The organism is Candidatus Nanosynbacter sp. TM7-074 (assembly GCF_041006295.1).
Classification (GTDB): domain Bacteria; phylum Patescibacteriota; class Saccharimonadia; order Saccharimonadales; family Saccharimonadaceae; genus Nanosynbacter.
The window spans coordinates 230,686-692,058 of the sequence record NZ_CP158487.1 but is presented as its reverse complement, the minus strand read 5'-3'; the positions used below and the strand labels follow the sequence as shown (position 1 = coordinate 692,058).

Sequence of the window (461,373 nt, the reverse complement as noted above, 5' to 3'; positions counted from 1 at the left end):
CCAAAGACGCGGCCGTTGGCGGTGGAGATAAATTTATTCCATGGCTCGGCGTGCAGGCCGCGGGTGGCACCAGCTTTGTCGTTGAAGCTGATGTTGTTTTGTACGATGGTAAATGATGGTAGTCCCAGTGCTTCCATTTTTTCTTTTTGGTAGTTTTCTTTGAACCAGCCGCGATTATCGCCATGGACGGGCAATTTGATGACAAATAATCCAGGAATCGGTGATTCGCTGACGGTTAGTTCATTGTAGTTATTTGGATCAAACATGATTATTGTCCTTGCTTTGCATATGCTGCTTCAACGGCCTCTTTTTGCGCTTTCCACCAATCTTCGTGCTCGCGGTACCACTCAATGGTTTGCAGTAGTCCGTCGCGCATGCCAGTTTGGTTATCAGTATACTCAGGCTGCCAACCGAGTTCGCGGCGCAACTTGCTAGAATCCATGGCGTAGCGCATATCGTGACCTGGGCGGTCATTAACGTGTTCGTACCAATCTTTACCTTTACCCATTAGCTCGCAAATCAGTTCAATCACCATTTTGTTGTTGACATGGTCATTGTCAGCGCCGATGATGTACGTTTCACCCAGCTCGCCTTTTTCTAGGATGAGATGGACGGCAGCATTGTGATCATCGACATGAATCCAGTCGCGAACCTGCTCGCCCGTACCGTACAGTTTTGGTTTAATATCACTCAAAATATTGGTGATTTGGCGTGGAATAAATTTTTCAATGTGCTGGTATGGGCCGTAGTTGTTTGAGCAATTGGAAATCGTCGCTTTGATGCCGAAGCTGCGAATCCAGGCGCGTACCAACATGTCGCTGGAAGCCTTGGTGCTGGAGTAGGGGCTGGACGGGTTGTACGGGGTGTCTTCGGTGAAGCGGTTGGGGTCGTCGAGTTCCAAGTCGCCAAACACTTCGTCGGTCGAGATGTGATGGAGGCGCTTGCCGTGTTTGCGGATAGCCTCAAGAATGGTGTAGGTGCCGATGACGTTGGTTTCGACAAACGGCCAGGGATTGCGCAGGGAATTGTCGTTGTGACTTTCGGCGGCGAAATGCACTACAATGTCATTTTCAGCCACCAATTTATCCATCAATTCGGCATCACAAATGTCGCCTTCCACGAAATTAATTTGGTCAGCTACTGGCTGTAAATTGGCGGTATTTCCCGCATAAGTTAACTTGTCGATAACGGTGATGTCGTATTCTGGCTTGTGTTTGACGGTATAATGCACAAAATTCGAGCCAATGAATCCCGCGCCTCCCGTGACTAGCATCTTTGTCATAACTATAGTATATCAGGTATAATATAGAAGTTACAGAGGAGGAAATATGAAGGTTGTAATTGTTAGTGGCTATTTTAATCCATTGCACGGTGGGCATTTAGATATGATTGAAGCAGCGGCAAAAATGGGTGATTATTTGATTGTGGTTGTTAATAACGACAAACAGCAATTGCTTAAAAAAGGAAAAATCATTCTCAATGAGGAAAATCGGCTTCGATTAATGCGAGCATTAAAAGGTGTTAATCAAGTAATGCTGTCTATTGACGAAGAGCCACCAGTAACGGAGACGCTGGAAATGATTGCGCGACAGTATCCGGGCTGTAAGCTGGTGTTTGCTAATGGTGGTGATCGATCGGCACCAGAGGTTGTACCAGAGCGTGATGTTTGTGAAAAATATAACATTGAAATGGTATATGGAGTTGGCGGTACAAATAAAGCAGATTCGTCTACGCGTATAAATCAGGCTACTGGTCAAGAAAGCTAGTTTTTATTCTGGTCACCGTATTGTTCATAAACCGCCAGCGTCTGCTCAGCCATCCGCTTCCAGGAAAAAGTTTTGACGTGCTGCTTGCCTTTTTTAATCAATTCTCGACGTAGCTTTTCGTTAGATAGAATTTCATCAATTGCCCGCGCTATATCCTCAGCGTCATACGGATCAAAATAGTGAGCGGCATCGCCGTGAGTTTCCGGTAGACAAGTAGCAGTACTTGAAGCTACGGGCGCGCCGTGTAACATCGCTTCAAGACCTGGCAGGCCAAAGCCTTCACTAAGTGACGGGAAGCAATAAACAGCCGTATTTTCATACATCCAGCGCAATTGTTCATCTGATATAAAGTCAGTGAATACGACATTTTTAATTCCATGCTTATTGACATATGCTTCGTGGCGAGCATAATTACTGTCTTTTTTGCCAGCTAAAGCTAAAGTCAACTCTGGATATTTTTTTTGCAATAATGCAAAAGCGTCAATCAGCCGCCGCAAATTTTTATGCGGTGTTGGCCGACCGATATACATAATAAATTTCTTGCCAATTAATGATTTGACCGGATCATTGCCCTTTGGCAGTTCGTCAGCCGACTCTAGCGTCACTGTAATTTTATCTGGACTAATCCCGATAAAGCCAATCAAATCATTTTTCACAAAATCAGAAATAGTAATTATATGAGCAGATTTTCGAGCAACTTTTTTATTGACCCATTTGTAAATTTGTTGCTTTATCCAGAAAATAACGGGGTTTTTATCAGGATTTCTAAACCGAACAGTGGTCAGGTCTTGCATAGTGGTGACGACTGGACTAGCATTATACCAAACTGGTTGCTGAACCATCGCAAAGTGCACCAAGTCTGGCTTTAGTTCCTCCAGCTGCTTTTTAAAATCAATTTGTTCAGAAAAAGTATATTCTTTATAAGGGCAAGCTACTTTTTGGAAACGTGGATTGGTTGGCTGCCAGCTGTCAAAATCTTTTGGCTTTAGTAGGATAATATAATCGTTTTTCTTATCAATCTTTTGTAGATAATGAATCAGCCTTTCAATGTAGCGGCCAGTACTTGTTCGTAATGTGCGAGCGTCAATGGCGATTTTCATGAGAATACTCCTTCCATAATTTTTCAACTATATTTTTCATTGATTTGCGGAAAATGGCGGCTGAAAATTCGTTGGCAGTAGCAGAAATTTTTGCTGGCGAAATTTTTTTACCTGGTAATTCTTTCAAAGTTTTTACCAATTGTTCAGCTGTTTGATCTGAGAAAAACCAGCCGTTTTTTTCTGGATTAATATAATCAAGCGCGCCGCCTGCTTGGTAAGCTACCACCGGAATTCCTGCTGCCAAAGCCTCAACAGGAGCAATTCCAAAGTCCTCGTGTGAACAAAAAATAAATAAATCGGCCTCTTTAATATATTTTTCCCGAGTTACATCAGCAACAAATCCTAAGAAATTTGTATGTGAGCCAGCCAGTTTTTTTAGACGGTCCATATCGGGGCCTTTGCCTATAATATCTAGTTGCCAACCAAGTTTTTGGCAGGCGTCGATAGCTACATCAAGTCGCTTCATTGGTACAATTCGTCCCCAAATCAGGCAACGCGGTTTTTTAGGAATGCTCTTTTTCTGGCGATTTTTAGCAAGCGGCGAGAAATTCGATAGGTCAATTGGTGGAAAAATAACAGTGCTTTTTTTCTGGTAAAATTCTGCGATATCAGCTTGGATGCCAGTAGAATTGGCAATGAAGACGTCAACTTGCTGGGCGGCAGTAAAATCGCGTTTTTTCAACGGACGAACCAAAGTTCTTAAGCCTAATCTGGCTAGCCAGCGCGGACGAAAACTGGGGCGCTTAATATATTCATCATAGTGCCGCCAATAAAAGTGCGTTGGCGTGTGGCAGTAGCAAATATGCAGTTGTTCGGGGCGGGATTTGTGGGCAAATTTAGCTTCGCCGTTGCCCGAGCTAGAGAGGATAATGTCATATTGACTAAGGTCGAGCCGCGCGAACCACCACTGTCTAAGCAGCGGCAGAAAACGCCGTAGTTTGGCAAATGGCCAACGCTGCAAATAGCCAGTAACAACTTTATTATCTAGTTTTTGTCGCCATTCATCGCTGCAAAAAGAAGTATAAATTGGCGCCTCTGGGTATAATTTGTGGATTTCTAAGACGACTTTTTCCGCGCCGCCACCGTACAACCAGTCGTGAACTATGGCAATTTTCGGCTTGCTCATCAATTATCCTTTTGGAAAATAACCAAGCAGGTTTTTAATAAAATAGTAATATCCAGCCATAGACTCCAGTTTTGTACGTAGTATAGGTCAATTCGCCGCCGCTCCTCGAAGCTAATGCTGCGTCTGCCAGAAACTACTGCCAGTCCAGTTAGTCCGGATTTTACCGCCAATAAAACATATTTTTTATCGTATGCGCTGAGCTCATGTGGCACCAAGGCGCGCGGTCCAACCAGGCTGATGTCGCCCTTTAAAACATTAAACAATTGTGGCAATTCGTCCAAGCTAAACCGGCGAATAAAGCGTCCGACCGGTGTAACGCGAAAATCTTGATCAAGTTTATCGCCGTTTTTACGATATTCTTCAATCAGCTCAGGCTTGCCGACCATTTGGAATACCTCCTCGTCAGTTTTACCATCAAATTTGGCATAATGCGAGCGGAATTTGTAAACTTTGAACGGCCGGTTATAACGAGTGAGACGCTTTTGTTGTTTGCCGTGCATCAAGATTGGGCCGGCTGGATCGCTAATTTTCACGGCAATTGCCACCAAAAGCATTATTGGCGAGGCTAAAATAATACCAATTGTTCCGCCAATAATATCCATAATTCGTTTCACAATCTGGCCGTAACCCATCAGCGGCGTCGGATGAGCGTGAATTAGCGGCACGGAATCAATAATGTCAATGGTGTGTTTGGCGGTCATAATTCCGTCAAATTCTGGTGCTTGATAAAAATCTAAATAATGTTTCTGGGCGAGTTGGTAATTGTTGCTAACATTTTTCGAGTTGGTTTGGATAATAACATCAATTTTATCTCTGGTTAGTGCTGATTCTAATGATGAGCGTCTGAGGCTTTTCAGCTCAATCGGAATAAACTCAGCCCGCGCTACAATCCCGCTAATCTTAAAGCCAGTTAATGGATTATTCTCAATAAAATCGGCCAAAACATGGGTTAAATCGCAATTGCCAATCAATACAACTCGTCGTGCCCCCAAACCACGCTTTAACAGCCGCAAGCGGATAATATTTGCCGTACTCCGAAATATCATCAGTAAAATAAAGCCGATTCCTGCGGCATAGACAGCGACAAGCTTGGCTGGAAAAAGCGGCGTGTTGGTGAAAAAGGTTACTGAAATCATAACCATAATTCCGGTGACTGACGCCAGAAGAATTCGTCCAAATTGGCGTAAAGGATGGGTGTAGCTTTCGCGGTCGTAAAGTCCGAAGAAATAGAACATTATAATCCATAGCGGTAAGGTCATAGTGATAGACGTAATGAAATCTAGGGCGTTGATGCTGACATGAAATGGCCTGGGGTCTAAGGATATGCGTAAAATATAGGCAATAGTAAAGGCGCTCAATAGAGCCAAGACATCAAGAACGACCAGAACAACTTTGAAGTAAAAATCAGACTTTTTCCGCATAATCTCTGGGGTAATTATACAAAAATATACCAATTATAGCAAAACAGTGAATTGTGTTAATGAAACTACCAAAGAACCAGAAATGGATAAGTAGTGCTGTGGTTAATGAAAATATAAACTGTGCTTTGGGGCGGTGGAGATTTTTTATAGCAAAGAAGAGAATTGTAAGAGATGTCAGGATGAGCGGTAATAAGCCAATGATACCCAATCCGCTAAGTAGTAAAATGTAGAAAATGTAGACGGTTTGGTCGGTTGGTACGCTAACGTGGAGATGATTTTGGATGAAGCTGCCGAGATTGCCGAGACCGACGCCAAAGAAAAAGTTGCGCGGCGAGCTTAACCAGGATTTAATCGCTAAGTCACTGGCGCTAAGACGATCGTTGGCTGAAGCTTCAACGAAACCGGTAGGCTGGAAATTTTGTTCAGGTGAAGTTGACTTTGCGTCCGGCGTGCTATGCGGAGAAGGGCTTTTTGCCGCTGGCGCTGGCTGGCTTTTCACGGTGGTTTTTTGTGGTATTTTAATTCGGCCGAGGGATAATTGGTCGATCATACTAACAAGCGTGTTATGTGCGATGAACGGCGAGCTGCTATAACGAACGTTGGCGGATAGAAATAGTAAAGTAAATCCGAAAAATGTGCCGATGATAATCAGAGGAAGTTTTTTATAGAGGAAAGAAGTATTGAGGCGCTTGATTGAGGCGACAATAATGAAAATCATTATAGCTAGAAAAATTGCTAAAAATCCACCGCGGGAAAAAGTTAGGGCGATGGCTGTGGCGGTGAAAAATAAGCTGAGTTGAGCGAGGCGAGACTTTGGTTGGAAGAGGGCTAAGAAAAAGGCAGGCAGCAGGGCATTGGCTAGAAACTGCGGTTCGGCGGCGAATAGATTGATGCGCGGAAAACCAAAAACATCAGCTTTACAGCCAGGGCAAAGTGTACCAAAACCAGTTGGCTCGAAGGTGGCGACGATGAGTTGGATAATTGCTAAGATTCCGAAAACCAGACCGCTCCATAAGCCAAACTTGACTAATCTATGTTTTTTGGTCTTTGACAATTCTGCATAAACCACGCCAGCCGATAAACCTACAACTAATAAAAATAAGAGTGACAATGAATAAAGCATAGTGCGAAGACGCGCTTCGGCGAAAAAGGTACCGATAGACATGGCTAGAAAAATTGCTAAAAACCCGCCGATTAGGTAACGATTTTTAAGGAAGGTTTGCCGTTTCTTAAATAATATCGGTAAAGATGTGATAAGAAGTCCAGCGGCTGCCATTTGATATAAACCCAGGCGCAGGGAAGGAAAATCAAGGATTGCTAAACTTATGCTGGGGCTTAAGGCAAAGACGCCGCCAAAAATAACTATTGCCAGAAACCAAAATCGAGCGTCGTCCATAAAGCTTTTTGCCATACTGTAAGTATAGCGCATAGTGTATACTTTAGATATGAAGCTGACGAAAAAACAGAAAATGATGCTGGATTTCATCGATGGGTTTATTAAGGGTAATGGCTATAGTCCGACGCTGCGGGAAATTATGCGTGCACTCGGATATAAATCGGTTTCAACCGTAGCTAAACATGTTGATAATTTGGTGTCGGCAGGATTACTGTACAAGCGCGACGGCGAAGTAAGGTCTTTGGCTGTGCGTATTACTGAAAAAGAGGCTTGGTGGAAGAATTTGACTAGAGAAATCAAGAAAAGAGAAGAAAAAGATGATGAAAAATCGCGCAAAGAAGTAGAAATTTTGAAAAAAGCACTAGAAATTGTTCGTCAGTAACTTTACAACTGTTTAAAAACTCGATATAATAAGATCCGTATTCCGGCATAGCTCAGTGGTAGAGCGGTTGGCTGTTAACCAATAGGTCGCTGGTTCGAGCCCAGCTGCCGGAGCCAAGAAAAGACACTTCTACGGAGGTGTTTTTTCTTTACCTATCTTAACTAGGCAGTAAATATACAAAAAGAAGATGCCATCTAAAAGGGGTGGCATCTTCTTTTTTATGGTTGCAATATATTTATCGTAGGATAAACATGCCTGCTATACCAATCAGTAGGGCGGTTACGACTCCCAGCAGAATATTAAATCCTGTGCTTGCTAGCGAATTATTGGAGCTTTGAGTTTTTCCTGGTTTCTGAGTATTACTTGGTGTACTAGGATTAGGCTGTGGCTGTGGCGTTGGTGCTGCTTGTAGTGTGGCGGTTACATTAAGCTTGCCGCTAAAGACGGCTGAAGCTGTCCCAATAGTTACGTTCCTCGACCAATTAGCGACAATAAGATGAGGATTGCCATCGCGGGTTGGTGAGAGTAGTTTAATGTTTCCAGGGTTTGCTGTATCGTTAGCTACTTCCGCTGAATTATTTATATCGACAGTATTTCCTGCAGGATCCCTTAGGGGTGAAGCGAATGAGTCGGTATTGGTGCTTGAAGCGATTAATTGATTATTAAGATTTAGTGAAGTCAAGGATGCTAGCCCGGCAAGTGGTCGTAAGTCGCTAATTGCATTATTCTGAAGGGACAGGGCTGTGAGGTTTTTAGCTGCCTCTAGACCGGTCAGGTTGCTGATTCGCTGATCAAGTGGTGCATTTGGTGCTGCATCCAAGTTTAGATTTGTTAAGCTTTCTAACTCTACGTCGGTAATGACTTGATCGTTGGTGCGAGTAGTCCCAAGTTGTGCTGCTAATTTTTGGTTAAGCAGAGTGCGCAAATTGCTATCTGGCACATTGACGTTCTTGGGCTGTCGTGGTTTTATCTGATAAACACGGACATAGTCGATTGACATAGTTGCTGGGAAATCAGCTATAGAATTATGAGCATCTTTCCATGGAGTGTCAATGTAGCTACCGCCAATCGCTAGGTTAAGTCTTAGGTAAAATGGGATATTGAAGGGTCCGGGGTGATTTGTGGAATTTGGCTGACTAAAGTTGTTAATTTCATGGTGTTTCTTGCCGTCAATGTAGAATTCAAGCTTTCCTTCGGTCCATTTCACGCCATATGTATGCCATTGGCTAGCGTCACTAAATTTATCTGTTTCAATTACGTGCTGCCTATGGCTTTTATTTCCTGCCGAAATTCCCCAGTGAGCATCAGAAGCAGCATAATTTAAGTTAGAGCCCTTTGTCTCTACGATATCGATTTCACCACTCTTAGGCCAGCCGCCGTATTTGGCTTCATTAGGACTCATCCAGAATGCTGGCCAAGTACTTTTATTTGTTGGCATCTTCATGCGAGCTTCAAAGTAACCATAAGTCCAGAACTTTTTATCTTTTGTATGGACAAATCCAGAGGTAAAGTCACCGTTCCTTCCTTGGTTACATGTCAGACCTGGTTTATAAAGGCCGACCAAGTTTAGGCTGCCACCGCTAACGTTGACGTTCTCGGTTGCGTCTTTATAGCAGTTTTGGACTTCACTGGCGTTCCAGCCGCCGACGTAATAGTCCCAGTTTTCCCGATTTAATGAAGTACCATCAAACTCATCACCCCAAACCTTTTCGTAACTGCTATCGTTCGGTGGGTACGTGCTGTCGTCACCCTTGGCTTTTTGTACTGGTAGTGTAAATAGTGCTCCGCCAATAATTAGACATGCGGTCATTATTCCAGTCAATGCCTTTACTTTTTTATTTGAAAAACGTTTTTTTATTAACATTTTCTCCCCCTATGTATGTATTCACAGATATTATAACTATAAGCTTAATGAAAGTAAAGTAGTCTATAAACCTAATAACAAAAGAGAGTCGATAGTAGTAGGTTAATGAGATAACAGTAGTAATATCAATGATATAATTTTTACATGGAGGCTTTAGTACAGTTGTTAACCGATAGAGCACTTCAATGTACGATAGCGGAGCTTGGTGCTGACCTGTCTGAGTTGCGGGTTACGTCGGTGAGTGGCGGCTTTTCGCGTAATCGCCGTGCCCTGGTGTCGGCGGGCGATAAGACAATTTTTGTCAAAGAAGTTGACGTTGATGTGTTGCCAGACGACGGCGAGACCGAGTTAGCTTGGCTGAAAAAAGATTATGAAGTGACAAGGTTATTGCAGAAAGTTCATCCAGAATTTGTTGCCGATTGGATAAAACTGGATGGCGACGGGCATGTGCTGATAACAACCAGTTATGCGTCAGCCGACGGCTGGTTGTGGCGGCCGCCAGCGGAAAAATCTGTGGCAGAACGATACATTTCGGCAGTTTTAGCGGCGGTTCGTGAATTAGAGAATACCCAATTAACAGCTGAAATGGTTGAGGAAATGCAATTGCAATCGTTCGTAGCGACAGAACTCGGCCTGGATGACGGCATTGACCAGGTTATTGCCGAGGCTGATATTCGCCGTCAGCTAATTGATAATTACCAAATACTGTTGCCTGAGCAGTCAAAAGTTAATCAGCGACGCTGCCAAAAGATGATGGAGTTACTAGGTAGGAGTGATGAATTAGCCGATATTTCGGTGCGCGCTAAACGGTTCGCTAAACAGCCAGAAGATTGTTTTAATCATTCTGATGTTCGCAGTGATAACTTGGCGTTTCATCCGCAAACTGGTGAGTTGAAATTGGTTGATTGGAATTGGGCTTCCTATGCGCCTCAGGGGTCTGGGGCGACGGAGTTTCTGGTTGATATGGCGCGCCATGGTCAAGATGTAACGCCGTGGCTAGAAGAACTCAATGCAGAGATGTTGGCAGCGTTTGTCGGTTTTTTTCTTGTTCGCAGCCTCAAACCGCCGCTTAAGCCAGGCGATAATCTTCGCCAAATGCAGGCACTGTCGGCAGCAGTTGCTTATGATTTGTTGGAGCGTACATGACGATCTCACTTATCATTCTCCGCGGTAATTCTGGTTGCGGTAAAACCAGCACGGCGCGCTTGCTCCAGCGTCGGCTAGGCTACGGCACGATGTTGGTGTCGCAGGATATGGTGCGGCGGGAAATACTGCTCGTGAAAGATAGTGAAAGTAACCCGGCGATTCAGCTGATTTATGATCTATGTATGTACGGCAACAAAGTTGGTTATATGGTGATTTTGGAAGGCATTTTGAGTAATAAAAAATACGGCGCGATGCTACATCGGCTGCTGAATGATTTTCAGGGCGAAAAACTGATTTATTATTTTGACATATCGTTTAAGGAAACGGTGCGCCGCCACGCCGCTAAGCCAAATGCTCATGAATTTGGCGAAGCGGAAATGCGCTAGTGGTGGAAAGATCAAGATGTTTTGGATGTGCCAGGTGAGCGGCGAATTGGCGAGAAGCTGGATCAGGCAGAAATTGTCGATATGATTCGCCGCGACGTTTTGGCGTTATCAGAGGGAACAACATCTTCCGCATCTCGCATGTAAATAATACAATGTATTTTCGTTGACAGACGCTATATATCGCGTGTATATTCTATATTAAGCACTACATATGGTGTTTTTAGAAAACAAATAAGGTTTTTGCAACACAAGCCCCTCGGGGAGGTTGGGGTTAGTTTGTTGTTGTCATAATAAGGAGGGGTAATGTACAAATCAATCAAAAAACGCGATGGTCGGACTGTCAAGTTTGATCGCAAAAAAATTGAAAAAGCCATTGAAAAAGCGGGCCTAGAGACTGGCGAGTTTGACAAAAAAACTGCCAAGGAACTAACCGAAAAAGTGCTGGCAGTATTGGAAACTCGCAACCAAAAACGTCTGCCGGGTGTCGAAGATATCCAGGATATCGTCGAGGACACCTTGCTTGATTCTAAGTTTAAGAAAACTGCCAAAGCCTACATTATCTACCGCGACCAACATAAAAAACTGCGTGAAATTACGTCCAATGCGCACGTTGATTTGATTGATAAATACCTAGGCAACCTGGACTGGAAGGTGAATGAGAACTCCAATATGGGCTACAGTCTACAGGGTTTGAATAATTACGTCTCGGCGGAAGTTACTAAAACTTACTGGTTGGACAAAATCTACACACCAAAGATCGGTCAGGCGCATAAAGAGGGTGATTTGCACATTCACGACCTTAACCTCCTCAGTGTGTACTGTGTTGGTTGGGATTTGACTGACCTGTTGCAAGAAGGTTTCACGGGTGTTGCCGGCAAGGTAGCGTCCAAGCCAGCCAAGCATTTCCGTTCGGCATTGGGTCAAGTAGTAAACTTCTTTTACACCCTACAAGGTGAGGCGGCTGGTGCTCAGGCATTCTCTGATTTTGATACGCTGCTGGCGCCGTTTATCCGTGCTGATAAACTGAGCTATGACGAGGTCAAGCAAGCGCTGCAGGAATTCGTCTTTAACGTCAATGTGCCAACGCGGGTTGGTTTCCAGACGCCGTTTACCAACATTACACTTGACCTGGAGTGCCCAAAGCACATGGCGGATAACCCGGTGATTATTGGCGGTGAAATGCAGGACTCCACTTATGGTGATTATCAAGAAGAGATGAATATGCTCAACAAGGCGCTACTTGAGGTCTTGTCTGAGGGTGATGCTAACGGCCGCGTCTTTACCTTCCCGATTCCAACGGTCAATATCACCAAAGATTTCAACTGGGATAATCCAGTGATCGAAAGCCTGTGGGAAGCCAGTGCTAAATACGGCATTCCATACTTCTCAAACTTTATCAATTCTGATATGGATCCAGAGGATGCCCGCTCGATGTGCTGTCGCCTGCGCATCGACAACCGCCAGCTAGAATACCGCGGTGGTGGACTGTTTGGTTCAAACCCAATGACTGGTTCAGTTGGTGTGGTGACGATTAACTTGCCACGTTTGGCGCTGAAGTCTAAGAACGAGAAAGAGTTCTTCAAGGGCCTAGGCTATCTCATGGATATGGCGAAAGATAGCCTGGAGACTAAGCGCAAGGTCCTGGAGCGATTGACTGACGCTAATCTCTACCCATACACTAAGTTTTACTTGCGTAACATCAAGCAGCGATTTAACCAATACTGGAAAAATCACTTCTCGACCATCGGTTTGATTGGCACCAACGAAGCGGCGTTGAACCTGCTGGGCGTTGACATCGGCACCGAGAAGGGTAAGGCGTTTGCCGAGAAAACGCTTGATTTCATGCGCGACCGCTTGGTGGAATACCAAAAAGAAACGGGCAATAACTACAACCTGGAGGCGACGCCAGCTGAAGGTACGACCTATCGCTTGGCGCAGCTTGACAAAGCCAGCTTCCCTGACCGAGCGCACTTTGCCAATGGCTTGGGTGCGGCGGTTAAGCATCCGTTCTACACCAACTCCAGCCACTTGCCGGTCAACTATACTGACGATTTGTTTGAGCTGATGGATTTGCAAGATAATTTGCAGACTAAATACACGGGCGGTACAGTGATTCACTTCTTCCTGGGTGAGCGCATGGATGATCCGCAGACGCTGAAAAAACTGGTCAAAACGATTTGCGAAAATTACAAATTGCCATACTTTACCTTTAGTCCAAGCTTTAGTATTTGTAAAAATCATGGCTACTTGGTTGGTGAACATCCAACGTGTCCAAATTGTAATGAAACGACCGAAGTTTACTCACGTGTAGTTGGCTTCTTGCGTCCAGTTTCTCAATGGAACAAGGGTAAGCAAGCTGAATTTGACATGAGGGAGCATTATGACGATGCCGCCGAACATCAGCGAGCTTGCGCCGTCGCTGTCCCAGCTTAAGGTGGCGATCGGCGGGATTCAGAAGCTGTCGCTGGTGGACTATCCAGGACACGTGGCGGCAGCGCTGTTCCTCTCTGGCTGCAATATGCGCTGCGGCTATTGCCATAATCCGGAGCTGGTGTTGCCCGAACGCTTGGCACCGAGTATTCCGGTCGAGGAGGCGATGATATTCCTAAAATCGCGTATTGGTAGGCTGGACGGCGTGGTGATTTCTGGTGGCGAGCCGACGGTTAACGAGGATTTGCCGGTGCTGTGCCGGATGATTAAGCAGCTCGGTTTTGATGTCAAGCTGGATACTAACGGTACGCATCCTGACGTGGTGCGCGGCATGATCGAGGAGGGGACGATTGACTTCATCGCTATGGATGTCAAGGGGCCGCTGGAAAAATACGTGGAGATTGCGGCGCGGCCGATTGATCTGGAGGCTATCAAGGATAACGTGCGGCTGATGATTGACTCAGGGATTGGCCATGAATTTCGGACGACCATCGTTCGCGAGCAGCTGGAGGTGGCGGATTTTGAAAAGATTGGTGAGCTAGTTAAAGGAGCTAAGCGATTTGCCTTGCAGCATTTTCGCACCGGTACCACCATTAGTCCGAAATTTGCCAACTACCATACGTTTACCGACGAAGAATTTAGGGCCGCCCAAAAAATAATGGAAAGGTATGTCGAAGAATGCGTGATTCACTAACTGTCGAAATTGTGCGCGTGCGCCAAGAAAACCCCGAGGTAACGACGCTGTATTTTGCGCGGCCGTTTGACTTTATGGCGGGGCAATATATCACGGTGTTTATCGATGGCAGCCAGGTGCGTGAAGGCAAGGCCTATAGTATTTCCTCGCGTCCAAGTGAGGAGCTGATGTCAATTACTGTCAAGGATGTGGGCGGCGAATTCTCGAGTTATTTGTGTTCGCGCCATGTTGGCGACACGCTGCACATTAGCCGGGCCTACGGCGATTTCAACCCGCAAACCGAACGGCCGCTGGTTGGTATTGCGGCGGGGTGCGGACTCAGCCCGATTTGGAGTATTTTGGCGGACGCCAAGCAGCCGACTTTTCTCTATTTGAGTCAAAAATCGCCAGAATATATGGTGTTTGCTGAGGAGTTAGCGGCCTCATCGATTCAGGTCCATAAGTTTAGTACCCGCCAGCAGATTGAGGAAACGGACGGCTGGCGGAACGGGCGGTTTGAGGTGGCGAACATTGTGAGTGAAGTGCCGAGTGAGGTGCACTTTCTGGTCTGCGGCAGCTTGCCGTTTGTGCGCGATGTTTGGCAAAAACTAACCACCGCTGGTGTTGATGAATCACATATTTCAACGGAGACATTTTTTGAGCAATGATTGGGGTGGCGACTACAGGAGAATTATCACCGACAAGGATAGGAGTTGATGGTGATGATTTTGATGTGTTTTCGTCGCTAAGAGACGGTGCTGGTGGCGAGGATTTTTCGTCTGGGATTGGCGAAACGGTGGCTGATAGTGTTGAGCGGCTTGATTTGGTGGCGGTGGCTAGTGGCAAAGAAGAGCTACCTTCTACTGAGGAAGTATCAGCGTCAATTGGTCAAACAGCATGTGTGACATGTGTTGGTTGCCCATATCTTAGCCAGTGTGTAAAACCTCAGGCGTTAGTCATGAAACAGGAGTCGGAAAGACAGGAGAATGTATCTTCTGATATGAATTCTGCGGGTGAAGAGGCAGTCCCTAATTTAATGGAAATGACACCAAAACAAAGCTATTTGGATAGACTATTGGCTCCAGATGATCTTGATAGTCTGGATGAAAATGGACGCGGGGAATTGGTGATGGCGGGATATTCAGGGTCTACCGATTATCAAGAGTCTATTATTAAAAAAGCGCCTGAGCCAGTGGTGGCAAAGACTAAGCCCATAGATTTAGCAACTAAGGCAGATGAGCCGACTGAGCAAATTGTGCAGCAGAAACGAGAAAACAAAACTTCGACTAACGAGACGGTCGAAGCTTTGGGCAAGGATTTGAATATTGAAGTGACAGAGGTGAGTAGTCCTTCAACGGGGATGAAGCCGCACATTATTGATGCTATTTCTGACGCGACACATGATGACAACAGGCAGCCGATATCAGAGTCTTTAGATACGCCGACACAGACGGAAACTGCGCCGGTATCGGTAGTGATAGATAAGAACACCCAAACCGTTGACGATAATAGCAATTCGCTGGAACATGAAACTGTTTACCCTGCGGCTAGCGATGATAAGGTTGCCGCTAGTTTTGTAGAGCCTAAGCCGAGCCGAGCAGCAGAAAATGATGAAAGTGCTTTTACGTCAATTTCCGAGCAGCAGCACTTGGAAGCACAATTTGATGCAGTAAAGGCGGATAAATCTGCGATTACGGGACCAATTGACAATTCTGGCACGAAAGCACCAGTATATACTCAATCTAGCGAGATTAATATAGATGCGACTCCGGATCAAATCTTCACTGATACACAGATCTTGTCAATTGAGCCACTTGACTATATCAATGTGGCGGTAGAGCGTAGTCATGGTAAGGATGATGAATTTTGGGCTGAAGAAGATGCGGTTTTCTTCGTTGATCAGCAGGAGTCGCTAGTAGTAGAGCCAGAAGTGCCTTCGGCTGAAGCAGTGACGATTGTGCTGCCAGTAGAAACGTTTACAGCGCGTGAAGAAACTGATGACTATGAGCCATTGCATCAGGTAGCTATCTCTACTTTACCGATTATCGATCCAATACCTGATGTTGAGTCGGACGAGGTGGCAGCGAAAATTTCAGAGGAATGTCCCGTGTCTCGTGAGGAGTGTGAATTTATGTTTGTGAAAACATCGGAAAAAAGCGATTTGCTGCGCAGTGATGATGAAATTGAAAGTGTACTTATGTATATTAGTGACATAAAATCAGGCATCAACTTGTCCGGAGAGCAAGCAGAACTTAAGGATATTCTGGATGATTGTGCCTATAATGGCGAAGAAAGTGTCGCAAATGGTGATGATTTGCTGATGAATACCCATCCATCATCTGGTTTATGGTCAGACGACAGCCGACTTAATCCAGAGGATGGGGTTGTGTCAACGGCTCAATCAAGCGCAGACGATACGTCGTTGGTGTCGCGGCTGGTTGGTGTGTTTGTAGTAGCGATGTGCGTGGTGTGCGGCCGACAAGCTAGGTTTATTTTGAACAGCTGATCTGCGAGTGATGAATGAGGCTGCACTAAACGGTAGCGCGAAGTTTGGCACTGATACATAACGGAAGCTTGATATAATAAGACTATGAAAGTGCTCGATAAGCCGAAAATTGACCGCCCCCGCGAGAAATTGGCGCGTTACGGTACGGCGCGGCTGAGCGACTTGGAACTCTTGATGGCGATTATCGGCAGCGGTAATAAACAGGCGGATGTCGGTAAAATTGCGCGCGAGGTGCTGAAAATTTTGCGTCAAAAAGGCGGTGATGTTTTGTATGATGATCTACGCAGCGTGGTTGGCTTGGGCGAAGCGAAAATCCCGGTGATTCTGGCGAGTTTGGAACTGGCGCGGCGGTACTTGCTGGATAGCGACCAACCAATCATCGACAGCCCAGAAAAGGCCGTTGAGCTACTGGCCGATATTCGCGACAAAAAGCAGGAATACTTTGTTTGCCTGACGCTGGATGGCGCGAATCGTTTGATCGCCAAGCGGGTAGTGACCATCGGCACGCTGACCGCCAGCCTGGTGCACCCGCGCGAGGTCTTTGCCGACGCCATCGCCGACCGCGCTGCCTCGATCATCGTGGCGCATAATCATCCGAGCGGGAGCTTGGAGGCCAGTCAGGCTGATAAAGAAGTAACGAATAGGTTGGCAGAAGCGGGGAAATTGCTTGGCATTACGCTTAATGATCATATTATCGTTACAAAACTTAATTACAAGAGCTTGCTGCACGCAGAGTAAATGAGCCTCAAAATCTGATATAATCTATCTATGAATACGAGGGAGCTTGAAAAGCAGTTGTGGGCTGCGGCGGATAAACTACGGGGTAATATTAGTTCGTCGGACTATAAATATGTGGTACTGGGGTTGATCTTTCTAAAATATGTTTCGGATGCGTTTTCGGTGCGATATCAGACAGCGATTGATGAGAATTATGATCCTGAAGACCAGGATTGGTATTTGGCGGAGAATATTTTTTGGATTCCCAAGGAGGCTCGTTGGGAATACCTAGTGGCGAGTGCCAAACAGCCAGAAATTGGCGTCTTAGTTGATAGTGCCATGGAGGCGATTGAGCGCGACAACCCTAGTCTGAAGGGAGTGTTGCCAAAAAATTATGCTCGTGAAGCTCTGGATAAGCGTCGCCTAGGTGAACTCATCGATTTATTTACCAATATTAAATTTGATACTGCCAGCTCCAAAGACTTGCTTGGTCAAGTGTACGAATATTTTATGGGTATGTTTGCCGACAGTGAGGGTAAGCATGGTGGTGAATTCTACACGCCGCGCTCCATCGTGAAATTGCTGGTAGAAATGCTTGAGCCATACAGTGGGCGCGTGTACGACCCATGTTGCGGTAGTGGTGGTATGTTCGTCTGGAGTGAGAAGTTTGTCGAGGAGCACGCTGGGCGCGTCAGCGATATCGCAGTGTATGGTCAGGAGCTCAACGAAACCACTTGGCGACTCGCTAAAATGAACATGGCAATTCGGGGAATTGACGCGAATATCAAACGCGGCGACACTCTGATGGACGATCAGCTTCCCGACTTAAAAGCTGATTATATCTTGGCCAATCCGCCGTTTAATATTAGCGACTGGGGTCAAGAGCACTTGCAGGCTGACCCGCGCTGGAAGTATGGTCTGCCACCAAAGGGTAACGCTAACTTTGCGTGGATTCAACATATGATTCACCATTTGAGCCCGCGCGGTACGGCAGGATTCGTGCTGGCAAATGGGAGCATGAGCAGCCAAACCGGTGGCGAAGGTGATATCCGCAAGCAGCTGGTGCTTAATGATATGGTTGACGCCATCGTCACGCTGCCGAGCCAGTTATTTTTTAATGTCACTATACCATGCTGTCTGTGGTTTGTGTCGCGTGATCGTGTCAATCGTCACGGCAAAGTGCTGTTTATCGATGGGCGTAATTTGGGTAAAATGGTAACCCGTCGTAACCGCGAGCTGACCGAAGAAGATATTGCCCGAGTAGCGAAGATATATCATGAGTATAAAACTACCAGTGCGGAGTATGCTGACCAGCCGGGTTTTTGTAAAGTTGCTAATTTAGAGGAGATCAAGCAGCATGACTATGTGTTGACGCCTGGCCGTTACGTTGGTGTCGAAGAGGCCGAAGAAGACGATGAGCCGTTTGCCGATAAATTTGCTAGGTTGACGGCTGAGCTTGAGATCCAGTTTGCGAAGAGTCATGAGCTAGAGGTGAAAATAAAAGAAAATCTTGCCAAAATAGAGAAAGAAATCAAATGATGAATGGCGACAACCCGAACAGCGAGATGGTGGTGTATGTTGGCGATGATGGCAGGCCACAGATTAATGTAAGGTTCCAAGGTAAAACGATATGGCTTACTCAAGCTCAGCTAGCCAATCTATTTGATACCTCGCGACCAAATATTACCATGCATATTAAGAATATTTTTGATGAGGGCGAGCTAGATGAGGCTTCAGTATGTAAGGATTTCTTACTAACTGCTACGGATGGTAAGAAATATACCACGAAGCACTATAACCTAGATATGGTAATAGCGCTTGGTTACCGCGTAAAATCAAATATAGCAACGAATTTTCGTATATGGGCCACCGAAAGACTGCGTGAATATATCACCAAAGGCTTTGTCATGGATGACAAGCGTCTCAAGGAAAATAGTGGCGGAAGTTATTGGAAAGAACTACTTGAGCGCATTCGAGATATTCGCAGTAGTGAAAAAATATTGTATCGGCAAGTGTTAGATTTATTCGCCACCAGTCAAGATTATAATCCAAGTTCTAAAGAGCAAATAGAGTTTTTTCATATAGTTCAGAATAAACTGCACTACGCTGTTAATATGTTGACTGCCGCTGAGGTTATTTATTCCAGGGTTGATTCTGACAAGCCATTCTTAGGACTCACGACGTTTCGTGGTCAGCAACCTACCAAAAGCGAAGCGCAAATTGCCAAAAACTATTTGACGGCCGATGAACTTGGCATACTCAACCGTCTCGTGAGCGCCTTTTTTGATCTTGCTGAGCTCAAGGCTATCAATCATGAACCAATGCGTATGGCTGATTGGGTGCGTGAAGTTGACAAATTTGCGGCCACCTACGGTAAGGGTGTCCTTGATAACCCAGGTAAAATATCGCACAAAGCCATGCTCACCAAGGTCGCCAAAGAATATGAATCATACAAAGAACGTATGCGTAATCAAGAGCTGAGTAGTATAGAGCGGCAATATCTTGAGGAGTTGAAGGCTATGCAGAAGAGGGTTGAGGGGAAGAGATGAATGAGATAGTAAAAAATAGGGCTGGGAGTATTTATAATGAGTAAAGTATTTATCCAAGGAGTTATTAATAATATTAAGGCTAAGTCCACCCCGTACACTCCTATTACAGAGGCAATAACTAATGCTATTGATGCTATAGATAAGTCAGGCCGAAATGATGGGGAAATCCATATTCGGATTATTAGGAATCCGCAATTTGTATCAACGGACGATGATAAGTTGGCAGATGTCACTTCTGTGGAAATCTCCGATAATGGCATCGGTTTTAATAAAGAGAATTGTGATTCTTTCGATACCATATATAGCCAACTTAAAAGGTCGATAGGAGGAAAGGGCTTTGGTCGATTTTTTTATCTGCGGCATTTTAACGACGTACACATAGAAAGCACGTTTATTGAAGATGGTAAATACAAACATCGTTCATTCGATTTTGGTAAGCAATATAACGTTATAGTTAATGATAAGGTTAGTAATTTACCTAGCGCGTCAGAGACTGGTACGATACTTCGACTTTTAAACATTAAGGGCGTAAAACTTGACAAAGATCCAGAAATTATCTCACATCGCATTCTGGAACAGATCCTTAGTTATTTTTCCGACCCATCATATACATGCCCGCAGATTATATTTGAAGATGATGCACTAGACGCTCCAATAGTTCTAAATGGGCAAATTGGCACAAGAGATGATTCTCTAATTCAGCTCAAGAAAAGTGATACTTTTACTGTTAAAGGCACAAAACTAAGATATAAGATGTTTAAAATACTTAAGCCTCGAAACCAAAAGAGCAAGATTATTCTAACTGCACGAAACCAAGCAGTTACTGAGAAGAGCTTGGATGTGTATATTCCAGATTTCTGCTCTGACTTTACCGAAGACGTACTGGTTGATGGAGAGAAGAAATCTCGTAACTATATAATAAGATTCTACGTTCAAGGAGAATATCTGGAGGATAATGTTACGGTAGAACGTGACAGTTTTAACTTTGGTGAAAAGTATAACCCACTATATCCAGTATCGGGAGAGGATATTGAAAAGGCTATTTCAGAAATCGCAAAAAAAGAATTTGAAGGTGTGGTTAGTCTAAGGTCAAAAGTAAAAAGAGAGAAGTTTGAGAAATATGCTCAAAGTAACATTTGGTATAAGCCATATATTGACGACATAGAGTTTGAGACAATAAAGGCAAATCCCACCAAGGATGACATAGAATTAATTCTGCATAAGGCAAAATATGAACGTGACTTAGAGATAAAGCAAAATATTTCTCAGCTGACTAGTAAGAATAAGAACTATATAGAGGCACAATCGAATGCTAAAAAGTTGATTAGAGAAGTAAAAGATGCAAGCTATAGTGATTTAGCGCAATATATAGCGTTTCGTAAATCTATTCTTGAGCTATTTAAAAAGACTTTGGAGTGGAATAATCTGGGAGAGTACGATACAGAAAAGGCAGTTCACGATATAATATTCCCTACAAAATCAGATTCAAATGATACGGTATATGATGGACATAATTTATGGATTATAGATGAAGGGTTGAATCTGACTCAGTATCTCAGCTCAGACAAGAACATATTTAAGGAAAATAAAGATCGTCCAGATATTGCCGCGTTTCATTATGGTGTTTCTTATAGAGAGGGCAATGATTCGCGTAGCAACCCAGTTAGTGTATTTGAATTTAAAAGACCAGGTCGTTATGACTTTTCAAATCTATCATCGCGAGAGGATCCTGTTAGTCAGATTGTTAGATACGTTAACAATATACGAAATGGTAACTGCAATACTCCGGCTGGCCGTGCGATAAAGGTGTCGGACAACACGCCATTCTACGGGTATATTATTGCAGATGCAAACACTAGAGTTAAGGAGTGGCTGGAATGTGAAAAGAATTTTAAACCAACTCCAGACGGTGATGGTTGGTATTATTTACAGGACAATATAAACCTGCAGATAAAGTTTATAACTTGGGATAAGCTACTTAAAGACGCAACGGTTAGACATAGGATATTCTTTGAGAAATTGGGGTTAGAAGGATAATGAGAGCAGTTGTTTTAAGTGATATAATTGAGCTTATAGGCGGCGGCACTCCAAAAACATCAAAACCAGAGTTTTGGAATGGTGATATACCGTGGCTGTCTGTGGCTGATTTTGGGGGCGACAGACGTTGGGTAGATAAAGCTGAAAAAACAATCACTAATCTTGGGCTGGAGAATTCTAGTACAAAGTTACTAAAAAGTGGAGACATAGTCATATCTGCACGTGGGACCGTGGGTGAATTGGCTCAACTGAAGCGACCAATGGCCTTTAATCAATCTTGTTATGGAATTAGAGCAAGGACAGGAGTGGACCAAGATTTTCTTTATTATCTCTTAAAGAAGTCCGTCAATGATTTAAGAAGGCAATCGCATGGTGGTGTGTTTAATACTATAACTCGTAGAACTTTTGATGTTGTCAATGTCAGTATACCTAGTATAGTTACCCAAAAGAAGATTGCCAATATCCTCGGTAGTCTTGATGAAAAAATCGAGCTCAATCGCCGCATGAACGAAACTCTCGAGCAGCTCGGACAAACCCTCTTTCGCCACTATTTTGTTGATAATCCTGAGGCGAAGAGTTGGGAAAGTGGAACGCTTGGTGATATTGTCGTAAATTTTGACTCAAAGCGCAAACCTCTATCTTCTAGGCAAAGGGCTAAAATGCAAGGAGATTATAGGTATTTTGGTGCAACATCAGTCATGGATCACGTTAACGATTACTTGTTTGACGGAACTTACCTATTACTTGCCGAGGATGGCAGTGTCATGCGTAGTGATGGCGCACCATATCTTCAGTATGTTTGGGGTAGATTTTGGGTTAATAATCACGCACATATAATACAGGCAAAACACCCTTTTACAGTTGAGTACCTTTACCTATTATTAGCAAAAACGAACGTCCAATCTTTGGTAAGTGGGGCTGTTCAGCTTAAAATTAACCAAAGGGCAATGAATAGTCTAGTGATTTCTATACCACCAGATGACCTTGTAATTAAATTTTGTAACTTGGTTAACTCGCTATTTGCCCAGTATCGTGAGAATGAGGAGCAAATTGAATCGCTTGTTAATATTAGAGAATCACTTTTACCAAAACTAATTTCTGGAGAGATTAAAGTATGAACAATGATACGATTATAACTCGTAGCGTAGTCGCCGGTGTGGCTGAAGTTAATGATATTATTATTGACGATTCTCCCAGGACTAGAATAGTATTTCGCCCTATGATTCATCGAAATGGGATAAGGGGAGATATAATACGATTTCGTAAGAGGTCTAATGGCGAGCTGATAGAACCTGTTCCGCTGAATTTTAATCAGTTAAACGAGAATGACGGCGTGAAGATAGAAATGAAGACAGAAACGTTGGCTAAGTTGTATGAGGAAATTTCAAAATTAGCTCAACTCCTTCAAGATAGAGGCGTGAGATATGGTGAGAATCATTTCACGGTTGTAAATGCTAATGCTCTCGTAATTACTGACGAGAATAGAGCCACAGTAATAAGAAAACTTTTGGATTCAGGAGATGATTTTTGGAGTGCTCTGGAAAGTATCGATTCTGACTTTGTGTCAAACTTTGTTGAAAATCGTATTCACAAAAAGCGTCAGGACTCCCTTAGTGTATTTGAGGATCATCTCAATAATGACGACTGGGGCGAGGGTGATTGGCAAAATTTCTTTGAGAAAAATCAATGGATATTTGGTTATGGATTGAAGTATCAAATACTAAATATACATCAATCGCAGCCGGATTATGGTGGTAGATCAGTATCTGGAGCTGGTGGGCAGAGAGGTGATTTTTTGATGAATAGTGAGGCTGATATAAAGTTTACTTGTTTGGTCGAAATTAAAAAGCCTTCAACGCTGCTACTTCAGAGTGGGCAATATAGGAATGGAGCATGGGGAATGAGCAATGAGTTATCGGGTGCTATTTCTCAAGTTCAGATTAATGCTGCGACATGGGAGATTGAAGGTTCTCAAAATCTTGCAAATACAGAGACTATGATGCAAGAACATATTTATACAGTGTCTCCAAAAGGTATAGTTGTAGCTGGCAAATTGTCTCAGCTTAGTGAAGACCGTGACAAGCGCAACTCGTTCGAAAGGCTTAGACAGAGCCTACACAATCCTGAAATTATTACTTATGATGAGCTTTATGAAAGAGCTAAGTTTATCTTGGGCTCATCTGAGGGCTTAGAGCTATAAAATATTAAGGTCAAGCACATATTTTGGCTTGACCTTAATACTGTCTAACTGTGAGTTAATAGCGATAAGTAAATTCAACCACTGGGTCAGTCTGCCACTTCCAGAAGAAAGTAATATCTTCGCCGAGTTGTTGATTTGGTAGCTCCGTCACTGGATTTGTACCATCACCAAAGGGATTAGTGATGTTGTAGGTGATATCTTGTGGCCTGATGACCTCGTCTCCCTTGAATAGGGCCGTGAGTGTCAGCGGCACCCTACCGCCAGCCATACTAAACGCTGGTAGTGGGGAGTAGGCTTTAAATGAATAGCGCTTCACTCCATCTTCGTCGGTGATTTCATCAATGACGGCTGACAGTTGAATTTTGATAGTTACCTGTCCTTGCGGTAACTTCAGCTTTCCAGCTCTAAACTGTTTGGCTATAGACTTTAGCTCTTTGTCAGTGTCGTATTGGTCCTCGGATAGGCCAATCTTTTGTAAGTATGGCTTGATCCTGGATAGATCACCTTTTATACGACCCACTTGTGCTATCCGCTCACTATAAGCTTGCTCTCCAGCTGAGATAACAGCAATTGATGCGCTGAACTTGACCGTTGAGTAGGGTAGGATGAATTCTACCTCACGCTCTTGGTCGTTGTTGACTGTGAAGACAGTCGTTATCTCAGCCGAGTCATATGTTCCGCCCATTTGTGATGTTGGCTCGACGACGACAGTCGTGTGCTGCTTTAATATTGATAGGTTGAGGGCTGAGTCGCCCAAGGTCGTTTTGTTCATTGGTTTTCCTCCTTATGAACTGCCCGATATGGCTTAAGTTATTTATTTGTGATAACATAAGGAGTACATAGGGATGGAAAAGCTATGTACTCAGACACCAGTTACCACGCTGGTGTCTTTTTCGAAGTTTACCCTCCGAAAACTCCGCCTTATCTTTATTTTGATGAAGCGTTGATTTAAGTATATTACGATTATTTAATATATGCAAGTCGTTTGCATTGTAATTTGTACAATCTGTGCTTTGTGTGTTACACTTAAAATAATGAATGATATTCAAGCAAAAGTTTTAGAGATAGCAGAAACAAAAGATTTAGGTTCTATTACCTACTATAGGCTGTCTAAGATGCTGGGTGTCGATCACCCATATCGAGTAAAGTATGCCATTGACAAACTTATAGAAAAAGGTTTACTAACCGCTAAATCAGATGGTTCAATAACTAAGGCTATCTCTAGTGGACTAGAAGGGTTGATAAAGATTCCATATTATGGAGAGGTGAACTGTGGTGACGCTACGGCACTTGCCGAAGATAGAATTCAAAGCTATTTAGAGATTTCACCTTCCGTTATTGGAGCGGCTGATGTAAGTAATCTCTTTGCTTTAAAAGCCTCTGGCAATTCTATGAATAAGGCTGACATTGGAGGCAGATCTGTTGATAATGGGGATTATGTTATTGCTCGAAAGAAAGATAATTACTGTCCAAAGAACGGTGATCATGTTATTTCGATTATTGGCGGAGCGGCAAATCTTAAGAAATTCCGCAAAGATACTAAGAACCGGCAAATTATTTTAGAATCAGAGTCTACAGAGGATCTGCCACCTATAGTCATTAGCGAGCAAGATATAAACAATTTGAGCGCGTACAGCATAGCCGCTAAGGCGGTTGCTGTAGTGAAGATGGCGTAGGGGTCAAGGTTGACTTGTGCTACAATAGTCCCAAAGTTTGGAAATTATACTTTATAGTAGACAATACGTATGACCGAATCCCAAATCGAACAATACGCACTTGATATCCTGGCTAATCTCGGCTGGCAAATTCTTCACGGACCAGATATTGGTCCGGATGGTGCTATGGCTGAGCGTGAGCTGCGGCAGGTGGTATTGCCTGGGCGGCTATACAATGCTTTGGTGCGGCTCAATCCGCACATTCCAGAACCAGCCTTGAATGAAGCGACGCGGCGTTTGACGCAGATTAGTAAACCGAGCTTAATCGAGAATAATCACGAGTTTCATCAATTGCTGGTGGCTGGTGTGCCGGTGCAATACCGCACATCGAGCGGCGAAGTGAAACACGATATTGTGCGGGTAGTTGATTTTACCTCGCCAAAAAACAATGATTTTGCGGCGGTCAATCAGCTGACGGTTCTGCAGGGTGACTATAATCGCCGGCCGGACATTGTACTATTTGTGAATGGCTTGCCGCTGGTGGTGATTGAACTAAAAAATGCGGCCGATACGAAGGCGGATTTAGCGGCAGCGTATCAGCAAATCCAGACGTATAAGCGAGAGATTAGTGATCTGTTCCGTTTTAATGAATTGTGCGTAACGAGCGATGGGCTAGAGGCGGAGATGGGTACAATCACCAGTCCGCTGGAGCGAATGATGCCGTGGAAGACGATTGATGGCGAGAAGGAAGTTGGCAATGTGCCAATGCTGGAAATGTTGCTGTGTGGTGCGTGCACACCTGAGCGCTTGCTGGATATAGTGCAGAATTTTATCGTGTTTGAGCGTAGTGATGGTGACAAATTGATCAAAAAAGTTGCTGCTTATCATCAATATTGGGTGGTGAATAAGGCACTTGATCGGACGCTGGCGGCTAGTGGTGAACGCGGCGACCAGCGGGCTGGCGTAGTCTGGCATACGCAAGGGTCGGGCAAGAGATTGAGTATGGTGTTTTATACTGGCAAGCTGATGAAGTCGCGCGATTTGCATAACCCGACCATCGTGGTGGTGACTGACCGCAATGATCTTGATGGTCAATTATTCGGTACGTTTAGTGCCTGTCGCGAGCTACTGGGAGAAGATCCAAAGCAAGCTAATTCACGGAGTGAACTCAGGAAGCTGTTGCAGCGCGAAGCAGGTGGGATTATCTTCACAACAATCCAAAAATTCTCGCCTGAGGATGACGAGGATAAATTGCCAATTTTGACCGATCGCCGCAATGTCATCGTGATGGCAGATGAGGCGCACCGCAGTCAATATGGCTTGAAGGCGCATGTCCGATCCAGCGACGCCCAATTGGTGTATGGTTACGCTAAGTATATGCGCGATGCCTTGCCGGGTGCGAGCTATATTGGCTTTACGGGTACGCCGATTGAAACGGATGACAAGTCAACGCCAGCGGTGTTTGGCGACTATATCGATATTTATGACGTCGAGCAGGCAGTGAAAGATGGTGCAACGGTGCCGATTTATTATGAGAGCCGGCTGGTTGATTTGAATATGGATGAGGCAACGCGGCAGTGGCTGGATAAGGAAGTTGATGATTTGCTGGAGGGCGAAGAATTGAGTCGTCAAGACGCGCTGAAGGCTGAGTATGCGCAAAAAGAAGCCATCGTCGGCAATAGCGAGCGGCTAAATACTATCGCCCTGGACATCATTGAGCACTTTGAGGCTCGGCAAAGTGCCCTGAGTGGTAAAGGTATGATCGTGACGATGAGTCGTGGTATTGCGGCAGATTTGTATGAAAAAATTGTGGCGTATCGGCCGGATTGGCACAGTGACGATGACGCACGCGGTGCGATAAAAGTAATTATTACTGGTAGTGCTAGCGACCCTGACTACCTGCAGCCGCACATTCGTAACAAGCAGCGGGTAAAGGCGATCGAAAAGCGCATCAAAGATCCGAACGATCCGCTTGAATTGGTGATTGTATGTGACATGTGGCTGACAGGATTTGATGTGCCGAACATGCACACCATGTATCTGGATAAACCGCTCAAAGGGCATAATTTGATGCAAGCGATTGCCAGGGTGAATCGAGTGTTTCCTGGGAAAACCGGCGGTTTGGTGGTTGACTATCTGGGTGTGGCAGGGGCGCTGCGCGATGCTATTTCTGACTATACACGGAGCGGTGGTCAAGGCGTACCACAGCTTGACATTGCTGAGGCGGTGGCACAGATGCAGATGCGCTATGAGGTAGTGCACGATTTGTTTGGTAACTTTGACTACCAGCGATATTTTACTGCACCAACCGACCAACAGCTACAAATTATCTTGGATGCAGAGGAATATATTTTAGGGTTGGAAGATGGTGAGAAGCGGTTGAAGCAGCATGTCTTAGAACTAAGCAAGGCCTTTGCATTGGCGATGCCGAGGCCTGAGGCGCTGAAAATTCGCGAAGAAGTGGCGCTGTTTCAGGCGGTGAAAGCTCGGCTGGAGAAAGTATCTAGTTCGGCAGTGGTGACTGATGCCGAATATCGCAGTGCGCTGAAACAAATTGTTGATAAAGCAATTGCGCCAGTTAGTGTGGTTGATGTGTTTGAGGCGGCAGGACTGGAAAAGCCGGAATTGTCGATTTTAAGCGATGAGTTCCTGGCAGAAATTCGTAACATGGAGCGCAAGAATTTGGCGGTGGAGGCTTTGCAAAAACTGCTGGCTGATGAAATCAAACTACGATTTTCGAGGAATTATGCCAAGGATACCAAGTTCTCTGACTTGCTCAATCAAGCCTTGACACGGTATAGAAATGGGACGATTGAGGCAGCGCAGGTGATTGAGGAATTAATCAACATTGGACAGAAAATTCGCCAGACTGTTGAGAACGGAGTGGTTGATGGCCTCAGCGAGGATGAGATTATCTTTTACGATGCGCTGGTTGAAAATGGCAGTGCTTGTGAAGTACTGGGTGACGCGCAGCTACGTGATATCGCAAAAGTGTTACTAGAGCAAGTTCGTCGAGATGCGACGATTGATTGGGCAGAGCGCAGGAATGTTCAGGCAAAGTTGAAAGTTAACGTTAAAAAGACGTTGGCAAAATATGGCTACCCACCAGATCAACAGACATTGGCAACTGATATGGTATTGGAGCAAGCTAAGCGTTATGGTAACGAGTGGAGTCAAAAACGCGCGGCGTATGACGCTGGCGGCGGAGCGAGTTTGCTGGATTGATAAAATAATTATGAAAATCTCCGTCCATCTCAAACCCAACTCTCGCCACCGCGAAGAAGTCGTCCCGAACGATGATGGTTCGCTGACAATCTACACCAAGGCGCCAGCCATTGAAGGGCGAGCGAATCTAGCGGCAGGAAAGTTGTTGGCAAAATATTTTGGTGTGGCACCTTCACGGGTAAAGTTAGCGCGTGGCGCATCTTCAAAATACAAGATATTTGAGATTGATTAGGCGGACTAATGTAACCGCTGTATCGTCACGAACGAATATCCCTGCTGCTTCAGCGCGCTGAGGATGCACGGTACGGCATTGACGGACGTTTGGTGAATGTCGTGCATCAAGATGACGGCTCCAGGGCGAGCGCCAGCGACGGCACGTGAACAGACAATCTGGCTATTGCGATCAGCCCAATCCCGCGTGTCGACCGACCATAAGATTGACGACATGCCACGCGCCCGAAGCTGCTCCAAAACCACACCATTGACGGCGCCGTAAGGTGGTCGTAAGATGCTTGGCTTGACGCCAGTGGCTTGTCTGATGGCCTCGTTAGTACGGTCAATTTCGCCAGCAATTTGGTCAACTGATAGCTTAGGTAGTTCCGGATGTGACCACGAGTGATTACCCAGTTGATGACCGCGTGCATGGATGCTGCGTACAACACTAGCTTGCCCAGAAACCTTGCTGCCGATCAAGAAGAACGTCGCTTTCGCACCATACTGATCCAAGATGTCCAGTAGGTGCGCGGTGTATGGACCTGGTCCATCATCAAACGTCAAGGAAATCACTTTATTGCCAGTGGTTGGTGCAGGTGCTGGCGCAGTAGGTGCAGGTGCTGGTTCTGGCTTTGGCTCGGGTGGCTTGGGAACATTGGCTAGTTTCCGAGCTGTTGGATTTTGTAGGTATTTGCTGACTGAAGAAATTGGCACAGTGATGGTCATCTCGCCATAGGATGACGGTAGTAGCGATGCCTGGCCAAGTGGCCAAGTCAGACTATTGCCATTATCAGTAATAACAAAATTAGACAGAGCCTCTTTGGTGATTATTCCGTTAAGATCAAGTTCTGGTTTATCGCGCTTCTTAATTGTCTGAGCAATATTATCCTTGGCGTAGCTTATGATTGCTTCGATAGCCTCGTCTGATCGCTCGGTAAAATCTTCCAGGCTAATAATCTCACCAGATTTTTTATCAAATGTCCAAAAATGTGTCAACGACACCGGATGCGCGCCGTGCATATCTTGCTTGATATTAACGATAATCGACAGAGATGCTGAGTTGTTGTGAGTAATTTGGTAGCTGATAGTCTCAGTCATTGGTCGGTCAAATGCTGTAGATAAAAGGACCGTGCTGCGAAAATCACGATCAATTTTATCAATTGCCTCAGCAACAGTGAGGTTGATTTTTTGATTTTCAGTAATTGGGTATTCAATCGACACCTTTTCTCGTTTATTATTTCTGGTCACGAATTTTGAGCGAATTCCAGAATAGCGCGAATCGGTGAAATAATATTTTTCATCAGTTGGGGTGGTTATTTTTTGTGAACGTGATTGGCTAAAGTAATATATTCCACCAGAAATAGTTAATATAAGTGTAGCTATTAGAGTAAGTATGATGAATATTTTTTTTGATTGAGCTTTTTCTTTTTTTCTGTGAATTCTCATACTATATTAAGTATAGCATTAGTTTTGTTACAATTAACTATAGCAAGGTTAGTTGGCAAAATTACTTAAACTGATATAAGGAAAGGAATTTATAATGGCGAATCTTAAGCCTATCATAACGGTTGACCAACTTGTTAAAACTTATGATGGCAAGAATGTAGTTGATGGCATATCATTTGAGGTCAAGAAAGGCGAGATCTTCGGTATCCTCGGCCCCAACGGCGCCGGTAAGACGACGACGCTAGAGATGCTGGAGGCACTCCGGCCGATTGATGGCGGTACGGTGACTATCGACGGAATAGATGTTGCTAAGCAGCCGAAGCACATTAAAAACATCATTGGTATCCAGCTGCAATCGACGATGTTTTACGACAAGCTGACCTTGCGCGAACAACTGAAAATGTTTGCCAGCTTGTACGGACAGACGGTTGACGCTGACGCGCTGCTAGCCAAGGTGCAATTGACCGACAAAGCTAAAAGCTATGTCGAGCAGCTCTCAGGCGGGCAAAAGCAGCGCTTCGCCATTGCTTCGACGCTGGTCAATAACCCGACGGTTCTATTCCTTGACGAGCCGACCACCGGCCTCGACCCGCAGGCTCGCCGTAATCTCTGGGATTTGATCAAAGAGATTCGCGACGAAGGTATTACTATCGTGCTAACCACGCATTATATGGACGAGGCTGAACTGCTGTGCGACCGCCTGGCGATTATGGATAATGGTAAAATCATCACCATTGATACGCCGCATAATCTGATCCAGCAACTACTGGCGCGCGGTTTCAAGAAAAAGCAAGTTGTCGAGCAGGCCAATTTGGAGGACGTATTTATTGACTTAACAGGAAAGGCGATTCGGGATTAGTATGAAAAAATATTGGACTGGTGTATTCGGGCAAGTACGCGCCCAGCAAAAACGTTTCGTCCGCGATAAAATGTCGCTGTTCTTTACCTTCCTGTTTCCGCTCATCTTCTTGTTGGTATTCGGTTCGATTTTTAATAATCAATCGACCAGCTTTGACATCGCGATTATCAATAATTCGCAGACGGAATTTGCTAAAAACTTCGTCAAAGGCGCCAAAGACAATGCCAAAGACTCGATTCTTAAAATTAAAGACGTCAAGGATATGGACGAGGCTCGCGAGAAGATGAAGCGTTCGGAGCTGAACAGCATCATTGAACTGCCAAGTGATTTTGGCGAAGTGAAGGGTGAGGGCAAGGATGCTCGCCCGACCGGCACAATTAACGTGCTGTATGCTAAAGGTTCCGAGCAAACTGGTAGCGCTCTGACAGCGGTGATGAACCAAATTGCCAATGAAATAAATAAGCACCTGGGCCAGCCAGAAGCGCCGCTCAAGGCTATGGGTAAAGCTGTTGGCGACGAGCAGCTGAAGTCGTTTGATTATACCTTTACCGGGCTGCTGGCGTTTAGCTTGATGAGCATGGGCATCTTTGGTTTGGCGAACCAAATGCCGGCTGAAAAGCAGCGCGGCTCGTACCGCCGTCTGCGTGCGGCGCCGTTTACCTCGGGCCAGCTGATCATCTCCATGGCGATTCACTATACGATTATCTCGCTGCTCAGTTTGATCATGATGATCGTTGTCGGCACGCTGCTGTTCCATTTCAATATGCGCGGCGATTGGCTGCTGTTCTCATTGATGTCAGTGATTTCGGCGATGATGATGGTGGGCTTAGGGTTATTAATCGGCGGTTGGGCGAAGAATGAAAATCAATCAGCCCCTCTATCTAATTTGATTTCTTTCCCGATGATGTTTCTGTCTGGAGCATTCTTTCCAGCATTCCTCTTTCCAGAATGGTTGCGCGGCGTGACGCAATTTATTCCAATGACGCCAGTTGTGGATGGCTTCCGCCTTATTATGACCGAGCAAGCTAGTCTCATCGAAGTCCTGCCGCAAATCGGCGCCGTTGCTGCTTGGGTTGTCGTTATTTATATCGCGGCGATTAAGCTGTTTAGGTGGGAATAGCTTGGTATGAGCGAGCTAAGGGTGATGATAGTGCTGGTATCCTTACTTTTAGCTTGTTTTGGGGCGTTGAAAATAAAATCATTTATGTCGTGGCGCGATACATTCTTAGGCATAGGAGCGATATTTATCGGGTTTGTAATAGTTTGTTACGGTGATTCTACGATGTTCACTGGTGTCATGATAGAGATGTTTGTCATTGCATCTATGACTTTGGTGGCTTTTCGGCTAATTCATATGCGGTGGGGTATGGAAAACTATGATTCAGTTCGATATTATAGAATTACCATGAACAGAAAACAGAAAATAATTTTAGCCATTGTCTTGGTTACACTAATTGGTGGTCTGTTTGGGCTATCGTATTGGACAAAACATAATCGTAATATAAAAAACACAAGAAACCAATCTCAGATCATGTCCGAAGCCGCCAAATTCAAGTCAGAATATCCGCGAGTGGCGGCGAATAATCGCTTCGTTTATGCTAGCGATAAAGAAGTCCTCGATATCTTTGATAACGGCAGCGGTGTGGTTTTTTTGGGTTTTCCGCAGTGTCCGTGGTGCCAGCGTTTGAGCGAATATGTCGATCAGGCAGCTCGGGCTGAAAGTATTGATAAAATATACTATTTGAACATCCGCGATGCCCGCGCTAGCAACAGCGAAGTCTATCAGAAGCTGGTCAAGAAATTAGAGCCATACTTGGACAAAGATGACAATAATAAGCCGCGGATATTTGTGCCAGATGTATCGATTGTCAAGAACGGTAAAATCATCGGTCGCTACAAAGAGGAGTCCACTGGCGACGATAATATTACGCCGGATAAATACTGGACGGGTGAGAGAATAGAGCGGGCTTTATCTCAACTACGTGGATTTATGAGTCAACTGAAATAGTGCTAATTATTTAACACCGCCAGCTTTCAAAATTGCCCTTAATCCATTCTCGCCGCCACCAAAACCGCTGGTTTGATAGTCATTGATAACCATGTAAGGCAAGCCACTTACACCAAGAGAAAGAGCCTTTTGGGTATTGTCATCAATCTCTTTTTGGTGCGGCTTTTTAGTCATGCAGTCAGAGAATTTAGTTTCATCTAAACCAATATTTTTAGCAGAAGTAAGGAAGTATTCTAGTGGTAATGTTGGAACTTTTTGTGGCACAGCAACGTTTTTTACGCCAATTCCTTTATCGAAGTAATCACGCTTAATGCGAGGAACAATATCGTGCGTATATTGCCAATATTTGTCCTGGTCGGCGGCACAAAATGCTGCGTGAGCGCCAGTTTCTGTATTGTTAGTAACTTCCTTTAAGAGGGTAACTACGCGGTGTTCGTAGCGAACCTTGCCTGATTTAATGTACTCATTTTTGAAGAAATCAGCGTTGGTGGTTGCTTCAACTTCGGCGCAGAATGAGCAGAAATAGTCAGTGTAGTCGACAAATATGTTCTTCGCATCAGCAGAGCCTTGTGACATTTTTTCATTCCATGCTTTGCCGTCGCCAATATGGCGATTTGGTGGACGGTTGACAACGCCATAGATAAATAGCGCAACTATCCCTGCTATGATAATTGATAAGATTATCCAAATTGGGGCAATACCGCGTTCTTGTTGATGATTCATGACTCTTTCTCCTGTTTAGCTAATTCTGTGTACATAAAAACAATTTTTCCAGATTTATATAATGAGAATATGCTGAGCAACAGAGCCAGTATTAGAACTATCGTACTAGCAATATTGGCGGCGGTAGCTGCGGCAGCTCCCGAAAAAAATATTGCAACAATTGGCAGAATAATGGACGTGCCACAGGGGACGCAGCCCAGACCGATGGCGGCAGCAACTGACGCAATACCGCTGAGTCCGACTTGGCGGGTAACGGTTTTTTCCTCAACTTTATTCTTTTTTGCCGTAAAAATTACAGCAGCAATTGATATTCCTTGAAGGACTGAGACAACGATTAGTAAGGCGCCGTTTATTGAAGTAAAACCCTGCGTGAAGACGTCGGATAGCATAGTGCCTAGCAAGGCTATTTTATCTAAAAACGGTAGTTGCGACATCATGAGCGGTCCGTAAAAATTAGCGTTAATAGCAAAGAAAATTACCAGCGCAAAGATCAGCGAGGTGGTAGTTGCTAGTAGCAAATACTGGGGTATAAGAAGTAGTCTGCCAATCCCAAAAGATGCCGATTTAATCTGTTCCTGCTTGTAGTGGAGTTGATCCATGTATATTATTATACGCTATTTGTAAAAGTGATTCGACTATCAACAACGTCAACTCTTACAGTCTCTCCATCATGAATTCGTCCGTCAATCAGTTCCAGCGCCAGCGGGTCAAGCACCCGTTTTTGCACCAAGCGCTTGAGCGGCCGAGCGCCAAAGGCTGGGTCGTAGCCATCGCGGGCCAGCATGTCTTGGACGCTCTCGTCAAACTTCAGCGTAATGTCGCGGCTGTCTTTGACTTGGCGGGCGACGCGTTTCAGCTGGACATCGACAATTGCCCGCATGGCCTCTGGTCGAATGCGGTCAAAAATCACGATATCGTCGATGCGGTTGAGGAACTCTGGGCGGAAATGTTGTCTGAGGACGTCAAGCATTTGATTATCCAGTGCCGACAAATCGTCGCCATAAAAATCCATGATTGTCTGCGAGCCGACATTGCTGGTCATGATGATGACCGTGTTAGAAAAATCGACTGTTCGTCCCTGGCCATCGGTCAGGCGGCCGTCATCCAGCACCTGGAGGAACACGTTGAAGACGTCGGCATGGGCCTTCTCAATTTCGTCAAATAGTACCACGCTGTAGGGGCGGCGGCGGACCGCTTCGGTGAGTTGGCCGCCTTGGTCATAGCCAACATAACCTGGCGGCGAGCCAATCAGCCGGGCCACGGCGTGGCGCTCCATGTACTCGCTCATATCGATGCGGATCATGGCATGTTCGTCGTCGAATAATTCGCGGCACAGGCTGCGGGCTACCTCTGTTTTGCCGACCCCAGTCGGGCCGAGAAAGAGGAAGGAGCCGATTGGTCGGTTGGTATCACTGAGGCCTGCGCGTGAACGGCGGATGGCACTGGCTACCGCGGCGATGGCTTTGTCTTGGCCAATTACTTGGGTGCTGATATTTTCCTCTAATTTGGTTAATTTGCTGGATTCAGTCTCAATCAGCCGCTCCACGGGGATACCCGTCCAGCGAGCCACCACGCTGGCGATGTCATCAGGGGTCACCTCCTCGCGTAGCAAACGGTCAGCCGGCGGAATGGCCGCCAGTTCTTGGCGGGCGCTAGCCAGCTTTTTCTCCAGTTCTGGCAAGTCGCCGTATTTGATGCGGCTGGCGGTGGCCAGATCCGCGTCGCGTTCGGCGATTTCCAGCTGTGAGCGCAGACTATCCATTTTTTCGGTAGCGGTATTGACGGTCTGGAGGATATCCTTTTCGTGCTGCCATTTATTGTCAATCACCTCGGCCTGAGCCCGAAGGTCGGCGATTTGCTGCTTGATTTCCTCTGTGCGGGCTTTGGCGTGGTCGGATTTGTCTTTTTTCAGCGCGGCTTCCTCAATTTCTAGCTGCAAGCGGCGATTATTCAGCCGATCGAGAGCAATTGGCACACTCTCGAGCTGCATCTTCAGAGCGCTGGTTGCCTCATCCAGCAAATCGACTGCCTTGTCAGGCAAGAAGCGATCAGGTAGATAGCGAGTGGACAACCGCGCTGCCGCCACGATGGCATCGTCAGAGATTTTAACGCCGTGATGCACCTCGTATTTTTCTTTCAAGCCGCGCAAAATTGCCACGGTGTCGTCAAAACTTGGCTCGCCGACATAGACTGGCTGAAAGCGCCGCTCCAGAGCAGCGTCTTTTTCGACATGCTGGCGATATTCCGCCAACGTCGTCGCGCCGATCATGTGTAATTTACCGCGCGCCAGGGCGGGTTTGAGCATATTGCCGGCATCCATGCTGCCTTCGGTTTTGCCCGCACCGACCATGGTGTGAATTTCATCAACGAACAAAATAATTTCACCGGCGGCTTCTTCAACTTCTTTCAAAATTGCTTTGAGGCGTTCTTCAAATTGGCCGCGAAAGCTAGCACCCGCCAGCAAGCTGGAAATTTCCAAGGAAATCAGTCGCTTGTCTTTCAGCGACGCTGGCACATCACCCTTGACGATACGCTGCGCTAGAGCCTCAACGATGGCGGTTTTACCGACGCCCGGCTCACCGATCAGCACCGGGTTGTTCTTGGTGCGCCGGCTCAAGATTTGCATGGTACGACGAATTTCCTCGTCGCGCCCGATAACCGGATCAAGTTTATGTTCCCTGGCGAGTGCTGTGATATCGGTGCCGAATTTCTCCAGCGGCTGCTCAAGCTCTTCTTGCATATTTGGTGGCATAGATCCTCCTTTGATTTTTTGGGCTTTTCCAAGTCCGTATTTATGATACGCCGCGGCAAGAGACAGAGCGGGGATAATTGATATGATTATCATAGCAAATTGGCACTCTCAGTGCAAGAGTGCTAAATGGAAAAACTTTCCGATTGATAAATATTGTATCTGATATAATAATGATTAGAATCATAGCAAAAGGGGTACTTCATGAATATTCTCGTTACCGGCGGTGCTGGGTATATCGGCAGCCACACCATCATTGAACTACTGGCGTCGGGTCATGGCGTGGTGGTGGTTGATAATTTATCAAATTCATCTGCCGAGAGTTTGCGGCGGGTTGAGGAAATTACTGGTCAGTCGGTGCCGTTTTATGAGTTTGACCTATGTGATCGGACGCGGCTGGCGGAGTTATTCAAGTCTGAGGCAATTGACGCGGCGATTCATTTTGCGGGCCTGAAAGCCGTCGGCGAGTCGGTGGAAAAGGCGCTGCTCTATTATCAGAACAATTTGGAAAGCACCTTGACGCTGCTGGATGTCATGCAGGAATTTGACGTGAAAAAACTGGTCTTTTCTAGCTCGGCAACGGTGTACGGCGACCCGGCACGGCTGCCGATTACCGAGGACATGCCGCTGTCGGCGACTAATCCGTACGGCCAAACCAAGCTGATGATTGAGCAAATTCTGCGCGATGTGGCGGCAACCAAGCAGGGCTGGCAGTTTACCTCGCTACGCTATTTCAATCCCGTTGGGGCTCATCCGAGCGGCCGTATCGGCGAAGATCCGTCGGGCATTCCGAATAATTTGCTGCCGTTCGTATCGCAAGTGGCAGTCGGCAAGCGTGACCACTTGAGTGTATTTGGCGATGATTATGATACGCCAGATGGCACGGGTGTGCGTGATTATATTCACGTGGTTGATTTAGCGCGGGCGCATGTGGCAGCGCTGGAGCACCTGGGTGAGCCGGATGAATATAAGGTGTATAACATCGGTACTGGCCGCGGTACGTCGGTGTTGGAATTGGTGAAAGCGTTTGAAGCAGCGTCGGGCCGGGACGTCCCATACCAAATCACGCCGCGCCGACCGGGCGACATTGCCGCGTGTTATGCTGATCCAAGTTTGGCAGAGGCAGAACTGGGCTGGCGGGCAGAATTGACAATTGAGGACGCCTGCCGCGACGCCTGGAATTGGCAGAGCAACAACCCGAGCGGCTACAATAGTTAATTGCCAGATTTGGTAAAAATCTTCTTTTCGTAATAATCTGAACGTTTGGCGAGCTCGGCGTTCAGATTTTCAATTCCACCGTATTGCTCGGCCAGAGTTTCTTTACTAGAGAATAAATTTGTGCCCAGTCCCAATCGTTCGCCATCAACTTTTACGCCTAGTGCCGCCAAGGTTGATGGGTACATATCAAAGGTCGTAAAGCGGCGGTTTTTTGTACGATCGGTGGTAATGGCCGGATTGATAAACGCATTATAAATTGTTCGCTGATAATTGGTGCCAGCGGTTTTTTCATCGTAGTACGATGTTTGCATACCCAAGTGGTCGCCAGAAATTATAATTGTAGTATTTTTATAAAAAGGCTGAGACTGCACCCATTTGACGAATTCTGCCACTTGTTTGGATGAGCAGGCGTGGACGTTATCGTATTGATTATTGAAATTTTTAGCACAATTTTTATCCAAATAGCCATCGGTGAAATGCGTGTCAGCAGTCAACATTTGTAAGTTAAACGGTTTATCTGATGCTGCTAGGCGCGAGGCTTCTTCGCGGGCAAATTGGAATAGTTTTTTATCTTCATAACCCCACCAAACTTTATAATCGTCAGTAATTTGACCATGCTGTTTGGCGTAATTGTAATCCTGAATAGTAAAATTACCGTGTTGAGTTAGTAGTTTATCACGTCCGCCGAAACTTGCCTCAGATCCCATAATAAATGTTTGATTATAACCTTGTTTTTGGAGGATCTCGCCTAGGCTATAGGCGCCCGGCAGAAATTTCTTAAACTCACCTAGCGAGTTATGGTCACGTCCGCCAACTAAAGTTTCTTTTAAGGGGACGCCAGCTGATTGGGCGGCCATACCCGCGACAGTCCAACCGGTGTTCGTTGCTGGTAAAGCGCCGCCTATACCAGAAGCCTTATTTGAAAAGGAGGTATTTTTCAGAGCTAATTCTTCTAATTCTGGAATAATAGATACATCAGCGCTGCCGCCGTTGGCTTTTGAAGCCAGGGTGTTTTCCATTGACTCCAGATAGATATATATCAAATTGCGTTTTTCATCAGGAAAGGTTAATTTGGCGGTTTTTGGGTTAACGTAATTTTCTTCGTATAGTTTGGTTGATTGAGTTAGAGCGTAAATATAGCCAGGAATACCGAAGCTTTGAATGAGTAGTGTGAATGAGATTAAAAACATAGTTAGTGAATAAATTAAAGCGTATTTTAATCTCAAAAATGGCAGGATGATTTTTCTTGATGATTTAATTTTATCAAGGCAAAATGTAATTCCATGATTAAGGTAATTAACGGCTTTTTTTGAAACTGGTATGAGAAGTACGCCAAATAGTAAGAAAACTAGAGGTAGGTTCTGGAGGACGGCCGACCATAAATTGTCAGATTTGCCACCAGCTAGTCCGTTGACAAAATAGAAAATTATCTCATCAATCTGCGAGTCTTTAAAGACAACCGATTTATAACGTGCCGCAATTAAGAAGAATGCTGCTAAAAAGAGAAAGATAACTGATATCAATTTCGCCCAGAAGCGCTTGGTGAATTTAATTCTTTTCACTGCTACATTATATCACTTACGTTTTTTAGGGAGAAAGGGTTATAATAAAAGCATGAGCAAGAATAAAGCGCGTACATTTGGGATTAGTTGGTGGATTGGACTGGCTTTATTTGCTGGAATGATTTGTTTCATGTTGGGTGATATTTTGCAGCGCGACGGCGTGATCGGCTCGAAAACTGATGTTCTGGTGATGGGGACGAATGCTGGCTTTAAACCTTTTGAGTATATTTATAATAATGAAATTGTTGGCTTTGATGTTGATTTGGCGCGGGAAATTGCCAAAAGTATGGGCAAAGAGTTGAAAATTGAAGACATGTCATTTGACGGGCTATTGCCGGCGTTAGACAGTGGTCAAATTGATATAGTGGCGGCGGGTATGACAGTAACGCCGGAGCGGGCGAAAAACGCATTATTTTCCGAACCTTATTATTCAGCATCGCAGCGCATAATTGTTAAGAAGGGTAGCCCGATTCGCAATAGATATCAATTGTCGGGGCGAAAAATCGGCGTACAGCTGGGTACGACTGGCGATACGCTGGCATCAAAAATTGCCGGCGCGGCGGTTACACAATTCCAGACGGCGCCGAGCGTCTTGCAGGAACTAAGCGCTGGCAAGATTGAGGCGGTCATTCTGGACGATGCTCCCGCCAAGCAATATACAGCTGGTTTTCCTGGTTTGGAAATTTTGCCGGGCGCGCTTAGCGACGAAAGTTATGCCATTGCCATTAAAAAAGACAATACGGATTTGCTAGAGAAGGTTAATAAAGAAATTGCCAAGATGAAAAAGGACGGCCGATACGACAAATTAATTCGCAAATATTTTGGCGAGGAGGTAAAGTCGTGAACTTTTGGGAAGTGATTTTCGGCGGTGATCGTTGGTTGTTTTTATGGCACGGTCTGGAAGTAACGTTGGTTTTAACCGTTTTAGCGCTTATTTTGGGTTCAATAATTGGCATAGTTATTGCCCTGATGTGTACGTCGAATTTTCGTCCATTTGGCAGGATGAAATCGGGGAAGCTTGCCAAATTTAATCCACTGGCTAGCTTGGGGAAGCTTTACGTTGATATTATCCGCGGCACGCCGCTATTAGTGCAGCTGCTGATTATGTATTACGTAGTGTTTGGCTCGTATCAATTTATGCCGAAGATTTTTGTGGCAGCAGTAGCATTTGGCATTAACAGCGGTGCGTATATTGCTGAGATTATTCGTGGTGGTATCCAGAGTATTGATAAGGGGCAGATGGAGGCGGCGCGCTCGCTGGGTTTGAGCAATTGGCAAGCTATGCGACTGGTCATTCTACCACAAGCGATGAGAAATTCGTTACCAGCATTGATTAGCGAATTTATTGCTTTATTAAAGGAAACGTCGGTGGTTGGCTGGATTGGTTTGAACGATATTATGCGCGGCGCTGACAATATTCGTTTTCAGACGGCCACTGCTTTCCAGTCGCTGTTTGCCGCAGCGGTGATGTATCTGGTTCTAACAGCGATTTTTACGCGGGTGATGGCACGAGTAGAAAGGAAGTTGAAGCATGACGATAATCAGCGTTAAGAATTTGAAGAAAACATTTGGTACCAACCGAGTACTTCGTGATATTGACGTGGAAATTGACGAGGGTGAAATCGTCGTGGTGGTTGGCTCCAGCGGCTCCGGCAAATCGACGTTTTTACGCTGCTTGAACTTGCTGGAAGAGCCGACATCTGGCGAAATTATCGTCGATGGCGTTAAAATTACCGATCCGCATGTCAATTTGAATGCTTTGCGCCAAACTATCGGTATGGTTTTTCAGCAATTTAATTTGTTCCCGAACCTGAGCGTGATTGAAAATATTAAACTAGCACCTAAAAAACTCCGCAAATTATCGGATAAAAAGGCGACGCGCTTGGCGCGAAGTTTGCTGGACGATGTCGGACTGCTGGATAAGGCGGATGCCTCGCCTGATAGTTTGTCGGGCGGCCAAAAACAGCGGGTAGCCATCGCTCGAGCACTGGCGATGGAGCCAAAAATCATGTTGTTCGATGAGCCAACTAGTGCCCTTGACCCAGAAATGATTGGCGAAGTGCTAGATGTGATTCGCAAAGTTGCTGAAAAAGGTATGACGATGGTAATCGTGACGCACGAGATGAAATTTGCCCGCGAAGTTGGCACGCGGATGATTTTTTTGGACAAGGGCGAGATAATCGAGAACGGTACGCCAGCCCAGGTAATGGATCGCCCGAAAACCGAGCGCGCTAAAAAATTCTTCGCCAAATAGTCTAAGCGGCCCAGCTATAATTCGCTTAGAACTGGAACTTCTGTCAATTTGTTAACTAGCTGGTCCAAGTCAACCTCTGTTAAGTAGCTTGGTAAAATTCGCGTCGTCTTCGGATCGACAAAGCCGCATTCCGCTACTTCCTCGACGCCGTGCGATGTTTTCTCCAGGTTAATGTGCTGGTAATCTTGCCAGTTGGTGATGAGGAAGAAAAATTCTAATTGCTCGTTCGGGCCATGCGCTGATTGCCCGCCCGATTCGGCGAATTGTTGTATAAATAACAACTTACCGATTTCTGGTTTGACGCCTGTTTCTTCAATTATTTCTCGGCGTAGACCGTCCAGCAAGCTTTCGCCCATTTCCAAGCCGCCGCCTGGTGTACACCAAAAATCACGCCCTTTGCTGTTATTTGCAGTCAATTTTTGACAAAAAATCTCGCCCTGATCGTTGATAATAATTCCGCGTATATTAACTCGCCGCTGCATATAACCTCCTTTATTTTGCTTATAGCCAGAGGTTCTCGTCAGTGAACGTACGCTTCAAATAATTTCATGGTCGGGGTGATCCGATTTGAACGGACGACCTCACCGTCCCGAACGGTGCGCGCTACCAAGCTGCGCCACACCCCGACGCTAAAATAGTATAAGCCGAGCGGGTGATTTTGTCCAATCACCGTCCGTCGGGGTGGGGTTGGGCTGCCGCTTCGTGCTATAATAGAAGCTGGCTTTAGGTGGTAAAGGAACAAAATGAAGCATATTTTACGAATTTTTAGCGGCTACTGGCTGATGTTTATCATCTTGGTCGGCTTTACCTACGCCATGGTGATGGCGAATTTGTGGCTACCTGACAAGATGTCGGAAATCGTCAATAACGGCATCATCAAACAAGATATGCCGGCGATTTGGCACAACGGACTAGCTATGATTGTGGTGACGGCGGCGGGCGGGCTTTGCTCAATTGTCATCGGGTTTTTGGCGGCTCGGATCGCCACTGGTATGGCGCAAAAACTACGGACAGAACTATTTGAGCGGGTCGAGAGTTTCGCGCTGGCGGATTTTAATAAATTTTCTACCGCGTCGCTGATCACGCGCTCGACCAACGATATTCAGCAAATTCAGATGACGTCAATCCTGCTGCTGCGTCTGGCGTTGATGGCGCCGATCATGGCAATTGGCGGTCTGCAAAAAGCCATTCATAACGCGCCAAATTTGAGCTGGATCATTGCGCTGGCGGTGTCGGTGCTGCTGGTGGTCATTGCCGTGTTGTTTGTCATTGCTGTGCCTCGGTTCAAGAAATTGCAAACGCTGGTGGACAAGCTCAATTTGGTAACGCGCGAAAACCTGGTCGGTTTGAAAGTCATCCGCGCCTTTCACAATGAAAAGATTGAGCAGAAAAAGTTCCAGCAAGCCAATACCGAGCTGAATAAAATGAATTTATTTGTCAATCGGCTGATGATGCTGCTCGACCCAATCATGACGCTGGTGATGAACTTTTCTAGCGTGGCGATTGTCTGGTTTGGCGCGCATTTGATTAGTAGCGGTAATCTGCAAATTGGTAATATGATGGCGTTTTTGGAATACGCCATGCAGGTGATTATTTCGTTCCTGCTGCTGTCGATGGTATTCATCATGGTGCCGCGAGCGGCTGTGTCGGTGAAGCGGGTGGGCGAGGTGCTCGACACACTGCCGTCAATTGTTGATCCGCTATCGCCGCAACAATTGCCACATGACGCTACGGGCAAAATTGAATTCAAAGACGTGACGTTTACCTATCCAGACGCTGATCTGCCAGTGCTATCCAATATCAATTTCACAGCTGAACCAGGGCAAACCACAGCGTTCATTGGCAGCACTGGCTCGGGCAAATCAACGTTGATCAATTTGATCCCGCGCTTTTACGATGTGTCGGCAGGGCAGATCTTGCTGGATGGCGTGGATATTCGCCAGCTCAAGTTGGAAGATTTGTACGATCAAATCGGCTACGTGCCGCAAAAGGGTGTGTTGTTTAGTGGGACGATTGCCAGCAACATCAAGTACGGTAACGCCAAAGCTAGCCAAAAATTGGTCGAAAAATCCGCTAAAATCGCCCAAGCCGCCGAGTTCATCAACGAGCTAAAAAACGGCTACAAAAACGACATCGCTCAAGGCGGCAGCAATGTTTCCGGCGGCCAGAGGCAGCGTTTGTCGATTGCCCGGGCGATCGCTGTCGAGCCGAATGTCTACATTTTTGATGATTCGTTTTCGGCGCTGGATTTCAAAACTGACGCCAAATTGCGTTTGGCGCTTGCCAAAGAAACCAAACATAAAACCGTGCTCATCGTCGGTCAGCGCATCAATACCATCATGAACGCTGACAAAATCATCGTGCTGGACGAAGGTAAAATTGTCGGTCAGGGCACGCATCAGGAATTGATGAAAAATTGTAAAGTCTATCAAGAAATTGCCGCCTCCCAGCTTTCGGAAGATGACCTGTATAAAATGTCGGCGACGACTGCGAAAGGAGCGGCATGATGGCTCAGCAAAGCATGAAAAAACGCCAGCCAGTGAAGATGGGCGGTCCAATGGGCGGCGGTATGGGCGCCGGCGAAAAAGCCAAAGATTTCAAAGGCACGGTCAAGAAGCTAGCCAAATACTTGGCGGAGTTCCGCTGGCAAATGCTCATGGTGGCGATTTTTGCGGTCGGTAGTACAGCGTTTGCGATTGTCAGTCCGAAAATTTTGGGCGGCGCCACCAACCAAATCGTCGAAGATTATGTCAGTATGAAGGCGTATGAAACCATCACCAGCAAGCTGCCAAATGGTGCTTCGTTGCCAGCTGGCACGACCGGTGCTGATGTTCTGAAGCAGCTACCGAACAAGTCGGAAATTGAAAGTCAAATTCCGTCCAACCAGCTTGAGACCATTAAAAAACTCGATCTTAGCCGGCGTCCAGAATTTCACTTTGAGGCAATTTGGCAGGTGGTCAGTTTGCTAATTGGCTTGTATATACTTAGCGCCATTTTCCGCTACATCCAAACCTGGTTGATGACCCAAGTGACGCAAACAGTTACTTTCAGAATGCGTCGGCAATTGTCCGAGAAAATCAACCGCCTGCCGCTGAGTTATTTTGACAAGCAAACCTACGGAGAAGTCCTGAGCCGCGTTACCAACGACGTTGATACTATTAGCCAAACGCTCAATCAGAGCCTGTCGCAAATCGTCTCCTCGACGGTGATGGTGCTGGGGATTTTGGCGATGATGTTTTCCATCAGCTGGCAAATGTCGCTGGTGGCGCTCTTGGTGTTGCCGCTAGCTGGCGGCGTAATCACGCTGATCGCCAAAAGCTCGCAAAAGCAATTCCTCCGTCAGCAAACACAGTTGGGTGAATTGAACGGCCACATCGAAGAAATGTACGGCGGCCATCAGGTGATGCGCGTGTTTAACGGCCAGAAAAATTCGCTGGCTAAGTTTTCACGGATTAACGACCAGCTGCAGGAAAGCGCCTGGAAAGCTCAATTTTTGTCAGGACTGATTTATCCAATCATGAACTTCATCGGCAACATTGGCTATGTCGTGATGGCGATTTTGGGCGGCTGGCTGGCGATCAACGGTCGGCTGAAAATTGGCGACATTCAGGCGTTCATCCAATACATTAACCAGTTCAACCAGCCGCTGGTGCAAGTTGCTAACATCGCCAATGTCCTGCAATCGACCGCCGCCGCTGCCGAGCGTGTGTTTGAATTTTTGGATGAGTCAGAAGAAAAGGCGGAGGGCAAGGATTTGGTGAAATTGACTCACGTTAAGGGCGAAGTTGAATTTGACAACGTAGTCTTTGGCTACCGACCCGACCAAACCATCATCAAAGGTTTGTCGGCGCACATCAAGCCAGGTCAGCGCGTGGCGATCGTCGGTCCAACGGGCGCGGGCAAAACGACGCTGGTTAATTTGCTGATGCGATTTTATGAAATTAACAGTGGTGCGATTAAAATTGACGGCGTGGATATTCGCCAGATGAAGCGCAGCGAGGTGCGGCAAATGTTTGGTATGGTGTTGCAGGACACCTGGCTGTTTAACGGCACGATTCGCCAAAATTTGCTGTATGGCAATCCAACAGCCAGCGAAGAAGAGATGGTTGCTACCGCCAAGGAGGCGCATGTCGATCACTTCGTGCGGTCGCTGCCAGGTGGTTATGACATGATGCTGGGCGAGGAAGCCACGAATATTTCACAGGGTGAGAAACAGCTGCTGACGATTGCCCGGGCAATGCTGGCGCGCACGCCAATGCTGATTTTGGATGAAGCCACCAGCTCAGTTGACACTCGCACCGAAGTGCTCATCCAAAAAGCCATGGACAAGTTGATGCAGGGCAAAACCAGCTTCGTCATCGCTCATCGGCTGAGCACTATTCGCGACGCTGACCTGATCTTGGTCGTCCGCGACGGCAACATCATCGAACAAGGTAAGCACGACGAACTGCTGAAGAAAAATGGCTTTTATGCCGAGCTGTATAATAGTCAGTTTGCTGAGTAGACGTTCGCTATTTTTTGCATAGCGATATTCTCGTAGCTTCTGGTATGTGTAGCTCAAAATCAATATCAGTTTTCTGGACAATTTCGTAACAAGACGACATGGCTGGATTATTTGGTAATTTAATTATCTTTCCATCATTAAATAGTTGCCCTTGTCGATAGATATTGTGAATAAACGGTACATTTGGTTTTGTTTTTCTCAAGCGATATAACGCTGATTCATGCCGTGTTTCGCCATCTGTAACAACTTTGGGCTGCGTATGCCATTGTCCCATAATACATAATGTTGGTAGAGAGCCGTCAATTCCGAGGATATTTTTAGCTAGCTGCTCTTCTCGTTCTTGCGGGCTTGGTGGTATGATGGTATCCTCATCTAAATTGTCAAAAAATGTATCAATAAAAACGAGCTCTTTAAGTTGATTTTGCTGCAGAAGAATTGCTATCGTTTTTATCATCTCAAGAGATAGAACGCTTAAGTCAAAAAGGTCTTCATCAACTAAGGAAAAATCATAAGAATTGATCTTTACTGAATTGATGAAGTCAAACACAGTAGGGCTAGCTTCAATGGCCAATCGTTGTATGCAAGTTTTTTTAACCAAGGTATAGACGATATCGGCATTTTCTTTTATGCCGTGAATTTCCCCATAAACAATTAGGTTTGACTTTTGTAAGGCAGGTAGCAGGAGATCGAGGTGCTTTATATCTAATTGTTTCGGTAAAAATGTTTTGATAATGTCGTAATTATTCATAAGTACTAATTTAATATTGTAACCTATAAAATATTAAAACATGTAGTTATATGTCATCAACTGTTTGTTGATATTTGGTGAACTGTCTATAATTTAAATTGTATGAATATCACCGACCAACTCCTCGCCAAATATCCCATCATCTCCAATCAAGTTGACACCAAAGAATTAAGCGTCCTGCTGCGGGAGCTGGAAAAAGTGCTGCGAAGCGGTGCGACTGGCAATATCGTAGAATTTGGCTGTTATGTCGGCACGACGAGTTTGTTTATTCGGCGGCTGCTGGACGCTTATGATTTTATGGGCGAATTTCATGTTTATGATTCGTTTGCGGGGTTGCCAGAAAAAACCCAAGCTGACAACAGTGCTGTGGGCGAGCAATTCAAAGTGGGCGAATTATTGGTGCCACGTAAAACCTTCGTTCAGAATTTTAAAAAGGCTAGCTTGAAACTGCCGATCATTCACAAGGGTTGGTTTGCCGATTTTACCCCCGAGGACGTGCCGGAAAGTATTATTTTTGCGTTTTTTGATGGTGATTTTTATGAATCAATCGTCGATTCATTTCGCGTGTGTGACGGCAAGTTTCATAAAAAAGCAACGATTGTGGTTGACGACTACGCCAATGAAGCGTTGCCAGGCGCCGCACGAGCGGTTGATGAGTGGCTGACAAATCACCGACAATTTACGATAAGAACTGAAGCCAGTCTGGCAATTATCTCCTCTTGCCCAAAAACATAAACGTGTTACAATTAAAACATTAGTAATATAAACAGGGGAGGGTTGTGATGGACGAACCGATTCACATCACGTCTGAAATAGGAAAACTTAAGACCGTTTTGTTGCATAGGCCAGGTGAAGAGCTGGAGAATTTGACGCCAGATTACCTGACCGATCTTTTATTTGACGATATTCCGTATTTGGAAGTTGCGCAGAAGGAGCACGACGCGTTTGCTCAAACCTTGCGCGATCATGGCGTCGAAGTTCTGTATCTGGATCAAATGGTGGCAGAGGCGCTCAGTACAGATCAATTGCGCGAACAATTTGTTGATGAAATGCTGGCTGCTTCTAAGCAGGATTCACGCCGCGTGACTCAAACATTGCGTCAGTTCTTGTTGGACCTGCCAACTCACGCGATGATTCGCAAGATTATGGCTGGTGTGCGTAAGGATGAAATTACTTTGCCTCCAGATCAGCATCAGCAGCTGCATAATATGATTGAGAAGAATCATTATCCATTCTATCTCGATCCAATGCCGAATCTATACTTTACACGTGACCCAGCTGCCGCTATTGGTAATGGTCTGACAGTCAACAAGATGCACTGGACAGCTCGTCGTCGTGAATCGCTATTCATGCGCTATATTATCGACCATCATCCACGTTTTGCGAATCGCGTACCAGTTTGGTATAACCGCACTGAGAAATTCTCAATGGAGGGCGGCGATGAACTAGTACTAAGCGACAAGGTAATGGCAATCGGTGTATCGGAGCGTACTACGGCTGAAGCAATCGAAAAAATGGCAACCAAGCTGTTTGCTGGCTCTAACTTTAAGAAGGTCATTGCTATGGAAATTCCGAAGTCACACGCCTTTATGCACCTAGACACGGTGTTTACGATGATTGATCGAGATAAGTTTACAATTCACCCAGAAATCCGTGACCGTGGTGGTAAGATGAACTGTTTCGTTTTGGAGAAGGTTGAAGGTCAGCCGTTCCCACGCATTACTCACGAGACGGATCTTGAGCATGTTTTGCGGGTAGCGTTGGGCTTGCCGAGCGTTACGTTAATTGAATGTGGCGGTGGCGATCCAATCGCAGCTGCTCGTGAGCAGTGGAATGACGGCTCCAACACTTTGGCAATTGCACCGGGTGTGGTGGTAACCTATGATCGCAACTACGTTACTAACCAAAAGTTGCGCGAGCATGGCGTTGAAGTTATCGAAGTCAGCGGTGCTGAGCTTGGTCGCGGTCGTGGCGGTCCACGTTGTATGAGTATGCCGCTAGTACGAGAGGATGTATTTTAATGGCTCAGAGTTTGAAAGGTCGGTCACTTTTAACCTTAGGTGACTATACAGCAGAAGAAATCCGCTTACTTTTAGATACGGCGCGTGAGTATCGTCGGTTAAAGTATGCTGGTGTGTCACACCGAATTCACGAAGGCAAAAATGTGGCATTGCTATTTGAGAAAACCTCAACTCGGACACGCTGCGCTTTTACCGTGGCGGCTAATGATTTGGGTATCGCACCAGAATATCTTGGTAAGGATGATATCCAGCTTGGTAAAAAAGAAACAGTCGAGGATACAGCTAAGGTTCTGGGTCGGATGTTTGACGGTATTGAGTTTCGCGGTTTTGATCATAAAACGGTGGAAGATTTGGCGAAGCATGCCGGCGTGCCGGTGTGGAACGGCTTGACAGATAAGTTCCATCCAACACAGATTTTGGCTGATTTCATGACTATTGAGGAACATGTTGGTAAACTCAAAGGCACCAAATTAGTATTTGTGGGCGATGGTCGTAATAATATGGCAAATTCCCTGATGATTGGATCAGCAATTATGGGTCTTGATTTCCGTATTTTAGCGCCTCGTGAACTACATCCGGAGCAAGCTCTTGTTGACAAGGCTCGCCACTTCGCCAGGTCAAGTCATGCGCGTATTACCATTACCGACAACTTCGAAGAAGCTTTACGCGGCGCTGATGTGATTTACACCGATGTTTGGGTTTCAATGGGCGAGGAGGATAAGTTTGCTGAGCGTATCAATCAATTGCGCCACTTCCAAGTCAATCGTGACATGATTAACCTGACGGGGAATCCTGAAGTTAAGTTCATGCACTGTTTGCCAGCATTCCACGACGCTTTGACGATTACTGGTAAAAAAGTTCAGGAAGATTTTGGTCTAGATTCTATGGAGGTTACGGATGAGGTGTTCCGCTCGCCGCATTCGATAGTATTTGATCAAGCGGAAAATCGTATGCATACAATTAAAGCTGTTATGGCTTTAACACTGTAGTTGTTGTCGTAATAAGGAGGTTAAGGAGGCTCCGAGGCAATGGTAGAAAAAATTAAAAAAGCAAAGCAGAAGCTTCGATCGCCGTCGGCTTTTACGATTTTATTTGTCGTGATCGCAATCATGGCAGCACTAACATGGGTTATCCCATCAGGTCTTTATAAGACAGATGATGATGGCAATCGTATCGCGGGGTCGTATCATGTAGTAAATAAAGATCGTACTGTCAAGGAAAAGAAGGATGGTAAAGAGACTGAAGTCGACAAGCATGATCGACAAGGTTTATGGGATGTCTTCACTGCGCCGATTAAAGGCATGACGAATAAGCTTGATGTGATTGTTTTCGTCATGGTGCTTGGTGGATTCTTGGGCGTTACCATGAAGACCGGTGCTCTTGATGCTTCTCTTGGTGCGCTACTTCGCAAGCTTAAGGGTAAAGAAAAATGGCTCATTCCAATTTTGATGACGCTATTTGCTATCGGTGGTACAACTTACGGCATGCAGGAAGAAACAGTGGCGTTTTACGCACTAGTTATACCAATGATGATTGCTGCTGGCTACAATGCAATGACTGGTGTGATGGTGATTGTGCTTGGTGCCGGTACGGGTGTGCTCGGTTCAACCATTAACCCATTCTCTACTGGTGCTGCAGCTGCAACAGCAGACGTAAAGCTAGGTAGTGTAATTCCAATTATGTCTATCATTTTATTACTGTGTCTGATTGCGGCAATTATCTTCACTATGCGCTACGCGGCAAAAGTGAAGGCTGGCAAATATAAGGAGGATGTTCGTTATAAGCCAGCTACGGCTGCTCTAGATATGGAAAACATACCAAAACTAACTACCCCACGAAAAGTTGTCATGGGCGTATTCGCTATCACATTTATCCTGATGGTTCTTTCGCTGATTCCTTGGGGGAGCTGGGAAATTACTTTCTTTGACGACGTGTTTAAGAGAGCTTCAGATTTACCAGTTATCGGTGCAGCGCTCGGTGTGGTTCATAGTGCCGCCTTTGGTGAATGGCTGTTTGGCGAAATCACTACACTGTTCTTGATGTCAACTATTGTAATAACCGCAATTTACTATAAAGAGTTTAAGAAGGAGGGTATTTTCCCAGTTGACACCTTCATTGATGGTGTGAAAGATATCTTGCCAGTTGCTTTGATCATCGCAGTAGCAACCGGTGTTTCTGTTGTGATGACTAACGGTGAAATCCAAGATACTATCATCAGCTGGGGTGAAGCGCTCCTGAAAGATGCTGGCGGTGGTGTTGTTGGTGTGCTGGCGTATCTGTTCTACTTGCCAATGTCATTCATCGTACCATCATCATCAGGTTTGGCAGCAGCAACCATGCCGGTTATTGCGCCAATTGCCGACCTGGTTGGCTCAAGCAAAGAAGTCATGGTGGCAGCCTTTGCTACGGCATCAGGCCTCATCAATATGATGGCGCCAACTATTGCTTCATTGATGGGTGGTTTGGCACTGGCTGGCGTTTCATATCGCGACTGGCTGAAGCGGTCGGCTCCGATTATGGCAGTATTTGCCGTCATCAGCCTTGTAGTTATTGCAATCTTTGGAGCGCTGTAACGTATGGATAAGAAGCGTACTATTGTAGTAGCGCTCGGTGGTAACGCCCTGCAACGGCAGGGCGAAGCCGCGTCTGAGCAGCAGCAGCGGGTGGCTGATGAGACAGTTCGTCAACTTCTGCCACTTATCCAGGCGGGTCATAATGTGGCGATTGTTCATGGCAATGGTCCGCAAGTCGGTAACATTGTTCTGCATGAAGAAGCAATCAACACGACTGATGTGCCAAGTTTACCTCTGGAGGATTCTGGCGCTATGAGTCAGGGTCTGATTGGATTCTGGTTGCAGCAAGCTCTGCATGACGCCTTTAAGGTTAATCAAATGAATAATCGCGCCATCAGTGTTATAACGCAGACAATTGTTGACTTAAGCGATCCAGCTTTTCAAAACCCGACTAAGCCAATTGGTCCGTTTTATTCGGAAGAGGAAGCTAAAACTGTCGCTAGTGAGCGGGGCTATACGGTGAAAGAAGATGCTGGTCGTGGTTGGCGACGAGTTGTGCCTTCACCAAAACCTCAGACGATTGTTGAGGCCGACGTGATTAAAGCGCTAGTCCATGCTGGAGTCACAGTCGTATCAACTGGCGGTGGTGGCATTCCTGTTTTGCAGGATGAAACTGGTCAATTAAAAGGCGTCGCAGCAGTTATTGATAAGGATTTCGGTGCAGCCAAATTGGCGGACCTTTTAGAAGCTGATACATTGTTAATTCTGACTTCGGTTGACGCCGCTAAGATTAATTTTGGTAAGCCAGATGAACAATCTCTGGGTGGGGTCTCAGTGGACGAGCTTCAAAAACACATTGACGATGGTCAGTTTGCGGCAGGTTCGATGTTACCAAAAGCTCAGGCGGCGCTGGCGTTCTTAAATGGCAAGCCGGGCCGCACGTCAATTATTACCTCGTTAGATAAAACTGCTGAAGCAATCAACGGCTCAGCTGGAACGATAATTAAATCGTAATAATACACACAAGAAATTCCTGTCAATAGGGCAGGTTTTCTTGTGTTTATGGATATTTTATTCTATAATATAGAAATTATGTTACAGTATCTTCGCTCGTCAAGTAACGACTCGGTGATTAGTGCGCAAGAAAAATTGCGTGCTGGCTCTTGGGTGCGTTGTGAGCGTCCGAGCGAGGAGGAGGTGGCTCAGCTATTGACGTTAGGTCTGGACGAGGATTTAATTAGTGATGCGCTTGATCCACACGAGGTGCCGCGTATTGAATTTGATAATGACTGGACGTATCTAATTGCCCGTCTACCAGATACAGATGATGATTTTAATGATTTTACTACGCCAATATTATTTTGTCTGAATAAAGATTATCTCGTGACATTATCGCGGGATAGCTTGGGGCGTTTATGGCAGCCGTTTATTGATAAGACGCGAATTAGAACTGATCGGCAAATTGAGCTTCTGGTTGCCATGGTTGAGGCAATTTCAACTCAATACCAGAGGCGGGTGGCAACGATTAACCGTCAAATGCGTGCTGCTACGGATAATATTCATACATTGAGAGTTAATGATATTGCGACGTTGGCCGAATACGAACGCAAATTGAACGATTATTTAGATGCTCTCATTCCGATGAACTGGGCAATTGAGCGCCTTTTGGCGACCCAAAAACTGCGTCTGAAGGAAGATGACAAGGAAGATGTTGAAGACATTTCGATTGATTTAGAGCAGGTAATTGCGCGATGTAAAAGTTTATTGAGGACTATTACAAATGTTCGCGATAGCTACCGAGCAGTGATGGACACGCGACTTAATGAGACGATTCGTCTTCTAACGGTAATTACGGTAGCTTTGACTATCCCGATGATGATTGCTGGTTTATACGGTATGAACGTACCAGTTCCAGGAGCTGATAATCCAGTGATGTTTTGGATTATTGCCGCAATTAGCATGGCTCTGGCCGTTGTTGTGGGATATTATTTCTTAAGGCGTAGGTAGCGCGGGCGTCACCTCGAGTCTAAATTGCTAATATAGCTTATGTATATTATAATTTTTTTATGGTGGTGGGTTATTTTGAGCGCAGATCACTGACCGAGAAGCTGACGCAAGTTAATCGAATGCATAAAAATGGCTGGATTCACTTGGGCGGCAGTTTTGATGCTGTTCGTGTATCTAAGGCTTTATCACTGTCTACGAATGTAGTGCGTGATGTGCTTGATATTCATGAACTTCCTCGAGCAGAATTCTCTGATGGTGTTGAATATGTCTTTACGCGCATGCCGTTTGGACGAACTGATTCTGGCAAAACGGTGCCATTTTTAATTGCGATTTCGGGCGGTCATTATATTACAATATCGCCGTATGCTAAATTCTCGCCTCTAGAAATTAGTGATTATTTATTTAGCACCACTGAGCGGCCAGCGGGGATTTTTGCTGCAAATCTAGCCTATATTATTGCCCAATATGAACAACGCGTACATTTGTTAACGGAGAAGATTGCTGATGCTCGGCGGCGTCTAAGTCGTCGCGAGGTGGAGAATGCTGATTTCATTAAATTTGTAGCAATTGAAGATACACTTAATGAGTATCAAAGCAGTCTGGAGGGAATATCTCATGTTGTTGCGCAGCTGATGGAGAATCGCCGTCATTTGTTTAAAACACGAGATTTAGAAGCGCTGGCGGATATTGATTTACATATCAAGCAGATTTTAGTAGCAATTAGCTCCAGCGCGCACACCATATCCAGTATTCAAAATGCCTATTCAACCGTGGCTAATAATACTTTGAATCAGCGAATGAAAGTTTTAACAGCTATTACTATTCTGCTGGCAATTCCGAATGTCTTTTATGGTATGTATGGAATGAATATTGCCTTGCCGTTTCAGGGGGAGCCTTGGGCATATCCAGTAATTACCAGTTTTACAGTGTTGTTGATTTTACTTGTTATGGTTATTGCCAAGCGAATTCGCTTATTCTAATATATAAATAAGTAGGCATTTTAAAATGTTTTTGCTTGACGTACCAATAGACGTTTGGTACCATTGTTGATGTGTCTCGCGCCGAAGCATTAAATTGCTGATATATAAGTGATAAAGGTCGAAGCGCGTGGGGCTGCACATAATAATAAGGAGTGCAAAACACATGCCAATAGCAATCAAGTTTGTGTCATCCCGGCGCAAAAAGATCGCGGTGGATGTGGTGCCTGCCGAATGGCAAACATACATAGCACAATAAAAAGTGCAGTCGCTCTCATAATAGAATAGGGACGACTATAAATAAATCCCGCTCCAAGGCACCGGAGCGGGATTTTGGTTTTTCGTCAAATAGTATTAATCTTTTATTTCTACGCCAGCCTTTTTAAGCGCTTCTTTTACTGACGATTCAATTGAGCCTGAACTATCCATTTCAGTGTTTTTTCCATTGACATAGAAGGTTGGAGTGGCGGCAACACCATGTTTGCGCCCTAATGCCATGTCAAAGTCAATCTTATTCTTAACCTTGTTACTGGCAACATCGATTTTATACTGATCAATGTTGAGGTTTAATTTTTCTGCATATGACCTAAATATCGTGTCGCGCTCTGTGGCACTGGCATTCTTCCAGGCGTCCTGGCTAGAGTATAAGAGACTATTCATCTCCCAGAATTTTCCTTGCAGTCCAGCGGCTTCAGCGACGGCTGCGGCAGCTCGTGCATTTGGGTGTGAGCCAGCAATTGGGAAGTTGCGGAAGATAAGTTGCACATTATCCTTGTATTTTTTTGCAATTTCTTCAGTTTTTGGTGCAGCAGCGCTACAGCCAGGACATTGATAGTCCGCGTACTCAACAATAGTCACCTTAGCGCTCTTGCTGCCAATTTCATGGTCGGCAATGTTGCCGTTTCGGGACTCTGCGGCTATTGCTGTGTTCAACTGATCGTTTGTGATATCGCTCACATTGAGTCGATTTTGTGTTGAAATATAAATCATTCCGCCAACAATTGCTATTACAATAATTGAGAAAATTATCCAGCTTTTCTTGTTCATTTTACCTCCGTTTACTCTAGCAAGTATAGCACGAAATACGGTACAATAAAACTATGATGATAATGCTAATTATTGGATATTTAGCTGTTTTAGCGACGTTGTTGATTGTGATGGGGGTCCAACCAAATATGCCGTCGCACAGTCAATTTGAACTGCAACGTCGAAGTAAAAAGGGCGACAAAAAAGCTGATATTTATTTGCGGCAGCAAAAATTCTTATGCGATATAATTTCTTTGCAACGAGCGTCGGCGTCTTTACTGCTGGTTATTTTAACAGTTCTTAGTGTCAATTTATTTCACTGGACAATTGGACTCATATCATCAATGATAATTGCTCTTGAAATCGGTGCAGTGGCGCGGATCCGTTTGTGGCAAAAATATTCACAGCAGTTATATGAAAAATATGAATCACAAATCTTAGCGATTATTGAACGTCATCAATTATTGTTTTCGCTAATTCGTTCGGTTTCGCCAATGGTAAATGGTAGTCGTGTAGTTGAGTCGAAGGATGAGCTATTGGAGATAGTTGCTCGGTCGAGTAGAGTTTTCTCTGCTAACGAAAAGAAGCTGATTAATAGTGGGCTAAAATTTAACGATATGAGGGTTGAGAGTGTGATGACGCCACGAAGTATGATCGAGGCGGTGCCGGTGGATGAGTTTCTTGGGCCGCTTGCTTTAGATGATCTTCATAAAAAAGGCTATAGTCGATTTCCGGTTATCCAAGGTGATATTGATCATATAGTTGGCATGTTAAGGATTCAAGATTTGTTAACAATTGATCGCAAGTCAAAATCTCATCGTGCAGAAAAAGTTATGAGTAGAGATGTTTACTATATAGATAAAGCTCAGACTCTACAGTACGCTTTGGCCGCATTCTTAAAAACACAGCATCATCTTTTTATTGTTATTAATGAACTTCGAGAAACGGTAGGTTTACTGAGTTTGGGTGATGTTATGGAGGAATTGTTTGGCCGTAAGATAGATAATGAATTTGACTCCGAGGAAGGCCTTTGTAAGGTTATTGAGCGTAAAAATCGCAGCACTAACAGCTTATAGAGCGCGGATATTGCTTAAGAGTCTATTTTTTGCATGTATCGACATTCGGGATAATTCGAGCATCCGTAGAATGGTGAATGATTATTTTTGCTGTGTCTTATTACCAGATGACCGCCACGACAGCGTGGACATGGTTTAATTTTTTGAGATATGTCTGATACGTCAGGAATTGGTATTACGACACCTTTATCTTCAAGGGCGCGAATGATGGTAAGTAGTCCCGTGTTATCAATAAGCCGTATTTTGTTGCCATTGGTAGAATATTTTACAAATCTTCGCGCGTCCGATGAGAAGATGTTTGTCGTGACAAAGAATGCCTCGCCGCCGTGTAAATGATCAACAACTGCACCATAAAAATCACGCACTTCGGATACTTTGACAATTTGTTTAATATACTTTTTACATTGGACATAACTTTGGACGCCGTTTTTGTATAATACAATGTCGATGCCACCGTCGCGTTTATACGGAGTGGTTGCAGCCGAATAGCCAAAATGTTCAAATAATTGAGCGATGTATTTTTCGAAATTATACGGCGACATGGAGCGAATTTTGGTGAGCAGTTCATGGTCGCTGAGTGGTGTGGTTGGAGTAGACCTGTTCTCGGTAATGGGCTGCTTGTTCGTTGATTGTGCCCCTTCCGAAGCAGACATTTGGGTTAACTGGATATCTACTGCGGGCGATACTTCCTGGCGTAATTCCTCTAGCTCCCGGTAGGCTGTGATATATCGTTTATGATAATAAAACACTACAAAAGGACTGGCGATGATCCACGTAATTAAACAAAAGATGACTACAGTGCCCACCGTATAGCTATCCATAGGGCGATTATAGCATAAAACTGTTGTCGCTGTGGTATAATAAACAGATATGAAACAGAGGACTTTTGCAATTGATACACCAACGAAAGTTGGGGAAATGATTACCGTGGCGGGCTGGGTACACTCACGTCGCGATCATGGTGGACTGATTTTTATTGACCTGCGCGACCATACTGGGCTGGTGCAGCTGGTGATTAATCCTGATAGGGCGGAAGCGTTTCGTTTGGCGGAAAGCTTGCGTGATGAGTTTGTGATTCATGCTAGCGGTGTGGTGACTGAGCGTGGCGAAGGTTTGAAAAATCCAAATATCGCCAGTGGTAATGTAGAAATTGTGGTGGAGAGTTTGGAGATTCTCAATCGTGCTGAAACCTTGCCAATCCAGCCATTTGCCGAGGAGAATCAGGCAGGCGAGGACTTACGTTTTAAGTATCGCTACCTCGACTTGCGCCGCCCGAAGATGCAGGAGATGCTGAAAAAGCGTGCTGAAATGTATAGGCGAATGCATCAGTATATGGATACTCGGGACTTCATCGAGATTCAGACGCCGATTTTGGCAAATTCCAGCCCCGAGGGTGCGCGTGATTTTCTGATCCCCAGCCGGTTGCAGGAAAATAAGTTCTATGCTCTGCCGCAAGCGCCGCAGCAGTTCAAGCAGCTGCTGATGGTTGGCGGTGTGCCGCGGTATTACCAGTTGGCGGCGTGTTTTCGCGATGAAGATCCGCGAGCTGATCGACTGTACGGCGAGTTTTATCAGCTGGATTTGGAGATGAGCTTCGTTGAAGACGGCGAGGAAGTCCGCCAGGAAGTTGAGCCGTTGATGTGTCAGTTCGCGACCGATTTCGCGGGTAAGAAGTTGCTGGATTTGAGTGACCTGCCTGTTGGTGATGGCAGTCCAATTCCGCGCATTTCCTACCGCGACGCCATGGAGACATATGGCTCGGACAAGCCAGACCTACGTTTTGGTATGAAGCTGATTGAATTGACCGACGTATTTGCCGAAACTGAATTTGGCGTGTTCAAAAACGCTGAGTGTATCAAGGCGATTTGCGTGAAAAACGGCGCTTCTTTGAGCCGCAAGCAAATTGATCAATTCACCGACATTGCCAAGAGTGAGGGGGCGGGCGGTTTGCCCTACATTAAATATGTTAAAATAAAACACCCTGACGAGGCACAGGGATATGCAATCCCGATCACTAGTAGTGATTTTTATGGCTATGATGCGATTTCGCCAGTGGCAAAACACTTGTCAGACAGAGAACGTAAATCGCTTATAGATACAATGAAACCTGAAGACGGTGATGTTGTCTTCTTCGGCGCCGACACTCGCTCAGTCGTCAACGCCGTACTTGGTCGTCTGCGCAACGAATTTGCTACCCATTTCAACTTGAAAGACCCGAGCGTGGTGGCCTTGGCTTGGATTATTGATTTTCCGTTTTATGAATGGGATGATCACGGCAAGAAGCTTGATTTTGGGCACAACCCATTTGGTATGCCAAAGGGCGGGTTGCAGGCGCTGGAGTCGGCCAAGACTGACGCCGACAAGCTCGCCATCGTGGCTGATCAATTCGACATGGTGATGAATGGCTACGAAATCTGCTCCGGCGGTGTGCGAAACCACAATCCTGCAGTGCTATATAAAGTATTTGACCTGCTTGGCTTTAGTGAATCCTATGTTGAGGAAAAATTTGGCGCCATGCTAAATGCCTTCAAATACGGTGCGCCGCCGCACGCTGGCTGTGCCTTTGGTGTTGACCGCATCCTCATGGAGCTCATCGACGAAACGAACGTCCGCGAGACCCTAGCTTTTCCAAAGAACGGCTCTGGTGTTGACGTGATGATGGATTCACCGTCAACAGTCGATCCAGCGCAGCTACGAGAATTAGGACTATAAGATACATCACGGCGGAGTAAATCTGCCGTGATCATGTTAACTGGTAGGTGGAATTATTTTTGCCGCTTTTTCTGGCTGATAAATTGTGCAACAAGACCAATGATAACAACCAGAACTGCAACGTAAAGCAACCCATTGATCAACCAGGCGGCAAGGCGAAACACCATGCTCAATACCCAAGCGATAATAACCAGGACTGCGATGCTGTAAATTAATTTAGGAAAAGACATATATCCATTATACCATCTACCGCGAGCTAAGCATACCGTCAAACCACCCCTTAGCATGGCAATCACGAAAGTTCCAAGCCCCGAGGCTTTCGGTCTTGTAGCTCCAGTAAAACCAAGCATCGACGTTTGCTGGTACGGCAAGTTGCGATTGGCAGTGAGCGTATTCGGTGTCGTCGCTAGCAATGCCTGGCGGCAAAGTAGCACTCCATTCGCCAATGATCAGCGGCTGCTGCTGGGCATAATCGCGGTACTCGTCAGACCGTTGGTCAAGCACCTGACGGTGGTGAGTTAGCGATGTCGCTTGATTATCCGCATCGGAAAAGCACTGGTAATGGTGTATATCCAGCGTGTTAGACCCGACGCGCCCCGACCACCAGGCTGGCTGGTAGCAATCAGATGCCACGATGCGCACATGAGGCGGCAATTTACTACGCAATTTCCGGCTCGTTTTGTGTGTCCACCACCACAGTCGCCACCGTTCGCGTCGTGTCGTTACTAGTGGTTCATTGAGTAGTTCGATACCCCACAGCGCGGGATGCTCACCGTATTCACCGGTAATATCCAGCAGTGTCTGTGTGGTTTTTTGCTGATTGACGCGTTGATACCATTGAACGCTACCGGTGTTGCCACTACCGCTGTGGTCGCTGGCGTTTTGAGCACCAGGTGCGGCGTGGAGGTCGAGCAGAACCTGTAAATCATACTGCCGAGCCATGTCCATCAGCCAGTCAAGCTGCGGCTTTGCTGATATATACGGCGGCTGATCCTCGAGAACCCAATAACCAATCGGCAGCCGTATCAAATGCACGCCAGCGTGCGCCAGCCACTTGATATCAGCTTCCTGGATGAATGTTTGTCGATGCTGCTGGATACGCGCCTGGCCGTCTACGGTTTGAGACAGTTCATATTCGTTGGTCGCGTCCGTTCCGGCAAATACGCTTGGCGTCATCCATCGTTCGAGCACTAGCCAACCGCCCAGATTGACACCGGGCATGGCAGGCGAGGAGGAGTGATGGCTCATATTTCTACTGTATCATGAATAATCTGGATTTTCTGCCAAAGTAGATGGCTGGAGGGTTATAGTCGAACACCTAACCAAGATGCTAAAATATCACCAGCAAAGTAAGCCAAACCAGCTGCAATTGCACCTAGCGTTAGAGTGATTACGGATGATCGCCACGGCGATTGCTCGCTGACCTTTCCTTTAATGAAGCCGATTAATACGAATACGACAGCAGTTAATATTGAGCTAACGTAAAATAATGTTGTGCTGGAAATTTTTAGGTTTGCTATAACATCAATTAAGTATGGCAGGACCGGTACGCTGCCAACTATGACGAAGGCTAAAAATGTCATTAGTCCTATTATTTTTGATGAGGACCGCTTTTCCTTATTATGAACCAGCTCATCATGTTCAGCGCTTGCCGCTAAGTAGGCGCTGGATCCCATTGAGAATCTATCGGTAATTAAATTAGCAATACCTAAAATAAGGATCACTGCGCTGGAAATTCCAGCTCCAGCTGAGGCTGCCACGACCGTGAATGTTGTTACGGTGCCATCGACTGCACCATAGACAAATTCTGGAATGTACTTTTTAATAAAGTTTTACATAACCGTATTACTGTACTACAGTAACTTTGTTCGAAGATTGGGCTATTGACATTTTAATAAGCTTATGCTATAGTCAAATAGTTAGATTATCTAATACAAACAAATTAGTAAAGCATGCTACAATAAAAATAAGAAATATAAACTTTTACAGAAAGGCAAGGCGTGGAAGATATTCAAACAACCATAATCTTATTATCGATCATAGTCGGGTTATTGTCTGTTATTATCGTGGCGTTGCTGGTGGTAGTTATTACCCTGTTGGTAAGGATTAACGCAATCATGAAGAGTGTTGGCAGAATTACGACAAATGTTGCCAGTGCGACCGAATGGTTGTCACCAACAAAAGTTTTTAGTGAAATATCAGGATTGTTTCGTAAAAAATAATTAAATAAAAAGGAGTAGCAATATGAAAAAAGTATTAGCAATTATCGGTGCAGCAGCAGCAGGTTTTGCAGCAGGAATTTTAACGGCGCCAAAGAGCGGTAAGGAGACTCGTAAGGATTTAAAGAAGAAGGCTATCAAACTGAAGGCTGACACGGAAAAAGTTGCCGGTAAGGCGGCTGCGGTAGCTAAAGATAGCGTTGATTCATTAAAAGTTGGTTCCCGAAAAGTAGGCGATGCTGTCACGGAAACTGCGAAAGACGTTAAGGGTAACGTTGAAAAGCGATTTAAGTAATATTTGACTATATTCAAGAAGACGTGAGATAATATTAAGTGATGAGAAAAACCACTTTCTATCTCGCGTCTTTTTTAGTTGCTTCAAGTCTGCTAATCACACCACAGACAGTTTTGGCTGAATCAGTGGATGTTAGTATTGACTCAGAAATTACTAAAGCACTTCGTCAAAACTGTAGTTCTGTGCGAGTGGCTGTTAAGAATATTCACACCAATGACGCATTAACTAGGGTTAATGTTGGTCAAAGGTATAATTCTATTTCTACTAAACTGATGGCCAGATTAAACGGTAGGCTAGCCATTAACAAGCTGGATAGCTCTAAATTAGTCAATATCACTAATAATTTTGAGTCAGCGCGACTTAAGTTTAATAGTAATTATAATGATTATGATACAGCAATGACCGAATTGCAGCGAGCTAGTTGCCTAGATAATGTAGCGGATTACTATCAAAAGTTGATTGCTGCCAGAGACGCGCGAAATCGCTTGTCTGAAGACATAAAGACGATGAATGATTTGTTGATTAGGTATAGGGAAGAGGTTCAGGCCGTTAAGGGCTCAATTTCTGGAGGCCAAAATGGATAGGCTAAAAGACTTGTTGTGTCAGTATAAGTTTGTGACTTTTATTGGGCTAACAATTACTATCTCTGTTTTTTTGGTCCTGGTGGCCATGTTTACATACTATAAAACTGATGCTTATCGTTTGGATTTGAGTCGTCCTGAATATTCGTCACGTCGAAAGCAGATAAGTAAAGATGCTAATGAGAAGAGTCGTGAATTTGACGCCCAGGGTCAGGTTAATCAGGGTACACTAAAAGACTTCCTGGGTATATATGATAAGGAAGTAGACAACGTCAGCAAAATCAAAGCATTTTCTAACGATGTGCTCAGTGACAAAGAATTGGGTCTGCGTAGTAACTAAACTATTTTTTAATTATTGGTGTTGGTGTTGGCAGCGTTGCCAGAAGGACTCCTTCGCGGTCAAAGTTTTGCAGCAAGCGATGACGCATTTCAGAAGTTACTGCCCATTGGTCGGATGGCTGAGTTTTTCCAGCAATAATTAATTCTGTGCCTCGCCCAGTAATGTCACCGACAGAAACAAATTTAGGTGGATCAATAATTTTCTTTTGCCAAGCTTTTTCTTTGGCTAATTTTTCGCCAGTAGAATTAATAATGTGTGTAACCTCAGATATATCAGAGCTGGGGTCAATATAAATACTAAATCGCGACATGCTATAGCCCATCGTTTTGTTGATGACGTGCTGGATTGTGCCGTTGGGCACGTAATGAACATTACCGCCAGAGTCGCGTATAACAGTGGTGCGAGTACCTACTCTCTCGACTGTGCCAGCTGCTCCCATGACGTCGACCACGTCGCCAACACGATATTGGTTTTCGGCAATGATAAAAATTCCCGATAGAAAATCCTTAACCAGCGACTGAGCGCCAAATCCTAAGGCTACACCAATAATGCCAGCGCTGGCGAATAGCGGAGATAAATCAAATGAGAACAACTTATTGGCGATAATTGCCATGACGTAAAAAATAATAATAATTCGCCAAAAACTACGCGTTAGTTGGATGAGAGTTTTCTCGCGTTTTTCCATGTCTTTACGATGCCAAGAGCGATGTTTGGCGGTGGAGCGAATGGAATAATGTATCGCCGAAGAAAGTAAATATTTTACGATAAAGTAGACAAAAACGGAGCCAACAACAACGCTTAGGGTGTCAATAATACGCTCGCTAATTAACCAGCCCATGTTATTGCCGTGTAACCATTGCCCCAAAGTAGAAGAGTCCAAAAACTGTTTTATAAGCTTATCCATTATTGATTTAGTATAATGTAAAATATGAGTTTTGTCGATCCAAATCAGTTTATTATTACACGTAAACGTAAGAAATATAAGTTTGCATTATTTCATAATTCGCCGCTATGCTTTGAGTTTGATGAATGGGTGCCGCACCAGGTTGATGTGGTGGAAATTGGTGCTGGTAACGGTATGTTTATAGTGGAGTTAGCGGCCCGTCATCCGGAACAGGTGTTTGTGGCGGTCGACGTTAAGGGCGATCGCTTGCAGAAAGGTGCGCGGGAAGCGGAGGCTCACCAGCTTAATAATGTGTTTTTTGTTAGGGCCCGGGCTGATCAGCTTGGCGAGTTGTTTACGCCCAACTCGCTAAATGCTATTTGGCTGACTTTCTCTGATCCGTTTCCGCGAAAGCGCAGTGCTGGACGTCGTTTGACGCATCCGCATTTTCTGAAAACTTATGCCGAGTTGCTATGTGCCGATGGGTCGTTAATTATCAAACACGATAATCCTGACTTTTTCAATTGGAGTCTCGAGCAGCTGGTTACTGAAGGTTGGCGTTTGAAAGAATTGACCTTTGATTTGCACGAGTCAGATCTCGGCGAAGATTACAAAATCCTTACCGCCTACGAACAGCGTTGGCTGAGTGAGGGTAGAATTATCAATTTTGTAAAAGCGGTGCGCGGCTAATATACTAAAATTAAGGAGTTTTATGAAATTTAACGACTACTCAGCAAAAGCACTTTCTACATTGACAGACAAAGATTCTCATCAGTATGGTGATGTTGATGCTAGACTAATGTCTCAGGTTTTGGGGTTGAGCGGTGAAGCTGGTGAAGTAATGGAGAAATTTAAGAAAATATTGCGAGACAAAGATGGCAAAATCTCTGATGATGATCGTGCCGCAATCATTAAGGAGCTGGGTGATGCACTCTGGTATATTAATTCTATATCTCATCTGCTTGGCAGTAGCTTAGAAGAAGTGGCGCGGAAAAATAACGATAAACTACTTAGTCGTCAGAGTCGCGGAAAGATTCATGGTAGTGGTGATGATCGTTAACTTTTAGCTAGTTGTTCGCGAATCCAGCCATCAATTGTACCTGCGCCCATACAGAGGACTAGTTTTCCTGATTCTTGTGCTGTAGTGATATTTTGCCACAGATTATCATCAAGCTCGGCAAAATGAAGTTTTTCTGGGTTAATATTTTTGGCGAGTTGTTGTGGTGTTAGAATCGGTAGGTCTGGATTTTCTCTAGTCAGGTAGGTTGGTAGCCAGTAAATTTCATTAGCATCACAGAAAATGTCCGCGGTATATTGGTCTATTATTTCATACTGACGTACGTTTTGATGTGGTTGATATACTAGTATTACCTGGTCTGATAATTCTCGGGCCATTTGTAATGTCGCGCGAATTTCAATTGGATGATGACCATAATCAGAGTATAAGTTGTCGGCCAATTTTTCAAAGCGGCGACCTGATCCTGGAAAAGAATTAATTGCTTGATATATTTCTGACTTATTGGCGGATGTGGACATGTGCTTTAACGCTTCAATTATCAGTGTGGCATTTTTTCGATTATGTTTACCAGGTATAGTAATATTTTGGTTGGCGCTACTTAAAGTGATTAGGTTTTTTGGATTAAATATGGTGGAGTTTTCTTGCCAGACAATAATTTTTTTGGATTTTTCGCCAAATTCATGGAAAGCCTCTAAATAAGATTTTTCTGTTGGATATGTGTCGGGGTGGTCATAATCTACAGAGGTAATTAAACTAATTTCCGGAGAAAAATGTAAGAAATTGCGATCAAATTCATCACACTCGTACACGAAAAATTGACTATTTTCATCAAATTCTCCACTTGGCGCAAAGCTTAATGTCGAGCCAACGGAATAGCTGACGGGAATTTGCAGTTGCTGCATCACCCAAACTAACATGCTTGTGGTGGTGGTTTTCCCGTGGGTGCCGGCAATTGCAATGAGCTTGAGATCTTTATCGGCAATTATCTGCGCCAATAGTTCGTCGCGCTTACTGGTTTTTATACCTAATTCTCTGGCTAAAACTAACTCTGGGTGATCATCGGGTAATGCGGCGGTATGGATGAACCAGTCAAAAGGCGCCTTTTTATGTTCTGACTGTAAATATTCACCAGATTGATCAAAGGAAATAGCTATGCCGGCTACTTCTAACTCATCAGTGATAAGACTTGGTGATTTATCGGAGCCGCAGACATCATAACCTGCCCCTAAGGCAATCCTACTAAGTGGACCGATGCCAACACCACCAATTCCCGAAAAATAAATTCTCATAACTTTATTATAGCACTGTAAGCTGAGTAGGTTCTCGTCGTTTAGATAATTTGATATACTAAAATTAGAGAGAAGATGGTGGGATGGCAATAGATAAGAGAAAGACTAAATTTAGGATTAAGCGGCTCAGTCAAATTAAGACTTGGCAGTTGCTCATTTTATTAGTCATGTCTTCTTTTATTTCGGCAACATTTCTTCGTCTTAATAATGTTGGCATGGTGGAGCGGCGAGAATCTGTAGAGAATGCTGACAAAACCGGTGACATAGTTAGTCTTCAGCAGCGTATGTACGATTTGCAGCGTTACGTTTCAATGCATATGAATGCTCATCCGGGCAAAATAGCCTTAGATCATACCTACAAGCGAGCATATGATCAGAAGCTAAAAGAGTTTGAAGAGGCAATTAAAAATCGATCAAATAACGATACGGTTTCAAAAGTTCGTTCCGTCTGCGATGCCAAGGCTCAGCAGGGTGGCTATGGTAGATTTACGACACAGGCAGACCCAAGATACATAAATTGTATTAATGAAGAGTGGGAGAAGTATCCTGCCGCTAAGGTTGCTAATCTACAGTTTGAAGCTCCTTCGACTGAACCGTATTATCATACGTTTGTATCACCGGTGTGGTCTGCCGACTTTGCTGGATGGTCGCTGTTGGTGACAATACTGATCGCCGTGATTATTATAGTACGCTTAGTTATCTTGGGCGTATTAAAATTAATGTTGAAGCAACGAAATAAGCTTTTTTAGCTTGACAGGGGTGATATAGAGATAGTAATCTATATAGGTATAGCATTAATAGGAGGTACATAACCAAATGGCTTACAAGCACACCAATTCAAAGGGCATCACATACTACTTGCATAAGACTGACGTAACTTTGCGCGGCGGCAAGACTCAAACCATCTATTTCTTCGCTAAGGTTGAGAAGAATGAGAAGGGCACTCCATGTGATTTGCCAGAAGATCGTATTGTAAAAGAAAATCCACGCAACGGTTTCTTGACAATCTCTAAGAAGAAATAGTCTTTTGCTTGCACCATAAGCGTGTTTGGTGATATAGTATAACCAAACAAACAGGTGCCACAACTCCTCTGCAAAATAGCAGGGGAGTTTTTTGATTATGTTGATTATTTTTAATGATTATGGTATAATACAATTGTGGAAAAAACTCCGATGTTGCCGGTATATGATAATACGCCCGAAGGCGAGGCTGATCGACGTGTTGATCAGGGCTGTGGCACTTATTATGATTACGGATATAGTGTTGATGGCGATCGACCTGAGTGTAGTGGTGGTTTATCGAGTAGCGGAAAGCGGCCTAATATGAGAGGTTTGTGGCGCAGAAGTCGACATAGGCCTTATGGAGAGCCGTCTGAATCTGATCTAATGTGTCCTAAGCCAGGAAGAGTCTCACTATCCGAGGAGCAAAGAGAGATAAATAGACGAGGCGCAGCTTTGGCACGTAAGGCTCTGGAGCGTGCGAGGAAGAATCGGGAGAATGGGAAGTCTTCAGTTGAAAGCTCAAGCCGTCAAATGCCGGAAGATATGATTGAGTCCGCTAAGGCTTCTTGGGGTGAGCGTCAGGGAGAATTGTTTTAGTGTATGCAAGTAACCTAAAAGAAAAAGCCCCCTTCCGAAAGAAGAGGGATTTTTCTTGGTGGCGGGGGTAGGATTTGAACCTACGACCTTTTGGTTATGAGCCAAACGAGCTACCAGGCTGCTCTACCCCGCGATACCTAGTTATAATATCAGGTTGGCATAATAATTGCAACAAGTTAGCGTCTGCGGCTATTCCCGCCAAACAAAAAGTTCATCCATTGTTGGAAATTACTGTCGGTTCTTACAGTGTTTGGTGTGGGTTTTTCTGCAGCAGCCGCATCTTCAAATGACTGAGTGATTAGTTGCTTCTCGCCAGGGAGACCTTTGCCAGTTCGTTGCCTGAGGGTTAGTTCTTGATACTCTTCACTTTGGTAGTATTTTGACTCATATTCCAGTAGGGAAACTTGTAGCTTCTCGATCTCTACTTGCTGGCGTTTATTCTCAATAGTGCGCTGCAGCTCGTAATTTTTTTGCATTGATTCAATAGAGCCCCAAGCCCAGCTCATGGCAATTAAAACAGCCACAGCAATGACAATATTATTTAAAGTTAAATAATCGTGCTGTACCCTGTAAATTAATCGTTTGAGTTTTAGTTTGTTCATTTTACAAATTTAATGGCTACCACATAATATTGTAGCAGGAATAATAAAAATATTCATCTTATGATTATCAATTTCAAGTTCAGTCTGTGGTGGGGGCGGCTGGGATCGAACCAGCGACCAATCGGTTATGAGCCGACTGCTCTAACCCCTGAGCTACGCCCCCGTAGAGCTTATTATAGCGCATCAGAGGTAATTAGAGAAGTTTTCCAGCGGCAATTCGTACAGCTTCTGACCAGGAAGTGAAACAGTGTGGTGTGGCGGCTAATTCGTCACTGGTAATTTTATGTCGAATGGCTAGTGATATCTCGGCTATCATGTCGCTGGCATGCGGTCCGATTATCGTTGCTCCAATAATTACTCGTCTTTGATTAACAATCAGCTTCACAAATCCTGTTCGCTGGTCGGTAATATTGCTGCGTACGGCGCTTGTCAGCGGGACAATTGCCATTTTCACTTTTATGCCTTTCTTTCGGCAATCATTTTCATTCATACCCACTTGGGCAATCTCTGGCTGCGTAAAAGCTACTTGTAAGCGTGGTGAGCCGCCCGTCTTTAACTTGTTATTATGCAGCAAATTATGAGCAGCTATACGACTTTGGCTTAAAACTTCATGTGTTTGGATGGTAGTATCCACGACACTTCCAGCAGCAAAAATATGTCGCGCAGAGGTTCGTAGGGAAGAGTCGACAGAAACACCTTTTCTTGTGTATTTTACGCCAGCATTTTCTAATCCCAAGTCTGTCGCAGGTATTTGTTGGTCGGCAATTAAAATTTCATCGACACGTACTGATTTTTCAACTTGACCCTGTAGGAAAGTAATGCGTTTTTGGATAGAAGATTTTTGGATTGAAATAACTTTGGTGTAGGTTAGAACGGATATATTACGGTTTTTCTTTGCGTCGTTAGTCAGGAGGTTACTAACTTCCTCGTCAAAATTCGGCAAGATTCGCGATGACTCTTCTGCTATATAAACTTTAGTGCCTAAAACTGAGAATATATGAGCCAGCTCCAGGGCTGCAGTGCTTGACCCTATAACAAATATGGTCTTTGGCAGTCGCTTTAGATTGAAGATAGTTTTTGGGGTGTGGTATGTAGTGTTTTCTAACCCAGGAATTTTTGGAATTTGCCAATCAGAGCCAGTGGCAATAAGGAATTTGCGGGCCGATAAATGTCTGCGATTTACGGCAATTTCGTTTGGGCTTAAGAAGTGGGCGTTTCCTGCAAATACACTAATGCCTTGTTTCTCATAGTAGCGACGGTTTCCGCCGGCGCCAGTTCTTTTGGTGACGACATCTTTCCAGGAGAGCAGGGAGGGGTAGTTATAGCCAACAGAGTTAGTACGTAGTCCAAATTTAGCGGCATTTTTGGTAATCTGATAAGTGTTGATGGTGTAGGACATAAATCCGGTTGGTACGTCTCCCCAATTTGGCGATTCCCCGCCAAATGTTGATTTTTCTACAACAGCAACTTTTTTGCCAGCACTAGCCAATATACTGGCTGCTGGCGAACCGCCAGCGCCGCTACCAATTACGATATAGTCATAGTCAAATGTCGGTTTTTGTGACATTAAATCTCCTAAATTATAGTTTTATAATTCTTATATAAATAAGCCGCGTCGGGATGTAGGTCTTTCATAATACGCTGAGCTTGTCGTCGAATGTCGGCAGAAGTTATCTCCGGGCGAGTTTCGCACCAATTCATAACACCTAAAGTGACGGTTTTTGCAATGTCCTGGGCCTGTCCTTCTGGCGTGCGAACGCTCAGGCAGGTAGCAAATATAGAATTATGTAGCTTATCGGGGCTAAATTCTTCTGGCGGTCGCTTCCCTTGTTTTGTAACATAAATTTGCTCGGATCTTACCATAGGCTACCTCCGTAGCTGATTACGCCAATAACGCGATCGACAAACATAAAGGCAGCTAGGATAAGCAAGCTTCCGCCGCTTGCAAATTGTATAAATCGTTTATGGTTTTCTCGCCATTTTTGCAGACTAGAAATATTGTGACCACCGCCGACTAGCACGATGATAATTAAAAGGGGTAGTATTGATATGATGATATAAGTGACGACGCCAGCAACTTGTAGTAATGGGTTTGGTAGGGTGATTATGGCTAGACTAGCAGTAACAATTGGTGCAATGATGAAGATAATTTCCGCAATTACACTGGTTAGGCCTAGGGCAAAACTTTCAACAGAGTTTTTAGTCTTTTTGGTGCGTTTATTTAGATAATCAGCAAAACCGCGCGGAATCCATAATGAGGTGCCAGGCTGGCGGCGATAATAAAATGCCCAGATGGCGATACCTAATCCAAACATCATCCCAGAAACAATTGCAGCAACGAGCTGCTCGGTACTGGTGACATGATGGATTAACAGAGACAAAAAGTAAGAAACGGAGCTAATTAGTAGTAGAGTGGTGGTTAATACGCCAATCACAAAACTATTACTCATGCGAAAGATTTTTCGTTGAGCGGTTTTTTTGCCAATTGAATGACCGCTTAGTAATGTTAATACACTGACACTTAGTTGAAAGCTGGCGTGGATAATTGCCGTAAAAACTATGATGGCTAGCGATGAGATTGTTACGGGGGTCATGTTTGTGTATAAATCCTTCCCCACTAGTGTAGCACAAGCGGAATAAAAAGGTAAATAATAGGCTAAAAAGGTATTGCTTTTTTGTCAAATTTATGATAGTATAAGGACAGTTAAATAATTAACACAAAAAGGAAAAACATCATGGAAATAAATATCAGCGAATTGTCTGAATTTTTAGAGGTAACTCGAAAAAAGGAATTGGCAACTTGGGATCGACAGCGCAATTCGTGGGAGCTGGATAGTTTTGTGTCGCGACAGTTGGCTGCCCTAGATGGCGTCCAATCTGATGAATTAGAGTTAATCTAGTCATATAAAATTCCTCGCCAGTTGACGAGGAAAATAAATAATATCTGGTAGCACCGGGTGGACCCGAACCACCGACCTCAGGCTTATGAGTCCTGCGCTCTAACCAGCTGAGCTACGGTGCCACGACTCATTGATTGTAACAGATAGTACAGATTTTGCCAAATACGTTTTTGGGTATAAGTATTTTATGAGATAATAGATGGGTGAGATATATTGTCGCAGTCAGTGGTGGGATTGATTCGGTAGTATTACTGGATTTAATGTCACGGACAGAAAAAGATCTGGTGGTCGCTCATTTTGATCATGGTATTCGTGAGGATTCGGCAAGTGATGCTAGGTTTGTTGAGGCTTTAGCTGACAAATATAAGATTCAATTTGTTTGTCGGCGTGAGAAGTTGGGCTCTGGCGCTAGCGAAGAATTGGCGCGACAAAGGCGTTATGAATTTTTGCGTGGCGTGGCGGCGGATTTTGATGGGATGATAGTGACGGCGCATCATCGAGAAGATATTATTGAGACTGTGGCTATGAATTTGGCTCGTGGCTCCAGGTGGCGTGGACTGGCTGGTATGAGTGATAGCGAGATTGCTAGGCCAATGAGCGGATGGACAAAGCAGAGAATTTATGAATATGCAATTCGCCAAAAGCTGGAATGGTGTGAAGATGAAACAAATCAAAGCGATGCATATCAAAGGAATAGATTTAGGCGTCGGATAAATTGTGAACTTGATGAATATCAAAAGGCTGGCGTGTATGAGGTTTGGCGACAGCAGAGAAAATTGAGAATAGAGATTGAGCAGGAGCTAGAGGGGTTTGATGAGGCTGTAAATAGTCGATATTTTTTGACCATGATTGATGATAATGTCGCACAAGAATTAATCTACTGTCATATTTTACGACATTACGATGTTTCGTTACTGGGTTCTCAGTTGGAGCGAACATTAATTGCCATAAAAACCGGAAAACCTGGTTCGTGTTGGCAAATTGGCGGTGGTATTATGATGAAATTGACAATGAGAGATGTTATAATAGACAGAGTTTGATTAGTATAGGCGAAAGGATTAGTTGAGAATGGCTGTTAAGATGCCTCAAAGAAACGGTAAGAACGGAATAAATCAGATTGTAAAATTTGGACTGTTTTGGGCAATTATAATTTTTGTAGCGTTGATTTTTTATGCAACGCTCTTCCCTGCGTCTAACCTTAAGGACGTAGCTTTATCAGATGTGGTTCGTCGGGCGAACGAAGGTAAGATTGCTCAATTAGAAATTCAGGGCAATGACATTAAGGTCACAGTTAAAGACCAGCCTAAGCCTACCGAGCGATCAGTTAAGGAGTCTGGCAGCATTTATGAGCAGGGCTTAAATAAGGATGCTAAGGTAGAGGTTAAAGTTATTCCACCATCAACAACCGGTGAGGTAGTGTGGAACTTGGCGGTGATAGTGGCGCCAGTGTTGATTATTGTCGTCTTCTTTATGTTTATGATGCGCCAGGCGCAAGGCCAAAATAATCAGGCTATGGGTTTTGGTAAGAGTAAGGCTCGTCTGTACGGTCAAGATAAAGAAAAAGTTCTATTTTCAGATATTGCTGGCAATGATAATGCCAAACAGGACTTGCAAGAAGTTGTCGATTTCTTAAAACACCCAAAGAAATATAAGGATTTGGGGGCTAAGATTCCGAAGGGCGTCTTGCTGGTCGGTAATCCAGGTACCGGTAAAACCATGCTGGCTCGTGCTGTAGCGGGTGAGGCAGGCGTGCCGTTCTTCTCGATTTCCGGATCAGAGTTTGTGGAGATGTTTGTTGGTGTTGGTGCTTCGCGAGTGCGCGATCTCTTTTCGAAGGCTAAGAAAAATGCACCATGTATTATTTTCATTGATGAAATTGACGCAGTGGGACGTAAGCGTGGTTCTGGCATGGGTGGCGGTCACGATGAACGTGAACAGACCTTGAACCAGATTTTGGTGGAAATGGACGGTTTTGATGGTGAAACAAATGTAATTGTTCTAGCGGCAACTAACCGCGCTGACGTTTTGGACCCTGCTTTATTGCGACCGGGGCGGTTCGACCGACGAGTAACTATTACCCTGCCAGAGCGTAAGGATCGCGAAGCAATTTTGAAGGTTCATTTTAAGAAAAAACCAGTTGACGACACCGTTGATCTTGATAAATTGGCGGCCAAGACAGCTGGCTCTTCAGGTGCGGATCTCGCTAATATGGCTAATGAGGCAGCAATCATTGCAGCAAGGCGTAATAAAAAGAAGATCTCTAATGATGAGTTGACTGAAGCGTTTGAACGAGTAGCCATTGGTCCAGAGCGCAAAGCTAAGGTGATGAATGAACACGAGAAAGAATTGACAGCTTACCACGAGGCGGGTCACGCTATCGTCGGCCATGTTCTGCCGGATTCTGATCCAGTTCACAAAGTTACCATCATTCCGCGCGGCGGTACGGGCGGTGTGACTTGGTTCTTGCCGCCGGAAGATAAGAGCTACACTAATGTCTACGAGTTCAAGGATATCTTGGCCCGGGCGATGGGCGGCCGAATTGCCGAGAAACTGATCTATGGTGATGATGGCATTACTACGGGTGCTGGTTCTGATCTAAGGAAGGCTACCGAAATTGCCCGTGATATGGTGATAGAACAAGGTATGGGTCAAAAGCTTCGCGACCAAGTTTTCCACGAAGATAACGGTGGCTTGATGTTTGATAAAATGACTCGTGAGCGGCCGTACTCAGACGCGGTTGCTGAGTTAATAGACCAAGAGGTTGAGACACTAATCAAAGAGGCGGCGCGTCGTGCAGAAGTGGTATTGGTTGCAAATCGTAAGTCACTTGAGGATCTTAAGGATGCACTTCTTAAAGATGAAACTCTAGAAGAGGCGGCGGTTGATGAAATCCTTCAGGGAGCAAAGTTGCCAAAGGAAGCAAAATTACACGCGTAAATTGTTATGGGGCGCGTCCGGAGAACTGTCGATAAAATTAATCAGCGGCTGACAGTCAAGTTAGCTGCAACCATTTTGGCTGGCTCGACGTTGTTGTCGAGCTTGCTGGGATTCTTCCGCGATCGGTTGCTTAACTCTGCCTATATGCCAAGCGAAAACGGCGCGCTGGCTGGCTACCCTGTCGGATTAGATGCCTACACGGCAGCGTTTATGGTGCCAGATTTTATGTTCGCTGTGTTGGTGTCTGGCGCCCTCAGCGTGACTTTTATTCCAGTTTTTAATGAACGCTGGGTTAAGGGAAATAAGCAGTCGGCGTGGCAGATTAGCTCTAGTATGATCAATTTTATGGCGCTAGTGACGATGGTCGCGTCGGTGTTGATTATTATTTTTGCTGATCCGTTGATGAAATATCTAATTGCGCCAGGTCTGAGTGAGTCAGGTCACGCTTTGGCGGTGAGTATGATGCGGGTAATTGCGGTGAATCCGTTTATTTTTGCTATTGCCTCGGTGATTGCCAGTATTCAGCAAGCGGTTGGTCGATTTATGTTCTGTGCCCTAGCGCCAATGATTTATAATGTCGGAATTATTATTGGTACGGTATGGTTCACTAATGGTATCAATTTATTCGGTTGGCAGATATTTGACGGTGGAATTATGGGCGTGGCGCTCGGTGTGGTGTTGGGGTCATTCCTACAGCTGATTGTGAGCGCGGTTGGGTTAGCAGGTCTGGGATTTGATTATAATTTTAAGATCTATTGGCGTAATAGAGGATTTAGGAAAGTCCTATCGTTGCTACCGGCTAGGTCGGTTGATCAGGGGATGGATTATGTGGTTAGTTTGGTCGAAGTTAATTTGGCGTCGCGCTTGGCGGATGGTACAGTTCGAGCGTATCAACAGGCTTTAACCTTACATTTGATGCCAATTAATCTCATCGGCGTGGCAATTTCTAATGCTGCCTTCCCTAAGCTTACTGAGCATTTAGGCGAGGGGCGTGATGATCTGTTTCAAAAGGATTTGCGTTCCCTGCTGAGGATTATTTTTTGGATGGCATTGCCGGTAGCGGTGGTGATTTTCTTTACGCGAGGCTACGTTGTTCATTTTATTCGTAATGGCGGCAACCAATTGATTGCGGGTATTTTGGGTTGTTTAGTGGTGGCTATTTTGTTTCGGACGATTTATCACATGGCCGCTCGGGCATTTTATGCTCGCCAAGACACTAAAACTCCGCTTTATATTTCAATTTTCTCTATTTCCCTGAACATTATTTTGGCAATTGTTTTATCTATGGTTTTGAAAATGGGTGCGTATGGTTTGGCTTGGGCGCAGTCAACGGTAGCAGTTTTAGAGGTGGTAATTTTATTGGTTGTGATGAATCGTCAAATGCCAAAGTTGTTTGATCTGACATTTATGCAAGCAATTTTTAGGATGATAATTGCTGGAATTATTACCGGTGTAATTTGTTATATCGGTGTGCTGATTTTACCGTTCCGTTATCACGACGATAGTTTCTTTAGTGCTTTTCCAAAGTTTGTTGTTATTTCAATGGTTAGTTTTGGTGTGTACGCCGTCGCATCAAAGTGGCTAAAATTGCCAGAAATTGATCCGGTTTTGACGCGGCTAAGAAAGATGTTATTTGGAAGATTGGAGTCTATGCGCTAATGGAGAATATTCGTAATTTTTGCATCATTGCTCACATTGATCATGGCAAATCAACGCTGGCTGACCGGATGATGGAGATGACGGGGACGGTGGAGAAGCGCGAGATGAAGTCGCAGCTGCTGGATAGCATGGATCTCGAGCGCGAGAAAGGTATCACCATTAAGCTGGCGCCGGTGCGGATGAAGTATCACTACCGCCAGCCAGCGGCAACCACTTCCTCTCAATCGAATGTCGCAGGCAACGCCAGCGACAGGGTTATCGATTCATTGGAAGGATTGCCACTAGCTGGGTCTTACGAACTCAATCTTATCGATACACCTGGCCACGTCGATTTTAGTTACGAAGTTAGCCGCTCGTTGCAGGCTTGCGAGGGTGCGGTGTTGGTGGTTGATGCCAGCCAGGGTATTCAGGCGCAGACGCTGGCGAATGTGTACTTGGCGATGGAGCAGGATTTGACGATCATCCCGGTGCTGAACAAGGTCGATTTGCCAGCCGCCGATGTGCCGCGAGTATCCAAGCAGGTGATCAATTTGCTGGGCTGCGACGAGAGTGAGATTATTCATATTTCTGCTAAAACTGGGCAGAATGTCGATCAGGTTTTGGAGGCGATTGTTGAACGAATTCCAGCACCAATTGGCCAGATAGATGATCCGACGCGGGCGCTGATTTTCGATAGTTATTATGACGATTATCGCGGGGTGATTTTGTATGTGAGGGTGGTTGATGGCCAGATCAAAAAAGGTGAATCAATCCACATGATGGCGACTGGTGCAAATGGCTTGGCGCTGGAAGTTGGTTATCTCAGCCCTGGTATGATCCCCGACCCATCACTTGATACCGGCGAAATTGGCTACATTGTCACTAACCTGAAGACTACGCGTGAAGCGCGGGTGGGTGATACGGTGACGCTGAAAAAATATGTAGGCTAGTGATGATTGATGTTTGGTTTGATTGTCGTCAAGATGCTAACAATAAAGATCCAGATCAGCACAGCCTGACGTTAAAACGCTATCACGCTAAGTTGTGGACTAAACCACTGCCTAATGGCCGTCAACTGACTATGTTGGATCAGGGAGCGTACTTGATAGCCAGTGACGGCCAGTGCCAGATTCCTGTTTCAAGTGATAATATGGCAGCTACCTTTGAAGCTTGGAAACGTAATAAGTTGATTGTTGAGCAGACACCACAAGATGTTTTGACGGCAATAGATAATGTTGATTGGCGCATCGGCTCAGAGATTATTTTCCCCAGCGAGCTACGCGGCGGTACGCAAACCATCAATCGTGCGAGAGGTTGGCGCCGTAAAATTGGTGATCGGTTTGACTTGACGTTAGAGTGTATTGCCCGCTGGTATCAGGGTGAAGACAGTCCGCTGATTGATGTTTTTGATCGCTATCGTGACTTTTTTGAGTGGTTTGGTGATTTTCAGGGCTATGTCGATTTTTTCTTGTTGCAAGATTTTGTTGATGACGAATACCAAGTTAACATACTAACAAATTTCGATAATTTCTAATCGTCTAATCGTCACCGTTGCCTCAGACCGTTGAGCAGTACACAGCATATCTGCGGGACTTGACTGACATGCTAACACTGCGGGCTAAGCGTATTGAGTGGTATGCTAATCAGTAGGATCGTTTATTTCATAGACATAATTAACTTAAGATGTTATAATATCACCTGATAATCTGTCACAGATAGCTGTTGAGTCATTACTCGACGGCACTATCACTGTCCTCAAAGGGACGGGCGATACTGTGACAGCAAGAGAATATTATGATTAGCTATGAATGATTTACCGCCAATTACGTTTGCCAATGGAGACCGCGTCCCAGCTCATGCGCGAATTGCGCCGTCTGGAGTAGAGAGAATTATGTTTGGGGAAAATGTGGATAAGCCCATGGCGCGGCTTAGTTATGCGAGGCTTGGCAAAAAGGCGTGCTTCGCTGGCATGCTGTTTCGTGATGCTCCATCTGACTATCGGGCTGGGACTTCCATGTTGGAATATTTCTTTGAGGAGGTAACTCCTGCGCTTGGTCTTGAGCCAGGAAACACCTCGGTCATCCGCAAGCCCATCATTGCTTTGTTGCTTGCCGAGTACGGGTTGGAGCCAGACGTTACGTCGGAAACGTGGTCGCATGTTGGGCTGCTGGTGCAGCGTGATACTATTTCGAGGAACCGTCCAGCGCTACATTTTATTGAGGGCAATGAGTCTGAATTTAATGATGATCGGCATCGTCGATATTATGATATTATACCAAATAGAGAACTGCCCTATATGTATCCATTAGCCTCACCTTCGAGGCGAGTTGATATACACACGTCGTATACTCCGTGATGAATATAAGCTAACACGTTAATTCGACGTCATCTCTGTAAAATGCTATAATATGATGACATGACTGAAAAAATCACCGTTCAGCCTCTCCCCGGCTACAAAGAAGTCAAGCCCTTTGTCTATGCGGGTTTTTTCCCGGTGTCTAATGAAGATTACAACGACCTGAAAGAGGCTATTGAAAAGCTGAGTCTCAGCGATTCAGCGCTGCAGTTCGAGCCAGAGAATTCGCCAGTGTTGGGCTATGGCGTGCGGATCGGTTTCCTTGGGCTGCTTCATATGGATATCATTCGTGAGCGGCTGGAGCGTGAGTATAATTTGGATCTGATCGTCACCAACCCGAGCACTGATTACCAGGTTAGTTTGACGAACGGCCAGGAATTGGATATCAAATCGGCTAGCGAATTGCCCGACCCAGCGCAGATCAAAGAAATTCGCGAGCCGTGGATTGACGGCGAAATTGTGGTGCCGCAGGACTATATCGGTGCGGTGATTCAGCTGATTGTCGCCAAGCGTGGTCGGCAGAAAAATCTCAGTTACATCGATGAGCGGGCGCTGATTTCCTTTACGGCACCGCTGGCCAATTTGCTGACGGATTTTTATGATCAATTGAAGTCGGTGACCAGCGGTTATGGTTCGTTTAATTATGAGCTGGCGGGCTATCAGTCAGAAGATTTGGTGCGCGTTGATTTTTATGTGGCAGGCGAGATGGTTGATGCGCTGAGCGTGATGTGCCATCGCTCAGAGGCACCAGGCTTGGGCCGGGAAATTGTCAAAAAACTCAAAGACGTGGTGCCGCGCCAGAGCTTTGAAGTAGCATTACAGGCGGCGATTGGTGGCAAATTTATCGCCCGCGAAAACATCGGTGCCTACCGCAAAGACGTTACTGGCTATCTGTACGGTGGCGACGTTAGCCGTAAAAAGAAGCTCCTCGCCAAGCAAGCCCGCGGTAAAAAGCGCATGAAGCGATTTGGCAAGGTCGACATTCCGTCAGAAGCGTTTACGGTGATGTTGAAGAGGGATTAGTCCCTATATAGAAATTGATTTTGTGGTAGTTAACTTCCTGATTGGCAATCGGTGCTGGATGAGTTATCATAAATAAATATTATGTCTGAGATTGAAAATTTAATTACTAATTATCAGCCAACCAAATCAACCGTCCAACTAGTGCGGGATACAAAGATTGCGCTACTGGCGGGGATTTCTGGCGCTGGTAAGGACACGATAAAAAAACGATTATTAAAGTTGCCGGAATTTCGTGATATTGTCTCTCACACCACGCGCTCGCCACGGATTAATAATGGATCTATCGAGCAAGACGGCATTGACTATCATTTTATTGACCAAAAAATAGCCGAGGAAATGCTACAAAATAATGAATTTATTGAAGCTAAGTTTGTGCATGGTACGGTTTATGGCACGTCGGTGGCTGAATTAAAATTAGCGCATGACCAGAATCGTGTCGCAATTACTGATGTTGACGTGCAGGGTGTGGAAGAATATGAGCGATTAGCTCCAGAGAGTATCGCAATTTTTATTGTGCCGCCAGATTATCAAACTTGGCTTGAGCGGCTCAAAAAACGCTACGGCACAGAAGAGGATTTTCGGACGGAGTGGCCAAAGCGTCGTCAGTCAGCGATTAGTGAACTAACTTATGCGCTAGAGGTGCCATATTACCACGTGATTATCAATGACGATTTGGATAGGGCTGTTCGGGTGACCGAAGAAATTATTTTACGGGGTGATATTTTTAAGCGCCAGGACGACGAAGCTCGTTTGACGGCCCGGGGTCTTCTCAATGATATAATTAAGATATGAGTTCAATAAAAACCCCAAAGAAAATAGCAGCTATTGGCTCTCAATCATCAAAAACCATCACCATACTACTAGATCAATCGTTTTTTATTTTTGCTGGCTTGGCGTCGTTTTGGTTAGCCTGGCTGGTGTTTAGGGAGGGCTTGGCGACAGGCGGCTGGTGGTTGGTTGGTCTATTTTTTGTGGTTTGGGCAATTGTTTCTTATTTGGCTTTGCCGCGTCTACATAGAATATTGAGCAATATGTATGTGCCAAATTATTTTATTGGTAGAACCCGAACCGCTGACGGCATATTGAGTGATCCTATTAACCTGAGCGTGCGTGGGTCTGAAGAGAAGCTGCATAAGGCTATGACTGCGGCTGGCTGGGTGCTGGCCGATGACATTACGCCGCGATCGGCTTGGAAGATGGTCCTTACCGTATTGAGTGGGCGTAGCTATCCCAATGCGCCAGTCTCGCCAGCTTTTTTGTTTGGGCGGCGACAAGATTTTGCTTACCAACAAGAAGTTGATGGCAATCCAAGGCGTCGTCATCATGTGCGTTTTTGGCGTTGTCCGGACGGTTGGCTGCTGCCGGGTGGTCATCGGGTGGATTGGTTGGCGGCTGGCTCTTACGATAAAAGTGTCGGATTGTCGTTGTTTACTTTTCAGTTGACGCATAAAATTGATGAAGATATTGACATTGAAAGAGACTACATTATCGAATCCGTTAAAAAAAGCGAAAAGTATATTCGGGTAGCGGTTCTGAAGGATTTTTCGACAGGTTACCATTCGCGCAACGGGAGTGGTGACTTGATTCGTACTGATGGTGATTTGCCTATTCTGGAGGTCGGTCGTATCAGGATTGATAAACCCATTGCCACCTTGAAGCGTTTTGGGATTATTATGGACGGTACAATTCATGACCGCTGTCCTCGCAACCACGAAACGCTACTGGAAGAGCTGTGGAGTCGTCGGCCGCCGCAGATTTTGATTGGCAGTGTGTTGATGATATTGGCGTCGCTGTTTGCCGTTGGCCAAACCTTAGTTGATATTTCTAGCTGGCCGGAGATCTTGGCAGTGGTTATGAATATTGAACAGATCGACATCAATCTGGCTAACACGGCGTTATCAATCATGGCCGTCTTGAATATTCTATTGGTGATCGTGGAGTTTATCTTGGTTGGGCTGCTGCTTCGGGGTAGTAATCGAGCGCGCATCTCACTATTGACGGTGGCAATGATTGCTATTATTACTGAATCAGTGTCGGTGACGACCGGAAGGATTAACGCTTCAGCTGTATTATTGTTAACTTCAATCGGCGTACACATCATGATTATGATGCTGTTTTCCTCAGATGCGGCGCGCTATTTTACGGAGCGACGATAGGGCTAAAGCTCTAGCACTCTACTTGTATGAGTGCCAAGTATGAGTTATAATCAGGTCATGACTGAACGTCAACAGGCGATTCTTATCGCGATTATTGAGCAATATGCGGAAATTGCCGTACCAGTTGGTAGCGTCACGTTAGCCAAATTATTCGGCGTGTCCAGCGCTACTATTCGCAGCGAAATGGCCAAGCTGGAGGAGATGGGTCTCATCGAAGCGCCACACACCAGCGCTGGCCGAATCCCCACGGATAAAGGATACCGCGTGTATGTCAATGGTATCACTGACGCTCAGATGACAGAATTACCAAGCGGCATCGATCGCAGTGCGAGAGCGATCGAAGCACATGTTAACTCGCATGTTGATAAGTCTGACCGGGCAATTCGCAGTGCGGTTGATAGTTTGGTAGAGCTGACGGGCAATTTCGGCTTTGCGTCGTTTGGTACGCACTTGTATATGAATGGCATGACTCAGCTGTTTTCTCAGCCAGAGTTTGTCGAGGGCGGCCATGTTCAGGCGATTGCCAGACTGATTGACAATATTGAGCCGTGGCTACGTGAAGCGGCACCGAACGAGCCGCTCAATGTATTTATCGGCAGTGAGAATCCGATTGGCAAAAGTTCTGGTGCGACGTTGATTATTAGTAGGTTTTGTTCACAGTTTAGTAATAATAGTTACATCGGCGTGATTGGTCCGACGCGGCAGAATTACCGTCGAACGATGGAGCTGGTGCGCCGAACTGGCGCTATGCTGGAGGAAATGTTGTAGGAGGAAAAAATGACGAAAAGTAAGACTAAGAAAACTGAAGATTTAGAGCAGCAATTGGGTGAACTGACGCTAGATTTGCAGCGGACGCGAGCGGATTTCGAGAACTATCGCAAGCGTGTCGAGGCGGAAAAACAGTCAGCGCACAACATGGGTCAGGCCAAGTCGGTGATGAAACTATTGCCAGTGATTGATACTATTGAGCGGGCGATTGCTAATGTGCCAGAGGAGCTAGCGGATAATGCCTGGGCGAAAGGCGTGGCCGGCCTGAGTAAGCAACTGGACAAGCAGCTCAAAGAAATTGGCCTTGAGAAAATTGACGCTAAACCTGGTACGCCGTTTAACCCTGAATTGCACCAAGCTATCCAGTTTGATGAAGAAGCTGAGGGTGAAAAAGAAGTGATTGCTGAGGAGTTGCGTGCTGGCTATATGCTGAATGGCTCCGTTATTCGTGATTCGATGGTTAAAGTTACGCGTCAGTAGGTAATCTGGAAAAGTTAAATAATTAGCACTCTTGACATGGGAGTGCTAATTATTTATACTGAAATAGTTGGCACTCGTTAATAAAGAGTGCTAAAATGGATATAAACAAAAACCAGATGTGATCATAATAGAAAGGGGAATCATATGGGTAAAATTATCGGAATTGACCTCGGTACAACTAACAGCGCCTTTGCGTACATGCTGGCAGGCAAGCCAGAAGTTATCGCTAACGCCGAAGGTAACCGTACCACGCCATCAGTGGTGGCAATTAATAAAAAGGGTGAGCGCTTGGTTGGACAAGTGGCTCAGCGTCAGCGGGTGACCAATCCAAAGAATACTATTTACGGTGTCAAGCGTTTGATCGGCCGTAAGTTTACTGACAAGGAAGTCCAAAAAGACCTCGATATCATGCCATACCAGATTGTTAAAAAAGGTACCGGTGTAGCAGTAGAGATGGGCGACAAAGAATACACACCAGAAGAAGTTTCAGCTATGATCCTTAGCAAGATCAAGGCTGATGCTGAGGCATTCTTGGGTGAAAAAGTTACTGAAGCGGTCATCACGGTGCCGGCCTACTTTGACGATTCGCAGCGTCAAGCCACCAAAGACGCTGGTAAAATCGCTGGTCTGGAAGTTAAGCGTATCATCAATGAACCAACGGCGGCAGCTTTGGCATATGGTTTGGAAAAAGGTAAAAATGACGAAACCATCGTGGTGTTTGACCTAGGTGGTGGTACTTTCGACGTTTCCATCCTGGAACTCGGCGACGGCGTGTTTGAGGTGAAAGCCACTAACGGCGATACGCATCTGGGCGGCGAGGACTTTGACAATATCATCGTTAACTATTTCCTGGATGACTTTAAGTCTAAAGAAGGCATCAACCTACGCAAAGACAATGCGGCTATGCAGCGACTAAAGGACGAGGCGGAAAAGGCCAAGAAGGAACTATCGACAGTCACTGAGTATGAAGTCAATATTCCGTTTATCACCGCTGATGCTGACGGACCAAAGCACTTTGAGTTGAGCCTGACACGGGCTAAACTGGAAGATTTGGTGAAAGATCTGCTAGCGCGCCTTGACGGCCCAGTTGAAAAAGCGCTTAAAGACGCCAAACTCTCTAAATCAGACATCCAAAACGTGGTGATGGTTGGCGGTATGACTCGTATGCCAGCGGTGGTTGAGCGGGTGAAAAAGCTGTTTGGTAAAGACCCAATGCAAGGCGTTAACCCAGACGAAGTGGTAGCCGTTGGTGCAGCCATCCAGGGTGGTGTGCTGGCTGGCGATGTTAAAGACGTGCTGCTGCTAGACGTGACGCCGTTGAGCCTTGGTATTGAGACGATGGGCGGAGTCTCGACCAAGCTGATCGAGCGCAACACCACTGTACCGACCAGCAAGAGCGAGGTATTTTCGACGGCAGCGGATAATCAGCCGCAAGTGGAAATTCACGTCTTGCAGGGTGAGCGCGAATTTGCCAATGACAACAAGAGCTTGGGGCGTTTTGTGCTTGACGGTATCGCGCCAGCACCGCGCGGTGTGCCGCAGATTGAAGTAACCTTCAATATCGACGCCAATGGTATCCTCAACGTCACCGCTAAAGACAAAGGCACCGGCAAAGAGCAGTCGATTACCATCCAAAACTCAGGCAACATGAGCAAGGAAGACATTGAAAAGGCGCAAAAAGAAGCCGAAATGCATGCCGACGAAGACAAGAAAAAGCGCGAAACGGTTGACGCCAAAAACCAGCTGGAAAACGCCATCTACCAGGCCAAGAAAATGCCGGATGAGTTTAAGGACAAGATCTCTGACGACGATAAAAAGGCGATTGACGAGGCGGTCAAAGAAGCAGAAAAGCACAAAGATGCTGATGATAAAGATGAGCTAGAAGCAGCCGTGAAAGCGCTCAACGACGCCATCATGCCAATCGGTGCCAAAATGTACCAGCAAGCTGCTGAGGGCAAAAAGGCTGATGAGTCTAAGGACGACAAAAAATCTGACAAGGATGAACCAGTCGAAGGCGAAGTGGTTGACGAGAAGTAATCGTCACCCGTAAATATGTAAAATACTGCAGCAGTTTTTAGCCTGCAGTATTTTCTATGTCAGCTTAATTAGCACTCTTGCGTCGTGAGTGCTAGTTTGTTATCATAGAATATATGAGTAAGCGTGATTATTATGAAGTTTTAGGCGTGTCAAAAAGCGCTTCTGAAGATGAGATAAAAAAAGCCTTTCGTAAGCTAGCGGTAAAATATCATCCTGATAAAGAGGGTGGCGACGAAGCTAAGTTTAAGGAGATAAATGAAGCTTACGAGGTTTTGAAGGATAAACAAAAGCGCCAGCGCTATGATCAATTTGGTCACGCTGGTGTCGGCGGTGCTTCAGGTGGTGGTTTTTCTGGTAACCCGTTTGAAGGCTTTGGTGGATTTGGTGGCCAGAATGTTCATTTTGATTTTGGTGACGGCGGTCTGGGTGATATATTTAGTCAGTTTTTTGGTGGCGCGCCTGGCGCATCGGGTGGTGGTCGTCAGCGTGGGCGTGATATTGAAACTAGCGTAACCCTCAGTTTTGAAGATGCAATATTCGGTACAGAAAAGAAAATCAGTTTGTCGCTAGAGGACGAGTGTGAGCATTGTCATGGTGATGGTGCTGAGCCGGGGTTTGGCGTAAAAACATGCCCAACGTGTAAGGGCGCGGGGCAGCAAACGCGAGTAATGAACTCGCTATTTGGTCAAATTCAGCAGGCGGTTACTTGCGAAACTTGTCGTGGCAAAGGCAAAGTTCCTGAAAAAGAATGCTCAGTTTGTCGAGGAAAAGGCACGACTCGCCAGAATAAAGATATAACTATTAAAATCCCAGCTGGTATTGACGACGAGGCAACGATTAGATTGCGTGATCGTGGTGAGGCTATATCTGGCGGAAGTCGAGGCGATTTGTATGTTCATATTCGCGTTAAAGCGCATAAAAAATTCACTCGTGAGGGTAATATTATTCTTAGCGAAGAGCATATTTCCATGGTTGATGCGGCATTGGGGACGGAAATTGACGTGGAGACTGTGGACGGCGTTATTACTATGAAAATCCCAGCTGGCACACAAAGCGGTACTGATTTTAAGCTGTCTGGGCATGGCGTACCAAATTTGCGTAGTGAGTCACGCGGTCCGCACATTGTGGGTATTATTGTCGACACTCCAACTAAATTGACAAAAAAGCAGAAGGAGCTTTTGGAGCAGTTTAGAGGTGCAAAGAAGCGCGGACTATTTTCGTAGAGGTGTCACCTCTTGTCATAATGCGCATTTTATGCTATAATAGTGAGAATGATGAATACACCAGAGCTGTCAGCTAATACAAATGAATCAAATCACACACCCATAGAAGATCTTTATGGTCAGCTGATAGATTTGTCTCCAAAAATTGTTACGATGTTTACGCCGTCAAACCGTGGCGAAGAAGAGAGGTTCTTGTCTGGAGAGACTAGAAACCCTCAGTTTGTTTACGGTAAGCTGAATGCCGCTGATTTTGACGAAGCTATAGAAAAGATATGAGAACTTGGCGATAAGATACTGAATCATCCTGACCTGACATCGATTGGCAAGAAGGTTTATGAGGGATTTGTTGAAAAATACATCCAGCAAACCGAACTTCTTCGTTATGCTCAAGCTTATCGCGGCGCTAATTCAGAAGAAGATAGACAAAATATTGCCGAGACATATAAAGGTCTAAGTATAGAGATTTATGGTGAGTCAGACGAGGACACTTATCGTTCTCTGCTGGGCGAAAAGTTGAATCGTGTGCGCAATAAAAAACTAATAGGAAAAGCAGATAAGTTGCGCAAAGAATTGTTTGGTATGGTTGATTTTGATCCTGACGTGGATATTCCAGAGAGGTTTTGTCCGTCCAGTGATACGGTGCAGTGGATGCATGGTGTGGCTGAGTCTTTATACGGAGGTGTGCTAAGTCATATTCCTAATGAGCAAGAAGAATTTGATCCGTATGAGTTGTAGAAAATATTTACTGATATTATCGAAGAAGAGTTCAATGGACTTAATGATTCAGAGGGTTATGCTGGAGCAGCGGAGGGTTGGACGGTTTCTGTAGGGAAGGCTACTTCTGTTAATGTAAAATCCTCCGAGAAGAGAATAGTTATTCCCGATAATGGTATGATGCGATCTCGTAAAAAGGTTGAGAATTTGGTAGTTCATGAGATTGGTGTCCATATGTTGAGGTCTATTGCTGTCGGAGAAACGGATATGCTTCCTCTGATATCTGGATTGAGCGACTATTATGACACCGAGGAAGGGCTAGGGGTGGTGATGGAGCAGGCTTTGAGCGGAAAGTTTGCTGAGCGCGGCGTTGATCACTATATAACTGCGGGATTGGCGCATTATGATGAAAAAGATTTTCGTTAAGCATTTGAGATTAAGTGGCGGCTATCTCTGCTCGGTTCTATAGATGATGGAGGTGAGGTTAGTGACGAACAGATAGCAAAGGCGAAAAAGACTGCCTTTACTCAGACTTTGCGTAGTTTCCGCGGCACGAATGACTTACCGCTATTTAAGGACTTAAGCTACTATAATGGCTCGGTGGAAGTTTGGAAATACCTAGAATCCATAAAGGGCGACGATTTATTACTGTCGTTACTGCTCGCCGGGAAGGTGAATACCTCAGCTGATCATAGGCGTGTAATTCTTGAATCAAGAAGTGTTTAGCGGGGCGATATATTTGATATATATCTTAAAATGTGCCATAATATTTGCACATGAAAGAAAAAACTGTTATTGGCTCAACTGAGTTTGTGGATTTTGGCAAACGAGCGCAAAGAGTCCCAGCTAAGATTGACACGGGGGCCGATTCAAGCGTGGTATGGGCAAGTAATATCCGCGTTGATAAAGACGGAGTGCTAAAGTTTTCATTATTTGGCGAAGGTTCGCCCTATTATAACGGTAAAATATTTAAGAGAACTGATTATTCCGTGGCTAGTGTGCGGTCTGCTATGGGTCATGAACAAATTCGTTATCGTACGCATTTTTGGGTAAAAATTGGCGGTCGTAAAATTAAAATGCTGATGAATCTGTCTGATCGGTCGAAGAATGAATTTCCGGTGTTAATTGGGAGACGGTCGATTTCTGGAAAATTCCTAGTGGATGTCTCAAGAAAAAATGTTCGCAGAAAAAAACCGTCCGTAACTGCTAGTCTTAATGAAGAAGTGAAATTGAATCCATACGAATTTTATAAAAAATATCATCAGAAAGGTGAAGGAAAATAATGCGAATTGCAATCTTATCCAACGGCAATATTAATTATTCGACACTTCGCCTGAAAGAGGAGGCTGAAAAGCGTGGTCATCAAGTTAAAGTTGTTAAGTATAAAAACTGTTATGTTTCGATTGATGAAAAGCACCCGACGGTTATTTATAAAGGCAAAGAAATTGGTGAGTTTGATGTGGTAATTCCGCGAATTGCTAGTCACATGACAAAATATGGTACGGCAGTTTTGCGACAATTAGAGATGATGTATCCAAAGGCGTTTTTTATGAATCGGTCGATTGCAATCACAAGGGCGCGCGACAAATTACGCTCAACGCAGCTATTGGTTAAAGCGGGTGTGTCAATTCCAAAGACGGTTTTCTCGCGGAATGCGACGGATATAGATTCGCTTATTGAAGAGATTGGTGGTATGCCGGCAATTATCAAATTGGCGCGAGGCACTCATGGCAACGGTGTCGTCTTAGCTGAGACGAAGAAGGCTGCCAAGTCGGTTCTTCAGGCATTTTATTTGACAAACTCTGACGGCACTAACGTATTGCTGCAGGAGTTTATTAAAGAGTCGGCTGGAACTGATATTCGTGCTTTTGTGGTTGGCAGTCAAGTGGTAGCGAGTATGAAACGACAGAGTCTGGATGATGATTTTCGTAGCAATCTTCACAAGGGTGGCGAGGGGAATAGTGTAAAGTTGACTGACGCCGAACGGAAGATGTGTATTAAAGCGGCTAAGGCGATGGGTCTAATGGTTGCTGGTGTCGACTTTATGCGATCAAGTCGTGGTGCCTTGGTGCTGGAAGTGAATGCTAGCCCAGGGTTTGGTATCGAGAAGATAACGCGGCGTAATGTTTCCGGTAAAATAATCGACTATATTGAGCGCAACGCTAAGCGCGGCAACAAAAAAGATAAAATCGGCGCTTAAGCATAAACTTGTTATAATAAGTTTATGGACGAATCTCGTCATCCAACAGCAATCCAGACTGCTATCAAATGGTTTTTTATTTGTGGCATGCTGGCGATTATTGGTGGCGCGGTTTTTTTGTGTATTTCAATCAGTATCGCCAAAAACAGAGATTGTTTATTTAAATAAGACGATGCTTCGTGCGGAGATTGCTGACAATGAAGATTCGCGTCGAAAGGGTTTGGCTGATAGGCTAGGAATAGAGGATAATTATGCGATGCTGTTTGTATTTGATAGTATTGACCGCCATCAAATGTGGATGAAAGATATGAAATTTGCGGTAGATATCATTTGGATTAATGAGAAAAAACGTATTGTCCATGTGCAGCATAATGTTAAGCCGGATGCTGAGCCGTATGAAAAATATAAACCGCCAGTCCCTGCAAAATACGTTTTAGAGGTAAAGGCTGGTGTTGCTAAGAGAGCAAGCGCGACAGTAGACTCGGTAGTAAAATTTGATTTGGAGGATAATAAATGAGCGTAATAATTTTATTCGGGGCAATTTTAGCGATAGTTTTTACGATTGCGTTTGTATCGTCTCGTCGATTCGGTCCGTTGGCTTTATCACTAGCGGCAGGATTTTTGTTATCGGAGTGGTGGGCAAGCTGGCTGACTGGGTTGCTGGACGGATTAAAGTTGGCGGTTAGTTGGCTGCCAAATGGTGTGATTGCGGCATTAATTTTGACGTTGATTCCGCTATTTGCACTCCTACTGGGCGGACCGAGATATCAACGTAAACACGAAAAGATTATTTCTGCGGTGGCAATTGCTTTTTTAACCGCCTCGCTGCTTGTTATGCCGCTGGGGAAATATGTATCGCTGGACGGGCAGGCCCTAGGTTTGTATAAAATATTTGCTAGTAACTGGCGTTATGTTGCTACGCTGGGGTTAGTATGTGGCGTAATTGACTTATTCATGTTGCATACTGGTGGACATAAGCCTGGCAAGCATTGACCTTTTAGATGATTCGTGATAGGATGAAAAAAGCGGATATTCCGATGGGTCCATAGCTCAGTTGGTTAGAGCACCTGCCTTTTAAGCAGGGTGTCCCGGGTTCAAGCCCCGGTGGACCCTCCAATTTTGAAATCGACTCCTTTTGGAGTCTTTTTTCTTATCTATATTCTGGCTATACTTTAAATATGAATAGTCGCCTATTTGAGAAAATCCATATCTCTTGGTTGGTGGCGGCGTGGTGTTTGGGGTTGACGGTTGGCGTAATTGCGGTTCATTATTTGCCGCGGTCGGTGATGCTTGAGGCGTGGGCTTTGATGGTTGGGCTGGGGTTGATAGCTGTGGTGATGGTCTGGCGGTGGCGGGCGTTGATGATTGTGGCACTTATCGCTGGCGGATTGGTGGGATTATGGCGCGGTGAGTTGGGTCGAGCGGGTTTGGAGGTATACGATTCGCTGATTGGTAAAAGTGCGGTTATTCAAGGCCGTGTTTTGGAAGATCCTGACATCGACAAGAAAGGGCAAACGGTGTTGCGGTTGAGTGATTTACGGATCAATGGCGAGAGATTGGCAGGACAACTGTGGGTGATGACGGCTGAAAAGCGTTCCATTAAACGCAGTGACATCGTTCAAACTCAAGGCAAATTAACGGCGGGATTTGGCGCTTTTTCGGCGAGTATGTATCGGGCGAAAATTGGCAGCGTTGAGCGTCCAGTTCCTGGCGACGTGGCGGTCGGGGTGCGCGACTGGTTTGCCGAGCGAGTGCGCAAGCATATTCCAGAGTCTGAGTCGGCGCTGGGCTTGGGATTTTTGTTGGGGCTACGGCGAGCCATGCCGACGGAACTGAGCGATAATTTGAAGACTGCTGGTTTGACACACATAGTGGTGGCTAGCGGTTATAATTTGACGATTTTAGTACGCCTGGCGCGGCGGCTGTTTGCCAAGCGGTCAAAATATCTGGCGATGCTCAGTGCGGCAACGATGATTATTGGTTTCATGGCGGTGACGGGTTTGAGCCCGAGCATGTCGCGAGCTGGACTGGTGGCGGGACTCAGTTTGGCGGCCTGGTATTATGGGCGGACAATTCATCCGCTGGTGCTGCTGCCAGTCTCAGCGGCGATTACATTACTGGTCAATCCGCAGTTTGGCTGGGGCGATTTGGGCTGGCAATTGAGCTTTGCGTCGTTTACGGGCGTGATCATTCTGGCACCGCTGCTGCACAAGTATTTCTTTGGCGACAAAGACCCTGGCACGTTTCGACAAATTCTGATCGAGACGCTGTCGGCGCAGCTTGCGACACTGCCACTGTTGATGATGAGCTTCGGCGTGGTTAGTAATGTAGCGCTGATCGCTAATATGCTGATCTTGCCGTTTGTGCCGCTGGCGATACTATTGACTTTTGCGTCGGGCGTGCTGGCGGTAGTGTCGATGATTGGCGCGGCTATTGCCCTGCCGACGACCTGGCTGCTGAGCTATATGATTCAGGCGGCTAATTGGCTGGCGGGGCTGGAGTGGGCGCAGGTGGAAGTGAATATTACTTGGTGGCAGTGCGGTTTGATGTATGCGGCGATGATTGGTGCTATGTGGTGGATGAAGAAGCAGACGAAATTGAATCTCATTCAGGTGAATATCGTGAAGTAGTGTATAATAGTAACAGATTGAAATAGCAAATAAACGGTAGGAGATAGTATGTCAGGACATAGTAAATGGGCAACGACGCACCGCCAGAAAGCGATTGTTGATGCGAAGCGCGGTGCGATTTTCACTAAGTTGGGTAATCAAATTGCAATCGCGGCACGTGGCGGCACAGACCCATCCTTAAACTCAAGTTTGGCAATGGCGATCGAAAAGGCCAAGGCGGCCAACATGCCGAGCGCTAACATTCAGCGAGCAATCGATCGCGTGGCTGACAAAAGCGCAGCGGCGCTGGAAGAAATTACCTATGAAGGCTACGGCCCGGGTAGCGTCGGCATCATCATCGAAACGGCGACCGACAATCGTAATCGCACATTGCCAGAAGTGAAAACCGCGCTGGTCAAAAACGGCGGACGTATCGCTGACGCGGGCAGTGTGGCTTTTCAATTCACACGTAAAGGCGTAATTACAGTCAAAGGTTCAGGCGAGGAATTGTTGTTACAGATTCTTGATGCTGGGGCGGAAGATGCAGCCGAGGAAGATGGTGAAATGATAGTCTATACTGACCAGAAAGATTTGGCGGCGGTCCGAACTGCTTTGGCGGAGCAAGGGCTAGTGATTAAAGATGCCGAACTGCAATATGTGCCAAATTCAGTTATCGAGGTGGCCGATGCCGAAACCGCACAGAAGTTGTTGAAAGTGCTGGATGCTCTGGACGATTTAGACGATGTAGTCAACGTCTACACCAATGCCGATATTACTGCCGATGTGTAGTTTGCCGAGAGGGTTGGATCTCCGTCTTTTCATAAAGTGGTTTTATATGTTACGCTATAATTGAAAACCATAAGCAAGGAGACGACATGAAATATTTGCGTACTGGACTACTTATGACTCTGGTTGTGTCTTTAGTATTGCCTGTGTCTACGGTGAGTGCCAATTCGTCTCTTGATGCTAATACCTCTTTGGATGACTCTTCATCTGCCAGCTCTCCTGTAAAGTCTTCTTTACCTGCGGCTTCTAGTGGGTCGACTACACTGTCAAGTGAGCCATCTGCGGGCGATAATAAGCCTACGAAACCCTTTGTTGGCGATCAGCAGACGGGCATTGCTTCTACTCCTAAAATTGAGACAGCCAAGCCTCAGGCGGAATCTCAGCCTGCCACGTCTCCTGATACCCAATCATCGACGACAAAGTCAGAACAGTCGACGGCTGTATCACCTCCGGTTGCTTCGCCCATTACTCCAGTTTCAACAACTCCAGATATAGCCATCACGGCTTTTTTGGGAGGTGTGCGACTTGAATTGATTGAGCTATATAATCAGTCGGATCGTGCTTTATTTCTTGGCAAATTGGCGATTCGTTTAACCGACAACAGCGGCGATACTCAGCAAATCCAGTACGCCGACACCGATGGTTATATTCTGCCAGGTCGCTACGTAAGTTACGCTGCTGAAAATAATGGCTTCCGTCGATTACCGCAGCTACCCCGGGATTTTCAGCGTGATATCGTTAAAGTTGAATTGATTTATGACGGAATTGTTATCCAGACGGTTAATAATATTCCAGAAAATCAAGCTGCCACTATCGCCGTCCATAAGCAGCGTTCAAAAAAAGTAAAACAAACGGGTAGTTTTGAAAAAGATTTTCAGTTGAAACCAGCTGCTGCTGTACAATTTTATGATGACGGACATTATCTTCCTCCGGCCGATACCGCTGGCCTGGTGATTACGGAGGTGCTGACGAATCCGCGGCAATGTCTTATTGACGAGGAGCAGTTGAACGACTGTGCTGATTTTATCGAGGTTATGAATCAGGGGACTGAGCCGATTGATTTGGGCAAATATCGACTGCGGTTTGGGTTATATGGCGATACAGCCAGTGTCGCCAACACGTTTCATTGGGGTCGCAATCCAGAGCTTAATGAAGAGGTGATCTTGCAGCCTCAAGAAGTGCTGGTCGTGAAAAAGCGTGATGACGGCAAGGCTTTGAGTCTGGTGGCGGACGATCGGTCGGTTTGGCTTGAGGATATTCAGGGATTAGTGAGATATCAAACGGTGGCGGTGAAGGGGGCGGACCGAGAGGCTCGTCGCGGCTCTTCGTGGGCATTGTTCCATGATGGCTGGGGTTGGGCGATACCAACACCTGGAAAATGGGCAAATGTGCGTGCCATTGAGACTGCTCAGTCGCCACGATCACAGAGTCCGCCGCGTGAAGATTTGGCTCCATGTCAAGCTGGTTATTATCGTCATCCAGAAACAAAGCGGTGTCGGAAGATTAAGGTTGCTAAAACACCAGCCCCGTGCAAAGAAGGTTATTATCGCAGCGAGCAGACTGGGCGTTGTCGGTCAATTGTGGCCCTGGCCGCCAAAACCTTGAAGCCTTGCCAAGATGGCTATTTTCGCAATCCAGAAACTGGACGCTGTAAGAAAATTGCGGCAGATAGTGACGTACTGAAGGAGTGCGCTGAAGGCTATGAGCGTAATCCAGCGACCAATCGTTGTCGAAAAATAAAAACCATAACGCCGCCAGCTGCTGATTTTGCACCAGAAGGTGTCAAGCAGGTCGCTGGGGCAACCTGGGGCTGGTGGGTATTTGGTGGCGTTAGTTTATTGGCGGTAGGTTACGGTGCGTGGCAGTGGCGCTGGGAGCTGTCGCAATTGATACGACGATTACGGCAATGAGTTAGTGACTGAGTGGTCAAATCATTGCTATAATGTAACCATGAGAATTATTGGTATTGATCCAGGAACAGGGATTTTGGGCTTTGGCGTGATTGATTTTTCGGGCGGTAAGTTTAAGTTGGTTACGGCGGGGGTCGTCAGAACGCCAGCTCATACGCCGATTGATGAGCGGCTGGAGGAAATTTTTGACAGCTTGACGGAAATTATTACTGAGGCTAAACCTGACGTCATGTCGATTGAAAAATTGTTTTTTGCCCGTAATGTGACGACGGCGATTTCTGTTGCAGAAGCGCGTGGTGTAGCGATGTTGACGGGCCGAAAAGCGGGGTTGCCGATCGCCGAATATACGCCGCTGCAAATCAAACAAACGTTGACGGGCTATGGTAAGGCTGATAAAAAACAAGTTCAGGAAATGGTGCGCTTAAACTTGGGACTAAAGGATGTGCCAAAACCGGACGACTGTGCTGATGCGCTGGCGGCGGCAATTACCCACGCAGCGATGAATCGGGTATAATTGAATTATGATTGCACATGTTTTTGGAAAAGTTGCCGAGAAGTTTAACGGGTCGTTGGTGATTGACGTTCACGGCGTTGGCTATGAAGTTAGCGTGGCGGCTGGTGATTTTGATGCGGTGATGTTGGATCAGGATGTGAAGTTTTATACCTATCATCACGTGCGCGAGCAGGCAGAAGAGCTATTCGGTTTTTCAAGTCTGGCAGCAAAGAAACTATTTGAAATGCTCATCACCGTTCAGGGAGTCGGCCCAAAGGCAGCATTGGCTATCCTCAGTCTGAGCGACGCGGAGCACGTACGCAACGCCATCGCTAACGCCGACAGTGCGTTTGTACAACAAGCTGCTGGTGTCGGCAAAAAAACTGCTGAGCGGGTGGTGGTTGATTTGAGTGATAAAGTTGGCTTGCCGACGCAGTATGGTCGAGCGGATACGCCAGTCCAAACTGAATTAAACACCTCTGACGAGGCACTGGAAGCGTTAATGGCGTTAGGCTATACCTTAGCTGATGCTACTAAGGCGCTGGAAAATGTTGATGTCAATCTGCCGACAGCACAGCGGGTGACTGAGGCGTTGAAGAAATAAAGTTATTTAGGAATCGAAATTATTAGCTTGCCCCGGTTCGTTTTCTGCTGCTAGTCTTTGCCTTGCTTCTTTTATGAGATCTTCTACATCGTCAAGCGTTAGCCTGCTACTGTCGTGGAAACTTTGAACGCTACCGCGTAATTGCTGGCCCTGCAGATAAGTAATTCCACATAGACCAGGGAGATTAGAGTATAGACAGACATCTGCGTTACCTATAAGCTCTCTAGCTAACTCTTCGTTGGAAATTCCCTCTTCTGATGCTTTTTTGCTGCACCCTAAGAATGGATATCTTGTCGTTAAGTCAATAATATATCTTGCAATTTCTATTGATTTAGGATCGTATTCTTTCGTCTGTTCAAAATTGCCATATCCTTGCTCTGTTAGAGTGTCGCTAATTTTTCGTACATCAATTGCGATTCTTTGCGACTCAATTCCCTCAGATTCGTCGGAAGGTTCTAACTTTAACGCCTTCAAAAGATGCGGCACTGCTTCTGACATTAGCCTAATTCCCTTTGGAACTTGGTCGTATATCTCTCCTATGTCTTTTTTGACTTCTGACGTCGAATTTGGCATTGAAAACTCCTATTGTAACTGTAGACACTCCTATTGTACTACAAATGGTATAATTAGTGTATGGCAATTGAGAGAATAGTCGATACCAGCTCACACAGTGATGATACCGATGAGCAGCGGATTGAAGTTAGTTTGCGGCCGCAGAGTTTTAATGAATATGTTGGTCAGGAGCGGTTGAAGCGGAATTTACGCTTGGCTATTGACGCGGCTAAGAAGCGTGGCGAGCCACTAGATCATGTGCTGCTATACGGTCCACCAGGACTGGGCAAGACGACCATGGCGACAGTGATCGCCAATGAGATGGGGACGAATTTGCGCATCACCAGTGGCCCAGCCATTGAAAAAGCTGGTGATTTGGCGTCAATTTTGACGAATTTGGCGGACGGCGACATTTTGTTCATTGATGAAATTCATCGGCTCGGTCGGGCGGTGGAAGAGATTTTATATTCGGCGATGGAAGATTTCAAGCTAGACATCGTCATCGGCAAAGGCCCGGCAGCCCGGTCGATTCGGCTGGATTTACCGAGGTTTACGGTCATCGGTGCGACGACGCGGACGGGTAGTTTGGCGGCGCCGCTGCGCGATCGATTTGGGCATATTTACCGCTTGGAGTTTTATGAGCCAGAGGATATCGCTAAAATTGTGACGCGTAGTGCGGCCATCTTGGAGTCGTCTATTCGGAATGAAGCAGCGAACCTGTTATCAACGCGGGCTCGCTTGACGCCGCGCATCGCTAACCGCCTACTCAAACGTGTGCGCGACTATGCCGACGTCAACGGTGATGGCATAATTGATGTAAAAACAACAACGAGTGCTTTGGAAATGCTAGAAGTGGACGAGCTGGGCTTGGATCCAGCTGATCGCAATTTACTGCAATCAATTCTGGAAAATTATGGTGATAATCCCGTGGGGCTAACGACCATTGCCGCCCTGACTGGCGATGAAGCGACGACGATTGAGGATTTTTACGAGCCGTATTTGCTGCAAATTGGCTTTATTGAGCGTACGCCACGTGGTCGGCGAGTTACCGTTAAAGCAAAGCGACATCTGAAAAAATAGGTAAATTATTAAATGGGTTAAGTCGAATATACCGAAGAGGATATGGTATAATATTGTCATGAATCCGCAAACGCCATCGGAAGATTTGACTCAGCCAGTAGCTTATGATGCTGACGGCCGTCCGCTTTATCATCACCCGCCTCAGACTGGCAGGCCAGCTCCGGTGGTGGCGCAAACAAACTCTCATGTAACGATGCGTCCAGAAATTATTGATGGGGAGAATTTTGATCCACGATTGCGCAGTCAATACGCCAATGAACCGCAAGTTGTACATGTAGCGCGCGAGATTGACCCAAAACCTTTTACTATTAGCGATGAGCTAAAAAGGAAGCATGAAAAGTCAGTCCAGCAATACCCAAACTTAAATTTGAGTGAAGGTGAGTATGTGATTTTGGATATTAAGCGTCATCCAATTGGCATGTTGATTCCAGCGATAGTTTCAATTTTTTTGGTAGTGATAATTATGACATTCGTGATGTTTTATCCGTCAATCACTCGCGATTCAATTCTGCCAATCATGCCTTCTGTTACTGACATTTTTGGTGTAGCGATGCTGCTTATTGGTCTTGTAGTGCTTGGTGGCGCGGTGGCTCTATGGATATATCTACAGAATCAATTCTTCATGACTAATGAAAGTGTCATTCAGGAAATCCAAGAAAGCCTGTTTTCTCGACGTGAGCAGACGGTGAGCCTGGGTAGTATTGAGGACGCTAGTTTCCGACAGTCGGGGATTATTCAGACGATATTTAATTACGGCACTATTCGTCTTAGCACCGAGGGTGAAGAAACGACTTATAGGTTTCATTTCGTAGCAAATCCGCGTGAGCAGATTGCAATTATCAACAACGCTATTGAGGACTTCAAGAACGGTCGTCCTGTTGACGATTAATTATTTGTGGCGACTTTCTTTTATGTAGTCATCTTCATCGACAAGGGTTGCGACCAGTTTATAGGACTTGCATTTTCCTCCATTGCAGTTTGAGGATTCGTAGCGATAGCTACTGTCTTTTTCACCAATTTTCTTACCATTTGGGTCTTTTAGTAACTCAGGTTCCATAGTCGACAATGTCGAGTCTTCTAATTTCTCCGGGTAATAGCCGTTTTTAGTGTAAAAACCTTCCTCTAAACTGTAATACATGGCGTTTAGGGCGGTGCGTTTTTTAGTGTTGTTTGACTCATTGGTCAATTTGGTATATTGCGAAAAACCTAATATTGCAATAATGATCAAAAAAGTTGCTACAACCAGAAGTTCAATAATTGTGAAACCGTTTCGCTTATTCATGAATGTAATTATAGCAAATATTGTGACAAATCGGTATAATAAAGGTAGTAACTAAGGAGGGAATGCTATGGCAAAATCAGACAGTAAAACGGTAAATTCAGAGAAGCCAAGTCAAGCATCAGGTAAAAAAGTTGATGACGGGAAATTGAAAGCGTTGGGTCTGGCGATGGATCAGATCACTAAACAGTTTGGCGACGGATCAATTATGAAGCTTGGCGAGGCTCATAAGGTTGATGTTGAGGTAATTCCTTCAGGCGCTTTGAGTTTGGATCTGGCACTTGGTGGTGGATATCCAAAGGGGCGAATTATTGAGATTTATGGTCCGGAAAGTTCGGGCAAGACGACATTGACTCTACATGCTATTGCTGAGATTCAAAAGCAGGGCGGCACGGCGGCGTTTATTGACGCTGAGCATGCGCTTGACCCGAGCTATGCCAAGCGTTTGGGTGTGGATACGGAAAATCTGCTGGTATCACAGCCAGACAATGGTGAGCAGGCATTGGAAATTGCAGAAACGCTAGTTCGATCAAATGCGGTTGACTTGGTTGTTGTTGACTCGGTGGCGGCCTTGACGCCACAGGCAGAAATTGACGGCGATATGGGCGATTCTCACATGGGGCTGCAGGCGCGATTAATGAGCCAGGCGTTGCGTAAATTGACGGGAATTATTAACAAATCGAAAGCGACAGTGATTTTCATCAACCAGATCCGCATGAAGATTGGTGTGATGTTTGGTAATCCTGAAACGACCACTGGTGGCAACGCTTTGAAGTTTTACGCTTCGCAGCGAATTGATATTCGCCGTATCGGACAAATTAAAGTTGGTGATGATATTATCGGTAACCGTACTAAAATTAAAGTAGTGAAGAACAAGATTGCGCCTCCATTCCGTATCGCTGAGTTTGACATTATGTATAATGAGGGTATTTCTAAGACTGGCGACATTCTGGACTTGGCGGCTACGCACGGCATTGTTGAAAAGTCTGGCGCCTTCTATAAATATAACGGCGAAACTATTGGTCAGGGGCGTGATAAGTCTAAAGCTTACCTAAAAGAAAATCCTGAAGTTCTGGCAGAAATCGATCAGAAAGTGCGTGATAAAGTGAAAGAAGCGGAAAGTTAATGCGAGCAGTAGAGTCCAGATATTCAGCCGAAAAGCATATGGCGTCAGTTAATCTTATTTTTGATGACGAGCAGACTGCTTACCTTCGAGAACTGTCGGAAAAAATGAATCTTGATTTCGGTGAGTTTATTCCGCACGCAACGCTGATCAATGTAACTGAGCAGGATATACCACGTCTCAAGTTAGCTGCCGCCGCGCTGCCGTCCCTAGACAAACTGGTGCTTGACGATGTTAACTTCTTGCCGGATGAAGCTGGTAACTGTGTTTGGGTTGAGGTGCGTGTACAGAAAACCTCCTGGATGGTTGAAGTGCGTCGGAAGTTGCTTGAAATATTGGACGACATTCATCCAGGGCTGGATATCGATGGATTTCGTCCACACATTACGATTGGGTGCGTCGAGGCTGGTACACTTGGCGATGTCGATATGAGTGCCATTCCGCGGCAATTGCCAGTTATCACTGAGCCGCGTGCTGCCGCTTGTTACAACGGCATGCATGGCAAAGTGGTTGAGGTGGTCGAATAGTCCACCAGTAGCTAGCGTATAGTTTTAGCGCTATAATAGTTTTATGAAAATCACCGATATTTCTCTTCAGGCTCGTGATAAAAATCGTGTCAATGTAAGCATTGACGGTAAATATCGTTTTAGCTTGGACGTATTTCAGGTCGGCGAGCTAGGCATTAAGATTGGTCGCGAATATACGGAAGAGGAAATTTCGAAGCTAGAAGACGATAGCCAGTTTGGCAAGTTGTATGCTAGGTCTATAGAATACTGCTTAATGCGTCCGCGAGCCATCAAAGAAGTGCGCGATTACCTGCGTCGGAAAACGCTAGCCACTCGTCGACGTTCAGTGAAAACTGGAAAAATTATTGAGCGTCCTGGAATAAAGCTGGAGATTACCGAGCGCGTCTTGGACCGTCTTATTGAGAAAAAATATTTGGACGATGAAAAATTTGCTCGATTTTGGTTTGAGCAGCGATTTATAAAAAAAGGCGCCAGTATTCGTCGTTTGAAATTGGAACTGGCGCAAAAGGGAATTGATAATACGACAATTGAGTCGTTAGTTAAAGAGAATATTCGCTCTGATGATGAGGAATTGCAGAAGATTATTGCTAAAAAACGTTATCGATATAGCGACCAGCAGAAGTTAATGCAATATTTGGCTAGACAGGGTTTTTCTTACGACGACATTAAGAAGGCTCTTGAAAACCCAAAAGATTAATCAACTTTTGTAGATTCTGGTTGCGGACGAGGCTGCTTGCGAAAAGGATTGTCGTAAGAGTTTATGTTTGGAGCGGGTGTTTTTTCAGCTATGTGTGATATTGTTGCTGATTTTACAATAATCCTATCGTCAGTTACTTTAACGATCTGCGAGCGGTGAATAAGCAATTCCGTATCGCCAAAACTTTTTAATAGTGGTCGACGGACCCGCAATTGTTGGATAATAAAATTACCAGCGGCTAAGGTGTAGCCAATGACTTTTCCGATTTTATGGTTTTTCTCGTCGGTAACTAATTTGTCTTTTAGTTTAAAATCTATATCGTAAATTTCTTTTATGGCAATAACATCATCAACGCCAATAATTTCATCGGCTGAGTCAATAATCATGCCTAGTGGTCCAATTTCTCTGATATCATTAACGCGAAGTAGGCTGGGATATTGATCTAAAAGACTACCCTCAAGCTCATAGGCAATTACAGATAAGTTCTTTGGATTGATAATTTCTCGTGAAGTTCGCGCTAATTCCGAGCCAGTCTGTAGGCTCATGACAGGAGTGTTGAGAAAGCGGTCCGCAGAAATAAGCATAATCTTAGTATATATGGTTATATTTTATTCAGCAAATGGATTAGATCGTCCGGCGGGCAAAGTCAGTGGATCATTGCCGGAAGTTGAAGTGCGAAAATCCTTTATTATCTTCATGGTTTTTTTATCAAATGTCGCTGATGAAGCTGGGACTGGCTCACTAGATATTGAAAGGAGACTGCTTAAGAGAAATATAGCAATTGACAGTCCTCCGATGACGGCTATGCTGTAGATCATAACATGGAATCGCCACAGAAACTTTGATAGAGGCTTTATAATTGGTTCAAGCTGTTCTGATATCGATGGTTTCATCTTGTATACACCTTTACTTCAAATTCTTGGACTGATACCTCGCGACTGTCTGGCGCTCTGGAAATCGCAACGCCTGATAGCTGCATACGAGTAACGTTTTTCTCAATCAAATTAAGGAAATGCAGAAAACGTACATAGTCAATTTTTTCACCTAGCTGAATAGATACAAAGGTGCTTTTAATGCCAGCTGGTCCAGTATTTGTTTTCTTTTTTGCGGCTGGAGATTGGGCTGAATTTTTTGAATCGCTCTGGAAAGTAAACGAGCGAATTGGAATGCCTGCACGGTCGGCATAGGTTGATAAATCTTGTACAATTTGATTTTGATATTGGTACATCTTTGACTCAGAAACTATATTTTTAGCTTTTTTAGCAATGTCAGAGTTTTTGTCGAGCTGATCTTTTAGGACAAGCAGATTCTGTATTTTCGAGTCAATAGCTACTGCTTCGTTTTGCATTTTTCCGACATCTTCTGATGCTTTACTGAGGAATGAGTAGGCAAAAGTTACAGCGCCAATCATTGCGGCCAGAATAACAATGAGCAGTAATGTCATAATAATGCGCATGATGCTGGCATTTAATACTTTTTTCATTGCTTTAAAACCTCCGGCTTCGGCGTAACACTAATAGTTATTACGACGGGGTAGTCTGAGGACTTTTCTGCTTTTCCGTCGCTATATACTATGCTTTCTAGGTGGACATCTTTAAAAATTTCTGATTTCTCTAGATTTGTTTTTAACCGAATAGAGTCGTCTTTAGTTTTTCCAAGTGCGATTAATGACATTGGTTTATCTAGGGCGGAAGTGTCCAGGGTTAATGATTCTAAAACTATACCAGACGGAATGTGTTGGGCAATTTTAGGAATAATTGATGAGTAGTGAGCCTCGCTGCCAATAATAGCCTTAGCATCAGCTAGGTCTTTTATAAATCCATCAACGTCTTTTTGAGTTGATTGGTGTTGAGCTAGTTTGGCGTTTCCTTCGTTAATATTGTTTTGGGCTGCTGTTTTACTATTTTCTAGGAATAGATAAAATCCGCCAATTGTTAAGAATAACAAGCCGGCAAATACCAATGATATTATGCAATATCGCCTTAGTATTATATTGACCCGTCCGGCTCTGATCTGCTTTTTTTCTTGAGGAGGCAGAAGATTAATCATAGATATCCTCCTGTCGAATAAGCGCTAGTCCTGCGACGGGCGAAAGCTGGGATCTCAATTGTTTGGCTGGCTGTTCGAGATTACCGAAATTTAATAACTGCCATGGACTGGCTACGCGGGCTGGCATTAATAGTTCATTGGTGAAAAATTCTCCAATTCCTGGCACATTTCCGCCTCCACCAACGATAAGGATTTGCTCAATTTTTCTCTCATCCGGGAATCGGTCAGTGTAGTATCGCATAACGCGTTTAATCTCGTTGGTCATTTTGTGTAGACTTGGCTGCAGAGCTCCGGTAATGCGAGCTTGCCTTGGTCCAGGATTGAGTCCGTTTAGGACTTTGAATTGGTGAGCTGTTTCAATTGGAACATTCATTTTCTTAGCCAGGTTCAGGGTCAGCGTATAGCCACCCACGTTAGACCCTCCAGTCACGCGGATATCAGAGTCTAAGATAGCTATGTCGGTAGCTGATGTACCGATATCAACGATAACTGTTGGTAGCATGCCTTCTTCGGTTTTCTTTAAGAGTCTTGATATTGCATTAACATTTGGCTCGATAGCTGCAACCTCTAGTCCACATCGCTGCGCAGCATCCAACATGTTGTCAATCATCTTTTTTGGAGCGGCACACATTAGCACGCTAAGCTCATCTTTTGAGCGATTGATAATTCTGTAATCTACATAAAGTGAATCAAGTGGAGCTGGAATATACTGTTCAACCTCCAGATTTACCGCACTAATTATATTAGCTTCTTCTTTCATGGGCAGGGTGAATGTCCGCGAAAATGTTCGGCTGGTTGGAATACCAATAGCTACGCGATTACTGTCAATCTGTCCAACAATGTTATTCTTTAATAGCTCTTTTATGTTTTGAGCTAGGTATTCAACGTTATCATTAGAATTGCCATCATTTTGTTGGGAGTCAAGGTTAATTGAGCCATAACCATGAACCAGCATACGAGTTTTGTCAATTGACATAATTTTAATGCTCGTTCTACTGATATCTAAGCCGATTATTGGTTTTTTTCTATAAAATATACTCGACACTTTCTTCTTCCCACCTATATACCGGTATTATAGCATAAGCTTTTTTGAAAAACTATCCCTTAACTTGTCCTGCCATGCTGGTAATTGGCCCCATCACACTGACTGCCACCAAAGCAATCACGCCACCCATTGCCACAATCATTACTGGCTCGATAATGGAACTGACTCCGTCAATCGCAGTGTCAACTTCTTCTTCGTAAAAGTCGGCAACCTTGATAAGCACTTTGTCTGTTTGTCCAGTCTCTTCACCGACAGATAGCATCTGAGCAACAATTGGTGGATATAAATCATCCCTCTCGGCGATAATCCTCGACAAGACTTCACCATTTTGGACGCGCTTGGTGGCTTCCCTCAAGGATTCTTCGTAGACAACGTTGCCAACTGCGCGGGAGGTGACGTCCAGAGCTTCTAACACGGCTACGCCGGCGCCAATGAGAGCGGAGAAGGTTCTTGTGAACCTTGCAATTGCTACTTTTCTAACGATTGCCCCAACCGCAGGAACCTTAATGATGATATGGTGGAATTTAACGCGTCCCTTTGGGGTTTTAATGTAGCGAATTAGTGCCCAAATTCCGCCGATGAATGCTGGGACAATCAAATACCAGAACGATACCATAAAGTCGCTAATACCGAGCATGATTTCAGTGAGTAGTGGCAGCTTAGCATCTGGCCCGCCCATGTCTTTAATAGTTTTACCAATGACTGGAATAATAAAGGTCATCAAAATGAAGAAGGCAATGATGGTTATCACCAAAAGAACGATTGGGTATGTCATGGCGCCTTTAATCTTTTTCTTCATGGATGAGTTTTTTTCTTGTTGCAAGGCTAGTCGTTTCAAAATGTCGTCCAGAATACCTCCGGTTTCACCAGCGGCGACCATATTAACGTAGATGTCGTTGAAGGTTTCTGGATGTTTTCCTAGAGCATCAGCAAATGACATACCACCTTCGATGTCTTTAATAACAGCGTTAATTGTCTCTCGGAAGCCGACGCTCTCAGCGTGCTTGGCCATTGAATTTAGCGAACGAAGAATCGGCACGCCAGCTGAAACCATGGCGCTTAATTGGCGTGTAAACATTACTAGCTCATCGGTTTTGGCGCCTTTCTTTTTTTTGCCAAACGAAAAACCGCCAGCTTTTTTTGCGCTCTTTTCTTCGATTTTTATCAATTGCCCGCGTGATTTTAAAGTGTTGATAGCTGATAATTTATCGGCCGCCTCTATTGTTGAGGAGACAGTTTCTTTTTTCTTATTGACAAGTAAATATTCAAAAACTGGCATGACGCTACTCCCTTGTTGCCCTCAATACTTCTTCGGTTGTTGTGATTCCGCGCAGTGATTTAATGAGGCCATCCATCTGCATAGTTACCATGCCTTCAGAAATTGCTTGATCCTGGATGTCGTTACTGGTGGCATTGGCGGTAATCATTTTTTGAATAGGGATAGAAATGCCGAGAACCTCGTAAATACCAACACGTCCCTTAAAGCCATTATGTCCACATTCGTCACAGCCTTCAGGGCTTGGCTTCCATAGCCGGGCGATTGTTTGCTCGGTTGAGCCCATTGGTGTGTCGCCACCAATTTTATCATCAAAAGCCTGCTGCTCTAGGCTGTGAATTTTTTTAATTGATTTGGTGTCGATATTAAACATCTCAGTTATGTACTTCAATTCTTCTTGGTTTGGTGTATATTCCTGACGGCAGTTCATGCAGAGCCTTCGTACTAATCGCTGACCAATCACTGCTTTGACTGTCGAAGCGATCAAGAAGGGTTCGATTCCCATGTCCAGCAAACGTGGCAAACAAGTTGCGGCGTTGTTGGTGTGGAGGGTTGAGAACACCAAGTGTCCAGTCAGCGCCGCCTGCACGCCGAGGTTGGCAGTTTCACCGTCACGGATTTCTCCAACCATGATGATGTTTGGGTCTTGGCGAAGCAATGCGCGCAGTCCTGAAGCAAAGGTCATGCCGGCTTTGGCGTTGGTCTGAGTTTGGTTGACGCCAGGGATTTTGTATTCAACCGGGTCTTCAATTGTCGAAATATTAACATCTGGCGTATTAAGCTCCGACAACACACTAAACAGAGAAGTCGACTTTCCTGAGCCAGTCGGCCCGGTCACCAAAATCATACCGTTTGGCTGCGCCATGGCGTCTTTTACGGTAGCAAGCGACAGCCCCCAGTAGCCCAGCTGATCAAGTTTAACTGCTTGATTTGACTCATCCAGAATACGCATCACCACTTTCTCGCCATCGGTGATTGGTAATGTTGAAACGCGAAAGGCATATTGCTTTGAGGAAAGTTTTATCTTAAAGCGTCCGTCTTGGGGTACGCGGCGTTCGTCGATTTTTAGGTTAGATAGGATTTTTATGCGACTGACCAAGGCCCCGTGGACGTTACGTGGTAGCTTGTTAACTTCTTTTAGGACGCCATCAATTCGGTAGCGGACCTGGACGTAATCTTCGCGCGGCTCAATATGGATATCAGAAGCATTGGATTTAATGGCGTACTCTAGCAGTAGGTTAACAGTCTGGGCAATTGGTGAGTTTTCCGCAAAATCGTCCTGACTGATATTTTGATCGTCAGCAGAAGCGTCTTTTTGTACGGCAATAACTTCGTCTAGCTCAGCATCGATATTTCCTCGATAGTTGTCTAAGCATTCTAAGATATTACTTCTTGTCGCCAGAAAAACTTTAGTATTGTAGCCAATTTCTTTTTGGATGAAATTTAGCGCCTGAACGTCGTCTGGGTCCTCCATGGCCAGAGATAGACTCTCATCATCATTTTTTTCGAAGAGTACAACATTATACTGGCGTGCAATATGTTCAGGGATCCGCTTTAATACTTCTTCGGGAATATCTTTTGGTTCGATTCTAACGAAAGGTACGCCGATATAGTCACTAATTAGCTTTGTCAGGTCCTCTTCGGATAGAACCTTTTGTTCAATAATGGCTTCTTGTAGCGTTTGTTTTGATCGTTCAGCGAGCAGCTTTAAATCAGCAAGCTGCGACTCATCAATAACCCCACCTTCTTTCAGAATACTTTCAATTGTTTGATCTGAAATACGCATAATTCTTATGATTATTGTACTACCGTCGCTAAAAAAAAGCCAGCATAGTATAATAGAAGGGTGAAAATTGATAGCGACGAGAAGATGCAACGATTAGGTGTGGCAATTGGCCAGGCGGTTTCTGGTGGTGAAGTGCTGGAATTGGTTGGTGATATTGGCGCCGGGAAGACGACGTTGACAAAGGGGATTGCTAAGGCTTTAGATATCAATGAGCCTGTCCAGAGTCCAACTTTTACGATTTCTCGAGTATATGATTCACCGAGGGGGCTGCGTTTGGTACACTATGATTTTTATCGATTGGGTGAGGCTGGCATTATGGGTGATGAGATTAGCGAAGCTGTAGACAATGATTCGGTGGTGGTCGTTGAGTGGGCGGGTGCAGTTGATGGTGACTTGCCGGAAGATCGTTTGGCGATAAAAATTACAGCGACTAGCGAGGAAGAGCGGCTGGTAGAATTTCATCCCGGCGGTAAAAGGTCGACTGAACTTTGGCAGAAGATAAAGGAGAATTTGGCATGATAATCTTATTAGATACCTCGACGGCAACTTGTTTTTTAACGTTGGTTGATGATGAGGTTCGGCAGGATTTTGAGTGGCAAGCGGGGCGGACGTTGGCGCGCGGCTTATTGAAATTCTTGGAAGAAAAAACCGGTGATTTGCACGATATCAGTGGTATCGGCGTAATGAAGGGGCCGGGCAGTTTTACTGGATTAAGGATTGGACTTACAGTTGCCAATACGCTGGCGGATAGCCTGAATGTACCTATTGTCGGTGCAACGGGCGAAGACTGGCGGGAGATGACGCTTAAAAAACTGTACGCTGGCGAGAACGAGAAAATTGTCATGCCAGAGTATGGTGCCGCCGCTCATGTTACCTCGCCGCGAAAATGATTTTCAGTGCCAAAATCTTCAAAACCGTGTATAATTAAATTACGGCGTTTTGTAAGTTCTGATTCGCCAGATTTAGATAGTTTGAAATTGATTGGCTGTTGATATATTTCCTTGAGACGAACACTCAAGGGCGGCTGATCGGAAAGGAATAATATGATAGAGATGATCATTGCCGCCATTGTTGGTGCAGGTGTTGGCGTTGGTGGTTTCGTAGGATATCAACGAACGCGCCAAATTAATGGCAAAAATCAAATTGAGCGTGATTTGGCTGATGCCAAGACGAAGGCTAGCGATATTGTTTTGAAAGCCAAAGACGAGGCGCTGAAAATTGAGAATGAGCGCCGTAAGGAGTGGCAAAAAACCGAGAATCGTTTGGCGGATCGCGAGAGAGCACTTGATAATAAGTTGGATGAGCTGGATCGGCGAGCGGAGAAGCTGCGTACCCATGAAGATGAGGTTGATAACCTTAAAAATGAGATTCGTGATATCCGTACGCGTCAGCAGGAGAAGCTTGAGAAAATTGCTGGACTGAAAAAGAAAGACGCAGCCGACAAACTGATGCAGATGACCGAGCGTGATATTAAGCAGGATTTGGCTGGTTTGGTGTCAAAATTGCAACATGATGCAATGGATGACGCCGAAGAACGGGCGCAGATGATTTTGGTGACGGCAATGGAGCGGATGAGTAGCGAGGTAACAGCCGAGCGCACAGTTACTGCGGTTAAATTGACTGATGATGAGATGAAAGGTCGAATCATCGGCAAGGAAGGTCGCAATATTCAGGCGCTGCAGCGTGAAACTGGTGTTGATATTTTAGTGGATGATACACCGGGTATGATAGTGCTGTCGAGCTTTGATCCAGTTCGTCGACAGGTGGCTCGTTTGAGCTTGGAGATGTTGATGAAGGACGGGCGCATTCATCCAGCGCGCATTGAGGAAGTTGTCGCTAAGGCTAAAAAGCAAATTGATAAAGAGGTTAGACAGGCTGGTGAAGATGCTATGCGCGAGACTGGCGTGGTCGGTATTCCAAAGGAAATGTTGCTACTGCTTGGTGAACTGAAGTTTCGTACTAGCTTTGGTCAGAACGTCCTGAAACACTCAACAGAGATGGCGCAAATTGCTGGTATGATTGCTGAGGAAATTGGCGCTGATGTGCGTATTACAAAAATTGCTACACTATTACATGACGTTGGTAAGGCAGTGACTCATAAAATTGAGGGCAAGCATCATCATATTGGTGCGGAATTGGCGCGTAAATACGGCATGGACGAGAGAATTGTACATGCAATTGAGGCTCATCATGATGACATCGAGGCAACTACGCCAGAAGCGATTATTGTGCGGGTTTGTGATGCAGCTTCGGCGGCGCGTCCAGGTGCGCGTAATGTTTCAGCTGAGAACTTTGCTGAACGAATGCGTGATTTGGAGAATGTGGCGACTAGCTTTGAAGGAATTGATAAAGCCTACGCAATTTCGGCTGGACGTGAAGTTCGGGTGATTGTTAAGCCGCAAACAATTGATGATTTATCGGCAATTAAATTAGCGCGAGACATTGCTACGAAGATTGAGTCGACCATGCAGTATCCTGGCACGATTAAGGTTAATGTCATTCGCGAAACGCGAGCAATTGAGTTTGCAAAATAATGAAATTTACTGACGAGCAGCGGCGAACTTGGTTGGCTAGTTTAGACAAGCGTTTTTCTAGTGCGGCGGTGTTAATAGAAAATGAGCAGGGCGAATTATTAATCGTCAAATCGGACTACAAAGATCACTGGTCGCTACCTGGCGGAATTGTTGATCCTGGAGAATCTCCGCTGGAGGCGGCAGTGCGTGAAGTCGAGGAGGAGGTGGGTATTAAAATTGATGCCGAAAACCTACAGTTAGCCATGGTAGCATCGCGTCATTCTGATGAGTTTTTGACAAATCAGTTTGTATTTTTTGCGCAATTGGAAAATAATGTCTTGTCTAAAATAAAGCTTCAAGAGTCAGAAATAGTGTCTAGCAAACTTATTTCTAAGAGTGAAATTGACTCTAATGACGGGTCATTATTATGGGCAATTCGTTTTTGGGCGGCTGATAAATTCGGTTACGTAAATACGAAAATAGTTGATGAGGATGGCGTAAAAAATGAGCGAATAGAGTTTTTTGCGCCGATACTGGGAGGAAAATAGTGGGATTATTAGTTATCTGTCGACACGGTGAGAGTGAATGGAATCTACTAGGCAAGTGGACGGGCTGGACTGACGTGGGGTTAACGGAAAAAGGGTGGGCTGACTCAGTGTGCTTGGGTGTTCTCCTTAAGGATATCAAGTTTGACGAGGCCTACACGTCAGCGCTAAAGCGGACGCACCAAACGCTGGATGCCCTGCTTGAGGGGTGTGGTATAGTCAGTCTGAAGACAACGCGGGCGACTGAGCTGAATGAGCGTGATTATGGGGATTTGACTGGTAAAAATAAGTGGCAAGTGAAGGACGAGATTGGTGAAGAGGCGTTCAATGGAATTAGGCGCGGTTGGGATTATCTGGTGCCAGGCGGCGAAACATTAAAAGACGTTTACGCGCGAGTGGTTCCGTATTTTGAGCGGGAAATTTTACCGAAACTTCAGGCGGGCGAGAATATTTTATTAGTAGCGCATGGAAATTCTATTCGGGCGTTAATCAAACATCTTGACCAAATTTCAGAGTCAGAAATGGCAAACGTAGAAATGCCGTTTGGTCAATTATTGCTTTACAAATTTGAAGCTGATAATAATTTGCCAACTAAAAAAGAAATTCTATCGGTAAATATTGGTCCGGTAAACGCTTAGCCATTTATGTATATCTCATAGGCGCTGAGGGCCGACAAGAATTGCTGAAATCTAGTCGTGTCATCGCCGTGATGCGGCCAGGTTGCATGATTCAACCAAAACCCCATTAGTGTGAGACAATAATCTAAGTTTATTATGTTTTGATAAGGGGAGATATCATGGTAGCTTTTATGTAGGTCAATTAGCAGGCTGGTAATATCACTACCCGATTCACCCAACCCAGACCAGCTCCAATCCACCAACCTAGTACCGTAATTAGGGTGCCAAGCCATGTTTGATTGTCGGATATCATGGTGGCAAAAAACTAATGAGTTTGTTCTAGGGGTCTGGCTGCCTATTTGGCGTAGCGAGGCTAGGTTTCTTAGCAATGATTGAGCAGCTGCTTGGCTACGGGGTGTTAATCTATCTAAAAAACTTGGTGCTAATTTATGTAATTTATCTATTTTTTGATTATCAATTGATTGCCAACCTTCTTTTACAAAACTATCACGCGACGGTTCAATGTCGAAAGCGTCAGCCGGTAGTGGCATACTCTCTAGCTCATTAAATTTTTCAATCGCTGAATTTACGTATGAATTGAGCGTGTCTTTCCTGGCTCGCCATTGCCATCCGCCGTCAGGTTCCATCGCATCCATGATGAGCGTATCGCTACCATGCAGAATTGACCGCTCGGGTATTCCGCTATATCCATGAGACCTTAAGTGAGCCATAACGAAAGCTTCTTTCTCCAGATATTGATGTAATCGGTTTCGTCTCGGCGTATCGTCATACTTAGCTGATATCTGTTTAACAAATACTGACTGGCCGTTTTTTGTAGCAATAATTTTGTCATATTGCATATGACCACCGCTCACATCGTGGTAAGTTTCTGGAGACTGGGCTATTTCAATAAGGTTTTGGCAAGATAAATGATCAAGCGCCCTTGTCAAGATGTAGTCGTGTGAGGCGTAAAGACTGGGTAAATTATCAATTGACCACCAACCAGCGTCAATTGCATCATCGTGGCCGGTCGCTTTTATCGTGTCAGATACGGTAAATAGGTAGGCGCTCGTCTCAATCCATGATTCTTGGCGATTGCGCGGGTCGTCAACTAATCCTCTAAATATAAGTGTAGCCCCGTCACTAATTGTGACGCCAGTTTCTTCTCTAGTTTCGCGAATGGCCGCTGCAAGGGAATCTTCTCCGGGATCGATAAAACCGCCAGGTAGTGCCCACTCGCCGCTAGAACGTTTTATTAAAAGGATTTTTTGTGATGCTGGATTAATAATTACACTATCCGCGGTGTAATTCGGACCATCGTACCATAATTCGTGCCTCAGGCTTGTTGGTTCTATTTCTTTCATACTGCGACTAGGAGGCTATCGCTTAAGGCTTTTTTTGCTAAAGCTTCTTTTACGCGTTGTTTATACTCGCTAATTTTATCAATCGTACCTGTATGTTTACCAGGTGTGTCGCTCAGCTTCACTGTGGATATTCCATCAACTTCTGTGGCTTTCATGACGAAGTTATTGGGTTTGATGCCAAGGTCATTGGTTAAAGTTGTACCCCAGCCAAATGTGACATTTATTCTACCTTTGAAATAATCAGCCAGGCGAATAATTTCATCCGCATCAAGTCCATCACTAAAGACGATAGTTTTTTCCATTGGGTCAATTCCGTTTTTCTGATAGACCTCAATAGCTTTATTTCCAAAATCTATCGGGTCGCCAGAATCATGGCGTAGTCCTTTCCATGAATCCATCTGCTCAGGCGTAAAATAGGCAAAGAAAAAGTCTGTTGTAAATGTATCGGTTAAAGCGATTGATAGATCGTTGCCATATGTGTTTTGCCAATCTTGCAATGCTTGATTGTGGCCGTCTAGTGGATTATTTCCGCCCTTGTCTGCTAGTGCGGCATAAACCATTGGCATTTCGTGCGCAAAAGTTCCAATTGGCTTTAGTCCTAATTTATGTGCCAGATATATATTTGAAGTGCCAACGAAATTATCCGGCAGCTCTGTCGCAACGCGCTCAACTACGTGTCTATGCCAATCATAACTAAACCGTCGTCGAGTACCGAAGTCTGAGAATTTTATATATGGAAGATCCTTTAATAGTGCAATTTTTTCACTTAATCGACGGTCACCTTCGGCATATAATTCGGCTAATGATCGACCTTCACTAGTAAGCTTATTTTTAAAATATATTTCATTTATTTCGCTCATAATCACCGTTTCCCAGAATGTAACTAGCGGCCATTTTCCTGTGCTACTAACTGATAAATCGCCGTGCTCGTCATAGTTAATGTCAACTGGGGGTAGGGGATTTTCCATGAGGAAATCTAGGTATTCTGGTGAAAATTGTGCTTTGCCGTCCTGATTTTGTAGGCTGGCCAGGTAAGCAATTTCATCAGGACGCCATCCATCAGATAGCTCACTAAGCCTATTTCTAAGTTCCTCTGAGGTGACGAATTCTGATAATAAATTAGGAGAGCGATTCTTTAATGTGAAGGTGACTTCAGCTTCAGGGTGTTTTAAGAATTCATTCATCCCCATGGTTGCTTTATAATAATCTAATCCTTGTGATATTTTTGATTCTTCTTCCATTTAAACTGTCTCCTCAATTATCTTTTTTGCTTCTTCGGTTGATATTGCTAATATTCCAGCTTCCTTCATTGCGGTTAGTACTTCTTCTTCAGCGTTTGGCGTCAGTCCGACGGCGCGAACAGCCTCTCGCAGTAGATAGATGGACACTTGATCGTCACTCTGGAAGTGCTCGGTAATGTCCAGCGCAGTTGACTTCACGCAAAAGTCAGTTGCCAGTCCGCCGAGAAATACCTGAACCTTCTCGTGAGGTGTTCGTGGCGTGATAATGGTCTCCAGCGTCTCGCCTGTGTCGCTCTGACCCTCCCAGCCAGAGTACCCGTCAGTCTGGCCCACGCCTTTGTCGATAATAGTGTCACCAGGCTGCACGTTGAGTTTATCGTGAAAGCTAGCGCCGGTAGTGCCGGCCACGCAGTGGACTGGCCACTGGCCACCAAAATTAACAAAATGTGGTGTTTCACCGGGGTGCCAGTCGCGGGTAAAAACGACCTGTCCGCCATGGTGTCGCACGGTCTCGGCGATGGTGTTGAGCGGGGCAACGACCTGCTCGCCCTCGGCAACTGCCAGGCTACCATCGATAAAATCATGCTGCACATCAACGGCAACAAGTATATTTCGAGTTGGTTTTACTGTTTCCATGGATTACCTCCTTACTTAATGTATAAATTACACTTACTATTTAGTTTAATCGTTAGTTATTGTATTGTCAACACTAATTTATGAAAAATATAAATTTTATATATCTATCTAATAAGATTAGTCGAACCTGCGGTTCAAAATCTCTAGTCTATCTGAATTGAATTCATATAGTTTTGCTGGGCGATGTGCGCCGTCACGCCATAACTCGTTGGTTTCATGAATGAGGTTGAGGCTGAGGAATTTTTTGCGAAAATTACGCTTATCAAATTCACGATCAAAGATAATTTCGTAGGCGTTCTGTAGTTGGGTCAGGGTAAAACGCCGCTCCAGAAATGCCGACACAGCATTCGTATATGTTAACTTGGCGATTAGCCGCTCTTTGGCGTACTTAATAATATTAACGTGGTCGTATGCTAGTTTTGGTAGTTTATTTACATCAAAAAATGCCACTTCTAATTCTTCATTATATGTAATATTGCGTCCACAGCCTAAATAAGTTACAGACACTGCATGTCCTCGTGGATCGCGATCAATCGTGTCGAACGTGTAAAGCTGTTCGATGTAGTGTAGATCTTCTTTGATTTTTACTCCTGTCTTTTGAGAGACTACACGCTCAAGCGCATCTGTTGTCGTTTCTCCTTTAGCGTTATATCCTCCAGGGAGAGCCCATTCTCCTTTAAAAGGTTCGTTTGGCCGTTTTAATAACAATACTTCCAATGCGTCATTATAGATTTGAAAAATTACCGCATCCACGGTTAGCGTTGGGGGTGTGTACGGTTTTGTGTAATTCATACAATATATATTATCCTGAAGTAAGCCGCTTGCCAAGTTATTCTTATTTATTATCTCTGTACTGTATCGGCAGATTACGTTTATGTTGAGTTTTTTCGTAAAAATTTTCTATGATTTTGGCGACCTTAGGACTGATGGTTTTACCCTCAAGATAGTCATCAATTTCGGTGTAACTGATCCCCAATTCTGTTTCGTCGGGCTGAATTGGATTATTATCTAACAAGTCGGCGGTCGGCGTTTTATTCAGAAGAGATTCTGGGATATTTAAAACCTCAAGCATAGCGCGACCTTGGCGTTTTGTTAGTCCAGAGAGGGGCATGATGTCGGCAGCGCCATCGCCAAACTTGGTGAAAAATCCCGTGACTGATTCGGCGGCATGATCAGTGCCAACTACCAATAACCCGCAGGCACCAGCAATAGCATATTGTGCCATCATACGGATACGAGCCTTGATGTTGCCTTTGTCGAAATCGCTAATTTCTTGACCATTGGTGTATAGGTTCGCAACAAGTGTGTCGACGCTAGGTTTTATATCAATGTCGTGTTCTATGACGCTTGATTCGCCATAAGACTTAATAGTCTTAACGGCTAGCTCAGCATCTGCGCGGTCGTGTTGTATTCCGTAAGGAAGAAGCATTGTGTGAAAGTATGCCTCGCGATTATTTTTATTACATATGTCTACTGCGCGTTGAGTTATAATTCCCGCGAGTAATGAATCTTGGCCGCCGGAAATGCCTAGCACAAATCCATTCAGCCCAGTTCCTCCTAGGTAGTTTGCTAAGAATTGGCTGCGTTTTTCTATTTCTTGTACTGGCTGTATATTGGGTTTGACTCCTAAAGTGGCGATAATTTCTTGTTGCTTGGCTCGCATATATACCTCCTTTATTATTTCTGTAGGCAGCTTAGGGTTATACGTAGAGTGTAGCATAGTTAGTGTGTATTTAACAATAATCTACGAGAAACGAGTATGTATGATATTTGTACAACAAATTGAGGTTAATCAATAATCCCCAAAGCGATCGTCATCACACCAAGTACCACGTGGCTTATCGTTACGCCGATGAGGTTTGATGAGAGCTGGTACGCTCGGTACCAGAAAAGGCCAACGATGCCCATGACAACAACAGTGAGCATATCGCCGTAGATGATATGTACATAACCGAAAAGGGCGGCTGCTACGCCAAGCTCCAGTACTCGGTGTAGCCGTAGTTCTTGCAGCATACGGCTGAGGATGCCGCGAAATAACAGTTCTTGCGCCGGGCACGAGATGAGAATATAAAATACATAGAATCCTATTCCTTCGGTTGGTGAGAATCGAGGTTTTTTGAGGAGTAGAAACAGCCCGGCTGCGATAATGAGAGCTATAGTTATAGGTAGCACGGTTTTGAGTGAATAGATGGTACGTTGCCGCGTAATGCCGATGTCATTGTGCGTATTGCCGAGTATTCGCATCACTATGTACATCGCTACTGCACCGACGACGAGTGTCGCGAACTTCATATTCCAGGGAATGACACCGGTACAAATGAGAATGGACAACATGAGATACACGCAGACAATGGCGCAGAGATATATCATTTGTCGGCGGTGAGTTGTGCGGGTAGTGTGATTAGTATTGGCCATAATTATGAGGGTATGTCTATATATTAACTCAAATCGCTAATTATTGCTGTATTTAATGTGTAAAGTGTGGTAGAATAGTGAGGTAGGTGTCGAGATCATCTTTCGGGGTGTGGCGCAGTTGGCTAGCGCGCGCGGTTTGGGACCGTGAGGTCGAAGGTTCGAGTCCTTTCACCCCGACCAATTTAAATCATTCAATACATTAAGATAACCGGCAAATTCGTCGGTTATTTTTTATTTTCGTACAAACCAATGATCAGATCGCCATCACGAAATTCTTGCTGCATTAGCCATGATGGCGGAATTTGTTTTTTATATTTGTCATATGTTTTTGCGCGAAGTATCAGCCAAATTCTTTGAGTTTTTACAGAGTTTAAAGAGCTAATTTCTGGAGTATTAAGTTTTTTGATTAGCCCCCATTCACCAGCCCAATTGAGCTCTTGGTCTGGACGTAGCAGGATAATTTCTTTATTAGTTCTATTGTAATAAGATGTGTGAAAATAGGTGTAAATTTCACCGGAGATAATAGCGTCATTGCTTTTTATATTATCATTTATATGATTCATGGCAGTTTCTGTGTTGTTCCAGGATGCTTCTGTTATATTTTTACTGCCGACATGCCACATGTAGCAGCCAATTAGCAATATGAAAATAATAGATAAACCGACACTACGAATCCTTTTGCTCGAAAAAATAATTCCTATGTAGATGGCTATCAGACTATAAAATACTGGCGCTGAGTAGGTAAAATAGCGATCTAAATAAACGGGGCGACCTTTACTAAGTGTGTAGATGATGATCATTGGTAGAAATGACCAAATTGTCATGAGCCATATTGCTGCTCGGTATTTATGAAATTTTTTAGCTAAGACGAGTGATACGATGAGCATAATTGGTAGCAGCAGTAAGCCAAAGTAGCGGACTATCCTCTCGTCGTAAGTTAAGAACATGGATAGGGTTGTTGGTATGGTAAATTTATTGACTTCTGGTATCCAAAACTCGCCGCTGACTCTACTGACCTGGGAGATCATTACTGGCAGCCAAGGTAAGAATAATAAAAAGCATAGCCCAGCTGCTAGCCAGAGATTTTTATTAGTAAAAATTTTTATGATAGCAGTGCGATCTCCGCCAATTTTTAGCCATAAATAGACAAAGTGAGCTGGAATTAGCAGTGCCAGGAAATACTGTGTGTAAATGCCGATTGCCACTAAAAATCCGTATAATATCCACCAGGGTTTTTTGTCTTTTCTGCCGACCGCCATGATAAATGCATAGGTGGCGGATACGCTAAGCAGCGCCGCCAAAGCATACATCCTCGCCTCGTCGCTATAGCGGATCAGGAATGGTCCTAAAGCTGCTAAAAAAGCTCCAAATATAGCGATTCTTTTAGAGAATAGCTTTTGCAGTAAGAGAAATAGCATGGCGACTGTCATGGCGCCACATAAGACACTAAAGCTTCTGAGTGCAGTGACTGAATTGCCAAAAAGTAATTGCCAAAAATGCATGATAATGTAATAAAATGGTGGATGTACGTCCGTGGTTGTCGTGGAGATAATGTCAATCAAGGGCTGCTTGATAATGGTAGCAGTATAGCCCTCATCGTGCCAAATATTAGCCTTAGTTAATTGGGCAGCGCGAGCGCTAATAGCTAAAATTAATATGGGAATTAGCCAGACCCAGCCAGGTATTTTATGAAGAAATGTGTGTAGATTTTTAAGATTTGCGCATATATTTTTCATTACACTATCTGGGAAGTTTTAGGGATATTTCACGTGCCTTGTGGGCTATCTCATCGTCAATAGTATCTACTCCAAAGTCTATGCTAATATCGCGTCGCCTTAAAGCCTCATTGATTAGAAAATCAGCAATTTGTGGGTTTTTTGGTAGGATTGGGCCGTGGAGATATGTGGCTATAACGTTGTTATACCGAACACCTTCACTTGCATCAATCATATTATTGCCAGCACCCTTAATCACTTGCCCTAGCGGCGTGACAGTTTTATCAAGGAAGGTCTGCCCACTATGATTTTCGTATCCGATAATCTCGCCAAATTCTTGACTCTTGATAATAATATTGCCAATCATTCGCTCATCGCCAGCAATCGTTTCAATCGGTAAAATATTAGCGCCAACAATCTCTTCGCCTTTAAGTGTGCGGAAAAAGCGGCCGAAGAGCTGATACATACCACAAATCATTAGCATCGGCACGCCGTCGTTTGCTAATTGTCGGAGCTCGTCTGCTCGTTTCAAAAGGTCGTTTTGGATAATCGTCTGGCCAGAGTCTTGACCGCCACCACCGACGAAAATATCAATATTAGAAAAGTCTGTTGAATCGCCTGGATTGTGGTCGATAATTTCGACTTCAAAACCGCGCCACTCTAGGCGTTTTTTTAGGACCAGCGTGTTGCCCCAGTCGCCGTATAAATTCATGTCTCGTGGATAAAGTTGTGCAATTGTTATTTTTGTCATAATATTTCCTCTACGTCGGTTTTTTCGCTAAGCAGGCGTCGAATTGCAGTCATGGCGGTATAGCTACAGAATATTTGCTTTGGTTCTTCTGGGCGGTCGTTGATAAAATCATCTAACGCCCGCGTAATATCGGTGTCAATTTTTTCAACCGCAACTTCGTCATATTGAAGACGCAGCGCCATGTCATAAGCTCGCACCCCACTAATCATGGCTACCTTTTTCAGAGATGAAAAGTCAACATCCCAAAACCAACTAACATCTCGCCCGTCTGCGAAATTGTCATTAACCGCGATCATTGTCGCGCTGCTATTTTTGGCAAATGACAAGAGCGCCAGTCGAAAACCGCTTGGATTTTTAACGAGAATAAGTTCAATCGGCGTGCCGTTTAGGAAAATTGTTTCACCGCGACCAAAGGCTGGCTTAATATTTTCGAGCGCTGACAATATGGTGTCTGTAACTTCCGGTCCGGTAATTTGTCGCGCCAGGGCGGTAGCTGCTGCGGCATTAAGTAAATTATAAACGCCGGTAAGCTTTAAATTGACAGCAGCTTCTTTGTTATCAATTCGTAGGGTCGCCTCCTGTCCGCTAATCTTTTTTAATAAAACATCGACGTTTACGCTTTGGTTAGCGATTGCTGCGCCGTATTTTAAGTTGTCGTCGGTCGGCATTAATTTAAGTAGCTCATCGGTTGTGCCGAAAAATACTTTTTTAGCCTGAATGTGTTTGCTAATCTTAAAAATTCGTGGATCGTCGCGATTAAGAACAACAGCATCGGTAGTTGCTTCGGCTATCTTCTGAAGCAGCGACGCTGTATTGTCGATCTCTCCAAATCTATCCAGCTGATCACGCATTACGTTTAATAGTAGCGAGAACCGTGGGCGAACCATTTGCACAAATTTCACCGCCCAAGCTTCGTCAAGCTCCAAAACTGCAATATCAGCCTCTAATTTACCGCGGAGATTGACTTCATCCAGCAGTGCGGCTGCTACACCTCTGGAAAAATTGCTACCAGTCCGATTCGTAAAAACTCTTAGTCCAACTGACTCGAGCAATTCCACGACGATTTTTGTGGTTGTTGTTTTTCCGTTAGTGCCGCTTATAATTACCACGCCTTGTGGTAGGTCTTTCAGTGTGCGCTGGATGAACTTTGGGTCAATTTTCTCAATCACTAAGCCTGGCAGAGCTGAGCCGCCGCCGCGTAATCTCGCAACCTTCTTGACACCTTTGCCAATTATAGTACTGATCATCTGTCTTGCCATATAATCCATTATACTCTGCCGGGCTAATATGCTACAATATCAATATGTTTTTGGTGGGGATCTTTCAGTGGTGGTATGGCGGTGGATTGTTGCAATATGTCCAACAAGGTTTTTTGGGGGTTTTGCGAACGGCAGACTTTTTTTCGGTCGGATTGTTATTAAAAACATTATTTAACCCGTTTCGTCAGATTTCGGCAGCTCCAGTTGACGGTGCTGCACCAGTTCAGTTGTCGGCATTTTTTGATAAGTTATTTTCGCGCGCGGTTGGCATGGTGGTACGCTCTGTAGTGATAATTGTTGGAATATTGATGATATTGCTGAGGGTTTTGTGGACGCTTCTAGGAATTATTCTGTGGCTGGTCTTGCCTCTATTGCCACTTGCGGGAATTGTGCTGTGGCAAATGGGGGTTTCGCTATGAATGTGCAGCCAAAGTTTAATTACGATAGTTTGAGGTCTCAGAAGGCAAGGTTTTCTGTTAGGTTTGGCAATGCTTGGCACGTTGTGGTAATAGCAATTGGTATCATGATGGTGGTGCTTGGTGTGTGGATGCTGATTGAACACGGATCGGTCGGCTGGCTAATGCTGGGTCTGAGTGGCCCGATGGTTATGCTGTCCATTTGGTGGGAGAAAGATTTGAAGACGGCGGAGATTAATAAGAATCCGCAGACCATTGATGATGTGATGGCGGCTGACGTTTTGGGTAAGCTGCCGCGTCGGCCAACACCAACGGATATTGCTGAAGCGATTACAGGCACTCGAGCTGGACAGTTTTTAGCCTTGCGCCTGGGTTTAACGCCAAACTTTTTGCATAATATTTCTGTTGACAATCCAGATCAAACCGAGCAAGTCTGGAAAGCGGCAATTGAGATTTGGCAGAGCACTGAAAGTCCGAAGATTACCAGTGCGGTTTTAGCCGCGGCCATAGTAAAACAGTTACCGCAGCATAACTCTTTGCTGGCAAATATGAAAATTGATTTTCATGATATCGAAGAGACTATCAAGTGGTACGAACGTATAAAGGCGTTAATTGAAGAGCATAACAAAAAGCCGTTACGGACGGGCGGAATTGCTAGAGATTGGTCGTTCGGTTACACGCCACTATTGAGCCGCTTTGCGCAGAATATTAGCGCTAACATTTCCGGTCAGATGCTTACTACAAAGTTGGCGGCGCATGAAAGTGCACTTGAGCAAATGATGAAAATATTTAGCTCAGGTGGTCGTCAGAACATTGCGTTAATTGGTGCTGATGGCGCTGGGAAAAGTACGGTAGTTTCGGCGTTTGCGGAGATGTTGATTGATGGGCATCAGGGCGTTCCTGGGTCGTTGATGTATCAGCAAGTTTTTATGCTTGACGCTTCATCTTTGGTTAGCGTGGCGTCGGGTCGTGGCGAGTTGGAAAATCTGGTGACAATGATCTTAAATGAAGCGTTTTTATCAAAGAATGTTATTTTATGCTTAGATAATGCGCAGCTATTTTTTGAGGAGGGCATTGGTTCGGTTGATTTGAGTAATGTGCTACTGCCAATTTTAGAAGCTGGCAGATTGAGGATGATTTTAACGATGGACGACCAGCGGTTTTTACAGATTTCTCAAATGAAGCCGCAATTAGCACACGCTTTGAACACCATTGCCATCCAGCCATCAACCGAAGCAGAGACTATGAAAATTATGCGTGACCAATTAGTGATATTTGAAGCCCAGCATAAAGTGACTTATATGTATCAAGCTTTGGCTGAGGCCTATCGGGTTGGCGATCGCTACGTTCAGGATTTGGCAATGCCAGGCAAAGCGCTGAAAATTTTGGAGGCGGCAGCGAGTTATGCTAGGGGCGGTCTTGTGACAGCGCAATCAGTCGACGATGCAATTGAAAAAACCTTGGGTATAAAAATATCCACAGCGAATACCGGCGACGAGCGTGAGAAATTGCTTAATTTGGAAACACTGATTCATCAGCGGATGATCAACCAGTCGCGGGCGGTGACGGTTGTTTCCGATGCTATTCGCCGCGCCCGTACTGGCGTTAGAAACCAAAACCGGCCGATTGGCGCTTTCCTGTTTCTTGGCCCAACTGGCGTTGGTAAAACTGAACTATCCAAAGCTTTGGCAGATGTTTATTTTGGCGGCGAGGGCAGCATGATTCGGTTGGATCTTAACGAGTTTGTTCGCCCAGATGATGTAGCGCGGCTGATTGCCGATGGGGCGCGCGACCCAGGTAGTTTGACGGCGCAGGTGCAAAAAAAGCCGTTTTCAGTGGTGTTGCTGGATGAGATTGAAAAAGCCCATCCGCAGGTGTTGACGACTTTACTGCAGTTATTGGACGAGGGTATCCTGCGCGATGAGAATAACAGGGAAATTAGTTTTCGCGATACGATTGTCATTGCTACGTCAAACGCTGGAGCAGATAGAATTCGCGAATATATTGAGCGCGGCTACCAGTTGGAACAGTTTGAACAAACATTTATCAATGAGCTAATTAATGCTAATCTATTCCGACCAGAGTTTTTGAACCGTTTTGATGAAATTGTTTTGTTCCGGCCGCTGGGCAAGGAGGAATTGTTGCAGGTTGTCGATTTGATTTTGGCTGGCGTTAATAAAACCTTGGCGCCGCAAAAAATTCAAGTTGCAGTTGAAGAGGAAGGTAAGAAATTGTTGGTTGAAGCTGGTTATGATCCGCGTCTGGGCGCCCGTCCGATGCGTCGTGTTGTCCAGCGAGCAGTTGAAAATACTGTCGCTAAGCAAATGCTAGCTGGTACGGTTGCGCCTGGATCAACTACAATTATTACCACTGAGCAAATTCGCCAGATTTTAAGTAGCCAAACCCCTCAAGCTCCAGTGATTCCGCCGGCTAGTTAATTAAGTCTCTCGACAATAGATTTAGCCAACTTCCTATTAAATGGCGCCACGGCTGCCACAGCTACCGCGCCAACACCTCTTACAAACGCGCGACTCTTAGCTTTGAAGCGTTCTTTGGTTGTCAGATTCGGATTTGAAGTGTCAATCTTTGGCGATTCAGACCAGAATGCCAGCCGCACAGCCCTGGCGCCCAGTGCCAGGCTCCTCTTTGTATCGCCAGCCAGCGCTTCAGCGAAGCCTGTACGAGCAGTAAAATTAATGTCATATTGGTCAATCTTGCGATTCTTGTCGGTAGCATGCTTGCGAGACTCTTCAATATAGCGCAGACCTTTGCTTAGATTTTCTGCTGCCCGTTGAGAGTTTTCCTGATTATCATAAGAAGGGTCTGTTGCGATACGCTGCAGCTGCAGAGTTCCGAGTGTTGCGACGCTCGCTCCCAGTTCACGTAGCGTGCTGCGATTCTCTCCTTCTTCGGCCAAAGCTTCATGTTGCTCTACTGCTTCGGTAGCCCATTTTTCGGATTCATCGTAGTCGCCTTGATGGCGGTAGGCGGCACTTAAATCACGAGCAGCACGGGCTTGTTCGGATAAGTTTGGCGCCAGATTGTGGGCCAGGGAGGCTAATATAGCCGCTTGTCCGAACTTTTTCTCGCGTATTGCTTTTAGAACGGCTTCCATTACACTAGGGAAGTCGTTGAAGTCGTTAATAGGCCTTTGTTCATTAGCCTCCATAATACTCCTATTTATACCACTATTTAATATAAAAAGCAAGCAATTTATAGATATAATTAAAACCCGTCACAATAACGGGCTAATCTGGTACCCCGCACAGGAATCGAACCTGCAACCTTTGGTACCGGAAACCAACGCTCTATCCAGTTGAGCTAACGGGGCGTATGTCTTGTTAATGCAATAAAATGGTACACCCGGCAAGATTCGAACTTGCGACCCCTTGGTTCGAAGCCAAGTACTCTAATCCGCTGAGCTACGGGTGCGTACAGAGGTATTATAGCATAGATGGCGACCGAGTAAAATGATATAATATATGCATGGATGTCATGACGAATGTACCATTGAAGCAGTATACGACTATGAAATTAGGCGGCGCAGCGCGCTATATGGTGGCCGTAGATTCTGCCAGCGATGTTGTAACTTTATATCGGAATGCCCGAAAGGAAAATCTGCCTATTTTTGTGCTGGGTGGCGGCAGTAATGTCATCACACGCGACGAAACATTTGAGGGAATCGTTCTGTTGAATAAGATCAAGGGGTTTGAGGTTATTGCTGATAATGACGATACGACAGATATCAAGATTGGTGCGGGCGAAGTTTGGGATGAAGTTGTCGAACGGGCTGTTGGCCTGGGGCTTCAGGGGGTTGAGGCTATGTCGGGAATTCCGGGAACGGCTGGTGCTGCGCCGGTCCAGAATGTTGGCGCTTATGGTCAAGATATTTCCGATACTTTAGTTAGTTTAGAAGCATACGACTCGAAGACTGATTCAATTGTGACGATTTCTGTTGATGAATGTGATTTCTCTTATCGCAATAGTATTTTTCGTGATAGTCAAAAGGGTCGTTACTGTATTTTAAATATTACTCTAAGATTAAATAAAGCAGAACCAAGGCCGCCATTTTATGCTTCGCTACAAAAATATATTGAAGATAATGATATTCGTGAAGTTAATTTGTCGGTAATTCGTGTGGCGGTGCTTAATATTCGCTCGGAAAAATTGCCAGATCCGGCTGAGATACCTAGCGCAGGCTCTTTTTTCAAGAACGCTTTGATCGAAAAATGGCAACTGGAGCAATTGCAAAAAGAATATAGTGATGTACCAAATTATGCTATGTCTGACGGAAGATATAAAGTGCCAACGGGCTGGCTGATTGATAGAGCTGGCCTGAAAGGTTTTGCTAGTCATGGCATGAGGGTTTATGAAAAAAATGCCCTGGTGCTGGTCAATGATTCGGCAACTGGCTATGGTGATTTGGCAGCAATTCGTGAGCAAATTATTCAAACGGTGTATGATAAATTTGGCATAAGAATTGAACAAGAACCGTTGGAACTTTCTTTGTAATAAGCATAGGCTTTTTTGTAAAACTGCGCTACAATATTGAATATGAATCGTAGGATGGGTGGTTATACGTTAATCGAGTTGGCGGTAATTATTGTAGTCGTGTCAATTTTAGCGGGCCTCACCTTTGTTGGTGGTGAAAGATTTTTAAATCTCACTAAAAGAGAAAAACAGCGAGCTAATATTTCCGAGCTATCACTAAAGCTGGAGAGGTATTATAAATATAACAATACAAGCGGCATCGGGCATGAATATCCGTCGTGTGGTGATTTAATCAGGAATTTTTCGTCAATTGTAGGAAACGATTCTTTGAAGAAGGAAATGATAAAGTGTAGCCGTAGTGACTGGGCTGGCGGAAATAACGGTGAAATATTATATGAAGCCTCAAATATTGATGGACATGACTGCGCTAAGCCAGTATCTGGCGCGCCATCTGATATAGTTGCAGCAACTTGCGTCAGGCATAGTATCACGTATAAAGATTTGTCCACTGGGGCAGAAAAAAAGGTGGATAGCATATGGCGCGACTAGTAAATAAAAGCGAGGGCTTTACAATAGTTGAAGTGGCAGTGACGCTGGTTGTCATTGGTATTTTTATGGTTGTCATATTGAGTATGCAGGCTCAGGTCAGTACAATTTCAGTATTGAGTGCGCAGCAAACTAAGGCTAGCTTTTTAGCCTACAATAATATGCGCCGTTACGCGAATGATTCTCCGCCCTCATGGTTTAAGTGTAGCTCTGATCCATCTAGTACTAGATATAAAGTCATGGAAAAAACGGAGATGATTGATGGTCTGCCGGGTATGGTGAGACAGGAGGTGTATGCTTCAGCGCCGTATGGATGTAAGGATGTCAGTAGCGGTAGTGGTGGCAAGTCTAGCCTAGGTATGCCGGTTAAGGTAGAGTCAATAGTAGAATATGGATTGCCATCTTCTGGGTCTGGCAGTGGAAGAAAGGTGACACATGCAACATATGCAGCATTCTAAAGAAAATGGCTTCACAATAACCGAACTAGTATTAGTAATGGTAATTATTGCCATGGTCGTCGGCGTCTTTGGCCAGATGTTGGTGTCATCAAATCAAAGCGCTTCTATTAGTCGGGCTAGGGTTGATATTAACCGCAATCTTCACAACTCCATGGATGCAATTGAAACTGATGTACGGCAGGCAGTGCGATTTAAGGCCAGTGGCTATGACGGTTATGATACGTTCGCTGTAGATAGGAGTTTTTCTGGAGCTGGGCATAGCTGGAGCTACATGAATACACCATACGTCAACGGGACAAATAGGGTCCTGATATTGCTACAGTATGCGACCACTATGGGACATGGTGCGGACTCGAGGCAGATTGTTTATCTAAGAACTCCAGTCGGCGACTGTGCGGCTAATAAGACTCAGCAGCCTAAGTATAAAAAAATAATAATATATTTCTTAAATAACGGAGAATTGCATAGGCGTACTATCTATAACGACATGATTGACCCTTATGGCCATCCATATTCGGGTTCTGCTGGTAATTATTTCTGTATGAATAATGCAGAGGCTAATAAATTTAAAGACCGAGCTATGAAGGTTCATCAAGATTCAATTTTAGCAACCGGCGTTTCTGAATTCGAAGTTGAGTATTACGAGGGAAAAACGAAAATACCTGGTCAACATGATGTGGGCCAAAGCTACCCAGGGATACTTGATTCTGCTGATAACGTAGTAGTTACTTTAAAATTACAATCGCCAAGTAAACAGATTTCTGAATCACAAACATTAACTATACGAAAGATTAATAACTTATGATACGAAAAAAAGACGGTTACTCCTTGGTGCTAATCGTGCTTATGAGTACCTTTATATTAGTGGTTTTGGCGGGTGCTATGAGAGTTGTGACGCAGTCATATGTCTATTCGCAGGAGGAATATTATTATAAATTAGCGCAAGAAGCTGGCGAGGCTGGTACAGCATACGCCAATGCTTGTCTGGACGCTAATAATGCAGAGCAATCATGGGCTCCAGCTGCCGGCAGCGCAGGTCTACTTCGTCCGGAAACTGACTGTTTGGGGGCGGTAAAGTTTAGTGGTAATAAATATGTATTTGAAAATGGTAAATTGCGAACAAATTTTGAGGTTGGTAAATTAGAGGCTTCGACTAAAGCGTCAGCACTGTCAGCCGCTACTGCTCAGATTTCCGCTATTGGTAGAACTGAAGTGATGAGCGGTAGCAGAGTAATAAAAACCTATACAGTTATTGTCAAAAAGTCTGTCACTTGGCCGGCTGATATCGACGCAACGCGCACAGTGAGTGGCACTAACCGCACCTGTGCTATTTTATCAAACAACATATGGTGTTGGGGTAAAAATAACATGGGTCAATTAGGGGATGGAACTACCAGCGACTCCAATATTCCAGTGAAAGTTCGTTCTATTGGTGACATGAAATATGGAAAGATTATTGATATATTTACAGCACAGCACCACAGCTGCGTTTTAACCCAGCTGGGCAGTAATAAAAAAGTATATTGTTGGGGTGATAATAGGTCCGGACAATTGGGCAATAGTGATTTTGGGAGTAGCTATTCTGCGGTACCGATTGAGATTAAAGTTGTTGGCACGGCTGCAATCTCGGATTTTTCTGGAAATAAAATTAGCGCAATTGGAGGGACGGGTGATACTTCGTGTGCTATCGCATCAGGTAAGGTGTACTGTTGGGGTGGAAATGACAGAGGGCAATTGGGCTACGGTAGTCCGGGTAGTCCTGGCTATAGCGCAGCACCAGCGATGATTAATTCGGGCGGACCCAACAGGATTCCTAATAATTATTCCGCCACTAAGTTGTCGACTGGCGGATCTCGTTCGCGGACTATGTGTGTTATAACTACCGAAAAAAGGGCTTACTGTTGGGGGCAGGCTAAGTTTGGACAACTGGGTGTTGGCCCAATAGCTAGCGATAATTATAGTCTAGCTACTCGAGTTAAGGGGTTGGAAGATGTGGCTGATATATCTCAGGATGGATATTGGTGGACAAAAGATCCTGATTACGTAACTCACACCTGCGCTATCGCTAATGCGGGTAGGGTGTATTGCTGGGGTGGTGCTGGGCTTGGGCAATCTGGATCTCCGGGGGGCGGCAATCCTAGAAAGCATCTTCAGCCGGCGGAAGTCCATGGTTTACCTGGAACGGCTCTGCAGGTTGAGGTTGGTATTTCTCATTCTTGCGCCTTAATGAATAATGGCGGAAAAAGGGAAGTGTATTGCTGGGGGAATAATGAGATGGGGCAATTGGGGGCGAACAAGGAATATAATAATCCCCCCAGCGGAATTAGATGGACATATGGACCTATTAAAGTTGAGGAGGGACTGCCCGCAGGAGAGAGGATCGTTAGAATGTCGGCTGGAGCGAACCGCGGTTGTGCGATTATGACAAATAAACGGTCTTATTGCTGGGGATTGAATGATAATGGGCAGATTGGTGACGGAACCAATATAAACAGGATTAGTCCGACAGAGTCATTATTCCTTCGTCCGGTCCAAAATCGATACGTATATTAAAAACGCTTGCGCTTTTAAATACGTTGTAGTATTATCAAATTACAAATCAAACTAACACAATTTAGGGGGCACATTATCGTGACTACAAAGAATATTAAAAATCAAGGTTTTACGCTCGTTGAGCTTTTGATTGTTATCGTGATTATTGCGATTTTGACAGTTGTTTCTTTGGTTGCATACAACGGTTTGCAGAACCAGGCAAAGACATCAGCTGCTAAATCCACAGTTGACTCAGTGGCTAAGAAAGCTGAACTGTACAACACTGAAGAAGGTAAGTATCCAGAGGATATCGCAAAATTAACTACCGCAGACACAAAGAAGTCTTACTACATTGCTGCAGCCAATGTTACTGAATTAGGTTCTGGTACTTTTGGTTCAAGTACTCCAACTACAACAGTTAAATACACTAAGTGTGGTACCGGCGACCCAACAGGCGCGAAGATTGAATACTACGACTACAGTAAGAATACTGTTGAAACTCGCATAGTTGGTACTGGCTGTTAATTAGCTATGTATCAATAAAAAACTCCGGTCATAGTGCCGGAGTTTTATTATGTTTTAGGAATTAGATAGCGCTTAATGTTTGACAGAAATGTTTGACTTCTTGGCGGAGTTTGTTTAGTCTCTCTTCGCTGTCACGATGATTGATTGCCTGTTTCATCCATTCGGCTATTTTTTCCATATCCGCCTCTTTGGCTCCGCGTGTGGTAACGGCGGGAGTTCCTAGGCGAATGCCGCTTGGTCGAAAGCGTGTCAAACTGTCATTTGGTATAGCGTTGGCATTTAGGGTTAGGCCTATCTTATCCATAGCAATTTCTGCCTCCTTACCGTCAATTCCAAAACTGCTGTAAATATCCGCCAAAATAAGATGGTTGCTGGTACCGCCAGTAACCAGTTTAAAACCTCGTTTTTGTAGCTCTTCTGCTAGCTTTTTTGCGTTCTTAACAATTTGCTCAGCGTAATCTTTGAATTCTGGCTGCAGTGCCTCACCAAACGCGACGGCTTTAGCGGCTATGGTGTGCATGTGTGGGCCACCTTGTGTGCCGGGGAATACAGCTCTATCAATCAACGTCGGTAGATTCTCGAGAGTTTTTTCTGGCTTTTTCAGTGGGTTACCGACAACGCCACGGCTGAGGATTAAACCGCCACGCGGACCGCGTAAGGTTTTATGCGTGGTGGTGGTAATTACATGAAAACCGTAGTCGAATGGATTTTTAGCAACGCCACCGACAATCAGCCCGGCGATATGGCTCATGTCTGCCATCAGCATGGCGCCAATCTCATTGCCAATTTCGGCGAATTTTTCATAGTCTAATTCTCGGGGGTACGCTGAAAAGCCAGCTAAGATAATTTTTGGTTTATGCTTTAACGCTAATTGCCGAATCTCTTCATAATCAATTTCACCAGTTTCTACATCCTTAATGCCGTAGCGAATAAAATTATACTCGCGCGCACTACGAGTTACGGACGCGCCATGCGTCAAGTGTCCGCCATGCGCCAGGTCCATCGCCAGAATGGTGTCGCCTGGCTCACACCACGCGTAATAGACGGCTTCGTTGGCCTGGGCTCCAGAATGTGGCTGAACGTTAGCGTGATCAGCTCCGAATAGTTGCTTGGCGCGGTCGATTGCAATTTGTTCAATTTGGTCAGTGTTTTCTTGCCCGCCGTAATAGCGGCGTCCAGGATAGCCCTCAGAGTATTTGTTGGTAAAAACGCTACCTAGCGCTTTCAGAACGTCTGATGACACATAATTTTCACTAGGAATTAATTCCAGTCCGTCTGTTTGGCGGATTTTTTCTGCTTTTATAAGTTGCTCAATTTGCTTATCTTTCATGTATGTGCCTCCAATAATATCCATTATATCATTGCCTGTATATATCATTAGTGATATAATCTACGCATGATAAAAGATAAGTATCTTCAAAAAATCGGCAATTTAATTGCTGAAAATCGCCAAAAGCAAGGGTTAACGCAGACGCAGTTGGCTGAAGCAATTGGTACATCTCAGAGTGCCATTAACCGGATTGAAAACGGTGGTCAGAATATTAGCATTGAAATGATTGCTCGTATTAGTGAAGTGCTTAATAATAATATCGTGACTGTAAATCATTCCGGAAAAATGAATTTTAGAGTGTCTGGCGGAAAAAAATTGTCTGGTGAGATACGGGTTAAGACGAGCAAAAATGCTGCAGTGGGACTCCTTTGTGCAAGCTTGCTCAATAAGGGTAAGACAACCCTCAGGAAGGTGGCACGAATTGAGGAAGTTAATCGGATTATTGAGGTTCTAAATTCAATTGGTGTTAAAACTCGCTGGTTGAACGGTAGTGATTTGGAGATTATTCCCCCTGCTAGGCTAAAGCTGGAGGATATGGATATTGCCGCTGCTAAGCGTACGCGTACGGTGATTATGTTCCTAGGCCCACTACTTTACCAATACGAGGATTTTAAGCTGCCGTTTGCGGGCGGCTGTAACTTGGGTAAGCGCACAGTGGAGCCCCACTTGAGCGGGTTAAGGCATTTTGGCATGAGTGTAACGGCAGAAACTGATTATTATCATGCAAAAACCAATGTCCATTCTGGCGATCGGACGATTCTTTTAACGGAGCGTGGCGATACAGTAACTGAAAATATTATTATGGCGGCGGCGCTTTCTCCAGATACGACTATCATTCGCAATGCTAGCCCAAATTACATGGTTCAGGATGTTTGCTTTTTCTTAAAGAAGCTGGGTGTAAAAATAGAGGGAATTGGAACGACGACTCTAAAAATTACAGGACGTAAACGAATTAGAAAAAACTTGGATTATTATCCAAGTGAAGATCCAATTGAGGCGATGAGTTTTATTGCAGCTGGCGTGGTGACAGACTCAGAAATTACTATTCATCGTGCACCAATTGAGTTTTTGGAAATTGAGTTAGCTACGTTAGCAGAGATGGGTCTTAAATTTGAGCTGAGCGAGGAATATCTGGCCGACAATGGACAGACTCGTTTGGTGGACATTATGCTGCATCGTTCCAAGCTCCAGGCCGCCAAAGACAAGCTGCACGCTTTGCCGTTTCCTGGAATTAATATGGATAATCTGCCGTTCCTGGGGCTTATTGCAACGGTTGCTAAAGGTCGTACGTTGGTGCATGATTGGAGCTATGAAAACCGAGCAATTTATTTCACCGAGCTTAGCAAGTTGAACGCGCAAATTGAACTAGTCGATCCGCACCGCGTTTATATCACTGGTCCAACAAAATGGAAGTCTGCTGATGTTGTTGCTCCATCAGCGCTTCGTCCGTCTGTTGTTATATTACTTGCGATGCTGGCGGCGCCAGGCGTATCTATTCTAAGGGACGTGTATTCAATTAACCGTGGCTACGAAGAACTGGCTGCTCGCTTAAATTCTTTGGGTGCTGAAATTGAAGTAGTTATTGAATAACAATTTGCTTAATAGAGGGTTCTTTTTTGGGCTGAGCTTGCGCTTTGGGAAATATAAATTTTAGATAATCCTTCATCATCCTGGCGCCAGAAATTATTGGTAAATAATTATTTAACTGGTGACGTATATGTTTTTCCAGCAGCTGATCATTTTTCACTATGGCTGCAGCTTTATGCATATTAACGTATAGTGATGAGACCTCAGCCTCATAATTTTTACCAGATACTTCCAAGCAGGCGATTGGTTGAATATCTGCTACGCCGCCATCGTTCGTGGAAATAAGTATTTTTAGGTTAGCAATGTCTTTTTCCCATGATGTCCCGCAGGCCTCTAGCCCGACAATAGGTATATTTATGGCGATGTCAGATCCGATTGCTAAGGCCCGTCCTAATTCTTCATCGTAATCTTGGATGTAATGAACTCGCTCACGCAGAACTGGATCTTGATCAATTAATTTTAGGACCTCTAACAGTTTTTGGTACATAGTCACGTCGCCCTGGTGGACTTTTCCTGTCAGTATGTAATGTGCGTTGTGATTGATGAGAATTTGCCTTAGTGCGTCGGGGTTTTCGAATGGCATGTAGGGTCGTTTATAATTGGTGAATCGTCGCTTAAAATCAAATAATATTGCATTTTCTGGGATCTGTATGGATCTGCCGTACTGATCCTGGCGTTTTAATAAAACTCGATTGAGCTCTTTACGCCCCAGCTTTTTTAGATATCTTATATCGGCACTGTGAATGAGGTTCAGTCGCTGAGAAAAATCATCTGTAGGTAGGCCAAATTTATCTATGATATTGTTATTGTGATATGTCTGAAGAATTTCTGGCAGTGTCCACGTTTCCAGGTCGATGCCGTTGGTGATGGCGTGAAACTTGACCTTGTCGTTGTTGCGGTCGCGGAAATTTGCCACGCGGGCGTGCAGTTTGCTGACGCCATTTTTGGCTTCGGTCAGCTCAATTGCCAGCAAATTCGGTCGCAAACGGTCGTTACGAAATTGCTCCATCAGCCAGCAGCGCACCGCGTTGCTTTTGAGATTTGGCAGTACTAATTTTTCAAATTGTGAGCGGTGGAATTCTGGCTCAGCCGCTTGGAGTAGGGTGTGGTTGGTGTAGAGTGTATGTTTGCGGACGTAGACGATTGCTTCGTACAAGTTCATGCCGTTGGCACATAGTTCATTCAGCCGCGCCAATGCTGCAAAAATTGTTGCGGTTTCGTTGAGCTGAATGACGGCTGGTTTGATGCCGAGTAGCTTTAGAGCTTTATAGCCGCCAAACCCGAGCGCAACTTCTTGGTAGAGTCGGTGATCGCCCGAGCCTTCACCTTCGTACAATTGTCCAAAGTTTGGCTCTGAGATAGTAACAAACTGAGTCGAACCAAGTGCCTTTTTGAAGATGCTCAAACTAGCGTCGGGAAAACCACGTGAACTGATGGACACGTCGTCGATATACTCAAAACCATAGTCTTGTGGTGAGACAGTTTCTGAAAATTCTTCCTGCTCTAAGTTAGTAATTTTTTGGTGCGATTCGCTGCGATAAAATGGCGTGACTACTACAAATGGCACGTCTAATTTTTCGGCCACCCGCCGTGTGTCTGCCGCCAGCACGCCCAAGCCGCCACCACCTTTGATGCCGTTGGCTTTGTCATAAATCTCCATTGTCCAGTAGATGTAAGGCCTGGAATCAGACAGCTGATGCGTCAAACTACTGCGCTCAATGATGTCATAAAACTCAGAGGCATCTTCGATGTCGTGTGGTCGGTATTTTGGTTTTTCTGTGTAAAAATATGGATCCATGATGCCCTTTATGGATGGGAATTATCTTAAAATTGGTGCGGGTGCGGAGAATCGAACTCCGATCTCAAGTTTGGAAAACTTGCATACTAGCCGCTGTACTACACCCGCAAGCTTGCACTATTGTAGCAGAAAGATGCTATAATGTGAATACGCCCTGATAGCTCAGCTGGATAGAGCAGAGGACTTCTAAGCCTAAGGTCGTAGGTTCGAATCCTACTCGGGGCGCCATTTCATATAACAATAGGGGGTATATGGATGCAAGTCGGAAACCGCAAATGACGCGGGAAATGGTAATGAGATTATCTGGCCCCAGGAATGGGTCAATTGATGGACTTAAAGCGTATGGTTTGACGGAGCGGAGCTTAAAAGCTAATCGCCAAACGAATTTAGATCGGCGATATGTCAAAAACTACCGAGCCTCCATGGTGGCTAATAGTTCGGCTGGAGTAAGACGGTTTGGTGCAGAAATAGGGGCGGCATCTGGAGCTGGCGCGAATAATAGTAGTCCAAGTCTAGCTGGCGGAAATCGTCAGATTAATAGTACTGCTTTGGGAAGGGGTGGCGGCGAATCTTTGGCAAATTCTCGTCAATCATTTAATGCGGCAAGTTCGCAGACGGTTTTTCGTGAGCCGCCTTCTCGTGGGTATAATCCATTTAGCTAAATAAAAAATCCTCACTTCGTGTGAGGTTATTTTTTGGAGGGCCAGGAGGGGCTCGAACCCTCGACACCCTGCTTAAGAGGCAGGTGCTCTAACCAGCTGAGCTACTGGCCCACGATTTCATTATACAACAATCAATAAAAATGTCTACTATTTTACCGTAAAAATAATTTTTGGTACTAGCAAATTGCTGTAAGGCTTGGGGCGAATGATGGGGTTCGAACCCACGGCCTCCGGAGCCACAATCCAGCGCTCTAACCAAACTGAGCTACATCCGCCATAGACCAAGCTTTTTGAATTATAACACATACTATATCTGTACTCAAGATAGTAAAATTGCTATACTTAAGCTAATGAAAGAGCTAAATGGTTCAGAATTAGCCGGCTTTATTAAGGAGCGGCAAGCAAAGCAGGTGCGTGCCTTGAGGCAAGCTTGGCATATTCAACCGCGCCTGGCAATTGTGACGGATACCGAGAACCCCGTTATTGAAACTTACATGCGTTTGAAGCAGCGATACGGTGCGGATATTTTGATTGATGTGGAAATTCATCGGGCGGAGGCGAGTCAGGTTTTAGCTGTGATTGACGCGCTAAATAATCGTGATGACGTTCAGGGGATAATTTTACAACTGCCAATTAGTAATCCTCAACAAACTGAGGAGCTGCTGGAGATTATTCGGACAGACAAAGATGTCGATGGTCTGTGTCGTCAGACGGATTTTCAGGCGGCAACACCGACAGCTATTAATTGGCTGTTGGCTGGCTATGGTATTGATCTTAAGGGCAAAAAAATTGCGATTGTTGGGCGAGGTCGTCTGGTCGGGGCTCCTTTAGAGAAGATGTGGCTGAAATCTGGTATTGACGCTACGGTGCTTGAAAAAGGAGATGATTTATCGCAGTTGATTAACTATGACGTTGTTGTGTCTGCAACTGGTGTTCCGGGTTTAATCACTGATCAGATGGTTAAGCCAAAAGCGGTGGTTGTTGACGCGGGGACAGCTTCGGAAGATGGGAAAATAGTGGGTGATGTGTCGGATGAAGTGCGACTGCGTGAAGATATTTTAATAACTCCGAAAAAAGGTGGCGTTGGTCCGCTGACAGTATCGGCTCTGTTTGATAATTTAATTACGGCGTGTTTAAAGATTGCTAATCAGGCTAAAAATTAGGGATTATTCTTTATAGCAGATTTGACTTGCTCAGCGACTTGGCGCGGCGTAAGATTAGCTTTTACGATATAGCTGTGTATGCCTAGTTTTTTCAATTCGCGCGGTGCCTCTTCTTCGCCCAAATTAGTCAGGACAATAACGGGAATAGTTTTCCCCCAATCCTTAGACCTAATGTGTTTTAAGGCTTCTGTGCCATCCATCTCTGGCATTTGTAAATCCAGCAGAATAATATCTGGTTGGAATTTTTCGACAACTTCTATACCAATCTGGCCGTTGGCCGCCAGGCGGACTTCAAATCCATCTGACTCAAATTTCATTCGGTACATCTGGCTGATGGTTGGGTCGTCTTCAATGATGGCAATTTTTATCATGCTCTAAGTATAGCATAATAATTATGGTATAATTTTTGACATGGAAAAATTTGGGAATAATTGTGGCGGTCGCGAGTTTGTTGATGGGTTTGACGTCGAAGCTAATGAAAAAATAAATAGAGAAATTGTAGACCTCAGGGCTCAAGGATATAAAGTTCGGGTGGGCGAAAAGAACGGTCCTGCATATGATAATCCAGAGAAGATTGAAAAAGTATATAGCTATCTGGAAAGAGGCGGAAGAGAATTAAGAGAAGTGCGAAACAGGTTTATTCGCAGTAATATGGGTGGCGCTGCAGTTGCTGATGTTGTGAGTAAAATTCCTTTTATAAGTAAATTGGCGGATAGTTGGAATAAAGAGCTTGATGGATTCTTAGAGCCTTACCGTGATGAGTTGCTGTACGGCGAGGAAGAGACTGACGCTCAGCCGTGGCATAAGCAGCGTGGCTCAGCTTCAACGTTCTTGTCAATTGGGCTGGCATTTTCTTTGGCAGTTATAGAGGGTGGCAAGTTGGCCTTTCCGGGCAGATATCCAACAATGAGCGGTCCAATAGACGAATCGTTATTTGACGAGAAGATTGACGGCATGCCGTTGAGATACATGATGATTAAAGCCGAAGTGGCAAATCACGATAAAACTCAACAAGAAGCGACGCAAGCGGTAGATGAGAGAATCAATAACGTCCGCGAATTCATCAACGCGCCAGTGACGCCAAAATTTGCTGAGGTTATTAAATATTGCATGGATTCGCTGGGTATCCGTGAGCGGGGAGATTTGGTGAAAAAAATAACCATTGATCACATATTGGATATTGATGTGCGAAATGAGAATCGGTCAATTGACGATATGCTAGTCATGAGCTTTGGCTGCGGAACCGGACTGCCGACCCTGCAGATACTAAAAGAACTAAAAGAAGAAACTGGTCAGGCTCCAACAGCTATTCTGATTGATCAAGATCCGCTGGCTTTAGCGGCAGCGCAGAATCTAGCAAAGAAAATGGGCCTGGAAAATAATGTGGAGATTCATTGTCATAGGCTTTTTAGTAAGTTTGGGCGTCCGTTGGGGCTGAAGAAAGTTTTAAAAGGTCGGCAAGTAGATGTTATGGAGGATTCTGGATTGCGCGAGTATCTTCCTGATATGGTGCATAAAAAATTAACGGAGGAATCTTGGGGATTCTTGCGAGATGGCGGCCTAATGATTACCGGCAATATGAATGCAAATCGTCCGCAAAAAGATTTTCTCCATGGGTTAATGGGTTGGACACCAAACGTAATCATGCGTCCAATTGCCAGAAGTCTTAAATTACTTCAAGCGGCTGGTGTATCAAAGGACAATATTACCGCAAATATTACCGCAAGTGGTGTTTACTCAGTTTTTGCAGTTGAAAAACCAGATAAAATGCTATAATAAGCATTAGCATGATGTCTCGAGCATTAGTACTGGGCATGGTTGCGCTAATGGCGCTCATTTTAGGTATGTTAGTGCTTAAAAAATCTAAACGCCATTACGATACTAAACAGTGGTTTTTCTTAGTCTGTTTGTGCTTAGCTGTGTGGTCGGCTGGCCTGGAGGTATTTTCTTTTGCCGATAATGGAGTGGCGCTAGACATTGCCTCGCGGTGGTTTTATGTTGCTTCAGCGGTTTTTTGTCCAGCGTTAGCTATCTTTACTGCTAAGTCATTTCTTCCTCTGACTAAATCTTTAAGGGCTTTTATCTGTATAGCTAGTTCGTTATTTATAGTATTTTCTATATATATTATTTTGGCGCCTGAGTTTATTATTAATGTGTCAGAGGTCACTGCGCCAGTAGATTTTTCACAAATTCCGATTAACTCTATTAATTATGTAGTTTTTGCTACTTTTTTCTCCGTCTTTTTCCTGATTGCTATGTGGTTTGGTTATGTTGCGTGGCGGAAGTCTGATAATATTCGCCGTAAGCAAGTGGCGATTTACATGACCGGTTTGTTGGTATCTAGTATTCCGGGTTTTGTAGTTGACTTATTGTTGCCAGCTCTTGGCGATTATAGGTACGTGTGGGTTGGACCAGTGGCGATTATTCTCTTTCTGTTTGCAATTATGTATAGTATCGTAAAATATCGATTAATGGACGTAAAAACGGCGGTGGCTCGTAGTGTCTCATACATGCTACTACTAATTGCACTAGCTGTAGTTTACATAATCTCTGCGTATATTATTTCAATTGTTATTTTCCAACGGACTTTGACAATTGACAGTCGTGTGAATTTCATGAATATGATTCTAGCTATACTTTTGGCGTTCTTATATCAGCCCATTAAGAAATTCTTTAATAAGTTGACGGATAGGGTTTTTTATTATGGCGAGTATGACACTGATACTTTTGCACGCGAGATTAGTAAGATATTAACTTACACGGCGGACCTACAGCTCCTGACGCGGCGGGTCGGTAATTATATAGCAAGTTCATTGAAGGCGGAGAAAGTGGCGTTTTGTATTCCAGAAAAGGGAATTTATGGTCGAACTGGTCGGCGGCGCTTGTCGGTTGTTGAGGAGGATGTGTGTAGGATTATGGACTATTACTATAAATATTGCAGTTTTCCAGAGGTTATATTAGCGAATCAAGTTAAGGACCCAGAGCTAAAAAAACTCTTAGATATTCATCGTACAAAAATTGTCGTGCCTCTTTTACACCAAAATCAAGAAGCAGGAATTTTATTTTTAGGGGAGCATAAGAGTTTGGGCTATAGCTCTCGGGATATTGAAATGCTGGAATCGATTGCTGGTGAGCTGGCCGTGTCAATACGCAACTCTCTTTCAATGGAAGAAATTAACGAACTAAATAAAAGTTTGCAGCGTAGAATTGATGAGGCAACAAAAGAGCTGAGGTTTAGCAACCGCCAGCTGCAGCGTCTGGATGAAGCGAAAAATGAGTTTATCTCTATGGCTTCACATCAGTTAAGGACGCCGTTGACTAGCATCAAAGGTTACTTGGATATGATGCTGGAAGGAGATTTGGGAAAAATATCGCCGACTCAGCGAGCAGTTCTTAGGGAGGCATTTTCTTCTAGTGAACGAATGGTGCGGTTAATTAATGACTTTCTTAATGTGTCACGGCTGCAGACGGGAAAGTTTACCATTGATAAACAGAGCGTGGATATCGCACAGATTCTCCGTGATGAAGTCTCATTACTTAAGGTTGTGGCAGATCAGCGATCGGTCGAGATGGTCTTAAAGATTGATAAAAAGATACCTTCGCTAGCGGTTGATTCTGAGAAGATTCGTCAAGTTATGCTGAATATGATTGACAATGCTATTTATTATTCAAACCCACACAAAAAGGTGGTGATTACTTTAAAGAGTAGTGGTAAAATGATTGAATTTTCAGTAAAGGACTCGGGAATTGGTGTGCCAAAGTCGGAGCAGGCAGATCTATTTGGTAAGTTTTTCCGTGGTACTAATGCTAAAAAACGACGGCCCGATGGTACAGGCGTCGGGTTATTTTTGGCCAAGAAAGTCATTTTGTCGCACGATGGGGAAATGATTTTTGAATCAGAAGAAGGAAAGGGTAGCACCTTCGGGTTTAAGCTGCCAGTTCGTTAGCGAAATAGGCTGACGATTCCAGAAACAGTAATTATAATTGCAGCGACAATTAGCAAGGTTATACCAATTATGCGAATAATCTTCTTGCGGTCAAATAGCCATTGAGATAATTTGGAGCGATTTGTTGCTGTGATACGTGTTATTTTTGGTCGTTGAATTGTGGCGTCTGCGCCAGAATATTTTTTATTGCGTTTCTTCTTCTGTTTTACCATAGACTTATTATACATTAAAGCATCACTATCCAATAAGAGCAGGGCGACTGACTCTGGGCGAATTACAGACAACTGTCCGCTTGACTATAGACATTTTTACAATAATTTGCTATGATATCTGAAGTCGTGGCCTTATCGTCTAACGGTTAGGACACCAGGTTTTCATCCTGGCAATCCGGGTTCGATTCCCGGTAAGGTCACCATGTGACATACAGAAGACCTTACTGGTCTTTTTATTTGTTTTTAATCTTGCAAGGAACTTATGCTTACTATAAAATGATGCCAAGATAGTAGTAATAGCAGGGTAGGGATCTAATGATAAAGAGTAGCGCGATAAAAACAAAACACGCAAACGTCAGAAAGGTCCAGGACGGTAAAAGGTCGCCTAAAAACACTCCTGTGCAAAAAGTACACTCTAAACTAAAATCCACCCGAAAGCGTATGTCAAAATTCTGGATTATAGCTGGAGTTGCTATATTAATAGCTGTTATCTACCTGCTCATCAATGGCGGTGCCTTGGTGGAGCAACATAAAATGGCGCAATACCTTAAGGAAAAGTATGGGAAAGAGTTTATAGTAGAAAATTATCGCATTGAGGGTGGCGGTATTGGAGTTGAGGGTGATCCGTATGTGGATGCTTATCCGGTTGATGATAGTAGTCTTAGGTTTGAAGTGTGGAATAGAGCTGACTATAGAAAAGGCGATAGTGCTTACTCTGATACCTATCCAGATCGTATTTGGGAAAGAGAGTCTAGGGATGATATAGCTAACCTAGTTAGCAAGCAGTTTGGCGGTAGAGCTAGACTAAAATCAATAAGAATAAACAGCAATATAGAGGTTGGTAGAGCTATTACGAAAAACATACCCTCCTATAAAGATGCATTTAATAAATTTGGCAGAAAAATATATATGACAATATCTTTAGAGAATGACGTTAATTTTGATGATTTGTCAGAGAATATATATAGAGTGACTTCTGAAATAAGAAAGCAAATGGGCGTAATGCTGGCTATAGACTATCATGATTCACTACATAAGCTATGGCTGGAGGATCAGGACATTAGCAATATGAAATCTTCGAGTGACGTAGATAAATATATAAAGAGGGGGTGGAGTGAACATAACTAATGAGCAATATTTGGCCTTAAGCGCGCTGGTGTATTCGGATATAAGCACATATTACAATAAGAAACAGACAATAATAGGCTATCTTATAGGTAATAATAGAATCAAAGACTATTTAGGTAAAGATGGTTCTGTCTCTCCGGAATTTTCTGCTTTATCTACTCTTAAGGACGAGATTATTAGAGATGAGCAGAAAAAGAAATCACGCAAAGATTTTAATCTTGATAGTCCTGAACTCTCTGCCCTCCAAAATTCTTCCAATCCACTTCGCTCCTTTGTTCTACTAGATCAATCACCACCTGTTATCTATAGGAGTACTGTCACTCAACGTGGTCTCACTAGAACTGTTTATCATGAATATGAGGCAAATCTACTGATTGGATAAAGCAATGCGTATTGTCGAATTGGCTAATCCAATATAATTGAAACGCGAGAAGTATTTTACAGATATCAGTGATCTGGAAAGATCCTTTTGTGTGAGAAAAGGTGTAATTGAGGTAGGGCTGAAGCCGAGATTTGTCTGTACTGATTGTCAATTTATTTGTGCGGAGGATCGAATGAGTTGCTGATATAGTGAGGTTAATATTTTTATAGGTAGTATGACATATTCTAGAAGTGACCGCCCGTTTAGTTAGCGTACTGGTGATATTTTTCATGCCGACATTGGTGATTACGGTGTCAGGCGCATGTTCTGCGTTAATGAGAATAGTTATTGTAGTTGATTTTCGAAGAATTGATTCTATACCAGTGTTGACTGGCCATTTTAGGTAGGCACGAACATCATAAGCAGGGGTGTAAATAGAATTTTCGCTAAGTTGTTTGCGGTAAAATGCAAAAGGCGTTATGTAGTGCGAGCGAGTTTTTATGACGATAAATAACTTATTGTATGTGCCTGGGGCTGTTGTCGAAAGTTCTGCCTTAAGATGGTAATTGGTAGGGTCAAACTGGCCAAACCCCTTAGCAACAATTTGCTTACCTACCACATCAAAGTAATAGGCTTCACCAATTAAAATTTTGTCTTGGGGGTTTTGCAAGCTTATTTCCTGATAATGATTATTGTCATATTACATTATATCAAGCATTTCCCATCACTGTTATTTCGTGATATAATTTTAAAAATGAGCGAGAATATATTTAAACGAACAAAAATATTAGCAACAATTGGTCCGGCAACGTTTAGCCAAGAAAAGGTCTATCACCTACTTGACGCTGGTGTTAATGGCATTCGTATGAATTTTAGCCACGGTGCGAATGAAGAGCGAATTGAGCAAATCAACTGGGTGCGTACTGCTAGTGAGCAGTTAGGTAAGCCAGTAGCGATTCTGCAAGATTTGCAAGGTCCGAAAATCCGCTTAGGCGTCTTAAAGGATAATATGTTGAACGTTAAGGCTGGCGATATGCTAGTTTTGGATTCGGAAATTACCGAGCACGATGGTAGCTTTAACCTGCCAGTACAGTACAATTTGGCAGAAAAGATGAAAGTCGATGAACCGCTCTATATGTTTGACGGTAAAATTAAGACGATTGTGCGCGAAATTGTTAGTCCAACTGCAATTCGTGTTGAGGTTCAGAATGATGGCTTTTTGATGAGCCGTAAGGGTCTTAACTTGCCGGATACTGATTTTGGCGGTGATATTTTAACCCCTAAAGATATTGCCGATTTGGAGTGGGCTGCAGGTCAGGACTTTGACTATGTGGCACTGAGCTTCGTACAGAAAGCTGATGATATTATCGGTTTGCGTCGTCGGTTGGTAGAGCTAGGCTCAACTGCTGATATTATTGCTAAGATTGAAACCAAGTCCGCTGTTGATCCAGAGAACTTGGAGGAGATCGTTAAGGCTAGTGACGGTGTAATGGTGGCGCGCGGTGACTTGGCGGTGGAGGCTGGTGCGGAAATAGTGCCAGTTATGCAGCGTCGGATTATCGCTCTGTGTCGTAAATATTGTAAGTTGGTTATTGTTGCTACACAAATGATGGGTAGCATGGTTGATAATCCAGAGCCAAGCCGCGCCGAAGTAAGCGACGTGGCGAATGCTGTTATTCAGGGCGCAGACGTAGTTATGTTGTCTGATGAAACTGCCAATGGTAAATATCCTATTGAAACCGTCCAAGCAATGCGAAAGACGATTATTTATACCCAGGAGCATAGCGAGGTTATGTTGGTGGAAAAGGCTGAAATGCGCGAGAAGACTGACGCAATCTTAAGCTACACAGCAGCACAGCTAGCAAGGCGAATTAAAGCACGAGCTATTATCGCAGAAACCAATACTGGGGCAACTGCCGCAAATGTTGGTGCATATCGTCCTAATTTGCCAATTGTTTGTGTGACTGAAAATGTTAAAACTGCACAAAAGTTAGCGTTAAGTTACGCCTCTCGTCCTTATGTTCGACCAAACAATACGGACGCAGCCATTAAGCTGGCGGAAGAGCTGAAGCAGGAAGGCTATTTTGGCAAAGACCCAGTAACGGTTGTGTTGGTGAGCGGACATCATCCAGAGCCGGGCCGAACTGACAATATCCAGATTAAAACATTGTCATAAGGAAAAATTGGGTGGGCAGAAAATTTCCAAAGCAAACAATTCGTGATGTTGATTTACGCGGTAAGACAATTCTTCTGCGATCGGATTATAACGTTCCGCTAACAAAGCGTGGTCAAATTTCTGATGACCTAAGAATTCGTGCTTCTCTGCCCACCCTGCGCTATCTTCTGGAGCAGAATTGTAAGATTATTATAATGTCGCATTTGGGGAGGCCAAAGGGTAGGGACCTCAAACTTAGCCTGAAGGTTGTAGCGGATCATCTGTCTAAATTGCTGGGTAGTCCGGTGAAGCTGCTGGGCGATTGTGTAGGCGAATCAGTTCGCCAGACTGTTCGCCGTGCGCCACTGGGAAGTGTCATTATGCTGGAAAATCTGCGTTTTTACGACGAAGAAGAGGCGGATGATTTGGTGTTTGCTAAGTCAATTCAGCGAGCGGTTCGGGCGGATTACTTTGTGCAGGATGGATTTGCGGTGGCGCATCGAGCGCACGCTAGCACGCATGCCATTTCTCTTTGCGTGCCAGGGTTAGCAGGTTTATTGCTCGAGAAAGAATACATAACGATAACTAAAGCAATGAGCAGTCCTAAGCGTCCGCTGGTGGCAATTATTGGCGGTGCAAAAGTAAGCGACAAAATTTCTCTGATAAAGCGCTTGATAAAAAAAGCTGACCGAATTTTAATAGGCGGCGCAATGTCAAATACGTTTCTTCATTGTCGTGGTGTAAATATTGGCAAGAGTGTTTTTGAGTCGGGAATGGAGAGGGTTGTATCGGAAATCTATGACCTGGCAGCCGCTAAAGTTGGTGCCGATAATGTCGATAAATTTTTGGTTTTACCAGTGGACGTGGCGGTGGCGTCGGAGATTTCTAAAGATTGTCACAGACGAGAAGTTAGTGTTGATCACATAAAAGATGATGATATGGCACTTGATATTGGCAGTCAGACGATTGAGACTTTTACAAAAATACTAGCGGACGCCAAAACTGTTATTTGGAATGGGCCGCTGGGATATGCAGAAATTGATAATTTTGCGATTGGTTCAGCGCGAGCTGCCCTAGCGATTGCTCAGAATAATGAGGCGACTTCAATTGTTGGTGGCGGGGATACGGCGGATTTTATATTGAAGTGGGATGGTCATGATGGGGTTAGCTTCACGCACGTTTCCACTGGTGGCGGGGCTAGTATGGCCTTGATGGCTGGTAAAAAATTGCCCGGAATTGAAAGTTTACTAGACTCATACGGCATGAGGTGATAAACTAAGCATAAGGATTATCTCATGAGAAAAAAATTAATTATCGGTAACTGGAAAATGAACTTCAATATGCATGAGGCAAGCTTATATTTACATAAGCTAATGAATACGCTGCCGTCTCATCGGGATGTTGAAGTGGTATTGGCGCCTACGATTTTGACGCTGCAGAGTTTAAGTTTGCAGGTCAATCGGCGGATTGCCAAATTGGCAGCCCAAAACTGTTACTGGCGAGACTCCGGGGCTTACACCGGCGAGACTCCGGTGGCACATCTTCGAGGAATTGCTGATTATGCTCTAATTGGACATTCAGAAAGACGATATATTTTTATTGAGAGTGAGAAGGATATCCGGTTGAAAGTTCAGGCGGCGATTCGTAATCGGATACGTCCAGTCCTGTGTATTGGCGAGACTATTCAAGAGCGAACGCTTGGCGAAACAAAAGATGTTTTAGCGGATCAGCTTACCAGTGGCTTGGCAAATATCACAGCGGAAGAGCTTGGCGAAGTGGTTGTGGCTTATGAGCCGGTTTGGGCAATTGGCACTGGTGATAATGCTAAGGCGATTGATGTAAAAAAGGCTGCACAAATGATTCGGCGGCACATTGCCCATCTGTACGGTAAAAAGGCGGCAGAATCAGTACGTATTTTGTACGGAGGCAGTATTACACCAGCGAGCGCCGCAGACTACTTGGCGATTGACGAACTTGATGGTTTATTAGTGGGGGCAGCAAGCTTAGACGCATATCAATTTAAGGAGATAATTTCAAAGGCGCATAAAGGTTAAAAATAGGGGGCATATGACAGATATTGATTTTGACGAGTTGGACAGAGCGGTTAATTCTCTAATGAGTAAGCAGCAAGAAAAGAATTCAGTGAATGCCGAAGTAAAGCATGACGTCGAAACACCTTCTGTGGAGGAGAAAAAAACCATAGAAACTAGTACTGTTGGCTCAAGTTTTGCGCCGCCGGTTACGCCTTTTGCTCCTGCTTTAGACGCGCCTTCTCCTAGCTCAACCACTTCAGCGTCAAGCGTCGAGTCTAAAGCAGAACTGCAGGCTCCTCAGGATAGTCTGGTTGAAAAACCTGAGATCATTTCTGCACCCGCCGCTACTGTTGCACCTAGTAGTACACTTGGTCAAACCCCAGATTCGACGCCAAAAGAAGATAAAACCTCCCCAGTAATTACCAGGCGTCCGACAGGCCGATTTATGGATGTTGTTCGTCCGTCATCAGTTAATACTGCTCAGAAGTCGGTGTCATCGGCGCCATCTCGAACTGGCGTATCAATTCAGCCTTCAGCTGATTTGGTGGATGTAGTTAATATGACAGGTAAAACTTCACCGATTGAGGAGGAGTTGTCGGCTGTAGATAATCAGCTTGATAGTTTAGACGATGCTCCTGATTTGAAGGATATACAGAATGAGTCAGCCTTTGCGGCGATAGAAGACGCTCCTGTTGAAGAGTTGTCATTGACCGATAAGATAGCGCAGTCATTGTCTGAAAGTAATGATTCTATCGCTTCTCCAGCACCCGAACCGTTAGAGTCTCCATTTATTGCTAATGTTGAAGTTGAGAAGAGGCCTCTTGGTGCTGTTGATCAAAACGCTATAGAGTCTGAATCTGGCGTAGAGGAAGACGAGCTTGAGTCTGGGCCTGTAGACTTGGAAGATATGAAATTGAACCATCAGTATAATTCTGACTTATCTAATTACACTATGGATAAGGAAGCTTTAAGCGAGACTCCAGATTCAATGATGGACCTCAGTCCGGAAATTATAGCAATTGAAGAAGCGGGTATTCCTGGTGCGTCAGAAATGAATGAAGTTGTTGATAGCGAACCTAATATGCAGCCTAGCCCGCCTGCCTCTCAGTCTAATGACATGCCACAGCAATATTCGTCTGAAAATGAAATGGTTGACTCTGAGCCAGCGCCTATGTTTGCTGCGGTGTCTACGGAAGTAAAGCCGCCTCGCAGCGAGGAAAAGAAGAAAACTGGTCTGTTGACTCTGTTGTTAATTATTTTGTTCCTGGTAGTTGGTGTTGCTGGTGGTGCTGTTTCCTACTTTTTGCTGATAAAATAGATACATGACTAATTTTACGGATGGTTTAAATGACGAGCAAGCTCGAGCGGTGACGCATGGCGACGGACCGCTATTGATTTTGGCGGGTGCTGGTTCTGGAAAGACAAAAACACTGACGCATCGAATTGCTTATTTGATTGGCGAGTTGAAAGTTTTTCCTAGCCGAATTTTAGCAGTAACCTTTACTAATAAAGCGGCTAAGGAAATGCGGCAGCGATTGGCGCAGTTGCTGGGTGAGAATGCTGATAATCGTCAATTTATGCCGTGGGTGGGGACATTTCATAGCATTTGTGTACGAATGTTGCGGATGGACGGCGCAAATATTGGGCTTGATAAGCGGTTTCTTATTTATGATACTGATGATCAGGCAAGCCTGATGAAGCAAATTATGAAAGCGCGCGGTCTGACGGATAAAGATATTAAGCCGCGGGCGGTGCTGTCGGTTATTTCAAACGCTAAAAATGAAATGCGCAGTGCGGAAGATTTTTCAATGTCAGCGCGCGGCCCTCGGGAGCAGAAAATTGCTGAATTGTTCTTCGCCTATGAAAAAGCCTTGAAAAAGGCGGCGGCGCTTGACTTCGATGATTTATTAACTAAAACCGTGGAATTATTACAGAATAGCCCAGAGATTCGCCAGAAATGGCAGCGTCAGTTTGAATATATTCTAATTGATGAGTATCAGGATACGAATGCTGTGCAGTACGCGCTGATCAAATTGTTGGTTAACGAACGGCGTAACCTATGCGTAGTTGGCGATGATGCGCAGTCGATTTATAGTTTTCGCGGCGCTGATTATACTAATATTCTTAATTTCGAGCGCGACTTTCCGGGGACAACCGTGGTTAAATTGGAGCAAAATTATCGTTCAACAGGCGCGATTTTAGGTTTAGCAAATTCGCTCATTCAGCATAATATTCATCGGACAGATAAGAATCTATGGACGGCAAATGGTGATGGCGCCGATCCAAAATTATGGCAATTATATAGCGAGTCGGAAGAGGCGCTGGCGATTGCTAATGAGATTCAAGCGCAAATTACTAATGGCCGCCAGTACGGCGACGTGGCGGTATTATATCGGACAAATGCCCAGAGCTATGCGATTGAGCGGGCGCTCAGGCAGAGTTATATCCCTTATAAAATTGTCGGCGGCTTAAGGTTTTTGGATCGGGCAGTCATCAAAGATGTGCTAGCCTACCTGCGTTTACTATATCAGCCGAGCGACCGGGTTAGTTTTTTGCGAATCGTCAATACTCCAAAGCGCGGTATTGGTGCGGTCAGTATGGCTAAGTTTTTGGAATGGAACGCGGCTTCGGGCCGAGATATAATCAGTGGTCTTTTGGTGGTCGAAGAGGCAGATAATTTGACGGCGCGAGCAAAACGACCTTTGCTAGAGTTGGGAAAAATCCTGGAGGAATTACAGCAGGAAATTGATGACTCGCCAGCGGAATTAATTGAAAAAATTATCAGACAAACTGGTTACGGGGATTTTATCAACGACGGCACGCCTCAGGCCGATGAGCGGATGGAAAATATCGGTGTTCTCGTAGCGGAGGCGAAGGCTTATGTTGATGTGGCGACTTTCCTAGAAGAAATGTCACTGATGTCTTCGGCGGATGCTACAGCTGATCAGCAGGTAACTTTGATGACGCTACATGCTGCTAAAGGATTAGAATTTCCGGTGGTTTTCTTGGCGGGTCTGGAAGAGGGAATTTTGCCACACGCACGAGTGTTTGATAGTGGTAAGGCTGACGATATTGAGGAAGAGCGTCGGCTGTGTTATGTGGGAGTAACTCGGGCGCGAGAGGAATTGTTTATCAGCTGCGCTAACTCCCGGACTCAGTTTGGGCAGATTGGCTATAATATGCCGTCGCGATTCTTGGATGAAATGGGGCTGTTAGCGGGTGGGGCTGATAAGCCGGCTCAGCCAATGATAGAGCCTGAATTTTATACGGAGGATCTTGGATTAGAGGTGGGCGATCGTGTGCGCAGCCCAAGCTTCGGTTCAGGTGAAATTATTGATAGCGATGGTCTTGGTGTGACTGTGAAATTTGACGACGGAAACATTAAGAAGCTGAATGTTGAATTCGCGCGCTTGGAGAAAATTTGATATAATAATATCTGCGCTGTGGCGCTTATGACGTATGAATTTAAGATTACAAGCGAGATATTATTCAACTAAAATTATGCTCACTGCTGGCGTTATATTGACGTTGGTTGGTGGTTTATTTTTTGTCAATCAAGCTTTGGCTGACACGTCTAAGCCAGTTGCTAAGGCTGGTGAAAGATTGGTTAATATATACGATAGAGGCGTCGAAAAGACGATTGTTACTAAGGCGCGGACAGTTCGTGAGGCTTTAAAATTGGCTAAGATTTCTATTGATGAACGTCAAGACGTCGTTGAGCCTGGCTTAGATTCGGAGATGGTGGCTGAGAAATATAACGTTAACATCTTCCGTGCCCGCCCAATAACAGTTGTCGATGGCAATAAACGCTTAAAAATTACCACCGCCGAACAAACACCAGCTTTGATTGCTAAGGCGGCGGGGCTTGAAGTTTTTACTGAGGATAAAACCGCGCTGGGTAAAGGTGATAATATAGTGGTTGATGGCGCAGACGTAGTCATGAAAGTAGAGCGGGCGTCTGTGGTGAATTTTGTTTTATATGGTAAGGAGTCTGTGGTTCGTACTCACGCAAAAACAGTCGGTGAGTTATTGAAGGATAAAAATATTACCTTACAGAAAGACGATACGCTATCTGTTGATCAGTCGGCAAGAATCGTGCCTGGAATGAAAATTGAATTGTGGCGCAATGGTAAGCAAACCGTTACCGTGGAGGAAGATGTGAAATTCCAGACTGAAAAAGTTCAAGACGCTAACCGAGATTTGGGCTACCGGGATGTAAAACAGGCTGGTGAAAATGGTAAGAAAAATGTTACTTATGAAATTGAGATGAAAAATGGAGTAGAGGTTAGTCGCAAGGAGATCGCTAGCGTTGTAACGAAGGAGTCTAAAAAACAGATTGAGATCGTAGGCGCCAAAAGCTCGAACACATTTTCTGGCAGTTTTTCTGAAGCGTTAGCTCGACTAAGGAGTTGTGAGGGCAGTTATACTTCAAATACGGGAAATGGTTATTACGGCGCTTACCAGTTTGATAAGCGAACTTGGGGCAAATATGGTGGCTATGAAGTAGCCTCTGATGCGCCAGCTTCAGTGCAGGATCAAAAAGCTTGGGAGACTTATAAAGCTCGCGGCTGGCAGCCATGGCCTACTTGCAAGATAAAGATGGGTTTGCAGGATATCTATAGATAATAATCTCGTAATTTGGTATAATCCCCTTAATGCACTCTGTGAGCTGTTGATTGATTATGCGAGCAAAAGGTTTATTTTTTGGAAAAATTATTGGCTTTGCTATGTCGATTATGATTGCAATGCCAATGTCGTCATTTGCCGAAGGGAAAAGTCCTAGTAGGCATTTGGTTCGTGTATATGATCGTGGTGAAGAAAAAACAATTGTGACAAACGCATTAACGGTGCGTCAGGCTCTGCAGTCTGCTAAGATTTCTATTGATGAGAAAATGGACACCGTTGAGCCAAATATTGATATGGAGCTCACGGGTTCAAAATATCAAGTTAACATCTTCCGTGCCCGCCCAATAACAATTGTCGATGGTAATAAACGTCTAAAAATTACCACCGCCGAACAAACACCAGCTTTGATTGCGAAGGCTGCAGGAATGACGCTTTATCGTGAAGATAAGACGCAGTTTACAAATTCTGAAAATCTTTTGGTGAATGGTGCGGGGTTGGTGATGAAGATTGAGCGAGCTAAACAGCGAACGGTGACGGAAGAAGCTGATATCAATTTTCAGATTGAACAGGTAAAGGACGATTCTCAACCAATTGGCTTTAAGAGTGTGAGGCAGTTGGGTGAGAAGGGCGTGCGAAAGATAACCTACCGAGTCGAAGTTGATAGTGAGCGTGAGGTAAGTCGTAGGGAAATGTCTAGCGAGATTATGCGGCAGCCAAAAAAGCAAGTTGAAATAATTGGCACTAAACCTAAAAATCCACTGACTAAAAGCAAGGGCGCGCAGATATTTACTGATTCCAAAGGCGTGGCGCATCGTGAGACGTATTACGATTTGCCGATGAATATGGTGATAAAATCTTGTGGCGCTGGTGGTGGCTACACGGTGCGGGCGGACGGCGCCAAGGTGGACAAGGACGGCTATATTTTAGTGGCGGCAAATTATGGTAATTATCCCCGCTGCTCAGTTGTGGAAACCAGCATGGGACTTGGTAAAGTGTACGACACTGGCGGGTTTGCGGCCCGGTATCCGCATGGATTTGACCTGGCGACCGACTGGACTAACGGAGATGGTCGCTAGATGGCGGGACCGAAAAAAGAATTAGGCCAGCATTGGCTGCGCGACCCAGAAATATTGGCGGAGATTACCGCGGCGGCGGAACTCGGCAAAGATGATGTGGTTTTGGAAATTGGGCCGGGACTTGGCACATTGACTAGCCGGTTGTTGGCACGAGCCGGGCGGGTGGTGGCGGTAGAATTTGACAGGGATTTGGCGTGCAAGTTACCGGGGCAATTTCCCGGCAAAAACCTGGAAGTGATTAACGAAGACATCTTGCAATTTGATTTAAATCAATTGCCAACTGGCTATAAAGTAGTCGCCAATGTGCCGTACTATATTACTAGCAAAATTATCGAGAAGTTGATGACGGCGGAAAATAAACCAAGTTTGGCGGTACTGCTGGTACAAAAAGAAGTTGCCCAGCGTATCGCGGCGGAGCCTGGCGAAATGAGCATTTTAGCGGTTAGCGCGCAGCTATTTGCCCAGGCAGAACTAGACATTGAAGTGCCACGGCAGTTTTTCACGCCGCCGCCAAAAGTTGATTCGCAGGTGGTGGTATTGAGGACTCGCACCGAACCACTAGTCGCCCCTGAAGACCAAAAAGATTTTTTCCGTGTTGTCAAAGCTGGATTTTCAGCCAAGCGTAAAAAACTGCGCTCCAGCTTGAGCGGCGGGCTAGCTATCAGTAAAGATGCTGCCGAACAGTTGCTAAAAAAGGCTGACATTTCACCTGATATCCGCGCCGAAGACCTGGCGATTGACGATTGGCAGCGAATACTGAGTGAGTGGCGGGCGCAATGATTGCGGCAGATCAGCCGACATGCTTTCCGTCTGATGTGTTAGTTGCGGTTTCGTCGAAAGACGACGGCACCATGCTTGATCGTATTCGTGGTCGTCACGTAGCCGACGTACTGGAGAATCGGCGGCGGTTTTGCGATCAAATTGATATTAATTACGACGACGTTGTCTATCACGTGATTTCATATGATCGAGCGCAAACTTTTGATACTACCATCGAAGTCACTGAAGCTGACACGGTTAAGTACAACAACGAAGGTATTTTTGCTGACGCGCTCTATACCGAAGCGGCTGGTGTCGGTTTATTTTTACCAGTGGCGGACTGTATCGCCACCGTCATCTATGGTCCAAAGCGTCGGGCACTGATGCTGGCGCATTTGGGTCGGCATTCGACGGTTGCGCAGTTGATGACAAGGGCGATTCAGTACTTTGTCGAGCGTGGTAGCCAGGCAAAAGATTTGCAAATTTGGATGTCGCCAAGTATCACGCAGAAAAATTATCGTATGGATTATTTTAATCACGCAGACGACATTAATTGGCACAATTTCTGCCATCAAACAGCCGACGGAATATATCTGGACATGCAAGGATTTAATCGTTCGCTGGCCGTCCAGGCGGGTGTTCCTGCTGACAATATTTTCATCTCGCCAATTGACACAGCAGATAATCCGAATTATTTTTCGCACTCATCGGGTGATGTTGATGGTAGATTTGCTGTAGTTGCGTGTATGAAAAGCGACTCAGGGGTTTTAAACTGAGTCGCTTTTATGATTAAAGGTTAATTAATCAATCAGATTTTCGTGCTTTAAATCCTTAACAGCGTTGGTAGCTTCTTCCTTGGTGAACTTCCACTGGTCGATAAGAGTTTTTTCCAAATTACTTCTGCTATATTTTCCATTCTTCAGAATGTCTATAGCTCGTAGTCGTGCTCGCTCAGTGTAATTGATATTGTATTCTGTCAGTACTTCTCGAACTTCCGATTCTACGAATTTTCCGAAGTGTGTTAGGTCATATATTATGTGATTTTTTGAATACAGTTTAGCCCATGCCCATGTGCTGTCGGCTAGAGAATTCTTATTTATCCAATTGCGTATATTGACCTTAAAATCATAGTTTAGGCGATCAACACCCTTTTCTGCCTCGTCTTTAGTGAAGTGGTCATCCTCTATCAGGCGGTTTATGATGTATGATCTTGAGATTTCGGACGGCTTATTAAGTCCTAGGAGTGTGTTTGCTACGTGCTGAGCATTTTTTACAAAATCTATCTTTACATACTTAAACGCATTGTCTATCTCTTCTTTTGTGAATCCTTTAGCTGCGAGGTGTTTTTCGTAGTTGATTTTTGATGAGATGGTATACGTGTGTTCTATATTCTGTAGGTTCTTTATAGCTTGATCTTTAAAGAATTTAGAAAAGTTTATTTCGCTGCTCAGTGCCACAAAAGCCTTATTAACCTCTTCTTCTGAGAACATATAATAACTGTGGCTATTTTCGCTAACATCACGGAGAGTGAGGCTGTGTGTCATTGAATATTTCGAGTGTCGAAATGTCGTGGGATTATTGGAATTGTTCTGGTCGTCTACAATCTTTTTTATTGCCCTTTTCGCGTTATCTACAGCGTTGTATTCTGGGTAAACTATCTCGATTAATTGGAGCGCGGTATTGTATTCTCCTCTATTTCCGAAGGTAATACTATAAGCTTCTGCGTATTTTGAGTGGTCGGAATGGTATAGATTTAAATATTGGACGTTGAATCGGGTTTTAGCTTTCTCTGCTAATTCTCTCGAAAACCTCTTATCCCATTTTCCGTCGCTTCCAACTACATAGTTGTCTGGCGTGATGGTATTCTTTAACATATCGCCATCTTTACCGACGTAGTAGTCGCCGACCCACTGGTCGTGCAGCATATGGCCTTTAGTGTCGAAGTAATACCATTTGTCACCAATCATCTTCCAGGTGTTTTCTATCATATGACCGCTGGTATTAAAGAAGTACCAGTAGCCATTTATCCACTCCCACTTACTATGTGTGATATATCCGCGTCCGTCAAAGTAGTACCATTTGCCGTCTATTTGCTGCCATTGATTTTTAGGGTAGCTACCATCAGAGTTTTTATACCACCACCCGATTGAATTCTTTTGCCAGCTTCCTCCGTTGGCGCTTGCTGTTGCTGGTGTGTAGGTGCCAACTATAGCAACGCTAATAGCCGCCGCTACAAGTAGGTTTTTAATAAGTTTATTCATTACTCCTCCTAAGTATTATTGCAGTTACCATTGTAGCATATTGTTTAATATGGTTATCTAGTGGAGATGCTCTGTTTAATTTGCTATAATTTACCTATGACTAAACAACACGCCTACATCACTACTGCTATTCCTTATGTCAACGGTTTGCCGCACATTGGGCACGCCATGGACTATATGTTGGCGGATGTATGGGCGCGATATCAGCGACAAAATGGCCGCGAGGTGCGTTTCCAGACGGGCGTGGATGAGCATGGCAATAAAATTGCCGCCAAGGCTGCCAGCCAAAACCAAACGCCGCAGGCTTATGTCGATCAAATGCATGGTAATTTCCAGAACATGATCGCTGAGTTGAATATTTCAGCGACGGATTTTATCCGCACGACTGATCCGCATCATGTTAGTGCGGTGCAGTACATTTGGCAGAAGCTGGCTACGGCTGGCTATATCTACAAAAGCACATACGAGGGTTGGTATTGCCAAGGTTGTGAGGCATTCGTTACCGACAAGGAAGCAGCTGAAAATAATGGCATTTGTCCCGACCACCAGTCGCCATACCAACGACTGAGTGAAGAAAATTATTATTTCAAAACCAGCGCATTCTCAGAGAACATCCGCCAGGCCATTGAATCAAACAAGATGAAAATTGTGCCTGAATTCCGCAAAAAAGAGTTTTTGGAATTGATGAAAGATGGGCTGAAGGATGTGTCAATTTCGCGTCCGCGCAAGAACCTCAGCTGGGGCGTGCCAGTACCGGGCGATGACACGCAGGTGATGTATGTCTGGCTGGATGCGCTGAGTAATTACATCACAGTCATTGGCTATCCTGACCGTCCAGAGGAGTGGCAGAGTTATTGGCCAGCAAATGTGCAGGTAATTGGTAAGGATATTCTTCGGTTCCATGCTGGGATTTGGCCGGCAATGTTGATGGCGCTGGATTTACCGCTGCCAAAGGTGCTATTGGTTCATGGCTTTATCAATGTTGGTGGCGCCAAAATGAGTAAGAGTCTCGGTAATGGTGTCGGACCAGCTGATATCATCCCGCACTACGGTGTCGAGGCCTTTCGTTATTATTTCCTGCGCCACGTACCAACTCAGGATGACGGCGACTTTACCTGGGAGAAATTTGAGGCAGCCTATAATGGCGAATTGGGTAATGACCTCGGTAATTTGGTGCAGCGAGTGGCAAAGATGGTGCAGTCGTACCAAGCCGGCGTCATCGGCGATGCGCCGCAGGCCGAACATGATATGGGCCCATACCGCCAGGCGATGGAGAGTTTTATGTTTGACCAGGCTATGGATGAGATTTGGCGAATTATTCGCACGTTGAACCAATATATTGAGCGGGTCCAGCCGTGGCAAGTTGCAAAAAATCGTGACAAGGATCCAGAGGCAGAGGCGCATCTGGGCGAGATTTTAGCGCATGCTTGCGGTGCTTTGTTGCAAGTTTCTGACATGCTGCGGCCATTTATGCCGCAAACTGCTGAGAAAATTCATGAGATGTTTGCTAGTGGTGTCGTACCGTCAGAATTGACGCCACTATTCCCGCGCAAATATCTTCATACGCCCGATCCTCGCGCACCAAAAGTAGAAGCCCAAGGAAAATAATTATGAATTCAGTAGTGGAGCATCACGCGGTGACAGATTTACGTTTGATTGATTCGCACTGCCATTTGCACGACACTGAATTTTTCGCGGACAATCGTGAGGAATTTTATCGTCAGTCAATCACCGCGGGCATCGGTATGATTTGTGTTGGCACTGATGAACGCAGTAGTCAACAGGCGGTGGAATTTGCCGCGAACCATGACTGTGTGTGGGCGGCAGTTGGCGTTCATCCGCATGACAGCAAGGCTGGCCGGAGCGATATAGAGCGGCTACTTAAAGCCAAGACGGAGAATTCGCCGATTGTCGCGATTGGTGAGATTGGCCTTGATTATTATTACAATCATAGTCCGCGCGAGGTGCAAATTCAGGCGCTGGAGGCGCAGCTGCAGCTGGCGGTGGATTATGATTTACCGGTAAGCTTTCACATTCGTGATGGCGCGCCCGACCAGCCGTCGGTGTGGGATGATTTTTGGCCGATTTTTGATAACTTTCATGGACTGCGTGGCGTATTGCATAGTTTTACGGATACAAGTGTCAATCTGGAGAAGGGTTTTTCTCGCAATTTGTATGTGGGGCTTAATGGAATTAGCACGTTTACGAAGGTGCAGGCGCATCAGGAATTATTTGCCACAATTCCCCTAGATCGGTTATTGGTGGAAACCGACGCTCCATTCTTGACGCCAAAGCCATTTCGTGGTAAGATAAATAAGCCAGAGTATGTGGAATTAGTGGCTAAATATTGGTCGGAGAAGCGAAATATTGATTTCAATGTCCTAAGTGAAGCCACTGTCCGTAATACAAAACAGCTTTTTGGCATTTGAAAGTGGAGAAAATGAATATTACAGCTGAACGTGTTAATGACCCATCTGTGAATGAAGCTTGCAAAAATCTTGCTTCTATTCTTTCTTACGCTGAAAGACGTGATGATAGCTCTAAAGCAAATCCCGAACTAGGGAAGGCTGCTATTGACGTAAAGAATATTAAGAATGATGTTAAAACGAACGTCATTAATAATGGGGCGGTTGATTTTTGCAAACAGGTGCTTGGTGAAAGTAAGAAGCCTATTGATCCTGTTGAATCTACGAAAAAAATTGGCAATATGTTAGCGGATCTTCGAAAAGCTAAAACTAACGAGGTGCCATAAATGCCTCGTTTATTAAAAAAAGTACGAGGTTTGGTTTTTGCTGACGATAGCGATGCGGCATCATTATTAAAGTTTCGCAAAAAAGATCGGCCCTTAAAGAAGTTTACTGAGCGCGAATTAATTCAGCTGGAAAGTGAAATTGGCGCGACGATTTTTGGTGAGAAGCCAGCGCATGTGACGCGTCGTGAGTTCTTTAACTTGGACAAAGATACCTGGATCTGGTATGAGGAAGTAGCTGATGGTAAAGGTGGCCGGCAAGAGTTGACAACGCGTTATGAAATTCAGGCGAAGGGAATTTTGAAAATTCAGCCAAATTATCAATACACTTACCTAGAGGGCGCTGAACTTCAGAACTTTATTTTGGCGACTAAGGAATATTACGAGCGAGTTTCTCGGCAGCTCTATAAGAAAGACCCGCAGACCGGTCAGCCGCTCTGATATAATAAAAACGTGAATAGAGATTATATTTATCTTGATCATGCCGCTGCTACGCCAATGGATCCGTTGGTGATTGAGGCGATGTTGCCATATTTTTCTGAGAAGTTTTTCAATCCGTCTAGTCCTTATGCTCCAGCGATATTCACTAAGCGTGAATACCAGCAGGCAAAATCGCGCTTAGCTCGCTGTCTCGGGGTGATGGCTGACGAACTGATAATGACGGCGGGCGCGACGGAGTCTATCAATTTGGCGTTTAATGCAGCTGGTGGCGTGAGCTTAATATCGGCTATTGAGCATGACGCGGTTATTAATTCCGCAAAGGCACGTTCAGAAGTTCGATTTATCCAGCTGATGAAAAATGGTCGCATTGATCCGCAGCTGGTGAAAAAAATGCTAACGCCAGACGTTAGTTTTATCAGTATTGCGCTGGTGAATCATGAGCTGGGCTATATTCAGCCAATTGAAGAAATTGCAGAAATCATAAAAACTGAGCGACTCAGGCGTCAGGAGAATGGCGAGTCAACGCCATTAGTTTTCCATACCGATGCTTCACAGGCAGCGGCTTTAATTGACGTGAAGATTAAGCGGCTCGGTGTTGATCTGCTCACTCTTTCAGCCGCAAAGGTTTATGGGCCAAAGCAGGTTGGACTACTTTGGGTTCGTCCGGGTGTTACCTTAACTGCTAATATTTTAGGTGGTGGCCAGGAGTTGGGGTTGCGTAGCGGTACAGAGAATGTGGCTGGTGTAGTGGGATTCGCGACCGCGCTAGAGCTGGCGCAAAAACGACGTTCTGCGGAAGTTAAGCGGTTACGAAAATTGCGAGAGGGACTGGTAAAAGATCTACGACAAGCTTTTCCAGAAATGGTCACATCTTCAGATATGAAAAAAAGTTTGGTAAGTTTTTTAAATGTCTCGTTTTCTGGGATTGATGCTGAGAGATTGGTATTTTTATTGGAGTCTCGTGGTGTGTTGGTAGCCACAGGAAGTGCTTGCGCAGCCAATTCTGGTACGCGCTCACATGTGTTGTCGAGTATTGGTCTAAGCGAATCAGAAATTGACGGCAGCTTAAGGCTAACTTTAGGAAAATTGAATAATGAAGATAATATTAAGTTGGCTAGCCAATTAATTATCGAGGCGGTACGTTTAGAGACTGAAAGGGTTAGTCGGTGATTCATAAGATAATTGGTTTGGTGATTTTTGCGGCGATAGTTGTGCTCGGCCTTAGTGTTTATTTATCACCAAATGATTTAGAAAAGTGCGATACTCCAGGTGATGGCGATTGCCGTATGGCTGATGCTATTATAGTGGTAAGCGGCGGCGATACAAATGCGCGAACTGACGAGGCAATTAAATTATACAAGTCAGGTTGGGCGCCGTTAGTTATTGTTTCGGGGGCTGCAGCGGATAAGTCTGGCCCGTCAAATGCCAAGGCTATGTACCAGAGGGCGGTTAATAGCGGCGTCCCTAAGAGCGCTATTGTCATGGAAGAATCTTCTGAGACCACCAGGCAAAACGCTACTGAGGTAAAAAAGATTATTGATTCGAGAAAAATTAAGGATGTTATTTTAGTGACGAGTGGCTACCATATGCGGCGTGCACAACTTGAGTTTTCATCACAATTTCAGGATGTAAAAATTCGAAGCCATCCAGTTGTTTATGATAAAAGCTGGAGCCCCTGGTGGTGGCTAACGCCATGGGGTTGGTGGCTGGCTTTAGGTGAATTAATGAGAATTGGGCTGTTTGCTCTGGGGCTGTCAAGATGAGCAGGGTGTTTGTTGGCATGTCGGGTGGCGTTGATTCGTCGGTAGCGGCAGCGCTATTGGTCGAGCAAGGCCACGAGGTAACTGGCGTGTATATGAAAAACTGGTCGGAAGATTTGCCGGGTATGCACTGTCCGTGGGCAGAAGATGTGGCTGACGCCAAGCGTGTGGCGGTGGGGCTGGGGATTGATTTTCAGGTGTTTGATTTTCAGAAAGAGTATAAGCAAAATGTCGTTGACTATATGATCCGTGAATACCAGGCGGGTCGGACGCCAAATCCTGATGTGATGTGCAATCAAGAGGTGAAATTTAAGTTGTTTTTAGAGGCGTCGTTGGCAGCGGGTGCGGAGTATATTGCGACGGGGCATTATGCCAGGACGAGCGAGGGGTGCTTGCTTCGGGCGCATGATGACAACAAAGACCAAACCTATTTCCTCTACCGCGTGACGTCGGAGGCGCTCACAAAGACCATGTTCCCACTCGGTGATTTTACTAAAGCTGAAGTGCGCGAGATGGCCAAAGAGCGGGGCTTGTGGACGGCTAGCAAAAAGGAGTCGATGGGTATTTGCTTCGTCGGGCAAGTGGGGATTCGCGAGTTTTTGTCAGAATATGTCGAGACGATCCCTGGCGATATCATCGATCAGCAAACAGGTATGGTTGTTGGTCGGCACGACGGGGCGATATTTTACACATTGGGGCAGCGACATGGGTTGAATATTGGTGGCGGCTTGCCGTATTATGTCGTCGGCAAGGACATGGCAAAGAATGAGGTTTACGTGTCACGCTCAATTGATAATGGTAATTTGTGGAAGAAAGGATTGACATTAACCGATATACATTGGATTAACCGACCACCTGAGAAAGATGAAACTGTGCAGGTTAGATTGCGTCACCGAGGAGCTCTGATTGACGCGAGAATTGATGGTGATATTATCTATCTCTCCTCCCCTGAGCGTGCAGTAGCGCCCGGGCAGTCTGCTGTAATATATGGCGGCCAGGAATGTTTGGGCGGTGGAATTGTGAAAACAGATTGACGTTATCTAAAAAATAGTGTAAACTGTTCTAAAGTAAGGAATAATAAAACGTAGAGTTAAAGGAAGATTAATTTTATGCTAGCAATTCGTTTGCAACGTTTAGGTCGCAAAGGTTACCCAGTATATCGCTTGGCGGTACAAGAAGCACATCGCCATCCGTCAAGTGGTCGTGTAGTCGCTTATGTCGGTAGCTATAACCCACACACTAAAGAATCAAATATTCAGACTGAATTAGCTCAGAAATATTTGGACAATGGCGCTCAGCCAACACCTCGCGTAGTTAAACTGCTTAAGGAAGCTGGTGTTAAGTTGCCAAAGTGGGTTAAGGAAGTTGCAGCTGACAGACATAAGGCGATTCGCAACCCAGAAAAACTGCGTAAAAATCAGCCAAAAGAAGAGACTCCTACTGAATAAATAATCACTGAAAATATAGCCTATACCCGCAGAGAAATCTGCGGGTATTTGATTGACAGAATATTACATAAGGATTGTTATCAATAGGATTATATGTAATTATTCAGCAAGTAGGGGGATATAGTGAAAATCCAAAAAACTAAAAAGTATATTTCTGCCGTCGCAGTTGTGGCAATTGTCTTAACCGCTGGTGCGCTTTATACCGTTCAGAGCTCTGTATAGCAGGATGTGGCTCAGGCCTATACTTCACCAATCAATACACAAGATCCAGCCACAGCACCGGATACTTATGTTATGGATTTTCCAGACGTTAATTTAAAGCGCGTACTAAATTCAGTTATTGCGTCAGCGATGAACGAGCAGCGTCGTCGGCAAGGATTGCCGCAGGATGTGGTTCGTACGGCAGACCAAGCAATTACTGCCGGTGATATGAAGGTGCCGGTAAATATGTATGGTCCACTTGGCTTAAACTCAAAGAACATTACTAATACTGAGGGCTTGCAGTTCTTGGTTAATGCTATTCGTATCGATATGGTTAATAATCAAGTAACTGATTTTACGCCACTACGTGATCTAGATAAGTTGGAGGAACTCAATATTGGTCGAAATCCAAATCCATCATTGACAGATGTAAGGAATGCTATTCAGAATCTTAATAATGCGATCAATGCGGCGAAAGTTGCAGAACAAGCTCGACAGGCTGCAGCTGACGCGTCATTAACTACCGCAAATACGCAGAAAACACCGAGCAGCTTTGCGGACGCACAAGCAAAATCAATACGCTAAAGGATGCGGATAAGAAAAATACTCTTCTGGCTGCACTTGATCAACTGAAGCAGGAATACTCTAACAGAAAGACTGCTCTTCAGGCTACATTAGATCGCGCAAATGATCCGCAAACTATTGATGGCAAGATAAATGACGCTAAGATGAGTGATTTTAATGCCGCGAAGGTGAGAGCGCAGGCTGTTCTGGGCAACGCAAATGCTTCTCAAGCGCAGATTGACAATGCCAATCAGCAGTTGGCCGCAGCAATTGCCGCACTTACTACAGATAAGCAGCTGGTCCAAAATATCATTAATAGCTTACCAACTCAGCCACAATATATTCAGGATGAACCAGAGGTAAAGCAAGCTTTGCTTGACGCAAAAGCTGTAAATGATGCAGCAAATCCATCTGTAGAAGAAGTGCGAAGTAAGGCTGATGCATTGGCAGCTGCAATTGGTCGGGCTGTTGCGAGCGAGACTGCTCGACAAGACGCGGCTACTAATTCACTTCGTGATGCCAGAGATAAGCTTAATAGCCCAAGCCTTGGTCGGGATGAGATGCCAAATATTGATATGGCTGTTATTGAGCGGCAGATAAATGCAATTAAGGATGAAGCTGTTCGTATCCGTCTGCTAACTGACTTCAATGATATAAAGACGTCCCTGAATACGCGTCAAGCGCAGATTAATGCTCGTAAACCTCAGCCTAAACAAGCCAAAGATACTAATAGAAAGCCTAGTGCATCCTCATTGCGGCTTAGTGATACTGGCGAGAATATTGCAGTAATCGCCGCAATTGGTGCGGTGGCGGTATTTGGTGGTGGTGTGCTATTTATAGTAAGCCGGCGTCGACAAGACAATATCTAGTCTTAATCAATATAATTACCCCGCCTAGTCATGGCGGGGTAATTATATTAGGGGTGGCTATGCTATAATAGTCTCTATGAACGCTGAGACTATCCGACAAAAATACCTCGATTTTTATCAACGCAATGGACATGCTGTGATTAAGCGCGCCCCGTTAATTCTCACCAATGATCCAACGACTCTATTCACCGGTGCGGGTATGCAGCCGATGATTCCTTATCTGCTTGGTGAGCCACACTCTGAGGGGAAGCGAATTGCCGATTCGCAGACGTGTTTACGGGCGCAGGATATTGATGACATTGGTGATAATCGTCACACGACGTTTTTTGAGATGCTCGGTAACTGGAGTTTGGGTGATTATTTCAAAAAAGAGCAGATCAATTGGATGTGGCAATTCTTGTCCGAAGAGGTTGGGCTGGATATGAATCGTGTTTACGTCACCTGTTACATCGGTGATGAGCGTTATAATATCCCGAAAGACACTGAGGCGGCGGAAATTTGGGCGGAACTATACGAAAAAGCAGGTTTGAGTAGCGGTCAAGCTGATATCGGCTCAGAAGAAACTGGTTATGCGCGCGGCATTAAACCAGGTGAGCGGATTTTTTACTATGATGGCAGCAAAAACTGGTGGAGTCGCAATGGCGGGCCGGAAACTACGCCAATTGGGGATCCATGCGGGCCGGATAGCGAGATGTTTTATGAGTTCACCTCGGTTGAGCACGATAAAAGTTTTGGCGAGCATTGCCATCCAAACTGTGACTGTGGACGCTTTATGGAGATTGGCAATAACGTCTTTATGGCCTACAAAAAGGTGGCCGATGGCGTGTTTGAATCGTTAGAAAAACCAAATATTGATCATGGTTCAGGTTTGGAGCGAATAGCGGCGGCGGCTAATAACGATCCTGATGTTTTCAAGATTAGCTTACTATGGCCAATTGTCGAGAAATTGCAGGATTTGAGCGGCAAAAACTACGCGTCACATACCGAAAGTATGCGTGTGATTGCCGATCACCTGAGGGCTGCTACTTTTATGGCGGTTGATGGCTGTGTGCCGAGTAATAAGGAGCAGGGCTACGTGATGCGCCGATTGTTGCGCCGGGCGATTCGCTACAGCTTTGATCTGGGAATTGAGCAGAATTTCCTCGAGGAGGTCGTGCCGGTAATCGCTGATTTATATGAAGCAGATTTTCCAGAAGTTAAGGAGAATCGCGAGCAAATTATCGTTGTGTTGGTTAAGGAAGAGAAGTCCTTCCGTCAGACACTGCGCAAAGGTCTGAGGCAAATGCAGCATTATATTGATGATGGTCTGACTGGCGAAGAGTTATTTACCTTGTATGACACTTTTGGTTTTCCAGTGGAGCTGAGTACTGAGGAGGCGTATAAGCAAGGCATCAAGCTTTCTGATAATTGGCGCGCTGAATTTGATGCTAAGATGGCTGAGCAGCGCCGACGCTCCAAGACAGCGCGCAAGGGGCAATTTAGCGGCGGCCTCGAAGGTCACGACCCGATTCATCTTAAGTATCATACGGCGACGCACTTGTTGGGTGCGGCGCTTCGCAAAGTCCTCAATGCGCCGGATTTGCAGCAGCACGGCAGTAATATTACTGCTGATCGTCTGCGCTTTGATTTTAATCATGATAAATTAACTTTGGAAGAAAAACAGGCGGTGGAAAAGCAGGTTAATGATTGGATTGATGCTGATTTGCCTGTTAAGTTTGCCGTCTATCCAACTGAAGAAGCACTAAAAATGGGCGCTATTGGTGCATTTGGCGAGCGCTATGGTGAAGAAGTTAAGGTTTATTCAATTGGCGAAGATGACAATATCATCAGCTTCGAAATCTGTGGCGGTCCGCACGTCGAGCACACGGGTGTTTTGGCCGAGGGTGGCAAGCGATTCAAAATCACCAAGGAAGAGTCCAGCTCGGCGGGAATTCGCCGTATTAAAGCTGTTTTGCGATAGATAGTTTATCTGCCGCCATTGCTTCGACATCTTCAATTATTTCTCTTTCAAGCTGGCGTATATCTTTAGGCGTAATATTGTAACTATACCCATCTACTGGGTCGTAGAAATGGCATGATAACGCTCCTTTGCCTAGTCTGTCTATAACTACAGATGAGTGCATAGTAGTCTCGACGCCGTCATACTCGTAAGGCGTGGATATTTTATAGAGTACTTTTACGGGTAATTTATTGAGTTCGACTATTTCGATCTTGCTTTTAGTGCCACCGATTCTATACAGCCTATCATCAATTCTTACTTTTCCATCGCCTGCAATATCATCCGTTACCTCATAAATCTCCGGGTTTTGATTATAGAATACAGAATCTGTGCGTACATTTTCTTTTGGAAATGAGGTTATGATGTCTGCTATAGACTGCAATAGTTGTCCATTTGAAAATGTCCCATCTTTTGAAGCTAACTCTCTTATCGGGTCTGCATCGACGTCAAATGGGCAAATACTGCAGAACCAATTTGCAATATTTTCTATTGATGTAATTCCGATATCCCATTTATTGTCTGCGCCTAGTTTTGTCTCGACTGTTCTGTCTTTTTGATGATACCGCAGGTAGGTCCCCAAAAGTGCTACGTCTCCTGCTAGTCTAATTTTGGCCTCCAGGTGTCCCTCTCTGTACCTACCGAAATCTAAGCCAATGACTTCTGTAGATGTCTCGCTTGGTTCAGTGTATCTTAGTAAATCAACTGCTGTACTGAATATAGTATTACTTGTGTCGGTAGAGAGCTGTTGCTCATGATTGGTTCTTGATAGAATATTGGACATGTCCCTATTATAACATTAAAAATAAAATACGTCAATCTGTTGCCTCAAAATCACAAGCGTTATATAATAATTGGTATATGGCATTGAAAGATATGTTAAAGAAGTCTGATAAAGATAATCGCGAGCTATTGGTTAGTTTGGACATCGGTACTGAGGTGGTTAAGGCGTTAATTGCTGAAGTCAAAGACGACGAGCTGAAGATTATTGGCGTTGGTCGTAAGCAGCAGGAAATGGGCGATATGCATACTGGCGCAATTGCTGATATTGCCGGAGTGGTAGCTAACTGTGAGGATGCCTTATCTGAGGCGGAAGATCAGGCTGGAGTTCAGGGCAAGCGAGTTGTTATTGGTATTGCTGGCGAGCTAGTTAAAGGTGTAACTAATACTATCCGCTATCGTCGTCCGCAGCCAAATAAACCGCTGGACGTCGCAGAAATGGAATTTATTATTGAGAAGGTGCAGGAGCGAGCTCAAGGTAAGGCTCAGGCTCAAATTGCCCTGGAGACTGGCAATGCCGATGTTGAAGTGAAGTTAGTTAATTCGGCGTTGGTGAGCATTCATATTGACGGCTATAAGGTTTCAAACCCAATTGGTTTTCAGGGTAGGGACGTGGCGGTGCAGATTTATACGGCATTTGCGCCGATGGTTCATATTGGGGCTCTGGAAAAGGTGGCCGATGAATTAGCTCTGGACTTGGTGGCGGTGGCAGCCGAGCCGTTCGCGGTGAGTCGTAGTGTTTTGGGCTCAGATACTGATAGTAATTTTACGGCTATCTTGGCGGATATTGGTGGTGGTACGACTGACATCGCAGTGGTCAATGACGGTGGTGTTGAGGGTACAAAAATGTTTGGTATTGGCGGACGGAGCTTCACCAGAACTATTGCCTCTGATTTGGATTTAAGCTTTAAGGATGCGGAAAAACTGAAGCTAAATATTGATCATGATAAGTTAAAGCTTACGGTAAAGAAAAAGGTTGACGCTGCGATTGATAAAACCTTGGAGGTCTGGCTATCTGGTGTTGAGTTAGCTCTTGGTGATTTTGATAATGTTGATTATTTGCCAAATAGGATTTTATTATGTGGTGGCGGTTCTAGCCTGAAGAAGATTACCGAAGCTCTCAAGGAGCGACAATGGCCAGAGGACTTACCTTTTACTAAAAAGCCTGTCGTTCAGTATATTAATCCAAGCGACGTAACAGGAATAGTCGATGAAACTGGTGATGCTAGCGACCATACATTTGTCACGGCTATGGGACTATTAAGAGTTGGCTATGATACAATTATCGGTGGCCAGGGCGGTAATAGTTTAGTTGAAAAAGTAAACAGGTTATTAAAGATTTAAGATGAACAAAGACGTTATTTATATCGATATAGAAGATGACATTACTACCATAATTGGTAAGATTAAAGCGTCAAAACAGCGGATAATTGCGCTGGTACCACCTAGGCGGACTGGTATTTTACAGAGTGCTGTTAATATAAGATTGTTGGCGCGAGCGGCAAAATTGGCTGATAAAACAATAGTGATTATTACAAATGATTCGGTTCTGGCTGGTTTGGCTGCCACGGCTAAAATCCCCGTAGCAAAAACGCTCCAGAGTAAACCAGAAATTGCGGAAATTCCCGCTCTAAAAGTTGATGATGAAAGTGATGTTATTGATGGTGGCAAGTTGGCTGTCGGTGATATGGCCGAGGCTGCAAAAAAGTCATCGTCAGATAATGACGCCGCAATAGACAGTACTATTGCTGCTGCAAACGATAGGGAGTCTAAAGGCCTAACTTCTCTAAAAAACATGGTTAAGAAGCCGAAAGTTCCTAATTTTAATGCATTTCGTAAAAAGTTTTTACTGATTGGTGGTGGAGTGCTTTTGTTTGGGGTGTTTTTAGTCTGGGCAATTTGGTTTGCGCCGCATGCTACAGTTGTTATTTCTGCAAAAACTACCAGCATGACGGTGAGTGATACGGTTAGTTTAAGCGAAAGTGCTGCTACGAACGCTAAATCTAATATCATCAAGTCAATTAAGAAGGAAATAGCTAAGGAAGTCAGTGTTGAATTTTCTGCTACAGGCAAGAAGAACGTTGGCGAAAAGGCGACCGGAGTGGTGGTTTTTAAGAATTCATCTTCAAGTAGTGTAACAATTGCAGCTGGTACGGTTTTAAAGAATAGTGGATTATCTTACACCTTAAATTCTTCCGTGAACGTTCCGGGCGCAACACTGGATTGGAGTTGCCCTGGTTATAAATGTGCAGGATCGGCCTCGGGAGCGATTACCGCTAGTGAGGGCGGAGCTCAGTATAATGCAGCCACTGGCAGTATGAGCATTCCGGTTGATGATATTTCCGCTTCCTTACGATCTGCTACCAGCGGTGGTACTGATAAAACGGCAACGGTCGTAACGGCTAGCGACATAGAAGCGGCAAAAAACAAGCTTAGCGAGAAGAAAATCGAAGGCCTGAAAGAGCAGCTGATTGCTTCATTTGGTAATTCTGTGAAGACAATTACGGAAAGCTATGCTGAAAATCGCTCAGATCCTAGCTCAAGTGTAGCGGTCGACGGAGAGGCCACTGGCGCAGTGACTCTAAAATCCACAATCACTGCAAATATGCTAGCGGTTGATAAGAATGAGTTGAAGAGTTTTATAGAGTCGAAGCTAAAGGACGAGATTTCTGGTAAAAAAGCCCAGAGAATTTACGATAACGGTGTTGAGAAGGTGGCATTTTCTCAATTTGCTAACGCTCGAAATGCCCAAACTGTTCGCTTGACTGCCAATGGTAAAGTCGGCCCTGATATTAAAGAGGAAAGCGTCAAGGACCAGGCTAAAGGTAAGAGCTACGGTGAAGTACAGTCGGCCATTGAGTCGATTAACGGAGTTGAGGACGTTGATGTTAAGTTTTCGCCATTTTGGGTTAAATCGGTACCAAAAGACATCAATAAGATAAATGTTGAATTTAAGATAAAAGATGTCAAGTAAGAACTTTCTGGCTCTAGACGTCGGTGAGCGACGGATTGGTTTGGCGATGGCAGACTCGCAAGTGAAAATTGCAGTGCCGTTTGGTTGGCTGGAAAATAGCGAAAAAATTATCCAAGAAATAACAGAGTTGGTGTTGCGACATGATATTGATGTAATTGTGGTGGGGTATCCGCGCAACCAGTCTGGTGAGCCAACTAAGCAGACAGAATTTGTGGAGGATTTTGTTAAGCAGTTTACTGACATTGAGCTGGATACGGAAATTGTTTTTCAGGATGAATCGCTAACAAGCGTGCAGGCTGAACAAAGATTAGGAAATAAAGTTAAGAATAGGGGTGAGATTGACGCAGAGGCTGCTAGTATAATTTTGCAGGATTTCTTGGAGGAAAAGTATGAAAATTCGTAAAAGACGTATCTGGCTATTGGCGCTATCAATTATTGTGGCAATTTTAGGATTGAGCGCTTTGGGTGCAACTATCTGGTATAAACAAATGATTTCGCCTTTTGATGTGCGCGCCCAGCAAACTGTAAGGATTAATATTAAAGAAGGCATGGGTTCTAGTGATATTGCTAAAATTCTGGAAGATCGGAAGGCTATCAAGAATTCATTAGCTTTTTCAATTTATACAAGACTCCATAATTCGGGGGGGAAATTTAAGGCAGGTGTTTATTCAGTAAAGCCATCTCAGTCTGTTAGTGAAATAGTTGGTCATTTAACAAGTGGTAAGTCCGATGAGGTTGCTATAACTTTTTATCCTGGTGCGTCTTTAGATAAAAAGATAAACAATTCTGATGGTAGAGAAGTCGAATCTGTATTATTGAAAGCTGGCTTCTCAAAAGAGCAGATAAAGAAGGCTTTTGCCGCTAAATATAGTAGCTCAATTTTTGCTGGTAAACCAGATAATGCCAGTCTTGAAGGTTATATTTATGGAGAAACGTTCTATATTTCTTTAGATGAAACTGTCGATCAGGTCTTAAAGCGGTCAATCAATCAGTTTGAAAAAATAGTGAAAAAGTACAATCTTGAAGAGAAGTTTAAATCTCGCGGTTTAACTCTGTATCAGGGCATTACGCTGGCGTCAATTATTCAGCGGGAGTCGATCGGCTGTGGTTCTGGGGCTGAGACTTGCGAGGATCAGCGAAAGATTGCTAGTGTTTTTTATAATCGTCTGAAGGCGAATATGGAACTGGGCTCGGATGTCACCTATCAATATATTGCTGATAAAAATGGCTTAGAGCGTTCGCCAAGCCTAAAATCGCCTTATAATACTCGCATTCAAAAAGGCTTGCCGCCTGGGCCTATTGCTACACCTAGCTTGAGCGCTCTAGATGCCGCAGCTAATCCGGCAGACTCTAGTTACCTTTACTTCCTGAGCGGTGATGACGACGTGACGTACTTTGCGAAGACAAACGAAGAGCATGAGGCTAATATTAAGGCACATTGTCAGAAAAAATGTCAGATTTCTTGACAAAATCACATCTTATAAAATTTATTGACTTTATTGTCAATGTTGTGTAAAATGGAATGTAGATCGTTTGTCTGATTTATCAATAAGGGTAAATTATGGTAAATGACCTACCAAAATTGTCGCTACGGATATAGCAAAACTAATGTAGAATATAATAATCAATTAGGTCGACAACATATCCTGTTCTATTGCGAGAAGAAAGACAATTGGGTAGAAGTATCAGTGGTAACATTGATACAAGGAGCACGATTATTCGTAACCATTTTATAACTCTTCGGTGTAAGAAACGTAATCTGCGATCATTCGTAGTTTACGGCGGAATATTTTTGTTAACTATATCATTTTTGGTTTACGGCAACAGTAGTAATAATGCGGTTGCTGAGAAGTCAAAAACTTTAGCATCAGCTGAAGCATCTAATGCGAGCACATCGACAGCATCTGGAGTTGTCAAAGCTAAAACCGTTTCGGTGGATAAGTTGGCGGCAGCTAGCGCTGTGACTAATTTGGCAGAGACGGCAGAGTTGCCTTCGGCTGGTGATTTGCGTGAATCAGAGACTTCATTAACGACTTAAGAAAAACCTTTCTCAGAATGACTCTGAGGTTATCACAAAACCTGATATTGTGAAGCCTGACACATCTGCTGCACGTGGCATTTCTTCATATGTGACTAAAGAGGGTGACAATATAGAGAAAATTGCAAAGAAGTTTAAGATTTCTCCACAGACGCTTCGTTGGGCAAATAATACTACCTCAGATGCTATTGAGCCTAATAAGACACTTATTGTTCCGCTGATTGATGGTGTTGTTTATACAGTTAAGGATGGTGATACGGCGCAATCTTTGGCTGATAAGTATAAGACTAGCGCTGAGAGGGTTGTTCTATATAACGATATTGATGACGGATCAAAATTAACTGCTGGTGCGCGTATTGTGATACCTGGAGGTGAGTTGCCGGAGGCTGAACGTCCAGGCTATGTAGCACCACGCGGTAGATTGTCGTATGGTAATAGTAGGTACGGTTCTTATGGACATGGATCATCGTCTACTACTAGTGCTAGCCGAAGCTGGCTGACCGCATCTGTTGGCAACCGATATGCTGCTGGTAACTGTACTTGGTATGCTTACGAACGTCGCTTGCAGCTGGGGCGTCCAATTGGTAGTTTCTGGGGTAACGCTAACACTTGGGATGACTAGTGCTCGTGCGGCTGGATTCTTAGTTAATAATACACCAGTGCCGGGTGCTATTATTCAGAACACTTGGGGCGGTTATGGTTACGGACATGTTGGTATCGTGGAGCGGGTAGATGGTCATAATATATATGTTTCAGATATGAACTATGCAGGTTACAATGTTATTTCTTCTCGTACCATATCTCTTGCCGAGGTTGGTCGCTATAAGTTTATTCATACACTAAAATTTTAATCATGACACCAATACGACACCCCGTCGACTGATGGGGTGTTTTCTGGTATAATTAGATCATGTTTGTTGATATCGCAAAAGTTTTTGTTCGAGCTGGCAGGGGCGGCAATGGCGCGGTCAGTTTTCGACATGAGAAATATGTTGACAAGGGTGGTCCTGATGGTGGCGACGGTGGACGTGGCGGTGATGTGGTGTTTTTGGCGACCAAAGACCTGAATACGCTGCTTAACTTTCGCTATAAGCCAGAGCTGAAAGCGGAAAATGGTGAGGACGGCAGTAAGCGTAAAAAGCGTGGCAAGAGCGGATCACCACTGGTCGTCAAAGTGCCGATAGGTACATTGGTCAAGCGTGACGGCAAGGTGGTGGCGGATTTGACAGTGGACCAGCAGCAGGCAGTCGTTGCCCGCGGCGGTGACGGTGGTTTTGGTAACGCACATTTTACGTCCAGCACCCGCCAAGCACCAAAGATTGCTGAACTTGGTGAGGCAGGTGAAGAATTTGAGGCGGAGTTGGAATTGAAATTATTGGCCGACGTCGGCTTGGTTGGCTTTCCTAATGCTGGTAAATCGACCTTCTTGAGCGTGGTTTCTAACGCCCGACCAGAGATCGCTAATTACGAGTTCACGACGTTGACGCCAAATCTGGGCGTGGCGGATGTTGATGATGGCTCAATTTTGATCGCTGATATTCCAGGGTTGATTGAGGGTGCGTCGGAAGGCAAGGGCTTGGGTGACCAGTTCCTTCGTCACGTTGAGCGGACGGCCGTGTTACTGCACATGATTGACGCGTATAGTGATGATCCAGCGGAGAAATACCAGACTATTCGCCGTGAGCTGGAAAAATATTCCGAGGAATTGGCGACGCGTCCAGAGATCATCGCTTTGACGAAATGTGAAGGGTTGGACGATGAAATTATAGCTATGCAGTCGACGGCACTTCAGAATGTAGCCAATGGTTCGCCAGTGGTGGCGATTTCCTCACAAACACATACTGGCGTAACCGAACTGCTACGCCTACTGCGTCGTGAGGTTGCGGACTATCGAGCACGTGAGGCAGAGATGGTTGAGGAAGAGGGCGATGAGTTGCCAGTCATTACTTTGGATGGGCAAGCAGCGTCTGACGCTTGGACGGTAGAGCGAGTTGTTGGTGCGGAGCCTGAAAATGTGGACGAGGAAGATGCGGTTAGTTTCATTATCCACGGGCCTAAAATTGAAAAGTTTGCTCGCCGCACTAACTTTGATCAATTTGAATCGGTCAATCGCCTGCGCGACATCATGCGAAAAATGGGCATCACTCACGAGCTAATTCGTCAGGGTGCAGTGGGTGAGACTGTGGTGCAGATTGGCGAATCGATGCCGTTTACGCTGGTTGAGCAGTAGGTTTGGGCGTCATCTCGTAGGTTTGCTATACTATAATCATGGCACAAACATTTTTCTTCTATGACCTCGAGACTAGTGGACTAAACCCGCGGCAAGACCGCATCATGCAGTTTGCTGGGCAGCGAACGGACATGGACCTTGAGCCAATTGGTGAGCCGTATAAACTACTGGTGACGCTGAATGATGATACCTTGCCGAGTCCTGATGCGCTGATGGTGACTGGTATCACGCCGCAAAAAACGGTCGAGGAAGGCTACAGTGAGGCACAGTTTGCACGGATGCTGAGTGAGGAGATTTTTACGCCTGATACCGTTGCGGTTGGTTTTAATAACATTCGGTTTGACGACGAATTTATTCGTCATTTGTTGTGGCGTAATTTTCATGATCCGTACGAGTGGAGCTGGAAAGACGGTCGCTCGCGTTGGGATTTGCTGGATGTGGTGCGATTGACGCGGGCGCTCAGACCGGAGGGAATTAATTGGTCGCTTGATGACTAAAGGTGAGCCAAGCAATCGTTTGGAATTAATCACTAGCGCCAACGGCATAGCACACGAGAATGCCCACGATGCCTTGGCGGATGTGACGGCACTGATTGCCGTGACGAAATTGATCAAGCAAAAACAGCCGCAGCTGTATAATTATTTGCTGAAAATGCGTGATAAAAAAGTAGTCCAACAGCTGGTTAACGTCGACGATAAAAAACCGTTTGTCTATGCCAGCGGGCGTTACGATAAAGAATTTGCCAAAACCACGGTGGCCTTTCCACTGACGACCAGTCGAAACGGCGGTGTGGTTGTCTATGACTTGCGCTATGATCCGACGCCGTTTGTTGAGCTGAGTACTGAAGAATTATCGAAGAAAATCTTTGCTTCGCGGGAAGAGCGGCAAGCTGAGAACTTCGTCAAATTGCCAGTCAAAGAGTTGCAGTACAATCGCTGTCCGGCGGTAGCGCCGCTGGGTGTGCTGGAACAAGGCGATGGCTGGCAGAAGATTTCGCTTGATCTAAAGACAGTGCAGAAACATCAAAATATTTTACTGAATCACCCGGACTTTGCCGAAAAATTACGGACTATTTTTGAAAACAAGCCAGCCTTCAAGAAATTGCCTGATCCAGAAGCGCAACTATATGACGGCTTTTTGAACGACCGTGACCGCTTGCAAATTGAGGCGATACGTAATGCTGATGAGCGTGAACTGGCTGATTTTCATCCAGAGTTCCAGGACGAACGGTTGGCGCCACTGCTGCTGCACTACAAAGCACGCAACTTTCCGCGTTCGCTCAGTGAAGACGATTTGGCTCAGTGGGAAGCGTGGCGGGCGCAGCACCTGCAGGCGCAACTGCCAGGGTTTATGACGGCTTTGCATCGTTTAGCGCCGACAGCAGCTGACGAGCAACAGTTTATCTTGCAGGAATTGCAATTGTGGGCGGAGTCTGTTTTACCTGTCATTGATTCTTAGTCTTTGGTTGTGATATTATGGTTATGTTATTTGAATTAATATTAACTTAACAGGAGGGTGACTAATGTCGTCTAGAAAGAAACGCAAAATATATGGAGGCATATCAATTTTCTTTGCTGTGTCTGCGGTCTCTTTGGCTGTGATGTTTGCGCCTTTCGCTAAGGCAGAGGCTGCATATAACTGGAAGGATATAACGATACCAGGCGGTAATATCAAAGAGTCCCGTATTAGCCCTGATGGTTCGAAATTAATTGTGCTGCAGGAGGGTACCACTTTTAATGATCGGAAACTTCTGGTTTCTACTGATGGCGGCGCAAACTGGAGCAGTAGCGCAGCGCCAGAAGGGGCAATTAACTTATTGACAAATACAGACGGCTCTAAATTGGTAGTAAAAGGCAAATATGGACAAAATAACATTCATGTATCCACTGATGGCGGTAACAGCTGGACAACTCCAGCTGCGCCAGTAGAAAGTGATGCAGGTCTACGCATGAGTCCTGACGGCTCTACTTTGACTAAGTGTGGGTATGGCGGACCTCTGTATGTCTCCACAGATAATGGTCAGACATGGGGGCAGAAGGGTAATGAGTGTCCTAATGCTGTGTTTAATAACGGTAAAATGATTTACATGGATCAGTATGATGACCTAGTAAAGCAATCAACTGACTATGGTGCAACCTGGGAGGTTATTAAAGATGGCGCTGCTGACGAAGCTTCCTTCAGTACTAATGGTAGCGGTATATTTAATGGCACTAAGCTTTCAGTAGATGGGGGGCGCAGCTGGAATTCTGTTTCTCCGATGCCAGGGCAGGCTAGTGATAATGGACCTGAGCATCTGGGCGTTAGCGATGATGGTAAGAGGTTATTTGCTACTTTTGAGCCAAGGGGATCATCTCCTACATGGAGGCCAGTAAACATATCGGTCGACGGCGGTAAAACTTGGCAAGATTGGGGTAATGATATTTTTGAGGGTGGCTCTATTTCAATGACTGCTGATGGTTCTAAGATCTTTGCAGCAGCAAATAATAACATCTATCGTTTAGGCACACTACAATTACCTCAGACTAAGACTTTTGACGTAAGCACAAAGCCCGCTCCGGCAAACACAGATAATGCAGTGGCTAAGTCTACTATTACGGCTAAATCGCTTCGTTGCTATGACATTGTCGCCTCATCAGTTAAGCCTCTGTCTGCTGACGGTATTACACCTACCGAGGCGCGAGTAAAGATTTTGGGAGGCTTATCATTCAATATTAATTGTACCCAAGTGTCGGCTTCGTCAGATATTACCGTGTCTCTTGCGAGCCAATATGATGTTTCGAAGGTGCGAGTTTATAAAAAGGACTCAGCTGCGGCTAATCTACAGGATATAACTAGCCAAGCTGTAATTAAAAATGAAACTATTGCCGGTAAGACAGTTACGACAGTGTCATATAAAGCGGTCGACGGTGCTAATAATGACGATGACCATACTGCAAACAGTGTCATTACTGACCCAGTTTATTTCGGCGTAGTGAATGATCCTGCATCTCCAGCTACTCCAGCGGGTGCAGTATCTAATCCAGCAGGCATCACTCCTAAGGGTGGTAAATCTGGAGGTCTTGCCAATACGGGAGCTTCTGTTTAGGTGATTGGCGGTTTAGCTATCGTAGTTATTGCCGGCGGAATAGTCTTAAAACGATATATTTAATTAATGACTAATTAAGTTAAAGACGGAGCGAGCTTTTGAGGTTCAATATTGGAGCCAGGCTCGCTCTTCTTTGTTTGGTAAAGAAGGTAAGTCGCCACTAGAGCAAGTTCGTTTTTTCGATCTGGCGTAAACTGACGAAATGTCCGATTTATGCGTCGTTGGGTGAGTTCGCTAGCGATGTCAATAGTTTTCCAAACTAGCGCCGATAACGACTTTCTGAGAATAATAGCTAGTGGTATGGTGGCCGCCCAAAAAATAACCATCGAAATTGCTGATAAGTGGATGTCGGTGAAGGGTATTTTGCCGATGAAAAAGAAGAAAAATAGTTGGTCAACCATAAACGGTGCGATTAATATCGCTCCAGATATCACAATTAAGTAAACGCCCAACTTTCTCATAAGTTTAACTGTAACAAATAAGATATTCACTTGCAATCATAAGCATAATATGTTTTAAATTAGATTTACATTAGCGCTTAGGCTGGAAAAATTAGTTAAAAACCTGTATAATATAGCGGTTATGGCAGAGGTGATTCGCGTCAAAGGCGCTCGTGAACATAATTTAAGGAACGTGGATATTGAGATTCCACGTGATAAATTAGTGGTAATTACAGGGCTGAGTGGATCGGGCAAATCTAGTTTGGCGTTTGATACAATTTACGCCGAGGGTCAGCGCCGTTATATGGAAAGCCTAAACTCTTACGCTCGTCAGTTTTTAGGGACCATGGACAAGCCTGATGTTGATTCAATTGAAGGGCTAAGCCCAGCTATTTCGATTGACCAGAAATCAACTAGCCGCAACCCGCGCTCCACAGTGGCGACGGTGACAGAAATTTATGACTATTTGCGGCTATTGTTTGCCAGAATTGGCGTACCGCATTGTCCAGTTTGTGGCAATGAAGTGACACGGCGCACGGCTGAGACGATTATTGATGAGATTTTACGGCAATTTGTTGATAAGCGAATTTTACTATTGGCGCCAATTGTCAAAAATAAAAAGGGTGAGTTTGCGCATATTCCAGAGCAATATCAGCGGCTTGGTTATGCCAGAGTGCGCGTTGATGGCGTAGTGTATGCGCTAGATGAGTTTCCGGAATTGCAAAAAAGTTACAAGCATAATATTGAGTTGGTGGTTGATCGATTAGCTCTGAGCGGTGAGATGCGTTCACGTTTGAGTCAGAGCGTCGAGCAAGCGCTAGAACTTGGGCAAGGAGTCCTCGAGGTTTTAGAGGCTGATAGTGGTGATATAAAAACCTTTTCGCAACGATATGCTTGTGTTGACCATCCTGACGTCGAGATTCCAGAGTTAGAGCCAAGGTTGTTCAGTTTTAACGCTCCGCAGGGTGCTTGTCCAACGTGTACTGGTCTGGGGTCGAGGCTAGAGATTGACCCGGAATTGGTTTTTAATAATAATTTGACAATTTCTGAGGGTGCGATTCGGCCGTATAATCGTATGAACTCTGATGCTTGGAATATGAAGCGGCTGGCGTCTGTGGGCAAGGTTCATGATTTTAGCTTGCGAGTACCGGTGGGCAAATTACCTGATGATGTTAAGCAGAAAATTCTATACGGTACTGGCGATCAGAAATATCGTGTTGAGCTGGGTGGTGGGCGACACTACGAAACGACGTATGAGGGGGTTATTCCTAATTTGGAACGGCGCTGGCGAGAGACCGATAGTGATTTTGTGCGGCGGGATATTGAGCGGTTTATGCGAGAGCGGGATTGTTATGTGTGTAAGGGTGCGCGCTTAAAGCCAGCGGTTTTGGCGGTCACGGTCCATGATTTGAATATTGTCGATGTGTGCGATTTGAGCGTCGATGATGCATTGGATTTGTTTGATAAGTTGAATCTAACTGAGCAAGAGATGTCCATTGCGCGGCTTATTTTAAAGGAGATTAAGTCGCGCTTGACGTTTATGAGTAATGTTGGATTGAACTATTTGGAGCTAAGTCGGGCGGCTAATACGTTAAGCGGTGGCGAGGCGCAGCGAATTAGGCTAGCGACGCAGATTGGGGCTGGGCTACAGGGCGTGCTTTACGTGCTTGATGAGCCGTCAATTGGCTTGCATCAACGTGACAATGACAAATTGATTGACATGCTAAAACGTCTTCGCGATTTAGGTAATTCTGTGCTAGTAGTTGAGCATGACGAAGACACCATTCGGCAAAGTGATTTTCTGGTTGATATGGGACCGGGCGCTGGCGTGAACGGTGGTCGAGTAGTGGCAACGGGTGCACCTGATGTTGTGGCAAAAAATCAAGATAGCATCACAGGACGTTATTTATCGGGTGCAGAAAAAATTGCCGTACCAAAAAAGCGTCGTAAGATTATGAAGGATAGGCAATTGGTTGTTCGGGGTGCTCGCGAAAATAATCTGAAGAATATCGATGTGGCGTTTCCGCTGGGGCTAATGACAGTGGTGTCCGGAGTTTCGGGTAGCGGTAAATCGACACTAGTTAACGATATTGTAGCTCGTGAGCTCGCGGCGCGACTTAATAGGTCAACTACGGCGCCTGGTCTACATAAAACAATTGATGGTGTTAACCTGCTGGATAAAGCTATCGTCATCGACCAGTCACCAATTGGACGTACTCCGCGCTCTAATCCAGCAACCTACACTGGCATTTTTACGCCAATTCGTGAGCTATTTGCTAGCACGCCTGAGGCTAATGTTCGCGGCTATAAAGCTGGGCGGTTCAGTTTTAATGTCAAGGGCGGTCGCTGTGAAAATTGCCAGGGTGATGGTGTGATAAAAATTGAAATGCACTTTTTACCGGATGTTTATGTTCAGTGTGACGAATGTCATGGCAAACGCTATAACCGTGAGGCGTTGGAGATTAAATATAAAGATAAGACAATTGCTGACGTATTAGATATGACGATTGACCAGGCTGCGAGCTTTTTTGACAGCGTGCCTAATATTGCTCGGAAATTACAGACGTTAGTGGAAGTTGGTCTGGGCTATATTAAGCTCGGTCAGCCGGCAACTACTTTTTCTGGTGGTGAGGCGCAGCGGATTAAACTGGCGACAGAACTTTCTAAGCGATCCACTGGAAAAACTATGTATATTCTGGACGAGCCAACAACCGGGCTTCACTCGGCTGACGTTAAGCGATTGCTGGGGATTTTGCAGCAGCTGGTTGACGGCGGTAATAGTATGATTATTATTGAGCATAATCTGGATGTCATCAAGTCGGCTGACTGGGTGATTGATATGGGGCCTGAAGGTGGAATTGGTGGCGGTACGGTGGTGGCTAGCGGCACTCCGGAAGATATCACTAAAATACCAGAGTCCTTTACTGGTAGGTATCTTAAGAAAATGCTTTAGGTTTATCTCTTACGTTTAGTTTTTGTAAGTAGTATCAGTAGTTGTTTGCGCAGTAGAGCGCGAGTGTTTGGCTGTTTAAGAGCGTGGATAAGCATTGGCAGGACTGACAAGAAGATGATGAGGATTGCGGCGACTTCGATGTTAACACCAGCTTTGGTGAGGAATTCGCCGGCATAAAAACCTAGATAGACAAATAGCGATGACCATAGAAAACCTCCCACAATATTAAAGGATAGGAAAGTTTTATAATGCATTTTACTGGCGCCGGCAACAATTGGTGCAAAAGTTCTCACAATCGGCACGAATCTAGCCAGAACAATTGTCACCGAGCCATGCTTATCGTAAAATTTTTCGGTTTGCTCTAAATACTTTTTCTTGAAAAAGCGAGAGTTTTCTTTCTCGAATAATTTTCTCCCAACTTTATGACCGAAACTATAGCCAACACTGTCTCCTAGTACTGCTGCGATAAAAATTAAAAGTGCAAAAACATGAATATCAATATGTAGAATATTTTGTTGCACCATATATCCAGAAGTGAAAAGCAAACTGTCGCCCGGTAATACAAATCCAATCAACAGTCCAGACTCTGCAAAAACTACTAATAAAATTGCTATTACACCAAAGCTTGTAATCAAGTGAATGAAAGATTCCATACGTCAATTATAGCATAATCATAATGCGATAAATTTGCCTACTCTTCAATGAATCCGCCGGACTGTCGTGCCCACAGCTTGGCATAAACGCCATGTTTTTTGGCAAGCAGCTGCTCGTGTGAACCGTCTTCAACGATGTGCCCGTTTTCTAAGACAATTATACGATCCAGCTTGGCAATGGTTGATAAGCGATGAGCGATGACAATTGAAGTTCGGCCCTTCATTAAAGTTTCCAGCGACTTTTGGATTAGTGCTTCTGATTCTGAGTCTAATGCTGAGGTCGCCTCGTCAAGTACCAAAATTGGTGCATCTTTTAGTAATGCTCGGGCGATGGCGATGCGCTGACGCTGTCCACCTGAAAGTTTCACGCCGCGTTCGCCGACTAGCGTGTCAAAACCGTCTTGCAGCTTGATGATGAAATCATAGGCGCCAGCTTTTTTAGCAGCACGTTCAATTTCAGTATCAGTTGCGTCAGGTCGGCCGTAAGCGATATTTTCACGCACCGAACGGTGAAATAGTAGTGGCTCTTGTGGCACGTAGGCGATTTGTTCGCGCAGGCTTGCCTGAGTAACTTCGGCGATGTTTTGCGCATCAATGGCAATCTCTCCTGAGTCAATATCGGCAAACCGTAACAATAATTTGGTGAGGGTAGTTTTGCCAGACCCGCTTGATCCGACTAAGCCAATTTTTTCACCTGGCTGAATATTGAGCGAGAAATCATGAAACAAGGTATCGCCTTGGCCTTCGTCGTGCGTAAAGGTCACATTGTGCATGACAATGCCGCCGCGTTTAATTTTTAGTTTTTTGTCGCTGCGGTCAACTAGCGTCGTTGGTGCTTTAAGAATTTCTACCATCTCGTGGGCGTCACCAATGATACGGTTATAGCTACGCATAATGCCGTTCATGTTCCATAGTTCGTGGGCGACACTACTGGTATAAGTGATGATAAGGTAGACTGCGGCTACTGAAACTAGGTTATGCTGAGCGGCATATACCGCAAAGGCAATTGCTCCTATTTTAATTGACATGTTAATAGTTGAGTAGACAGTGCTGACTTTTAGAAATCCATGCATTGTATCAAGGCTGGCGCTGCGCCATGAGTTAACAGTTTTTTTGAAATGCTGCTGTTCTGTCGTTTCAGCACCAGATGACTTTACGGCCAAAACATTTGAAAGCACATCCGCCAATTGTCCGCTTAACTTATTGCTAGCTTTAGCCTCCTTCTTGTTCAATCTAGCCATTGGCTTAGATCCGTAATAGACGACAACACTAAAGACAATCGAGAGAATTAGTAGGAATAATGCGTATTGCCAGAGTAGAGTAGATAGGACGATGATTGAGCCAATCAGGGAAATAACTAGGGGCAAAATTGACCAAATAATGGTATCCCAAAAACGCTCGGTAGCGCCGCTTAATTTGTTGGTTTGACTGACTAGTGAACCACTGAATTTGCTGGAGTGGAAAAACATAGTTTGATTAGTTAATTTGCTAAAACATCGTACATATAAATCTCGCTGCATGGCGGTTTCAAATGTCCAGGCAAGGTATAAGACTAAACGCCAGCCGATGACGCTTGACCATAATTGACTGACGCCGTATAGGCCAATTAACATCCATAAATTATTAGAATCGTGTAGCTGGTTATGTTGGATAATGCTTAATAGTTGGGCAATAATCAACGGACCAACAAAAATAGTAACGGCAAGTGTGACGATTGCAAAAAATATCGTTAAGTTTCGACGGTGTTTATAAGGTGATGATGCTTGCCAAAATAAACTTAATATTTCTTTGTTATTTAATTTATTTTTCAAATTGGCTCCTTTCTATGAAGAGACATTTATGAGCTTGGTTGTTTATTGGCGGATACTTGGTCGCTAACGAATAACTCTTTCGTGAACAACCATGTCACAGCAGCTCGTTGATTTACTATAAATGAATGAAACTTGATTAGAGGAACTCATTTGAGTTCATAGACTTGGGTTATTATATTGAATTAGCTATCTTAAGTCAATTGTTGCTATAGAACACTTGTTTATTTATTGTAAATAATTTACAATAGTAACATGACGCAAGTAGTTAGGCGCTTAACAAAATACACGAACGACGTGCTGGTGATGTTAAAAAATAAACATCATGCGACAAATTCGGAGATTGCTCAGGTGTTGCGAGATACTTACCCTGATGTTAGTAACACGACAGTGCACCGCGTTACTCAACGTCTACATGGAGATGGGCTGATTGGCTTGGCTCCGCCGACAAAGCGAGGCTGTCTGCGTTATGATGCTTGCGTAGATCCACACGATCATTTTTTGTGCGATAATTGTGATAATTTGCGAGATATCATAATTGCAGAAGAAGTGAAAAAGCAAATTGCATGTGAAATGGATGATTGTTATTTTGATGGACCGTTAGTAATAATGGGGACGTGTAAAAAATGCCAGAAAAGGAGGAAATAATGGCGTTATATGAGATTACAACAAAACAAGAATTTGAAGAGAAAGTACTAAAAAGCAATAAGCCGGTGCTGGTTGATTTTTGGGCGCCATGGTGTCCACCATGTCGAGCGATGGCGCCAATCTTGCATCAAATTGCTGAAGAGACTGAGTTTGATGTTGTCAAAGTCGATACTGAAGCCAGCCAGGAGAATGCGCAGTTGGCTATGGATTATCGTGTGCAGGGTATTCCGAATATGAAGGTTTTTGTTGGCGGTGAAATTGTTGAGGAGATGATTGGCATGAAACCGAAGCAAACGCTGATCGATGCTTTAGAGAAAGCCACAAAGTAGAAATTAAGTCAAAAGGAGGATTTTTATGAAGGGTTTTAATGGAAATATCGAAGAGTTGACGGTGCAGAATAATAATTTTCGCCAAGTGCTTTATACAGCGAAGCATTGTCAATTGGTGTTGATGAATCTGCCAGTTGGCGGTGAAATTGGCTCAGAGATTCATGAGGAGAATGATCAATTCTTCCGATTTGAGGCAGGTCAGGGTAAGGTCTTGATTGATGGCAATGAGTATGCCGTGTCTGATGGCAGTGCTATTATCGTGCCAGCAGGTGCTGAGCATAATGTAATAAATACTGGCGAAGAGCCACTTAAGCTCTACACGATTTATAGCCCAGCACATCACAAAGATGGCATTGTTCGGGCGACACGTGAAGAAGCGGAAGCCAACGAAGAAGACTTTGATGGCGTGACGACAGAATAAGTTATCGTTAAAATAAAAAACTCTACCAAACTGGTGGATTTTATGGATTGTAAAGAATCAGTCATTAGTAAAATATTTGGTATATTTGGGCGGGCAGTTTTTCGTGGAATTGCCTGCGTAATGTCGCTGGTGTTTAAGTTTGGACCGAAAAAAGATCGTGTGCGGGTGATTATTTATCGTGATGACGGCGATATTTTGCTGGTCAAGAATCGCTTTAGTCGTCAAAAGTGGTCTTTGCCGGGCGGTGGCGTGAATCGTAATGAGAGTTATGAGCAAGCTGCGGCCAGGGAAGTCCTGGAAGAGGTTGGATTAAAGATAGATAATCTGCGATATCTTGGAAAAACTAATTCCCATGAATCTTACGCCAAATTTTCAGTTCGAGTTTTTGCGGCACACACGTCTGATGATGACATAAAATGCAACTTTGAAATAATGGAGACTCGATGGCTTAATAGAGAGTATATTCCTAGAGAATATCACGCTCTGTATGCTGGTGAGCATCAGTAGATATTTCTGTCTTTTGTATAATATAAGCATGAATAATCAACAACTTGCCCAGCTTGAAACGGTAAAAACTAAAGTCCGCCAGTTACTTGGTGGCGACACCTCAGGTCACGCCGATGACCATGTCGAGCGAGTGGCGCTGCTGGCAGAACGTTTTGCTAGCGAATGCAGCGAATCAGTGGATCTGCAAGAAGTGCTGCTGACGGCTTGGCTGCATGAAGTCGACGACTACAAACTAGTCGGTAGGGCACAGGCAGAGAAATTAGCGAACGCAGTAAAAATTATGGCGCAGGCAGAAGCGTCCGACGGTTTAAGCCGGGCGGTGCTGGAAAATATTGCAGCGATTGGTTATAGTAAACGGCTGAACGGCAGGCAACCGCAGCGGCTGGCGGGTCAAATTGTGTCTGACGCCGACATGTGCGACGCTATTGGTGCAGTTGGGATTGAACGGGCGTTGGTCTATGCTTGCCATCACGGCGGGCGGATTTTTGATCCGGCGGTTTGGCCGAATGTTAATCTGGCGGCGCACGAATATAATGCTGATGGCAATACGCATGATACCGACGGCTTTATCAATCACTTTTTCGAAAAGCTACTGAAACTAAAAGGCTTAATGTTGACGGAGCCAGGGCGAATAGAGGCAGAAAACCGCCAGCAAATTATGGTTGATTTCTTGCGCCATTATTTCCGCGAGAAGAATGCGCCGGAGTGGAGCGAGTTTTTGGAAGAATACTTACGCCGTTGATAGGCCGCTGAAGTACTTTCTTGTTTATTCCGATTCTCTGCCTGGAAAGCTGGTACTCAAAATTTTTAAGCCAGTGTCCACAACCAGTTGGCAGGCTTGCTGTTGCGAAAGGGGAGCGAGGTGCTTGTTTTTGCCGCTTGGATGGAGCGAATGGCCAGCTTTTGGTACGATGATAGCTCGTTGTTCGGCCTCATGTAATCTGCGCAGTTGCCAGCTTCGCCTCCAGCTACTAACAATTAACGGAGTACTAGTATTCCAGTCTCTTTCTGCCGCAATTACTGCCGCGCGGCCAATTTCGACTAATTTGTGTAGTTGCTCTTTTAGATCGCGAGTTTCTTGGATATCATGAAAATACTTCTGAGGAATAGGAAGCCATTCTTGGCGTAGAACGCTGAAATTACCTATCTTGCCGTCTGGAAATGTCGGACATTGCATCTCTGTATCATTATGGCGTCGTCGTTTTCTAGAATTTGGCAGTTGAATTACTTCGTTGGGGTTTGGTAATGGGGGTGAAAAAGTTACAAGTGCTGTGTTTATGTTTTCTTTTGTCATGGATAATAATGCCTGATGGGCAGCAATTGTACCCATGCATTGGGCTATTAGTAATACAGGGCCTTCTTTGCCTCTGTCAGATACGTTATCCATTATTTCTTCATATTGTTCTGAGGGTGAGCGAACGCGAGAACTAGTCGTGTTATCGGTGACACCGTGAACATTGTGAGAAGTAACATCATAGTTTGATAGAGTACGGTTAATATAATTAAAGGCGACTGAGCCTCTCTCTAAGTGACTGCCGCCCCCGCCTACACAAAAAGCTGTTATGGGTTGTTTTAGACCATCCATCGTTTCGCTTACTATCATATCATACATTGCATATTTGTCAAATTCATAAACTGGCTTGTCATTATGTTAATATTGAAATATGAATCAGGCGATAATTGTTCACGGTAAGCCGTCCAAACAATCTTATTTCAATCCAAATCTACCGAGCGCTAGTAACTCGATTTGGATTCCATGGCTGCAACAGCAGCTGCTAATTCGTGGTATTGACACTCAGACGCCCGAGATGCCTGAATCATGGCGACCAGATTACTCACTGTGGCGACAGACTTTTGAAAAATATGATGTAAATTCAGAAACTATATTGGTTGGCCATAGTTGTGGCGGGGGTTTTCTAATTCAATGGATGAGTGAGAACCCGCAAATTTGTGCAGGCGACGTTTATCTTGTTGCGCCAGCTTTTGGCGATAAGTTTAACCCCGAAGCTCCATATGATGAGCCGCTTCGTGGCGGTTTTTTTGATTTTGAGATTGACGAGGCGCTACTTGATCGCGTGCGTAGTCTAACTATATTTTACTCTGATAATGACTCGGTGCGAGTTGATACTGCAATAAAAATTCTAAAAAAATCTTTCCCGTCTGCCTGTTATCGATTATTTCCGGGATATGGGCATTTTTGTGGTAAGCGTGACATGGCCGACGATACTTTTCCTGAGCTGTTTGAGATAATATTGCGTAATAGAAAATGACTATAGAAGAAGAGGTCGGCTGACATAATCGACATCCTAGTTGCTTGATATAAGATATAATAGTACTTGTGAATAAACAGTTGCAGCAAAAGCTCAAAACTCTACCGCGCAGCCCCGGTGTTTATTTTCATAAGTCAGCCAGCGGCGAGATTATTTATGTGGGAAAGGCGGCGGTGCTGAGAAACCGCGTGCGTCAGTATTTTCAGGATTCGCGTGGGCGGGATAATAAAACTATGGCGTTGGTGGTGGAAATTGCTGACACCGATTGGATTGAGACCGAGAGCGAAGTTGATGCGTTGTTTTTGGAAAGCGAGATGGTCAAACGTTATATGCCGCGTTACAACGTACTGCTGCGCGATGATAAATCGCAGATGTATGTGCGAATCGACATGAAAAGCGAGTGGCCGACCGTCAGTTTTACGCGCAATCCTGCGGATGATGGTGCGGAATATTTTGGCCCGTTCTATAATGGCTTTGCCTTAAAAAAAGCCTTGCGATATCTGCGGCGGATATTTCCCTATTTGACTAGGCAACGGCGACCGGGGCAGTCGAAATTGGATGAAGATTTGGGTTTGAGTCCGCGGTTGAGTGATGGGTCAGATACTTATAAAGCCAGTTTGCGCAAGCTCATCAGCTACATCAAAGGTAATCGTAAAGCTATCGCTGCTGAGCTGGAACGCGACATGAAAACGGCGGCTGGACTGCATGATTTTGAGCGGGCGGCGGATCTTCGCAATAAGCTGCGCGCCATGCAGGAATTGCAGCGGCGGGTTTGTTTTGGCGACAAAGAGTTTTTGGATATTTCTAAGGACAAGGCGCTGGCTGATTTGGCAAAATTGTTGGGACTAAAAGGTATTCCAGCGCGCATCGAGGGCTATGACATTTCGCATATGAGCGGGCGGCAAGTCGTCTCTAGCATGGTGGTGTTTACCAATGGCGCTAGTGACCGGGCGGAGTACCGCAAATTCAAAGTCAGTGAGAAAAATGATGACACGGGTAATATCCATCAGACGATTTTTCGCCGGCTGAGTGAGCGTCATCTGAAAAGCTGGGGTCGTCCTGATTTGCTGCTGATTGATGGCGGCAAAGGCCAGCTAGCGGCGGCCATTAAAGCACGTGATGAGCGTGGCGTCACCGTGCCGATCGTTAGTATCGCCAAGCGCGAGGAAGAATTATTAGTGCACAAGACTGGTTCGCAAATTGATACGGCGTTCATAGAGCAAATGCGGTTGCAGCCGCGGGCGGACATCGCTATTCAGGAAGATGGTGATGTTTATGTGGTGAATTTACACCCAAGCCAGCGTAACGCCGGTTCGCATTCAAAAAACTTACGAGCTAGCACTGAGCAGAATTATAACAAGCACCTTGAGGTAGAAGACAATGTTCTCGCGACAACTGACATCGTCAAACTGTTCCAGCGCATCCGCGACGAGTCGCACCGCTTTGCGGTGAGCTACCACACCGCGCTCAAACGCCAGCAGCAAACGAAAAACCAGCTGGAGGAAATTCCTGGAATCGGGCCAAAAACCCGCGCCAAATTGCTGAGAAAATTTGGCAGTATGAAGAAAATATTTGAGGCAAGCAGCGAAGAATTGGAGACAGAAATTGGTAGGCAAAAAGCGCAGCTTATAAAGCAGTTTTTAGAAGGCAGCAGCACTAATCGACAATAAAGCATAAATTATATATAATAAGACCAATGAAGAGACAATTTGCGACATTTTTACTTCGATGGATTCTTAATTCAGTTGGCATTTGGGTGGCTGTACGACTACTTGGTAATGGTAATACTGAGGTAACTTCCGCTTGGACATTTATGATGGCGGGACTTATATTTTCATTAGTTAATAGTACATTAAAGCCTATTGTTACAATTTTGGCACTACCGGCAATTTTGTTGACCCTAGGCTTATTTACTTTGGTAGTTAATGGATTTATGGTTTATGTTTCATTAGCCTTGGCGCCAGGAATTTCTATGACATTTGCACATTCAATTGTTGCCGGAATTATCCTGAGTCTGGTAAACTATATTATAGGTAGTGCGCTGGTTCTGCAGCGAGAAGAAAAGGAGCAATATGTCAATTGATACAATTTTACCGTATGTTACGCTTGGATCGGCTGTGCTGATGATTATTGCAATATTATTGCAGCAACGAGGCGCAAGTTTGGGTGCTGGTTTTGGCTCGTCGGGCGAACTATTCACTACTCGACGTGGTTTTGATAAAAACTTATTTGATGTGACCGTAGTTTTTGCGGTGATTTTTGTGTTGTCAATTTTGGCAAGTATGATTTTGCCGGGATTGCAAAAATAGGAGAATAAAATTGAGTTCAGACAAATCGTCATGGAACCGATTTGCGCGCCTAAAAGTCTCTCGTAAAGGCGTCAATAAACGTCTGCGTAAAATCGAAAAGGGCAGCTTGCGGCATGCACATAAATTTGTGATGTCTCGTTTAGATAGACTTGCCAATGTGAGACGTCGTGTGTCTATTTGGGTAGTTTTGGTTCTGGTGATGATTGGCGTTAGTGCTGTGCAATGGCACGTCTCGCGCAGTTCTTTTACGACCATGACATATGCTTCTGGCGGTTCGTATTCTGAGGGTGTATTAGGTCCTCTGGAAAACTTAAACCCAATTTTTGCAAAAACTAGCGCCGAAAAATCTGCCGCTAAACTGCTATTTTCCAGCCTATATAGGTATGACTCGACTGGCAATATAAAAACCGACCTGGCAGACGGAGTAAAGGTTAATGATAAGGAAACGGAATATACAGTTAAGCTAAAGAAAAATCTGAAGTGGTCAGATGGACATGACCTGACGATTAACGACGTAATTTTCACTCTAAAGCTTTTAGCTAATCCGGAAGTGGGGGCTGAGATATCCGGTTGGCGCTCAATTAAATTTGAAAAAGTCTCTGAAGACTCAGTAAAATTTATTTTGCCCGCGTCTTATTCGCCATTTGTTCATGCGTTGACATTTCCAATTGTTCCAGAGCATGTTCTAAAAGATGTTAAACCGTCGAACTTACGAGAACATAATTTTAGCAAAGCGCCAATTTCTAGCGGCCCGTTTGCGTTTAGGCTGCTGCAGAATGTTACGAGTGATGGCAGTAAGAAGGTCTTGTATTTACAGTCTAATATTTATTATTATGGAGGCACTCCTAAGCTTGATCGATTCCAGCTATATGTTTATCCAAATCAAGATGACATAGTTAAAAGCCTAAGGACCAGAGAGATTACGGGTACGCCAGAATTGATTTATAACGATCAGCCGGCAGAAGTTAAGGCTATGTATGCAGCAGAGTCACACTCCTTGAATAATGGCGTCTATGCGCTATTTAACAATAATAGTCAGTTTTTACAATCGAAGTCCGTTCGTCAAGCCCTAGCTCTTAGTGTCGATACTGGTAAGTTGCGCCAGTCCTTGTCTTTATCAACAGAGGAGTTGTCTGGTCCTATATTAAACAAGTTCCTAGGTAAAGCCTCTCAGTCGCTGGGTTATGACACGAAAAAGGCGAAGTCCTTGCTTGATGCTGAGGGCTGGAAGGTTGTCGACAACGCTCGTCAGAAAGAAAATGTCAAATTAAAACTGAACATGGTTGTTCTAAAAAATAATAACTACGAGAAGGCCGCTCAATATTTAGCTCAAGCATGGCGTAATGAGCTAAATATAGAAGTAGATGTTAAGGTGATTGATCCAAATGACGCTTCTCAGAATATCCTTCAGACAATTTTGCAACCTCGTAATTTTGATGTGCTAATTTACGAGTTGTCGCTGGGTGGCGATCCAGATGTTTACGCCTATTGGCACTCGTCTCAAGCTACAAATAACGGATTGAATTTCTCTAACTATAATAATGCCGTGGCGGATGATGCTTTAGGGAGTGGTCGTTCAAAATTATCGCTAAAGCAGCGGTTTGATCGTTATGAGAAGTTTGCTAATACTTGGAAGACGGACGCTCCAGCAATCGCTCTGTATCAGCCAAAGTTTGACTACATTCATATTCGTTCCGTTAAGGCACTTGATGAAAAAACAGAAGTTGTTAATCCGGTTGACAGGTATGTCGATGTTCAATATTGGGCGACAGAGAAACAATCCGTTTACAAAACGCCTTAATTTCGGTTATAATAATGACAGTCGTGCGGGCGTGGCGGAATTGGTAGACGCGCTAGCTTGAGGGGCTAGTGAACTTAGGTTCGTGGAAGTTCAAGTCTTCTCGCTCGCACCAAGCATACCGAACGGCGCGTTGGCGGAGCGGTTACGCAGAGGTCTGCAAAACCTTTTAGACGAGTTCGACTCTCGTACGTGCCTCCAGAAATCATCGATAGCTCTAATCTTAGGGCTATTTTTGTTATAATAATTCTTTTAGTTCAGGGAATGTCGGCTGGAAGAAGTGATTGCGGTCTTCAAAAATATGTAACTTAGCGGTTGGTAAGTCTTGCTGAAATTTGGCAAGCTCAGTGAAGGGTACAGCTGGGTCATCTTTACTATGGAATAGGTGAATTTCTTCTGCTGATTTTTCTAATCCAGCTGCACTTTCTACCTGAAAGCTACCCAAATCCTCAACCGATTCGTCGTCATAGCACGGCGATACTAGCACCAGTCGTCGGACTGGCGTATGAAGTGGTGATTCATGCAAGTATTTCGCCAAAAACATTGCACCCAGACTATATCCAACCAATTGAACGTCATCGCCAAGCAGTGGTAGTAGTTTTTTGAAGTATATCTTCCACTCAGCGTAGCTGGCGTTTTGCTTATTGGGGAAATCCGGCAACAACACATCAGCGTCGACGATTTCCTGCGCCAGCCAATCGCGCCATTTTTGCGACCAAAGTAGTCTTTCGTAGTGAAGTTGACTGGACTTGAGGTGATTTAAGTAGTTTTCGTAGCTATTAAAGCTTGAACCGCCGTGAATTATTACAATTTGCTTCATAAATATAGTATAATATAGGCAGTGCCAGATGTGTAAATGTCTGGCTTGTAGATATATACGCGCGAGTGGCGGAATTGGTAGACGCGAGGGACTTAAAATCCCTTGACCAAAAGTCGTGCGGGTTCGATTCCCGCCTTGCGCACCAAAACTGTAAAGGAAAGTTTAATAGAAAGGATAATAAGGTAAATGAGTGTATTAGCAATTGTGCTTATAGTTATTGTGGCTTTATTGGGCATGATAATTATGTTTGTTATCGGTTCATATAATGGTCTGGTAACGCTGCGTAATCGTGTTGAAGAAGCGTGGAGTGATATCACTGTGCAGCTGAAGCGCCGAACTGACCTAATTCCAAATTTGGTCAATTCAGTCAAGGGCTATGCTACACATGAAAAAGAGGTATTTGAAAAAGTAACTGAAGCTCGTTCAGCAATAATGAATGCTCAAGGTGTAACAGACACCGCTAAGGCTGAGAGCATGATGGAAGGTGCTTTGAAGAGCTTGTTTGCAGTTGCTGAGGCTTATCCTGAGCTGAAAGCTAATCAAAACTTCTTGCAATTGCAGCAGGAACTGGTTGATACTGAAGATAAAATTCAAGCCGCTCGTCGATTCTATAACGGCGGAGTACGTGATTTAAACACTAAGATTCAGACCTTTCCAGCAAACATTGTTGCGGGAATGTTCGGATTCCAGGCTAAGGAATTCTTCGATGTTGAAGATCGAGCAAGTGTTGAAAACCCAGTAGAAGTAAAGTTCTAATTTAAGCCAAAAATCAAAACCGCTCGCTGTCGAAAGTGGGCGGTTTTTGTTATAATTAAATTATGTATAACGCAGTTTCTCAAAATAAACGCAACACAATATTAATTATGTCTGTGTTTGTGATAATTATTGGAGTCATCGGTTTGTTTATTGGCGCGGCGACTGATAGCTATTCACTGGCGCTTATCATTTTCATATGTGCGATATTGTATGCTTGGCTGCAATATTTTATAGCTGACAAGTTGTCTATGATGATGACTGGTGCTCAGGAAATTAGTAAAAATGACGCTCCTGAACTTTGGCAAGTGGTGGAAAATCTGTCTATCGCTTCTGGCATGCCGATGCCGAAAGTTTATATTATCGACGATCCAGCTCCAAATGCTTTTGCGACTGGTCGCGATCCGAATCATGCAATTGTTGGTGCGACTACTGGGCTGCTGGAAATTATGGATAAGCGCGAACTGGAGGCGGTGATGGCGCACGAGATGAGTCATGTGCGTAATTACGATATTCGTGTCAGTATGATTGCGTTTGGGTTGGTTAGCGCGATTGGTTTATTTGCGGACTTGGCGCTAAGGATGATGTTTTATAGCGATGATAGGGATAGGGAGGTTAACCCAATAGTTTATGCTCTCGGTCTAGTGGTGGTTATCCTGGCACCAATTTTGGCGACGATTACGCAATTAGCAGTTAGCCGGCAAAGAGAATACTTGGCTGACGCTTCTGGTGTATTGTTGACGCGCGATACTGAGGGTTTAGCAAGTGCTCTAGAAAAATTACGTCAATTTGGTCGTCCAATGCAAAAACAGAGTTCTTCAACCGCTAACCTATTTATGAACAACCCTCTTAAGCCTGGTTTTTTTTCAAAATTATTCAGCACCCACCCGCCACTAGAAGATCGAATTACTAGATTGAGAAATAACGCAACAAAGATGTAATTATGGCAGTGAAGTCTAATAAAAAACAGGTTGAGAAGAAGCCTGAAAAACAGAGTAGCGATCGTAAGTTTACAATTTGGCGCAGTGTTAAGCGTGATTTTAGTAAATTAAGTCAGCAGCGCCGTAGTTTTTTAAATCGTCGGCCACACCGCAGCTTTCGATTAACCAGGCGGCGAGATTATCGGCGTAATCTTAATATTCCTGGGTATTGGTCATTGACTAGTGAAGCCTGTCGTCTTATCTGGCGTAATAAGAGAACATTTTTAGCTTTAATTGCTGTCATGTCTATATTGACTTTCACTTTATCGAGCGTTATGTCACAGGATACGTATCAGCAGCTTAGAGATGTGATGAACCAAGCTAAAGAGAGTGGAATTGGTGAAGTCTACACGACTATTAGCTTATTTTCTGGTGTGATGGTTAGCTATTTTTCTGGTAGTGGAACGGCTGGTGGAAATATACAACAGATGTCTGGAGCTTTTTTGGGTCTACTAACTTGGCTTTCTTCTGTTTGGCTGACGCGAGCTATTTTAATTGGAAAAAAACCAAAAATGCGTGACGCTCTATATAGTTCAGGCTCGCCTATAATCGCATTAATCATTGTCATTGGAATCTTTTTAATCCAAATGGTTCCAGCAGCGATTGCAGTGATAGTCTATAGTGCGCTTGACGCTTCGGGCGTATTAAACCAGACACCAATTCTTATGGCGGTCGGTGGCGCGGCTATCCTGATTGTATCGATGTCTGTTTACTGGGCGACCTCAACAGTTTTTGCGATGATTATAATAACACTACCTGGCATGTATCCACTTCATGCCTTGCACTTATCTGGAGATATCGTGACCGGTCGAAGAGTGCGGATTTTATTGAGATTTATTTGGGCTGTGGTGACGACTATATTATTGTGGGCGATTATTTTGATGCCGACAATTTTATTCGATGGCGCATTGAAGGGGTGGTTTAATGATATTAATTGGCTGCCAATTGTGCCGACAGTCGGTCTTATCTTAATGTACGCGTCAATTATTCTGATGTCGGTTTACGTCTATATGTTCTATAGGAAGGTCGTCGAAAGTGACAGCAAAAAAAGCAAGAGCCGATGAAATTAAATCGCTATTAAATCGGTATAGTTACGAATATTACACATTAGATAAGCCGAGCGTAAGTGATGCTGTCTATGATAGCTTGATGGATGAGTTGAAGTCAATCGAAGCCGAATGTCCGGAGCTAATTACAATTGACAGTCCAACACAACGTGTTGGCAATAAGCTGCTTGACGGTTTTCAGAAAGTAAAGCACGAGCGGCGGATGGTTAGTTTAAACGACGTTTTTAATAAAAGTGAGGTTGAAGCGTGGATTAAGCGGACTGATAAGCTAATTCCTGGTCAGCGGCATGAGTTTTTTGCTGATATAAAGATGGACGGTTTGGCGTGCTCGCTGATTTATATTGATGGGTTGTTGTCTCAAGCGGTAACGCGCGGCGATAGCTTTGTCGGTGAAGATGTAACAAACAACGTACGAACTATAAAAAATGTACCGCTGCGTTTACATGAGGCGTCAGGTTTCGAGAAGTTTTTGCTCGGACGGACAGAGATTCGCGGCGAGATTGTGATGTTGAAACGCGACTTTGAAGAGCTTAACGAAAAGCAAAAAGCCTTGGGGCAGCCAGAATTTGCGAATCCACGCAATTTGGCGGCAGGGACAATCCGTCAGCTTGATCCGTCTTTGGTGGCGGCGCGGCCGCTGCATTTTCGCGGCTATGATGTGCTGCGCGATAACGACGCTGAAGTGCCAACCAACAGCTTTGCTTACGAGGTGCTGACTGCTCTAGGAATTACTCGTAATCAGCAGGCGAGCATTTTTACTACTTTAGCTGATGTAATGAACTTTGTTAATGAATGGGACGACAAGCGCCACGATTTGCCGTTTAATACTGATGGTTTGGTGATTAAGATCAATGACCGAGCATTGTATGAAAGCCTTGGGCTAGTTGGTAAAAATCCGCGCGGCGCGGTGGCTTACAAATATGCTGCTGAGCAGGCCACGACCATCGTCCGCGATATCGTTATTTCCATCGGTCGAACGGGTGCAGCTACGCCAGTGGCGGTGTTTGACCCGGTAGTGGTGGCAGGTACGACGGTGCAGCATGCTAGTCTACACAACGCTGATGAAATTGCTCGGTTGGATGTGCGTCGCGGCGATACAGTGGTGATTTTCAAGGCGGGCGACATTATTCCACAGGTCGAGAGTGTTTTGAAAGAATTGCGGCCAGCAGATTCCAAGCCAATTGATTACCTGGCAGAATTGGCGCGTCAATATCCAGAACTAGAATTTGTACGACCAGAGGGCGAGGCAGTCTACCGTGTCAAAGGTTTGAGCGGCCCGCTGATTTTGAAGCGAGCCTTGGCGCATTTTGCGTCTAAAGGTGCGCTGGATATCGACACGCTGGGCGAGAAAAATGTTGAGGCACTGGTCGAGGCTGGGCTGGTTAATGACTTGGCGGATATTTACCGGTTGACGAAAGATGATTTATTGCAGTTGGAGCGTTTCGCTGAGATTTCCGCGCAAAAACTCATTGATGCTATTGCTGATAAAAAACAGCCAGCCTTGGAGCGATTTTTGTTCGGTCTTGGTATTCGTCATGTTGGCACGCAGACAGCGATTGACCTGGCAAACCACTTTGAGAGTATCGAAAAATTAAGCCAGGCAACTATCGATGAGCTACGCGAAGTGGATGGTGTGGGTGAAATTGTGGCCGAGTCGATTGTGGCGTGGTTCGCTGATGAAGATAACGTGAAGCTGCTCGAAAAATTTGCTAACCTTGGCGTGACGCCGCAATTCACTAAAAAATCTGGTAGCCTGATCGGCCAAAGTTTCGTCATCACTGGCACTTTGCAGTCAATGGGGCGTGATGCCGCTGCTGAAAAAATCCGCAATCTCGGTGGCACTTTCCAAACCGCTATTGCAAAAGATACAACATATTTGGTAGCTGGCGGTAAAATTGGTGCTAGCAAGCTGAAAAAAGCCAAACAATACGGCACTAAAATTATTGATGAACAGGAACTGTTAAACATGATAAGAGGATAAGGAGAAATAAGCATGATTCGATTTTATTTACAAAAACTAGTTCGCGACAAAGTCGTGAAAAAGTGTCTGGATGGTGAAGAAGTTTTACATACGGAGTACCGCGAGCTAAACAAGCAAGAATTTCGCCGCGAGTTGCTCCGCAAGGTTCACGAGGAGGCGGACGAAATTCCGCTGGACGATAATCAGCGTGATGAATCGCTCAAAGAGTTGGCTGATTTGCAAGAAGTAGTTGATACACTGCGCCAAGATTTTGGCTTTTCTATAGAGCAAGTTCATGAAGAAATGGCGCGTAAAAAGCAGGATAAGGGCGGCTTTGACAAGCGACATTACATTAAATATCATGATCTGGCTGATGATAGTAAATGGGTGGAGATCTTCCGCGCTCAGCCAGAGAAGTATCGCGAAGAATTAAAGTAGACTTAATCAGCTGAGTCTAAAAATACTGACGTGCTACAATAGCAATATGGCAAAGAAAATAAAATTTGTTACGAGTAATCCGCGTAAGATTGAAGAGGCTGGATCGGTTCTGAAAGATTGTGGTATTGTTGTTGAACCGCTGCAAATTGACATTGATGAAACCCAGCATCATGATCCGTTGAGGGTTACCGAAGCGAAGGTTAAGACGGCGTATGAAAAGGTGGGACAGCCGGTTGTCGTTAACGATAGTAGTTGGGAAATTCCAGCACTCGGCGGCTCCGGGCGGTTATATGAAAGATGTTGTCGGCTGGTTTACGGCTGAAGATTTTTGGCTTTGATGAAAAATAAAAATGATCGGAGAATTATATTGCATGACGTTGTGGCGTACTTTGATGGCGAGCAATTAAAGCTGTTTATATCTGATCAAACTGGCGTGTTTATAAACGAGCCGCGCGGCGAAGGAACATCAATGAATCAGGTTGTATCAATGGAGGATAGCGGCGGGTTAACAATTGCTGAAGAGTTTGCACTCCGTCATGACGGCGCGGAGATTAACCCTTCTCATTTTCAGCATTGGCAAAAGTTTGGCAATTGGCTTACTAATGAGGCGAGCATTTTTTGACTGAAGTATTTTTAAATAACGCTTGTGTTTTTGTGATAATTGGTGCATAATCACAAGTGAGCTGGTACGCATAGGGGCATCTCCTATGCTTGCCAATTGAAAGACAAACACATCTTCAAAATGCCCCGGGTGGGCGCGTAGCAGCTCTTCTATGATGCTTATGGTATGATATAGTTATGGTTACGGTTTCAAAAAAGAGGGAAGAAAAACTAGCAGAACTAGTGCGGGAGTTTTTTGCAGCACACCCAGAAGTTAGATTGGTGGCGGTAACGGGTAGTGCTGGGAAAGCTAGTGCAAAAATTGCTATTGGTACGGTTTTATCTCGGCAATTTGATATCCAACTCCGCACTGATGAGCCAAAAACAAAAGCCGATGTTTTGCTGCAGATGATAGGCATTAGGATGCCAGAAAAAGGCTTATTCAAATGGTGGAAGGTAATAAGGGCGGTAAAGAAAAGAATTAAGGCTGAGAATCCGGATATTCAGATCATTGTCCAGGAATTTAACCCGAAAGAGCCTGGCTATAATTTATGGTTTAAAGATTATATGATGCCTGATATTACGGTTGTGACATCTGTGACAAATGGCCGTATGCAGGTTGAACACTCTTTGGAAGAGGTGGCGAACGAGATGATTTCCTTGGCTAACTATTCGCGTATGGCGATGATTAATCGTGATGATATTGATGGGCGTTTTGCGAGCTTTCTGACAAATCCTAACATTACTACTTACGGCAGCGATCCGGTGGCAGAGTACAATTTTGATGATCGTAATTTTTCTTTGACAGATGGCCATCATGGTTTTATTGTGTCGCCAGAAAATCCCGATGGTCTAGAGGTTGACGTCAAGCTGATTGGCGAACATAATGTCCGTCCGGCAGTAGTAGCGGCGGCTGTCGGCTATGCTTTAGGCGAGTCTGAGGAGAATATCAAAAAGGGTGTGGAATCTTTGAGGCCGCTGCCAGGTCGGATGAATTTGCTGAAGGGTGCCGATAACACGTGGTTGATTGATGATAGCTATAGTTCAACGCCACTGACAGCCCTGGCTGCCCTCCAGTCTCTTTACCGGATAGAGACGCCGCAGCGAATTGCTGTACTTGGGAATATGAACGGTTTGAAGGGGATTTTTGAACAAGCCCATGCTGAGCTTGGCGCGAACTGTAACCCGGATTTATTGGATTGGGTCGTTACGGTGGGTGATAAAGCTAATCAATATTTGGCGCCAGCCGCTCGCCAAAAAGGCTGTCAGATAAAAGAGTGTAAAAACGCTATCGAGGCCGGATCATTTGTGCGGGATAAATTAAAGTCAGAAGGAATTGCATTGTTTAAAGGATCAAGCGGCGGCGTGTGGCTAGAGGAGTCGATAAAGATTAATCTTCACAGCACTGAGGACGATAAATATCTGGTCCGCCAAACTCCGGAATGGATTGCCAGAAAGAATCAATTTTTCTCACAATTTAAGGACTAAATGTGCTATATTGATATTAAATAAGTATAAGGGGGAAATATGGATCAGAATAGCCAACCCACACCACAGCCGCCATATGGCAATATGGCCACGTCAAAGCCAAAGAAGAAAAAGACAGGATTAATTGTCGGCATCACGTTAGGCGTGCTGGCTATTGTCGCAATTATTGCTGCTTTATTAACCTATTTCCTGTGGTGGCAAAATCCGGAAAAAATGGTTACCGACGCTGTGTCCAATGCGATTGTATCAAAGAAGGCTGTTGTTAATGGAAAAATCATGATTAATATGAAAGATTCAGCCAAGCTAGAGCTTAACGTGAAAGCTAACGCTGTTTCTGATAAAGTAAGATCAAATATTGACGCAAAGTTAACCATTAAAGACGTTGACAAAACTTTTTCATTAAAGGGTGACATTGTTGTTGATGGCGATGGCACGGTATATGTAAAAATTGATAATCTAAAGGATTCTTTCTCTGATATTTTTGAACTTATGGTGGAGGAGCAGACTGCAAAGTCTGGTTTTGCATTATCAAAAGATCAGATAAAAGAATATCGCGATAAAATGTTGAGCCAACTTGATCCTGTATTAAATAAGTTCAACGGAAAATGGATGAAGATCTCTCCGGATGATATTAAAGATGACAGCTACAAGTGCTACACTGAAGCATTAAAGAAGATGCGAAGCGATGAAAGTGTTCGTAGGGAGATTGCTCGGCTGTATAAGAAAAATAGTTTTTACAGCATAAAGGACTCGAATATTAGCGACCGTAATGGTGGACGCGGATTTGAGCTGCAGGGTGATCGTGAAAAGTCATCAAAGTTTGATGATGAACTTAAAAAATCGTCTATTGGTAAGGAATTTAGCAAATGCGAAAAGTCCAATGATAGTAGTAATGACGATAATTTATCAATTGACAAAGCTTCACTTAAGATGTGGGTTGATAGATGGTCTCACGAGCTAAAGGCTTTAGAGCTTAAGGGAGAGGGAGATAAAGCATCGACTGAAGTTTCGCTTGATATTACCATGAATAAGTCCGAAGAAGTGAATATCCCTTCCGATGCCGGTAGTCTAAAAGAGCTCTTAGGTATATTTGGTGGTGGATACTCAGGCGATTAACTTGACCTCCTGACTATAAATAATCTCGTTCGTAATGAGCGAGATTATTTGTTATAATTACAGATATGAGACGCTACAATCCGACGGAAATTGAGAAAAAATGGCAAGATAAATGGGAGGCTGATGGCACCTATGTTACTGACCTTAGTGATACGGTGCGTCCCAAGTACTACAGTCTCAGTATGCTCCCTGGTATCACTGGCGCCGGTATTCATATCGGTCATGGTCGGACGTTTCAGTTTGCCGACATCAAAGCACGCTTGAAGCGTCAGCAGGGCTACAATGTATACCATCCAATCGGTTGGGATAGCTTCGGGTTGCCAGTAGAAAATTATGCCATCAAGGTTGGTAAAACACCGCGAGTGGCGCATGATGAAGCTAAAGCACATTTCATCGCCCAGCTGAAGCGCCTCGGGTTTAGTTATGATTGGTCAAAGGAGATTTCCACCGCTGACCCCGAGTATTATAAGTGGACCCAGTGGATTTTTACGCAGCTATACAAGCACGATTTGGCATACCAAAAGGAACAGCCGCAGTGGTGGTGTGAGACTGACAATACGGTACTAGCGAACGAGCAGGTTGAGGGCGGCAAATGTTGGCGCTGCGGCAATCCCGTTACCAAGCGTAACCTCAAGCAGTGGTTTTTCCGCATCACCGCCTATGCTGATGAGATTTTGGAAGCAACCGACGACTTGGATTGGACGGAAATGGTCAAAACCATGCAGAAAAACTGGATTGGCCGGTCGGTTGGCGCAGAAGTTGATTTTGCGGTCAGTGGACAGGATTCCGTCGTCACTGTATTTACTACACGCCCCGACACCTTGTTCGGCGCCAGCTACGTGGCTTTGGCGCCAGAACACCCACTGGTTTCTCAGTTGGTCAATGCCGACACGCGCGCCAAGGTTGAAGCATACGTTCAAGCGGCTCAGCAGAAGTCTGACGTTGAGCGTCAAGAAAACAAAGATAAATCCGGCGTCTTTACTGGCAGCTATGCCATCAATCCGGTCAACGGCCAGAAAGTACCAATTTGGGTAGCGGACTATATTCTCGGTGGTTACGGCACTGGCGCGATTATGGCGGTGCCGGCGCATGATGAACGCGACTTTGCCTTTGCTGAGAAATTCGATCTACCGATTGTTCAGGTGGTTGACAAGCCAGAGGATTCGGCAGACATTGGTTGCTACACTGGTGAAGGTGAATTGATCAATTCTGGGCAATTCGACGGTACGCGGAGTGAAGATGCCCGCGAACAAATTGTAGCGTGGCTGGAGCAGCAGGGGTCTGGTCGAGGCAAAACTACTTACAAAATGCGTGACTGGCTGATTTCTCGTCAGCGGTACTGGGGTGCGCCAATTCCTATAGTTCATGTTGACGGTTTCGGGCCAATAGCTGTGGCGGATGAGTGCTTGCCGGTTATTTTACCAGAAGTCGAGAATTTCAAGCCAACGGGCGGTAACACGTCAGTCCTGGCACAAGTTGATGACTGGGTGCGCGTGTGGGTTGACGTCGAGACGGGTAAAACCGTGCCGATCACCGATCCAAAACCAGCGGGCGACAATTGGCATGAAGGCCGGCGCGAAACGGACACATTGGATGGCTATGCCTGTTCCAGCTGGTATTTCCTGCGCTATCTTGACCCGCAAAATGATGCCGAGGCATGGAATCCTGAGCGAATTAGCCATTGGATGCCGGTAGATTACTACAACGGTGCCGACCACGCGGTGGCACACCTGCTGTACAGTCGTTTTTGGATGCGATTTTTCTATAAACTGGGCTTGGTGCCGACACCGGAGCCGTTCAAGAGGATGATGTATAACGCCTACATCATGGCGCCGGATGGCCAAAAAATGTCCAAATCTAAGGGCAATGTCATCGATCCGATGGAGATTATGGACAGTGGTTACGGGGCTGATGCACTGCGCGTGTATGAGATGTTCATCGCGCCGTACGATATGGATGCGCCGTGGGATCCGCGCGGCGTACCGGGGACATATCGGTTCTTGAATCGAGTATGGAATGTGGTGCAGGAATTCGTAGTAGCACCTGAATCTACCTCTGAAGATGACCAAGAACTGCTTCGCCCAACACACTCAACCATCAAGAAAGTCACTCGTGACATCGAGGACGAAAAATTCAATACAGCCGTAGCGGCGATGATGGAAATGGTCAATGGCTTGTATAAAATTAAAGAAGCGCAGGGTATTCAAGCATCAGCAACGTGGCGGTTTACTTTGGAGAGTTTGCTACAAATCTTAGCACCATTTGCACCGCACATCACCGAAGAATTGTGGCAGGAGCTGGGCCATACTGATACCATTCACGTTAATCACTGGCCAAAATGGGATGAAAAATATTTAAAGAGTGATACGATGACCATCATCGTCCAAGTTAACGGCAAGCTTCGATCAAAGCTTAAATTACCAGTAGATACCGACCGGCAGGGCGTTGAAGCGGCAGCTCTAGCTGATGAAAACGTTCAAAAGTTTACAAACAATAAACCACCTAAAAAGATGGTTTATATTCCAGGTAAGCTGGTGAATATCGTTAGTTAGGCGAGCGTTTTATATCGAGTACTGTTACGTCTCGCATGCCGTCTCCATTTGCGTCTACAACGGCAGCCGTGACTTGATCGCCCGCCTGCATTTCCACTGACGATGAAGGCTCCGCTCCTTGCTTTTTATTGAAGTCGTATACTGCTTGTGTACTTGTTAGAACACTTTCTCCTAGGTGATTCATTTCGTTTTGGCTGAAGTTATTCTCTTTGGCTAGTTTGGTGGTTTCTTCAACTATATTTCCACCTTCTTCTACAGTGAACGTCTCCACTACTGCGTCATTAGGCAAGTCTGCCTCTCCTTCTCTGTAGTCATCTACAAACCGAGCGATCTCTTCTTGTGTGCTAGGTTTTTGCTCGGGCATATTGGCTTGTCTTGCTACGTATACGAGAGTGCCTCCAGCTATTAGGGAGAGGGCCAGAGCTATCCCTCCTAGTCTTTTAGGAAGTTCTGCTGCCGTTGTTCTATTTTTAGATTCTACTCTATTTGGTGATAGTTCTTTACTCATGTTCCATATATTAACATAACCAATACAAAAAGTCAATACACTTGTATAATTTTTAGATAAAACCTTGAGATTACCTAATAAAAAAGGTATAATGGTACGTAAGTTTTATGACAACCTAAAAGAGGAGAATAAATTATGGCACAGCCTAAAAAACAGAGCAGCCCACGCAAAACTGGACTTCGTCGTAGTCATTTGGTATTAAAATTGGCACGTCGCGTTAATGGAACTTCACCAGTGAAAGTGAAGACGACTAAGCGTGAAACTGGTAAAACAACAAAATAATAATTACGAACAGGACGCTTAGTAATGGCATCAAACCGTCATTTAGGACGAATTGTCGCGTTGCAGACACTGTATGAATATGAGTTTCGCGCAGAGGTAGGCGATGCTAATATTGATTACAAAAGTATTTTACAGCGTAATTTAGCAGAGTATAAATCATCTGTTGATGATGTTGAATTTGTTGATAATCTGGTTAGTGGCGTACTGGCGAATCAGATGGAATTGGACGAAAAGCTAAAACCTTTAGCTCCAGAGTGGCCAATTGACCAGTTGTCTAGGGTTGATAGAACAGTTCTAAGAATTGGTTTGTATGAATTGCTATACTGTGCAGATACGGTTCCGCCAAAAGTAGTGATTAACGAGGCGGTAGAGCTAGCAAAGGCGTTCGGTTCGGATAACTCGGGTAAATTTGTGAATGGCGTGCTTGGCACGGCACTCCGTACCCTCGTGGAGGAGTCCGATAATGAGAACAAGCAACTTTGATAAGATAAAAAAATACTTTGGTGGTGGTAAAAAGCCGCTAATTCAGGAAATTGTACGCGAGCCGACCGCTGGCGGTGTGATTTTTCGACGCAATGAAAAGGGTGAGGCGGAGTTTTTGTTATATCAAGACGCTCGTGATCGTTGGACGATACCCAAGGGTCATATTGAGCCGGGTGAAACGGCTCAGGTGACGGCGCGTCGGGAGATTGGTGAAGAGACTGGACTGAAGAATATCGAATTACACGGCTGGCTGGGCAAGGTGAATTTCCGATATCGTCGAATTGATAAACTGGTACTAATGACTACGCAGGTATATTTAGTCAAAGCTCTTGATCCAAATGAGAAATTACAGAAAGAAGAGTGGATGAATGGATTAAAATGGTTTAGTTTTCATGAGGCGCTGGATGAAGTCGAGTATGAAGATATTGGTAAGCTGATTCTGCTAGCAATGAAACGAATTAGACAGGAGAACCTGTAGATGAGTGGAATGAATACGACTCCGTATCAGGAATTTGCGCGTGAGAAACTAGGGTTTGAATTTAATAATTTGGATCTTTTAATCACGGCCTTAACTCACCGCAGTTATGTTAATGAGCATCGTAAGTCTGTTCATCATCACAATGAACGTCTGGAGTTCTTAGGTGACGCGGTATTGGAACTGGCGGTAACGGAATATTTATTCAATAATTTTTCTGAACCGGAGGGAATTTTGACAGCTTGGCGGGCAGCACTGGTGCGGACGGAAAGCATTGGTGATGCGGGTGATAAGTTGGGCTATGGGCCGCTGATTCGTATGTCAAAGGGTGAGAAAAATGGCTCAGAGCGGGCACACTTGCAGATTTTAGCCAATGCTTTTGAGGCGGTGATTGGCGCGATTTATCTGGAGCGTGGGTTTGAGGACGCGCGAGATTTTATTCATAAGCACATTATTGTCAAGCTAGATGGAATATTGGAATCAGGCAGTTGGCGCGATCCGAAATCGTATTTGCAGGAAATTTCTCAGCGCGTCGATAATCAGACGCCAGTATACAAAGTTCTGTGCGAGGAAGGTCCAGATCATGATAAGGTCTTTACGCTTGGTGTGTTTGTGGGTGAAAAGATGATGGGTCGCGGTACCGGACCTTCCAAACAAGTGGCCCAACAACAGGCTGCCCGTGCGGCGATTGCTAAGTATAAAGAATCTGGCGAGAAATAGAGAAAATTTGCACGGCTGAAAACGCTCGTGTATAATGTAAGTTACAGTTTAATTCCAGGAGGAGGGGCAGAATGTCAACAATAGACCAGCAATTTGTGGAGTATGTCGTAAAAACACTCGTTGGACATCCCGACGATGTCGTGGTGGAGCGGGAAATTGATGAGAAGGGTGTTCTGCTGACATTGACCGTTAACCCAGAAGATTTGGGTCGGGTCATTGGTAAGCGCGGCGGCACAGCACAAAGCCTACGGACGCTACTGCGGGCTTTGGGGGCGAAGAATGACGCGCGATATAACTTGAAGATTGTGAATAATGATGGTTTTACTGGTACACGCGAACGTGATGATTGTGATAATCGTGCTTCTGTGGATAACTCAACAGATGAAGTTGTGGAAAATAAGTCATCTTACGCAGAAAATACCAGAAAAGAGCTTGCAGAACTCGACGACCTTGATATATAATTAAAACTAGTTCAAGCACAGACATTATGCGAGAACAGCTCTATGCGAGACAATGGGAAACCATTGAGAGCCTTATTTGTGCTAAAAAACCGTCCTTAGTGGGGCGGTTTTTTGGTGGAAAATGATTACTATAAAAAGACATGAAAATAGCCCACCAAGAAGCTCAAGCCGAGACTTAATGTCTCAAGGCGAGCTATTTTCTCGGCGGGCGTTAGCCCTCCTGTAGGATGGGTCGGGAGACCCAGCCATTGACATTCCTCAAGGGGAAGGGGAGGCGATACCTACTTTCCCAGGGGAACGTCTCGTTTAGGTGAGGAAAGAGGTCTGCGTAGATCTCTTTGCTGTTGACACTGATGAGTTTGTGTCCGGGTCCGTGACGAAGCAACTCGGCTATCGCCTCGTTGCTTGAGTAGGAGAATGTCCTGATGGTCGAGAGTAGATTAAAAGCGTACCCGGAGACGCATGCGGTATGGATACTCTGCGCACGTCCGTCATCATTCCCTTGGTGAATCAGGGGGTAATGCTCGTCGCTGTGGATGTCATGCCCTTTGGGAAGGGCTACGTTGCCACCAATCAAAACTGTGAAGTTATTCCCGACGAAGGCCAATCGCCAGACTCCGTCAGGGTCTTCCTCCCACATGATATGGCGAGTATCGCTTTGCAGCGGCCATAGGTCACTGCCGGCTCCGTATGGGAATTCAACTCCTTCGTTGAGAGAGAGCGGAACTTGGATTCCGACGACTATACTTCTGTTACCATCGGCCACAGATGACCGCGAGCTGAGACCCGCGCAATTCAGCGCTTGCTCGATGTCACTGCGAGAGGGCTTTTCGGAGTACATTTTGTTCCTTCCGTTGCAAGGGCTACTTCTACTCGGTTGAGTAAAAGCTGATATATATATACCATACCTGGACAATCACGTCAACACTTGCTACACTGTAACAGATGAGAAAATTTCAAGTTATTACGCTTTTTCCGGAAATGATGACGGGAGTTTTTAATAATTCCATGATGTGGAAGGCGCAAAAAGACGAAATTGTGGAGCTTACGACGGTGAATCTGCGGGAGTTTGGTTTGGGGCCGCGGCGTCAGGTGGATGATACTCCTTATGGCGGCGGCAACGGGATGCTTCTTATGGTCGAGCCGTTATGGAAAGCGGTGGAATTTGCAAAATCTCAGGATGAAACGGCGAAGGTGGTACTGATGAGTCCGCGTGGCCAACGCTGGAAGCAGACTAAAGCCCAGCAAGAGGCGAACGATGATAGAGGTGTAATATTTATTTGTGGGCGATATGAGGGTGTAGATGAGCGAATTTTGGAGTTGGTTGACGAGCAGTGGAGTATTGGCGATTTTGTGCTGACTGGCGGAGAGTTGGCGGCAATGATGATGATCGATTCTATTGTCAGGTTGATTCCTGGAGTGCTGGGCGGTGAAAAGTCGGCGGAAATTGAGAGTTTTTCTGATGGCAAGACTCTGGAATTTCCGCAGTATACTCGGCCTGAGGAATTTAAGGGACTGCGAGTACCTGAGGTGCTGTTAAGTGGCCATCACGGAAAAATTGCCGAGTGGCGCGATGAGCAGTCGAAAATATTGACAAAGAAAAATACCCCATAGAGATGGGGTATTTTAAGTTGTGGTGGATGTCGTAGAGCGAAAGATACGATTTTGTGGTGTTTATTTTTGTAACGTTCGCTAACTTAACTGTATGATGTTTTATTAAAAAGAGCAAGCGTTTTCGTAAAAATTACAACAAGCTTGAGCTTTTTTGGAACGCAGGCTATACTGAAATTATGTCTAGAAAAGTGAATAAAATTGTTAAATTGATTACAGGACTATTAATAATGGTGCTATTATTATGTCAATTATTTACGTTTGAGAAGTTTTCTGCAGTCCTTACTTCTGCGGGGATTTCGTCATCTTTAAGTCTTCCGATTGCAATATTACTAGTAATCGCAGAACTTGTGTCGTTGCCATTTTTAATTAATATGAATATGTCAAAAAGAATTAGCCTGATGAGTAGGACGGCTGGTTTTTTGAGTTTGGGGATTATGACGGTAATTAGTTTTTTGGCGTTTGTGAATGGGTATGCGGCGGTGATATTTGGTGCAACATTGAAAGACGTGAGCGGGCTAGTCGGAGTGTTGATGCTGGCGATTATGTGGTTGCTGCTAATTATTGCGAACATACCTACGAAAAAAACAGCCAAATGACTGGCTGCTAAGTTTCAAATTTGGCTGGGATGGAGGGATTCGAACCCCCGAATGGCGGGACCAGAACCCGCTGCCTTACCACTTGGCAACATCCCAACGGCAAAAATAATTGTACTATAGAAAAATGATTTCCGCAAGCGTTTACGAGTACTCGCCAACGCGATATACTGATGGTATGGACTTGCAATGGATTGTTAAATTGATCGCTGATGGATTGGTCGTGCCAATTGCACTGATTGGCATATATGCGTTACTAAAATTGGTGCCGAATGATAAAAAATATCAGGTTTACGCTCGGGTGTTGATGGCAGGACTAACGGCGTACGTAGTAGCAAAAATTATCGGAGTGATTTATCAGCCAGATCAGATGCGACCATTTGAGGTATTGGGGGTGGCAGCAGGAGCGTCGTTTTTGAATAATCCAGGATTTCCGTCTGATCATGCGTTATTTACAATGGCAATTACGCTGGCGGTGTGGTTTGGCGCTAAGGACCGGCGACTGGCGGTTATTTGTCTGGCGATGACAATTCTGGTATGTGTGGGGCGGGTGATTGCTTTGGTGCATACGCCACTTGACGTTATTGGCGGATTGTTGATTGCCTGCGTGGGTATCGTCTGGTATGTACCGATGAAGCACGCAGAAAAGTCGGATATTTAAGCATATACATTTGTAATATTGACAAGTTTACGTTACAATTTATTTATGAAATTGTTGTCGGCTATTTTTCGGGAAGAAACTTCGGAATATACATATTCATTTTCAAAGATGAGTTTTCTAAGAATTCTGATGGCTCTGATTGTGAGTGGTGTGGCTATCTGGCTGCTAGCGCTTGCTTTTGACAGGTTTATGATTACGCCAGTATTTTGCTCGAATGCAGATAATATTTCTATTTGCGCAAATAGTACGAGTATTTCATCATACATACCTTTGATTCTAGTTGGGGTGATGCTAGTGCCGCTACTGGTGGTATTTGGCATAAAGCGACCACTTCTGGTGGTTCTCGCAGCAACCGTATCCTTATGGGGAGTTACGTTATGGGCAAATGGTCCTTGGGTTCTGTCGTTGACTTGGGTTGTTCTGGCAACAGTGCTGGTGTATCTGTCATTGATTTGGCTGAATCGGATTCGTGGCAATTGGGCAGCGATACTTTTCGTGACGTTGTTTGCAATTTTGGCACGAGTTGTCTTGTCTCTGTAATCCCTGTACACTAAGAGTATGGAAGCCATTATCATTATTCTCTTAGTTATTATCGTTATGGGGCTGGGTGCGACGCTGTTTGTGTTGCAGTCAAAGTTAAGCGAGCTGAAGCAACAGTCATCAGTTGAGCTCATTAAAACTGACGTGGTGGAGTTGGGACGGACCATCGCTAAATTGAATGAATCAGTCAGCAACAAATTAGAACGCAGCAACGCTCAGGTGCAAACCTCGGTGCAAAAGCAGTTGTCAGAAAGTGCCAAGTTGGTGGCGGACGTGACACAGCGACTGGCGAAGTTGGATGAGACGAACAAGCGGGTGGTTGACGTGGCGACTGACCTAAAAACCCTGCAGAACGTCCTGCAAAACCCAAAGCAGCGCGGCGTGTTCGGTGAGTTTTATCTGGAAAGTGTGCTGGATAACGTGCTGCCAGCCAAGCAGTTTCAGATGCAATACCGCTTCAAGGATGGCGAGACTGTTGATGCAGTTATTTTTCTAGATAAGGGGCAGATTTTGCCAGTGGACAGTAAGTTTAGCTTGGAAAATTACAACCGGATGATCAACGCCGAGACCAAAGCTGAACGTGAGCTGTGGCTAAACAGGGTGAAGGCTGACCTAAAGGGGCGCATCGACGAAACCAGCAAGTACATTCGGCCGCGCGAGCATACCATGGATTTTGCCTTTATGTTCATCCCGAGCGAATCGCTGTATTATGATCTACTCATCAACAATGTTGGTGCGGGCGGTTCGAGCCGCGATTTGATCGAATACGCCTTTCGTGACAAGCGGGTGATCATCGTCAGTCCGACTAGCTTTTTGGCGTATTTACAGACGGTGCTGCAGGGTCTGAGGAGTCTACAAATTGAAGAGCAAGCCAAGGACATTCAGGTGCGTGTCGGTCAGCTGGGCGTGCATATTAAAAAGTTTGACGAGCTGATGACTAAGATGGGCAAGAGCCTTAGCACGACTGTCGGGCATTATAATAATTCGTACAAGGAGCTGGGCAAGATTGATAAAGATGTGGTGCGGATCGCTGGTGGTGATCATCAAACGCAGCCAGAACTAATCGATCGACCAACACAGGAAGACTAAATGCTATCTAATATAAAAATCCCCCGTTTGAAGCGGAGGATTTTTCGGATTTAGGGTGACTTACTCTTCGTCTTTATTGCGATAATTTACCAGTAAGAACAAGTTGCCTCCCAGTGCTGCGCCGATTAGTGTAGCTGCAATAACCTCTAGGCTAAAGCGAGAGTAGCTTTTTTCACCTTCAGCTGGCAATACTCCACTACTGCGTAGTTGAGAGTCGGTTTTTTCTGTGCTTGCTAGAGCGACTGCTGGGTTCAAAGTAGCTCCTGAAACATAAATTTCGCGTGGGTAGGTGCGACCACCTTTTTCAGATTGAGCGGCGTTTTGCTCTTTCTGGATTTTTGCGATAGCAGCACCTTTAACGTACGAGTATAGTGATCCAGATACAACTAGGCCAATCATTAAGGCCAGACCAATACCAAAAGCTTGACCAGCTGCTTTGATTTCCTTGCGCTGGAGAACTGCAGCAATGCCAAATACGAATACTGCAGTACCAATTAATTCTATGGCAAAGATATTCCATGAAAATGCGGTAAATTGATCAAAGCTAAGCGCAAAGCCGCCATTTGTCAATGATCCAATCAGTACAATAGCCGCCATTGCACCAAGGAACTGGGCACCCCAGTAAAATGGTACCAAAATGGTTTTTAGCTTGCGCATTGACCACAAACCGAAAGTAACGGCTGGGTTGACGTGCGCGCCAGAAATACCACCAATAGCAGTGACGATGAGCATGAGTGCAAAGCCAACGTACATTGATGATAGGATGTCTGATGCGAATAGGGCGGCTAGCGTCAAAATGAACGTACCGACGATTTCTGCAATGACGATGTTGATTAAGTTGCTTGGTAATTTAGAATCTAATTTGGCGCGCTGACTTTTGGGCGCAACAGATTCAGTAACGACACGCTTGACGGTCGTTTTGGTTTCGGTTTTAGCGGCAGCTTTCTTTGCCGTAGCTTTAACCGGGGCTTTCTTTGAAGTTTTCTTCGTAGCCATATTCCCTCCTTAAAGTAGTATCACGACTATTATAGCATAATTTGCTATACTGTAGTTATGGGATTATTTGTAAATCAGAACGATCAGCGCAGTGAGTTGCAGGAGCGAATCGCGGCGGAACTACGTGAAAAGGCGAAGGCGTCGGGTCTTCAGGAAAAGGCTAGTCTTGACGGTGTAGAAGATGTGAGATATTTGGAGAATACGAAGCAGACGACGACTTTGGCGCCGGCTTGGATTGTGATTGTTATTATGGCGGCGGTGGTTGTCGGTATGTTTTTAATGCAAGGACGATGATATGGAAAAGCTAGATAAAGTTCGATCAGTGCTATTATCACGAGTAGGTGAGGCGGACGAGCCGCGCAGTGTGTTGCGGAGTGCAGAGCTACGGGAACTGTATGGTGTCATTGCGACGTTGCCAAGCGAAGAACGCGGGGCGTTTGGTAAAAAGGTTAATGAGTTGAAGCAGGAACTGGAGCGGGCGATCACGGCTCGCGAAGCTGAATTATCAAAAGTTGAATTGCCGCCAATTGACGTGACAGCGCCGATGGATGTCAATGCTCCGCGCCCTGAATTACTGCCAAGTGAGCGTGGCACGATTCACCCATTGATGCGAGAAATTGACCGCATTTCTGACATTTTCAACCGCATGGGCTTCGTGACGGAAGAGTCGCGTGAAATTGACGATCAATTTCATATGTTCGAGAGTCTGAACTTCCCGAAGGGTCACCCGGCGCGTGATGATTATGATACGTTCATGACCGAGGAAACTGATATTAATGGCGACCGTTTGATTGCGCCGGCACACACCTCGACCATGCAAAACCGCGTGTTGAAAAAATATCATGATAATTTAGCGAAGGGCGAGGCGATCGCCGCCATCGTGTCCGACCGGGTGTTTCGCAACGAAGATTTGGACGCGCGGCATGAGCACACGTTCTATCAAGTCGAGGGCGTGTATGTCGCCAAGGGGGTTAACGTCGGCAATCTGATCGCCACCTTGCAGGAGTTTCTGCAGGAATATTACGGCAAGAAATTGGATGTGCGCGTCAACCCATTTTATTTCCCGTTCACCGAACCGAGCTTTGAATTTGCATTGAGCTGTCCGTTCTGTGAAGGAAAAAATCCGGATTGTAAGGTTTGTTCGGGCGAAGGCTGGATCGAACTCTTGGGCTGCGGTATGATTCATCCGAATGTGTTGAAAGCTGCCGACATTGATCCGAATGAATACACCGGTTTTGCCTTTGGCTGCGGCATTGACCGGCTGGTGATGATGAAATACGGCATCGAGGACGTGCGGCATTTTGAGAGCGGCAAGTTGGATTTTTTGGAGCAGTTTTAAGGAGCTATTGCGCACACGATAATAGTAGTATCTCAAAAACTTGTGATAAAAGAATCAGTTCTGTGTGCCGATAGAGAAATTGTTGCAGCGAGAGAGATCACTAAAAAAGATAGGAGGAGGTAAATGGATACACAACAATTTGACGCACTTATTATTGGTTTTGGCAAAGCTGGCAAGACATTGGCGGTAGCGCTGGCAAATGCGGGCAAAAAGGTAGCGCTGGTGGAGCGGTCACCAAAGATGTATGGCGGCACCTGTATTAATATTGCTTGTATTCCTACTAAGGTGTTAGTCAATGCAGCCGAACATCATCAAAGTTTTGATGAGGCGATGGCACATAAGACAACAGTGGTAGCGCGGTTGAATGAGAAGAACTATCACATGCTGGCGGATCGTGAAACGGTGAGTGTCATTGAGGGTGAGGCATCGTTCGTAGATGATCGTACTGTGAAGGTTATGGCGGGTGACGACGAGCTAGTAGTGAGTGCACCGCAGATTTTTATTAACACCGGTTCGGAATCAATTATCCCAGATATTCCAGGTGTTGATAAGCCGTTTGTATATACCAGTACTGAATTGCTGGATAAAATGACGCAGCCAAAACAGCTAGCTATCATTGGTGGCGGTTATATTGGGCTAGAATTTGCCTCAACTTATACCAAACTTGGTACAAAAGTAACAGTATTTGAGAGGGGTGATGCTCTGCTTGCACGTGAAGATCCAGCAATTGCTCGGGCTACTACTGAAGCATTGCAGGTGCAGGGTATCGAGATTGTGTTTAGCGTGGATGTGACAGCGATTGAGGGTGAGTCTACTGCGACGATTCGCACAGGAAATCATGATGATTACGCTGGTTATGATGCGGTTTTGATGGCTACGGGCCGTCGCCCGGCAACGATGAGCTTGAATTTACCAGCTGCTGGTGTAGCGACGGATGAGCGCGGGGCAATTGTGGTTGATGAAACACTTCGCACTAGTCGGTCGCATATTTGGGCAATGGGCGATGTAACGGGCGGGCCACAATTTACATATGCGTCGCTGGATGATTTTCGGATTGTGAGAAGCCAGTTGCTGGGTGATGGTCTGTACACTCGCGCCAAACAAAAAACTTTGCCGTACGCGGTCTTTATGCAAACGCCGCTAGGTCGGGTGGGTATGACAGAGGCTGAGGCGCGTGCGACGGGGCGCGAAATTATCGTAAAAGAGCTGCCTGCTATGGCGGTTCCACGCCTGCATGTTGATAATGCTACAATAGGCTTGCTGCGTGCGGTGATTGATGCAAACACTGGACAAATTTTGGGTGCTAGTTTATTGTGCCGTAACTCACCAGAAGTCATTAATATTATCAAAACTGTAATGGATAATGACCTGCCGTATACTGTACTGCGTGACCAAATATTCACTCATCCAACGGTGAGTGAGGCATTGAACGATTTATTTGCGTAAAGGAGGAATATGAATCATACAATTTTTGACGATATCGTGTCAGGCAACATGAAATCTTGGAAAGTTTGGGAAGACGAGAAGTTTTTGGCATTTCTGACGCCGTTTCCGAACACGCCAGGCTTTACCGTGGTGATACCGAAACATAATCCAGCCGATTACGTATTTTCTTTGGATGATAAATTGTATACTGAGATGATGCTGGCGGTGAAAAAGGTTGCTAATATTTTAGAAAAAGCCTTCGATACGCCGCGAGTAGCGTTGGTTTTTGAGGGTACGGGCGTGGCGCATGTGCATGCCAAGTTAATGCCATTGCATGGTGATTTAGCCAAGGGAATTGGTTCGGCAGTGTCGCATGAGCAAGCATTTTACGCGGAATATCCAGGTTGGATAACTACGGTTGATGGTCCAAAAATGGACGATGCTCAGCTGGATGAAATTCAGGAGCGGATTTTGGCAGCGCAGGATAAAAAGTAAATTGCTAATTTGATTCTAATTTTACGTCTTTTCCTTCGTATATTTCCAAGTAGAATGGGTATAGTTTATTCACGTGTTTTTTGATCTCATCTTGACTTAAGGCTACGATATCGTGTCCAATGCCAAATGAAGCTGGTATGGAATAAGATTGAAATTTTGCATTAGAGGCGGTGGCTATTTGTTTCGGTATATTGTTTGCCAGACGCATATCAATTACAGTGTCATTTTCGCTGGTTATGACGCCAATGTGTTTTAATCCTGGCGCTTTAAAATCAGATTTGTAATTTTTGGCGATTATCATGTATTTACCGAGCGCGCGGTATGATAAATTACTGCCTGCACTAAATGAATCAGGAAGAATGTCGCGCCCGTAAAGATTTCTAAGAAGTGGAGATTGCCAGGCGGGCATTTCTGATGCTGAAGGTTGATAAAAAGGTGATAATAATAGTGCGCGCGATATGTTGGCACTATTATATTGAGCAATCCAAGTTGCCATGTTGGCGCCACCAGATAGTCCAATAACTCCTGTTTCTTCGCCTAAACCACTAATAATGCTGGTGCTGGAATTCATAAATTGAGCCATTGCTGGAATGGTAATTTCTCCGTGTCGTTTATTGTCGGTGAGGCCGTGGCTGGGAACGCGGGGGATGTAGACATTATATCCGGCTTTGAAGAAGGTGTCGCCCAGCTCTGCGAATTGCTGCGGACAGGCGCTTACACCATGAATCATTAGAACAGCCTTAGTGGTTTTTTGGCCGTGAGTTTTAATAATTGATCGGCAACCTGATCTAACTTCAGTATTGGCAGCATCTTCATTAACAATGCGATTGGCGGCGGTGATGGCCTCGCTATAACTTAACCTCTCGGCATTGGATGATTGGAGTTGCTTGGTTGTTGCTGGCCAAAAGAAGGCTGCGGCTGCTAGTAATGCTGCGATGAGAATAATTGCACTAACTATCCATACGATAATTTTGATAATCCGATTCTTACGTGGAGTGTTCATATTGATATTATATTGGTTATGTGTAGAGATGTGAAGTTGGTATAATTAATTATATGCAACAAGATCCAACTGTTCTCCTCGTTGAAGACGAACCCGCCCTGCGCACTGGTACTGAGCAGTTTCTCCGCCAGCGCGGCTTTACGGTACTGACGGCGACCAGCGGCGAGGAAGCACTGGAGAAATTTGCTGAGGCAGATGTGATTATCCTCGACATTATGCTGCCAGGGATGAGCGGCATCGAGACACTGCACCAAATTCGCCAGAGCAGCGACGTGCCGGTGCTGATGCTGACGGCGCTGCACGATGAGCCGACGCAAGTTGCGAGTTTTGACGAGCTGGCGGATGATTATATGAGTAAGCCGTTCTCGCTGGTGATTTTGGAGAAGCGAATTAGGGCCTTGCTTCGCCGTCAGCAGTCTGTCAAAAAAACCTTGTGGCGCCGCGGCCTAGCCTCGGTGGATTTCGCGGCCTATCAGGGATTTTATGATGACAATTATGCGCATCTCAAGCCCAAGGAAGTGCAGCTGCTCAAGCTGCTGGTGGATAATCCAAACATGGTCTGGAGCCGGCAGGCTATCATCGATAAGTTATGGCGCGATGACGAGGTGCCGTTCGACCGAGTGATTGACGTCTACATCAAAAACCTGCGCAAGAAATTGCACCTCGACTGCATTATCACGGTGAAAGGAGTGGGCTATCGCTATGAAGCGGCTTAAATTATTTCCCAAAACATTCTTAGTGTCGATCGGCCTGTTTGCAGCGTTGATCATCCTGGTACATGCGCTGGTCTACACCTTGATGCCGCAATTTTATCTGCAACAAAAAGAGCGTGAGGCGGCGGACAATCTCACGGCACTGACGACCAAGCTACGTGGTAAATCTACCGAGGAGATGAGTTGGATCAGCCAAAAGTTCGCCGCCATGAACAACGTCAATATTACTCTGACAATCGACGGGCGCGACCAGTATTTTCAAGGTTTTCAGTCGATCAATATCGTGACCGATAGCGGCAAATCGGTCGACACCAGCGTGGTGAAAATCGCTGACGGACAAACGGTCGATCCGCGCTCGGTTGTTTTGCAGCAGGGCAGTGTGGCTGATAAGCAGGGGCGAGCGATTACAGTCAAGCTGCTGGCCGACGTAGCACCCGTCACTCAGGCTAAACTCGCTACCTTACACGTATTGCCATATACCATGCTCGGCTCGCTGTTGGTGGCGCTCGTGTTTTCGTGCCTCTATAGCCGTTTTGTGACGCGGCCGATTCGCCGGATGGCGGCGGTGACCACAACTATGCAGCGGCTGGAAAAGGACGCGCGCTACCCGGTAAGTAGCAGTGATGAAATTGGTGTGCTGGGGCGAAATATTAATGAGCTCTATCAAAGTCTGTGGCAAACGATTCGCTCGCTGGAGCATGAGAATAAGCGAATCACCCAGCTTGAGAAAGAGAAAATCGCCTTCCTTCGCGCGGCCTCGCATGAGTTGAAAACGCCATTGGCGGCCCTCAGGATCATGCTCGAAAACATGCAACTAAATATCAGTGAGTATAAAAATCGTGATCAATACCTGGCGGAATCGGTGGCGCAGGTTGACCGCTTGGCGGCGATGGTGAATGATGTCTTGCGCTCTGGCAGTGTCGCCGAGCAGGCTCTGCGCCAAGAAAAGCGACTGAGGATTGATAAGCTACTTGCTGAAGTGGTTGATGATTATGTGTTGCTGGCAAAAATGCGCGGCATGACTTTCGAGGTTAATGCAGAGCCGACGACCATTCGTGCCAACCGCGACATGATGCGCCACGTCATCTCGAATCTAGTGTCAAACGCGGTGCGCCACGGCGACGTAGGGAGCGTAATAAAAATTACTTGCAACCAGAATGAGCTGGTTATCGAAAATGCTTGCAAACCACTCACCAAGCAACAACTTCAGCACATCTTCGATCCGTTTTATCGGAGCGGCGGCGATAAGAAGCAACGCGCTGATAGTAGCGGCATCGGCCTCTACACTGTGAAAATACTGCTCGATGCCAAGGGCCTGGACTATGACTTCAGTCCGCACGGGCAGGGTATGCGGTTTGTGGTGAGGCTTGGTTAGTTTTACTCACCCAAGACGTAGACGTAAAGCAACCGGATTTTATCGTAAGAATAAAAATCTGCAACACATCTATTATCTATTATAATTGTATCGTTGATCGTATACAGTTAACGTTTATTAGATATAGGGGATTTGTGTGAATATATGTATTCTATCAAATAGGAAAGAAGTAGCTAATTTGAGAGAAGTTCTCAAAGAGCCATTATATAAAATAGTTAGCTCTATTGATGAAGCGGATACGGTTATAGCAGAACCAGGTATGTGTATTAGTGATATACCATTGAGTAAACGATCGTTCTTCTTTCCAGTTAATGAGCTCTCCTCAAATGAAAGATATATACACATGCTGCTTGCGCAATTATCTAAAGATCAGACTGTCTGGACGCGCTACTACGATTTTTATGATGAGACGCCATTACCAACAGACTTTGGTAATTTTATACTATTTGGTTTTTCAAGACGAACGGACGGTAAGCGTATATTAGGATTAAGGACTAAAGAGCTACCGGAGATTGCTACTGTGCGAACACATTCAATGTGCTACACCGGTGATATTTTTACATCCAAGCGTTGCGATTGTCGAGAAGAGCTCGAAAATGCACTTCGCTTAATTAATGAAAGGGGTGGCATATTAATATATCCAGAAGAAGAGGGTCGTGGTATCGGTATTCTACAGAAGATTAAGATATATAACTCGCAACAAATCGACGGTTTTGATACATTTGACGCCCAATATATTAACCATTTTCCAAACGATTTACGCAATTATGATTATCTACGAGATGTGTTTAGGCACTATAATATTGATGCAATAGACCTAATAACAAATAATCCAGAAAAAGTGGTGGCCGCAGAAATGAGCGGAGTGAAGGTTCGAAAAACAGTTAAGCTACCTTCAACGGTTAATGACCACAATAAGAATTACCTACAGACAAAAATGAAGAAAAGCGGACATAACTTTACAATGGAATTTACAGCAGAGGAGTAATCTATGATTGAAATCGAAGCCAAATTCAAATTATCTGACAATATGACCCGTGACAAGCTCATCGCGGTCCTAGAAAGTCAGTTTGTCGTGCCTATCTCAATCAAACATCAAATCGATACGGTTTTTCTATCACCTGAGCAGGTTGACGCGCCGATCGTTCCTGGCTCAAAAATCATGCGGGTGCGCGACATCCTCGACCCGGAAACTGGTGAATTGCGCCGCAGCTTAATGACACTCAAGGTCGAAGGGCAGGTGAAACTGGTCTCTGAAGAATACGAATTCACGGTTGGCGACGGTAATATGGCACGTCAAATGCTCACCGCGTTGGGCTGGCAGGAAATTGTCACTGTCGACAAACTCCGCACTGAGTCAAAAACTAACGATTATACAATTTGTATCGATGAAGTTGCTGGGCTAGGTTTGTTCATCGAATTGGAAATCTTAGCTGAGGACAGTACTAACGTCAAATATATCCAGCAGCAAATGCAAGATTTCCTGAAAAGTCTGAATATTGACGGTAGATTATGGACGATCCCTTATGATACGAGTATCAGAAATCTCAGCAATAAAAAATGAGCTAGATGCTAGCAGCGCGCAAAACATAGTCTTGTATGGTCCACAGTGTGCTGGCAAAACAACGCTTGCACACGAGCTTTCGGGGTTTGAATATATATCACTTGGGCAAATTGTGCGGTATTGTAATGACGACAATCCACTAAAGCAGCAGATTGATCGTCTTGTCGACCAGGCAAAGCCTCTACCCCCAGAATTAGGACTTCAATTCATTGCTCCAGATATCAAAGAAAAGCTTGGCGACGGCAAGAGGGTATTGGTTGATGGCTATCCAAGAAAAGCGAACGAGTATACTATGATGTCCGAGTGGCTAGCTGCTGAAGGGCTTCCGGCAATTGATATGTTTTTGGAAGTAACCGCTAGAAGGAGTGTTTTATTAGCGCGTTATAATGTCCGTACTAAGAGAAACGTGGAAAATCGGGATTTTTTTGAATTGCGGTATCATCAGTATATGGACTTTAGTGGATATGTAGGTAGTTTAGCTGTCGAGCAGGTCATTTACGATACATCGGGAATTTCTTGATATCAATCATTTTTCAAATATATGATTTTGATCGTGCTTTATATCTGATACGCCTTAAAGATTACCCATTTCACATTCCCTTCACACTCGCCTGCTACACTGACATAGAACCAAGAAAGGAGATCTATGTCATTTGTACAACGTGCCTGGTTGTATATCACCAGGAAAAAACTCAAAACGCTGATTTTGTTGGCGATTTTGCTGTGTATGTCGACGATTATGCTGAGTGGATTTGCCATCAAGCATTCGACCGACGCAGCGGCGCAGTCGCTCGACAAAACACTCAAGGCCGGCTTCACGCTGGGCAATAATCCGCGCACCAATCCGGGAACGGCCCGCGGCTCGGGGACGGTGTCGAACAAAGACATCGACGCAGTGAAGAACCTGGAGGGCGTGACGGATTATGTCAAGCGCCAGAACGCCACGGTCGATTTTATCAATACCAAACTAGTGCCACTGCCGAGTGGCGGCAGCGGCTATGATGCCGAGAAAGACAAACAGTTTGGCAACGCCGCCACCATCATCGGCGTCAATAAATCTGAGTCCGAGAAGAAGTTCCGGGCCGAGTCGCTCAAGCTCATCGCTGGCCGGCACATCACCGAGAATGATTCACGCAAGATTTTGGTGCACGAAGATTTTGCCAAGGCTAATAACCTCAAGCTTGGCAGCAAAATTAAGCTGAAGGCTAACCAGTACGACACCGACAACGAACATCCATCCAAGGACGAGGTAGAAGTGGAAATCGTCGGTATATTTAACGGCAAGAACCCAAAGCAGGCGACCTATCAGGTGGAGTTGTTTGAGAATTTGTTCTTGACCGATCTCACGACAACTCGCCAGTTGAATGCGTATACCGAGCAAAATGAGATTTACCAGGACGCGACGTTCTTCACCAAGGGCACCAAACAGTTGGATGAGGTAATGGCGCGGGCAAATAAACTGCCGGTCAATTGGCAAAAGTATCAATTGAATAAGAATAGCCAGGAACTGGCTGGCGTGACTGGTGCGGTGAACGGCGTGTACGGCTTGATCGACGGTATGTTGTGGGCGACGGCGCTGGTCAGCGTTGCGGTGATCGGCATGGTGCTGTACTTGTGGATGAACGAGCGCAAGCGCGAGGCGGGCGTACTCTTGGCGACGGGCGTGCCGCAGTCAAAGATTGTGCTGCAATATGTCGCTGAGCTAGTGATGATCGCAGTGCTGAGCTTCGGTGCGTCGTACTTTACCGCCGGGCTGATTGCGCAACAAATGGGCGATCACGTGGTGTCGCAGGCGGCGCAGAATGCCACGCGTCAAGCTGGCAGTTCCCTCAACGGTGCGTCGCTCGGTGCTGACGCTGACTCGGTGACGTCATCACGCACGCTAGAAAAGGTGACGGTTGGTGTGCAACCGACGGATCTATTGGCGGTGTGGGGCGCTGGACTAGCGGTGATTATCATCGCGGTGCTCTTGGCCTCTCGACCAATTACTCAGTCAACGCCAAAAGAATTACTAACCGAAGTGGACTAGGGGCGAATGATGACGATTATCAAACGAGCCTGGACGGCTGTGACGCGTAAACGGCGTCGCAGCCTGACCATCGCCCTGATTATGACGCTGATTTTCACGCTGCTCATCGGCACGCTGACGGTGCAGCAGACGATGGCACAGCTGAAGCAATCGGTTGAGCGTAATATCCGCGCCGGTTTTAGTATCGCCAGCAAGCAGCCGTCGGGCGAGGTGCCGATGGATATCGCGCAGCGGGTGCAGCACCTGGACAAGGTCAAAGCGCACAATTTCCAGGCAGAAACCACTGCGGGACTGCCGGGTAAACAATTGATCGATACAGCAGGCAGCGGCGTGCAGCTGGATTCTAACGTGGCTGGCGAGGCGAAGGTGACGGGCGCGACACAGAGCGATTTGCTGAGCGAATTTACTGGTCGGTTCTACCAACTGGAGCGGGGTAAGCACATAACGGCGAACGATCACAATGCGGCATTGATTCATAAAACTCTCGCCGAGAAAAATGGTATCAAGCCAGGCGACAAGCTGGACATTACTAAAGACGGCCGGCGGATGACGGTGACTGTCATGGGTATCTTCAGCGGCAAAGGCGAAAAGCCAGCGGTCTTGCAGTCCGACATGGCGGAGAATCATCTCATCACCAATCTGGCTGCGGCGCAGCAGTTGACGGGTAGCCAGCAGTTGACACGGGCGACATATTTTTCCGAAAATCCGCATCAGCTAAAGTCGCTGACGGACCGCGTCAAAAGTCTACCAAACGTCGACTGGCAAAAATTCAGCCTAACCGACAACGGGGCGGTCTTTGCTGGGGTTCTCCAAAACATCGCTGGCATTCAAAACATTTTGACGATTGCTACCATCGGTGCAGCCGCGGCAGGACTGGCGGTACTGTCACTGGTGCTGGTGTTCTGGGTACGCGGCCGCTTGCATGAAATTGGCATCTTGCTATCCATCGGCACGTCAAAGCGGCAGATCATCGGGCAGTTCTTGGCGGAACTCGCAATCATCGCCGCAGTCAGCTCGGTGTTTGCGCTCGGTATCGGTTCGGTCGCCTCGTCGCAGATTTCTACCGCCCTCACAGCGCAAACCGACCAAAACCAGCGCGTAGAAAAGGCCGTAGTGCAAGCCGCGCCAATAGCAACTTATCTACAGGCTTTCACCTTCGGCTACGTAGTCGTTCTGCTGTCAGCCATCGCTGCCACCGCACCAATCATGCGCCAATCACCAAAGCAAATTTTAGCAAAAATAAGTTAGGAGTTATCATGTCATTACTTACTTTACGCGATATCATTTACTCATACGCCGACGGCACCAGCAACGTGCTCAACGGCATTAATTATCAATTTGAAAAAGGCAAGTTCTACGCCATCGTCGGTAGTTCTGGCGCTGGTAAATCGACCCTGCTCGGGCTACTAGCGGGACTGGACACGCCAACTGGCGGGCAGATTTTGTTCGACGATGAAGACATCGCTGAGCAAGGTTACTCGCATCATCGCAAACACAATATCTCGCTGGTGTTTCAGAATTATAACCTGATCGATTATCTGACGCCGCTGGAAAACTTGAAATTAGTTAATCCCAAGGCCACCAACGAAACGCTACATGCTATGGGCCTGGATGACGATCACATTCACCGTAATGTCATGAAACTTTCTGGAGGACAGCAACAGCGCGTAGCGATCGGTCGAGCGCTAGTATCCTCTGCACCGATCATCTTGGCAGACGAGCCGACCGGTAATCTGGACGAAACCACCGCTGCCGACATCATCGACATCCTGCGCCGGGCCGCCCACGAAAACGACAAGTGCGTCATCGTCGTCACCCACAGTAAACAGCTGGCCAAGCAGGCGGATGTGGTGTTGAAGCTGAAGGATAAGAAGCTGAAAGCGTAAAAATAGCTTCCAAAAAATACACGTTTTTAATATAGCTCGAAAGAGCTATATTTTTATAGTTCCGGACCCTAAGTCAAGTTAGTAAGTGTATAATAATTAGCATAATGAGAGTTAATTATTTACAATTATCAAATATCCTTAGCTTCAAACATGAGGAGGACATAAACAATGCTTTTAAGATTGAATTTGATCCAGATCTTAACATTATTATTGGCGAAAATGGATCTGGCAAGTCAACGGTTTTAGAAGCCATGAATCTTGTATTTACGAGGACTTTATTTAAGCGCATAACTAACAAATATAATGATAATCCTCCATATACTATGTATAGTAAACAAGCTACAATTGAAGTTGATAATAATTATTCTAACAGAACATTGCATCTTAGGCTTCAACCTAATTGGAATTCAGGATCAGAACAGCAAACCATAAAGTTGTCAATTACGCTTGATAATATTGATAAAAGTAACATCAAGCATATTGTAGAAAACTATAGTTATATAAAAAAGATTCTTGATGCGTATTCAAGTATAGGTATGCCCAAGTTTTCTATCTTAAATGGTGACATGGATGTTGATATAACTATTATATTTCAACACACTAAATACGAAGCAGACGCTACATATAATGTTATCTACGCTGATTCGGTGCCAAAATATATACAGTTTTACTTGGAATATTATTATGCAATTAATGAAGCTATAGATATACACAACCAAGAAAATACCGATAATATAATAGCGCCTCTTGGAAATACTTTTTCCATACTATCAGCTTTCCGCAATTACAGTAACTTTGACCCTCGGGCTCCTTTATATACTGGCTACGATTCTTTAGGCAATACACTGCAGAATGCAAAAAATAGCCTTACCTCTTCTAGCATCAACGAACAACCCTCAGGCGAGCCTGCTATATTTAATTTTGTAAAATTAAGACTTGGTGAAAAACATTTTAGATTGATGCAGGAAGGTAAAAATATAAAAGACGCCACTGTCGCTGTGAACAGCTTGCCGCTGATTACAAATATAAATGAAAAGCTAAAATTATTAAATCTAAAGCTTTCTATAAAACCGGCAAACATACGAATATGGTCGTACGAATTTAGGTTTCAAGACACGAAGAATAACAGAGAGTTGGGCGACATAAACAATCTTAGCGCTGGACAAAAATCGATCCTACATTTAATATTTGAAGCTTACGGTCAAGGCGAGTTAAAGGGCGGCTTGATTATTATCGATGAGCCAGAGATCCACCTACACTACCAATTCCAATCTGAATATCTGAAAATACTTGAAGAATTAGCAGACAAACAAGGGATTCAATGCATTCTGGTAACTCATTCGGAAGGATTTATAAGCAACAAGACAATAGGACATGTCAAACGATTCTCGCTAAATGAAGAGCGTAACTCTGTAGCGTATGCGCCTGAAATAACAGAAGACCAAAAGGGGCTTATAAAAATATTAAATAATACGCAGGCGGCGCGGGTACTATTCTTAAACAAGGTACTATTGGTTGAGGGTCAAGATGATGAATATTTCTTTAGAGATGTCGTAAAAAGATTACAGCCAGAGTTCAGTCAAAATATCACTATATATGGAGTAAACGGTAAAGATAATATATCATCATTAAATTCTCTTTCGTTCAAAGATTTTTTTGAATCTTTTGGGCTAAAGGTTTATTTTATCAAGGATTTAGACGCCACAGGGAAAGATCTTTATCATTATAAAAATCAGAAATCATTAAAAACAGATGAAGAGAATAGTAAGTATAGAGAAGAGCATCTTGATGTAGATGAGAAAATAGAATCAAGATATCCATTTGGTGAATTTTATTTGAAGAAAGGAGCTATTGAACAGTACACTGGAAAGCCAAAAGGCATTGCACATGTAATTGATTTTTGTGAAAATGATATGGATAATTTTCTAAACAGCGATGACGACAAAGCAGAGGAAATTCGTAAAATTATAGACGCAATTTCAGAATAAGAGATTTAGAGTCTGTAATTAAGTTTAAGTATGAAAGCTAATAGCAATATGCACGATGACATTGTAATAAAACTAACAAAACTTGCTGAGGGCAACGAGACTTACGCTGAGTTTAATAAGCGTATTGTCAATACCAAGATGTCAGTCATCGGTGTGCGGGTACCTGATTTGCGGCGGCTGGCGAGGGAGCTGGCGTCTGATATGAGTGCAGCGGACATCAGCGAATTGCTGACGGTCCAGAACGGATCTTTCGACTACGTGTTATTGTGTGGATTATTGATTACGCACGCTCGACTTGACGATCAGACGGCGATTGATTTGACCAAGCAATATTTGCCCCGCGTTGATTCGTGGGCGCACATTGACGTGTTTGTCGATAAAAAGCGACGATTTGCCGGTGAATCGTGGTGGAATTTTGCGCTGGAATGTTTGCGGAGTGAGGCTGAATTGACGGTACGCTACAGCGTGGTCTCTTTGATGACTAATTTTCTGGATGAGGCGCATATCAATCAGGTTTTTGCAGCACTGCGCGACATCACGCACGATGGTTACTATGTCAAAATGGCGTTGGCTTGGCTATACGCCACGGCGGCGGTAAACTTTTTTGAGCTGACGCTGGCTGAACTAGAAAACGGACATGTTGATGTCTGGACGCGCAACAAAGCCTATCAAAAAATGCGCGAATCACGGCGATTTACACCCGAACAGCAGTACATCATTGCTTCGCATAGAGCAAAAGAATATTGCTAATCATCGCCAGCTTGTAGCCTGGCTTTACAAAAGTCGAATAGTTATAGATAAGATGGTATACTGGTAACTAGTATGAAAGTCAGCCTAAATCTTATCAAACAATTGATTAATTTTGAATTACCGCCGGTAAATGAGTTGGTGGCGCGGGTCAATCAGCAACTCGGCGGCGTCGAAGAAGTGATCGACCTCAAGGCCAAATATGGCGGCGCGCGAATCGTTCGGGTTGTTGAATGTGTCAAACATCCTGATGCTGATCGGCTGAGCGTGACTAAGATTGACGATGGCGGCGTGGTCGCCGATGTACCGCGTGATGAGAACGGGCTGGTGCAAGTGGTATGCGGCGCGCCAAATGTGCATGCGGGCATGTGGGCTATTTGGCTGCCGCCGAAAAGCACGGTGCCGGCGAGTTTTGATGAAGACGAGCCATTCGTGCTGGATGCGCGGCCACTGCGCGGCGTGCTCAGTCAAGGTATGTTGGCGGCGGCGGATGAGCTGGATATTGGCACGGATCACGAGGGAATCGTTGAGATTCATGAACACGATCTGCCGGCGGGTGTTGAACTTACGGTAGGTGCGAGTTTTGCGGAAGTGTTTGGGCTGGACGATTACGTGCTGGACATTGAAAACAAGATGTTCACCCACCGGCCGGATTGCTTTGGTCAATTGGGTGTAGCGCGCGAGATTGCTGGGATTTTTCATCATAAGTTCGTCAGCCCTGAGTGGTATCAGTCAGAACAGCAGTTCACGAGCGCCGAGGAGCTGGATTTAACGGTCACTAATGACGCACCAGAATTAGTGCCGCGCCTTATGGCAGTAGCAATTCGTGATATTACTGTGCGGCCAAGCCCGCTGTGGCTGCAGTGTCGGCTCGTGGCGATGGGTGGCAAGCCGATTAACAACATTGTTGATGCCACGAATTACATCATGCTGATGACGGCGCAGCCAACGCATGCCTATGATTATGATAAATTACGTGGACATAAACTCGAGGCGCGGCTGGCTCGTGATGTCGAGAAAGTTAGTCTGCTCAATGGCAAGGAGTATGAGCTGACGATGGACGATATCGTCATCGCTGATGGCGAGGGTGTGATCGGTCTGGCGGGAATTATGGGTGGTACTGACACTGAAGTTTCGAATAGCACGAAAAACATCGTTTTGGAATGCGCTAATTTTGATATGTATGCACTGCGTCGCACGGCCATGCGCCATGGTATTTTCACTGATGCTTTGACGCGGTTTAATAAGGGGCAATCGCCGCTCCAAAATGCTGCCGTGCTGAAACAGCTGATGAGTATGGTTGGCGGAGAGCAGGCGAGCGAAGTGTTTGATTTGAAGCAATTTAGTGACGAGCTTGATGATTATTTTGATGGAAAATACACACCAGCAAATATTGATATTGATAGTAAGTTTATCAATGAGAGATTAGGCTTGTACTTATCTGGCGATGATATTTGCGACTTGTTGAATAGCGTAGAAATAAAGAGTTATGGTCCGGAAGAAGAATTGGGTTATATTTGCATCCAATCGCCATTCTGGCGTACTGACCTTGAACTGCCAGAAGACATTGTCGAAGAAGTCGGCCGGCTGTATGGCTTTGATAAATTGCCGCGCCAACTGCCACGTCGTAGCATTAAACCAGCACCGGAAAATGTGCGTCGTGAACTAAAAAACGCCGTTCGCCACAGTCTGTCACGTGCTGGTGCTAATGAAGTCTTGACCTACAGTTTTGTTCACGAACGCATCCTGAAAAATGCCGAGCAGGACGTTACTCAGGCATACAAATTATCAAACGCCCTCAGTCCTGGCCTGCAGTACTATCGCCTGACGGTGCTGCCGAGTTTGCTCGACAAGGTTCACGCCAACATCAAGGCTGGTCATGATGAATTTGCCTTGTTTGAAATGGGTAAAGGTCACAGCGAAATGCATGGCCTAGGCGAAGATGGCTTGCCAGAAGCCAGCCAGTTCACCGACATCGTCTATGCTGCCAAAAAGCCAGGCACGGGTGCGCCATTTTACAAAATTCGTCGCTTGGTTGAGCAGCTAGCACGTGATCTTGGTGCCGAGTTAGTATTCAAGCCGCTTGAACAAGAGCGTAATTTCCCAGTCACGGCACCGTTTGAACAATCACGCAGTGCACTGGTCGAGACAGCCGACGGGCGGTTTATCGGCATGGTTGGAGAATTGAAACAGTCGGTCATCAAGAATTTCAAGTTGCCGGCATACGTAGCGGCGGCGAGTTTGGACACAGCTGGCTTGGAGGCTGTTTACGCCAAGCGAGGTAATCATTACCAACCGCTCAGCCGTTACCCATCGACCAGCCGCGATATTTCTCTCAAACTGCCAGCTCAGGTTAATTATGCGTCGGTGTATGGCTGCGTTAAGAACGTTATAGATAGCCACCAAGAGCTGCAAATTGTCATTACGCCAATTTCAATTTACCAACCAGAGGACGATAATTCGACGAAAACTATTACTTTCAATATAAAGTTTACCAGCCTAGAGCGTACACTGACCGACAAAGACATCACGCCGATAATCGAGGAGATCGTTGCTGCGGCGGCCGAACTCGGTGCGGTGCAAGCTTAGTTTCGAGTGATTGTTGTGCTTGACCAAAATTGATATAATTGGAGGAGTAAATAAAAGGAGGATTATGGCAACAAGTAAAAGCCAAAGGATAGGCATTTGGGTGATTGCCGGCATGATGTTTTTAGGAACTGTTGGCGGATTTATCGCTATGATGGTACAGCCAGGTAATGACGCCAAAGACCAGGCAGCACTGAAGAAGGCGCAGGATGAGTACACTAAAGCCAACGATGAACATAAGAAAAAAGTAGAAGCTCAGGCGGGCGAACTGAGTCAAAAATACTACAGTAAATTTTCTGAGTTTAGTTCGCGAGTCGGTGCGTTTGAGGCGGGCGGTGTTAAAGAACTTGGCAAAGAAGATTTGGTGGAAGGTGATGGTACAGAAGTCAAGGACGACACCAAATTTGCAGTGTATTACATTGGCTGGAACGCCAAAGGTGAGGTTTTTGACCAATCAATCGCTGATGGTAAATTGAAAGAGCCGCTTGCCATAGATGGTCCAGCAAAAACTTCGGTAATTCAAGGCTGGAAAGAAGGTTTAATTGGTATGAAGATTGGTGGCGTACGCGAATTGACAATTCCAGCTGACAAGGCTTACGGAAATCAGGCTCAGGGCGACAAAATCCCTGCCAATTCACCACTGAAGTTTGCCATCATGGCTATTGAAAAACCAGTAGAAATTCCGCAGCCAGAAATGCCAGAAATCATCAAACAATATTATAGGTCAAGGGGGCTAAATGTCTAAAGAAGTTATCATCGTTGGCGCTGGTCCAAGCGCACTCACGGCCGCAATTTATCTGTCGCGCGAGGACGTGCCGACGACACTGTATGAACGCGGAGTCGTTGGTGGTATGGCAGCCATCACTGATCAAATCGACAACTACCCAGGCTTTGCTGAGGGTGTGACTGGCATGAAATTGGCGTCCGAGCTGCAGCAGCAAGCTGAGCGATTTGGCGCGGATATTGAGTACGGCGACGTCACGGAACTGAAGCAGGTTGACGGCGAATTGGAATTGACGATTGATGGTCAGCCAGTGCGAGCCAAGGCGGTACTGCTGGCAACTGGCTCAAATCACCGCAAGCTGGGCGTACCTGGCGAAGACGAATTGTACGGCCGCGGCGTGCATTACTGTGCGACGTGTGATGGCGCATTTTACCGCGACAAGCGTTTGATCGTCGTTGGCGGTGGCAACTCGGCAGTGCAAGAAGCGATATTTTTGACTCGCTACGCCAGCCATATTGACCTGTTGGTGCGCAGCGAATTACGCGCCAGCGATGTCCTGCAAAAAGAACTACAAAAGTATGTCGATGAGGGTAAAATTACCGTCCATATCGGTGCGACAACTGATGAAATTATCGTCAAAGATGATAAGTTTTACGGCGTCAAATCGACCCAAAACGGCGAGCAAAAAGAATTTACTGCAGACGGTCTGTTCGTCTTCATCGGCCTCATCCCGAACACGCAGTTCTTGGCTGACTCAGACGTTGAACTAGATCTTGGCGGACACATTGTTACTGACGAACATTTGCGTACCAATGTCCCTGGTGTCTTTGCTTCGGGCGATGTCCGTTCGGGCGCGACCATGCAAATTGCTTCGGCGGTTGGCGAGGGTGCAGTGGCAGCGTTGCAGATTCGTGAATATTTACAAGAAAAAGCCAGAGAGGAGTAAATCATGGCAGACTTTAACCAAATTTTGACACCGGGTGACGTAGAAAACGGCATCGTCAATGTTGTCGTTGAGATCCCGCAGGGCTCAAATCACAAAATCGAGTGGAACCGTGAGCTGGCAGTCATGCAGCTGGACCGCGTTGAGCCAGCAATTTTCGCCAAGCCAACTAACTATGGTTTCATCCCGCAGACATTGGACGAGGACGGCGACGAATTGGATGCTTTAATTATCACTGACCAGCCGCTGACAACAGGCATTTTCATGGAGGCGAAGGTTATCGGTGTGCTGGAATTTGTTGATGATGATGAGGTTGACGACAAGGTGATCGTGGTGCCAGCTGATGACCGCAATACTGGCGATGCTATCAACTCATTGGAAGATTTGCCGCCACAACTACTCAAGCAAATTGAACATCATTTCAATCACTACAAAGACATGAAGAAGCCAGGCTCAACAGTCGTCAAAGGATTTGGTGATGTTGAACGCGCCAAGCAAATCATTCGCGATTCAATCACCCGCTGGAACGAGCAAGCGTAAAACTTTTTGCTCATCTATTTCGGAATAATGACGAAACGCCGTCGGTTAATCCAGTCAAATGTCCGAGTACGCCGCCGCTTTTTGACAATTGCATACGCAGTTTGTCTTTGGCGTGCGGCGTGATGACCATGTCGCGCCAGGCCAGTTTTGGCTTGGCGGATTTGCTGGTTAAGACTTCGACGACATCGCCGTGTTGTAGCTCGTAATTGAACGGTTTCATTACGCCATTGACCTTGAAGCCACTGGCGTGTGCTGCGATGTCAGAGTGAATGCGGTAAGCGTAATCCAGCGGGAGGGCACCACTTGGCAGATCGTAAATGTCGCCTTTTGGAGAATAGACGAAAATGCGGTCTGAGAACAATTTCATGCGGAACTTGTCAGAGTCAAACCGTTTACCTTCGCCCGCCAACGCTGCCGCTTCCTGAAGCTCGCGAATCCATGACAAATCTGCTGGCATAGAACCTATGCGACCTTTTTTGTAAGCGTCGGTCAATTTCTGCTCATTGTAATGGAAGCTGGCCGCCAAACCACGCTCAGCGTATTCGTGCATTTCTTTGGTGCGAATTTGAAATTCAACAATTTGCCCACTCGGCGTTTGCACGGTGGTGTGTAGACTTTGGTAGCCATTCGGCTTGGGGTTGGCAACATAGTCTTTGATTCGCTCGTACATCGGCTGATACATGTCGTGTAGAATTCCTAACACCAAATAACCTGTTGACAAATCATCGACAATGACTCGCAGGGCGATCAAATCATAAATCTTATCAATATCGCCGACCTTATCGAGTTTTTTGAACAGGCTGTAGACGCTTTTGACGCGGCCATCCATCTGGAAAACCAGCTTCTCTTCCTTTAGTCGTGCTTCAACTTCACGGCGAACACGATCCAGTTTTCGCTGCGATTTTTTCAATCGGCTATCCATCAAACTTTTGGTGCGGTGAAAATCTTTTGGCATCAAATATTTGAAGCTCAATTCTTCCAGCTGCACCCGCACCCGTCCCATGTTCAATCGGTCTGCCAGCGGTGCAAACACCTCGATCGTCTCGCGGGCAATTTTCTTCTGCTTCTCTGGCGACATAAACTGCAGCGTCCGCATATTGTGCAGCCGATCCGCCAGTTTGATGATAATCACCCGTACGTCTTCGCCCACCGCGATCATCAATTTAGTCAAATTGTCCTTGGTGTGCGGCAAATAGCTGTCCAGACTACGCATGCCAGCACGTGCCTGCGAAACCTTAGTCACACCATCCACCAAAAACGCCACATCTCGTCCAAATAAACTCTCCAGCTCATCCAGCGTTGCGTCAGTATCCTCAACCGTGTCATGTAGCACACCCGCCACCACCGTGTAGATATCCATGCCCCACTCAATCAAAATCTCGGCCACCGCCAGCGGGTGATTGATATACGGCTCGCCGCTTTTGCGTTTTTGTCCAGCGTGCTTTTCAGTCGCATAGTCAATCGCGCTTGCCAAGACCAGCACTGGCACTTCGTCGTACTTTTGCTCGGCTATTGATAGTAATTCTTCGCGCGTCATATGTTTATTATACAACTTTGTAGTATAATTAAGAAAAGCTAAAGCGAAATATCTAACAGGGAGGGCATATGTCAGTAACAAGAATAGCAATTAATGGCTTTGGACGGATTGGGCGTAATGCCTTTAAGATTGCACGTGAGCGAAGTGACCTAGAGATTGTCGCGATTAATGATTTAACAGACACGAAGACGCTGGCGTACTTACTCAAGCATGACAGCAATTATGGTGAGTACAGTCGGCAGGTTGATTTTACGGAGAATGAGCTGATTATTGAAGGTCAATCCGTTAAAGTTCTAGCAGAGAAAGATCCAGCGAATTTGCCGTGGGGTGAGATGAATGTTGACGTAGTGATTGAATCGACTGGCTTCTTTACTGACAAAGAGGGCGCGGGCAAGCACTTGACTGCCGGCGCCAAGCGCGTGGTTATCAGCGGGCCGACCAAATCCGACGGCGTCGATACAATTGTGCTAGGTACGAATGACAGCAAGATCAAGGACGCGACGCCGATAGTTTCTAATGCCAGCTGTACGACCAATAGCTTGGGTGCGGTGATGGCGGTTCTGGACGCAGAATTTGGCGTGGAAAAATCAATGCTGACGACGGTGCATAGCTACACCGCCAGCCAAAGATTGCAAGATGCGCCTGCTAAGGATCTCCGCGAGGGTCGCAACGCGGCTGAAAATATGGTGCCGACAACGACAGGCGCGGCTATCGCCGTAACGAAAACTTTGCCGCAACTAACTGGCAAGTTTGACGGTCTGAGCGTGCGCGTACCGACTCCAGTGGTGTCGCTTAGCGACGTGACGGCGCTTCTCAGGAAAGATGTGACTGTCGAGCAGGTGAATGAAGCCTTCAAAAAAGCTGCACAAAGTAATTTTTACCAGGGTATTTTGGGGGTTTCTGAGGAACCTTTAGTTAGTCGCGATTTTATTGGTAGCTCATATTCGGGAATTGTTGACTTGCCACTCACCAAAGTCGTTGGGGGTAATTTGATAAAAGTCATGGTTTGGTATGACAATGAGTGGGGCTATTCAAACCGGCTGGTTGAACTGGTGGCAGATGTTGGACACTACTTGAAAAAGAGTGAATAAAACCCTATTCTAAAAATGAAATAACCCCGCACCGTGATAGTGCGGGGACGCCGGTATTTCCAGCGGTTTTACAGAAAATTTATCTTAGTGCGCCTTCTGCTAGCGCGAGACTCTTTAGTTTCGGATTTCGACCGACACAATGTCGGTCGGCCTGACCAAGAACACCCCATCTTCTGTTTTGAGTTCAACAACAGAGTTATCTGTGGCTTCTCCTAGCATTCTGGACAGATGTTCTACCAGATCCCTAGTGTCCTCGAAGCCGTATGTGATTTTCGTGGCGAATGACCGGCCATTGCTGAGAGTGAACTTTACCTTCATCTCTTCACTTCCTTTCGGGAAGATACTCAAAGCTAAAGGGCGACTTCCGCCCTAAGACAAAACTTTGAGCAAAAGTTAATATATATATCATACAAGCCACAAAATGTCAATACTTTTTGTCAAATAGGCATGCTTCACCCCTGGAGTAATCTCCGACTTTCCCTTGCAAAAATCACCGAAAACGCTTATACTAAAATTATGAAAATCTACCTCGGATCTGACCACCGCGGCTTTATGTTGAAGGAAAAAGTTTTTGCCTATTTGGTTAAAAATGGCTATGATGTTCAAGACGTCGGCGGTGTAGAATTAAATCCTGATGACGATTTTCCGCAATTCGCGCAGGCGGCGGCGTTGAAGGTCATTGGCGATGATAGTAAAGATCCGCGTGCGATATTAATTTGCGGCGGCGGTCAAGGAATGTGCATGGCGGCTAACCGGTTCAAAGGAATTCGTGCCAGTGTGATTTGGGATGCGTTTGAGGCGAAGATGACTCGTCAAGATAATGACTCAAATGTATTGTGTCTGCCAGCGCGAATTTTGGAAGACGATGAATCAGCCTGGAAGGGCATTGTAGAAACGTGGCTGAACACTCCGTACGCTAATGCTCCACGCTTTAATCGGCGCAATGCGCAGTTGGATGAATTGTCATGAGCGCTGTAATTGCCCCGGCTATTTTGGCAGAAAACGCCGCTCAGTATAAAGAGCAAGTTGATAGGATAACTGGTTTTGTTGAGCGGGTACATATTGATATTTCTGACGGTGAATTTGCGCCAACGTTGACGGTCGGTATTCAGGAATTATGGGCGCCCGAGGGTTGGACAATTGATATTCATGCTATGGTCAACAATCTGGAGGAATATATACCGAAGTTGATTGCCCTAAGACCACATATGATTATAGTCCACGCGGAAGCCACGGGCGATGTAAAAACGGCGCTTATGCAGATTCGTCAGGCTGGTATCATGGCTGGCCTAGCGTTATTAAAACCAACGGTGCCGCGGACTGTCGAAGAATTTATAAAGCTCGCTGACCATGTAATGATTTTTAGTGGCGAGTTGGGTAGATTTGGCGGAACTGCCAGTTTGATGCAGTTGGAAAAAATTCAACTCATTAAAGCCATTAATCCTAACGTGGAAATTGGTTGGGATGGCGGTGTTTTAGTGGATAATGCATATAGCCTGGTGCAGGGCGGTGTTAATGTCTTAAATGCTGGCGGCGTTATCCAAAAATCATCAGATCCGCATGCTATTTTTTCTAAATTACAGCAGGAAATTAACAAGACGAGCGTGCTTTAATGTCTGATTATCAACTAAACGAATTGAGAGAAATATCCCAAACCTTGCGTCAGTCGATTATTCATGAATTAGTGACAGCTGGTTCTGGACATGCGGCTGGATGTCTGGGTTTTGCGGATGTTATGGCGGTTCTTTATTTTCACGTCATGCGTATAGATCCTAAAAATCCTGATTGGCAAGATCGAGATATTTTTGTGATGAGTAACGGCCACTATGCGCCGCTTCTGTACGCCACTTTGGCGGAGCGAGGGTTTTTTGATAAAAAAGAGTTAGCTAATTTAAGGAAATTTGGCTCTAAACTTCAGGGTCATCCAGAACGCGGTAGTTTGCCTGGCGTTGAAACGACAAGCGGTCCTTTGGGCTGTGGCTTAAGCCAGGCCGCTGGCATGTCGTATTCATTGAAATATTTAGGCGGTAATCCCCAGCGGTTCGTTTATTGTAGCCTGGGCGATGGCGAGCTTAATGAAGGCAATATTTGGGAAGCGGCGATGTTTGCTACGAAATATGATTTGTCAAATATAATTGCGATTATTGATAGGAATAATATTCAGATTGGTGGCGATACGGAAAAAGTTATGCCGCTAGGAAATTTGGCGGACAAGTGGCGGAGTTTTGGCTGGTTTACGCAGGAAGTCGACGGACATGATTACGAGGCAATTGTAAAAGCGATTGACGTGGCAAAAATTTCCCATCAGCCGAATGTGATCATTGCACATACAATTCCTGGATTTGGTGTTGATTTTATGGAATATGATTACCAATGGCATGGAAAAGCCCCAAATGCCGAGGAGGCCAGGCGTGCGCTTATTCAGCTAGGTGAAAAAGGAGATGTCAAGTGAGTTTTCTGAGAGAAGATTGGCGGCAATCAGAGACTGCAGCTATTCGCATTGGTTTTGGCGAAGGATTAACAGACGTCGCTAAGAAGAATAATCTAGTGGTGGCGCTGAGTGCGGATTTGATGGAAAGCGTCGGCTTTGGTGAATTTGCTAAGGAAATTGGTAGTCCTAGGGCGATTGAAGTTGGTGTGGCGGAGCAGAATTTGGTAACAGTGGCGTCTGGGTTAGCTGCCATGGGTAATATTCCATTTGCAGCCAGTTATGCGGCGTTTAGTCCGGGGCGGAATTGGGAACAGATTCGGACGACTATTTGTTTGAATAATCAGCCAGTCAAGTTGGTTGGTTCACATGCTGGGTTGAATGTTGGCGCGGACGGTGCGACGCATCAGATGTTAGAAGATATTGCGTTGATGCGCAGTTTGCCAAACATGGTGGTGTTGGCGCCAGGTGACGCTAATGAAGCCAAGCTGATGGCGGCGGCAATGGCTGGCGACAAGCGTCCGAATTACGTAAGATTACCGAGAGAAAAAACGCCATTGTTTTTGAACCAGACGACATTTGAAATTGGTAAGAGCTACTCTCTGCGTCAGGGTAAAGACGTTGCGCTATTGGGAACGGGCGTGATGACGTATCAACTGTTATTGGCGGCAGAAAAATTGGCGAAAGAATATAACATTCAGGCGGAGGTTGTTCATTTTCCGACGATTAAGCCGCTGGACGAGGATGCTGTGCTTGATGCGGCTCAAAAATGCCAAGCTGTCATTACGGCGGAAGAGGGGCAGATTGTTGGTGGATTTGGCTCAAGCGTGGCAGAAGTTCTTAGTGAGAATTTGCCGGTGAAGATGAAGCGAATTGGCGTCAATGATACATTTGGCGAGTCTGGTAAGATGTCTGAATTGTGGAAAAAGCACGGTTTGGATGTCGATTCAATTGTTTGTAGTGTTGTCAATTTTCTCCAGTGAAAAACCCGCCAGGAGCTACTGCCAAGATCTAATTAAAGACCTCAAAGCAAGTAGTCCTGACGGGTGTGTCACCTGTGGTCGTGCCTACGGTCATTGTGATCGTATTTGTGGTGGCTATGGTTTATTCCACATACGATCACGGGGATCATGATGGTCCATAGTACGAGCGTTACTCCTCCGAGCGGCCCGTAGGCCGATAGTAGGCAGAAGAAAGCTGTCCACCATACTACACAGAGTAGCACGACGATGGCGATAAATGCATCGAACGTGAATTTAGCAATCTTCGCGATAGGGCTCATTTTCTTCCTTTCCGAGAAGGGGCGCTCAAGACCAAAGGGCGACTTCCGCCCTAAGACAAACCTTGAGCGAGAGCCATTTTATATTACCACCAAAACAACATGATGTCAATTCTCTTGGCATAGCGGGCGGTAATTGATATAATTACCATAAGTATTTTAGGGGGCAGTATGGGATTATCGATTTCAGAGATTCGGAAAAACACGACGCGGGCGCGTCATTTAATGCAGCGGACACGGGCGCAGCGTTTTGCGGTTGGGGCGTTTAATATTGACAATCAAGAGACGCTAATTGCGGTGGCGCGGGCGGCACAAAAGCTCCAATCGCCAGTGTTGGTTGAGGTTTCTGACGCCGAAGTGAAAGCTATGGGGCTAGAGAACGTACGCGATTTAGTGGATAACTATAAAGCTGAATACGACATCGAGATGTATTTAAATCTGGATCACGGGCCGACGGTTGAGGGCTGCAAACGAGCCATTGACGCTGGCTATGAGTTTGTGCACATCGATATTTCCCAGGCAAATCACGATGCTTCCGACGAGGAAATCATCGCTAAAACCCGCGAGGTCGTCGATTACGCCAAGTTTACTGGCGCCTTGGTAGAGTCCGAGCCACACTATTTTGGTGGCAGCTCTAATGTTCATACCGAAGCCATTGATTATGAAGAGATTAAGAAAACTTTTTCTACACCAGACGGCGCGCGAGCGTTTGTCGAGGCGACGGGGATTGATACCTTTGCGGCGGCAGTGGGCAATCTGCACGGTAAATATCCAGTGCCGAAAGTTCTAGATTTGGAATTGTTAGCACACATCCGCGAGGCGTTGCACTGTCAGATTTCACTCCACGGCGGGTCGGGTACGCCGCTTCATTACTTTGAGGAAGCGGCGAAAATTGGCGTTTCGAAAATCAATATTAACTCAGATATGCGTTACGCTTTTCGCACCACACTGGAAAAAACTTTGCGTGAAAATCCAAATGAATACGCTATTGTTAAGTTGATGCCCCCAGTCTACGCAGCTGTCCAGGAGGTAGTAGAGTCAAAGATAAAGGCCTTTAATTCTACGGGAAAGGCGGTGGTGTAATGGCAAAAATTATTACTGTCGGTGCTGCTATCCAGGACGTTTTTTTGAGCCAATCGGACGCATTAACGCCAGTGTGTGAAAGTCCAGAGCATTGTTTTGCGCGACTGGATTTGGGCGCAAAGGCTGACGTTAATCAAATTCACTTTGCGACCGGTGGTGGCGCTACAAATGCCGCGGTAACTTTCGCCAGACAGGGTCATTATGTTAGTTTTATGGGCGCAATTGGTCATGATCCAGCCGGTCAGGCCGTTTTGGCTGATTTGGATAAGGAAAATATTGATACGCATTTGGTTCGATATTCCCCAAAGTACAGCACGGGATACTCTGTATTACTCCTGGCCTCAAATGGCGAAAGGACAATTCTAACGTACCGCGGAGCTTCAACTCATTATCATGAGGCGGACTTTGATTTATCTGATGAAGATGCAGATTGGTTGTATGTTTCAACTTTGGCAGGCAATATGCCGATGCTTCATAAATTATTTCACCAGGCCAAACGTCGTGATATGAAGATTTGTTTTAATCCTGGAAAAAAAGAATTGGCACAGAAAGAAAAATTATTAGGACTTTTATCTGATGTTGATGTCTTAACTTTAAATAAGGAAGAGATGCAGCAACTAGTATCGGGCGACGGGCTGGAGGTCTTGGTGCGACGGGGGTTAAGGCTGGTCCCAGTAGTGTTGGTGACGGACGGAGTTAATGGTTCAATGGCCAGTGACGGAAAGACTATTGTGCGAGCCTTAATGTACGACGACAGCCCTTCAATTGACAGAACGGGCGCTGGTGATGCCTTTGCGTCTGGATTTCTGAGTGAATGGGCGAGGAGCGGTAATTTGAAAAATTCTGTAATAACGGGTAGCGCAAATGCTAGCTCGGTTGTTATGAAAATTGGGGCGAAAGCTGGTATTTTATATGCCGGTACGCCACTTCACACTATGCCAATTCAAGAAAGGGAGCTATAATGGCGCAAAACTTGGGAAAACTATTAGGAGATGATGCTAAAAAACGTCGTGCCTTGACTGAGCTTAGGCAGATGACGCGTGATGACAGTGATGTGCGATTGATTGCGGAAATATTAGCTAGGGCGCATTCGATTATTCGCTCTTTAGGACTTGACCCGACAAACGCAACAGCAGAGGAAATTTATCAGTCACTCATGGCTATTGCGCCAAAAATAGACAAGTGGGCGCCATTTAAAGCTTCTGAGTGGGTGCTTCTGGATGTCGACGGTCAAGTGATATCATTTAACCCGATTGACGTTGTGAATAATTATCATTGTCAATTGCCTCTTGGTAGGCAGCAGACGACTCACGGTAAGCGAGGATTAGGCTTTGAAATTACGCGTCGCTATAAAAACCACCCGCGCACGCATAATCCTGCGGTTGAGCGAGTGGTCTGCCAGGGCGGAATCTGTTGGATTGAGCCAAAATCTAAGAAATAGTTCAGCAGTCGCAACAAGTTCGCCGATTTTTAATGACACTGATTATTTCTGGGATATTTTCCGTGATGGTGTAGATTTTTTCATCACCGTCAGAGATCAACTCACTAGGAAGCATATTGCTGCGAACAAAATCGTCCCATTTACCCCAAAACTTTTTGTCAAATAGAATAATCGGTGCTGAACTCATTTTTTTGGTCTGTGTTAAGGTGATGATTTCACATATTTCGTCCATCGTCCCAAAGCCGCCCGGGAAACAAACGTAGGCATCGGCCAGCAGTGTCATAACAATTTTACGCGGTGCGAAGTGAGTAAAGGCAAAAGAGTCTGTTGTGTATTTGTTGAGCGACTGTTCGTGCGGCAATCGGATATTAAAACCGATTGACTGCCCGCCAGCTTCTATGGCGCCACGGTTGGCTGCCTCCATGATTCCGCCACCACCACCGGTGATAATTGTATAGCCGTCTTTCGCTAATTGAAAAGCTAGGTCTTTGGCTTTCTGGTAATATTCGCTATCTTCGCTTATCCTGGCTGAGCCAAAAAAGGTTACTGTTTTATGATATTTTTGGAGAATTTCATAGCCGGCATGGATTTCTTCATCAACATCTCCTAAGCGGAACATGGCAGCCTGGAGCTGCAGCTCGCGTGGAATACAAACATTTTTCGGTGTCATTATTATCCTTTTTATTCTATAATTTTAACTTTACTACTATATCATAAAATGGTTATGGCTGCAATGAATTGACAGTAGGCAGGTGGCAGTATAAAATCAAAACCACAATTTAAATGGAGGGTTAAATATGGATAATAAACCAACGGCTAATAAATGGTTGATTGCGACGGTGATTGTTATGGGGTTAGTTATTATTGGTCTGGTAACTTGGATTATTGTAGGAGCACTGAATAAGGATAAGGGTACTGACTCTTCTGTAAAAACTATCGAGACAAAGAAAGATTCGTCTAGACTATCAGACAAAACCAGAGAAGAAGACACAAAGCCGTCAGATGAATCTAAGAAAAAATATAAAGATTTTCGCACTGGGAGAGACGGTACTGACACTAAGCTAACTTCAGTAAGTGATGTTGATAAGTTGGATATAGACGATTCTCTAAAGAAGTTCTTGAAATCTAAAGTTGGCCAGCCAATTCCAGAGCGCGAAGGTTACACTTATGAGCCAGTCATTGATCGCGCATACGGAAAATACGCAGCAGTTTATGGTCTAGCAAATGCCTATACGATAATTGGACCAAAAAATGGCACGGGTGAAATTGGTATAGTCGCAGGCACACAACAGAGTTATATACCATGCTCAGACCTAAAAGCTGCGCTAGTTCCGAGTTGCTTGGTCGATGGCAAGTGTGAAGTTTCTGGCACGCCTCAGACTTACGAGCAAGACTAGTTTTTGTAAATATAGTAGAATAGAGAGGTGAACAAATTTCGCCTCTCTTCTTCGTACCAGCCGACCGGCGACCAGCCGACGGCGATTGCTCAGTTGATGGATGGTTTGGAGCGGGGCGAGCGCGAGCAAACGCTGCTGGGCGTGACGGGGTCGGGTAAGACCTTTACCATGGCGAATATCATCGCTCGAGCCAATGTGCCGACGTTGGTGCTGGCGCATAACAAGACCTTGGCGGCGCAGCTGTTTTCTGAGTTTAAGGAGTTTTTTCCGGACAATGAGGTGCATTATTTTGTCAGTTATTTTGATTATTATCAGCCAGAAGCCTACATCGCCAGTAGCGACACCTACATTGAGAAAGACTCAAAAATTAATGATGAAATCGATCGGCTGCGGCATGCGGCCACATCAGCGCTGCTAACACGACGTGACGTTATCATCGTGGCTAGCGTGTCCTGTATTTACGGCATCGGTTCGCCGGAAACGTACGCTGACATGGCCATTCAATTAACGGTCGGTGAGCGGCGGGTGCAGGACAAGTTTATTCGCCTGCTGACTGACATTCAGTATAAGCGCAATGACGTTGATTTTGCACGCGGTACTTTCCGAGTGCGCGGCGATGTGGTAGATATTTTCCCAGCCGGGCAGGACACGGCGGTGCGGGTGGAGTTTTTTGGCGATGAGGTCGAGAGACTCACGCGAATCGATCCGCTGACGGGCGAGATTTTAGATCAACCAAAGCAGCTAACGATTTTCCCGTCCAGCCACTATTCGACGCCGCGTGAACGAATTGAAAAGGCCATCACTGGTATCGAAAAAGAGTTTGACGAGCGACTAAAATGGTTTGAATCGCACGACAAATTACTGGAGGCGCAGCGCCTAGGTCAGCGCACTAAATATGACCTGGAGATGCTCAAAGAAACCGGCTTTGTTAAAGGCATTGAGAATTATTCGCGCTATCTGACTGACCGTGAGCCGGGCGAGCAGCCGGCGACGTTGATCGATTATTTTCCGGACGATTGGCTGCTGCTGGTCGATGAGTCGCACATGACCTTGCCGCAAGTCCGCGGTATGTATAACGGCGACCGGGCGCGCAAGGAAGTGCTGGTGGAACACGGGTTTCGCCTGCCGAGTGCGCTGGATAACCGCCCACTGAGGTTTGATGAGTTTGATCAGCATATTCACCAGGCGATTTATGTTTCGGCCACGCCGGGCGACTATGAACTGGCTCATTCGCCAAAGCCGGCCGAGCAGCTGATTCGGCCGACGGGGCTGCTTGATCCGCCAATTGAAGTGCGGCCGACTGAGGGGCAGGTTGATGATTTGATGGAGGAGATTCGCCAGACTATCGCCAATGGCCACCGCGTACTGGTAACGACCTTGACCAAGCGCATGGCCGAGGATTTGAGTGCTTACTTGACCGACAATGGTGTGAAAACGGCGTATCTACACAGCGAAATTGACACATTGGAACGTGGCGATATTTTGAAGGAGCTGCGGCTGGGGACGTACGATGTCTTGGTTGGTATCAATTTGCTGCGCGAGGGGCTGGATCTGCCAGAAGTTAGTTTGGTGGCGATTATGGATGCTGATAAAGAGGGCTTCCTTCGTAGTGAGCAGGCACTGATTCAGACGATTGGTCGGGCGGCGCGGCACGTGGACGGGCGGGTGCTGATGTATGGCGACAATGTGACTGACAGTATGCGGCGAGCGATTGACGAGACCAATCGTCGGCGGACGATTCAGCAGCAATATAACGAAGCGCACGGCATCACGCCGCAAACCATCCAGAAGAAAATTGATGATGGCCTGCGTTCGATCATCCCGCAAAAAGAATCGGATAAAAAGCCAAAGCTTGATTTGAAGAAAATTCCAAAGGACGAATATCCAACGCTGATCAAGGAACTGACCGGTCAAATGGAGCTGCATAGCGCCAATCTAGAGTTTGAAAAAGCCGCAGAGCTGCGCGATTTGATTGCAGAAATTCGCCAGACCATGTAGAATAGAATTATTATTAGATTAGGAGGTATTATGGCAACAAAACAACAACCACAGCCGTCAACCGTTGCGCAACCCGAAATACCAGCGCAGCCAGTAGGTTATCCAGCATACCCACAGCAGTACATGTATGCTAACCCAAACAAAGGTAAGGCAAAACTTCTGACCTTAGAATACGCTTTGGCAATGGCTTCAGCAGTTATTTCAACGTTCTTATTAATTAATGTAATTACAAGTGTAGTTGGTCTCTGGTCAGATGCAACTTCAGTTGCATCACGGACCGTCGGTGGATTCTTGGCTCCAACGATGGTGACGGCAGGAACTGGAATTGTCGCAGCATCAGTGTTTACGGTTATCTTGGCTGTTCTAGCTTGTGTCTTGTTTTCTCGCGTATCAAAGGCAGTGCCAGATCGTGAGGGTTATACGAACCGCACAGCTTACAAATTGGTGACTTATGGCGGATTGGCTGCTTTAATTATTCCAGCTGTTGATTTGATTGCACGCTTGGTGAGTATCCTTATTAGCTCATTGTTATTTATCGGTGCAGCCGGTGGAGAAGTTTACAAGAGCCTGTATCTGAGTGAGTTCTTGCCTTATGCTCTGGCTCTTGCAGTAGTGGTTGCGACTAGCTACTTTATTTATCAGATCATTCAGGGCCGAAACAAATCAAAGATTATGTCTTTGGTGCTCATTGCAGTTTCTGTTGTAGTCTTGCTGACTGGCGCTATCACTATCGCCGTTAAAGTTCATGATAAGGGCGGTTCTTCTACTGGCAGATCAACACGGCAGGGGCAGGATATCCCATCTGACTACGAGTCTCAGCTTAAAAAATATCGCGAATCTTTAAAATTAAAGCAATATAACTAAGCTATAATGATAAAAGTCGCTCACTTTGATGGGCGACTTTTTTTAGTGGTATAATATTGATATGACAAATATTTCTACCAGTGATATTCAGCACTTGGCGAGTTTAAGTAGTCTGGCATTAGCCGATGATGAAGTTGATGGGCTGCGTCAAGATTTGGAAAATATAATTGGCTATATTGAGCAGCTGGGCGAGCTCGATACGTCTGGTGTGGAGCCAACTTATCAAGTGACGGGCCTAGAAAACGTCTGGCGTGAAGACGAGGTCAAGCCAGGGATTTCTCGGGACGAGCTACTTGAGCTAGCGCCCGAAAAACAGAACAATCAAGTGAAAGTGCCGCAGGTATTGTGATGAGTCGGATTAGTGATTTTATTGGAAAAAGCGCAGTCGAAAATGTCAAGGAAGCATTACGGCGGGCGCGCGACATTGAAGAATATCATGCGCTGCTGAGCTTGACGGAAGAGCGGGCGTTGGAGCGAGCCGAACTGGTGGATAAGGGTGAGATTTCTGGGCGGCTGGCCGGTGTGCCATTTGTCGTGAAAGACAATTTCTTGGCCTTTGGGGCGCCGACAACTGCCGCTGCAAAAATGCTCGAGAATTTTGAGGCGCCGCTGCAGGCAACAGCCGTTGAAAAATTAGAAGCTGAAGGTGCGATTTGCATCGGCAAGGCGAACTTGGACGCCTTTGCTCACGGCGGTTCGACGGAAAATTCAGCCTTTGGTCCGACCAAAAATGCTACGGATAAAACTCGAGTAGCCGGCGGTTCGTCGGGCGGCTCGGCGGTAGTGACGGCGCTTGACGTGGTGCCATTTGCGCTGGGAACAGACACTGGCGGTTCGATTCGCCAGCCAGCCAGCTTCAACGGCGTGGTCGGTGTCAAGCCAACCTACGGCGCAGTCAGCCGCTACGGCGTGGTAGCCATGGCATCGAGCACAGACACCATTGGTTGTTTCGCGACGAACGCTGATGACGCTAATTTGGTGATGGAGATTATGGCGGGCCGTGACGACAAGGATATGACGACGCTGCCTGACTTTTGGCGGAACCAGCTAGGCTTTACTAAGAAGAAAATTGGTTTGGTTAAGCAATGTATGACTGACGATGTGGATGCGGCAGTTCGCCAGAAAACGCTTGATTATGCTGAAAAACTGAAGCAGCTGGGTTATGGAATTGAAGAAGTAGATCTGGACATGATGCAATATTCGCTGGCGATGTACTATATCATTGTGCCGGCAGAATTATCGTCAAATCTGGCGCGCTATGATGGCGTGCGCTATGGTCACCGGGCGGCCGAAGTGAAAACGCTGGCGGAATTGTACGGCCGCAGCCGTAACGAAGGTTTTATGACGGAGAATAAGCGGCGGATTATGATTGGTAGTTTCGTGTTGTCGAGCGGCTTTTTTGACGCCTATTATATGCAGGCGCAAAAAGCGCGTACGCTGCTTATCAACGAGTTCAAAAAATTGTTCACTGAGTACGACGCGCTGTTAATGCCGACGGCGCCGACACCAGCATTCAAACTTGGTGAAAATACCAATGATCCGATCAAGATGTACTTGGCGGATATTATGACCGTACCAGCCAGCCTGGCTGGACTGCCAGCAATTTCCGTGCCGGCTGGAAGCAACGACGAAGGCTTGCCAATTGGTGTGCAGTTGATTGGTGATTATCAGTCGGACGGCAACTTACTGAAGTTGGCGGCGGAAGTGGAGGCTGTCTGATGGATGGATTGTTGATTGCGCTGGTAGTGGCGGCGTTGTTGATCGGCGGCTTGTTGATCGTTTTTATCCAATTGACGTCGCGCGGGCACAAACAGCTTGACAGAGAAATGTATCAAAAAGTTTGGCGGGCAATTCAGCGCGGTGCTAAGGCGGGTAACTCGGACAGCTTGCAGATGGCAATTGTCAAAGCCGACAAGCTGCTCGACAAAGCCATGCGCGACTGCGGAGTGGCGGGCGCAACGATGGGTGACAGGCTGAAATCTCGCAAGGGTGATTGGACGGATGAAAATGGTTTGTGGGCGGCGCACAAATTGCGCAATCAAATTGCCCACGAAACCAACGTGAAACTGACCGCGCAGAGTTTTCGACGAGCCATGACAAGCTTTGAACAAGCACTAAAAGATTTGGGAGCGTTATGATGAGTGTATATGATGAATATGAAATGACCATTGGTATCGAGTGCCACGTCCAGCTGGCAACCAAAACCAAGCTGTTTAGTCCGGCTGATAATGACGCGCGTAATGCTGAGCCGAACGAAAAAACGCATGAGATTGACTTTGGTCTGCCAGGCATGCTGCCGGTGCTGAATAAGCACGCTGTCGAGCTGGCAGTGCGCGCCGGTAAAGCGTTGAACGCGCCGATCGCCCGCGTTAGCCGGTTTGATCGCAAGCATTATTTCTACCCTGACCTGCCAAAGGGTTATCAGACCTCGCAAATGTATCAGCCGATTATTTTGGCTGGCTATGTCGACGCGCCGCTGGAAGACGGTTCGCTCAAACGAGTGCGGATTCATCACGCGCACATGGAAGAGGATGCTGGCAAGTTGACGCATCACGACGGCTATTCGCTGGTTGACCTCAACCGCGCTGGTACGCCGCTGATTGAAATCGTCTCTGAGCCAGACATGCATTCTGCCGAGGAAGCCAAGGCCTACGCTTCGGAGCTGCACAAATTGATGGTCTACGCAGGTGTGACGCACGGTGATTTATACCACGGCAACATGCGTTTTGATGTCAATATTTCGGTGGCTAAAAAGGGTGCAACTGAGCTTGGCAAGCGTGCGGAAGTCAAAAACCTCAATTCATTCCGCAGCGTCGAGCGTGCCGCTGAATACGAATTCAAACGTCAAGTTGATTTGTTGGAAAGTGGTGAGTCGGTGGTGCAGGAAACCCGCGGCTGGAGTGATGACAAGCAAGTCACCACTTCACAGCGCTCGAAAGAGGACGCTCAGGATTATCGCTACATGCCTGACGCCGACATTCCGCCAGTGGTGCTGAGCGATGAGGAAATTGCTCGTATTCAGGCTGAAGTGCCGATGTTGCCGGGTGAATATCGTGAGAAGTGGAGTGGATTAGGTTTAGATAAGTCTGTGGTTAATTCGTTACTGTCGAACCAAGATTACGCCCGTATCATGCTGGAAGTTCAAGAAAAATCAGGTGACGCAGCTGCCAAGCGAGTGGCGCACTGGTTTGCCAGTGCTTTGACGACTAATGGCAATGACGCCGACAATGACAGTATGTCAGTTGACGTTAGTGGTGCGCCGCGCGTATCAGTTGATGATTTGGTGGAGTTAGCGGAGATGACCGAGAAAGCAGAGATTTCCAGCACTAATGCCAAGGAATTGTTTAATGAATTATTGGCGGGCGCCACACATCCGCGCAAGCTTGCTGAAGAAAAGAACTTGCTGCAGGTATCTGACGAATCGGCCATCGCTGCCATCGTCGACGAAGTATTGAACGACCCAGCCTCGGCAGCTTCCATTGCTGACATTCGCTCGGGCAAGGACAAAGCCATAGGCTATCTAGTCGGTCAGGCCATGAAGCGTTCTAAAGGTCAGGCCAACCCAAGCTTGGCGCAGAAATTAATCCGCGAAAAATTATAAGGCTCGACACTTCAGAAAGAGGAGAGAATAGGAGTTAAATTATGAAAAAACCAACCAAAGCTATCATCGCCGCTGCTGGCTTTGGTACGCGTTTCTTGCCGCAAACCAAAGCCATGCCTAAAGAAATGCTGCCGCTGATCGATAAGCCAATCATCCAGTATGTCGTCGAGGAATTGGTGGAGGCTGGCATTAAGGATATTATTATCATCGGCAGCGCCAACAAGCGAGCGATTGAAGACCATTTTGACGCGCCAAATGAAGAGCTGCTCGCCAATCTGCGCGCTGGCGGCGCTAAAAAGCAGCCGCTGATCGACACCGTCCAGCGTTTGTCTGAGATGGCCAACTTCGTCTATATTCGCCAGAAAGGTCCTTACGGCAATGCGACGCCGCTAGCTTGCGCTTCGCATTTAATTCGCCATGACGAACCGGTGATTTATACTTTTGCCGACGACTTCATAATGGCTAGTCCAAGTCGTTTCCGACAGATGATCGAGGCGTCAGAAAATCTTCAGGGCGCAGTGTTGTCATGCAAGAGAATTACCGATGATTCAGAGTTTGATCGTTATGGCATCATTAATGGCCAGCAAATTAACGATGGCGTTATAAAAATGACTAATATCGTCGAGAAGCCTGGAAAAACCAATGCGCCGTCTGACCTAGCGAGTGTCAGTAGCTATTTGCTGCCTGGTGAGATTTTTGGCTATTTGGACAAAGCCAAAGACCAGTTTGATGGTCATGGCGAATTCACCATTCAGCCGATTATGCAGGAGATGATTGATGATGGGTTTGATTTTTATGGCGTAGAAATCACCAACGGTACGTATTATGATACCGGTGATAAATTAGAGTACCTGAAGACGGTGATTGATTTTGGGTTGCGCGATCCTAACTTTGGCGACAAGCTACGCGCCCATCTGGCCAATCGCTTAAAATAATGTATAATAAAAAGCATGAACGGACTGCTTTTAATATTGGTAATTCTCATGGTGATATTTATTATCATGTTGATTACTATGGTGATCTCCATTATTAAATTAACGCACCAGATTCGCCAAACTCAGCAGGCGGTAGAAACAATCACCAGGAGAGTCTCTGATTTTAGTGGAATTGTCAGTGCTATTTCGATTGGAGCTGGGCTGGCTAAAAGATTAACCTCAAAGGGCGGATTTTTAGCGAAGTATTTTGCTAAGAAAAGGATAAATGATGGCAGAAAAAATAGCCAAAAAACAGCCAGATAAATTATCACGAAAAGTTATTCGTGATAATGAAAACGGTGCTAGACAGGCAATTTTAGAGGATTTATTTTTTGATTTTCATCGTTCGCGGCGCCAAGTTTATTGGATGAACTTTATTCGTGGAATTTTATTTGGTGTCGGTAGTGCGCTGGGTGCGACATTGTTAATCACATTGTTAATCTGGTTGCTAGGTCAATTTGCGGATATTTTTCCGCCGCTGGCTGATTTTATCAACCATCTAATTGAGACGATGCAGCACCGTCAATAACATGCTATAATCATTAGTAATGACTGGGGGAAATAGCGGACAATCTTCGCCGGCGGCTTTGAAGCCGTCTGATTTCGTACATCTCCATAATCACACTTTTCATTCTGTGCTGGATGGCTTGACTAAAATCAATGATTTGGTTGATAAAGTCAAAGAGTTTGGGATGGAGGCGGCGGCGGTAACTGACCACGGTACGATGAGTGGCATCCTTGACTATTATAAAACTGCCAAAAAGGCTGGCATTAAGCCGATCCTTGGTATCGAGACATACGTAGCGGCGCGCTCGCGCTTTGATCGCGATCCGGCCAAGGACAAGCAGCGCTTTCACTTGACAGTGCTAGCGATGAACAACACCGGCTTTCATAATCTAATGAAGTTGTCTACGCAGGCCAACTTGGATGGAATGTATTATAAGCCGCGGACTGATCATGATTTATTAGAAGAGCTGAACGAGGGTTTAATTGTACTGAGTGGCTGTGCTAGTGGTGAAATTGGTGTGGCGCTTAGAGATGATGATTATGATCGAGCGCGAGATATTGCCAAATGGTACAAGTCAGTCTTTGGCGATAGATATTATCTCGAGCTTCAAGATCACGGCCACCCAAAATCAAATACGCACTGGGACGTCCAGGCAAAAATCAATGAGGGCTTGATTAAGCTATCGAAGGAGCTAGACATCGAGATGGTGGTGACTTGCGACGGGCACTACTTGACGCATGATCACCAAGACGCGCACGAAATTTTGCTGTGTGTCGGTACCGGTTCGTATCTAAGTGACGAAAAGCGGATGAGTCTGAAAGACTTTGAACTGCATTTGACTGACCCACGGGATATTATTGACCATTGGGGCGAGGAATATCCTGAAGTGGTGCTTAATACGAAAAAGGTGGCGGATCGCTGCGATGTTGAGATTGAGCTGGGCCGTATTCTTATTCCTAAGTATCCGCTTCCCGAAGGCGAGAATGAGCATTCGTATCTGCTGAGATTGACCTACCAGGGTTTGTTGCAGCGCTATAACGGTACCTCGAAAGAAGAGGCTGAAAAATTAGACCCCGATGATATCATCCCGCAATTATCCGACGAAGTTCGCCAGCGCGCCGAGATGGAGCTGGGCGTGATGGGCAATATGGGCTATGAGGGATATTTCTTGATCGTTCAGGATTTTATCAACTGGGGTAAATCTAAAGGGATCGTTTTTGGTCCGGGTCGGGGTAGCGCTGCAGGATCAATTATTGCCTACGCACTGAACATTACCGACCTCGATCCCTTGAAGTACGGTCTGCTATTTGAGCGTTTCCTAAATCCGGATCGTATTTCCATGCCGGATATCGACGTCGATATTCAAGATACTCGCCGCGACGAAGTGATTGAGTATTGTGCCAAAAAATATGGCGAAGACCACGTTAGTAATATCGCTACCTTTGGTAAAATGTTTGGGCGTATGGCGGTGCGTGATGTCGCCAGGGTGCTGGAAGTTCCGTATGCCGAGAGCGACCGCTTGGCTAAGTTGGTGCCACCACCAAACCAGGGTCGTCATATTCCGCTGTCGGTCAGTATTAAAGAAGATGCAGATTTGCGCCGTGAGTATGAGAATAATCCTACCGCCAAAGAAGTGTTGGATTATGCTATCCAGCTCGAGGGCACGATTCGCAGCCACGGAGTTCATGCCTGCGGTGTGGTGATCGCGCCGGATACGCTGGTTAATTATATTCCGCTAGAAATGGCACAAAAAGGCGTGGTGGCTACTCAATTCCCGATGGGCGAAGTCGAGGAATTGGGCCTGCTGAAGATGGACTTTTTGGGGCTTTCGAACTTGACGATTATTAACAACGCCATGCGGATTATCCGAAAAGCTTATAATACAGAGATTAATCTTTCGCAGCTGCCGCTTGACGATAAGAAGACCTATGAACTATTCCAGCGCGGTGATACAACCGGAGTATTCCAGTTGGAGTCGGCGGGGATGAAGCGGTATTTGCGTGGACTAAAGCCGACTACATTTGAGGATATCATCGCTATGGTGGCACTGTATCGTCCGGGCCCGATGCAGTTTATTGACAGTTTTATTCGGCGCAAACACGGCGAGGAAGAAATAACTTACTTACATCCTGGAATGAAAAACTCGCTAAAAAATACTTACGGAATTTTGGTCTACCAAGAGCAATTTATGCAGATTTCTAAGGAATGGTGCGGCTTTACCGGTGGTCAGGCTGATACGCTGCGTAAAGCTGTTGGTAAGAAAAAGATTGACTTGATGAAAAAAGTTAAGCCTGAATTTATCGAGGGCGCGGTTAAAGTTGGTGGTGCTACGAAGGAAATTGCGGAAACTTTCTGGACGCAGCTGGAGGAGTTTGCTAACTATTGTTTCAATAAATCGCATGCCGCTTGTTATGGCTTGATTGCCTACTGGACGGCATATTTGAAGGCGCATTATCCGGACGCGTTTATGGCGGCACTGATGACTAGTGATCATGATGATACAGATCGTTTGGCAATTGAGATCGCGGAATGTAAGCATATGGGAATTGATGTACTCAGTCCGGATGTTAATGAGTCATTCGTTGAATTTGCTGTGGTGCCTAATGAAAATAAAATTCGCTTCGGCATGTCAGCAGTGAAGGGTGTCGGTGTTGGTGCGGTTGAGGAAGTTTTGCGTGCGCGCGAGGAAGGCGCGTTCTTGTCGGTGGAAGATTTTGCCAGGCGTGTTTCGACCAGCAAGTTTAATCGTAAGGCTTGGGAATCTCTTATTAAATCCGGCGCCTTTGACGATATGGGCGATCGGTCGGATTTGCTATTCAATCTGGACTCCATCACGGCATTTGCCTCTAAGCTTCAAAAAGAAGCTGCCAGTGGCCAGACTAATTTGTTCGGTATGTTGGTTGATGATGCGGCAAGCGTTCAGTCGATACTTAATCTACAGAAAGCGCCAGTAAAGCATGACGATAAAGAACGTCTGATGTGGGAGCGGGAACTGCTGGGGCTGTATATTTCGGCGCACCCGCTTGATAGATACGAGACTTATCTGAGCGAGCAAACTCAGCCGTTGACGCAATTGGTTCCGGAGTATGACAGCCGAATGATGACAGTCGGGGGAATTATTAGTACCGTTCGCACAATTGTGACGAAGAGTGGCTCGAAGATGGCGTTCGTAGGAATTGAGGATAAATTCGGCGAGGGCGAAATAATTGTCTTTCCGAATCTGTATGAAAAAGTTGGCGCTAAGCTGGTTCAGGACACGGTAATTCGAGTTTCTGGTAAAAACTCAGCGCGAGATCGTGATGGAAATTTGGGCAGTGAAAGTAAGCTTATTGCTGATGACATTATTGCGATTACGGACAATGATATTAACGGCTATGAGTCAACTGGTCGTAAGATGGACGCTCCAAAGGTCAGCTCTGCGGTTAAGAAAGAGCGCCGCGAGGCTTATCGCAATCAGAAAAACGGAGCTGCACCTAAGTCTACTGTAAAAAATAATACTTCCAGATCTCAGCCAAAAACTCAGCCGGCGCCGGTTAATGTTGCACCAGAAATTCCTACTTCCAGGTTGTTTGTGTATATTAAAGACCCGAATGACCATTCGCGGTTAGTGAAAATGAAGTCTGTTTGCAGCGAGAACGCCGGCACGACTGATGTGGTTTTGGTTCTGGGGGAAAAGGAAAAATCAGCCATGCGCCTACCGTTTAAGGTGGATGCTAATGACAATTTATTAAGCCAATTAAAAAACACTCTGGGTGAAGAGTGTGTAATTCTAAAGTGATAGTTAGCCCGCTGACAGAGACCTCAGCCTGAGCTGGTTGCTCTGGCGGGCTAACTATACTACTGTCAGCGGGACTTATTGTCCCATGTTAGCTTGCTGCTACGTCTGTTTATACGTGCCAATGAGCACGTAACGAACAGTGTGGCAGTCGCTGTAAAAACTGCCGCTGATATTGACCAGGGCAATATCGGTAGCAGAACTACCATATAGGCAGCGAGCTCCAGCACAATTACCGTCGCTGCTATCACAGCCAGGATTGATGGCATGATTCCCGACATTTTGTCGTGGTGTAGCGACCACGCGGTTAGATACATGATTGCTGCGGTCGTGATAACCATAGCTAGATCCATCATTTGTATTGCCTTCCATACAGGGACTACCTTCTCTGGGGGATTCCAAAGAAAGCTTTTACAAATATAACACATATGCTTAATAAAGTCAATAATCAGACTTGAGGGATTTATTTATTCGTTGTTGAGATTATTTCATTCTCGGGAAAATCAGTCCAAATAGTGCAATTCCTGTTGCGACCGACACGTTGAATGATTCTTTTTGGCCGAACATTGGGATTTCTATAGTGAAGTCGCAATTGTCTAAAAGTTCCGGCGTGATTCCGTGGACTTCTTCGCCGAGCAGTAGTGCAAATTTTTTAGGTGGCTGAAATTCTGATAGCATCACGCTGTCTTTTGATTGCTCCAGCGCAACAATTGGCAGGTTTTCTGTTTGCTCATTTTCCTTAATCCAGTCATTGATATCTTCGTAAAACTCAAACGGCACCAAACTTTCCGCGCCTAAGGCTGTTTTATGAATTTGGCTGGTGATTTTTTCACGAATGTGCGGCAATCGAGGATCTTCAGATCTAATTTCTCCATCAACAAGCGCACAGCTAGGCGCTTTGCTACATAAGCTTAAATCTGGATACGGTGTATAGCCACTAAGAATAATCTTCTTCACACCAAATCCCTCAGCTGTGCGAAAAATTGCCCCAACATTATGCGTTGAGCGAATATTGTGAACCAACAGCGTGATTTCTGGGTGCATATGACTATTATAGCACTCGTCAAAACGTAAGCTTTTTGCTATAATTTTCGTATGGACGAAGATAAAATTCAGGCGCGCCGTCGCGAGCAGGATGAGGAAGCGACTCGTCGACGAGCGTCAATTTTAGGACTTCAATATCTGGATGGGCGGGAATTTGAGAACACTCTGCCTCTACTTAAAGATGTTTTGACAATCGACGAAATGTACAAGGGTCGTTTGGTGCCGCTGGCGTTTAACGAAGAAGACCAGTCTTATCGGTTTGGTGTTACTTCGCAGACGTCTGAGTCGTTAATGAAGCAGATGCGAGATCAATATACGGAGAGCGGCAAGCGAATTTTCTTTTTCTTGATTTCCGGTTCGGCGTTTCGGTCAATTATGCTCAGGTTTGATCCGCCAAAGAGGGTTATTTATGATAATATTGAAATCGCCAAAGAGGGCGATAGTGATACTTTAGCGCAGGTTACGCAGACTTTGGCTTCTGTGGGCACAAATGACGTGTTTAATTATCTAGTTGATCAAGCGGATTTGTTGGGTGCGTCAGATATTCATATTGAAAACCAGCGTGAGTCAATTCGGATTCGGATGCGTGTTGATGGAGCATTACATACTGTGGCGGAGCTAAGTCGAGATCGTTATCGGGTGATTATGGCGACATTAGCCTCGCGGGCAAATATTTCTACTGCCTCCAGAGAGCCGCAGTCGGGTCATATGCAGCAGGAAATTCATCGAGATGGAGTGTCTCATGTGCTGAATTTGCGTGTGGAGGCGGTGGCGACGGTTTATGGATTAGACATTGTTCTGCGCCTATTTAACTTTGATGAGTCAATGCTTAATCTGGATCTTTTAAATATCTCAAAGAAAGAACGTGATCAGATTGATGAAGTTATTTCACATCCGCGCGGCATGTTGTTGATGGTTGGTCCGACTGGTTCAGGAAAATCGACGACATTGTATAGTATTTTGAATGCTTTAAATACGCCAGATAGAAAGATTATTACGCTGGAAGACCCGGTGGAAAATACAATTCCGGGAATTACACAGATTCCAATTGATACAACAACTGGCCAAAGGTTCGCTGATGGGCTGCGTAGTGTTTTGCGTCTTGACCCAGATGTGGTGATGGTTGGTGAGATTCGCGACAACGAGACTGCTAAGACGGCAATCCAGGCGTCGATTACTGGTCACTTGGTACTATCTAGCTTTCACGCCAATTCAACTGCAGCGGCGTTTAGTAGGATGATCGATATGATTGGACAGAATCCGATTTTTAGCTCGGCAGTGCGGCTGGTTATCGCGCAGCGGCTGGTCAGGAGATTATGGGACGATAGTAAGGAAGAATACGAGCCAGACGAGGCGACACGCAAGTGGGTCAAGGAAGTTCTTAAGGATTTGCCAGAGGGTGTTGATTGTCCAAATTTGGATACGTTCAAGCTGTGGCGAGCTGTGCCGACGGATGACGTACCATTTGGGTATAAGGGGCGTATTCCGGTGATGGAGCAGCTGGTGGTGAGTGAGAATATCCAGAAGTTTCTGCGTGGCGATGTTAACGACGTGCATGCGGGCGCAGTCGAGGAGGCCGCGAAGAAGGATGGCATGGTGACGCTGCTTCAGGCTGGCGTGTTGGCGGCTCTTCGTGGCGAGACGACGCTGGATGAAGTCAACAGGGTAATATAATTGACTTTGTAGCCATAAACTGATAAAATAATAGTTTATGAGCGAAGTTCCGGAACACTCTTATTACGATAGTGAATCTTCAGAGTCTGAGAAAGACTCTGTCTGTGAAATTTTTGATACTGTCATCAATTTTCTTGAATGTATATATGAAGATGTACCCGAAGATTCATCCATGTTTAAGAACTTGGTTGAGAAATATAAGCCTGTAATTGATATGCTTAAGCAGGCTATGGATGTGTACAGTCAGTCCCCTGAGGATTTGGAGATCCGCTATGATTTTTACGAAGTGAGTTCTCAGTTAAAAGAGGAATTTAATAAGGAATACAAAACCTCGCTCGATGCTTTTATATCGTCGTTAGATAAAATTTTTCCCGCTAAAATAGCGGAAGTTAATGTTCCGAAGTATTGTAATCTTGAAGGATGTAAAATTCCTACAGTAAAGAAATTTCAGAGGAATAATAATCTTAACCCAGATGTTGCCGACTCTGAATATATACAACTCGCATTAGAGACTAAGGAGGCTGTGATTGATGACATTCATAAGGAAGACGATACTTCTTCATTTATAGAATTTGAAGTAAGTCAGCCTGAATATGATCCAGTTCGTAAAAATACGGACAGATTGGTTAAGCTGTTGGCGGATTTTTCAGGAATTAAATATGACGAGTTTAATGCAATGTTCGAGAGCAATATTGATGTGCGTATGGAACATGTTAAAGGTTTCTTTAATTATGAAAGAGACCTGAAGTGGGCGAAAGTCATACTTGACTGTGCAAACGAGATGAAATGCCTGGATGAGGGGTTATTGGCTCGTGAATATGCAGAGATTGTATTCAAGGAAAATTGTCCAAATGCGCAGACTCTTGCCAAATCCGTGGTGGAAGAAAAAATGAAGTCAATTCTAGAAGGCGAGCTAAAGGCTCTTTCTGAAAAATTCAGAACCTACGAAGCGGCGGGTGAAATTGCGAGTAGGTCTTTGAAAATAGTCGCTAAGAGAAAAAGGTCAAACAAACCGAAGCTGACAATCGAAGAAAGCAATTCTCAGTTTGTAGAAATTGGATTGAAGACGGGAGATACTGTGACGCTTGACGGCGAGACGTTTCCGTGGCTTGAAGGAAGCTCTATTGTGGATGTGTTGCATGTTGAGCAAGGCAGCAACGGTACTGCAGTTGCGGTAATTGACGCGCGCACTGAAGAGGCTAAAAAGGTTGAGCATAAAATGACTGGATATGAAAATGCCGAGAAGAAACAGCGTATTCTGCCCATTATTAAGGATAAATTAATTATGGCCGCCAAATGCGTGGCAACCTCAGAAGATAAGTCTGTCGGTTTATCGGTTGGATTAAATAATAGATTAAAAGAGCTTTATCCGTTTATAATTTACGCCTGGAAAGACCAGACGCCTAACGCTAAGAGGGTTTATATGTCAAAGGTCAGTGTTGGGGATATGTCTGATGAAAGTGAGACTAAAAAATCTCTTCAGGAAGCTGGAGTGACTGAAGTAGTTTTATTCTTAGGAGCTTGCGACAAACAAAATCAGGAATCGTTGGTGGCTCTGTTTATAGATGGAGGCTCTCGCGATGCGGTTAAGTACGGTGCTGGTGCCTAGATTTATTTAATAACGCTAGCGACAGCCTCAGCGACACCTTCGTCGAATGCTGTTGGAACAACTTTATCGACAGTCGGACTTTCAACCAAGTTGGCTAGCGCCTCAGCGGCTGCCAGTTTGTGCTGGTCGGTGATTTTTTTTACGCCGTGATCGAGTGCTCCGCGGAAGATGCCGGGGAAGGCTAGGGAGTTGTTGACTTGGTTCGGGAAATCACTGCGGCCCGTGGCAATTATTGCTACGCCTACTTTTTGGGCGACGTCTGGCATGATTTCTGGGACTGGGTTTGCTAAAGCAAAGACGATTGGATCTTTCGCCATTTTTTGTACCAATTCAGGTGTGAGCAGTCCAGCCCTTGATACGCCAATAAATACGTCCGCGTCGGTGACGGCATCTTCGATTGAACCGGATTGTGATGCGTCGACGTACTCTAGCAGTGCAGTTTTTTCCGCATTCAAATCCGTGCGAGACGCGCCGACGATGCCGCGGCTGTCTGCCGCCACGATGTTTCGTGCGCCGTATAAGTGCAGCAATTTAATGATGGCTGTACCAGCCGCCCCAGCCCCGATAACTACGATTTTACAGTCTGTCAGGCTTCGTCCAGTTAGTTTCGCGGCGTTGATCAGACCTGCCAACACTACGACTGCCGTGCCGTGCTGATCATCGTGAAAAACAGGAATGTCCAACTCCGCTTTCAAACGCTCCTCGATTTCGAAACATTTTGGTGCGGCAATATCTTCGAGGTTGATGGCTCCGAAGCTTGGCGCAATAGCTTTAATGGCGGCAATAATTTCCTCTGTTTCATGGACGTCTAATACGATTGGCACGGCATCAACATCGGCAAAATGCTTAAATAGCAAGGCTTTACCTTCCATGACAGGCATGGCAGCTTTTGGTCCCAAATCGCCCAGTCCCAGAATCGCTGAGCCGTCAGAAATGACGCCAACTAAATTATTAGTCCACGTGTACTTTGGTAGGTCCGCTGGGTTTTCGGCGATTGCTTGACTAACCGCGCCGACTCCTGGGCTGTAATAGGCGCTTAATTTGTCTCGGCCCAACTCCTCCTGGTCGCGCAAACTGGTAGTAATTTTACCCTTATATTTTTCGTGTAATTCAAGTGCTAATTTGTTGTAATCCATATCTATATTATACTCCAATTTTATACAATTGATATTTCTATGTATTTGTGTTATTATCGTAGGTAATTGTACGAGAGTTAAATATTCGAGTCTTATTTGGTGTGGAGCCGCAGAGGTACAACTGCGTGGCCCGTCAAAGTGAGTTCGAAAGATAGGAAATATTATGAGTTTTGAGTTAATCAACAAAGTCAACCAAGCACAGAAAAAGCAAGCAGTCGTCGATGTTCGTAGCGGCGATACCGTACGCGTTTATCAGAAGATTAAAGAAGGTAACAAAGAGCGTATCCAGATGTTTGAAGGCGTTGTTATTCGCACCGACAACAAAGGCTCGCACACCTCGCGTATCACCGTTCGTAAAATCGCTTCAGGTATTGGCGTGGAAAAATCATTCTTGCTACACAGCCCACTGATTGAGAAAGTGGAAATTGTTCGCCGTGCTAAGGTCCGCCGTAAGTTCCTTAGTTTCTTGCGCAAGCGTTCTGGCAAGTCAGCTCGCTTGACTGCCAAAAGCTTTGACCGTGTGGCTGTCAATAACGTGCACGACGCCAAGGCTGAAGCAGAAGCTGAACGCTTGAAAGAGGAGGCTGCACAGGCTGCCGCTGCCAAACAAGCTGAAAAAGACGCTGCTCAGGCAGAACTTGACGCCAAAGCTGCTGAAGTAGAAGCACGCCACAAAGAAGCGTAATTAGTCTTGAGACACATAGACAGCTCTCTCTGAGGGCGGTTTTCTCATGGTATAATGCCAGTATGTCAATCTTTCATTATATTTCCGTTTGTGTTCCGGTGACGTTGGCATTTGCGGTGCCGTATGTGCTACGTCGCCATGGCTTCACCGACGAAAAGAAGTATCGCTGGTTGCTGTACCTTGCCTGTGTATTATTCTGCATTTCGTGGTATTTGCCATCGCCGCTCATCGAGGGACGAGACACTAGTTTTACCACACATTTTGTGGGCGGCGGACTGTTCACCGGGCTGTTGTGGGTATATCTAGTATTGGCGATGCGTTGGCGGTCGCGCTGGCTAGTGATGGCGTTTTCGCTGTTTGCTCTCGTGTCAGCACTCGGCTGTATCAATGAGCTGGCGGAATTATTTATGGTCAAATTTGGTTTGGCTAGTATTACACTGGATGATACCAATTGGGATATTTTGGCAAATACATTGGGAGCGTCAGCAGTGTGGATTGGCCGGGCGCTCGCAAATTTGGCGGCAAAAAAGGGTCGGCGCTAGGCATGATTCTCGGCATTGACGAAGTTGGTCGTGGCGCATGGGCGGGGCCGTTGGTGATTGGTGCCGTGGTTTTGGGTGGCGCTGAAATTGAAGGACTTGATGATAGTAAAAAATTGACTAAAAAGCGCCGTGAAGGATTAGACGTGGCGATTCGTGAGCAGGCGTCGTCTTGGGCTCTCGGCTGGGTTTCTGCTAAGGAGCTGGACGAGATAGGAATGAGCGAGGCGCTTAAATTGGTAACTCGGCGCGCAGTTAAAGAAATCCAAGCTAAATGTCAGAAAAATGGCTCGACGTTTGATGAGATTATTATCGATGGGACGGTTAATTTTTTGGCAGGTACGCCGCTGGAGAAATATGTGACTATGATAGTAAAGGCTGATGGTTTGATTCCGAGCGTTTCGGCGGCGTCGATTATCGCAAAGGTTGCGCGTGATAAATTTATGGCCGAGCAGGATGATATTTATCCGGGATATGATTTTTCTTCGCACGTTGGCTATGGTGTGGCGAAGCATCGGGCAGCTATTGATAATCTGGGCATAACGCCACTTCATCGGCTGAGTTTTGCACCGCTTGCTAAATATGTTGGTGTTGAGTCGAATTCGCAAAATGTGCCTGGGGAAGAGTCTAAAAGCCAACAAAAAGACACGACGCGTCAAATTGGCGACAAAGGTGAACAGGCGGCAACAGATTGGCTGGTGGCGGATGGTCATGAAATTATAGAGCGGAATTGGCGAACTCGGTATTGCGAAATTGATATTGTTAGCAAAAAGGATGATGTTCTATATTTTACAGAGGTCAAGTATCGTAAAAATGACAATTTCGGCGATGGCTTGGCGGCAATTACAAATAAAAAACAGCAACAAATGCGTTTTGCTGCTGAAATATTCATTTCTAAAAATGCGCAATACGAAAACTGTGACATGCGGCTTATGGCAATTTCTGTCGACGGAAATCCGCCCGTAGTTGAAGAGTGTGTGGTGTTGGAATAGTGTGTTCGCTTTCGTCGTTTCCGACTCATCAGCATAGATACGCATCTATGGAGCGAATATGATAAGCGAGAGAAAGAAAAGCACTCCCGTCGCCATATTCGCCTGTAGGTCTAGAGACCTGAGCCGAGGAGTGCAAGTTGGTGTGTGTCTTCTGGCAGGGCAATCAGCTGGAAGCTGATCAAAAGCCCCTGTGCGTATTGGCCGAAGAATTCATCGAAATCGCTCTCGTCATCCACGCAGACGGCTTGCTTGAAAATAAGCCTATCACAGAGTGCGTACAGATGATGCCCATGCGGCAATTGCCGCATGGCTTCATTGTAGTCGTGGGTGTTGATGAATGTACCAACGCGGCCGTCAATAATATCATCCACGGGGTTGTAGTAGATGCCCATGATGGGCCTCCTTCTCTCGAACTTATCAAAGGACTGCTCTTGGACAAAACAGTTGTTCTGTCAACAAAAGCTGTATTCACTTATATCACTAATAGAACAAAATGTCAACAGATTTTGTCAAAAATGTGGTGTAATATGTCACAGTGTTGTTTGCAAAGCAGAGAGCACACTTGTCTTATCTCGCTCAATCAACTCGACCCGTGCTCTAATTTCTGTAATTCCCAACTTAATCGTTCTGACGAGGGCTGGAATATTTTCCATCGGTTCAAAGAACTGTCGGAATTCGTTAAGCTCGTCGGTTGTCAGTAGGGCCGTGGCTGCATAGCGAATAAAATCGTCGTAGCTTTTATCATCACCAAACTTATCCTCGACCCATGCCCAATTTTCCTTCAACCAATTCCAGGCAATTTGACGATTCTCTCGAGTGCGAATTAAATAGACAAACCAACGACTGGCATCTTGTGGACGAATAATGTTGGCATCTTTAAGATTCTCAAGAATCTTTTTGGCGGTTTCTGTGTTTTGTGTGGAGGTAAGACCTACGGCAATGTCGTCCTGCAGGTCATTTGATGGAGTATCTTTATATATCGTAAAGAGATTGTCTATCATTTCTGGAGTCTCAAAATGTCGAACATTGGCACTAATAATCAGAGAGCGAATTTCTGTTGGTAATTTTTCTAGTTCATGATTATCAAACCGCTTTTTAGCCTCATCCAAAATTTCTTGATTTTCACTATAAATCATTAACCCTAAGGCTGTGATGCGCCGTTCGCGGTCGTCGTCGGACTCGCCAGGTTTTTCATCCCAGCCTAATTCCTCGAATGTGGCGCGCCCAAAATCGTCAGATATTTGCTTTAGACGATTGCGGGCGATATCGTTATCGTCAACAAATTTTCGTAATTCCGCTAGGGCTCGAGCTGCCATATTAAAAACTTTTTCATTAGTTTCGGTTTTTAGGGATAGCGCTAACGGAAGAAGCCAGGCCGAACTTTCAAATCCAGCCCGAGCCAGTATGGTGGCGTCTTGTAGAATGCAAATCTTATCTAAAGTCGGTAAGGCACGGATGTTTTTCAGAAGATTGTTGCGAGTTGATTCGTCATATTTAGTGACAAAATGAGCGCTTAAGCCACAGTTTAATTGCAATGGTTTTTCGGTGGAAACGGTGATTTCTTCTTGATCTAGAATTTTTACGTCAAGTGGTTGGTTGGCAAACAGTGGGATCGGCCACAAGGCGTCGGATGGCTGATGATCGCCGATGAAAAAGCGTTCTTGGTGTAGCGTGGTGGTAGGTTTCTCGTCAGAATTATTTCGCTCGACCTGCACGATTGGCAAACCTGGCTGTGAAATCCAAGTGTTCATCAAGTCGACAATTGGCTGACCACTGGCAGTTTCTAGCTCCCGCCATAAATCATCGCCAACAGTGTTTCGGTAAGCAAATTTTTCAAAATATGACTTTAGTCCTGCACGAAATGCCTCCTCGCCGATCAGCTGCCGTACCATCACCAGCAGTCGACCACCCTTGGCGTAGACAATTGCCGGGTCAAACAAAGTACTGATTTCGTCCGGGTGATTGACGTCGGCTTGCACTGACTGTACACCGTCCAAACTGTCTCGCCGAAGCGCTGCTGTTACTTCATTTGTCGCAAAATCCTCCCACATTCGCCACTCGGGGTGCAGTGCGTCGACCGCCACATACTCCATCATATTAGCGAAACTCTCATTCAACCACAGGTCGTTCCACCACTGCATGGTCACCAAATTGCCAAACCACTGGTGGCTGAGTTCGTGGGTGATGACGGTGGCGATGAAGCGCTTGGATGATTCTGGCGTTAATTTCGGGTCAGCCAGCAGGCAGCTTTCGCGGTAGGTGATTAATCCCCAGTTTTCCATAGCGCCAGACGAGAAATCAGGCAGCGCTACATGGTCGGATTTTGGCAGCGGATATGGTACGCCAAAATATTCATCATAAAAATCAATTGAACGAGTGGCAATGTTTAGTGCAAAATCCAGCGTCTCCTCGCTTTGGGCTGGCGTTGCCCAAATATTAACTTCAACACCAGATTTGGTATGAGCGGTTTTCTTGTGGAGTTCGCCGACGACAAAGGCTAGGAGGTAGCTACTCATCCGCGGCGTGGTGGCGAAAGTGGTTGTCAGCGCGCCGCCCTTTTCAGATGATTCAGTGACGGGCATATTACCAAGGACAGTCAAGTCCGGAGCGGTCACGAGTGTCACGTCATAAGTGGCTTTGGCAGCTGGTTCATCAACGCACGGGAGCACTTCGCGGGCATGGTGTGATTCAAATTGGGTGGCAAACAGTTGTTTCTTGATACCGTCGTGTGTGAAATAGCAAGGGTATAATCCGTGCATGGAATCGGTGATGGTGCCGGAAAAATCAATAGAAACAGTGTGCTTACCGGCATTCAAGTCTGATTGCGATAAGCGCAGCTCGTCAAACTCTCCGTGAGAAAATTCAGCTGGCTGATTATCAATTGTGATTGATTGAATAGTTAAATCTTTGGCGTGTAGCGAAATTGATTTGCCAGTTGATTCGCCAGAAATGACAACTTTGCCAGAAAATGCTTTCTCTTCGGCGCAAGTCAAATCGATGGTTAATGTGTAATGGTTTGGTATAAATGTGTCGAGTAAGCGTGGAACTTTAGTCATGGTTTTATTATAATACAGCCATGAGGGTGAATAAAATATGGCGTCGACAAGTGATAGTCATATTGATAGCGGTGGTAGCTGGCGCGGGAATTTGGGCTTCGCAGACTTCTCAGCCAGAAACTCAGACGATAAAAACATCAACACAGCGAGATTTATTTGGCGATTCAAATGCGAGGGCGGAGTTGGGAAAATTGGAAGTCAAGGGGCGTGCGCCAAAAACCGGCTATATGCGTAAGCAGTTTGGTAATGGCTGGGGTAAAATTAATGGCTGTTCGGTTCGCGAGGTGATTTTAGCGAGGGACTTAACAGATGAGAAGATTGATGAAAAATGTCGAGTTTTATCAGGTGTGCTTAACGACCCTTATACGGGACAAATTATTCATTTTCAGCGTGGTGAGAAATCGAGTTCTAAAGTGCAGATTGACCATGTGGTGGCATTGAGTGACGCTTGGCAGAAAGGTGCGCAACAATTATCAGCCGAGGAACGGGAAAAGTTGGCAAACGATCCGCTGAATCTATTAGCTGTCGACGGTCCGGCAAATCAAGCCAAAGGTGACGGCGACGCAGCAACTTGGTTGCCGAGCAATAAGCCGTTTCGCTGTCAGTATGTAGCGCGCCAGATAGCGGTAAAGCGACGGTATCGACTATGGGTGACAGAAGCAGAAAAAAGTGCGATGTCGAGTATTTTGGAGAAGTGCGTGGAAGTAAATTGACAAAATGAAAAAATTTTAATACAATGAGAAAGTACTCATCCGGCCGGCAGGTCGGAGTTTTTCGTTTATGGAAGTTTGAAGCGGAAAAGGATATAATTATATAAAAGAAGGAGAGTAAATATGGAAGATTTGAATATCAAGCAACTGACACTAGCAGTGCGGACGATTGCTGATGAAAAAAACCTACCAGAAGAAACAGTTTTAAGTGTGATTGAGCAGGCGATTGCGGCAGCATGGCGCCGTGATAACGGTACGCGCGAGCAGTTGGTGCGAGCTAACTTGAATATCAATAGCGGCACAGCTGTGGTTTCGGTGGTTAAAACTGTGGTTGAAGAGGTTGAGAATGACATCAATCAAATTAGCCTGGAAGATGCTAAGAAGTTGGATGCTGCGGCTGAGATTGACGGCGAAGTAATAGTAGAGACTCACAATGTGACGACATTTGGCCGTGTGGCGGCTCAGACTGCTAAGCAGGTTATTTTGCAGCGTTTGCGTGAAGCTGAGCGTGAGGTAGTACTGGCTGAGTTTGAAGATAAAATTGGTACGGTCGTTATCGGTACGGTTCAGCGTGTAGAGCCACGTGTGGTACGAATTGAGTTGGGCAAAGCCGTCGGTATTATGCCTCAGAGTGAGCAAATTCCTGGCGAATATTATGGCGTTGGTCGTCGTATTAAGGTTTATATTAAGGATATTGAGCGCGAAGGTCGCGGTCCGCAGTTAATTCTTAGCCGTGGCAATGAAGAGTTTGTACGCTTTTTGTTCAATCAAGAAGTGCCAGAGATGGAAACTGGCGCAGTTGAGATTAAAGCAATTGCCCGCGAAGCTGGTCGCCGCACCAAGTTGGCAGTGGCTTCTGCGCTGCCGGGTGTTGACCCAGTTGGTACGTTTGTTGGCGGTCATGGTGCTCGTGTTCAGGCTGTAATGAATGAAATTGGTGAGCAAGAGAAGATTGACATTATTCCATTTGAGGAAGATACGGCTGGCTTTATTGCTAATGCTATGAGCCCGGCAGAGGTAATCAGCGTCACTGTAAATGAAGAAGAAAAGCGGGCAACAGTTTACGTTAGCGAAGATCAGCAATCAATCGCAATCGGTCGAGCTGGGCAAAATGTTCGCCTGGCAAGTCGATTGACAGGATATGATCTTGATATTGAAGCGAAAGCTGCTGTTAAGTCGGAGCCAAAACCTCGCAAGAATATCGAGGATAGCTTAATGAGCGTGGTTGAGGAGGTAGCGGAATAAGCCGCTCTCGATTGGCTATTAAAAACGAAAGGAGGGGCATATGTCAGAGGATTTTTCTGAGCTAGAACCTCGTTTAACGGAAACAGCTCGCGCCAGTTTGGAGCGAGCAGGTTTCCTAGCGCATAACGAAGGTCGCGATTATGTCGGCACGGAGCATATTTTACTTGGTGTATTGGCACAGAATTCGTCGCTTGGGGCTAAGATTTTAGCGGAAAATGGCGTGACGTTAGATAGGGCGGAAATGGTGCTTAATCTAACTGCTAAGCCTTTGGTGGTTACAGTCGTAAAAAAGGGCTTAAGTGCCGAAGTGGCTGAGCTGATTCGTACGTCATGGCAGTTGGCGGTTGAGTTTGGACAGGAGCGAATTGGTACGGAACATATTGTGTATAGCATGCTGTTGCAGCATGAGGCGCGGGCAACTAAGCTGCTGCGTGATATGAATATTGACATTGAGCAGCTGCGCGGAAATCTGGAGGATGTGTTTGATAAACAGCAATTTGAGTCGCTGCAGAAGAATCAGACTACAACAACTAAAAAATCTGCCGATTTGAAGATTCTGGATAAATTTGGCGTGGATTTGACACGGCGGGCTAGTGAAGGATTTTTAGATCCAGTGATTGGCCGGTCGGCAGAGATTCAGCGGATGATTACCATACTGGGACGCCGCAGTAAGAATAATCCAGCGCTAATCGGCGAGCCGGGTGTTGGTAAAACCGCGGTAGTTGAAGGCTTGGCGCAAAAAATTGCCGATAATAAGGTGCCGGAGTTTTTGAAAGGTAAGCGGCTTTTCCAGCTGGACTTGACGGCAATGATTGCTGGGACGAAATATCGCGGGCAATTTGAGGAGCGACTGCAAAAAGTCTTAGCGGTTGCTAAGAAACACCAGGAAGTCATTTTGTTTATCGACGAGTTGCACTTGCTGGTTGGTGCTGGATCGGCGGAAGGTTCAATGGACGCGGCCAACGTATTAAAGCCAGCATTGGCACGCGGCGAAGTACGGCTAATTGGCGCGACGACGTTTGATGAATATCGCAAGCATATTGAGAAAGATGCGGCCTTAGGCCGGCGTTTTCAGGCGGTAACGGTGGCGGAACCATCTCCAGAAGAGGCGGTGGAGATGATGCGAGGCTTGAGGGATAATCTTGCAAAGCATCATCAAGTACAGATTCCTGACGAAATGCTTATTGAAGCTGTCGATTTAAGTCAACGATATGTGACGGAGCGGTTTTTGCCGGATAAAGCGATTGATGTAATTGACGAGGCCGCTAGTCTATTAAAATCAAATTTGCCAAGAAAATTGTCTCGCAAGGATAAATTATCACGTCAAATCAAACGACTAGCTGGTAGGATTGATGCTGCTGTCGAGGCTGAAAATTATCAACAAGCCGCGGAATTTAAGGCGCAAATGCGACAGCTGGAATTGCAGGCTGATAAACTGAGAAACGAAGTCGATAGTAAACCTATGTTAACAGAGGAATATCTACGACGTGCAGTTTCAGCGATGACGAATATTCCGATTGATAGATTATCACTGAACCAAATGAGAGATTTAATCCAATTAGAGAAGCACTTGAGTCGAAGTGTGCTGGGTCAAGACGAAGCAATTGAGCAGTTAGCCCGGGCAATTCGACGAAATAAAGCTGGCCTGAGCCGCCAAAGTGGGCCGTTGGGCTCGTTTATTTTCCTCGGGCCGACTGGCGTAGGAAAGACTGAGCTGGCACGAGTATTGGCGCGGGAGGTTTTTGGCGGTGATGATAATTTGATTAAGATTGACATGAGTGAGTTTTCAGAGCGGCACACAGCTAGTCGGCTGATTGGTGCGCCAGCTGGCTATGTCGGTTATGATGATGGCGGCAAATTGACTGACAAGGTGCGGCGACGGCCATACAGCGTGGTGTTGTTTGATGAGATTGAAAAGGCGCATCCTGACGTACTGAACTTGCTATTGCAGATTTTAGAAGATGGTAAATTGAGCGACTCTCATGGTCGGACAATTAGTTTCCGACAGACGATTATCATTTTAACCAGCAACGTTGGCGCCGAGCAGATGATCCAGGATTCAGAGTTGGGCTTTGCCTCGTCTGGGCAGAAAAAAACTTCCCATACTGATCGACATAATCGCAATTCACGGGCAGCTTTACGCGAGTTGGAGAGTTTCTTGAGGCCAGAACTAATCGGTAGGTTTGATGGGGTGATTACGTTTAAGCCGCTGGCTAGGTCGGTGGTGCGAAAGATTTTTGACAATCTTACAATTGACCTAATCAAGGCAGTTGAGCGGCACGAAATGACGCTTGATATTACTCCATCCACCAAGCGCTGGCTGATTGACCGGGGTTTTGACGAACAGCGCGGCGTGCGAGTTCTCAGGCGTACTATTCAGTCGGAGCTGGCAGATCCGCTCAGTGATGTTCTGTTGTCAAATAAAGCAAAGCCTGGCGATATTCTGCAGGCTAAAATTGATAAAAATAAGGTGATAATTGATGTCAAGCGTGCGTAAGTTAATTGGATTTTTTGTTTCAATTACGTTTGTGCTTGGAATGGCTTTATTGGTGCTGAATCGACAGTCGATTATCGATGAAATTACCTTGTGGCAATATAGGCCAAGTGGTCAGATTGCTGAAATTGCCGATCGCGTCAAGATGTCAGATTTTGGCAAGAAAATGTTTTATGTTTCTAAACCGCAGATACAGTCGGCTGGTGAGTTTAATAAAGATTGTCGGCGTGTAGAGCAGGGAAACGCTATTTTAGGATGCTATGATCAGGCTGCTGGTGAAATCTACATCTATGACGTGACCAATGCAGAATTAGACGGCGTAAAAGAGGTGACGGCGGCGCATGAGATGCTACACGCGGCATGGAAAAGGCTGAGCTCTGCCGAGAAAGAGCGTTTGTCGACGCTGCTGGAGCACGCTTATGATAACGTAAAGACCGACCAGCTGGCTGAGAGGATGAAATATTACGACCGAGCCCAGCCGGGCACACGCGCAAATGAGCTTCATTCAATTTTAGGGACGGAGTTTGCGAATTTGGGCGAGGAATTGGAGGAGTATTATCGTCGGTATTTTACTGACCGGTCGGAAGTTTTGCGGTTGCACGCTCATTACCGAGAAAAGTTTGAGTCACGAGAAAATGAGGCGCAGGAGTTAAGCAAGTCATTGCAGTCGCGTAAACAAAAAATAGATCAAGATTTATCACAATATTCAGCCGACATAGCCGATTACAACCAGCGCGTGGCTGACTTTAACAGACGAGCAAATAGCGGTGATTTTTCCTCACAAGATGATTTTTCAAGGCAACGCCGTGCTTTACAGGCGGAGCTTTCTGAGTTGAATAGTCGGCGCAATAACCTAAATTCTGAGATTAATTCTTATAATTCTGGCGTCCTTAGGCTTAGGGAATTGGGTGTGAAAATTGACGAGTTAAATAAGAGCTTGGACAGTGTGAAGGGGGCAAAGTAATGGCAAAATCTCGAAGTCAATTTATCTGTCAGCAGTGTGGTGCTAGTTTTTCAAAATGGGCGGGTAAGTGTGAAAATTGTGGGGAGTGGAATTCGTTGGTTGAGCAGGTTATTTCTTCAGGAGGTTCGTCTGCTGTCGATAAATCAGCTGGGCGTGGCAAAGCTTTAAAAACTGCTAGCGTTCGTGAAGCCGTGGCTGAATCTGGGCTAGAAAGATTAAGCACGGGAATTGATGATTTGGACGTGGTTTTAGGCGGTGGCTTTTTGGCTGGTGGTGTGGTGCTGGTGGCGGGCCAGCCGGGAATTGGAAAAAGTACTCTGCTAGCGCAGGTTGCAGCGTATATTGCTGGCTCAAAATCTGTTTTATATGTTAGTGGCGAGGAATCGATTTCGCAGGTCAAATTACGAGCAGAACGTTTGGGCGCGGCTGATTCGGAAAAGTTACATCTAGCGTCTAGTAATAGCGCCGAGGATATTGCTGCGTCAATTCAGCAGGGCGGATATGATTTGGTGATTGTTGATTCGGTGCAGACTATTTCCTTGAGTGAAATTTCTTCAGCACCAGGTTCGGTTAGCCAAATCACCAACTCTTCAAATGTAATTATTCGTGCCGCCAAATCTTCTGGTACAGCGGTGATTTTGGTTGGTCACGTCACCAAAGAAGGTTCGATTGCTGGGCCAAAGATATTAGAGCATTTGGTGGATGTTGTACTGAATTTTGAAGGGGATCGTTATGGTGGTTTTCGAGTTGTTCGGGCGCAGAAAAATCGCTATGGTTCGACTAACGAGGCGGCAATTTTCGAGATGGACGATCAGGGTTTAAGAATTGTTAAGAATCCGTCAGCAGAACTTTTAGCGGAGCGGCGGAACTTGGATGGCTCAATTGTGCTGGCGACTATGGAGGGTGCACGGCCACTGTTAGTTGAAATCCAAGCGCTGGTGAATCCGACAAATTTTGGCTATCCTAAGCGCACGGCAAGCGGCTTTGATTTGAATCGGCTGAATTTGCTGGTGGCGGTCTTGGAGAAGCGTACAAAATTGAAATTGGTGGATAAGGATATTTATGTCAACGTAGTCGGTGGATTAAAATTGAACGATCCAGCGGCGGATTTGGCAGTAGCCATGGCAATTGCTAGCGCTAGCGCTGGTCGGAGTTTAGATGAGGGGGCTGTAGTGTTTGGTGAAATTGGTTTGGGCGGTGAAGTTCGCTCAGCGATTAATTGGCAGGCTCGAATCAAGGAGGCGAAGAAATTAGGTTTCACTTACGCGATTGCTCCAAAAGTTCATAAAGATAAATTTATAAAAGGCGTCAGTGATATGCGGCAGGCGTTGATTGACTATTTACAATAAGAAAGAGGAAAAAATGAAAGATTTTTACAGTTTAATAATAATTATAATGTTGCTTGGACTGGCTGCTGAGATTTATTTTTTGGCAAGACCGCGGCGCAATTCTCATGTCGGCGAGACTTCAATGTTGGTGGATACGTCAGTATTGATGGACGGACGAGTAATTGAGTTGGCAAAGACGGGATTCTTGCTCGGTAAGGTGATTGTTCCGAGGAGTGTGCTGTCTGAGCTGCAGTTATTAGCCGATGGCGCAGACCACGATAAACGCGAAAGGGCGCGGTTCGGCATGGATGTTGTGAAAGAGCTTAAAGACATACTGAAATCGTCATTTGAGCTGTATGACGATAATGAGCGTGTGCCAGAGGGTGTTGATTCTCGACTGCTGAAATTAGCCAAGGAAATGGATGCGGCAGTGCTAACGCTTGATTATAACCTAAATAAGGTGGCGCAAGTTGACGGAGTCAAGGTGCTTAATATCAATGAGCTGGCAAAGAGCCTGAGGATGAGCTATCTACCTGGTGATGAATTGGATTTGGAGTTGTCGCAAAAGGGTCAAGATACTCATCAGGCGGTCGGCTATTTGAAGGATGGCACGATGGTGGTGGTTGAGAATGCTAAGCGTTATATCGGACAGACAAAGAAGATTGAAATTATTCGAAGCCTGCAGACTGACGCCGGTAAAATGATGTTTGCTAAGCTTACTGTCGAACCAAAGAAACCTGCAAAGCAAAAGTCCAGTGTATCTAAAAAGCGCACAAATGGTCGGTCAAAAACATCAGCCCAGCACGAGGCTGAGCTGATTAATTTAGTTAATAAGCAGTAAGTGTCTAGCTGTCTTTTGACTTGAAGCTACTGCTTGAAGTTGCGGTGTAGTATGCTGAATCCCGGACTGTCACAGAAACAATGTGTGTTCCTGCTGTCTCAATCTCTACTGTCGCAGACTGCTTACCGCTGGAGCTGATTTCTGCACTCTTAACACTCTTGCCGTCAACACTAATTTCTATTGCGGCCAGCCCCCAAGTTCCCGCTGAAACGTCAACGTTTATGGTATATTTTTTACCGCTGCCAGTGACAGACACTGCTCCAATTTGAGGCTTAGCATCGTCACACTTGTGGACGTCGTCCTCTGCATTGGCATCATATCCTGAAGGCACGCTGAGAGATTCTTTCTTTGTCAGTGGATCGATAACCTTAGTTACCTCAATTTCTTCTTTAGCGCCATCTGGAGTACAGCTGGTGGCTTTCTTCTTAGAGACCTTGTCGAATGTAATTTTCTCTGTAGATTGGCCTTGTTTCTTGTCCCACCATGATGGGTAAAGTTCGCCATTAACATTCTGGATGCCGTTAGGACGTTCGTACCATTGCCCAGATTTCCACTTGCCTTCTTTGGCGTAAACTTGCGTATGAGCAAATGACATGACATTTCTAACCACCGGCATGCCAAAGTTTGATGCTGACGTACCGATGACGCTAGTGTCAGAGTTGCCGAGCCAGATTCCCATGACAAGAGCTGGACTATAGTTAACAATCCATAAATCTTTTGGTTGAGAGCCTTTGTCGGACGTACCAGTTTTAGCTGAGGTTCGGACGCCATTTACTCCCATCCAGCCGTGAAGTCCGATGGTCCTGTCGGACAGGATGTCATTTACGATATAAGCTGACTGCGAGTCAAGAACCTGCTTGCCATCGTCTTTCCATTTCTTCAATGTCTCACCTTGGCTATTTTTTACTTCAATAACGCTTGAACTATTTTTTTGGACACCCATACGTGCCAGAGTACCGTAAGCATTGACCAATTCTGTCTGCTTGGTGCCACAGCCGCCAATTGACGCACCGAGCCCGTAGCCGCCGGCATTTTCCTCTTGGCGACAGTAATTATGATTTCCCATCTTGCGAATTCCCTCAACGACTGGTTTTGCTGAGCCGTTACCGACAATGTAAGCTGCTTTAACCGCTGGAATATTTCGTGATAAGGAGAGGGATTTGCGGATGTTTATGGCGCCCATAAATTTTCCGTCCCAGTTGCGTAGTTTTGCGCCGTAAAGACTGTCGATATTATCGTCGCTTAGTACTGTGCCGCTACCATAACCCTGTTTGTTGTCATGCTTCTCAAATAGTTGAGCAAAAACGAGGGACTTAATGGTTGACCCTGGCTGAATATAAGATGTGGCTGCATTATCTTGCCCGTAGCCGGCATGATTAAAGTCGCGACTACCAACTAGTGCAACAATTTGTCCAGTTTGTACGTCTTCAACGGTTGCCGCGCCGTTACTAATTCTGACAGAATCTGGTCGTCCAGTAGCAAAGAAGGACTTCATTTCTGTCTCTAGCTTTTCCTGAATACGCCAATCTAGCGTAGTTTTAATTGTTAGTCCACCACGTCCAACGACCGATTCGCCAAGCTCTTTACTGAGTTGGTTGCGAACCATTAGCAGGAAGTGAGGCGCCTTAATGTTTTCTAGTTGTTCTGTCTGAGGTTTGATAGTGCTTAGAATATCAACTTTTTTAGCTTTTTCAGCTTCATCCTTAGAAATGACACCTTGCTCAGCCATATAATCCAAAGTTGTGTGTTGGCGGGCAATTAACGCCTTATGCCCGGCGGTATTATACGGGTTATAGTAGGTTGGATTTTGCGGGATACTGGCGATCAGCGCTGCTTCTGCCAGTGTCAAATCTTTGGCGTGCTTACCGAAGTATGTTTGTGAAGCTGACTCCGCACCGTTACGTCGACCGCCGTATGGAGATTCGTTTAGATACAGAGATAAGATTTGATCTTTGCTATACATGCGTTCAACTTCAATTGCTAGAATGATTTCCTTAATCTTACGAGGAACGCCGCTAATTGAACGGTCGCCAGCTTCGTCCGCGAAGAAGACTTGCTTGACAAGCTGCTGTGTCAGAGTCGAGCCACCTTGGACTTGGCGTCGTGAAGCGGTTGAAAGCATTGCTCGCATTATACCGCTAATGCTGATGCCATGATGCTTATAGAAATCGCGGTCCTCAATTGCGACGGTGGCCTTTTTTAAGTAGTCGCTAATCTGATCGGCTTCGACCACCAATTGATAGTTTCCTGTCCCTTTATCTTCCCAGAGCAAATTATCATTACGGTCGTAATATTTGGTAACGGTAGTTTGGACACGTTTAGCCAGTTCGCCAGGACGAATCTTATCAAGGTCTTTACGGAAATAAGCAAACATACCACCGATAAGCAGTAGCATCAATAGGACGCCAACGCCAAGGATTTTCAAGGCCATCAATCCGCCACGTTTAGAAAACCAATATTTAGCTAGGCGTTTTGGGTGTAGGCGGTAAAAGAATCGCTTGACGGGGTGTTTTGGTAAAGTTGCCAAATATTCTGCCCGTTCGCGCGCCTCCTTATCTTTCTTTGTTCGATGTTTTTGCGCCAAATTGGCATATAAATTCATCCGTTTTGACGGAGATTTCTTATTGCTTGAGCCGTGTCCGGCGGTGCTAATCGTAGTTTTCCTCTTCACAATCCTATTATATCACGCATATGTTTCGCTTCAATTATAAAATTGCTATACTAAATATAAAGGAAAGGAGTGCTATGAAACTATCAGAAGAACTAAAATGGCGCGGGTTCTGGAATCAGACCACATTTACGGACGACAAGCTTATCGATTCGGAGAATTTTACGCTCTATTTGGGGACAGATCCGTCGGCTGACAGTTTGCACGTCGGGCACTTGGCGGTCTATATGATGGTGCGGCATTTTTTGGAGCGCGGTCACAAGGTGTTTCTGTTGGTTGGTGGCGGCACTGGCATGATTGGCGATATGCGCGACACCGAGGAGCGGAGTCTGCTGTCGTATGCGGAAATTGAGCACAACAAGCGAGCTTTGAAGGCGCAAGTGTCGCAAATTTTCGCGGGACGCGATTTTACCTTGGTGGACAATGCGGATTGGCTGGGTAATTTGGAGCTGTTGCCGTTCCTTCGCGATATCGGCAAGAATTTCAACATGGCAGATTTGATCGGTCGTGAATTTTTCAAAGCGCGCATCGACAACGGCAAGGGATTGAGTTTTGCGGAATTTACCTACACCTTGCTGCAGGGCTATGATTTCTGGCACTTATTCAAGCATCACGGTGCCAATTTGCAAATCGGCGGTTCCGATCAGTGGGGTAATTTGGTTTCAGGCGTGGAATTGATTCGCAAAAAAGAAAACGCCGAAGTCTACGCCATGACTGCGCCGTTACTCATCAACAAATCAACTGGGCGCAAATTTGGCAAATCCGAAGGCGGTGCCGTCTGGCTGGACGAAACTAAAACCAGCGTCTACAAATTCTATCAATTCTGGCTGAACGTTGACGACGAAAGCGCCATTGAGTACATGAAGATTTTCACCATGCTTGATCGCGACACCATTGAGGCCATCGCCGAAAACCACGCGGTCAATCCAGGCGCACGCTCAGCTCAAAAAGTCTTGGCGCGCGAAGTCACCGACATCGTCCACGGCGTCAATCGGCGCGAATCAGTGGAGCGGGTGACAGAGGTGTTGTTTGGCGGCGGTGATTTTCGGCAATTGTCAGACGATGATTTAGACGCTTTGGCTCAGGAGATTCCGCGTGTTGATGTCGGCGTCGGCGTGATCGAAGTGTTAGTGGTGTCTGGTGCGGTCAGTTCCAACGGCGAGGCAAAACGCCTACTAAAATCTGGTGCCATCAGTCTCAACGGCGAAAAATTAACCGAAGACCGAGCTGTTAATACCACATCGCTACTGAAAAAAGGTAAAAATACATTTGTATTAATTATGGAGGGAGAAGAATAGTGAAAAAAATTATCGGGTTTGATTTGGATGACACGCTAGCTATTACCAAGTCGCCAATCAGTGATCGGATGGCTGGCGCTCTTAGTCGATTGCTTGAAAATTATGACGTGTGCGTCATTACGGGTGGCACATTCCAGCAGATTAAAAAGCAGGTGATTGATCGGCTTAATGTTCAGTCTGAATTGCTCCAAGGGTTTCATGCAATGCCGACTTGCGGCACTAGGTATTATCGATTTAATGCTGCTAATAACGAATGGAGGATGCAGTATGCGAATGATTTGTCTGATAAACAAAAAGCTCAAATAACTATGGCGCTGGAGGAGGTTGCCAGGGAGATGGGCATTTGGTGTGATAATCCTGCGGGTGAAATTATTGAGGATCGCCACAGCCAGATTACCATGTCGGCACTGGGTCAGCAGGCAACGCCAGAGGATAAATATGCCTGGGCGGAAAAATATAAAGATATTCGTCCCGTATATCGCGATAAAGTAGCGGAGAAATTGCCTGGTTTGGAAGTGAGGATTGGTGGTACGACCAGCACTGATATTACGCTGCCAGGAATTGACAAAGCCTACGGCATTGGTAAGTTGCTTGAGTTAAACGGCTGGTCGAAGGAAGAAGCACTGTTCTTTGGCGACAAATTACAAGAAGGCGGTAATGATTTTCCAGTCAAAAATATGGGCATTGATTGTATCGCTGTGGAACGCTGGGAAGATACTGCCTACGCACTGGAAGGTATCAACGCTGTTTCGTAGATGAAGCTGACAACTCCAGTGGAACATATCAAAGGCGTCGGCCCCAAAACCGCTCAGGCGTTGGCGGCGGCAGGGTTGGAGACGGTGGCGGACGCTCTAGATTTTTTGCCGCGGGCATATGATGATTATTCGGCGGCGGTCAATATCGCTGATCTTCAGCCGGGCAAGGTGACGGTGCGGGCGCGCTGCGAGTCGATTTCCACGCGCATTGTGCGCCGGGGCTTAAGGATAACCACGGCGGTGCTGGCGGATGATTCTGGCAAGGTCAAGGCCGTTTGGTTCAATCAGCCGTACCGCGAATCGCAGCTGAGATCCGACGCCGAGTTTATGTTCTCCGGCCAATTTGGCATGCAATATAACAGCTATCAGATTAGCAATCCATCCGTCGAACTCGCCAAACAAACAAATTCGTCCGACGCCCAGCCTACGTCGGGCATCCATCCTGTCTACAAATCCATCAAAAATCTCCGCCCCAAAACCGTGCAGGATTTGCTGAAAAACTTGCGACCCATCATGGAATTTTTGCCCGAAACGCTGCCGGAGTATATCGTTCAGCGGCAAAAACTAGTCAGCCGCGCGGAAGCCGTCAAGTTCCTCCACGCGCCGAAAAATCATGAAGAAATTGCCCGCGGCCGGGAACGCTTGGCGTTTGAAGAGTTGCTTGAAATGATCCTGGCGGCGCAGTTTAATAAGCAAGAGCAAACCAAGTTGACTGGCTGGCGCATCCCGTTCAATCAGCCAGTTGTTAAGCAATTTGTCGAGCAGCTGCCGTTTCCCTTAACCAACGCGCAGCGCCGCGCCGCGTGGCAGATTTTGCAAGATTTGGAGTCCGAACATCCAATGAATCGATTATTGCAAGGTGATGTCGGCTCGGGCAAAACGGTAGTCGCTGGACTGGTGGCAGCGGAAGTGGCGCAGGCTGGTTTTCAGACGGCCATCATGGCGCCAACGGAGATTTTGGCGGCTCAGCACACTAAAACGCTGGATGAATTATTGTCGCCGTTCGGTGTGTCGGTGGCGCTGCTAACGGGACATGTCAAGGGCGCTCAGCGGCGGCAGCTGCTGGACAATTTAGCAAATGGTGACATTGACGTGGTGGTTGGCACGCACGCGTTGATCCAGGAAAAAGTGGCGTACCATAAGCTGGGTTTTGTGGTAATTGATGAGCAGCATCGGTTTGGCGTCAAGCAGCGACAGGCGTTGCTGCAAAAGGCAGACTATATGCCGCATCTCCTCAGCATGACCGCTACGCCGATTCCACGGAGCTTGGCGTTGACCTTGTATGGTGAACTAGATATCTCGATTTTGGATGAACTGCCAGCTGGTCGTCAGCCGATTGAAACGAAAATTTGGTCGCCAGCCTCAGCGCCAAAGCTCTACGAAGCGATTGATCACGAGCTAGCTCAAGGCCGCCAAGCGTACGTCATTTGCCCGTTGATTGACGACAACCCTGATAATGACAAAAAATCGGTGGAGGCGGAATATCACAAATTGGCGAAAATGATGTTTCATCATCGTCGCCTTGGGTTGCTGCATGGTAAACTGCCGCCAGAGGAAAAAGCGGCGGTCATGCAGCAGTTTGCGGACGGCGACATTGATATGCTAGTGAGCACCACGGTGGTGGAAGTTGGCGTCAATGTGCCGAACGCCACGGTTATGCTCATCGAAAATGCTGATCATTTTGGACTCAGCCAACTCCATCAGCTGCGTGGGCGGGTTGGACGCGGCCAGTATCAGAGCTTTTGCCATTTGATGCTGTCGAGCCATGATAAGCCAAGCCAGCGCCTCAAGGAAATTGAGAAATCCCAAGACGGCTTTTACTTGGCGGAAGTTGATTTGAAACTACGCGGCCCCGGCGAGATTTACGGCCGAGCGCAGCATGGTGCACTGAACCTAAAAATTGCCTCGCTGAGCGACACGCCACTGATTGCCCGTGCGCAAACGGAGGCCGAGCGCTTTGTCAAAGAGGGGCAGGATTTGTTACAATATAACCATCTGGCGCGTGCCGTCAGTCGCTATCAGCGATTAACCATTTTGAATTAATATGTATGCAGGAACAACAATTAGAGATGGCTCTGGTCGATTTATCGGTGTTCATCAAAAGATAGATCGAGTGGCCAGGCGACATCTGACGCCAATGCTACCTGATTGGTGTGAGTTTCCTGATGCCAAAAATATTCTGCACTTTGAAGGCAAAAACGGCCCTGACGGCGTCAAGCGCAAAAGTCCAGCCGTTGACGAGCCGTGGCATTTCATCAATCCAGATGATCCAAACGACACGGCACTTTTAGAGATGATTGACCAGCATATTGATAATCTAGCAGAGGCGCTGCAAAAACATAATTCTGAACGAGCGGCGTTTGAAGCAGCATGGATGGCGCACGCCATCACCGATGGTCTGACGCCGGCGCATCATTTTCCGCTGGAGCACGCCATGCAAGAGTTGCGCGGTGGCGAAGGCCTGGAGACGCGAACATCCATCCTCAAGAAAAACGTCATGAAGGGCGACACGGGGATTGAGCTCATCAAAAACAATTGGAAGTTTTGGGGTGCTAAAGGCATGATGACTATGCACGTAGCGTTTGAAGCGGGCGTGGCGAGCGTAGTGGCCTATCCGCGCTTCAAGGACGCCGTGCCGAGTGAAGCTGAGATTTTGCAGGTCAAGCAGCAAGGCTATCGAGAATATTATCTAGAGCAAGTTCACGCTGTGGCCGACCTAAAGATGTATGACAATTTTGGTAAAAACGGCTGGACGACGGACTTGGCGTGGCAAACCAACCATGAACTGATGCCAATCATCATTAAAGCCGTCATGCTGGGCTGGCTAGCGTCGGTGTGGAAGCTTGAGGCCAAACGGTGAGAGTACGAATCATCGCTGGTGAATTTGGTGGACGATTCATCCAGGCGCCGCCCGGCTCGACGACGCATCCCATGGGCGAGAGAGTCCGTTCGGCGATGTTCAATTCACTGGGCGAAACAGTCCGCGGCGCGCGGGTATTGGACGCTTTTGCCGGCTCTGGCGCCATTGGCTTGGAGGCGCTCAGCCGTGGCGCTGAGTCAGTAGTTTTTGTGGAGCGAGACCGAGTCGCGCAGCGCGTCATTGCTGAAAATATAACCAGTTTGGGTGTCGACGAAAAATCCATTGTAATAAAAACAACGATATCAAATTGGCTGGAAACTGCAGATGTAACAGGGGAGTTTGATATTATTTTTGCCGATCCGCCTTATCACAATCCTCAGTTTTCCACAGTTTCGCGATTAATGGGGCTACTCAAACCTGGTGGAACTATGATATTATCACATCCAGGAATAGGTGAGGTGCCAATTCAATACAAAACTGTTGTGGTGGACAGTCGTAGTTATGGGGAGGCGCACCTCACCAAGTTCCTACGATTGGAATAATCCTTAATTATATTTATTTTCTCGGCGATATGTCGGGATTTTTAAATGTAAAAGCCCTATAAGTTGTTAGATTGATAGTGTTGTTATATTAACCCTACCGCTATATTTAGAGTTGCCGTATAATAGAACGTAGACAGATAAAAAAGAGAGAGGTGCTAATAGCTATATGTCGTACGTTGATTATGATCCAGGCTGCAGAGTCTACGGTGATGCTGAAGAAAACTGTTATCTAGATTTAGAAGATTTGTCTGAGGCTTTAGCGGCACAGGAGCTTAGAGAAAATCTTGCCGGTATAGCCATGGAAGCAGCAGGGGTTTATCCTCTTGAAGAGATAAATCCAGAAACGGGAGAGCTATTCTAGCGGATGTCATAGAGATTTACTTATTTAATAAGTAAAATTCCGCAATATCCAGGAATGGTTAAGTTGCTTTTTTCTTTGAAAATTAAATCTAGAGAATGGGTTGAGGCGATGATTTCGGCGTCTTCTGGAATGAAAAAACTCTGCGGTGCATCAGCGAAGTTGATAAAGATATAAGCCCGCTCAGTGTCCAGCTCGCGTTTTATGCCAAGGATAAAACCATTACCGGTGTTATGAACAATTTCCAGAGATCCGTCTCTAAAAATAGGCATATCTTTGCGTAGCTGCAGTAAATTTCTATGTAAATTAAGTATAGAATAGCCATTCTTTTTCTCTTCAGTAACGTTAATAAATGTGCGGTTTTTATTCACTGGTAGCCACGGTTTTACTTCTGAGAACCTAGCGAACTGAGTATCGTCCCATTGCATCGGCGTACGTTCCAGATCGCGGCTGTCGATGACAGAATTGGCGGGGCTAAAATTATCACGAATATCCGCATCAGTCAGCTGACCATTTTCCATACCAATCTCGTCGCCATAGTAAATAACACTCACGCCAGGGCAAAGCAGATTGAGAAACTGCAACGCTCGTGCCCGTTCAAATCCTAAGCGTGACCTAACGCGCGGCTGATCGTGATTGCCAACACAGAAAAACGGCAAGTTATCATCGCAGGCTTGCAAATAATTGACAATATTCCAGCCCGTACGCTCGCCATGCCAATCGTTTTGTCGATGTTCCATGAAAAATGCTGAACTTTTTGGATGCGCCTGAATAACTTCACGATACTGCGGCCAAATATCACCCAATTGTTCGTCCGGATAAAACTCAAACACCATCTGTCGGTCGTCATATTCATCGCAGATGCTAGCTAGCTCATGCAGATATTCTTGAAAATGTGGTCCGTGCTTACAATGGTCATGTACGAATGCGCCGTAGCTGTCGGGTTCGCCATAAAAATTGGAATTTGCTGAATCGTCACCTAGCTCTGGATCTTTAGAAATACCCCAGATGGCATCAACTCGCATGCCGTCCACGCCCATATCAAACCAAAATCGCACCACACTTTGCATAGCTTGGCGCACTTCAGGATTATCCCAATTGAGATCAGGCTGGGTTGGTAAAAACGAATGCAAATAATATTGTCTAGTCGTCTCATCATACGTCCACGCTCGCCCCCCGGACAAGCTGCGCCAATTGTTCGGCTCCTTGCCATTGCGCTTATCGCGCCACACATACCAATTGCGCTTGGGATTGTCTCGACTAGAACGCGACTCAACAAACCACGCATGTTGGTCGGACGTATGGCATGGCACCAGGTCAATCATCACCTTTATACGTCGTGCGTGCGCTTCGTCCAGCAACATAAGAAAATCATCTAAACCGCCAAAAATTGGATCAACATTTTGATAATCCGCCACGTCATAGCCAAAATCAGTCATCGGTGAGGTAAAAAACGGCGAAATCCAGATGGCGTCAACGCCTAAATCACTCAGATAGTCCAGCCGAAAAGTGATGCCATTTAAATCACCAACTCCGTCGCCATTGAGATCTTGAAAACTGCGCGGATAAATCTGATAAAGAGAGGCGACATCTTGCCAAGTTTTCATGGTTTAAGTATAAGCGAGATGCGTTTAAGGTGTCAATGCAGAAAAATAGCCCAGATTGACTGAGCTATTTTTCATGGTGCGGGTTAGGAGACTCTAACTCCTGGCCTCTTCCATGGCAAGGAAGCGCTCTAACAACTGAGCTAAACCCGCATGCGGTTCCAGAGATTATTTTAGCAAAATCGCTGGATGATTGCAATACTTGGTGGCTCCTCCCAGACTTGAACTGGGGACACAAGGCTCTTCAGGCCTCTGCTCTACCAACTGAGCTAAAGAGCCACATGGGTGATTGCTACCGCCAATTATACTACAGATTGCCCGCACTGTGCAAGCGTGATAAAATGAGAGCACGCGGGTGTCGTATAACGGCTATTATGTGACCTTCCCAAGGTTGAGACGGGAGTTCGACTCTCCCCATCCGCACCAAAAATTATAAAAGCACCCCGCCAGTTTACGGAGTGCTTATTTTATGGCTCGTTATTATTTCTTACCGCCACGAATCGCATCGATCAGTTCAATCGGGAATAACATCATCGTCTTTTGTGATGGCTCGGTCGAGATGCGCTCCAGTGTGTTCAGTGTACGCAGATTAATGGCGCCTTGGGTTTTTGCCAGGATCTCCGCCGCTTGTGCCAGCGTTTCAGCGGCAGCTTTTTCACCGTCAGCGTTGATGATATTAGCACGGCGCTCACGCTCGGCTTCGGCTTGCTTGGCCATGGCGCGCTTCATATCGCCCGGCAGTTCAATATTCTGAATCTTAACGTTCTCGACATCTATACCCCATTTGTCAGTTTCGGCATCAACAATTTCCTTGATCTGCTGCGAAATCTCCTCACGCTTGGCAAGTAGGTCGTCCATGTCGACATTACCAGTAACATCTCGCAAAGCCGCCTGGGCAAATTGGCTGGTGGCATAAATATAATTGGTCGTCTCAAGCACCGCCTTTGGCGCGTTAATCACTCGGAAATATACCACCGCGTCAACGCCGACGGTGACATTGTCCTTGGTGATAACTTCTTGTTTCGGTACGTCAATCGGTGTCGAACGCACGTCGACCAGCATCATCGTTTGGAAAATTGGTACGACCACTCGAAGTCCTGGTTCGCGTACGCCAGTAAACTTACCGAGCGTCAGCACCACGCCGCGCTGGTATTGATTGACGATTTTAATGCCGCTCAGTACAAAAATAGTCAAGATGACTAAAATTGCTATTGATATTTCCATAAATTCCTCCTGTTTATATAATGTTATTCTAGCATATTCTGCGCAGTTGCGACTTGATGAGTAACTAAATTTGTTCGTATAATAAGAGTATGGGACGAATACCGTTGGCCGAGCAGATGCGGCCGCAAAATCTGGACGAGGTGATTGGGCAGAGCCATCTGTTGGGTGAGGGTGAATTGCTCCGTCAGATTGTGAGGCGCGCTGAGCCGGTCAGCTTGATTTTGTGGGGGCCGCCAGGCACGGGTAAGACGACGTTGGCGCGAATTATCGCTCGTGAGGTTAATGCAGAGTTCGTCGAGCTGTCGGCGGTGACTAGTGGTAAAAAAGATGTCGAAAAGGTGATTGAACACGCCAGGCAAAATTGGAACTTTAACCTCAGGACGATTCTGTTCGTTGATGAAATCCACCGCTTCAATAAGGCGCAGCAGGATGCCTTTTTGCCGCACGTCGAGAGCGGGCTGATTACTTTGATTGGGGCGACCACTGAGAACCCGAGCTTTGAGGTGATCACGCCGCTGCTCAGCCGGACGCGGGTGCTGGTATTGCACCGACTGACCAAAGATGAAATTGTACTAGTATTGAAACGGGCGCTGAAGACCTTGAAAAAAACCAAGCGGGTGTCACCAAAAGCGCTGGACTATCTGGCGGAGCTCGCAGATGGCGACGCGCGGGTGGCCTTAGGCAATTTAGAGTTGGCGCTGAGCTTTGGTGAAAAAGTCACGCCCGAGGTGGTCAAGGCGGCGGCTCAGCGGCGACTGCCTGGCTATGATAAAAAGGGCGATGTGCATTATGACGTCATCTCAGCGTTCATCAAATCACTGCGCGGCAGCGACGCGACGGCTGCGGCGTATTATTTGGCGCGCATGATTGAGGCTGGTGAAGATCCGAAGTTTATCGCGCGGCGGATGGTTATCTTTGCCTCAGAGGACATTGGGCTAGCTGGCAATGGCGCGCTGAGCCTGGCGGTCGCCACCTTTGAGGCGGTTGAGCGCGTTGGCCTGCCTGAAGCTAAATATAATCTATTTCACTGCGCCATCGCTCTGGCGCGCAGCCAGAAGTCGCGCGAGACCACTGATGCGATGAACGATGCCTTCGCTTTGGCGCGTCAATATCCGAACTCGCCAGTGCCGCTCCACCTTCGCAACGCTGCCACCAACCTGATGAAAGATCTAGGCTATACCAAAGACTATAAATGGCAAGCTGGTTTTAAACATAAAAAAGGATTTTTGCCGGAAGAAATTAATAATGTGTTATAATTAGCGTATCAATATTTCTTTAATAGGAGAAAATAATATGCCAAAACAAGAGCCTCAGCAGCCGCAGTATGCACCACAGCCAGATCCAAATGCACAATATGGCCCAGCACCACAACCTCAAAATTCCCCATACGAGCAACAACCAGTTAACCAGCAATATTTTGCTCAGCCACAGGCAGCCCCAGTGCAATATGTTGTTATGGCAGAGTCGCTAAAGGGTGTTAAGGGATGGTTAATGTTCTTCGTGATTTGTTTCGTTATTGGTGGCCTTGGTAATATAGGAATGTTTTTCCAGGCAGTAATGAATCTTAGCCAGCCTGAGAATATTATTACTTTGATATTTGCGCCGATACTAGCGGTTTTGTCGATTTGTGCTGTTGTGTTTATAGCTATGCAAAAGCGTCTTGGTAAGTGGTTGGCGGTGGCTGCGCTTATTACAGCTGGGATAAGTAACACCGCAAATATGATTGCCTCACACGCATCAGGGAAATCAGGCGAGGATACTCCAACGCTAATAGGGGGAATCATTACTATGTTGATACTTGAAGGTCTGATTATCCTATACTTCTTTGTGTCACGTAGGGTTAAAGAAACACTTGTCAATTAATTAGCTCACAATTATAAAAATAGCCGCTCCATTACGGGGCGGTTATTTTTGGTAGTCAATGTGGCTATTGTTTATTGGCACGCTTTCGCTCATTGGCATCGAGGTAGCGTTTACGCAGGCGCAAAGATTTTGGCGTCACTTCCAGCAGCTCGTCGTCCTCGATGAAATCGATGCATTGCTCCAGGCTAAACTGCGTAAATGGCGTCAGCTGCACCGTGCCGTCGGACGATTTGGAACGCATGTTGGTCAGGTGTTTAGCCTTACAGACGTTAATTTCAATGTCTTCTTGGCGATTATAAATACCGACGATCATGCCAGCGTAGACTTCCGTGCCCGGCCCGACCAAGAGCTCGCCACGCGCTTCGGCCGCCTGCAGAGCGTACGGCGTGGTAGTACCAGCTTCAAAGGCGATGAGTACGCCGCTGCGGGTCTTTGGCAATTTGCCGCCCAGTGGTTGATAGCCGTGCGGCAGGGAATTCATAATCACGGTGCCTTTGGTGGCGGTCAACAGTACGTTTCGCAGGCCGATCAACGCTCTCGTCGGCAGTACGTAGGTGATGCGGGTAGCGCCACTTGCGGTGGTTTCTTGCAACTTCATTTCAGCATGGCGCGCACCCAATTCCTGGCTGATTGCGCCGATGAATTCGCTGCTAATTTCGATTTGCAGTTCTTCAATTGGCTCTTTTTCAACGCCGTCCTCGGTGATGGTGACTACTTGCGGGCGGCCGACTTCAAACTCAAAGCCTTCGCGCCGCATGGTCTCGATCAAGACGCTCAAGTGCAGCTCGCCGCGACCAGATACCGTAAAGCCGATGCCGTTTTCCTCGACGCGCAGCGCCACGTTAGTTTCCAGCTCTCGCCGCAACCGGTCGCCAATTTGCCGCGAGGTAGTAAACTCGCCCTCGCGCCCTTTCATCGGGCTGGTGTTTGGACCGAGATACATGCTCAACGTCGGCGCTTCGATAGCAATTGCTGGCAGGGCTTCAGGCTGTTCTTTATCGGCGATCGTATCGCCAATGTGCGCTTCACTCACGCCAACCAGCGCCACAATGTCGCCAGCAAATGCCTCGTCAAGCTCTTCACGGTTCAGTCCGCGGTAGCCAAAAACTTTCTCAATTCGCGCTGAGCTCGATACTTTGCCCTGTTTCAGTAAACTAACCGCCAGGCCGCGCTTGACCGACCCGCGAGCGATCCGCCCAATGGCGTATTTGCCCTGGAAGGTATCGTACTGCAGGCTAGTCACCAGCATCTGAAACCCGCCATCAGCCGTGACGCTCGGCGCCGGGATATCGTTAATAATCGCTTCAAAAATCGGTGTGAGATTGGCGTCTTCGCTCGGGCTAACAGGAATCTCTCGCCAGGCCTTGCCATCGCGCCCAACGGCGTAATAAATCGGATAATGCAGCTGACGATCATCGGTCGCTAACTCCAAAAATAGATCACTCAGTTCATCTTCAACCTCGGCAATTCGCCGCGCTGGCTTGTCAATTTTATTAATCACCACCACCGGCTTCAAACCCAGTTCCAGCGCCTTGCTCAACACGAACTTCGTCTGCGGCATCGGCCCTTCCTGGGCATCAACGATCAGCAAGACACCATCCGCCATCTGCAAAGTCCGCTCGACTTCGCCCGAAAAATCGGCGTGCCCCGGCGTGTCGATGATGTTGATCTTATAATCACCGTAAAAAATTGACGTTTGTTTGGCGGTGATGGTGATACCGCGTTCGTGCTCCTGATCACCCGAATCCATGATCAGTTCTTGGCTCATTTCGGCCTGGTTGTCGCGGAATGTGCGCGACTGTTTGAGTAGCCCATCAACCATGGTTGTCTTGCCGTGATCAACGTGGGCAATAATGGCAATATTTCGAATCTTGCTAGCGTCCTTCATAAAAATATGGTCTGATGTTAATCACAGACCTTCCTCTTAATATAAAATTTTACCACGATAAGGGGAAAATAAAAAGAGTGGAAGTTGTGTTTAATACTTTAATATACTGCAACTTGCTGCTTGTCAAGTTGGTCTTTTGGAAAATTTATCAGTCGAGCTTTGCCGTCGGCTCTATGCAAAATATCTAAATCAGCCATTACTATACTGAGGGCTTGTGTTGCCAATTTAACTTGCGTCGGATTTATTTTTAATTCTTGGCGGGCTAATCTCTTCGCTTTTCTATTCTTCGTACAAGCTATTAGTAGTTCGGGGTAGTCCGGCATATCGTCTAGCTGAGGTATGTATATTCCGTAAGCAGGTTCTGTTCGGGCGAAGTAATTTACAATCTTGTCCTTTTGAATTTTTACTCCCCAATGTTCACGCTCCGCTACTAAAGCTTCATTTCTTTCAAGGTAATCGCAATATATATCTGTATGATGGTTCTCGGGAGATATTATTATGTGCCCAGCTGGCTCTCCGTTTGTAGATAATTCTCGCGAGAATATAACCAATCCAGATGGATGAGGTTCGGTCGCCATATCTATGTCAAGATGAGTTGACGTAACGTAAAAAGATTCCATATTTATACCTAACGTGAAATGGTGGGAAATACGGGGCTCGAACCTGTGACCTCACGAATGTGAATCGTGCGCTCTAGCCAACTGAGCTAATTTCCCATCGCTATGCCAATTATATACTACTATAGAGCGCCTGCCAAATAATGGTCACGAGCTTGTTGTTCGGTGAGAGCAGTCGTATAGACTGAGCTGTATTGCATACTGCCTTTAAAATACTTAGGGCCTTGGTAGTCGCTGCCGTCAGCATTTTTCCAATAAGTCAATTTACCGCAGCCAACTTTCCAGTATCCGCCGTTAGGTACATTTTCTCCGGCAGTCATTGATGTATTAGTGTCGACGCGGTTTCCATCTAAGTAGAGTGCGGCGCCACTTGGTGAAATAGTGGCAATAACGTGATGCCAGCGGCCATCAGCATAGTTTACTCCAGCTTGTGAAGCAACAAGTTTGATGCCTCCGCTATAAACACCAAACACTACTCTACCATCTTTATCTATATATATATGACGGTCGCTTTGTCCACCACTGTTATAGTCACCTTCGTATAAAGAGCTAAAGCCCATTAGTCGACCGTTACTTCGATAATTAGTACTAAACCACACCTCCAGGCTAAAGGTATTTGGCGCAGGATTGACCTTCTGCTCTGCTGACGTTCCGTGAGTGAGACAGGCGTTTACTCCGTTAAATACTGAAACGCGGCGGTCGTCACGCACACAACCAGTGTTTGATACGCTGGCACGACTGGGTGATCCATCGCTTGGCGAAGGTTTGCCATGATTACCGTTACCAGAGAGGTCAGTCACAACAGGGTTGGCGGCATGATCGCTATTGAGCGCCCAGGCAAAATACGGCTGAGGATTTGGACGGATCTGTGAACGGTTCCAGGTGGCTTCGGAGCATTTAAAGTAAGCGCGAGCTTGAACGCGGTTGGTGCTATTTTGTATGGTCGCGGTAAATCCTGCCAGGGAAGAAAGCTGGATAATTAAGAGGACTAACTCAAACAGAATGATGATACCGAGTAGCGCCATATTACGATGCCGTTCATGAGTCAGCTGTAGACCAGTAATTTCTTCTTCAGGCGGTGGTGGTAATTTTACTAGCAGCGCGATAAACAGTGGCATTAGGCACCACAGTAGTGCAAATATCACGCCGCTTAGTCCGAGGGATGGTCGTGGTACGTAAATGTAGCGCCCCTGTGAGTCTGTTTCAGTAGCGCGAACGGTAGCGGTTTGACCAGTATATATACGTTTGCCGTCGTCATCGCGAATAGGGAAAATCCCAGTATTGACAATGTGAATACGTACGTCGTTTTTTTGGTGTGTAGCGATACTGAGCATGTCGGCACGAAGCCAAGGGTTGAGAATCAGTGTCGCTAAGATAACCACCAGCGTTCCGCCAATAATACGAACTGGCCAGCGCCAGTCGTTACGTATCCGTCTAATGCAAGAAATTAGATAAACGATAATCCAGCCGATTAGCAAAATCGGCGCAGCACGCCATACCCAGCCCCAAACAGGAGCAATCACCACTGCTTTACCAATTACATCTCGATTGGCTACTGGCAGGGAGTCTTCTGCTGCGTTGAGGTCACCTTTAGTGGTGTAGCTGTGATCGTCGTTAACCTTAGCCAGACGATGAGTGTAAACACTGCCGCTGCGATAGAACGTAATAATATCATCTTTATCGTAGGTTTGCTGCGGCCGCGTAACAACTAATGTCCCGACTGGGGCGGTTTCGCCCATACTTGGCGTGGCAATGGCAAAAAAGCGAAAACCAGCTAGGTGTAGTACGAGCACTGAGCCTAGACTTAGTAGGCTCAGTGCTGCAATTGCCCAAATGCTGGTTTTACTAAACTTCATTGCCCTTTAGTATATCAGATTTATGACTACTATTTGAGGCACTAGGCGCTGAATTGCCAGGTAATTGGTTGTGAGATTTGGCGACCTTGGAAGCTGGCGTCGGTGTTTGCCGGAAGCGCGGCAGTAATGACCAATGTGACGGTCTCGTTTGGTGCAATTGGGTGACCAACGACTGTCTTGATATCTTGAGCTACTGCTTGCTGGAAGGCTTCTGCGGTGCCAGTCCAAACCTGTGTACCGTTAGCGCGGATGGTAACGGTCATTTTGCTACACAAGTTACCGGTACCAGAGACGGATGCGCCTGGTGCGTTCTCAGTTGTACAGGTGCCACCCTTGACCGTGAAGGCACTGGCAGCGATGCTACCCTTGTTGGTAATTTTTACAGTCGTGTCAGTGCTGCCACCTGGAACGAGTGCTTGGCCACCATATTTGTTGATGGTTGCACAAGTTGCACTACCGGTACCGGTAGTGGTGCAGGTAACTGTTCCGTCGTGGTTCTTTTCTTCCATGACTAACGTACCAGTTGATGCGGTGTTTACGCTGTTGGTGATGGTCGCGACAACACCAGCGAATGTTGGCGTCAAGCTAAACGCTACCATCAGCGTCATGATACCACCGACAACCGCCAGGCCAATACGCTGCCTTCGGAAATAGTTATTTGCTTTGCTCATAGTGATATAAACCCTCCTCGATGATCCAAGTGGATATCTCGCATTATTATTTGCCTTGGCGTGATTGTAGCATAGGCGTTTTGGTATAGTCAATAATATTTTCATAACAATTAAAAAGTCGCCATATTGCAGGCGACAATTCCGAAAAAAATCCGTATATATAATTTAATGGTGCAGATGAAAGGACTTGAACCTTCACGCCGTGAGGCACATGCTCCTAAGGCTAGATAATTAAGCCTTCTTTTCACTTAGTGGAGAACTTACGCACGCCGCCGGCAAGAGGCCTACAGCAGGCAAATAATGGACAATAAAGGCAAAAATGATATAAGAGTTAGTTCTAACTCGTTGTTTTTGTTTGTTATTGTACGGGGCTGCAAGGAGTCAATTCTGGAGTCTAGGGCGGAGTCTAATTAATCAAATTGGATAAGTAAGATTATCTACTCTTAGGGTGTAGCCGTTCTCAAGAACAAAAGTGATATAATTATAGTTGAAGTTCAAATAAGGGGTGGCAAACTAATTAAGTAAAAGGGATAGCGTCTCATGAGTAAATGGGAAGATCGTATACAGAATAGTGCCACATATATTGCAGCCAAGAAATTATTAGCCAGGTTAAATGAGATAGACTCTGACAGTATGTCTCTTGAAGCAATCGATGCTATCAATCGGGCAAAATTGGTCATTGAGCTTTTAGTGGATAGACTTGATAATACAGATAGTCGTCTATTATCAATATCAAATCTTGACAATATCAGCAGTCACCTTTCAAATGCAAGTTCGTGTTTTGATAACTGGCAAAACACTCGCGATGATATGTATCTAGGTATTTCTTACATGAATGGATATATCGATAATATATTGTCGTACATTCCTTCATTAACGCCCACTATGGACATAAAGGAAACTCGCAAGGCTATTGCGGGATTAAATAGGTCGGTCGGTCAATATAAGCGTACAGCAGCAAAAGAGATTGATAGTATATCCGCTAAAGGAACTACCGCAGAAAAGACCATTGACGAAAAAGTTACTGAAGCTAAAAACGAGTTTGAAGCACTTGGTGTAAAAATAGATGAACTTAACAAAGATTTAAAAGACATAAAAGATTCATCAAATAGCATATCTACCGAGCAGCAACTATCATTTACAAAATCTGAAAATGTACGTAATGAGGCGGTTAATAAATTTATCGAAGATCAGAAACGTACAATTGAAGAAACATTTATCAAAAAGAGTGATGAAGCCGATCGTATTACGGATGACATAGATAAAAAGCTCAACGCTACTGAGGCGAAGGCAGAAGATAGTCTTGCTAGAATAGATGAATTATTGAATATAGCTGGAGACAAAACACTAATCCACGATTATTCTAGTAGCGCTAAGGAAGACATGGAAGCTGCTGATAGATGGCGTAAAATAACGATGTTCTTGCTTTTTGCGGTATTAGGATTTTCTTGTTGGGTAGTTTATGAAATTATTCATACTAAGGATGCTTCATGGCAATTCTTAATAGCTCGAGCATTTGTTATGCTATTTGCTGGGGGTATAGCAGGATACACGGCCACTCAATCAAGCGAACATCGTAAAGCACAGCGAGCTAATCAACGAACAGCTCATCAACTTAAAGCACTAAAGCCTTATCTGCTAAGTATTGAAGGTGATGTAAAACTAAGAAATGAAATTATCAAAACAGTTGCATATCGAATATTCAATAATGAAGAGAATAATCAAGTTAAAAAATCAAAAGGATTATTTAAAAGCAAAGAGGAAGCTCCTATTATGAGTTCGCAATTGATTGAGCTGTTATTAGATTTAGCAAAGAAAATTCCTGTTAAATAAAAAATGTTAAAAATGTGGTAATTTATTTTATTTACTGATATACTTACTTACAGAAATATTTCACAATATCAAATATGCGGATGTGGTGGAATTGGTAGACACGTATGCCTTAGGAGCATATGCCTCACGGCGTGAAGGTTCAAGTCCTTTCATCCGCACCAAAATCTGAATTTTTTCGAAATTGTCGCTTGAAAAAGCGACCTTTCATTTTTTCTTTTCCTCTCTTTCTATTTTTAAGCAAAGAAAAAACAGTAAACCTTTTTTGATTTACTGTTTTTATACTATTTTTATTTAATTGATATTACTAAGATTAGGAATTTTACGTGCTTGAGTAGATATTATATTTTCAGTCAATGCTTTATTCTTCATAACACAATCAAATATCTAATATCTCAACAATTTTTCCATTGTGCTGTTTCAATTCAATCTTCCGAATTATTTCTTCTCCTAAATATTTAATAAAATCGCTTAATTCTGATGAAACTTCAAATATAATGTTGTGTTTACTATCATTCTCCGGATTAAATGTTGAATTATAATTTCTTTTGCTTGACCAATAATTCCAATTTACATCTGTTCTTTCGTAATAAACATAATTCTGTTTTTTTGTAACGTATATTCTTTTGTTGATCAATACCTTTTCATCTTCAGATTTAAAAATATCAGAATATATTTTTAAGCCCTCAAATTGCTTATATTCTTTAATTTTATCATTTGAAACATTAAGCTTTATTTCTTTATAATCCATAATCTTTCCTCCTTAAACTTGTTGCCTATACTGGAGAGCATTATAGCATTTTTAAGGCATCTTACTCTATGACAGACCATCCATACTACGGTTTATTCCTTATTATGTGTCATTATGAATTACAACGCGGTGAAGCGTTTGGCTTGCACTGGAAAGACATTGACTTTACCGAAAACACTATACATATCAGGCAGCAAGTTTATCTCGTAGGACATGAGCCAAAACTCGGCTCACTCAAAACAAGGGCAAGTGCTCGCGATCTGCCACTTCTGCCGAGTATAAAACAGGAGCTGCAAGCAGAATATGAACGATGGCTCTATCCAGATGGCCACGAACTTCTCTACCTTACTAAAAAAGACAACCCGATAGACGGTAGGAGTTTTATCAAAACATTTAAAGATGCTACTCGAAAAGTGGGATTAAAAGAGATAACGCTTCATGAGATTCGCCACAGCGTTGCTACAATGCTCAAAGAAGCTAACGTCTCGGCAAAAGATGCACAAGTTATCCTTGGGCATTCTTCAATAACAACAACCTTGCAAATCTATACTCACTCAACCGAACAGAAAAATCAAATGCACTTCTCGCTGTAACTGATAAAATTTACAATAAACATAACGACAACGATCAAGCAAAAACATCCTTATAAACAATAAAGGAGTCTAAAAGAGGCTATATTACCCCTATAAAATACAAGAATAGGTAAGCGAGCTTGTTAGCTCCTAAGGCTAGCGCGACTACCAATTCCGCCACATCCGCATAATCTGATTATATCAAAGTAAATTCTACTTATCAACTACACATGCTTATGCTAAAATTAAATCAATAGACCAAGGAGGATTAATGAATAAAGTTGCGAAATATTTGAATGAACATCTGAGCGGCGAAGTTGTATCGCAGGATTTTGCGCTGAGCCAGTTTGAAGTCGACAACGGACTTTTGGCTCGTCGGCCAGAAATGGTTGTTCGGGCGGCTAATATGAATGACATTAGAAAAGTGATGCGGTTTTGTTCGCAATTAGCGGAAAAAGGTCATGTTTTGCCGGTATTTGTTCGTGGCTGTGGTACAGATGAGACGGGTGCGGCAGCGAATAAAGGTATCGCAATTGATGAAAAAGCTTACATGAATCGTGTGGTTGGTATTGATCCTCGCCAGCAGCTAATTCATGCGCAAGCGGGAATTTCACTTTCAGCAATTAACGCAACTTTGTCGACTCATAAAGGTCTAGGGCTGCCACGAACTTCATATATTGCAGAAGATGGCACGATTGGTGGCACTATCAGTACTGCTCCGGCTGGCATGCTGTCTGGAAGTCACGGTCATTTTGCTAGCACTGTCCAGCAACTAGAGGTCGTTCTGAGTAATGGCGATGTCATCCAGACCGGTCGGATATCTCGACGTGATCTGAGCAAGAAAAAGGGATTGTCGACGTTTGAGGGCGAGATTTATCGAGAGGTTGATAACTTAATTTCGGACAATGCTGAGTTGATCGCCCAGATGGATCCAGATTTGCCGGATACTGTGGGCTATAGTGGAATTTCCCGGGTTAAGCAGAAGGATGGTTCGTTCGATTTAACGCCGTTATTTATTGGTAGTCAGGGAAGCTTGGGCATAATTTGTGAAGTCATTATGAAAGCTCAATTCGTCCATCCAGAATATTCGGTTATTGCAGCTTCGTATAAGAAATTGTCAGACGCCCAGTCGGCTGTCGAGCTGGCAATAAAGAATAAAGCTTCCTCTGTGGAGATAATTGACGGGCGATTCTTCCGTCAGGCAGCCAGCGTGGGAAAGGTTGTTGAGTGGGCGCCAAAAGAATGTTTTAAGGGTGCTGTGGTTCTGGCTATTTTTGATGATTTTTCAGACCGAGCGCGTAATAAAGCAGCTAAAAAGTTGACGCGAAAATTGGAATCATCAGAAGTGGTTGATATAAAAACACTACATTTAGAAGAGCAGGACCTGTTCAGTTTGCATTCGGTTTTGGCGCTAGCGGAAAACCCAAGCGAACCACACATGATTACGCCACGTGCGTTTTCTGGGATTTTAATGGCGCCAGAGAAAATGGATAGTTTCATCGGCGATTTGAAATCTCTGGAGGCAAAGTACGGCGTGAATCTTCCGGTATTTATTGACTTTTCGAGTGATTGCATCGCATTATATCCAACATTTGACAGTAAAAAGGTGAGCGAGCGTCAGAAGATCTTACAATTACTGACTGAAATCGCGCAGATTATTGAAAAATACGGTGGTTCATTTGCGGGCTTTGGTGGTGATGGTCGGCTAAAAGCCAACTTTATCTATAAAAATCTGCCAGATGATGAAAAACAATTATACGCGAAGGTGAAGCAAATCTTTGATCCAGCTGGAATTTTTAATCCAGGAATTAAAGCGGAGGCTCAGCCAAAGGAACTGGCGGCGGAATTAAACGCGTGGTGCAAGCTTCGTAATCAAGCTTGATACTGGGTGAAAATTGGGCTATAATAACGCGTAGCCCATGCGGATGTGGCGGAATTGGTAGACGCGCTAGCTTCAGGTGCTAGTGTACGCAAGTACGTGAAGGTTCAAGTCCTTTCATCCGCACCAATATTTGACATATCTTCACCATAAGAAAATCACCCGTAGTCAGGGTGATTTTTAATGTCATAAATTCAGAGTCTACATGACAGGCAATCGTAAAAGAACAATCACCTGCCATGTAGAGAGAGGCTACTGGGACTGCACAATAGAGGCTACCGAGATGTAGAAAAGGCAGTCGTTGATAACAGTCCTAGACTTGATCATTAGCTGTGCCTCTTCCTCGCTACTTTCCGGGGGGGGGGGGCGCTCTTTGATGCCCTCTTAATAACATTGAATTCCAATGCTATTAAGCCAGCCTCGATAGAGACTTTTTGCATAAGCCTCTTTTCGCCAGCTTCCCCTTCATTGTACTCCTCGAGGATGCGTACAAGGCGACTTGTGCCAGTCTCTACGGACTCGATCGCAGTTTCGAAACGGCTCCTCTTGTCGGGATCTTCAGAATAGAATTTGCCATCGATGAGGTCTTTAAGAACCTCCCAGGCTACCCTGGCTGTCTTAGCACTCTCTGTAATCTCGTGCATGTAGTTTTTGGAGTTCATATCCTTCACCTTCATGGTGTTTTTCTCATCCGCAGGATTGCAGCGTGTCGTTCTTTAACAACACAAGATGAGATTTCATTCCTCTCAATGATTCTTAAGAAAGAAATTAAAACTCATCTTGTGTTCGATTGCCTGTCAAAGTTCACTTTCGGACAAGGATTTACTCAACTCATCAGCGAAAGCTACTTTCATTTATATCACACTTATGTAAAAAAGTCAATAGAAGACTCTCGATTTTTGTTATTTATTCAGGAATTTTGATAAAATAACAGAGATGGAAGATAAAAGAAACGTCATTGATAAGTTTAAGGGTCGGAGTGAATCGGAAATCATAAAGGATTTGGATTCTGAAGACCACGGTTTGGTGATTGCCCTTGAGAACACCGAGCGGGATTTTAATATGGGGACAATTGTTCGGAGCGCCAATGCGTTTGGTGTGCGGCAGATTTATGTGATTGGCAGGCGGCAATGGAATAAGCGTGGTGCCATGATGACGGATAAATATCTGCACATTACGTATTTGGCGACGACCGAAGAATTTGTTGAGAAGATGCGTGATGAGGGCAGGGAAATTATTGCTATTGATAATATTCCTGGGAGTGTTAATATGTCAGAGACGAACTTGCCGAAGCGTGCGGTTTTGGTATTTGGTCAAGAAGGTCCAGGAATCTCCGAGGAGATGGCACAGATGGCAGACAAAATCGTCGCCATCGAACAATTCGGCTCGACCCGTTCCATCAATGTCGGCGCGGCAGCAACTGTGGCGATGTATTGCTGGTTGCAGCAGCATGTGTTGAGCGGGAATAGCTCGCCAAGGCCTAGCTAATTGGTTTTGTCTGAAATCCATACATTTTGCTAAAATAATAGTAACAGAGGGTACGCAGGATGTAGTTTATAAAAGATGCACTACCCACGGTTGCCAGTAAAATTTCTTGAAAGAAGGGAGCCTAAATGAAAAACCTTGAAGAAGACATAATGAAATCTTGGAATGATTGCGATACCCCCGATGAAGCTTTAGAAATAGTTAACTATATCATCTCTCACCCGTCTGTGAAATGGGAACCTCTCATTTATGCTAGCTGGAGAGAGCCTGAAATAAAAAATAGGCAAGTATTCGAATCTCATCGTTCTGAAATCATGAGCAGTTGGGCTACTGGCTCTGCTGATGAAGATGGTTTGGTTTATGTTCCTGAAGAGTGAAATTGCCCCGTTGGCTATATAGCCAACGGGGCTGCACCTTTAGGGGTGCTTGCTAGTTCTGGCGTCCGTTGATGAACAGGATGTCTCCGTTCTCATCGAACCCCATGTGGACATGGGAGCTTCCGGAGCCGCCGTCAACGATGAACTCCGAAGCAACGGGAGTGTTGGTATCCCTGTGAATGCCGCTGGAGTCTACTCCAACGTACGCGGGTCCGTCAACGTCCCTCTCGGACTGGCTCTCAAAGCGGCCGTTGTTGCTCTTTCCCATGTTGAACTCCTTCTGGAGTCGGGCGGAGAAAGACTATTCTCCGCAAAGTGGGACGTCTCAAGCCTAATATCTAGGCGAAACGCCGACCTCTGCGAACGCAAAGGCTGATATATATATATATCAATTATCGGACCCGCTGTCAACAGTTACTTTACAAAAAGCACAAAATTTGCTATAACAAAAATATGAGTTCAGTCAAACTCCATCATTCACACGTATTGCCGAGGTAGAACTCTGATTTTTGATTGTCCGCGCCGAGTTCTGCCTCGGCGTTTTTGATTGCTATAAATAAGAAATAATGACATAATGGAACTAACATGAGCAGTTTATCAACACAGAATTACAAAGGTTCACGGGACTATTTTCCAGAGGAAAAGCGTCTGCAGAATTACATTTTCAACGTTTGGCACAAGACGGCGGAGAGTTTTGGTTACGAAGAATACGGCGCGCCGCTATTGGAGCCGTTAGATATTTATCTGGCCAAGTCAGGCCAAGAGCTGGCGGGCGAGCAAACCTATGCTTTTGAGGATCGTGGGGGTCGGATGGTGGCAATTCGTCCTGAGATGACGCCGTCGATTTCTCGAATGGTGGCCGCCAAGCGTCAGGAGCTAGCCATGCCAGCCAGGCTGTATTCAATTGCTAATTTTATGCGTTATGAGCGGCCGCAACGGGGGCGTGAGCGCGAGTTTTGGCAACTGAATGCAGATTTGTTTGGCGTAGATGGTGCGGCAGCGGATGCGGAGATTATTGAGCTTAGCCACGCTAGCGTGATGAATTTTGGCGCCAAGCAAGAAATGTTCACGGTCAGAGTGAATAATCGCCAATTGATTAATCGGCTAATGAGTCAATTCCTGAAACTTGATATTGTTGGATCGACGATGATGATGAAGTTGCTGGACAGGAAAAATAAGATTCCCGCTGAAGAATTTAAGCGCCAAGCAATTGAGATTTTTGGCGGACAAGCGTCAGAAGGTTTACCGAAGTTGGCGAAAATGATTAGTATGAAATCGGTTGATGATTTGCCGAGTGAGCTAGCGAGTGACGACAGTGTTAAGCAGCTGCGTGAAGTAATGAAACTGCTTCGTCAAAAAGGTATTGAAAATGCGGTGTTTGACGTCACGCTGATGCGCGGTTTGGATTATTACACTGGTATGGTGTTTGAGTTGTTTGATAATTCGCCAGAGAATAACCGAGCGTTGTTTGGCGGTGGACGATATGATGGTCTGGTTGGGCTATTTGGTGTTGAATCGATTTCAACGGTCGGGGTTGGCATGGGTGCCACGACTATGCAGCAATTCTTAGAGGTTCACGATTTATTGCCTAAATTAAAATCTAAGACAGACGTCTATATAATTCCGGTATCTAAGGAGTCGTTAGCGGGCGCGGATGATTTGGCGCGAAAATTACGCAACGAAGGTGTGCGAGCTGAACTGGACATTACTGGGCGAAAAATTGACAAGCAGATAAAAGCGGCGCTGAAAAAACAAATTCCGTTTGCCGTATTTGTGGGTGAGGAAGAAATTGCTAGCGGCGCGTACACGGTTCGCAATTTGGTGGAGTCTGACGAGCAGAAAGTTGGCGCTGAGCGGATTGTGACAATTGTCAAAGATCGTCGATATGATGGCGACGAAGACGCAATGTTTGAGCTCTAATCTGATATCTGTTATAATTAGTCTTTATGAAGACGACTGTAAAAAAAATATCAGATACTAAAGTTCAATTGACGATTTCTCTGGGTGCGAGTGAATTAGCTGATGCCGAGCAGGTTTCTCTGACGAAGTTGGCTCGTGACATTAAGGTTCCAGGATTCCGTAAAGGCAAAGTTCCGGCAAGCGTGGCCGCTAAGCACGTCGGCCCTAATGTCCTACAAGAGCAGATTTTAGAAAATGCTTTATCAAAGGCTGTAGCTGAGGCGTTTTTGCAGGAAAAATTGCAGGCTTTGGACCGACCAAGTGTTGAGGTTAAGAAATTTGTGCCGGGTGCTGAATTAGAATTTACGGCTGAAGTTGAGATTATCCCACCGGTGAAGCTGGGTGATTATAAAAAGCTAAAAGCTAAAAAAGAAGTAGCTAAGGTTGAAGATAAAGAAGTCGATGACGTCATTGAGCGAATTCGTAAAAACTATTCTGAAAAATCAGAAGTCAAGCGTACAGCTAAAGCTGGCGATGAAGCAGTGATTGACTTTACTGGTAAAAAAGACGGCGTGGCATTTGAGGGTGGCTCGGCGAAGGAGTATGGCTTGAAGCTTGGTGACGGTCAATTTATTCCAGGCTTTGAAGAAGGCGTGATTGGCCATAAAGCTGGTGAGGAGTTTGATCTAAAATTGAAATTCCCAGAAGATTATCACGCTGATAATTTGGCTGGTCAAGATGTTGTCTTTACTGTAAAAATCCATAAAGTTAACGAGCTAAAATTGCCAGAGTTGAATGATGAATTTGCAGCAAAGTGTGGTCCTTTTACAGAGATGAAAGAAGTGAAAGCAGACATCAAGCGCGAACTGACCATGCAGAAAGATCGTGAAGCTGACGAGAAGTTTAAGGACGCGCTAGTTAGTGAATTGGCGGAGAAGAGTAAGGTTGCACTACCGGAGCTTTTGGTTGAAGATCAATTGCGGTCAATTGAGCGTGATTTGACGCAGAATTTGATGTATAGCGGACTAAGCCTGGATAGCTACTTGAAGACTCAGGGCTTTAAGGATAAAGACGATTGGACAAAGAAAGAAGCTCGTCCAGCTGCGGAAAAGCGCGTTAAGGCTGGTCTGGTTTTGGCGGAATTGTCAAAAGAATTGAAGATTGAGGCTTCTCGTGATGAGATTCAGAAGCAGATTGACTTCTTTAAGCAGCAATACGGCAAGGATAAGAAAATGTTGGAGCAATTTGATAATCCAAATGTGCACCGTGATATCGCTAATCGAATGATTACGGATAAAACGGTCGCCAAATTGGTAGAATTAAACACGAATAAATAAGATGAGCTCGCCAAAATCATACCTTATTCCCACTGTTATCGAAAAGTCAGCCGATGGCGAGCGGGCGTTTGATATCTATTCGCGGCTGCTGAATGAGCGGATTATTTTCCTCGGCGAGGAGGTCAACGAGCACACCGCCAACAGTGTAGTGGCGCAGCTACTACACCTGGCGTACGTTGATCCAGAGGCGGATATCTCTCTCTATATCAATAGTCCGGGCGGCAGCGTCTATGACGGCATGGCGATTTATGACACTATGAATTTTATCAAGCCGGACGTGGCGACCTATGGTATCGGTCTGCAGGCCAGTATGGGCGCGTTTTTGCTCAGTTCTGGCGCCAAGGGCAAGCGATTTTGTTTGCCGCACGCCAAGGTGATGATTCATCAGCCTTCCTCTGGTACACGCGGCAAGGTGACCGATATGGAAATCGATTTGAAAGAAACCCTGGAAGTCAAAGAAATGCTGGCGAAAATTATGGCTAAAAATACTGGACAGAAACTCAGTAAAGTCAAGGCCGACATGGAGCGCGACTACTGGATGAGTCCTCAGGAAGCAGTAAAATACGGGCTGGTTGATAAGGTTTTAAGTAAGCTGGCGTAGGCTCTGCGCAGTCTCGCGTCATGATTCCTAAAGAACAATCAATACAGCGACCGTTGTTAAAACTACCGCCATCTTCGCTTGTTGTTATGCTAAGATATTGTCATAATTAAGAAAAGGCAAGGAGGGGCTATGAGGCAATATCTAGAAACGTTACGGCAGGTTCGTGACAGTGGCGTGAAAAAAGGTGACCGCACCGGCACAGGTACGACGGAAGTATTTGGCGTGCAGACGCGGTATGATTTGGCGGATGGTTTTCCGGCTGTGACTACCAAGAAATTATATTTCAACAGCGTGGCTCACGAGCTGCTGTGGTTTCTCAAGGGTACGGGCAACATTGAATATCTGGCACAAAATGGCGTGCATATCTGGGACGAATGGCCGTACAAGAATTATTTAGAGAAAACGGGCCAGACTATCCCGGAGATCAACGGCGAGGAGTGGCGCGCTGGCATGAAATTGTTTATTGAAAAAATTGCGACTGATCACGTCTTTGCTGAGGAATGGGGTGATTTAGGCCCAGTTTACGGCGTGCAGTGGCGCAAATGGCCGGACGGCAAGGGCGGGACGATTGACCAAATCCAAAATGCTATCGACATGATACGGAATAATCCGACGTCGCGGCGCAACATCGTCAGCGCCTGGAATGTGGCGGAAATTGACGATATCGTACAGTCGGGCGGACTGCCGCCATGCCACACCATGTTCCAGTTTAATGTTTGTCCAGGCGGGGACGGCGAGAAGGATAAGCTGGATCTGGCGTTAACTCAGCGTTCGGCAGACATGTTCCTGGGCGTACCGTTTAACATCGCTAGCTACGCGCTGCTGCTGTCGATGATCGCTCAGGTGACAGATAAACAGCCGGGTGAATTCATCCATACGCTAAATAGTGCGCATATTTATAACAATCATCGTGCGCAGGTTGACGAGCAACTGTCGCGTCGTCCGCTGCCACTACCGAAACTATGGCTGAATCCTGATATTAAGAATATCGATGACTTCACCATTGACGATATTCGCCTGGAGGATTATGAGTGTTATCCAGCGATAAAAGCGCCGATAGCGGTGTAAGTTGATTATGTCTGTCGACTGAAATGGCTATAGTTTACTTTTTGCGGGAATTTTTCTTTGGCGGAAGTATATACTTGTCAGCTTCCGGGTCATACAATAAGGTGGCAATCTTTCCTGCCGTATACTTTACTCGTTCATCATCGCCGGGCACTTTATTGAACAGCATGATATCCTCTCTGAGTAGTCCGGTAGCCTCGTCGGGGTATCGTGCGCCTCTGAGTATTGCGTCCGTAGTGTATTCTGAGTTGTCTTCAGGGTTTAATATTTGTATACGCGCCTCGTTATTCATGTGTTATATTATATCACAAGTATCAAATACTGTCAATTTAAGAGTACCATTTTCTCTTATATGTCACAAAATCAAAAGCGTAGGCATTGTCATCGTCTGCCGGATGATGGGTACGATTAACTTCTTGCCAAACAGTCATGTCTATCTCTGGGAAAAAGGTGTCAGCGTCTGAAAATGCAGCGTCCACCTCAGCGGCGTAAATAGTATCAATTTCTGGTGTTTTCAGTGCATCTCTATAAACCTGCGAGCCGCCAATAATGAAAGTCGGATATCGCGACAAAGCTAAGGCGCTCTGTAAATTCATGGCTGTCAACACTTTCTTAACGCCAGTGGGCCGTGAGGAAATAACGATGTTCTCACGCTCTGGTAGCGGACGTGAGCCGATTGATTCAAAGGTTTTTCGGCCCATAATGACATTGCCGCCCTTTGTCAGTTTCTTAAAATGTGCCAGATCTGCCGGTAAGCTCCGGCCCCACGGCAAATCACCGTTTCGTCCAATAGCACGATTTTTATCATAGGCAACAACAATGGCTTTCTCCATGATTTTAGTCTATCATGATGTAAAATTTACGAAAAGCTTGCTGGAAATACGGAAACTTGCCATAATGAGATTTGGTAGAAAAATCACGCAATGGGAGGTTTTTAGTGAGCGTGTATTCAAATAAAGATATATTGGCGGCAATTGATGACGGGACAATTGTCTGTACGCCATTCAATCCAAAAAACGTATCAGAGGCCAGCTTAGATTTTACGCTAGGCTTTAATTTTTATAAACAGGAATATGACGAGATATCTCGGGTTTATAATCCATTTGATGAGGCGGACGTTGACCGCTACTTTAAAGGCCCTCTTAAAGCAATGCCTCACGCCGAGTGGTGTAAGCGGCATGGCTTTCGAGAGTTTCAAAATATTCCGCCAGATCATCCGATAATCGTCTTAAAGCCTGGTGAGCGAATTTTAGCACATACGCATGAATTTGTAGGGATTCGGGCGCACGGTGGCGCGGCTGAGGTGAAAAGTCGTAGTTCGTGGGGTAGAAATGGCGTGGCAGTGTGTTTTGATGCGGGCTGGGTTGATCCGGGTTATATTAATCGGATTACACTTGAGATTTACAATTTGAATAAACACGAAAGTGTAGTACTGCCTGTTGGCGAGAGGATTGGGCAGCTGATTTTTCATCACACTGGCCCGGTTGACGGCGGTTACGCTAGTGGTCGTGGTGGTATGAGTGGTAAATATCAGCACACTGATGATTTGGATGAATTGATAAAAACTTGGCAACCTGAAATGATGTTGCCGCGAGCCTTTAAGGACAATCGACATAAACCGATGGAAATTCCGGGTCTAAGCGAGGGGATTTTATAATGATGACTGGCTCAATGTTCCGTTGGCGGACGAAAGAAAAAGAATATAATAATCATAAGAAAAGTAATAAATCTGAAAGTTGCGACTTCTGTCAATTGGTAAAACAGCACACAAGTCAAGTCGTAGAAGAAACAAAACATTGTCTAATCATTAAAAATCGATTTGGCTATGATTTTTGGGACGGCTGCGGTGTTAATGATCATCTAATGGTGATACCTAAGCGGCACGTCGATTCGTTGGCGAATTTGAAGGATGAGGAAAAAATTGACTACATTAATCAGGTTGCCAGGTTTGAATCTAGCGGCTATTCAATTTATGCTCGAGCCCAAGGCAGCAAAACCAAGTCGATGATACATCAGCATACTCACTTGATAAAAATTGATGGCAAAACGAAAAAATGGCTGGTATTTTTACAGAAGCCGCATATTGTAATTACGAGGTGACGATGGGTAGTTTGGGAAAATATATTGTTATTGAAGGCAATGACGGAACGGGCAAATCAACGCAGGTGGCTAAGTTAGCAGATTACTTTCGAGAGCGTGGGCGGACGGTTTGCGTAGTCGAGGAGCCTGGCAGTGAAGATCCAGAGAAATCAACGCCGATAGCCGATGAGCTAAGAAAGGTGATTAAGAACGGTGATCTGGCCCGTTCGGCGGCTGTTAACGTGGCGTTATTTTCTGCAGCACGCCGAGAATTGTGGCAAGAAAAAATTCAGCCGGCTTTAGAGCGCGGGGAGATTGTCCTGAGTGCGCGCAACTATATTTCAACGCTGGTTTATCAGGGTCGAGGCGAAGGTTATGATGAGTCTGAGATTTTACGATTGACCAAATTATTTACTGGTGAGAGGTATTTGCGCCCCGATATTATGATTATCCTAAGTTTGAGCCATGACAAGCGCGAGGAGCGAATTGCCATGCGCGGCGAGCTGAAAAATCCCGACGCTTTTGAATCGCGCGGACAGGACTTTCAGGAAAAAGTTGATGATGGCTATCTGGAAATTGCCAAGGATTACGATATCCCAGTTGTCTTAGCAGATGGAAATGTCGAAGAGGTTCATGATATGCTGATTGATGAGATTGAGATAAATGGAGGAATTGATGTTTGAGGAGATACGAATAGGCAGACTGACGCCAGATGAAATTGATGATGAATGTGCGGAATCTATCCGTGATATGTGGCTGAGAGCGGGGAATCTTATAGGCGAAGGGCAGACAAATCCCGTCTTAACAAGTGCTATTCGTGATATAAATAGTCCAGGCAATTTACGACGTGAGGTGCGTAGGCGGGATTCTGGAATTTATGCAGTAAAAAGGCTCGGTAGCGGCGTTTTACTGGCTGCTGCGAGAGTAACTATTAAAAGGGGCAGATTTGCTCCGCAATATGGCGATAATCAAGCGGGCAGGCCTATGTATATGGAGACTTTTGGCGTGAGCGATGATTCTGAGGAAGCTTGGTCGGATTATCTTAAGGATATAGCAGAGCAAGCACGAGAGGACTTTGGTCGATCCATGGGAAGCAGAGTCACCAAACTTTGCGCTTACGCCTCTCCCGGTGCCGATGAAAGATTTCCTGATGCTGTAAGGCGTGTTAATCCTCGTACGTATGAAAAGCATGGTGGAGAGGTGGGCTCATTCGGAGTTGTGGGTAGACTAGCTGGTCGGTATTCTCGTCATGACGTGGAATTTGATGTTCCTCAGACTGCTCGCGTACGCGAGGCCTTAGGGAGAGCTGCCTTTTCTTTGCTGGGTGTTTTGAAGAATCCGCTCGGCGAGCCTATTCCTGTTTGTGCGGGATCTATTGAGGAAGAATTGCCGACTGCTGCTTAGGATAGTTATGCAAACCCCTTGATTTTATTGACATTTTTCGTCATAATGATTACTTAGAGAAGTAGTGTATTCATGGCGGGTAAAAATTGCGAGCGGGCAAATCGTGATTTTAGGCTATGGATTAGGGATCTTCACGGCCGTCTATCAACCACTAAATAAAGCGAGGAGTGTTTACGCCTGTGGCAAAAAAACCATCCACAAGCAGCGAGCGCGTCTATTTCACCTCTGGTGACAACGCCCTGTCGCTGCCAAACCTAATCGCTCACCAAAAAGATTCTTGGCGCTGGTTCGTCGAAGAAGGTTTGAGTGAGATATTTTCAGAAGTTAATCCAATTGACGACTATACTGGTCAAAAGTTGTCATTGAAATTCGGCAAATATTATTTTGGCGAGCCGAAAAACACCGACCAGTTTGCTAAAGAAAATAACTTGACATTTGAAGCGCCTCTGCACGCGACGGTTGAATTGACCAACAAGACAACTGGTCTGGTTGAGGAGCAAGAAATTTACCTTGGTGAATATCCATGGATGACCGATCGTGGTACGTTTGTTATTAACGGTACTGAGCGTGCAGTTGTTAGCCAGCTGATTCGTTCGGCGGGTGTATTCTTCACAGCTGAAACTGTGGCTGGTCGTAACTATTACGGCGCAAAGATTATTCCAGGCCGTGGTGCGTGGATGGAGTTTGAGACGGCTTCTAATGGTGCGATTTACGTGAAGATTGATCGCCGCCGCAAGATTCCAGCAACGACATTGCTGCGTGCTTTGGGCTATCCAAAGACTAGCGAAATTAAGGAATTGTTTGCTGATATTGACACGGGCGACGTGAAATACATTGAGGAAACCCTAGACAAGGACACGGCGCGTGGTGCGAATGAGGCGCTAATTGAGGTTTATCGTCGCTTGCGTCCAGGTGATTTGGCGACGGTTGACAATGCTCGCCAGATGATTGAGCGGATGTTCTTTGATTTCAAGCGGTTTGATTACTCCCGCGTTGGTCGTTATAAGATCAATCAGCGCTTGGGTCTTGATGTTGCTAATACGACTGAAAATCGTACGTTGCAGATGAGCGACTTGGTGGCAATTCTGCGTGAAGTGATTCGTCTTAACAACACTCAGGAGCCAGCTGATGACATTGACGCGCTTAATAATCGCCGCGTTCGTTTGGTTGGCGAGCTGATTGCCCGTCAGTTCCGCGTTGGTATGCTCAGAATGCAGCGCAACGCCATGGACCGTATGAGTGTGGCTGATCTGGAAAGTGTTAGCCCGAGCCAATTGATCAACGCTCGTCCAATTGTGGCGGCAGTGCGTGAATTCTTTACCTCAAGCCAGTTGTCACAGCTACTTGACGAGGTTAACCCATTGTCAGAATTGAGTCATAAGCGACGCTTGAGTTCGACTGGCCCTGGCGGTTTGAGTCGTGAGCGTGCTGGATTTGAAGTTCGTGATGCTCACCCAACACATTACGGTCGTATCTGTTCAGTGGAAACACCAGAAGGTGCTAACGTTGGTTTGGTATTGAACTTGGCGGCTTATGCTCGAGTTAATGAATATGGTTTTATTGAGACTCCATATCTACGCGTCAAAGATGGTCGCGTGACCGATGAGCTTGTTTATCTGGACGCTTCACAGGAAATCGGTGAAGTTATCGCTGACGCTGGTGAAGTTCTGAATGAGGATGGTACTTTCCGCGATGAGCGCGTTAATGCTCGTAATAATATGCAGCCATCACAGGTTGACGCTAGCCAAGTTACTTTCATGGACGCAGCTCACCGTCAGATTCTGGGCTCAACTGCAGCGTTGGTCCCGTTCATTGAGAAGACTCGTGTTGACCGCGCCTTGACTGGCTCAAACATGCAACGTCAGGCTGTGCCACTTCTTACTCCGGAGTCAGCAACTGTTGGTACTGGAATTGAGAAGGCTGTGGCTGAAAATAGTGGCCACTTAATCCAGGCTGAGGCAAACGGTGAAGTTGTTCGTGCTGATGCGGACGAGATTCATGTTAAATATGCTGACGGTGTAAAGATTTACACTCTGAAGCACTTTGTGAAGAATAATGATGATCGTTGTTACAACCAAAAAGTTCGCGTTGAGCGTGGTGATAAGGTGAAGAAGGGCGATATTCTGATTGAAGGCGCCTCAATTGCTGGTGGCGAAATTGCCCTAGGTAAGAACCTGTTGGTAGCCTTCATGCCATGGGGTGGCTACAACATGGAAGACGCGATTATCATGAGCCGTCGTTTGGTTGAAGATGATCGATTGACCAGCATCAATATTAAGGATTACACCGTTGAGGTCCGTGAGACGAAGCTTGGTCCGGAGATTGTGACGCGCGATATTCCAAACGTTTCTGAGGAAAGTCTGCGCCACTTGGACGAGAATGGAATTGTCCAAATTGGTTCTGAGGTTAAGGCGGGCGATGTTTTGGTTGGTAAAATTACACCAAAGGGTGAACAAGAACTGAGCTCTGAGGAACGCCTGCTCCGCGCCATTTTCGGTGAAAAGGCTAAGGACGTTCGCGATACCTCACAGCGTATGAATAATGCCGGCGGCGGTAAAGTTGTCGGCGTGAAGATTTTCAGCCGTGAGAATGGCCATGAATTGAAAGCTGGCGTCTTGATGCAGATCCAGATTTTTGTGGCTCAGCTGCGAAAGATTGGTGTTGGTGATAAGATGGCCGGACGCTTTGGCAACAAGGGTGTTGTAGCAAAAGTTCTGCCAGTTGAGGATATGCCGTTCCTAGAAGATGGTACGCCAGTTGATGTGATCTTGAACCCACTCGGTGTGCCAAGCCGCATGAACCTTGGTCAGCTGTTTGAGACACACCTCGGTATGGCGGCGCGAGCATTAGGCTACCGCGTGGCAACTCCGTCATTTAACGGTGTTCCAAGCGAGAAGATTTCTGATGAACTAGAAAAAGCAGGATTAGCACGTGATGGTAAGAGTCAACTATTTGATGGCCGTACTGGTGAAGCCTTTGAGGAGCGCACCACAGTCGGTGTGATGCACATGATCAAATTGCACCACATGGTTTCTGACAAGATTCACGCCCGTTCAACGGGTCCATACACCATGGTCACTCAGCAGCCGCTCGGTGGTAAAGCTCAAAACGGTGGTCAGCGCTTCGGCGAGATGGAGGTTTGGGCGTTGGAGGCTTACGGTGCTGCTGCAACCTTGCAGGAAATGTTGACAATTAAATCCGACGACGTTTACGGTCGTGCTAAGGCTTACGAGTCAATCATCAAAGACGAACCGATTGTCGGTCCAAAACTGCCAGAATCCTTCAACGTTTTGGTTAAGGAACTTCAAGGTCTGGGTCTTCGGGTTGACTTAGTTGATGACGAAGCGACAGTTGACGCTGAGCATATTATCGCTTCAAGTGGCCCAGAGGATAAGACTGTAGCTACTGACGATGAAGAAGAGAAAGAAGTATACTTGGACGAATCAGACGACATCGGTGAAATTGATGGTGGTATGAGCGTGCAAGATATTGATGAAGTAGAAGAAATAAAGGAGGACGCGTAAGATGGCAAATTCTGCATTTAACGCAACGGGCATCAGCGATTTTGACGCGGTTCGTTTGGCGGTAGCTAGCCCAGAAGACATTCTGAAATGGAGCTACGGCGAGGTTTTGAAGCCAGAGACAATTAACTACCGCACCCAAAAGCCAGAGCGCGACGGATTGTTCTGCGAGCGAATCTTCGGTCCGGTTAAGGATATCAATCCACACGACTCAAAATTAAAGGGCGTACGTTCACGCGAAGCTGCGGTTGATAAGAACGGTGAGCTTGTCACCAAATCAATCGTTCGTCGTGAGCGAATGGGCCACATCCAATTGGCAGTTCCAGTGGCGCATATTTGGTTTATGCGTGGCACACCAAGCGCTATGAGTCAGCTACTCGGCATGACGGTCCGTAATATTGAGAAGATTGTTTACTTTGCAACTTACGTTATCTTGAATGTTGACGAAGAAACTCGTGATCAATATTTGGCAGATTTGGAAGCGGAAACTGATTTGGCTCGTAAAGCTATCAAACTTCGCTACGAAAAAATGGCTGAGGAAGATGGTGCTGATATCAAGCAGCTAGCCAAGGAACAGAGCCGCGAAGTTGAGGAGCTGGAAGAAAATTACGTCGGTAAGAAGTCGCAATTGGAAGGCTTAAATAAGGGCGCGCTGATTTCAGAGACTGAATATCGTAATTTGCCGGAAGAGTATGACGAACTGATTGAGGTTGGCATGGGCGCTAGTGCAGTGAAGTCGCTTCTGGACAATATTGATTTGCCAAAGCTAATTGCGGAATTGACCGAAGAAGCAGAAGGCGCGAAGGGCCAGCGACAGAAGAAACTACTAAAGCGGTTGAAGATGCTGGAGAGTATGGAAGCTGCCGGCATTAAGCCGTCCAGCTTGTGTATGACGGTTCTACCAGTGATTCCTCCAGATCTTCGTCCGATGGTGGCGTTGTCTGGTGGTCGATTTGCGACATCTGACTTGAACGACTTGTATCGCCGAATTATTAACCGCAACAACCGCTTGAAGAAGTTGATTGAGCTTAACGCGCCAGAAGTTATTCAGCGCAATGAAAAGCGTATGCTGCAGGAAGCAGTTGATGCTTTGATTGACAATTCAGCATCGCGTGGTCGCGCTGTGAGTTCGACTGGTGGTCGCCGTAGCCTAAAGAGCTTGAGTGACATGCTGAAGGGCAAGCAGGGCCGTTTCCGTCAGAACCTTCTTGGTAAGCGTGTTGACTATTCTGGTCGTTCTGTGATCGTGGTTGGTCCGAAATTGAAGATTCATCAGTGCGGTCTACCAAAACAAATGGCGCTGGAGCTATTTAAGCCATTTGTCATTAGTTGGCTGATTAAGAACGAATTTGCGCATAATATTCGCTCAGCTTCACGTCTGATTGAGGCTGGCGAGGCAGTGGTTTGGGACGCGCTTGATTCAGCAATTGAAGGTAAGTACGTACTACTTAACCGTGCACCAAGCTTGCACCGCTTGTCAATTCAGGCCTTTCAGCCAGTTCTAGTCGAAGGAAAAGCTATCCAACTGCACCCATTAGTTTGTGCTGGGTTTAACGCTGACTTCGACGGTGACCAGATGGCCGTTCACTTGCCACTATCAAAGGAGGCTCAGGCCGAGGCTCGCGAATTGATGAGCGCAACTGCCAACTTGCTGAAGCCTGCTGACGGTGCGCCAGTGCTACATATCTCACAGGATATAGTGCTGGGCAACTATTACCTAACTTACGACAAGCCGCAAGCTCAGACTGACGATGTTAAAACCTACAGCTCTGTCTACGAGGCAGAGATGGCGTACGATAAGGGCGCAATTCAATTGCAAACCCCAATCCGTATTTTTGCCAAGGGCGAAATGCGCCAGACAACTTTGGGCCGTGTCTTCTTTAATGAGATTCTGCCAGAGGACTTCCCTTACGACAACAACGTTCAGACTAAGAAACAGCTGAAGAAGGTATTGGCGCAAATCTTTAACAAGTATGGTGCCGAGGAAACTGCCAAAATCGCTGACCGCATGAAGGGGCAAGCTTTCCGCTTTGCGACAACTGCGGCCGTGTCAACAGGTATGACCGATTACGTGCACTTTGATGAGATCCCTGAGTTTGTGGCTGAGGGTGACGCCAAGGCAGCTTTGATTTCTGAGCAGTTCGACCAAGGTCTGATTACCGAAGAAGAGCGTTACAACTTGACGGTGAACGCTTGGCGAAACGTTGACAATAAGATTACCGCTTTCTTGAAGGAACAGCTAGCACATATGGACACCAGTATTTCCATGATGGTTAACTCTGGTGCTCGTGGTGATATTTCCAACGTGAAGCTGGCGAGCGCTATGATTGGTATTCAGATGGACGCAACTAACCACGAAATTGAGCTGCCAATCCGTAGCTCCTACACTGGTGGTCTGTCCAGCCTGGAGGCCTTTGTGGCGACTCGTGGTGCGCGTAAGGGTCTGATCGACACCGCGTTGAAGACTGCTGACTCAGGTTATTTGACTCGTCGTTTGGTCGACGTGGCACAGGACGTCTTCACGGTTGAGGACGCTGAAGGTGACGACGAGGGCTATGCAATCTACCGCTCAGAAACTGAGGAAACGATGATCGACTTCTCGAACCGCTTGGCTGGCCGTTATGCCGCTGAGACGATTCCGGGTCACGTCAACAAGGACGAATTGATCACCCGGGAAATCGCTGACTCAATCGATGACGATGAAAGTATCCAGAGCGTCAAGATCCAATCAGTCCTGTCGACCAACAACCTCAACGGCATTCCGCAGCGCAGCTACGGCGTTGACATGTCAACCGGTAAATTGGTTGGTAATCATCAGCCAGTCGGTGTTATCGCTGCTCAGTCAGTCGGTGAGCCAGGTACTCAGTTGACTCTGCGTACTTTCCACAACTCTGGTGTGGCTGGCGGTGACATCACCCAAGGTCTGCCGCGTGTTGAAGAATTATTCGAGGCGCGCACACCAAAGGGTCAGGCGTTTGTTACGGAAATTGCCGGGTTAGTTGACGTTTGGGAAGATGGCAAGAAGTACATCGTCCAAGTTACGCCAGAGTCCGGCAACGTTGAGCGCTTGCCGCTAGACGGCCGAACCGTCGTGGTTAAGGCTGGCTCAAGCGTCAAAGCTGGCGACGTACTGGCAACTGGCGAAGGCGACACTCGCCCGCTCATCGCACCATTTGACGGTGTGGTTGAGGCAGCTGAAGACACCTTGGTGATCGCTGCTGAAGCTGGTGCGCCAGCTCGTTACGAAATCCCAGGCACTATGCAATTGGTAGTTAAAGCTAACGACGTCGTCGAGGCTGGTGACCGCTTGACAGCCGGTTCATTAAATCTGCACGACTTGATGCGTCTCAAGGGCGTCGAAGCCACGCAGCGTTACATCATTAACGAAGTCCTGCGCATTTACGCCGCTCAGGGTCAGGATGTGGCCGACAAGCACCTGGAGATCATCGTTCGCCAGATGTTCAGTCGCGTCCAGATCGAAGATGCGGGTGATAGCGACTTTGTGACTGGCGACATCGTCTCCAAGGCTGCGGTAGTGAACACCAACAAGCAACTGGCTGCTGAGGGTAAGAACCTCATCAGCTACACTCAGCTACTACTCGGCATCACCAAGGTGTCCATCTGGAGCGACTCTTGGCTATCAGCCGCGTCCTTCCAGGACACTACTCGCGTGCTGATCAACGCTGCCGTATCTGGTCGCGCTGACCACTTGCATGGCCTGAAGGAAAACGTTATCATCGGCCGCAAGATTCCAGTGGGAACGGGCGCTGTCGAAGAGACGGAAACCGACGAGCCAAGCGAGGACGAGTTCGCTGACGATCAGGAAGAGGAATCGGTTGTGGCTGTGTAGGCCAACCGACCTCCTTTCCTAGAAAACCGCTCCGATGGCTACGGGGCGGTTTTCTATAGCAATTGCACGCAATCTATGCTATAATCTCATCAGAGTTTCCTCTTTTCGGAGCAAGCGGTGGCTTGAATGTGTACAGGCTGCATGCTCGGCAGAAAAGGTATAGACACGGGGCGGAGTTGCTGAATCCAAGCCGTAAATCAGGCGAAATCGCCATAATTAGTAATTCAACCAAGGAGAAATTGGATGCCAACTATCAACCAATTGGTGCGTAAACCGCGTCAAACGGCTAAGAAAAAGTCCAAGTCGCCAGCACTGGGTCGCATTCATAACGCCCTGAAAACGCGTTACTACGACCAAAATGCACCGCTCAAGCGTGGTGTCTGTGTGCGTGTGACGACCAAGACGCCAAAGAAACCAAACTCAGCTTTGCGTAAAGTTGCCCGTGTAAAACTGAACAACGGCTACGAAGTCTGGGCCTACATCGGCGGTGAAGGCCACAACTTGCAGGAGCATGCTGTGGTTTTGATCCGCGGCGGACGTGTGCCTGACCTTCCAGGTGTGCGTTATCACATCGTACGCGGTGCCTTGGACCTTCAAGGTGTCAACAACCGCAAGCGGGGCCGTTCAAAGTACGGTACCAAGAAAGGGGATAAGTAATCATGCCTCGTAAAGTTACCAAGAAACTACAACGTGAACTCAAGCCTGACCGCCGCTACCAAAGCGTGCTGGTGCAGCGCCTGATCAACAAATCAATGCTGGACGGTAAGAAGTTGGCAGCCGAGCGTGCTGTTTACACCGCCCTGGAAACTGCTGCGAAGAAATTGGATTCAGAAGATCCGTTGGCAGTGTTTGAAAAAGCCTTGAAAAACGTCAGTCCAAACTTTGAGGTGAAGAGCCGCCGCGTCGGTGGTGCCAACTACCAGATTCCGTTCCCAGTCCAGGGACACCGGCAGCTACACTACGCGTTTAGCTGGCTAGTACAATCAGCTCGTGCTCGCAGTGGTATGCCATACTCACAGCGTTTGGCACTGGAAATCGTTGACGCCTACAACGAAGCTGGTGCTGCCTTCAAGAAGAAGGAAGACACCCACAAGATGGCCGAAGCCAACCGCGCCTTTGCGCACTTTGCTCGTGGCTAATCATTGCCTAGGTGCAAAATTAGAAAATCGCTCCGTAGAAGGGGCGATTTTTGTTATAATAGAGAAAACAGGAGGATAAATGGCAAGTTTTTCATTTGATATTGTGTCAGAAATTGATAAAGCTGAGATGAATAATGTATTCATGCAGGCGGAAAAAGAGATCCAAGGGCGGTATGATTTTAAGGGGACGAGTGCTGGAATTGACTGGCTGGATGATAGGAAAGGTCTGAAGCTTACTGGTGATAATGAGTGGCAAGTTGATGCGGTACTGGATATTGTGCGTAAGAAGTTGGCGGCTCGTGGTCAGTCAAGCAAATCTCTAGACCTCACTAAGGAAAAAGTTACTTCAAATCTGAAAACTACCTGGGAGATACCGTTTAAGCAGGGTCTTGATCAGGCGATGGCAAAACGGATCGCTGCGGATATTCGCACCAATACCCTAAAAGCTAAGCCACAAATTCAGGGCGATCTCATCCGCGTTACCTCTTCTTCAAAAGATGAATTACAAAAAGTCATTAGTTTAGTGCGTGAAAATGATTATGACACGCCACTGCAATTTGTGAATTATAGGTAAGGTAGTAATAAGATGGATCAAAAATCAATTAAGAAATTAAGAATATTAGCGATCGTCCTAGGTGTAGTCTTTTTGGCCTCAATTATTGTTGGGGTCGTTGTTCTTAATAATAATCGCTCGTCCAACGTTAGTAGCTCGGCAAAGAAGAAGATTCAGGACTTACTTTCTGAGGAAAACTCTCAGCATTATCGTAGGGTTGTCTCTAAGTACGGATTTTCGTTGCAATATGATAAGGAAACGTTTGTTGGTGAAGGCCACGTTCTTCGTAAAGAATCTAACAGTAAGGAATATCGTGCCGACTTATATAGTGAAGATGAACTAAATGAAAGTCGTGCTTACGCAATTCTTAAATTAATATATCGGCAGAATCCAGAGAAAGATAAGAAAGATGGTAACTTTTCGCTTACGAAAATTATGCCCGAGCTTTCGATTACAACTTCGCGCAAGAAGAACTATTTTGACCGCTCAACAATGCCCGACGAATATAAGGATACTAAGAAATATTCTGACTTAGATCTGTTACTTCAGGGTGATATCAATAGTCGTAAGAAAAAAGACCCAAATATGAAATATCGCACTGGCGATGTGACAATTTCTGGTCTGCAGTTTAAGAAACTGGTCGTGGATTATGGAAGTACCTATGACGGTAAGTGGCAGAAAACTGGCGAGAGCACAATATATATGACTGTTCAGAATGGTAGGCCGTATTGGATATCGATATTTGCGCTGAGTAAGAATGTATATATGCAGCCATACATTGACCAGCTGGAGTCGTTAGTGGGTGCTGTTACTTTCCATCAGCCAGACGAGAGTTATCTGGTTAGCGCTAATGATGGAGAGTCTCGCTTGGCTAATTCGGGGATAACTCTAGCCAAGGCGGAGAATTTCTCGAAGGATAAGAATACTACAAATACCATAAGTACCTTAGATGAGAAATCTATTATTAAAGTGGTAGCCAGGAACCAAATATCCACAGTTCGTGTTGGGACAATACGCTGTGCCGATATGATTTACACAGCTCAAAATGGTGCTACTATGCGATTGAACGGTCTGTGTAGCGGGGGGATTGGTAGTGGCTCAATTGTTTCGGATGATGGCTATATTGCTACAAATGGCCACGTGACAGAAGTCGCCAACCAGAGTATGATCAGGGGGCTGCGGTCAAGAGAACAGTGGGATACTTATTGTCATTTCATGATAAATGCTGGCTATATAACCAGACAAGCCCTAGTTGATCTAATAAAAAAATCACAGGGCGGTGATCAGTCTGCGACGGCAGCCATCCAAGGTCTTATTGATAACGTGCCGATTGATAATATTCGGTCAGAAAATGATCGATATGATTATATTATCCAGACCTCAAATGACCCGATTGTTCATGATAGAAGTAATCCGGAAATTTCGAGATGGAAGAAGACTCCGACCAACGTTAGCGCTAAGAAGATTGATGCAGAAGTCAATTTGCGACAGGCTAGGATGGATTTAAATAGCGACAAAACCGATGTGGCAATTTTAAAGATTGACGGTAAATTCCCAGCAGTTGACTTAGGTGATAGTAATGGTTTGTCTCAGGGCGATCAGGTAACGGCAATTGGCTATCCAGCAGTTGTTGATAATGGCACACAAACAAAGCAAGCTAAGACTGTGCCAACAGTAACTCAGGGTAGTGTCAGTGGCATGAGAAGAGACGCTGGTGGTCATAAATTGTTTTCAATGACGGCACAAATTGCCGCTGGAAATAGCGGCGGACCCGCCTTTGATAAAGACGGTAAGCAAGTGGGTTTAAATACTTATGGCGGCGCAGCCTGTGCGAATAGCAATAAAAAGAATAATTTATGTTTTGGGAGTGGTATTTTCCGTGATATTGCTGATCTGAAGAGTATGGCTAGAAAGAATAATGTTAATCTTTCGTCCAACGGTGAGTTAACTAAGCTCTGGAAAGATGGTTTAGAGGATTTCTCTCAGGGTAAATATTCTAAGGCGAAAGATAAGTTTGAGAAGCTTGATAAAAAATACTCCGGCAATTATCTAGTCACAAAGATGATTGATGTAGCTTCTAACACCCCAGATGATTATGTAGAACCTAAAAAGTCCGACAAAGAGTCTGGCGGCGTAGCAGATGCTGGGGCGAATAAAAAGTCTGAGACAGATAAGACGGACAATGACACTGTGATGGTTGTAGTAGTTGTGGTAATTGCCTCTACGGGAGCATTGTTCTTGGTAGTGTCAATTATTGCCATTATCGTTTCCGTCAGTAGTCGTCGAAAATTTAATGCCTACCCGCAGTATGTAGTCGGCCAGTATCCGCAGCAGTCACCATATCAGCAACAGGCCTATCAGCAAGGTCCTGTGTCCCCACAACAATATCCACCACAGCAGAGTTCCATACCTTCACAGCCATATCCGCCGCAGGCTTATTATCAACAATCGCCAGGTCAGTATCCACCGGCGCCTATTCAGCCTCCAGGCAATTATCCGCCTACTGGGTCGATTTCAGAGGCTGATGAATCTAAAAATCCGCCAGCTCAAAGCTAGTCAAAATTACAGATAACTGATATAATAAAACGCAAGAGTAGTTTTTTGGTGCCAAAAAATTGACCAAAGATCTCGACAAATTAACGTAATATAAAGGAAAATTATGGCAGAGACGAATGTTCCGCTGAAAAATTTTAGAAATATTGGTATTATTGCCCATATTGACGCCGGTAAAACGACGACAACTGAGGGTATTTTGTACCGCACCGGTTTGACCCACAAAATCGGTGTAGTCAAAGGCGATGGCGACGGCGCCACCACTGACTGGATGGCGCAGGAAAAAGAGCGCGGTATTACCATCACCTCGGCGGCTGTGACTTGTTTCTGGAAGGGTCATAAGATCAACATCATCGACACCCCAGGACACATCGACTTTACCGCTGAGGTGGAGCGTTCACTTCGCGTCCTCGACGGTGCTGTGACGGTATTTGACGGTAAGATGGGTGTTGAGGCTCAATCTGAAACAGTGTGGCGCCAGGCTGATAAATATGGCGTGCCACGCATCTGCTTTATCAACAAGATTAACCAGACTGGTGGTGATTTCTGGAAATCTCTGGAGTCAATTCACAACCGTTTGAGCAAGCAAGCTTTCCCAATTCACATCCCAATTGGTTTTGAAAAGACCATCAACGGTGTGGTTGACCTGATTGACATGAAGGCTTACACCTACACTGATTTTTCTGATCATGAGTTGGTGCAGGGGGAAATCCCGGCTGACATGTTGGAAAAATGCCAAAATGCCCGTAGCTTGTTGGTGGAGAATGCTGTTGAGGCTGATGATGAATTGATGATGAAGTTCCTCGACCAAGGTGAAGAGGCAATTACTATCGACGAGCTGAAGTCTGCCTTGCGTAAGCGTGTGCTGGCTGGCGACTTCTTCTTGGTGACTGGTGGTGACGGCCGCGGTGTCATCGTGGAGAAGGTGCTTGACCTGATGGTGGATTACCTGCCAAGCCCGCTGGATGTTGACGAGATTTGGGGTAAAAATCCAAAGACTGGCGACGAAGTGAGCCGCAAGCCAGACGACAAAGAACCGATGAGCGCCTTGGCATTTAAGATCGCCACTGACCCATTTGTTGGTAAGCTGATTTTTATCCGCGTCTACTCAGGTGTCTTGAACTCTGGTAGCTACGTCCTGAACACCACGACTGGCGACAAAGAGCGTATCGGTCGTATCGTTCGAATGCACGCTGACAAGCGCGAAGACATTGACAAGATCTCTGCTGGCGACATCGCTGCGGTGGTTGGTTTGAAGAATACTGGTACCGGTAACACCTTGACTGATCCAGCGCACCCAATTGCTTTGGAGTCAATTGAGTTCCCAGAACCGCCAGTTTCCATCGCCGTTGAGCCGAAATCAAAGGCCGACCAGGAGAAGATGGCGCTGGCCTTGCAGCGCCTGGCTGAGGAAGACCCAACCTTCCGCATTCACACTGACGAAGAGACTGGTCAGACCATCATGTCCGGCATGGGTGAGTTGCACCTGGACATCTTGATCGACCGCATGAAGCGTGAGTTCAAGGTTGAAGCAAATATCGGTGAGCCGCAAGTGGCCTTCCGCGAGTCAATCAAGGGCAAGGCTGAAGTCCAGGGTAAGCACGCCAAGCAGTCTGGTGGTCGCGGTCAATACGGTGACGTCTGGGTACGCTTTGAGCCGAATGAGGCTGGCAAGGGCTTTGAGTTTGTTGACGAGATTAAAGGTGGTGTGGTTCCTCAGGAATATCGCCCAGCTGTCATGAAGGGTATCAAGGAAACTTTGGAGGGCGGTGTTATCGCTGGCTATCCAGTGGTTGACGTCAAAGCAACCCTATATGATGGTTCATACCACGATGTCGACTCCTCAGAACTAGCCTTCTCATTGGCGGGTAGTTTGGCAGCTCGTGAAGGTATCAAGCAAGCAACCCCAATTCTGCTCGAACCAGTCATGAAAGTTGAAGTCACCACCCCAGAAGAGTTCATGGGCGACATCATCGGTGACCTTAACTCACGTCGTGGTCGCATTGATGCTATGGAGGATTTGATGGGCGGCGCCAAGCTGATCAAGGCATTTGTGCCATTGGCAAATATGTTTGGTTACACCTCAGACATCCGCTCGATGTCGCAGGGCCGCGCAGCCAGCACCATGGAGCTAGCGCAGTACGAGGAAGTACCGCCAAACGTGGCGCAGGAGATTATCGAAAAACGCTCGAAATAATCTCCTAAGATAAAGAAAAATCCTCGGAATGAATCCGGGGATTTTTATTTGGTTAGACTTACATCTTTATAGATTTGGTATTTTCAGATTTCGATTATTTAACTCCGTATGGATACGATTAGCCAGTCTGATTGCTCTTGTTGATTGCGTACTTTCGGGGCCGTATCTATTTTTAATGTCCACCAGTCGCTGATCCATAGTCAGAGATTCGCCATTTGGGCCTGTCGTCATGTCTGCTAGATTTAAGATCAACAACTCGTCTGTCCAGCTTTCTATATCAGGGTTGCCGTGGTCAAATACGGCGTCGGCCCAGTCAAAACCGGACAATCTCAAGATCCTACCGCCCTCATGTTCATGCTCTGTTTGATTTTCAACAAAGGCATAGGCAAAATCGTGAATTAATCCCATTGCGAATAAGCTGCGCGCTTTATCCTCTTCCATTTTAAAAACGTTGCGGGCCAGCTTGTATGATTTATAGGCGACGGAGCGCATGTGAAATAGTCTGGAGTCAGATAATCCGATGAATTGGGGTAAATCTTCTTTCATTATGCTTGAGTAATGCGACGAAAAATGTTAATTAATTGGCGTCGGATTGGGCGACCAACTATGTTACCGAAAGATGCGCCAATTGCTACCGCTACGCCAATGAGAATTGCCCTGGCCAGGATGGCCAAAGCAGGTAAGAAGTTGACGCTATTTGGTGGATATAGCACGACTCCCATTAATCCGTTGTAAAGAGATAGCCCTGGGACTAGTGGGACAATTCCCGCTGCGATTATAGCTAGAGAAGGGAATTTCCATAATCTGGAGGTAAGGACGGCTACTAGTCCAATGACTGCTGCCGCGATGCCGCTGGCTGTGACGATATCAAATCCGAAGCTCATAACTAAGCGTGAAATCCACCAGCCAAATATTGCAATCAATCCCGAAATAATCATGCCCAACCACTTTGCGTGATTTCTTAAAACAAATGCCGCCGCAATAATTCCGGCACCCAAATATTGTGTATGTTTGTCTGCCAGAGTCAAACGATCTGGCGTTGCTGGGAAATTAATACCAAACTTTGTGGCAATATAAAGCCCGACCATCACGCCAGCAATCACGCCACCCGTTGCCATTACTACCTTTAGTAATCTGGCGTTTGCTGTCATGTAATATTCATCAATTGCGTCCTGGAATGCACCAACAAACATCAGTCCAGCCACCAACAGGACGATTCCGCTAATCACTAACAAAGTGGTATTGATGCTCAGTCCCAGATAATTACTACACCAAGCCGTACCAGCCGCTGTCAGTGTGACAAAGATTGCTACAAGAGCCTGAGAATAGAAAAGTGGTGCGCCGATATGTCCCAGCCAGCGCAATAAACCAGTCGCTAAAAATCCCAGTAAAAACGCCAAGGCTGCCATTAGCGGACTGCCGCCATATAAAGTAACTGAACCGGCGCTAACCAGACCTCCCGCTGCGTAAACGACTAACCCGGAGTGCTTATTTGGTTTTTTAAGTATCTGCTGCAGCCGTTCCTCAGCTTCTTCTAAGGGAAGTTGTTTATGACGAATATCAAGAGCTAGTAGCTGCAAGGCTTGGATTAATTGGTAATTAGGATCGTCCGGTACAATGACCCGCACCATCGTTAACGGTTCGTGATTAACGCCACGATCTTGAGAAACCGTCACCAATGTATAACTAATGTCTATGTGGACGCGCTTCTGGCAGTAGGTCTGAGTGATTCCTTGCGACATGCGCACTACATCACGCGACACCACGCCCATACTCAGGAGTTGCTCAGCAATAGTCATGGTCATGCGCAGGGCTCTCATGTTCGGCGTTAAACTGTCGTCAATTTTCTCTAAATCATGCACTGGCTCAAAGCTATAAAAATTAGCCACTCTGGCTAGTGATTGTTCGATAATTTTTGGTACTTTTTTCTTCACAATACTTAGTGTAACAAATTTTATGCTAATAGAAATAGCCCGCCAAGAGAGCTCCAGCAGAAGCCTATATATCTATTCCTGACGAGTGCATCATTGCCTATATCACACGTCAAGATGAGGATCGGATAGATGAAAAGAAGGCCTAGTCAACTTTCTGTAAGACAATTCCCGTTCTGGCTGGCAGGTAAACTTTAAGATTGTGATTATTACTGACTGGGGAGGTGAAAAAGCGAGAGCTGTGGCTGATACGTTCTTGTCCGCCAAATGCTTTATCATCGGTGCTTAATATCAATTGGTAAGAGCCAGCTTCCGTGGGCAATTCGTAGTCTGTTTGGGATTTATCTGGGGAAAAATTAATAACAAATAAAAATTCGCCGTGTATAAAACTGACTATACGATTCGAGTGACAAACTGTAAGGTGGCTGATTTCATCGCCGTCAGTTTTCTGAATAATCTTCATCAGCGCCGCGTCAAATTCGCCCAGCCATTGGTATTTGAGAAAACTATTGTCGCGTAAACTCCACTGGCGCCGCGCATATTTGAACGACCAATGATTGCCCTGACGCGGAAAATCGATCCACTCGGGGTGTCCAAATTCATTACCCATAAAGTTGAGGTAACCGCCGCCGTGTAGCCCGGCGGTCAGTAGTCGAATCAGTTTGTGTAGGGCTATGCCGCGTTCCACTATCAGATCGGGGTCGGCCTTATCCATATGCCAGTACATGGCTTTGTCGATCAGCCGAAAAATCAGCGTCTTGTCGCCGACCAAGGCTTGATCATGGCTCTCGGCGTATGTGATAACTTTTTCCTCTGGGCGGTGCGAACTCAGCGTGTGAGCCAGCTCGCCCAAATCCCAATCTTCGTCGCGCTTTTCCTTCAGTGTTTTGATCCAGAGGTCAGGCGCGCCCATCGCTAATCGATAATTAAAGCCCAGACCGCCATATTCAGTCGGTGTCGCCAAGCCCGGCAGCCCGCTCATTTCCTCAGCAATGGTCGTGGCGTCGGGGCGAACGGCGTGAATAACGTCATTTGCCAGTCTGAGATAGACCAGTGCGTCCTTATCAACATCGTCACCAAAATAATCATCATAACTGGTGAAGCTTTTGCCCAAACCGTGGTCGTGATACAACATGCTGGTCACGCCATCAAACCGAAAGCCGTCAACATGGTACTCGTCCAACCACCAGCGGCAATTGCTGGCCAAAAAGTGCAGCACTTCCGGCTTGCCATAATCAAACAGCCGCGAATCCCACGCTGGATGGTTATGAGTCTTGAAATATTGCGTCGGGTTGCCTGCGAAATTGCTGAGGCCTTCGACTTCATTTTTAGCGGCATGGGCATGAACGAGGTCAATGATAACTCGCAGCCCCAGTCCGTGTGTCATGTCAACCAGCCGCTTGAAATCATCGGGCGTGCCAAACCGTGATGACACGGCAAAAAAGTTGCTGACGTGATAGCCGAAGCTGCCATAATATGGATGCTCGGCGACGGCCATCAGCTGGATAGTGTTATAGCCTGCTTGTTTGACGCGCGGTAGGACGCCCGCGGTAAATTCATTGAAACTGGCGACCTTTTCCTCCTCGCTGCTCATGCCAACATGCGCTTCGTAAATCAGCGGTACGTGCGGTGCAGGCGGAATGTCATACTGCCACTGATACGGCTCATCAGGCTGCCAAACGATGGCCGAAAAATCCACCGAATCATCATCCTGGACGACGTAGGTGGCATATGATGGTAACCGCCAGCCGTCGCCATTTGGCCAATAGACGCGCAGCTTATATTTCTGGCCGTGGTGCAGTGCGCTCCCTGGCAAATCAACACTCCACTCACCATGTGTACCAGGCCGCAAGGCAAACTCCTCGCGCTCCTGCCAATCGGAAAATTCGCCCACCATCACTACGCGCATGGCGTTTGGCGCCCATTCACGAAACGTCCAACCCGCCGCCGTCTGATGTAAGCCAAAATGATGAAACCCTAGCGCAAACTCTGCCGGCGATTTTCCATTCAAAACCTTCTCGAGCGTCGACGAAACATACGCCTCGCGGGCGTTGATGACATCCTCGTGCGGCGCCAACCACGGATCAAGCTCAACCAGGGTTTTCTTGCTCATGGTTATAGTATACCGCATGAGGCAATGCTTGTGCTTGAAGTCTGCCATATTGCAATATACGATACATACATGGAACTACCAAAAGCTGGGACAGGTATTGATTTACTTGGTCGATTGTCCAAAGATGATTGGCGAGAGATTGCTGCGGCTAATATGCAGCTTGGCGGCGAGAAAGAAGCTGTGGCGCTTGGTGAGGTGGAGCGAGTAATGCGCACAGACGAAATTGAAGGCGAGCGAGCGAGGGTTGTTGGCTATAGGCAGACCGAAGATGGTTCATATGAATTATGCGCTGTTGAGGGTGTGGTCGATTTGGTATCATCCCTAGAAAACGATTCTGAGATTTCAGCGCCTTTTGCGACTTATACTAAAGAAATGGCAGCCTTGTGCGTACGTACTGTAGAAAATGATGGGTCAAAGGATTATTATTTTCCGCTTGATCCGCAAGCTATTTTGTCGGCAGAATTATTTCCAGACGACAGTGTATTGCCTCGATATATTCGTAAGTTATGTCATTATGTTGATAAAACTCAGGAAGCTGTTGAGAAAAATGACATTAGGGATGTTGCGTCCAGAGAATATCTCATTGATGACCTAAATGGTGTGCTGGGTGATATATCACAGGGGACTGAGGTGAGAATAGATTGCCGGGCGTATAGACGAAGAGCTGGTGGCATTGAATACGGTGTTGATGTTGAGGCAAGAGCGCAAGTATTATTTGGAGCTGCGCCATTGTTTGTGTGGCGAGATAATCGTCCTATTTTGGAAGTGGCTGACCTAAAAGATAGTTCGGTGGTTTTTTATATTGACATAAAAGACGTAGTTGATATTCTGCCAATTTATGAGAGTGGCTATAATAATAGCAATGATTTGTTTGAGACAGTTTTTGCGGAGGAGTTTCAACAATTAGCTTGGCAGCTGGCAACAGATCTTAAGTATACGGATGAGCCATATTTTTCAAATACTATCCGTAATCACATAAAAACGCTTAATAAAGCACTGCCTGATGAGCTTGGGTTTGATACTATTGGTCTTTCGGGTTTTGTTATATCGCCAAGTGGTTCAAATAATAAATTACAGTACGAATTCATTGATAGTGATAGGGCTTATTTTAATGCAGTGAAATTTGTCAGGTATGACGGCGCCATTTATGCTGTGCTTGAATTATTGCTTCATGACGATTTAAGTGGCTCATCAAGGAAAATATACGCCATACCTAGCCGTGATAAATTATTAAGATTCGAGAGCTTAAATAGCGACACGGAGGATTTGGAGCTTGCTGTTGATTTACTGCATGATATTGCCCGGGATGTGAGTGAGGTATTTGGTAGCGAGATTTTTTATGATTTTTCCTTGGAGGAACAATTAGAAATATTAAAGCAATATGAGGATGAGTCCCGTGGTGTCATTAGGACTATTAGTGAACCAAGGGAGTTTAAGGGCGAATGTATGGTTGTGGCGTATCGATGCCTACCTGGTGACTTACTGAGTGCCGTGTCGTGGAATGACGCTACCCTAAAAGAAGTGGGTGTTGGCGAAGAGACTGAACCGTTTACTTTACGAGCGGATAAGGTGGAGTTGTGGAATCCAGAACTTGAAGACTCGTCATATTTAACTGAACAAATATCAAACATTTTAGATTTGCCACTAAGCCTTGGGGAGCCTACGTTGATATTGGGAGACTCTAAAGATGACATGATTTATCTAGTGAGAGTTCGTGACATTGTTGGCTTGTCGCGCGATAATCCTCAGGACATTTCATGATATAATCAGACAGATTATGCAGCAAAAACCATTTTCTCTTGAAATAACTTCGCGATTTAATGACACCTTGGCGCGGACTGGTGTGATTCATACGCCGCACGGCGATATTAAAACGCCAGCGTTTATCGTGGTCGGCACTAAGGCCAATGTCAAGGCGATGATTCCGGAGATGGTGGCGGATGTCGGTGCGCAGGCGGTGCTAGCGAACGCCTATCATCTATATTTGCAGCCAGGACATGAATTGATTGAAAAGGCTGGTTATTTGGGCAAGTTTATGCACTGGGATGGGCCGACATTCACTGATAGTGGTGGCTTTCAGGTGTTGAGTCTGGGCTCGGGCTTTAAGAAGGTTTTAGCGATGAGTACGGATGTTGATGAGGAAATCGCTATCGCTAAAAAATCATCGCGCCACGCTTGGGTTGATGAAAATGGTGTGATGTTCAAGTCGCACCTAGACGGCTCATACCATAAATTTACGCCGGAGTTATCTATGCAGATTCAGGCGGGCATTGGCGCGGATATTACCTTTGCTTTTGACGAGCTGACTTCGCTAATTGATCCATATGATTATCAAGTGGAAGCCTTGGCGCGGACACATGCGTGGGCGGAGCGGAGTTTGGCGGAAGTTAAACGTCTGCGTGAAGCTCGTCCCGACAAGCCATATCAGGCGTTATTTGGCGTGCTGCAAGGTGCGAATTATGAAGATTTACGCAAACAAACCGCTAAGTTTCTAGGTACGATGGACTTTGACGGCTACGGCATTGGCGGCGCGCTGGAAAAGGAAACCATGGCGCAGACGATTCAGTGGGTCAATCAAATCTTGCCCGAGAACAAGCCGCGGCATTTGCTCGGCATTTCCGAGCCGGACGACATCTTTGCGGCGATTGAGCAGGGAATTGACACCTTTGACTGTGTCAGCCCGACGCGCGTGGCCAGAAATGGTGCGGCCTATACGCCGTTTGGCCGGGTCAATGTGCGCGGCCAAAAATACCGCGAGATGTTTGAACCAATTATGGAAAATTGCGATTGCTATACTTGCCGCCACTATACCGCCGCTTACCTCTGTCATTTACTCCATGCCCGCGAATCTTTGGCTGGCACATTGCTATCTATCCATAATGAACGATTTATCGTTAAGCTAGTTGATGACATCCGCGAAAGTCTGGAAAATGGCACGTTCTATGGGTTTCGCGACGTGTTTCTATCGAAGTATTATAGTAAGAAATAAGCTATTTACAACTGATTAGAAAACCGTTATAATTAAACCCATACGCCGTGAGGTCTTTTTAATGGACTGTACCCGCGTGAAAAATAATAATTAAATAAGGAGAACTTCTACAAATGGCAGATGCATTTGACCGAAGCAAACCGCACGTTAACGTTGGTACAATGGGCCACGTTGACCACGGTAAGACTACGCTGACTGCTGCGATTACTGCAGTGTTGGCAAAGCGCCTACCAAGCGCAGTTAACAAACCTGTTGCGTACGACCAAATCGACAACGCACCAGAAGAGAAGCAACGTGGTATTACTATCGCGTCTTCACACCAAGAGTATGAATCAAAGAATCGTCACTATGCACACGTTGACATGCCAGGACACGCTGACTACGTCAAGAACATGATCACCGGTGCTGCTCAGGTTGACGGTGCAGTTTTGGTTATTGCCGCAACTGACGGTCCAATGCCTCAGACTCGTGAGCACGTTTTGCTTGCAAAGCAGGTTGGCGTGCCAAAGATCGTTGTCTTCTTGAACAAGATGGATATGGCTGACGAAGAAATGGTTGAGCTGATCGAAGAAGAAGTTCGCGAACTTCTTGAAAAGAACGGCTTCGACAAAGACGCTCCAATCATCAAGGGTTCTGCTCTTAAGGCTCTTGAAGGTGACGAGAAATACGAAGACGCTATTATGGAATTGGTTGACGCAATGGACAGCTACATTCCAGAGCCAGCACGTGACATGGACAAACCATTCATTATGCCAATTGAGGACGTCTTCTCAATTAAGGGTCGTGGTACAGTAGCAACTGGCCGTATCGAGCAGGGTGTTGTTAAATTGAACGACGAAGTTGAAATCGTTGGTTTGAAGCCAACTCAGAAGTCAGTTGTAACTGGTATTGAAGCCTTCAAGAAATCTCTTGACCAAGGTCAAGCAGGTGACAACGCAGGTGTCTTGCTACGTGGTATTGAGCGCAGCGACATTGAGCGTGGTCAAGTTTTGGCAAAGCCAGGCACAATTACTCCACACACTGAGTTTGAAGCTGAGGTTTACATATTGAAGAAGGAAGAGGGCGGTCGCCACACTCCATTCTCAAAGGGCTACAAGCCACAGTTCTACTTCCGCACAACTGACGTTACTGGTGAAGTTGAATTGCCAGCTGACAAAGAAATGGTCATGCCAGGCGACACTGTAACCTTCAAGGTTAAGCTGCTTGCACCAATCGCTATGGAGCAAGGTTTGAACTTTGCTATCCGCGAAGGTGGTCGTACAGTTGGTGCTGGTGTTGTTACAAAGATTAACAAATAATCTTGATAGCACAAGCCTAATTAAATCCCCCGGTAACCCGGGGGATTTTTTGATATTGTTGCAATGGTGTATACCTAGTTGATAGTTCTTATGTCAAAACATTCTTCAGAAAGATTAACTGTATAGTGAGGATAGTACAGACCGTTGTTGTCTTTCTCGTCGACGGATGTGATCTTTGTAATCTTCATACCCATTTTTTTATTGTCTATTGTGGCCGTAAATTGAGGGAGGCAGAGATATTGCTCCTGCTCGCCGCGTGGAAAAGATACGGGTTCGGTAAATTGTCCTACGCTGCTTTTCTTCTCCCTACATTCAGCTACATTCTTTGAGGTTTCGGTTGGAGCATAATCCCCATATTGTCTTGCTAAGGTGTCTGCTCTAAGCATTAGATCAGAGGCTTCAGGTATTCTTTTTCTTTGGGTTTGTTCGGTGAAATCTATATTATCGAATTCAAACCGAACCATGTCGTTTCCATCACACAAGTATACTGAGCAGTCTGCTATTTGAGGGTTTTCATAGTTACTTCCCACGCAGTAAGCTGTAAATCCTTCGCGATTGTCGTATTTTGCGTAATACATTGATTTCTTTTCTATATCTATTTTTCCCGCAGAATCGTCTTTTTTATTTTGTGACGGATTCTTAGTATTGCTATTTTCCGGCTGAGGTGTAGCAGTTTCAGAGCTGCTGTATGGAGTTGAACTTGAGCTTCCAGCGTCAACTCCTTTCTCTTCTACGCATCCGGCTAAGAAGCATGACGGCAGTAAAGCTAATGCGGCAAGCGCTCGGTACATTCTCGCGATGCCTGTGCGTGGCGCTTCCTTTGTTTGTATTCCTCTTTCCATATATCCTCCCATTGATAATATGTAAAAGTTGATAAATTACCGATATTATACATATTTTTTGATGTAAAGTAAAATCAATTGACAAAGTGATAATGTTTATGACAAAATTAAACTATCTAACGTAAAAAGAAAAAGGAGATATGGTGAATAAACAGAAATTGGTGATTATCGGTGGTGGCGGAATGGTTGGTGCGACGACGGCGTATGCTTGTGCGCTGCGCAGTGTGATTGAAGAAATTGTATTGATCGACCGCAATGCGGATTTGGCATGGGGTCAAGCCGCGGACATCAACGACGCCATGGGGCTTGACCGCAATGTAGTGGTACGTACGGGTAACTATAGTGACATCAACGACGATGATATCGTGGTTATTACCGCTGGCTCGCCGCAACTGCCAGGTCAGACGCGACTGGAGTTAGTCGGCGTCAATGCTGCCATCATGCGTGACATTGTCAAAAACATTATGGCTGGTGGCGCCAAGCCGTATTTGATCGTTGTCAGTAACCCAGTCGACGTCTTGACCTATGTAGCGTTGAAGGAATCGGGACTGCCGAAAACCCGAGTGTTCGGCACGGGAACGACTCTGGACACCGCACGGCTGAAATCGTACCTGGCGGACGCGCTAAATGTCGACAGCAAGGCGGTTGATGCCTACATCTTGGGCGAGCATGGCGACTCTTCGTTTTCGACCATTGAGACTGCGCAGATTGGTGAGGTACCTATTCGTGAATATCCGGGCTTTACGGAGGAGATGATTGAGGGCATTGAGCAGAAAATCCGTAACCGCGCCTACCGAGTGATCGAGACAAAGAAGTCGACGTATTTTGCCATTGGCTTTGTGGTCTCTAAGATTGTCTCGGCCTTACGTCAGTCAACGCACACGGTCTATCCAGTTTGTTCGCTGGCTGAGGGTGAATATGGACTGGACAATGTCGTACTGGGCTTGCCATCGACCATCTGCCGCGACGGCGTGAAAATTTTGACGGGCTATCCACTGACCGAACGCGAGAGGCAATCGCTCAACAATTCTGCTGCGATTATCGGTGAAATGATCGCCCACCTTGATAAAGCCTAGGGATATTGGTATAATCACCTAGTTATTACTAATTTATCTCGAGAACTCGGTCGTTCGTACAGTAGAATGATTAGAGGTTACGGGATTGCACATAAGGAGGAGCTATGGCTCAAGATACCGGGATCAAAATCCGCATCCGTCTGAAGGCGTATGACCACAAGGTCATCGACCAATCAGCAAAACAAATCATCGACACCGCGATTCGCACCGGCGCGAACGTTGCTGGCCCAGTGCCATTACCAACTCGTCGCAGCACCTACACAGTCGTAAAAAGCCCACACGTATACAAAATGGGTGGTGAAACCTACGAGCGCCGTGTTCACAAGCGGTTGATCGACATCACCAACGCCACACCAAAGACCATCGATAGCTTGCAGAACTTGAACTTGCCAGCTGGCGTTGACGCTGAAATTCGTATGTAGTTTTAACGTACTAGACATTTCCGCCTCTTGAACGGGGCGGATTTTTTATGTTATAATTCTCATCAAGCTTATGACAAAACAAAAATCTCGCACTTACGCCCGCAACCGCTCAAAATCCAGCGCTTTATTCAGCCGCAAGGGTCGCGAGCGAATTTATGAAAATGACGGCACGTTCTTTTTGAAACTGGTGATATTTGTCATCCTCAGCGCGCTGTGGCTACGTCTCAAAAACCCCTTTGAGCTGGGCGCTTTTACAGTGCAGGCCGTGCCGGTTGGCTTGTTTATCGCGCTACTCCTCGTTCTCAAAATTGAGCAGTACCAATTTAATCGCAAAATCTGGTATGTTACCCTCATTTTGATGGCAATTTTGACCTCGTTTACGCCAGTGGGCGTGATGATTTAGCTTATGCTGTACTATTTTGGGTTTTGATGATATATTAATTACCAAAGGAGTGTGGCAATGGATCAGGATGCTTTATCTAAATTTATCAATGACATTATAGATGCTAAGAACTTTAAGACTCTTGACAGTGACGTCAGGCATCAATTAGAGCAAGATCTGAAGAATAGGCTACTTGATCAGATTGATAGGGCCGTGCTTGGGGCGTTGCCTGAAAATAAAATTGACGGATTTAATGATTTATTAGATCGTAACGCTAGTCAGCAGGAAGTTCAGCAATACATAGCAAATAGCGGCGTTGATACGAAAAAGATAACGCTTGAGACAATGCTACGCTTTAGATCTTTGTATCTTGGAGTTAAGTAAGAGCTATGTCAATTGATACTAATAGGTCAGAATTGCCGGCAGGAGTGCCGACAACTTATCACTATAAAGACCCTATGCTAAGTGGCGCGCAGCCAAAATCTCATGACAAACCCTTGGTTGTAGCGGTTGTTGACCAGACACATGATGTTGAGGCGGCAGCTAAAGACTATGCAGAAACTCGCCTAAGAGAAGAGTCTGAGGCTGCCAGGGAAGCTGGTAGAATAAAGGGCTTTTTGCATAGGGTATGGAGGGGCGAGAACGGTATTGCCACTAAGTATTTTTTCAATAAGTACGTTGAAGAAGCTAAACAGCGCGCTGAAGAAGAAGGGTTAACTGCACTATACACGGATAATGTTGCGTTGCGCAATGCTGCCATGGGGGCGACTATTGCGCGCTTTACTTCCGAGTATGACGAATCTATACACGAGGCTGCTGGAGAACATCGACAAGAGTTGACTGAGGATTCACCATTTGGCTTAGCGGTGAAGAAGTTGATTGAAAATTATGTCGAAGGCGACAGCGAAGACTGGAGTGAGGAGGCCTTTAGGGAAGCGCAGTCCAGGATAGTGCGTCAATTAAATCAGTATGGTGATGGCGACAATCTCGTTGGTGAGGGCAAGGTCAGAATAGATAATATTTGGCAAATTGCCCAAGCAGTTAAGGAAAGCGTTGATCATGGTGAAAGTCTTGATAGGGTGCTGCAAGGCATGAAGATTTATACTGGCGAATCTCGCTCTGGGGTCCGTACCGAAGCTCATCAAAGTAAAATTGATAAAACTATTGAACGACTACAGAAGTCAAAGATAGGTTCGCTTGTTGGCCCTGAGACGGTGAGCTTGGGTGCAGCGATTGCTACTGGTTTATTCCGAGTTGGACGAGGGTCGCTAGCGCGAGCTGCTGGCGTGACTGGTATACCTGGATTACTCGGTGGCGTGTTTGCTGGTATGCGTGAAAATAAACGGCTCAAAGAAGAGCGTGCCATACATGCGCGGGAAGTCGCTCAGGGTCAGGAGTTTGAAGACAAAGGCCGACGTGCAGAAATCGAAAAAACTCGCTATGAAACAGTTGCCGCAAAGGAACTGATTGGCTCGCTAGAAGAGTTTATTGATAAAGAAGACCTGTCCCCGGAGGAACTACAGCAGGGTTATGAATCGATTGTTAACGCTATGTCCAGAGTCTATGCTTCAGATAAATTACAGGCCGACTTTATTTCATATTCAAGCGTGACGGAAGTTGAATCAGAGCGATTTAATTTAGATGTGGCAATAGCTAGAGCTAAAGTGAAGTTGAAAGGTAGGTTGGGGGATTTACCAGAGGAACTTGTTGCAGATTTGGGTATTGATAAAGATGGCACGGTAGATGATGCGATATATAAATCTACAGATGTACTTTATTCTCTAATGGATGATAGAAGTAAAAAAGATGAGGCCTTTAAGAAGTTAAAGAGGCGACGCGTAGCAGCGGCAGCGGCAACGGGGGCTGTGACTGGCTTTACGATTGGACTGGCTTCACAAGAGGCTTTGGCATTCTTTAATTCTGGTTACGACGGCCTGCTTGAAAATGCCCTTACGGGCGAAGGCGGGGGCGATAGGCAAACTTTGCTAGCGGGTATATTTCATGGCGAGAGTTATAGTTCTGAGACTATCGTGAGTGCTGGAGATTATACTTCATACGACGTAGGCGGTAGCCAAGGAAGTATCAATTTACCAGATAATTATCAATTGGCATACAATCCTGACGGAACAGCAAATATCATTGATCCAAACGGTAGTATTTTTGCTGAGAATATTTCGTTTGAGGCTGACGGTTCTTTGTCTCAATCCTCGCAGGAACTGCTGCAGGAAAAGGGCGCTATCGTAGAAGATCTTTCTGCAGTAGTAAGCAGTCAAGAGTCTATTGTACAAGATTTGAGTGTTGATGAATATTTAGGCCACCATCAATCTGAACTGACGAATATTACTCGAGATTTTTGGTATGATAATGATACCGCCAGTGTGTTTGATAATAATGAACTGGGACTCCACTGGGGAAGTCAAGGTAATGATGGGTCTATTCGGCTATCGATTTCTAATATGACGGATTATGGATCTTATCATGGGTTTGATAGCGCTTCATGGCCTGATGAAGCTCAGGGTGGAACACTGAAATTTGCTGTATCCGCCTCAATAGATAGCCAGGACAGGGTATTTATGGTTGATATCGCGCCAGATGGAAGTATAGATATCCCATACGATAGTCCAGTGGCAAATCTTTTTTCCGTTGATGAATATGGTCAAGTAGAATTTAACGGTGCATACGGCGAAGTTGTTGCAATTCAAGACGTGGATGCGGACGGAATAACACATGTGGCTCCGCTGGCGACTATGGAGGGAAATAACTCTATCTCAACCATCTCAACTACAGTCGAAGTCTTGACAGATAAGAATGTCCCCAAGTTCCAAATAACACCTCCGCCGATAGAGACGATAGTTAATACGACTCAGGCTGTAGAGGGCTTTGGCGGGCCGGCGGCGGTAACGAGGAGGCCGCTGGAAAGACTAAATAAAAAAGAAGATCCGTTTAGGTATAGCTATGGATCGCGCAGGGATCTGGCGCAGATGCGTAAGTGGATAGCTGACATGGGCGGGCCGCATACGCGTAAACAAATAGAAGATGTCTCTGGTAAAAAACATTGGGTTGAGGCTGATGGCTCACCGGTGATGAGAAGTGTGGAGCGAGAGCGAGAAAGTATAGCTAGTTATCTAAATGATGAGTTTTCTGATAATCCAGAATACGAGCGAAAAGTTGCTGCTGTTGCATCCAGCTTGGGATCTATGAATAACGATTGTAGGGTTTCCGTCAATATTCCCGCCTGGATGGAGGAGGATAACCTTAGCAGACTTCTCAATCAGTATATAGATCAGGTAGACAATAAAGGGGACTCTCTTGATCGATCTTTGTTTGAGATAAATATTCTGGTAAATCGTAGAAAAGGAACTCCAGAGGATAAGTCTGTAAAAGTTATAGAGAATTTTATAGAAGAATATACCAGGCGCTACGATGGTGTTCGTCCAGTTGTTCATTATGCAAACGTTGAGATGGAGCCGGAAGAGGCCAACATAGGTTTCGTGCGCAAACTTCTGACTGATGCTGTTTTGCAAAGAAGTCTTGACCGCGATAATCAGCTCCAGCCGCTATATATCGAGAGTGAAGATGCGGACCTGATAGAAGTAGACAAGAGAACAGTATTTAATCTTATTTCTAAGCTGGATAAGAATCCTCATCTTGATGCTGTTCATGGCATCGAGGGTAGGCTGCCGTCTATTATTAAAGATAACGCCCTACTCTTAATGCGAAGAAATGCCTGGGAGGTGTTCTTGTTTAATGTGCGACAAAAACGTTTTAGGAATCCAAGAAATCCAAATTGGAACTCATTCTCTAACCGTGTAATCACTGGCGGCTGGAATTCTGGATACTCGGCAGAGGCTTATGCTATGATTGGTGGCTACGAGCCGGCACGGGCAGGAGAGGATATCTCAATTGGTGAGAGGATTTCTGTGATGCGAGGTGATGGTGATTATCCAAATCTTGAGACGATAGGCTCGGTTCCAACACGCACCGAATCTTCTCCGCGTCGCTTTATAGACGAAATTGCGAATAAAAAATCTGCCTATGAGGACTTTGGAGATGATGGCAACGAAGAGGCGATAAGAGGAGTGCAATTGTCGGATGCAATGAAGCGCATAGATGAATACGTAGACATAACCGAAGATAATAAACCCACCTTTGAGAATGAAGCGCAAATGTATTATGACTGGGCTCGAGGTTCTACATTTACTTTAGGTGACGCAAGAGACGTGGCCAGGAGGATTATGCGATCAGTAGGCTACGAGGAGGGCGATTACGTATTTGAGGGAGATAAAATCCATATAATAAACTGGGACAACGTTAAGCGTAATGTTGAGGCTTACAGACATGGTTTTACCTCAGCAAAAAATCCGAATAGAAAAATGGTCATTAGAGGGTGGTAGAAGACTTATTAAAAATAATATCGTCAACTTGGAGTTGGCGGTATTATTTATTTAATACTATTTGATTCCAAGTGTCCTATAGCGGCCTATTATTCTCTAGCTTATTGATGGCGTAGTTGGCTTCTTGAATAATATCAATCAACGCCTCAGCGCGCGCTACCGTATCTGAGATATTTTTAGCCGCCCCGTAGGCTAGGTTGATTAGGCTGCTATTATTAGTTATTCTTGCGGCTGTCATGTATATTTCAACTTTTCGCTCTTCATCAACGCCCTCTATTTTTTCCATATCTGGGATTAGCGAGTCGATAGCCTCTTTCCTAAGAGAATATAATCTATTTAATTCTTCATTCGTATTTTCAATTTGAGAATCGTTCATAATTGCCCCCTAATTAACAAAGATTTATTTTCAATCTATCATATTATAGCATACGCAGAATAGTGAATAAAACTGAGATATGTCTATAAGTTGACTTTAATTGTCATTTTGTGCTAGAATGGTGAAGTAATTTCTATTACGCGTAATATCAACTGTTCTCCTTGATGAATGAGCAGGTCTGGCTATGGTTGAAGTGTTTATCGTGAACGCCTCGCCCAGAACCCAGAAACCGCACGTCATCAGGAGTATTTAAGTGGGAGTGAGGAAAAGTGAAAACACTTCTCGGTACCAAACTTGGTATGACCCAGCTCTTGGCTGAAGACGGCAAAGCCATTCCGGTGACGCTGATCCAAGCCGGCCCTGTCACCGTGACTCAGGTGAAGACTGTCGAAACCGACGGTTACAATGCGGTACAGGTCGCTTATGGAGAGGGTAAGAACCTGAGCAAGGCCGTGGCTGGACACGTCAAGCTAGCCCAAGTGACCCCGAAGCATATTCGGGAATTCCGCGTCGACGAGATCCCTGAGGGACTCAAAGTTGGCGACGAAATCAACGTTTCCGCGTTCGAAGTCGGCGATTCTGTCGATGCGACCGGAACCAGCAAAGGTAAAGGTTTCGCTGGAACCATTAAACGCCACAACTTTAAGCGTCACCGCAAGACGCACGGTGGTAAAGGTAATACTCGTAAGCCAGGTTCAATTGGCTCGATGTATCCACAAAAAGTGTTCAAGGGTAAGACGATGGCTGGCCACATGGGTCACGAGCGTGTTACCGTCAAGAACCTGGAAGTGGCATATGTTGATCCAGAGACCAATCTGATCGGGGTGAAGGGCGCTGTCCCTGGGCCACGAAAAGGGCTGATTATTTTAGGAGGTAACAAGTAATGGCTGAATCAACCAAACTTCCTAAAGATATTTTTGCTGTTGAAGTGCCAAACCACGAACTGTTGAAATTGGCATACGACAGCTACCTCGCCAACGCTCGTTTGGCAAGTGCAACCACCAAGCAGCGTGGTGAAGTTTCCGGTGGTGGTAAAAAACCATGGAAGCAAAAGGGAACTGGTCGAGCACGTTTCGGTTCAACCCGTAACCCAATCTGGCGCGGTGGTGGCGTGGTCTTTGGCCCACGCGGCAACGAAAACTACACCAAAAAATTGTCTAAAACCGCCAAGAAAGTGGCAATTCGCCAAGCCTTGACGGTAGCTCATGACGCGAAGAAGATTAGCGTATTGCCGTATGAAGAAAAGGTTACTGGCAAGACTCGCGATGCTGTCGCCTTTTTGAAGCAGTTCAAGCTTGATAGAAAAGTACTGCTTGTCACGAGTGAAAAGACGCCAGAGTTGATGCGCGCAACTAACAACTTGCAAGAGGTATTGGTGATCCGTGCCAATTACCTTAGCGTGTATCATATCCTGAACTCTGATCATATTGTTATCTCACCACAAGCCCTCGACATCATCACCGCATGGCTGGGTAAGGAGGAAGCGTAATATGAAACAGATGACAATTATCCCACGCATTAGCGAGAAAGCATACGCACAGAGCGCCAACGGCGTGTACGTGTTCCGCGTTCCGCTCAACCTGAATAAAAACGAGATCAAAGCAGCAGTTGAAGCGCAATTTGACGTCACCGTTCTGAAGGTGAAAACCTTGGTACAAGACGGCAAGGCTGTGCGTTTCTCACGAGGCAAGAACCGCTATCCTGGCACAACCACGCGCAAGGATTGGAAGAAGGCTTACGTGACGCTGAAAGATGGCGATAAGCTCGATGTGTTTGACGCAGTAGAGCAGCAGATGGAGGAGACCAAGTAATGCCAGTGAAAGCTTACAATCCAACCACTCCTGCTCGTCGCGGCATGACGAGTCAGGACTTGTCGGATATCACGACGAAGAAACCGCTCAAAAGTCTGACCAAAGCCAAAAAGCAAAATGCTGGCCGCAACAACCAAGGCCGCATCACCGTGCGTCATCGCGGCGGTGGCGTTCGCCGTCACTACCGTTTGGTGAACCACAATTTGCCGGCCGGTCTGACGCTGACGGTTGAAGAAATTGAGTACGATCCAAACCGCTCAGCACGCATCGCTCGGGTGAAAGATCAGTACAATTTGTACCACTACGTATTGGCCGACACCTCGATGGTTAAGGGCAAGACGATTCAGACTGGCGAGGAAGCGCCAATCGAGGCCTCAAACCGCCTGCCGCTGTCTGCTATCCCTGTTGGTACGATGATTTATGCTATTGAACTGACTGCCGGCAAAGGCGCGCAAATGGTTCGCGCCGCTGGCGCCAAAGCTCAGTTGATGGCCAAAGAAGGCAATTACGCAACTATCAAATTGCCATCTGGCGAAGTTCGCAAAGTTCGCCTGGAAGCTACCGCTGCCATCGGTACAGTCGGTAACGTCCAGCACCAGAACGTGAAGATCGGTTCAGCTGGCCGCCGCCGCCGCAAGGGTATTCGCCCAACGGTTCGCGGTGTCGTCATGAACGCCGCAGATCACCCACATGGTGGTGGTGACGGTGGTCGCCACGGTACTGGTAAAGCACCACGTACGCCATGGGGCCAATTGACGCTGGGTTATCGAACTCGCCGCCGCAAAGGCTCAAATAAATTAATCGTACGCACGCGTCACGACGCGAAGAGGAAGAGGTAAATCACGATGAGTCGTTCATTAAAGAAAGGTCCATTCGTCGATGTGAAGCTTGCGAAAAAAGTCGCTGCTCTCAGCCTTGACGATCGAACCGTTATCAAAACGTGGGCGCGCGCTTCGACTATTACACCAGAAATGGTCGGTCGAACGATTGCTGTCTACAACGGTAAGATGCACGTGCCTGTGCTGATTACCGAAAACATGGTTGGCCACAAGCTTGGTGAGTTTAGTCCAACCCGTAAGTTCCGTAAGCACGGCGGAAAGGATAAGAAGTAATCATGGCTGATACAACTTATACTGTTCGCGCTTACGCCAAAGGTGTTGACCAAACACCACGCAAGGTTAGCCTGGTGGCTGCGCTGGTACGTGGCCGCACCGTTGCTGATGCATTGGTTATTTTGGAGCACGTGCCAAAACGCGCTGCCTTGCCAGTGAAAAAGACAATCGACAGTGCCAAGGCAAATGCCATCAACAACCACGGTTTGGACGCTAAAAGCTTGGTGATTACCACGTTGAGCGTTACCACTGGTACGCGTCTGCGCCGCTTTAAACCAGCGTCACGCGGCCGTGCGTTGCCATTCCAGAAAAAGACCTCAAACATTTTGGTTGAAGTAACTGGTACCGAGAAGCCAAAGAAAGCACCTGCAAAGAAACCAGAGGCAAAGGCAGAGACCAAACCTGCCAAGCCTGCAGCGAAAAAAGCCGCCGAAACCACGGCAAAAAAGGAGGAGAAGTAAATGGGTCAAAAAGTGAATCCAATCAACTTCCGCCTACAAGTTCACAAGAACTGGAGCTCTCGTTGGTTTACGGCCAATAAGAAAGAGTTTGCGGAGGCAATTCGCCAGGATCACGAAATCCGCGAATTGATTGAGAAGAAATTTGCCTCACGCCCAACCATCAATCGCATTGAGATTGAGCGGAGTGCCAACTTGATCACGGTAACCATTCACACGGCGAAAGCTGGTGTGGTGATCGGCCGTGGTGGTGCTGGTGTGAATGAATTGAAAAAGCAAGTTGAGAAAATTGTCGGTCAGGCAGTTCGCATCAACATCGAAGAAGTACGCCGACCGGAACTAGCAGCCAAATTGGTGGCAGAGAACATCGCCCGCCAGTTGGAACGCCGCATCAACTTCCGCCGCGCAACCAAAATGACCGCGCAAAACACCATGAGTGCTGGTGCCAAAGGTATCCGCATCGAGGTGGCTGGTCGTTTGAACGGTGCTGAAATGGCACGCCGCGAAAAGGTGATTGAAGGCTCTGTGCCACTACACACTCTTCGCGCTGATATTGACTTCCACTGTGCTCGCGCCCAGACACCGGCTGGTATCATCGGCGTGAAAGTGTGGATTTATAAGGGAGAAAGGAGTCGCTAAATGCTGTTACCAAAGAAAACCAAGCACCGCAAAGTGCGTATCGGTAAAAACCGTGGTCAAGCAACCCGTGGTAATTACATCGCGTTCGGCGACTTTGCACTGCAATCACAATCAAACGAGCGCATCAACTCCCGCCAAATCGAGTCTGCTCGTCAGGCAATGACCCGCTACATCAAGCGTGGTGGTAAGATTTGGATCCGGATTTTCCCACACACCCCAGTTACTCGCAAACCACTTGGTTTGAAGATGGGTGGTGGTAAGGGTAATCCAGAGTTCTTTGTCGCCAAGGTGAAGGCTGGTACGGTGCTATTTGAAATGCAGGGCGTTTCCGAGGAAGTAGCCCGTGAGGCAATGCGTCTGGCTAGTCACAAGCTACCAGTCAAATGTAAGTTCATCAAGCGGGAGGACGCATAATGGCTGAAGCAAAGAAAAACGCAAAAGCAGCAGTTGTAAAGACGGTTGAGGATTTGAAGAAGGAGCTCGCCGAAAAGCGAAATGATCTACTTCAAGCAAAACGTTCTCACGCTGCTGGCGAATTAGTTAATCCAAAAGCGCTGCGTTCACTCCGCAAGGACATCGCACGCCTGCTGACACAAATTAACGAAAAGGAGAGCAAGTAATGGCCCGACGAACACTGATTGGCGTCGTAACGAGTGCCAAGCGCGACAAGACCATCACCGTGACGGTCACCAGCCGCGAAACGCATCCGCTCTACGGCAAACAGTACACCGTGACTCGCAAGTACACTGCTCATGATGAGACCAATCAAGCAGGCGAAGGCGACAAGGTGCAAATCGAAGAGACTCGCCCAATTTCCAAGACCAAGAGCTTTACGCTGGTCAAGGTGATTGAAAAGTCTCGCGGTTCTATCAAATTAAAGGCTGAAGTTTCTGGCGAAGCTGAGGAAGAGGCTAAGGAGGACGACAAATGATCCAACAAGAATCTCGCCTCAAGGTAGCTGACAACTCGGGTGCCAAAGAAGTATTGTGTATCCGCGTTCTTGGCGGTACCCGCCGCCGCTACGCTCGCGTTGGCGACGTGATCGTCTGTTCAGTCAAAGACGCCAGCCCAACCGGCAACGTCAAAAAGAAATCTGTTGTCAAGGCTGTGGTGGTTCGCACCCGCGATCAAATCCACCGCAAGGACGGCTCGACCATTTGCTTTGATGACAACGCCGTGGTGATTATCAACGATGACAAGCAGCCAAAGGCTACCCGTGTCTTCGGCCCAGTACCACGCGAACTACGCGACATGGGCTACATGAAGATCGTAAGCCTAGCTCCGGAGGTACTCTAATGGCTCGTATTCACAAAGATGACACCGTAAAAATCATTGCTGGCAAGAATAAAGGTACGACTGGTAAAGTCCTGAAAGTTAACACCAAAGACCAGACTATTTTGGTTGAAGGTGTTGGCGTCGGACACCGCCACGTCAAGCCAAGCCAGTACAATCCAAAAGGCGGCAAGAAAGATATCCACGTACCGATGGACATCAGCAAAGTCGCGCTGGTTATCGACGAAAAGTCAGGCAAAACCAGCCGGGTTGGTTTAGTAAAGAACGCTGACGGCGGCAAGACTCGCGTCGCTCGCCAAGCAAAAAATAAGGAGATTAAATAATGGCAGAGAAGAAAACCGTCGTGCCAGCTCCTCGCTTGAAAGCCTTGTACCAGGAGAAATACCTGAAGGAACTGCAAGCCGAACTAGATCTAAAGAACGTGCACCAAGTGCCAGCTTTGGAAAAGATCATCGTGAGCGTTGGCACCGGCAAAAAGAAAGATGACAAGCGTCACTTTGAAATTGTCAAAAACACTGTTGAGAAAATCACCGGTCAGGCGCCAGTTGCCCGCCAGGCAAAGAAATCAATCGCCGGCTTTAGCATCCGTAAAGGCATGGGTGCGCCAATTGGTGTGAGCGTTACGCTGCGTGGTGCTCGGATGTACGAGTTCATTGATCGCTTGATCAACGTGGCATTACCACGCGTACGCGACTTCCACGGTGTTGGTCTGAAGTTCGACAAAGGCGGCAACTACAACCTGGGCATCATCGAGCAATCAATTTTCCCAGAACTGACGTTCGAGGAGACGCAGATTTTGCACGGGTTACAGGTAACATTTGTCATCAAGAACGGTAACAAAGAAGCTTCAAAAGCCTTGCTCGAGAAGTTTGGCATGCCGTTTGAGAAGAAAGGAGGCGTCAGGTAATGGCTAAGAAATCAATGGTCGCTCGCGACAAAAAGCGTCTGAAGATGATTGCAAAATATGCTGCGAAGCGCGCTGAGCTCAAAGAACTTGGCGACCTCGACGGTTTGCAGAAACTGCCTCGCAACTCGAGCCCAACCCGGCACAAGAACCGCGACAGCATTTCCGGCCGTCCACGTGGTTACATGCGCCAGTTTGGTCTGAGCCGCATCAATTTCCGCGAAAAAGCAGCCAAGGGTGAAATCCCAGGCATAACAAAGAGTAGTTGGTAAGAAGGAAAGGAGATTCGACAATGTCTATGCAAACTACAGACCCAATCGCCGACCTTCTGACGCGCATTCGCAATGCGAAACTGGTTGGCAAGACGGAAGTTCGTGTTCCGTCCAGCAAGATGAAAAAAGTCATCGCTGAGCAATTAGTCAAAAACGGCTACCTCGCAGATGTTAAACTAGAGGACGCTAAGCCTCGTGGCGTGCTGGTCGTGACCATCAACGAAGAAGGTACCAACAGCACCATCAACGAGATCACTCGTGTCTCAAAGCCAGGTCGTCGTGTCTACGTCGGCGCTAGCGAGATTCCAAAGGTGAAAAGCGGCCGCGGTTTGGTACTCATCTCAACCTCAAAAGGTGTCATGACTGGCGCTGAGGCAGCCAAGGCGAAGCTTGGCGGTGAGTTGTTGCTGAAAGTGTACTAGTTTCCCGACATCACAATCACGCCAGAAACATAAGAGCGCTCCTCAAACGGGGGGTGCTTTTAATAATTGGAGTTTAGCGATAATTGTCGCTCTGTGCTATAAAAGAAAACGTAGGACACTTTCTGACACCCGGGGATATAAAGTATAATAGACTAGGCTGGCTAGCCCAGGCAATAAATTTAGTAGATATTATGAACACCATAAGAAAAACTATTAAAGCACGCTCTTGGAAAGATGGTAAAGAAATTCGCCTGGAAGATCAGGCTCTTCCAGTAAATCAGGTATATGCTTGGCTTTTTACTCACGATAATAAAATAGCCATCGTCTCTAAGGATGGTCGAAAGTGGCAGCTGCCCGGTGGAAAACCAAATAAGCACGAGACCTGCTTGCAAACTATTGTACGTGAAGTAGAAGAAGAGACGGGAATTAATACAGACAGCGTATCTAGTCAGTATAAGTTCTTTGGTTATTACGATATCTTGGAAACAGATAGCTTAAAAAATGATAACGAGTACTTACAACTTCGGGTTAGCTTGAACCTTGATAAGAATGCCGATGAGTATATCTTACATCAACAGAACGAGGACAAAGAGCAAATACAGGAAGAGCAGATACGGTATGCTAAATTTGTAACAGTTGATGAACTCACACGACACATTCCATGGGCAAGCGAAAGCGCAGAGTTGCAGGCCGCTATACAAAGCCAAATAAATAATCTACCCACCGTGTAAAAGTAGTAGTTAAACATGGTAGAAAGGTAGCAAGATGAAAAAAGTCATCGCCGAACAATTAGTCGGCTATCTCGCAGATGTTAAACTAGAGGACGCTAAGCCTCGTGGCGTACTGGTCGTCACCATCAACGAAGCGGCCAATCAAAAACTTGGCGGTGAGTTGTTGTTGAAGGTGTACTAGAGGATCACAATAAATGAAATAAAGCCCCTCTCGTGCAGGGCGTTTATTTTTATATGCTTAAAGATCAGTCAGCCCTCGCCTAATATAACTTTTAGTATAACGTATTTTGCTATACTGTAATCATATGCGTAGCTTCCTCCATATGACAAAAACATCAAACCAAGCAGAAATAACTGTCAAAGATGTCTTCACTGTTGATTTTTTACCCTTCTTGTTATCTATTGTCGTTATGGTGCCACTGCTCTACGGAATGGGCTGGCTTATTGGCAGTGCTGACCCCAGGCAGGGAGTTCCCAGTTATTATATTCAGGTACTATTTATGGAAAATCCTCTCGTTGAGTTAATCATGGTCGCCGCTGCCTGCTTTATTGCTGTCGGACAAAAGCCACAGGCACGCTTCTGGTCGACAATGGGGATGGCTACATTCATTGCTCTAATTGATGCATCAAACTTTCTTTGGCACATCGATGTCAGCGGCTATTTAAGTATCTTCGCTGGTATTCTGTTAATGATCTCTGGTTGGCGGCTATGGGATTATTACGAAGTGCGTAAAATCTACGCCATGACGGAACCGTATTTAACCAAGGCTGCGCTAGCGACATATATTACTCTCGGCATTTTGGCGATTGTTCTACTCATTCCATACGGTAACTAAGCAGGACGATCAAAAACCTTGCATTTCACCCCTAATCTATGCTAAAATACCAGGGTTAATATCAAATCACACGAAAGGTGAGTAATGAGTCTGAGTCGAATCGGAAAACTGCCGGTGGTTATTCCGGCCGGTGTGACAATCACGGTTGACTCTGGTGATGTGGTCGTAAAGGGCCCGAAAGGTGAATTGACACAATTCATCACGCCAGCAGTTGAGGTGAAAGTCGAAGACGGACAAGTCACGGTTCATCCGAAGGATGAGTCCAAAACTGCTCGCGCCCAGCACGGTCTGATGCGCGCGCTGATCAACAACATGGTAATCGGCGTTACCAAAGGCTATGAGAAGCGTCTCGAAGTCAATGGTGTCGGTTTCCGCGTGAGTTCCAGTAACAATGAGCTGGAAATGGCGCTCGGGTTTTCACACCCAGTCAAATACAAAGCCCCAGAGGGCATCACCGTTACCAATGAAAAGATGACCATCATCGTTAGCGGTATCAATAAACAGCAAGTCGGTCAAGTCGCTGCGGAAATCCGCGCGCTGAAGAAGCCTGAGCCATACAAGGGCAAGGGTATCAAGTATGCCGACGAGCAGATTTTGCGCAAAGCAGGAAAGACAGGTAAGTAATCATGGCTGAAAACAAGAAATTACTCAACCGCGCTCTTCGCAAAAACCGCGTTCGCGCGAAAGTTTCAGGCACTGCAGAGCGCCCACGCCTAACCGTCACCATCAGCAACATGCATGTTAGTGCTCAGCTGATCGACGACGTCGCAGGCAAGACATTGGCTGCCGCAACCACCGTTGGCACCAAAGCAAAAGGTACGATGAGCGAAAAATGTGCTACCATCGGTACGGAAATTGCTAAGAAAGCAAAGAAAAGTAAAATTAGCGCAGTGGTCTTTGACCGCAATGGCCGCCAGTACGCTGGTCGCTTGAAGGCATTGGCTGAGGCTGCGCGCCAAGAAGGATTGGAGTTCTAGTATGGCAGAACAAGCTGCAAATACTACCCCACGCGCAGAAGGCCGTCGGCCTCGCAGTCCGCGTGGTGGTCGCCGCGATGACCGGCGAAATGTGCGTGATGACGTACCAAAAGAGTTTGAAGAATTGGTCATCAACATTGACCGCGTGTCCCGCGTGGTCAAAGGTGGCCGCCGCTTCCGCTTTAAGGCGTTGGTGGTTGTTGGTAACCGCAAGGACAAGGTCGGTGTTGGTGTAGCCAAAGGTGCCGACGTGCAAGCTGCCGTTGCCAAGGCAACCTCAGTTGCTAAGAAGCACTTGATCACCTTGCCACTGAATGGCGAAACAATTCCACACGACAGCGAAGTCAAGTTTTCAGGCGCCCGCGTACTGATCAAGCCAGCCGCTCCTGGTACCGGTATCATCGCTGGTGGTGTTGTCCGACAGATCATCGGTGTAACTGGTGTTCGTAACCTGCTGACCAAGTCACTTGGTTCAACCAACAAGGTGAACATCGCTTACGCAACCATTGAAGCATTGAAATCACTGGTTCCGCACGAGGAGTGGCTGGGCGTTCAGCCGGTCAAAAAAGCTGCTAAAAAGGAGGCTAAGTAATGAAATACAACGATCTCCAAGTTTCAGCAAATAAGAATAAAAAGCGCGTCGGCCGCGGTATCGCTGCTGGTCAAGGTAAAACCGCTGGTCGTGGTACCAAAGGTCAGAACGCCCGCACTGGTAAAAAGCTTCGCGCTATGTTCCAAGGTGGTCAGCGCCCACTGGCTCAGGCTGTGCCAAAAGCTCGCGGTTTCAAGAGCTTGCGCACGCCAGCTCAGGTAGTCTACCTCGACCACTTGAACGCCTTTGACGGCAAAACTGTCGACAACGCATTGCTATTTACCGAAGGCTACATCGCGACACCGTTCCACACAGTCAAGGTGATAGCCCGCGGTGAATTGAAAGCCAAGGTTGACTTGAAAGTGCAAGCTGCGTCCGCTTCAGTCGTTACAGCGATTGAAAAAGCTGGCGGCTCATTTGAAAAAGTCGCAACACCGCTGCGCCAAAGCATGAAAGAAGCTGAAGAGAAATAAATATTCTCGTCAAGCACAAGAATCCCCTCCACAGAATAAGGGGATTCTTTATTTCAGTATGGAAATATTAGTTGTGGTAATGTATAATTAACAGAGTTAAGAATTGTTAGAGACTATGAGGGGCTAAAACATGAATTGGAGAATAATTTTCCGCTCGCTAAAAAATAAAGACATGCAAAAGCGATTATTGATTGTCGTTGGAATAATCGTCGTTTACAGATTGTTGGCGCATATACCAGTGCCATTGGCTGAACCGACCCAGCTACGTAATGCGATTTCATCAGTGCTCGGACAGACTGATTTGGGCGGAATTTTGAACCTGCTTTCTGGCGGCGCACTATCAAGCTTTTCTTTAGTGTTGGTCGGACTTAGTCCATTTATTACCGCCAGTATCATTATTCAGCTATTAACTAAAGCAATTCCGAAGCTAGAAGAACTTCACAAGGACGGTGAAACTGGTCGTCGTAAAATTCAGCAATGGACACGCATGATTACCGTTCCGTTGGCTATCGTTCAGTCAATCGCCTTTATCTTCATTCTACGCCAAACAGTTCTTCAAGGTGGCTCAACAACGCTAGCTGACCCAACGACGATGGAGTGGATTGTATCTGTTACCGCCATGACTGCTGGCTCAGTTCTGTTGATGTGGCTAGGTGAATTGATTACGGAGCAGGGCATTGGCAACGGTATTTCCATCGTGATTTTTGCCGGAATTATTAGCCAGCTACCGCAAATGCTTGCGTCGCTCATTTCTTCACTGCTCGACACTTCATCAGGCAGCCTGAACGTATTTAACTGGTTTACGCTACCTCTTAACCCGACCATGTTCTGGACAGTGCTTATCATGTCTATTGCGGGACTTATCGTTCTGTACTTCCTGGTGAAAATCAACGAAGCGCAGCGTGTTATTACTATCAATTATGCCAAACGCGTCCACGGCAATAGTAACTATGGTGACGTAAAAAGCATTCTGCCAGTCAAGCTGATTGCGGCTGGCGTTATCCCAGTTATTTTTGCAGTTGCGTTTCTTAGCTTGCCGCAGTTCGTTGGTCAAGTCATGAAAGCATCTGGTAATGCCAATCTTCTGCCGACAGCCGACAAGCTCATCACCTGGTTCCAGGCGCCAAGCGCTGGCTCATTTACAGGCAGTACTGCTGAAGCGTTCATCTATCCAACGCTATACTTCCTCTTAGTCATCGCCTTCACGTACTTTTATACTGGCATCGTCTTTAATGCTAATGAAATTGCTGAAAACTTACAAAAGCAAGGCGGCTTCATCGAGGGTGTTCGTCCAGGCGCTCAAACCGAGAAGTACTTAACAAAGACCGTTAATCGCTTAATTCTGTTTGGCTCAATTGTTCTGGGAATTGTAGCAATTCTGCCATTTGTCGCTGAATATCTGACATATCATTTGACGGGCCTACGAGGCTTACGCCTATCAATCGGCGGTACCGGAATCCTGATTATTGTATCAGTTGGACTTGAGACCTTAAGGCAGATTAACTCGCGAGCATTGATGGTCACCTATGATGACTTTGACCCAGATGAGTTACTCGACGGTGGTAAAAAATCTAAAAAACGCCGCTTGTTTAAGAAAAAATAATTATTATAAAAAATCCCCGCCGATAAAGCGGGGAATTATTTTATAAAATATTCTAGCGTAACCTGTAATCGTAAGATAGATTATCGCCATCTTTTTTCTCGTTTTGACAGACTGGCGCGATTTCCTTACTAATGTTATTCTCATCAGTCATTTTGCAGCTTGGAATATCGAACGTATTAAACTGGTTAGTTGGTGAAATTGCTTTCCAGCCATCTTCCTTCTTAACCGCAAACATTCGCGCAGCCGTACTGCCACAGCCAAATCCCAGCAGCAATTGTTTCTCATCACGCGAATGAGTAATCACGCTGGCCGCACCGCTGTTATCATTGCAGCCCGACTTCTCAACTTCTTTTTTCAGAAAATTAAGAATTTCCTGTGTGGTCGCATCATGCCGCGCAACCGCCTTACCGCCCTCAAGCCGAAAGCCTAAAGACCCCAGACTAACAAAACCATTACCGACTTTTTCTGCTACCTGAGGAGCTTTATGTGGAACTTGGTTTTTCAACTGCCAAGCTAAGCAGCTACTTATTAGCGCTAAAATTACCACCACACCAATCAATACCGGCACCAACATCTCAATCTGAGATTTTTTCGCCTGAGTTTTTGTCCGATTTTTCGTACTTGCCATAAAAATCCTTATGTTAAATTTGATAGCTAAATTATAGCACATAAATTTATGAAAATACCCCTTGTCAAACTACGCCTGGTACTGTATAATTGACAACTGTAACTTATGGCGAGTCAAAAGGAAGTCATCAAAATGGTAGGAAAGGTAGTGGAAGCACTGCCTAATACTCAATTTAGGGTGGAACTGGAGAACGGCCATAGTATCATCGCGCACATTTCAGGACGAATGCGCAAGCACTATATTCGCCTAGTGCCTGGTGATAAGGTTGAAGTTGAGATGACCCCTTACGATCTTACAAAGGGACGAATCAGCTTCCGCCTACGTGACGATCGACCCCAGCAGGGCCGGTAGTCAAATATTAACGTTAATCTCGGGTTTACTCGGGAAGGGAGATTTGAGCACTTTATGAAAGTTCGTGCAGGTGTGAAAAAAATCAGCCCCGATGACAAGTTTGTCCGCCGTAAGGGTCGGTTGTACGTCATCAACAAGAAAAAACCTAAGAATAAGCAAAGGCAGGGTTAAGCATGGCTCGAATTGCTGGGGTAGTTATCCCAACAGAGAAGCAGGTGCAAATTGCGCTCACCTATATTTATGGGATTGGGCCAAAGCACGCTTCGAGCATCCTTGCGGCGGCTAAGATTGAGCCGACCACTCGGGTGAAAGATCTCACCGAGGCTGAAGAAAACAAGATTCGCGAAATTATCGACAGCGAATACACCGTCGAAGGTGATCTCCAGCGCTTGGTAACTAACAACATTAAGCGCTTGAAGGATATCAACGCCTATCGCGGTCTTCGCCACAAAGCAGGACTGCCGACACGCGGACAGCGGACTCGTACGAATGCACGAACTCGCAAGGGTCGCGCCATCGCCGTGGGCGGTACACAACCAAAAGCAGCAAGTAAGACCTAAAGAAAGGACTAAGAAATGGCAGACGCAAAATCTACCAAGAAAAAGCAGCGCCGATCAGTCCCAGCTGGTCAGCTGCATATTCAAGCAACATTTAACAACACCATTGTTACCTTTTCTGACAAGAAGGGTAACGTGTTGACCGCTTCATCAGCTGGTGCATGTGGTTTCCGCGGTAGCAAAAAAGGCACCGCCTATGCTTCACAGGTTGCCGCTGAAAAAGCTGCTGAAGCTGCGAAAACTCAGTATGGTTTGAAATCAGTTGACGTTTTCGTCAAAGGTGTCGGTTTGGGCCGCGATGCCGCTATTCGTGCGGTTGGCGCTTTCGACATCTCAGTAGAAAGTATTAAGGACGTAACTGGCGTGCCTCACGGCGGCGTTCGTCCACGAAAGGCACGGAGGGCATAATTATGGCACGAGATAATTCACCGATTGTCAAGCAAAGCCGCCGCGAAGGTTATGCGCTTCATCCAAAAGCACATAAAGTTTTGGCACGAAAATCTGGCATTCCAGGTCAGCACGCACACAGCCGACACAACAAACCAAGTTTGTACGCAACACAGCTGCGTGAAAAGCAAAAGGTTCGCCGCCTGTACGGTTTGGTTGAAAAGCAATTTGCTCGGCTGATGGACGAAGCAACACGCGCCCAAGAAGGTTTGGCAGGCGAGAACCTGTTGAAATTGTTGGAGCGCCGCCTGGACAACGTCGTTTACCGCTCTGGCTTCGCTGTATCACGCCGCGCTGCTCGCCAGCTGGTCAGCCACGGCCACTTTGAGCTAAACGGCCGCCGCGTCGATATTCCATCGATTCGTGTTAAGGCTGGCGACGTCATCACTGTTCGTCCAAAGAGCACCAAATCTGAGTACTTTACGCACATTGACGATGTAATCAACAATTCAATCCAAGGCCCACTGAGCTGGCTAAAGAGCGATAACAAGAAGCTGAAGATTGAAGTAACTGGTTTGCCAAAGCGCGAGGAAGCAGAAGCTGACATCAACGAGCAATTAATTGTTGAGTATTACTCACGATAAAAGAAGGGTTAGGGAAGAATTATGGCAAAAGCAATTTACAATCCAGCACTCGCGAGCGTTGATGACATTTCAGCGACCAGTGCTACTTTTCTAATCGAGCCGCTTCACCCAGGCTACGGTAATACTCTTGGCAACTCACTACGCCGCGTTCTGCTATCAAGTGTTCGTGGTGGTGCGATTGTCGCTTTCAAAATTGAGGGCGCAACTCACGAGTTTACCACTGTTGAAGGTATCAAAGAAGATGTTGTTGACATCATGCTTAACCTGAAAAACGTCCACTTGCGCGTATTTACCGATGAGCCAGTTGAGCTACGCTTGGAGAAATCTGGTGCCGGTGAAGTAACTGCCGCTGATATCAAGACAAACGCTGATGTTGAAGTCGTTAACCCAGAGCAAGTAATTGCTACAATTGACGATCCAAACAAGCATTTGGTGATGGATTTGGTGGCAGAAGCAGGTTGCGGTTACCAGACAATTGAAGAGTCAAGCGAAAACCGCTTGCACAGTGACATGATTGCTATTGATGCAATGTATTCACCAGTGTTGCGTGTTCGCTACAAAGTCGACTCAACTCGTGTTGGCCAAGAGACAAACTTGGATAAACTAGCAATTACCGTTGAAACCAACGGTACAGTTACTCCACGCGAGGCGTTTGAAGAAGCAGCGGCAATCCTGGTTAACCAATACACGGCCTTAGCAGGCAACACCATGGTGACTGGTGCGCCAGCACTTGGCACAACCAAAGATGACGAAGAGTCAGAATTGGCTATGTCAATTGAAGAATTAAACCTAAGCGCCCGCACGACGAACGCGCTGATTAACAATGAAATCCGCACGATTCGCGACCTGGTGACTTTGACCGAGCAAGATTTGCGAGAATTGAAAGGCTTTGGTTCAAAGGCGCTGGATGAAGTACGCGACAAGATGGCGGAGTTGGAGTTTTAACTATGCATAGACACGGATATCAAGGGCGCAAGTTCGGCCGTGAGCGTGATCAACGGCGAGCCTTGCTGAAAGGGCTGGCAACCAGCCTGGTCGAGCACGGCAAAATCGAGACCACCTTGCCGAAAGCCAAAGAGCTGAAGCGCCACATTGAAAAAATCATCACCAAGGCGAAGAAAGGCGATCTAGCCAGCCGCCGCCAGGTGATCGCAGCACTCAGTACCCGCGCTGCTGCTTACAAACTGGTTGATGAAATTGCCCCACAGCTGGGCGGCCGCACCAGCGGACACGTTCGCGTTGAACGAACACGCCTACGTGTTGGCGACGGCGCTCAAATGGCAATCATCGAGTTTGTCGACGACATCAAACCAATGCCAAAGAAGGAGAAATAAGATGAAGACTTATTCACAAAAACCATCTGAAGTTTCTCGCCGCTGGGTATTGTTTGACGCGAGCGAATTACCACTGGGACGCCTGGCAACTGAAATTGCTAAACACCTGACTGGCAAATACAAGCCAACTTACACGCCGCACGTTGATGGTGGCGACTACGTCGTGGTTATCAACGCTGCAAACACCGTCGTTACGGGTTACAAGGAAACTGACAAGTACTACTACCGTCACAGTGGTTTCCCAGGCGGCATCAAAGAAACGCAGTTCAAAGAAATGCGTGAACACCACCCAGAACGAATTATTGAAGAAGCTGTCAAAGGTATGCTGCCAAAGAACAAATTGCAAGCAGAACGCCTCAAGCGCCTGCGCGTATTTGCTGGTAGCGAGCATGCTCACACAGCACAAACCCCAGAGAAAGTTGAGGTAAAGTAATATGGCTACTGATACCTATTTCTACGGCTTGGGACGACGCAAAAGTGCTTCAGCAAGTGTTCGCTTGCTTCCTGGCAAGGGCACCATCACCATCAACGGCAAAGCAGCCGCTGAGTACTTGGATGGCAACAAAACCTTGCTAGCCGAAGTGACCGACCCACTAGCTGTCGTCAGCAAGCAAAAGGAATACGACGTTACCATCTTGGTCAAAGGTGGTGGCCTCGCTGGTCAAGTTGACGCCATCAAGCTTGGCATCGCCAAAGCATTGACGGCTGCTCACGCTGATCTGCGTCCAGTTCTGAAGAAGGCTGAGCTATTGAAACGTGACCCACGCGAGAAAGAGCGCAAGAAATATGGTCTGCGTTCTGCCCGCAAGCGCGAACAATTCTCCAAGCGTTAAACAGAGGAGAGGCCAATTCTCGAGAATACTCCGTCATATGCAGGCGGGGTATTTTCATAGTATACTAAGGCTATGTTTGATAGAATAATCCATCGCTGGCTACGTATTCCTTACACCTTAAACGTGCATTATTTTTGCCGCCCAGTCAATCCAAAGTCTACGATTTTACTTGTCCATGGATTAGGCACCTCATGGCGCACCTGGAAGCCATTGACGCAATATCTACCCAAGGACGCGGTGGTTATTGCTATTGACATGTTGGGATTTGGCAATTCACCAAAGCCCGACTGGAAATCCTACAACGTCCAAGATCAAGCTACCAGCATCGCCGCCACTCTGCGCCGCGAATCAATCACTCACCTGGACATCATCATCGGTCACTCCATGGGCTCGTTGGCCGCCGTGGAGATCGCTAAGAAATATCCGCGATTAAGCCGCTCTTTAATCTTATGTAGCCCGCCAATATATCAACCTAAAGCTAACGAAAAAATCCATCATCCAGAAAAAATATTACGCGCCCTATACAGCCTTATCAACAAGCACCCAAGGAATTCAAAGCGCCTATTGCAATTTGCCGACCGACACAACATATGGCCCGATGCTGGGTTTAAGGCTGACAAAGTCACCGCCAAATCTTTCCTGACCGCATTAAACGCCGCAATTATTAATCAAACCACGATGGCTGATATATCACAATTGAAACTACCAATTACTATTCTGTCAGGCAAACTCGACCCGCTGATTGTCGAACGGAATTTGAAGCAATTAGCCAAAGAGCATAAGAATATAGCCCACCGCTCAATGACTATGCAGAGCCACGAAATTACCGATAAATATGCCAAGTGTTTGTCTGGGATTATAAGGCAGCACTTGACTATCAATAAATAGCCCCTATTGACTTTAATGTAATATCGTCGTATAATATGGGTATTATGGAAACTGGAAGATCTGACTTAAATAACTATAACAATCCTTTTGAGCAGCTAAAGCCATCGCTCGAAGATGTACGCAACCACCCCGAGCTTCAGTTGCCGCCTGAAATTGAGGCTGCTTTGGAAGGCGCAAAAGGCATCTTTGCTTATGTAGACCTATTCGACGGAAAAACTCGACGTATGGCGTCCTTTGGTGCACGCCCCGAACTCAGCGCTATAGATCCTCAAAATGGATTAAGCGCAAGCTCGGCTTTATCTACCATGGAAAGGGCCTACAGAAACGGCGAGGCTACTGTCGCTGACGTTGTGAGGATGACCCTTGCTGTAGCACGCCTAGATGACTACCCAAATGACAAATTTATTAGTGTCCCTGTCATTAGAAATTGGATAGATACTTTCTATAAAGATAAGACAGAAGAGTACAGAGGACTATCCAAAGAAGATATTGAGAAGATTAATGCTGCAAACAACTGGCTTGATAGCAATAGGGGAATGATTGCTGAATTCTTAAGTAAAAACTTATATAAAAAAGCTGAGGAATTTATGATAGGCACTACGCGCACAATTACTGAATTCGACAGTACGTGCAATTACGCTGCAAATAATGCCACTTGTTGTGAAGATCTACGCTTCGACGCTCTACTAGAAGAGCAAATTAAAAATAACATCATAGGTCAGCTCCATCAAAATAAGGAATCTTTAAGAGAACAAGCGGTTAAATACTGCATTAGATACATCGCAAGATTAGAGGATGGTGGAATTCTAGAGCCATCTAAGAATGATTACGACTATGGTTGCCTTGCTACCCTAAAGGAATACTCGAGTATCCCCGAGATCAAAGAAAAATTAACAGACTCAAATATTATAGAAAAAATTATTAATAATATTGAAGCGTTGTCTGAATTCACTGACAGTATTACAAACAACCCAGACATAGAGAATTTCACTTCACTCATCGAGGAAAAAGCCAAAAAAGCAGAATATCCTAACCCTAAGTTTTTAGGCGACTACCAAAGTAAAATTTATTATGAAAATACAACCACAATAAGCCCAGAAGACGAAGATTATAAATCTAAGAGGGATGTCATATTAAACAACGAAACCTACAGGCAATATTTTACAAAAGAAATCGAATACATTCTTGATCCGTACATGCTTGCTCATACTATCATGAATAATTATCCCTTCAATCATAGAATAATTAGCTCAATCTTTAATATTGTAACGTCAGAAGACAAAGAGCTTATAGAAGTGCTAGGCTTATCTGACGAGTCTCAGAAAATTAAAAGCTTCTTAGATAATAAAGAGGATTCTAAAAAAATAAGGAAATTAGCTCTACTTAATTTATTACCAGAAGATACTTTTACAGATAACCAAAAAAATCTGATTGCCTCAAAACATGATATTGAAACTATATACAAAAATATAGCAGATGCATCAATAGGAAGGTGGTCCGAAATAAAAAAAGCTGTGTCTATCTTATTTAAGTTGCTTGAAGAGTGTGGTATAGAAGTGAAAGTGGACGAAGAAACTGTGCTAAACGCTGCCGATAATACTGATTACTTAAAACATGAACCGTTACAATATGATGACGAGCTTTACTAACCAGCCGTCTAATCACAACAACAAATACGATAATTAGCATCACACCATAGTAGAGTGGTATAATTATATTCAATGAAATCATCAAAACCCGTTATCCTCACTGGCGTGCGCGCCAACAACGATATTCACATTGGCAATTATTTTGGTGCCATTTTGCCGATTGTCGATATGGCGAAGCGCCGCTCGGCCGATTTTGATATCAATCTGTTCATCCCAGATCTTCACAGCTTCACTACGCCGATTGACCACAGTAAATTGTACGACAGCATCCTCAGCAACGCCCGGATTTATACAGCCGCCGGACTGCCGCTGGACAAACCAGCCATTCATCTGTACCGCCAAGGCCGCGTTCCGGCACACAGCGAGCTGGCGTGGATTTTGGATTGCTTCACCGGGTTTGGCGAGATGAGCCGGATGACGCAGTTTAAGGATAAGGGTGGTAAGATAGATATTCGCAGTGTCGCCGAGAGAATCAAAAAAGCTCTTGATGCGCAAAAAAATGACGATAACATTCTGGGAAGAATGGAACTTATGCAACTATACAACGAGCTAACTTTCGAAAAAGAAGTCTCCGTCGGTCTCTTCAACTACCCAGTTCTGATGGCTGCCGACATCTTGCTTTACGGCGCCACTTACGTGCCAGTTGGCGACGACCAGACGCAACACCTAGAATTTACCCGCGACATCGCTGAGCGGATGAACCGCAAATTTGGCGACTTATTCATCGTGCCCAAACCAGTTGCCGAGCAACATCAATTCTTCGGTAACGACCAAGGTCTGAGAATCAAAGATCTGATGAACCCGACCAAAAAGATGAGCAAATCCGACGACAGCGGCAAAGGTGTCATTTTCCTTGGCGACGAGCCAGAAGTGGCACACAAAAAGATTATGAGTGCCACCACCGACTCGCTGGGCAGAGTACAGTACGACCGGGACAACCAACCAGGAATTTCCAATCTACTGGAGATTTTGACGCTGGTACGCCAAGACGCCGGAAAAGACGTCAGCTTGGATCAGACCATCAGCCAGTACACCGGTATGGAACGCTATGGTGATTTCAAGCGAATCGTGGCTGATGAAGTGGCAGAATTCTTGGCGAATTTCCAAGCGCGTCTGGCGGCAGTTGACGAGGAGGCAATTGAACGCAAACTGGAGTCGAGCGAGCGCGACATGAACCTCGTCGCTAACGAAACCTTGTACCGCGTCCAAACGGCCGTGGGGCTGCGGAGATAGGAACACTCGCGTGAAAATTTCGCCGCGCACCGTCCTCAAGATCGCCAGGCTATATCAACTGGCAGATAACAACACGCCCGTCAAGGCCTTGCGCCACCTGAAGATTCAGACGGACGAATCGCACATTGTGGCGGAGTTTATCCTGAACAAGCAGCATTTCGCTGTAATCTACGGCTCAATTGTCGACGAAGAATCGATTGACGAGCTGTGGCCTGACAAGCCAGCCAATGCTGAAACTTTGCCAAATCCGCTTGATTCGAGCTGCACCGAGACGCCATTTCAGGGCAAGTTTGTCATGATGTTTCGAATTGTACCGACCAAGCAGCGCCTGGACGTTCACTTGTCCACGGACTTTGACCCATCAATTTCGCGCAGTCTCTGGCAAAAGTACATCAAAGCCGGCTACGTGTCGGTCAACCAGCACGTAGTAACGACGCCGAAATTTGATGTCGACGAGACCGACGAGATCGCCGTCAAGCTGCCAGAACAGGAGCAGGCCAGTGCAGAGCTGCCGATACTATACGAAGACGACGACGTGATGGTGGTAAATAAACCGAGCGGGCTCCTGACCCACGCGAAGGGCGGGCTATCGACCGAGCCGACAGTAGCGGAAATTATTCGCCCCAAGACTTCGTTTGCCTCGGACACCGACCGGCCGGGCATCGTCCATCGGCTCGACCGCGACACTTCGGGCGTACTGATTATCGCCAAAACTTCTGACGCTGCGACCCATTTACAACGGCAATTCGCCCAGCGCACCACTAAAAAAACCTACCTGGCGATTACCGACGACGTACCGAAACTAGCCGCCGCAAAAATCGACCTGCCGATTGGCCGCAATCCGTCCGCGCCCAGCACCTTCTGCGTCAATCCGAACGGCAAACCCGCCCAAACAACTTACCGCGTACTGACGGCGACTGATATTCAGGCGCTGATTGAACTGAAACCTACCACCGGCCGCACCCATCAACTCCGCGTCCATATGGCATACCTAAACACGCCAATTCTCGGCGACCGCGTCTACGGCAAGCCAAACGCCAGCCGCCTGATGCTCCACGCCCACAAATTAGAGATTACGTTACCATCTGGCGAACGAAAAACATTTGAAGCAGCCACTCCAGAAGAATTCAAGCAGCTATTTCCAGGGGAATTGTAGTGTCTGAAATCATTATCTCAACCCAAGACGTCCAAAAAATCGACCAAATCACCGCTAGGCCACCACACGCACTTTTAATTGTGGCAGACTATGGGCTAGACGGCAAAAGCGTGGCTCAAAAAATAGCTAAAAATAGTGATATCTTCCACTTGACTCCGCTTCCAGATAAACAGTCCATATCCGTTGAGCAGATTCGCGATCTCATTGCTAAATTACGAACTTACGCCATAAATCGCCGAACTATTATTATTGATGAGGCGGACTTAATGACTGAATCATCCCAAAACGCACTGTTAAAAGCCCTGGAGGAGCCAAATAAAAACACCGTCTTTATCCTTATTGCAAAAAATCCAAAACTAATGCTAGATACAATAAAATCTCGATGCCAAACCCTTACGCTTCATAAAACATCATCAGTCCAGGATAAAAAACTGCTTAAAAATTACAATTTAGACTCAGCCACTATCCAGCAAATCCTCTTTTTGGCTGCCGGTAGGCCGCTACTGATTCGTCAGCTAGCAGAGAACCCAGACAAATTCGCCGAATATCGACAACTAGCCACTGATGCGAAGCAAATTTTAGCCACAAATCAGGAATATACTAATTTAAAAAATATCGCAAAATATTTTACCGACCGCCAAAAAGCACTAATGCTCACTGATATCATCATCAACATGATTCGCTTTCAGTCCCTGTCTCGTGGCATGAATTCAACATTAGAAAAACAGCTCAATCAGACTACAATCGTCAGTAAAGCACTAAACTCAAACGCTAATGTCAGACTAGCGCTGATGCAACTTGTGCTATAATGATATAGATATGTTTGGACTATTCCTCATTCTAATTCTAATGATTTGGGCGATTTTTTATCATCCATCAATCAAAGACGCTGGTGATTTACCAACTAAAATTACCGAAAAGCTTGATCAGTTGTGGGTAATTGCCCAAGATTCAATTCGCGAAAATAAATATCTGCGAGCAGAAAAGGCCTTGCTAACCATCTTACGTGTCGACGAAAAGAACGCCACTGCCTATAATCGCTTAGGCATTTTATACGCCAAACAGCGCGCCTATAAAGACGCCATCGAGTGTTTTGAGATTGCCCAAAGTTTAGAGCCAAGCGCATCAAGCCTTCATAACGTTGGTCTGATTTACTATGAAACTGAAAATTATGAAAAGGCTTCATTGGCCTTTGAGCAAGCCCTGGAAATGGAAGACGACTTGGCGGCTCGCTACATCGCCTACGCTAAAGTCCAAGAAAAAATTGGAAATACGAAAAAGGTGATAAACGCACTAGAAAAGGCTGTTGAGCTAGAGCCAATTCCACAAACTCTTAAGATATTAGCAGAGGCCTATGAAAACTCCGGTCAATCAGACCTTGCTGAAGGTCTACGTAAAAAGGCCGCTAAGATGTTAACACCATCTACACCGGCTCAAAAAATTGTCGGTACTCCACGGCCGCGCCAACAGCGCAAAATCCATCAGCCACGAAAAATTGTCATGTAGGCTATTGCCACGGGGTTAAAAAATTGCTAAAATAAATCCAGTGCCGCTTTAGCTCAGCTGGCTAGAGCAACGGTTTTGTAAACCGTAGGTCCTCGGTTCGAGCCCGAGAAGCGGCTCCACATCACGCTGGAATCGTGTAGTGGCAATCACAGGAGACTGTAAATCTCCCGCCGTAAGGCTTCGTAGGTTCGAGTCCTACTTCCAGCACCAAGATTGAATTATCGCCTTTACGGGCGATTTTTTAGATGGGAAAAGCATACATTATTGACTTTTATAAGCATATGTGCTATTATATGAGCATGTTTGAATTTACAAAATCCATTCTGGCATTATGGAATAGCGAAAAAAACCAACGATTGAAATTACAATACGCCTATATTATGTTAGCTATAATCGGACTGGCTATAGCGGGATTATTGACATTATTTAACGCCTCGTCAGCACACTTGGCGGCATCAGCTTCAGGAATATTGTTCGTTACGTTCTTAGTCAATAGCGTAGCGTGGGGAATAATAGAGGCATTTGTCACGCCAAAACTGCCAAAAGAAGCCGGCATGCCAGCTAAAAAATCCACTCGTAAGAAATAACCCGGTTGATTAAACATGGCTTAATATGCTAAAATTAAGCCTGTTACGCCGCGATAGCTCAGTTGGTAGAGCGCATCCATGGTAAGGATGAGGTCTCGGGTTCAAGCCCCGATCGTGGCTCCATATGAAACACTGATTCGCAGAGATGCGGATCTTTTTCATTCTTCCTTCATTAAGTTTATAAATTTAACTGTTTTTCCTTTTTCCCAATCCATAATAAAGACATATTTGCCATTATGTTTAAAATGGTCATTATTTTTGCACCCAGCACACTCATTCTTAATAATCTTTGGAGATTCGCCCCATAATTTGACCATAGGGGGGATTTCTTTTTCTATCACTTCATGACGACAACTCATTGGTATTACGTTTTTAATTCCGTCCATCTGGAAAATGTTCCAAGAAATAATTTCCGCAACCCGTAATAACATTTCCATTTTTTCTTTTGATATTTTCCTGTCAAGATTTATCTTATCGTTAGGGAATTTGTCATTCCAGTAGTCGATGAAAGTGTATAAAAGGTTCTCTCTGGCTAGCAGAAGATTATCACCTTGCCATTCATATCCGTAAGAGCATTGAAAAGCAACAATCGCCCATTCCAGCCATTCTTTCTTATCATTACAATATGAACCGACAACTTGAAGCTTACGGTCTAAAAATCCCACCCTGTCAGACAGTTTCAAAACTTTTTTTCCATTAGCAGCGTTATATCTACCAACTATAAACGGCGCCTCGCCGCAGGTTATCTCCAGACGAAGTTCTTTGACGTAATCCTTCCAATTACTCTCGTCTGCAGGCCAGTTTCCTGAGCTCCAGTCTATCTGCCTATTCATTTGGCTAACGATATTTTTTGGCGTAAAAACCTCAGCCTTATCCTTTGTGCGGCTTTTTTGCTCCTCTTTCGACTTGGCAATTCTGGGCTGTATTAAATACGTATTTGTCCCTGTGATATCTAATATCGATATTTCTTGCTTTGGATTATGACCAACATAGGAGTCAGTGGCCCATAGGATGTTATGCGATTTTCGCTTCGTTGTCCGCGTCCTGTCCAGTAAAAGAACATCCAGCAAGTCGCCGTGGCGGCGAATGGTGTTTTCAAGGATGTCAACAGCGGAGTCTGGCACGTAATTTTATTCCATCGGGCGAACTTTTTCTTCTATGAAGGCAATTTCTTTATCGCTTAGATTATATTTTTTATACAACTGCTTATCAACTTCTTCAATAGACTTCGACCAATCAATATCAGATTCTGCAGTAAAGTCTTGAACGGGCACAAAGGAAAAGGCGTCTTTATAGTTAAATACAGCAGTCTTTTTAACTCCAACCATCGCTCGGAAGAACTTTGTCTTTACATATTTTAATAAATTCTCAGCCTCCACACTGTTATCAAATTGACCAACTTGTAAGAAGGTATCTGTACATATGAGCATCGGCGAGCCGAGCATCGGCGAGCCGAGCATCGGCGTACTAAATACCTCCCCAAAAACACCAGATCCATTTGCTCTAGGAATAAACACTTTGTAGGCTTTAGCTCCCTCTATATTCTTCTTTAGGGCTTGGTTAGGAATATAGCGAAACTCTCGCTTTCCCTTGATCAGTCCAATTATTTTATAATCATCAGGAAGCATACGCTTTTCTGATATCCTGTCTACTTTTTCATTATTTTTCACAAAGAAATCAGAGATGAAACCGAATGGGTTCCGTGAAGACACTAGTGTCTTCATGGAAGCATTAATGGGTTCCGTGAACTTATCATCCTGGACAGTATAATCTATTTTCTCCACTATATTAATCAATTCCGGGAAGCGTATTATGATATTATCATCCAACTTATTGCTGAAATTGACCCTATCCTGGAAAATATTCTTATTGTCTACAAGGGAATAATCGACCTTACCTTGATAGCCCTTCTTAATAACGAAATAGCAAATACCACCCTTTACGTCAACGCCAGAAAATACGTCTTGAGAGTTCGGGAAAAGAGTGAAGGACTTAATGCCGTAGCTCTTCATTTTAGCCACAAATCCGCTAGTCTCTCGATATGGTCCATCCTCTCCGCTCATCCACCTTGCCGGCATAACAAGAGAGACAATATCTGACATCTTAGTAGATTGTTCGACAAAAATTGGATATATACTCCTTGACATTTTATTGTTGGCGTTAGCCTCCTGATACGGCGGATTACCAACTACTGCTGTAAATTTCATGTTTAATGTCTCTCCCTTTTTAAACGTGTCCGTTAAATCTAATTGCTTAAGATTGTTATCATCAATATCTGAAAATGTCCCGTAAATGTACTTGCGTGCGATATTGTAGATAATATTCGTTGGTGCAAATCCATAAAGTTGCTTCTCAAGGATGTGTTTCACCCTTTCTGATTTGTCTGGTATTTTACTCCCAAGTCCTCTGTTTAACCTCTTTGCTATTTCCGTAAGGTACAGGCCGCTCTTTACATATAAATCCGCAAATGTGGCATTTGGATCTTCAAATATGCCAGGGTTATTTTCTTCCAACAAATCAAGCATTTTATTTACAACTTTTCTTGGTGTAAAAATCTGATTTGTTTTTAACGGACGAATATAGGAGAAGATGTCTTCTTTGGCGCCAGGGGAGAGATAATCCGCAATTTCCTGTCGCTTCTCCTCAAACTCTCGAATGGCAGCGTTAAATGTATAGCGATCAAAAAATCCTTCAAATGTTTCGCCGGTTTCTGGATTCGTCCATGGGCCGCGAATTTTACGGAAATCGTCTTTTGTGAATGGCTCACTATCTTTTTCTGTAAATAATTCCTCAAAATCCTTGTCAGAAACGGTATCCTCGATGTTATCCAATGTAATTTCATCTACGTCTTTACTGGCAGCCATAATGAATGAAGGAATAGCGCGAGTAAATGTACGTAATTTCCTCCTAATTTGGTCCATTTCAGACTTTTCTTCTTTTTCGTACTTATCTTCCTCTTCGCGAATTACAGTATCATTAGGGAGATCTTTTTCAATTATATTCGCCAGACTATCCGTTAACTTGTCCTGAGCTATTCTGTCTGCTATATCGCCAGACACAAATTCTTCTGCTGCCTCTTTGACCTTTTTACAGAGTCCATTTTTAATATTATCAAGCTCTGCTTTTGAAGGAGAGTAGGTCTCTTTATATTTCCCAAGGACTTCAGATATTTCAGGCATGCAGTCAGCGGTAATTTTTTCAACGATCTCATCTGCCTCCATATCCGAATCAACCGCAGACAATACAATATCCTGCATCCTTGAAGTATAAACCTTATTACCGAGTAGTTTATCCTTATTTACAGATATTCTGTGATCTCGATTCTTTTTACGATCTGGGTCATGCTGAACCTCTTCACTTTTAGTCTGTCTATCGGTATCACTAGTTGAAGGCGCCTTATTTAATGCCGCAATCACCTCAGAAGGAATATTGAAGACGTTGTTAATATTTACAAATAGAAGATTAGTGACAAAGCCGCGGTTCACAATCTCCTTTGCGACGATGGCTTTAGGGAAAGTCAAAACTTGCTCTGCATCCAATTCGATCATCTTACCAGATTCATCTTCCGCCAAGACAGGGAAGTAGTTCAGCAATTCTGCTACGTTCTGCTCTCTGATTTTTTCTGTAGCGTCACCTCTGGCTACGTCCGCCAATAGACTGTTGGCAAACTTGTCATAAACTTTAAGCACGCGATTCGGCGAGAAATCAAAGACGTAAGCCGACTTTTTACGACAGAGGTTGCCGTTATTATCTATAAATTCATACGGGTTCTGAGAACGGAATATTGCCTGCATGTACAGTGACTCAGATTTAATATCAGATAGCATAAGCACGGCAGACCACTCTTTAACGGTAACTCCAGTTGTCAATTGCCCGACAGATAAGGTTATGGTGCGATCATTCTCCTTGATGGCTTTTTTAACCCTACTCAGAGCTTTCTCGTTAGCTGCAGTATCCTTCATTTCATCTTCAGATGAATTACTGTCAGACTGAGATCTTCCATCGCCCGCGGCAAGCACTATTTTATATTCACTAAATACTGGGTGATGGCGCAACATTTTCTCCATAGCCATCGCTGAAGCAACACGGTTTCCTACCAACCAAAACGTGTGTTTTAATTGATCTCTTAATTCGGGAGTTGAGAATGGATATTTTTCATTTGAAGTTAATTGATTTAAGAATGTTGAAATATCATTCTCATGAACGAACTTGCCACTTGTGTCTGTTGCAAACATCTCATTCAGCTCAAAAGCATAATCGATATTTTCATCGTCCATCTCCATGCCTTTTTCAAGCCGATCAGAGATCATGTCGGATATCTTGTAGGTAAATAATCTCATATCTGGCAAATTAACGTGATCACCCGAATCGTCCAGATTTTTCAATTCTTCCTGCTTAGCTTTTTGCTCATCAATATAAGTCCAGTTGAATATCTGATTGTCCTTAAAATGTCCATCCGCTATTGCCTTAAAAGGCGTTCCAGATAAATGCAGCGTAAACCTGCGCTTAATTTTTCCAAAAGCTTCATTAGTTCTGTCTGTATCAACACCTTCGTGAGCCTCATCTATAATCAACAAATCCCACTTAAGATCCGCCACCCATTTTAATTTGTTGTGCGGTCCGCCAAAAACTTTACCGCCCTTTAAGTCCTGTAGACTTAAGAAAGTTATCTGTTTATCCTCACTTGATGAATTAGCCTTATCAAGGAACTCGTCCCTAGATAAGGTTTCGCGTTCTTTTAAAGAATCTGCCGTCGAAATAAAATAATATCCATCAATGAACTTATCGAAATCATCAAACCACGAATTGGCGATTGCTGGACGATTAGTAACTATCAGAACATTCTTAGCGTTAAACTTTTTTGCAAAATCGTAAGAAGAGAGAGTTTTACCGAAACGCGGTTTTGCGTTCCATAAAAATTCCGCTTCTTTATTTGGCAAAGAAAAATCTGTAGTCTGGTGAGATTCTGCATAAGCAAGGGTTTGAGAAACGGCACGTTCTTGCTCCTTTCTCAACTTATACGGACTTTTCTCGGAAGATCGACTGAATAAATTGCCATTAGCGTAATCATCAAACAATTCTTTAGATTTTTCTGGCGTACCATTGAAGTAAAACCATTCCTCGCCCAATCCGCCATCATCCTGTTTTTTACTCTTTTTAATTCCATTTTTTACGTAATATTTATGAAGATCTTTGTCCTTGAAGAATTCGCGAGTCACGTTAGAAAAGGAACTAGCACTCCATAATTTCTCATATCGCAATTTTACAGCTGCAGTCTTAGTCTGTTCTAATATTCGCGAATCAACGTCTTTACGTTCTGTATATCCAACTTTTTGCCAACCTTTATTTGCTGGAATATCCGGCAGAATATAAGAGTATATTTGAGGATAAATCCTCTTTGTGGTTTTTATTATTTTCTTATCATCATTCATAAATATCCTCCGCAGTCACTAAGTGAGTAACCTTTCTGATAATTATACTATAAAACGACCGCCAAAAACTTAGCTAATGGTATAGTCTTAACAAGGTTAGGAGGGTGTTATAACGAAACAATCGATAGAGCAGAGAATTGATAAAGTGCGCGGGTCAATGCTGAGTGAGGCGAAAGAAAGCTAAAATTAGTAAAATCTGATATGGTACTAGCATTTTCACTTCACCCATGCTATAATTAGTCAAGACGTTTTATAAAATCTAACGAGTAAAGAGATGGCAAAGAAGAATACGAAACGAAAGCTGATTGGTTTGGTGAGTAACTTGAGCAACCACCGAACTTACTATACTACTGTTAACACCCAGAACCGCACCACTAAAGGTCAGGGAAAATTAACACTGAAGAAGTACGACCCAATCGCAAGGCAGCACGCAACTTACACCGAGACAAAGAAGAACCTCGGTCGTAATGAAGTTAAAGCTCGTAAAAGCTAATTTTACCAGAATCACTAGTAAACTCCCTCAAATCCAGAGGGAGTTTTTTATTACCTAAGAAAATGTTCTTATTTTCGCAGCCGTGAGCGCATGTCGCGAATAGCATTCATGTAGTAGAGAAAAGCGTCATACGGCGAGTCATAGGGACTAAAGTAGGCGTGCACATCACCGTCGGTAAAGCATTTTGTCCCCATGTAATAGAAGTGGTCTGAGGTTTGTAGCTTTCGCCAATCATTAATCAACGATTCATCGCCACTCTTCAGTACTTCATCTCTCAACTCATAAACGTAACGCAAGGCCTCTTTCTGCAGACTATTGCCATTCCAAGCTGTCAAATCTCGCTCAGCATCAGCCCAGGTGACGGGTGACGGCATACTAATTTCGCCAGCTGGCTTATTTTTAGCCAAAGCCTCACTGACTGTATAAAAAGTATTACCACTGACACTCAGCCACTTGCCAACAAATTTCTCGAAAAAGTCAAAAATACCAGACTCTGCCCACTGATGTTCGCCAAAAGTTTCATAGTCCATAAACAAATTAAGCAGCGGGGCGTAGCGAACAGAATCAGTCACCCATGTATTAAATTTGTCTATAGTCAATGGCCAATCGCTCCATTTCTGGTCACTAAACCTAAACGCCAAGTCATCACTCAGTCGATAATTTTTAAGTAGTAATCCAATTTTTTCCGTGCCAGTCGGTCGGTAAACATAATTAGGACTGCGCCAATTAAGAATTGGATCCCAGCCTTCGGCCAGTACGCCTTTAAAACCGTATTGCTCTGCCCATTTGGCCAGTTCATCGCTATACGCTAATTCCGTATTTGCCAGCACCCGCGTTTCCACCCCAAAAACCTCGCGAATCTTCCAGCGATGAAGCTCAATCTGCCGCTCAAACTCCTTACGTGAATAGAAAAACGCCAGACTGTGATGATAAGGACTTGATAAAATCTCCACTTGGCCAGTTTTCACCAAGCGCCTAAAACTATCCAGGACATCAGGATTAAACTGCTCGGCCTGCTCTAAGAACGTACCGCTAAAGCTGATCGACAATTTAAAATCAGGATATTTTTTCAGCAATTTCTCAAGTAAAACATTCATCGGTAAATACGATTTTTCTGCAACTTTCTGGAATATTTTTTGGTTGTCCTGAGCTGGATTTTGACCGCCAGAAAAATAATCATGTTTCCAAGCTACGTCGAATATGCTATATTCACGTACCCGCCAAGGCTGATGGACATGAAGATATAAAACTATACCTTTGTCTTCGCTCACGTCAACGCCCCCTCATACAATCTTAAGCATTGTCTAGCCGCATCTTGCCATGAAATCTTTGCGTACTCATCCTTAACATTTTGCTTGAGAGAATTCTTCAAAGCAGGCGACTCGGCAATATTGACAATTTCATCCGCCAATTTATTCACGTCCCAATAATCAAACCGCATGATATTATTCAGCACCTCGCCAACGCCAGATTGACGGCTAATCAGTAGAGCCGTATCATGATGAGCCGCCTCCAGTGCTGTCAAGCCAAATGGCTCAGAAACCGAGCTCATCACAAAAACATCAATCAAACAGTAAATATCCCGCCATTGTTTTCCGCGCACAAAACCCGTAAAAATCATCTTATCGCTAATTCCCAGATCCGCCGCCAACTCAATCAATTCGTCTCGCTGCTCGCCATTACCGGACAGCACGAACACAATCTTCTCGCATTTATCAAGAGCCTTCGCTGCAGCCCGCACAAAATAAGTCAGACCTTTCTGCACCGTCAAACGCGTTAAAGCACCTACAACTGTGTAGCCATCATACTTTAGCTCTTCCAGGTACCTATAAGTACTCGAGTCATAATCGTGCGGCGGTAAATCAGCCAGGTCAATCGCATTATAAACTACTTCAATTTTCTCCGGTGGAATATGATAATTCTTAACAATTATATCCTTAGTTATCTGGCTAACAGCAATTATTCTATCCGCCATCAACAAACCTTGCTGCTCAATTTCATGCACTAACGGATTTCCTGATTGCTCACCGGAACGGTCAAATTCCGTTGCGTGTACATGCACAATCAATGGCGCACCAGTCATTTCTTTAGCAATCATCCCAGCCTCCATAGTCAACCAATCATGTGCGTGAATAGCATCAGGCTGATGACTCTTCACAAATTTCCGAACATACTTACCATATCGTCGTTGCACGGCACGCATTGGCGAAAGCCCATGCTCATCCTGAGCGTTCTCCCGATCCTCCGGCGAACCATTATTATAAGCGCCCAGGTCATAATAATTCGGCGGCAAGGGCGTAGCTGAATAGATATCCATATAATCAATTCCTGGATGCTCAGCATTGTAGGGAATAATAAAATCAATATCCACGCCCTGAGAAGCCAGGGCCTTCGACATCTGATAACAAGCAACACCAAGTCCGCCGCTATTGTGCGGAGGAAGTTCCCACCCAAGCATTAAAATTTTCATCTCTGTTTTTATTGTAGGACGACGCTTATGTTTTTTCAAGGGATTTTGGTATTTTTTTCACGGAATTTTTATTTTTCACAATTTTAACATTTGCCAGAAGAGCAATTCATGATAAAATAAACGTCATAGGAGTGTAGCTCAGGTGGCTAGAGCACTGGTCTCCAAAACCAGGTGTCGGGGGTTCGAGTCCCTCCACTCCTGCCAAGATTCTCACTTAAAAGAGAATCTTTTTTATTAGTAAAAAATCTGTTATAATCTCTCCATATGAAACCTCTATCGCCTTCGCTTCCTCACATTATTGCCATGGTTGGTGCACCGGGTTCAGGGAAGACTCAGTTTGCTACAGAATTTGCAAAGATTTTTAATTCTCCAGTGATCAATTCTCGTCAATTTGAAGTTTTTACAGACGACACAAAAGCCATTTCTGACGCGACTTTGGCTATCTTAGAAGAATTTTTGAAGACCAAGCAAACTATCATTCTAGACGGCGCTACCGACCAACGCACTAACCGCATGCGTATTAATCGGTTAGCTAGAGAATATGGATATAAAGTCCTATTCGTCTGGGTGCAGACTGATTCTGCAACTGCCAAACGACGCTGGATAAAGAATTACGGACAAGACAGTGACTCGTTCGATCGTCGATTAAAACAATTCTCCGCACCGCACAGTAGTGAATCTTACATTGTAATTAGCGGCCGCCACACTCTAAGCACTCAGGCGCGCACTGTCCTTAAGCAGATTGGCACCAGTCGTCCAGAAGCCCCACGTCGCATTACGCCAAATCGCATTAGCATAGGATAAGCATGCCAACCATTACCGATGCTGAATTCGGAGAGATTGTCGTTAAAAGACAAAGTCTAGCGAAGAGCGTTAGTCTAAAAATCGCGCCGGATGGCCGACTTAGGGTTACTATGCCTGTATATGCGCCTGTTGTCGCAGCAAAAATGCTAATTAAAACCTCGCGTAAACAGATTCGCGAATTAATCTCTAAGCATCAAACAAACTTTTCCTATACCGAAAATCAGCAAATTGGTAAAAGTCACCATCTATTAATACAGCACTCAACTAAGCCATCTACTGTGAAAATTATCGGTACTCAAATATTAGCGGAAATTAACGAATCAGAATCAATTAAATCCACTCCAGTCCAGCAAATTATTCGTGATAAAATCCTCATCGCCCTCAGAAAAGAGGCAAAAGGATATCTGCCAAGGCGTCTGTCATTTTTAGCTGAAAAGCACGGTTTTTCTTTTTATCGCTGTAAAATAACTCACGCCTCCAGTCGCTGGGGAAGCTGTTCTTCTTCTGGAACAATCAGCCTAAATATTGGGATGATGAACTTGCCGTTTGAACTTATTGACTACGTAATTATTCATGAGCTATGCCACACCAGGCACATGAACCACTCGACGGCATTCTGGTCGGAGGTTGCCAAATTTGATCCGCAATATAAAATCCACCGCAATGAACTAAAAAAATATTCACCGCACGTATAGAAATATATACGCTTATGCTATACTTAAGCCATGTGGGTGTTCATTATTTTGTTGATTATTCTTAGTGTTATCTTGGGAAGTATAACTATTGCCCTACATCAATTGTTACAAAAAATTGATGGCAAATTAACTAAAAACTCCCCTAGAAAAAACCTTAGAGAACATCAAAGACTAATTACGCTAATTAACAATATCACTGACGCCATTCTCAGCACCGACGAACACGGAATCATCAATACTTATAACTCTGCCGCTCTTAATTTAATCGACACAAACAGCGGCATTAATGGCGAGCATATTAGCCAAGTTTTAGAACTGAAGACGATTGATAAAAAGCCGATTGATATCTTCAAGGAACTCACCAAATCTTCAACAATTCGTCAGCGTGACGACATAATTATGATGATTGACGATGACGATTACGTACGGCTGGAAGTAACACTTGCTCCAGTTCAAGGTGGCGACAAAATAACCCCGGATGGCTATGTGTTAATTTTACGCGACGTCACAAAAACAAAAAGCCTGGAAGAAGAACGCGATGAATTCATTAGTATAGTGAGTCACGAGCTACGCACACCCATTGCCATAGCCGAAGGGTCGCTAAGTAACGCTAAATTGCTTGTCGAACGTAATATTACTAGCAAAATACCTGAGGCAATTGACGAATCTCATAAGCAAATTTTATTTTTAGCGCGCATGGTAAATGATCTGAGCACGTTGTCACGCGCCGAAAGGGGAATTGCTGACGAGACAGAAATAATCGACGTGGCTGAACTTGCCGCACAGATAAACTCTGAGTACTCGCCACAGGCAGCAGAAAAAAACTTGGCCTTTAATTTGGACATTGGTGGGAGGCTTGGGTCAGTCCAGGCTTCTCGTTTATATCTGGAAGAAATACTTCAGAACTTCATCACTAACGCCATCCGTTACACCCAAGAAGGCTCAGTTACGCTATCGATTAAAAAGAATCGATCTGGCGAAATTATCTTTAAAATAATTGATACTGGTATTGGTATTAGTAAGGCTGACTTAAATAAAATATTTGATAAGTTTTATCGAGCTGAAGATTATCGCACGCGCGAAACTAAAGGCACTGGTCTGGGACTTTACGTATCCGCCAAATTAGCCAAAAAGCTGGGTTGTAAAATTGAGGTAGAAAGCCGGCTGAATCACGGTTCAACTTTTGGTTTTCGATTGAAGGAGTTTAAGAAATGATGAAAAGGATATATAGCGCAACTTGCTATTTTTCCTTAGATAGACTACAATAACTATTGACAGTCTGTGAAAAGCAGACTTTTTAAATTGGGAGAAAATATGGCACAGAAAGGCAAGGCAAGCAGCAAAACCACAGTTCGTCGGATTAAAGCTAATGACGACGCGCCAAAAAAAGAAAAAACTGTCGCAAAAAAGACTAATAGACCAACCAAGGTAGTCGCAAAAACAGCTAAAAAATCTAGTGAACACGGTACGCTAATTGGTTATTTTAAGGGCGCTTGGGCGGAATTGAAGCTGGTTCGTTGGCCAACCCGCTCAGCTACTTGGGCGATGACAGCAGCAGTCCTCATCTTCACCTTGGCTTTTGTTGTTCTAATTCTATTACTTGACGCTGCATTTAATTGGGGCTTTAATCAATTTTTGAAATAAAAGGAGTTATACATGAGTTCAAAACGATACGACGACAGCCAGCAATGGTACGCAATCCACACTTATTCTGGCTACGAAGAAAAAGTTGCTGAGTCAATCCGTCAACGAATTAACGGTGTTGACATGGCCGATAAGATTTTTGACGTTATCGTGCCAAAGGAAAAACAGATCCAAATCCGTAACGGCAAGCGAAAAATCGTTGAGGCTAAAATTTTCCAGGGCTATGTGTTGGTAGAAATGAAATTGACTGACGAAACTTGGTATATTATCCGTAACACCCCAGGTGTAACCGGATTTGTTGGCGCCGACACGACACCAACGCCAGTTTCAGAAAAGGAAATTGCCAAGATTAAAAAGCGCATGGGCGTTGAAGAACCAAAGCACCAGATTGACTTCACTGAAGGCGAAATCGTATCAATTACTGACGGTCCATTCAAGGGATTTGACGGCGCAGTTAGCGAAATCGATGCTTCTAAGGGTACACTGAAAGTTATGGTTAGTATGTTTGGCCGCGACACTCCAGTCGAGCTGGATGCACTACAGGTTAAAAAAGCTTAGCTTGCAATTTAGCGGATTTTTCGCTATAATACTCGGGTTACGCACTATAAACTATAAGGAATAACTATGGCAAAGAAAATTATTGGTAATTTAAAATTGCGCATTCCAGCTGGTCGGGCGACAGCAGGTCCTCCAGTTGGTTCAACACTCGGTCAGTGGGGCTTGAACATGATGGACTTTATCAATCCATTTAACGACGCCACCAAAGACATGATGGGTAAGGACGTAATTGTTCACATTCAAGTTTACGAAGATCGAACCTTTACTTGGAATTCACTCGGTCAACCAGTTGACGACATGATTCGTGAAAAGGCTGGCATCCAAAAGGGAAGCGGTAAGCCGCATGTTGATAAGGTCGGTAAGCTTACTCGCGCGCAATTACAAGAAATTGCTGAGGCGAAAAAAGACCACTTGAACGCAATCGACATCGAAGGCGCAATGAAAGTTGTCGCTGGATCAGCTCGCTCAATGGGCGTAGAAATCGTCGACTAATTTGAAAAGGAGAATAGCCCCGAATCTGTCGGGGCTATTTTTATGGTGAAATTTGAGAAATGATTGTAGAAAATATTTTAGACAGTGCAGTTATCTCAGCTCTCCAATCCGATCAGCTAGTCGTCGCTAAGACCGACACTATTTATGGCGTGCTGGCTATGGCTGAGTCTAATAGGGCAATTGAGAGATTGTACAAAGTCAGGCAAAGACCTTTAAATAAATCTGTCATCGTTCTTGTTGCCGACATTACTGATATTCCTGGGTTGACACCAAGCTTACAAGAAAGTTATCAAGAGTTAGCCAAAAAGCAGCCAACGACAATTGTCGTGAATGTGACTCCTGATTTCCTGCCACATATACCGCACATTAACGGCACGCTGGCATTTCGCGTTGTCCCAAAGTCGCCCCTGTCGGAATTAATTCATAAAGTTGGTTACCTAGCCGCTCCGAGCGCTAATCCGCCGGGTAAAGAGCCGGCAAATAACATTACTGAGGCGATCAATTACTTCCATGAATCCGCTGCCGTCTATGTTGATTCCGGAGACATAACAGGAGTAAAACGGTCGCAAATTATCCGCATCCGTGAATGTGGCGAAATCGAGTTTATAAGAAAATAATTATCAATAAAAAACTTCCCGTCAAAACACATCAGGGAAGTCTTTTTAAAAATTACTTCACAAACGGATGGGCAATTTCCAAATCTGGACGCTTTTCCGCAATTCTCAGCAGCTCATTATATTTAGCAATTCGCTCCGAGCGCGACATCGAGCCAGTCTTAATCTGACCCGTACCCAGTCCAACTGCTAAATGAGAAATCGTCACGTCCTCAGTTTCACCTGATCGATGACTCATCACAGTGTTCCAGCCAGCATTTTTCGCCATCACGACAGCTTGAATTGTCTCGGTCAATGTACCGATTTGATTTGGCTTAATTAAAATAGCATTGCCAGCTTTTTCCTCAATTCCACGCTTCAATCGCTCGACATTTGTCACCAAAAGATCATCGCCAACCAGCTGAGCAAAGTGTCCCAAATCCGCTGTCATTTTCTCCCAATCTTCCCAAGCTTCTTCGTTCAGACCATCCTCAATCGAAAGCACCGGCACACGCCCAAGCAGCGCTTTGTATGTGCGAATCATTTCGTCAGCCGACAATACGCGGCGCTCGGTCGACAAGTGATATTTGCCATCTTTATACAGCTCACTTGCCGCCACATCCAGCGCAAACCCAAAGTCTACACCCAATTTATAGCCGGCCTGTTCAATCGCTCTAGTCAACAGCAGAATTGGTTCCATATTGCCATTTCTGACATGCGGCGCATATCCACCTTCATCACCAACTGTCGTCGGATAACCCTCATCTTTCAATATTTTTGCTAACGCGTGAAACACCTCAGCGCTCATCCGAACCGCGTCAGCAAAGGTCGCTGCGCTAGTTGGAATAATCATATATTCCTGAAAATCAGTCGCACCGAGCGCATGCTGGCCACCGTTCATCACATTAATCATCGGCATCGGCAGGGACATGAACGGACTACCCGCCAAATTATTCACATATTGATAAAGTTCAACACCACGTGACCTTGCCGCAGCCTTCGCCACAGCCAACGACACCGCTAAAATTGCATTTGCTCCCAAGCGCGCCTTATTCGGCGTACCATCCAGAGCTTTCATTTTATTGTCAATTGCCGCCTGATCGAACGGACTCATTCCTTTTAAGGCCTGAGCGATTTCATTATTAACGTTATCAACCGCCCGAAGTACGCCTTTGCCTCCAAACGCTAGTTCACCATCCCTCAGCTCAACGGCCTCAAACGACCCCGTACTCGCGCCTGACGGCACCGCCGCTCGCCCAAAAGAACCATCACTTAGAATTACGTCAGCCTCAACCGTCGGATTACCACGTGAATCTAAAATTTGCCTTGCCTGTATGTTTGTAATTGTTATATCCATAATTACTAGTTTATCAAAAATAGTAACTATACGTTAATTTGACGCAGCAGAATTATCAATTACTTTAGCTCACGCTGCACTTCCGCGGGCTCTATATTATACCCACCAGACAATTCCATACTGCCACACACAGAACCTGTTACGCGTATCATGCCGTTGGATCCTTCAACATCCACGCGCCCAGCACATCCGCTCGTCAATTTATCAACTAGCAATTGACTCTCTTTAGTGGCTTCATCTGACACACCTAGCGCAGCAATAGCAATAGCACGATCACCGCCTGTTCCATTAAGCGCACTTTTTGCAAGTTCATTCGCTAAAAGCTTAAGATTCGATAATCTTTCTAGGGTTTCCGTTATATACGGACAGCCACTGCATCGCTTCGGAAAATTTATACCAGCCGGATGATGTAAAATGGGGTCGTCTGGGCTATTTAATCTCTCTCATAATTGTTATATTATACAATCCTTCTCCATAAAAGTAAATATTTGCCTTAATCTCTAAAAATATGGTATAATTTCATCACTATCAATCAATGCTGGGAGGTTGATTTGTTAAGATGACAAATCGCCGTTCGTACCACAGAAAGGATTATTATGGCAAAGAAAGCCGAGTTGCTAGAAAAAGCAGCAGAACTAAAATTAGCAGTCAGCGAGAAAAACACGATCGCTGAAATCGAAGCAGCAATTGCTGAGGCTACAGACACAACCAAATCTCACGACAGCAAAGACAAAGATGTCGTCGCTGAACGTGAAGCCGTAGTTGCCAAATCTGGCAAACGCAGCCAAAAAGCCCTAGATGAAGCTGCTGAAAAAGCAGAGAAGGAAGCTCGCAAGGAAGCTGGCGACACCACTCCACAGTCTGACGATGCTGAGGCTCACGTAAAGAAAGGCCCAAAGCCAGTTACTCGTCCACGCTTGGAGCGCCGCGGTAAAAAATACCAGGAAGTCGCAAAAAACATCGAGAAGAACAAATTGTACAGCCTAGACGAGGCTTTGAAATTGGCCACTGAAACCAGCCCAGTCAAGTTTGATGCTAGTGTTGAAATCCACATCCGCTTGGGCGTTGACCCACGCCAAGCAGACCAAAACATCCGCTCAACCGTAGCATTACCACACGGTACAGGTAAGGATGTTCGTGTAGCAGTTTTCGCACCAGAATCAGAACATGCTGCCGCTAAAAAAGCTGGCGCTGACATCATTGGTGACGAAGAATTCCTAAGCCAATTGGATAAGGAAGAGTTGAACTTCGACATTTTGGTCGCAACTCCACAGTACATGCCAAAGCTTGGTAAATACGCACGTTTGCTTGGTCCACGCGGTTTGATGCCAAATCCAAAGTCTGGCACTGTTGCTACCGATGTCGCTAAAGCCGTTTCTGAAGCGAAAGCCGGAAAAGTTGAATATCGTGTTGATAAGCAAGCCATCGTTCACTTGTCAATCGGTAAGGTATCATTCGGCGCTGAAAAATTGTCAGAAAACGCACGCGCATTCTTGACCAGCCTGAACTCCCAGAAGCCATCCAGCTTAAAGGGCGTTTACGTTAAGAGCGTTGCAATCGCTACAACTATGGGTCCTGGCATTAAAGTAGAGAACTCTCTGTAATCTTTATATTTCAGGCAGTTAAATCCCGTCGATTCTGGCGGGATTTTTGCGTTACTATTGCATTTTTCATTTTTTATGATAGAATATTAGAGCCCAACTAGGCACTGATGTTCAGAGTTTCTGATTTCCAGCCTAGCTGGATAAGGACCTTAACATCTGTATCTAAAGTTTTCACGAGAGAAAGGATGCGAAATGCATCAGCACCGTAAGACCCCATTGAGGGTACCTATCGCGGCGGCTTTCGTCGCGATTCTCGTGTCGCTCCTCTTCGGAGGAGTGACGCGCGCCGATGAGGCGCAGTCAGCAGCCGAGATTCAGTCGACCAGCGTCACCGCCGAAGCTCAGTCTTCGTCCAGCGTTGTCGCCACAGCGGCAGCTACTGACAACGCCACCTCTTGTATTCCCCAGGATATTTCTCCTGGGGAAATTGAGACCGATTTCAAGACCTCGGACGGTTCATCCGAGGTCACTGCCTACGAGGCGGTGGAATTTTCGGTGTCTCTGACCCTAGAGGAGAATCACTGCGCAGGAGACTCTGTGGTCATCACCGTGCCTAGTGAACTTGGCACGGATGGTGATTTTACGCCAATTCCGATGACGACCCCGGAAGGGGTTACCATCGGATACGCCACCTACCACTCCGACCACACCGTCACGGTCAAGCTGACCAGTGAGGTGGAGGTGCCCGGACGGGCGAACTTCCACGCGTCAGCGTGGTGGCGGGTTCACATGAGCAGCGTGCTGATTCCCGGGGAAACTCGGGAATTGACTTGGAACATTGACGGTATCGTCCGTCGTACCGTCATTAAAGTGGGCACCTGCGACGGATGCTCACATCCCGGAGTAAGACCCTCCAAGTGGGGGTCTGTCGACGGAGAGCGACAGCACGTAACAATCGTGCTGCCGACAGCAGAGCACGACGGGCAAAAATTTACCGTCACAGACGTGCTGACCTCTCCAGGTCAGCGATTTGATTGTGATAACCTGATGGTTGGACAGGTTGGGATTTATACTGAGGCTGGTCCTTGGGGCCAGCCTCAATACGCCAAATTCCAACAACCCGAAATCGTCAGTTGCGACAACGGCAAGGCGACTCTCAACGTCCTTCTCAACACAAACGAGAAGGCTCGTTTTGAGCTGAACGTTCTTGTCGAGTCCACGGATCCAGGTCCGTGGAGCGATACAGCGTCCATCACCTCCCAGGATAAGTCCTGGGAAGTGAGCGCTAAGATCATCAGGCGTGAATCCGGCGGCAACGCCGGGTTTACGCCTGTACCGACGCCGACCCCGGCACCGGAACCCACTCCGGAGCCGGAGCCGAGTCCAACCCCGGCACCGAGTCCGACGCCAACCCCGGCACCCACGCCATCGACGACACCGGCACCCGTGCCCACGCCGTCGGCGACACCGGCACCAGCACGCCAGCACAAGCTGGCGGTCACTGGTGCTACCGGGAGTGCGATCGCCGGAGCGGTCGCACTTCTGGCTCTCGGAATCGGTGCTCTCTGGATGTGCCGCCGCCAGGCGGCACGCTCGAAGGACTGACCTCTTGCTGAGGGGTGTTAGTTTAATCGACTAGCACCCCTTGACAGGGGACACTAAAAACAGATACAGAGAAAAGTTAGGAGGTTCGCCCGCCCGCTCCACCACGGAGCGGGCTTTCTCTTTGTCCAAGATTAATATATATTTGATTTTATTGCTATATTATTGTAAAATAAAGATATGCCAAAATTGAATAACGAAAGTCTATTGGACGGCGCCGAATGTGCGAGACTAGCTCCCGAAGAGGCGAATCGCATATTTTTTCAGGAAAACCCGAATAACCCAGGCCAAGACTTAAGGGGAGTCAGAAAAACAGAAGCTGCAGAAGCCGCCAGATCTATGTGTCGGAAATGTCCAGTCTTAGCGGAGTGTCTAAAATACGCACTCGAAAATCCAAAATTTGCCAGCCACGGAGTATGGGGCGGAATGTCCGAAGGGGAGCGTAAGCGAATACTAAGAATGGGGGAGAGTGAAGTAAACAGGGTAATAAAATCAGCTGGAAAATAATCACCGTAACTCTTGTTTTTCGTTGTCATTTCTGCTACAATTCTAAGGAACATTACCAAAGACAGTGGCGACTTGACGTAAAACAAGTATAAAAATGCCACCGAGGGATGAAACTAACAGTTTTATTTGACGTCTTTGGTAGTGCGAGAATCAAAGACGTTTTTTGATTCTCCATTACCGCACGTTAACAAATTGGCACATAACAAATTAACTCAATCAAAGAAAGGATTTTTATGGCAATTTCACGCGATAAAAAACAAACTTTGGTTGCTGAACTAACAGAGCTTCTAAAAGACGCCAAGGGTACGGCATTTGCGCGGTACCAGGGTCTGAGCGTGGCTGATCTGCAAGAACTTCGTAAGGCAGCTCGCGAAGCAAACGTCGTCATCAAGGTGGTTAAAAACCGCTTGGTACGCGTAGCACTAGAGGGCGTCGACACCTACAAAGAAACTGACACTGACCTCCTAGTTGGCCAATTAGTCTACGCTATCAGTGCCGAAGACGAGGTCATGCCAGCGAAAGTTCTGGACACGTTTGCAAAGACGCATCCAGCACTGCAGTTGGCTGGTGGTTTCTCAGGCGAAGGCCTCAGCATCAACGAAGCTGACATCAAAGCGTTGGCAGGTCTACCAAGCAAAGACCAGCTTGTCGCCGAAGTGGTGGCACAATTGCTCTCACCAGTCCACGACACCGTGGGTGCGCTGGGTGGCAATTTGCACGGACTTTTGGACGGCATCGAAGCCAAAGCTACGGCTTAAGTTTAGCAATCAATCATTTATTTGAGTTCATACCATCTTCAATGTCTCCTCTTTTCGCGCCGGGCGCACATGCGCTCGGGCTGCAATCGCTGTACGGAGACTTATGAAGACGTTACAAACTCAGAATCAATCAATAATGTAAGGAGACATATCATGGCTGATATTAAGAAATTGGCTGAAGAACTGACCAAGTTGACAGTTCTGGAAGTTAACGAATTGAAAAAACACTTGAAAGAAGAATACGGCATCGAGCCAGCTGCTGCAGCTGTCGCTGTTGCTGGTCCAGCTGCTGGCGGTGACGCTGCTGCCGCTGACGAAAAAACTGAGTTCACCGTTACGTTGAAGGACGCAGGTGCTCAAAAAGTTGCAGTCATCAAGGCTGTTAAAGAAATCACCGGTTTGGGCCTCGGTGAAGCTAAAGCTATCGTTGACGGCGCTCCAGCACCAGTTGTAGAAAAAGTTTCTAAAGACGACGCTGAAGCTGCTAAGAAGACTTTGGAAGGCGCCGGCGCTAGCGTTGAGCTTTCATAATTTGTTATATAACGCCAATTTGTTTCGTTTGATCACCGTCCGCTTTGGGCGGTGATTTTTATGTGACCATTTGCTAATATCATGAACCGCGCGCCAATTGCAAGGGTAAAATTTGCAACACTTTTTTATTCACATCTTATAGCACTGTGGAAAATTGGATAAAAATAGATCCGACGACTTGTCACAAACATAAAGCTGTGTTATATATTAGTTAAGTATTATAAAAATAGACAAAGGAATTGCGAGAACCATGTCTGAATTACCAGAAAAACAAATTAAGCGTCTTCGGACACTTATTCAAGAGGCGGAAACTAACTTAGCTGCTGCAAAAGAACTATTAATCAGCATCATCGGTGACGATGGACAAGTAGTCACACCAAAGACCTCGTCCGATAACGTAACTGGAAAAGTTATCGAAGGTGTATTTGACGGGCAAATGATGCTTAGTCCTGACGGAAAAAATTACCCAATCCCTGCCAATTATGCCTCGAAGTCTAAGCTGGTTGAGGGTGATTTGATGAAATTGACCATCGCAGAAGACGGCAGCTTTATCTATAAACAAATCGGCCCAGTGCCACGCAAGCAGGTTATCGGCACGCTCGTCCAGCACGACGGCGTCTATTACGTTGAGGCTTCTGGTCGTGAGTATCGTATTTTACTCGCCAGCGTCACTTATTTCCGCATTAATATTGGCGACCAAGTCACCATCATCATTCCAGAAGACAATCCTGACGCTACCTGGGCAGCTGTCGAAGCAGCACTGTAAAGGAAACTTATGCCGAGCGATTTTTTACTCGCTTACGTCAGTTTTAATAACGAGAATAAGCCGTTTATTGATTGTCAGGTTGGCGATGAAATTAAGAGGCGGGAATTGTTTGGGCAAGATTTATCGCTTGAATTTGACTTCTCGACCAAATATTGTACTGGCTGGGTGGATTTTGAAAATCATTGCAGTCAAATTTGTCCAGATTTCGCCACGGTTAATGGCAAATATGAAAACTGCTTGAAATGCCGTGATCGGACAGGTTTTAATCCCGCGTTTTATAACGCCGATTCCGTGTCGGCGCAGCAGGAAAAGATTAACCAAAACCCGCACTTCGTCTATCTGGCATATTTCGCGCCGGGAGTCATTAAAGTCGGTATCTCGCAGGAAGAACGCGGCATTCGTCGGTTGCTAGAGCAGGGAGCGCGCTTGGCGTTGAAACTGGAGACGTTTTCTTCGGCGCTGATCGCCCGGCAATATGAGGCGAAAATTGCCAGGCTGGACGGCATCATTGAGACCATGCCGATTCATAAGAAACTCGAGCTTATAAAACAGCCTTTCAATCGCGCGGACGGCGAGAAGAAGTTGCGGCAAAAACTACTTGAAATTGAGCAAAAGATTGGTGTGTTATTTCCAAAATCCGAGCTAATTGCTTGCGAAGATTATTTTCATACTAACGATATCGATCTAGCACGAGCTATAATCATGAAAGACCAAAATCAACTTATCGGGCGCGTCCGCAGCGTTATTGGCTCGATTGTAACCATCGAGCATAAAGACCAGCTGCTAGCTTACAATCTTAAGAAGTTCATCGGCTACCAGGCGCGGGTGGTTGATGGCAACATTGAACTGGCACTGCCCAGCACGCAATTGACGCTATTTTAAGCATTATTTAACCGTGTGGCCTTTGCCAATAGCATGCTACTTTCACAAAAAAATATTATTTTAGAAAATAGGGTTGACTTTTCGAGAGAGAGAGAGTAGAATTCCACTTATCCGGGAGAACATCTCGGTGTACGTTTCGCAACCAGAGGAGTTGATGATGAGCAACAAAAAGCGGCTGGCGACATTTGTCGCTGCTATTGTTCTCATGTTCTCAGCGATGACGCTGTCCTCGCCCGCCACCCACGCCGTTGGATGCTACGGCGACTGGTGCTCGGGGCGGGACGCAGACGCAACGGGCTGCAGCGCCGATGCCGTCACCACCCAGGTCTACAACAACAAGGAGTTCTCCTTGCAGGTTAGGTGGTCGCCGACCTGCAAGACAAACTGGGCTCGCATTGTCATGTATAGCCCGGGCTGGATCAAGTGCACTAGCAACGGATATCTGAAAGCCGTCCAGGATACTGGATACACGCAACAGATATTCTTTGATACGGTATGCGCAGCAGTGTCCACCGTGCACTACACACCGATGATTTACTCACCGGTCCACAGAGTACGTGCAGTGTTCGTGAACCAGAACAACTTCACATATTCGACACCTTGGTCGTGAGGCCAGACCCCTACTCTCTATGCTAGCATAGAGAGTAGGGGTAAAACACAGTAAAGGAGATCCGCAATGAACTTAACTACAATATTATTCAATACCGCAATAGTACTGGCGCGATACTTACCATATATCCTGGGGATAGTAGTTCTGACTACATCGCTATTTATCATTAAGAAAGAAAAGATTGGCAAGGAATCTCGAGCCTTACTATTAACCTGTATAGTTACCGCCATTATTACAATAATAATTGTGTTCATGCGATCTCGAATAATCGGAAATCATTTTTGCTAACTTCTGCCTCAAGGTATAGTTTGCTATAATTATCTCATGAGGAATGTGAGGGAATGAGTCAAGCACTGTACCGCAAGTACCGCAGTCGCAGCTTGGACGAAGTGTTGGGGCAAGATCACGTAACCAACATTTTGCGCCGAGCCTTGGAACAGGGAAAAATCGCCCATGCGTATTTACTGACAGGTCCGCGCGGCGTGGGAAAAACATCGGTGGCGCGAATTTTAGCGCATGAGATCAATCAGTTGCCGTATGATGAGGAAGCCTCGCATCTGGATATCATAGAAATTGACGCCGCCAGCAACAACGGTGTCGACGACATCCGCGCCCTACGCGAGAAAGCGCAAGTCGCACCCGTTTCTGCGCCGAAAAAGATCTACATCATTGACGAAGTCCACATGTTGTCCAAGCCCGCCTTCAACGCACTGCTAAAAACATTGGAAGAGCCACCAGCACACGTGATATTCATCCTGGCAACCACCGACGCCGACAAGCTACCCGCCACTATTCTCAGCCGTGTCCAGCAATTTTTCTTCCGTCCAATCCCGACAGACATTATGGCACGCCAGCTCATGAACATTGCCGAAAAAGAGGGCTTCGGCATTGAGGAAGACGCCGCGCGGTTGATCGCCGAGCGCTCACGCGGCGGGTTTCGCGACGGGATTAGCATGCTCGATCAATTGTCAATCTTAGCAACACACGACCAGCCATTGACCAGTGATATGGTCGCTGAATATTTGGGTCTGAGCGACACTTCAAAACTTAATGGATTACTGGATTTATACCAGACTGGCAATAATGAGCAAATCTTAAACGTCTTCCGGGATTTAGAAAATAATGGTGCCAATTCAGTGGTCGTTTCCCATCAACTCCTATCAATTGCTCGCAACAAACTACGGCAAAACCCAAACCTGATCAAGCTAGTCCAGCAGTTAATTGAGGTTGATCGGCACCCGCATCCGGACTTAAAATTATTGACGATATTTATGAATTGCGATTCTCAGCCTAGCAAAGACTCAATTACGCCAAAGAAAAATGTCGCCGAAACCATAGTTAAAAAGCAGCCTACAATTTCAGCACCGGCCAAGACGACTGCTCCAGCTAAACCAATAGAAAAGCCTCTTGAGAAAAAAGAAAAGACGATAGAGCATACAGAGAAGTCCGCCGCAAAACCAAAGAAAACTGACACTCCATTAGAAATGGATTGGGATAAAGTAGTTGAAAAGGCAAAAGAAAAATCCCTTGGGCTATCTTCTTTACTGCAAAAAAGCCAGTGGGCATTTGATGGAGAAAAATTAACAATTTACGCCGGCACCGCGTTTTACAAAAAGAAACTGGACGACGCCAAAAATCGGCCATTGATTGCGGAGATAATCACAGAAGAGACAGGCATGGAGCTAGAAATTGATATAATTGGAGAGAAGAAACCGCCAGAGGACAAAAAGCTGGCGAAAATTGCCGAATTGATGGGTGGCGGTGAAGAGGTTAAACTGGAGGATATTTAATGGCAGATAAAAGTAACGCGAACGGAAAAATTCCACCACAAAATTTAGACGCAGAGAAGAGCTTACTTGGAGCTGTTTTAATTGACGAGGAAGTCCTGGCGGACGCTGCGGAGATCACTCACGCTCACGATTTTTATGATAAAAACCACGGACTGATTTTTGCCGGGATGATGCGCTTATTTGAAAAACATAAGCCAGTTGATTTATTAACACTAACAGATGAATTAAAACGTAAAGATGAGTTAGAATTGGTTGGCGGATCAGCATACCTAACAGAACTGACAAACTACGTACCGACAGCAGCACACGCCTCAGCCTACGCCGAGATGGTAGCGCAAACTGCGGTGCGTCGACGACTAATCAAGGCGAGTGGTGACATTTCTGAACTTGGCTATGACGAATCTACGACAACGCAGGAACTACTGGAAAAAGCTGAGGCTGAATTATTCAGTGTTTCCGACCAATCAACCAAACAAGATTTAGTCAGTCTAGAGAGCATTCTGACGGACAGTTTTGACCGAATTGAAGAGCTTAGCAAAAATAAAGGTTCTCTACGGGGCGTCCGTACTGGATATCGCGACCTTGACAATATGACAGCTGGACTGCAGAAGTCCGACTTGATCATCCTGGCGGCTCGTCCGGCCATGGGTAAGACCACACTGGTGACTAACTTGGCATACAATGTGGCGACAATTGAGAAAAAGCCGGTGCTGTTTTTCAGTCTCGAGATGAGTAAAGAGCAATTGGTTGACCGCATGCTAGCAGATGCTTCAGGTGTTGATAGCTGGAATATTCGCACTGGAAACTTGAGCGATAATGATTTTGCTAAATTATCTGAAGCCATGGGAGAGATGGCAGAGGCGCCGATTTACATTGATGATACGCCGGGACTTTCGGTTCTGGAGATGCGTACTAAGGCCCGCAGAATTGCTCACGAAAATCAACTGGGACTAATCATCGTTGACTACTTACAGTTGATGCAGGCCAACGGAAACCACAACGGAAACCGTGTCCAGGAAGTGTCGGAAATTTCCCGCGGTTTGAAGTTAATTGCCCGTGAGCTCAATGTGCCACTGATCGCGTTGAGTCAGTTGAGCCGTTCAGTCGAATCGCGCACCCCGCCAATTCCACAACTGGCCGACCTGCGTGAATCTGGGTCCATCGAGCAGGACGCCGATATCGTCAGCTTTATTTACCGCCCAGGATATTACGAACCAGACAACCCGGAAGTCCAAAACATCACCGACCTAATCATCGCTAAGCACCGTAACGGCCCCGTCGGAAAAGTCCAATTGTACTTCCACCCAGAACGCCTCCGCTTCATGAGCCTGGATCGCAAGCACGAATAGAATTGTGCTATAATCATACCAATGAAAAAGCAAAAAGTTACTGATATTTTTCTTTACCGATGGCGCTATGCTTTCGGATATACTCTGTTGGTATTATTGTACATAGGGGCTGTTACGGTTTCAGCTTTACACGCACCGGGCGGACTGTCTCAAGCAGAAATTGACATGGTTAATACCACAAACCACTTGAAATTTAGCTCAGAAGGACTTGCCACAGCCAACTTACCGTTTCATCTACTTCAGCTAGCATTTTTCAAGCTATTTGGCGTCAGCTTACTGACAATTAAAGCCCCAGCCGTCCTACTGTCGATTATTAGCTCCATAGCCATATTCTTTCTACTTAAACGCTGGTTCAAGCCCTCCACAACCATATTATCGCTACTCATCATGATCAGCACCGGTCAATTCCTATTCATAGGACAGAGCGCAACCGTTGGCGTTTTATATATTTTCTATACCGCCCTAACACTACTTTTTGCGACGCTCATCCTTCAGAAAGCGCCAAAAGCTTCACTCTGGAGAATCGGGCTAGCCATCACCACGGCTTTCAGTCTCTTTACCCCATATCTTTGGTATATCAATTTAGGACTCCTAATCATCGCCTTTCTCCACCCACACCCACGCTACTTTCTTATCTCCAGAAAACATCGAGGGGCCTGGATTTTACCGTTGACTATTCTACTCGCAATAATTCTCGGAATTGGCTTTCTGTGTTATAAATCTCACGCGCTATTTCATAGTCTCATTGGCATTAATAATCTCAGTTTTGATATGTTTGCCAATCTTAAAACCCTATATTACACCTATCTTCGCATCTTCCCGTCAGTCGTAGGCAACCAAATTACACCGATCATGGACTTTAACGCTATGATTCTGATCGGATTAGGATTGGTTCGCAGTTTCCAAAAAATTGGCAGCGCCCGCTCATTTATGATTTGGTCATGGCTAGTTTTAGCAATAGCCCTACTAATCTTCCAGCCAAGCTTAACACCAATTGTCATCGTTCCGCTATTCATTCTGCTAGCAGTCGGCCTAGAGTCTCTAATGTCCATGTGGTACGGGCTTTTCCCGCGCAACCCTTACGCTCGCGGCACAGGATTAGTTCTTATATCTCTCTTAATTATCGTCATGGTAACGGGTGGTAGTTTCCGCTACATTGATAGTTATCGCTATTTCCCAGAGGCTGTTTCACATTTTAATAAAGACTTGTCTCTCTTACAGAAAAATACCGCACCAACTGATTCGTTCTCTATATTAGTCAGCAAAGAAGAATCGCCAATTTACGAAGCGCTCCAAAAACATAGTTATCATAAAATATCAATTATCCGCACAGCACCAGAAAAAGTCGGACAAACACTATACGTCAGCCATGCCGCAAAAACCACCATACCAAAAACCTATTCAAGCCATTTATCTTCAATTATCGTCAGCGAACACAACCAGGGCGGGGACCGCTTCTACATCTACACATCTGACAAAAAATAAGGTATAATTATACATATTAAATAAGGAGGAATATGGCATTTGATCAAGTAAAAATGCTGCAACAGCTACGTAAAGCACAGAAGCAATTAGGCAAGGAGATCATTGAAGTTGAGGCTGGCGATGGTGCGGTAGTGGTGCAAATTAGCGGTGAGCTAAAAATCAAGTCAGTAAAAATTGACCCAGAAATGGTTGACTTAGAGAATATTGAAGAATTAGAACACTGGATTGAAATTGCGGTTCGTGACGGCATGGCTAAGGCTCAGGAGGTTGCCGCCGAGACCATGAAACCATTGATGGGTGGTCTAGGAAACTTGCCATTCTAAGATTATGTCAACTGACATTTTACCCAAAGCCTTAACGGCTTTAATTGATGATTTTGGTAATTTACCCGGAGTAGGACCGCGGACAGCAGAGAGATACGCTTACGCGGTTTTACGCCGTGATCCTAAATCTGCCAAGCAGTTGGCACACTCACTGGATCGACTACATAACTATGTAAAAACTTGCCCAAAAACATTTGCACTGATTGATGCTAGCGACGACGTTTCACCACTATACACAGACCAGGGCAGAAATAGACAGCTTGTTTGCGTAGTTGAAGAGCCACTAGATATTATTGCTCTAGAAAGAACAAAACAATTTACCGGCACCTATCATGTACTGGGTGGCGTGATTTCGCCAATCGATAATATTGGACCAGAGCAACTACATATTCCTGAGCTAATTGAGCGCATAAAAACCGACGACGTACAGGAAATTATTATTGCCACTAACGCTTCAGTCGAAGGTGAGTCTACCGCTTTATTCTTACAGCGCTACATCCAGGAAGCTGGATTAGGCACCACTATTACTCGCTTGGCGCGCGGCATCCCAGTCGGCGTCGACCTTGAATATGCCGACCAGATTACATTAACGCACGCCTTAGAAGGTCGAAAAAAACTATAATCTTACGACTTAAACTAAATAAAATACCCGCCTGATTATGGCGGGTATTTTTCTATTAGCTTAGCCTGTTACATTTGGCGGCGGCTAACAACGTAAGCGACAGTAGCTGCGGTCAATCCACCCAGGCCTAGTGCTGGCATAATCACATCACCTGCACCGGTCTTTGGCAACTCTGGAGAAGGTGTAGGAGTGGTAGGAGTTTCCTGACACTTACTCATATCCGTCGTATGATTTAACTCGTTGAATTCTTCTTTCTTAATTTCACGAATTTCTTTAGTCTTAATCACACACACCTTAATCTTAGAAGGAGCCTCTTTACAGTCATTTGGATTCTTTGAGTGCTTTTTCTCATTGAATTCAGACTCTTTAATAGTTACTGGATACTTCTTTGTTGCTAAATCACAAACTTGAATTTGAGGTTCGTCTTTAACCGTAATGGTCTTTTCACAGTTTGGACTCTGTCTTTTAACTTCGCCAGTCTCTTTGCCGTTTACCGTAACAGTAACTTTATAGTTACCGGATTTTGCGTAAGTGTGTTGGATTTCAGATGAGGTAGTTGTCTGAGTATTACCATCACCGAAGTCGTAAGTGTAGCTGGTGATAGTTGCGCCGTCTTTAGCTGTTGCTTTTGTACTAAACTTAAACGTGTCACGAGAAACTTCAGCTACTTGCAAGACGTCACATGTTAACGCTGGCTTTGCTGGAGGTGTTGTTGGTGGACCCCAAACTGGGTTACCACAATCCTTAATAACGCCGGTGATAAACTTACCATTGTCATCAAACCATGCATAGATTCGGTAGCTCTTAGGACCATCAACGAAGCTCTGACCAGTCGTGTATTGATAGTAAGTATAACCAGCCGCGCTATATGTACGTTGCGGGGCAGGCTGAAGAGTACCAGCCTTAGACTGTACGGTTACGGCGTTTGTAGCCACAACTCGACCGTCAACTGTAATATTACCGCTTGCGTCAACCACGCCTTCACGCATGTTTGAGCCACCCTGAATCATGGTTTCAGTAATATACCATTGACTATATAGAGATTTAATCTCCGAACGGCTATATGCCGATTGCAATTCTGACATAGAATTGGTGCCGCAGTAAACGACATTAAATTTGTTACAGCCGGCAGCCTGTGAAGGCGATGCTAGCCAAATTCCACCGAACAAAGCGATTCCCAGAGAAATAGCGATGCCGATTTTCTTAAATTTGTTCATAAAAACTCCTCTTTCCAGCCCAATATTCGGGCTTTATGTTCCCATACTAGCACAATTTTTATATTTTGTCAATAATAATTTATAAAAATGTTTACGTTTTTAGTGTATCTGTTACGCGTCTCTATATAACTATAAATTAAGTCCCTAAAATTCCCACAAAAGACATAAAAAACTATTTGTTATAATAAATATATGCTCGATACAGCTAAACAATTTATCCAATCTGCAAATAATATAGTAATTATCCAAGCTGAAAATCCTGACGGCGACAGCTTAGGGTCTAGTCTGGCTCTAGAGGAGGTGCTGAGCGACCTCGGTAAAACCGTAACCCTGTATTGTCCGGTCGACATCCCCAAATACCTGCGTTACATCCGCGGCTGGGACAGGGTAGTCGGCGATTTTCCAGCACAGGCTGACGCCGCCATTATTGTTGACACTAGCGCCGACGTATTGCTTAGTAAGGTACTAGAAACACCTGGAGTAAGACATTTTCTGGAAACACATCCGATACTTGTTATTGACCACCACACTGCCGAGTCAACGCTGAGTTTTGAACACACCATGCTCTCTGATACCGTGGTGGCCACCGGGGAATTATTGTACCAATTGTTCACCCATGCTGGCTGGACTATCAACCAGCAAGCCGCCGAAGACCTCCTCATCGCCATCATGTCTGACAGCCTGGGTCTCACCACGCCAAACACCACCGCGTCAACCTTTCATGTGGCTGGTGAATTGACTACACTCGGCGCCTCCAATGCCGAAATCGAGGAGCGACGGCGCGAATTTATGAAAAAATCGCCCGAGATTTTGGCGTACAAAGGCAAGTTGATTGAGCGAATCGAATATTTACTGGGCGGACAATTGGCGTTGGTGCACGTGCCATTTGAGGAGATTCAACAGTACAGCGACGCCTACAACCCCGGCGCGCTGATAGGCGACGAACTGCGGTTGGTCGAGGGCGTGGCGCTTTCATGCGTCATTAAAACCTATCCCGACGGCAAACTGACCGCCCGCCTGCGCGGCAACTTACCGATCGCCGACACCGTGGCTGGCTACTTCGGCGGCGGCGGCCATCCGTACGCGGCCGGCTTCCGCGTGTACGAGAATTATGACGAGGCCGTGCGGGAATTGGTGACGGCAACAGATCAAGCTTTGCGAGAAGTAGATTAGTGTTGACTTTTTTACACTAGTATGATATAAATAGAAGTAGCTTTTGTTGACGAGTTGAGTACATCCTTGTCCAAAAGTGTATCTTGACAAGCAGATGTAAGATTATAGGACAAAGCCCAAAGGCGCGAAGCGGGATTTCAATTGTCGAAAAGCTAAAACATTTGACAATTGAAATCTCGTTTCGCGCCCAGTCATGCGGCGTGGAGTTCTTTATTGAAAAATAAAGATAGCGACAATCGCTGCGAGAAAGAGAAGGGAAAGAAAATGACCTCCAAGGAAGAGAAGCCTATAACATTCACGCTGAAAGATGGAAATCTTGTCAGCATTGAAGGCTCTAGGGGTGTAATCCAGGCTGTCGATGAAGGTCGCTTTTACGTCAGAGACGGAGAAGATCTTGACATCAAGATAGGTGATGATCGCCTCTTCGCGTTGAGCGGAGAGGTGATCATCACCCCTGACGGATCGTACATAAAAGTCAAAGGATCGGACATCCAATTGAAAATGGGTGATAAATCGATCCTAATCTCAAGAGGAACGATCCGCATCTTCGACAACACGGGGGAGGCAATAATCGCTGGCGAGGAAATCGTCGTCAAACACGGAGACTCAACCATTTTTACACCCAGAGGAGACGCCACTATCTACAGATCCAGCGACATGCCCCGGTACACCGACAAGGAAACCCTTGTACACGGGTGGAAGATCCACGCAATAGTTGAAGATCGGGCTCGCTTCATTGATTCTTTCACTGGCTATCAAGAAGCCTGTGTCGGAACAACCAGTGGCGGCAAATTTAGGTTTGTCGTGGGAGTAGAATACAGGCTCTAAGCGAGTACTTCCTGACGAATAGCGACAAGCAGACGGTGATATCGAACTGATATCACAATCGGCATCTAATCTTATATCTTCATCTGCTTGTCGCTATTCCTTGAAATTGTTATCAAGCCCCATCCGGGGTTATTTTTATATCAATTTTGAAAAAGCCACCAGAGTGACGTACAATAGAACTAATGATAAAACTCTATAACACGCTCACTAGAAAAAAAGACGAATTGAAGGCGCTTGACAGAGAAGCAGTCAAGATCTACACCTGCGGGCTGACGGTGTATTCGCAGCCGCACATTGGCAACTGGGTTGGCTATATCTATTGGGATGTACTAGTTCGCTTATTGCGCTGGCAAAATATCTCAGTGATTCGCACGCAAAATATCACCGACGTTGGACATTTGACTAGCGATGATGATAATGGCGAGGACAAGATGGAGAAGGGGGCGCGCCGCGAGGGTAAGACTGCATGGGACGTGGCAGAAAGATATATTTCTATAGCCAACCGCGAGGCTTACGACGTGTTGAAGCTGGTGCGGCCCGACCATTTAGTGCGGGCAACAGACTATATCCAGCAGCAAATCGACTTTGCCAAGGGACTAGACGGAAAGGGATTTTTGTATAAAATTGACGGCGACGGCATGTATTTTGATACGTCCCTTTTGAAGGATTACGGAAAATTGGCGCGGCTAGATATAGCAGGACTGGAGGCGGGCGCGCGGGTCAGCGTCGAGGGCAAGCGCAGCATCACCGACTTCGCCGTCTGGAAATTCTCACCGACCAACGCCAAGCGCGATATGGAGTGGAACAGTCCATGGGGCATCGGTTTTCCGGGCTGGCATTTGGAGTGTTCGACGATTGCTCGAGAGACGCTGGGTTATACAATCGACATTCACACTGGTGGCATCGACCATATTCCGGTGCATCACACCAACGAAATTGCCCAAAGCGAAAGCCTGACTGGAAAACAATTTTCTCGAATTTGGCTACATAATAATCACATAAAAGTCGACGGCCGCAAGATGAGTAAGTCGCTAGGTAACATTATCACTCTCAGTGACATCACCGCCCGCGGCTTCAGCCCGATGGCCTTCAAGCTAGCGATTCTTAGCAAGCATTACCAAACTGAGGGCAATTTCACCTGGGATATTTTAGAGGCAGCCCAGGCGCGACTAGATCATTGGCGCGGCTATGCGGCGCTGCGACACCAGACGCACGACACGCTGGATGATGATGACGAGAAGGATGAGCAGGAAGGTACCGTGTCGCTGTTGGCGGCGCGGCAGGCGCTGGTTGAAAAGTTGAATGATAACTTGGATACGCCAGGGGCGTTGGCGCTGATCGACGAGGCGTTTTCACGACTAGATCACGCGCCGTTAGAAAAAATCCATCGCGGCGGTTTGTTGCAATTGATTGAAATTATTGACGAGGTTTTGGGCTTGGATTTGGCGGAATCGACCCCTGACATCACTGACGATTTGAAAAGATTGATCATCCAGCGACGCAGCGCCCGTACCGAGAAAGATTGGCAGGAGTCTGACCGCATTCGCGATGAACTACTAGCGGCCGGTATCACCATTCGCGACACGCCAAGCGGCAGCATTTGGGCATGGAAATAGCCCACTGAATCCAACGGGCTATACTTTCATTCTGGATTTAATTAACTTTCGTTTTTCAATTTCTTCATTAATTTATTCAGCGGTTTTTCACTCTCAATACGATTTAGTCGAGCCTGTTCCAAATAATTCTCCAGCAACACCCTAACTACGCCAGCCGTCGGAATGGCAATCAAGCTTCCCAAAAGCCCGCCAACATAGAGACCGATTGTCACTGACGACAACACCATCAGCGCCGATAGTTCTAATTTCTTTGACTGAATTGACGGTGCGATGAAATTGTTCTCAATCTGCTGATAGACGATGAAATATATGGCATAGATCACGCCAGCGGTGACGTTATTGAAGAATAGCAGTAGCGAAATCAGTAGCCCAGCCAGAGTGGCGCCAAACATTGGGATAAGCGTCAACACGAACGTAACCATGACGGTCAACATTGCCAAGTTTGAATCAATAGCCGGAAATGCCAGACTGAGCACGAACACCACAAATCCTGACAGTATCGCGTCAATTCCAGAAACTGTTAATTGCCCAGAGACGTAGCCCGTAACCACGTTATACATGCGCCCAACCAGTTTTTTATGTCGCTCCATTTTTTCCTGGTCGTTATAAAGACCCCATAGGCGCTTCATCCACATCGGTCCCTCCAGCAACATCAAGAATGACAGGACTAGCACCAAGAATAACGACCCCAGAAACGCCGCCAATGAACCTACGCTTGAGATCAAGCTAGTACCAGCGCTAGCAGCCCAAGACGAAGCCTGCTGCCTCAGGTTATTTAACGTCGCGTCAACCTGCGGACGTAAGCCATTTTTATCAATTAACTCATTAAAGCCATGCCACTGTGAGCCAGTTTGGTCAATCAAGCTCGGTACACTTTCAACAAATTTGGCGGATTGCTGGACGATTGGCGGTACCACAAACCACGCCACACATCCTAATAGAAGCACCAATGTCGTATAAGCCAGAGCCGTGCCACCCAATCGACTTTTACCTGGTAGTTTTTTAGCAATCGCCGCCACGGGACGATTCAGAGCTAATGCCAAGAATAAGGAAATCCCCAACAAGATAAGCGCGTCCTTTGCGGAGTAAATTGCTAGGCCGGCCAGGCCAAAACCCATTACCACTAACCAAAACCGCACGAACGTTTTTGTGTCTATCTCAATACGTACTTTCATATCTAAACCTTACCAGCTTTCCTTTTCATCCGCAATGTTGATAGCGATAATTTATTATCATACGACATAGCACCGTAACGGAAGACACGCACCGATAGCCACATGACAAACACTGCCGTAACGACCAAAATTGTCGCGCCCAGCAATGCTTCCCAGACTGGCAAATTGCCGACTGCATTTCTTAACAATAATGGAATTGGCGCAGTAAACGGAAATAGCGATAGGAACTTAACAAAGAACGAGTCAGGGAACGATACAAAAACTGTAATACCATAAAGTGGTCCAACAAATAGCATCATCACCAAGCCAAACCATTGGCTCGCCTCCTTAGCGGTCGGCATCATTGCACCCAAAGTAACCAGCATACCCGTAAACAGCATGAAGCTGGCTGAGAAAATTACTATCGCCAAGCTAATCCTCACAGGATCAAATACAAGTACGCTCAAATCCATATTCGGCAATTGTAGCTTTGACCCAAACGCCAGGTATCCCGCCACGACAGGCAAAACAACTATCGATATCTGAATCAAAGCCAGCACCATCAGTGATAATATTTTTCCTGTAATTAACGTGTCGGTTTTAACCGTCGTCAGCAACATCTCTACTGTGCGATTTTCTTTTTCTTCAGTAGTACTGGTTAGCATTTGATTGCCAAAGAAGCTAATCAGCATGAACAAAATCACTAGGAATAGTCCTGGCGCTATCATTTCATTAATGCCGCCATGCTCCTTACCATCAAGATAAGTAGTTGATGATAATTGGACTTTGTTTTGAAGAATAGTGACTTCTGCTGGACTAATGTTATTAGTTACCGATTTACTCAGCAGGCTCTGCGCCACTGCACCATATTTACCGTTCTGGAACAGACCGACATCTTTACCGTAAACTTCAACTTTTTGCTGGCTTATGTCTTTTGGAAAATAGATATAAGCATCTACTTTGTTATTTTTTACGTCATTAATGCCAGATTCTTTTGATTGAGCTGGCTTAGCCTTAACTGCTGCGAGTAGCTCTGAAGATATTAACTTTGAATCGTCGGTAATTTCTAATGAAAATTCTTGTTTATCCAATTCTTTTGAGGCCTGAATTGTCGTATTCTGCGACCAGAACATGATACCGTAAAGCACCGCTATCATCAGAGGAAACCCCAATGCCATCAGCCAAAAAGTTGGCTTTTTCAAAGCTCGGATCGTCTCAAATTTGAAGACCGTACCTAAATTATGCATTTTACTCATCACCTAACTCCTTATCTTCGCCACCATACACTTTGACAAAAATATCGTCCATTGAAGCACCACCGAACTGCTTTTTCACCTCTGCCAGCGTGCCGTACGCCGCTGCTTGACCGTCCTTTAATAAAATCAGTCGATCGCACAATTGCTCGACCTCTTCCATTTGATGCGTGACGTAAATAATTGTCGTGCCAGCTTTTCGCTGCTCTTCAATAATATTCATCAACAACCGACGATTCACCGGATCAAAACCCTTGGTCGGCTCATCCATAATCAGCAATTCTGGGTCGCCCATAATTGTTACACCCAGCTGAATTTTTTGCTGTTGCCCGCCGGAAAGCTTATCCAGTCGCATACCAGCTTTATCAGTCAAATCAACGCGCTTCAGAAAATTCAGAGAAAACTCCTTCGCCTCGTCGCGGCTTAGGCCTTTCAGCTGGCCGAAATAAATCATCACATCCAGCACTTTTTCCTTTTTATACAGCCCGCGCTCTTCCGGCAAATAACCAAGGTTAATCTGACTATCCACCGCATACGGCTTACCGTCAATCAGCAGCTCGCCCGCCGTCGGCTCGTATAGCCCCAGCAGCGCCCTGAGCGTCGTGGTTTTCCCCGAACCATTGCTACCGAGAAAGCCAAACACTTCGCCCTGGAAAACGTCAAAGCTCAAATCTTTAATAACTGTTTTATCGCCAAATTTCATCTTAAAATGACGAATTTCAACAATTTTTTTCCTATCCGGCATGTACTCTCCTTTTCTTTGAAGAAAATTATAGCACCATCCCGCCCGAGCTGCCAAATGGCGTATAATAGTTAATATATGCGGCTGCTAGTTATCGAAGACGAACGAAAAATCACCCGAGCCATCGCCAAGGCGCTCAAGCGCGAGACGTACGCTGTTGACGCCGTGCACGACGGGGAAGAGGGCTTTAATTTGGCGGACAGCCAGCCGTACGATTTACTGATTGTCGATCGAATGCTGCCGGGCATGGAGGGCGCGGAAATTGTTAAAAATTTGCGTAAAAACGGTAAAAACATGCCGATTTTATTCCTCACAGCCCTGGGCACTACCGAGGATAAAACCTTCGGGCTGGACACGGGTGCGGATGATTACTTGGTTAAGCCGTTCGCTATCGACGAGCTGCTGGCGCGAGTCCGAGCCTTACTGCGCCGGCCGCCAATTCAGCAGCCAGATGTTCTAAAAATTGCCGATTTGACGATTGATAAGCAGCAGCAAACCGTGATGCGCGCTGGAAAAACTATCGACTTGACCAGTAAAGAATACGCGCTGCTGGAATATTTAATGCAGCACCCGAACCAGATTCTCAGCAAGGAAACGCTAATCGACCATGTTTGGGATTTTGATGCCGATATTTTACCGAACAATGTCGAAGCGTACATAAAAAACTTGCGCCAAAAAATCGATAAGCCGTTCAAAAAACAATTGATAAAAACCGTCCGCGGCTTCGGTTACCGGATTGAAGCATGAAAATTTTTACCTCGGCAACTATCAAATTGGCGGGCTGGTATTTACTGATTTTAATGCTCGTCAGCCTGCTGTTTAGCAGCATTATTTTTCAAGTGGCGCGCTCGGAAGTTGACGCACAAATCCATAAAATTATCATTCAGCGCGGCAACGATTTTCCTAGCATTGACTTGTCGGAACGAATGGATATTTCGACGCGCAATCTGCTGATTAGCTTGGGCTATATCAATTTCATCGTGCTGCTGGCGGGCGGCGCTTGCTCGTATTTATTAGCGAGGATTACGCTGCGGCCGATTGAGGCGACGCATAAAGCCCAGTCGCGGTTCGTCTCCAACGCCAGCCATCAGCTGCGCACGCCGCTGGCAATTATGAAAGCAGAGACCGAACTGGCGCTGAAAAACCCGAAGACGCCGCGAACGGAACTAACAGAAACGCTGGAAAGCAATTTGGAGGAAATTAACAAATTGACCGAGTTGACCGCCATGCTCTTGGAACTGTCGCGGACAGAGAACAGGCTGGCGCTGGAAGATAAAAGCTTCGACTTGGCGGAATTAATATCAGAGCTGATTGGTGAAAGAAGGGCAGCGGATCGTGTTGAAGTAAACTGTCCAGAGCGCGTTAATATTTATTTGCACCACACCGCAACGCGAGAATTATTCGCAATTTTACTCGATAATTCACTAAAACACAGTCCGAAAAATTCACCAATAAAGATCAGCATTTTACCTTCAAGGCAGAATATCATCGTTCGCTTCCGTAATGATGGCGCGATTTCCCAGCAGAATCTGCCGCACGTGTTTGAGCAATTTTTCCGCGGCAACCAGCGGACGAAAGGCTATGGGTTGGGGCTGCCGCTGGCGGAACAATTGACCAGAGCTTTAGGCGGACAAATCTCTGTTACCACCATAAAAGGCTCAACAGTTTTTACCATTTCTTTGCCAATTGTTTAGATTTTCAGCTAATTTTCAGAATCGGATGTTGTAATGGGATTATTGATTGGTTGGATTGCCGGTCTGAAAGGGGAAGTATGAGTACAACATTTTTAAGTAAAAAAGGCTTTAAGGAATTACAAAAAGAAATTTCTGGACTAGAGATTTCAGAAAAGGCACTTATGGTAGAGCTAAAGGAAATCGGACGCGCCAAGTCACGCGACGACAAGCTTCATCGTAACGACGTCATTACGCAACTAGAAAATATCCAATCAAAAATCTTTACGAAAAAAGATATTTTGCGTCACGCCAAGCCACTACCAAGGAAGCGCGATCGCCTAAAAATTGCTATCGGCTCGGTCGTGGATTTGATGGATCAGCAGGGAAAAATCTTCCGTTATACACTGGTTCACAGCCTAGAAGCCAACCCTCTGGACGGGCGAATTTCCGTGGATAGTCCGCTGGGAAAAAGCTTGCTAAATCACAAGAAATCCGAAACTGTTTCCTGGAAAAATGGCTTGACGACTAAGCAGCTACAAGTCGTCAAAATTAGTTAATCTCAATTGTCCACCACGACAGTTTAGTCCTCACTAACGAGTGGGGACTTTTTACATAAGGTAATAGGCTAATTTAGAAGAACCCGATCTATTTATTGACGAGTTTGTAAATTTATAGGATAAAATCCTTGTAACTTGCCAAAGTCGCCTGTGCGATAGTCTGACTAGTTTGATGTAGGTATTGCTTCACAAAGCAATACCCAAGTTTATACCCCGCCCAGCGCGGCAAAATATCATCGCCGGTGAAAAATATTTTGGTATAATCGTAAACCTTGTCTTCAAAATTGCCTTGTAGTGCGGCAATTATCTTGTCAATTTCAGCTTGAGAAGTTTTCTGCATTTCTCTCAAGAAAAATTGTTGGTTTCGCCGTCCGAGTTTAATCATCACTTCCTCTTCTAGCGCGACCGCCAAGCCCTCCAAAATCATCCCATCAAACATAGTTTCGGCATATTCAGGCAGTTTTTCCCAACGCAGCGAATGCGACATTTCGTGGCAAATCGTTTCAAAAATAAAATCCTCGCTAACCCCGTGCTGGCTTTTATCAACAGAAATCATAATCAAGCGCGAATGAAGCGTTTTACCAGCGATTCCGTCCTCGGCGATAGTTGGCAGCATAAACGAAGGTGTAGTGATAATTACATCAACTTCGTAATCAAACTGCGCGAACTCGCTCGAAACAAAAGTCTCGGCTTGTTGCGCTGTATTTTTGAATATGGCAATTTCGGCATCGGTGAAAGTTTGGTTGGCGTTAGCGATGTGTAGGTGGAGTTTGCTCATGGTTTTACTATACTGCAATAACATAAGTATTACTATAGGGGCAACGCTATTTATTAAGTGCAATATTTAAATGGAAATCACTAAAATCTCAGCAGCGACCTTCGGCGGGTCGGGGTGCAAGCAACCAGCCGAGCAGGGCTTTGCCCTGATTTATCTTTCAATGCTGTGTCATAGTCTGGAAATAGGTTCGAGCAAACTCGTAAAAGTGAGCCAAATTTGAACATGTATGGGATATCGCTCTTTTGGGCGATTTTTTGTTTTTATATTAAATTTCAGAAACGGAATAAAATACTATTAGAAATATAAAGCAATAAGCCGATGCTGCGGCATGCTATAATTACACTAAGAATATTCACAAATTTAGCGACAAAAATAAACGGGGGATATTATGTCAAAATTAAACGTAGACCAGAAAAGCATCTATGAGCTTTTATCGGATAGGAAAGCGGACTACATAATACCAGATTACCAGCGTCCATATGCATGGGGCGAGGATAGCTGCCAAACTCTCTGGGATGATATATTTTCTTTCGCGATACCAGATAATGATGCTACAAAATTCGACACAAGCGATGAATATTTTCTTGGTTCAATTGTGACTTTTGAAAACGACAAGAAGCAGCAAGAAGTAATTGATGGCCAGCAACGTCTGACCACATTTATGCTTCTTCTCCGAGCTTTTTATGACCGCTTCACGAAAATGCAAGATCAAGATTCAAAAGACTTTTCCGAGCGTATTGCCAGCTGTATATGGAAAACAAACGAAATGGGAAAACCAGATAAGGAGCACCTAAAAATAGACTCTGTTGTCGCCACAGACAAAGACAAAGACGAGTTCTTATCAATTCTAAAAACTGGCAATGTAACCAGCAGCCAGACTAGTCGCTACGCCAACAACTTCCGGTTCTTCCTTAAAAAAGTTGACGATTTCATCAATGATTTTCCGAAATTTGCCGAAAAACTTCCTGCTCGCATCTTAAATAACTGCATTCTTATGCCAATCGAAGCCGAATCTCAAGATACCGCTCTTCGCATATTCTCAACGTTGAACGATAGAGGTCTCCCACTTTCAGATTCCGATATTTTTAAAGCTCAATTCTATCAATATTACAAACAGAAAAGTGAAGACGACAGAGATGAGTTTATTAAAGATTGGAAAAAACTCGAGGAAACATGTGAAAAAATCTTTCACCCAATCACTGGCACGCCAATGGACGATTTATTTACGAGATACATGTATTTCATTCGCGCCAAGCGAGACAACAATAAGTCCACCACGACCGAATCGCTCAGAAAATTTTATGAGCGCGATAAATATTCCGTACTTAAACAAGATGACACTTTTGAAAATCTTAAAGATCTTGCTCAATTCTGGGAAGATATTACCGATCAAAATTCTGAACGTTTCAGTTTGGATGTTTTAAAGAAGCTGTTCATATTAAACTACGCGCCAAATAGTATGTGGAATTATTTCATATCTGTTTACTATTTAGCAAATCGCACCGAAGACGGAAAATTGGATGATAAAGATTTTAAGATGTTTCTCGGTCGCACAATTGCATTCATATTGGGATACGCAATAATACACCCAGGCGTAAACGCATTAAGAACGCCTATTTTTGCTGAGATGCTGAATATAGTTAATCTAAATGAAGTTACATTCTCAGACTTCAAATTTGACAAAGAACAGACACGCAGTACGATTCTTATTTATGATTTCAAGAACGGCAGACCAATCACCAAGTCCATGCTGGCGCTTCGTATGATGCTCGATGAAAAACAGCCATTACCAAAACTCTCTCAGCAGTTTGACATTGAGCATATCTATCCCCGAAAGCGACAGGAGAACGAAAAAGGATTAGTGAGCGATCGGCAAATTGACCTCCTTGGCAATAAATCTCTTTTAGAAAAACGAGTTAATATTCGCGCATCCGACTATAGATTCGAAGATAAAATTAAATACTACCAGGGTTTTGACAACAGTAGAGGACAGCGCATAGGCGGAACAGAAAATCTTGAGCTCAAGAATATAAGCAACGTTTATAAAAAATTCGGAGAAAAAGAAATTGTCGAGAGAACTAATTTGTTTATTGACGATTTTATGAATTTACTAGATAAAAATGGCTTGATTGCTTAAAAACAAAAAATCGCCCAAAAGAGCGATAATTTACACCTGTTCAAATTTGGCTGGGACGGCAGGATTCGAACCTGCGAATGCTGGGACCAAAACCCAGTGCCTTACCACTTGGCGACGTCCCAATATAGCCAGGACCATGATGATTATAACACGCTGGCCAGAAAAAATCCACAAGTCCTGGTATAATACACTCTAATGGGAAAACAAATTTTTGAGACTTTAAGACTAGAGAAAATCGTTGGTGGCGGCCAGACGCTTGGCGCTCTGAATGATGGACGCAAGGCGTTCGTTTGGGGCGGGCTACCTGGCGAATTGGTGAAGCTTCGTATAACTAAGAAAAAATCGCACTTCGTCGAAGGCGTGGTGACAGAAGTTCTTGAAAAAAGTCCAGAGCGAATTATGCCGCGAGACGAGAATAGCTATCTCAGTACTAGCCCTTGGCAAATCATGCCGCTCTCCAGCGAACAGACATATAAAGCGAATTTAATCGAAGAAGCTTTCCGACTTCATGGCGTTACATTACCAGAGAAAATTGACGTATTTACTGACGGCGTAGAATTTAACTATCGTAATAAGGTCGAGTTTAGCTGGTTTGGCGATAAGACAGATGACGGCACGAGAGAAACTTTAGATTTGGCATTTTTCAAGCGAGGTAGCAAGGGTAAAGTCGTTGTCGAAGGGACTAGTCTGGCTCATCCAAAAATCAACAAATTGGCAATTGAAATCCGCAACCTCCTCCGAACCAAACCAGTTACCGCCCGCCAATTAAAAACCCTCTTGATCCGCACAGACCAACAAGGAAACGCCGTCTGGCAATTGTACGTAAAAGACCGACTTACAGACCTCATTTCCAAAGAAGAGGCAGCCCAACTGTCAGCCAAAGGCGGCGAGATAATCTATTCTGACCCAAAAAGCCCAGATAGTCGAGTCACTGAGCGCCTGAATAAATTTGGCGACACAACACTAGCCGACACAATTTTGGGCGTCACCTTTAATTATACCTGTGAAGGATTTTTCCAAGTCAATATTCCGATTTACGAGAAGGCCCTAAGCGATATGCGTGCTTGGATAGACCATGAGAATAATTTACCAACCCTCGACCTTTATTCTGGAGTTGGTACAATTGGGCTGACAATTGGCGGCGATGATATTACACTGGTCGAAATCAACGAACATGCCGTTTCGGAAATGCAAAGAAATATCACCAAATTAAACCGAGTAAACGCCAAAGCAATTTTAGCGCCAAGCGAAAAATCTCTGGAATATATAACAGGCGAGCAGATCGTAATTGTTGACCCGCCGCGCGCTGGGCTGCACGCAGATGTCGTTCGGAGACTATTGGAAACTACGCCGCCACGAATTGCTTACCTGAGCTGCAATCCAGCCACTCAGGCACGAGACGTCAGTCTACTTCAGGAAAAATACGAAATCATGCATCATCAAGGCTACAATTTCTTCCCGAGGACGCCGCACATTGAGCATTTGGTGATACTTGATAGAAAAGTAAATTAAGAATACAGAACATTGACAAAATGTAAAATATTTGGTATATTAATAGAATGCTTTATAGTGATCCAACCGCAAGAGAATATATAGACTATACAGATACAGAAACCGCGCTCACCCCAGAAATAGCTTCAGGGGTAATAGGAGAAGTGGCAGTCAGAGCTTTAACCCTAAAGGCTATATTGAATAATTTACCCGACAGAAGTGGAGATTCTTTGTCCGACACGTCGAGCGAGGAATAATTGCGCCAACGCCGCAAGAATAATCGCACCAATCGCCGGCCACATGATAAATAAATTAGGCACCGTAAAGTCGAAGAAATCTCTCAAGAAACCAAAGCCGAAGCTACCTGCCGCCACAACAACCACCGACAATAAGTATAATAATCGGGCGCGTTTGGCGGCTTTATCTATGGCAACATCAAGCATGATTCCCACCAAAAATACTAAATAGACACCAAAGAACGTTGCCGTCAACACCGTCATTGTTGCAACTTCAGTGGCGTGACCAGGGAAGACTGCGGACATAATCCAATAGGTAAAGGCTACCGTTAAGCCAGTTAGTAGCGCAATCGGCAATACCGCCAGCAATGTATCACGCCAAAAACGCTTAGGATTTATGCGGTGTTTCGGCACGGGCGGGAAAAGCGTCCACATAAGCGTCGGCATAGTCACCAGAAAAATGTTCATAAACGTAATATGTCGCGGCGAATATGGATAGTTCATATTGATCAGAATTGTTGTAAGAAGGAGCGTTACGCCGTAAATAATTTTATGGAAAAAGAGGATAGCAATTACTTCAATCGCCTGCATAATTTGATTGCCCAGCTTCATTCCCATAGGCAGAGACGTAAAGGAATTGTTAAGCAAAATAATATCAGAAACCCGCCGCGAAGCTGGAGCGCCAGCGTACATCGCCACGCCAAGGTCTGCCTTTTTTAGCGCCAGCGCGTCATTAACGCCATCACCAACCATGCCGGTAAATTTGCCTGATTGCTGAAACCTGGCAATTAAACGCTCTTTCTGATCAGGTAGAACACGAGCAAAAATCGTATAAGTATCAGCAGCTTCATTAAATTCGTCTTCGCTTAGCTTCGCCAAATCAGCTCCTAAAACCACTTTTTCTGGATGCTTAATGCCAGCTTCACGTGCGATATATTGAACCGTGCGCGGGTTGTCACCAGAAATTACTCGGATAGTTACACCTTGGCGCTGCAAAAAATCTACCGTCTCAACCACACCATGACGCAGAGAATTACGTAAAACAACCGCGCCAATAGCCACACCAGAGCCCTCTTTTAAATCTTTTATTTTGGTTTTTTCGTCCGCAAATTCCGCCATCATCAATACGCGCAGACCTTTATCCGCCCAATCATTCAATTTCTTTCGAGTCTCCTTATCAACGGGCGCCAACTTCGACACAAACTCCGGCGCACCCATTATTAAGGTTCGCACCGTGCCGTTGACCCTAGCCCTCACACCCGCCATTTTACGCGCAGACGAAAACGCCATAACATCAACTATTTCCGTATCCTTTGGCGGGGCAGCTTCTGCTAGAATAGCACGGCCAGTAATATTCCCGCCACTAGTTTCATGAGCAATTAAAGCCGCAAAGCTAGCCACATCCGAGCTCGAAAAATCATCTCCAAACGATGAGACTTTTTCCAGTGACACTTCATCGCTGGTCAGAGTGCCAGTCTTATCCACCGCCAGCAAATTCAGCAGCGCCATCGCTTCAATTGCCGACAACTTCTGCGGCAAGACTTTTGCTTGAGCTAACCGTAATGAGCCAAACGCCAGCAGTAATGAGCTTGCCAATAATAAACCCTCTGGTACAACCGTAACCGCCGCTGAAGTAATTGTCTTTAAAATAATAACCACATTATCGCCGGAGAAATAATAAACTATAGCAATTAACAGAGATAAGATAATTGCGCCATATGTCAAGAAATATATTGCTCGCCAGATCGCTAGCTGCAGAGGTGTCAATTCTGGTTTATAACGCCTCAAAACTTGGCTAATGGCACCAGCCTTCGTGTCGTTACCAACAGCAATTACTCGCGCCATGCCTTCACCAGCCAGAACAGTTGTCGCCGCCAATACAACATCGCCATTCTTCTTTTCGATCGAAGCCGACTCTCCAGTCAGCATACTCTCATTCAATTCCAAACCCTTTGACTCAATAACTTTCGCATCAGCCGGCAGCTCATCACCAGCCTGAATAAGAATTTCATTGTCAATCTTCAGATCCTCATAGCCCACTTCAACTACGTTTCCATCTCTCAACAATCTAGCCTTCGGCGCGCTCATCAGCTCTAATTGACGCAAAACTCGCTTAGCTCTAAGTTCTTGGACAATACCAATTGTCGAGTTTACGACAATCACCACGGAGATAAACCAAGCATCGCGATACTCACGCACATACACCAGTGCACCAGCAAGCAAAAAAATAACCACGACAATAGGAGATAGCAAATTTCGCTTAATAATATCCAGATAATCACGCATTAGCTTGTCTGTATCCTTATGTAGCGGAAGCGTGCGCCCACCCTCCAATTGCCATATGCATCAGAATCAAATTGATATATCTCACCATTTTTTACTTCAGAAATAAGCACCAGAGCAGGATTATATGGCGCCAAAGTTTTATAAAAGTGCAAATCTTCATCAGTTACATGCTTGCGCCCAGGAAAAACCTCACGAAATTTTTTCTTACCAATATCCGTAAAATATCGCGGCTGCCCCTTCGGCGGTAAAAATAGCTCCGCCCGCATACCCATTCGTGAAATTATCTTTTTAACATCAGATAAGATTAACGGCGAGGTCGCTTCCAGATACAGCATCAACTGTTTTTTATTAGTTAAAAAAACTGAGGCTTTGGCAGTACGACTAACATCAGCATGCCATAAAATAATCGATTGAATATCGACAGTAAAACCAAATTTTTCCTTGGCGATTCGTTCTAGCGCCAGCTCGTCGTATGTCGCTTGGTTCATAGATAATATTTTACCATTTTTTCATGAGGTACGCGAGGCGAGAATATTATTAAAAATAGAATTTATCAACATGATAAAATAGGACTATGGATTTCAATACTCGCTACGCAAAGTTAAATGATAATCAGCGCCAAGCTGTTGATTATATCCACGGCTCACTTCTGGTGATTGCTGGGCCAGGAACAGGCAAAACCGAGCTGCTGAGCATGCGCACCGCTCAAATCCTTAGACAGACCGACACTTTACCAAATAGTATTTTATGTTTAACCTTTACTGAAAGTGGCGCCACCAACATGCGCCAACGCCTTCGTCAGATTATTGGCGAGGATGCATATAAAATTGCCATCCATACATTTCATAGCTTTGGCACAGAAATTATCAATCAACATCGAGAATATTTTTTCCGTGGCGCCGACGCTCAGCCTGTCGACGAGTTAACACAGTACCAAATTATCTCTGGAATTCTTGAAAATCTTGATTGGCGAAATCCATTAAGTGTGAAAAATAGCGGGGAGTTTGTTTATATAAAAGAACTAATTCGAGTTATTTCAGAATTCAAACAAAGCGGCTTAACTCCAGCAGAGCTAAAGACAATTATTGCGGATAATCAGCGCATTATAGATGAAATTGCGCCAGACATTCAGCAAATATTCGCCACCAAAATATCTAAAAAAACCATAGAATTATTTGCGCCGCTGGCTGAAAAAATCGCCAAGTCAATTGGTAAAAATCCCGAAAAAGAAAATTCTAATTTACCATCCTCCATCACTCCATACGCCAATGTTTTAGCGCTTAGCGTCGCGCACGCCGCTCAGGAGGCAATTGACACCAACTCCACCAAGCCGCTGACTGCTTGGAAAAATAAATGGTGCGAGAAAAATGCTAAAGGCGAATTTATCCTGAAAGACTCGGCAGCCGCCGATAAATTATCCGCTGTCGTTGATGTTTATGAAAAGTATATAGAGGTCCTAAGTGATCGCTCACTGTTTGATTATGACGACATGATCCTATCAGTTATTCAAGCCTGCGAAAAACACCCCGAATTGCGCGCCAACCTCCAAGAGCAATTCCAATTCATCATGGTCGATGAATTCCAGGACACCAACTTAGCGCAACTACGTTTGTTATTTAATTTAACTAGCGACAACGACGACAATCCAAATATCATGGCCGTCGGTGATGATGATCAAGCGATTTTCAGTTTCCAAGGTGCGGATGTGGGTAATATCCAGCGTTTCCGCCAACATTATCACGATCCAAAAATTATCGTTCTAACGGATAACTATCGCTCGGCTGAAAATATTTTAACGTCAGCGCGACAAGTAATCACCCAAGGCTCAGATCGACTAGAAAATACCATTGATGGACTATCCAAGCAGCTGACAGCGCACGCAGACAGCCAAGGATCGCGTGTTGAAGTCCAAGAATTCTCTTCTACCAGCGAAGAACGAGCAGGAGTGGCTAAGCAAATTGCCCAACTAATCCAAAGCGGCGAAAAACCAGAAAATATCACAGTCATTGCGCGCCATCACAAAGAATTAATCGAGATACTTCCGTATCTTTATAGAGAAAATATTGCGGTTAATTACGAGCGACACGACGACATTTTAGAACAAGACGTTATCCAGATTTTAGATAAGCTAGCGCGAGTCATCGTGGCAATTCATCAAAATGATCTGAGCCTAGCCAATAGCCTCCTTCCAGAGATTATCGCTCATCCAGCGTTCGGTTTTTCAACGTCAGACATCTGGAAATTGAGTCTTCACGCTTACAAAAATCGCCAATTATGGCTGGAAAGTATGCTGGCGAATAGCACATTTAAGGAATTTGGCGAGTGGCTACTAGACCGCGCCAAGGACGTACCAAATCTACCACTAGAAGAGCATTTGGATAATCTATTGGGGCTGACCATCGACAGTGAAAATAACAATCCTTCAATTATTTCTATCGCCAGCTTTTATTTCCCACCAGAAAAGCTAGAGAAAAACCCTGATACATATTTAACGACCTTAGAGAGTTTGCGCACTCTACGCCAAAAACTCCGCGACCGAATTACCGATAAAAATCCAACCTTGGAAGATTTTCTGGAGTTTATAGATCTTCACATATCAACCAAAACCCGCCTAACACAAATCTGGCCACACGCCAGTTCAATCCGCGGCGCCATTAACCTAATGACCGCCCACAAGTCCAAAGGGCTAGAATTCCCACATGTCTTTGTTGTCGGGGCAATTGACAGTGCTTGGGGAGAGAAGGTTCGTACGCGTAGTCGACTAATCCGCTATCCCGCAAATCTCCAACTTCAGCCAGCTGGAGCCACCTACGATGAACGACTTCGTCTGTTCTTCGTGGCGATGACCCGCGCCAAAAACACCTTGACGATGACTTACTCGCAGACCAACGATTCCGGCAGCGACACAATAATTGCCAGTTTCTTGACCAATTGCACGCCAACTATTATTCCCGCTATCGAAAATTCGACAGAACAGATTGAAATTGCCAAAACCAGTTGGTCGGAACGTCTGACTTCACCGATTATTCCAGAGCTAAAAGACTTACTAACACCAAACCTAGAAACCTACAAACTCTCGGTAACACATCTTAATAATTTCCTCGACGTTTCGCGCGGCGGGCCACAGAATTTCTTATTGAACAATTTGCTTCATTTTCCAGCCGCTAAGAACTCTGCCGCAGCCTATGGAACCGCGATTCACAACAGCCTTCAACAAACGCACTGCTTATTTAACGCCAATCACCAATTGCCAAGCACTGAACAAATCCTCCAATTCTTCCAAAAATCCCTCGAGAGCCAACATTTGCCAGCGGACGATTTTCAATTATATCTAGACAAAGGTCAGTCAGCCTTAACTACATTCATAAACACCAAGGCCTCTGATTTCCACGACACAGACTTGGCGGAATTGGACTTTTCTAATCAAGGCGTAATCATAGGAGAAACCAAATTAACTGGTAAGCTTGACGTCGTCGACATTGATAAGCAAAATAAAACTATATTCGTAACAGATTATAAAACTGGTAAACCATCTCATTCCTGGAAAGGCTCGGCTGATTACGAGAAAATCAAACTTCATAAATATCGTCAGCAATTGATGTTTTATCAGCTACTGGTCGAGCACTCACGCGATTATGGCAATTTCACGTTTACCGGTGGGCGGCTACAATTTGTCGAGCCAGACATGAAAACTGGCGATATTCTCAGCTTGGAAGATACATTCTCCAGAGAAGAGTTGGCTGAATTTACGCAACTAATTGAGATTATTTGGCGAAAAATCACCACATTAGATTTGCCGGACATTTCTGACTATTCGGCGGATTATAAGGGAATGCTACAATTCGAAAACGACCTTCTGGCAGGGGAAATATAAAAATATTCTGGTATATTGTTGCATTTTTTTATAGTTAGTGTTATTATAATAAACGCTTTATTGGTAGAGCCGACTCTTAAGGTTGTGCTCACCAGGAGCATAGTCATAGGGTCGGCTCTTTTCTTCGCGGAAGGAGCGTCATGGCTTACACAGACGCAGACCACCAGGCCGCCCTTCAGGCAGCCCGTGAAAACAAGGCTGACAAGTATCAGCTAGAAAAGCTGAAGGAGGCAGCTAGCCAAGCTGGCTCCAGAGGCGAGGAGGCTCGAAGGGCTCTCCAGGGCAAGAAGTAAAACTTGCTCTTACCAAATTGACGGTTATAGATGATCTATCTATGAAAAAGTCGGGTTAATACCGACAAAAGGGCGTCCGTCTGCCCCTGGTCTGATTTCACCAGTCGGTAATCCGGAAAAGAATCAAAGGGCGTGTGGACCGGAGCCCCTCTATCTCATAAGAGAAAGAGGATGAGGGTTCGATTCCCTCCATGCCCGCCGGGAAGCAAGACAAAGGCGTTTTGCTTCCCCCCCCCATTCTTGGGCTCGCGAGATTCACTCGTAGAGTCATCCTCAACACAAAGGACGATTCCGAACAGAACCGCTTGAGCCCGCCACACCCCATCTCAATGACGAGATGGGGTTTTCTCCTTTTTGTGATAAAATAACAGAGATGACATCATTTTGGAATGATTTACCGCAGCCATTTTTTATCTTGGCGCCCATGGAAGCCGTCACTGACGTAGTGTTTCGCCATGTCGTGAAAAGGGCAGGCGCACCCGACGTGTTTTTCACCGAGTTTACCAACGCCACCGGCTGGGTACACGCTGGCGATAAGGCCATCGCTGGGCGACTAATTAAAACCGACGACGAGCATCCGCTGGTCGCCCAAATCTGGGGCGGCGAGCCAGGTGATATGGAACAATTTGCTGCCCATTGCGCCAAGCTCGACTTTGACGGCATCGACATCAACATGGGTTGTCCCGCCAAATCCGCCATCAAATCTGGTGGCGCGGCACTGATCCGCCACCCCGACGTAGCGGTCGCCGCCATCGCCGCCGCCAAAACTGCTGGATTACCAGTCAGTGTCAAAACCAGGCTGGGTTATACGTATGTTGACGAATGGCGAGAATGGCTAACGACTATCTTGCAGCAAGATATTGTTAATCTGACCATCCACCTGCGTACCAAAAAGGAGATGAGCAAAGTCCCGGCACATTACGAACTCACCGACGACATTATCAAACTACGTGACGAAATCGCCCCACAAACTCTCTTGACTATCAACGGCGATATCCGCAACCGAGCCCACGGCGAAGAACTATTTGCAACCCACCCAGGCCTCAACGGCCTGATGATCGGGCGGGGAGTATTTAGCGATCCGTTTTGCTTTCGAGCGTCTCGAGTGGTACCTCAGAAAAAATTTGGGCAACTTTACGTGGGCCCAGAATTATTTTCTGACGGTACCCGAGAGACAAACAGAAAGAGTACTCCAACCGAGGAAACGAAAATCCCCATCACCAATCATAAACAAGAACTAATTAAACTCCTCAACTACCATCTCGACCTATTCGACCACTACCAACCAACCCTCGGTCGCCCATACGAAACCCTCAAACGCTTCTTCAAAATCTACGTCCGCGACTTCGACGGCGCCAAAGAGCTGCGCGACCAGCTGATGCACACCAAGACGACCGACGAGGTGCGATCAATACTTGCACACAACGATCGTCCACATTATACTTATTGACATGACAACAAAAAAACAAAAACTACAAAAACAACAGGCCATAGACACATGGATCGTCATAGCATTATGGGTAAGTGCTATCTGGTTCTCGCTCGCACGCGGATTCATTACTGGCATCGGCGGTTGGGTACTAGCACTACTTGGCCCGTGGGCGCTTATCGTTAGCTGTATCTGTCTTGCAATCATCTCCCGACAAATGAAAAAACGCCATGCATCAAAAGACCATCTCACCACAATAGTACGTGTTTCCTTTATCGTCATGTCAATCTCATTATTTATCTGCGGTCTTGCAATGCCTGATTTTAGCGACATAGAGACCTTTTCAACCTTATCCGTGTATACAAATAACGCTATTTCATTTGAAACATCAAAAACTATCGCCATTATCTCAGGGTTTGTAGTGGTTCTGTCTCTATTCGTGGCTGTTACTTTTGGTATCGCTGAAGATAGAGAAGAGACGACGGAAGACGTCGCTATTTAGGTTAGTATTAATTAGAGTCTTAGTACTATACGCAAATTGATTGAAAAAATATGATTATTATGATATAATTACAATATGGAAAAGTTTTTGGTATCTACCATAAATCCAGACGTCGCAGAACTATCTAGTATTATGTATCGTCTTGATAGCTTACCGATGGGGCATATAGCTCTGTGTTCACACAAAACAGACTCAACGATAGCGTCTCTTCCTACGGCTGTGACCACAAAGGAAAATGACACATACAGAACAGGGCGCGAAGACAGCATGCATGATGTACGTTTTGCAGATATGTGTATCAGTGGTAATACCTTATTGTCACGCCTCCCAGTAGCCCTTAAGCCTTATCCTGAAAAATTTTCTATACTAGCAGGTAGAGATTACGCAACAAGCTTAAGGCTAAATAAATTGAGCGAGGATAGACAAATAACCTTTGCATATACTGGATTTATGCGAGACAATCAAGGAGTATTACATACAATTACCCGTTTTGAAGAGGGAGTTACAAGCTGTGACAACCTTATATTTAATCACGAGAGAACAACACAAGAGGTCTATCTGGCGCTTGCAATAGCAGCAGAAAGTTTATTATTCTTACATGGCGAAGCGGGTATGACTCATGGCGATTTCCTACCACGAAACACAGCCTATGATCCAAGTCTACAATTTAGGATAATCGACACGACAACAGCAAGGGAGTCTACAGATCCTGACGATTATCTTGATGACATACAAAGATATATAGCAGGTCTACGTGATACAAATGTTCACGAAAAATTCTCTATATCAAATGAAGCTATAAATGGAATATTCCTCGATACATATCAAAAAACAGCAAGAAGAACACTACCAACCGAAATACGAAATATTATACTCGGTAAAGTAAGTCAACTGATGATTGCTCTCGACAAAGTTTAACGTCGTCGCTTGCGCCGATGAAGATCCGCCACCTTCAACCGCACCATATGACGGTCAATGAGCTGTTTGGCTTTTTCGCGCTCGACTTGGTCGCCGGCTTCGTCGCGAGCTTTGATAGCGCGCTCCAGTGCCGCCTGCGTCTCCGCCTCGATAATGTCGTCGCCGTGGTCGGCCTCGTCCACTAGGATTTGCACCGATGAATAATCAATCTTCACCACGCCGCCGGAGATCGCGAAATACTCTAGTTGGCTATCAAGATCTTCTTTATGGCGGCGCACAGTAATGACGCCGTCCCGCGCAATCGTCACTAGCGGCTCATGACTCGGGAAAACGGATATTTCGCCGTCAATGGTTGGGATTGACAGCGAATAAACCTCTTCGTCAACCTTCGTGCCAACAAGTGTAACTAATGACAATTTCATGGCTATTTGGCTTTCTTTTCAGAATGTTTTTTAGACTTAGCAGTTTCCGACTCTGCGTCACGGGCAACTTGATCGCTCAATGTGCCTTGTACCATGTAGAACCAGCTTTCCGGTTTATCGTCATATTTACCAGCCAAGATGTCGGCAGCATCGCGAATGGTGTCTTCCAACTTGACGTACACACCCGGGTTGCCAGTAAATTTCTCAGCCACGTGGAAGGGCTGCGCCAGGAAGCGCTGAATGCGGCGAGCCCGGGCGACGATTTGCTTCTGGTCATCCGACAATTCTTCCATACCGAGGATGGCGATGATGTCCTGCAATTCTTTATACTGCTGCAGCACTCGCTGCACTTCGCGCGCCACACGGTAGTGCTCCTCGCCAACGATTTCTGGGTCGAGCGAATTAGAGCTGGAATCCAACACGTCAACGGCAGGGTAAATACCAATTTCCGTCAAGGCACGGTTCATCACGATAGTCGCGTCCAGGTGAGCGAAGGTCGTTGCTGGCGCTGGATCGGTCAAGTCGTCAGCTGGCACATACACCGCCTGAACAGAGGTAATCGAACCCTTTTTGGTTGAGGTAATGCGCTCCTGGAGAGCACCCATTTCTTGCTGTAAGTTTGGCTGATAGCCCACAGCGCTTGGCAAACGGCCCAGCAGTGCCGACACCTCAGCACCAGCCTGGGTGTAGCGGTAAATATTGTCGATAAATAACAGCACGTCTTTACCTTCGTCACGGAAGGCTTCGGCCATCGCCAAACCCGACAGCGCCACGCGCAGACGTGCTCCAGGTGGCTCATTCATCTGACCAAACACCAGCGAGGTCTTGTCCAGCACGCCAGCTTCTTCCATCTCGTAGTACAAGTCATTTCCTTCGCGAGTACGCTCACCAACGCCAGCAAAGACCGAGTTACCAGAGTGAAACTTAGCGATGTTATTGATCAGCTCGGTGATCAGGACGGTTTTACCGACACCAGCACCGGCGAACAGACCGGCTTTACCACCTTTGGCCAGCGGGGCGATCAGGTCGACAACCTTGATACCAGTTTCCAAAATCTCCGTCTTGTTTGACTGCTCGCTCAAATCCGGAGCAGGGCGGTGAATTGGTGCGGTTTTACCCTTTGGCTGCGGCTTCTCGTCAATCGCTTCACCAACCACGTTAAACATGCGTCCCTGAGTCTCAGCACCCACTGGCACGGAAATCGGCGCACCAGTCGCCACCACTTCCGCACCACGAGCCAAGCCGTCAGTCGACGACAGGGCGATCGTTCGCACCGTGTGCTCGTCGAGGTGCTGCGCTACTTCCAATACCAACGTCTCTTTGCCATTTTTAACATGCAACGCGTCATAAATCGCCGGCAACTTAACATCGCGCGGAAATTCCACATCGACCACCACGCCAACGATTTGAATAATTTTTCCTAAATCTTTTGCCATCTTGTTCTCCTTTATCATTGTTCCATCGCCTCCACACCGCCAGAAATCTCTGCCAATTCCTGGGTAATCGCACCCTGGCGGACTTTGTTCATCGCCAGCGTCAGATCGTCCACCAGGTCAGATGCATTATCCGTCGCATTTTTCATAGCCATCATCCGCATAGAATGTTCACTAGCACGAGCGTCCAGCAGCCCCTGTAATAATCGCGCACCCGTTAAACGATTCGCCACAGCGTCCAGTACCTCTGGAATGCTCGGCTCGTACTTGGCATCGGAAACTGTGTTAGAAACTTCACTCGGATCAATCAGCGTCTTCGTGCCAGCTGGCAACAAGCGCGATAATTCCGCCGTCTGCACCATGCTATTGACAAATCGCGTGTACACCAGTGTTACTGCGTCAACTTCACCATTCTCAAACATGCTAGTCGCGGTGTTTAAAATGGTGTGAAAAGTGAGTCCCGACGGCTGATCCGGTAAATCGTCATAGTTACCGATAATCTTCGTATCCTTCAAGCGCGAGGCAAACTGTGAAGCCCGACGCCCAATTGTCAAGGTCAGATTCTCAATACCGCGTTCGTCATCACGCTTCAGCAGCTCCAGATATTTCTTCAAGACATTGGTGTTATACGCACCAGCCAGGCCTTTATCACTGGCAATGACGATGATCAAGCGTTTGGTGATTTTGCGGCGCTTGAACAGCGGGTGATTATCCGTCGCACCTTGGCTGGCTAGGTAACTCAGCAATTCCTCCGCCGCCACGGTGTAGGGGGCCGAGGCCTTGTCCGCCTCTTGAGCACGGCGCATTTTGCTGGCGGCCACCAGCTGCATCGCCTTGGTAATCTGCTTGGTCGAGTCCACCGAGCGAATGCGATTTTTCAGCGCACGAGTACTCGGCATGGATTACTCCTCAAAGCCTTTCGCCGCTGCCTGCGTTGCCTCGTCAATCAGCTTCATTTGCTCGTCGGTTGGCTTGGCGCCCTTGTTTAGTTCACGCATTGCGTCTTTGTTATTTTTCCAAAGTTGTGTCAGCAGGGCTGCTTGTGCTTCCTTGATCTTAGCAACTGGCACATTGTCAAAGGCACCGCTGGTCACCGCATGGATGCTGACAAATTGCTCCCAAACACTCATCGGCTGGTACTGCGGTTGTTTCAAGAGTTCAGTCAAGCGCTGACCGCGGTCAATTTGCGCCTTGGTCGCATCATCCAGATCCGAGCCAAACTGGGCAAATGACGCCAATTCGCGGAACTGTGAAAGACCGAGCTTTAGGTTACCACCAACTGATTTAACCGCCTTGGTCTGAGCGGCGCCACCGACGCGGGAAACTGATAGACCAGCAGAGATAGCTGGGCGAATACCTTGGTAGAACAAGTCAGTCTCCAGGAAAATCTGACCGTCGGTGATAGAAATCACGTTGGTCGGGATGTACGCCGAGATGTCACCGGCCTGCGTCTCGATGATCGGCAGAGCAGTCAGTGAACCAGCACCTAATTCATCTGACAACTTCGCTGAACGCTCCAGTAGGCGAGAGTGCAGATAGAACACATCACCAGGGTACGCCTCGCGTCCTGGTGGACGACGGAGCAAGAGCGACATCTGGCGGTACGCTACCGCATGCTTGGTCAAATCGTCATAAATCATCAGCGCGTGGCCGCCATTGTCGCGGAAATATTCACCCATGGCGGTACCAGCATATGGCGCCAGGTAGAGCAGGGAAGCCGCATCCGACGGGCTGGTCGCCACCACGATGGTTTGCTCCATCACGCCTTCTTCTTTCAGGCGGTCAACCAACCGGGCAATCTTTGATAATTTCTGTCCAATCGCCACGTAAACGTTGACCACGCCGGTCTTTTGCCGTGCCTGGTTGATCATAGTGTCAATAGCGATTGCCGTCTTTCCAGTCTGGCGGTCACCGATAATCAGCTCGCGCTGGCCGCGACCGATTGGGAACATAGCGTCAATTGACATGATACCGGTCATCAATGGCTCATGCACCGACTTACGGCCCATCACGCCGATAGCTGGGCGTTCAATCAGCCCACGTTTCTTGGTCTTGATAGCCGGTCCGCCATCCAGCGGCCGACCAAGCGGGTCAACCACCCGGCCAAGCAGCTCCTCGCCAACTGGCACGTCCAGCACCGCACCCTTGCGGCGGACGCTAGCGCCAGCCTTGACTTTTTCTTCGCCGCCGAGGATCACCGCACCGATTTCATCTTCCATTAAGTTCAGTGCAAAGGCTTCCACTGTGCCGCCATCAGTCTCAATTTCTAGCACTTCGCTGTAGCCAGCTTTACTGAGGCCGTGCACCCACGCCACGCCGTCGCCGACGCGGATGACCACACCAGCGTCCGCTAGTCCTTCCGTCGCCTCCAGCTGCGCGATTTTTTCCCGCAGGCTTTTGGCTAGTTCTGTCACATCAATCTTGCTCATTTTTCCTCCTAGATTTTCTTCGCCCGCAAGTCGTTTAGTTTCTTAGCAATCGTCGCGTCCAGCGTTGCGGTCGGCGTTCGTAGCTTGAAGCCACCAATTAGCGTTGGGTCAATTGATTCCTTCAGCGTCACCTTCGACTTATTGCTCTTGGTGTCCACTGCAGACATCAGATATTTTTCTATCTCCCGCTTTGTATCAACATCAAGCTTTCTTGCGCTTTCAATTGACGCCACAATTTCACCATGCCCAGCCAATTCTGCTTCGACATCCCTCACCAATAGCTCAATCTCACGCTGGCGTTTTTCATAAACCAACAAACTAGCAATTTCTTCCATAATCGTATCATTGCCAGCAATAATCTGCTCAGCTGCGTATTTTGCCAACTCTCGCCTGGACACCAATCGCATCTATTCAGCCTCCTCTAGCGCGGTCGAGATTAGCTTTGCATCCTTTTTAGAATCAATCTTCTCGTTTAAGACCTTACCAGCCGCCTCAGCTACCAATTCCAGAGTTGAATTATGCAATTCTTTCTTAGCGTTTTTAACTTCCTGAGCAATTGTATTATGAGCTTCTTTAATCAAGGCCTCCGACTTGGCGGTGGCTTTTTCAGCCGCTTCCTCAACAACCTCAGCTGCTTCTTCTCGGGCTGACGCGACAATATTACTAGCTTCAACTCGGGCTTTTCGCACCATCTCGGCAGTCATCTCTTCGGCTCTATCAGCATTTTCTTTGGCTGATTTCGCCGCCGCGTCAGCAGCCTTAAGGTCTTTCTCGCGCTTAACAAGCATCTCCATCATTGGCGGATAGACAAACTTACGCAGCACGAAAAGCAAAATTAGAAACGCTACTGTCTGAAGTGCTAAGAGTGTCCAATCAATCCCTAACGAGCTCAGCAAATCAGCTTTCTCTGACGCGCCAGAATTGGCAAATTGTGTTAATATTCTCTCCACAATTTACTCCGAAAACTACATAACTTTGCCGACGATTGCTGCAACAAAACCAATAATAGCAATCGCGTCGATGAACGAAATACCCAAAATCATCATTGTGCGTAGGTCGTTGATTTTTTCTGGGTTACGACCAGCGGCGTTCATAGCAGCTGCGCCAACGATTGCAGCGCCGATTGCTGCAAATGCAGCTGGGATTGCGTAGGTAAGTGCAAATGATAATGCTTCCATTTTTAATATTCTCCTTTAATTAATTGTTAACTAATTTAATCACTTTCTGCCGCCACTAATTTCTTAGCTTCAACAGAGGAGTGAACATCATCAAGCGGCTCGTGTGAATCGTGGTGAGCCAGCCCCAGGGAAATAAACACCGTTGACAACATAAAGAAAATGTATGCCTGAATGCCGCCGATAAATAACTCGAAGAAATAGAAAGGCTGCAGTGCGGCTGGTGACATAAATTGCGTCATATAAGCAATGATAGCCAAGAGAATTTCGCCAGCCAAAACGTTACCAAACAGACGGAAACTCAGACCTAGCATTCGCGAAAACTCTGCCACCAACTCCAAAATACCAACGAACGCCATAATTGGGTCGCGCAGTGGATTAACAAAATATCGTCCCATATTTCCCTTAAAACCTAAGTATTTAAAGGCATAAACTTGCGCGGACACAATTGTCACAATTGCCAGCCCAAACGTCATATTAAGATCCGCCACACCGCCACGGAATAAAGGTGTGTGATGCTCGCCGATGGTAATTGGACCAACAATCGGCAAAAGCCCCAACCAGTACTGCGCAACAATAAAGAAGAACAGGGTAATACACAGCGGCGCCACTTTACGCGCCCACTTCTCGTCGGGGATAACCTGATGAACAGTATTATATAGTCCGTCAAAAGTCCACTGAACCAACATGGTTGCGAAATTATGCTTCTTTTTCCCTAAAACTGCTGCTCGCGTACGGAACATTAGCCACACTAACGCTACCAAACCTAAGATACCGACCAGATGCGAATTAGTTATTGATACGCCAGATATATTAAAAACTTCGTCAACTTTTACCGAAATGTGCGGACCAGCACTTGCTATGTAGTTAATCATTTCTTCGACTCCTGTCGCTTAATCTTAGCAATTTGCAAAAATACCAGAACAGCCGCAACAATCACGCCAATGACAATTCCCATAAGCGTCAACTTAGGCTTTAGTCCAGTTCTATCATCCAGCCACAATCCCAACAAAGTTAAACCAACTGTCGGCAAAAACATCCGCCACGTCGTACTAATCATCGTCTTAGTCAAAAGCGTTGCCGCATTAAAGTCGTCTGTTTTACCAGCAGAAGCATCAGTTTCCTTCATGATTACTTATCACTATATCAATCTGTTATACTATTTTGCAAGATGCCTCGGCGAAATTATCCAAAAAATAGTCAAAAATCACAGAAAACATCATTGATGTCAATTTCTGGACTAACTAATTGTCAGAAAAAACGGCAATTTTCGACAGAAGTAAAGGCGCGCCAAGCCGCGGACACTCAAGAACTAATCAACCCAAATTTATCCATTGATGTATATCGCTGTGAATGGTGCAAAGGTTGGCACTTAACTTCTAAGAATTCCTAATAAGCGTAGCCAATATGCTATAATTGAGATTGTTATTAAACAGGGGAGTATATGAGCGAAGACACGACGAACAACCACCAAGACACAAAAGTTGTTGTATATAGCACCAGCTGGTGTGCGTTTTGCCACACGGAAATGGAATGGCTAAAAAAGTTGGGTATTGATTTTGTTTCTAAGGATATTGAGGCCGATCCTAGCGCTAAGGAAGAATTGCTAAATAAAAACGGCGGCAATTTCCAAGGCGTGCCGGTTACCGACATTAACGGGGAATTAGTACTTGGTTTTGACCGACCAAAGCTGCAAGACTTGCTGCGCAAGAATGGCCTGTTAGCTGATTAGAACACGCATTTGAACGAATAATAGTCCCGCCTGAAGTGGCGGGACTATTATGCTGCGCCGATTTGCACCACCTCGCCGCCGATTTCTTGGCGGAAATAGTTATCGTGGCTGACATAGAGGATGGCACCGGAATACTTCGCCAGTGCCGTCTCTAATTCCTCGATGCTCGGCAGATCAAGGTGGTTGGTCGGCTCATCCAAAATCAATAGTTGCGGGTCATTCGCCAGCATGGCAATAATCTGAAAGCGTGCCTTCTGACCACCCGACAGGCGCGCTAGTGGCGTCATCCGATCGGCTTCAGTGAATAAATAGTCAGCTAATAATTGGCGAATTTTTGTCTCAGAAATCGGCAGGTCGCGACTGAGGTATAATTTCTCAATCGCCGCCTCCAACGGATCCACCAAATACCGCTCATCGATCTCTTGCTCATACACACCCACCCGCACCTGTGGGTCAAGGAAGAGATTACCAGAGTAGAGGACGGGGGTGACGACTACGCCACGCTCCTGCGCTGGAGTACTCTTTTCGCTTGCATCTCCACTGGAGATACTACGCGAGCGTTCGGCTGGAGCACTCGCTATTCGCGAATGCTCCACAGCCTCCAACGCAGGAGGTGCCGCAGTCGACGCGTTGGATGCGAGTGGCATCTCAGAAAAAATCTGGGCTGGCTTTAGCGGGTCCCGGATTATTTTATGAGATGCCCGAGCAGCCGCACCACCGCTTGCCAACAACATCCGAATCAGCGTCGTCTTGCCAGCGCCATTCCGGCCGCGCAGCTCCACCGCCTCGCCCTCACGCAAATCAATATTCACGCCCTCAAACAATATCCGCTCGTCAACCCCAACTGCCGCATCCTCAACTCGCACCAGCACATGCTGACTGCGACTGGCCGCATCCTTCATTGATAGCCGAATATTGCGCGCCTTGAACTTGCCGTAGCGCTCAGCCGACTTATAATCAAGCTGCCCAGCCGACTCCTTGTCAATCCAAAACGTCGGCTTGTCCATCTCTGATAATTCCGCCAGCTCGGCCCGCGCTTCATTTTCCAGCCGCTTGAACTTTTGGATGGTGCCGGGGTTTCGCGACTTTTCCTTTAGCCGCTGATAATCCAACACCTTTTGTCGAAGATTAGTCATCCGCTTCTCAATTTGCTCAAAATTATTCATGCCCGCCGCTGTCGCCTGAGCATTCTGCTTGAGATAGGCGTCATAATTACCACGGTAACTGACTGCTCGGCCATCTTTAAGTTCAATAATCCGGTCCACCCGGCCTAGCACATCGCGGTCGTGCGTGATGATCAACATGGCCTGGCGCGGCTGCGAACTCATCCAGTCGATGAATTGCTGCTTGGCCACGTAATCCATGTGATTAGTCGGCTCGTCAATCAGCGCCAAATGCGCCTCCGAATGCATAATCTTGACGATCTCCACCAGCCGCTTCTGACCACCCGACAGGGAACCAAGCGGCCGCTCGCCACACCCGCTCAGCTGAAAACTATCAAGCTCCCGCCCAATCTTCTCCTCAATCTGATAAAACCCTTTCTGGTCAAATCGCTCCAGCGCCTGCGTGTACTCCTCAATCTTACGCATATTATCGCCCATGGTTTCAGGATATTCATCAATAATTTTCTTTAAGCTCGCATATTCTGGCAGCCCCGCCAAGATGTAGCTCAACACCGTCTGATCACCCAAGCCGTGATGCTCCTGCGCCGTACTGGCCACGGTGATGCCGCGCCGAAAAATCACCTGGCCAGTATAATCAGTGTCCGTGCCTGCCAAGATGCCAAACAGTGTCGACTTGCCGACGCCATTGCGGCCGACCACGCCGACCTTCTCGCCGTCATCCACGCTAAACTTGACGTCGCGCATCAACGTCTTATCGCCAAAACTTTTCTCGGTGATGTGAATGTCGGCTATCATCCGACTTATTATAGCAAAGGTAGGGGAGAAGTATTAGATACTTGCAGATAAGGCTATTCCGCCCAGCCTCCGATATTCATCGTTTTCTACAGACTTAAGTTTATCTAATAAGCTATCCACTTCATCGCTACCCAGCAGCCCCTCTTGACCCCTAATAATGTCTGATAATAAACCGCTAGCATGCCTTACAGTCATATCATTAAGTGCTTGACGAAGATTTCTAATTTCACTATCAACAATCTGCGATGGCGGCTCTTGCAAGGTAAATAGCGGCTCGTCTGATACCGGTACCATCACACCCTTCATTCTCTTAAGCTCATTCTTGATTAGGTCCCTAGACTCCAGAATACTTCTATTCTTTCCCGTATTCCGATTGCCACTAACTATTTCAATACACAGCCTATCCAAACAAACTTCAGTAGCCAACCAAATTTGTCTTTTGGACTCTTCGTTTATCACCGAATCATCAAACCCAGAAAAGCCCATTTTATAAGCAAAAAAATCCAGCATAATAGGGACGCCAGCACCCATCTCGACTCCCACAGAATACTTAATTGCACCGCCTAAAATGAAATTCCGAATTCTTGACGGCAGATTAGCATAATGCAGGGCATCGCGTAGCGTGCCTCTCGTGATATTAATATTTTGACTAGACTGGCTATTGAGAAATTCTTTTTTATTACTCCAGCTGCCATTCTCTAAGCCCCAAACATACAGCTCTACGATAGCCATAGCTTCACGCTCTTTCGGGGGTGCGCTGTGTAGATTATCAGCCCGCTGAACTGAGACAATATCCATGACTGAATCCATTTTTACCACCTTAACCGGCATCTCAGTATCAACAGGAAGTGCGCCTTCGTTGATGAGTTCCTCAACAGCCGCACATCTGGTATGTCCAGCTACCATAAGATAGTAATTGCCATCTAGACGCAGCCTGTCAGTAAAGTCATCAAACTTCGCATCACCGCCCCACGTACGATTAGTAAAGCTGATATACTCCTCCAGTAAAGCAGGAGTAACGCTAGCTACAATTGGCGGATAGAGCAGTCCTTCCCGCAGGATACTGTCCTTCAGGGCGGTCGTTACTCTATTTCTGTCACCACGAATCTGAGATAGTTGTACAATTTTATCAAGAGGAACTTGATCTTGCTCGCCATTAAGTAATAAGCCTTCGCGGCCAGACATTTTTTCTCCACGCATTCATCCAGTATGACAAAAATGACATACTCTTTTCAAGGGTTATATATTGTATTTTTAACATGCTTATGGCATAATATAAATTTCTATCTCTCCAGGTCGTTAAACCTGCTATAATATACCCATGCCAAAGCCAAAAACTAAGAAACCAAACACCCAGGCCGTCATTAACCGACGAGCTCGGTTTGACTATGAGTTGGGCGAAGAAATTGTAGCTGGGCTGGTTTTGACGGGACTAGAGGTACGCGCCGCCAGGGAAGGACATGTTCAGCTGAAGGGCGCTTTCGTAAGTTTAAAAAATAACGAACTACGGCTAAATAACGCCAGCTTTTCGCTACGACTAAACGTCCGCGGCGAGGCAAACACCCGATCGGTCGACACTTCGGCACGAAAATTATTAGTCAGCAAAAAACAACTTGCCCATTTTACAGATGCCAAAAAGCAAGGCATGACTATTGTGCCGACCAAATTATTGACCAATGGAAAATTTATTAAAGTGGTTATTGCTCTAGCTAGAGGTAAAAAAACCTACGACAAACGCGAAACAATTAAACGCCGAGATCAAGATCGCGAAACTAGACGGCAGCTCTCTCGGCGATAAGACTATTAGGTATTTAGTGCCTGGCGTGAGCGTATCAATTCATCATACAGAGCGACCATTTTCTTAGCCATAGTAACCGAGTCAAATTTCTTTGCCACCGACAAAGCACCTTTTGACAGCGCCGCTAGTCGTTCGGGGTCGGCAAACAACTCATTAAATACTTTGGCAAAATCTTCACCTTCGATACCATCCGTCAAAATAGCATTTTTCTTAGTCAGACCCTCTGTCATCTGCTCGTCACAATAAACAATCGGCAATCCAGCGGCCGATGCCTCCAAAAATGTCATTGGCTGATTGTCAAAGTGATACGATGCCAAGGAGAAAACATCTGCTTGCTTTAGTAGAGCCGCCACTTTATCTGCTGGCTGCATGCCAGTGAATATGACTCGATCGACAAGACCAAGCTGCTGAGCACGGTCCTTTAGCTCTTTCTCGTATGGTCCACCACCCGCCAACACTAACTTGATGTGCGGATTTTTAATATACGGCATCGCTTCAATTAAGGCAATCTGCCGCTTCTCTGGACTAAGCCGAGCTACTGAAATAATGAATTTATCGCCAGGCTTCTTCTGAATCGGCGAATCAGCAGCCTTTGCATCACGATATTTAACTGTATTAATTCCGTTTGGAAAATTGTAGCACGGTGCAGTCAATCCACCCTCATCTACCAAAATCTTTTCTAAATGCTTTGATGGCGATATGCAAGCGTCACACTTATTTGCAAAAGCTGCAGTCAGCCGCCAACCTTGACGTGAAATCATATCTTTTAGAGCCTGTCTACTCAGGCCACGGATCTTCTCGTCAGACAATCCTGGCAAAACCGGCTTCGTCCCCAAAACAAACGGTGTCGCTACTGTCAGAGCTATAACACCAGCAATCACCATCAGCGGATAATCGTCTAGCAGCTCGGTATAAAGAGTATGTATCGTCGTTACGTGTGGAATATTTTGCCGTCGAGCCACCGCATGCGCCAATACACCCAACTGAAACTGCGTCTGACTATGAACAACGTCAAACTTATACTTATCAAACTTCTTTGCGAGACCTGGATATAAATTGGCAGTATGACGTTTCTCAAAAATGTAATTTTTCATTGACGAAATGCGAATAATGTTATCGTCCTCGTCGACATACTCACCAACTTTTGGTGCTACGATAAACACCTCGTGGCCCAGAGTTTCCAGGGCTTGCTTATACGCACGAGTAGAAGTCGCTACTCCATGCACTGAAGGTAAATAATCGTCAATAAAAAAGGCTATCCTCATATTAAAATAATATCACACTTACTCACACTTCTGGATATTGCTCTACAGCCTCAAAATGCAAAATATGCCCAGCTTCTGGTACTACAATCAGCTGAGCGTGAGGTATAAGCTGACATATAATCTCAGGAGTTCTCGCAGTTATTATATTATCCTTACCGCCTATGACGATTGATACGTCATAGATATCAGATATCACACCTTGATATGGATTTTGTCTATACAACAAAGTCGTTAGAGTATTTGAATCATCAAGCGTCAACGTTTCTTTTTTATACCGCTCTGACTCAGACAACCATTGCCAAGCGTCTTCTCTTCTCGTTTGTAATGCTGCCGCCACGCGAATCTTCTGAGCCGGTTTTGAGTTGTAGACAGACCAACCAAGCTTATGAGGCAAGTGATTAGATAGACCCTGTAGCACGTCTGCGAGTCTTGACGGATCAGGAGTCGGACAACCCATAATAACCTTCATAGACTCTGACAACAATTCCTTACGCATTAAATGGTAGACAATAGATGAAGAAAAAGAATTGCTAATCAGAACATCAACTGGACGACCAAGGCAGACTAAAGCTCTCATCATCCAATCTGCCATATCGTCATAAGTACGAAAAGGTAACATCTTTGAGCCACCGTGTCCTGGCAAGTCAAACACATAAACAGCATACCCGAGCCCTACATACCGCTCCGCCAGCGGCATCATATCAATCTTTCCGCCAGTAACGCCGTGAAAGATGGCAACTGTCTTACTTGATCTTGTATTACACTGAATCCAGCATATACCATCTTTTGTCTTTTCTTGGCAATTTAATTTCTGATATATCTGCCGCAAGGTTGGAATTTTCGCCATAGTACGATTATACTAAATTCATGGAATCTAATAAACTTTCTGCATCACTAAAAATCGCGCTGGTTCTAGACGACTATTATCCATCATCAAGCGGAGTTAGTAGATCTATTCAATCACAAATCGATGAATTATCCGCGATGGGACACCACGTCACACTGATCGTACCTGAAAAAAATTTCACGCCACCAAAAAACGCCAAGTATATCGCCCTAAAGTCAGTTCAGCCGCCCGGCGCCTTAAAACATACCGCCATTCTCTCGAGTACCGCTCGCATTGCGAAAAGTATCACAAAAAATCATCAATTTGACGTTATTCACAGCCAAACAGACACTGGAGCTCTCATTTTGTCCGCCAGGATTGCTAAGATGCAGCATATCCCTCATGTTCATACATTTCACACCAACATGGCGGGTTCAGTGCCATATTACGCCAAATCAAAGATGCTAGCCGCCACAATAGCTTATCGATTATTAGCATTTAAGCTTCACTTGATACGCCGACAAAAACCGATTAACGTCAGTTCTAAAGATTCTATATTTAGGGAATGTCCTCATTTTGGCAAGTCATACTGGAAATCACAAGCACTTATGGCAAATGCAGTTGACGCAATCGTTACGCCGTCGCAGTATATGCTGAAGTATATACAGGCAGCCTCTCCGAACAAACAGTTTATTAAAAAAAGCATTCCGAATGGTTATAACAAGGGACTGCATAAACTAATCAGCAATACAGCGGTAAAGAAGGACAGAAATACAGTTCGCTTCATCAGTATTGGTAGAATATCCAACGAGAAACGCATCGACACAATGGTGGAAGCCTTCAAGATAGCGAAATTATCAAACGCTGAGCTTGTACTCATTGGTGACGGTAATCAAATGCCGTTAATTAAACAGTTGGCAACCGACACATCCAATATTAAACTGCTTGGACAAGTCCATCGCCTCGATAACATCGCAAAACATCTGAAAAGTTCTGACGTATTTATCCTGACGTCATATCATTTTGACAATCAGCCGATGGTTATACTTGAAGCACTGGCAGCAGAGCTACCAATATTATATTGTGACGACCAGCTGGATGTTGGCGTCGACAAAACAAACAGTATTAGAACATTGCCGTCAGCTTCAGCAATCAGCAAGGGCATGACACTCCTTGCTAGTGATGTCGCACTACGCAATAAGCTATCCCGTGGATCAAAACAAAAATGCGAGCAACTTTCTGCAAAAATAATGACAGAGAAATATATATCACTCTACCGAGAATTGATGGCATAAATTAGAATATTTACGGGGTGAGACTACCCTGATTACAAGAAATTCGCTAAAATGGCTATATGAAATTATTCTCCTGGAACGTAAACGGTATTCGCGCAGTCATCAACAAGGGCGAATTTGCGCAATTCATCAATAAGTACAATCCGGATATTTTATGTCTACAAGAGACCAAGGCCGCACGAGACCAAGTTGAAATCGACCTTCCAGATTATCACGAGCATTTTTATTCTGCCGCTAAAAAAGGCTATTCTGGTACGGCAATTTTCTCAAAAATCCCACCACTGAATTGGCATGATGGATTTCCACAAAATATAATTGAAAGATTCGACCTAACTGATGATAAATATGGCAATCCAGCTGACGAGGGGCGGATTATCGCGGCTGAGTTTGACAGTTTCTGGGTGGTTACTTGCTACACACCAAACTCCAAAGGAGACTTGAGTCGCCTGGGTTTACGCCATGAAAAATGGGATAAGGCAGTATTAGCTTATCTACAGGAATTGGAACTGTCAAAGCCGGTACTATACTGCGGCGACATGAACGTGGCGCATAAAGAAATTGACTTAGCAAATCCCAAACCTAACGTTGGCAAACACGGCTTCACCGACGAAGAGCGCGAGGGCTTCCAAAATTATTTGGACGCTGGCTTTATTGATACATTCCGGGCAGTTTTTCCCGAAAAAACCGGCGCTTATACTTGGTGGACACACTGGGCTAATGCTAGGGCGCGCAATGTCGGTTGGCGGATTGACTATTGGTTGGCATCACGTGAAATTGCAAATCGCGTCACTAATCCACAAATTCACCCCGAACAAATGGGTAGTGATCATTGTCCGGTGAGTATTGAGGTAAATTTGTAAATGGACATGAAATTTTGGCACAGACAAGAACCGGGCAAACCGCTTTTTCCTGATGTTGAGTGGAATAAGCCAGAACGGCGCGATCAAGCAGGGAAGCTGGGGATTATTGGCGGCAATAAATTGGGATTTTTAGCGGTCGCGGAAAGTTATCAAGAAGCTCTTAAAGCCGGTGTCGGCGAAGCTCGCGCATTACTGCCTGATGTATTGAAAAAAAGTGTCCCCACGGTAATGACCGATGTATTATTTGCACCAACTAACCAATCAGGCAGCCTAGCCAACGAAGCACTAAACGAAGCTCTAGCCTTAGAAAAATGGGCGGACGTATTACTGTTGTGCGGCGACGCTGGACGGAATAGTCAAACGGCAATTGTCTACGAAGAATTGATAAAAAAGTCAGAAATCCCAGTAGTATTAACAAGAGATACGATTGACCTGGTCCAGAACAGCTTCCAGGAGATCTTAGATAATCCGCGCGTGGTTTTTGTGGCAAGTCTGGCGCAAGTTCAGAAAATTTTTCGCGCCATTTATTACCCAAAGATGATTACTTTTAGCATTCAGCTGGCGCAACTCGTTGAGACACTTCACAAATTTACCATTACATATCCCGTAACTATTTGTGTTTTTCATGCGGACAATCTAATAATTGCCCACGGCGGAGAAGTCGTCACCCAAAAATGGGACGCTCCAATGGCAATCTGGCGAGGGACCGTTGGCGCACGTGCCGCCAGCTACTTGATTTGGTCGCCAGAAGCGCCACTAGCGGCAATTAGTACCGCTATCTGCAAAATGTAGCCTCGCATAAATATCTATTTGACATTACACACAATTAGTTGTATGATACTACTAAGCTTTCGCTCGTGACTTGTCAAAGGGCGAAAGTAGCCCTTGGTCGCGAGTGAAACATTTCTTAGGGGGGAATCATGGACGCATACATGATGTCTATCATCATCGTAGTGATGATCGTAATACTGCTCTCTGGTCAAAACGACTGAGGGGCTTTAAAGCCCACAGAAAAAAGGAAGTAGCCTGCCTGGAAGGCATAAAGCCTCGGCATAATGCCTTTCTGCGGGCTGTTTTCTTTGCATAAAAAATCGCCCAAAAGTTGGACGATTAAGCCTGAAGCCATCTCTGGTACCGCGGGCCGGACTTGAACCGGCACGAGCTATTGCTCACCAGATTTTGAGTCTAGCGCGTCTACCAATTCCGCCACCGCGGCACAAGAGAACGCTTCAAACTACCGTATGATTGTAGCATAATAAACCCCCGCTCACAAGCACGACTTTTATTTACCGCTGATTTACCGTATAATAAAAGGAGTTATGTATCCGACGGATGATCAATTAAACGGTCGAGTGGGCATGCCGCAATCAGATCAGCGCCGACCCCTTACGCCGCCAGCTCGTGATCCAGCAGCTTCGCAGAGCGCCGCTGCTGATGTTATTCGCGGACAGCTTGACGCTATCTATGCTCGATCAGAAGATTATCAAGCCACTCCCCAGCAGTCACAACCTCAAACGAAACCGAATAGCAATCCAACCAATGAAACTCGGCCTCAATATATTAGCTCGCAGCAGACACCTCAAGCTCAAGCTAATTCCGGCCACGCTATGCGAACAACTCCAATCACCCAAGAGACGCCGACAGACCAACCAGAAAAAAAATCAGACACCGCAATAATCCCAGTCCAGAATAAAACTTCGACTATCCACACCCAAGTTTCAGCCGACCAATGGAAGCAATATCACAGTGCTTGGCAAAAATACTATCAAATGTACTACGAGCGTTATTACGCTGAAAATATTAATGCAAAAAACCGTGAGATATCGAGGCTAAATAGGGAGAATAGGCAGGCAAATTCAGGCGCCGACGAGCCTCTAGACCCACAAAAGGTCGCCATAAAAGAGCTTCGTAGTCAAATTCAACAAAAAGTTCGAGATTCCGCCAAGAAGGTCAAAAAATCTCGCCATTTTATCCCGGCGATTGCTGGCCTGTCAGTGCTACTAATTTTCATGTTTTTACAATATAATCGCATCATTTTTGGAGCAGTAGCCGCCTACACCACACCTGGTGCAATTAATCCTCAGAATATTATTGTTGACGCGTCAACAGATGTTACGGTTAGCTCTGAATCTCGAATCATTATTCCTAAAATCAATGTTGATGCTCCAGTGGTTTATGGGGCTGCTAGCGATACAAAATCTCAGTCAGAAGCCATGAGGCGAGGAGTCGCCCACTTCTCAATTCCTGGGGCCAGCGCTGTGCCAGGCCAGGTAGGCAACGCGGTTTTTGCCGCACACTCCAGTAATGATGCCTTTGCTGCAGGCGACTATAAGTTTGTGTTTGCCCAGAATGAAAAACTAGTCAAGGGTGACGTCATCTACATGAATTACAACAGCAAGCGCTACACTTATAAAATTACCTCCACCGAGGTCGTCATGCCAACTGAAGTCTCAAAGGTCCAATTAAACACAGACAAGCCAATGTTGACGCTAGTTAGCTGCGTGCCTTTAGGTACGGCAGAGAAGCGCTTATTGATTTTCGCTGAACAGATCAGTCCTGACCCAAATAAAGCTACCACAACAACTGAATCCAACACAAGTCAGCCACAGAATAACAAATCTGCTATTCCAGGAAAGCCCGAACCAACACTTATAGAGAGATTATTTGGTAGATAAACTAATTGTTAGTTAAAGAATCCTATTGAGCCATTGTCCATGTTCATTTTGTTCAGGACAAATTTTCCAGACGCGTTAACCGTAATTCCATAGACATAACGCTGATTAGCTGATAAAACCGAATCCATGCCGCTTTTTACATCCAGTAAAGTATGTGCGTTAGTGCCGTCAAATTCACGAATCTCCATCTTTCCGCTAGCCGATACACTACGGATATAAAAATTATCAAGCCACTTCACCTCTTGTGCAACACCAATATTAAACACCCGAGACAACTTTTTACGCTCCAAATCATACGATTGTAACGCTGCACCGTTTTGTGTCACTATAAACCGCCCAGCATTATCCAGGGTCATACTGGTCGTTGCGTTTTCGGTCTTAATATTTTTTGCAGTTTGTAAAAATTCTTTCTGTCGGTCCTTAGAGTCTGATATATTTCCTCTATAAATTGTCATATCCTGACCAACCGCCAAAACTACAGTATCTTTATTAAAGTAACGAGAGATACGAATAATCAGCGCCTTATCTGCGGTGAATTTACCGATAACGAACGGCTCTTTCCAATCCCGCTTCCAAATTCCTGCGACTTTTTTGCCGTCAACAACCGACACATAAGATAGCCGATCGTCACCGTATAACTTAAATGACTCTACGCCAGTTAAAATTGGACTAGAAATCGTCGAGCTGTCCAGATCAACTCGACGAAGCTCACCGCTCTCCTGCAACATATATACCGAGTGAGCGCCAGTTCCTGCGAAACTAATTTGTTTTACACTTAAGCCCGTCATAGTCGTTACGTCGATAATCTTCTCCGGATTCTCTCTGTCAAAAACCAGCCACTGCACGCCCGTGGCATTATTTTCTGCTGAATATGAGTGCTTGACTAAAGCATATCGCGAGTCGCGGTCCCATTCCGCCACCGAAAATACGTGACCGTCAGCAGACAGGGAATAGCCAGCCAAGAGACTTGTACTGAGATTATATTCCGTAAATTTCTCTTTGCCTTTATTGGTGTCTCGGATATCACCGACAGTCATGAACGGAGTTTTGTCCTTTGTACCAAAGCCCATCAAAAAACCACCGTTCGGAGATAAGGAGATGGCCTGCACCGAATCAAAGGTTTTTACCTCCGTAGTGTCGCGTTTTATCGGAATGAGCCTGGCATAATTCAGATTGGTTACGGTGTTAGATTTAATATCTAGAGTCTTCTGCCATGGCTCGTATTCGTTTAACTTCATTGCAAATGTATGCTTTCCTGGAAGCACAGTACTCTTTGTTGAGGTCCTACGCAACTCCATATCATCAACATAGACCAGCGCTCCGCTTGGATGAGATTCGTATTGGACTAGTCCCGTTTGCTGCAATTCTTTTGTATTAGGATTAAATGTATAGCCAAGCATTCTAAAAGTTAAAAATACCAGAAGAGTAATAAGCGATAATGTCATTAACGTGTACACAAAGGCTCGCCTTGCGAGTTCCTTAGTACGATTTCTTTGTCGATACATAATTACGGAAATTATAGCATATTTGCATACTTGAAAAAACCGTAGGCGATTTGTACTATATATACAGGAATAAACATTAGGGGGATTAATGACGAGTAAAAATTATGTAGTTATCAATGGGCGAGCCTACAACACCATAACTGGCATGGTGATGGATGACATTGACGTAAAGAAAACTGAAGTAAAAAAGGTACAGCCAATCAACAGCCGCGGTACCGCAGTATCAAACATCCATGCTAATCACATTCAAAAATCGAGTACTTTAAATCGCCGACACGTTAAGATGCCGCAACGTACAGCACTGGCTGCCAAACCTCAGAAGACCCGCGCTTCCGTGCAGCAACATGTTGCCGTAAAGAAATTTGCTACGCCAACAGTCAGCAAGCCAACCCCAGAGCGAATCGTCGTTAACCGCCCAGCCGAGGCTCATCCGGTCATTCGTCGTGCCCAAAACAGAAATCTTAGCGTTAATGGCAAACTACGAAAAGACCGTCGACCGCTAGCTACCAATAATAATCCATTAGTTGCCCCGAAAAAAATCGAAAAGCCAGCCATAAAAACCGCTAAAGAATTAAAAAATGAAGCTATCGAAAAAGCCTTATCAAATGAAATTACTAGCAATAAAAAAGTTCGACGACGCCAGAAAAAAGGCAGCGCACTACGCTGGTTGAATACCTTTTCTGTTGGTCTTGCGGTAATGCTACTTGGCGGCTATTTGACATATCTAAGTATGCCAAACATTTCCATAAGGATGGCGGCAATTCAGTCAGGAATTGACGCCAAATATCCAGGCTACAAACCAGACGGCTACGCACTAAACGGTCCAATTAAGTTCAAATCAGGCGAAGTTAGCATGCGCTATGCCTACGCTGACGGCAGTTCAGCTTACACCATAACCCAACAAAAAAGTGGCTGGAACTCATCAGCCGTTAAGGAATTCTTCTCCGAAAAGCATAAATCACCAAATACTACGATGATTGACGGATTAACCATTTATAGCGGAGGTAAAGAAGCTGCCTGGGTGAACGGCGGAATTTTATACCAGATCAGCGGCGATGCTAATCTCTCCAACGATCAAATCCAAAAAATCGCAACCAGCCTGTAGCATATCAGTTAACGTGATATAATTTATTCATGACTACTAGAACTCGTTTTGCGCCAAGTCCGACTGGCTATATTCACGTCGGCAATGTTCGTACTGCGCTATACACTTATCTTGTTGCCCGGAAACATCAGGGTGATTTTATCCTACGCATCGAAGACACCGACCAAGCTAGATTTGTCGACGGAGCAGAGGAATTGATTCTAAAAACTCTAAATTGGCTGGGGCTAGATTGGGACGAAGGACCAAGTCTCGATAGCACAGAAGAGGTTGGCAATTTCGGACCATATCATCAAACAAACCGACGGGAAATTTACCTCAAGTGGGCTAAGAAAATGATTGATGAAGGCTTAGCTTACGCCGATCCGTACACACCAGAACAAGTTCAAACCTTCCGCGACCAAGCTAAGACCGAGAAGCGAGCTTTCTTATACCGCGACCATCGGCCAGAAAATCCACCAGAATGGCAGCTGGGTATGCCACTCCGTTTTAAGGTTCCGGAAATTAAGCGATATTCTTGGCAAGACGCCGTCATGGGTGAATTGTCAGCCGGACCAGAGGCGCTTGACGATTTTATCCTAATCAAGGCAGACGGGCTGCCGACATATAACTTTGCTCATATCATTGACGATTTTGAGATGAGAATCACCCATGTTATTCGCGGCTCAGAATATATCGCCAGTACACCCAAATATTTATCTTTGTATGAAGCACTGAAAATCGAGCCGCCAATTCTAGCGCACGTGCCACACATTATGGCGCCGACCGGCAACAAGAAGTTAGGCAAGCGCGATGGCGCGAAAAGTGTCACCGAGTACCAAAAAGAGGGAATATTACCAGAAGCAATGCTGAATTTCTTAGCGCAACTTGGCTGGAATGACGGCACTGAACAAGAGATTTTCAGCAAGGATGAATTGATTGAAAAGTTCTCGCTTGACCGTGTCCAAAAATCAGGCGCGCGCTTTGACGAGCAGCGGCTCATTTGGCTAAACGGCCAATGGATTCGCTCACTCGACTTAGACAACCTTTATAATCGATGCGAAACTTTCTGGGGCGAAGAATCAAACAACGTCGAAGAATCGTATAAAAAACAAGTCTTAAGCCTGGCGCAGGATCGCTTGAAAATACTACAAGATTTACCAAAATTAACCAACTATTTCTTCACCGAGCCTGAAATTAACGAGGAATTAATTACTGGCAATAAGCAACTCCGAAAATTAGCCGAAGAAGAACGGCAGAACCTTTTAAGCGTAGTACGCCAAGAACTCGCCAAAATAACCGACTGGACGCCAGAATCAATCCAAAATTGCCTGAATGAGTTATTAGAAACGACAGGCCAAAAACCCGGTATTCTATTTAGCCTGGTTCGAATTGTGACTACTTGGGCGCAGTTTAGTCCACAGCTGAATGACACACTGGCGCTAATTGGTCAGGAAAAAACTCTGCAAAGAATTGATAATTATCTACAAAAATAGTTTATTCACGCGCCGAAAATGCTATACTAAGCATAAGCATGAATATAGAAAAATTAGATAAATCTGGACGAAAAAAAGAACCCCGCTGGAAACGATTTAAAGAGTGGGCGAAAAAACATATCTTAGCAATTGCGCTAATTTCCAGCGCGGTAGTTATTACTGGAGTTTTTCTGATTGCTATTTATTCCATAAAATATGAGCAGACTGCCAATACAGATTTACAAATACCAAAGAAAAAAGCTACACCAAAAAAGTTTTACTCACCCCTAACTGGTATAGAAGTAGCTGATGAAAACGCCACAAAGCAGCCCGTTACTGGCGTGATGATAGAGAACAGCCCGACCGCTCGGCCACAATCTGGCTTGAAAAAAGCTGGTGTGGTTTATGAGGCAGTAGCAGAGGGCGGCATAACTAGATTTATAGCCCTATATCAAGGAGAAAAGCCAGCGCTAATCGGACCTGTCAGAAGCCTCAGGCTATATTACCTCAGCTGGGCAGCACCATACCAAGCATCAGTCGCCCACGTTGGCGGCAGTCCCAACGCTTTAGCGCAAGTCAGAAACGGCAGCTACCGCGATATTGACCAATTCTTTAACGCTGGCTCATACTGGCGAGCCCGAGACCGCTACGCACCGCACAACGTCTACACTTCTGGAGAACGAATTGACCAATTAAACAGCACCAAGGGTTATACTAAATCCGAGTTTACCAGTTTCACCCGTGCTGACGGTAAACCTGCCGAGTCACCAAATGCTACAAAAATAGCCATAAACCTCAGCGGATACTCCTACAACACCTCATACACTTACCATAAAGAATCAAATTCTTACGCCAGGAGTATGGCCGGTACGCCGCATGTTGATCGTGAAGACGGGCAGATTTCCCCAAATGTTATTGTCGCCATAGAAGTTAGTGTTGAGGCTCGTGCTCAAAATTCCGACGGCTATGAGGACATCAAAACCACTGGTAGCGGCAAGGCTTACGTCTTCCAAAACGGCACAGTCATCGCTGCAACTTGGTCAAAGACTGACATCAACGCTCCATTAAAATTGACAGACGAATCCGGAAAAGACATTGCCTTAAATCGCGGTCAAACCTGGATTTCTGCTTTCACCCCAGGTAGGGGAGGCGTTTCATGGCAATAGACCCAAAATCCAAAACCCTAAGAGAATACAAACAATACTACTATCAAAAAGTCATACTCGTATTATTGTTAGCAAATGCCTGCGTGATACTAGGACTAGCCACCACTCTTCATCTCACAGGATTATCTATTTCTCATCTAAACTTTTGGATCATCGTCCTCATAACAGCGATTTTACAGATTGTATCCTCAATTTCCATCGTTAAAATTATCACCGCTCCGCTTAATAAAATATTAGCCGCCTTGTCTCATAAGATTGGCGAGCTAACCACCGACATTCCGCCCCGACCCAACGATAAACGTTACGAAAAAACTGGCTTTAAGACCGCACTCCAGGCAATTTACGGCGACTATCAACCAGAAAAAAAGCCCGCATCTACAGACAATTTAAAAACTCCGCTCATTCAGGGCCTCAACCAAACCAGCACCGGCGTCATCATCCTCGATAAAAATCAGAAAATCATCTTCGCTAATTCTGCCTCGCCTATTTCCCGAAACTCCAATGGCGAAGATTTTTTGGCGTTAGATTTTATCAACGAACCAACAATTTCTGACTGGCTCCACGAGATTTCTAACGAGAAAATTAAAGCAGAACGACGCTGGCGACGTATCAGCACCAACCCCGACATCATACAAAATTCGCGCATTTTTGATGTCGTGGCCTCATTTGAAAAAGGCGCTACTGCAGAGACCGTTATTTTCCTCATTGATAAGTCTGACAATTATTTACCAGAAGAAGAGGACCTTAACTTCATATCATTTGCCGCTCATGAGCTTCGCGGTCCGATTACTGTCATTCGAGGCTATCTGGACATTATCACTGAAGAATTTGCTGGGCGGCTGCAGGGTGACGAGCAACAGCTGCTTGAAAGGCTAACGGTGTCCGCCAACCGCCTATCAAGCTACGTCGACAATATCCTTAATGTGGCACGATTTGATAGACATCATCTGAAGGTCTACCTCCTGGAAGATACCGTTTCGAATATTTACGCCTCAATCTCTGACGATATGCAGCTACGTGCCTCGACCCAGCACCGCTTGCTTAGCGTAAATATTCCAGAAGATTTACCGACTGTGGCCGCTGACCACGGCAGCATCGGGGAAGTCATCGGTAATCTAATCGATAACGCTATTAAATATAGTTTCGAGGGCGGCTCTGTGACCGTCTCGGCAGAGAAAAAGGGCGACTTTGTAGAAATATCCGTAGCCGACAACGGAATTGGAATGCCCGCTAACGTTGTAAATAATCTATTCCACAAGTTTTACCGCTCACATCGATCACGTGAAGCCGTAGCCGGCACTGGTATCGGCCTTTACATTTGCAAGGCTTTCGTAGAATCGCATGGCGGTTCGATTACTGCTCGCTCCCGTGAGAATGAAGGCTCAGTTTTCTCATTTACCCTACCAATTTACGCCACAGTTAAAGACAAATTACTAGAAGATGGCCAATTAAATAATCAATTGATACGAAAGGGTGGCGGCTGGATAAAAAATCACGCCATGTACAAGGGTTAGGAGGAATTATGATAAAGACAATTTTATGTGTAGAAGACGACCGCTTTATTGGCGAAATGTACGTCAGAAGTCTGCAAAAAGCCGGCTATGATGTGACATGGGTGGTTGACGGCAATGACGGGCTGGTAGCAGCGCGTAATCAGCAATTTGATCTCATTATTCTGGACTTAATGTTGCCAGAGCAGCGCGGTGACCAGATTTTAAATTCACTCCGTAATAATGACGTCGACCTAATCCCGAATAGCAAGGTGCTGATTATGACTAATTTCGAGCAAGATGAGTCTTCTCGCAAGTCTGTGATGGGTCGCGTCGATGGCTATCTGATTAAAGCCGACATTACGCCACGCAACCTCATTGAAGTCGTTAAGCAGATGGACAATGATAAATCATAAATAAAAAAGACGGAAAAAGCTCCGCCAGAATATTTTTGGTGACCCCACCGGGAATCGAACCCGGGTTGCCAGGATGAGAACCTGGTGTCCTAACCGCTAGACGATAGGGCCGTAACTCCATGGATTATACCATGAAGAAGGGGCGGATGTCTACTTTTTACATGTTACAGAGTTCACTCTTGAGATTTTCTCAAAAATTCGCCATAATAAAAGGTATGAAAAAGGGCGGGATTTGCTGTAAGCCTCACACAATTTCCAGATTTTGGTTAAGGCGGTTGTGTGAAGTAGCGCTATTAAGTTGTTTTACAATTATTCTGTTATACGCATGGGCAAGGTTTATTCCTACAGGCTATCAACTGCCTATAGGATTATCTGTCTCTGACAAAGCAGCTGGAGTAGCGGCAATCGGCAGCTTAATTATGCTTATTCTATGTTTCTGGTTGCCTAAAAAACACGAAACCAGTGTCGGTATTTTTGTATATTTATTAAACGTCATCGTAAGCGTCGTCACCATCATTACTAGTGGTGGTGTCGTCTCGCCATTTTTAGCGATGTGGATAATTGTGGCAATTTTCGCTGGATTCTTTGGTATAGCTATTCTAGGCATAATGGCGCTTCTGGTAGTCTTACAAATCATCGCCTTCGTCACCCAGAGTGGAATAAATACGCAGTTTATCATTGGACATATATTTTTTGGGTTCCTGCCTCTAATATTTAGTCTTATCCTCTGGGGTCGCCGTCAGCAGAGTGATAATAGTGTGTCTAACCTAGAGAATAAGCTCTCTGCCGTTGAAGGTAAGTCTGATGTAGTTATCAATGCTATCAATGACGGTGTTCTGGCTATTTCTAAAGACGGCAATATTGAACTAATTAATCCATCAGCTCAACAAATTATCGGCTGGGAGCAAGGTGACGCACTTGGGCTTAACTGGAAAAGCGTTCTGAAACTGGTTGCTTCAGATGGCAAGGAAGTTGATGAGCTTGAAAATCCAATCTCTCAATCTTTATCTAAAAATCAACCAGCCCACAGTGATAAATTCTTCCTATTAACCAGTTCTGAAAAACGAATCCTAGTTTCAGTAGTTAGCTCTCCGGTTGGTACAGACGGAGAAGGGGTTATTGTGGTATTCCGAGATATTACCAAAGAAAAGGCTGAAGAACGTGAGCAGGCTGAATTCATCTCTACCGCCAGCCACGAGATGCGCACACCAGTCGCCTCAATTGAAGGATATCTGGGATTAGCTCTCAATCCAGCCACCGCCAATATCGATGAAAAAGCGCGCGACTTCATAACTAAAGCCCACGAGTCGGCACAGCATCTAGGACGGCTATTTCAGGATCTGCTTGACATTAGTAAAGTAGAAGACGGCCGAATGAAAAATAATCCAAAGATTATCAATATTAATGAATTCCTAAAAGAAATTTTTGAAGGACTAGCGCCAAAAGCCAACGAAAAGCAGCTAAATTATATCTTTGCTCCAGACATGATTGACGAAGGAAAAGAAAAATCGCTACAGCCAATATTCTATGCTAATATTGACCCTGACCATTTTAGGGAGGTTACCAGTAATCTTATAGAAAATGCCATCAAATACACGCCATCTGGAGATGTTACCGTAGATATCACTGGTAACGATAAGCAAATCTCTATAAGCGTTAAAGATAGCGGCATAGGCATTCCTGCCGAGGACATTCCGCATTTATTCCAGAAATTTTATCGCGTTGACAACTCTGACACCCGCGAAATTGGCGGTACTGGCTTAGGGCTGTACTTAAGCCGCCGTTTAGCTGAGACGATGTCAGGCAACTTACGTGTTGAGAGTAAATATAAAGAGGGCAGTACATTCTACCTAGAAATTCCACGAGTCAGTAGCGCGGAAGCTACTCAGCGCTTGGAGAACATAAACGCAGAATCCTCAGACCAAGCAGGCCCATCTCCTGCTACCGCTGAAGATATTGAAATTACCCCTGAAAAATCGCCGGAAGAATCTACTGTTGAAGCATCAGACATTACCAGCAGCGCAGTTTCTGCTCAGGTGTCGGCTGCACCCATCCCAGGACCTCAAACGACAAATCCACAAGCACCTAAAACTTCTACCGAGCCAACACTGGCTGAAATTGAAGAAGAGATAAAGAGAAACCGGCAGCAGCTATCAGTTCCTGGTCGCGAATAATAGCCATAAGTACTATAGATTTTTTGTCAAAACTCCAGTATAGTATAGGTATATGACAAAAATTTTATTGGTCGAGGACGACAAAAGCTTACGTGAGATTTATGGCGTGCGGCTTTTGGCGGAGGGCTACGATATCGTTTCGGCGGGCGACGGCGAAGAAGCTCTGGCCATGGCAATCAAAGAACGTCCGCAACTGATCTTAAGTGACGTGATGATGCCGAAGATTTCCGGCTTTGATATGCTAGACATTCTGCGCTCAACAACAGAAACGAAAGACGTAAAAGTAATCATTATGACAGCCCTATCTTCAGAGGACCAGCGAAAACGTGGCGAACAGCTTGGAGCTGATCGATATTTGGTTAAATCTCAAGTGGGCATTGAAGATGTTGTCAGGGCAGTCCATGAGGCTTTAGGCGATTTGCCTGGCGTCGGAACAAATCCAGTACCAGTTTCACAGCCAGTTACTACACATACGCCAGAGCCACAAACTCCAGCACCGCAACCGATAACTAGACCTGACGTGTCTTCATTGTCTCCACAACCACAGACCGCTCCAACTATTACACCGACACTGCCTACAGCAAATCAGTTTGCGCAGCAAACACAGCAAACCTATCAGCCACAAACTCCAGCACCACAACCAATTCAGCAACCAACACCAGTAGCTATGCCGACACCGCCAGCACAGCCAACGACATTACCACAACCTACAGCGCCTTTCTCTTCGTCAGCGCCGCGCCCATCTGGACTAGGTGACCGGATTATCCAGCCACTACCTGCTAACAGTTCGCAAAATTCTATTGATATCTCTCAACTCATGGCTAGGGAACTAGACGCTAACCCAGCATCAATAGCACAGCCAACTAATCCAGTCACACCGCCTCAGGTCACCCAGGCACCTGTCGAGACTCAGGTTGGCGTCGAAACAACCCAACCACAGACCGTTCCCACGCAAACACCACAAGCCTCACAGCTACCACAACCTCCATCAACAACCCCAGAACAATGACAGACTCTCACAACGACCAAAATTCTTGGCGTCTTAACAAATTTGTGGCGCTAAGTTTGGGTGTTTCTCGTCGTAAGGCTGATGAGTTGATCGAGAAAGGGAAGATTATAGTTGATGGGCAGCCAGCCAGATTAGGACAGCAGATTTCTAGCACAAATCAGATTACCTACGATGGTCAATCCTTAGAAATTCAGCCAAAGAAGCTGATTATTCTGCATAAACCCACAGGCTACCTCTGCTCACGTGCCTCCCAGGGCGGCGTTCCAACAATTTATAAACTCTTGCCAAAACACCTCCATCACCTCAAGCCCGTCGGTCGCTTAGATAAAGACAGCTCTGGCCTAATTCTACTCACCAATGACGGTGATTTTGCGCATACCATGACACACCCGTCTTTCTATAAGATTAAGCGATACCTAGTTACAATCGACAAGCCGCTGCAGCCTCTCCATCGGCAGATGATTAATGATTTTGGCGTGCAGCTACCAGACGGACCCAGTCAATTAACCCTCGAAAGACAGCATGATGGCGATGACTACCGCTGGATAGTTCAGATGAGCGAAGGGCGCAATCGTCAAATCCGCCGCACATTTGACGCACTAGGCTACACCGTCAAAAAACTCCATCGTACGGATTTTGGGAAATATTCCCTCGGAGAACTTAAGAGGGGCGAGTGGAAGGAAGAGAAAATCTCCAACTAGCCTATTTACATTTGATAAAAAACATCGTAGAATATCTGCTGTATTTAAATTTATAAAAAGAATATTTTATCGTGAAATCGCCAGAATCACCACTAACAAAGCCAGACATAAACTACAGGCAGGCCGCAGAAGCTTGGTTGGACCTACAAACATTAACACCAGAAATTGCCTCCATAGAAGAAAGGCGCGAGCGTATTTTAGAATTGTATTCAGGAAAAATAAATAAATCTCTTCCTGAAATAATAAATAAACAGATCTCTGATTACGGCAAGGTGATAGTAGATTTAGAAAATATTGCAAAAAAACTTAATCTAGAAGCACTACCCACATTAGAACAAGACTACTACTGTATATATAATTCTGAAAATCGCTACTATATACTCATAGATAAACAATCTTTGGTAATATATATTGCTGACTTTCCAGACAATACTCAAGCCGTCAATAATGCTGAAATGGGAGATCTGTCGATACGGAAGTTTGACTATAGTAGTCCAGACGATATATCTGACTATTTGAAAATAGAGAGCTCATGCAGCCGTTGGCTTAATCATCGCCTCAAAGAAGGTCCTGGAAGTATTACGTCTAAGATATTACAAAACAATAGCCACCAACAACCGCTTCCTCGCCAAAACGCCATAAAACTGTTATAATCTATAATCATGTCAAAATTACCAACTGTCGCTATTATTGGTCAAGCTAACGTCGGCAAGAGCTCGATGTTTAACCGTTTAACGCGCTCTCGCACTGCTATAGTTGCTCGTGAAGCCGGCACCACCCGCGACAATGTCGTTGGTAAGGTCTCATATAAACGCCACGCGTCATCTCCTGAGGAAACAGCCCAAGCAGAATTCTGGCTCATCGACACCGCCGGTCTTAAAACTGCCGAAGACGAATTCGAAGCAACCATTCAGGACCAAATTGCTGACGCGTCTGCCGCTGCCGACGTCATTCTCATCATGGTCGATTCCACCGTCTATCCATCAGACGCCGACCGCCAACTCGCCAAAAAAGCCTTAAAAAGCGGCAAACCCGTCCTTCTCATCGCCAACAAAGCCGACCTCAAAGGCTCACTCCATACCGACGAATTCAAGCGCCTCGGCATCAAAACCATCATCAAAACTTCCACCGAGCACAACATCGGCATCTCCGAGCTTCTTGATAATATCGCCGATCTCATTCCGCCAGCCACTGTAACCGAAGCTGACGACATCATTCGCGTCGCCTTGATCGGCCGGCCAAATGTCGGCAAAAGCAACCTGTTCAACACCTTGGCGGGCAAGCAGCAAGCCATCGTCGCCAACGTCGCCGGCACCACCCGCGACGTCAACCGCGTCCAAGTCCGCTATCACGGCCAGACCATCGAGCTACTGGACACCGCTGGCATTCGCCGCCAAGGCAAGCAAGAAACCGGCATCGAAAAGTTCTCGGTCCTCCGCACCATGCAAGCCATCAACGAAGCTGACGTCTGTTTTCTATTGATGGACGTCAATGAGCTTAATGTCCAATTAGACCAACGCCTGGCTGGCATCATCGACGAGGCAGGCAAGGGACTGGTCCTAGTGGTCAGCAAGTGGGACTCCGTCGAAGGCAAAGATGCCTACACCCGCGACGAATTAGCACCGCAAATTAGCTATAATTTCAAATTTACTCCATATGCACCGTTAATATTCACCTCTTCCGTCACAGGGCAGAATGTCACTAAGTTATTCGATCTGGCAGTCGATATTTATAAACGCCGCCGCCAAGAATGCAAAACTCGCACCTTAAACGACATCTTGCAAAAAGCCATTGCCGCACATCCGCCAGCCGGACTAAAAAACTCCCATCCGAAACTTCGTTACATTGTCCAGACTGACGTTGCTCCGCCATGGTTTGTTATTTACGGTAGTAATCTGAAATTTGTCCACTGGAGCTATAAACGTTATCTGGAGCGTACTCTACGCGAAGCCTTCAACTTTGCTGGCACGCCGATCAAACTATCTTTCCGCGACGAAAAACAACTCAAAGCCAACCGCGAACGCGTCGCCCGCGGCCTGGCACCCGTCACCAAAGCCTACAAACAGGCCAAAAACACCGAAAAAGGCATATAATACCACATTTTTGACAAAATCTATTGACATTTTATTCTATTAGTGATATATATATATCAGCTTTTGTTGACGAGTTGAGTAAATCCTTGTCCGAAAGCGCACTTTGACAAGTTGAGAGAGTTTATAAACCGGAGGTGAGATTTTGCGATATTTTAAGAAGTATCCCGAAACCTCATCTTCGGTCGTTCGCCATCCGGGCGTCGATCAGTGTTTTTCAACACGAGCGTCCGCTCGGATGAGGAGAAAGTACTACAATGTCTACATTCATTACCCCCGAGGTCAAGGCCGCAAGAGAAGAATTTGTCAGACAAGAAGAACGGAGGAAAAGTGAAATAAGGAGGGCTCAAGTCAAAGCTTTCCTGAAAGCGATCAAAGACATCTGCAAAGATGTCGAAGAAAGGGTCACGAGTGAATATGAAAATACGGGGGCGCCCCCTTCTTCTGTTAGGGTTGTCTGCAAAGAACTGACCACTGCTGTAGCAAGCAGCGAGCAATGCTCCAAGGCATTGCTGAGCGCGCTCAAGGAACTGGAAGAACACACGTCTTCTCTCAGGCTTGAGGCATTCGAGCCGACCATCTACAATCCGTCTGGACACTCATACGTCGTAGTCAACTTCTCCTGGAAGTAGACTACGATCAAGCGAACATGGCGAGTCTATAGAGACTCCCAACTCTCTCACTTGTCATGTTCGCTCCATAGATGCGTGTCTATGCTGATGAGTCGGAAACGACGAAAGCGAACAATTTATTCAAACATCATCAATTGCGCCAACAGAACTTCACGGGTAATTTTATCTGCTCGTTCGCCAATTAACACAATTTTAGCAACCTCTTCAGTTTCAGCATTGGTTATCTGAATCTGATTTTCAGTCGCCTCCAAGTGCTGACGCGAGCCATTATCATCAATAAAACAGCCCTTCATTCGCCGCAGTCCATACGCCCTGAACAGCTCCGGCCATATTTTCTCCAGCGTTGCCACTGTAATTTTCATGCCCGAAACGTCCAGCACAGCATAAGTCGGATTGTCCGGCACCGCCAGCTCGCCGTCATACGTATCAAAAAACGCTAGTAGTCCCGACGGCGTGGTTAATTTACTTAGGTCAAACCGACCATGCGGCGCGCTGAGCACCTTAGCGTAGGGCAGAGCGGAGAGTTTTATGTCGTATTCAGCTCGTTCATTGTCATTTAGTAAATCTTCCTTGGTCACCAAAATCACATCTGCCGCCTGTAGCTCAACCTCGTGCGCCGGCTCAATTCCGCGTAAAATCTCGTGCGCATCGATCACGTAAAAACTCTGCACTAGTTCATACTTATTGAAGATTTGTGCATTTATCAATTTCTCAACTAAGCCCATCGTCCGCGCCACACCCGTCGCCTCGATAAACACTGGAGCAGGTGAATTACGACAAAAGTCCAGCAGCATCCGCGTCAGCGCATGCTTCGACGAACAGCAGACACAGTCGCCAGCCAATGTCGTCACCATCTCCGCCAGACCCTCCAGACGATAGCCGTCGACATTTTCATTAGCATACTCATTTTCAATTACCCTTGAGCCCTTATAGTCACTTTGTTGCAATAAGAATTCAAGGACGCTGGTTTTTCCAGCACCCAAAGATCCATTGACTAAATATAGCGGCACCTTATCAATAACCGCTCGCTCATCATCAAACGCCGCGTTAACACTAAATTCCAAATCATTGTCGCGCTTTGCCATATACTTATTATACGCTATTAGCCTCAGGTGATATACTAGGTCTATGAAAGTTATTCTAGCACTGGGCAATCCTGGCGATAAATATACCAACACCAGACATAATGCTGGCTTTTTGACTATTGATAAATTTGCTGCTAAGCTAAATGTAAATTTCATAAATAAGCCAAAATTTGCCGCCGACATAGCCGAGCTGAATATTTCTGGAGAAAAAATATTACTAGTCAAGCCGACTATATATTATAATGAGGTCGGTATTTCCGCGCGAGCGATCATGGATTTTTATAAACTGACACTGGATGATTTACTAATTATTCATGATGACACTGACCTTGATTTTGGTAAAATCCGCGTCCGTAAAGGCGGCCGCGACGCTGGCAGTAACGGACTAAAATCACTTCACGCTCACATTGGCGCTGATTTTTGGCATATTCGTATCGGCACTGACAGTTTACTGCGAAAACAAATCGGCAGCGTTGACTTTGTTTTAAGCAAATTTAATTCTGACGAACAAAAAATCCTTCAGAGCTGGATTTTTCCAGAGTCAATTAAGCTAATAAATAAGTTTCTTGATGGAACAATTGAGTCATTTAGCGTAAAGCTTTAGCGACAAATTATAATACTTACTACCGTTTTTTAGGTACAATTTTTGATGCGCCATTTTTTATTTTCTGCTCGGCTTGATGAAGTTTAGTCATCGCCGCCTCCTGCAGATTAATTGATCGCATCTCTAATATACTGCTACCAACCGCCAGGCTCACAAACAACAACCCCAGTCCTCCCGTCGCCCATTCCGGCAATTCCAGTTGAAATAGCTTGGCAATCATCATCACGCCCAGCGCCATAATCGCCCAGTGTGCACCATTTTCCAGATACTTATATTTACTGAGAGCGCCAGTTCGCAACAGATAAACAGTCAATGACCGTACCCAAATTGCACCAGCACCCAGGCCGGCAACAATTAATAACACACTATTAGTGATAGCAAATGCGCCAATTACTCCATCAAAACTAAAGCTGGCGTCCAACACCTCCAAATACAACAGGCTAGCAAACGCCGCCCAACCAGTCTTAATTTTGATAGACTTCATATTATCTTCATGAAAGAATGAACCAAACAACTCCAGTCCAATGTGAAGCATGATTCCAAGCACTGCCGAAATCAACACTAGTGATTTGTGCGGAGCGTCAACCGTAAAATACAGCACATCAGCCACGCTAAGCATTATGCACACCTTAAAGTTCTCAAATCGCCCAGCCTTAGCCATCCACGGTTCAACATGTCGCATCCAGTGGATACGCTTGTTGTAATCAATAAAATAACTAAGTCCAATCATAATTAAAAACGCCCCACCAAAGGCATCAATCATCGGTGATGCTTCATGTAAAATCTGACCATATTCTGTTGGCTTATGAAGAGCCAAATCAACCACCTCCATAAAACCGTGACCGCTCGCAATCATCACAATAACAATTGGCAATATAAATCGCACAACAAACACCGCTACAAAAATACCGACTGTCAAGAATATTTTCTGCCAAACCTGACTCATCCCCGCCAGAACCTTACTGTTGATCACTGCATTGTCAAAACTAAAAGTTACTTCCAAAATAACCAAAATAGCAAATAGCCATAGACCATTAAGCCCTATTTGTGCAAAAATTAGACCACCTAAAGCCATAGTTAATAGCACTGAAAACCAAAAAATCCGAAACGGATGATGCGAATGTAAAAGATACTTCATAATGATTTAGTATAACATAAGCGTGCGGTATAATTTTATATATGGTGCGCAAGCTATCAGATGGCCGCTTAAATAAATTACTATCCGCCAACCAGGAATTAATTAACTGGATTGTTTTTGGGATTTTTGTGATTACCATATATTACCTCAGCTCAAAATTTAGCACTATGTTAGTTAATGGAGAACTCGTAGATTTGTTTACAAAACTATTACCATCGCTTCAAGATTTTCTTACGCTCACGCTGAGTGTAGTTGTCGAAGCTACACCATTCCTGATACTGGGAATAATTGTATCGGCACTAATTAGAAAATTTTTACCATCAGACAAACTGCTCAAGATACTACCAAAAAATGCCTTCCTCAGGCGAATTGTACTGTCAATGCTTGGAATAGCCTTGCCGGTCTGTGAATGTGGCAATGTGCCAGTTGCGCGCAGCCTGATGGCGCAGGGACTTAAACCTGCTGACGTCATCAGTTTTCTATTTGCCGCACCAATCCTCAACCCCATAACCATCGTCGCTACTATGACAGCCTTCAGCTTTCAGCCGCAAATGGTCTGGTGGAGGGTTATTTTTGCGCTGATTATCGTCCAAATAACAGCTTTCATTGTTAGTTTATTCAAAGAAGATTCTATACTTAATCCAGACTTTAAAGAGTATTGCCACGCTCATAAAAACGATTCGTCTTTTCTAAAAATATTTGACAACTCGCGCAACGAATTCTGGCAATTATTCACCATGCTGGTCATAGGCGCTAGCATCGCCGCAGCCACCCAAGTATTTGTACCGCGTTTCATCATTAACACCGTCGGTGGTGACATTTTTCTGTCAGTTATCGCCATGATTGTCCTAAGCTTTGTTGTTTCAATATGCTCAAGCATAGATGCGTTTTTTGCCTTAGCTTATGCACGTAGTTTTACTGCCGGCTCAATCTTGTCATTCTTATTATCCGGACCGATGGTAGACATAAAAATGATTATACTTATGAAGACTACTTTCCGTTGGCACTTTATAGCAACAATTGTACTAATAATATTCGCGCTGTCTTTCATGGCGGGCGTGGGAGTTAACTTATATGTTCGCTAACTTACTAAGGTCGATGGGTGGGATTTTGGTCTGTGGCTATATCCTCCTATTAGCCAGCCGCGATCAGCTGGGTTTTTACACTCATCCACGTTATCATCAATTTGCCGTTATAATCAGTATAGTTGGAGTTGCACTTTTTCTTATTGATATAATGTTGCAATTTAAAAGCAGACAGCCCCTTAACGGATCTGTCTTTAATTTAAGGAGAATAAAGGTCAGCTCCTACTTGGCGATTATTATCCTAACAATCGGCTATACACTACCGCCAAAGACGCTATCGCCAAGCAGCCTCACCCAAAGAGAGAATCCTGCAATTATTGAAGCTGAGAGTCGCTGCGAAATTCCAAAACCAACAGAAAATAGCTCCACAATCTCAATAAACCGCTGGAAAACTGCCATGAATTCCTGCAAACAAGCCTCTTACTTCGATAATAAAGATATTACTATCACTGGCTTCGTTTCAAATGACCTACTAAAAAACTACGGATACGATTACTTTTACATTGCGCGCTATGTTATAAGTTGCTGTGCCGTCGATAGCGTTCCAGTAAAAATCGTCGTCGAGAAGAACTTCTCTGTAGATTACCCAGACGGCACCTGGCTGATAGTCAAGGGCAAACTATCTCAGAAAGTCATCAATGGCCAAGCCGAATACGTGATTACTCAGCCGAACATAACTAAGATAAGCCAGCCTAAATACCCATACGAACTAATGGGAATATAGTGTTATTGCATATTTGTTGCAATAAGTTGTAAAATACTTATCATTATGACACTAAGCGAAATATTCGAGCAGCACGGTTTGCGTCTGACAAAGCCTCGCCAGCAGATTTTCGACATACTAAAAAATTCAGAAATACCTCTTACTGTTGGAGACATTGCAAAAAACTACAAAAATATTAACCGCACTAGCATTTATCGCACCCTTGTCATATTTGATAGACTAAAAATAATTAGCACCATATACATTGGCTGGAAAAACTATTACGAATTAGCCGAGCCATTCATACCACATCATCATCACTTATACTGTATCAATTGCCAAAATGCCGAGCCAATACAGTCACAGGAGCTAGAACAGCTTATAGGTCATATCGGCCAAAAACATAGCTTTATAATTACCAAGCATTATTTTGACCTTGAGGGCGTTTGTAAAAAATGCCAGCAACTCCTAATAGACAAATAAAATCAGCCAACAAAAAAGCACCAGGTAAGGGTGGGCATCACCTGGTGCTTTTTTACCCTTCAACCCACCCGAGCTACCGTCTCAGCGAAGCGTCGTGACTAAAACTCCAAAAGTCCGCGCCTGATTATTATCAACACCACTTAGTGCTCACCTTAACAGAGGTCGCCTTTGAAAAAGGGCAGTTAAAGGGGTTAGTATGCGCGTAACGTTGAACCGCAAAAAGTGGAGGGTAAGAATACTTAATGCCATTGCGCGCAACCTAACATATAGTTAGAATAGGGGGTATAAGGTGCGTTTGGTTAATGATTACTTAACCAATCGTCCTTGATTATAGCAAACATTTGACAAAGTGTCAATACTTTTCACAACATTTTGTATGGAAATCAAGAGAATTTTACCAGATGAGCATATTTTCTCCCAGAGATTAGCACATATTGCCAATCCTCCAAAAAGCTTATGTTATATGGGAAAATTGCCAGAAGCTAACGCACCCGTCGTATCGATAGTTGGTTCGCGCAAACCTTCAGCCTACGGAAAAGAAGTAACCGAGAGATTAGCCACAGAGCTAGCAAGTGCCGGTTGTATAATCGTCAGTGGACTGGCCCTGGGGGTAGATGGAATTGCTCAAAAAGCAGCTTTAGAGGCTGGTGGCACAGTAGTAGCAGTCGTCCCCAATGAACTACCTGATATCTCACCGCGCACTAATTATAAACTAGCCATGGATATAATTAAGAAAGGCGGGGCAGTAATTTCTGAGTGGATGAAAGGTGATAATAAAATAGTAAATCGATGGAGTTTTCTAGAACGCAATCGATTAGTCAGTGGGCTGGCAGATGGCATTATCATCACTGAAGCCGCCGAACGAAGTGGCACCTTAAATACTGCCTCTCACGCCTTAAACCAGGGCAGAGATTTATTCGTTGTCCCTGGCAACATAACCAGTCCGCTCTCAGCGGGGTGTAATAACTTACTGAAGCAGGGCGCTTATCTAGTGACAGACGCAAATGATATTTTGAATATAATTGCCCCGGAAAAATTACAAAAGTCCAGCAGCCCTGAGACGCCACTAAGCTCAACTCCAGAAGAAGCAATTATTATCAAACTGATCTCTAGTGGAATTCGAGACGGAGATGAGCTCCAGCAAAATTCCGGCTTATCGGCATCAGACTTCGCCACAGCGCTAACTATGCTAGAAATCAACGGCGTAATTAAGCCGCTCGGAGCAAACAATTGGACATTACGATAATATTGTCAATTTGACAAATTAATGTTAAGCTACAGATTATGAAGACAAGCCGAGAGTCAGGTAATCGTGTTAATAAAATAGCTAAAGATATATTTACCATACCTAACGCCATAACACTAGCAGGTGGGATACTAGCATGGCGCGGATCAAAAGAACTTAACAATCCTTGCGGTTTGTCAAAAGCCGCCCTAGGAAGATTACTTGACACAATTGACGGTCCAGTATCTCGCTTCACAGGGCAGACGAGTGACGTTGGGGCAGCCCTTGATGCTATAACCGATAAAATAGTTACTGCAAAAATCCTCTACGAAATGAAGGAGCAAAAGGTAGCTCCGGAATTAGTCATTGGCACTATTGCACTATTAAACGGCTCGAATTCTATAGCCACGGGAATTGCTAATCTACGCAGTGAAGAAAAAGGTAAAACGCGACCAACCAAATCAGGCAAGTTGGCCATGGCTGGCGAAACATTTACCTTAATAGCTTATGCCGGTGCCCATGTCGCCGAACATGCTAACAATCCTAAACTTGCTAAGTTTCTACGTGGGCTAGGAGCCACAGCGTTTATAGCATCACTACCGCCCGCTGCCCATTCCTTATATACATACGCAAAGCAAGCACTCGGCAAGAATACTGTACCAGAAAGAATACCGCCGACGGGCGCCGAACGTAGCCTAAGACTAATGGGAGCGCTTAACAAATTTAACAAATGTGGCTAAATAATTTAAGCTGCGGTTGTAGCTACATAGAGATTTGTTATAATATAAAGTTATGAAAAATCTCGTTATCGTCGAGTCACCAGCCAAAGCGAAAACCATTGAGAAATACTTGGGAAAGGATTTTCACGTCTTGTCAAGCGTGGGGCACATCCGCTCAATTGTCAAAAAAACCAAGGACGGCACACCGCCAATTGATGTGGCGAATGATTTTTTTGCCGTCTACGAAGTTGATCCCGAAAAAAAGAAAGTCATCACCGAGCTAAAGAAAAACGTCAAGGCTGTCGGTAAAGACAACGTCTGGCTGGCCACCGATGAAGACCGCGAAGGAGAGGCCATTGCCTGGCATCTCTGTAAAGTGTTGGACCTGCCGATTGAGACGACCAAGCGCATCGTCTTTCATGAGATCACTAAGGATGCCATCACCAATGCTATCAAGAACCCGCGCACCGTTGACATGAACCTAGTACAGGCGCAGCAAGCCCGGCAAATCCTCGACCGGCTGGTTGGTTTTGAGCTCAGCCCAGTGGTCTGGCAAAAAGTGCCAGGCGGTAAGTCGGCTGGTCGCGTCCAGAGCCCGGCAGTGCGGCTGCTGGTTGAACGTGAACGAGAAATTATGAAATTTGCAGGCAGCTCACAGTTCAAGGTGACCGCCATATTTATCCACGACAATCAAGAATTCAAAGCCGAGCTCAACCAAAAATTTGACTCTGAAGCAGCCGCTCACGAATTCTTGAACAGCCTCAAGCCAGCCACATTCACCGTCAGCGATATCTCGAAAACGCCTGGCACGCGCAACCCAGCCGCGCCGTTTACGACGTCAACCTTGCAGCAGGAAGCTAACGCCAAGCTCGGCTTCAGCTCTAAAGCTACCATGGCCTCGGCGCAACGACTCTACCAAGACGGTAAGATAACCTACATGCGTACTGACTCGGTCAATTTGAGCGGGCAGGCAATCGCTAGTGCCACCGATTTTATCAAGCGACTGTACGGCCCAGATTATTCAACTGTGCGCAAATTCAAAACCAAATCCGCCTCCGCCCAGGAAGCCCACGAGGCCATCCGTCCAACCGACATCACCCGCGAAACCGTCACCTCAGATGAACGCGACCAAAAACTCTACGACCTCATCCGCCGCCGCACCCTGGCATCACAAATGTCACCAGCGAAATTAGAGAAGACGACAATTTCCATAGATATTCAAGGAAATGACACGTTACGCTTTGAAGCCAAAGGCGAAGTCATCACCTTTGACGGCTTCTTGCGCGTCTATGGCGGCGGCAAAGACGAAATCTTACCAAAACTCCACTCTGGCGACACGCTTGAAACCCACGAAGTCACTGCCCGCCAAACCTTCGCTCGGCCACCGGCCCGCTACACCGAAGGCTCCCTGGTCAAGAAGCTCGAAGACCTCGGCATCGGCCGGCCAAGCACTTACGCCACCATCATCGACACCGTGCAGACCCGCGGCTACGTCGAAAAAGGCGATAGTGAAGGCCAGACGCGCGACATCATCGTCCTCAGTTACAACGGCGAAGAAGTCAGCCGCGACGTCGTCCAGGAAAAAACCGGTTCCACTCGCGGCAAGCTTATTCCAACACCAAGCGGGGAACTAATCGCCGACTTTTTAACCGACCATTTCGCGCAAATCGTTGATTATGATTTTACCGCCAACGTCGAGACTGAATTTGATAAAATTGCCGCCGCCGAGCTGGCTAAAAGTGCCATGCTCAACGGATTTTACACGCCATTTCACAAATTGATTGAACAATCAGGCGGTATCGACCGCAGTAAAGTCGGCGCCAATCGCGAAGTTGGCATCGATCCAAAATCCGGCAAACCAATCCTGGCGCGCTTTGGCCGCTTTGGCCCAATGTTGCAACTGGGCGCCACTGACGACGAGGACAAACCACGCTTTGCGCCGCTACCAAAAGGTGCGAAAATTGAAACCGTCACTTTGGAGCAAGCGCTGGAAATGTTTAAGCTACCGCGCGTCATCGGTCAAACCGAAGACGGGCAAGACATCAAAGCCAACATCGGACGGTTCGGTCCCTATATTCAAGTCGGTAAGCTCTTCGTCTCCATCAAACCCGAAGACCCGCACACCATCACTCTGGAAAAAGCCCGCGAACTCTACGCCGCCAAACTCCAGGCCGAAGCCGAGAAAAACATCGCTGACTTTGGTGATGGCGTCAAAATCCTCAACGGTCGCTTTGGCCCATATATCACCGACGGCAGTAAAAATGCCAAAATTCCTAAGGGCACCGATCCAAAAACCATCACCCATGAAAAGGCACTGGAATTGTTAAGTAAAACAGCTACAAAACCAACCCGTAAGCGAACAACTAAGAAAAAATAGCGATATTTTCTATACTATCCAACAATTTTGGATAATAAAAACTCTCACATCATCTATTGCAAAAATAGTAAAATACATGCTATAATTTATATGAACAATTATAGCATTTACCTATTGACATTTATCAAATGCAATTGTATAATTAAAAACATATTTTAATCAATGTAACCTGTGGTGAGGCAGAGAGGATTTTCCTAATAGCATGAACGAGACAGTAAAAACCGAAAGAATCGACAACTTAAATTCTGCCATTGATACTATTATTTCCAAAATACCGCAAGAGCGCGAAAGGGAAATCATCTCTCGACGATTCGGCTTGTCTGACAGGAAGGAAACGCTAGAAATGATTGGTGATATGTTCGGCATCACCCGCGAGCGAGTTCGTCAGCTGGAAAAGTCTATCCTAACACGACTTAGAGTTGCTGTTAGCGAAGGAACCCTACCGTCAGTTACTGCTATAGAAAAGGAAATAACCTCAAGCCTATCAGAAATGGGTCGAGTAGCCCGTATACAAGATTTAGCATCACATTTCCTGGGCAAGGAGGCCTCATCAATTGACCGCTCTCGTGTAGCGTTTATCGGAGAGTTGGCGGAAAATATCACCATCATCACAGAAAATGACGACTACTATCAAGCGGCAGCCATTGACACTCTGGGCAACGAAAAGCAAGTTAAAGTAAGAGTTGAAGAAGTTGTTAAGACAATTAAAAAACACGGTGAGCCAATCACTGCGGAAGATCTACATAAAAAATTAGACTACGAGCATCCATCAAATATTGCAGCATTAGCTACTGTTAGTAAAAAATTAGCTAATCTGCACAATCAATGGGGACTAGCTAAATGGCCATCCGTCAACCCAAAGAATATCCGCGATAAAATCTATGTCGTTCTTGACACCAACGGCTCACCAATGCACTTTTCTGACATTGCCAAAGGTATTCGTGACAGCGAGTTTAACCGACGAAGTGTTACTACTCAGGCGATTCACAATGAACTTATTAAAGATAATCGATTTGTGCTGATTGGGCGCGGCATTTATGCGCTGGCTAGCTGGGGATATAGTCGCGGCACTGTCTCTGATATCATTACTGACATCTTGAAAAATTCTGAGTCTCCTTTGCACCGTGATGAAATTGTTCGTCAAGTCCTTGATAAGCGGCAGGTTAAAGAAACTACTATTCTACTCAACCTTCAATCAAAACCGCAGTTCAAGCGTGTCGCGAAAGCTACTTACGTTTTTGACGAAGCCGTTTAAGCTAAGTTGCAAACTTCCTTCAGAGGTGAGATAATTTACATATCATGCAGATTATTTCTTGGATTATTGGCACGTTATTACAATGGTATGTTTGGATGCCAATTGTAGCAGTTCTGGTATTTCTGACATGGCGAAATTATCGAAGAATCGAAGAATTTACTCCTGTTGAGAGCGTACTATTAGTTTTGGAAATCCCACGGACCAATGATAAACAAGAGTTAGCCGCCGAGCAGCTGTTTGCCTCACTCCACGGCATCTTACGTGACAATAAAGAACTGCGCCTATCTGGTGGACAGCAGGAGCATATTAGTTTTGAGATTGCCTCGGTTAATGGTCAAATTCGCTTCTATGTTTGGGTACCAAAAACTCTACAAAGCTTCGTTGAAGGTCAAATTTACTCGCAATATCCAACCGTCCAAATTCATCAAGCCAACGAAGATTATACCGAGCACGAACGTGATCACGAAGTTGCGTATTCAACCGAACTAACTTTAACTACGGATGAATTTTTACCAATTCGCACCTTTCAGAATTTTGAAGTTGACCCGCTAGCTGGCGTTACCGGCACCCTTGCCAAACTAGAAACTACCGGAGAAGAGCTATGGATCCAGGTGCTAGCTCGACCAATTCCTGATGATTGGCAACATGCTGCGGACAGATATATAAATAACATAAAAAGCGGACGAGGCTTATCACTGCCAGGGCTCGGTGGTAGTATACAGTGGATAGTTGGGATACTTGGTGCTCTCTGGCAGCCACCGGAGCAGGGAGTCGGTCAGTCGACAACCGTTGAGTTGTCAGACCGCGACAAAACTCGTATTTCTGAGGCGGAAAAAAAAGCGACAAAGCTCGGCTACGAGGTAAAGATACGACTAGTTTACATGGGCGAAAGTAACACCAACGCAAAGCTGCGCATGCAAGCTCTGGTCGGTACATTTAAGCAATTCAACTCAACCAATCTCAACGGCTTTCGCGCAGTCAAGGGCGCATTCGGCAAAGAATTCCTGGAGAAATATCGTAAGCGAGCATTTTATGGCGACGGCTTTATCTTAAACATTGAAGAACTAGCTTCTGTCTTTCACCTACCACACACCAATGTTGAGACACCGAATATTGTCTGGGCTAGTGCCAAAACCGCCGAACCACCGTCCAAACTACCAGTCTTAACTGGCAATGACGCCAACGACGACCAAATCTCCGCCTTTGGAGTCACTAACTTCCGCGGCATTAGTCATCAATTCGGCATGCTACGCTACGACCGCTCACGCCACGTTTACATTATCGGGCAAACTGGCGCCGGAAAAAGCGGACTGCTGGAATTATTCGCCCTCAGCGATATCTTCCATAATCAAGGTTACGCCATCATTGACCCACACGGCGATTTCGCTATAAATAACATGAAGTTCATACCGGGCTCAAGACTGAATGACGTCATCTATTTTAACCCAGCCGACACCGCTTACCCCTTAGGGTTTAATCCGCTAGAGGTCACTAATCCCAACCAAAAAACCAATATTTCATCAGAAGTGATTGGCGTTCTGAAGCGCATGTTCGGCGATTCGTGGGGGCCGCGGCTGGAATACATTTTACGCTACACTATTCTGGCGCTACTTGACCGACCAGAAACCACCATGCTCGACATTACTCGCATGCTAACAGATAAGGAATTTCGCAAAGAGACGCTGGGCTATTGTCGCGACACCGTGGTCCTGCAGTTCTGGAATGTCGAATTTGCCAGCTGGAACGATAAATTTGTCGCTGAAGCAATCGCACCGGTACTAAATAAAGTCGGCGCCTTTACCGCCAACCCAATCATCCGCAACATCATTGGCCAGCCTAAATCTACGTTCAATATTCGTCAAATCATGGACGAAGGCAAAATCCTTATCGTCAATTTATCGAAGGGCTTAATTGGTGAAGACAACGCCGCCATTCTGGGATCCTTCTTAGTCACAAAAATTCAGCTCGCTGCCATGTCGCGCTCAGATATTCCTGACGTTCGCGATCGTCGTCCGTTTTATCTTTATGTCGACGAGTTCCAGAATTTCGCCACTGATTCATTTGCCACCATCTTATCCGAAGCTCGCAAATACGGTCTTAATCTGACTGTCGCCAATCAGTATATTTCCCAAATGAGTGAAACCGTTCGTGACGCCGTTTTTGGTAACGTTGGTACCATGATTTCTTTCCGAGTTTCTGCCGATGACGCACCGATCCTAGCTAAACAGTTTGAGCCGAACTTTGAATCGATTGACCTACTACAGATGCACAATCGTAATTTTGTTATCAATATGGTGATCGGCGGCGAAAAAACTCCCGCATTTTCAGCGCGCAGCCTGGAGCTTCCACCGTCTCAGGCGGACAATACGCCACATATCATCGAACATTCAAGACGTATGTACTCAAAGAGCAGGGAGGACGTTGAGAGAGAAATTAGCGACATTATCATGCCAAACAGAAATCAGAAAAAGCAGGCCGCCCCACAGCCTAATCCGCAGACCAATAGTCAACCAAATAAAACACAACCTTCTACAGATAGCGGAGAGGTTGTCTTGCAAATTCGTGGCAATAGTGAATTAGACAAACCTAATTCCTCGCCAGAAGTTGCAACCACACCCGAATCAACCGTGACCACCACACCAAAAAGACGACGCCGACGACGGAAAAAGAATGCCACTCAATAAATCATTGAATTCTAGTTATAATAACGCCACTGGCGCATATCAGCATTATAAACATCAGTTATCCGCGGAGAAATCAGCGTAGAGACGGGACCCGACGGAACTGAAACCGCATTATTTTTAGTCAAAAAAGTAAGTAGCTTCTGATTCTGATAACGCAATCCTTTTGGTAAAGGCTGACTCATCACAGCGTCAGCATTTGGCGCTGATAATACAAAACCCCACTCGCCAAATGACGGTACATTAACTGAAAACGCCGCTATATGTCGCCCCGGATGAGCGGATTTCATGGTATTTGCCACCATATAAAAAGCCTGCGGAGAAAAAAACGAAGAAGTTGCTTGCGTTACCATTACGCCATGCTCTGTTAAAATATTGCCGACTTGACGGTACAGTTGCTCGGAATAGAGCTTAGCTAGCCGCTCATTCGAAGGGTCAACCAAATCAATCAACACAACATCATATTTATCCTGCGTCGAAAAAGCAAATTGAAAAGCATCTTGATTAACAATATTAACGCGAGAATCATGAAGTGACCGCTGATTAATGTCGGTTAGCAGGTGATTAGTCTTTGCTAAATTAGTCATTGACTCGTCAATATCAACCAGAGTAACATGCTCGACGCTCGGGTATTTTAACACGTCACGCGTCAACAGACCATCACCGCCGCCCATAATCAGCACTCGCTTTGGACTGGCGACCGAGGACAGGGCAGAGGCAGACAGGGTTTCATGATAGCGCGCCTCATCCAGACTAGAAAATTGCAGATTGTGGTTTAAAAATAGCCTGGTGTCTTTCTTATACCTTGTTAGTACAATCTTCTGATATGGCGTTTGTTGCTGAAACATTACCGGATCTTTATAAGTCCGCTTATCAATTGCGTTTTCAATCTCTGTCGCATAAACAAACAGTCCAGACAAAACTATTGTTGCTACAATACTAACTATCATCACAACCCTAGAAGCTTTCATCTGCCTTAAAATCAATACGGCCACAGCGATATTCAACGCCGCCACCAAATAAGCACTACGCATCAAACCAAGGTGGGGCAACATAATCAGAGGGAATAATAAGGACGCCACTAACGCACCAAAATAATCAAGCGCCAAAATCTTACTAAATAACCTAACTGATGATTTGCGACCAAATTTCTGAAACATCTTCACTAGAAGTGGAATTTCCAGACCGATACAAATGCCTATCGCTAGGCTGATAATTGCAAAAATAACCCAGTGCAGTCGCGTAAAAACAAATCCCGTATACATCAAAAGTACCGAATTACCACCAATTAGTCCTAGGACAATCTCATTAGTCGCAAAACTGGTCGCTGGATGTATTTTAATGTAATTAACCAGCAGCGAACCAATGCCCATTCCAAATAAAGTTACGCCAGTCGCCAAACTAAAGCTTAAGATTGAATCTCCGACCAAGTAAGATGCAGCCGCACCCAAAATCAATTCATATATAATGCCGCCAATCGCCACTAATATAGCCGCCGCAAATAAAGCCACCTGCTCACGTTTATGCATTTCAAATCGTGGCACTAAAATATCCTACTTTCCAAATCCGCCACTACTGCCGCCATAAACACCGCGCGCTCCGCCACTATGCCCATCACTAGAACTATTATCCAAAAATGTAAATATAACAGCAGCGGCAATAAACACTATAAATATAATCATCCACCAATTAATCGGCGTAATTGTCCTGCCGAATATTCGCTTTTGCTCTTTAGAGTCTAGCTTCACTTTACGATAAGCATCATACTCACGATTATTATACTTCTCAATAGTAATTAGCTGGCGCCCCTTCGGCGCTTTACTGTCCCGCAGCGTAGCGTAGGCCATCATTTCTTTTGGAAAAACTTGATAGGTATTTTTACCTTTAATATTCACGATTTCGCCCACGCCAACTTCATCAACAACTACAACATGATCCGTTCCATCCTGCTCGGAAAGAGTAAAAGATTGGCCTTTTTTTAGCTGCTGCGGATCAATTGACCTAGTAAACCGAATTGGCTCATATAAAGATACAACCTCGTCACTGTGGTCATACTCAACCCAAGTATCATAATCAGCTAGGCCAGTGATTTCCCATTCTTCCCAGTAGTAAAAGCGTTTATCTTTCTCGCTCCACTCACGAAACAGCAAGCAGCCAACCACTCGCAGATTTGTCTTCTTTCCAGTCAAAATCTGGTTAATCTTCAGACGTGCTTTAGTACGTTTCATCATTATAAATCTACCTTTTTCATAGTTACGCATTCAACCGCCAATTCTCGACAAATCAATTCTTGTATTTGCTGAACGGTGACATCTTCTAAAATCTTACAAGTAGTCATTGATATATAGGCAGTACCATTTTCCGGCCATGTGTGAACTGCGATATGTGATTCAGACAAAAGCAGGGCAGAGCTAACTCCCTGCGGCGAGAACTGATGAGTTACCGACTCTAAGGGATGTAAGCTAGCCGCCTCGGCAATGTCGCGCATTAGTTTCTGCAACCCATCTGCATCATCAAGCAGGGCAGAGTTAGATCCGCTCACCTTAATGGCGATAGATTGTATCCCAGATGTGTTCATATTAGTAATTATAGCACTATTTAACCAGACACTTGCGCAATCATAATAAGTGCGCTAAACTACAATTACAGTCCCTTAAGTAAGGATTGTACCAATATCTAAATTGTTCTAGGTTTCTATAATAATCTGGCGGTAAAAATCCGCTGTAAAGTATATGAAATACTGGAGCAAAGCACTAATCCGCTCACTTGTTGGGCGGATTATCTTTTTATTTACATAAATACACTTACGCTTTCAATTATAAACTTTTGATTATATAATTATCTCAAACATAGCATAACAAAGGACTTCTTCATGGCGCAGAAATCTTCATATTCACCGAAAAAATATTCGCTAGGGCTAGACGTCGGTACGAGCTCAATCGGCTGGGCAGTGCTAGACTTGGATAAAGAACGTATTCACGATTTGGGAGTGAGGATTTTTGAGCGGCCAGAAGTACCAAAAACCGGCAAGAGTCTTGCTGAACCACGCAGGATTGCCAGATCCGCTAGACACCGACTAAGGAGACGCCGACAAAGGCTTAATTATCTAAAGCGGTTCTTTATTGATAACAATCTGATATCAGAGAGTCGCATAAACGATATGCTTAGTCCAATTCACCCTAAGAAATGGCAGCCAACCTATGACCCCTACGCCCTACGTATCAAGGGTTTAAAAGAAAAACTCTCACCAGAAGAACTGTTCGTGGCTCTTTATCATATAGCGAAAAGACGTGGATACAAAAGTAACCGTATGTCTGTAGAAAAGCAGGATACTGAAGGATCTCAAGTGTTATCTGCTGTTTCTGAGAACAAACTGCTTTTGGAAAAGTATAAGACAAAATCAGTCGCTAAAGTACTTACGCTTGATGAAAAATTTAAGAACAATAAACGTAATAAAACAAGCACATATAAAAATTCATTTGTTCGTAAGAATTTTGAAGATGAAGTTATGCTGCTTCTTGAGTCTCAGGAAAAATTTGGCCTTAAACTACCATATGAAAAAATACAGACCTTGCTGTATGGTGATGTAAAAAATGGCAACTACAATGGTATATTTTCACAGCGACCATTCATGACAAGTGAACTGATTAAAAAGATGCGTGGTTATTGTGAATTTGAACTAGAAAAGCCTCGCGCACCAAAGGCTAGCTATAGTTTTGAGTTATTTCGTCTCGCCCAAAATCTATCTCATCTTCGCATTGTAGTCGATCAAGAAACTCGACAGTTATCTGAAAACGAGATCGCAAAAATAATCAAAAAAGCAAAGAACGTTAAAGAGTTAAAGTATGAGCACATTCGCGATACACTTGGATATAAGGGTAATCAAAGCTTTAGTTTTGCTCAAGGCATGATACGCGGCAAAATTAAAAATGACGACAAAAAGAACGGCGAAGGCAATAAATTTGACTCAATGATATTTTACCATACTGTCAAAAAGAACCTTGAACAATATCCAAAAGATTGGAATATACTAGCTGCCAACAATTTTGAACTATTAGATAATGCAGGGTTGATACTAACAGTAAATAAAGACGACTCAAGTCTACGCGCAGAGCTATCAAAGTTAAACATAAGCACTGATGCCATCGAGGCACTTTTACCAATCAACGTTAGTGGCTTTGTCCATTTGTCATTTAACTCTCTCCATAGAATAACCCCATGGCTATTAAGAGGGTTAAATTATAGCGAGGCGGTCGAAAAAGCTGGCTACAGTTTTTCTCAAAGTCTTTCTGGCAACAAGAAGAAATTACCACCACTATCAAAAAAACAGGCAAACCAAATCACTAATCCCGTCGTCAAACGTGCGGTATCTCAAACTATTAAAGTAGTTAATGCTGTAATCAGAAAGTACGGCTTGCCGTACAGTGTAAAGTTAGAAGCGGCGAGTGAACTAGCAAAAAATGCGCAAGAACGCGATAAGATAAAAAAGATTCAAGACGAGAATGCTGAATATAACGAAAAAATTAAACAGAAGCTTATTAATGAATTTAATATACCGACACCAACAGGACTACAAATTACTAAGTTTAAATTACGTGAACAGCAAAACGGTGTTAGTCTTTACTCAGGCACAGAAATAAATCTTGAAAATCTTTTCACAGATGAACATTATGGCGAGATAGATCACATTATACCATTTTCACGCTGCGGCAACGATGGATTAAACAATAAAGTTTTGGTTTTTGCAGACGAGAATCAAGAGAAAGGAAATCTGACACCATATGAGGCGTGGGGTGGAGATAATAAAAAATGGACACAATTTGAAGCACGTGTAAGAGCGACCACTGGATTGCCAGCCGCTAAAAGAGATCGCCTTCTGTCAAAAAGTAAGCCAGTTGAAGATTGGAATGTACGCGCGCTCAACGACACTCGATATATTTCACGTTTTTTACGTCAATATATTCGTGATAATTTAGATTTTCCTAAAATTGAAGGCAAGACTGGCACGCAGAGAGTCTTCTCGCCAAGCGGACCAATCACTTCATATTTAAGAAGAGTGTGGCGTGTTGGCAATAAAAATCGCGATGATAATAATTTGCATCATGCAACTGATGCCTGCATTATTGCCGCGACAGACCCAGGCATTATTCAAAAAGTATCCAGTCTTAATAAATACTACGAATTATTCAAATATACTGATAAAAACGAGATTGTCGACAAACTAACAGGCGAGGTTCTTGATCGTAATCAATTTGAACAGCATATAGCAGATCTTGAGCCCTGGGATGATTTTGGTAAGGAGGTGCGAAAACGCGGTAAACTATACAATACACCAAGCGAGCTCCATAATGAACTAACTGGTTTAAAAAACTACGATGAAGAATTTCGTTTGAGTACACTACCTATATTTGTTTCACGCATGCCTAAACGATCTGGAAAAGGCTCAACAAATAGCGAAACTTTCCGATCACCTAAAATCGTAGCAGGCTACATTGACGAAAAAGGGAAGCCCGCCATTGCACGCAAACAACGAATGCCGCTTCATTCTGTAGATCTTAAAAAATTATACGATTCACCAATTCGTGAAACGGATCCTAAATTGTACAAAATTTTGGAACAGCGGCTCAAGGATTCTAATGACAATCCAGCAAAAGCATTCTCCGAGAACGTTTACAAACCAACAAAAGATAGTAAACGCGGTAATATTGTACGCAGTATAAAAATATATAACACACGAGATTCAAGGAGTGGATTCTTAGTTAACGAGCAAAGAGCTTTTGTGAATAATGGCAAGACTATTCGCCTTGATGTTTATAAACGCAAAAACTATAAAGACATATACGAATATTATTTTGCTCCAGTCTATACTCATTTGATAAACGCCCAAAAGATTGAAGTTTTGCCGACGCCGACTGGTCGAAGTAAGAATGAAAAGGCAGATTTTGACACTATCCGAACAAAGGATGATAAAATATATGCAACACTAGAAAATGGATTTATAAAACAATTCTCTATATATCCAAATGACTACGTGCGAATATATTTTGATAACGAGATCGTTGAAGGATACTACGTAAAATATAACACTAACAACGGTAGTTTAAAACTTATAAAGCACAGCGAAACAAGTAAAAACGATAACGACTTAATCAGCAAATCAGCCAAAACAGCCACTCTCATCGAACGTTACGACATCTCCGTTCTCGGCGATAACTACAGGTGGTTATAAATGGCCTGGCGCGTCGTAGCTATCGAAAATCCTGCCAGACTGAGTTTGCGCGACAACCAGCTGGTAATTGCGCAGGAAACTGAGGCAACTTTGCCGATTGAAGATATCGATGCGCTCATCCTGGACGGTTATGGCATGACTGCGACCACAAATCTACTCACAGCGTTGGCGACCAAAGGCACCACAACTGTTATTTGTGACGAAAAGCATCTACCAGCTAGCGTACTTCTGCCGTATTCACAGCACTCACGGCAGGCCAAAGTTTCACGCCAACAACTTGCCATGAGTCAACCGCTCAAAAAGCAATTGTGGCAACAAATTATCATCAGCAAAATCACCAACCAAGCCGATGTCTTACAATCTATCGGGTTAGATGACACCGCCTTGCGTACCCATATTAGCGATGTCAAATCAGGCGATACTAGTAATCGCGAGTCGCTAGCTGCTCGCATATATTTTGACCAGCTACTCGACGACGCCACACGCCGTAAGCCGATTTGGCATAATGCCGCGCTAAACTATGGCTACGCGATGGTCCGCAGCCATATCGCTCGGCACATTGCTGCCCGCGGGCTAGTCGCTTCGCAAGGAATTTTCCATCACAATGAGCTCAATAGTTTTAATTTAGCTGACGACTTGATAGAACCCTATCGCGCCGCCGTTGATTTATATATCCTAGAAAAAGTCGCCCCGCTTCACGTCGGCGACCGCGACGCCAGCCTCACCAAGCACGATCGCCAGCTTATTATTGACATATTAAATTATTATGTTATAATTGACGGTAAGAAGTTTACTGTAAAGCATGCGATCGAGCGAACAGTTGAAAGCTTTATCGAATGCATCGAGGTAAAGGAGGCGCGTAAGCTTCTTTTGCCAAAAATCGCCTCCTAACAGGGAAGGGATGTCATATAAAATCATGAGGGTCGCGGTATTTTTCGATTTGCCGACCAATACTAAAGCTGAGCGTAGAGCCGCCACACAATTTCGTAAGTTCTTGCTGGATGACGGCTTTGATATGCTGCAATACAGCGTTTATACGCGGTTATGTCCAAATCGTGACGTTGCTGAAAAGCACATGATGCGCGTTAAGCGCCACGCACCAGATAGCGGATCAGTGCGATTACTATACTTGACCGAACATCAATTCACGCATATGTACGTTATCGTTGGCGAAAAAACTGTCCAAGAAAAGAACGTACCCGCTGGTCAATTAGCATTTTTCTAACCAAAAATCCCCCTCGTAACAGAGGGAGATTTGAGGAAGTATTATACCAATATCTAAATTGTTAGGGAACTATAACTCTGGAGCTGTGCCATCGAGCTAAGCCTCCATTATACCAATATCTAAATTGTTAGGGAACTATAACAGAGGTGGCTATCGGCTGTACTACTCGATTATTATACCAATATCTAAATTGTTAGGGAACTATAACCTAATTCGCGGCATCTCCTACTCCTTTGCATTATACCAATATCTAAATTGTTAGGGAACTATAACCGACGAAAAAGGGATTGAAGCACAAGGCCGATTATACCAATATCTAAATTGTTAGGGAACTATAACTCAACCATGTCGATTTTGGCAACCATTGGAATTATACCAATATCTAAATTGTTAGGGAACTATAACTCAGGGGAGTTGCGAGCGCGAAAGACGCGGATTATACCAATATCTAAATTGTTAGGGAACTATAACAGATTGAGGAGACTTACCAGTCAAAGCGCGATTATACCAATATCTAAATTGTTAGGGAACTATAACCACCTCAGCAGCATTCTGATTATTATGTGCATTATACCAATATCTAAATTGTTAGGGAACTATAACCACCTCAGCAGCATTCTGATTATTATGTGCATTATACCAATATCTAAATTGTTAGGGAACTATAACCGTTGATTTGATTAGGAGGCACAAAAAATGATTATACCAATATCTAAATTGTTAGGGAACTATAACGTGTTAATCATAAGCTCTACCTATTAACTAATTATACCAATATCTAAATTGTTAGGGAACTATAACTATTGCAGTGGTTGAACAGAAGCGCCGCGAATTATACCAATATCTAAATTGTTAGGGAACTATAACTAGGGTACATTTAGCTTTTATCTGTATCTGATTATACCAATATCTAAATTGTTAGGGAACTATAACCCTCTGTTTTTTCAGTTTTTCTAGAGTCTCATTATACCAATATCTAAATTGTTAGGGAACTATAACGCTGAAGCCGGACTGGACACCGGAGGATAGATTATACCAATATCTAAATTGTTAGGGAACTATAACTATAAACGTTAATCCAAGTTGTCAGTGTTTATTATACCAATATCTAAATTGTTAGGGAACTATAACTCAGCGGCAACGATAACGCTCTGCGGAATGATTATACCAATATCTAAATTGTTAGGGAACTATAACTCAGCGGCAACGATAACGCTCTGCGGAATGATTATACCAATATCTAAATTGTTAGGGAACTATAACAAACCGCAACAAATAGTTGCATATATTCGACTGTTCTTAAACAAATTTTACTACCTGAGCCTAAGGAATATATTCGCCTTTTTTGTTTGTTCTATCTTTCAAGCCCTCTCCTTAAAAAACAGACTTAATAAAACAGAACAAAATACGAACTAAATATTTACATCTTAAGGGTACCTAAAAACAAAAAATCTAAGCATCTAGAATAACTAATCATAAAAACGTTTTATAAAGCCATCACAAAAGAACAGCATATCAGATAATCCAAACAGGGACCATCAGTGGATAGGAAGCTAAATCAGAAAAGAGATCTTAAATTTATAAAAATAGAATAAATTTACGCCAAAAAAGACGATGGGAGTAATCATGTTTTAGATATAGTCCTAATGTCGCACAATGCACATTTTACGTAATAATAAATATACGCCTAATATGAGTATACATGTGTCCGTTGATGTAGCCACACTCTATAAATATTACAATTATTTACCCAAAATAGTCAGGGGACTTCACTATCCATTCAACATAGGCCATGCTACACAACAAGCTAAATAAAACTCACCGATAAACACGAACTTAAAATATTCATTTATCTAAAAGCACCCGCCACAAATGCCACATTGATATTTTTACATCATTATATCCAACAAGTATCACATACAATTCGCTTATAAGTTTTCCACACATATGATTTTGATTATTTGACATTTTCCTATTTTTATTTCCCCGCTCCCCTAGTTTGTCATGACTTAATTATTTGACTTTTGCA

At 45.4% G+C, this 461,373-nt stretch carries 463 protein-coding genes, 32 tRNA genes, 1 pseudogene, 1 CRISPR repeat array and 1 other annotated feature (1 of these 498 only partly in view); of the genes and pseudogenes, 366 read left to right on the top strand and 130 right to left on the bottom strand.

Annotation, left to right across the window (positions count from 1 at the left end):
* Nucleotides 1-266, bottom strand: partial view of a dTDP-4-dehydrorhamnose 3,5-epimerase family protein gene (locus TM074_RS03710; protein WP_369000349.1) — the 5' end (the start) only. Its footprint begins 301 nt before the window's first position; 266 of the gene's 567 nt are visible here — the first part of the coding sequence; the start codon lies at nucleotides 264-266; the stop codon falls past the left edge of the window.
* A 2-nt stretch (nucleotides 267-268) separates the two neighbouring features.
* Nucleotides 269-1,282 carry a dTDP-glucose 4,6-dehydratase gene (rfbB, locus tag TM074_RS03705; protein WP_369000348.1) on the bottom strand — a complete coding sequence of 338 codons (1,014 nt, stop codon included), beginning with the start codon at nucleotides 1,280-1,282 and terminating at the stop codon, nucleotides 269-271.
* A gap of 46 nt (nucleotides 1,283-1,328) precedes the next feature.
* Here rfbB and TM074_RS03700 point away from each other — a divergent pair, with 46 nt between their 5' ends.
* On the top strand, nucleotides 1,329-1,766 hold the full coding sequence (locus TM074_RS03700) for an adenylyltransferase/cytidyltransferase family protein (protein ID WP_369000347.1): 438 nt from the start codon (nucleotides 1,329-1,331) through the stop codon (nucleotides 1,764-1,766).
* On the opposite strand, the gene TM074_RS03695 is transcribed toward TM074_RS03700, so the two are convergent.
* Genes TM074_RS03695 through TM074_RS03680 form a run of 4 tightly spaced genes read right to left on the bottom strand, consistent with a single transcriptional unit; the run spans nucleotide 1,763 to nucleotide 6,824 of the window.
* Nucleotides 1,763-2,866, bottom strand: coding sequence for a glycosyltransferase family 4 protein (locus TM074_RS03695; protein ID WP_369000346.1), 1,104 nt, complete (start codon nucleotides 2,864-2,866; stop codon nucleotides 1,763-1,765). The two genes, TM074_RS03700 and TM074_RS03695, sit on opposite strands and share 4 nt — an antisense overlap.
* Nucleotides 2,850-3,992: a glycosyltransferase gene (locus TM074_RS03690; protein ID WP_369000345.1), complete on the bottom strand. Its 1,143-nt coding sequence runs from the start codon at nucleotides 3,990-3,992 to the stop codon at nucleotides 2,850-2,852. The genes TM074_RS03695 and TM074_RS03690 overlap by 17 nt, the downstream gene beginning before the upstream one ends.
* Complete coding sequence (locus TM074_RS03685; RefSeq protein ID WP_369000344.1) at nucleotides 3,992-5,413, bottom strand: sugar transferase; 1,422 nt, start codon at nucleotides 5,411-5,413, stop codon at nucleotides 3,992-3,994. The genes TM074_RS03690 and TM074_RS03685 overlap by 1 nt, the downstream gene beginning before the upstream one ends.
* On the bottom strand, nucleotides 5,397-6,824 hold the full coding sequence (locus TM074_RS03680; protein ID WP_369000343.1) for a hypothetical protein: 1,428 nt from the start codon (nucleotides 6,822-6,824) through the stop codon (nucleotides 5,397-5,399). The genes TM074_RS03685 and TM074_RS03680 overlap by 17 nt, the downstream gene beginning before the upstream one ends.
* 34 nt (nucleotides 6,825-6,858) lie before the next feature.
* Here TM074_RS03680 and TM074_RS03675 point away from each other — a divergent pair, with 34 nt between their 5' ends.
* Both TM074_RS03675 and TM074_RS03670 read left to right on the top strand, forming a co-directional pair.
* Entirely contained in the window at nucleotides 6,859-7,191 is a 333-nt protein-coding gene (locus tag TM074_RS03675) for a LexA family protein (RefSeq protein WP_369000342.1), read from the top strand.
* A gap of 41 nt (nucleotides 7,192-7,232) precedes the next feature.
* A tRNA-Asn gene (locus TM074_RS03670) sits at nucleotides 7,233-7,307 on the top strand.
* A gap of 119 nt (nucleotides 7,308-7,426) precedes the next feature.
* On the opposite strand, the gene TM074_RS03665 is transcribed toward TM074_RS03670, so the two are convergent.
* The gene (locus tag TM074_RS03665; RefSeq protein ID WP_369000341.1) at nucleotides 7,427-9,055 is read right to left on the bottom strand and encodes a family 16 glycosylhydrolase; all 1,629 of its coding nucleotides are present in this window, start codon (nucleotides 9,053-9,055) and stop codon (nucleotides 7,427-7,429) included.
* A gap of 144 nt (nucleotides 9,056-9,199) precedes the next feature.
* Here TM074_RS03665 and TM074_RS03660 point away from each other — a divergent pair, with 144 nt between their 5' ends.
* The 13 genes from TM074_RS03660 to TM074_RS03600 all read left to right on the top strand — a co-directional run bounded on the left by TM074_RS03660 (nucleotide 9,200) and on the right by TM074_RS03600 (nucleotide 23,699).
* Nucleotides 9,200-10,201, top strand: a complete 1,002-nt coding sequence (locus TM074_RS03660; RefSeq protein ID WP_369000340.1) for a hypothetical protein — start codon at nucleotides 9,200-9,202, stop codon at nucleotides 10,199-10,201.
* The gene (locus tag TM074_RS03655) at nucleotides 10,198-10,587 is read left to right on the top strand and encodes an AAA family ATPase (RefSeq protein WP_369000339.1); all 390 of its coding nucleotides are present in this window, start codon (nucleotides 10,198-10,200) and stop codon (nucleotides 10,585-10,587) included. Before TM074_RS03660 ends, TM074_RS03655 begins: the two co-directional genes overlap by 4 nt.
* Nucleotides 10,588-10,608: 21 nt before the next feature.
* Nucleotides 10,609-10,731 carry a hypothetical protein gene (locus TM074_RS03650; protein ID WP_369000338.1) on the top strand — a complete coding sequence of 41 codons (123 nt, stop codon included), beginning with the start codon at nucleotides 10,609-10,611 and terminating at the stop codon, nucleotides 10,729-10,731.
* Between the two features lie 159 nt (nucleotides 10,732-10,890).
* Entirely contained in the window at nucleotides 10,891-13,020 is a 2,130-nt protein-coding gene (locus TM074_RS03645; protein ID WP_369000337.1) for a ribonucleoside triphosphate reductase, read from the top strand.
* Nucleotides 12,974-13,711, top strand: coding sequence for an anaerobic ribonucleoside-triphosphate reductase activating protein (locus TM074_RS03640; protein WP_369000336.1), 738 nt, complete (start codon nucleotides 12,974-12,976; stop codon nucleotides 13,709-13,711). Before TM074_RS03645 ends, TM074_RS03640 begins: the two co-directional genes overlap by 47 nt.
* Entirely contained in the window at nucleotides 13,696-14,358 is a 663-nt protein-coding gene (locus TM074_RS03635; protein WP_369000335.1) for a ferredoxin--NADP reductase, read from the top strand. Before TM074_RS03640 ends, TM074_RS03635 begins: the two co-directional genes overlap by 16 nt.
* Entirely contained in the window at nucleotides 14,355-16,196 is a 1,842-nt protein-coding gene (locus tag TM074_RS03630; RefSeq protein ID WP_369000334.1) for a hypothetical protein, read from the top strand. The genes TM074_RS03635 and TM074_RS03630 overlap by 4 nt, the downstream gene beginning before the upstream one ends.
* Before the next feature lie 84 nt (nucleotides 16,197-16,280).
* A complete protein-coding gene (radC, locus tag TM074_RS03625; RefSeq protein ID WP_369000333.1) occupies nucleotides 16,281-16,934 on the top strand; it encodes a DNA repair protein RadC in 654 nt (217 codons plus the stop codon).
* A 30-nt stretch (nucleotides 16,935-16,964) separates the two neighbouring features.
* Nucleotides 16,965-18,452 carry a type I restriction-modification system subunit M gene (locus tag TM074_RS03620; RefSeq protein ID WP_369000332.1) on the top strand — a complete coding sequence of 496 codons (1,488 nt, stop codon included), beginning with the start codon at nucleotides 16,965-16,967 and terminating at the stop codon, nucleotides 18,450-18,452.
* Nucleotides 18,449-19,462 carry a virulence RhuM family protein gene (locus TM074_RS03615; RefSeq protein WP_369000331.1) on the top strand — a complete coding sequence of 338 codons (1,014 nt, stop codon included), beginning with the start codon at nucleotides 18,449-18,451 and terminating at the stop codon, nucleotides 19,460-19,462. Before TM074_RS03620 ends, TM074_RS03615 begins: the two co-directional genes overlap by 4 nt.
* Before the next feature lie 36 nt (nucleotides 19,463-19,498).
* Nucleotides 19,499-21,499, top strand: a complete 2,001-nt coding sequence (locus TM074_RS03610) for an ATP-binding protein (protein WP_369000330.1) — start codon at nucleotides 19,499-19,501, stop codon at nucleotides 21,497-21,499.
* Nucleotides 21,499-22,617: a restriction endonuclease subunit S gene (locus TM074_RS03605; protein WP_369000329.1), complete on the top strand. Its 1,119-nt coding sequence runs from the start codon at nucleotides 21,499-21,501 to the stop codon at nucleotides 22,615-22,617. The genes TM074_RS03610 and TM074_RS03605 overlap by 1 nt, the downstream gene beginning before the upstream one ends.
* Complete coding sequence (locus TM074_RS03600; protein WP_369000328.1) at nucleotides 22,614-23,699, top strand: Shedu anti-phage system protein SduA domain-containing protein; 1,086 nt, start codon at nucleotides 22,614-22,616, stop codon at nucleotides 23,697-23,699. Before TM074_RS03605 ends, TM074_RS03600 begins: the two co-directional genes overlap by 4 nt.
* A 55-nt stretch (nucleotides 23,700-23,754) precedes the next feature.
* Here the strand turns inward: TM074_RS03600 and TM074_RS03595 are convergent, their stop codons facing one another.
* On the bottom strand, nucleotides 23,755-24,471 hold the full coding sequence (locus tag TM074_RS03595; protein WP_369000327.1) for a hypothetical protein: 717 nt from the start codon (nucleotides 24,469-24,471) through the stop codon (nucleotides 23,755-23,757).
* A gap of 262 nt (nucleotides 24,472-24,733) precedes the next feature.
* Here TM074_RS03595 and TM074_RS03590 point away from each other — a divergent pair, with 262 nt between their 5' ends.
* From TM074_RS03590 to TM074_RS03580, 3 genes are all read left to right on the top strand, one after another.
* A complete protein-coding gene (locus tag TM074_RS03590) occupies nucleotides 24,734-25,375 on the top strand; it encodes a LexA family protein (RefSeq protein WP_369000326.1) in 642 nt (213 codons plus the stop codon).
* Nucleotides 25,376-25,444: 69 nt separating this feature from the next.
* Nucleotides 25,445-28,579 (top strand): type I restriction endonuclease subunit R, encoded by a 3,135-nt coding sequence (locus tag TM074_RS03585; RefSeq protein ID WP_369000325.1) that lies wholly within the window; start codon nucleotides 25,445-25,447, stop codon nucleotides 28,577-28,579.
* Complete coding sequence (locus TM074_RS03580) at nucleotides 28,512-28,811, top strand: DUF167 domain-containing protein (RefSeq protein ID WP_369000324.1); 300 nt, start codon at nucleotides 28,512-28,514, stop codon at nucleotides 28,809-28,811. The genes TM074_RS03585 and TM074_RS03580 overlap by 68 nt, the downstream gene beginning before the upstream one ends.
* Nucleotides 28,812-28,816: 5 nt before the next feature.
* On the opposite strand, the gene TM074_RS03575 is transcribed toward TM074_RS03580, so the two are convergent.
* A complete protein-coding gene (locus tag TM074_RS03575; protein ID WP_369000323.1) occupies nucleotides 28,817-30,238 on the bottom strand; it encodes a polysaccharide deacetylase family protein in 1,422 nt (473 codons plus the stop codon).
* Nucleotides 30,239-30,332: 94 nt separating this feature from the next.
* Here TM074_RS03575 and TM074_RS03570 point away from each other — a divergent pair, with 94 nt between their 5' ends.
* From TM074_RS03570 to TM074_RS03560, 3 genes are read left to right on the top strand one after another with little or no spacing between them, the layout of a single operon-like run.
* The gene (locus TM074_RS03570) at nucleotides 30,333-31,097 is read left to right on the top strand and encodes an ABC transporter ATP-binding protein (protein WP_369000322.1); all 765 of its coding nucleotides are present in this window, start codon (nucleotides 30,333-30,335) and stop codon (nucleotides 31,095-31,097) included.
* 1 nt (nucleotide 31,098) lies between these two features.
* Nucleotides 31,099-32,217, top strand: coding sequence for an ABC transporter permease (locus TM074_RS03565; RefSeq protein ID WP_369000321.1), 1,119 nt, complete (start codon nucleotides 31,099-31,101; stop codon nucleotides 32,215-32,217).
* A gap of 6 nt (nucleotides 32,218-32,223) precedes the next feature.
* Nucleotides 32,224-33,105, top strand: coding sequence for a hypothetical protein (locus TM074_RS03560; protein ID WP_369000320.1), 882 nt, complete (start codon nucleotides 32,224-32,226; stop codon nucleotides 33,103-33,105).
* Nucleotides 33,106-33,111: 6 nt separating this feature from the next.
* Here the strand turns inward: TM074_RS03560 and TM074_RS03555 are convergent, their stop codons facing one another.
* The 3 genes from TM074_RS03555 to TM074_RS03545 are packed head-to-tail and all read right to left on the bottom strand — an operon-like array spanning nucleotide 33,112 to nucleotide 36,580.
* A complete protein-coding gene (locus TM074_RS03555; RefSeq protein ID WP_369000319.1) occupies nucleotides 33,112-33,828 on the bottom strand; it encodes a DsbA family protein in 717 nt (238 codons plus the stop codon).
* The gene (locus TM074_RS03550) at nucleotides 33,825-34,427 is read right to left on the bottom strand and encodes a hypothetical protein (protein WP_369000318.1); all 603 of its coding nucleotides are present in this window, start codon (nucleotides 34,425-34,427) and stop codon (nucleotides 33,825-33,827) included. The genes TM074_RS03555 and TM074_RS03550 overlap by 4 nt, the downstream gene beginning before the upstream one ends.
* 8 nt (nucleotides 34,428-34,435) lie before the next feature.
* The gene (locus TM074_RS03545) at nucleotides 34,436-36,580 is read right to left on the bottom strand and encodes an ATP-dependent Clp protease ATP-binding subunit (protein ID WP_369000317.1); all 2,145 of its coding nucleotides are present in this window, start codon (nucleotides 36,578-36,580) and stop codon (nucleotides 34,436-34,438) included.
* A 201-nt stretch (nucleotides 36,581-36,781) separates the two neighbouring features.
* Here TM074_RS03545 and galE point away from each other — a divergent pair, with 201 nt between their 5' ends.
* Nucleotides 36,782-37,795 carry a UDP-glucose 4-epimerase GalE gene (gene galE / locus TM074_RS03540; protein WP_369000316.1) on the top strand — a complete coding sequence of 338 codons (1,014 nt, stop codon included), beginning with the start codon at nucleotides 36,782-36,784 and terminating at the stop codon, nucleotides 37,793-37,795.
* On the opposite strand, the gene TM074_RS03535 is transcribed toward galE, so the two are convergent.
* The gene (locus TM074_RS03535) at nucleotides 37,792-39,357 is read right to left on the bottom strand and encodes an LTA synthase family protein (RefSeq protein WP_369000315.1); all 1,566 of its coding nucleotides are present in this window, start codon (nucleotides 39,355-39,357) and stop codon (nucleotides 37,792-37,794) included. The two genes, galE and TM074_RS03535, sit on opposite strands and share 4 nt — an antisense overlap.
* Before the next feature lie 52 nt (nucleotides 39,358-39,409).
* On the opposite strand from TM074_RS03535, the gene TM074_RS03530 reads away from it, so the two are divergent.
* From TM074_RS03530 to TM074_RS03520, 3 genes are read left to right on the top strand one after another with little or no spacing between them, the layout of a single operon-like run.
* Nucleotides 39,410-40,201 carry a basic amino acid ABC transporter substrate-binding protein gene (locus tag TM074_RS03530; RefSeq protein ID WP_369000314.1) on the top strand — a complete coding sequence of 264 codons (792 nt, stop codon included), beginning with the start codon at nucleotides 39,410-39,412 and terminating at the stop codon, nucleotides 40,199-40,201.
* Complete coding sequence (locus tag TM074_RS03525) at nucleotides 40,198-40,908, top strand: amino acid ABC transporter permease (RefSeq protein WP_369000313.1); 711 nt, start codon at nucleotides 40,198-40,200, stop codon at nucleotides 40,906-40,908. The genes TM074_RS03530 and TM074_RS03525 overlap by 4 nt, the downstream gene beginning before the upstream one ends.
* Complete coding sequence (locus tag TM074_RS03520) at nucleotides 40,889-41,611, top strand: amino acid ABC transporter ATP-binding protein (protein ID WP_369000312.1); 723 nt, start codon at nucleotides 40,889-40,891, stop codon at nucleotides 41,609-41,611. The genes TM074_RS03525 and TM074_RS03520 overlap by 20 nt, the downstream gene beginning before the upstream one ends.
* A gap of 14 nt (nucleotides 41,612-41,625) precedes the next feature.
* On the opposite strand, the gene TM074_RS03515 is transcribed toward TM074_RS03520, so the two are convergent.
* Together TM074_RS03515 and TM074_RS03510 are read right to left on the bottom strand one after the other, a co-directional pair.
* A complete protein-coding gene (locus tag TM074_RS03515) occupies nucleotides 41,626-42,093 on the bottom strand; it encodes an NUDIX domain-containing protein (RefSeq protein WP_369000311.1) in 468 nt (155 codons plus the stop codon).
* 67 nt (nucleotides 42,094-42,160) lie between these two features.
* Nucleotides 42,161-42,237, bottom strand: a tRNA-Pro gene (locus TM074_RS03510).
* Between the two features lie 117 nt (nucleotides 42,238-42,354).
* Between TM074_RS03510 and TM074_RS03505 the strand changes: the two genes are divergently transcribed.
* Together TM074_RS03505 and TM074_RS03500 are read left to right on the top strand one after the other, a co-directional pair.
* The gene (locus TM074_RS03505; protein ID WP_369000310.1) at nucleotides 42,355-44,118 is read left to right on the top strand and encodes an ABC transporter ATP-binding protein; all 1,764 of its coding nucleotides are present in this window, start codon (nucleotides 42,355-42,357) and stop codon (nucleotides 44,116-44,118) included.
* A complete protein-coding gene (locus tag TM074_RS03500; RefSeq protein ID WP_369000309.1) occupies nucleotides 44,115-46,115 on the top strand; it encodes an ABC transporter ATP-binding protein in 2,001 nt (666 codons plus the stop codon). The genes TM074_RS03505 and TM074_RS03500 overlap by 4 nt, the downstream gene beginning before the upstream one ends.
* Before the next feature lie 7 nt (nucleotides 46,116-46,122).
* On the opposite strand, the gene TM074_RS03495 is transcribed toward TM074_RS03500, so the two are convergent.
* Nucleotides 46,123-46,863, bottom strand: coding sequence for a hypothetical protein (locus TM074_RS03495; protein ID WP_369000308.1), 741 nt, complete (start codon nucleotides 46,861-46,863; stop codon nucleotides 46,123-46,125).
* Between the two features lie 102 nt (nucleotides 46,864-46,965).
* Between TM074_RS03495 and TM074_RS03490 the strand changes: the two genes are divergently transcribed.
* The 7 genes from TM074_RS03490 to TM074_RS03460 all read left to right on the top strand — a co-directional run bounded on the left by TM074_RS03490 (nucleotide 46,966) and on the right by TM074_RS03460 (nucleotide 54,384).
* Nucleotides 46,966-47,598, top strand: a complete 633-nt coding sequence (locus TM074_RS03490; RefSeq protein WP_369000307.1) for a TylF/MycF/NovP-related O-methyltransferase — start codon at nucleotides 46,966-46,968, stop codon at nucleotides 47,596-47,598.
* A gap of 47 nt (nucleotides 47,599-47,645) precedes the next feature.
* Nucleotides 47,646-48,884, top strand: a complete 1,239-nt coding sequence (arcA, locus tag TM074_RS03485) for an arginine deiminase (RefSeq protein WP_369000306.1) — start codon at nucleotides 47,646-47,648, stop codon at nucleotides 48,882-48,884.
* Nucleotides 48,884-49,873 carry an ornithine carbamoyltransferase gene (argF, locus tag TM074_RS03480; RefSeq protein ID WP_039327820.1) on the top strand — a complete coding sequence of 330 codons (990 nt, stop codon included), beginning with the start codon at nucleotides 48,884-48,886 and terminating at the stop codon, nucleotides 49,871-49,873. The genes arcA and argF overlap by 1 nt, the downstream gene beginning before the upstream one ends.
* Before the next feature lie 39 nt (nucleotides 49,874-49,912).
* Entirely contained in the window at nucleotides 49,913-51,457 is a 1,545-nt protein-coding gene (locus tag TM074_RS03475; protein WP_369000305.1) for a YfcC family protein, read from the top strand.
* A 3-nt stretch (nucleotides 51,458-51,460) separates the two neighbouring features.
* Nucleotides 51,461-52,411 (top strand): carbamate kinase, encoded by a 951-nt coding sequence (arcC, locus tag TM074_RS03470; protein WP_369000304.1) that lies wholly within the window; start codon nucleotides 51,461-51,463, stop codon nucleotides 52,409-52,411.
* A gap of 78 nt (nucleotides 52,412-52,489) precedes the next feature.
* Entirely contained in the window at nucleotides 52,490-53,404 is a 915-nt protein-coding gene (locus TM074_RS03465) for a magnesium transporter CorA family protein (RefSeq protein WP_369000303.1), read from the top strand.
* Nucleotides 53,405-53,463: 59 nt separating this feature from the next.
* On the top strand, nucleotides 53,464-54,384 hold the full coding sequence (locus tag TM074_RS03460) for a CorA family divalent cation transporter (RefSeq protein WP_369000302.1): 921 nt from the start codon (nucleotides 53,464-53,466) through the stop codon (nucleotides 54,382-54,384).
* 351 nt (nucleotides 54,385-54,735) lie between these two features.
* On the opposite strand, the gene TM074_RS03455 is transcribed toward TM074_RS03460, so the two are convergent.
* Nucleotides 54,736-55,428 (bottom strand): DsbA family protein, encoded by a 693-nt coding sequence (locus TM074_RS03455; protein WP_369000301.1) that lies wholly within the window; start codon nucleotides 55,426-55,428, stop codon nucleotides 54,736-54,738.
* 53 nt (nucleotides 55,429-55,481) lie between these two features.
* On the opposite strand from TM074_RS03455, the gene TM074_RS03450 reads away from it, so the two are divergent.
* Nucleotides 55,482-56,483 (top strand): CBS domain-containing protein, encoded by a 1,002-nt coding sequence (locus tag TM074_RS03450; protein WP_369000300.1) that lies wholly within the window; start codon nucleotides 55,482-55,484, stop codon nucleotides 56,481-56,483.
* Between the two features lie 14 nt (nucleotides 56,484-56,497).
* On the opposite strand, the gene TM074_RS03445 is transcribed toward TM074_RS03450, so the two are convergent.
* Nucleotides 56,498-57,304 (bottom strand): restriction endonuclease, encoded by an 807-nt coding sequence (locus TM074_RS03445; RefSeq protein WP_369000299.1) that lies wholly within the window; start codon nucleotides 57,302-57,304, stop codon nucleotides 56,498-56,500.
* Between the two features lie 49 nt (nucleotides 57,305-57,353).
* On the opposite strand from TM074_RS03445, the gene aspS reads away from it, so the two are divergent.
* Complete coding sequence (gene aspS / locus TM074_RS03440) at nucleotides 57,354-59,195, top strand: aspartate--tRNA ligase (RefSeq protein ID WP_369000298.1); 1,842 nt, start codon at nucleotides 57,354-57,356, stop codon at nucleotides 59,193-59,195.
* Between the two features lie 53 nt (nucleotides 59,196-59,248).
* Here aspS and TM074_RS03435 read toward each other — a convergent pair whose 3' ends face one another.
* Genes TM074_RS03435 through TM074_RS03425 form a run of 3 tightly spaced genes read right to left on the bottom strand, consistent with a single transcriptional unit; the run spans nucleotide 59,249 to nucleotide 60,955 of the window.
* Complete coding sequence (locus TM074_RS03435; protein WP_369000297.1) at nucleotides 59,249-59,425, bottom strand: hypothetical protein; 177 nt, start codon at nucleotides 59,423-59,425, stop codon at nucleotides 59,249-59,251.
* Between the two features lie 16 nt (nucleotides 59,426-59,441).
* Entirely contained in the window at nucleotides 59,442-60,443 is a 1,002-nt protein-coding gene (locus tag TM074_RS03430; protein WP_369000296.1) for a glycoside hydrolase family 5 protein, read from the bottom strand.
* Between the two features lie 56 nt (nucleotides 60,444-60,499).
* Complete coding sequence (locus TM074_RS03425) at nucleotides 60,500-60,955, bottom strand: VIT1/CCC1 transporter family protein (RefSeq protein WP_369000295.1); 456 nt, start codon at nucleotides 60,953-60,955, stop codon at nucleotides 60,500-60,502.
* Nucleotides 60,956-61,195: 240 nt separating this feature from the next.
* On the opposite strand from TM074_RS03425, the gene TM074_RS03420 reads away from it, so the two are divergent.
* From TM074_RS03420 to TM074_RS03405, 4 genes are read left to right on the top strand one after another with little or no spacing between them, the layout of a single operon-like run.
* Complete coding sequence (locus TM074_RS03420; protein WP_039327806.1) at nucleotides 61,196-61,417, top strand: hypothetical protein; 222 nt, start codon at nucleotides 61,196-61,198, stop codon at nucleotides 61,415-61,417.
* 22 nt (nucleotides 61,418-61,439) lie between these two features.
* On the top strand, nucleotides 61,440-61,709 hold the full coding sequence (locus TM074_RS03415; RefSeq protein WP_369000294.1) for a YtxH domain-containing protein: 270 nt from the start codon (nucleotides 61,440-61,442) through the stop codon (nucleotides 61,707-61,709).
* Between the two features lie 41 nt (nucleotides 61,710-61,750).
* On the top strand, nucleotides 61,751-62,293 hold the full coding sequence (locus tag TM074_RS03410; RefSeq protein WP_369000293.1) for a hypothetical protein: 543 nt from the start codon (nucleotides 61,751-61,753) through the stop codon (nucleotides 62,291-62,293).
* Nucleotides 62,286-62,630, top strand: a complete 345-nt coding sequence (locus TM074_RS03405) for a hypothetical protein (RefSeq protein ID WP_369000292.1) — start codon at nucleotides 62,286-62,288, stop codon at nucleotides 62,628-62,630. The genes TM074_RS03410 and TM074_RS03405 overlap by 8 nt, the downstream gene beginning before the upstream one ends.
* Before the next feature lies 1 nt (nucleotide 62,631).
* Here the strand turns inward: TM074_RS03405 and TM074_RS03400 are convergent, their stop codons facing one another.
* A complete protein-coding gene (locus TM074_RS03400; RefSeq protein ID WP_369000291.1) occupies nucleotides 62,632-63,534 on the bottom strand; it encodes a mechanosensitive ion channel family protein in 903 nt (300 codons plus the stop codon).
* A gap of 24 nt (nucleotides 63,535-63,558) precedes the next feature.
* On the opposite strand from TM074_RS03400, the gene trmB reads away from it, so the two are divergent.
* Nucleotides 63,559-64,203 (top strand): tRNA (guanosine(46)-N7)-methyltransferase TrmB, encoded by a 645-nt coding sequence (trmB, locus tag TM074_RS03395; RefSeq protein WP_369000290.1) that lies wholly within the window; start codon nucleotides 63,559-63,561, stop codon nucleotides 64,201-64,203.
* A gap of 22 nt (nucleotides 64,204-64,225) precedes the next feature.
* Entirely contained in the window at nucleotides 64,226-64,573 is a 348-nt protein-coding gene (locus TM074_RS03390) for a nucleoside triphosphate pyrophosphohydrolase family protein (protein WP_369000289.1), read from the top strand.
* Here the strand turns inward: TM074_RS03390 and murC are convergent.
* On the bottom strand, nucleotides 64,570-65,820 hold the full coding sequence (murC, locus tag TM074_RS03385; RefSeq protein ID WP_369000288.1) for a UDP-N-acetylmuramate--L-alanine ligase: 1,251 nt from the start codon (nucleotides 65,818-65,820) through the stop codon (nucleotides 64,570-64,572). The two genes, TM074_RS03390 and murC, sit on opposite strands and share 4 nt — an antisense overlap.
* An 83-nt stretch (nucleotides 65,821-65,903) precedes the next feature.
* On the opposite strand from murC, the gene TM074_RS03380 reads away from it, so the two are divergent.
* The 3 genes from TM074_RS03380 (at nucleotide 65,904) to TM074_RS03370 (ending at nucleotide 67,419) form a co-directional block, all read left to right on the top strand.
* Nucleotides 65,904-66,569, top strand: coding sequence for a hypothetical protein (locus TM074_RS03380; protein WP_369000287.1), 666 nt, complete (start codon nucleotides 65,904-65,906; stop codon nucleotides 66,567-66,569).
* A gap of 67 nt (nucleotides 66,570-66,636) precedes the next feature.
* The gene (locus TM074_RS03375) at nucleotides 66,637-66,843 is read left to right on the top strand and encodes a hypothetical protein (protein ID WP_082001355.1); all 207 of its coding nucleotides are present in this window, start codon (nucleotides 66,637-66,639) and stop codon (nucleotides 66,841-66,843) included.
* Nucleotides 66,844-66,978: 135 nt separating this feature from the next.
* The gene (locus tag TM074_RS03370) at nucleotides 66,979-67,419 is read left to right on the top strand and encodes a hypothetical protein (protein ID WP_369000286.1); all 441 of its coding nucleotides are present in this window, start codon (nucleotides 66,979-66,981) and stop codon (nucleotides 67,417-67,419) included.
* 56 nt (nucleotides 67,420-67,475) lie between these two features.
* Here TM074_RS03370 and TM074_RS03365 read toward each other — a convergent pair.
* The 6 genes from TM074_RS03365 to TM074_RS03340 all read right to left on the bottom strand — a co-directional run bounded on the left by TM074_RS03365 (nucleotide 67,476) and on the right by TM074_RS03340 (nucleotide 70,615).
* Nucleotides 67,476-67,552, bottom strand: a tRNA-Met gene (locus TM074_RS03365).
* A gap of 43 nt (nucleotides 67,553-67,595) precedes the next feature.
* Entirely contained in the window at nucleotides 67,596-68,021 is a 426-nt protein-coding gene (locus TM074_RS03360) for a hypothetical protein (RefSeq protein WP_369000285.1), read from the bottom strand.
* Between the two features lie 87 nt (nucleotides 68,022-68,108).
* A tRNA-Ile gene (locus tag TM074_RS03355) sits at nucleotides 68,109-68,184 on the bottom strand.
* 30 nt (nucleotides 68,185-68,214) lie between these two features.
* Nucleotides 68,215-69,588, bottom strand: coding sequence for an NAD(P)/FAD-dependent oxidoreductase (locus tag TM074_RS03350; protein WP_369000284.1), 1,374 nt, complete (start codon nucleotides 69,586-69,588; stop codon nucleotides 68,215-68,217).
* A gap of 8 nt (nucleotides 69,589-69,596) precedes the next feature.
* Nucleotides 69,597-69,884: a hypothetical protein gene (locus TM074_RS03345; protein ID WP_369000283.1), complete on the bottom strand. Its 288-nt coding sequence runs from the start codon at nucleotides 69,882-69,884 to the stop codon at nucleotides 69,597-69,599.
* On the bottom strand, nucleotides 69,878-70,615 hold the full coding sequence (locus tag TM074_RS03340) for a hypothetical protein (RefSeq protein WP_369000282.1): 738 nt from the start codon (nucleotides 70,613-70,615) through the stop codon (nucleotides 69,878-69,880). Before TM074_RS03340 ends, TM074_RS03345 begins: the two co-directional genes overlap by 7 nt.
* Nucleotides 70,616-70,756: 141 nt before the next feature.
* Between TM074_RS03340 and TM074_RS03335 the strand changes: the two genes are divergently transcribed.
* Nucleotides 70,757-70,921: a hypothetical protein gene (locus TM074_RS03335; protein WP_158386500.1), complete on the top strand. Its 165-nt coding sequence runs from the start codon at nucleotides 70,757-70,759 to the stop codon at nucleotides 70,919-70,921.
* 45 nt (nucleotides 70,922-70,966) lie between these two features.
* Here the strand turns inward: TM074_RS03335 and TM074_RS03330 are convergent.
* A tRNA-Met gene (locus TM074_RS03330) sits at nucleotides 70,967-71,043 on the bottom strand.
* Between the two features lie 81 nt (nucleotides 71,044-71,124).
* On the opposite strand from TM074_RS03330, the gene tilS reads away from it, so the two are divergent.
* From tilS to ruvA, 28 genes and pseudogenes are all read left to right on the top strand, one after another.
* Nucleotides 71,125-71,961 carry a tRNA lysidine(34) synthetase TilS gene (gene tilS, locus TM074_RS03325; protein WP_369000281.1) on the top strand — a complete coding sequence of 279 codons (837 nt, stop codon included), beginning with the start codon at nucleotides 71,125-71,127 and terminating at the stop codon, nucleotides 71,959-71,961.
* A gap of 40 nt (nucleotides 71,962-72,001) precedes the next feature.
* Nucleotides 72,002-73,858, top strand: coding sequence for an ATP-dependent zinc metalloprotease FtsH (gene ftsH, locus TM074_RS03320; RefSeq protein ID WP_369000280.1), 1,857 nt, complete (start codon nucleotides 72,002-72,004; stop codon nucleotides 73,856-73,858).
* 6 nt (nucleotides 73,859-73,864) lie between these two features.
* On the top strand, nucleotides 73,865-75,517 hold the full coding sequence (gene murJ, locus TM074_RS03315) for a murein biosynthesis integral membrane protein MurJ (protein WP_369000279.1): 1,653 nt from the start codon (nucleotides 73,865-73,867) through the stop codon (nucleotides 75,515-75,517).
* Nucleotides 75,517-76,425, top strand: a pseudogene (locus TM074_RS03310) (GTP-binding protein); the annotation flags it as partial. The gene murJ and the pseudogene TM074_RS03310, both read left to right, overlap by 1 nt.
* A gap of 20 nt (nucleotides 76,426-76,445) precedes the next feature.
* A complete protein-coding gene (locus tag TM074_RS03305) occupies nucleotides 76,446-77,030 on the top strand; it encodes a hypothetical protein (RefSeq protein WP_369000278.1) in 585 nt (194 codons plus the stop codon).
* Nucleotides 77,031-77,300: 270 nt separating this feature from the next.
* Nucleotides 77,301-77,852 carry a hypothetical protein gene (locus TM074_RS03300; RefSeq protein ID WP_369000277.1) on the top strand — a complete coding sequence of 184 codons (552 nt, stop codon included), beginning with the start codon at nucleotides 77,301-77,303 and terminating at the stop codon, nucleotides 77,850-77,852.
* 60 nt (nucleotides 77,853-77,912) lie between these two features.
* A complete protein-coding gene (locus TM074_RS03295; RefSeq protein WP_369000276.1) occupies nucleotides 77,913-78,875 on the top strand; it encodes a GTP-binding protein LepA in 963 nt (320 codons plus the stop codon).
* Nucleotides 78,876-78,956: 81 nt separating this feature from the next.
* Nucleotides 78,957-79,667 (top strand): guanylate kinase, encoded by a 711-nt coding sequence (locus TM074_RS03290; protein ID WP_369000275.1) that lies wholly within the window; start codon nucleotides 78,957-78,959, stop codon nucleotides 79,665-79,667.
* Nucleotides 79,664-81,031 (top strand): LssY C-terminal domain-containing protein, encoded by a 1,368-nt coding sequence (locus tag TM074_RS03285; RefSeq protein ID WP_369000274.1) that lies wholly within the window; start codon nucleotides 79,664-79,666, stop codon nucleotides 81,029-81,031. The genes TM074_RS03290 and TM074_RS03285 overlap by 4 nt, the downstream gene beginning before the upstream one ends.
* Nucleotides 81,032-81,088: 57 nt before the next feature.
* The gene (locus TM074_RS03280; protein ID WP_369000273.1) at nucleotides 81,089-81,799 is read left to right on the top strand and encodes a transcriptional regulator; all 711 of its coding nucleotides are present in this window, start codon (nucleotides 81,089-81,091) and stop codon (nucleotides 81,797-81,799) included.
* A 9-nt stretch (nucleotides 81,800-81,808) separates the two neighbouring features.
* Entirely contained in the window at nucleotides 81,809-82,279 is a 471-nt protein-coding gene (locus TM074_RS03275; RefSeq protein ID WP_369000272.1) for a nucleotide exchange factor GrpE, read from the top strand.
* A gap of 144 nt (nucleotides 82,280-82,423) precedes the next feature.
* The gene (gene dnaK / locus TM074_RS03270; protein ID WP_369000271.1) at nucleotides 82,424-84,316 is read left to right on the top strand and encodes a molecular chaperone DnaK; all 1,893 of its coding nucleotides are present in this window, start codon (nucleotides 82,424-82,426) and stop codon (nucleotides 84,314-84,316) included.
* 113 nt (nucleotides 84,317-84,429) lie between these two features.
* Nucleotides 84,430-85,539, top strand: a complete 1,110-nt coding sequence (dnaJ, locus tag TM074_RS03265; protein WP_369000270.1) for a molecular chaperone DnaJ — start codon at nucleotides 84,430-84,432, stop codon at nucleotides 85,537-85,539.
* A 48-nt stretch (nucleotides 85,540-85,587) separates the two neighbouring features.
* Entirely contained in the window at nucleotides 85,588-85,815 is a 228-nt protein-coding gene (locus TM074_RS03260) for a hypothetical protein (RefSeq protein WP_369000269.1), read from the top strand.
* Nucleotides 85,816-86,052: 237 nt separating this feature from the next.
* Entirely contained in the window at nucleotides 86,053-86,274 is a 222-nt protein-coding gene (locus tag TM074_RS03255) for a hypothetical protein (protein WP_369000268.1), read from the top strand.
* Between the two features lie 3 nt (nucleotides 86,275-86,277).
* Entirely contained in the window at nucleotides 86,278-86,679 is a 402-nt protein-coding gene (locus TM074_RS03250; RefSeq protein WP_369000693.1) for a tyrosine/phenylalanine carboxypeptidase domain-containing protein, read from the top strand.
* 108 nt (nucleotides 86,680-86,787) lie between these two features.
* A complete protein-coding gene (locus TM074_RS03245; RefSeq protein WP_369000267.1) occupies nucleotides 86,788-86,979 on the top strand; it encodes a hypothetical protein in 192 nt (63 codons plus the stop codon).
* Nucleotides 86,980-87,029: 50 nt separating this feature from the next.
* Nucleotides 87,030-87,536, top strand: coding sequence for an ATP-dependent zinc protease (locus TM074_RS03240; RefSeq protein WP_369000266.1), 507 nt, complete (start codon nucleotides 87,030-87,032; stop codon nucleotides 87,534-87,536).
* Nucleotides 87,536-88,453: a RimK family alpha-L-glutamate ligase gene (locus TM074_RS03235; RefSeq protein WP_369000265.1), complete on the top strand. Its 918-nt coding sequence runs from the start codon at nucleotides 87,536-87,538 to the stop codon at nucleotides 88,451-88,453. The genes TM074_RS03240 and TM074_RS03235 overlap by 1 nt, the downstream gene beginning before the upstream one ends.
* A 24-nt stretch (nucleotides 88,454-88,477) precedes the next feature.
* On the top strand, nucleotides 88,478-88,621 hold the full coding sequence (locus tag TM074_RS03230) for a hypothetical protein (RefSeq protein WP_369000264.1): 144 nt from the start codon (nucleotides 88,478-88,480) through the stop codon (nucleotides 88,619-88,621).
* Between the two features lie 4 nt (nucleotides 88,622-88,625).
* On the top strand, nucleotides 88,626-88,970 hold the full coding sequence (locus TM074_RS03225) for a DUF192 domain-containing protein (protein ID WP_369000263.1): 345 nt from the start codon (nucleotides 88,626-88,628) through the stop codon (nucleotides 88,968-88,970).
* Nucleotides 88,967-89,446: a hypothetical protein gene (locus TM074_RS03220; protein WP_369000262.1), complete on the top strand. Its 480-nt coding sequence runs from the start codon at nucleotides 88,967-88,969 to the stop codon at nucleotides 89,444-89,446. The genes TM074_RS03225 and TM074_RS03220 overlap by 4 nt, the downstream gene beginning before the upstream one ends.
* Nucleotides 89,447-89,492: 46 nt before the next feature.
* A tRNA-Lys gene (locus TM074_RS03215) sits at nucleotides 89,493-89,569 on the top strand.
* 62 nt (nucleotides 89,570-89,631) lie between these two features.
* Complete coding sequence (locus TM074_RS03210; protein WP_369000261.1) at nucleotides 89,632-91,083, top strand: ComEC/Rec2 family competence protein; 1,452 nt, start codon at nucleotides 89,632-89,634, stop codon at nucleotides 91,081-91,083.
* A 48-nt stretch (nucleotides 91,084-91,131) separates the two neighbouring features.
* Nucleotides 91,132-91,851, top strand: coding sequence for a YebC/PmpR family DNA-binding transcriptional regulator (locus tag TM074_RS03205; protein ID WP_369000260.1), 720 nt, complete (start codon nucleotides 91,132-91,134; stop codon nucleotides 91,849-91,851).
* A gap of 86 nt (nucleotides 91,852-91,937) precedes the next feature.
* Nucleotides 91,938-93,758 (top strand): hypothetical protein, encoded by a 1,821-nt coding sequence (locus TM074_RS03200; protein ID WP_369000259.1) that lies wholly within the window; start codon nucleotides 91,938-91,940, stop codon nucleotides 93,756-93,758.
* Between the two features lie 40 nt (nucleotides 93,759-93,798).
* Nucleotides 93,799-94,272 carry a crossover junction endodeoxyribonuclease RuvC gene (gene ruvC / locus TM074_RS03195; protein ID WP_369000258.1) on the top strand — a complete coding sequence of 158 codons (474 nt, stop codon included), beginning with the start codon at nucleotides 93,799-93,801 and terminating at the stop codon, nucleotides 94,270-94,272.
* A 7-nt stretch (nucleotides 94,273-94,279) separates the two neighbouring features.
* Entirely contained in the window at nucleotides 94,280-94,855 is a 576-nt protein-coding gene (ruvA, locus tag TM074_RS03190) for a Holliday junction branch migration protein RuvA (RefSeq protein WP_369000257.1), read from the top strand.
* 6 nt (nucleotides 94,856-94,861) lie between these two features.
* Here the strand turns inward: ruvA and TM074_RS03185 are convergent, their stop codons facing one another.
* Nucleotides 94,862-95,428 carry a hypothetical protein gene (locus tag TM074_RS03185; protein WP_369000256.1) on the bottom strand — a complete coding sequence of 189 codons (567 nt, stop codon included), beginning with the start codon at nucleotides 95,426-95,428 and terminating at the stop codon, nucleotides 94,862-94,864.
* A 60-nt stretch (nucleotides 95,429-95,488) separates the two neighbouring features.
* Between TM074_RS03185 and ruvB the strand changes: the two genes are divergently transcribed.
* Nucleotides 95,489-96,487 carry a Holliday junction branch migration DNA helicase RuvB gene (gene ruvB / locus TM074_RS03180; protein ID WP_369000255.1) on the top strand — a complete coding sequence of 333 codons (999 nt, stop codon included), beginning with the start codon at nucleotides 95,489-95,491 and terminating at the stop codon, nucleotides 96,485-96,487.
* A gap of 58 nt (nucleotides 96,488-96,545) precedes the next feature.
* Complete coding sequence (locus tag TM074_RS03175; protein WP_369000254.1) at nucleotides 96,546-97,376, top strand: PH domain-containing protein; 831 nt, start codon at nucleotides 96,546-96,548, stop codon at nucleotides 97,374-97,376.
* Here TM074_RS03175 and TM074_RS03170 read toward each other — a convergent pair whose 3' ends face one another.
* Nucleotides 97,377-97,769, bottom strand: a complete 393-nt coding sequence (locus TM074_RS03170) for a type II secretion system protein (RefSeq protein WP_369000253.1) — start codon at nucleotides 97,767-97,769, stop codon at nucleotides 97,377-97,379.
* Between the two features lie 67 nt (nucleotides 97,770-97,836).
* Here TM074_RS03170 and recA point away from each other — a divergent pair, with 67 nt between their 5' ends.
* Genes recA through TM074_RS03155 form a run of 3 tightly spaced genes read left to right on the top strand, consistent with a single transcriptional unit; the run spans nucleotide 97,837 to nucleotide 100,113 of the window.
* The gene (gene recA, locus TM074_RS03165; protein ID WP_369000252.1) at nucleotides 97,837-98,892 is read left to right on the top strand and encodes a recombinase RecA; all 1,056 of its coding nucleotides are present in this window, start codon (nucleotides 97,837-97,839) and stop codon (nucleotides 98,890-98,892) included.
* On the top strand, nucleotides 98,892-99,416 hold the full coding sequence (locus tag TM074_RS03160; protein WP_369000251.1) for a 2'-5' RNA ligase family protein: 525 nt from the start codon (nucleotides 98,892-98,894) through the stop codon (nucleotides 99,414-99,416). Before recA ends, TM074_RS03160 begins: the two co-directional genes overlap by 1 nt.
* 43 nt (nucleotides 99,417-99,459) lie before the next feature.
* Nucleotides 99,460-100,113 (top strand): regulatory protein RecX, encoded by a 654-nt coding sequence (locus TM074_RS03155; RefSeq protein WP_369000250.1) that lies wholly within the window; start codon nucleotides 99,460-99,462, stop codon nucleotides 100,111-100,113.
* Here the strand turns inward: TM074_RS03155 and TM074_RS03150 are convergent.
* A complete protein-coding gene (locus TM074_RS03150) occupies nucleotides 100,110-100,697 on the bottom strand; it encodes a hypothetical protein (protein WP_369000249.1) in 588 nt (195 codons plus the stop codon). The two genes, TM074_RS03155 and TM074_RS03150, sit on opposite strands and share 4 nt — an antisense overlap.
* A 13-nt stretch (nucleotides 100,698-100,710) precedes the next feature.
* Here TM074_RS03150 and TM074_RS03145 point away from each other — a divergent pair, with 13 nt between their 5' ends.
* Nucleotides 100,711-100,926, top strand: coding sequence for a hypothetical protein (locus TM074_RS03145; protein WP_369000248.1), 216 nt, complete (start codon nucleotides 100,711-100,713; stop codon nucleotides 100,924-100,926).
* A 76-nt stretch (nucleotides 100,927-101,002) separates the two neighbouring features.
* Here TM074_RS03145 and TM074_RS03140 read toward each other — a convergent pair whose 3' ends face one another.
* From TM074_RS03140 to TM074_RS03120, 5 genes are all read right to left on the bottom strand, one after another.
* Entirely contained in the window at nucleotides 101,003-101,596 is a 594-nt protein-coding gene (locus TM074_RS03140; protein ID WP_039327746.1) for a hypothetical protein, read from the bottom strand.
* A complete protein-coding gene (locus tag TM074_RS03135) occupies nucleotides 101,593-102,162 on the bottom strand; it encodes a PilN domain-containing protein (protein ID WP_369000247.1) in 570 nt (189 codons plus the stop codon). Before TM074_RS03135 ends, TM074_RS03140 begins: the two co-directional genes overlap by 4 nt.
* Nucleotides 102,155-103,138, bottom strand: a complete 984-nt coding sequence (gene pilM / locus TM074_RS03130; protein ID WP_369000246.1) for a pilus assembly protein PilM — start codon at nucleotides 103,136-103,138, stop codon at nucleotides 102,155-102,157. Before pilM ends, TM074_RS03135 begins: the two co-directional genes overlap by 8 nt.
* A 121-nt stretch (nucleotides 103,139-103,259) precedes the next feature.
* Nucleotides 103,260-104,486: a type II secretion system F family protein gene (locus tag TM074_RS03125; RefSeq protein WP_369000245.1), complete on the bottom strand. Its 1,227-nt coding sequence runs from the start codon at nucleotides 104,484-104,486 to the stop codon at nucleotides 103,260-103,262.
* 4 nt (nucleotides 104,487-104,490) lie between these two features.
* Entirely contained in the window at nucleotides 104,491-106,269 is a 1,779-nt protein-coding gene (locus TM074_RS03120; protein ID WP_369000244.1) for a GspE/PulE family protein, read from the bottom strand.
* A gap of 60 nt (nucleotides 106,270-106,329) precedes the next feature.
* On the opposite strand from TM074_RS03120, the gene tsaE reads away from it, so the two are divergent.
* From tsaE to TM074_RS03095, 5 genes are all read left to right on the top strand, one after another.
* Entirely contained in the window at nucleotides 106,330-106,788 is a 459-nt protein-coding gene (gene tsaE / locus TM074_RS03115; protein ID WP_369000243.1) for a tRNA (adenosine(37)-N6)-threonylcarbamoyltransferase complex ATPase subunit type 1 TsaE, read from the top strand.
* Complete coding sequence (gene tsaB, locus TM074_RS03110) at nucleotides 106,785-107,159, top strand: tRNA (adenosine(37)-N6)-threonylcarbamoyltransferase complex dimerization subunit type 1 TsaB (RefSeq protein WP_369000242.1); 375 nt, start codon at nucleotides 106,785-106,787, stop codon at nucleotides 107,157-107,159. Before tsaE ends, tsaB begins: the two co-directional genes overlap by 4 nt.
* Before the next feature lie 153 nt (nucleotides 107,160-107,312).
* Nucleotides 107,313-108,803: a ribonuclease Y gene (rny, locus tag TM074_RS03105; RefSeq protein WP_369000241.1), complete on the top strand. Its 1,491-nt coding sequence runs from the start codon at nucleotides 107,313-107,315 to the stop codon at nucleotides 108,801-108,803.
* Nucleotides 108,803-109,330 carry an NUDIX domain-containing protein gene (locus TM074_RS03100; RefSeq protein ID WP_369000240.1) on the top strand — a complete coding sequence of 176 codons (528 nt, stop codon included), beginning with the start codon at nucleotides 108,803-108,805 and terminating at the stop codon, nucleotides 109,328-109,330. The genes rny and TM074_RS03100 overlap by 1 nt, the downstream gene beginning before the upstream one ends.
* Complete coding sequence (locus TM074_RS03095; RefSeq protein WP_369000239.1) at nucleotides 109,330-109,965, top strand: 2,3-bisphosphoglycerate-dependent phosphoglycerate mutase; 636 nt, start codon at nucleotides 109,330-109,332, stop codon at nucleotides 109,963-109,965. The genes TM074_RS03100 and TM074_RS03095 overlap by 1 nt, the downstream gene beginning before the upstream one ends.
* Here TM074_RS03095 and TM074_RS03090 read toward each other — a convergent pair.
* The 6 genes from TM074_RS03090 to TM074_RS03065 form a co-directional block, all read right to left on the bottom strand.
* On the bottom strand, nucleotides 109,962-111,308 hold the full coding sequence (locus tag TM074_RS03090) for an NUDIX domain-containing protein (RefSeq protein ID WP_369000238.1): 1,347 nt from the start codon (nucleotides 111,306-111,308) through the stop codon (nucleotides 109,962-109,964). The genes TM074_RS03095 and TM074_RS03090 overlap by 4 nt on opposite strands.
* On the bottom strand, nucleotides 111,305-112,549 hold the full coding sequence (gene pncB, locus TM074_RS03085; RefSeq protein WP_369000237.1) for a nicotinate phosphoribosyltransferase: 1,245 nt from the start codon (nucleotides 112,547-112,549) through the stop codon (nucleotides 111,305-111,307). Before pncB ends, TM074_RS03090 begins: the two co-directional genes overlap by 4 nt.
* Nucleotides 112,550-113,185 (bottom strand): isochorismatase family protein, encoded by a 636-nt coding sequence (locus TM074_RS03080; RefSeq protein WP_369000236.1) that lies wholly within the window; start codon nucleotides 113,183-113,185, stop codon nucleotides 112,550-112,552.
* Nucleotides 113,186-113,302: 117 nt separating this feature from the next.
* The gene (locus TM074_RS03075; protein WP_369000235.1) at nucleotides 113,303-113,977 is read right to left on the bottom strand and encodes an NUDIX domain-containing protein; all 675 of its coding nucleotides are present in this window, start codon (nucleotides 113,975-113,977) and stop codon (nucleotides 113,303-113,305) included.
* Between the two features lie 43 nt (nucleotides 113,978-114,020).
* Nucleotides 114,021-114,848, bottom strand: coding sequence for an ammonia-dependent NAD(+) synthetase (gene nadE / locus TM074_RS03070; RefSeq protein WP_369000234.1), 828 nt, complete (start codon nucleotides 114,846-114,848; stop codon nucleotides 114,021-114,023).
* Between the two features lie 125 nt (nucleotides 114,849-114,973).
* The gene (locus tag TM074_RS03065; RefSeq protein WP_369000692.1) at nucleotides 114,974-115,429 is read right to left on the bottom strand and encodes a CPBP family glutamic-type intramembrane protease; all 456 of its coding nucleotides are present in this window, start codon (nucleotides 115,427-115,429) and stop codon (nucleotides 114,974-114,976) included.
* A gap of 274 nt (nucleotides 115,430-115,703) precedes the next feature.
* On the opposite strand from TM074_RS03065, the gene TM074_RS03060 reads away from it, so the two are divergent.
* Nucleotides 115,704-115,780 (top strand) — tRNA-Pro (locus tag TM074_RS03060).
* Between the two features lie 44 nt (nucleotides 115,781-115,824).
* On the opposite strand, the gene TM074_RS03055 is transcribed toward TM074_RS03060, so the two are convergent.
* The 3 genes from TM074_RS03055 to TM074_RS03045 are packed head-to-tail and all read right to left on the bottom strand — an operon-like array spanning nucleotide 115,825 to nucleotide 119,325.
* The gene (locus tag TM074_RS03055; protein WP_369000233.1) at nucleotides 115,825-117,336 is read right to left on the bottom strand and encodes a glycosyltransferase family 39 protein; all 1,512 of its coding nucleotides are present in this window, start codon (nucleotides 117,334-117,336) and stop codon (nucleotides 115,825-115,827) included.
* Nucleotides 117,337-117,340: 4 nt separating this feature from the next.
* Entirely contained in the window at nucleotides 117,341-118,066 is a 726-nt protein-coding gene (locus TM074_RS03050; RefSeq protein WP_369000232.1) for a type 1 glutamine amidotransferase, read from the bottom strand.
* The gene (locus TM074_RS03045; protein WP_369000231.1) at nucleotides 118,063-119,325 is read right to left on the bottom strand and encodes a MurT ligase domain-containing protein; all 1,263 of its coding nucleotides are present in this window, start codon (nucleotides 119,323-119,325) and stop codon (nucleotides 118,063-118,065) included. Before TM074_RS03045 ends, TM074_RS03050 begins: the two co-directional genes overlap by 4 nt.
* 44 nt (nucleotides 119,326-119,369) lie before the next feature.
* On the opposite strand from TM074_RS03045, the gene TM074_RS03040 reads away from it, so the two are divergent.
* Nucleotides 119,370-119,744 (top strand): hypothetical protein, encoded by a 375-nt coding sequence (locus TM074_RS03040; protein ID WP_369000230.1) that lies wholly within the window; start codon nucleotides 119,370-119,372, stop codon nucleotides 119,742-119,744.
* On the top strand, nucleotides 119,741-122,179 hold the full coding sequence (locus TM074_RS03035) for an AAA family ATPase (protein WP_369000229.1): 2,439 nt from the start codon (nucleotides 119,741-119,743) through the stop codon (nucleotides 122,177-122,179). The genes TM074_RS03040 and TM074_RS03035 overlap by 4 nt, the downstream gene beginning before the upstream one ends.
* Here TM074_RS03035 and TM074_RS03030 read toward each other — a convergent pair.
* The 3 genes from TM074_RS03030 to TM074_RS03020 all read right to left on the bottom strand — a co-directional run bounded on the left by TM074_RS03030 (nucleotide 122,176) and on the right by TM074_RS03020 (nucleotide 123,173).
* Nucleotides 122,176-122,910, bottom strand: a complete 735-nt coding sequence (locus tag TM074_RS03030; RefSeq protein WP_369000228.1) for a hypothetical protein — start codon at nucleotides 122,908-122,910, stop codon at nucleotides 122,176-122,178. The genes TM074_RS03035 and TM074_RS03030 overlap by 4 nt on opposite strands.
* A gap of 85 nt (nucleotides 122,911-122,995) precedes the next feature.
* Nucleotides 122,996-123,072 (bottom strand) — tRNA-Arg (locus TM074_RS03025).
* Between the two features lie 24 nt (nucleotides 123,073-123,096).
* A tRNA-Arg gene (locus TM074_RS03020) sits at nucleotides 123,097-123,173 on the bottom strand.
* Between the two features lie 54 nt (nucleotides 123,174-123,227).
* Between TM074_RS03020 and murB the strand changes: the two genes are divergently transcribed.
* From murB to TM074_RS02990, 6 genes are all read left to right on the top strand, one after another.
* On the top strand, nucleotides 123,228-124,253 hold the full coding sequence (gene murB / locus TM074_RS03015; RefSeq protein ID WP_369000227.1) for a UDP-N-acetylmuramate dehydrogenase: 1,026 nt from the start codon (nucleotides 123,228-123,230) through the stop codon (nucleotides 124,251-124,253).
* A 42-nt stretch (nucleotides 124,254-124,295) separates the two neighbouring features.
* On the top strand, nucleotides 124,296-124,781 hold the full coding sequence (locus tag TM074_RS03010; RefSeq protein ID WP_369000226.1) for a type IV pilin protein: 486 nt from the start codon (nucleotides 124,296-124,298) through the stop codon (nucleotides 124,779-124,781).
* Entirely contained in the window at nucleotides 124,769-125,236 is a 468-nt protein-coding gene (locus tag TM074_RS03005; RefSeq protein WP_369000225.1) for a prepilin-type N-terminal cleavage/methylation domain-containing protein, read from the top strand. The genes TM074_RS03010 and TM074_RS03005 overlap by 13 nt, the downstream gene beginning before the upstream one ends.
* Nucleotides 125,223-126,041: a type II secretion system protein J gene (locus tag TM074_RS03000; protein ID WP_369000224.1), complete on the top strand. Its 819-nt coding sequence runs from the start codon at nucleotides 125,223-125,225 to the stop codon at nucleotides 126,039-126,041. Before TM074_RS03005 ends, TM074_RS03000 begins: the two co-directional genes overlap by 14 nt.
* Nucleotides 126,038-127,789, top strand: a complete 1,752-nt coding sequence (locus TM074_RS02995) for an RCC1 domain-containing protein (RefSeq protein WP_369000223.1) — start codon at nucleotides 126,038-126,040, stop codon at nucleotides 127,787-127,789. Before TM074_RS03000 ends, TM074_RS02995 begins: the two co-directional genes overlap by 4 nt.
* 78 nt (nucleotides 127,790-127,867) lie before the next feature.
* Nucleotides 127,868-128,293 carry a type II secretion system protein gene (locus TM074_RS02990; protein WP_369000222.1) on the top strand — a complete coding sequence of 142 codons (426 nt, stop codon included), beginning with the start codon at nucleotides 127,868-127,870 and terminating at the stop codon, nucleotides 128,291-128,293.
* A gap of 61 nt (nucleotides 128,294-128,354) precedes the next feature.
* Here TM074_RS02990 and glyA read toward each other — a convergent pair whose 3' ends face one another.
* The gene (gene glyA, locus TM074_RS02985; RefSeq protein ID WP_369000221.1) at nucleotides 128,355-129,623 is read right to left on the bottom strand and encodes a serine hydroxymethyltransferase; all 1,269 of its coding nucleotides are present in this window, start codon (nucleotides 129,621-129,623) and stop codon (nucleotides 128,355-128,357) included.
* A 69-nt stretch (nucleotides 129,624-129,692) separates the two neighbouring features.
* Between glyA and TM074_RS02980 the strand changes: the two genes are divergently transcribed.
* Nucleotides 129,693-131,213, top strand: a complete 1,521-nt coding sequence (locus TM074_RS02980; RefSeq protein ID WP_369000691.1) for a helix-turn-helix domain-containing protein — start codon at nucleotides 129,693-129,695, stop codon at nucleotides 131,211-131,213.
* On the opposite strand, the gene TM074_RS02975 is transcribed toward TM074_RS02980, so the two are convergent.
* Nucleotides 131,203-133,008 carry a glycogen/starch/alpha-glucan phosphorylase gene (locus TM074_RS02975; RefSeq protein ID WP_369000220.1) on the bottom strand — a complete coding sequence of 602 codons (1,806 nt, stop codon included), beginning with the start codon at nucleotides 133,006-133,008 and terminating at the stop codon, nucleotides 131,203-131,205. The genes TM074_RS02980 and TM074_RS02975 overlap by 11 nt on opposite strands.
* Nucleotides 133,009-133,041: 33 nt before the next feature.
* Nucleotides 133,042-133,116: transfer RNA gene (locus TM074_RS02970), tRNA-Gly, on the bottom strand.
* Nucleotides 133,117-133,159: 43 nt separating this feature from the next.
* Here TM074_RS02970 and TM074_RS02965 point away from each other — a divergent pair.
* Nucleotides 133,160-133,236 (top strand) — tRNA-Arg (locus tag TM074_RS02965).
* Between the two features lie 23 nt (nucleotides 133,237-133,259).
* Nucleotides 133,260-133,670, top strand: coding sequence for a hypothetical protein (locus tag TM074_RS02960; RefSeq protein ID WP_369000219.1), 411 nt, complete (start codon nucleotides 133,260-133,262; stop codon nucleotides 133,668-133,670).
* 34 nt (nucleotides 133,671-133,704) lie between these two features.
* Here TM074_RS02960 and TM074_RS02955 read toward each other — a convergent pair.
* Together TM074_RS02955 and TM074_RS02950 are read right to left on the bottom strand one after the other, a co-directional pair.
* Nucleotides 133,705-133,781, bottom strand: a tRNA-Lys gene (locus TM074_RS02955).
* Nucleotides 133,782-133,867: 86 nt separating this feature from the next.
* Nucleotides 133,868-133,945: transfer RNA gene (locus TM074_RS02950), tRNA-His, on the bottom strand.
* Between the two features lie 75 nt (nucleotides 133,946-134,020).
* On the opposite strand from TM074_RS02950, the gene TM074_RS02945 reads away from it, so the two are divergent.
* Nucleotides 134,021-134,833 (top strand): tetrahydrofolate dehydrogenase/cyclohydrolase catalytic domain-containing protein, encoded by an 813-nt coding sequence (locus TM074_RS02945; protein WP_369000218.1) that lies wholly within the window; start codon nucleotides 134,021-134,023, stop codon nucleotides 134,831-134,833.
* Here TM074_RS02945 and TM074_RS02940 read toward each other — a convergent pair.
* Nucleotides 134,830-135,204 (bottom strand): response regulator, encoded by a 375-nt coding sequence (locus TM074_RS02940; RefSeq protein ID WP_369000217.1) that lies wholly within the window; start codon nucleotides 135,202-135,204, stop codon nucleotides 134,830-134,832. The genes TM074_RS02945 and TM074_RS02940 overlap by 4 nt on opposite strands.
* Nucleotides 135,205-135,244: 40 nt before the next feature.
* Here TM074_RS02940 and TM074_RS02935 point away from each other — a divergent pair, with 40 nt between their 5' ends.
* Together TM074_RS02935 and TM074_RS02930 are read left to right on the top strand one after the other, a co-directional pair.
* Nucleotides 135,245-136,609, top strand: a complete 1,365-nt coding sequence (locus TM074_RS02935) for a hypothetical protein (protein ID WP_369000216.1) — start codon at nucleotides 135,245-135,247, stop codon at nucleotides 136,607-136,609.
* An 11-nt stretch (nucleotides 136,610-136,620) separates the two neighbouring features.
* Nucleotides 136,621-138,780: an ATP-binding protein gene (locus tag TM074_RS02930; RefSeq protein WP_369000215.1), complete on the top strand. Its 2,160-nt coding sequence runs from the start codon at nucleotides 136,621-136,623 to the stop codon at nucleotides 138,778-138,780.
* Here TM074_RS02930 and TM074_RS02925 read toward each other — a convergent pair.
* A complete protein-coding gene (locus TM074_RS02925) occupies nucleotides 138,777-138,992 on the bottom strand; it encodes a hypothetical protein (RefSeq protein WP_369000214.1) in 216 nt (71 codons plus the stop codon). The two genes, TM074_RS02930 and TM074_RS02925, sit on opposite strands and share 4 nt — an antisense overlap.
* Nucleotides 138,993-139,120: 128 nt before the next feature.
* On the opposite strand from TM074_RS02925, the gene TM074_RS02920 reads away from it, so the two are divergent.
* From TM074_RS02920 to TM074_RS02910, 3 genes are all read left to right on the top strand, one after another.
* A tRNA-Glu gene (locus TM074_RS02920) sits at nucleotides 139,121-139,195 on the top strand.
* A gap of 238 nt (nucleotides 139,196-139,433) precedes the next feature.
* On the top strand, nucleotides 139,434-140,120 hold the full coding sequence (locus TM074_RS02915) for a hypothetical protein (RefSeq protein WP_369000213.1): 687 nt from the start codon (nucleotides 139,434-139,436) through the stop codon (nucleotides 140,118-140,120).
* Entirely contained in the window at nucleotides 140,107-140,502 is a 396-nt protein-coding gene (locus TM074_RS02910) for a hypothetical protein (protein WP_369000212.1), read from the top strand. Before TM074_RS02915 ends, TM074_RS02910 begins: the two co-directional genes overlap by 14 nt.
* On the opposite strand, the gene TM074_RS02905 is transcribed toward TM074_RS02910, so the two are convergent.
* On the bottom strand, nucleotides 140,456-141,100 hold the full coding sequence (locus TM074_RS02905) for a hypothetical protein (RefSeq protein ID WP_369000211.1): 645 nt from the start codon (nucleotides 141,098-141,100) through the stop codon (nucleotides 140,456-140,458). The two genes, TM074_RS02910 and TM074_RS02905, sit on opposite strands and share 47 nt — an antisense overlap.
* Before the next feature lie 135 nt (nucleotides 141,101-141,235).
* On the opposite strand from TM074_RS02905, the gene pyk reads away from it, so the two are divergent.
* The 9 genes from pyk to TM074_RS02860 are packed head-to-tail and all read left to right on the top strand — an operon-like array spanning nucleotide 141,236 to nucleotide 151,906.
* Nucleotides 141,236-142,657 (top strand): pyruvate kinase, encoded by a 1,422-nt coding sequence (pyk, locus tag TM074_RS02900; RefSeq protein WP_369000210.1) that lies wholly within the window; start codon nucleotides 141,236-141,238, stop codon nucleotides 142,655-142,657.
* Nucleotides 142,658-142,668: 11 nt separating this feature from the next.
* Entirely contained in the window at nucleotides 142,669-143,907 is a 1,239-nt protein-coding gene (pgk, locus tag TM074_RS02895) for a phosphoglycerate kinase (protein WP_369000209.1), read from the top strand.
* Nucleotides 143,908-143,931: 24 nt separating this feature from the next.
* A complete protein-coding gene (gene tpiA, locus TM074_RS02890; protein WP_369000208.1) occupies nucleotides 143,932-144,690 on the top strand; it encodes a triose-phosphate isomerase in 759 nt (252 codons plus the stop codon).
* A 13-nt stretch (nucleotides 144,691-144,703) separates the two neighbouring features.
* Nucleotides 144,704-145,987, top strand: coding sequence for a hypothetical protein (locus tag TM074_RS02885; protein ID WP_369000207.1), 1,284 nt, complete (start codon nucleotides 144,704-144,706; stop codon nucleotides 145,985-145,987).
* Nucleotides 145,988-145,991: 4 nt separating this feature from the next.
* On the top strand, nucleotides 145,992-148,094 hold the full coding sequence (locus tag TM074_RS02880) for an ATP-dependent helicase (RefSeq protein WP_369000206.1): 2,103 nt from the start codon (nucleotides 145,992-145,994) through the stop codon (nucleotides 148,092-148,094).
* A 34-nt stretch (nucleotides 148,095-148,128) separates the two neighbouring features.
* A complete protein-coding gene (locus TM074_RS02875; RefSeq protein ID WP_369000205.1) occupies nucleotides 148,129-149,295 on the top strand; it encodes a G5 domain-containing protein in 1,167 nt (388 codons plus the stop codon).
* A 56-nt stretch (nucleotides 149,296-149,351) separates the two neighbouring features.
* Entirely contained in the window at nucleotides 149,352-150,371 is a 1,020-nt protein-coding gene (locus TM074_RS02870; protein WP_369000204.1) for a G5 domain-containing protein, read from the top strand.
* Complete coding sequence (gene rsmA / locus TM074_RS02865; RefSeq protein WP_369000203.1) at nucleotides 150,372-151,151, top strand: 16S rRNA (adenine(1518)-N(6)/adenine(1519)-N(6))-dimethyltransferase RsmA; 780 nt, start codon at nucleotides 150,372-150,374, stop codon at nucleotides 151,149-151,151.
* Entirely contained in the window at nucleotides 151,148-151,906 is a 759-nt protein-coding gene (locus TM074_RS02860) for a polyphenol oxidase family protein (protein ID WP_369000202.1), read from the top strand. Before rsmA ends, TM074_RS02860 begins: the two co-directional genes overlap by 4 nt.
* A gap of 24 nt (nucleotides 151,907-151,930) precedes the next feature.
* Here TM074_RS02860 and TM074_RS02855 read toward each other — a convergent pair whose 3' ends face one another.
* On the bottom strand, nucleotides 151,931-153,391 hold the full coding sequence (locus TM074_RS02855; protein ID WP_369000201.1) for a hypothetical protein: 1,461 nt from the start codon (nucleotides 153,389-153,391) through the stop codon (nucleotides 151,931-151,933).
* A gap of 96 nt (nucleotides 153,392-153,487) precedes the next feature.
* Between TM074_RS02855 and TM074_RS02850 the strand changes: the two genes are divergently transcribed.
* From TM074_RS02850 to TM074_RS02800, 11 genes are all read left to right on the top strand, one after another.
* Nucleotides 153,488-154,999: a methionine--tRNA ligase gene (locus TM074_RS02850; protein ID WP_369000200.1), complete on the top strand. Its 1,512-nt coding sequence runs from the start codon at nucleotides 153,488-153,490 to the stop codon at nucleotides 154,997-154,999.
* A gap of 2 nt (nucleotides 155,000-155,001) precedes the next feature.
* On the top strand, nucleotides 155,002-155,820 hold the full coding sequence (locus TM074_RS02845; RefSeq protein ID WP_369000199.1) for a TatD family hydrolase: 819 nt from the start codon (nucleotides 155,002-155,004) through the stop codon (nucleotides 155,818-155,820).
* An 11-nt stretch (nucleotides 155,821-155,831) separates the two neighbouring features.
* Complete coding sequence (locus tag TM074_RS02840) at nucleotides 155,832-156,143, top strand: hypothetical protein (RefSeq protein ID WP_369000198.1); 312 nt, start codon at nucleotides 155,832-155,834, stop codon at nucleotides 156,141-156,143.
* On the top strand, nucleotides 156,144-156,581 hold the full coding sequence (locus tag TM074_RS02835) for a hypothetical protein (protein ID WP_369000197.1): 438 nt from the start codon (nucleotides 156,144-156,146) through the stop codon (nucleotides 156,579-156,581). It abuts the gene before it with no gap.
* Between the two features lie 12 nt (nucleotides 156,582-156,593).
* Nucleotides 156,594-157,751, top strand: a complete 1,158-nt coding sequence (locus tag TM074_RS02830; RefSeq protein ID WP_369000196.1) for a cysteine desulfurase family protein — start codon at nucleotides 156,594-156,596, stop codon at nucleotides 157,749-157,751.
* Nucleotides 157,748-158,344: a YdcF family protein gene (locus TM074_RS02825; RefSeq protein ID WP_369000195.1), complete on the top strand. Its 597-nt coding sequence runs from the start codon at nucleotides 157,748-157,750 to the stop codon at nucleotides 158,342-158,344. Before TM074_RS02830 ends, TM074_RS02825 begins: the two co-directional genes overlap by 4 nt.
* Complete coding sequence (mnmA, locus tag TM074_RS02820) at nucleotides 158,341-159,375, top strand: tRNA 2-thiouridine(34) synthase MnmA (RefSeq protein WP_369000194.1); 1,035 nt, start codon at nucleotides 158,341-158,343, stop codon at nucleotides 159,373-159,375. Before TM074_RS02825 ends, mnmA begins: the two co-directional genes overlap by 4 nt.
* A 75-nt stretch (nucleotides 159,376-159,450) precedes the next feature.
* Entirely contained in the window at nucleotides 159,451-159,789 is a 339-nt protein-coding gene (gene rpsP, locus TM074_RS02815) for a 30S ribosomal protein S16 (RefSeq protein WP_369000193.1), read from the top strand.
* Nucleotides 159,790-160,017: 228 nt separating this feature from the next.
* Nucleotides 160,018-160,575 (top strand): hypothetical protein, encoded by a 558-nt coding sequence (locus TM074_RS02810; protein ID WP_369000192.1) that lies wholly within the window; start codon nucleotides 160,018-160,020, stop codon nucleotides 160,573-160,575.
* Nucleotides 160,576-160,718: 143 nt separating this feature from the next.
* The gene (locus tag TM074_RS02805) at nucleotides 160,719-161,423 is read left to right on the top strand and encodes a hypothetical protein (RefSeq protein WP_369000191.1); all 705 of its coding nucleotides are present in this window, start codon (nucleotides 160,719-160,721) and stop codon (nucleotides 161,421-161,423) included.
* A 76-nt stretch (nucleotides 161,424-161,499) separates the two neighbouring features.
* On the top strand, nucleotides 161,500-163,383 hold the full coding sequence (locus tag TM074_RS02800) for an alanine--tRNA ligase (protein ID WP_369000190.1): 1,884 nt from the start codon (nucleotides 161,500-161,502) through the stop codon (nucleotides 163,381-163,383).
* Here the strand turns inward: TM074_RS02800 and TM074_RS02795 are convergent.
* Nucleotides 163,364-164,203, bottom strand: coding sequence for a hypothetical protein (locus TM074_RS02795; RefSeq protein ID WP_369000189.1), 840 nt, complete (start codon nucleotides 164,201-164,203; stop codon nucleotides 163,364-163,366). The two genes, TM074_RS02800 and TM074_RS02795, sit on opposite strands and share 20 nt — an antisense overlap.
* A gap of 77 nt (nucleotides 164,204-164,280) precedes the next feature.
* On the opposite strand from TM074_RS02795, the gene TM074_RS02790 reads away from it, so the two are divergent.
* The 13 genes from TM074_RS02790 to uvrA all read left to right on the top strand — a co-directional run bounded on the left by TM074_RS02790 (nucleotide 164,281) and on the right by uvrA (nucleotide 177,919).
* The gene (locus tag TM074_RS02790) at nucleotides 164,281-165,543 is read left to right on the top strand and encodes a cell division FtsA domain-containing protein (protein ID WP_369000188.1); all 1,263 of its coding nucleotides are present in this window, start codon (nucleotides 164,281-164,283) and stop codon (nucleotides 165,541-165,543) included.
* Between the two features lies 1 nt (nucleotide 165,544).
* Nucleotides 165,545-167,173 (top strand): hypothetical protein, encoded by a 1,629-nt coding sequence (locus tag TM074_RS02785; protein ID WP_369000187.1) that lies wholly within the window; start codon nucleotides 165,545-165,547, stop codon nucleotides 167,171-167,173.
* On the top strand, nucleotides 167,163-167,576 hold the full coding sequence (gene ruvX, locus TM074_RS02780) for a Holliday junction resolvase RuvX (RefSeq protein ID WP_369000186.1): 414 nt from the start codon (nucleotides 167,163-167,165) through the stop codon (nucleotides 167,574-167,576). Before TM074_RS02785 ends, ruvX begins: the two co-directional genes overlap by 11 nt.
* On the top strand, nucleotides 167,563-168,639 hold the full coding sequence (gene mltG / locus TM074_RS02775) for an endolytic transglycosylase MltG (RefSeq protein WP_369000185.1): 1,077 nt from the start codon (nucleotides 167,563-167,565) through the stop codon (nucleotides 168,637-168,639). The genes ruvX and mltG overlap by 14 nt, the downstream gene beginning before the upstream one ends.
* 326 nt (nucleotides 168,640-168,965) lie before the next feature.
* Nucleotides 168,966-169,211: a hypothetical protein gene (locus TM074_RS02770; RefSeq protein WP_369000184.1), complete on the top strand. Its 246-nt coding sequence runs from the start codon at nucleotides 168,966-168,968 to the stop codon at nucleotides 169,209-169,211.
* Between the two features lie 49 nt (nucleotides 169,212-169,260).
* Nucleotides 169,261-169,833 (top strand): LysM peptidoglycan-binding domain-containing protein, encoded by a 573-nt coding sequence (locus TM074_RS02765; RefSeq protein ID WP_369000183.1) that lies wholly within the window; start codon nucleotides 169,261-169,263, stop codon nucleotides 169,831-169,833.
* On the top strand, nucleotides 169,826-170,062 hold the full coding sequence (locus tag TM074_RS02760; RefSeq protein WP_369000182.1) for a CHAP domain-containing protein: 237 nt from the start codon (nucleotides 169,826-169,828) through the stop codon (nucleotides 170,060-170,062). The genes TM074_RS02765 and TM074_RS02760 overlap by 8 nt, the downstream gene beginning before the upstream one ends.
* 59 nt (nucleotides 170,063-170,121) lie before the next feature.
* Nucleotides 170,122-171,441 (top strand): GTPase ObgE, encoded by a 1,320-nt coding sequence (gene obgE / locus TM074_RS02755; protein WP_369000181.1) that lies wholly within the window; start codon nucleotides 170,122-170,124, stop codon nucleotides 171,439-171,441.
* 38 nt (nucleotides 171,442-171,479) lie between these two features.
* The gene (locus tag TM074_RS02750; RefSeq protein WP_369000180.1) at nucleotides 171,480-171,938 is read left to right on the top strand and encodes an exonuclease domain-containing protein; all 459 of its coding nucleotides are present in this window, start codon (nucleotides 171,480-171,482) and stop codon (nucleotides 171,936-171,938) included.
* Entirely contained in the window at nucleotides 171,931-172,899 is a 969-nt protein-coding gene (gene sbcB / locus TM074_RS02745) for an exodeoxyribonuclease I (RefSeq protein WP_369000179.1), read from the top strand. The genes TM074_RS02750 and sbcB overlap by 8 nt, the downstream gene beginning before the upstream one ends.
* A 64-nt stretch (nucleotides 172,900-172,963) precedes the next feature.
* Complete coding sequence (locus TM074_RS02740; RefSeq protein ID WP_369000178.1) at nucleotides 172,964-174,526, top strand: WD40/YVTN/BNR-like repeat-containing protein; 1,563 nt, start codon at nucleotides 172,964-172,966, stop codon at nucleotides 174,524-174,526.
* 213 nt (nucleotides 174,527-174,739) lie between these two features.
* Nucleotides 174,740-174,970 carry a hypothetical protein gene (locus TM074_RS02735; protein WP_369000177.1) on the top strand — a complete coding sequence of 77 codons (231 nt, stop codon included), beginning with the start codon at nucleotides 174,740-174,742 and terminating at the stop codon, nucleotides 174,968-174,970.
* 138 nt (nucleotides 174,971-175,108) lie between these two features.
* Nucleotides 175,109-177,919: an excinuclease ABC subunit UvrA gene (uvrA, locus tag TM074_RS02730; protein WP_369000176.1), complete on the top strand. Its 2,811-nt coding sequence runs from the start codon at nucleotides 175,109-175,111 to the stop codon at nucleotides 177,917-177,919.
* 2 nt (nucleotides 177,920-177,921) lie between these two features.
* Here uvrA and TM074_RS02725 read toward each other — a convergent pair whose 3' ends face one another.
* Together TM074_RS02725 and TM074_RS02720 are read right to left on the bottom strand one after the other, a co-directional pair.
* Entirely contained in the window at nucleotides 177,922-178,572 is a 651-nt protein-coding gene (locus tag TM074_RS02725; RefSeq protein ID WP_369000175.1) for a DedA family protein, read from the bottom strand.
* Between the two features lie 38 nt (nucleotides 178,573-178,610).
* Nucleotides 178,611-180,383, bottom strand: coding sequence for an ABC transporter ATP-binding protein (locus tag TM074_RS02720; protein ID WP_369000174.1), 1,773 nt, complete (start codon nucleotides 180,381-180,383; stop codon nucleotides 178,611-178,613).
* Nucleotides 180,384-180,635: 252 nt separating this feature from the next.
* Between TM074_RS02720 and TM074_RS02715 the strand changes: the two genes are divergently transcribed.
* Genes TM074_RS02715 through TM074_RS02695 form a run of 5 tightly spaced genes read left to right on the top strand, consistent with a single transcriptional unit; the run spans nucleotide 180,636 to nucleotide 183,027 of the window.
* Nucleotides 180,636-181,028 carry a Fur family transcriptional regulator gene (locus TM074_RS02715; RefSeq protein ID WP_369000173.1) on the top strand — a complete coding sequence of 131 codons (393 nt, stop codon included), beginning with the start codon at nucleotides 180,636-180,638 and terminating at the stop codon, nucleotides 181,026-181,028.
* A complete protein-coding gene (gene trxA, locus TM074_RS02710; RefSeq protein WP_369000172.1) occupies nucleotides 181,028-181,357 on the top strand; it encodes a thioredoxin in 330 nt (109 codons plus the stop codon). Before TM074_RS02715 ends, trxA begins: the two co-directional genes overlap by 1 nt.
* 25 nt (nucleotides 181,358-181,382) lie before the next feature.
* On the top strand, nucleotides 181,383-181,778 hold the full coding sequence (locus TM074_RS02705; protein ID WP_369000171.1) for a cupin domain-containing protein: 396 nt from the start codon (nucleotides 181,383-181,385) through the stop codon (nucleotides 181,776-181,778).
* Between the two features lie 42 nt (nucleotides 181,779-181,820).
* Nucleotides 181,821-182,285 (top strand): NUDIX hydrolase, encoded by a 465-nt coding sequence (locus TM074_RS02700; RefSeq protein WP_369000170.1) that lies wholly within the window; start codon nucleotides 181,821-181,823, stop codon nucleotides 182,283-182,285.
* Nucleotides 182,286-182,313: 28 nt separating this feature from the next.
* Nucleotides 182,314-183,027 (top strand): HD domain-containing protein, encoded by a 714-nt coding sequence (locus tag TM074_RS02695; RefSeq protein ID WP_369000169.1) that lies wholly within the window; start codon nucleotides 182,314-182,316, stop codon nucleotides 183,025-183,027.
* 24 nt (nucleotides 183,028-183,051) lie between these two features.
* Here the strand turns inward: TM074_RS02695 and TM074_RS02690 are convergent, their stop codons facing one another.
* Nucleotides 183,052-183,888 (bottom strand): hypothetical protein, encoded by an 837-nt coding sequence (locus TM074_RS02690; protein WP_369000168.1) that lies wholly within the window; start codon nucleotides 183,886-183,888, stop codon nucleotides 183,052-183,054.
* Between the two features lie 61 nt (nucleotides 183,889-183,949).
* Here TM074_RS02690 and TM074_RS02685 point away from each other — a divergent pair, with 61 nt between their 5' ends.
* The 7 genes from TM074_RS02685 (at nucleotide 183,950) to TM074_RS02655 (ending at nucleotide 188,863) form a co-directional block, all read left to right on the top strand.
* A complete protein-coding gene (locus TM074_RS02685; protein ID WP_369000167.1) occupies nucleotides 183,950-184,555 on the top strand; it encodes a hypothetical protein in 606 nt (201 codons plus the stop codon).
* A 68-nt stretch (nucleotides 184,556-184,623) separates the two neighbouring features.
* Entirely contained in the window at nucleotides 184,624-186,225 is a 1,602-nt protein-coding gene (locus TM074_RS02680; RefSeq protein ID WP_369000166.1) for a helix-hairpin-helix domain-containing protein, read from the top strand.
* A 26-nt stretch (nucleotides 186,226-186,251) separates the two neighbouring features.
* Nucleotides 186,252-186,638 carry a phage holin family protein gene (locus TM074_RS02675; protein WP_369000165.1) on the top strand — a complete coding sequence of 129 codons (387 nt, stop codon included), beginning with the start codon at nucleotides 186,252-186,254 and terminating at the stop codon, nucleotides 186,636-186,638.
* Entirely contained in the window at nucleotides 186,628-186,864 is a 237-nt protein-coding gene (secG, locus tag TM074_RS02670; RefSeq protein ID WP_039327653.1) for a preprotein translocase subunit SecG, read from the top strand. Before TM074_RS02675 ends, secG begins: the two co-directional genes overlap by 11 nt.
* A gap of 10 nt (nucleotides 186,865-186,874) precedes the next feature.
* Nucleotides 186,875-188,665 carry a peptide ABC transporter substrate-binding protein gene (locus TM074_RS02665; protein ID WP_369000164.1) on the top strand — a complete coding sequence of 597 codons (1,791 nt, stop codon included), beginning with the start codon at nucleotides 186,875-186,877 and terminating at the stop codon, nucleotides 188,663-188,665.
* 25 nt (nucleotides 188,666-188,690) lie between these two features.
* Nucleotides 188,691-188,777, top strand: a tRNA-Leu gene (locus tag TM074_RS02660).
* Between the two features lie 12 nt (nucleotides 188,778-188,789).
* A tRNA-Cys gene (locus TM074_RS02655) sits at nucleotides 188,790-188,863 on the top strand.
* A gap of 37 nt (nucleotides 188,864-188,900) precedes the next feature.
* Here TM074_RS02655 and TM074_RS02650 read toward each other — a convergent pair.
* Complete coding sequence (locus tag TM074_RS02650; RefSeq protein WP_369000163.1) at nucleotides 188,901-189,482, bottom strand: alpha/beta hydrolase; 582 nt, start codon at nucleotides 189,480-189,482, stop codon at nucleotides 188,901-188,903.
* Between the two features lie 59 nt (nucleotides 189,483-189,541).
* Between TM074_RS02650 and TM074_RS02645 the strand changes: the two genes are divergently transcribed.
* The 11 genes from TM074_RS02645 to leuS all read left to right on the top strand — a co-directional run bounded on the left by TM074_RS02645 (nucleotide 189,542) and on the right by leuS (nucleotide 200,436).
* Nucleotides 189,542-189,627, top strand: a tRNA-Leu gene (locus TM074_RS02645).
* Nucleotides 189,628-189,668: 41 nt separating this feature from the next.
* Entirely contained in the window at nucleotides 189,669-190,238 is a 570-nt protein-coding gene (locus TM074_RS02640; RefSeq protein WP_369000162.1) for a LemA family protein, read from the top strand.
* 62 nt (nucleotides 190,239-190,300) lie between these two features.
* Nucleotides 190,301-191,176 (top strand): M48 family metalloprotease, encoded by an 876-nt coding sequence (locus TM074_RS02635; RefSeq protein ID WP_369000161.1) that lies wholly within the window; start codon nucleotides 190,301-190,303, stop codon nucleotides 191,174-191,176.
* 2 nt (nucleotides 191,177-191,178) lie between these two features.
* Nucleotides 191,179-192,279 carry a hypothetical protein gene (locus TM074_RS02630; RefSeq protein WP_369000160.1) on the top strand — a complete coding sequence of 367 codons (1,101 nt, stop codon included), beginning with the start codon at nucleotides 191,179-191,181 and terminating at the stop codon, nucleotides 192,277-192,279.
* Nucleotides 192,251-194,263, top strand: a complete 2,013-nt coding sequence (ligA, locus tag TM074_RS02625) for an NAD-dependent DNA ligase LigA (protein ID WP_369000159.1) — start codon at nucleotides 192,251-192,253, stop codon at nucleotides 194,261-194,263. The genes TM074_RS02630 and ligA overlap by 29 nt, the downstream gene beginning before the upstream one ends.
* A 12-nt stretch (nucleotides 194,264-194,275) precedes the next feature.
* A complete protein-coding gene (locus tag TM074_RS02620; RefSeq protein WP_369000158.1) occupies nucleotides 194,276-194,680 on the top strand; it encodes a hypothetical protein in 405 nt (134 codons plus the stop codon).
* Nucleotides 194,681-194,726: 46 nt separating this feature from the next.
* On the top strand, nucleotides 194,727-195,002 hold the full coding sequence (locus tag TM074_RS02615; protein WP_369000157.1) for a non-canonical purine NTP pyrophosphatase: 276 nt from the start codon (nucleotides 194,727-194,729) through the stop codon (nucleotides 195,000-195,002).
* A 15-nt stretch (nucleotides 195,003-195,017) separates the two neighbouring features.
* Nucleotides 195,018-195,302 (top strand): hypothetical protein, encoded by a 285-nt coding sequence (locus TM074_RS02610; RefSeq protein WP_369000156.1) that lies wholly within the window; start codon nucleotides 195,018-195,020, stop codon nucleotides 195,300-195,302.
* A 176-nt stretch (nucleotides 195,303-195,478) separates the two neighbouring features.
* Entirely contained in the window at nucleotides 195,479-196,768 is a 1,290-nt protein-coding gene (locus TM074_RS02605) for a Mur ligase family protein (protein WP_369000155.1), read from the top strand.
* A 39-nt stretch (nucleotides 196,769-196,807) separates the two neighbouring features.
* Nucleotides 196,808-197,884 (top strand): hypothetical protein, encoded by a 1,077-nt coding sequence (locus tag TM074_RS02600; RefSeq protein WP_369000154.1) that lies wholly within the window; start codon nucleotides 196,808-196,810, stop codon nucleotides 197,882-197,884.
* A gap of 65 nt (nucleotides 197,885-197,949) precedes the next feature.
* Entirely contained in the window at nucleotides 197,950-200,436 is a 2,487-nt protein-coding gene (leuS, locus tag TM074_RS02595; protein WP_369000153.1) for a leucine--tRNA ligase, read from the top strand.
* Here the strand turns inward: leuS and TM074_RS02590 are convergent.
* Nucleotides 200,429-200,944 (bottom strand): hypothetical protein, encoded by a 516-nt coding sequence (locus tag TM074_RS02590; protein ID WP_369000152.1) that lies wholly within the window; start codon nucleotides 200,942-200,944, stop codon nucleotides 200,429-200,431. The two genes, leuS and TM074_RS02590, sit on opposite strands and share 8 nt — an antisense overlap.
* A gap of 135 nt (nucleotides 200,945-201,079) precedes the next feature.
* Here TM074_RS02590 and TM074_RS02585 point away from each other — a divergent pair, with 135 nt between their 5' ends.
* The 7 genes from TM074_RS02585 (at nucleotide 201,080) to TM074_RS02555 (ending at nucleotide 205,575) form a co-directional block, all read left to right on the top strand.
* A complete protein-coding gene (locus TM074_RS02585; RefSeq protein ID WP_158386496.1) occupies nucleotides 201,080-201,226 on the top strand; it encodes a hypothetical protein in 147 nt (48 codons plus the stop codon).
* A gap of 24 nt (nucleotides 201,227-201,250) precedes the next feature.
* Complete coding sequence (gene nusB, locus TM074_RS02580) at nucleotides 201,251-201,709, top strand: transcription antitermination factor NusB (protein WP_369000151.1); 459 nt, start codon at nucleotides 201,251-201,253, stop codon at nucleotides 201,707-201,709.
* Nucleotides 201,690-202,187 (top strand): NUDIX hydrolase, encoded by a 498-nt coding sequence (locus TM074_RS02575; RefSeq protein ID WP_369000150.1) that lies wholly within the window; start codon nucleotides 201,690-201,692, stop codon nucleotides 202,185-202,187. Before nusB ends, TM074_RS02575 begins: the two co-directional genes overlap by 20 nt.
* Entirely contained in the window at nucleotides 202,188-202,904 is a 717-nt protein-coding gene (gene rnc / locus TM074_RS02570) for a ribonuclease III (protein ID WP_369000149.1), read from the top strand.
* A 71-nt stretch (nucleotides 202,905-202,975) separates the two neighbouring features.
* Nucleotides 202,976-203,365: a KH domain-containing protein gene (locus TM074_RS02565; protein WP_369000148.1), complete on the top strand. Its 390-nt coding sequence runs from the start codon at nucleotides 202,976-202,978 to the stop codon at nucleotides 203,363-203,365.
* Nucleotides 203,366-204,310: 945 nt separating this feature from the next.
* A complete protein-coding gene (gene trmD, locus TM074_RS02560; RefSeq protein WP_369000147.1) occupies nucleotides 204,311-204,979 on the top strand; it encodes a tRNA (guanosine(37)-N1)-methyltransferase TrmD in 669 nt (222 codons plus the stop codon).
* 176 nt (nucleotides 204,980-205,155) lie between these two features.
* On the top strand, nucleotides 205,156-205,575 hold the full coding sequence (locus TM074_RS02555; RefSeq protein WP_369000146.1) for a hypothetical protein: 420 nt from the start codon (nucleotides 205,156-205,158) through the stop codon (nucleotides 205,573-205,575).
* A 21-nt stretch (nucleotides 205,576-205,596) separates the two neighbouring features.
* Here the strand turns inward: TM074_RS02555 and TM074_RS02550 are convergent.
* Nucleotides 205,597-205,671 (bottom strand) — tRNA-Gln (locus TM074_RS02550).
* Nucleotides 205,672-205,699: 28 nt separating this feature from the next.
* Here TM074_RS02550 and TM074_RS02545 point away from each other — a divergent pair.
* Genes TM074_RS02545 through TM074_RS02535 form a run of 3 tightly spaced genes read left to right on the top strand, consistent with a single transcriptional unit; the run spans nucleotide 205,700 to nucleotide 207,862 of the window.
* Nucleotides 205,700-206,233 carry a phosphatase PAP2 family protein gene (locus tag TM074_RS02545; RefSeq protein ID WP_369000145.1) on the top strand — a complete coding sequence of 178 codons (534 nt, stop codon included), beginning with the start codon at nucleotides 205,700-205,702 and terminating at the stop codon, nucleotides 206,231-206,233.
* A 45-nt stretch (nucleotides 206,234-206,278) separates the two neighbouring features.
* Nucleotides 206,279-206,773 carry a hypothetical protein gene (locus tag TM074_RS02540; RefSeq protein ID WP_369000144.1) on the top strand — a complete coding sequence of 165 codons (495 nt, stop codon included), beginning with the start codon at nucleotides 206,279-206,281 and terminating at the stop codon, nucleotides 206,771-206,773.
* An 18-nt stretch (nucleotides 206,774-206,791) separates the two neighbouring features.
* Entirely contained in the window at nucleotides 206,792-207,862 is a 1,071-nt protein-coding gene (locus TM074_RS02535) for a DNA recombination protein RmuC (RefSeq protein ID WP_369000143.1), read from the top strand.
* Between the two features lie 60 nt (nucleotides 207,863-207,922).
* Here the strand turns inward: TM074_RS02535 and TM074_RS02530 are convergent, their stop codons facing one another.
* A complete protein-coding gene (locus TM074_RS02530; RefSeq protein WP_369000142.1) occupies nucleotides 207,923-208,858 on the bottom strand; it encodes an MIP/aquaporin family protein in 936 nt (311 codons plus the stop codon).
* A gap of 57 nt (nucleotides 208,859-208,915) precedes the next feature.
* On the opposite strand from TM074_RS02530, the gene TM074_RS02525 reads away from it, so the two are divergent.
* The 4 genes from TM074_RS02525 (at nucleotide 208,916) to TM074_RS02510 (ending at nucleotide 212,117) form a co-directional block, all read left to right on the top strand.
* On the top strand, nucleotides 208,916-209,152 hold the full coding sequence (locus TM074_RS02525) for a hypothetical protein (protein WP_369000141.1): 237 nt from the start codon (nucleotides 208,916-208,918) through the stop codon (nucleotides 209,150-209,152).
* Nucleotide 209,153: 1 nt separating this feature from the next.
* The gene (gene pheS / locus TM074_RS02520) at nucleotides 209,154-210,197 is read left to right on the top strand and encodes a phenylalanine--tRNA ligase subunit alpha (RefSeq protein WP_369000140.1); all 1,044 of its coding nucleotides are present in this window, start codon (nucleotides 209,154-209,156) and stop codon (nucleotides 210,195-210,197) included.
* Between the two features lie 123 nt (nucleotides 210,198-210,320).
* On the top strand, nucleotides 210,321-211,643 hold the full coding sequence (locus tag TM074_RS02515) for an FAD-dependent oxidoreductase (RefSeq protein ID WP_369000139.1): 1,323 nt from the start codon (nucleotides 210,321-210,323) through the stop codon (nucleotides 211,641-211,643).
* A 9-nt stretch (nucleotides 211,644-211,652) separates the two neighbouring features.
* Nucleotides 211,653-212,117: an HIT family protein gene (locus TM074_RS02510; RefSeq protein WP_369000137.1), complete on the top strand. Its 465-nt coding sequence runs from the start codon at nucleotides 211,653-211,655 to the stop codon at nucleotides 212,115-212,117.
* A 4-nt stretch (nucleotides 212,118-212,121) separates the two neighbouring features.
* On the opposite strand, the gene TM074_RS02505 is transcribed toward TM074_RS02510, so the two are convergent.
* Nucleotides 212,122-213,120 (bottom strand): alpha/beta hydrolase, encoded by a 999-nt coding sequence (locus TM074_RS02505; RefSeq protein WP_369000135.1) that lies wholly within the window; start codon nucleotides 213,118-213,120, stop codon nucleotides 212,122-212,124.
* A 53-nt stretch (nucleotides 213,121-213,173) separates the two neighbouring features.
* Here TM074_RS02505 and TM074_RS02500 point away from each other — a divergent pair, with 53 nt between their 5' ends.
* The 14 genes from TM074_RS02500 (at nucleotide 213,174) to TM074_RS02435 (ending at nucleotide 228,215) form a co-directional block, all read left to right on the top strand.
* A complete protein-coding gene (locus TM074_RS02500; RefSeq protein WP_369000133.1) occupies nucleotides 213,174-213,836 on the top strand; it encodes a response regulator transcription factor in 663 nt (220 codons plus the stop codon).
* Nucleotides 213,823-215,208 (top strand): sensor histidine kinase, encoded by a 1,386-nt coding sequence (locus TM074_RS02495; protein ID WP_369000131.1) that lies wholly within the window; start codon nucleotides 213,823-213,825, stop codon nucleotides 215,206-215,208. The genes TM074_RS02500 and TM074_RS02495 overlap by 14 nt, the downstream gene beginning before the upstream one ends.
* Before the next feature lie 136 nt (nucleotides 215,209-215,344).
* Complete coding sequence (locus tag TM074_RS02490; RefSeq protein ID WP_369000129.1) at nucleotides 215,345-216,196, top strand: GTP cyclohydrolase II; 852 nt, start codon at nucleotides 215,345-215,347, stop codon at nucleotides 216,194-216,196.
* A gap of 3 nt (nucleotides 216,197-216,199) precedes the next feature.
* Entirely contained in the window at nucleotides 216,200-216,772 is a 573-nt protein-coding gene (gene cyaB, locus TM074_RS02485; RefSeq protein WP_369000127.1) for a class IV adenylate cyclase, read from the top strand.
* Nucleotides 216,735-217,292: a nucleoside monophosphate kinase gene (locus TM074_RS02480; protein WP_369000125.1), complete on the top strand. Its 558-nt coding sequence runs from the start codon at nucleotides 216,735-216,737 to the stop codon at nucleotides 217,290-217,292. The genes cyaB and TM074_RS02480 overlap by 38 nt, the downstream gene beginning before the upstream one ends.
* A gap of 126 nt (nucleotides 217,293-217,418) precedes the next feature.
* Nucleotides 217,419-218,801 (top strand): ABC transporter permease, encoded by a 1,383-nt coding sequence (locus tag TM074_RS02475; RefSeq protein ID WP_369000123.1) that lies wholly within the window; start codon nucleotides 217,419-217,421, stop codon nucleotides 218,799-218,801.
* Nucleotides 218,802-218,807: 6 nt separating this feature from the next.
* Nucleotides 218,808-220,049, top strand: a complete 1,242-nt coding sequence (locus tag TM074_RS02470; RefSeq protein ID WP_369000121.1) for an ABC transporter permease — start codon at nucleotides 218,808-218,810, stop codon at nucleotides 220,047-220,049.
* A gap of 8 nt (nucleotides 220,050-220,057) precedes the next feature.
* Nucleotides 220,058-220,687: an ABC transporter ATP-binding protein gene (locus TM074_RS02465; RefSeq protein ID WP_369000119.1), complete on the top strand. Its 630-nt coding sequence runs from the start codon at nucleotides 220,058-220,060 to the stop codon at nucleotides 220,685-220,687.
* Between the two features lie 104 nt (nucleotides 220,688-220,791).
* On the top strand, nucleotides 220,792-222,675 hold the full coding sequence (locus TM074_RS02460) for an AAA family ATPase (protein ID WP_369000117.1): 1,884 nt from the start codon (nucleotides 220,792-220,794) through the stop codon (nucleotides 222,673-222,675).
* Nucleotides 222,676-222,705: 30 nt separating this feature from the next.
* Entirely contained in the window at nucleotides 222,706-223,425 is a 720-nt protein-coding gene (locus TM074_RS02455) for a DNA alkylation repair protein (protein WP_369000115.1), read from the top strand.
* Between the two features lie 72 nt (nucleotides 223,426-223,497).
* A complete protein-coding gene (gene pheT, locus TM074_RS02450; protein WP_369000113.1) occupies nucleotides 223,498-226,011 on the top strand; it encodes a phenylalanine--tRNA ligase subunit beta in 2,514 nt (837 codons plus the stop codon).
* Between the two features lie 64 nt (nucleotides 226,012-226,075).
* Nucleotides 226,076-226,753 (top strand): FKBP-type peptidyl-prolyl cis-trans isomerase, encoded by a 678-nt coding sequence (locus TM074_RS02445; protein WP_369000111.1) that lies wholly within the window; start codon nucleotides 226,076-226,078, stop codon nucleotides 226,751-226,753.
* A complete protein-coding gene (locus tag TM074_RS02440) occupies nucleotides 226,746-227,678 on the top strand; it encodes an NAD(P)/FAD-dependent oxidoreductase (RefSeq protein WP_369000109.1) in 933 nt (310 codons plus the stop codon). The genes TM074_RS02445 and TM074_RS02440 overlap by 8 nt, the downstream gene beginning before the upstream one ends.
* 3 nt (nucleotides 227,679-227,681) lie before the next feature.
* On the top strand, nucleotides 227,682-228,215 hold the full coding sequence (locus TM074_RS02435) for an inorganic diphosphatase (protein ID WP_039327576.1): 534 nt from the start codon (nucleotides 227,682-227,684) through the stop codon (nucleotides 228,213-228,215).
* Nucleotides 228,216-228,225: 10 nt separating this feature from the next.
* Here the strand turns inward: TM074_RS02435 and TM074_RS02430 are convergent, their stop codons facing one another.
* Entirely contained in the window at nucleotides 228,226-229,752 is a 1,527-nt protein-coding gene (locus tag TM074_RS02430; protein ID WP_369000107.1) for a bifunctional (p)ppGpp synthetase/guanosine-3',5'-bis(diphosphate) 3'-pyrophosphohydrolase, read from the bottom strand.
* A 68-nt stretch (nucleotides 229,753-229,820) separates the two neighbouring features.
* Between TM074_RS02430 and gap the strand changes: the two genes are divergently transcribed.
* From gap to TM074_RS02390, 8 genes are all read left to right on the top strand, one after another.
* Entirely contained in the window at nucleotides 229,821-230,843 is a 1,023-nt protein-coding gene (gene gap / locus TM074_RS02425) for a type I glyceraldehyde-3-phosphate dehydrogenase (RefSeq protein ID WP_369000105.1), read from the top strand.
* Nucleotides 230,844-231,359: 516 nt separating this feature from the next.
* Entirely contained in the window at nucleotides 231,360-231,812 is a 453-nt protein-coding gene (locus TM074_RS02420; protein WP_369000103.1) for an RpiB/LacA/LacB family sugar-phosphate isomerase, read from the top strand.
* The gene (locus TM074_RS02415; RefSeq protein ID WP_369000101.1) at nucleotides 231,809-232,456 is read left to right on the top strand and encodes a ribulose-phosphate 3-epimerase; all 648 of its coding nucleotides are present in this window, start codon (nucleotides 231,809-231,811) and stop codon (nucleotides 232,454-232,456) included. The genes TM074_RS02420 and TM074_RS02415 overlap by 4 nt, the downstream gene beginning before the upstream one ends.
* Nucleotides 232,456-233,295 (top strand): transketolase, encoded by an 840-nt coding sequence (locus TM074_RS02410; RefSeq protein WP_369000099.1) that lies wholly within the window; start codon nucleotides 232,456-232,458, stop codon nucleotides 233,293-233,295. Before TM074_RS02415 ends, TM074_RS02410 begins: the two co-directional genes overlap by 1 nt.
* Nucleotides 233,292-234,254: a transketolase family protein gene (locus TM074_RS02405; protein WP_369000097.1), complete on the top strand. Its 963-nt coding sequence runs from the start codon at nucleotides 233,292-233,294 to the stop codon at nucleotides 234,252-234,254. The genes TM074_RS02410 and TM074_RS02405 overlap by 4 nt, the downstream gene beginning before the upstream one ends.
* A gap of 467 nt (nucleotides 234,255-234,721) precedes the next feature.
* Nucleotides 234,722-235,633 (top strand): class II fructose-bisphosphate aldolase, encoded by a 912-nt coding sequence (locus TM074_RS02400; protein ID WP_369000095.1) that lies wholly within the window; start codon nucleotides 234,722-234,724, stop codon nucleotides 235,631-235,633.
* Nucleotides 235,633-236,595, top strand: a complete 963-nt coding sequence (locus TM074_RS02395; protein ID WP_369000093.1) for a carbohydrate kinase family protein — start codon at nucleotides 235,633-235,635, stop codon at nucleotides 236,593-236,595. The genes TM074_RS02400 and TM074_RS02395 overlap by 1 nt, the downstream gene beginning before the upstream one ends.
* A complete protein-coding gene (locus TM074_RS02390; protein ID WP_369000091.1) occupies nucleotides 236,595-237,074 on the top strand; it encodes a hypothetical protein in 480 nt (159 codons plus the stop codon). The genes TM074_RS02395 and TM074_RS02390 overlap by 1 nt, the downstream gene beginning before the upstream one ends.
* Nucleotide 237,075: 1 nt before the next feature.
* Here TM074_RS02390 and TM074_RS02385 read toward each other — a convergent pair whose 3' ends face one another.
* Nucleotides 237,076-237,744: a TIGR00730 family Rossman fold protein gene (locus TM074_RS02385; protein WP_369000089.1), complete on the bottom strand. Its 669-nt coding sequence runs from the start codon at nucleotides 237,742-237,744 to the stop codon at nucleotides 237,076-237,078.
* Between the two features lie 127 nt (nucleotides 237,745-237,871).
* On the opposite strand from TM074_RS02385, the gene TM074_RS02380 reads away from it, so the two are divergent.
* The 11 genes from TM074_RS02380 (at nucleotide 237,872) to dnaE (ending at nucleotide 250,194) form a co-directional block, all read left to right on the top strand.
* Nucleotides 237,872-238,471 carry a hypothetical protein gene (locus TM074_RS02380; protein ID WP_369000087.1) on the top strand — a complete coding sequence of 200 codons (600 nt, stop codon included), beginning with the start codon at nucleotides 237,872-237,874 and terminating at the stop codon, nucleotides 238,469-238,471.
* A 27-nt stretch (nucleotides 238,472-238,498) separates the two neighbouring features.
* On the top strand, nucleotides 238,499-240,469 hold the full coding sequence (gene uvrB / locus TM074_RS02375) for an excinuclease ABC subunit UvrB (RefSeq protein ID WP_369000085.1): 1,971 nt from the start codon (nucleotides 238,499-238,501) through the stop codon (nucleotides 240,467-240,469).
* Nucleotides 240,470-240,499: 30 nt separating this feature from the next.
* On the top strand, nucleotides 240,500-241,333 hold the full coding sequence (locus TM074_RS02370; protein ID WP_369000084.1) for a hypothetical protein: 834 nt from the start codon (nucleotides 240,500-240,502) through the stop codon (nucleotides 241,331-241,333).
* A gap of 61 nt (nucleotides 241,334-241,394) precedes the next feature.
* Nucleotides 241,395-241,682: an Asp-tRNA(Asn)/Glu-tRNA(Gln) amidotransferase subunit GatC gene (gene gatC, locus TM074_RS02365; protein WP_369000083.1), complete on the top strand. Its 288-nt coding sequence runs from the start codon at nucleotides 241,395-241,397 to the stop codon at nucleotides 241,680-241,682.
* On the top strand, nucleotides 241,682-243,052 hold the full coding sequence (gatA, locus tag TM074_RS02360; protein WP_369000081.1) for an Asp-tRNA(Asn)/Glu-tRNA(Gln) amidotransferase subunit GatA: 1,371 nt from the start codon (nucleotides 241,682-241,684) through the stop codon (nucleotides 243,050-243,052). Before gatC ends, gatA begins: the two co-directional genes overlap by 1 nt.
* Complete coding sequence (locus TM074_RS02355) at nucleotides 243,052-243,471, top strand: hypothetical protein (protein WP_369000079.1); 420 nt, start codon at nucleotides 243,052-243,054, stop codon at nucleotides 243,469-243,471. The genes gatA and TM074_RS02355 overlap by 1 nt, the downstream gene beginning before the upstream one ends.
* The gene (gene gatB, locus TM074_RS02350; RefSeq protein WP_369000077.1) at nucleotides 243,468-244,934 is read left to right on the top strand and encodes an Asp-tRNA(Asn)/Glu-tRNA(Gln) amidotransferase subunit GatB; all 1,467 of its coding nucleotides are present in this window, start codon (nucleotides 243,468-243,470) and stop codon (nucleotides 244,932-244,934) included. Before TM074_RS02355 ends, gatB begins: the two co-directional genes overlap by 4 nt.
* Nucleotides 244,935-244,975: 41 nt before the next feature.
* Nucleotides 244,976-245,869 (top strand): UTP--glucose-1-phosphate uridylyltransferase, encoded by an 894-nt coding sequence (locus tag TM074_RS02345; RefSeq protein ID WP_369000075.1) that lies wholly within the window; start codon nucleotides 244,976-244,978, stop codon nucleotides 245,867-245,869.
* Between the two features lie 15 nt (nucleotides 245,870-245,884).
* Nucleotides 245,885-246,172: a hypothetical protein gene (locus TM074_RS02340; RefSeq protein WP_369000073.1), complete on the top strand. Its 288-nt coding sequence runs from the start codon at nucleotides 245,885-245,887 to the stop codon at nucleotides 246,170-246,172.
* The gene (locus TM074_RS02335; RefSeq protein ID WP_369000071.1) at nucleotides 246,138-246,437 is read left to right on the top strand and encodes a DUF5665 domain-containing protein; all 300 of its coding nucleotides are present in this window, start codon (nucleotides 246,138-246,140) and stop codon (nucleotides 246,435-246,437) included. Before TM074_RS02340 ends, TM074_RS02335 begins: the two co-directional genes overlap by 35 nt.
* A 19-nt stretch (nucleotides 246,438-246,456) precedes the next feature.
* A complete protein-coding gene (gene dnaE / locus TM074_RS02330) occupies nucleotides 246,457-250,194 on the top strand; it encodes a DNA polymerase III subunit alpha (RefSeq protein WP_369000069.1) in 3,738 nt (1,245 codons plus the stop codon).
* Nucleotides 250,195-250,293: 99 nt separating this feature from the next.
* On the opposite strand, the gene TM074_RS02325 is transcribed toward dnaE, so the two are convergent.
* The gene (locus TM074_RS02325) at nucleotides 250,294-250,563 is read right to left on the bottom strand and encodes a hypothetical protein (RefSeq protein WP_369000067.1); all 270 of its coding nucleotides are present in this window, start codon (nucleotides 250,561-250,563) and stop codon (nucleotides 250,294-250,296) included.
* Nucleotides 250,564-250,674: 111 nt separating this feature from the next.
* Nucleotides 250,675-251,235 carry a TrmH family RNA methyltransferase gene (locus tag TM074_RS02320; RefSeq protein WP_369000065.1) on the bottom strand — a complete coding sequence of 187 codons (561 nt, stop codon included), beginning with the start codon at nucleotides 251,233-251,235 and terminating at the stop codon, nucleotides 250,675-250,677.
* Nucleotides 251,236-251,286: 51 nt separating this feature from the next.
* On the opposite strand from TM074_RS02320, the gene TM074_RS02315 reads away from it, so the two are divergent.
* Nucleotides 251,287-252,909 (top strand): GspE/PulE family protein, encoded by a 1,623-nt coding sequence (locus TM074_RS02315; protein ID WP_369000063.1) that lies wholly within the window; start codon nucleotides 251,287-251,289, stop codon nucleotides 252,907-252,909.
* A 37-nt stretch (nucleotides 252,910-252,946) separates the two neighbouring features.
* Complete coding sequence (locus TM074_RS02310) at nucleotides 252,947-254,518, top strand: hypothetical protein (RefSeq protein WP_369000061.1); 1,572 nt, start codon at nucleotides 252,947-252,949, stop codon at nucleotides 254,516-254,518.
* A gap of 2 nt (nucleotides 254,519-254,520) precedes the next feature.
* Here TM074_RS02310 and TM074_RS02305 read toward each other — a convergent pair whose 3' ends face one another.
* Nucleotides 254,521-255,654: an NADP-dependent malic enzyme gene (locus tag TM074_RS02305; RefSeq protein WP_369000059.1), complete on the bottom strand. Its 1,134-nt coding sequence runs from the start codon at nucleotides 255,652-255,654 to the stop codon at nucleotides 254,521-254,523.
* 163 nt (nucleotides 255,655-255,817) lie between these two features.
* On the opposite strand from TM074_RS02305, the gene rplS reads away from it, so the two are divergent.
* The 3 genes from rplS to TM074_RS02290 all read left to right on the top strand — a co-directional run bounded on the left by rplS (nucleotide 255,818) and on the right by TM074_RS02290 (nucleotide 257,870).
* Nucleotides 255,818-256,339 (top strand): 50S ribosomal protein L19, encoded by a 522-nt coding sequence (gene rplS, locus TM074_RS02300; protein WP_369000057.1) that lies wholly within the window; start codon nucleotides 255,818-255,820, stop codon nucleotides 256,337-256,339.
* A gap of 62 nt (nucleotides 256,340-256,401) precedes the next feature.
* Nucleotides 256,402-256,881 (top strand): hypothetical protein, encoded by a 480-nt coding sequence (locus TM074_RS02295; RefSeq protein ID WP_369000055.1) that lies wholly within the window; start codon nucleotides 256,402-256,404, stop codon nucleotides 256,879-256,881.
* Nucleotides 256,830-257,870 carry a ribonuclease HII gene (locus TM074_RS02290; RefSeq protein ID WP_369000053.1) on the top strand — a complete coding sequence of 347 codons (1,041 nt, stop codon included), beginning with the start codon at nucleotides 256,830-256,832 and terminating at the stop codon, nucleotides 257,868-257,870. The genes TM074_RS02295 and TM074_RS02290 overlap by 52 nt, the downstream gene beginning before the upstream one ends.
* A 110-nt stretch (nucleotides 257,871-257,980) precedes the next feature.
* Here the strand turns inward: TM074_RS02290 and TM074_RS02285 are convergent, their stop codons facing one another.
* Both TM074_RS02285 and TM074_RS02280 read right to left on the bottom strand, forming a co-directional pair.
* Entirely contained in the window at nucleotides 257,981-258,262 is a 282-nt protein-coding gene (locus TM074_RS02285) for a hypothetical protein (RefSeq protein ID WP_369000051.1), read from the bottom strand.
* Nucleotides 258,263-258,400: 138 nt separating this feature from the next.
* Nucleotides 258,401-260,926 (bottom strand): M1 family metallopeptidase, encoded by a 2,526-nt coding sequence (locus TM074_RS02280; RefSeq protein ID WP_369000049.1) that lies wholly within the window; start codon nucleotides 260,924-260,926, stop codon nucleotides 258,401-258,403.
* Nucleotides 260,927-260,946: 20 nt separating this feature from the next.
* Between TM074_RS02280 and TM074_RS02275 the strand changes: the two genes are divergently transcribed.
* From TM074_RS02275 to TM074_RS02250, 6 genes are all read left to right on the top strand, one after another.
* Nucleotides 260,947-261,639 (top strand): HNH endonuclease family protein, encoded by a 693-nt coding sequence (locus TM074_RS02275; protein ID WP_369000047.1) that lies wholly within the window; start codon nucleotides 260,947-260,949, stop codon nucleotides 261,637-261,639.
* A gap of 120 nt (nucleotides 261,640-261,759) precedes the next feature.
* Nucleotides 261,760-262,881, top strand: a complete 1,122-nt coding sequence (gene nusA, locus TM074_RS02270) for a transcription termination factor NusA (protein WP_369000045.1) — start codon at nucleotides 261,760-261,762, stop codon at nucleotides 262,879-262,881.
* A gap of 40 nt (nucleotides 262,882-262,921) precedes the next feature.
* Entirely contained in the window at nucleotides 262,922-265,378 is a 2,457-nt protein-coding gene (locus TM074_RS02265; protein ID WP_369000043.1) for an ATP-dependent Clp protease ATP-binding subunit, read from the top strand.
* Nucleotides 265,362-266,339: a hypothetical protein gene (locus TM074_RS02260; RefSeq protein WP_369000041.1), complete on the top strand. Its 978-nt coding sequence runs from the start codon at nucleotides 265,362-265,364 to the stop codon at nucleotides 266,337-266,339. Before TM074_RS02265 ends, TM074_RS02260 begins: the two co-directional genes overlap by 17 nt.
* Complete coding sequence (radA, locus tag TM074_RS02255) at nucleotides 266,339-267,688, top strand: DNA repair protein RadA (RefSeq protein WP_369000039.1); 1,350 nt, start codon at nucleotides 266,339-266,341, stop codon at nucleotides 267,686-267,688. The genes TM074_RS02260 and radA overlap by 1 nt, the downstream gene beginning before the upstream one ends.
* A 13-nt stretch (nucleotides 267,689-267,701) precedes the next feature.
* The gene (locus TM074_RS02250; RefSeq protein WP_369000037.1) at nucleotides 267,702-268,508 is read left to right on the top strand and encodes a PIN/TRAM domain-containing protein; all 807 of its coding nucleotides are present in this window, start codon (nucleotides 267,702-267,704) and stop codon (nucleotides 268,506-268,508) included.
* Between the two features lie 4 nt (nucleotides 268,509-268,512).
* On the opposite strand, the gene TM074_RS02245 is transcribed toward TM074_RS02250, so the two are convergent.
* Nucleotides 268,513-271,179: a transglycosylase domain-containing protein gene (locus TM074_RS02245; protein ID WP_369000035.1), complete on the bottom strand. Its 2,667-nt coding sequence runs from the start codon at nucleotides 271,177-271,179 to the stop codon at nucleotides 268,513-268,515.
* Between the two features lie 74 nt (nucleotides 271,180-271,253).
* Between TM074_RS02245 and tyrS the strand changes: the two genes are divergently transcribed.
* The 6 genes from tyrS (at nucleotide 271,254) to TM074_RS02215 (ending at nucleotide 276,992) form a co-directional block, all read left to right on the top strand.
* Complete coding sequence (gene tyrS, locus TM074_RS02240; RefSeq protein WP_369000033.1) at nucleotides 271,254-272,474, top strand: tyrosine--tRNA ligase; 1,221 nt, start codon at nucleotides 271,254-271,256, stop codon at nucleotides 272,472-272,474.
* The gene (locus TM074_RS02235; protein ID WP_369000031.1) at nucleotides 272,474-273,229 is read left to right on the top strand and encodes an HAD-IIB family hydrolase; all 756 of its coding nucleotides are present in this window, start codon (nucleotides 272,474-272,476) and stop codon (nucleotides 273,227-273,229) included. The genes tyrS and TM074_RS02235 overlap by 1 nt, the downstream gene beginning before the upstream one ends.
* Nucleotides 273,230-275,272: an ATP-dependent DNA helicase RecG gene (recG, locus tag TM074_RS02230; protein WP_369000029.1), complete on the top strand. Its 2,043-nt coding sequence runs from the start codon at nucleotides 273,230-273,232 to the stop codon at nucleotides 275,270-275,272.
* 1 nt (nucleotide 275,273) lies between these two features.
* Nucleotides 275,274-276,089, top strand: coding sequence for a hypothetical protein (locus TM074_RS02225; protein WP_369000027.1), 816 nt, complete (start codon nucleotides 275,274-275,276; stop codon nucleotides 276,087-276,089).
* Nucleotides 276,086-276,631: a 16S rRNA (guanine(966)-N(2))-methyltransferase RsmD gene (gene rsmD, locus TM074_RS02220; RefSeq protein ID WP_369000025.1), complete on the top strand. Its 546-nt coding sequence runs from the start codon at nucleotides 276,086-276,088 to the stop codon at nucleotides 276,629-276,631. The genes TM074_RS02225 and rsmD overlap by 4 nt, the downstream gene beginning before the upstream one ends.
* A gap of 166 nt (nucleotides 276,632-276,797) precedes the next feature.
* Complete coding sequence (locus TM074_RS02215) at nucleotides 276,798-276,992, top strand: hypothetical protein (RefSeq protein ID WP_369000023.1); 195 nt, start codon at nucleotides 276,798-276,800, stop codon at nucleotides 276,990-276,992.
* A 20-nt stretch (nucleotides 276,993-277,012) separates the two neighbouring features.
* Here TM074_RS02215 and TM074_RS02210 read toward each other — a convergent pair whose 3' ends face one another.
* The 3 genes from TM074_RS02210 to TM074_RS02200 all read right to left on the bottom strand — a co-directional run bounded on the left by TM074_RS02210 (nucleotide 277,013) and on the right by TM074_RS02200 (nucleotide 278,872).
* A complete protein-coding gene (locus TM074_RS02210) occupies nucleotides 277,013-278,596 on the bottom strand; it encodes an alpha-amylase family glycosyl hydrolase (protein WP_369000021.1) in 1,584 nt (527 codons plus the stop codon).
* A 74-nt stretch (nucleotides 278,597-278,670) separates the two neighbouring features.
* A tRNA-Gly gene (locus TM074_RS02205) sits at nucleotides 278,671-278,746 on the bottom strand.
* Nucleotides 278,747-278,796: 50 nt separating this feature from the next.
* Nucleotides 278,797-278,872 (bottom strand) — tRNA-Phe (locus TM074_RS02200).
* Between the two features lie 72 nt (nucleotides 278,873-278,944).
* On the opposite strand from TM074_RS02200, the gene TM074_RS02195 reads away from it, so the two are divergent.
* Nucleotides 278,945-279,019 (top strand) — tRNA-Gly (locus TM074_RS02195).
* A gap of 54 nt (nucleotides 279,020-279,073) precedes the next feature.
* Here the strand turns inward: TM074_RS02195 and TM074_RS02190 are convergent.
* Nucleotides 279,074-279,817: a slipin family protein gene (locus TM074_RS02190; protein WP_039327497.1), complete on the bottom strand. Its 744-nt coding sequence runs from the start codon at nucleotides 279,815-279,817 to the stop codon at nucleotides 279,074-279,076.
* Between the two features lie 89 nt (nucleotides 279,818-279,906).
* Here TM074_RS02190 and TM074_RS02185 point away from each other — a divergent pair, with 89 nt between their 5' ends.
* Both TM074_RS02185 and TM074_RS02180 read left to right on the top strand, forming a co-directional pair.
* Nucleotides 279,907-281,073, top strand: coding sequence for a replication-associated recombination protein A (locus TM074_RS02185; protein WP_369000018.1), 1,167 nt, complete (start codon nucleotides 279,907-279,909; stop codon nucleotides 281,071-281,073).
* A 37-nt stretch (nucleotides 281,074-281,110) separates the two neighbouring features.
* The gene (locus TM074_RS02180) at nucleotides 281,111-281,680 is read left to right on the top strand and encodes a hypothetical protein (protein WP_369000016.1); all 570 of its coding nucleotides are present in this window, start codon (nucleotides 281,111-281,113) and stop codon (nucleotides 281,678-281,680) included.
* 64 nt (nucleotides 281,681-281,744) lie between these two features.
* Here TM074_RS02180 and typA read toward each other — a convergent pair whose 3' ends face one another.
* The 5 genes from typA to TM074_RS02155 form a co-directional block, all read right to left on the bottom strand.
* Nucleotides 281,745-283,568 (bottom strand): translational GTPase TypA, encoded by a 1,824-nt coding sequence (gene typA, locus TM074_RS02175; protein ID WP_369000014.1) that lies wholly within the window; start codon nucleotides 283,566-283,568, stop codon nucleotides 281,745-281,747.
* A 98-nt stretch (nucleotides 283,569-283,666) separates the two neighbouring features.
* Nucleotides 283,667-284,188: a hypothetical protein gene (locus TM074_RS02170; protein WP_369000012.1), complete on the bottom strand. Its 522-nt coding sequence runs from the start codon at nucleotides 284,186-284,188 to the stop codon at nucleotides 283,667-283,669.
* Between the two features lie 19 nt (nucleotides 284,189-284,207).
* Nucleotides 284,208-284,284: transfer RNA gene (locus TM074_RS02165), tRNA-Val, on the bottom strand.
* Between the two features lie 23 nt (nucleotides 284,285-284,307).
* Nucleotides 284,308-286,041: a LamG-like jellyroll fold domain-containing protein gene (locus TM074_RS02160; protein ID WP_369000010.1), complete on the bottom strand. Its 1,734-nt coding sequence runs from the start codon at nucleotides 286,039-286,041 to the stop codon at nucleotides 284,308-284,310.
* A 41-nt stretch (nucleotides 286,042-286,082) separates the two neighbouring features.
* The gene (locus tag TM074_RS02155; RefSeq protein WP_369000008.1) at nucleotides 286,083-286,712 is read right to left on the bottom strand and encodes a hypothetical protein; all 630 of its coding nucleotides are present in this window, start codon (nucleotides 286,710-286,712) and stop codon (nucleotides 286,083-286,085) included.
* Nucleotides 286,713-287,252: 540 nt separating this feature from the next.
* Between TM074_RS02155 and TM074_RS02150 the strand changes: the two genes are divergently transcribed.
* Together TM074_RS02150 and TM074_RS02145 are read left to right on the top strand one after the other, a co-directional pair.
* A complete protein-coding gene (locus TM074_RS02150; protein WP_369000006.1) occupies nucleotides 287,253-288,545 on the top strand; it encodes a hypothetical protein in 1,293 nt (430 codons plus the stop codon).
* Nucleotides 288,546-288,621: 76 nt separating this feature from the next.
* Nucleotides 288,622-288,706: transfer RNA gene (locus tag TM074_RS02145), tRNA-Leu, on the top strand.
* Between the two features lie 215 nt (nucleotides 288,707-288,921).
* Here TM074_RS02145 and TM074_RS02140 read toward each other — a convergent pair.
* The gene (locus tag TM074_RS02140; RefSeq protein ID WP_369000004.1) at nucleotides 288,922-289,293 is read right to left on the bottom strand and encodes an EXLDI protein; all 372 of its coding nucleotides are present in this window, start codon (nucleotides 289,291-289,293) and stop codon (nucleotides 288,922-288,924) included.
* A 68-nt stretch (nucleotides 289,294-289,361) separates the two neighbouring features.
* Between TM074_RS02140 and TM074_RS02135 the strand changes: the two genes are divergently transcribed.
* The 3 genes from TM074_RS02135 to TM074_RS02125 all read left to right on the top strand — a co-directional run bounded on the left by TM074_RS02135 (nucleotide 289,362) and on the right by TM074_RS02125 (nucleotide 291,873).
* A complete protein-coding gene (locus tag TM074_RS02135; protein WP_369000002.1) occupies nucleotides 289,362-289,886 on the top strand; it encodes a site-specific integrase in 525 nt (174 codons plus the stop codon).
* A gap of 250 nt (nucleotides 289,887-290,136) precedes the next feature.
* Nucleotides 290,137-291,747 (top strand): FAD-binding oxidoreductase, encoded by a 1,611-nt coding sequence (locus TM074_RS02130; protein WP_369000000.1) that lies wholly within the window; start codon nucleotides 290,137-290,139, stop codon nucleotides 291,745-291,747.
* Nucleotides 291,748-291,786: 39 nt separating this feature from the next.
* Nucleotides 291,787-291,873, top strand: a tRNA-Leu gene (locus tag TM074_RS02125).
* A 197-nt stretch (nucleotides 291,874-292,070) separates the two neighbouring features.
* Here the strand turns inward: TM074_RS02125 and TM074_RS02120 are convergent.
* Nucleotides 292,071-292,421 (bottom strand): hypothetical protein, encoded by a 351-nt coding sequence (locus TM074_RS02120; RefSeq protein WP_368999998.1) that lies wholly within the window; start codon nucleotides 292,419-292,421, stop codon nucleotides 292,071-292,073.
* 259 nt (nucleotides 292,422-292,680) lie between these two features.
* Between TM074_RS02120 and TM074_RS02115 the strand changes: the two genes are divergently transcribed.
* Entirely contained in the window at nucleotides 292,681-293,232 is a 552-nt protein-coding gene (locus tag TM074_RS02115; RefSeq protein ID WP_368999996.1) for a TrmH family RNA methyltransferase, read from the top strand.
* 125 nt (nucleotides 293,233-293,357) lie between these two features.
* On the top strand, nucleotides 293,358-293,606 hold the full coding sequence (locus TM074_RS02110) for a hypothetical protein (protein ID WP_368999994.1): 249 nt from the start codon (nucleotides 293,358-293,360) through the stop codon (nucleotides 293,604-293,606).
* 52 nt (nucleotides 293,607-293,658) lie between these two features.
* On the opposite strand, the gene TM074_RS02105 is transcribed toward TM074_RS02110, so the two are convergent.
* The gene (locus TM074_RS02105; RefSeq protein ID WP_368999992.1) at nucleotides 293,659-293,874 is read right to left on the bottom strand and encodes a hypothetical protein; all 216 of its coding nucleotides are present in this window, start codon (nucleotides 293,872-293,874) and stop codon (nucleotides 293,659-293,661) included.
* Nucleotides 293,875-294,191: 317 nt separating this feature from the next.
* Here TM074_RS02105 and hisS point away from each other — a divergent pair, with 317 nt between their 5' ends.
* From hisS to TM074_RS02085, 4 genes are all read left to right on the top strand, one after another.
* Nucleotides 294,192-295,526, top strand: a complete 1,335-nt coding sequence (gene hisS / locus TM074_RS02100; RefSeq protein ID WP_368999990.1) for a histidine--tRNA ligase — start codon at nucleotides 294,192-294,194, stop codon at nucleotides 295,524-295,526.
* A 26-nt stretch (nucleotides 295,527-295,552) separates the two neighbouring features.
* A complete protein-coding gene (gene tig, locus TM074_RS02095; protein WP_368999988.1) occupies nucleotides 295,553-296,842 on the top strand; it encodes a trigger factor in 1,290 nt (429 codons plus the stop codon).
* Nucleotide 296,843: 1 nt separating this feature from the next.
* Entirely contained in the window at nucleotides 296,844-297,443 is a 600-nt protein-coding gene (locus TM074_RS02090) for an ATP-dependent Clp protease proteolytic subunit (RefSeq protein WP_368999986.1), read from the top strand.
* A gap of 129 nt (nucleotides 297,444-297,572) precedes the next feature.
* Nucleotides 297,573-298,511, top strand: a complete 939-nt coding sequence (locus TM074_RS02085; protein WP_368999984.1) for a thymidylate synthase — start codon at nucleotides 297,573-297,575, stop codon at nucleotides 298,509-298,511.
* A 34-nt stretch (nucleotides 298,512-298,545) separates the two neighbouring features.
* Here TM074_RS02085 and TM074_RS02080 read toward each other — a convergent pair whose 3' ends face one another.
* Nucleotides 298,546-298,800, bottom strand: a complete 255-nt coding sequence (locus TM074_RS02080) for a hypothetical protein (protein ID WP_368999982.1) — start codon at nucleotides 298,798-298,800, stop codon at nucleotides 298,546-298,548.
* Nucleotides 298,801-298,837: 37 nt separating this feature from the next.
* Nucleotides 298,838-299,341 carry a dihydrofolate reductase gene (locus TM074_RS02075; RefSeq protein ID WP_368999980.1) on the bottom strand — a complete coding sequence of 168 codons (504 nt, stop codon included), beginning with the start codon at nucleotides 299,339-299,341 and terminating at the stop codon, nucleotides 298,838-298,840.
* A gap of 104 nt (nucleotides 299,342-299,445) precedes the next feature.
* On the opposite strand from TM074_RS02075, the gene TM074_RS02070 reads away from it, so the two are divergent.
* From TM074_RS02070 to fusA, 12 genes are all read left to right on the top strand, one after another.
* Entirely contained in the window at nucleotides 299,446-300,165 is a 720-nt protein-coding gene (locus TM074_RS02070; protein ID WP_368999978.1) for a deoxycytidine triphosphate deaminase, read from the top strand.
* A complete protein-coding gene (locus TM074_RS02065; RefSeq protein WP_368999977.1) occupies nucleotides 300,165-300,608 on the top strand; it encodes an HIT family protein in 444 nt (147 codons plus the stop codon). Before TM074_RS02070 ends, TM074_RS02065 begins: the two co-directional genes overlap by 1 nt.
* On the top strand, nucleotides 300,563-301,270 hold the full coding sequence (gene tmk, locus TM074_RS02060; RefSeq protein ID WP_368999975.1) for a dTMP kinase: 708 nt from the start codon (nucleotides 300,563-300,565) through the stop codon (nucleotides 301,268-301,270). Before TM074_RS02065 ends, tmk begins: the two co-directional genes overlap by 46 nt.
* Nucleotides 301,251-301,991 carry a hypothetical protein gene (locus TM074_RS02055; protein ID WP_368999973.1) on the top strand — a complete coding sequence of 247 codons (741 nt, stop codon included), beginning with the start codon at nucleotides 301,251-301,253 and terminating at the stop codon, nucleotides 301,989-301,991. Before tmk ends, TM074_RS02055 begins: the two co-directional genes overlap by 20 nt.
* Nucleotides 301,992-302,170: 179 nt before the next feature.
* Nucleotides 302,171-305,515: a DNA-directed RNA polymerase subunit beta gene (locus TM074_RS02050; RefSeq protein ID WP_368999971.1), complete on the top strand. Its 3,345-nt coding sequence runs from the start codon at nucleotides 302,171-302,173 to the stop codon at nucleotides 305,513-305,515.
* A 1-nt stretch (nucleotide 305,516) separates the two neighbouring features.
* Nucleotides 305,517-309,362 (top strand): DNA-directed RNA polymerase subunit beta', encoded by a 3,846-nt coding sequence (rpoC, locus tag TM074_RS02045; protein ID WP_368999969.1) that lies wholly within the window; start codon nucleotides 305,517-305,519, stop codon nucleotides 309,360-309,362.
* A 122-nt stretch (nucleotides 309,363-309,484) separates the two neighbouring features.
* The gene (locus TM074_RS02040; protein WP_368999967.1) at nucleotides 309,485-309,634 is read left to right on the top strand and encodes a hypothetical protein; all 150 of its coding nucleotides are present in this window, start codon (nucleotides 309,485-309,487) and stop codon (nucleotides 309,632-309,634) included.
* Nucleotides 309,606-310,019, top strand: a complete 414-nt coding sequence (gene rpsL, locus TM074_RS02035) for a 30S ribosomal protein S12 (protein ID WP_039327447.1) — start codon at nucleotides 309,606-309,608, stop codon at nucleotides 310,017-310,019. Before TM074_RS02040 ends, rpsL begins: the two co-directional genes overlap by 29 nt.
* Before the next feature lie 2 nt (nucleotides 310,020-310,021).
* Entirely contained in the window at nucleotides 310,022-310,501 is a 480-nt protein-coding gene (gene rpsG / locus TM074_RS02030; protein WP_138079010.1) for a 30S ribosomal protein S7, read from the top strand.
* Nucleotides 310,502-310,580: 79 nt separating this feature from the next.
* Nucleotides 310,581-311,075, top strand: coding sequence for a YajQ family cyclic di-GMP-binding protein (locus TM074_RS02025; RefSeq protein ID WP_368999963.1), 495 nt, complete (start codon nucleotides 310,581-310,583; stop codon nucleotides 311,073-311,075).
* A gap of 12 nt (nucleotides 311,076-311,087) precedes the next feature.
* On the top strand, nucleotides 311,088-313,610 hold the full coding sequence (locus tag TM074_RS02020; protein WP_368999961.1) for a trypsin-like peptidase domain-containing protein: 2,523 nt from the start codon (nucleotides 311,088-311,090) through the stop codon (nucleotides 313,608-313,610).
* Between the two features lie 103 nt (nucleotides 313,611-313,713).
* A complete protein-coding gene (gene fusA / locus TM074_RS02015; protein ID WP_368999959.1) occupies nucleotides 313,714-315,804 on the top strand; it encodes an elongation factor G in 2,091 nt (696 codons plus the stop codon).
* A 66-nt stretch (nucleotides 315,805-315,870) separates the two neighbouring features.
* Here fusA and TM074_RS02010 read toward each other — a convergent pair whose 3' ends face one another.
* The 3 genes from TM074_RS02010 to TM074_RS02000 all read right to left on the bottom strand — a co-directional run bounded on the left by TM074_RS02010 (nucleotide 315,871) and on the right by TM074_RS02000 (nucleotide 319,848).
* Complete coding sequence (locus tag TM074_RS02010; RefSeq protein ID WP_368999957.1) at nucleotides 315,871-316,350, bottom strand: HD domain-containing protein; 480 nt, start codon at nucleotides 316,348-316,350, stop codon at nucleotides 315,871-315,873.
* Entirely contained in the window at nucleotides 316,350-317,738 is a 1,389-nt protein-coding gene (locus TM074_RS02005) for a threonine/serine exporter ThrE family protein (RefSeq protein WP_368999955.1), read from the bottom strand. The genes TM074_RS02010 and TM074_RS02005 overlap by 1 nt, the downstream gene beginning before the upstream one ends.
* Nucleotides 317,739-317,880: 142 nt before the next feature.
* The gene (locus tag TM074_RS02000; protein WP_368999953.1) at nucleotides 317,881-319,848 is read right to left on the bottom strand and encodes an alpha-amylase family glycosyl hydrolase; all 1,968 of its coding nucleotides are present in this window, start codon (nucleotides 319,846-319,848) and stop codon (nucleotides 317,881-317,883) included.
* A 24-nt stretch (nucleotides 319,849-319,872) separates the two neighbouring features.
* Here TM074_RS02000 and TM074_RS01995 point away from each other — a divergent pair, with 24 nt between their 5' ends.
* From TM074_RS01995 to tuf, 3 genes are all read left to right on the top strand, one after another.
* The gene (locus tag TM074_RS01995) at nucleotides 319,873-321,609 is read left to right on the top strand and encodes a hypothetical protein (protein WP_368999951.1); all 1,737 of its coding nucleotides are present in this window, start codon (nucleotides 319,873-319,875) and stop codon (nucleotides 321,607-321,609) included.
* 16 nt (nucleotides 321,610-321,625) lie between these two features.
* Nucleotides 321,626-322,837: a tRNA guanosine(34) transglycosylase Tgt gene (gene tgt / locus TM074_RS01990; RefSeq protein ID WP_368999949.1), complete on the top strand. Its 1,212-nt coding sequence runs from the start codon at nucleotides 321,626-321,628 to the stop codon at nucleotides 322,835-322,837.
* 113 nt (nucleotides 322,838-322,950) lie between these two features.
* Nucleotides 322,951-324,135: an elongation factor Tu gene (gene tuf, locus TM074_RS01985; protein ID WP_129630995.1), complete on the top strand. Its 1,185-nt coding sequence runs from the start codon at nucleotides 322,951-322,953 to the stop codon at nucleotides 324,133-324,135.
* Nucleotides 324,136-324,209: 74 nt separating this feature from the next.
* Here tuf and TM074_RS01980 read toward each other — a convergent pair whose 3' ends face one another.
* On the bottom strand, nucleotides 324,210-324,977 hold the full coding sequence (locus tag TM074_RS01980) for a hypothetical protein (RefSeq protein ID WP_368999946.1): 768 nt from the start codon (nucleotides 324,975-324,977) through the stop codon (nucleotides 324,210-324,212).
* A gap of 140 nt (nucleotides 324,978-325,117) precedes the next feature.
* Between TM074_RS01980 and TM074_RS01975 the strand changes: the two genes are divergently transcribed.
* The 5 genes from TM074_RS01975 to TM074_RS01955 all read left to right on the top strand — a co-directional run bounded on the left by TM074_RS01975 (nucleotide 325,118) and on the right by TM074_RS01955 (nucleotide 331,251).
* Nucleotides 325,118-326,053 (top strand): L-lactate dehydrogenase, encoded by a 936-nt coding sequence (locus TM074_RS01975; protein WP_368999944.1) that lies wholly within the window; start codon nucleotides 325,118-325,120, stop codon nucleotides 326,051-326,053.
* A gap of 104 nt (nucleotides 326,054-326,157) precedes the next feature.
* Entirely contained in the window at nucleotides 326,158-326,475 is a 318-nt protein-coding gene (rpsJ, locus tag TM074_RS01970) for a 30S ribosomal protein S10 (protein WP_039327423.1), read from the top strand.
* A 70-nt stretch (nucleotides 326,476-326,545) separates the two neighbouring features.
* Entirely contained in the window at nucleotides 326,546-326,878 is a 333-nt protein-coding gene (locus TM074_RS01965) for a hypothetical protein (protein WP_368999942.1), read from the top strand.
* A 57-nt stretch (nucleotides 326,879-326,935) separates the two neighbouring features.
* The gene (locus TM074_RS01960; protein ID WP_368999940.1) at nucleotides 326,936-327,241 is read left to right on the top strand and encodes a hypothetical protein; all 306 of its coding nucleotides are present in this window, start codon (nucleotides 326,936-326,938) and stop codon (nucleotides 327,239-327,241) included.
* Nucleotides 327,242-327,246: 5 nt separating this feature from the next.
* Nucleotides 327,247-331,251 carry a hypothetical protein gene (locus TM074_RS01955; RefSeq protein WP_368999939.1) on the top strand — a complete coding sequence of 1,335 codons (4,005 nt, stop codon included), beginning with the start codon at nucleotides 327,247-327,249 and terminating at the stop codon, nucleotides 331,249-331,251.
* A 76-nt stretch (nucleotides 331,252-331,327) separates the two neighbouring features.
* On the opposite strand, the gene TM074_RS01950 is transcribed toward TM074_RS01955, so the two are convergent.
* Nucleotides 331,328-331,627, bottom strand: a complete 300-nt coding sequence (locus TM074_RS01950; RefSeq protein WP_368999937.1) for a hypothetical protein — start codon at nucleotides 331,625-331,627, stop codon at nucleotides 331,328-331,330.
* A 269-nt stretch (nucleotides 331,628-331,896) separates the two neighbouring features.
* Between TM074_RS01950 and rplC the strand changes: the two genes are divergently transcribed.
* The 23 genes from rplC to secY all read left to right on the top strand — a co-directional run bounded on the left by rplC (nucleotide 331,897) and on the right by secY (nucleotide 343,750).
* Complete coding sequence (gene rplC / locus TM074_RS01945) at nucleotides 331,897-332,511, top strand: 50S ribosomal protein L3 (protein ID WP_368999935.1); 615 nt, start codon at nucleotides 331,897-331,899, stop codon at nucleotides 332,509-332,511.
* Entirely contained in the window at nucleotides 332,511-333,116 is a 606-nt protein-coding gene (gene rplD, locus TM074_RS01940) for a 50S ribosomal protein L4 (protein WP_368999933.1), read from the top strand. Before rplC ends, rplD begins: the two co-directional genes overlap by 1 nt.
* Nucleotide 333,117: 1 nt before the next feature.
* Entirely contained in the window at nucleotides 333,118-333,438 is a 321-nt protein-coding gene (locus tag TM074_RS01935; RefSeq protein ID WP_138078981.1) for a 50S ribosomal protein L23, read from the top strand.
* Nucleotides 333,438-334,277, top strand: coding sequence for a 50S ribosomal protein L2 (gene rplB, locus TM074_RS01930; RefSeq protein ID WP_369000688.1), 840 nt, complete (start codon nucleotides 333,438-333,440; stop codon nucleotides 334,275-334,277). The genes TM074_RS01935 and rplB overlap by 1 nt, the downstream gene beginning before the upstream one ends.
* Before the next feature lie 6 nt (nucleotides 334,278-334,283).
* Nucleotides 334,284-334,550 carry a 30S ribosomal protein S19 gene (gene rpsS / locus TM074_RS01925; protein ID WP_138076977.1) on the top strand — a complete coding sequence of 89 codons (267 nt, stop codon included), beginning with the start codon at nucleotides 334,284-334,286 and terminating at the stop codon, nucleotides 334,548-334,550.
* 2 nt (nucleotides 334,551-334,552) lie between these two features.
* Nucleotides 334,553-335,011 (top strand): 50S ribosomal protein L22, encoded by a 459-nt coding sequence (gene rplV / locus TM074_RS01920; protein WP_369000687.1) that lies wholly within the window; start codon nucleotides 334,553-334,555, stop codon nucleotides 335,009-335,011.
* Entirely contained in the window at nucleotides 335,012-335,647 is a 636-nt protein-coding gene (rpsC, locus tag TM074_RS01915) for a 30S ribosomal protein S3 (RefSeq protein ID WP_039327413.1), read from the top strand.
* On the top strand, nucleotides 335,648-336,061 hold the full coding sequence (gene rplP, locus TM074_RS01910) for a 50S ribosomal protein L16 (protein ID WP_129635102.1): 414 nt from the start codon (nucleotides 335,648-335,650) through the stop codon (nucleotides 336,059-336,061).
* Nucleotides 336,061-336,267: a 50S ribosomal protein L29 gene (rpmC, locus tag TM074_RS01905; RefSeq protein ID WP_369000686.1), complete on the top strand. Its 207-nt coding sequence runs from the start codon at nucleotides 336,061-336,063 to the stop codon at nucleotides 336,265-336,267. The genes rplP and rpmC overlap by 1 nt, the downstream gene beginning before the upstream one ends.
* Nucleotides 336,267-336,578, top strand: a complete 312-nt coding sequence (rpsQ, locus tag TM074_RS01900) for a 30S ribosomal protein S17 (protein WP_138076967.1) — start codon at nucleotides 336,267-336,269, stop codon at nucleotides 336,576-336,578. The genes rpmC and rpsQ overlap by 1 nt, the downstream gene beginning before the upstream one ends.
* A complete protein-coding gene (gene rplN / locus TM074_RS01895; RefSeq protein WP_039327405.1) occupies nucleotides 336,575-336,943 on the top strand; it encodes a 50S ribosomal protein L14 in 369 nt (122 codons plus the stop codon). Before rpsQ ends, rplN begins: the two co-directional genes overlap by 4 nt.
* A complete protein-coding gene (rplX, locus tag TM074_RS01890) occupies nucleotides 336,943-337,263 on the top strand; it encodes a 50S ribosomal protein L24 (protein ID WP_369000685.1) in 321 nt (106 codons plus the stop codon). The genes rplN and rplX overlap by 1 nt, the downstream gene beginning before the upstream one ends.
* Nucleotides 337,263-337,847 carry a 50S ribosomal protein L5 gene (gene rplE, locus TM074_RS01885; protein WP_369000684.1) on the top strand — a complete coding sequence of 195 codons (585 nt, stop codon included), beginning with the start codon at nucleotides 337,263-337,265 and terminating at the stop codon, nucleotides 337,845-337,847. The genes rplX and rplE overlap by 1 nt, the downstream gene beginning before the upstream one ends.
* A complete protein-coding gene (rpsN, locus tag TM074_RS01880) occupies nucleotides 337,847-338,116 on the top strand; it encodes a 30S ribosomal protein S14 (RefSeq protein ID WP_039327398.1) in 270 nt (89 codons plus the stop codon). Before rplE ends, rpsN begins: the two co-directional genes overlap by 1 nt.
* A 26-nt stretch (nucleotides 338,117-338,142) precedes the next feature.
* The gene (gene rpsH / locus TM074_RS01875; protein WP_052198823.1) at nucleotides 338,143-338,538 is read left to right on the top strand and encodes a 30S ribosomal protein S8; all 396 of its coding nucleotides are present in this window, start codon (nucleotides 338,143-338,145) and stop codon (nucleotides 338,536-338,538) included.
* 191 nt (nucleotides 338,539-338,729) lie between these two features.
* Nucleotides 338,730-339,269 carry an NUDIX hydrolase gene (locus TM074_RS01870; RefSeq protein ID WP_369000683.1) on the top strand — a complete coding sequence of 180 codons (540 nt, stop codon included), beginning with the start codon at nucleotides 338,730-338,732 and terminating at the stop codon, nucleotides 339,267-339,269.
* 34 nt (nucleotides 339,270-339,303) lie between these two features.
* The gene (locus TM074_RS01865; protein WP_369000682.1) at nucleotides 339,304-339,450 is read left to right on the top strand and encodes a hypothetical protein; all 147 of its coding nucleotides are present in this window, start codon (nucleotides 339,304-339,306) and stop codon (nucleotides 339,448-339,450) included.
* A 124-nt stretch (nucleotides 339,451-339,574) separates the two neighbouring features.
* Nucleotides 339,575-340,105: a hypothetical protein gene (locus TM074_RS01860; RefSeq protein WP_369000681.1), complete on the top strand. Its 531-nt coding sequence runs from the start codon at nucleotides 339,575-339,577 to the stop codon at nucleotides 340,103-340,105.
* Between the two features lie 90 nt (nucleotides 340,106-340,195).
* Nucleotides 340,196-340,729, top strand: coding sequence for a 50S ribosomal protein L6 (gene rplF / locus TM074_RS01855; protein ID WP_138077895.1), 534 nt, complete (start codon nucleotides 340,196-340,198; stop codon nucleotides 340,727-340,729).
* Nucleotides 340,730-340,731: 2 nt separating this feature from the next.
* Nucleotides 340,732-341,082, top strand: a complete 351-nt coding sequence (rplR, locus tag TM074_RS01850; RefSeq protein WP_369000680.1) for a 50S ribosomal protein L18 — start codon at nucleotides 340,732-340,734, stop codon at nucleotides 341,080-341,082.
* Between the two features lies 1 nt (nucleotide 341,083).
* Nucleotides 341,084-341,674, top strand: coding sequence for a 30S ribosomal protein S5 (gene rpsE, locus TM074_RS01845; RefSeq protein WP_369000679.1), 591 nt, complete (start codon nucleotides 341,084-341,086; stop codon nucleotides 341,672-341,674).
* Complete coding sequence (gene rplO, locus TM074_RS01840) at nucleotides 341,674-342,147, top strand: 50S ribosomal protein L15 (protein WP_369000678.1); 474 nt, start codon at nucleotides 341,674-341,676, stop codon at nucleotides 342,145-342,147. Before rpsE ends, rplO begins: the two co-directional genes overlap by 1 nt.
* A gap of 130 nt (nucleotides 342,148-342,277) precedes the next feature.
* Nucleotides 342,278-343,750 carry a preprotein translocase subunit SecY gene (secY, locus tag TM074_RS01835; protein ID WP_369000677.1) on the top strand — a complete coding sequence of 491 codons (1,473 nt, stop codon included), beginning with the start codon at nucleotides 342,278-342,280 and terminating at the stop codon, nucleotides 343,748-343,750.
* 52 nt (nucleotides 343,751-343,802) lie between these two features.
* Here secY and TM074_RS01830 read toward each other — a convergent pair whose 3' ends face one another.
* Nucleotides 343,803-344,378 carry a hypothetical protein gene (locus TM074_RS01830; protein WP_369000676.1) on the bottom strand — a complete coding sequence of 192 codons (576 nt, stop codon included), beginning with the start codon at nucleotides 344,376-344,378 and terminating at the stop codon, nucleotides 343,803-343,805.
* A gap of 105 nt (nucleotides 344,379-344,483) precedes the next feature.
* Between TM074_RS01830 and infA the strand changes: the two genes are divergently transcribed.
* The 19 genes from infA (at nucleotide 344,484) to TM074_RS01735 (ending at nucleotide 355,626) form a co-directional block, all read left to right on the top strand.
* Nucleotides 344,484-344,729, top strand: a complete 246-nt coding sequence (gene infA / locus TM074_RS01825) for a translation initiation factor IF-1 (RefSeq protein ID WP_039327371.1) — start codon at nucleotides 344,484-344,486, stop codon at nucleotides 344,727-344,729.
* A gap of 54 nt (nucleotides 344,730-344,783) precedes the next feature.
* A complete protein-coding gene (gene rpmJ, locus TM074_RS01820) occupies nucleotides 344,784-344,900 on the top strand; it encodes a 50S ribosomal protein L36 (RefSeq protein ID WP_082001337.1) in 117 nt (38 codons plus the stop codon).
* A 2-nt stretch (nucleotides 344,901-344,902) separates the two neighbouring features.
* On the top strand, nucleotides 344,903-345,289 hold the full coding sequence (rpsM, locus tag TM074_RS01815; RefSeq protein ID WP_039327369.1) for a 30S ribosomal protein S13: 387 nt from the start codon (nucleotides 344,903-344,905) through the stop codon (nucleotides 345,287-345,289).
* A 15-nt stretch (nucleotides 345,290-345,304) separates the two neighbouring features.
* On the top strand, nucleotides 345,305-345,694 hold the full coding sequence (rpsK, locus tag TM074_RS01810; RefSeq protein ID WP_138078946.1) for a 30S ribosomal protein S11: 390 nt from the start codon (nucleotides 345,305-345,307) through the stop codon (nucleotides 345,692-345,694).
* A gap of 2 nt (nucleotides 345,695-345,696) precedes the next feature.
* Nucleotides 345,697-346,317, top strand: coding sequence for a 30S ribosomal protein S4 (gene rpsD / locus TM074_RS01805; RefSeq protein ID WP_369000675.1), 621 nt, complete (start codon nucleotides 345,697-345,699; stop codon nucleotides 346,315-346,317).
* A gap of 21 nt (nucleotides 346,318-346,338) precedes the next feature.
* Nucleotides 346,339-347,262 (top strand): DNA-directed RNA polymerase subunit alpha, encoded by a 924-nt coding sequence (locus TM074_RS01800; RefSeq protein ID WP_369000674.1) that lies wholly within the window; start codon nucleotides 346,339-346,341, stop codon nucleotides 347,260-347,262.
* A 2-nt stretch (nucleotides 347,263-347,264) separates the two neighbouring features.
* Entirely contained in the window at nucleotides 347,265-347,651 is a 387-nt protein-coding gene (gene rplQ, locus TM074_RS01795) for a 50S ribosomal protein L17 (RefSeq protein WP_369000673.1), read from the top strand.
* A gap of 1 nt (nucleotide 347,652) precedes the next feature.
* Nucleotides 347,653-348,084, top strand: coding sequence for a 50S ribosomal protein L13 (rplM, locus tag TM074_RS01790; RefSeq protein WP_369000672.1), 432 nt, complete (start codon nucleotides 347,653-347,655; stop codon nucleotides 348,082-348,084).
* 1 nt (nucleotide 348,085) lies between these two features.
* Nucleotides 348,086-348,484, top strand: a complete 399-nt coding sequence (rpsI, locus tag TM074_RS01785) for a 30S ribosomal protein S9 (RefSeq protein WP_039327349.1) — start codon at nucleotides 348,086-348,088, stop codon at nucleotides 348,482-348,484.
* Nucleotides 348,485-348,556: 72 nt separating this feature from the next.
* Nucleotides 348,557-349,372 carry an alpha/beta fold hydrolase gene (locus TM074_RS01780; RefSeq protein WP_369000671.1) on the top strand — a complete coding sequence of 272 codons (816 nt, stop codon included), beginning with the start codon at nucleotides 348,557-348,559 and terminating at the stop codon, nucleotides 349,370-349,372.
* Between the two features lie 44 nt (nucleotides 349,373-349,416).
* Entirely contained in the window at nucleotides 349,417-351,021 is a 1,605-nt protein-coding gene (locus TM074_RS01775) for a hypothetical protein (RefSeq protein WP_369000670.1), read from the top strand.
* A gap of 72 nt (nucleotides 351,022-351,093) precedes the next feature.
* The gene (gene trpS, locus TM074_RS01770) at nucleotides 351,094-352,254 is read left to right on the top strand and encodes a tryptophan--tRNA ligase (protein WP_369000669.1); all 1,161 of its coding nucleotides are present in this window, start codon (nucleotides 351,094-351,096) and stop codon (nucleotides 352,252-352,254) included.
* Between the two features lie 10 nt (nucleotides 352,255-352,264).
* A complete protein-coding gene (locus TM074_RS01765; RefSeq protein WP_369000668.1) occupies nucleotides 352,265-353,410 on the top strand; it encodes an RluA family pseudouridine synthase in 1,146 nt (381 codons plus the stop codon).
* Entirely contained in the window at nucleotides 353,410-354,219 is an 810-nt protein-coding gene (locus TM074_RS01760) for a hypothetical protein (RefSeq protein ID WP_369000667.1), read from the top strand. The genes TM074_RS01765 and TM074_RS01760 overlap by 1 nt, the downstream gene beginning before the upstream one ends.
* A gap of 10 nt (nucleotides 354,220-354,229) precedes the next feature.
* Nucleotides 354,230-354,916 carry a tetratricopeptide repeat protein gene (locus TM074_RS01755; protein WP_369000666.1) on the top strand — a complete coding sequence of 229 codons (687 nt, stop codon included), beginning with the start codon at nucleotides 354,230-354,232 and terminating at the stop codon, nucleotides 354,914-354,916.
* 42 nt (nucleotides 354,917-354,958) lie between these two features.
* A tRNA-Thr gene (locus TM074_RS01750) sits at nucleotides 354,959-355,035 on the top strand.
* Between the two features lie 6 nt (nucleotides 355,036-355,041).
* Nucleotides 355,042-355,126, top strand: a tRNA-Tyr gene (locus tag TM074_RS01745).
* Nucleotides 355,127-355,215: 89 nt separating this feature from the next.
* Nucleotides 355,216-355,503: a hypothetical protein gene (locus TM074_RS01740; RefSeq protein WP_369000665.1), complete on the top strand. Its 288-nt coding sequence runs from the start codon at nucleotides 355,216-355,218 to the stop codon at nucleotides 355,501-355,503.
* 47 nt (nucleotides 355,504-355,550) lie between these two features.
* Nucleotides 355,551-355,626 (top strand) — tRNA-Thr (locus tag TM074_RS01735).
* 35 nt (nucleotides 355,627-355,661) lie between these two features.
* Here TM074_RS01735 and TM074_RS01730 read toward each other — a convergent pair.
* Entirely contained in the window at nucleotides 355,662-356,627 is a 966-nt protein-coding gene (locus TM074_RS01730) for a restriction endonuclease subunit M (RefSeq protein WP_369000664.1), read from the bottom strand.
* 6 nt (nucleotides 356,628-356,633) lie between these two features.
* Nucleotides 356,634-360,935 carry an Eco57I restriction-modification methylase domain-containing protein gene (locus TM074_RS01725; protein ID WP_369000663.1) on the bottom strand — a complete coding sequence of 1,434 codons (4,302 nt, stop codon included), beginning with the start codon at nucleotides 360,933-360,935 and terminating at the stop codon, nucleotides 356,634-356,636.
* A gap of 274 nt (nucleotides 360,936-361,209) precedes the next feature.
* On the opposite strand from TM074_RS01725, the gene rpmG reads away from it, so the two are divergent.
* Nucleotides 361,210-361,428, top strand: a complete 219-nt coding sequence (rpmG, locus tag TM074_RS01720) for a 50S ribosomal protein L33 (RefSeq protein WP_039327321.1) — start codon at nucleotides 361,210-361,212, stop codon at nucleotides 361,426-361,428.
* Between the two features lie 68 nt (nucleotides 361,429-361,496).
* Here rpmG and TM074_RS01715 read toward each other — a convergent pair whose 3' ends face one another.
* Nucleotides 361,497-362,699 (bottom strand): glycoside hydrolase family 57 protein, encoded by a 1,203-nt coding sequence (locus TM074_RS01715; RefSeq protein ID WP_369000662.1) that lies wholly within the window; start codon nucleotides 362,697-362,699, stop codon nucleotides 361,497-361,499.
* Nucleotides 362,696-363,886, bottom strand: a complete 1,191-nt coding sequence (locus TM074_RS01710; RefSeq protein ID WP_369000661.1) for a glycosyltransferase family 4 protein — start codon at nucleotides 363,884-363,886, stop codon at nucleotides 362,696-362,698. The genes TM074_RS01715 and TM074_RS01710 overlap by 4 nt, the downstream gene beginning before the upstream one ends.
* Before the next feature lie 139 nt (nucleotides 363,887-364,025).
* On the opposite strand from TM074_RS01710, the gene TM074_RS01705 reads away from it, so the two are divergent.
* The 8 genes from TM074_RS01705 (at nucleotide 364,026) to TM074_RS01670 (ending at nucleotide 368,708) form a co-directional block, all read left to right on the top strand.
* Nucleotides 364,026-364,102: transfer RNA gene (locus TM074_RS01705), tRNA-Trp, on the top strand.
* Between the two features lie 60 nt (nucleotides 364,103-364,162).
* Nucleotides 364,163-364,702 carry an AAA family ATPase gene (locus tag TM074_RS01700; RefSeq protein ID WP_369000660.1) on the top strand — a complete coding sequence of 180 codons (540 nt, stop codon included), beginning with the start codon at nucleotides 364,163-364,165 and terminating at the stop codon, nucleotides 364,700-364,702.
* A 2-nt stretch (nucleotides 364,703-364,704) separates the two neighbouring features.
* Nucleotides 364,705-365,397: a YgjP-like metallopeptidase domain-containing protein gene (locus TM074_RS01695; protein WP_369000659.1), complete on the top strand. Its 693-nt coding sequence runs from the start codon at nucleotides 364,705-364,707 to the stop codon at nucleotides 365,395-365,397.
* A gap of 30 nt (nucleotides 365,398-365,427) precedes the next feature.
* Nucleotides 365,428-366,612, top strand: coding sequence for a sensor histidine kinase (locus TM074_RS01690; protein ID WP_369000658.1), 1,185 nt, complete (start codon nucleotides 365,428-365,430; stop codon nucleotides 366,610-366,612).
* 99 nt (nucleotides 366,613-366,711) lie between these two features.
* The gene (secE, locus tag TM074_RS01685; protein WP_369000657.1) at nucleotides 366,712-367,041 is read left to right on the top strand and encodes a preprotein translocase subunit SecE; all 330 of its coding nucleotides are present in this window, start codon (nucleotides 366,712-366,714) and stop codon (nucleotides 367,039-367,041) included.
* A 12-nt stretch (nucleotides 367,042-367,053) separates the two neighbouring features.
* On the top strand, nucleotides 367,054-367,599 hold the full coding sequence (gene nusG / locus TM074_RS01680) for a transcription termination/antitermination protein NusG (protein WP_369000656.1): 546 nt from the start codon (nucleotides 367,054-367,056) through the stop codon (nucleotides 367,597-367,599).
* A 66-nt stretch (nucleotides 367,600-367,665) separates the two neighbouring features.
* On the top strand, nucleotides 367,666-368,091 hold the full coding sequence (gene rplK / locus TM074_RS01675; protein ID WP_369000655.1) for a 50S ribosomal protein L11: 426 nt from the start codon (nucleotides 367,666-367,668) through the stop codon (nucleotides 368,089-368,091).
* A gap of 59 nt (nucleotides 368,092-368,150) precedes the next feature.
* A complete protein-coding gene (locus tag TM074_RS01670; protein WP_369000654.1) occupies nucleotides 368,151-368,708 on the top strand; it encodes an L-threonylcarbamoyladenylate synthase in 558 nt (185 codons plus the stop codon).
* Nucleotides 368,709-368,760: 52 nt separating this feature from the next.
* On the opposite strand, the gene eno is transcribed toward TM074_RS01670, so the two are convergent.
* On the bottom strand, nucleotides 368,761-370,041 hold the full coding sequence (eno, locus tag TM074_RS01665; protein ID WP_369000653.1) for a phosphopyruvate hydratase: 1,281 nt from the start codon (nucleotides 370,039-370,041) through the stop codon (nucleotides 368,761-368,763).
* Nucleotides 370,042-370,958: 917 nt separating this feature from the next.
* Between eno and rplA the strand changes: the two genes are divergently transcribed.
* The 13 genes from rplA to recR all read left to right on the top strand — a co-directional run bounded on the left by rplA (nucleotide 370,959) and on the right by recR (nucleotide 382,810).
* Nucleotides 370,959-371,645, top strand: a complete 687-nt coding sequence (rplA, locus tag TM074_RS01660) for a 50S ribosomal protein L1 (RefSeq protein ID WP_369000690.1) — start codon at nucleotides 370,959-370,961, stop codon at nucleotides 371,643-371,645.
* Between the two features lie 192 nt (nucleotides 371,646-371,837).
* Nucleotides 371,838-373,190, top strand: a complete 1,353-nt coding sequence (locus tag TM074_RS01655; protein WP_369000652.1) for an Ig-like domain-containing protein — start codon at nucleotides 371,838-371,840, stop codon at nucleotides 373,188-373,190.
* A 177-nt stretch (nucleotides 373,191-373,367) separates the two neighbouring features.
* A complete protein-coding gene (locus TM074_RS01650) occupies nucleotides 373,368-373,694 on the top strand; it encodes a WhiB family transcriptional regulator (protein WP_369000651.1) in 327 nt (108 codons plus the stop codon).
* A gap of 37 nt (nucleotides 373,695-373,731) precedes the next feature.
* Nucleotides 373,732-373,869, top strand: a sequence feature (ribosomal protein L10 leader region).
* A 58-nt stretch (nucleotides 373,870-373,927) separates the two neighbouring features.
* Nucleotides 373,928-374,452 carry a 50S ribosomal protein L10 gene (rplJ, locus tag TM074_RS01645; protein WP_369000650.1) on the top strand — a complete coding sequence of 175 codons (525 nt, stop codon included), beginning with the start codon at nucleotides 373,928-373,930 and terminating at the stop codon, nucleotides 374,450-374,452.
* A gap of 153 nt (nucleotides 374,453-374,605) precedes the next feature.
* Nucleotides 374,606-374,983 carry a 50S ribosomal protein L7/L12 gene (gene rplL / locus TM074_RS01640; RefSeq protein ID WP_369000649.1) on the top strand — a complete coding sequence of 126 codons (378 nt, stop codon included), beginning with the start codon at nucleotides 374,606-374,608 and terminating at the stop codon, nucleotides 374,981-374,983.
* Between the two features lie 250 nt (nucleotides 374,984-375,233).
* A complete protein-coding gene (locus tag TM074_RS01635; protein WP_039327286.1) occupies nucleotides 375,234-375,749 on the top strand; it encodes a hypothetical protein in 516 nt (171 codons plus the stop codon).
* A 9-nt stretch (nucleotides 375,750-375,758) separates the two neighbouring features.
* Entirely contained in the window at nucleotides 375,759-376,631 is an 873-nt protein-coding gene (locus tag TM074_RS01630) for a DUF2797 domain-containing protein (RefSeq protein WP_369000648.1), read from the top strand.
* 154 nt (nucleotides 376,632-376,785) lie between these two features.
* A complete protein-coding gene (locus TM074_RS01625; RefSeq protein ID WP_369000647.1) occupies nucleotides 376,786-377,241 on the top strand; it encodes a DUF2690 domain-containing protein in 456 nt (151 codons plus the stop codon).
* 341 nt (nucleotides 377,242-377,582) lie between these two features.
* Nucleotides 377,583-379,031, top strand: coding sequence for a DNA polymerase III subunit gamma/tau (dnaX, locus tag TM074_RS01620; RefSeq protein ID WP_369000646.1), 1,449 nt, complete (start codon nucleotides 377,583-377,585; stop codon nucleotides 379,029-379,031).
* Nucleotides 379,031-380,380 carry a replicative DNA helicase gene (gene dnaB / locus TM074_RS01615; RefSeq protein WP_369000645.1) on the top strand — a complete coding sequence of 450 codons (1,350 nt, stop codon included), beginning with the start codon at nucleotides 379,031-379,033 and terminating at the stop codon, nucleotides 380,378-380,380. The genes dnaX and dnaB overlap by 1 nt, the downstream gene beginning before the upstream one ends.
* Before the next feature lie 21 nt (nucleotides 380,381-380,401).
* Complete coding sequence (locus tag TM074_RS01610) at nucleotides 380,402-381,865, top strand: ArnT family glycosyltransferase (RefSeq protein ID WP_369000644.1); 1,464 nt, start codon at nucleotides 380,402-380,404, stop codon at nucleotides 381,863-381,865.
* Between the two features lie 32 nt (nucleotides 381,866-381,897).
* Complete coding sequence (locus tag TM074_RS01605) at nucleotides 381,898-382,188, top strand: YbaB/EbfC family nucleoid-associated protein (protein ID WP_039327275.1); 291 nt, start codon at nucleotides 381,898-381,900, stop codon at nucleotides 382,186-382,188.
* Between the two features lie 4 nt (nucleotides 382,189-382,192).
* Nucleotides 382,193-382,810, top strand: a complete 618-nt coding sequence (recR, locus tag TM074_RS01600; protein WP_369000643.1) for a recombination mediator RecR — start codon at nucleotides 382,193-382,195, stop codon at nucleotides 382,808-382,810.
* A gap of 68 nt (nucleotides 382,811-382,878) precedes the next feature.
* Here the strand turns inward: recR and TM074_RS01595 are convergent, their stop codons facing one another.
* Entirely contained in the window at nucleotides 382,879-384,027 is a 1,149-nt protein-coding gene (locus TM074_RS01595) for a PKD domain-containing protein (RefSeq protein ID WP_369000642.1), read from the bottom strand.
* Nucleotides 384,028-384,219: 192 nt separating this feature from the next.
* Here TM074_RS01595 and TM074_RS01590 point away from each other — a divergent pair, with 192 nt between their 5' ends.
* The 3 genes from TM074_RS01590 to cysS all read left to right on the top strand — a co-directional run bounded on the left by TM074_RS01590 (nucleotide 384,220) and on the right by cysS (nucleotide 387,644).
* Nucleotides 384,220-385,200 (top strand): bifunctional oligoribonuclease/PAP phosphatase NrnA, encoded by a 981-nt coding sequence (locus TM074_RS01590; RefSeq protein ID WP_369000641.1) that lies wholly within the window; start codon nucleotides 384,220-384,222, stop codon nucleotides 385,198-385,200.
* A gap of 213 nt (nucleotides 385,201-385,413) precedes the next feature.
* Nucleotides 385,414-386,028 (top strand): hypothetical protein, encoded by a 615-nt coding sequence (locus TM074_RS01585; RefSeq protein ID WP_369000640.1) that lies wholly within the window; start codon nucleotides 385,414-385,416, stop codon nucleotides 386,026-386,028.
* 182 nt (nucleotides 386,029-386,210) lie between these two features.
* Nucleotides 386,211-387,644 (top strand): cysteine--tRNA ligase, encoded by a 1,434-nt coding sequence (gene cysS, locus TM074_RS01580; protein WP_369000639.1) that lies wholly within the window; start codon nucleotides 386,211-386,213, stop codon nucleotides 387,642-387,644.
* Nucleotides 387,645-387,685: 41 nt separating this feature from the next.
* On the opposite strand, the gene TM074_RS01575 is transcribed toward cysS, so the two are convergent.
* From TM074_RS01575 to TM074_RS01565, 3 genes are read right to left on the bottom strand one after another with little or no spacing between them, the layout of a single operon-like run.
* Nucleotides 387,686-388,819, bottom strand: a complete 1,134-nt coding sequence (locus TM074_RS01575) for an AI-2E family transporter (RefSeq protein WP_369000638.1) — start codon at nucleotides 388,817-388,819, stop codon at nucleotides 387,686-387,688.
* 2 nt (nucleotides 388,820-388,821) lie between these two features.
* Nucleotides 388,822-390,054, bottom strand: a complete 1,233-nt coding sequence (locus TM074_RS01570) for an ABC transporter permease (RefSeq protein WP_369000637.1) — start codon at nucleotides 390,052-390,054, stop codon at nucleotides 388,822-388,824.
* Nucleotides 390,047-390,796, bottom strand: a complete 750-nt coding sequence (locus TM074_RS01565; protein WP_369000636.1) for an ABC transporter ATP-binding protein — start codon at nucleotides 390,794-390,796, stop codon at nucleotides 390,047-390,049. The genes TM074_RS01570 and TM074_RS01565 overlap by 8 nt, the downstream gene beginning before the upstream one ends.
* A 75-nt stretch (nucleotides 390,797-390,871) precedes the next feature.
* Between TM074_RS01565 and rppA the strand changes: the two genes are divergently transcribed.
* The 3 genes from rppA to TM074_RS01550 all read left to right on the top strand — a co-directional run bounded on the left by rppA (nucleotide 390,872) and on the right by TM074_RS01550 (nucleotide 393,023).
* Nucleotides 390,872-391,540 (top strand): two-component system response regulator RppA, encoded by a 669-nt coding sequence (rppA, locus tag TM074_RS01560; RefSeq protein WP_369000635.1) that lies wholly within the window; start codon nucleotides 390,872-390,874, stop codon nucleotides 391,538-391,540.
* Nucleotides 391,537-392,487 (top strand): sensor histidine kinase, encoded by a 951-nt coding sequence (locus TM074_RS01555; protein ID WP_369000634.1) that lies wholly within the window; start codon nucleotides 391,537-391,539, stop codon nucleotides 392,485-392,487. The genes rppA and TM074_RS01555 overlap by 4 nt, the downstream gene beginning before the upstream one ends.
* 77 nt (nucleotides 392,488-392,564) lie before the next feature.
* Entirely contained in the window at nucleotides 392,565-393,023 is a 459-nt protein-coding gene (locus TM074_RS01550; RefSeq protein ID WP_369000633.1) for a GreA/GreB family elongation factor, read from the top strand.
* Between the two features lie 112 nt (nucleotides 393,024-393,135).
* Here the strand turns inward: TM074_RS01550 and TM074_RS01545 are convergent, their stop codons facing one another.
* Nucleotides 393,136-393,801 carry a DUF2268 domain-containing putative Zn-dependent protease gene (locus tag TM074_RS01545; protein WP_369000632.1) on the bottom strand — a complete coding sequence of 222 codons (666 nt, stop codon included), beginning with the start codon at nucleotides 393,799-393,801 and terminating at the stop codon, nucleotides 393,136-393,138.
* Between the two features lie 388 nt (nucleotides 393,802-394,189).
* Here TM074_RS01545 and TM074_RS01540 point away from each other — a divergent pair, with 388 nt between their 5' ends.
* A complete protein-coding gene (locus TM074_RS01540; protein ID WP_369000631.1) occupies nucleotides 394,190-395,938 on the top strand; it encodes a DUF262 domain-containing protein in 1,749 nt (582 codons plus the stop codon).
* Between the two features lie 47 nt (nucleotides 395,939-395,985).
* On the opposite strand, the gene TM074_RS01535 is transcribed toward TM074_RS01540, so the two are convergent.
* Nucleotides 395,986-396,060 (bottom strand) — tRNA-Gln (locus TM074_RS01535).
* Nucleotides 396,061-396,133: 73 nt separating this feature from the next.
* Here TM074_RS01535 and TM074_RS01530 point away from each other — a divergent pair.
* Nucleotides 396,134-397,450, top strand: a complete 1,317-nt coding sequence (locus TM074_RS01530) for a class I SAM-dependent RNA methyltransferase (RefSeq protein ID WP_369000630.1) — start codon at nucleotides 396,134-396,136, stop codon at nucleotides 397,448-397,450.
* A gap of 185 nt (nucleotides 397,451-397,635) precedes the next feature.
* Here the strand turns inward: TM074_RS01530 and TM074_RS01525 are convergent, their stop codons facing one another.
* Together TM074_RS01525 and TM074_RS01520 are read right to left on the bottom strand one after the other, a co-directional pair.
* On the bottom strand, nucleotides 397,636-399,951 hold the full coding sequence (locus tag TM074_RS01525) for an HAD-IC family P-type ATPase (protein WP_369000629.1): 2,316 nt from the start codon (nucleotides 399,949-399,951) through the stop codon (nucleotides 397,636-397,638).
* Entirely contained in the window at nucleotides 399,951-400,439 is a 489-nt protein-coding gene (locus tag TM074_RS01520; protein ID WP_369000628.1) for a hypothetical protein, read from the bottom strand. Before TM074_RS01520 ends, TM074_RS01525 begins: the two co-directional genes overlap by 1 nt.
* 86 nt (nucleotides 400,440-400,525) lie before the next feature.
* Between TM074_RS01520 and TM074_RS01515 the strand changes: the two genes are divergently transcribed.
* The 6 genes from TM074_RS01515 (at nucleotide 400,526) to TM074_RS01490 (ending at nucleotide 406,967) form a co-directional block, all read left to right on the top strand.
* Nucleotides 400,526-403,825, top strand: coding sequence for an ATP-dependent helicase (locus TM074_RS01515; RefSeq protein WP_369000627.1), 3,300 nt, complete (start codon nucleotides 400,526-400,528; stop codon nucleotides 403,823-403,825).
* 140 nt (nucleotides 403,826-403,965) lie between these two features.
* Entirely contained in the window at nucleotides 403,966-404,118 is a 153-nt protein-coding gene (locus TM074_RS01510; RefSeq protein WP_010165076.1) for a hypothetical protein, read from the top strand.
* Between the two features lie 128 nt (nucleotides 404,119-404,246).
* Nucleotides 404,247-404,316 (top strand) — tRNA-OTHER (locus TM074_RS01505).
* 175 nt (nucleotides 404,317-404,491) lie between these two features.
* The gene (locus TM074_RS01500; RefSeq protein WP_369000626.1) at nucleotides 404,492-405,568 is read left to right on the top strand and encodes a tRNA dihydrouridine synthase; all 1,077 of its coding nucleotides are present in this window, start codon (nucleotides 404,492-404,494) and stop codon (nucleotides 405,566-405,568) included.
* A gap of 1 nt (nucleotide 405,569) precedes the next feature.
* A complete protein-coding gene (locus TM074_RS01495) occupies nucleotides 405,570-406,049 on the top strand; it encodes a hypothetical protein (RefSeq protein ID WP_369000625.1) in 480 nt (159 codons plus the stop codon).
* A 75-nt stretch (nucleotides 406,050-406,124) separates the two neighbouring features.
* Nucleotides 406,125-406,967: a hypothetical protein gene (locus tag TM074_RS01490; protein WP_369000624.1), complete on the top strand. Its 843-nt coding sequence runs from the start codon at nucleotides 406,125-406,127 to the stop codon at nucleotides 406,965-406,967.
* On the opposite strand, the gene atpC is transcribed toward TM074_RS01490, so the two are convergent.
* The 9 genes from atpC to TM074_RS01445 are packed head-to-tail and all read right to left on the bottom strand — an operon-like array spanning nucleotide 406,964 to nucleotide 413,555.
* Nucleotides 406,964-407,389: an ATP synthase F1 subunit epsilon gene (gene atpC, locus TM074_RS01485; RefSeq protein WP_369000623.1), complete on the bottom strand. Its 426-nt coding sequence runs from the start codon at nucleotides 407,387-407,389 to the stop codon at nucleotides 406,964-406,966. The two genes, TM074_RS01490 and atpC, sit on opposite strands and share 4 nt — an antisense overlap.
* Nucleotides 407,390-407,391: 2 nt before the next feature.
* Nucleotides 407,392-408,825 carry a F0F1 ATP synthase subunit beta gene (gene atpD / locus TM074_RS01480; RefSeq protein WP_369000622.1) on the bottom strand — a complete coding sequence of 478 codons (1,434 nt, stop codon included), beginning with the start codon at nucleotides 408,823-408,825 and terminating at the stop codon, nucleotides 407,392-407,394.
* Nucleotides 408,826-408,839: 14 nt separating this feature from the next.
* On the bottom strand, nucleotides 408,840-409,721 hold the full coding sequence (gene atpG, locus TM074_RS01475; protein ID WP_369000621.1) for an ATP synthase F1 subunit gamma: 882 nt from the start codon (nucleotides 409,719-409,721) through the stop codon (nucleotides 408,840-408,842).
* Between the two features lie 3 nt (nucleotides 409,722-409,724).
* Nucleotides 409,725-411,251, bottom strand: a complete 1,527-nt coding sequence (gene atpA, locus TM074_RS01470; protein ID WP_369000620.1) for a F0F1 ATP synthase subunit alpha — start codon at nucleotides 411,249-411,251, stop codon at nucleotides 409,725-409,727.
* Nucleotides 411,252-411,259: 8 nt separating this feature from the next.
* On the bottom strand, nucleotides 411,260-411,658 hold the full coding sequence (locus TM074_RS01465; protein ID WP_369000619.1) for a F0F1 ATP synthase subunit delta: 399 nt from the start codon (nucleotides 411,656-411,658) through the stop codon (nucleotides 411,260-411,262).
* A complete protein-coding gene (gene atpF, locus TM074_RS01460; protein WP_369000618.1) occupies nucleotides 411,659-412,201 on the bottom strand; it encodes a F0F1 ATP synthase subunit B in 543 nt (180 codons plus the stop codon).
* Between the two features lie 15 nt (nucleotides 412,202-412,216).
* Nucleotides 412,217-412,429 (bottom strand): H+-transporting ATPase, encoded by a 213-nt coding sequence (locus TM074_RS01455; protein WP_039327198.1) that lies wholly within the window; start codon nucleotides 412,427-412,429, stop codon nucleotides 412,217-412,219.
* A gap of 35 nt (nucleotides 412,430-412,464) precedes the next feature.
* A complete protein-coding gene (gene atpB / locus TM074_RS01450) occupies nucleotides 412,465-413,301 on the bottom strand; it encodes a F0F1 ATP synthase subunit A (RefSeq protein WP_369000617.1) in 837 nt (278 codons plus the stop codon).
* The gene (locus tag TM074_RS01445; protein ID WP_369000616.1) at nucleotides 413,298-413,555 is read right to left on the bottom strand and encodes an AtpZ/AtpI family protein; all 258 of its coding nucleotides are present in this window, start codon (nucleotides 413,553-413,555) and stop codon (nucleotides 413,298-413,300) included. The genes atpB and TM074_RS01445 overlap by 4 nt, the downstream gene beginning before the upstream one ends.
* Nucleotides 413,556-413,597: 42 nt before the next feature.
* Here TM074_RS01445 and TM074_RS01440 point away from each other — a divergent pair, with 42 nt between their 5' ends.
* Nucleotides 413,598-413,819 (top strand): hypothetical protein, encoded by a 222-nt coding sequence (locus TM074_RS01440; protein WP_369000615.1) that lies wholly within the window; start codon nucleotides 413,598-413,600, stop codon nucleotides 413,817-413,819.
* A 51-nt stretch (nucleotides 413,820-413,870) separates the two neighbouring features.
* Nucleotides 413,871-414,158, top strand: coding sequence for a glutaredoxin domain-containing protein (locus TM074_RS01435; RefSeq protein WP_039327189.1), 288 nt, complete (start codon nucleotides 413,871-413,873; stop codon nucleotides 414,156-414,158).
* Nucleotides 414,159-414,205: 47 nt separating this feature from the next.
* Here TM074_RS01435 and TM074_RS01430 read toward each other — a convergent pair whose 3' ends face one another.
* Both TM074_RS01430 and TM074_RS01425 read right to left on the bottom strand, forming a co-directional pair.
* The gene (locus TM074_RS01430; RefSeq protein ID WP_369000614.1) at nucleotides 414,206-416,077 is read right to left on the bottom strand and encodes an ATP-binding cassette domain-containing protein; all 1,872 of its coding nucleotides are present in this window, start codon (nucleotides 416,075-416,077) and stop codon (nucleotides 414,206-414,208) included.
* 33 nt (nucleotides 416,078-416,110) lie between these two features.
* Nucleotides 416,111-417,277: a hypothetical protein gene (locus tag TM074_RS01425; RefSeq protein ID WP_369000613.1), complete on the bottom strand. Its 1,167-nt coding sequence runs from the start codon at nucleotides 417,275-417,277 to the stop codon at nucleotides 416,111-416,113.
* A 121-nt stretch (nucleotides 417,278-417,398) separates the two neighbouring features.
* Between TM074_RS01425 and smpB the strand changes: the two genes are divergently transcribed.
* Complete coding sequence (gene smpB / locus TM074_RS01420; protein ID WP_369000612.1) at nucleotides 417,399-417,875, top strand: SsrA-binding protein SmpB; 477 nt, start codon at nucleotides 417,399-417,401, stop codon at nucleotides 417,873-417,875.
* A gap of 5 nt (nucleotides 417,876-417,880) precedes the next feature.
* On the opposite strand, the gene TM074_RS01415 is transcribed toward smpB, so the two are convergent.
* Together TM074_RS01415 and TM074_RS01410 are read right to left on the bottom strand one after the other, a co-directional pair.
* Nucleotides 417,881-419,140, bottom strand: coding sequence for a glycosyltransferase (locus TM074_RS01415; protein WP_369000611.1), 1,260 nt, complete (start codon nucleotides 419,138-419,140; stop codon nucleotides 417,881-417,883).
* A 22-nt stretch (nucleotides 419,141-419,162) separates the two neighbouring features.
* Nucleotides 419,163-419,987: an alpha/beta fold hydrolase gene (locus tag TM074_RS01410; RefSeq protein WP_369000610.1), complete on the bottom strand. Its 825-nt coding sequence runs from the start codon at nucleotides 419,985-419,987 to the stop codon at nucleotides 419,163-419,165.
* Between the two features lie 20 nt (nucleotides 419,988-420,007).
* Here TM074_RS01410 and TM074_RS01405 point away from each other — a divergent pair, with 20 nt between their 5' ends.
* Genes TM074_RS01405 through TM074_RS01395 form a run of 3 tightly spaced genes read left to right on the top strand, consistent with a single transcriptional unit; the run spans nucleotide 420,008 to nucleotide 422,913 of the window.
* Nucleotides 420,008-421,261 (top strand): glycosyltransferase, encoded by a 1,254-nt coding sequence (locus tag TM074_RS01405; protein ID WP_369000609.1) that lies wholly within the window; start codon nucleotides 420,008-420,010, stop codon nucleotides 421,259-421,261.
* A 59-nt stretch (nucleotides 421,262-421,320) separates the two neighbouring features.
* Nucleotides 421,321-422,121, top strand: coding sequence for an exodeoxyribonuclease III (locus tag TM074_RS01400; protein WP_369000608.1), 801 nt, complete (start codon nucleotides 421,321-421,323; stop codon nucleotides 422,119-422,121).
* Between the two features lie 6 nt (nucleotides 422,122-422,127).
* Nucleotides 422,128-422,913 (top strand): hypothetical protein, encoded by a 786-nt coding sequence (locus TM074_RS01395; protein ID WP_369000607.1) that lies wholly within the window; start codon nucleotides 422,128-422,130, stop codon nucleotides 422,911-422,913.
* Between the two features lie 337 nt (nucleotides 422,914-423,250).
* On the opposite strand, the gene TM074_RS01390 is transcribed toward TM074_RS01395, so the two are convergent.
* Nucleotides 423,251-423,337 (bottom strand) — tRNA-Leu (locus TM074_RS01390).
* Between the two features lie 103 nt (nucleotides 423,338-423,440).
* Here TM074_RS01390 and TM074_RS01385 point away from each other — a divergent pair.
* The gene (locus TM074_RS01385) at nucleotides 423,441-424,796 is read left to right on the top strand and encodes a sortase (protein ID WP_369000606.1); all 1,356 of its coding nucleotides are present in this window, start codon (nucleotides 423,441-423,443) and stop codon (nucleotides 424,794-424,796) included.
* A gap of 8 nt (nucleotides 424,797-424,804) precedes the next feature.
* On the opposite strand, the gene TM074_RS01380 is transcribed toward TM074_RS01385, so the two are convergent.
* Nucleotides 424,805-426,301 (bottom strand): PEGA domain-containing protein, encoded by a 1,497-nt coding sequence (locus TM074_RS01380; RefSeq protein WP_369000605.1) that lies wholly within the window; start codon nucleotides 426,299-426,301, stop codon nucleotides 424,805-424,807.
* A gap of 88 nt (nucleotides 426,302-426,389) precedes the next feature.
* Here TM074_RS01380 and TM074_RS01375 point away from each other — a divergent pair, with 88 nt between their 5' ends.
* From TM074_RS01375 to TM074_RS01355, 5 genes are read left to right on the top strand one after another with little or no spacing between them, the layout of a single operon-like run.
* Nucleotides 426,390-427,406, top strand: coding sequence for a DUF4367 domain-containing protein (locus TM074_RS01375; protein WP_369000604.1), 1,017 nt, complete (start codon nucleotides 426,390-426,392; stop codon nucleotides 427,404-427,406).
* Between the two features lie 29 nt (nucleotides 427,407-427,435).
* Entirely contained in the window at nucleotides 427,436-428,878 is a 1,443-nt protein-coding gene (gene gltX / locus TM074_RS01370; protein ID WP_369000603.1) for a glutamate--tRNA ligase, read from the top strand.
* A 38-nt stretch (nucleotides 428,879-428,916) separates the two neighbouring features.
* Entirely contained in the window at nucleotides 428,917-430,023 is a 1,107-nt protein-coding gene (locus TM074_RS01365) for a DUF3048 domain-containing protein (RefSeq protein WP_369000602.1), read from the top strand.
* Nucleotides 430,014-431,537: a sensor histidine kinase gene (locus TM074_RS01360; protein ID WP_369000601.1), complete on the top strand. Its 1,524-nt coding sequence runs from the start codon at nucleotides 430,014-430,016 to the stop codon at nucleotides 431,535-431,537. Before TM074_RS01365 ends, TM074_RS01360 begins: the two co-directional genes overlap by 10 nt.
* Before the next feature lie 8 nt (nucleotides 431,538-431,545).
* On the top strand, nucleotides 431,546-431,929 hold the full coding sequence (locus tag TM074_RS01355) for a response regulator transcription factor (RefSeq protein WP_230478856.1): 384 nt from the start codon (nucleotides 431,546-431,548) through the stop codon (nucleotides 431,927-431,929).
* A gap of 36 nt (nucleotides 431,930-431,965) precedes the next feature.
* Here the strand turns inward: TM074_RS01355 and TM074_RS01350 are convergent.
* Nucleotides 431,966-432,040 (bottom strand) — tRNA-Glu (locus TM074_RS01350).
* A 104-nt stretch (nucleotides 432,041-432,144) separates the two neighbouring features.
* Here TM074_RS01350 and TM074_RS01345 point away from each other — a divergent pair.
* The 6 genes from TM074_RS01345 (at nucleotide 432,145) to TM074_RS01320 (ending at nucleotide 438,535) form a co-directional block, all read left to right on the top strand.
* The gene (locus tag TM074_RS01345; protein ID WP_369000600.1) at nucleotides 432,145-434,103 is read left to right on the top strand and encodes an ATP-binding protein; all 1,959 of its coding nucleotides are present in this window, start codon (nucleotides 432,145-432,147) and stop codon (nucleotides 434,101-434,103) included.
* A 52-nt stretch (nucleotides 434,104-434,155) separates the two neighbouring features.
* Nucleotides 434,156-435,112, top strand: coding sequence for a response regulator (locus tag TM074_RS01340; RefSeq protein WP_369000599.1), 957 nt, complete (start codon nucleotides 434,156-434,158; stop codon nucleotides 435,110-435,112).
* Nucleotides 435,109-435,813: a pseudouridine synthase gene (locus TM074_RS01335; RefSeq protein WP_369000598.1), complete on the top strand. Its 705-nt coding sequence runs from the start codon at nucleotides 435,109-435,111 to the stop codon at nucleotides 435,811-435,813. Before TM074_RS01340 ends, TM074_RS01335 begins: the two co-directional genes overlap by 4 nt.
* A gap of 71 nt (nucleotides 435,814-435,884) precedes the next feature.
* A complete protein-coding gene (locus TM074_RS01330) occupies nucleotides 435,885-436,466 on the top strand; it encodes a hypothetical protein (RefSeq protein ID WP_369000597.1) in 582 nt (193 codons plus the stop codon).
* 9 nt (nucleotides 436,467-436,475) lie between these two features.
* Nucleotides 436,476-437,906 carry a ribosome biogenesis GTPase Der gene (gene der / locus TM074_RS01325; RefSeq protein ID WP_369000596.1) on the top strand — a complete coding sequence of 477 codons (1,431 nt, stop codon included), beginning with the start codon at nucleotides 436,476-436,478 and terminating at the stop codon, nucleotides 437,904-437,906.
* A 254-nt stretch (nucleotides 437,907-438,160) separates the two neighbouring features.
* The gene (locus TM074_RS01320) at nucleotides 438,161-438,535 is read left to right on the top strand and encodes a hypothetical protein (protein ID WP_369000595.1); all 375 of its coding nucleotides are present in this window, start codon (nucleotides 438,161-438,163) and stop codon (nucleotides 438,533-438,535) included.
* A 116-nt stretch (nucleotides 438,536-438,651) separates the two neighbouring features.
* On the opposite strand, the gene TM074_RS01315 is transcribed toward TM074_RS01320, so the two are convergent.
* Nucleotides 438,652-439,620 (bottom strand): GTP-binding protein, encoded by a 969-nt coding sequence (locus TM074_RS01315; protein ID WP_369000594.1) that lies wholly within the window; start codon nucleotides 439,618-439,620, stop codon nucleotides 438,652-438,654.
* A 43-nt stretch (nucleotides 439,621-439,663) separates the two neighbouring features.
* Here TM074_RS01315 and pth point away from each other — a divergent pair, with 43 nt between their 5' ends.
* Nucleotides 439,664-440,224, top strand: a complete 561-nt coding sequence (pth, locus tag TM074_RS01310; RefSeq protein WP_369000593.1) for an aminoacyl-tRNA hydrolase — start codon at nucleotides 439,664-439,666, stop codon at nucleotides 440,222-440,224.
* Nucleotides 440,225-440,243: 19 nt separating this feature from the next.
* Here the strand turns inward: pth and TM074_RS01305 are convergent, their stop codons facing one another.
* The gene (locus tag TM074_RS01305) at nucleotides 440,244-441,362 is read right to left on the bottom strand and encodes a DUF475 domain-containing protein (protein ID WP_369000592.1); all 1,119 of its coding nucleotides are present in this window, start codon (nucleotides 441,360-441,362) and stop codon (nucleotides 440,244-440,246) included.
* Nucleotides 441,363-441,403: 41 nt separating this feature from the next.
* On the opposite strand from TM074_RS01305, the gene TM074_RS01300 reads away from it, so the two are divergent.
* The 8 genes from TM074_RS01300 (at nucleotide 441,404) to TM074_RS01265 (ending at nucleotide 451,893) form a co-directional block, all read left to right on the top strand.
* Nucleotides 441,404-442,447 carry a permease gene (locus tag TM074_RS01300; RefSeq protein ID WP_369000591.1) on the top strand — a complete coding sequence of 348 codons (1,044 nt, stop codon included), beginning with the start codon at nucleotides 441,404-441,406 and terminating at the stop codon, nucleotides 442,445-442,447.
* Nucleotides 442,437-443,171 (top strand): TIGR03943 family protein, encoded by a 735-nt coding sequence (locus TM074_RS01295; RefSeq protein WP_369000590.1) that lies wholly within the window; start codon nucleotides 442,437-442,439, stop codon nucleotides 443,169-443,171. The genes TM074_RS01300 and TM074_RS01295 overlap by 11 nt, the downstream gene beginning before the upstream one ends.
* Nucleotides 443,172-443,216: 45 nt before the next feature.
* Entirely contained in the window at nucleotides 443,217-443,633 is a 417-nt protein-coding gene (locus TM074_RS01290) for a Fur family transcriptional regulator (RefSeq protein ID WP_369000589.1), read from the top strand.
* Between the two features lie 376 nt (nucleotides 443,634-444,009).
* Nucleotides 444,010-444,879, top strand: a complete 870-nt coding sequence (gene dprA / locus TM074_RS01285; protein ID WP_369000588.1) for a DNA-processing protein DprA — start codon at nucleotides 444,010-444,012, stop codon at nucleotides 444,877-444,879.
* Between the two features lie 38 nt (nucleotides 444,880-444,917).
* Nucleotides 444,918-445,598: a CDP-alcohol phosphatidyltransferase family protein gene (locus tag TM074_RS01280; protein ID WP_369000587.1), complete on the top strand. Its 681-nt coding sequence runs from the start codon at nucleotides 444,918-444,920 to the stop codon at nucleotides 445,596-445,598.
* 52 nt (nucleotides 445,599-445,650) lie between these two features.
* The gene (gene topA, locus TM074_RS01275; RefSeq protein WP_369000586.1) at nucleotides 445,651-447,954 is read left to right on the top strand and encodes a type I DNA topoisomerase; all 2,304 of its coding nucleotides are present in this window, start codon (nucleotides 445,651-445,653) and stop codon (nucleotides 447,952-447,954) included.
* Between the two features lie 202 nt (nucleotides 447,955-448,156).
* Nucleotides 448,157-449,209 carry a sigma factor-like helix-turn-helix DNA-binding protein gene (locus TM074_RS01270; protein WP_369000585.1) on the top strand — a complete coding sequence of 351 codons (1,053 nt, stop codon included), beginning with the start codon at nucleotides 448,157-448,159 and terminating at the stop codon, nucleotides 449,207-449,209.
* 44 nt (nucleotides 449,210-449,253) lie between these two features.
* Complete coding sequence (locus TM074_RS01265; RefSeq protein ID WP_369000584.1) at nucleotides 449,254-451,893, top strand: type IV secretory system conjugative DNA transfer family protein; 2,640 nt, start codon at nucleotides 449,254-449,256, stop codon at nucleotides 451,891-451,893.
* 11 nt (nucleotides 451,894-451,904) lie between these two features.
* On the opposite strand, the gene TM074_RS01260 is transcribed toward TM074_RS01265, so the two are convergent.
* Genes TM074_RS01260 through speD form a run of 3 tightly spaced genes read right to left on the bottom strand, consistent with a single transcriptional unit; the run spans nucleotide 451,905 to nucleotide 454,468 of the window.
* Nucleotides 451,905-453,434 (bottom strand): polyamine aminopropyltransferase, encoded by a 1,530-nt coding sequence (locus TM074_RS01260; protein WP_369000583.1) that lies wholly within the window; start codon nucleotides 453,432-453,434, stop codon nucleotides 451,905-451,907.
* A 9-nt stretch (nucleotides 453,435-453,443) separates the two neighbouring features.
* Nucleotides 453,444-454,121 carry a hypothetical protein gene (locus tag TM074_RS01255; protein WP_369000582.1) on the bottom strand — a complete coding sequence of 226 codons (678 nt, stop codon included), beginning with the start codon at nucleotides 454,119-454,121 and terminating at the stop codon, nucleotides 453,444-453,446.
* Nucleotides 454,121-454,468, bottom strand: a complete 348-nt coding sequence (gene speD, locus TM074_RS01250; RefSeq protein WP_369000581.1) for an adenosylmethionine decarboxylase — start codon at nucleotides 454,466-454,468, stop codon at nucleotides 454,121-454,123. The genes TM074_RS01255 and speD overlap by 1 nt, the downstream gene beginning before the upstream one ends.
* A 294-nt stretch (nucleotides 454,469-454,762) precedes the next feature.
* Between speD and cas9 the strand changes: the two genes are divergently transcribed.
* From cas9 to cas2, 3 genes are read left to right on the top strand one after another with little or no spacing between them, the layout of a single operon-like run.
* Entirely contained in the window at nucleotides 454,763-458,119 is a 3,357-nt protein-coding gene (cas9, locus tag TM074_RS01245; RefSeq protein ID WP_369000580.1) for a type II CRISPR RNA-guided endonuclease Cas9, read from the top strand.
* A complete protein-coding gene (cas1, locus tag TM074_RS01240) occupies nucleotides 458,120-459,010 on the top strand; it encodes a type II CRISPR-associated endonuclease Cas1 (RefSeq protein ID WP_369000579.1) in 891 nt (296 codons plus the stop codon).
* 10 nt (nucleotides 459,011-459,020) lie between these two features.
* Nucleotides 459,021-459,344 carry a CRISPR-associated endonuclease Cas2 gene (cas2, locus tag TM074_RS01235; RefSeq protein ID WP_369000578.1) on the top strand — a complete coding sequence of 108 codons (324 nt, stop codon included), beginning with the start codon at nucleotides 459,021-459,023 and terminating at the stop codon, nucleotides 459,342-459,344.
* Nucleotides 459,345-459,384: 40 nt separating this feature from the next.
* Nucleotides 459,385-460,607: direct repeats of the CRISPR family, unit length 36 nt; unit sequence ATTATACCAATATCTAAATTGTTAGGGAACTATAAC.
* Nucleotides 460,608-461,373 lie beyond the last annotated feature (766 nt).

Coding starts and splice junctions, on each gene's coding strand:
- rfbB (WP_369000348.1), bottom strand. CDS start 1,282: ATGACAAAGATGCTAGTCACGGGAGGCGCGGGATTCATTGGCTCGAAT.
- TM074_RS03700 (WP_369000347.1), top strand. CDS start 1,329: ATGAAGGTTGTAATTGTTAGTGGCTATTTTAATCCATTGCACGGTGGG.
- TM074_RS03695 (WP_369000346.1), bottom strand. CDS start 2,866: ATGAAAATCGCCATTGACGCTCGCACATTACGAACAAGTACTGGCCGC.
- TM074_RS03690 (WP_369000345.1), bottom strand. CDS start 3,992: ATGAGCAAGCCGAAAATTGCCATAGTTCACGACTGGTTGTACGGTGGC.
- TM074_RS03685 (WP_369000344.1), bottom strand. CDS start 5,413: ATGCGGAAAAAGTCTGATTTTTACTTCAAAGTTGTTCTGGTCGTTCTT.
- TM074_RS03680 (WP_369000343.1), bottom strand. CDS start 6,824: ATGGCAAAAAGCTTTATGGACGACGCTCGATTTTGGTTTCTGGCAATA.
- TM074_RS03675 (WP_369000342.1), top strand. CDS start 6,859: ATGAAGCTGACGAAAAAACAGAAAATGATGCTGGATTTCATCGATGGG.
- TM074_RS03665 (WP_369000341.1), bottom strand. CDS start 9,055: ATGTTAATAAAAAAACGTTTTTCAAATAAAAAAGTAAAGGCATTGACT.
- TM074_RS03660 (WP_369000340.1), top strand. CDS start 9,200: ATGGAGGCTTTAGTACAGTTGTTAACCGATAGAGCACTTCAATGTACG.
- TM074_RS03655 (WP_369000339.1), top strand. CDS start 10,198: ATGACGATCTCACTTATCATTCTCCGCGGTAATTCTGGTTGCGGTAAA.
- TM074_RS03645 (WP_369000337.1), top strand. CDS start 10,891: ATGTACAAATCAATCAAAAAACGCGATGGTCGGACTGTCAAGTTTGAT.
- TM074_RS03640 (WP_369000336.1), top strand. CDS start 12,974: ATGCCGCCGAACATCAGCGAGCTTGCGCCGTCGCTGTCCCAGCTTAAG.
- TM074_RS03635 (WP_369000335.1), top strand. CDS start 13,696: ATGCGTGATTCACTAACTGTCGAAATTGTGCGCGTGCGCCAAGAAAAC.
- TM074_RS03630 (WP_369000334.1), top strand. CDS start 14,355: ATGATTGGGGTGGCGACTACAGGAGAATTATCACCGACAAGGATAGGA.
- radC (WP_369000333.1), top strand. CDS start 16,281: ATGAAAGTGCTCGATAAGCCGAAAATTGACCGCCCCCGCGAGAAATTG.
- TM074_RS03620 (WP_369000332.1), top strand. CDS start 16,965: ATGAATACGAGGGAGCTTGAAAAGCAGTTGTGGGCTGCGGCGGATAAA.
- TM074_RS03615 (WP_369000331.1), top strand. CDS start 18,449: ATGATGAATGGCGACAACCCGAACAGCGAGATGGTGGTGTATGTTGGC.
- TM074_RS03610 (WP_369000330.1), top strand. CDS start 19,499: ATGAGTAAAGTATTTATCCAAGGAGTTATTAATAATATTAAGGCTAAG.
- TM074_RS03605 (WP_369000329.1), top strand. CDS start 21,499: ATGAGAGCAGTTGTTTTAAGTGATATAATTGAGCTTATAGGCGGCGGC.
- TM074_RS03600 (WP_369000328.1), top strand. CDS start 22,614: ATGAACAATGATACGATTATAACTCGTAGCGTAGTCGCCGGTGTGGCT.
- TM074_RS03595 (WP_369000327.1), bottom strand. CDS start 24,471: ATGAACAAAACGACCTTGGGCGACTCAGCCCTCAACCTATCAATATTA.
- TM074_RS03590 (WP_369000326.1), top strand. CDS start 24,734: ATGAATGATATTCAAGCAAAAGTTTTAGAGATAGCAGAAACAAAAGAT.
- TM074_RS03585 (WP_369000325.1), top strand. CDS start 25,445: ATGACCGAATCCCAAATCGAACAATACGCACTTGATATCCTGGCTAAT.
- TM074_RS03580 (WP_369000324.1), top strand. CDS start 28,512: ATGGTAACGAGTGGAGTCAAAAACGCGCGGCGTATGACGCTGGCGGCG.
- TM074_RS03575 (WP_369000323.1), bottom strand. CDS start 30,238: ATGAGAATTCACAGAAAAAAAGAAAAAGCTCAATCAAAAAAAATATTC.
- TM074_RS03570 (WP_369000322.1), top strand. CDS start 30,333: ATGGCGAATCTTAAGCCTATCATAACGGTTGACCAACTTGTTAAAACT.
- TM074_RS03565 (WP_369000321.1), top strand. CDS start 31,099: ATGAAAAAATATTGGACTGGTGTATTCGGGCAAGTACGCGCCCAGCAA.
- TM074_RS03560 (WP_369000320.1), top strand. CDS start 32,224: ATGAGCGAGCTAAGGGTGATGATAGTGCTGGTATCCTTACTTTTAGCT.
- TM074_RS03555 (WP_369000319.1), bottom strand. CDS start 33,828: ATGAATCATCAACAAGAACGCGGTATTGCCCCAATTTGGATAATCTTA.
- TM074_RS03550 (WP_369000318.1), bottom strand. CDS start 34,427: ATGGATCAACTCCACTACAAGCAGGAACAGATTAAATCGGCATCTTTT.
- TM074_RS03545 (WP_369000317.1), bottom strand. CDS start 36,580: ATGCCACCAAATATGCAAGAAGAGCTTGAGCAGCCGCTGGAGAAATTC.
- galE (WP_369000316.1), top strand. CDS start 36,782: ATGAATATTCTCGTTACCGGCGGTGCTGGGTATATCGGCAGCCACACC.
- TM074_RS03530 (WP_369000314.1), top strand. CDS start 39,410: ATGAGCAAGAATAAAGCGCGTACATTTGGGATTAGTTGGTGGATTGGA.
- TM074_RS03520 (WP_369000312.1), top strand. CDS start 40,889: ATGACGATAATCAGCGTTAAGAATTTGAAGAAAACATTTGGTACCAAC.
- TM074_RS03515 (WP_369000311.1), bottom strand. CDS start 42,093: ATGCAGCGGCGAGTTAATATACGCGGAATTATTATCAACGATCAGGGC.
- TM074_RS03505 (WP_369000310.1), top strand. CDS start 42,355: ATGAAGCATATTTTACGAATTTTTAGCGGCTACTGGCTGATGTTTATC.
- TM074_RS03500 (WP_369000309.1), top strand. CDS start 44,115: ATGATGGCTCAGCAAAGCATGAAAAAACGCCAGCCAGTGAAGATGGGC.
- TM074_RS03495 (WP_369000308.1), bottom strand. CDS start 46,863: ATGAATAATTACGACATTATCAAAACATTTTTACCGAAACAATTAGAT.
- TM074_RS03490 (WP_369000307.1), top strand. CDS start 46,966: ATGAATATCACCGACCAACTCCTCGCCAAATATCCCATCATCTCCAAT.
- arcA (WP_369000306.1), top strand. CDS start 47,646: ATGGACGAACCGATTCACATCACGTCTGAAATAGGAAAACTTAAGACC.
- argF (WP_039327820.1), top strand. CDS start 48,884: ATGGCTCAGAGTTTGAAAGGTCGGTCACTTTTAACCTTAGGTGACTAT.
- TM074_RS03475 (WP_369000305.1), top strand. CDS start 49,913: ATGGTAGAAAAAATTAAAAAAGCAAAGCAGAAGCTTCGATCGCCGTCG.
- arcC (WP_369000304.1), top strand. CDS start 51,461: ATGGATAAGAAGCGTACTATTGTAGTAGCGCTCGGTGGTAACGCCCTG.
- TM074_RS03465 (WP_369000303.1), top strand. CDS start 52,490: ATGTTACAGTATCTTCGCTCGTCAAGTAACGACTCGGTGATTAGTGCG.
- TM074_RS03460 (WP_369000302.1), top strand. CDS start 53,464: ATGGTGGTGGGTTATTTTGAGCGCAGATCACTGACCGAGAAGCTGACG.
- TM074_RS03455 (WP_369000301.1), bottom strand. CDS start 55,428: ATGAACAAGAAAAGCTGGATAATTTTCTCAATTATTGTAATAGCAATT.
- TM074_RS03450 (WP_369000300.1), top strand. CDS start 55,482: ATGATGATAATGCTAATTATTGGATATTTAGCTGTTTTAGCGACGTTG.
- TM074_RS03445 (WP_369000299.1), bottom strand. CDS start 57,304: ATGGATAGCTATACGGTGGGCACTGTAGTCATCTTTTGTTTAATTACG.
- aspS (WP_369000298.1), top strand. CDS start 57,354: ATGAAACAGAGGACTTTTGCAATTGATACACCAACGAAAGTTGGGGAA.
- TM074_RS03435 (WP_369000297.1), bottom strand. CDS start 59,425: ATGTCTTTTCCTAAATTAATTTACAGCATCGCAGTCCTGGTTATTATC.
- TM074_RS03430 (WP_369000296.1), bottom strand. CDS start 60,443: ATGAGCCATCACTCCTCCTCGCCTGCCATGCCCGGTGTCAATCTGGGC.
- TM074_RS03415 (WP_369000294.1), top strand. CDS start 61,440: ATGAAAAAAGTATTAGCAATTATCGGTGCAGCAGCAGCAGGTTTTGCA.
- TM074_RS03410 (WP_369000293.1), top strand. CDS start 61,751: ATGAGAAAAACCACTTTCTATCTCGCGTCTTTTTTAGTTGCTTCAAGT.
- TM074_RS03405 (WP_369000292.1), top strand. CDS start 62,286: ATGGATAGGCTAAAAGACTTGTTGTGTCAGTATAAGTTTGTGACTTTT.
- TM074_RS03400 (WP_369000291.1), bottom strand. CDS start 63,534: ATGGATAAGCTTATAAAACAGTTTTTGGACTCTTCTACTTTGGGGCAA.
- trmB (WP_369000290.1), top strand. CDS start 63,559: ATGAGTTTTGTCGATCCAAATCAGTTTATTATTACACGTAAACGTAAG.
- TM074_RS03390 (WP_369000289.1), top strand. CDS start 64,226: ATGAAATTTAACGACTACTCAGCAAAAGCACTTTCTACATTGACAGAC.
- murC (WP_369000288.1), bottom strand. CDS start 65,820: ATGAGAATTTATTTTTCGGGAATTGGTGGTGTTGGCATCGGTCCACTT.
- TM074_RS03380 (WP_369000287.1), top strand. CDS start 65,904: ATGGCAATAGATAAGAGAAAGACTAAATTTAGGATTAAGCGGCTCAGT.
- TM074_RS03375 (WP_082001355.1), top strand. CDS start 66,637: ATGGCTTACAAGCACACCAATTCAAAGGGCATCACATACTACTTGCAT.
- TM074_RS03360 (WP_369000285.1), bottom strand. CDS start 68,021: ATGAACAAACTAAAACTCAAACGATTAATTTACAGGGTACAGCACGAT.
- TM074_RS03350 (WP_369000284.1), bottom strand. CDS start 69,588: ATGTCACAAAAACCGACATTTGACTATGACTATATCGTAATTGGTAGC.
- TM074_RS03345 (WP_369000283.1), bottom strand. CDS start 69,884: ATGGTAAGATCCGAGCAAATTTATGTTACAAAACAAGGGAAGCGACCG.
- TM074_RS03340 (WP_369000282.1), bottom strand. CDS start 70,615: ATGACCCCCGTAACAATCTCATCGCTAGCCATCATAGTTTTTACGGCA.
- TM074_RS03335 (WP_158386500.1), top strand. CDS start 70,757: ATGGAAATAAATATCAGCGAATTGTCTGAATTTTTAGAGGTAACTCGA.
- ftsH (WP_369000280.1), top strand. CDS start 72,002: ATGCCTCAAAGAAACGGTAAGAACGGAATAAATCAGATTGTAAAATTT.
- murJ (WP_369000279.1), top strand. CDS start 73,865: ATGGGGCGCGTCCGGAGAACTGTCGATAAAATTAATCAGCGGCTGACA.
- TM074_RS03300 (WP_369000277.1), top strand. CDS start 77,301: ATGAATGATTTACCGCCAATTACGTTTGCCAATGGAGACCGCGTCCCA.
- TM074_RS03295 (WP_369000276.1), top strand. CDS start 77,913: ATGACTGAAAAAATCACCGTTCAGCCTCTCCCCGGCTACAAAGAAGTC.
- TM074_RS03290 (WP_369000275.1), top strand. CDS start 78,957: ATGTCTGAGATTGAAAATTTAATTACTAATTATCAGCCAACCAAATCA.
- TM074_RS03285 (WP_369000274.1), top strand. CDS start 79,664: ATGAGTTCAATAAAAACCCCAAAGAAAATAGCAGCTATTGGCTCTCAA.
- TM074_RS03280 (WP_369000273.1), top strand. CDS start 81,089: ATGACTGAACGTCAACAGGCGATTCTTATCGCGATTATTGAGCAATAT.
- TM074_RS03275 (WP_369000272.1), top strand. CDS start 81,809: ATGACGAAAAGTAAGACTAAGAAAACTGAAGATTTAGAGCAGCAATTG.
- dnaK (WP_369000271.1), top strand. CDS start 82,424: ATGGGTAAAATTATCGGAATTGACCTCGGTACAACTAACAGCGCCTTT.
- dnaJ (WP_369000270.1), top strand. CDS start 84,430: ATGAGTAAGCGTGATTATTATGAAGTTTTAGGCGTGTCAAAAAGCGCT.
- TM074_RS03260 (WP_369000269.1), top strand. CDS start 85,588: ATGATGAATACACCAGAGCTGTCAGCTAATACAAATGAATCAAATCAC.
- TM074_RS03240 (WP_369000266.1), top strand. CDS start 87,030: ATGAAAGAAAAAACTGTTATTGGCTCAACTGAGTTTGTGGATTTTGGC.
- TM074_RS03235 (WP_369000265.1), top strand. CDS start 87,536: ATGCGAATTGCAATCTTATCCAACGGCAATATTAATTATTCGACACTT.
- TM074_RS03230 (WP_369000264.1), top strand. CDS start 88,478: ATGGACGAATCTCGTCATCCAACAGCAATCCAGACTGCTATCAAATGG.
- TM074_RS03225 (WP_369000263.1), top strand. CDS start 88,626: ATGCTTCGTGCGGAGATTGCTGACAATGAAGATTCGCGTCGAAAGGGT.
- TM074_RS03220 (WP_369000262.1), top strand. CDS start 88,967: ATGAGCGTAATAATTTTATTCGGGGCAATTTTAGCGATAGTTTTTACG.
- TM074_RS03210 (WP_369000261.1), top strand. CDS start 89,632: ATGAATAGTCGCCTATTTGAGAAAATCCATATCTCTTGGTTGGTGGCG.
- TM074_RS03205 (WP_369000260.1), top strand. CDS start 91,132: ATGTCAGGACATAGTAAATGGGCAACGACGCACCGCCAGAAAGCGATT.
- TM074_RS03200 (WP_369000259.1), top strand. CDS start 91,938: ATGAAATATTTGCGTACTGGACTACTTATGACTCTGGTTGTGTCTTTA.
- ruvC (WP_369000258.1), top strand. CDS start 93,799: ATGAGAATTATTGGTATTGATCCAGGAACAGGGATTTTGGGCTTTGGC.
- ruvA (WP_369000257.1), top strand. CDS start 94,280: ATGATTGCACATGTTTTTGGAAAAGTTGCCGAGAAGTTTAACGGGTCG.
- TM074_RS03185 (WP_369000256.1), bottom strand. CDS start 95,428: ATGCCAAATTCGACGTCAGAAGTCAAAAAAGACATAGGAGAGATATAC.
- ruvB (WP_369000255.1), top strand. CDS start 95,489: ATGGCAATTGAGAGAATAGTCGATACCAGCTCACACAGTGATGATACC.
- TM074_RS03175 (WP_369000254.1), top strand. CDS start 96,546: ATGAATCCGCAAACGCCATCGGAAGATTTGACTCAGCCAGTAGCTTAT.
- TM074_RS03170 (WP_369000253.1), bottom strand. CDS start 97,769: ATGAATAAGCGAAACGGTTTCACAATTATTGAACTTCTGGTTGTAGCA.
- recA (WP_369000252.1), top strand. CDS start 97,837: ATGGCAAAATCAGACAGTAAAACGGTAAATTCAGAGAAGCCAAGTCAA.
- TM074_RS03160 (WP_369000251.1), top strand. CDS start 98,892: ATGCGAGCAGTAGAGTCCAGATATTCAGCCGAAAAGCATATGGCGTCA.
- TM074_RS03155 (WP_369000250.1), top strand. CDS start 99,460: ATGAAAATCACCGATATTTCTCTTCAGGCTCGTGATAAAAATCGTGTC.
- TM074_RS03150 (WP_369000249.1), bottom strand. CDS start 100,697: ATGCTTATTTCTGCGGACCGCTTTCTCAACACTCCTGTCATGAGCCTA.
- TM074_RS03145 (WP_369000248.1), top strand. CDS start 100,711: ATGGTTATATTTTATTCAGCAAATGGATTAGATCGTCCGGCGGGCAAA.
- TM074_RS03140 (WP_039327746.1), bottom strand. CDS start 101,596: ATGAAAAAAGTATTAAATGCCAGCATCATGCGCATTATTATGACATTA.
- TM074_RS03135 (WP_369000247.1), bottom strand. CDS start 102,162: ATGATTAATCTTCTGCCTCCTCAAGAAAAAAAGCAGATCAGAGCCGGA.
- pilM (WP_369000246.1), bottom strand. CDS start 103,138: ATGTCAATTGACAAAACTCGTATGCTGGTTCATGGTTATGGCTCAATT.
- TM074_RS03125 (WP_369000245.1), bottom strand. CDS start 104,486: ATGCCAGTTTTTGAATATTTACTTGTCAATAAGAAAAAAGAAACTGTC.
- TM074_RS03120 (WP_369000244.1), bottom strand. CDS start 106,269: ATGCGTATTTCAGATCAAACAATTGAAAGTATTCTGAAAGAAGGTGGG.
- tsaB (WP_369000242.1), top strand. CDS start 106,785: ATGATAATCTTATTAGATACCTCGACGGCAACTTGTTTTTTAACGTTG.
- rny (WP_369000241.1), top strand. CDS start 107,313: ATGATAGAGATGATCATTGCCGCCATTGTTGGTGCAGGTGTTGGCGTT.
- TM074_RS03100 (WP_369000240.1), top strand. CDS start 108,803: ATGAAATTTACTGACGAGCAGCGGCGAACTTGGTTGGCTAGTTTAGAC.
- TM074_RS03090 (WP_369000238.1), bottom strand. CDS start 111,308: ATGAAAGAAATAGAACCAACAAGCCTGAGGCACGAATTATGGTACGAT.
- pncB (WP_369000237.1), bottom strand. CDS start 112,549: ATGGAAGAAGAATCAAAAATATCACAAGGATTAGATTATTATAAAGCA.
- TM074_RS03080 (WP_369000236.1), bottom strand. CDS start 113,185: ATGGAAACAGTAAAACCAACTCGAAATATACTTGTTGCCGTTGATGTG.
- TM074_RS03075 (WP_369000235.1), bottom strand. CDS start 113,977: ATGAATTACACAAAACCGTACACACCCCCAACGCTAACCGTGGATGCG.
- nadE (WP_369000234.1), bottom strand. CDS start 114,848: ATGCGAGCCAAGCAACAAGAAATTATCGCCACTTTAGGAGTCAAACCC.
- TM074_RS03065 (WP_369000692.1), bottom strand. CDS start 115,429: ATGCGAATACTCGGCAATACGCACAATGACATCGGCATTACGCGGCAA.
- TM074_RS03055 (WP_369000233.1), bottom strand. CDS start 117,336: ATGAAAAATATATGCGCAAATCTTAAAAATCTACACACATTTCTTCAT.
- TM074_RS03050 (WP_369000232.1), bottom strand. CDS start 118,066: ATGACAAAAATAACAATTGCACAACTTTATCCACGAGACATGAATTTA.
- TM074_RS03045 (WP_369000231.1), bottom strand. CDS start 119,325: ATGGCAAGACAGATGATCAGTACTATAATTGGCAAAGGTGTCAAGAAG.
- TM074_RS03040 (WP_369000230.1), top strand. CDS start 119,370: ATGTTTTTGGTGGGGATCTTTCAGTGGTGGTATGGCGGTGGATTGTTG.
- TM074_RS03035 (WP_369000229.1), top strand. CDS start 119,741: ATGAATGTGCAGCCAAAGTTTAATTACGATAGTTTGAGGTCTCAGAAG.
- TM074_RS03030 (WP_369000228.1), bottom strand. CDS start 122,910: ATGGAGGCTAATGAACAAAGGCCTATTAACGACTTCAACGACTTCCCT.
- murB (WP_369000227.1), top strand. CDS start 123,228: ATGGATGTCATGACGAATGTACCATTGAAGCAGTATACGACTATGAAA.
- TM074_RS03010 (WP_369000226.1), top strand. CDS start 124,296: ATGAATCGTAGGATGGGTGGTTATACGTTAATCGAGTTGGCGGTAATT.
- TM074_RS03005 (WP_369000225.1), top strand. CDS start 124,769: ATGGCGCGACTAGTAAATAAAAGCGAGGGCTTTACAATAGTTGAAGTG.
- TM074_RS03000 (WP_369000224.1), top strand. CDS start 125,223: ATGCAGCATTCTAAAGAAAATGGCTTCACAATAACCGAACTAGTATTA.
- TM074_RS02995 (WP_369000223.1), top strand. CDS start 126,038: ATGATACGAAAAAAAGACGGTTACTCCTTGGTGCTAATCGTGCTTATG.
- glyA (WP_369000221.1), bottom strand. CDS start 129,623: ATGAAAGATAAGCAAATTGAGCAACTTATAAAAGCAGAAAAAATCCGC.
- TM074_RS02975 (WP_369000220.1), bottom strand. CDS start 133,008: ATGGATCCATATTTTTACACAGAAAAACCAAAATACCGACCACACGAC.
- TM074_RS02960 (WP_369000219.1), top strand. CDS start 133,260: ATGGATGCAAGTCGGAAACCGCAAATGACGCGGGAAATGGTAATGAGA.
- TM074_RS02945 (WP_369000218.1), top strand. CDS start 134,021: ATGAAAGAGCTAAATGGTTCAGAATTAGCCGGCTTTATTAAGGAGCGG.
- TM074_RS02940 (WP_369000217.1), bottom strand. CDS start 135,204: ATGATAAAAATTGCCATCATTGAAGACGACCCAACCATCAGCCAGATG.
- TM074_RS02935 (WP_369000216.1), top strand. CDS start 135,245: ATGGAAAAATTTGGGAATAATTGTGGCGGTCGCGAGTTTGTTGATGGG.
- TM074_RS02930 (WP_369000215.1), top strand. CDS start 136,621: ATGATGTCTCGAGCATTAGTACTGGGCATGGTTGCGCTAATGGCGCTC.
- TM074_RS02925 (WP_369000214.1), bottom strand. CDS start 138,992: ATGGTAAAACAGAAGAAGAAACGCAATAAAAAATATTCTGGCGCAGAC.
- TM074_RS02915 (WP_369000213.1), top strand. CDS start 139,434: ATGTCAAAATTCTGGATTATAGCTGGAGTTGCTATATTAATAGCTGTT.
- pyk (WP_369000210.1), top strand. CDS start 141,236: ATGAGCGAGAATATATTTAAACGAACAAAAATATTAGCAACAATTGGT.
- tpiA (WP_369000208.1), top strand. CDS start 143,932: ATGAGAAAAAAATTAATTATCGGTAACTGGAAAATGAACTTCAATATG.
- TM074_RS02885 (WP_369000207.1), top strand. CDS start 144,704: ATGACAGATATTGATTTTGACGAGTTGGACAGAGCGGTTAATTCTCTA.
- TM074_RS02880 (WP_369000206.1), top strand. CDS start 145,992: ATGACTAATTTTACGGATGGTTTAAATGACGAGCAAGCTCGAGCGGTG.
- TM074_RS02875 (WP_369000205.1), top strand. CDS start 148,129: ATGAATTTAAGATTACAAGCGAGATATTATTCAACTAAAATTATGCTC.
- TM074_RS02870 (WP_369000204.1), top strand. CDS start 149,352: ATGCGAGCAAAAGGTTTATTTTTTGGAAAAATTATTGGCTTTGCTATG.
- rsmA (WP_369000203.1), top strand. CDS start 150,372: ATGGCGGGACCGAAAAAAGAATTAGGCCAGCATTGGCTGCGCGACCCA.
- TM074_RS02860 (WP_369000202.1), top strand. CDS start 151,148: ATGATTGCGGCAGATCAGCCGACATGCTTTCCGTCTGATGTGTTAGTT.
- TM074_RS02855 (WP_369000201.1), bottom strand. CDS start 153,391: ATGAATAAACTTATTAAAAACCTACTTGTAGCGGCGGCTATTAGCGTT.
- TM074_RS02850 (WP_369000200.1), top strand. CDS start 153,488: ATGACTAAACAACACGCCTACATCACTACTGCTATTCCTTATGTCAAC.
- TM074_RS02845 (WP_369000199.1), top strand. CDS start 155,002: ATGAATTCAGTAGTGGAGCATCACGCGGTGACAGATTTACGTTTGATT.
- TM074_RS02840 (WP_369000198.1), top strand. CDS start 155,832: ATGAATATTACAGCTGAACGTGTTAATGACCCATCTGTGAATGAAGCT.
- TM074_RS02835 (WP_369000197.1), top strand. CDS start 156,144: ATGCCTCGTTTATTAAAAAAAGTACGAGGTTTGGTTTTTGCTGACGAT.
- mnmA (WP_369000194.1), top strand. CDS start 158,341: ATGAGCAGGGTGTTTGTTGGCATGTCGGGTGGCGTTGATTCGTCGGTA.
- rpsP (WP_369000193.1), top strand. CDS start 159,451: ATGCTAGCAATTCGTTTGCAACGTTTAGGTCGCAAAGGTTACCCAGTA.
- TM074_RS02805 (WP_369000191.1), top strand. CDS start 160,719: ATGAGTGATTTTAATGCCGCGAAGGTGAGAGCGCAGGCTGTTCTGGGC.
- TM074_RS02800 (WP_369000190.1), top strand. CDS start 161,500: ATGAACGCTGAGACTATCCGACAAAAATACCTCGATTTTTATCAACGC.
- TM074_RS02795 (WP_369000189.1), bottom strand. CDS start 164,203: ATGTCCAATATTCTATCAAGAACCAATCATGAGCAACAGCTCTCTACC.
- TM074_RS02790 (WP_369000188.1), top strand. CDS start 164,281: ATGGCATTGAAAGATATGTTAAAGAAGTCTGATAAAGATAATCGCGAG.
- TM074_RS02785 (WP_369000187.1), top strand. CDS start 165,545: ATGAACAAAGACGTTATTTATATCGATATAGAAGATGACATTACTACC.
- ruvX (WP_369000186.1), top strand. CDS start 167,163: ATGTCAAGTAAGAACTTTCTGGCTCTAGACGTCGGTGAGCGACGGATT.
- mltG (WP_369000185.1), top strand. CDS start 167,563: ATGAAAATTCGTAAAAGACGTATCTGGCTATTGGCGCTATCAATTATT.
- TM074_RS02760 (WP_369000182.1), top strand. CDS start 169,826: ATGACTAGTGCTCGTGCGGCTGGATTCTTAGTTAATAATACACCAGTG.
- obgE (WP_369000181.1), top strand. CDS start 170,122: ATGTTTGTTGATATCGCAAAAGTTTTTGTTCGAGCTGGCAGGGGCGGC.
- TM074_RS02750 (WP_369000180.1), top strand. CDS start 171,480: ATGGCACAAACATTTTTCTTCTATGACCTCGAGACTAGTGGACTAAAC.
- sbcB (WP_369000179.1), top strand. CDS start 171,931: ATGACTAAAGGTGAGCCAAGCAATCGTTTGGAATTAATCACTAGCGCC.
- TM074_RS02740 (WP_369000178.1), top strand. CDS start 172,964: ATGTCGTCTAGAAAGAAACGCAAAATATATGGAGGCATATCAATTTTC.
- TM074_RS02735 (WP_369000177.1), top strand. CDS start 174,740: ATGCGTCGTTGGGTGAGTTCGCTAGCGATGTCAATAGTTTTCCAAACT.
- uvrA (WP_369000176.1), top strand. CDS start 175,109: ATGGCAGAGGTGATTCGCGTCAAAGGCGCTCGTGAACATAATTTAAGG.
- TM074_RS02725 (WP_369000175.1), bottom strand. CDS start 178,572: ATGGAATCTTTCATTCACTTGATTACAAGCTTTGGTGTAATAGCAATT.
- TM074_RS02715 (WP_369000173.1), top strand. CDS start 180,636: ATGACGCAAGTAGTTAGGCGCTTAACAAAATACACGAACGACGTGCTG.
- trxA (WP_369000172.1), top strand. CDS start 181,028: ATGGCGTTATATGAGATTACAACAAAACAAGAATTTGAAGAGAAAGTA.
- TM074_RS02705 (WP_369000171.1), top strand. CDS start 181,383: ATGAAGGGTTTTAATGGAAATATCGAAGAGTTGACGGTGCAGAATAAT.
- TM074_RS02700 (WP_369000170.1), top strand. CDS start 181,821: ATGGATTGTAAAGAATCAGTCATTAGTAAAATATTTGGTATATTTGGG.
- TM074_RS02695 (WP_369000169.1), top strand. CDS start 182,314: ATGAATAATCAACAACTTGCCCAGCTTGAAACGGTAAAAACTAAAGTC.
- TM074_RS02690 (WP_369000168.1), bottom strand. CDS start 183,888: ATGATAGTAAGCGAAACGATGGATGGTCTAAAACAACCCATAACAGCT.
- TM074_RS02685 (WP_369000167.1), top strand. CDS start 183,950: ATGAATCAGGCGATAATTGTTCACGGTAAGCCGTCCAAACAATCTTAT.
- TM074_RS02675 (WP_369000165.1), top strand. CDS start 186,252: ATGAAGAGACAATTTGCGACATTTTTACTTCGATGGATTCTTAATTCA.
- secG (WP_039327653.1), top strand. CDS start 186,628: ATGTCAATTGATACAATTTTACCGTATGTTACGCTTGGATCGGCTGTG.
- TM074_RS02650 (WP_369000163.1), bottom strand. CDS start 189,482: ATGAAGCAAATTGTAATAATTCACGGCGGTTCAAGCTTTAATAGCTAC.
- TM074_RS02640 (WP_369000162.1), top strand. CDS start 189,669: ATGAGTGTATTAGCAATTGTGCTTATAGTTATTGTGGCTTTATTGGGC.
- TM074_RS02635 (WP_369000161.1), top strand. CDS start 190,301: ATGTATAACGCAGTTTCTCAAAATAAACGCAACACAATATTAATTATG.
- TM074_RS02630 (WP_369000160.1), top strand. CDS start 191,179: ATGGCAGTGAAGTCTAATAAAAAACAGGTTGAGAAGAAGCCTGAAAAA.
- TM074_RS02620 (WP_369000158.1), top strand. CDS start 194,276: ATGATTCGATTTTATTTACAAAAACTAGTTCGCGACAAAGTCGTGAAA.
- TM074_RS02615 (WP_369000157.1), top strand. CDS start 194,727: ATGGCAAAGAAAATAAAATTTGTTACGAGTAATCCGCGTAAGATTGAA.
- TM074_RS02610 (WP_369000156.1), top strand. CDS start 195,018: ATGAAAAATAAAAATGATCGGAGAATTATATTGCATGACGTTGTGGCG.
- TM074_RS02605 (WP_369000155.1), top strand. CDS start 195,479: ATGGTTACGGTTTCAAAAAAGAGGGAAGAAAAACTAGCAGAACTAGTG.
- TM074_RS02600 (WP_369000154.1), top strand. CDS start 196,808: ATGGATCAGAATAGCCAACCCACACCACAGCCGCCATATGGCAATATG.
- leuS (WP_369000153.1), top strand. CDS start 197,950: ATGAGACGCTACAATCCGACGGAAATTGAGAAAAAATGGCAAGATAAA.
- TM074_RS02590 (WP_369000152.1), bottom strand. CDS start 200,944: ATGAGTAAAGAACTATCACCAAATAGAGTAGAATCTAAAAATAGAACA.
- TM074_RS02585 (WP_158386496.1), top strand. CDS start 201,080: ATGGCACAGCCTAAAAAACAGAGCAGCCCACGCAAAACTGGACTTCGT.
- nusB (WP_369000151.1), top strand. CDS start 201,251: ATGGCATCAAACCGTCATTTAGGACGAATTGTCGCGTTGCAGACACTG.
- TM074_RS02575 (WP_369000150.1), top strand. CDS start 201,690: ATGAGAACAAGCAACTTTGATAAGATAAAAAAATACTTTGGTGGTGGT.
- rnc (WP_369000149.1), top strand. CDS start 202,188: ATGAGTGGAATGAATACGACTCCGTATCAGGAATTTGCGCGTGAGAAA.
- TM074_RS02565 (WP_369000148.1), top strand. CDS start 202,976: ATGTCAACAATAGACCAGCAATTTGTGGAGTATGTCGTAAAAACACTC.
- trmD (WP_369000147.1), top strand. CDS start 204,311: ATGAGAAAATTTCAAGTTATTACGCTTTTTCCGGAAATGATGACGGGA.
- TM074_RS02555 (WP_369000146.1), top strand. CDS start 205,156: ATGTCTAGAAAAGTGAATAAAATTGTTAAATTGATTACAGGACTATTA.
- TM074_RS02545 (WP_369000145.1), top strand. CDS start 205,700: ATGATTTCCGCAAGCGTTTACGAGTACTCGCCAACGCGATATACTGAT.
- TM074_RS02540 (WP_369000144.1), top strand. CDS start 206,279: ATGAAATTGTTGTCGGCTATTTTTCGGGAAGAAACTTCGGAATATACA.
- TM074_RS02535 (WP_369000143.1), top strand. CDS start 206,792: ATGGAAGCCATTATCATTATTCTCTTAGTTATTATCGTTATGGGGCTG.
- TM074_RS02530 (WP_369000142.1), bottom strand. CDS start 208,858: ATGGCTACGAAGAAAACTTCAAAGAAAGCCCCGGTTAAAGCTACGGCA.
- TM074_RS02525 (WP_369000141.1), top strand. CDS start 208,916: ATGGGATTATTTGTAAATCAGAACGATCAGCGCAGTGAGTTGCAGGAG.
- pheS (WP_369000140.1), top strand. CDS start 209,154: ATGGAAAAGCTAGATAAAGTTCGATCAGTGCTATTATCACGAGTAGGT.
- TM074_RS02515 (WP_369000139.1), top strand. CDS start 210,321: ATGGATACACAACAATTTGACGCACTTATTATTGGTTTTGGCAAAGCT.
- TM074_RS02510 (WP_369000137.1), top strand. CDS start 211,653: ATGAATCATACAATTTTTGACGATATCGTGTCAGGCAACATGAAATCT.
- TM074_RS02505 (WP_369000135.1), bottom strand. CDS start 213,120: ATGAACACTCCACGTAAGAATCGGATTATCAAAATTATCGTATGGATA.
- TM074_RS02500 (WP_369000133.1), top strand. CDS start 213,174: ATGCAACAAGATCCAACTGTTCTCCTCGTTGAAGACGAACCCGCCCTG.
- TM074_RS02495 (WP_369000131.1), top strand. CDS start 213,823: ATGAAGCGGCTTAAATTATTTCCCAAAACATTCTTAGTGTCGATCGGC.
- cyaB (WP_369000127.1), top strand. CDS start 216,200: ATGATTGAAATCGAAGCCAAATTCAAATTATCTGACAATATGACCCGT.
- TM074_RS02480 (WP_369000125.1), top strand. CDS start 216,735: ATGATACGAGTATCAGAAATCTCAGCAATAAAAAATGAGCTAGATGCT.
- TM074_RS02475 (WP_369000123.1), top strand. CDS start 217,419: ATGTCATTTGTACAACGTGCCTGGTTGTATATCACCAGGAAAAAACTC.
- TM074_RS02470 (WP_369000121.1), top strand. CDS start 218,808: ATGATGACGATTATCAAACGAGCCTGGACGGCTGTGACGCGTAAACGG.
- TM074_RS02465 (WP_369000119.1), top strand. CDS start 220,058: ATGTCATTACTTACTTTACGCGATATCATTTACTCATACGCCGACGGC.
- TM074_RS02460 (WP_369000117.1), top strand. CDS start 220,792: ATGAGAGTTAATTATTTACAATTATCAAATATCCTTAGCTTCAAACAT.
- TM074_RS02455 (WP_369000115.1), top strand. CDS start 222,706: ATGAAAGCTAATAGCAATATGCACGATGACATTGTAATAAAACTAACA.
- pheT (WP_369000113.1), top strand. CDS start 223,498: ATGAAAGTCAGCCTAAATCTTATCAAACAATTGATTAATTTTGAATTA.
- TM074_RS02445 (WP_369000111.1), top strand. CDS start 226,076: ATGGCAACAAGTAAAAGCCAAAGGATAGGCATTTGGGTGATTGCCGGC.
- TM074_RS02440 (WP_369000109.1), top strand. CDS start 226,746: ATGTCTAAAGAAGTTATCATCGTTGGCGCTGGTCCAAGCGCACTCACG.
- TM074_RS02435 (WP_039327576.1), top strand. CDS start 227,682: ATGGCAGACTTTAACCAAATTTTGACACCGGGTGACGTAGAAAACGGC.
- TM074_RS02430 (WP_369000107.1), bottom strand. CDS start 229,752: ATGACGCGCGAAGAATTACTATCAATAGCCGAGCAAAAGTACGACGAA.
- gap (WP_369000105.1), top strand. CDS start 229,821: ATGTCAGTAACAAGAATAGCAATTAATGGCTTTGGACGGATTGGGCGT.
- TM074_RS02420 (WP_369000103.1), top strand. CDS start 231,360: ATGAAAATCTACCTCGGATCTGACCACCGCGGCTTTATGTTGAAGGAA.
- TM074_RS02415 (WP_369000101.1), top strand. CDS start 231,809: ATGAGCGCTGTAATTGCCCCGGCTATTTTGGCAGAAAACGCCGCTCAG.
- TM074_RS02410 (WP_369000099.1), top strand. CDS start 232,456: ATGTCTGATTATCAACTAAACGAATTGAGAGAAATATCCCAAACCTTG.
- TM074_RS02400 (WP_369000095.1), top strand. CDS start 234,722: ATGGGATTATCGATTTCAGAGATTCGGAAAAACACGACGCGGGCGCGT.
- TM074_RS02395 (WP_369000093.1), top strand. CDS start 235,633: ATGGCAAAAATTATTACTGTCGGTGCTGCTATCCAGGACGTTTTTTTG.
- TM074_RS02390 (WP_369000091.1), top strand. CDS start 236,595: ATGGCGCAAAACTTGGGAAAACTATTAGGAGATGATGCTAAAAAACGT.
- TM074_RS02385 (WP_369000089.1), bottom strand. CDS start 237,744: ATGACACCGAAAAATGTTTGTATTCCACGCGAGCTGCAGCTCCAGGCT.
- TM074_RS02380 (WP_369000087.1), top strand. CDS start 237,872: ATGGATAATAAACCAACGGCTAATAAATGGTTGATTGCGACGGTGATT.
- TM074_RS02370 (WP_369000084.1), top strand. CDS start 240,500: ATGGCAACAAAACAACAACCACAGCCGTCAACCGTTGCGCAACCCGAA.
- gatC (WP_369000083.1), top strand. CDS start 241,395: ATGACAAATATTTCTACCAGTGATATTCAGCACTTGGCGAGTTTAAGT.
- gatA (WP_369000081.1), top strand. CDS start 241,682: ATGAGTCGGATTAGTGATTTTATTGGAAAAAGCGCAGTCGAAAATGTC.
- TM074_RS02355 (WP_369000079.1), top strand. CDS start 243,052: ATGGATGGATTGTTGATTGCGCTGGTAGTGGCGGCGTTGTTGATCGGC.
- gatB (WP_369000077.1), top strand. CDS start 243,468: ATGATGAGTGTATATGATGAATATGAAATGACCATTGGTATCGAGTGC.
- TM074_RS02345 (WP_369000075.1), top strand. CDS start 244,976: ATGAAAAAACCAACCAAAGCTATCATCGCCGCTGCTGGCTTTGGTACG.
- TM074_RS02340 (WP_369000073.1), top strand. CDS start 245,885: ATGAACGGACTGCTTTTAATATTGGTAATTCTCATGGTGATATTTATT.
- TM074_RS02335 (WP_369000071.1), top strand. CDS start 246,138: ATGGCAGAAAAAATAGCCAAAAAACAGCCAGATAAATTATCACGAAAA.
- dnaE (WP_369000069.1), top strand. CDS start 246,457: ATGACTGGGGGAAATAGCGGACAATCTTCGCCGGCGGCTTTGAAGCCG.
- TM074_RS02325 (WP_369000067.1), bottom strand. CDS start 250,563: ATGGAAGGCAATACAAATGATGGATCTAGCTATGGTTATCACGACCGC.
- TM074_RS02320 (WP_369000065.1), bottom strand. CDS start 251,235: ATGCACCCAGAAATCACGCTGTTGGTTCACAATATTCGCTCAACGCAT.
- TM074_RS02315 (WP_369000063.1), top strand. CDS start 251,287: ATGGACGAAGATAAAATTCAGGCGCGCCGTCGCGAGCAGGATGAGGAA.
- TM074_RS02310 (WP_369000061.1), top strand. CDS start 252,947: ATGAGCGAAGTTCCGGAACACTCTTATTACGATAGTGAATCTTCAGAG.
- TM074_RS02305 (WP_369000059.1), bottom strand. CDS start 255,654: ATGGATTACAACAAATTAGCACTTGAATTACACGAAAAATATAAGGGT.
- rplS (WP_369000057.1), top strand. CDS start 255,818: ATGAGTTTTGAGTTAATCAACAAAGTCAACCAAGCACAGAAAAAGCAA.
- TM074_RS02295 (WP_369000055.1), top strand. CDS start 256,402: ATGTCAATCTTTCATTATATTTCCGTTTGTGTTCCGGTGACGTTGGCA.
- TM074_RS02285 (WP_369000051.1), bottom strand. CDS start 258,262: ATGGGCATCTACTACAACCCCGTGGATGATATTATTGACGGCCGCGTT.
- TM074_RS02280 (WP_369000049.1), bottom strand. CDS start 260,926: ATGACTAAAGTTCCACGCTTACTCGACACATTTATACCAAACCATTAC.
- TM074_RS02275 (WP_369000047.1), top strand. CDS start 260,947: ATGAGGGTGAATAAAATATGGCGTCGACAAGTGATAGTCATATTGATA.
- nusA (WP_369000045.1), top strand. CDS start 261,760: ATGGAAGATTTGAATATCAAGCAACTGACACTAGCAGTGCGGACGATT.
- TM074_RS02265 (WP_369000043.1), top strand. CDS start 262,922: ATGTCAGAGGATTTTTCTGAGCTAGAACCTCGTTTAACGGAAACAGCT.
- TM074_RS02260 (WP_369000041.1), top strand. CDS start 265,362: ATGTCAAGCGTGCGTAAGTTAATTGGATTTTTTGTTTCAATTACGTTT.
- radA (WP_369000039.1), top strand. CDS start 266,339: ATGGCAAAATCTCGAAGTCAATTTATCTGTCAGCAGTGTGGTGCTAGT.
- TM074_RS02250 (WP_369000037.1), top strand. CDS start 267,702: ATGAAAGATTTTTACAGTTTAATAATAATTATAATGTTGCTTGGACTG.
- tyrS (WP_369000033.1), top strand. CDS start 271,254: ATGAAACTATCAGAAGAACTAAAATGGCGCGGGTTCTGGAATCAGACC.
- recG (WP_369000029.1), top strand. CDS start 273,230: ATGAAGCTGACAACTCCAGTGGAACATATCAAAGGCGTCGGCCCCAAA.
- TM074_RS02225 (WP_369000027.1), top strand. CDS start 275,274: ATGTATGCAGGAACAACAATTAGAGATGGCTCTGGTCGATTTATCGGT.
- TM074_RS02215 (WP_369000023.1), top strand. CDS start 276,798: ATGTCGTACGTTGATTATGATCCAGGCTGCAGAGTCTACGGTGATGCT.
- TM074_RS02210 (WP_369000021.1), bottom strand. CDS start 278,596: ATGAAAACTTGGCAAGATGTCGCCTCTCTTTATCAGATTTATCCGCGC.
- TM074_RS02190 (WP_039327497.1), bottom strand. CDS start 279,817: ATGGAAATATCAATAGCAATTTTAGTCATCTTGACTATTTTTGTACTG.
- TM074_RS02185 (WP_369000018.1), top strand. CDS start 279,907: ATGGGACGAATACCGTTGGCCGAGCAGATGCGGCCGCAAAATCTGGAC.
- TM074_RS02180 (WP_369000016.1), top strand. CDS start 281,111: ATGCCAAAACAAGAGCCTCAGCAGCCGCAGTATGCACCACAGCCAGAT.
- typA (WP_369000014.1), bottom strand. CDS start 283,568: ATGAAGGACGCTAGCAAGATTCGAAATATTGCCATTATTGCCCACGTT.
- TM074_RS02170 (WP_369000012.1), bottom strand. CDS start 284,188: ATGGAATCTTTTTACGTTACGTCAACTCATCTTGACATAGATATGGCG.
- TM074_RS02160 (WP_369000010.1), bottom strand. CDS start 286,041: ATGAAGTTTAGTAAAACCAGCATTTGGGCAATTGCAGCACTGAGCCTA.
- TM074_RS02155 (WP_369000008.1), bottom strand. CDS start 286,712: ATGAGCAAAGCAAATAACTATTTCCGAAGGCAGCGTATTGGCCTGGCG.
- TM074_RS02150 (WP_369000006.1), top strand. CDS start 287,253: ATGAGTAAATGGGAAGATCGTATACAGAATAGTGCCACATATATTGCA.
- TM074_RS02140 (WP_369000004.1), bottom strand. CDS start 289,293: ATGGATTATAAAGAAATAAAGCTTAATGTTTCAAATGATAAAATTAAA.
- TM074_RS02135 (WP_369000002.1), top strand. CDS start 289,362: ATGACAGACCATCCATACTACGGTTTATTCCTTATTATGTGTCATTAT.
- TM074_RS02130 (WP_369000000.1), top strand. CDS start 290,137: ATGAATAAAGTTGCGAAATATTTGAATGAACATCTGAGCGGCGAAGTT.
- TM074_RS02120 (WP_368999998.1), bottom strand. CDS start 292,421: ATGAAGGTGAAGGATATGAACTCCAAAAACTACATGCACGAGATTACA.
- TM074_RS02115 (WP_368999996.1), top strand. CDS start 292,681: ATGGAAGATAAAAGAAACGTCATTGATAAGTTTAAGGGTCGGAGTGAA.
- TM074_RS02110 (WP_368999994.1), top strand. CDS start 293,358: ATGAAAAACCTTGAAGAAGACATAATGAAATCTTGGAATGATTGCGAT.
- TM074_RS02105 (WP_368999992.1), bottom strand. CDS start 293,874: ATGGGAAAGAGCAACAACGGCCGCTTTGAGAGCCAGTCCGAGAGGGAC.
- hisS (WP_368999990.1), top strand. CDS start 294,192: ATGAGCAGTTTATCAACACAGAATTACAAAGGTTCACGGGACTATTTT.
- tig (WP_368999988.1), top strand. CDS start 295,553: ATGAAGACGACTGTAAAAAAAATATCAGATACTAAAGTTCAATTGACG.
- TM074_RS02090 (WP_368999986.1), top strand. CDS start 296,844: ATGAGCTCGCCAAAATCATACCTTATTCCCACTGTTATCGAAAAGTCA.
- TM074_RS02085 (WP_368999984.1), top strand. CDS start 297,573: ATGAGGCAATATCTAGAAACGTTACGGCAGGTTCGTGACAGTGGCGTG.
- TM074_RS02080 (WP_368999982.1), bottom strand. CDS start 298,800: ATGAATAACGAGGCGCGTATACAAATATTAAACCCTGAAGACAACTCA.
- TM074_RS02075 (WP_368999980.1), bottom strand. CDS start 299,341: ATGGAGAAAGCCATTGTTGTTGCCTATGATAAAAATCGTGCTATTGGA.
- TM074_RS02065 (WP_368999977.1), top strand. CDS start 300,165: ATGATGACTGGCTCAATGTTCCGTTGGCGGACGAAAGAAAAAGAATAT.
- tmk (WP_368999975.1), top strand. CDS start 300,563: ATGGCTGGTATTTTTACAGAAGCCGCATATTGTAATTACGAGGTGACG.
- TM074_RS02055 (WP_368999973.1), top strand. CDS start 301,251: ATGGAGGAATTGATGTTTGAGGAGATACGAATAGGCAGACTGACGCCA.
- rpoC (WP_368999969.1), top strand. CDS start 305,517: ATGGCAAATTCTGCATTTAACGCAACGGGCATCAGCGATTTTGACGCG.
- rpsL (WP_039327447.1), top strand. CDS start 309,606: ATGCCAACTATCAACCAATTGGTGCGTAAACCGCGTCAAACGGCTAAG.
- rpsG (WP_138079010.1), top strand. CDS start 310,022: ATGCCTCGTAAAGTTACCAAGAAACTACAACGTGAACTCAAGCCTGAC.
- TM074_RS02025 (WP_368999963.1), top strand. CDS start 310,581: ATGGCAAGTTTTTCATTTGATATTGTGTCAGAAATTGATAAAGCTGAG.
- TM074_RS02020 (WP_368999961.1), top strand. CDS start 311,088: ATGGATCAAAAATCAATTAAGAAATTAAGAATATTAGCGATCGTCCTA.
- fusA (WP_368999959.1), top strand. CDS start 313,714: ATGGCAGAGACGAATGTTCCGCTGAAAAATTTTAGAAATATTGGTATT.
- TM074_RS02010 (WP_368999957.1), bottom strand. CDS start 316,350: ATGAAAGAAGATTTACCCCAATTCATCGGATTATCTGACTCCAGACTA.
- TM074_RS02000 (WP_368999953.1), bottom strand. CDS start 319,848: ATGAGCAAGAAAACCCTGGTTGAGCTTGATCCGTGGTTGGCGCCGCAC.
- TM074_RS01995 (WP_368999951.1), top strand. CDS start 319,873: ATGCTTGTGCTTGAAGTCTGCCATATTGCAATATACGATACATACATG.
- tgt (WP_368999949.1), top strand. CDS start 321,626: ATGCAGCAAAAACCATTTTCTCTTGAAATAACTTCGCGATTTAATGAC.
- tuf (WP_129630995.1), top strand. CDS start 322,951: ATGGCAGATGCATTTGACCGAAGCAAACCGCACGTTAACGTTGGTACA.
- TM074_RS01980 (WP_368999946.1), bottom strand. CDS start 324,977: ATGGAAAGAGGAATACAAACAAAGGAAGCGCCACGCACAGGCATCGCG.
- TM074_RS01975 (WP_368999944.1), top strand. CDS start 325,118: ATGGTGAATAAACAGAAATTGGTGATTATCGGTGGTGGCGGAATGGTT.
- rpsJ (WP_039327423.1), top strand. CDS start 326,158: ATGGCTCAAGATACCGGGATCAAAATCCGCATCCGTCTGAAGGCGTAT.
- TM074_RS01965 (WP_368999942.1), top strand. CDS start 326,546: ATGACAAAACAAAAATCTCGCACTTACGCCCGCAACCGCTCAAAATCC.
- TM074_RS01960 (WP_368999940.1), top strand. CDS start 326,936: ATGGATCAGGATGCTTTATCTAAATTTATCAATGACATTATAGATGCT.
- TM074_RS01955 (WP_368999939.1), top strand. CDS start 327,247: ATGTCAATTGATACTAATAGGTCAGAATTGCCGGCAGGAGTGCCGACA.
- TM074_RS01950 (WP_368999937.1), bottom strand. CDS start 331,627: ATGAACGATTCTCAAATTGAAAATACGAATGAAGAATTAAATAGATTA.
- rplD (WP_368999933.1), top strand. CDS start 332,511: ATGGCTGAATCAACCAAACTTCCTAAAGATATTTTTGCTGTTGAAGTG.
- TM074_RS01935 (WP_138078981.1), top strand. CDS start 333,118: ATGAAACAGATGACAATTATCCCACGCATTAGCGAGAAAGCATACGCA.
- rplB (WP_369000688.1), top strand. CDS start 333,438: ATGCCAGTGAAAGCTTACAATCCAACCACTCCTGCTCGTCGCGGCATG.
- rpsS (WP_138076977.1), top strand. CDS start 334,284: ATGAGTCGTTCATTAAAGAAAGGTCCATTCGTCGATGTGAAGCTTGCG.
- rplV (WP_369000687.1), top strand. CDS start 334,553: ATGGCTGATACAACTTATACTGTTCGCGCTTACGCCAAAGGTGTTGAC.
- rpsC (WP_039327413.1), top strand. CDS start 335,012: ATGGGTCAAAAAGTGAATCCAATCAACTTCCGCCTACAAGTTCACAAG.
- rplP (WP_129635102.1), top strand. CDS start 335,648: ATGCTGTTACCAAAGAAAACCAAGCACCGCAAAGTGCGTATCGGTAAA.
- rpmC (WP_369000686.1), top strand. CDS start 336,061: ATGGCTGAAGCAAAGAAAAACGCAAAAGCAGCAGTTGTAAAGACGGTT.
- rpsQ (WP_138076967.1), top strand. CDS start 336,267: ATGGCCCGACGAACACTGATTGGCGTCGTAACGAGTGCCAAGCGCGAC.
- rplN (WP_039327405.1), top strand. CDS start 336,575: ATGATCCAACAAGAATCTCGCCTCAAGGTAGCTGACAACTCGGGTGCC.
- rplX (WP_369000685.1), top strand. CDS start 336,943: ATGGCTCGTATTCACAAAGATGACACCGTAAAAATCATTGCTGGCAAG.
- rplE (WP_369000684.1), top strand. CDS start 337,263: ATGGCAGAGAAGAAAACCGTCGTGCCAGCTCCTCGCTTGAAAGCCTTG.
- rpsN (WP_039327398.1), top strand. CDS start 337,847: ATGGCTAAGAAATCAATGGTCGCTCGCGACAAAAAGCGTCTGAAGATG.
- rpsH (WP_052198823.1), top strand. CDS start 338,143: ATGCAAACTACAGACCCAATCGCCGACCTTCTGACGCGCATTCGCAAT.
- TM074_RS01870 (WP_369000683.1), top strand. CDS start 338,730: ATGAACACCATAAGAAAAACTATTAAAGCACGCTCTTGGAAAGATGGT.
- TM074_RS01865 (WP_369000682.1), top strand. CDS start 339,304: ATGAAAAAAGTCATCGCCGAACAATTAGTCGGCTATCTCGCAGATGTT.
- TM074_RS01860 (WP_369000681.1), top strand. CDS start 339,575: ATGCGTAGCTTCCTCCATATGACAAAAACATCAAACCAAGCAGAAATA.
- rplR (WP_369000680.1), top strand. CDS start 340,732: ATGGCTGAAAACAAGAAATTACTCAACCGCGCTCTTCGCAAAAACCGC.
- rpsE (WP_369000679.1), top strand. CDS start 341,084: ATGGCAGAACAAGCTGCAAATACTACCCCACGCGCAGAAGGCCGTCGG.
- rplO (WP_369000678.1), top strand. CDS start 341,674: ATGAAATACAACGATCTCCAAGTTTCAGCAAATAAGAATAAAAAGCGC.
- secY (WP_369000677.1), top strand. CDS start 342,278: ATGAATTGGAGAATAATTTTCCGCTCGCTAAAAAATAAAGACATGCAA.
- TM074_RS01830 (WP_369000676.1), bottom strand. CDS start 344,378: ATGGCAAGTACGAAAAATCGGACAAAAACTCAGGCGAAAAAATCTCAG.
- infA (WP_039327371.1), top strand. CDS start 344,484: ATGGCGAGTCAAAAGGAAGTCATCAAAATGGTAGGAAAGGTAGTGGAA.
- rpmJ (WP_082001337.1), top strand. CDS start 344,784: ATGAAAGTTCGTGCAGGTGTGAAAAAAATCAGCCCCGATGACAAGTTT.
- rpsM (WP_039327369.1), top strand. CDS start 344,903: ATGGCTCGAATTGCTGGGGTAGTTATCCCAACAGAGAAGCAGGTGCAA.
- rpsK (WP_138078946.1), top strand. CDS start 345,305: ATGGCAGACGCAAAATCTACCAAGAAAAAGCAGCGCCGATCAGTCCCA.
- rpsD (WP_369000675.1), top strand. CDS start 345,697: ATGGCACGAGATAATTCACCGATTGTCAAGCAAAGCCGCCGCGAAGGT.
- TM074_RS01800 (WP_369000674.1), top strand. CDS start 346,339: ATGGCAAAAGCAATTTACAATCCAGCACTCGCGAGCGTTGATGACATT.
- rplQ (WP_369000673.1), top strand. CDS start 347,265: ATGCATAGACACGGATATCAAGGGCGCAAGTTCGGCCGTGAGCGTGAT.
- rplM (WP_369000672.1), top strand. CDS start 347,653: ATGAAGACTTATTCACAAAAACCATCTGAAGTTTCTCGCCGCTGGGTA.
- rpsI (WP_039327349.1), top strand. CDS start 348,086: ATGGCTACTGATACCTATTTCTACGGCTTGGGACGACGCAAAAGTGCT.
- TM074_RS01780 (WP_369000671.1), top strand. CDS start 348,557: ATGTTTGATAGAATAATCCATCGCTGGCTACGTATTCCTTACACCTTA.
- TM074_RS01775 (WP_369000670.1), top strand. CDS start 349,417: ATGGAAACTGGAAGATCTGACTTAAATAACTATAACAATCCTTTTGAG.
- trpS (WP_369000669.1), top strand. CDS start 351,094: ATGAAATCATCAAAACCCGTTATCCTCACTGGCGTGCGCGCCAACAAC.
- TM074_RS01755 (WP_369000666.1), top strand. CDS start 354,230: ATGTTTGGACTATTCCTCATTCTAATTCTAATGATTTGGGCGATTTTT.
- TM074_RS01740 (WP_369000665.1), top strand. CDS start 355,216: ATGTTTGAATTTACAAAATCCATTCTGGCATTATGGAATAGCGAAAAA.
- TM074_RS01725 (WP_369000663.1), bottom strand. CDS start 360,935: ATGAATGATGATAAGAAAATAATAAAAACCACAAAGAGGATTTATCCT.
- rpmG (WP_039327321.1), top strand. CDS start 361,210: ATGGCAAAGAAGAATACGAAACGAAAGCTGATTGGTTTGGTGAGTAAC.
- TM074_RS01710 (WP_369000661.1), bottom strand. CDS start 363,886: ATGCTTGGGTGGGAACTTCCTCCGCACAATAGCGGCGGACTTGGTGTT.
- TM074_RS01700 (WP_369000660.1), top strand. CDS start 364,163: ATGAAACCTCTATCGCCTTCGCTTCCTCACATTATTGCCATGGTTGGT.
- TM074_RS01695 (WP_369000659.1), top strand. CDS start 364,705: ATGCCAACCATTACCGATGCTGAATTCGGAGAGATTGTCGTTAAAAGA.
- TM074_RS01690 (WP_369000658.1), top strand. CDS start 365,428: ATGTGGGTGTTCATTATTTTGTTGATTATTCTTAGTGTTATCTTGGGA.
- secE (WP_369000657.1), top strand. CDS start 366,712: ATGGCACAGAAAGGCAAGGCAAGCAGCAAAACCACAGTTCGTCGGATT.
- nusG (WP_369000656.1), top strand. CDS start 367,054: ATGAGTTCAAAACGATACGACGACAGCCAGCAATGGTACGCAATCCAC.
- rplK (WP_369000655.1), top strand. CDS start 367,666: ATGGCAAAGAAAATTATTGGTAATTTAAAATTGCGCATTCCAGCTGGT.
- TM074_RS01670 (WP_369000654.1), top strand. CDS start 368,151: ATGATTGTAGAAAATATTTTAGACAGTGCAGTTATCTCAGCTCTCCAA.
- eno (WP_369000653.1), bottom strand. CDS start 370,041: ATGGATATAACAATTACAAACATACAGGCAAGGCAAATTTTAGATTCA.
- TM074_RS01655 (WP_369000652.1), top strand. CDS start 371,838: ATGCATCAGCACCGTAAGACCCCATTGAGGGTACCTATCGCGGCGGCT.
- TM074_RS01650 (WP_369000651.1), top strand. CDS start 373,368: ATGCCAAAATTGAATAACGAAAGTCTATTGGACGGCGCCGAATGTGCG.
- rplJ (WP_369000650.1), top strand. CDS start 373,928: ATGGCAATTTCACGCGATAAAAAACAAACTTTGGTTGCTGAACTAACA.
- rplL (WP_369000649.1), top strand. CDS start 374,606: ATGGCTGATATTAAGAAATTGGCTGAAGAACTGACCAAGTTGACAGTT.
- TM074_RS01635 (WP_039327286.1), top strand. CDS start 375,234: ATGTCTGAATTACCAGAAAAACAAATTAAGCGTCTTCGGACACTTATT.
- TM074_RS01630 (WP_369000648.1), top strand. CDS start 375,759: ATGCCGAGCGATTTTTTACTCGCTTACGTCAGTTTTAATAACGAGAAT.
- TM074_RS01625 (WP_369000647.1), top strand. CDS start 376,786: ATGATGAGCAACAAAAAGCGGCTGGCGACATTTGTCGCTGCTATTGTT.
- dnaX (WP_369000646.1), top strand. CDS start 377,583: ATGAGTCAAGCACTGTACCGCAAGTACCGCAGTCGCAGCTTGGACGAA.
- dnaB (WP_369000645.1), top strand. CDS start 379,031: ATGGCAGATAAAAGTAACGCGAACGGAAAAATTCCACCACAAAATTTA.
- TM074_RS01610 (WP_369000644.1), top strand. CDS start 380,402: ATGAAAAAGCAAAAAGTTACTGATATTTTTCTTTACCGATGGCGCTAT.
- TM074_RS01605 (WP_039327275.1), top strand. CDS start 381,898: ATGGCATTTGATCAAGTAAAAATGCTGCAACAGCTACGTAAAGCACAG.
- recR (WP_369000643.1), top strand. CDS start 382,193: ATGTCAACTGACATTTTACCCAAAGCCTTAACGGCTTTAATTGATGAT.
- TM074_RS01595 (WP_369000642.1), bottom strand. CDS start 384,027: ATGAACAAATTTAAGAAAATCGGCATCGCTATTTCTCTGGGAATCGCT.
- TM074_RS01590 (WP_369000641.1), top strand. CDS start 384,220: ATGCTCGATACAGCTAAACAATTTATCCAATCTGCAAATAATATAGTA.
- cysS (WP_369000639.1), top strand. CDS start 386,211: ATGATAAAACTCTATAACACGCTCACTAGAAAAAAAGACGAATTGAAG.
- TM074_RS01575 (WP_369000638.1), bottom strand. CDS start 388,819: ATGAAAGTACGTATTGAGATAGACACAAAAACGTTCGTGCGGTTTTGG.
- TM074_RS01570 (WP_369000637.1), bottom strand. CDS start 390,054: ATGAGTAAAATGCATAATTTAGGTACGGTCTTCAAATTTGAGACGATC.
- TM074_RS01565 (WP_369000636.1), bottom strand. CDS start 390,796: ATGCCGGATAGGAAAAAAATTGTTGAAATTCGTCATTTTAAGATGAAA.
- rppA (WP_369000635.1), top strand. CDS start 390,872: ATGCGGCTGCTAGTTATCGAAGACGAACGAAAAATCACCCGAGCCATC.
- TM074_RS01555 (WP_369000634.1), top strand. CDS start 391,537: ATGAAAATTTTTACCTCGGCAACTATCAAATTGGCGGGCTGGTATTTA.
- TM074_RS01550 (WP_369000633.1), top strand. CDS start 392,565: ATGAGTACAACATTTTTAAGTAAAAAAGGCTTTAAGGAATTACAAAAA.
- TM074_RS01545 (WP_369000632.1), bottom strand. CDS start 393,801: ATGAGCAAACTCCACCTACACATCGCTAACGCCAACCAAACTTTCACC.
- TM074_RS01540 (WP_369000631.1), top strand. CDS start 394,190: ATGTCAAAATTAAACGTAGACCAGAAAAGCATCTATGAGCTTTTATCG.
- TM074_RS01530 (WP_369000630.1), top strand. CDS start 396,134: ATGGGAAAACAAATTTTTGAGACTTTAAGACTAGAGAAAATCGTTGGT.
- TM074_RS01525 (WP_369000629.1), bottom strand. CDS start 399,951: ATGCGTGATTATCTGGATATTATTAAGCGAAATTTGCTATCTCCTATT.
- TM074_RS01520 (WP_369000628.1), bottom strand. CDS start 400,439: ATGAACCAAGCGACATACGACGAGCTGGCGCTAGAACGAATCGCCAAG.
- TM074_RS01515 (WP_369000627.1), top strand. CDS start 400,526: ATGGATTTCAATACTCGCTACGCAAAGTTAAATGATAATCAGCGCCAA.
- TM074_RS01510 (WP_010165076.1), top strand. CDS start 403,966: ATGGCTTACACAGACGCAGACCACCAGGCCGCCCTTCAGGCAGCCCGT.
- TM074_RS01500 (WP_369000626.1), top strand. CDS start 404,492: ATGACATCATTTTGGAATGATTTACCGCAGCCATTTTTTATCTTGGCG.
- TM074_RS01495 (WP_369000625.1), top strand. CDS start 405,570: ATGACAACAAAAAAACAAAAACTACAAAAACAACAGGCCATAGACACA.
- TM074_RS01490 (WP_369000624.1), top strand. CDS start 406,125: ATGGAAAAGTTTTTGGTATCTACCATAAATCCAGACGTCGCAGAACTA.
- atpC (WP_369000623.1), bottom strand. CDS start 407,389: ATGAAATTGTCATTAGTTACACTTGTTGGCACGAAGGTTGACGAAGAG.
- atpD (WP_369000622.1), bottom strand. CDS start 408,825: ATGGCAAAAGATTTAGGAAAAATTATTCAAATCGTTGGCGTGGTGGTC.
- atpG (WP_369000621.1), bottom strand. CDS start 409,721: ATGCCGAGTACTCGTGCGCTGAAAAATCGCATTCGCTCGGTGGACTCG.
- atpA (WP_369000620.1), bottom strand. CDS start 411,251: ATGAGCAAGATTGATGTGACAGAACTAGCCAAAAGCCTGCGGGAAAAA.
- TM074_RS01465 (WP_369000619.1), bottom strand. CDS start 411,658: ATGCGATTGGTGTCCAGGCGAGAGTTGGCAAAATACGCAGCTGAGCAG.
- TM074_RS01455 (WP_039327198.1), bottom strand. CDS start 412,429: ATGGAAGCATTATCATTTGCACTTACCTACGCAATCCCAGCTGCATTT.
- atpB (WP_369000617.1), bottom strand. CDS start 413,301: ATGATTAACTACATAGCAAGTGCTGGTCCGCACATTTCGGTAAAAGTT.
- TM074_RS01445 (WP_369000616.1), bottom strand. CDS start 413,555: ATGAAGGAAACTGATGCTTCTGCTGGTAAAACAGACGACTTTAATGCG.
- TM074_RS01440 (WP_369000615.1), top strand. CDS start 413,598: ATGCCTCGGCGAAATTATCCAAAAAATAGTCAAAAATCACAGAAAACA.
- TM074_RS01435 (WP_039327189.1), top strand. CDS start 413,871: ATGAGCGAAGACACGACGAACAACCACCAAGACACAAAAGTTGTTGTA.
- TM074_RS01430 (WP_369000614.1), bottom strand. CDS start 416,077: ATGATAGCCGACATTCACATCACCGAGAAAAGTTTTGGCGATAAGACG.
- TM074_RS01425 (WP_369000613.1), bottom strand. CDS start 417,277: ATGCGTGGAGAAAAAATGTCTGGCCGCGAAGGCTTATTACTTAATGGC.
- smpB (WP_369000612.1), top strand. CDS start 417,399: ATGCCAAAGCCAAAAACTAAGAAACCAAACACCCAGGCCGTCATTAAC.
- TM074_RS01415 (WP_369000611.1), bottom strand. CDS start 419,140: ATGAGGATAGCCTTTTTTATTGACGATTATTTACCTTCAGTGCATGGA.
- TM074_RS01410 (WP_369000610.1), bottom strand. CDS start 419,987: ATGGCGAAAATTCCAACCTTGCGGCAGATATATCAGAAATTAAATTGC.
- TM074_RS01405 (WP_369000609.1), top strand. CDS start 420,008: ATGGAATCTAATAAACTTTCTGCATCACTAAAAATCGCGCTGGTTCTA.
- TM074_RS01400 (WP_369000608.1), top strand. CDS start 421,321: ATGAAATTATTCTCCTGGAACGTAAACGGTATTCGCGCAGTCATCAAC.
- TM074_RS01395 (WP_369000607.1), top strand. CDS start 422,128: ATGAAATTTTGGCACAGACAAGAACCGGGCAAACCGCTTTTTCCTGAT.
- TM074_RS01385 (WP_369000606.1), top strand. CDS start 423,441: ATGTATCCGACGGATGATCAATTAAACGGTCGAGTGGGCATGCCGCAA.
- TM074_RS01380 (WP_369000605.1), bottom strand. CDS start 426,301: ATGTATCGACAAAGAAATCGTACTAAGGAACTCGCAAGGCGAGCCTTT.
- TM074_RS01375 (WP_369000604.1), top strand. CDS start 426,390: ATGACGAGTAAAAATTATGTAGTTATCAATGGGCGAGCCTACAACACC.
- gltX (WP_369000603.1), top strand. CDS start 427,436: ATGACTACTAGAACTCGTTTTGCGCCAAGTCCGACTGGCTATATTCAC.
- TM074_RS01365 (WP_369000602.1), top strand. CDS start 428,917: ATGAATATAGAAAAATTAGATAAATCTGGACGAAAAAAAGAACCCCGC.
- TM074_RS01360 (WP_369000601.1), top strand. CDS start 430,014: ATGGCAATAGACCCAAAATCCAAAACCCTAAGAGAATACAAACAATAC.
- TM074_RS01355 (WP_230478856.1), top strand. CDS start 431,546: ATGATAAAGACAATTTTATGTGTAGAAGACGACCGCTTTATTGGCGAA.
- TM074_RS01345 (WP_369000600.1), top strand. CDS start 432,145: ATGAAAAAGGGCGGGATTTGCTGTAAGCCTCACACAATTTCCAGATTT.
- TM074_RS01340 (WP_369000599.1), top strand. CDS start 434,156: ATGACAAAAATTTTATTGGTCGAGGACGACAAAAGCTTACGTGAGATT.
- TM074_RS01335 (WP_369000598.1), top strand. CDS start 435,109: ATGACAGACTCTCACAACGACCAAAATTCTTGGCGTCTTAACAAATTT.
- der (WP_369000596.1), top strand. CDS start 436,476: ATGTCAAAATTACCAACTGTCGCTATTATTGGTCAAGCTAACGTCGGC.
- TM074_RS01320 (WP_369000595.1), top strand. CDS start 438,161: ATGTCTACATTCATTACCCCCGAGGTCAAGGCCGCAAGAGAAGAATTT.
- TM074_RS01315 (WP_369000594.1), bottom strand. CDS start 439,620: ATGGCAAAGCGCGACAATGATTTGGAATTTAGTGTTAACGCGGCGTTT.
- pth (WP_369000593.1), top strand. CDS start 439,664: ATGAAAGTTATTCTAGCACTGGGCAATCCTGGCGATAAATATACCAAC.
- TM074_RS01305 (WP_369000592.1), bottom strand. CDS start 441,362: ATGAAGTATCTTTTACATTCGCATCATCCGTTTCGGATTTTTTGGTTT.
- TM074_RS01300 (WP_369000591.1), top strand. CDS start 441,404: ATGGTGCGCAAGCTATCAGATGGCCGCTTAAATAAATTACTATCCGCC.
- TM074_RS01295 (WP_369000590.1), top strand. CDS start 442,437: ATGTTCGCTAACTTACTAAGGTCGATGGGTGGGATTTTGGTCTGTGGC.
- TM074_RS01290 (WP_369000589.1), top strand. CDS start 443,217: ATGACACTAAGCGAAATATTCGAGCAGCACGGTTTGCGTCTGACAAAG.
- dprA (WP_369000588.1), top strand. CDS start 444,010: ATGGAAATCAAGAGAATTTTACCAGATGAGCATATTTTCTCCCAGAGA.
- TM074_RS01280 (WP_369000587.1), top strand. CDS start 444,918: ATGAAGACAAGCCGAGAGTCAGGTAATCGTGTTAATAAAATAGCTAAA.
- topA (WP_369000586.1), top strand. CDS start 445,651: ATGAAAAATCTCGTTATCGTCGAGTCACCAGCCAAAGCGAAAACCATT.
- TM074_RS01270 (WP_369000585.1), top strand. CDS start 448,157: ATGAACGAGACAGTAAAAACCGAAAGAATCGACAACTTAAATTCTGCC.
- TM074_RS01265 (WP_369000584.1), top strand. CDS start 449,254: ATGCAGATTATTTCTTGGATTATTGGCACGTTATTACAATGGTATGTT.
- TM074_RS01255 (WP_369000582.1), bottom strand. CDS start 454,121: ATGATGAAACGTACTAAAGCACGTCTGAAGATTAACCAGATTTTGACT.
- speD (WP_369000581.1), bottom strand. CDS start 454,468: ATGAACACATCTGGGATACAATCTATCGCCATTAAGGTGAGCGGATCT.
- cas9 (WP_369000580.1), top strand. CDS start 454,763: ATGGCGCAGAAATCTTCATATTCACCGAAAAAATATTCGCTAGGGCTA.
- cas1 (WP_369000579.1), top strand. CDS start 458,120: ATGGCCTGGCGCGTCGTAGCTATCGAAAATCCTGCCAGACTGAGTTTG.
- cas2 (WP_369000578.1), top strand. CDS start 459,021: ATGTCATATAAAATCATGAGGGTCGCGGTATTTTTCGATTTGCCGACC.